We start from the raw sequence: 454,183 nt of genomic DNA on the forward strand, positions 1-454,183 counted from the left end.
CTGTCCGGTCCTCAACCTGGACAGAACACCTCAACCCGGAACAACGCCGGGGCCGTGGTCTTTTACCCGATGCATTCAAACAGTTCCTCGCTAACCGACGGGTCAGACGCGCTAAACGCATATGCGATTGGTAGCTCCATAAGAGCCACCATCCGGGTTCCCGTAAAGAATCAGCCGGTCATCCATGGGTCGAAAGATACTCCGACCGACACCTATGCAGTTGAATGGGACGGAATTTCAGCCCTAATTGGATGGGAGCAAGATGACTATGATTGGGTGCCAATCTCGGCGGGACACGTCGTTCTTGAAGTGCTCAATGACGCTGCCGCGAATGCCGGGTTTGGAACCTACATACAATCATGCAGTCCGGGGTGCGACTACCAACTGTTGCACACGACGCTCGTAGTTGAGGAAGATGCCGAGGCAAGTGATGATGACGTACTTGAGCAGGTCGACTACGGGGTCGTGCGGTTGCGTGTTCCGAGTATCCTTGACCTACGGGACGGCGTGCAAGAGGCGGGTTTTGCCGTTCGAATCGCCTTACGTTCTTTTGCCGAGTTCAAGAACTCGACACGACGTCTAATGAATATTGATGCCCATGTGCGCGAACTGTCGGCTCATATGCTTCACCATAACTACACGCATTCTCGTATAGCTACCCTTAAGCCAAGGAAGCGCCCAAAAGCTCTATGGCACAATAGAGGATGGCGGCGGGAGACCCGAGCACTTGTCGCGGAAGCCTGGCTTAACCTTGCGAATATGGACGTTCTCTCGAAAGCCAGCCATGACAGCCTGGTCGGGCTTGAAGGTAATTACGCCGGCTTACAGCCGCTACTAAAGCGTGACTATGCTGCTGACGTTGCAGCCCTTCATCGACTAAACACCACACCTATTACGGACGCGATAAAGCAGATGACTACTTCTATCGATAATAGGCTGCTTATTCTAGCGACGATACTTGGCGCAATCGGCGGTGGTCTTGCTGGAGCTGTTGCCGCAGTGATCAGCTCAAGTTGAAGCAGAAAGCTGGCCCCATCCCGGCTGCCGTCGACCCACCTACCGGGGAGCGGACCAGGGCGAGGGCGACAAGGTGGAGCGCCCTACCGGACGAACGACCTTGGCGCCCTCGCCCTGGTCTGCTCGGCTCTGCCTGGGTCGTCGGTGGGCGGGATGGATCTTCCAACATCCTGGAGTCGGAGATCCCCCGCCGGAGGCATCTTCTTTGTGGTGAGTCCGGCCGCAGGCCGGTCCTCTTTGTTCTTCTGCCCCGTGTGCTTGCCTGTTCTCAAGGCGGCCCGGGGGCTCCTTGTCATGTGGGTCATCGCGCCGCCGGCGGGGCTATCACCGCCGGGGTGCCGCCCCCGGCCAGCGATAGCTAGGGGGCGGCGGGGTCCCCGAGCGGCGACCCTTGTGGTCGGCCCCTGGTCGGCGGCGCGAGCGGCCCGCGGAGCGGGCCGACTTGAAGACGTACAGAAGGTTCTCACCGCCGGTGGTCGGCACGGGCGGCGTAGGCGCGACGGCTACGGGTGGGCGGGCTCACGTTGGTTGGGTAGATCTGTTGGTGCCGAGGATCCAATGCGGGGTGGCGAGCTTCCACCTTGCCCGTACGCTGGCGGCGTGGACCTTGTTACGGAGGCGAGAGGTTTGGCGGGTGCGTTACTCGCTGAGGAGCTGCCTCGGCGCTGGAGTCACGTTCAGGCCGTTGGCGCGAAGGCCGCGCAGGTGTCCGTCGTTCTAGAGGAGTCCGATCGGGACGTCTTGGTGGCGGCTGCCTGGCTGCACGACGTCGGCTATGCGGCGCCGCTGGCTGGCACCGGGTTCCATCCGCTCGATGGTGCCCGGTGGCTGCGGTCGCGAGGTCTGGACGACCGGGTCGCTTGCCTGGTAGCTCATCACACGTGTGCACTGCTGGAGGCGGACGAACGCGGGCTAGCGGAAGAGTTGGCTGCGGAGTTCGAATGCGAGGAGTCGGCCACTGCGGATGCCTTGTGGTACTGCGATGCCACAACTGGGCCGGACGGCCAGGACCTGAACGTGCTGGATCGCTTGGACGAGATCAGGGCACGCTATGGGCCGGACGCGTTGGTGACGCGGTTCATCGACCGAGCACAGCCCCAAATCGTCGGGGCGGTGCAACGGACAGCGAAGCGGCTGGCTGAGGCAGATCGCGACTAGCCGATGTAAGGCTGATCGAGGTCGGCGTATCCGTGATCGACGCGTAGCCGCATGGACGGATGGATATCAAGCGCCTCAAGCTCCGCTCGGGCTATCCAGGCGACCTCGGGCGTTTCGCTGCTCCGCGTAGGCTCACCGGAGTGATAGCGGGCACGGAAGCAGATCGAAAACTGTTGGCGTACCTCGCCGTCGCTGTAGGCGATGACGTGGTTTGGGTCGCTGTAGATTCCGACAATGCCCGCCACCTCAACCGTGATGCCGGTCTCCTCGTAAGTCTCGCGGACGACGGTTTGAGCGATCGACTCACCGATGTCCTGAGCGCCGCCAGGCAATGCCCAAAGGCCGTTATCGCTGCGCCGGATCAACAGCACTCGCCCATCCTCATCGAGCACGAACGCAGTTGCGGCCACGACGATCCGGTTTGGGGTTGGCGCGTCTGGGTCGTGGAAATACTCGGTCCTAGCCACGGTCGGCGGGGTCCTCCGTTATCTGCCACAGCGGCTTGGCCTTGGACCAAACTCGGTCGAAACTCTCGACGTAGAGGTCGAACAGGTCACCGCCACTTAACCGGCGCAGGTGGAGGGTTGGCGCGTGGGCGGCGGGGTTTCCATAGACGTGCGTGTTGACGAGCATCTCGTCATCGAATCGGTAGATAGAGTTATAGAGCGTTGTGCTGTGAAGGGCAACCGTCGCTCGCTCAACGCCACGGAGCTTCTCGTACCAGGCGAGGACGTTGTTTATCTTGGCGGGTATGGCGTCTCCGATGCCTTCATCCGCGCCTCTGGTGGCGACCCCGACCGACGCGGGATCGCCGACGAGGATCTTTAGAGTCGCCCCGGCGCGAGTCCGTTCGGTGAGGATCTCGACGAGGCGGGGGTGCTGCTCGGGCAGAAACAGGCCGGCGTACACCAGGATCGAAATCTGCTTGCTGGCGCCGGTCAGTAACCGCTTCCATAGATCGATGGGAACCATCGATCGGCGCGGGTAGAGCTGCACCAACTCTGATTGTGATGCTTCGGCGGCCCGTCCGGTCGACACAACCTGCGGCCATAGGTATGACTGGCTCTCGCCGAGGCGGTCCGCAAGGGCGTGCCGATATCGTGGGTACGGAATACGATCCTGCGTGATCCACCGTTCGGCGGTCTTGGGATCGACCCCGGCGACCTCGGCAAGGTCCGTTGGTGTGAGCCGGTTCCTCAGCATCGCGTCGCGCAACCGCTCGTTCGGCACGACATCCTCCGGGGACATCTAGGGACGTCTTAATGTACGACAGGACGTCCGTAGATGTCCAATCTGCGTGGTGAAGTCGTAACGCTGGGTCGTCTTAAGTGGTGCGCATGACCCAAGCGGGAGCCGTTCTTACAGACTGCCTGGCCTGCCGTGGCAAGGGATGGAAGTTCGTAACCCACCGCGTCGAGCTGCGGGCGTTGGCGCTGTCGTGCGGTGGGCGGGTGGTGTCGCGGCGGTCCTGTATGGACTGCTCGGGTTCTGGTCGGGCGTCGGTTGGGTCGTGAGCTGGCGCCGGGGCGGGTGTCAAACGGTGGGCCGGACACTGGAGGGCTTCGGCTGCCGCGATGTTGCCTCGCCCGCCCTGGCGTCTCAAACCGGTGAGAGTGCCTGGGCGCGTGCCGTTCCGGGCTTGAGGAGGAGGTGCAAGGTGCCGACGAAACGGGAGCATTTCCAGTTCTCGTTGCGCTCCCAGATGTTGGGTGCGCGGATGCGTAAGCTGCGCGAGGATCGCGGGTTGACGTTGAAGTACATCGCCTCGTATCTGGGTGTGGAGTTTTCCACCCTCGCTAGATACGAGCGGGCAGAGTGGCCGTTTCGCCGCGATCACGTGATCGCACTTCTGGACGTCTACGGCGTCTATGACGAGCGGGCGCGGGCAGAGCTGGTCGAGTTGGCGACAAACGCGTGGCGGATCAACCTGTGGGAGCCCGCCTACGGCAACCGCCAGAGTGTGCCCGGCGACGACTGGGTGGGCATCGATCACGCCTGGGTTCGGTCGCGGGCTGAGGAACTGTGCGTCTACGCCACGGGGCTGGTTCCGGAGTTGCTGCGAACCCGGGACTACGCCGAGGCGATCCTCCGCCACAGCGACTTGAGCGCGAGCCAGGTCGACCAGCAGGTACGCCGGCTGATGGACCATCAGCTTGTGTTGGATGAGAGGCCGCCCACCCGGTTGACGGCGATCGTGGAGGAGTCGGTGTTGTCCCGCCCGGTCGGCGGCCGGGCGGTGCTGGAGGCGCAGTTGGAGCATCTGCTTCGGGCGGTCGAACGTCCCCACGTCAAGGTCCGCATCCTCCGTACCGGGGTGGGGCTGCACGGTGGCTTGGACAGTGCGTTCACGGTCTGCAAGATGCCCCGCCCCTATCCGGCGGCGGCGCTGGTGGAGCAGTTGGGCGGACATCTGATCCTGGAGGACGTCGATGCCGAACGGTACGTCAAGACGTTCGACAAGCTCGGCGAGCGGGCGCTGAGCGAGCCGGACTCAGCGGAGCTGATCCGCCACGCCGCCACCCGGACCAGCGACGACAACCCGCCCGGCCACGCTGCCCAGCCGTCCGGGCGGCGGGAGCGGGAGACGGTGGCCGTCTGATGCCGACGCTCCCGTTCGACTCCGATGCCACTCGGGCCGCGGTGACCGCGGGCGCGCAAGCGATCGCCGCCTACTGCGACAAGCACGCCATCCAGATCGACCCGGCCCAGTGTGAGGACTTGGCCGAGGTGCTGATCAACCAGTACCAGGCGTTCTATGCCGGCGTCCGCTACGCCACCACCCACACACCACCACCGGCCGAACCCGGCCAGTAGCCGGCCACGGTCCGTCAAGACCGGTCTGCCGCCGCCCCGATGCACTCCTGTCAGGAGCAGCACACCGTGGGGCGGCGGCAGACTCATGTCCGGGGTGACCCGGTCTTGTTGGCTCATGCTCACAGGCACTACGCTCCTGTGTTGACATGTGATCACTGATGTTGCTGGGTGGTGGCCTGTGGCCGGGTATGAGGTGCCGACGCCGAAGTATCTGCGGGTGTTGAACACGCTGCGGGAGCGGATCGAGTCCGGCGCCTACCAGCCGGGGGCGGCGCTGCCGTCAGAGTCGCAACTGTGTACCGAGTTCGGTGTCTCCCGCCCCACCGTCCTCAAAGCCCTCGGCATCTTGAAGCAGGACGGGTGGATCGAGTCCCAGCAGGGCAAGGGCTCCTTCGTCCGCGGCCGCCCACCGGCGGGCCGGGGTGCGCCGCAGTACGCGCAGGATGCGATGGAGTTGGACGAGACGGTGCAGGTGGAAATCCTGCACGTCGGCCCCGTCCTCGCGTCGGCGCGGATCGCGGCGGCGCTGGCGATCCCAGAAGGTACGCCGGTGTATGAGCGGCGGCGCCGGACGGTGTCACAGTTCGGGCCGGTCGACCTGGTCTCCACGTTCGTCCCAGTCGAGATCGCGGTAGGTACGGCGGTCACGAAGCCGGAGCCGATCGCGGGGACATTGACCGAGCACATCGGACGGCTCAAGCAGTTGCGGGCGGACTACGCCACCGAGCACTTGACCGCCCGCACCGTCACCACCGAGGAGGCCGACGTCCTGGCGGTGGAGGCGGGTGAGGCCGTCCTGTTGGTGACGGTGACCCTGCATCAGGCGTCCGGGGAGCCGATCTTGGCCTCGCAGATTGTCATGCCGGGTTCGCGGCACGAGATCGAGGACACCTACCCGTTGCCCTGACCCTGCGGTCGGGCATTGATGGTTTGCGCTATCTGAAGTTTGTCTATCTTCTCCTCGCCTGTGTTTACAAGCCGACGTAGCTTATAAGCACAACAGGTTGTGTCTTGGTTGCATGTGAGGAGAAGCTAGTGGTTCCTCTGTCGTTGAAGGTTCCGGTCCCGTTCGACTACGTCTTCCCGCACGGCGCGCTCGGCCTCGGCGTCGACGCGCAGTTGGACTTCGACCGGCGTGGTCAGGCGGATGATCAGGCGCGGGACAAGGACTCCGGTGAGCGGGTCTGGGTCGTGCGGGTGATGGATCTGGACCCGGAGGCGGGCCGGTTCGGCCGGTCGACCGAGGTCAAGGTCAAGGTGATCGCGCCGCATCGTCCGGTGCTGCCCACGTCCACGGTGCCGGGGTATCCGCCGTCGGTCGCGTTCGACGGGCTGACGTTGACGCCCTATGTGGACTCGCAGCGGTGCAAGTCCACGGGTTCGTGCAAGGCGCGGATGGCGTACTCACTGCGCGCCACCGCCGTTCTGCCGGCTGCCGTGTCGGCGCCGGTTGCGTGATCGCAAATCCAAGTCGCGGGGCGGGTCTTCCTCCGCCAAGAAGCCGGCCCGCCCCGCCCCAACCCTGTTCCCCTCGCTTGGAAGGGAGGGCTGTTGTGCCCACCGTAATCCACCTGCTCCGGCCGTCGACGGGTCGTGGGGAGGTGTGGCGGCACTGCGAGGTCTGCGACGACCTGGTCGCGATGCCACCGCACGCCACCATCTGCGACGCGTGCACCACCATCGCCACCCCCGCCTACGGCGTCCGGCTCGCCACCGACGAGGGGTGGTCGTGATGGCCTCGTTCGCCGCTGAGTTGTCCGCACTGCTGCGGACGATGCCCGGCCTCAACTCCTCGGACGGCGAGCGGGCCGCCTGGTTCGACCGCAAAGCCGACCTGTTCCAGCGCATCGCGAACACGGATGGCCATCTGTCGGCGGAAGCCGTCGAGCTGGCCGGGATCGCCCGGCAGCGCGCTGCTGCACTGCGGGAGGGCCGGTCATGAGGTGCCTTCCCCGTCTGTTCCGCCGGTCGCGGCCGGTGCTGGTGGATGAGATTCGTTGCCCGCACTGCCGGCGTTGGGTCAAGCCCCGCCGGTTCGACCTGCAACACATGGCGTGCAAGACCTGCCGGCGCACGCTCGCCCGGCCGGGGTGGTGGGTGCTGTGACCCGACCTCGCATCACGACCGTGCATCGGCTCGCGGCGCCGGGCATCCTGGCCGCCCGGGAGCTGTACACGGGCTGCCCGGGCGACGTGCTCCGAGTCGCCGCCCTGGTCGAGATCGCCGCCGCCGCAGCGACCCTGGCCCGCACCGTCGTGCGGCTGCGCCACCTGGACCCGGCGGTCATCACGCCGCACGTCACCGACCCGACCGACCTACGGGCCGTGCTCGGCCGGGGCCAGTGGCTGCCCACCATGACCGGCCACGTCCCCGCACCACGACACGACCGGCGGCCCGCCCACCGGGCGTCTGCGTCGGTCCGTCGTCGGCAGGCACGGCGGGCCAGTGCGACAGAACAGCTCCCGCTGCTGCCAGCCAGCAGTGACGGCTCGGGTGGTGGCCGCTGATGCCGCTGATCAACGTCATTCCCGGGGACAAGATCCCGACCGCACCACTCAACGTCCGGGTACCGATGTGGCGGGTTCCTGGCTGGCTCCTGCTGCTGTTCTGGATCGTCCGGGGCGTGGCCCGCCTCGTCGTGGTGGCGGTGCGCTACTGGTGGCTGACCGTGCCGATCGGTGTGGCGTTGTGGGTTTGGGCCGAGTATGGCGGCTTGGTCCTGGGCGGTCTGGTCCTCGGCATCACGGGCGGCTGTCTGGCCTGGTGGCGGCTGCACCCCGCGTCGTGGCTGCGGTTCGGCTGGCACCCACTCGTGGGCCGGTGGCGCAGGCTGTGGGTCTACCGGCGGCGCTGGGCGGCCGCTATGGCCACCTGCGGCCTGGCAACCGTCTTCGACAGCGACCGATACATCCCCCGCCTCGGCCGCGTCCGCTCCAGCCGCTACGGCGACGAGGTCACCGTGCGACTGCTCCCCGGCCAGATCCCCGACGACTGGGCAACAGCCGCACCTCGGCTCGCCTACACGTTCCGGCTCCGGGACGGACGGGCCTACGCGACCAGCAAACCAGACCGGGTCACACTGCGGTTCCTGCGACGCGACCCGCTCGCCGCCCTTGTTGCGCCGCTACCGATCGCGGCCATGCCGGACTTCGCCGCCCTGCCCCTCGGCGTTCGGGAGGACGGGGAGATCTACCGGCTGCGGCTGACCGGTTCACAGCTGCTCATCGCGGGGGCGACGAACTCGGGCAAGGGCTCAGTCATCTGGTCCCTCATCCGAGCCCTCGCCGACGGCATCCGGACCGGGCTGGTGGAGCTGTGGGTCTTCGACCCCAAAGGCGGCATGGAACTCGCCGCCGGACAACCACTGTTCGCCCGGTTCGCCTACGAAGACCCCGACACCATGGCCGGCGTCCTGGAAGAAGCCGTCAAACGCATGCGCCAACGCGCCGCACGCCTACGCGGCATCACCCGCCAACACGTTCCGACGCCCGGTGATCCGACGATCGTCCTCGTCGTGGACGAGCTGGCCGCGCTCACCGCCTACATCACGGACCGGAAGGTCAAAGAACGCATCCGCGAAGCCCTCGGCCTCCTGCTGTCCCAAGGGCGAGCGGTCGGCGTCCACGTCATCGCCGCCCTCCAGGACCCCCGCAAAGAGGTACTGCCGTTCCGGGACCTGTTCCCCACCCGCATCGGCCTACGCCTCACAGAGAAGGAACAGGTCGACATGGTCCTCGGCGACGGCGCCCGCAACCGCGGCGCCCTCTGCGACCACATCCCCGAAACCACTCCCGGCGTCGGCTACATCGCGCTCGATGGAGTGCGGGAACCGGTCCGGGTGCGGTTCTCCTACCTCACCGACACCGACATCGCCCAACTCGTCCGCGACTACGCACGGGCGGGAGGTGCGGCATGAGGGCCGAGCGGATCGAGGGCGTGGTCCTGGTCCTCATCCTCCTGGTAGTCGGCGGGCTGGCCGGGGCGGCGTCCTTCACCCACGTGCACGACTGGACCATGCACAACTCACCCACCGGCACCGGGGACTGGTTCGGCTGGGCCAACGCCGCCATCTCCGAACTCATCCCCCTCGCCGCACTCCTGACCATCCGAAGGCGACGTCGGACCGGCGGCCCCATCGGCTACCCGATGTTCCTACTCATCGCCGCCGTGTGCCTGTCCCTGGCGGCGCAACTCGCGGTCGCCAAACCCGGCCTATCCGGCTGGCTGCTATCGGCCGTGCCGGCGCTGGCGTTCCTCGGCCTGTCCAAACTCGTCCTCACCGTCCCAGCCCCACCATCCACACCAGAGCCCGACAGGACGGACCAGGACGGCGACCGTCCCGAGCCCGTACCGGTGCAGGTCAACACCGAGGACGACCAGGACGGCGTCACCGTCGACCTCATCCAAACCGCCCGCCAAATCGCCAACGAACACCAGACCACGACCGGACGGCCAATCACCCGCGACGAACTCCGGGCCGCGCTGCGCATCGGCAACAGCACCGCATCAGACCTGCTGCGGCAGATCCGCCACGTCGGGCGGTCGGCGCTCGTGCCGGTGACCGGCTTCCCCTCTCGCAACGGAACCTCGGCCGGAGGTGACCAGTGACCAACCCGCACCCCGTCGACCCACGACCCGGCTCCCGCGCCGCCCGCATGCGCCAACCCCTCGCCAAAGACGCACTGCGACTGCTCGCCGAACAACACGGCGTCTGTACCCGTCCCCTCGCGCTAAGGCGCACGGACACGCACACCGGGCTGACCGAGGTCGTGGAAGTGCCGTGCGGGGCGCGGCTGGCCGCCAAATGCAAGCCCTGCGCCGAACGCAACCGCCGCCTACGCATCCAACAAATCCGCGAAGGCTGGCACCTGGCCGACGAACCCACCATCCAACCCGACCGGCCCACGGGCGAGGTGTTGGAACTGATCCGCTACCGGGCACACCTGGAGTTCGCCCGCGAACAGCTCGCCTACGAACCGATGGCACCCGACGAGCGGGCCGCACAGCTCGCCGACCTCGACGGCGCCATCACGGAGATTGACGAACACCTGGCCCAATCCAACCTGCGCGGCAACCTCACCCCACGCGACCGGGACGCCCACCGGCCACGCCGCAAACGCTCCACCAAGCGGCGGCAAGACTCCCCGGACCTGCCCCGCCTCCCGGTCGACAACCGGACCGTGGGCCGGGTCTACACGAGCAGGACCGGCAAGACGCACCGGCCCTCGATGCTGGTCACGCTCACCCTCGACTCCCGCGGACCGGTACACCAACACATCCGGCGCGGCGCCTACATCCTGCCCTGCGAATGCGGACAACGACACAACCAACGAGACGACGTGCTCGGCACTCCCATCGACCCCAACACCTACGACTACCGGCGGGCCGCGCTCGACGCCATCCACTTCGCCCGCGTCCTCGACCGCTGGTGGCAAAACCTACGCCGCGCCGCCGGATGGAACGTCCAATACGCCGGCGCGGTCGAGCTGCAACGCCGCCTCGCACCGCACGCACACTTCGCCATCCGCGGCACCCTGCCCCGCCGCCTGCTCAAGCAGGTAGCGGCCGCGACCTACCACCAAGTGTGGTGGCCAGCCTTCGACCGACCGAAGTACACAGTGGACCGGCCGCCGGTCTGGGACACCGACCAGAGCGCCTACGTCGACCCACGCACCAAACAGCCTCTACGCACATGGGGCGAGGCGCTGGACGACCTGGAAGAGGCCGACGCGGAACCGGCCTACGTCGCCCGCCTCGGCCGGATCGACGCGCGAGGCATCGAGGCTGGCGGCAAGGACACCGAACGCGCCATCCGCTACGTGACGAAGTACGTCACCAAAGACCTGACCGAGCATGCGACGCCGCAGTCCGACGCGCAGCGCGCGCACTTCGACCGGCTCCACGCCGAGCTAGCCACTCTCCCGTGCTCACCAACGTGCGCCAACTGGCTCCTCTACGGAATCCAGCCAGACGGCGTCAAGGCCGGCCTGACACCCGGGCGCTGTTCCGGCAAAGTCCACCAGCGGGCCACCCTCGGCTTCACCGGACGCCGAGTGCTCGTCTCGCGGCAATGGTCCGGCAAGACCCTCGCCGACCATCGCGCGGACAACCGGGCGTGGATCCGCGCCATCCTCGGCGGCGGCCTGGCCGACACCGAGGAACAGCCACAAGATGACCGGTACTCCTTCGAGCTGGCACGGCCCGACGACCCGGACATCCCACCGCTCGAACATCGGATCCTGCGCGCGGTCTCCGCACGCATCCGATGGCGAACAGAGCTGCACCAAGCCAGACAACGGCTTTCGGCAACTGCCCACGAAGCAGCGACGCAAGCCGCATGACCGGAAGGGGTTCCACCTTGGACAAAGCGGAGTTGACCTACTCGCGCGCCGGGCTGCCCATGCTCCTGGCGGTCCCTCGCGCGGCGCAACTCCTCGGCATCTCACGATCCGCGGCCTACCGGCTGGCCGCGAGCGGAGACCTGCCCGTCCGGCGCCTGGGCGGCCGGGTCTACGTCGTCACCGACAAGCTCTTCGACATGGTGGAGGCAGCATGAAAGGCCACGTGTACCGGCGGGGCAAGACCTTCACGTACGTCTTCGACGGTCCGCCCGACCCGCTTTCCGGCAAGCGTGCCCAGGTGACGAAGGGCGGCTTCGCCACCGAGCGCGAGGCGTGGTCGGCGTGCCGCGAGGCGATGAAGCGGGCCGAGGAGGGCCGGCACGTCGCCCCGTCCCGCCGGACGGTCGGCGGCTACCTCGTGGACGAGTGGCTGCCAGCGATCAAGAGCGCGACGAAGCCCACCACGTGGGCCAACTGGAAGGTCTACGTGGACTCCTACGTCGTGCCGGTGCTCGGCCCGGTGAAGCTCCAGCAGCTCACCGCGCCGCAGCTCCAGGCGTTCTATGACCACCTCCTGACCAAGGGGCGGGTGAAGGTCGACACCGTGTCAGCGATGTACGAGCTGTGGCGCCAGGGCCGCGAGGCAGGCAAGGAGCCCACACCCCGCCGGCTCGCGTCGACCACCGGGGCCACCATCCACGCGGCTCGGGCAGCGCTGCGGCGCTTCCGGACCGGGCAGGTACCGAAGGGGCGCACTCCGGGCCTGGCTCCCAAGACGGTCCGCAACGTCCACGTCATGCTGCACAAGGCGCTCGCGGACGCCGCCAAATGGCGATACGTGGTCGAGAACGTCGCTGCCTCCGCCAACGCTCCGAAGCCCGGTCGGCGGCGGCCCACTGTGTGGACTCCGGAGCAACTGGGGACGTTCCTGCGATTCGTCCAGGCGGACCGGTTCTACGCGCTCTTCCTCCTCGCCGCGACCACGGGCCTACGCCGCGCGGAGCTGTGCGGGCTGCACTGGTCGGCGGTCGACCTGACCGCGGCGACCCTGGCCGTGGAAGAAACGCGCGTGGTGGTCAACGGGCGGGCCGAGGACGGCGACGGCAAGTCCGACAACGCGCCCCGGCTCCTCTCCCTCGACCCGGCCACCGTGGCGGCGCTGCGCGACTTCCTCAGCCGGCAGCGAGGCGAGCGGGCCTTCTTCAAGACCGACTACCGCGACACCGACCGGGTCTTCACCTGGGAGGACGGACGGCCGGTGCATCCGGACGTGATTCGGCAGCGCTTCAACCGGCTCTCGGCGCGCTGTGGGCTTCCCCACATCCGCCTGCACGACATCCGCCACAGCTACGCGACCGCCTCGCTCAAGGCCAGCGTCAACCCGAAGATCGTCAGCCAGCGGCTCGGCCACGCGTCGGTCGGCTTCACCCTCAGCGTGTACTCCCACGCCCTGCCCGGCATCGACCGCGAGGCAGCCGGCACCATCGCTGACCTGATCTTGGGCGAGAGCGGCGAAGAGGATGACCGTTAGCAGCGCCGTTAGCAAATGGGTACGAAAACGCCCTCCCAGATGATCTCTGGAAGGGCGTTTTCCCTGAGTAGCGGGGACAGGATTTGAACCTGCGACCTCTGGGTTATGAGCCCAGCGAGCTACCGAGCTGCTCCACCCCGCGTCGGCCTGTTAACCCTAGCGCACCCCTTGCCGTACCTGCAAAACGGGGCGAGCATGGCGTGCCGCGCGCGGGATATCCGCAGGTCAGCCGCCCCCTGGTGTCGCTGACGGGGATGCCGGTGGTGAGGCTGCCGTGCCGGTCGGTGCCGGTGTGGCGTTGTTGGCCGGGCGGTTGGCGGCGTCCAGCGCGGACTGGAACTCGGCCATCGCCGCGTCGAAGGCTCGCAGGGCGCGGCCCTCGCGCTCGAAGTCGTTGGCGGCCCGGGCCGCCTTGACCTCGGTCCACGCCTGCTCGACCTTCGCCGCGGCGGCTGCCAGCTCAGGCGTGAGCGTCATGTTGCCCGGTGGCTGCTGCGGCGGGTTTTCGCCCTCGGGCGGATTTTCGCCCTGCGGCGGCTGCTGCGGCGGCTGGCCGGACTTGCCGAGTTCGACGAGTTGGTCGATGCCTTCCTTCAGCGAGTTGGCCAGCACGACGTACGAGCCACCGTCGCCGTACGACATCAGGACCTTCTGGAGCACCGGGTAGGCGTTCTCCTGGTTGCTCTTCACGTAGACCGGCTCGACGTAGAGCATGCCGCCGCCGAACGGGAGGGAGAGCAGGTTGCCGTAGAGCACCTGCGCCTGGTTCGACGAGAGCAGGTTGAGGTCCTGTCTGATCTGGGCGTTGGTGTTGGTCATCCGTTGGTGGACCTGCACCGGGCCCTGCACCGCCGTCTGGTCGGGCAGCTCCCACACCTGCAACTGTGGCTTGCCGTCGACGTAGGAGCCGGAGATGATCGCGGCCAGGTTCTGCCGGCCGAGTGGGGTGACCGCCGAGGTGATCTGGAAGCGCGGCTCTCCCTGGTTGGGGAACTCGGTGTACAGGTAGTACGGCGGCTGCTTCACGCCCGTGTCGGGGGCGTCCGGCGTATTGGGCACCTCCCAGAAGTCCGACCCGTTGAAGAACTCGCCCGGGTCGGTCACGTGGAAGCGGGCCATCAGGTTGCGCTGCACCTTGAAGAGGTCAGCCGGGTAGCGGAAGTGCGCGGACAGCTCGGCCGGCGTTTCCGACTTAGGCGTCACCAGGTCGCCGCCGAACGCCTTGTTCCACGCCTTGAGCACCGGGTCGGCCTCGTCGAACTCGTACAGCCGGACCGTGCCGTCGTACGCGTCCACCGTGGCCTTGACCGAGTTGCGGATGTAGTTGACGTTTTCCCGGGCGAGCTGGAACGTGCCCACGTTGGTCAGCTCGTCGGCCGTCTCGGTCTGGAGGTTGACCCGCTGGGAGTACGGGTAGGTGCCGGCCGTGGTGTAGCCGTCGAGGATCCACACGATGCGGCCGTTGACCATCGCGGGGTACGGGTCGCCGTCCATGGTGAGGAACGGCGCCACCTTCTCCACGCGGTCGCGGGGGTTACGCACGTACAGCAGCTTGGAGTTGTCGTTGACCGCGTCGGAGAGCAGGAAGTTGGACTCCCGCTCCTTGATGCCGTAGAGCAGCCGCCGCATGAACGAGCCGATCTCGACACCGCCCTCGCCGGTGTACGTGTAGTTGATGCCCTGGTCGTCACCGCCGCCGGTGGGGCGGTCGTACTCGACGTTGCGCTCGGGGTCGGTCTGCCCCACGATCGCGTAGTCGGCGCCCTGCTGGCCGCCGCCGACCCGCTCGCCGTAGTAGATGCGCGGCTGCTCGACGTCGATCTGCTCGGTCCGCGAGGCGCACTGCTCGGCGGTCTGGTCGTCACCGAGGAAGCCGGAGACGAAGTAGGGCTGGCCGCCACAGACCACCTGGTTGGCCGGCGCGCCGACCAGCCCGAAGCCGTGCGTGTAGACGGTGTGGCGGTTGAGCCAGTTGCCCTGCTGGGCGGTGAGGCGGCTGTAGTTGATCTCGCGGACACCGACCACGTAGTCCTGGGTCTTGCCGTTGATCGTGTACCGGTCGATGTCGAGCTTCTGCCCGAAGTCGTAGAAGCCACGGACCTGCTGGAGCTGCGTGTACGACTGGGAGACGAGCTCGGGGTCGAGCAGCCGGATGTTGGGCACGACCGACGTGTCGGTGGCAAGCTCGGGCGGCGGCCGAAGATTGGTGGCGTTGTATCCCTCTACGGCGGCATCTCTGAGCCCGAACGCGTCGCGCGTCGCGTTGATGCTCCGCTCGATGTAGTCGCGCTCCTTGTCGCGGAGGCTGGGGTTGACCTCGAAGGTCTGCACCGCCCACGGGTAGATGCCGCCGATCGCGACCGCCGAGATGCCGAGCAGCGCGAGCGAGACGCCGGGCCACACGAGGTTACGCATGACCGCGTTGGAGAACACGATGATCGCGATGGCCACGACCACCGAGATGTACGCCAGGATCTCCTTGGCCGGCAGCAGCGCGTTGATGTCGGCGTAGCCCGCGCCGTAGAGGTTGGGCGGGTCCTGCTCGAGCAGGAGGGCGCGCCGGTCCAGCACGTACGCGATGGCCTTGAGCAGCACGAACGCCGCCACCAGCGAGGTCAGGTGGGCGCGCGCGGCGGTCGTCATGCGGTCGCCGATGCCCTGTAGCCGCACGCCGCCGAAGATGTAGTGGACGGCGAGGGCGCCGAGCACCGAGAGCACGACGGCGGTGAAGCCGACGCCGAGCACGTATCGCCAGAAGGGGTACTCGAAGACGTAGAAGCTGACGTCGATGTTGAACTCGGGGTCCTGGACCCCGAACGGCGTCGAGTTGCGGAAAAGCAGCCAGTCGCGCCACCGGCTCTGGCCGGAGAGGCCGGCGAAGAGGCCGATGATCACGGAGAGTACCGCGATCCACGTGCCGATGCGGGGGCTCAACACCATCCGGTACCGCTCGAGCGTCGCCTGCTCCGCCGAGTGCGGCCGCAGCAGGGGGCGCAGCCGGTAGGCGAGATAGAGGTTGCCGCCCACGACCACGGCCATGGCGAGGCCGATGGCGAGGAAGAGCAGGATCCGGGTGGTCAACACGCCGGTGTAGACCTGCGTGTAGTCGACCTCGTCGAACCATAGCCAGTCGGTCCACACCTCGACCGCCCAGCCCATCAAGGTGAAAAGTAGGAACACCCCAATGAGGACGCCGACGGTGACGCGGCCCCGCCGGCTCATTCTCGGCAGAGGACTGCTACGCATGACCACGGTAAGCTCCGCACGCTTGTTGACTGATCCGCTCCGATCAGGCACCTACAGTACGGGGTGTACCTGAAAGTCACGCGCCCCAGCCCTACCCTGCGGGTCTTACGCGTGCCGCGGCCCCGCGGAGGGTCGTCTCAGCACAGCGTCGGCTGGCCGCCGTCACGGAGCGTCTTCAGGGCGGCGAGCGCCTCTTTGAGCGTGGCCACCTTGACCAGCGGAAGGCCGGGGCGGGCGTTGGCCCTGGCCTCGGCGCAGTTGTCGGCCGGGGTCAGGAAGACCACCGCGCCCGCCTCCTTGGCGCCCACGAGCTTCTGCGGGATGCCGCCGATCGGGCCCACGTTGCCTTCGTCGTCGATCGTGCCGGTACCCGCGATGATCTTGCCGCCGGTGAGGTCGTCAGACTCGATCTTGTCGATGATGCCCAGCGCGAACATCAGGCCCGCGCTCGGCCCGCCGATCTCCTCCAGGTCGATCTTGAGCTCGAACGGATGCGGCTGCTTCGACTCGATCTCCACCCCGATCCGCGGCGGCTCGCCGTCGGCCGCGCGGGAAGTGATCTTCGCGGTGGCCGTCGCGTCGCCCCGCGTGTACTCGATGGACAGCTCCGTGCCGGCCGGCTTGGCCCGAATCAGCTCGGTGAGCTTGGGCGCGCTCGTCACCGCCTGGTCGCCGACCTTGGTGATCACGTCGCCGGCGCTCAGGATGCCTTCGGAGGGGCCGCCGGCGGTGACGTTCTTGACCGACACCTGTACCGGAAATCCCAGCTCGCGCAGCGCGGCGGTCTCGGCGCTGCTCTGCGATGCCCGGAAGTCCTCCGCGTTGCGCTCCTCCACCTGCTGCTCGGTCTGGTCCGGCGGGTAGATCAGCTCGCGCGGTACGACCGCCTCCTCGTCGCTGAACCAGCCGGCGATCGCGGAGAGCAACTTGACGTCGGGCTGCACGCCCACGGTGGTCAGCCGCAACTGCCCCGCCGAGGTGGTGGTTTGGGCGCCGGTGACCTGAATGACCTCTTTGCCGTCGTCCTTGCCCAGCGTGTCGACCGTGGGGCCGGGACCGAGCACCACGTACGGAATCGGGGCGGCCAGCACCCCAGCACTCAACAGCGCGGTTATCAACGCGCCGAGGAGAACCGTGACACCGCGACGTCTCATGCGCGAAGCGTACATACCCGGGTTTCACCCTGAGCTGAGAGCGCGGGCCGCGCGTTGGGACGGGGCCGGGCGTACCGTTGGTGACGTGCCTGATATCCCGTTCGGCTTCGCTCTCCCGGGCGCCCAGCCGCCCGACCCCAACGATCCGCAGCAGATGCAGCAGTTCATGGCTCAGCTGCAGCAGTTGCTCGCGACGCCGGGCAGCGGCCCGGTCAACTGGGACCTTGCCCGCCAGGTCGCTGTGAGTCAGCTCGGCTCGGCCGACCCGGCGGTCAACATATACGAGCGCAACGAGGTCGACGAGGCGCTCCGCCTGGCCGATCTGTGGCTTGAGCCGGCCGCCGCGCTCCCCTCGGGCATCCGCACCTCGGTCGCCTGGACCCGCAACGAGTGGATCTACAACACGCTCGACGTGTGGCGCAAGCTGTGCGACCCGGTCGCCGGCCGCATGGTGGCCGCGATGGGCGACCTGGTGCCGCCGGAGGCGCGCGCCCAGCTCGGCCCGATGCAGTCGATGGTCACCACGCTCGGTGGCGCGCTCTTCGGCGGCCAGCTGGGCCAGGCGCTCGGCTCACTCGCCGCCGAGGTGCTCTCCGCCGGCGACATCGGCCTCCCCCTCGCACCGGCCGGCACGGCCGCGCTCGTCCCGGCCAACATCAGTGAGTACGGCAAGGGGCTCGAGCTTCCCCTCGACGAGGTGCGCCTCTACGTGGCGCTGCGCGAGGCGGCCCACCAGCGCCTGTTCCAGCACGTGCCGTGGCTGCGCGGGCATGTCCTGACGGCCGTCGAGACGTACGCGGTGGGCATCACGGTCAACCGCGAGGCCATCGAGGAGGCGATGAGCCGCATCGACCCCACCAACCCGGAGTCGATGCAGGCGATCGCGCTCGAGGGCATCTTCACACCGGAAGACACGCCCGCGCAGAAGGCGGCGCTGGCCCGGCTGGAGACCGCGCTCGCACTGGTCGAGGGCTGGGTCTGCCACGTGGTCGACCAGGCCGCCGCCGACCGCCTCCCCAATGTCGTACGCCTCGGTGAGGCCTTCCGCCGCCGCCGCGCGGCGGGCGGTCCGGCGGAGCAGACCTTCGCCGCGCTGGTCGGCCTTGAGCTGCGTCCCCGCCGGCTGCGCGAGGCCGCAGCGCTGTGGGCGGCCCTCACCGAGCACCGGGGCACCGCCGGCCGCGACGCCCTGTGGGGCCACCCCGACCTGCTCCCGTCGGAAGACGACTTCGCCGACCCGCAGACCTTCGCGCGGTCCCAGCTCGACCTGGGCGACCTCGGCGACCTCGGGCTGTAACTCACAGGCTCACCGCTCGGGCCCTGCGCACCGCCACCAGGCGGGGGCAGGGCCCGCGTGCTTCGACGGCCGTCGGCCCGCCGCGCCGCAGTCAGGCGGAGAGCAGTGCGCGGGTCGTCTCCCAGCCCTCGACGGCGGGGTCGAGCGTGGCCAGGTCGGCCGGGCCGCGCAGGCGCCGCCACCCCGGGCTCGACCCGACGTCCGGCAGGTGGGGCGCGGCCGACCGCACCCCGGCGATCGAGCCACCGTCCAGGTCGACGGCGGGCAGCCAGTCCGGGGCGGGCAGCCGCGCCGCCATCCCCAGCAGCCCGGGCCCCGGGTCGGCGGGAGCGACCGCGATCGGGCGCGTGGTGAGTGGGCGCAGCAGCTTGCCCAGCAGCAGCCCGGGCACGTCCGGCGCGTCGGCCGCCACGGCAGCCGCCTGGTCGAAGCCGTCCTTGGCCGCCGCCGCGAAGATCGCACCGGCGGTGAGATCCGGCACCTCGTACACCGGCATCGAAGGCCATGCCACCGACTCGGCCAGCGCACGGTCGGCGGCGAGCGCGGCGATGGCCGGCTCCACCTCGTTGAGCGTGGCCAGCAGGTCGACGACGTCTTCGGCGAACGCGGCGCGCCAGGTCGCCGGGTCTACGCCAGGCGGACTCCAGGTCACCGGCCCCAGCACTGCGATCACCACTCGCCGCGTCACGATGCCCAGGCTATCCGGCCGCTGGCCTACCCTTCCGGAGTGGCTGACTGCTTGTTCTGTGGCATCCTCGCCGGCTCCGTCCCCAATTTCGTGGTGGCGGACGAGCCCGCGGGCTTCGCGTTCCTCGACACCAGGCCGGTCTTCAAGGGCCACACGCTCGTGGTACCCCGCGACCACGCCGTCGTCCTCGCCGACCTCCCCGCCGACCAGCTCGCCCCCTTCTTCGGCCTGGTGCAGCGCGTCGCGGTGGCGGTCGAGGAGGGTCTGGGAGCCGGCGGCACGTTTGTGGCGATGAACAACAAGGTGTCGCAGTCGGTCGCCCACCTCCACGTACATGTGGTGCCCCGCACCAAGGGCGACGGCCTCCGCGGCTTCTTCTGGCCGCGCACCAGGTACGCCTCAGGCGACGAGGCCCGCGAGTACGCCGGGAAGATCTGCGCCGCTCTGGGGTAACCAGACCCTTGGTAAGGGTTGGCCGGCACGCGGTGTTACAGACAGCGGAGAAAGGAGCTCGCAGTGTTCTTGCGGCGGATGAAGCATGAAGTGCCCTCCCCCGACCAGGCCCTGCCCGGCCGCTCGATCGAGATGCCGGTAGCCGACCGCCACACCGTGCTCGGCACCCCGTTGCGCGGCCCCTGGCCGGAGAGCGCGGAGGTGGCGGTCTTCGGGATGGGCTGTTTCTGGGGCGCCGAGCGCCTGTTCTGGAGTCTCCCCGGCGTGATCTCCACCTCGGTCGGTTACGCGGGCGGCTACACGCCCAACCCCACTTACGAGGAGGTCTGCTCCGGCCAGACCGCACACGCCGAGGTCGTCCAGGTCGTCTACGACCCCAGCCAAATCGGATACGAGCAGCTGCTGAAGGTCTTCTGGGAGAACCACGACCCGACCCAGGGCATGCGGCAGGGCAACGACGTCGGCACGCAGTACCGCTCGACGATCTACACCACGACCGACGAGCAGCGCGTGGTGGCGGAGGCGTCGAAGGCGGCCTTCGCCCCGGTGGTCGCCCGCAGCGGCCGCGGCGAGATCACGACCGAGATCGCCCCGCTCGACGAGTACTACTACGCCGAGGACTACCACCAGCAGTACCTTTCAAATGACAAAAACCCCAACGGGTACTGCAACCACGGCCCCACTGGCATGACCTGCCCGATCGGCGTGGCCAAGACTGAAGGTTGAGCCATAGTCGGGGGAGGCCCACGACGTCTCGTCGGGGCCTCTTTCCCACTCGCCCGCTGAGTGATCGCATGCGAATCTCCAGCCAGGCTTGGCCACTCTGTACAGATTCCTATACAGTTTGCGCGTGACGATCCTCCACGATCCTCGCCAGGTGAGCGTGACCGAAGCAGCTCAACGAGGCGTTGCCGGCCTGGTGTCCGACGCGGAGCACGGGTCGGACGTCGTGGTAACACGCAGACAGAAGCCTGTGGTGGCCGTCGTCAGCATGCGTCGACTCGCCGAGATCGAAGAAGCCGTGGCGGACCTGCACGACCTTGCGCTAGTACTCGCTCGCTCAGCCACAGACGACGGCCGGCGCACGTCTTTCGACGACGTTCTCACGGCCTTCGGCCACACCCGGGAGTCAATCCAAGAGCTCCCAGACGACCAGTGACCGATGGCTGAGATCACCTTCACTGACGCAGCCATCGACGATCTGCGACGCATCGGTCCCGAGGCTGTTCCCAAGGTTCTCAAGAAGATCCTCCTCCTCGCCGAGAACGCGGAGGCCGGCTATCCGCTCGGTGGCGCACTAAGCGGCTTTCGGAAGCTGATCGTCGGACGCAACACCTGGCGGGTCATCTACCGCATCACGGACGACAAGGGGATCGAGATCTGCGAGGTCTGGGCCGTCGGTGAGCGCGCCGACGCCGAGATCTACCGCGAAGCGACCGCTCGTCTCCATGACGCGTCCGAGGCCAAGCCTGGATTAGCGACCCTAGCCAAGGTCGTAGAACGGCTGGGCCGACTGGCCGGCGACATCACTGTTCCCCAGGCACAACCGAGAGAGCCCGTCCCAGCCTGGCTCGCCGAGCGTTTGATCTACACGGCTGGTCTTCCACGTGAGCAGGTCGCCGCACTGGATCTTCACCAAGCAGTTGATCTTTGGACCGCCTACGTGTCGGGGCAGAGATAGCCACAAGCCCGATACGGAGCATCCTTCGGACTCCAAGACGGAGTCCTGAGGGCTCGGCGCCGGGCTGGCCGTGTGGCGAAATAGCCGTTGCCGATCAACTGTCGCGGTGGATAGCGTGGCGGTACACGGGAAGGGAGGTGGTCCAGCTTTGTGTAGCAATAGGACTCGTGAGGTGGCTGTCCGCTAGCCGCTGTCCTTGACACAGCACGTCGTCGAGACCGTGTGGCAGCGGTGCGGCGAATCCAAGTCAGCCACCCGACCCCCGGGGTGCCGGCCCAGTCCAGCCGGCCCGCGCGAGCGCGCGGAAGCCCCGGGGGTCGCTGCATTTCCGAGCCGGTCGAGGGGAGGCAGCGTGCGTGAGTTCGTGGTGCTCGGCACGGCCAGCCAGGTGCCTACCCGCCACCGCAACCACAACGGCTACCTGCTCCGGTGGGACCGGGAGGGCATCCTCTTCGACCCGGGCGAAGGCACGCAGCGCCAGATGCTCCGGGCGGGCGTCGCCGCCTCCGATGTGACGCGGATCTGCGTGACCCACTTTCACGGCGACCACAGCCTCGGGCTGCCCGGTGTGATCCAGCGCATCTCGCTCGACCGGGTGCCGCATCCGGTGGTCGCCCACTTCCCGGCCGGCGGCGCGCACTTCTTCGCCCGCCTGCGGTACGCGACGAGCTTCTACGACCAGGCCGACATCCGCGAAGCCCCGATCACCGGCGACGGCCCGATCACCAGTGAGCCGATGCCGAGCGGGCCGCAGAGCGAGATCATGATCGAGGCGCGCCACCTCCACCACTCCGTCGAGACCTACGGCTACCGGCTCACCGAGCCGGACGGGCGGCGCATGCTGCCGGAGCGGCTGGCCGCGTACCAGATAGCCGGTCCAGCCGTCGGGGAGCTCATCCGCCGCGGCCACCTCGACCTCGACGGGCGCCGTGTGCACATCGACGAGGTGAGCGCGCCGCGCCCCGGGCAGAAGTTCGCGTTCGTGATGGACACCGGGCTGTGCGACAACGTGTTCGCGCTGGCCGAGCGGGTCGACATGCTGGTCATCGAGGCCACCTTCCTGACCGAGGACGCCGCGATGGCCGCCCAGGTCGGCCACCTCACCGCGGCCCAGGCCGCGCGCGTCGCCACCGAGTCGGGGGTACGGCGACTCGTGCTCACCCACTTCTCCCAGCGCTACGACGATCCGGCGCGCTTCGTGGCGGAGGCGCGGGAGCACTTCGACGGCGATCTGGTGGTCGCGGAGGATCTCATGACGGTGCCGGTACCGCCGCGGGTCCAGATAGCCTCGGAACAATGGGGTTCACGATCCGATCCGCGGGCGAGCGGGACCTGACCGCTGTCGGGACGTTGCACTACCAGTCGCGTGCCGCGGCATACTCGGGCTTCATCCCGCGCGAGGCGCTCACCGCGATGCCGGTGTCCAGCTCGATCGACTACTGGACCGAGCGGTGGCGCTACGAGCGCGAGACCCACCAGTTGACCGTGGCGGCCGAGGGCGACGGTGTGGTGGGCTTCACCTACCTGGGGCCGGACGAGGAGCCCGGCACCGGCATCCTGCAGGCGATCCACGTCTCGCCGCAGGTGCAGGGGCAGGGCGTGGGCGGCGCGCTGATGGCCGACGCGCTGGAGAAGCTCGCCGCGGCCGGCTGGCACCACGCGGTGCTCTGGGTCCTGGAGCAGAACGCGCACGCGCGCGGCTTCTACGAGCGCGGCGGATGGCGGCCCGACGGGGCGCGGCGGGAGGACTACATCGGACCGGCGCTGGTGCACCAGATCCGGTACGCCCACCCGCTCTAGGAAGGTGTCCGGAGGATCGGCTGGGCGAGAGTACGTGACCGATGTATGCGGGGGAACCGGTGACCACGTACCCTCGCCCGCCGTACCCAACCCAAACCGGGGGAAACGCCTGGCCGGAGGCGCCGGACCGACGGAGGCTTGCCGGTCTCCAAGCTTGGGTGGGCCTTGCGGGGCGCCTCGGTGCTGGCGGGGCACCTCGGCGTCGACCGCGGGTGTAGAAGTCTCGAAGTGTCAGTCGAAGGGGCCGCGGTTGGTGGGACCCCACCGGCCCGCCCCGCCCAGGTCTTCGCGCCACCCGGGTAGTGCGCGGAGCCCGTTCAGGTCGTGCCGTGCCGTCCACGCCTCGCGCCAGGGCCGGCGGGATGCCGCCTCGGCGCGTTGGGCGAGCCGTCTGGGTTGGCAGGGCCACTCCGAGCCGCACCAGACACACTTGCCGTCGTGGTCGGGTTGTGCGTGCCGGCCGAGCATGGTTTGTGCGTCTCGCCAGAGCAAGCGGTCCACCACGTCGGTCGGCTCCGTGTGGTCAATGCTGACCATTCCGTCCGTCCCCCTTTCGGGAGCCACGCCTAGTCAACGTGGTTCGCGAGCTGCCTGATCGGACAGCTTGTGCGACGCAGGTAGATTGCCACTTTCGGGGTATTAATGAGTCTTTTTCACCATGGCCCGGAACCCGCCTCCACAAGATCGTATGAGCAGCCCGAAAGGGGCGTTCGCTCAGAGCGGATGACAGCCGGGCATGGCGCTCGCAGCCGGTGCGTTGCCAGCATCATGAGCACCGAACGCGAAATCGAGCGGGCGGCGCTCGACGCGTACTCGCAGGTCGTCACCGGTGTGGCCGAGCGAGTGCTGCCGAGCGTGGCCGCCCTCGCCGTCCGCACCGCCCGTGGTGGCGGTGCCGGCTCGGCGGTCACCTTCACCGACGACGGATTCCTCCTCACCAGCGCGCACGTGGTGGCCGGCGCGACCGGTGGCACCGCGACCTTCGGCGACGGGCTGGAGACGCGGTTCGACGTGGTGGGCGCCGATCCCCTCTCCGACCTCGCCGTCCTCCGGGCGCACGCGGTCGGCGCTCCCCCGGCCGAGCTGGGCGACGCCGACGGGCTGCGGATCGGGCAGCTCGTGGTCGCGGTGGGCAACCCGATGGGGCTGGCCGGCTCGGTCACCGCCGGCGTGGTGTCCGCCCTCGGGCGGTCGATCCCGGCCCGCGACGGCCGCAACGTACGGCTGATCGACGACGTGATCCAGACCGACGCCGCACTCAACCCCGGCAACTCGGGCGGCGCGCTCGCTGACTCGGCCGGGCGCGTGGTGGGCGTCAACACGGCGGTCGCCGGATACGGCCTGGGGCTCGCCGTGCCGATCAACTCGACCACTCGTCAGATCATCGGCGAGCTGGTCGCCAACCGCCGGGTCCGCCGGGCCTGGCTGGGCGTGGCCGGCGTACCCGTGCCGCTGCAACCCCCGCTCGCCGAGCGCCTCGGCCAGAAGGCGGGCCTGCGCGTGGTCGAGGTCGTGCCGGGCAGCCCCGCCGGTGTGGCGGGGATCTACCTCGGCGACGTGATCCTCTCCGCGGGCGGGCGCCCGGTGAGCAACGTGCAGGCCCTCCAACGGCTCATGCTCGGCCCGGCGATCGGCACTCGCCTTCCGCTCACCGTGCTGCGTAAGGGCGCGCTCGTCGACGTCGTGACGGTCCCGGCCGAGCTGGACCGTTGAGCCGGCTCCTGGCGGGAAGCTAGCGCGCCCCGAGGTGGGCGAGCAGGTCCTGGCGGGTCAGCACGCCCTGGGGCTTGCCGTCGACCAGCACCAGCGCGGCGTCCGACTTTTCCAGCAGGCGTACCGCCTCGCTCACCGGCTGCCCGCCGCCGACCATCGGCAGCGCGGGGCCCATGTGCCGCTCGATCGTGTCGTGCAGGTGGGCCTGGCCGGTGAAGAGGGCGTCGAGCAGGTCCTTCTCCGCGATCGAGCCGGCCACCTCACCGGTGACGACCGGCGGCTCGGCCTTGAGCACGGGCAGCTGGGAGACCGCGTACTCGCGCATGTAGTCGATCGCGTCCCGGACCGTCTCGGTCGGATGTACGTGCACCAGCGACGGCAGCCCGCCCGGCTTGCTGGATAGCGCGTCGAGCACGGTCGGCTCCGCGCTGCCGCTGTCCAGGAAGCCGTAGCGGGCCATCCACCCGTCGTTGAAAATCTTCGAGAGGTAGCCGCGGCCGCCGTCCGGCAGCAGCACCACCACCACGTCGTCGGGGCCGGCACGGCGGGCCACCTCGAGCGCCGCCTGGGCCGCCATCCCGCACGAGCCGCCGACCAGCAGCCCCTCCTCGCGGGCGAGCCGCCGCGTGAGGTCGAACGAAGCCCGGTCCGACACCTCGACGATCTCGTCACAGATCGACCGGTCGTACGTCTCCGGCCAGAAGTCTTCGCCGACCCCCTCGACCAGGTACGGCCGGCCGGTGCCGCCCGAGTACACCGAGCCCTCCGGGTCGGCGCCGATCACCTTCACCGCGCCGCCGGAGACCTCCTTGAGGTATCGCCCGGCGCCGGAGATCGTGCCGCCGGTGCCCACGCCCGCGACGAAGTGCGTGATCCGCCCCTCGGTCTGCTCCCACAGCTCGGGGCCGGTGGTCTCGTAGTGCGAGCGGGGGTTGGCCGCGTTGGCGTACTGGTTGGGCTTCCACGCGCCGGGGATCTCCCGGGCCAGCCGGTCGGAGACGTTGTAGTACGACCGGGGGTCCTCGGGGGCGACCGCGGTGGGGCAGACCACGACCTCGGCCCCGTACGCCCGGAGCACGTCCTGCTTGTCCTGGCTCACCTTGTCAGGACAGACGAACACGCACTTGTATCCGCGCAGTTGGGCGACGAGTGCGAGGCCGATGCCGGTGTTGCCGCTCGTCGGCTCGACGATCGTGCCGCCCGGCTTGAGCAGCCCGGCGGCCTCGGCCTCCTCGACCATCTTGAGTGCGATGCGGTCCTTCACGGAGCCGCCGGGGTTTACGTATTCGACCTTGGCAAGGACCATCGCCTGGATGCCGGCGGTGACGTTTCGCAGCCTGACCAGCGGGGTGTTGCCGATCAACTCGACGACGTTGTCGTAGTAGCGCACCTGGTCAGACTACGTGCCCTGGGACGTAGCTCCGCTGCCTGGCGTCCCACTCCAGGAAACGCTCGGTCTCCGCCAAGATCGCACCGGCCAGCCAGGCGATCACCACCGCATCGTCGATCAAGCCGACCACGAGCAGAAACGCCTCCGGCACGAGGTCGATCGGCGACGCCACGTACGCGGTCGCGGCGACCATCATCGCCAGCCGCACGCCGCCGTCGTAGCGCCCGGCCATCGTGGCCCACATCATGCGCGGGAGGGCGGCCAGGCGTGCGCCAAGCGACGGCCCACCCCGCGCCCCCGCGGTCAGCGCCCGGCCGAGCGCGGTGAACGCCGCCGTGCGGTTCAAGGTCCTACCCATCAGTCCATAGTGCCCCGCGGCTACAAACCCCAAGCGTGTCGTGCCGCCGCGATAACCTCGTAAGCCTCAGGAGATAAACGGCGGCGGGGGGCGCTGATGAGTCCGAGGCGGGGGGATCCGTGGCTGCTCGCGCGGCGGGCGGCGATATTGGTCGGGGCCGGGGTCGGCGTGACCGGTGCCGCCGCGGCGATGGGCGTGGGCGTGATCGTGGGGCAGGCCAAGGCCGCCCGGCGGGTGATCCCGCAGGCCGAGGCGCCGCCGCCCCGCGGTGACGGGGTCTACGGGCCGCGGCTCCCCGGCAAGCCGATCACGATGGTGGTGCTCGGCGACTCCTCCGCGGCGGGGTACGGCGTGCGCCGCCCGCGCGAGACCCCCGGTGCACTGCTCGCCACCGGCGTCTCCCGCCGGTTGCGGCGCCCGGTGCGGCTGCACCGTTTCGCCGTGGTCGGCGCGATGTCCGTCGGGCTCGGCCGCCAGGTCGAGGCGGCGCTCGAAATCCGGCCCGACCTGGCGATCATCCTGGTCGGCGGCAACGACGTCACGCACCGCGTGCCCACCAGCACCGCCGTGCGCCATCTCGTCAACGCCGTACGCGACCTGCGCGCCGCCGGTGCCGAGGTGGTCGTCGGCACCTGCCCCGATCTGGGCACGATCCGCCCGATCAAGCCGCCGCTGCGGTGGCTGACCCGGCACTGGAGCCGCCATCTCGCCGCCGCCCAGACGGTGGCGGTGGTCGAGGCGGGCGGCTGGACGGTGTCGCTCGGCGACCTACTCGGCCCCCGCTTCACGGCCGAGCCGCTCCGGCTCTTCTCGTGGGACCACTTCCACCCCTCCGCGGACGGATACGCGATGGCGGCCGCCGCGCTGCTGCCCACCGTGCTGGCGGCCCTGGGCGCGGCGGAGGAGCGGCGCCTGGTGCTCGCGCCCGGCGAGGGCGTACGGTCGCTGCCACAGGCCGCGCAGGAGGCCGCCCGCCAGCCCGGCACCGAGGTCAGTGGCGCCCAGGTGGCCGGGCGCGACCGCGGCCCGGAGGGGCGGTGGGCGCGGCTGCGGCGGCGCTCGGCACGGTTTGGCCATTCCCGGGCGGAGGAGGCCGAGACCTCTGTCGATGCCACCGTACCCTTGGAGGGGTCCGTCACCTGCGGCCACGAGCGAGACTGACCGGGCAGGGGTGGTTCTCCCGCCGACGAGCGGGTACCACCTCAAACGAGACGAGAGGACAACGGCATGCCCACGGCGCGACAGCTGGGCCGCGCGACGGTGATCACGCTGGTCGCCGGTACTGTCGGCGGTGCCGCGCTGCTGGCCGGCGAGGCGGTCATCGCCCGTAACCGGCGATACGCCCAGCCTGAGCTGGGGCTGGCGCTGCGCACCACGATGGGCCCGGAGGGCGCCCCGCCGCTGCGGCTGGTGCTGATGGGCGACTCGTCCTCGCTTGGCGTGGGCGTGGAGCAGCTCGCCGACACGCTCGGGGGCCAGCTCGCCACGATGCTCTCCGAGGGCACACCGACTCTGCCCGCCCGGCACGTGCAGCTCTCCAGCGTCGGCGTCTCCGGCTCCCGCTGCACTGATCTGGCCACGCAGGTGGCGCGGGCACTGCTCGGCGGGCGCCCCGACGTGGTGGTGATCCTGATCGGCGCCAACGACGCGACCTCGCTCCGCCGCCCCGCGGAGGCCGCCGCCTACCTGGGCGCCGCGGTCCGCCGGTTGCGGGACGCGAGCGTCGAGGTGGTCGTCGGCACGTGTCCCGACCTCGGCGCCGCGCGCGCCATCGCCCCTCCGCTGCGCCAGATCACCGGCTGGCTGGGGCGGCGGATCGCCCGGGCGCAGGCCAGGGCCGTTCGCGCGGCAGGTGGCACGGTGGTCGACCTGGCCAGCGAGACCGGCGCGGTGTTCCGGGCCGACGCGGGCACGCTCTGCTACGACGGCTTCCACCCCTCGGCCGACGGCTACCGCGTGTGGGCGCACGCACTGCTGCCGGCGGTGATCCGAGCGGTGGTTCCCACTTCCCGCTGAAGTTACCGGCGAGTACGGTAGCGGTATGCCGAACGCCGTCATCGTCGCCACCGCTCGCTCGCCCATCGGCCGGGCACACAAGGGTTCACTGCGCGAGGTCCGCCCCGACGACTTGGCCGCCACGATCGTCCGGGCCGCCCTCGACAAGGTGCCCCAGCTCGACCCCGCCGAGATCGACGACCTCTACCTCGGTTGCGGCCTGCCCGGCGGCGAGCAGGGGTTCAACATGGCCCGCGTGGTGGCCACGATGCTCGGCTACGACCGGCTCCCCGGCGCGACGCTGACCCGCTACTGCGCCTCGTCGTTGCAGACCACGCGGATGGCGTTCCACGCGATCGCCGCCGGCGAGGGCGACGTCTTCATCTCGGCGGGCGTGGAGTGCGTCTCCCGATACGCCCGGGGCAACTCCGACGGGCTGCCGCCCGAGGCTCAGGCGCTGGTCGGAGGCGGTTGGGAAAACCCGCTCTTCGCCCAGGCGCGGGCCCGATCGGCGGATCGTACGCAGGCCGGCGCGCCCGTGTGGCAGGACCCGCGGGACACCGGCGACATACCCGACATCTACCTGGCCATGGGGCAGACCGCGGAAAACCTCGCCCAGATCTACGGCGTGACCCGCGAGGAGATGGACGAGTTCGGCGTACGCAGCCAGAACCTCGCCGAGAAGGCCATCGCCGACGGCTTCTGGGCGCGCGAGATCACACCGGTCACCGTCCCCTCCGGCGAGGTGGTGAGCGCCGACGACGGTCCCCGCGCCGGCGTGACCCTGGATGGCGCCGCGGGGCTCAAGCCGGTATTCCGCCCGGATGGCCGGATCACCGCCGGCAACTGCTGCCCGCTCAACGACGGCGCGGCCGCGGTGGTCGTGATGAGCGAGACGCGCGCCCGCGATCTCGGCATCACGCCGCTCGCCCGCATCGTCTCCACCGGCGTCACCGCGCTCTCCCCCGAGATCATGGGGCTCGGCCCGGTGGAGGCATCCCGCCAGGCGCTCGCGAGGGCCGGCATGACCATCGACGACGTCGACCTGGTCGAGATCAACGAGGCGTTCGCGGCGCAGGTGATCCCGTCGTACCGCGACCTGTCGATCCCGCTGGAAAAGCTCAACGTCATGGGCGGCGCCATCGCGGTCGGGCATCCGTTCGGCATGACCGGCGCCCGGATCACCGGGACGCTGCTCAACGCGCTCGACTGGCACGACAAGACGATCGGCCTGGAGACCATGTGCGTCGGCGGCGGCCAGGGCATGGCGATGGTGCTGGAGCGGCTCAGCTGACGAGCTGAAGGACCTGCGCCAAGAGACAGACCTGGGCTACCGCGATGTCCGCCGTCGTCCAGGCCGCTGCTCCCGCAGCCTCACCCTCCGCCGTCGCGTCGCGCTTTCTCCTAGCTGAGCGTGGCCTGCACCGCCCGCACGTCGGCGACGGCCGTGGCGATGACCGGCTCGGGGGGCGCGGCGGCGAGCAGGTCGGCGGCGACCACGCGCAGTTGGTCGGTCAGCGCCGGGTCGGCGACCAGCCGGGGCACCGGCCGGCGCGGCTCGCCCTCCGCGTCGGCGGCCAGGTCGGCAATCCGCTGCACCAGGGCGTGTACGAGGTCGCCCCGCGTGCCCTCCGGCCCGGCCGGCACCGCCCAGCGGGACGCCATCCAGTGACCGGTCTGGCCGACGAAGAGGTCGACCGCCCGCCGCAGCTCCACGCGTACTCCTGACAAACGCCGAGGGCGCCCCCGCTCGGGGGCGCCCTCGCATACTTTCAGACGGTCAGTCGTCGCCCTGGAAGTAGCTGATGAGGCGCAGCATCTCCAGGTAGAGCCAGATCAGGCTCACCAGGATGCCGAACGACGCCACCCAGGAGTAACGCTGCGGCAGACCCATCCGCACGCCCTCTTCGACCTCGTGGAAGCTGAGGATGAAGCTCAGCGACGCCACCACGATGCAGACGAGACTGAAGCCGATCGCCAGCGGGCTGCCGTCGCGCAGTCCGGTGTTGATGTCGAACAGCGCGAGCACGAGGTTGATCAGCATCACGGCGAAGAGGCCGGCCATCGCCGCCACCACGCCGCGGACGAACCGGGGGGTCGCCCGGATCGCGCGGATCTTGTAGAGGATCGCCATCAGGAAGAAGACGCCGAACGTGGCGGTGACCGCTTGGAGCACGATGCCGTCGTACAACGACTCGAACGCCTTGCTCACCATGCCGACGAAGACGCCCTCGACGACCGCGTAGGCCACGACCAGCGCGGGGTTGGCCATCCGGGAGAAGGAGATGACCAGGCCGAGCGCGAGGCCGATCAGCGCCGCGCCGATCCAGGCTGCCCCGGCCAGCGAGTCGGGAATCAGCGTCCACGCGGCGGCCGCGGAAACGCCGACGATGCCGAGCAGGGTGACGGTCTTGACGACGACGTCGTCAACGGTCATCGGCCGCACAGTGGGGGGAGCGGCCGGGTAGTCGGTCGTCGGGTACGGTGCGTCGTATCCGGGCTGGCCGTGCGGACCGACCGGGGCGTACCCGGCAGCCCGCTCGCGCTCGGCCGCTTGGCCGAGCCGGGCCAGCACCGGGTTGGAAGTCTTCACGTCAAGCCTCCCTGACAGGGTTTAGTGCACAACTCCGTGCCCCACCAAGGGTAAACGCCAATCGCGACAAACAGGGAGACCACCTACCTGGGGCGCCTCGCCAGCCCAGGCGCCGCACGCGCCGCAAAGGTGCCGGTGCTGGTACTGCCGGGACTCGAACCCGCATGCCTCGCGCCATGGCGCGAACGCCGTACCCGGTGGTGCCGGTGCTGGTACCGCCGGGACTCGAACCCGCATGCCTCGCGCCATGGCGCGCACGCCGTACCCGGTGGTGCCGGTGCTGGTACCGCCAGGACTCGAACCCGCATGCCTCGCGCCATGGCGCGAACGCCGTGCCCGACGGTGCCCGGGGCGGGACTCGAACCCGCATGCCTCGCGGCAGCCGCTTTTAAGGCGGCCGTGTCTGCCGTTCCACCACCCGGGCCGGCGTGGGCAGAAACAATGTTCGCGCAGAATGCCACGGTAGCGGGTCGAGGGCCACCAGGACGCACCCGGACGGCTCGGCGGGCACTAGGGTCGAGGCCGTGACCAGCACAGCCCGCGCCGCGCAATCCCAGGCCGGCCAGGCCGCACACTCCACCACTCCGGCCCCTCGCACCACCAACGTCACCGGCTCGGTGCGGACCAGGATCGCCTCGCTGGCCAGGTCACACGCGCGCGACCTCGCGGTCTGCGTGGCATTCGTGGCGCTCGCCGCCTGGGTCACGCACGGGCTCTGGCCCAACCCCAACGAGCGCGTGCTCGCCCTCAATCCGGAGGACCAGACGCTCTACGAGTGGTTTCTGGCCGCCGACACCAAGTTCGCCTTCGGCGACTGGGGGCTGCTGACCGACCGGCTCAACACGCCCGACGGGGTCAACCTCCTCAACAACACCACCGTGATCGCGCTCGGCACGATCTTCACGCCGGTCACGCTCGCGTTCGGGGTACCGGTGACCTTCGCGCTCATCGCCGGTGGCAACCTCGCGGCCACCGCGATCGCCTGGTACTTCCTCTTCACCCGCGTGCTCCGCGGCAGCCGGCTGGCCTCGGCGCTCGGGGCCGGGCTGTGCGGCTTCGGGCCGGGCATCATCTCGCAGAACAACAGCCACCTCCACATGACCGCCCAGTGGCTGGTGCCGGTCATGGTGTGGCTCGTGGTGCGGCTGGCCCGGGCCGCCGACCCGGCCGCCCGGCCGGAGGGCGTCGACCGCCGCCGCGTGCTGACCTCCGCGCTGTGGCTGGCCGCCGTCGTGACCATCCAGGTCTTCATCGGCGAGGAGGTACTGTTCCTCACCGCCGTGACCATGGTCCTCCTCGCCATCGGGTACGGGCTGTCGCGCCTCGCGTACGCCCGCCGCGTGCTGCCCACCTTCGTGGCCGGCATGCTGATCGCGGTCTCGGCGGCCGGCGCCGCGCTGGTCTATCCGCTGTGGTTCCAGTTCAGCGGGCCGGGCAGCGTGCCCAACGGCGTGTTCAGCGCCTACTACTTCTCCGCCGACCTGCTCAGTTGGGCCGCCATCTCACCACTCTCGGTGCTCGGCACGCCGGAGGCGGCCCGGCTCTCGACGGGATCGGCGGAGTACAACACCTTCCTCGGCTGGCCGCTCCTGCTGGTCACCGTGGGCAGCGTGATCTGGCTGTTCCGCGAGCCGCTCGTACGGGCCACCGCCGCCGCGGGCATCGTGATGGCGTGGCTCTCGCTCGGGCCCAAGATGGTGATCGACGGCGAGCGCACGTCCATCCCCGGGCCGTACCTCGCGCTGGTGGGGCTGCCGGTGGTCGAGGGCGCGCTGCCAATGCGCTTCGCACTGGTGCTGCTGCCGCTGGTGGCGACGCTGGTGGTACTCGTGTTCGACCGGGCGCGGGCGCACGTCTCCCGGCCGGTGCGCCTTCTCGTACCGGCCGCGGTCGTCGTGTCACTGCTCGCGATCTTCCCCAAGCCGCTGCCGACCGAGGAGCGCCCGCCGCTGCCCCAGTTCATCGCCGGCGGGCACTGGCGGCAGTGTGTCGAGCCGGGGGGCGTGCTGGTGCCCGTACCCCTGCCGACGCCACCGGAGCCGTGGGCGATGCGGTGGGCGGCGGCGGCCGACACGGAGTTCGGCGTCCCCGAGGGGTTCTTCATCGGGCCCTACGGCCGGCAAGGGCGGGCGTCGATGGGCACTTACAAGCGCCCCACCTCGCAGCTACTGGCGCAGGTGGCGAAGCAGGGCGGGCGCCCGGCGGTGGGCGAGCCGCAGCGCCAGGCGGCCCGCGCCGACGTCGCCTTCTGGGGCGCCTCCTGCGTGGCCGTCGCCGCGGACCAACCACACCGCGAAGACCTGGTGGCCACGCTGGAGGCGCTCTTCGGCCCCAGCACCGTGATCGCCGACGCCTGGACCTGGAAGGTGGGCTAACCCACCTTCGGCGTCACCTCGGTGAACTCGTCGCGCGGGTCGTGCAGCTGGCCCAGCGCCACCACCTCGCGGCGCAGGAAGAAGGCCAGCGTCCAGTCGATCACCACGCGGACCTTGCGGTTGAGCGACGGGATCCGGCTCACGTGGTACGTCCGGTGCATGAACCAGGCGAGCGGGCCGGTGAGCTTGATGCCGTACACCTGGGCGACGCCCTTGTGCAGGCCCAGGCTGGCGACGCTGCCGGCGTGCTTGTGCTTGTACGGCAGCGGCTCCTTGCCCCGGATCACCGCGCGGATGTTGTCGGCCATCCGCGCCGCCTGGCGTACGGCGTGCTGGGCGCTGGGCGAGCAGTACGTGCCGGGCGGCCCCGTGAGGTCGGGCACCGCCGCGCAGTCGCCGGCGCTCCACGCCCCCTCGACCACGCGATCACCGTCGGCCACCTGGAGCGTCGGGAGGCAGGTGACCCGCTTCTTGTCGTCGCGGGGCAGGTCGGTGTCGTCGAGCATCGGCGAGGGCTTGACGCCGGCCGTCCACACGATGGTGTCGGAGGCGAAACTGTCGCCATCGGACAGCTTCACCACACCGTCCACACAGGAGTCGAGCCGCGTGTCGAGGCGAATGTCCAGGCCGCGCTTGAGGAGCTGCTGCACCGTGTACGCGCCCATGTCACGATCGACCTCGGGCAGCACGCGCTGGGTCGCCTCGACCAGCACCCAGTGCATGTCGGCGACGGTCAGCTCGGGGTAGTACTTGAGCGCGTCGCGCGCCATGTCTTCCATCTCGGCCAGCGCCTCGATGCCGGCGTAGCCACCGCCGACGAAGACGAACGTCAGCGCGCGGCGCCGGGTCTCCGGGTCGGTCGTGACGGCCGCGACGTCGAGCCGGTCGAGCACGTGGTTGCGCAGGTAGATGGCCTCACCGATGGTCTTGAAGCCGATGCCGTGCTCGCGCAGCCCGGGGATGGGCAGCGTGCGGGACACCGAGCCGGGCGCCACGATCACCTGGTCGTACTCGATCTCCAGCGGCGGCCCGATGATCGGCTGCACGGTGGCCATCTTTCGACTGTGCTCGATCCGGGTGACCGCGCCGGAGACGATCTTGCAGCGCTTCAGCTCGCGACGCAGTGGCACCACCGAGTGCCGGGGAGAGATGTTTCCCGCCGCAGCTTCCGGCAGGAACGGCTGATACGTCATGTGCGGCTGCGGGTCGACGACCGTGACCTCGGCCTCGCGCGCCCGGAGCTTCCGGCACAGCCGCAGGGCCGCGTACAGGCCGACGTGGCCGGCCCCCACCACAAGGATCCGTTGCGGATTCACGACCTCAATCATTCCCCTGTGGGCGCCGTTACACCTGGTCCATGGCGCCATCTGTGACCGCCGATACGACCGGTGTGACGGCTGCTACCACGTGGCGACCGCTCCCGCTCGGCTTTCGGCGACTTCGGGCGCCGAAAGGCCGCCTTTTCGACGCCAGCGGGCTGCCTTTTCGGCGACTTCGGGGCGCTTTCCGGGCGGGCGGGCCGTCAAGATCGACGGCGGAGCAGCCAGGCGAGCAACCCGGTGGCGCCGATCGCGACCCCGAGCCCGGCGAGCGCGGCCACCAGCAGGTCACGCTCGCCACCACGGTTGGCGGCGCTCAGCACGAGCACGGTGAGCACCGCCGAGCCGAGCACGACCGCCAGCGCCCGGGAGAGCCACCGCACGGTGACCTCAGACGGGACCCGGGCGTCGTACGGCAAGAGCACGGCGAGCGCGGCCAGGCTGTGCGTCAGGTAGAGGAACGACGCGAGCGCGATCAGGCGCCACAGCTCGACCGGGTCGTCGTACCAGATCGTCGAGGTGGCCCAGCCCCCCACCGCGACCAGCAGGGCCACGGTGACCCACGGGCTGCTCGGGAGCACCGCGGCGGCACCGGCCAGGAGGACGAGCAGGCCGACGAAGTAGCCGGTGCGCATCTCCGCCGGGAAGCCCACCACGAGCGCGGCCAGCGCGACCGCGAACACGCCCGCGCGTACGAACAGGGGGCCGGCGGTGGCCCGGGAGAGTACGGTGGCGGCCCGGTTGATCATCGGAGTGCCCCCTTCGGCGCCGAGGCCATCCGGGCCACGTCGCGCAGCACCAGGTCGAGGCTGCCGGCGCCGGCCCAGCGCACCACCGGCACACCGTGCTCGCGCAGTTGGCCGATCGTGTTGTCGCGCTCCAGCCGCCAGAAGCGATGAGCCACGTCGGTCCAGTCGCTGCGCCGCGGCGGGCCGACCCCCTCCGGGAGCGTGTCGACCGCCAGTACGAACCGGCCGGAGCGGGCCAGCCGGGCCAGCATCTCCGCCGACCGCCCGTCGACCAGCGGCGTGAAGACCACCACGAGCGCGTCCGAGGAGAGCAGGTGCGGGCCGAAGACCTGGTCGTACGGCTCGTACGGGGACGGCTGGGCCTGGACGTCGAGCAGCCACTCCAGCACGGTCAGGTACTGCCGGCGGCCTGTGGCAGGGCGCAGGCGGCGGGCCGACGTGCCGTACTCCAGCATGGACACGCGGTCGCCCCGGTGCAGGTAGTGCTCGGCGATCGCGGCCGCGGCCCGCACGGTGGTGTCGAGCACGGACGCGGTGCCCCCGACGCCGCCGGAGCGCCCCGCCTCGGCGAGCACGTCGAGCAGCAGCACCACCTCGGCGTCGCGGTCGGAAAGCGTGGCGGCGACGTGCAACTGCCGGGCGCGCAGCGACACTCGCCAGTCGACGCGGCGCAGGCGGTCGCCGGGCTGGAAGACGCGTACGCCGGCCAGCTCGCCGCCCTCCCCCGGGCGCCGCGACCGGTGCCCACCGACCAGGCCGGCGGCGCGCGGCATCGCCTCGTCGGCGTCGAAGGGCTCGGTGACGGGGTACACCTTGACGCCCCGCGGGTACGCCACGCCGGCCCGGCTGATCATCAGACCGTCGCAGGCGGCGGCGCGGGCGGCGGCCGGGCCGAGCGGATGGCGGCCCCACCGCAGCGCCTCGCCGCGCAGCTCTACCTGGTCGACCGCGCCCGGCGCGAGGGTCATCAGGACCGGGCGGTCGCCGTCTTTGATCCGCAGCCACGGCGGGATGCGCGTGCGGACCACCACCAGGTCGTACGCGGGCGCCTCGGGGTTGCCCACGGTCACCGCGGCCACCGCCTCGGCACCCTCCACGAGGTAGCCCTCGTCGACCTCCAGCGCGATCCTCGGCCGCTCCCGAGGGCGGCGGTGCAGTGCCACGGTGGTGCCGAGCGCGAACGGGATCGCCAGCACCACCAGGTCGACGCGGCCCGCCAGTACGCCCGCGATCAGCAGCAGACCGGTCATCAACACGGCCCGGCCGAGCGCCCGCGTGGGCGTCCACTCCGGCTGCGTGTCGAGGTATTCGACCCCGTCGCCGCCGCCTGGCACGGCCGGCCGGAGGAGGGTCACCGCGACCCCCCCTCGGTGGGACGGCCCGGTGCGGACGCCGCCGCGCCGGCCCGCTCGTTCACTGTCCTGGCTCGCGGCGGCCGACCTCGAGCGACTCCGTGACCCGGCCACCGAAGCCGGCGGCGTACGTGGGCAGGGCGCCGCTGGCCGGGGCCGGCACCTTCTCCAGCACCTCACCCACCACAAAGGACGGGTCGACCCGGCGCAGCCACATCTCCGGGCGGAGCGTGATGCGGTGGGCGAGCGCCGGGGCGGCCACCTCCTTGACGTCTTCCGGGATCACGAAGTCGCGGCCGGCCAGCGCGGCCCGGGCGCGGGAGAGCAGCAGCAGCGCCAGCGAGCCGCGCGGCGAGGCGCCGACGAGGACCGAGGGGTGCTCGCGGGTCGCGGCGGTGAGGTCCACGATGTACCGGCCGATCGAGTCTTCGACCGCGATGTCTTCCAGGGCCGCCTGCATGCCGCGGAGCGTGCTCGGGTCGACCACCGCCTGGAGCTCGGCCTCCTCGCGGCGGCGGGACATCCGGCGGCGCAGCACGTCCCACTCCTCCTCGCGCGCCGGGTAGCCGAACGAGACCCGCAGCAGGAACCGGTCGAGCTGCGCCTCGGGCAGCGGGTACGTGCCCTCGTACTCGATCGGGTTGGCGGTGGCGAGCACGTGGAACGGCTCGTCGAGGCGGTAGGTGACGCCCTCGACCGACACCTGCTTCTCCTGCATCGCCTCCAGCAGCGCGGCCTGCGTCTTCGGCGGCGTGCGGTTGATCTCGTCGGCGAGCAGGAGGTTGGTGAAGACCGGGCCGGCGCGGAAGGTGAAGTCGGAGCGGCGCTGGTCGTACAGGAACGAGCCGGTCACGTCGGCGGGCAGGAGGTCGGGCGTGAACTGCAACCGCCGGAAGTCGAGCCCCAGCGCCTGCGCGAACGACCGCGCGGTCAGCGTCTTGCCCAGCCCGGGGAGGTCTTCGAGCAGCACGTGCCCGCCGGCGAGGATGCCGGAGAGCACGAGCTCCAACGGCCCCCGCTTGCCGACGACCACCGTCCCGACCGTGTCCAGCACGGCATGGGCCAAGCGCCCGACCTCGTACACCGGCACCGCTTGGATCTCGTCACTCATGGCCGTCCTCGCTTCGCCGCGGACGGCCATGAGGCTCCAAGCGCACTGAGCCTTATGATTCTCTCGCTTCGCTCGCTCATAGCTTCTCCAGACGGGAGACGGCCGCCACCAGGTCACGCGTCGGCGGCGGGCGCTTGACCGGGGTGGTCAGAAAGGTCCACAGCTCTTCGCCGAGGAGCGCGCGGGCGCTCTTCGGGTCGCTCGCGATGGTAAGGCCATGACGTTGTCGCAGTCGCTCGTCGGCCAGCTCGCGAATCATCTTCGGCACCGTGCGCACGTACCGGTCGATGTCTTCCCGGCGCGACCAGCCCAGCGGGACCTCCCACCGGTGCACCGCCACGCGCAGCGCGTCCTGGCTGGCCTGCCAGTTGTACGCGCCGCTCTCCTCGCCCGTGGCCCGGCGCAGCCCGGCCTTGGCCGCGGGCGGTGCCGCCACCAGCGCGACGACCCGGCGGAGCATGAGCAGGGCGAGGAAGCCGGCGTACGCCAGCGGGATCGACAGCGTCAGCCCGGCCATACGCAGGCCGAACACGGCGACCGCCGCGAGGGCGCCGGCCGTCAGCAGCGTGCGGATCCACCAGCCGCCGCCGGTGCGCAGCCGCTTGGGCTCCCGTGGTGGCGGCTCCTCCTCGTGGCCGAGCAGGTCGTCGATGCTGGCGTTGGCGTCGCTCACGGCCGCGCCCCCGCGGTGAGCTCGGCGCGCAGGCGCTGGAGGGCGGAGCGGGCGTGCTCGCGCATCTGCTCGTCGACCGCGCGTGTGGCGTATCGCGCCTCGCGGTAGACGTCGGCGAAGCTGGCCAGCACGTCGGCGCTCACGTTGTGCTCGCCCAGCAGCCGCGTGACCAGGTCGGTGGGCGTGTCGGCGACCTGGCGGGGAGTGCCGGCCGCCGCCGCTGCCTGCTCCAGCCGCAGCCAGCAGGCGATCACCGCGCGGCGCGGGTCGAGGTCGGTGTCGGAGAGGTCGATCAGGCCGGCGTCGAGCGCCGCGACGACCTCCTCCGCGCTCGCGGTGCGGCGCAGCTCGCGCGGGGGCATCTTCCCCCGACCGCGACGGCGGGCGATGTCTCTGGCGAACGACCACACCATCAGCCCGAGGAGCACGGCCAGCACGACGACGCCGATGACCACGGCGGCCGTGCCGAGCCAACTTGGCACCTCGGCCGGGTCGGTGTCGACGAAGTCGCCCGGCTGCTCGGTGACCTGGACCTCGTGGCGCTCGAGCTCGGGACCCGGGCCGCTCTCCTCCGACTGCTCGTTGACCCGGCCGATCTGCGGCGACGAGTGCGCCGCGGCGACCGCCGCGAGGGCGAGCAGCAGGACGACCGCGGCGAGGGGCCACCATCTGCGCAGTGAACCAAGAGTCATTTTGGCGTTATGTCCGGAATGTTAATCGTCAGGCGTGCGAGTAACCGTACCGCCCGGCGTCAGGCCAGCCCCGCGAGGTGTTTCGCGGTAGCGAACACATCGTCAAGCATCGCCGGTGTGAGGCGTCCGGTAAAGGTGTTCTGCTGGCTCACGTGGTAGCAGCCGAGGAGCGTCGGGACCCCCTCGCCGCTCCACCGCGCCGCGTGCCCGAAGGCGGGACGAGGCACCGGCGGGCGCCGCCCGTACACGGCGGACATGGCCGGCCACCACGCGGCCCAGGCGAACGCGCCGAGGGCGACCACGACGCGCAGAGTGGGTTTGATCAGCGCGACCTCGCGGTGCAGCCACGGCGCGCAGGCGTCCCGCTCGCCCGGCGTGGGCTTGTTGTCCGGCGGCGCGCACCGCACGGCCGCGAAGATGCGCGTGTCGCGCAGCGCCAGGCCGTCGTCGCGCCAGACGCTGGTCGGCTGGTTGGCGAGGCCGGCGCGGTGGAGGGCCGCGAAGAGCACATCGCCGGAACGGTCACCGGTGAAGATGCGGCCGGTGCGGTTGCCACCGTGTGCGGCGGGCGCCAGGCCGAGGATGGCCAGCCGGGCGTCCGCCACGCCGAAGCCGGGCACCGGCCGCCCCCAGTACTCCTGATCGCGGAAGGCGGCCCGCCGCGTCCTGGCCACCTCCTCCCGCCAGGCCACCAGCCGAGGGCAGGCGAAACAGGACGAGACAGCCGCGTCGAGGTCGGCCAGAGTGGCCGCCCGCGGTGCGCGGTCGGCCACCTCGTCCGGGGTACGGGGCTCAGCCAAGCTTCGTACGGAAGAAGTCGAGCGTGCGGGCCCACGCACTTGTGGACGCCTCCCGGTCGAAGACCTCGGGCCGGTCGTCGTTGAAGAAGGCGTGCTTGGTGCCGGGGTAGTCGTGCAGCACGCACTCGCCGCCGGCCGCCTCGACCGAGCGCTTGGCCAACTGCACCCCCTCGGCCGCCGAGGTGCCGTCGGCCTCGGAGCAGTGGATCGCCGCCGCCTTGCCGGCATAGCCCGACCAGTCCGGCCGCATCCGCTCCCACGGCAACACGGGGTAGAAGCCGGCCGTGGCGACGATCTGGTCGGAGAGTGTCGCTGACCACAGTGCGAGGCTGCCGCCCGCACAGAAGCCGACCGCGCCCACCTTGCCACCGGTCTCCGGCCGCTCGGCGAGGAACGCCGCCGCGCCCGCGATGTCCTTGGCCGCCTGGTCCATGGCAAGGCCCATGATGAGTTTGCCGGCCTCGTCGGGCTCGGTCGTCTGCTTGCCGTGGTAGAGATCCGGCGCCAGCGCGACGAACCCCGCCTCGGCAAAGCGATCGGCGAGCGAGACGATGTGTGGCACCAGCCCCCAGTACTCCTGGATCACCACGACGGCCGGGGCGCCCGGGGTTGAAGGCAGAGCGAGATATCCCTCACTCGTTCCCCCGTTGCTGCGATAGCTCACCATCTCGCCCATGGGCCGTCCTCCTGCCGGTCAGTCATCGTTGGCTGGTCGCACAGTGGCGTTCTTGCGTGCGCGTAGCCTGCCATGCCGTACCGGGGTGGGGAAAGGCAACGGCGGCGTGGCGTACACCTCCCTGTAGCTCTGTGTACGCCACGCCGCCGTAGAGAACCGCCGACCTCAGGCGGGCTTGAGGCAGAGCACGTATCCGCTCCCGCCGGCCGGAATCGCGTAGAAGCGCATCTCCGCACCGGCCGCGATGTACGGCTCGCAGACCTCGTCCGTGGACGCCTGTTCGGCGGTGACGTCGTCGACGCGGCCGACCACGGAGTACTTCGCCTCCGCCGAGTCGCACGCGACGATCTCGGCATTGTCGACCTCGGTCTCCTGCCCCACCGCGGCCTGCGGCAGGTTGGCGAGGCAGTCGCCCTCCTTGGCTTCCGATGTGGGGTCGCTGGGGAAAAGCACATTGCGCACCACGAGAACGGCCACCACCGCGAGAAGCACAGCGGCGAGCACGCCCACCACGGCCACTACGACCTTGCGCGCGCCGCCCTTCTTCTCCGGCTGCGGCAGGCTTTCCGCCGCCGCCGTCTCCTCTGGGGCCGGCGGCGCGGGTGGCTGGTTGGTCACGACAGGTTCCTCTCCCATGTGTTGTCAGTTCCCATGTGTTGTCAGTCCCATGTGTTGTCAGTAGGCGGTCGCAACCTAGCGAGCGGACCCGGACGCCGCCACCCCGCTCGCCCACCGTGCTCAACCCGTCGCGGACGGCGCTGGCGTGGGCGTGCCAGCCGGCGGGAGCGTGGGCGGAGGCGTCACGGCGGGCTCCGGGCGCCCGTGCTCGATCGGCCCCACGCGCTCGGGCGACCATTCGAGCGGCTCCGGGCTGGCACATCTCGGGTCGAGCTGCGCGACGATGATCGTGCGGTCGCCGCCGCACCACCAGTGGCCGGGCTGGACCTGCTCGCCATTCTCGTCGAAGACGCGCGCGGTCGTGATGGCGCGTCCCTGCTCGTCGAAGACGTACACCGATTCGACGTCGCGATACTCCGTGATCTGGAGGTAGGGCGGTCGCCGGGAGTCGCCGTCGGCCTCGGACAGGCCGGCGAGCGCCGGCAGGATCAGCAGGGCGCTGCCGACCCCGAGCCCGACCCGGGTCAGGCGCGGCAGGCGGCTCGACCGGCGCCCTATCCACACCGACCCCACGACAAACAGGACGAGCACCAGCACGCCCGCCACCGTCCGGTTGCCGAAGTCGACCCGGGGCAGCAGCCCGATCTCCCGCTCACGGATCAGGTGGGCGATCGCCATCGCGACGAGGTAGCCACGCGCGACCCACCACGCGGGCAACATGAGGCGGAGGAAGTCGCTCGCCTTTTCGTACCCGATGATGGGTCCGGTCCGGTCGTCGACGGCCCGGAGCCGGGCGCGGGCCCGGACCACGGCGTCGCGCAGCCGTGTATCCACTGTGGAGCGATCGGTGCCGCCGATGGCGGCCCGCAGCTCGGCGGCGTACGCCACGGGCGGGCCCAGCCGCTCGACCAGCGATCCCTCGCCCTCGGCCGCGACCTCCGCGAGGTGCTCGGGCAGATCTTCCAGCAGCTCGTCGCGCACGCGCGGCGGCAGGCCGGAGAGGGCGGCGCGGACCTGCGCCACGTAGTCGGCCACCTCGTTCACGCCACCGTCCCCCGATCGTCGAGCAAAGTGTCCATAGTGGATGCGAACGTGTGCCACACCTTGGCGGAGCGCTGCAACTGGTCGCGCCCGGTGGCGTTGAGCCCGTAGTACTTACGGTGTGGCCCCTCCTCGCTCGGGACCACATAGGTCGTCAGGCAGCCGGCCTGGAAGAGCCTGCGCAGCGTGCCGTAGACCGAGGCGTCGCCGACATCGTCGAGCCCGGCCGAGCGGAGGCGGCGCAGGATGTCGTAGCCGTAGCCGTCTTCGTCCTTGAGCACCGCGAGCACCGCCAGATCCAGCACACCCTTGAGCAACTGGGTGGTGTCCACGCCGAGAAGCTACTCCGCATTGCGAAGTACCGTCAAGACCACAGTAGTGCGCTCGCGGGCTAGTGTGTCGCCGTGCAGGCCGAGGATGTGTTGGGGCGACTGGCAAACGCCAGCGGCGTCTACCGTGGGCGCGGCGACGGCCCGGAGAGCGGGCCCTTCCTGGCCCGGATGGCGGTGGCGTCGATCGTCCGGGGGCGGGCGGTCACGCTCGACTACGAGGCGACCAACGACCAAAACGGCTTGCAGCACATCGAGCACACGGTGCTGGTGGCCGGCGAGGCGGGCCGGCTCGAGCTGCACGTCGCCTGCCTCGAGCTGCCCGGTGTGGTGCGCTTCACGCAGACCAAGCCGGGCGAGTTCACGGCGTACGAGGGGCCGCTGGTGGCCCGCATCATCCTGCGGCTGCCCCAGCCGGGGGCGATCAGCTACGCGTGGTGGTGGTCGCGCGACGAGTCCGAGCCCCGCGAGCAGTCGAGGGCGGAGCTGCGCCGCTCCGGCTGACGCGCGCCGTGGAGGACCCGGCAGACCGCCCGCCGCGTGCCCGCTACGGCTGGAGGCTCCAGGCGATGCCGTCGAGGATGTCGTGTTCGCTCGCCACGACCGCGTCCATGCCGGCGCGCTCCATGATGACGCGGAGCACGAGCGCGCCCGCCCCGATCACGTCGGCCCGCCCGGGGTGCATCACCGGGATCGTCAGGCGCTGGGCCGCCGACATCGCGAGCAGGTCGGCTGTGACCTTGGCCACCTCGTCGTAGGAGATCACGGCGTGGTGGATGCGGGCGGGGTCGTACTCGGGCAGGCCGAGCGCGATCGCCGCCACCGTGGTCACCGAGCCGGCGAGCCCCACCAGGGTCTTCGCTTCCCGGCCCGGCACGGCGGCGAGCGCCCGGTCGACCGCCGAGGTGATGTCGCCGGTCGCGGCGGCCACCTCGGTGGGGGTGGGCGGGTCGCCGTGCAGGTGCCGCTCGGTCATGCGCACGCAGCCGATGTCGACCGAGATCGCGCCGTCGACCGCCCCCGCGCCCACCACGAACTCGGTGGAGCCGCCGCCGATGTCGACCACGAGGTAGGGAGGCTCGGCGGTCAGCCCGCGCACCGCGCCGGTAAACGAGAGGCGCGCCTCCTCGTCGCCCGTCACCACCTCGGGCGCGACGCCCAGCGTGTCCACCACCATCGCCCGGAAGTCGTCGGCGTTTGTCGCGTCGCGGGTCGCGGAGGTGGCGCACATCCGCACCTGGGTCGCGCCGTGCTCCCGGATGTCGGCCGCGTACGAGGCGAGCGCGACCCGCGTGCGCTCGATCGCCTCCGGCGCCAGCCGCCCGGTGCGGTCGACGCCCTGGCCGAGGCGGACGATCTCCATGCGGCGCACGACATCGGTCAGTGCCCCGTCGAGGTCGGCTATCAGCAGCCGGATCGAATTGGTCCCACAGTCGATCGCCGCCACCCTCGTCATGGGTCATGACCCTATCCGGAGGTGTCGCCCGGCGGGCCGGGCATTCGGCACTGTAGCCGCGCGTCAGAGGTGCAGCAGCATGCGCGTGTTGCCGAGCGTGTTGGGCTTCACCCGTTCGAGTCCGAGAAACTCGGCGACGCCCTCGTCGTACGAGCGCAGCAACTGCTCGTAGACCGGTGGCGGCACCGGCGCCCCGTCGATCTCCACGAAGCCGAACGAGCCGAAGAACCCGGTCTCGAAGGTCAGCACGAAGACCCGAGCGACCCCCAGCTCGCGCGCCACTCCCAGCAGCTCGGCGACGATGCCGTGGCCGATCTTCAGGCCCCGGCAGGAGGGGTGCACCGCGACGGTGCGGATCTCGGCCAGGTCTTCCCACATCACGTGCAGCGCGCCGCACCCCACCACGGTGTCTTCGCGCGTGGCGACCCAGAACTCCTGTACGTCCTCGTAGAGCGTGACGGTGGCCTTGCTGAGCAGCCGGCGCTCCCCGCTGAACGTGTCGATCAGGTCGCGGATGGCCCGCACGTCGGCGGTGCGGGCCCGGCGGATCACGACGTCACGCATGGTCCGTCTGCCCACCACTCCCCGAGCCGCTCGACCACCTCGTCGCCGAACGGGTTGACGCCCGGCCCCACCGCCAGCGCGTGCCCCAGGTGTACGTGCAGGCACTTCACCCGCCCGGGCATGCCGCCGGCCGAGGTGCCCTCGATCTCCGGCACGTGCTCGATCGCCTCGCGCCGGGTCAGGTAGTCATCGTGCGCCGCCCGGTACTGCTTGGCCAGGTCGGGATCGGCGGCGAGCCGCGCCTCCATCTCCTTCATCAGCCCGGCGGACTCCAGCCGGCTGCACGCCGCGGTCGCCTTCTGGCAGGTCAGGTAGTAGAGGGTCGGGAAGGGCGTGCCGTCGGCGAGCCGCGGCCGGGTCTCGACCACCGCCGGCAGGCCGCAGGGGCAGCGGTAGGCCACCGCCCGCGTGCCGCGCGGCGGGCGCCCGAGCTGGGCGGCCACCGCGTCGAGGTCGGCCTGCGTGGCGGGCTCCGGCGGTACGGCACTCACTTACGCGTCTCCGTGCTGTCGGCGGCCTGGATGCTGGACCACATCGTGTCGTACCAGGGATCGGCAGGCTGGCTCTTGCCGGCGTCGGGCGGCACGCCGGCGTCGCGGGCCGCGCCCTCCGGGTCGGTGAGCACCACCAGCGGCACCTCGCCCGGCCGCACCATGTAGAACCGCTTGCGGGCCTGGATCTCGATGTACTTCTCGTCCTGCCAGAGCGCCGCCTGCTCGCTCAGCTCGCTGATCCGCTGGCGCTGCTCCTCCTGCGCCTGCTCCATCCGGGCGATGTCGGACTGCTGGGTCAGGTAGACCCGCACCGGATAGGTGTAGCCGAGCGCGAGGGCGATCAGCACCACCAGCAGCACGGTCGCCCGGCCGGTGAAGCGGCGGGGCTGCGGTGCGTTGGTGCGGCGTACCGGCGCGCGCCGGGCGGCGGCCGGGCGGTTGGCGGAGCGTCCGGTGTCGGCGCTCTCCTTGGCTTCCGCGCCCCGAGACACCGGGCGGCCACCGCGTGGTGGCGCGGCCCGACTCCGCTGCCCCGGGCGCCGGGCGGGACCCTGCCCGCCCGGCGTGAGCCTCTGCGTCATCACGTCCTCCCCGCGATCCGCGGGCACGGCCAGCCGCGGCTCCGGGCCCACCACGGGGCCCGGAGGGGCGGCCGTCGCCCATCGCCTGCTTCAGAAAGGGTCCCGGGGCTGGGCATCGTCCGCACCGCCCGGCACGCCCTCATGAAACAGGACCTAGATCAACTAGGACAGATGGTACCGCGGGAAGGCCGCGGCCCCCGCGTACCGCGCCGCGTCGTCCAGCTCCTCTTCGATGCGGAGCAGCTGGTTGTACTTGGCCACCCGGTCGGAGCGGGCCGGCGCGCCGGTCTTGATCTGGCCGGAGCCGGTGGCCACGGCGAGGTCGGCGATCGTGGTGTCCTCGGTCTCGCCAGAGCGGTGGCTCATCATGCACTTGAAGCCGGCGCGGTGGGCCAGGTCGACCGCGTCGAGCGTCTCGGTCAGCGAGCCGATCTGGTTGACCTTCACCAGCACGGCGTTGGCCGCCTTCTCGGCGATGCCCCGCGCGATCCGCTCCGGGTTGGTGACGAACAGGTCGTCGCCGACGATCTGGATCTTGTCGCCCAGCGCGGCGGTGAACGCCGACCAGCCGGCCCAGTCATCCTCGGCCAGCGGGTCCTCGATGGACACGATGGGGTACGAGTCGGCGAGCTTGGCGTAGTAGTTGATCATCTCGTCGGTGGGCTTGGCCGAGCCCTCGAATACGTACGCCCCGTCCTTGTAGAACTCGGTCGCCGCCACGTCGAGCGCCAGCACGATGTCGGTGCCGAGCCGCAGCCCGGCCGCCTGCACGGCCTCGCCGATCAGGTCGAGCGCCGCCGCGTTGGTGGGCAGGTCGGGGGCGAAGCCGCCCTCGTCGCCAAGCCCGGTCGAGAGGCCCTTCTTCTTCAGCACCGACTTGAGCGCGTGGTAGACCTCCGCGCCCGCGCGCAGCGCCTCGCGGAACGTCGGCGCACCGATCGGCGCGATCATGAACTCCTGCACGTCGACGTTGGAGTCGGCGTGCGCCCCACCGTTGAGGATGTTCATCATCGGCACCGGCAGCACGTGCGCGTTGGGTCCGCCCACGTAGCGGAAGAGGCTCAGCTCGGCGCTCGCGGCCGCCGCCTTCGCCACCGCCAGCGACACGCCGAGGATGGCGTTTGCCCCGAGGTCGGACTTGTTGGGCGTGCCGTCCAGGTCGAGCATCTTCTGGTCGATGGCACGCTGCTCGCTCGCCTCGTAGCCGATCAGCTCGGGGACGATGCGGTCTTCGATGTTGGCGACGGCCTTCTCGACACCCTTGCCCTTGTAGCGGTCGCTGTCGCCGTCGCGCAGCTCGACCGCCTCGAAGGCGCCGGTGGAGGCGCCGGACGGTACGGCCGCGCGCGCGATGGTGCCGTCGTCGAGCCCGATCTCGACCTCGACGGTCGGGTTGCCCCGCGAGTCGAGGATCTCCCGCGCGACGATTCCCTCGATGGTGGCCACTGTGACGCTCCTCGCCTAGATCTCTCACAGGCCGCCACACTGCGGCCGAGGCTTCGCCGATGAGCCTAGTCAGCGCGAAAGTCGACTCGCCGTCGCGGTATCAGAGTTGCGCCCGTCCGGCTGAATCAAGCAGGGTTGCCCCCATGCCTCGCACCCGCCTCATCCTTCTCGCGCTGGTTGTGGTGACCTTGGGGGCGACACTGCCGGGCTGCGGCGAAGCGGGCCGGGTGATGGACCGGTCCGACCTGGTCAACGAGCTGGCCAGTCAGCTCGACGGGTCGGGCGAGCTGACCTACACGGCGGATTACCAGCTCCCCGGCGGGCGCACCGCCACGATCGCCCAGGCCCGGTCGCCGCTGCGCGCGGCGTACGTCTATCCGGACGGCAAGCTGACCATCACCGACGAGGCGACCACCGACTGCCGCCGCTCGGGCAGCACCATGACCTGCACGCTCACCGCCGCGCCCACGCCCAACAACGTGCCGGCCGTGGCCGCTTTCCAGGACGCCGGCCAGCACGGGCTGATCTCCCCGACCGTGGCGATCAGCCTGCTCACGGCGGCGGCGCTGGATACCGACGCCACGATCGAGCAGAGCGGCACCACGATCGCCGGTCGGCCGGCCACCTGCGTGGCGGTACGGGGCGTGCGTGACGCGCGAGCCTCCGCCTTCGACGCCTGCATCACCACCGAGGGCGTGCTCGGCAGCTTCTCCGGCGTCGTGGATGGCAGCCAGATCGAAATCGCCATGACCCGCTATCGCGAGGAGGCCGACCCCGCCCTCTTCGCCTTCCCGCCCGGCGCCAAGATCGTGGACAAGCGCCCGGCCTAGAGGCTCTGTTCGAGCCTGGCCACCGCCCGCTCCCGATCTGCGCCGTGCGTGGCGAGAAGTCGACCCTGGGGCGAGAAATCGCCACGGAAGCACGACGCCCACGCGGCGGGGTCGTGGACCGCGGAGGGTGAGGCTGCGGGAGCAGCGGCCTTGACCACGACGCACATCGCGGTAGCCCAAATCTGTCTCTCGACACATGGAGGGCTGGCTGTCGTGAGCGGTCAGACGCCGAGCAGCGCCCGGAGGTGGCGGGGCGGCGGGGAGCCGTGGGCGAGCATCGCGTCGTGCCAGTCGCGGACCGAGGTGCCGGCCGGGCGGGCCGCCGCGATGTCCGCGACCTCGGTGTATCCGACGAAGTAGGTGGAGAGCTGGGTCGAGGTGAGCAGCGCCCGCCGCCACTTGCCGGCCGCCTCGCCCTCCTCCTGGAAGCCCGGCCCGGTCATCAGCGCCATCGCCTCCGCCTCGGGCATGTCCTCGCAGTGCACGAGCTGGTCGAGGATGGCGTTGATGGTCATCCGCAGTTGCATCTTGAGCTGCTGGAGGCGGACCGGCAGCCCGCCGAAGCCGTGGCTGGCCATCAGCTCCTCGGCGTACACGGCCCAGCCCTCCACGAAGGGGCCGGACAGGCCGATCCCGCGCACGCGCGTCGAGCCCCGGTAGCGCCGGGAGTGGGCGAGCTGGAGGAAGTGGCCCGGCATCGCCTCGTGCACGGTGAGGTTGCGGAGCATGTGGTCGTTGTACTCGCGGTAGAACGACTCGACCCGCTCCGCCGGCCAGTCCGCGGGGGCGGGCGCGATGCAGTAGAACGTCGGCATGTCCTCCGACTCCAGCGGGCCGGGCGCGTCGCAGTATGCCACCGCCACGCCGCGCGCGAACTCGGGCATCGGCAGAATCTCGCACGGGTCTTCGAGGAGCGCCACGAGATCGCGGGCGCGGACGAACTCGGTGGTCTCGACGAGCGTCACCTTGGCGAGGTCCACGATGGACTCGGCGGTCGGGCGCTGCCTGGCGAGCTGGTCGAGCGCGCGGCGTACCGTCGCGTCGTCGGCCGGACCGCCGACCAGCTCGGCGGCCGCCGCGCGGATCTCCTCGGTGACCCGCTCGAGGTTGGCCCGCGCGCGGGAGAGCACCTCGGCGGCGGACAGCTCGGTGTCGAGCGTGTGCCACAGCCGCGCCTCCCACAGCCGCCGCCCCAGGCGGGGGTCACGGTCGGCGGCTTCCACTTTGGTGCGCAGCCAGGCGGCGAACCCCTCCAGCTCGGCCACGGCGGTCTCGGCCAGCGGCTCCACCTTGTCGCGCATCCCCGGCGCCGCCGCGACCATCGCCGGCACCTCCTCGCGCACGAGCGCCGCCGCGCCGGCGAACTGCCCGGCCGCGGTCTCCACGTGCACCCGGGGGCAGTCGCGCAGCGTCGCGCGGGCGGTGGCGAGCGCGTCCGGCACCGCCGCGAGCCGGCCGGCGAGGCTGGCCAGCCGCTCCTCGGTCGGCGCGAACGGGCGCGCGATCAGGTTGTAGAGCAGCGGTGCGGGATTGTGGTCGAGCGGGTCCCACTCGTGCCCGCGTACCTCGGTGGCCTCGAAGAGCCCGCGCTCGACGAGCGCGGAGAGGACCGCGTGGTCGACCTGCTCCGCCGGGTCGAGGGAGTCGGCGTCGACCTCGGCGAGCGCGTTGCCCGCGTCGCGCAGCATGGCCACCTGGGCGGCGATCCCGGCGGAAGACAGGTCGGGCAACCGGTCGTCGAACCGATGATCGCCCACATAGGAGGCGAGGGCCGGGTCGGTCTCCAGGACTGCCTCGACGATGCGCTCAGCGAGCGGTACGAACTGCGCCATACGCAGACGCTAGCGCCTCGCCGCAGGCGGCGCGCCGACCAGCGACCCCAGTAACGCCACCGCCGTCTCCAGCTCGCCCGGCGGGTTGGCCGCGTAACCGAGCACCAGGCCGGGCGGGCCACCACCGGCCAGGCGCATGCGGGACAGCGGCAGCGGGCCCAGCCCGGCGGCGCGCGCCCGCTCGGCCAGGGCCTCGTCGTCGACGCCGGCCGGCAGCTCGACCACCAGGTGCAGGCCGGCCGCCACGCCCGAGATCCGCAGGCCGGGCAGGTGCCGCCGCAGCGCCGCCACCAGCGCGTCCCGCCGGCGCCGGTGCTCCAGGCGGGCGCGGCGCAGGTGCCGGTCGTATCCGCCGCTCGCCAGCAGCTCCGCGAACGCCAACTGCTCCAGCACCGGTCCGCCGAGGTCGGCCCATGCCTTCCGCTCGGCCACCGCGTCCCGCCATCTGTCGGGTACGGCGAGCCAACCGAGCCGCAGCGCCGGAGCGAGGGCCTTGCTGACCGAGCCGATGTACGCCACCGCGTCGGGCGCGATGCCCTGGAGGCACCCCACCGGGTCGCGGTCGTAGCGGAACTCGGCGTCGTAGTCGTCCTCGACGATCAGTCCGCCGGTCCGCCGCGCCCACTCGACCAGCGTGACCCGCCGCGCCGGCGCGAGCACCACACCGGTCGGAAACTGGTGCGCCGGTGTTACGAAGACCGCCGAAGCGCCGGAGCGTTCGAGCGCGGTCACGTCGAGCCCGTCGCCGTCGACCGGTACGGGCACCAGCCGCAGGCCGTGGCTCTCCAGGTGCCCGCGCACGCCGTAACTGCCCGGCTCCTCGAAGCCGATCGCGGTCGCCCCGCTCGCCCGCAGCGCCGACGCCAGCACCGCGAAGCCCTGCGCCGCGCCGGTGGTCACGACGACCCCGCCCGGACTGACCAGCGCGCCGCGGACCCGCCCGAGGTAGCTCGCCAGCTCGACCCGCAGCCGGCGCGCCCCGCTGGGGTCGCCGTAGTCGAGCGCGCCGTCGGCCATGTCGGCGAGCACCTTCTCGTACACGCGCCGCCAGGTCGCCCGCGGAAACATCCCGAGGTCGGGCACGCCCGGCCGGAGCGCCTCCACCAGCCGGTCGGGCGCCTCCCGCGGAGCCTCCTCGGCGGGTCGCGGCACCGGCTCGGCGACCAGCTCGGCCACCACCGTGCCGGCGCCCTGCCGAGCGAGGAGGCGCCCCTCGGCCACCAGTTGCTCGTACGCCTCGACGACCACGCCTCGGGAGAGCTTCAGGTCGGCGGCGAGGGCGCGGCTGGAGGGCAGTCGCGTGCCCGGCGCCAGGCGGCCGGCGGCGATCGCGTCCCGCAGCGCGTCGATGAGCTGGTCGGCGAGCCCGGGCCGGCCGCGGTCGAGCTGGACCAGCGCCTCCCACAAAGTGGTCCTCCATAGTCGCGCTCAAGTGGCCCTTTCTCATGGACCATTCCCACCATAGCGTCGGTGGCCATGAAGACGGGAGCGCTGCTCTGCATCGCGGGCATGGTGATCGTCGGCAGCTCGGTGTCGCTGAGCCAGCTGATCCTCGACTACCCCACGCTCACCGGCCAGGCCCTGCGCTACGGGCTGGCCGCGCTGATCCTCGCCCTCCTGGTCCGCGGAGGGGGCCGCCGAGGGGTCCCGCGAGGGGTCTGGCGGAAGGTCCCGCGAGAAGTCCGGCGCGGCGGTCCGCGAGGGGGGCGCGTGCGGGTCCGCCCCAACCGCCGCGAGCTGGCCAACCTCACGCTGCTGGCGGCGACCGGGCTGGCCGCGTTCAACGCCTGCATCCTCGTCGCGCTGCCGCACGCGGACGCGGCCGTCGTCGGTACGGTGATCGGCGCCGCCCCGCTCGGCCTGGCGCTGCTCGCCCCGCTCCTGCACGGCGCCCGCCCGGCCGCCCGCATCGTGGTGGCGGCCGCGGTGGTCGTCGGCGGCACCGCGCTGGTGCAGGGTTCCGGCAAGGCGGACACGATCGGCGTACTCGCCTCGCTCGGCGCGCTGGTCGGCGAGGTGCTCTTCTCGCTGCTCGCCGCCGCCGTCCTGCCCCGCCTCGGCGCGATCCGCGTGGCCGCGTACAGCTGCGGGCTCGCCGTGCCACTCCTCCTCGTCGGCGGCATCGCGGCGGGCGAGGTGGCCCGGTGGCGGCTCCCCACGCCGGTCGAGGCGGCCACGTTCGGCTACCTGGCGCTGCTGATGACGGTGGCGGCGTTCCTCGCCTGGTTCACCGGGCTACAGCGGCTGGGTCTCGAACGGGCCGGCATGATCGTCGGTCTCATGCCGGTGGCGACGCTCGTGACCGCCGCGATCCAGGCCGGCCGGCTCCCCGACCCGGGACAGACCGCGGGCGTGCTCGTGGTGGCGCTCGGGCTGGCGGTCGGCCTGACCGCTCAGACAGCTTCGGCCGCGCGCACCGCCTCGGCGTACGACAGCGCGGCCCGGCGGAGTGCGGCCTCGGGATCCAGCCCTCGCGAGCGCGCATCGGCGACGATGGCCAGCAGCGCCGCCCCGAGGTCATCCTCGGCCTGAGGCAGCGGCACCTCGATCCCGGCCCGCTCCGCCCGCTGCATGATCTTCGCGGCGAGGGAGAGCGCCGGCTGGGCGAGCGCGATGCCGTCGACGGCGGAGCCGCGCGCCTTTTCCGCCCGCTTGATCTGCTCCCAGTTCTCCATGATCTCGTCGACGTCGGCGACCGAGGCGCCGGCGAAGACGTGCGGATTGCGCCGGATCAGCTTCGCCACCAGGTCGCCGGCCACGTCGTCGACCGACCACCGCTCGCCTTCGGGCAGCTCCTCGGCCATCCGCGCGTGCAGCACCACCTGGAGCAGCACGTCGCCCAGCTCCTCACGGAGCGCGCCGAGGTCACCGGCCTCGATCGCGTCGTACGCCTCGTAGCACTCCTCCAGCAGGAACTGCGCCAGCGTGGCGTGCGTCTGCTGCCGCTTCCACGGGTCGCCCCCGGGCGAGAGCAGCCGGTCCATCACGGTGACCGCGTCGAGCAGGCGGGCGCCGGGCGGATCCCACGAGCCGTACATCAGCTCGAGCTCGGCGCGCCCCGGCTCGCGGGTCAGCCGCAGCCCAAGCTCACGGGCGAACGACTCGTCGCCGGCCGGCCCGGCCAGCCACACCGCCGTGCCGTCCGCGCCCGCCGCGTCCAGCAACGCGTCGATGCCGCCGCCGACCGTGACCGAGCCGCCGGCCACGCGTACGGCCGTCGCCAGGTCGCTCTCCGCCGCCGCGAGCACCGGATGCGCGCGGACCAGATCCCACGCCTGCGCCGTCAGCAGTCCGGCCGGGAGGCGGGGCGAGGTGACGAGCAGTACGAGCCGGGCGGTCATAGAGATACGTCGGTCACCACGCCGGAGGAGAGGTACGGCAGGTTGTAGAAGATCGGACCCTGCTGCGTGCCGACCGCCATCGGCGCGGCCACCGGGTCGTACTTCGGGTTGACCTTGGTCTTGGTCGCCTCCGCCTCGGCGCCGAGCGAGGTCGACACGAGGATCGCGGCCTCGGCGAAGACGGCGGCGCCGAACTGCTCCCGCACCTGCTCGACGGACAGGCCCGGCTGGATCACCTGCGGTGCCCCCGGCTCGCCGGAGCCGGCTTTGACCAGCGCGTCGTAGACCTTCATGACGCCTTCGTCGGTGAGCTGCACGCGCGGCGTGTTTTCGGTGATGACCGTCTGGAGGTCGAGCCACTCGGCCCACAGCTTGACGAATTCACTGTCGCCGCCCACGCGGAGCGCCTCGGCGATCTCGGCCGGCACGGTCGGCTGGGCCACCGCCGGCATGTTCTTCTCCTTGACGACCCGCCGCGCCAGCTCGAGGCTCACCAGCAGGTCGACGACCTCCTGGCGGGAAACCGGCGGCTCCGCGGCGGGAGCGGGCGCCCCGGACGCCTCCGGACCGGGCTCCTGCTGGGGCGTCTTGGCGACCGCGTCGTCGTACACCTGGGAGACCCGGTCCTCGGTGATGGTGGTGTCGCCCACGAACGCCGCCTTGCCGCTCTCCGTCTGGCAGCCGACGAGGCTGCCCAGGCCCAACGAGGCGATGATGACGATGGATGCCAGCCGACGACCACGCTTCATGGGCGACACTCTCTCACGCGCCGCTGGCCCCGACGGCGGCGGGCTCGCCCAGCACGTCCTTGAGCAACTGGGCACACCACTCCAGCAACGCCTGGTCGCGCAGTGGCTCGCCGCCGATCCGCCGCGTGCTCGGCCGCGGCACGCTCACCTGCTCGATCGCCTGCTTGTACACCGCGTCCGGGTGGTAGCGCTTGAGCCGCAACTGCTTGGAGTCGGGCAGCGCCAGCGGGGCGAAGCGCACGTGCTTGCCCTGCACGGAGACGTCGGTGAGGCCGTACGAGCGGGCGACCAGCCGGAACCGGGCGACCGCCACGAGGTTGGCGACCGCCGCGGGCGGCTCGCCGTACCGGTCGCGCATCTCCACGACCGCCTCGTCCAGCTCGGCGGAGGTGCGGGCGGAGGCGAGCTTGCGGTACATCTCCAGGCGCAGCCGCTCGACCCCGACGTAGTCGTGCGGCAGGTGGGCGTCGACCGGCAGATCGATCTTGACGTCGACCTCCTCCTCGGCCGGCCGCTCCCCCTTGAACTGCTGCACCGCCTCGCCGACCATCCGCACGTACAGGTCGAAGCCCACGCCCTCGATGTGCCCGGACTGCTCGCCGCCGAGCAGGTTGCCGGCGCCACGGATCTCCAGGTCCTTCATCGCCACGTACATGCCCGCGCCCAGCTCGGTGTGCTGCGCGATCGTGGCCAGCCGCTCGTGCGCGTGCTCGGTGAGCGGCTTGTCGCGGGGGTAGAGGAAGTAGGCGTACGCCCGCTCGCGGCCGCGCCCGACCCGGCCCCGGATCTGATGCAGCTGGGCGAGGCCGAGCAGGTCGGCGCGCTCCACGATCAGCGTGTTGGCGTTGGGGATGTCGATGCCCGACTCCACGATCGTGGTGCAGACCAGGACGTCGTACTCCTTCTCCCAGAAGCCGACCATCACCTTCTCCAGCGCGTCTTCGCCCATCTGCCCGTGCGCCACCGCGACCCGCGCCTCGGGCACCAGCTCGCGGATCCGGCGGGCCGCCCGGTCGATCGACTCGACCCGGTTGTGCAGGTAGAAGACCTGGCCGTCGCGGAGCAGCTCGCGGTGGATGGCGGCGGCGACCTGCTTGTCGTCGTACGCGCCCACGAACGTCAGCACCGGATGCCGCTCCTCCGGCGGCGTCGCGATCGTGGACATCTCCCGGATGCCGGTGATCGCCATCTCCAGCGTGCGCGGGATCGGCGTCGCCGACATCGTGAGCACGTCGACGGCCGTGCGGAGCTGCTTCAGGTACTCCTTGTGCTCCACGCCGAAGCGCTGCTCCTCGTCGACGATCACCATGCCGAGATTCTTGAACCGGGTCGACGACTGGAGCAGCCGGTGCGTACCGATCACGATGTCGGCGCTGCCCTCGGCCGCCTTGGTCAGCGTCTGCTCGGCCTCCTTCGGCGTCTGGAAGCGGGACAGCTGCCGGATCTCCAGCGGAAACTGGCCCATGCGGTCGGTGAACGTGTTGTAGTGCTGCTGGGCGAGCAGCGTCGTGGGGACGAGCACGGCCACCTGCTTGCCGTCCTGCACCGCCTTGAACGCCGCGCGCACCGCGATCTCGGTCTTGCCGTAGCCCACGTCGCCGCAGATCAGCCGGTCCATCGGGACCGGCTGCTCCATGTCCTGCTTGACCTCCTCGATGGCGGCAAGCTGGTCGGGCGTCTCGGTGTACGGGAAGGCGTCCTCCAGCTCCCGCTGCCACGGCGTGTCCGGGCCGAACGCGTGCCCCTTCGACGCCTTGCGCGCGGCGTAGAGCTGGATGAGCTGGGCGGCGATCTCGCGTACGGCCTTGCGGGCCCGCGCCTTCGCCTTCTGCCACTCGGCGCCGCCCATCTTGTGCAGTGCCGGGTTCTCCCCGCCCACGTACCGGGAGAGCTGGTCGAGCTGGTCGGTCGGGACGAAGAGGCGGTCGCCGGGCTGGCCGCGCTTGCTCGGCGCGTACTCGATGACCAGGTACTCCCGCGAGGCGCCGTTGACCGTGCGCTGGACCAGCTCGACGTACCGGCCGATGCCGTGCTGCTCGTGCACCACGAAGTCGCCGGCCCGCAGCTCCAGCGGGTCGATCGTGTTGCGCCGGCGGCTGGGCATCTTGCGCATGTCGCGCGTGGAGGCGCCGCGCCCGCCGGTGATGTCGTTGCCGGTGATCACGGCGAGCCGGGCGGCCTCGTCGAGGAAGCCGTGGTTGAGCGCACCGCAGCTCACCAGCAACTGCCCGGGCTGGGGCGGCGCGTCGATCGACTCGACGATCGTGGCGCCCACGCCCGCGTCGTGCAGCACCTCGACCGCCCGCTGGGCCGGCCCGTGCCCCTCGAAGACCAGCGCCATCGCCCAACCGTCGCCGGACCAGCGCTTGAGGTCGTCGACCACGCGCGCGGTCTCGCCGTGGTACAGCGGCACCGCCTGAGCCGCCAGCGTGATCGCGTCGGCGAGGTCGGGGGTCACGGTGACCTCGGGCAGCGGCTCCTCCCACGGCCGCGCCTCCGGTGCCGGCGCCTCCGCCTCGGCCAGCCCGAACGGGGAGACCGTCCACCACGGGAGGCCGAGGTCGCCGGCGACCGCGCGTACCTCGGCGAGGGTCTTGAAGGCGGCGGCGCCGAGGTCGACCGGGGCCTGGCCACCGACGGCGGCCGCGGCCCAACTGGCCTCCAGAAACTCCGCCGAGGTACGGACGAGGTCGTGCGCCCTAGTGCGGATCCGCTCCGGGTCGCAGAGCAGCACGTGCGTGCCCTCGGGCATCGCGTCGACCAGCAGCTCCATGCTCTCGGTGCCGTCGAGCAGCGCCGGCGCGAGCGACTCCATGCCCTCGACCGGGATGCCCTCGGCGAGCTTTTCGAGGATCTCCTCCAGCTCCGGATGCTTCTGGGCCAGCTCGGCGGCTCTCTCGCGGACATCGGGGGTCAGCAGCAGCTCCCGGCAGGGCGGCGCCTGTAATACCCGCGGCGTCGCTTCGCTCCGACGCGACAGGTCGTCGTCCGCCGCGATCGTGCGCTGGTCGGCGACCGCGAACGTGCGGATCTCCTCGACCTCGTCGCCCCAGAACTCCACGCGCGACGGATGCTCGTCGGTCGGCGGGAAGATGTCGAGGATGCCGCCGCGGACCGCGAACTCGCCCCGCTTCGTCACCAGGTCGACCCGCGCGTACGCCATGTCGGTCAGCCGCCGCGCCACGTCTTCCAGCGCCGCCTCGGCCCCCGGCCGCAACTCGACCGGCTCAAGGTCGCCGAGCCCTTTGAGCATCGGCTGGAGCACCGACCGCACCGGCGCGACGACCACGCGCAGCGGGTTTCCGGCCGGATGGGCCAGCCGCCGCAGCACCGCGAGCCGCCGCCCGACGGTGTCCGACCTGGGCGACAGGCGCTCGTGTGGCAGCGTCTCCCACGAGTGGAAGACGGTGACCTGGTCGTCCGGGAGCAGGCTGCCCAGAGCGAGCGCCAGGTCGTCGGCCTCGCGGCTGGTCGCGGTGACCGCCAGCACCGGCTTCCCCGCACCGCCCGGCCCCGCGTCCGCCGCCACCGCCGCCACGACGAACGGGCGCAGCGACGCCGGCGCGGTCAGATCCAGCCCATCGCTGTCGGGCCCGGCAGCCCGGGCCCGGTCACGGACGCGGGCCAGCGCCGGATCGCCGAGGGCGGCGGGCAGCAGACCGGCGAGCTTCATGGGAGGACCTCATTTCGAGCACGCACGAAGACCCCGCGCCCGAACCGGGCGGGGGGTATGACCCCAGCCTAGCCCGGCTTTCAGGTGGTCCCGGGACACAACCGAGTCCGGACGCTCGAGCAAGGGTGGCTTGACGGCCAGACCGGGTCAGCTCAGGACGTATCAGGCGCCGAGAAAGGCAGTTCCGGCTGCATCGCTTTGTCAGTAAGGGAATACCGGGTATTCCGGCTCGTACGTTTCCCTTCCGAAGCCTGAATCTCGCCATCCTTTTTCATACGCGACAGCCAATGTTCGGTCGCCTTGTCGGATGCCCCAATAACTTCGGCAATCTGCGACTTGGAAAGAGTTCCATGTAGATGTAACGCCTCGATTATCTGGCGTCGTCGATTCGGTCGTGGACGACGACGAGCTTCCGAGGTACCCGCTAGCCTCGCAAAATTAGAAAGTGTGTAGCGCGCCCCACCACGGCTACCTGTTTGGTCCACCAACTCCCTGGCAACCAGATCCTGCAGCTCAAAATAAGCGACACGACTGTCGGTCACCCCGGTCGCCGCACGATACTTCGCGTTGTCGAGTACCTCGCCACGCCTCATCAGAGCCAGCGCTATAAATTGCGAGTCCCGGATACCCTCTCTTCCGAGTGAGTTGATCCAGGCAACGGTACCGTCGTCCAACAGCGCATGGTTAGGCATTACCACCTCGAACGAGGTTACCTTGTCCTTGAAACGCGGAGGTCCCATACCAGCACGACGCAGCGAAGCAATCATCGCCCTGATTCCTGAACCTCGGTTTTCGCAAACAGTGCGATCCTCGCCCGGCACCGTCACATCCTCGAGAAGTCTCAAGAGCACCGCATTCCGCGCTGACGACCGTCCTTCTTCGCCCAACCTCGTGATGTCCACCGAACCGAACAAACCACCAGGATTATGTATCCTGAGCCGGTCCGGATACATCTCAATTTGCACCTGCGTCCCCCGCGATCCAGCAGACAGGTCACGGTGGACAAGCGAGTTTACGATCGCTTCTCGCAGCGCCTCTGGCGGATATTCCCACACATCTCTGCGCCCCTCGCCAGAAATTAGCGAACGGCGACTCATGTTTCGCTGAATCGTCGCAAGGGCCTCCGCAGCCATGTGCGGTATAGAGCCGTTGATGCTGACGTTGTCCAGAAAGCGTACACCGGAAGGTGTGGCTTCACCCGTTACCGTGGGATAGTGCACGAATGTGACGTTCAACTGCGGGAAGAACTCCTGAGGATATCGCCCCAGAGCAAGGAGCCCAGCCAACGACGGCCGATATTCACCCGACGCATCGCGCACGAGCACGCGGTTCATCCGAAGTATGACGCTGGCTTCCTCATTGCCCCAGAGTCGCGGATTCGCCTGCCGTAGGCGGGCCACATAGTGGGCCACCTCGACCTCATCAAGATGGCCAAGAGACGCTTCCACCACGGGCTCGGCATCGAAGGCCGGCTGCCCTCGCTCCGCGATCAGCTGATGGACTTCCTCTGCCGTCAGCCTCCGGTCCGTGTCGGCGACACGTATATAGGTACCCCGGACCATCCCCTGCTTCTCGACATAGCAAGGCTTTTGCTCTCGGGGGAGCTCGGGGACATAAGCCGCTATAACGGCACATCCGTCAACCTCGCCCAAAACGATCTGGGGCCGCAGCGGAGGGACCAGTTCGCTGCGACACATCGACGCAAGGTCGGTCTGAAGCTTCCTCGCATCCCGAAGGCCGACCGCCCGATACCCAGGGCTGTCATCCAGCCCCAGCACGAGCGTCCCGCCGCCCGGACTGTTGGAGAAAGCGGACAAACTCTCCTTGGCCGACGAAGGCAAGCCACCCGCCGACGCCTTGACCTCGACTCCGACCGCCTCTGCACCAAACTTTCGCAACTCGGCGACCAGAATGTCCAACCAGGTGGTCATGGCGGATCTCCGTGGCATCGTCGTAAGACTAGGAAGACTCAGGAAACCTTAGGAAGATAACGCTAGGTGCGGGGAAGACCTTCGCGACCCCTATCTGCCGAGGTGAACGCCCCCCGCCGACCCCCATCGGGCACTTCGATCGTCCACCACCACCTCCTAACTTAGGAAGATACCGACGTCCGTTAGGAAGATGTGAGATCTGACCTTCGTTGTCACCCAGATCTGGTATGAGTCATGCGTGGGCAAATGGAGCAAAGCGGGCGCACTGCTGCTCGGCACGCTGGCGCTGGCCACGGCCTTCGTGTGGGCGTACGCGGGGGCGCTGCACGAGCCCACCCCGCGTGAGGCGCCGGTCGGCGTCGTGCGCGGTGACAGCGCCGCCGCCGAGCTGATCACCGCACTGGGACCGCAGCTCAAAGCCATCGAGTACGCCGACCGCCACGCCCTGATCCGCCGCGAGGTGTACGCCGTGCTGGCCGCCAGCGTGCTGGGCCTCACGGCCAGCACCACGCCCAGCCTCTTCCGGGGGATGCACCGGTGGAACCTACCCGGACTCGGCTCCGACCTGATCAAGTCCGTGGTCTACTTCGACCGGAAGGCGGCGGGCTGGCCGATCACATCGCTGGCCATCTGGGCCGTGGCCGGCATGGGGGTGCTGCTCGCTGCGGCCGCCATGCGTGGCCGCACTCTGAGACATGACTCACCACGTTGACCAGGCGGCAACGTGGCGTCGGTAACATCCAGGTGTCGGACAGCGCCGTCCTTCGTACTCAACGTAAGGAGCGCACGGTGACCGAGCAGGCCGACGTCTCCCCTGGCGGTCGTCTGGACACTGACGACCCAAACCAGGCCCTACGCGCGGATATCCGCCGGCTGGGCACGCTCCTCGGCCAGACCCTCGCCCGTCAGGAGGGGCCGCCCCTCCTCGACCTGGTCGAGGAGATCCGTGCGCTGGTGCGCACCGACGCCGAGCGGGCTGCCACGCGGCTGGGCACGATGGACATCACGACCGGCACGCAGCTGGCCCGGGCCTTCTCCACCTACTTCCACCTGGCCAACATCACCGAGCAGGTGCACCGCGCCCGTGACCTGCGCCGCCAGCGGGCCACTCAGGGCGGCTGGCTCGACCAGGCGGCCAAGCTGATCGCCGAGCGGGGCGTGCCCACCGACGAGATCGCGTCCGCGGCCCGGCGGCTGGCGGTGCGGCCGGTCTTCACCGCTCACCCCACCGAGGCGGCCCGCCGCTCGATCCTTTCCAAGCTCCGCGCCGTGGCCGACGAGCTCGATGCCGAGGCGGCCGCCGCGATCCTCTACGGCGCGACCGAGTCCCCGCAGACCGACCGCCGGCTCGCCGAGCTGATCGACATGCTGTGGCAGACCGACGAGCTGCGCCTCGACCGGCCCGACCCCACCGACGAGGCGCGCAACGCGGTCTACTACCTGCGCGACCTCTACTCCGAGGCGGCGCCGCAGGTGCTCGACGACCTCACCGACACGCTCCGCTCGCTGGGCGTGGAGACCGCGCCGACGTCCCGGCCGCTCACGTTCGGCACGTGGATCGGCGGCGACCGCGACGGCAACCCGTTCGTCACACCGAGGGTCACGCGCGACGTGCTCATGATCCAGCACGAGCACGGCATCCAGGCCACCGAGGCGGCCATGGACGCGCTGATCAACGAGATCTCGGTCTCCCGCCGGCTGCGCGGCGTCTCGCTCGACCTCTCCGCCAGCCTGGCCAAGGATCTCGACGCGCTGCCGGAGGTGCCGCAGCGCTTCCGGCGCACCAACGCCGAGGAGCCCTACCGCCTCAAGGCCCGCTGCATCAAGGCGAAGCTTGCCAACACGCGGCGCCGGCTGGGCCAGGGCACCGCGCACGTGCCGGGGCGTGACTACCGCGGCTCCGACGAGCTGCTCGCCGACCTCGAGCTGCTGCGCGCCTCGCTCGCGCGCAACTCCGGGCAGCTCACCGCGGTGGGCCGGCTCGCCTCGGTGATCCGCACGGTGGCCTCGTTCGGGCTGCATCTGGCCACGATGGACGTGCGCGAGCACGCCGAGGCGCACCACGCGGTGCTCGCCCAGATGTACGCGCGGATCGGCGAGGTGGCCGACTACAACACGCTCTCCCGCGCCGAGCGCACCAAGCTCCTCTCCGACGAGCTGACCGGCCGGCGCCCACTGTCCAGCCTGGACACTCCGCTGAGCGAGTCGGCGCAGCGCACGTTCGACGTCTTCACCACCATCCGCGAGGCGCAGCAGCGCTTCGGCCCGGAGGTCATCGAGTCGTACATCATCTCGATGACCCTCGGCGTCGACGACGTGCTGGCCGCGGCGGTGCTGGCCCGCGAGGCCGGCCTGATCGACGTGCACAGCCACCGGGCCCGCATCGGCTTCGTGCCGCTGCTGGAGACGCCAGCCGAGCTGGACGCCGGCGGCGAGGTGCTCGACGAAATGCTGGCCCTGCCCGCCTACCGGGCCCTGGTCGCCGCCCGCGGCGACGTGCAGGAGGTCATGCTCGGCTACTCCGACTCCAACAAGGAAGCCGGCATCACCACGTCGCAGTGGTCGATCCACCGGGCCCAGCGCGCGCTCCGCGACGTGGCCGCCCGCCACGGCGTGCGGCTGCGCCTCTTCCACGGCCGCGGCGGCACCGTGGGCCGCGGCGGCGGGCCTACGCACGAGGCGATCCTGGCCCAGCCGTACAACACGCTCGACGGCTCGATCAAGGTCACCGAGCAGGGCGAGGTGATCTCCGACAAGTACACGATCCCCGCGCTGGCCCGGGAAAACCTCGAACTCACGGTCGCCGCCGTGCTCCAGGCGACGCTCCTGCACACCACCTCACGCGTCTCCATCGAAGCGCTGACCCGGTGGGACGCGGCGATGGACACCACGTCGGCCGCGGCCTTCAGGGCATACCGCGAGCTGGTCGAAGATCCAGACCTGCCGGCGTACTTCTGGGCCTCGACCCCCACCGAGCTGCTCGGCGCGCTCAACATCGGCTCCCGCCCCGCCAAGCGTCCCAACACCGGCGCCGGGCTGAGCGGCCTGCGCGCGATCCCGTGGGTCTTCGGCTGGACCCAGTCCCGGCAGATCGTCCCAGGGTGGTACGGCGTGGGCACCGGCCTGGCCGCCGCCCGCGAGGCGGGGCTCGCCGAGGTGCTGGCCGAGATGCACGGCAACTGGCAGTTCTTCCGGACCTTCCTGTCCAACGTGGAGATGATGCTCTACAAGACCGACCTCAAGATCGCCCGCCGCTACGTCGACCTGGTCCCGGAGGAGCTGCGGCCGATCTTCGGCAAGATCGAGGATGAGTACTCCCGCGCGGTGCGCGAGGTGCTGGCCATCACCGGCGAGTCGAAGCTGCTCGACAAGCAGCCGGTGCTGGAGCGCACGCTCGCCGTCCGCGACACCTACCTGGAGCCGCTCCACCACCTTCAGGTCGCGCTGCTGCGGCAGTACCGCGACTCCGGCGCGGCGGCCCGTGCGGTCGCCACCGCGCCGGGAGCCCGGCGGGCGCCCGGCGACGGGACGGCGCTGGAGCGGGCCCTGCTGACGACGGTCAACGGCATCGCCGCCGGGATGCGCAACACCGGCTGAGCGGCGGCGCAGACAGCCGAGTGGCCGGCCCGGCGAGCGGACCGGCCACGGTGGATCGTTCAGCCGCCGGATCCGCTCCCCTCCCGGGGATGCCGGAGCTCGACGACGTCTTCGCCGAGGCCCTGCGCAACGTCTACCGGTTTGGCAGCTGACGCGCGCCGGCGGGCCGGATCGGCGGACGCCTGTCCCACTCCGACCCGGCCCGCCGGCGCGGCGGACGCCAAAGGCTACGAGGTCTCGCCCGCCACCGAGAACGAGCGCAGCCGGTCGATCGCCAGCATCGTGAAGCCGACCACGAAGATCACGGCCATGATGAGGGCCACCGGCAGGGAGACCTTCGACTCCAGCAGCCCGGTCGGGGCGATCCTGTCGGCGATCGTCAGCACGTACTGCTGGATCGACAGCACGCGCGTCCCCGAGACGAAGTTGCCGAGCAGGCCCTCCCACACCAGTACGTAGACCAGGCCGAGCAGCACCGGCCGCCGCGTGACCAGGCTCAGCGCCAGGAAGAACGCCGAGTACGCCAGCGCGCCCACCGCGCCCGCGAGTGCCAGGCCCAGCCCCAGGCGTACGGAGTGGGCGAGCACGCCGGACACGTACAGCGGGATGGCCACGGTCACCGCCGTCACCACGGTGGCCACGGCGAGCTTGGGGAGCACGATCTGCCAGCGCGGCAACGGCTTGGTGAGGATGTGGACGATGGTGCCGTCGTCGATCTCCGAGCCGAGCACGCCCGTGCCCACGATGAGGGCGATCACCGGCAGCACGACGGCCAGCCCGAGGCCGACCAGCACCGGCGGGGCCCAGTGTTCCGCCGCCACGCCGAAGGCGCGGCTCAGGAGCGCCAGCCCGATGACGAGCAGCGGCAGCGGGATGAGCAGCAGGAACCGCCGGCGGCCGAAGAGCCCGCGCGCGGTGATCCACGTGATCGTCTGGGGTACCACTTATGCCTCCACCAGGTAGGAGAAGACGCTCTCCAGGGACTCGTCCGAGGGGAGCAGCCGGCGGACCCGGATGCCCTCGGCGAGCGCGATCTTGGGTAGCGCGCGGGTGAAGCTGCCGTAGTCGCCGGCGCGCACGGTCAGGCCGGTGCGGTCGATCTCCACGCCGGTCACCGACGCCTGCCCCATGAGAGCGACCGCGAGCCGGCGGTCGTCGGTGGAGTGGACGGCGAAGACGTGCGGCCGGTTGGACATGAGGCGGCGGATCGCGCGGTAGTCACCGGAGGCGGCCAGGCGGCCCGCGACGATGACCTGCACGGTGCCGGAGACCTGCTCGACCTCTTCGAGGATGTGCGAGCTGAAGAGGATCGTACGGCCGGCGGTGCCGAGGCGGTGCAGCAACTCCATCATGTGCAGCCGCTGGCGCGGGTCCATGCCGTTGAACGGCTCGTCGAGCAGCAGCACCTGCGGGTCGTGCACGAGCGCGGCGGCGACCCGGGTGCGCTGGCGCATGCCCTTGGAGTACGTGCCGATGCGGCGGTCCTGCGCGCCGGTCATCTCGACCAACTCCAGGGCCCGCTGCGCGGCCGCCTCGGGGTCGGGCAGGCGGTGCAGGCGGGCGCTGACCAGGAGGAACTCCCGCGCGGTCAGGAACTCGTGCACCGCCTCGCGCTCGCTGACCAGCCCGAGTCGCTTGTAGACGGACGGGTTGCGCCAGGTGGGTTCGCCGTCGATGGTGACCGTGCCCCGCGAGGGCGCGAGAAACCCGGCCATCATGTGCAGCACGGTGGTCTTGCCGGCGCCGTTGGGGCCGAGCAGGCCGGTCACTCCCGGGTGGAGCGTCATGGAGACGTCGTTGACGGCCACCACGTTGCCGTACCAGCGGGAGACGCCGGCGAGCGTCAACTGGGTCATGACGAAGCGACCTTCCGGTAGCGGGCCAGCAGGAGGGCGACACAGCCGGCCACGACGCCGATGGCGACCGCCAGGTACACAGGCCCGAACGGGCCGATGTCGTCGGTGCCGCCGCCCGAATCGAAGAGCCACACGCCGACGCCGAAGACGAGGCTGGAAGGGCTGAAGAGCAGCGCCAGCTCGTTCATCGCCTGGGAGGGCATGACCGAGAGCACGCCGACGATCGGCGTGGTCATCAGGAAGACCGCGACGATCCCGCCGGCGGCGAAGGCCCGCTTGCCGGTCAGCGACGCGACCAGCAGGCCGATCCCGGCGAAGACGGCCGCCCACAGCAGGGCGTAGAGCAGGCCGGGCACGATGTCGCCGACCTCGGTCCACACCTCGCTCATGCCGTCGGCGGAGAACGCGGCCACCAGGAACATCAGGATCTGCGGCGCGCCGAGCAGCAGCCACACCGCCGTGGCCAGGGCGGCGAGCTTCGCGTAGGCGTAGTCGCCGCGCCGCAGGGGTCGGGAGAAGTAGAGCGGCAGCACGCCGGCCCGCAGGTCGCGGGAGACCAGCTCGGGTGCGACGATCGCCACGAAGAAGATGACGAGCCACGCCATCATGTCGGCGAACGCGGTGTACCCGACCGCCGCGTCCGGCACCTGGGCCCGCACCGCGGCGAGGATGGCGCCGGTCAGGAAGACCACGCCGAGCACAAACCACGGGAAGATCTTGGCTTTGGCGCTGCGGCCCAGCCCGAAGGCCGTGCGCAGGCCGTGCACGTACAACGACGTGAACACGTACCTCCGGCCGAGGCGCGGCCCGGCGTAGCGCTGGTAGCCGATGTCGTGGATGACACCTGTCGCTTCAGACATGGGTCACCTCCCGGGTCGCGAAGAGCTCGGCGACGCGGTGGCGCCGCTGGTCGAGACGGTGCAGAGGCAGGTCCAGCTCGGCCACCGCGGTCAGGATGCGGTCGTAGGTGGCGTCGTCTTCCAGGGGTACGAGCAGCAGCCGGCCGTCGCGCCGGACACTGAGGCCGAGCAGGTCGAGCCGCGCGGCCAGCTCCTCGATGCCCTCGCTCACCTCGACGGCCAGCACGTCGGTGACGGTGGTCATCGCCGAGATGTTGTCGGAGCGCAGGAGCCGCCCGCCGTCGATCGCGATCAGCGAGTCGCAGATCCGCTCGACCTCGCCGAGCAGGTGCGAGCAGACGACCACCGAGATGCCGAACTCGGTGCCGATCCGGTGGATCAGCGCCAGCATCGCGTCGCGCCCGGCCGGGTCGAGGCCGTTGGTCGGCTCGTCGAGCAGCAGCAGGTCGGGGTCGTGCACCAGCGCCTGGGCGAGCTTGACCCGCTGCTTCATGCCGGTCGAGTAGCCACCGATCTGGCGGTAGCGCTCTTCGTACAGCCCGACATGGCGCAGGGCCTCGGAGGCGCGCTCGCGAGCCGCCGTACGCGGCAGGCCGCTCATCCGCCCCAGGTGGGTGACGAACTCGGCGGCGGACAGGTCCGGCGAGAGCGACTCGTGCTCCGGCATATAGCCGACCCGGGCCCGTACGGCCGCGGCGTCGACGGTGGGATCGAGGTCGAGAACGCGCACCCGACCACTGGTCGGGGCGAGCAGGCCCAGCAGGATCTTGATTAGCGTGGACTTGCCCGCGCCGTTGGCTCCGACCAGCCCCACGATGCCGGGCTCGACGCTGACCGTCAGATCGGACAGCGCGGTCACCCGGCCCGCATAAGTCTTGGTGAGCGATTCGGTCGCTATGAGGGTCACGCGGTCAGCGTAGGGATTTCGCGGCGTCCGTAGGTATCAGGCGTAACCCTGGGCCTGCCCTTAGGGTCTCCGCCGCCGGAACTATGTCTTTCGTTGTAGCGTCCGGGTCTCGATCCGCACCTCTGGGCTGGTGGCGCGGAGCGCATCGACCAGCGTCGCACCGGCGGTGGCCAGGCCCGCTTCGGTCATCGGCTCCAGCGCGTCGAGGATGAACACCGCCCGGGTCGTGGTGGGGCCGAGACGCGTGCGGACGCACTGCCGCCAGTTCCACCGCCGGCAGGTGACGCCCTCGTCGTCGCGCCAGACCACCTCGCCCGGGCTCGGCCGCTCGGTCGTCACCTGACCGTCGGCCATGGTGTCGAACGGTTCCTCGCCGGTCGCCCGCACCAACCGCAGCGGCCCCCGGTACCGGTCGACGTCCTCCCCGCCGATCGGCACGGCGTGCAGCACCGAGACCGCGTTGTACGCGTCGGTGAGCCGGTCGACCCTGGGCAGCCCCTGAGGCGCCCGGCGCAGCAGCGCGTCCACGCTGGGACGAGTGCGCTGCGGCTTGGCGCCGAACGCGCGGAACGCCTCCCGCCACGCCACCACGTGGGGGTGATCCGCGGGCGCCGCCTCCTCCGCCGCCCGCAGCATCTTCTCCGTCACGTCGTCGCTCGGTCCGGGCGCCAGCCCATCGGCGAGGATCAGGAGTGCCCGGTAGTCGGGGCGAAGCGTGAACACCTCGGGGTCGACGTACGCACTCGCGAGCCACTGGTCACCTTGCTGCACCATTCGGTCATGATACTGACCGTCGCTGGTAACAGTTTCATAAGGGTCCTCTGGCACATCCCGTACGGCGTACGGAAGACAGCCGGTGGAGTGGCAGGCGCAGGCGGCGGGCATACACCCGTACCGGTATCTTCACTGCGACCGGTAGCAGACACCGGTGAGCCGTGGCACTCTCGACCGATGAGCGGGCGGCTGAGAAACTGTGAGCCGGTTCGCCGTTGGGGGTGGGATGAGCAACGGGTGGGTGATGCCCGACGAGGTGCTGCGCGACGCGCCGGCCTACACGCCGCGCTCCTTTGAGCTGGCCGATCTCGAGCTGCTGCTCTCCGGGGCGTATACGCCGCTGGCCGGCTTCCTCGGCCGCGCGGATCTGGCCGGCCTGGCCCGCCGCGGGCGCCTCGCCGACGGCACGCCCTGGCCGGTGCCGGTCACGCTCGAGGTCCCCGGCGGACTCGTCGCCGACCTCGACCTCGACAACCCGCTCCAGCGCGCGCTCGTGCTCACCGACTACGAAGGTGCCCCGGTCGCCGCGGTCGACGTGACCGACGCGTGGCCGACCCGCGACGGGCGCTACGGCGTCGGCGGTGCGGTGCGGCGGCTGGGCGACGGCGGGCACGGCCCATTCCAGCGGCTGCGGCGCACGCCCGAAGAGGTCAAGACGCTGCTCCCGCCGGGCCGCGTGCTCGGCGTGATCGCCGACCGGCCGCTACACCGTCCACAGTTGGCACAGATCGCGCACGCCGCCCGCACGCTCGCCGCCCACCTGCTGATCCTCATCCCGGTGGCCGACCAGGGCCCCGATGGGCTGCCGCCCGAGGTGCTGGTCCGGGCCGTGTTCGCCGCCCGCGACCGGATGCCCCCGGCCACGCTGGTCGCGGTGCCGCTCGCCCGCCGCGGTGACGAGATCCGCGACGCCCTGCTGCGGGCCCGGGTCGCCGCGGCCTACGGCGTGACCCACCTGCTCTCCACCGGCGAGATGCTCTCCGGCGGCGGGCCGCGCGTGCTGGTGCCGCGCGAGCTGGCCTACGACAACCGCGACGGCCAGTGGCGCTGGCGTGACGACATCCCCCCGCGCAACCGCCGGCTGGCGCTGCGCCCCGACGAGATCGAAGACCTGCTCGACCGGGGCTTCCCGCTGCCCGAGTGGCACACGCCGCCGGCGGTCGCCAAGGAGCTGTCCCGGGCCCGGCCGCCCCGCCGCCATCGCGGCGTGGTCGTCTTCTTCACCGGGCTCTCCGGCTCGGGCAAGTCGACGATCGCGCGGGGCGTGGCCGACGCGTTGCGGGAGAGCGGTGACCGCACGGTCACGCTCCTCGACGGCGACGTGGTGCGGCGCGAGCTGACCAAGGGCCTCGGCTTCAGCAAGGAAGACCGCGACATCAACGTGCGCCGCATCGGCTGGGTCGCCGCCGAGGTGGCCCGCCACCGCGGGATGGCGCTGTGCTGCCCGATCGCGCCCTACGCGCGGGCCCGGGCGCTCGCCCGCGCGATGGCGCAGGAGGCGGGCGCCGGCTTCCTGCTGGTCTACGTCTCGACCCCGCTCGCCGTCTGCGAGCAGCGCGACCGCAAGGGGCTGTACGCGAAGGCCCGCGCCGGTCAGCTCACCGGGATGACCGGGATCGACGATCCGTACGAGGTGCCCACCGACGCCGACCTGGTCCTCGACACGAGCGAGCTGCCGATCGAGGAGGCGGTGCAGGCGGTGCTGCACCACCTCACGGAGACGGGTTGGGTCGAGCCGCGTCTCCAGCCGGCCTGACCCGCACTTGGAAGGTGCGCTCCAGACCCAGGTCGCGATAGGCGGCCAGCCCGTCCCGCGTGCGGTCCACGCGCGAGTCGCGGCCCCGCTGGTCGCTCGGTGTGTCGAAGTACACCATCGCCTTGACCCGCGGGAAGAGCGGCATCTGCCGGCTGACCGAGTTGTAGAAGTCGGCCCGGTGGCCGGGGTTGCTGTCGTGGTGCCAGACGCCCCACTCGCCGAGCATCAGCGGCTTGTCCGGATGGCGCTCGGCGGCCCAGTTGTAGAACCCCGGCCACGACGGCTTGCTGCTCGACCGGCGGTTCATCATCTCGGCGAAGTCGCCGAAGCCGTACTCGCCGCGCTCGCTGTACGCGTACGCGTCCCAGGCGATCCAGTCGATCACGTCGTCACCGGGGTAGAGGCTCTCGAACCAGGGCTGCGTGTTCCACGGCACGTACGCCATGTAGTTCATCACCGAGACCAGATTGGACACTCCCCGCTCGCGGAGCCCGAGGAGCACCTGCCGCACCATGGCCGCGTAGTCGGTGGCGGTACGGCCGGAGCCGGCGCGCGGGTCGACGTCGTTCTCCGGCTCGTGGTGCACGGTGAATAAGAACGGCTCGGTGAGTGACCGCTTCAGCCGGTCGGCGAGCTTGTCCAGGTACTCCTCCGTGGCCGGATGACCGTCGGCGATCTGTGCCCAGGTGGCGCCCTGCGGCTTCCAGTTGAGGAAGAGCACGCGCTTCCGGGCGATCTCGATCTCCTCGGCGGTCGGGAAGTTCTCCGTCCCCCGGTGGTACGCGTGGTAGATCGCCTGCTCGCGCCCGGTCTTCCGCTCGAAGTCGAGCAGCGCCTCGCCGCGTGGCGTGCTGGTGTGCGCGCCAGGCGCCACCCCCCACAGGACCCCGCAGCTCGGCACCAGCTTGCTGTCGGTGACGCAGTCGGGGTCCGGGTCGGGCGGCGTGGTCGGCGAGGGCGATGGCGATGGCGATACCGGCGGGCTGGTCGGCGCGCTCGTGGGCGGCGTGGTGGGCGGCGACGTGGGCGGGCTGGTCGGCGACGTCGGGACGTTCGGCATCCCGGGCCACGACGGCATCCCCGGCAGGGACGGCAGGGTCGGGAGCGACGGCATGTCGGGCAGGGAGGGCATGCCGGGCAGCGACGGCATCCCGGGAAGCGACGGCATGCCCGGCATCGAGGGCATCCCGGGAAGCGACGGCATTCCGGCCGACGGTGCGGAGCCGCCGGTGGGCTCTGCCGCGACCGGCACGCCGGTGCTCGGCGACGGCGCCGGGGTCACCGTCCGCCACGGCATGACCTTGCCGATCCAGGACAGCCACAGCGTGGGCTTGACCAGGGAGTCGATCGGCCGGACGCCGTCCTTGGCCCAGAAGGTGGCGTAGCCGTCGCCGGCCGGTGCGGTGACCGCGAAGGCGTACGTCCCCTCGCGCTGGATCACGCCGCTGACGTCGAAGACCACGCTCTCGTCGTACGGCCGGGGCGCGGCACTCGCCACGACCGTGCCGAGCTGGGGCGCGGAGCGGGCGTTGAGCGTGCGCTCCCGCCAGTCGGTCGCGGGCACGCGGGTCAGCTCGATGCGGCTCGGCAGCACGCCGGCGCGGCGGCTCAGCCGTACCTCCGCCCGGGCCGGCGACTTGCCTCCGCGCAGCCCGTCGACCGTGAACTTCAGGTACGTCACCGCCGCGCCGCCGCCCATCCCGCCGGCCACCAGCTCGGCGCCGGCACCGTCCTCACGGTGGGGGTCGGCGGTGCTCGCGTACGTGTCCTCGGCCGCGGCGATCCGCTGGTCCGGTGCCCTCCCGAGCTGACCGCCGACATATCCGAACAGGACGGCGAAGGCGGTGGCGCCCACCGCGATACCGGTGGCGCTCAATGCGTGCGCTCTGGCCATGGGACGACCTCCCGTGCCATGTGGCGGGTGTGCGGGGTGGTGCCGTCGGGACGGCTGGTACCCACCGATACGCTATACGGCTTTAGCCCTTTTCACACCTTTTATTTGGATACGGGGAACGACACGCCGGCAGTTACGAATATGGCCAGCCGGCCGTTGAGCCCTGAGACCCGAACCCTCCGAAAGGTCCCGCCCCACCGATGGACGCCTCCAGCGACGTTTCCGACTACCTCGGCATGCTCCGGCGGCACTGGTGGGTGGTGCTCCTGCTCGCGCTCACCGGCCTCGGTGGCGCGGTCGCGGTAACCCACCTCCAGCCCAAGGTGTACGAGTCAGCCACATCCGTACTGGTACAGCCGGCCGGCCAGGACACCAATGTCGTCGGCGGCCGGACCAGGGGCGACATCAACCTGGACACCGAGGCGCAGCTGGTCCGCTCGACGGCCGTGGCCGCGGGCGCCGCCGAGCTGCTGCGTGTCACCACGCCGCCGGACGAGCTGGCCCACCAGGTGACCGTCGAGGTCCCGGCGAACACCGCCGTGCTGGTGGTCAAATTCGCCGCCGGCGATCCGGAGGCGGCGCGGGCCGGCTCGCACGCGTTCGCCGAGGCGTACCTGCGCAACCGCGAGGAGAGCGCGAAGGCCGACCTGAACGCGCAGATCAGCGCGCTCAACGCCAAGGTCAAGCAGCTCAGCACCACGCTCTCCCAGGTGAACGCCCGGCTCGCCCCCCTCTCCCAGAGCAGCCCGCTCCGCCCCAACCTGGAGAGCCAGCGGAGCACGGCACAGAACCAGCTCAACAGCCTCAGCGGCAAGCTGAACGACCTCACCACCGCCACGGTCACCGGCGGCAAGATCATCAGCGACGCGCGCCTGCCCGAGTCGCCGTCCAAGCCGGACCCGATGCTCAACCTCGCCACCGGCGCCATGGTCGGCCTCCTGCTCGGCCTCAGCGTGGCGCTGCTCCGCGAGCGCCTGGACCGGCGCGTGCGCACCGCCACCGACGTGGCCCGGCGGACCCGCGTACCCGTGCTGGCCGAACTCTCCGCCGCCCGCCCCGAGGACACTCGCCTCGACGCGGTGCTGCCGCCGCACGGCGAGGGCGGGGCCATGTTCAACCGCCTGCGCAACGAGGTGGTCGCCAGCCTCGGGCCGGACGACAAGGTGGTCGTGGTGGCCGGGGCCAGCCGGGGCGTGGCGTCCACTCTGGTCGCCGCCAACCTGGCCGCCGCGCTCGCCCGTACCGGCAGCGACGTGACCCTGATCGGCGCCCACCTGCCGGACAGCGTCGCGGACACCGCACCACTCGCCACGATCTTCGGCGTCGCCGCCACGCCAGGCCTCTCGGACGTGCTCGCCGGCAAGGTCGGGCTCGCCGCCGCCGTACAGCACGCGCCGCGGATCCCGTCGCTGCGCGTGATCACCACGGGCGGGACCGCCAGCGCCGCCGGGCTCATGCAGTCGCAGGGGTTGCGCGACGCGCTGGACCTGCTCACCGCCCGCCCCGGGTACGTGGTGATCGAGGCGCCCGCCACCTCCAGCGGCGCCGACGCGCAGAGTCTGGCCAGCCTCGCCGACGCGGCGATCATCACGGTCGAGCTGCGCCGGACCCGGCGGCCGGACGTGAGCGACGCGGCCGAGCAACTGCGCCGGGTCGGTACGCCGCTGCTCGGTGCCGTAGTCGTGCCCCGGCTCAACGGCGCGCCGGCCACGCCCGGCCCGCGCCCGTCGAGGGCCGTACGCGCCCTGCCCGCCGCGCCCTCGCCCGCGCCGCTTCTCGACCCGCCCGCCGAGGGCCGGCGCGCGCGGGCGGCGGCCGGTGAGGAGCGCGCCGACCTCAGCTCCGCCGGACTCGCCGAGGTGGACCTCACCACCTCCACCGCCGTGATCCGCCTCCCACCGGGTACGGGCTCGCACAGATGACCGCCACGCTGGCGGCCCCGGCCACACCGGCGGCAGCGCGCATCCCGGCGGCCGGGCGACCCCTGCCCGCCTGGCCGGTCGCCGGCGTACTGCTGCTCTATCCACTGTGGTGGGCACTCGGCCTGGGCGTGCTGATCTTCCCGCTGGTCGCGGTGCCGATGACCGCCTTGCTGCTCCGGGCCCACCTCGCCGGCCGGCCGGTACGCCTCCCGCCCGGCTTCGCGCTCTGGGCGATCTTCCTGGCCACGGTCGTGATCGGCGTGGCCGTGCTCGGCGCCGAACCGGCCGGCACGATCGACGAGCACGCGAGCAGCCGGATCCTCGGCGCCGGCTACCGGGTCATCCAGTACACGGCGCTCACCGTGCTCCTGGTCTACGCCGGCAACCTGACCGAGACCGAACTCTCCCGCCGCCGCCTCGTCCGCCTGCTCGCCTGGCTCTTCGGCGTGACGGTGGCGGGCGGGCTGCTGGGCGTCTTCGCCGGGCACTTCGAGTTCACGTCGCCGGTCGAGATGCTGCTCCCGTCGCACGTCCGCAACAAGGGCTTCGTGCAGTCGCTGGTGCACCCCTCCGCCGCGCAGATCATGGACGTGGTCCGGGACGCGCACCCCCGCCCGGCCGCGCCCTGGGGGTACACGAACACCTGGGGCAACAACTTCTGCCTGCTCATGGTCTGGTTCGCGGCCTGGGCGTTCGGCCACGCGACCCGCCGCCGTACCCGGGTCTTCGCCATCGCCGTCCTCGCGGTGTCGGTACTGCCGGTGGTGTACTCGCTCAACCGCGGGCTGTGGATCGGCCTCGGCGTCGCCGCGGTGTACGTGGCCGTGCGCCTCGCCCTCGCCGGTCGCGCCTGGGCCATCGGCGGGCTGGGGGTCGCCGCCGTCGCGCTGGTCGCCGCCGTCGCCCTCACCCCGCTCGGCGGCGTGGTCGGCGCGCGGCTGGACGACGGCCACTCCAACGGCGTGCGCTCGTACCTGATGGAGCGCGCGGTCACCGGCATGGTCGAGTCGCCGGTCGTCGGCTTCGGCTCGACCCGCACGACGATGGGCGGGCGCAACTCGATCACCGTCGGCGAGAGCGCGGCCTGCGAGCGCTGCGGCAACTTCACCGTCGGCGGCAACGGCCAGTTCTGGCAGCTCCTCTTCGCCCACGGGCTGGTCGGGACCGCCGGCTACCTGGGCTTCTTCGCCTACGGACTGTGGCGCTTCCGCCGTGACCGCAGCCCGATCGGCATCGCCGGCGGATGCGCCATCCTCGGCAGCTTCGCCGCGATGCTCTGGTACAACGCGCTGGTCACACCTCTCGCATTCATGTTTCTGGGATACGCCCTGCTCTGGCGGAACGAACGTGAGCGCGAGGAGTGAGCTCCGACGGCCCAAACCGCACCGCGGCGGCCCACACGCGAGCCCCGCAGTCGCGAACGAAAGGTAGGCAATGAGTCCGGTTAGAACGGCACCTGCGCGGCTGACGGCGGGTGACGCCGCCCTGCGCGTCCAGTACCTGGAGGAGGTGCTGCGCCTGCTCTACCCCGAGCCGTGCACCACTCGGGGCAGGTCGCCGGTCGTCACCGAGTACATGCTCGTGCCGGACGCGCGCCGGCCTCGGCTGCTCGTGCCCACGCGCTCCCGCCGCATCGCCGCCGCGGCCGTGCGCCGCTACGCCGAGCCGCAGTCGCGGGTCGCCCGCCTCAAGCGGGACGCGGTGGTCGCGGCGCTGCGCACGCCGGGCGCCGCCGCGGTCCTGCTCCGCCATCGGGTACGCATCTACGGGCCGCCCGGCGAGACCATCGACGGCTACCTGCGCGAGGCACTCGGCACCGACCTCGCGCTCAGCGTCCACATCGGACCGGCGAGGGCCAACCGCAAGCCGGTGCTCCAGCTGATCGCGCCGGACGGGGAGACACTGGGCTTCGCCAAGCTCGGCACCGGTCCGCTGACCCGGCGGCTGGTGCGGGCCGAGACGACCGCGCTCAACGCCCTCTCCCACGTGGGCCTGCGCGACGTGACCGTGCCACGCGTGCTGCACGCCGGCGAGTGGCGGGGGCACCAGGTGCTGGTCCAGTCCCCGCTGCCGGTGTGGCGCCCGCGCGGGCCGCTCGCGCCGGACCGGCTCGCCGCCGCGATGCGCGAGGTCGCCGGTAGCTGCGGTACCTCCCGAAGCTGGCTCGCCACCAGCCCGTACTGGGCAGAGCTGCGAGACCGGCTGGACGCGGTCGCCGACCGGCCGGAGGGCGCCGCGCTGGGTGCCGCCGCCCGTTCCATCGTCGAGCGGGGCGGGGACGTCGACCTGCGGTACGGCGCGTGGCACGGCGACTGGGCGCCCTGGAACATGGCCACGCTCGCCGACACGCTGCTGGTCTGGGACTGGGAGCGGTTCACGACCGGCGTGCCGCTCGGCTTCGACGCGGTGCACTACGACCTCCAGCGGCGGATCCAGTCCACATCGGACGCCGAGGCGGCGGTGGAGTCGACGCTGGGCGTGGCGCCCGCGCTGCTGCGGCCGTTCGAGGTGACCGGTGCGGCGGTCGGGCTGACCGCGCTGCTCTACCTGGTCGATCTCGCCACGCGGTACCTCGCCGACCGGCAGGCCGAGGCGGGCGCCCGGCTCGGCGTACTCGGCACCTGGCTGCTGCCGGTACTCGTCCGCCGGATGGAGGCGCTCTCGTGAGCACGCGCGAGCGAGTGCCCGCGCCGGTCAAGCGGGTCGTCCACTTCGGATCCCGCTCGTACGGCCGGGTCACCGCACCGGCCCGGATGCTCCCGTCGTTTCTGATCTGCGGCGGCCAGCGCTGCGGCACGACCTCGCTCTACCGGGCGCTCGCGGCCCATCCCGCGGTGCTCAAGGCGGTGCTGCACAAGGGCGTGCACTACTTCGACACCTCGTATCACCGGGGCCTGGCCTGGTATCGCGGGCACTTCCCACTGCGCCGCACGGCGGTCAAGGTGGAGCAGCGCTTCGGCGTGCCGGCACAGACGTTCGAGTCCAGCCCTTACTACATGTACCACCCCCAGGCGGTGCCCCGGATCGCCCACGACCTGCCCGGCGTACGACTCATCGCGCTGGTCCGCGACCCGGTCGAGCGGGCGTACTCCCAGCACGCCCACGAGCTGGCCCGGGGCTTCGAGTCGGAGACCTCGTTCGCGCGGGCGCTGGAGCTGGAGCCGGACCGGCTCGGCGGCGAGGAGGAGCGGCTGGCCGCCGACCCGAGGGCGTACAGCTTCGCGCACCAGCACCACGCCTACCGGGCGCGCGGCGAGTACGCGGTGTACCTGGAGCGGATGGCCCGATACGTGGGGCGGGACCGGATCCACGTGGTGGAGAGCGAGCGCTTCTTCGCCGAGCCGTCCACAGTGTACGGCGAGGTGCTCGACTTCCTCGGGCTGCCCCGGCTGGGCGATCCCCCGTTCGCCCGGCACAACGCTCGGCCCCGGCCCTCCGGCATGGACCCGGCCGTCCGCCACGAGCTGACCGCGCACTACGAGGCGCACGACGCGGCGCTCGCCGCCTGGATGGGCCGCTCGCCGGGCTGGCGGCGATGACGCTCACCGCGCCCGCCCGGCCCACGCCGGCCAGCACCGACCACCGCGCCGGGCTGGCCCGGGGAGGGCTCGCCGGGATGGCCGCCGCCGGGTTCAGCGGGGCGGCCGGGGTCGGCGTGACCTGGCTGGTCGCGCGGGCGCTCGGGGTCGACCAGGCCGGTGCGTTCTTCGCCGCGACCGCCGGGTTCGCACTGGCCGCCGGTGTGGTGCGGCTCGGCACGCAGACCGGGCTCGTCTACTGGTTGGCGCAGCTGCGCGTACGGGAACAGACCCACCTGCTCGGCGCCTGCCTGCGGATCGGCCTGACCCCGGTCGCCGTCGCGGCCACCGTACTGGCCGCCGTGCTGTGGTTCGTCGCGCCTGCGCCGCTCGACTCGCTCGCGCTCTTCCTGCCCCTGGCCGCACTCTCCGACGCCTCGCTCGCCGCGACCCGCGGGTACCGGCAGCTCGCCCCCACCTTCGTGCTGGAACGGCTCGCCCGGCCGGCCATGCAACTGCTCGCGATCGGCGCGCTGGCGGTCGCCGCCGTCTCCGCGCCGGGGGCGTACGCGGCCGCCTGGGTCGGGCCGTACCTGCCGGTCGCCATCCTCGCCGGCTACGCGCTGCGCCGCGCGTACCTCGCCGGGCCGACCCCGCCCCGGCGGCCCGGGCACAGGGCGTACCTGGCGCTGCGGGCGCGGTTCTGGCGGTACACCGGGCCACGCTCGGTCGCCAGCGTCGCCCAGCTCGCCCTCCAGCGGGTCGACGTGCTGCTGGTCGCCACGCTCGGCGGGCTGCGGGCCGCGGCCGTGTACGCCGTCGCCGGCCGCTTCGTGGTACTCGGCCAGCTCGCCAACCAGGGCATCTCGCAGAGCGTGCAGCCACGGCTGGCCGAGGCGCTGTCCGCGGGGGACCGGCAGGCGGCCAACCAGATGTACCAGGCGGCGACCGGCTGGCTCGTGCTGGTCACCTGGCCGCTGCACCTGATGGTCATCACGTACGCGCCGGTCTACCTCGGGCTCTTCGGCGACGAATACCTCGCCGGCGGTCCGGTCGTCGTCGTGCTCGCCAGCGCGATGCTGGTCGCCACCGGCTGCGGCATGGTCGACATGGTGCTGTCGATGGCCGGCCGTACCCGCTGGAACCTCGGCAACGTCACCGCCGCGCTCGCGATCATGGTCGCCCTCGACCTGGCGCTGATCCCGCCGTTCGGGGCGGTCGGCGCGGCGATCGGGCTGGCGGCCGCGGTACTCGTCAACAACATCGTGCCGCTGGTGCAGGTGGGCCGGGCGCTGGGCGTACACCCCTTCGGGGCGGGCACGGTCGCCGCCGCCGGCCTCGCGGTCGCCTGTTTCGGCGTACTCCCGCAGGTGCTCGCGGCGACGGCCGGGACCGGACCCGCGGCCCTGCTCACAGCGGTGATCCTGGCCCTCGCGGCGTACGTCGCCGGAGTGTGGCGGATGCGCGACACGCTCGCCCTGGACACGTTCCGGTGAGGCGGGCCATCCTCGCGGCGGTGCTCGTGCTGGCCGCGTGCACCGAGCCCCAGCCGGTGCGGACTCCCTCGCCCCCGACGGTGGCCGCGACCGACGCCGGCCCGTTCGACGCCGGCCCGGTGGCGCCGCCCTCCCGAGGTGCGCTGCTCGGCGCCTGGGTCAAGCCGGAGAGCTACAGCCAGCCCGGGCGGCTGGCCGCGATCAACGGGCTCCAGCGCGACCTGGGGCGTCCGCTGGACATCGTCAACACCTACCGGCGCTTCGACCAGGAATTCGGCACCGAGTCCGACGAGGAGTTCCTCCGGCAAGGGCTGACCATCATGCTGAGCTGGGCCTCCGGCGACACGCGCTCGATCACGGCGGGCCGGCATGACGACCTCATCCGGGCCCAGGCGCGGAGCGTACGGAAGGCCGGCGTGCCGGTGCTGCTGCGCTTCCGGTGGGAGATGGACCGCCCCAACCTGCGCGCCACGATGTGGTCGGCGGCGGACTTCATCGCGGCGTGGCGGTACGTCTGGCGCATCTTCGAGCAGGAGCGGGTCGGCAACGCGTCGTGGGTCTGGTGCCCGACGGCGGAGGGCTTCGAGCGCGGCGAGGCGCCAGACTTCTATCCCGGCGACGACGTGGTCGACTGGACCTGCGTGGACGTGTACGCGAGCAGCGAACTGCGGCCGATCGGCGAGCTGATGGCACCGTTCCTGCGCTGGGCGTCCACACGGGACAAGCCGATCATCGTCGGTGAGTTCGGTGTGGCGGCCGTGTGGGGATCGACCGCCCGGGCCGAGTGGCTGCGCGACGCGGTCCGCACGTTCAAGGCCAACCCCCAGATCAAGGCCGTCTCGTACTTCGAGTCCGACGACGACAAGGGTCCGACCGGCCACTTCCGCCTGGCGAACGACCCGCCAGCCTTCGACGCGTTCGTGGAACTGGGCCACGACCGGTGGTTCAACCCGCATTGACGGCGCCCCGAGACTCGCGCCGCCGGCGGTCAGCGGCGTACGGCGTTGGAGGCGAGCAGGCGGAGGGCGTACGGGGCGTCGTGGCGCAGGTACCGGCTCGCCAGCCGCCTCGGCTCGTTGCCCAGCCGGTGCGCCCACTCCAGCCCGGACTTCTGCATCCACTCGGGCGCGCGCTCGCGGTCGCCGGCCACGAAGTTGATCGCCGCGCCGCAACCGAGAAACCAGGTGAACGGCAGTTCGGGGCGGAGCAGCGAGACCAGCCACTCCTGCTTCGGGAAGCCGACCCCCACGTACACCAGGTCGGGCTTGGCCTCGATCACCTCGCGGCAGACCGAGGCGACCAGGTACGGGTCCTCCTCGAAGCCGTACTCCGGGCTGCGCCAGCCGGCGATGCGCAGGCCGGGACAGGCGGCGGCGAGGCGCGCGGCGGCCCGTCCGGCCCCGTCGACCCAGCCCGGGTCCTCGGGCTCGCCACCGAGGAGGTACACCGAGCGGCCGTCCGCGCCGAGGCCGGTGGAGAGCGACCAGATCAGGTCCGACCCGGTGACCCGCTCCGGCAGCGGCGTACCGGCGAGGCGGCTGGCCCAGACCAGCGGCGTGCCGTCCGCGACCACCAGCGTGGCGTCGTCCAGGTACGCGCGCACCTCGGCGTCCATCCGGGCGCGGCGCAGGATGTCGACGTTCGGCGTGACGATGCGACCGCCCTCGCCCTGGTCGAGGGCCGCGCGGACCCGTGCCACCACCTCGGCCTCGGTGATGGGGTCTACCGGTACCCCATCCAGCACTATTCGGTCCGGCATAGCGCTCCTACGGCTTGATCGTTCGTTACTAGGACAGAACGAGCGAAGGTGGAGAAAGTGGCAAAGGTGCTGTTTCTCGGTGGGCTGGGCCGCAGCGGGACGACGTTGGTCGAACGCCTCCTCGGCGAGCTGCCCGGGGTCTGCGCGCTGGGCGAGATCGTGCACCTGTGGCAGCGCGACGTACGCGACGACGAGCGGTGCGGCTGCGGCGTCCGCTTCTCCGCCTGCGATTTCTGGGACGCGGTCGGCGAGCGGGCGTTCGGCGGCTGGCACCAGGTGGACGTCTACCGCGTGCTCGCGCTGCAGAATGCGGTCGAGCGGACCCGCTACATCCCCCGCCTCGCCGCGTCCCGCCTGCCCGAGGAGCACGTGGCGCTGATCGAGGAGTACGCCGGCTACTACGCCGCGATCTACGAGGCCGCCGCCGCCATCTCGGGAGCGGAGGTGGTGGTCGACTCCTCCAAGCACAGCGCGCTCGCCCACTGCCTGCGCTGGTGGCCCGGGCTCGACCTGCGCGTGGTGCACGTGGTGCGGGACGCGCGCGGCGTCGCGTACTCGTGGACCAAGACCGTGGTGCGCCCGGAGGCCGAGGTGCCGGCGGAGATGACGCGCTACTCCCCGGCTCGCTCCGCCCTGCTCTGGAACGCGCACAACGCCGCCTTCGCTTTGCTCGCCCGCCGGGGCATCCCGGTGCGGCGGATCCGGTACGAGGAGTTCGTCGCCGACCCCCGGACCGGGCTGCTCGACCTGGCCGCCTTCGCGGGGCTGGACATCACGGTGGCCGACCTGAAGTTCATCGACGGTGAGGAGGCCGAGCTGCGCCCCAGCCACAGCGCGGCGGGCAACCCGATGCGCTTCTCGGTGGGGCGCGTGCCGCTGCGCCGCGACGAGGCCTGGCGGGAGGCGCTCCCGCCGGTCCAGCGCCGCCTGGTCGGCACGGTCTGCGCGCCGCTGCTGACCGCGTACGGGTACCCGCTGCGCAACCGGAGCTCGCGGTGATGCCCTCGGTCGGCGTGGTGATCCCGACCCGCGACCGCCCCGAGCTGCTGCGCCGCGCCATCCAGAGCGTGCGCGAGCAGGACTACCCCGGCCCGGTACGGATCGTGGTGGTCTTCGACCGTTCCGAGCCGGACCTGCTGCTCGCCAGCACCGAGGGCGTACCGGTCATGGTGGTCGCCAACTGGCGCACGCCCGGCCTCGCCGGCGCCCGCAACACCGGCATCCTGGCGCTCGACAGCGACCTGGTGGCGTTCTGCGACGACGACGACCGGTGGGCACCGGAGAAGCTGAGCCGCCAGGTGGCGGCCCTGGGCGACGGCGACTTCGCCACCTGCGCGATCGAGGTGGAGTTTCGCGACCGGTGCACGCCCCGGCTGGCCGGCTGCGACCGGGTCACGGTGGAGCAGCTGGCCCGCTCCCGGATGGCGATGCTGCACTCGTCGAGCTTCCTGATCCGGCGCACCACGCTCGTCGACTCGGGGCAGCTCGGGCTCGTCGCGGAGGACGCGCCGGGCAGCCAGAACGAGGACTGGGACCTCCTCTTCCGCGCCGCCCGCCGGTCGCCGATCGTGCACGTGGACGAGCCGCTGGTACGCGTGCTGTGGGGCCGCACCTCGCACTACGCGTACGAGTACGACACGAAGATCTCCTCGCTGCGCTGGATGATGTCCCGCCATCCGGAGATCCACGGCTGCCCGCCCGGCGCGGCCCGCGTGTACGGGCAGCTCGCCTGCTGGTCGGCGGCGACCGGCAACCGGAGCGACGCGTGGCGGTGGACCCGCGAGGCGGTACGCGCCAACTGGAAGGAACCGAGGGCGGCGATCGCGATCGCGGCAATGAGCGGCGCGGTCAAGGTGGAGAACGTGCTGGCCGCGCTGCACCGCCGGGGCCGGGGCATCTGATCCCCCGCCTCCTCCGGCGTGCCCAGGTGCGGTGTCGCGCCAAGCGCGTTTACGGGAGGATGAGATTGACGTCGCCGAACTCGTGCCACAGATAGCGGGCGCCGATCGCCTCGGCGTACATCCGGTCCAGCAGCGGGCGTCCGGCGACCGTCTCAAGTAGATCAAGATGCGACGCGGCCGGCTCGTGGAAGCCGGTGAGCAGCCCGTCGACCGCACGCACGCCGCGCTCCGGCGTCACCACCAAATCGGTCCAGCCGCTCGCCGCGGAGACCACGCCGTCGACGGCCGTCGCCGACTCCAGTGCCCGCACCGCGGTCGTGCCGACCGCGATCACCCGACCGCCGTCCGCCCTGGCCTGGTTGACCAGCCGCGCGGTGGTCCGCGGCACGACAAACCGCTCCGGGTACGGGCGTTCGTGCGCCTCCGGAGACGCCACTCCCGTGTGCAGGAGTACCGGTACGAGCAGCACGCCGGCGGCGACGAGCCGGGTCACCACACGCTCGCTGAAGGGGCGGGCCGCGCTTGGCATCTCCGCGCTCCCCGGCTCGTTGGCGAAGACCGTCTGGTAGTACGTCAGCGGCCAGGGGCGGGGCACGTACGCGTACCTGATCGGCTGGCCGTACGCCGCCAGGTAGCGCTGGACCGGCGCGCCGAGGTCCACGGTGGCCGTCCACAGTCGACCTCGCGAATACTCCTCGCGCAGGAGCACCGACCCGCCGCCGGGCAACGCATACCGCTGCCCGGCGACGCCCCCGTCGTACGGTCGGGTCGCCTTGCCCGCCGCCGCGCGCAGCTCGACGAGCCATTCGCCGCGCGCGAGTTCGGTGCTGAAGTGGACGGTCAAGCCCGCCGAGCCGGCGACCGGCACGGCCGCGGGGAGCGTGCCCGAGGTGTTCACCACGAGCACGTCTCCGGCGCGGAGCAGGCGCGGCAGGTCGGTGAAGCGGTGGTGGGCCGTGGCCCCGGTGGACACCTCACCGACGAGCAGCCGTACACCGTCCCGGGCCAGGCCGCGAGCCTCCGGCGGCTCGTGCGCCTCCAGCTCGGCGGGGAGTGTGAAGGTCGTCGCCGTCATGCCGGCGCTCCCGTCTTCATGCCGGCGCTCCAGCGCCGGTTCGGATCGTGCTCATGCCGGCGCTCCAGCGCCGGTTCGGATCGTGCTCATGCCGGCGCTCCAGCGCCGGTTCGGATCGTCTTCATGCCGGCGCTCCGGTCAGCAGGTCGGTGAGACGGATCCGCCCGGACGCCGGCCGGCTCTCGACCAGCCGCCGGAACGCGGGTACCACCGTCGCCGGCTCGGGGCGGTCGCCGATGTCCTCGCCCGGAAACGCCTCCTGGTGCATCCGCGTACGCAGGTCGCCCGGGTCGACCCACCAGACGCGCACCGCCGGCTCCTCGGCGGCCAGGATGCGGCTGGCCTGCTCGACCGCTGCCTTCGCCGACCCGTAGCCGCCCCAGCCCTCGTACGGTTCGACCGCCGCGTCCGAGGTCACGTTGACGACCGCGCCGCCGCGGGCCCGCAGACCGGGCAGGGCGAGCTGGGTGAGCGCGAGCGGAGCGAGGACGTTGACCTCGTACACCTCGCGAAGCACCTCCAGCGGATAGTCCGCCAGCCGTGGCTGCGGGCTCGGCCCGAGGATGCCGGCGTTGTTGACCAGCAGGTCGGCGCCGCCGAGCCGGTCCGCGGCGGCCACCAGCGCCAGCCGGTGCGCGGGGTCGGTGACGTCGCCGGGCAGCGCGGTCACGTCGCGCGGGATGCCGGCGGCGCTCTCGGCGAGCGCGGCGGCGTCCCGACCGTCGATCACGAGGTGCCAGCCCGCTTCGGCCAGTCCGTGTGCGAGTGCCAGCCCGAGCCCTCGGGAGGCGCCGGTAATGATTGCGACAGACATGCCATCGACGCTAGGGAGCCGGCCGGCCGCTGACATCGGGCTGCGGCCGCCTCGGACCTCGGTCTTTGGACCTAGGACCACAGCCCGATCCGGAGCGGCGTCACCGTGGGTAGCCTGATGGTGTGTGCGATCGCGAGGAGCTGCGCGAGGTGAGCGCGGCCGTGCTGGCCGTCACCGCCCACCTCTCCGTGCGCGAGGTGCTCCAGACGATCCTCACCTCGGCCCGCCGCCTGCTCGGCGCCCGGTACGCCGCGCTCGGCGTGCCGGACAGCGACGGCGGCTTCGCCGAGTTCCTGGCCGACGGGGTGAGCGACGAGCAGTGGCGGGCGATCGGCCCCGTCCCCCGCCAGCACGGCGTACTCGGCGACATGCTCAGGTCGCCGCACGCGGTGCGGATGGCCGACATCCGGCGGCATCCGCGCTTCGGCTGGTGGCCGAAGGCGCATCCGGTGCTGAAGGACTTCCTCGGGATGCCGATCGTCGACGGCGACGAGATCCTCGGCGAGCTCTTCCTGGCCAACAAGATCGAGCCGGGCGGGTTCACCGCCGAAGACGAGGAGCTGCTCCGGCTGCTCGCCGCGCACGCCGCCATCGCGCTGGTCAACGCCCGGCTGTACGAGCGGAGCCGCGAGCTGTCCATCGTGGAGGAACGCAACCGGATCGCGCGCGAGCTGCACGACGCGGTCGCCCAGAAGCTCTTCAGCCTCCGGCTCACCGCCGACGCCGCCGCCACGCTGGTCGACCGCGACCCGGCCGCGGCCGCCGCGCAACTGGAGACCGTGCGCCGCCTCGCCGCCGACGCCGCGGGCGAGCTGCGTTCCATTGTGGACGGCCTGCGCCCGGTCGACCTCTCCGGCGACGGGCTCGACGTGGCGCTCCGCAAGCAGGCCGCGCTGCTCGACCGGGTGCACGCCGCCGCCGTGCGCTTCACCGGCTCGCCCGTACCCCGCCTCACCGCCGCCCGCGAGGAGGCCGTCTACCGCACGGCCCAGGAGGCGCTGCACAACGCGCTGCGGCACGGCGAGCCCTCGGCGGTGACGGTCGATCTGCGCGCCAAGGATGGAAAGGTGACCCTCCGCGTACGCGACGACGGCCGCGGCTTCGACACCGCCGCGCCGGCCCAGGCAGCCCGCCGCCTCGGCCTTGCCTCGATGCGCGAGCGCGCGGCGGCGGTCGGCGGCACGCTCGAGATCGAGTCGGCACCGGGCGCCGGCACGAGCGTACGGCTGGAGGTGCCCACCGGTGGCTGAGCCGATCCGCGTCCTGGTCGTCGACGACCATCCGGTCGTACGGCAGGGCCTGCGCACCTTCCTCGACGTGCAGGATGGCATCACGGTGGTGGGCGAGGCGGACGACGGCGCCACCTGCGTGACCGAGGCCCAGCACCTCCGCCCCGATGTCGTACTCCTCGACCTGCGCATGCCCGGCACCGACGGCGTGGCGGCGCTGCACGGTCTGCGCGAGCTGGACGATCCGCCCCGCGTGCTCGTCATCACCAGCTTCACCGAGCCGACCGCCGTCCTCCCCGCCGTGCGCGCGGGCGCCGCCGGCTACGTCTACAAGGACGTCGACCCGCCCGCCCTGGCCGCCGCGATCCGCGCCGTACACGCCGGCCACGTGCTCCTCCACCCCGACGTGGCGCGCCTCCTGGCCGCCGGCGACGCACCGCCCTCGGCCCCGCCGCTGACCGCCCGCGAACGCGAGGTACTCATCGAACTCGCCCGCGGTCGCTCCAACCGCGAGATCGCCAAGGCCCTCGCCGTGTCTGAGAAGACCGTGAAGACCCACGTCAGCGCGATCCTCGCCAAGCTCGCCGTCCAGGACCGCACACAGGCCGCGCTGTACGCCGTCCGCACCGGCCTCGTCTGAGGACGTACGCCGGTCAGAGGCTCCACTCCACGCCGGACGAGGTGTCGCGCACCTCGACGCCGGCCGTGCCGAGGCGGTCGCGGATCTCGTCGGAGGTGGCGAAGTCACGGGCGGCGCGGGCGCGGGCGCGGAGGTCGAGCAGCAGCGAGACGTACGGTTTGAGCACCTCGCGCGGGTCGCGGGCGCCGGCCTGGGCCAGCTCGCCCAGGCGCACGACCATCGAGCGGAGCAGCCCGCGGGCGCGCTCGCCCTCGTCGGAGATGTTGGTGTCGGCGGACCAGTCGACCATGACCTGCTCCAGGTCGAGGATCGCCGCCACGCAGCCGTCGACGTCTCGCCCGGCCAGCGCGGCGTCGAAGCGCGCGCCGAGCGCCTCGGCGGCGGCCAGCAGCGAGGAGTCGGGCACCGTGCTCGCCGGCACCGCGACCTGGGCGACGCTCACCGCCGGCGCACCGGCGACCGAGCCGCCCACCGGCAGCGTCGCGATGCCCACCACCGAGCCGGTGGGGTGCACCACGCTCTCGCCGCCGCGGCGGATGGTGAGGCGCCCGTTGCCCAGTACGGACGCGGTGCCGGCCGCCAGGTCGAACACCACCGCGGTGTGCTCGTCGACGCCGAGGATCAGTGTCTCGTCGGGGAGCTTGGTCTCCATGGCGCTCAGCCGGCCCTCACCGAGGTAGCAGTAGCGCGTGTCGTGGTGGCCGCCCTCCGCGTTGTCGTAGTGCGGGATGATCACGGCGGAGAAGCCCAGCAGCGACGAGACGAGGTCGAGGCCGGGGACCCAGTGCGGCTCGGTGCCGGCCTTGTAGATCTCGTACACGGGGATGGCGTGACTTCCCAGCGTCAGCGCCGCCGCGCTCGCGAAGCAGACCACGCCACCGTCGCGCAGCTTTCCCGCGATCAGGTCGGGGACGGGCGTGTCACGCCACTGGCGCAACGCGTACGTCGGGCTGCCCGGCCCCGCGAAAACCCAGCCCGCCTCGCGGAGCGTGGTCAGCGCCCGCTCCCGCTCCAGTGTGTCGGTGGGCGGGCGGCGCCAGGAGAGCACGTCGATCTGCCGCCCCACGCTCGCCGCGAAGTAGGTGACCGCGCGGGCGGAGATGTCGTCGGCGTTGGACTGGAAACCGTACGGCGTGTCGAGCAGCACCGCCCGCCGCTCGCCGACGCGCTCCAGGATGGCCCGGTGTGGCTTGACCATGGTCGGTGCGGTCTCGCCGGACCCCATGACGACCAGCAGCCCGCTCACGGCCACCCTCGCTTCGCCGCGGGCGGTCGCGAGACGCCGAGCGACCTGAGCCTGATGGCTCGCTCGCCTCGCTCACTCACGCGAGCTCCAGGAGGTCGGCGGCCAGCCGCTGCGGCTGCTGGGCGTGCAGGTCGTGGTCGCCGTCCCGGTACTCCCTGATCATGGCACGGACCAGCAGCCGGGCCGCGGCCTCGACCCGCGCCCTGGTCCGGGCCGCCCGGCCGGGCTGGCGGGGCATCGCCGGGACGAGCAGCACCGGCATCGCGAGCGCCGGATAGAAGCGCAGCGGCGGGTCGTCCCACATGTCGCGGACGATCTTCATGTGCTCCGGTATCGGCAGCCGCCGCACGAGGGTCCCGTCAGGCGCGGCCCGCAGGTTGGCGATCGTGGCCTCGATCGCCACGGGCGACCAGTCGGGGTGCGCCCCGCGCAGGTAGAGCCGCATCTCCTCGGCCCGCAGCCCGTCGACCTCGGGCGGCCGCAGCGCCGCCTCGCACTCCTCCCAGCTCGCGAACTCCTCGGACAGGTCGCTCCAGCCGCCGTCGACCAGCGCGAGCGCCCGCACCAGCGCCGGATGCTCGGCGGCGAGCCGCACCACCACGTTGCCGCCCCACGACTGCCCGACCACCACGAGGTCGTCCAGGTCGAGCGCCATCGCGACGGCCGCGAGATCGGCGGCCACGGTGCCCGAGTCGAAGCCGCCCTCCGGCAGGTCGGACTCGCCGTGCCCGCGCAGGTCGACCGCGTAGGAGGCGTAGCCGGCCCGGGAGAGCTCCGCGGCCACCTCGTCCCAGAGCAGCGCGTTGGACGCGAGCCCGTGCACGAGGAGGAACGACGGCTCCCGCGCGCCCTCGTGCCGCCGCACTCGCAGATGCACCCCGTCGCCAACCGCCACGCGCAGGTCCACGCACATGAACATAGGCCCCGGCTGGCCCAACTTTCCAGCGGTTACACCTCTTGACAGCCGCCAATCACATCGACGGCAAGAGATACCACCGCCCACAGCCGAACAGCGGCGGTCGCCTCACGCGACGTTGAGCTGAATGTTGCCGATGTGGGCGACGACCTCGAGGTGACCGCCCAACCCCGCGACGTACAACCGCAGGGTCTCCAGGCTCGTGGCGCTACCGCTTTCGATCTGGCTGATCCGGGCCTGCGACAAGCCGGTGGCCTCGGCGAGCTGCGCCTGCGTCAGGCCGAGCTGCTTACGGATCTCGGCAAGCTGTGCCCCGCTGACCGAAGCGAGCATCTCCTGGCGCATCTGGGCACGCCGCCCCACGCGCTCGACGCTGTTCCACTCGGGATCGTTTGCCTGTGCCTTCGCCTTGACGTCTCGCCAGTTGGTGCTCACTGCCCCTCCTTCAGCGAGGCCAGGTGCTCCTCGAAGCGGGCGTCCGCCAGCGGGATCGCCGTCTCGTACCAACTCTGCCATCGCCCGGCCTTGTCACCCGCCACGAGGAAGATCGCCTCTCGCACCGGATCGAACGCGAAGATCATGCGGATCTCGCTCGCCCCGGCGGAGCCGGGGCGCAACTCTTTCATGTGGTGGTAGCTGCTGCCCTGAGCCGATCGACCAGCGGACGCCCGAGCGCGGGTCCGTGCTCCGCCAGGAGATCGATCGCCTCGGCCACGAGATCCGCGCTCTGTGCATCGCTGCCGCACAGGTCGAGAAACCACGACTCGACCTCCTCGTGAAGCCGGACCTCCCACACACCGCGATTATAAGTAGAACTTATATCGCAGAGGAAGTCAGGCGGCTTCGCGGAGGAGGTGGGCGGCTTCCTCGGGCACGATGTCGTTGATGAAGACGCCCATGGCCGACTCGGAGCCGGCCAGATACTTCAGTTTGTTGGCCGCCCGCCGGACGCTGAACACCTGAAGGTGGAGGTGGCTCTCCGCGCGGCCGCTGCGCACCGGGGCCTGGTGCCAGGCGGAGATGTACGGCATCGGCACGCCGAACAGGCCGTCGAAGCGGCGGAGCACGTCCAGATACAGCGGGCCGAACGACTCGCGCTCCGCCTCGTCGAGTGCGGGCAGGTCGGGTACGCGCCGGTGGGGGGCGATGTGCACCTCGAACGGCCAGCGGGCGGCGACCGGCACGAAGGCGGTCCAGTGCTCGTTGGCCGCCACGACGCGCGTGCCCGCCTCGCGCTCGCTCGCCAGCAGCTCCGAGTACACCGGGCGGCCACGGGCGGCGGCCAGCATCGCGCGGGTGCGGGGCGTGACGAAGGGGTACGCGTAGATCTGGCCGTGTGGATGGTGGAGGGTGACGCCGATCTCGACGCCCCGGTTTTCGAAGCAGAACACCTGCTCGACCCCGTCCAGCGCGGAGAGCGCGAGGGTGCGGTCGATCTGGGCCTCCAGCACCGTGCGCACCCTGGGCGGGGGCAGCGTGGCGAACGAGGCGTTGTGGTCGGAGGTGAAGCACACGACCTCGCACCGCCCCTGCGCCGGCCGGGCGACGATCTCCTCCGGCAGGGTCACCGGGCGGTCGCTGAAGGAGGGGAAGCGGTTTTCGAAGACCACCACGTCGTAGTCGGCGGCCGGGATCTCGCCCTGCCGCCCGTCCCGTGAGGGACAGAGCGGGCACTCGTCGGTGGGCGGCAGGAACGTGCGGCTCTGCCGGTGCGCGGCGACCGCGACCCACTCGTCGACCAGCGCGTCGTACCGCAGCTGCGAGGCGGGCGGCGGGGGCGGCAGGTCGCGCTTGTCGACGGTCTCGCGCACGGCGTCGTCGCGCTCGTCGAAGTAGATCAGCTCGCGGCCGTCGGCCAGCGTGGTGGACACCTTCCTCACGGGATGATCACCAACTCCTCGACATGCTCGGTCAGGATGGCCCGGGCGGGCTCGGGCAGCGCCGCGTCGCTCACCACCACGTGTGCCTCGGACAGCTCGGCCATGGAGGAGATGCCGACCGTGCCCCACTTGGTGTGGTCGGCCAGCACCACCAGCCGCTCGGCGGCGGCCACCAGCGCCCGGTTGGTGTCCGCCTCCATGAGGTTGGGCGTGGTGAAGCCGGCACGCTCGCTCATCCCGTGTACGCCCAGGAAGAGCAGATCGAGGTGGAGCGAGCGAATCGCGGCCAGCGCCACCGGGCCGACGAGCGCGTCCGAGGGGGTACGCACCCCGCCGGTCAGCACCACCGTCTGATCCGAGCGCCCGGCCCGGTAGAAGACGTCGGCGACCGGGATCGAGTTGGTCACCACGGTCAGCTCGGGCACGTCGACCAGGCGCTGGGCGAGCTCGGCCGTGGTCGTACCAGCGGAGAGAGCGACCGCGGTGCCGGGGGTGACCAGCTGCGCGGCCCGGGCCGCGATGGCGGCCTTCTCCGTCCGCTGGCGGATCGACTTTGCCGCGAAACCCGGCTCGTCGGTGGAGCCCGGACGCATGACGGTGGCGCCGCCATGCACCTTGGCGAGCAGCCCTCGGTCGGCGAGCGCTTCGAGGTCGCGGCGGATCGTCATGTCGGATACCCCGAACTCGGCCGCCAGGTCGGTGACCCGCACGCCGCCCGTGGCCCGTACCCGATCGAGGATCGCGGCCTGGCGCTGTGGCGCGAGCATCAGCCCTCCCGCACGACGGCGACGCCACCGGCGTCGAGGCGTCCGGTCCAGGCCGCGCCGGTCAGCAGGTCGAGGCCCGCGGCTTCGACCTGCGCGGGGGCATCGCCGTGGTTTATCAGGAAGAGGTACGAGCGCCCGTCGGCGTGGCGGCGGCGTACCGCCTCGACGCCGGCCGGCACCGGATGGGCGGGCGCCACACCGGCCGTCTCCGCCACCGCGCCGAGCCAGCGGGCCAGGTCGGGGTCGGCGAGGCGGGTGCTGGAGTACCAGGCGGTGCGGTGGCGGGTGAGCGCGGCACCACCGGCGAGCGGGCCGTCGGCGTATCGGGCGATCACCTCGGCGCCGTCGGCGTGCACCGCCTCCGTCCACACCGCGCCGGTGGAGCCGTCGTCCAGCGGCACCGGCTCGACGGTCGGATAGAACTCCTCGACCCGGATGCCGAGCAGCCCGGCGAGCGCACCGGGCAGCGGCGCCGGATGGACCCGGTCGTGCTCGTCGACCAGCCCGCTGTACGCCCCCACGGCCAGCGTGCCGCCACCCTCCACATAGGAGCGTAGCCGCTCGGCGTCGGCGGCGGTGAGCAGGTAGAGGGCGGGGGCGAGCACCAGCCGGTACGCGGAAAGGTCGGCCCCGGGGTGGGCGAGGTCGGCCGTGACGCCGGCCCGCCACAGCGCCGCGTGCCACCGCGTGATCTCGGCGAATGCGACCATCTCGTCGCTCGGCTGGTTAGGCGCCTCCTGCGCCCACGCGCTCGGGTAGTCGAGCAGCAGCGCCACGTCGGCGACCGTGCGCGAACCCTCCACTTCGGAGATCGCCTGGAGGTAGCCGCCGAGCCGCACCACCTCGCGCCAGATCTTCGAGTCGGCGCCGGCGTGCGGCAGCATCGCCGAGTGCCACTTCTCCGAGCCAGCACGGCTGGCCCGCCACTGGAAGAACATCGCCCCCTCGGAGCCGCGCGCCACGTTGCCGAGGCTCTCCCGCAGCAGTTGACCGGGGCGCTTGGCGTAGTTGCGCGGCTGCCAGTTGACCGCGCTGGTGGAGTGCTCCATCAGCAGCCACGGTGCGCCACCGCCGAGCGAGCGGGTCAGGTCGGCGGCGTACGCCGACTGGGCCTGCGGCTCCCGAGGGTCGGCGCCGACCACGTAGTGGTCGTTGGAGACGAGCCGGTCCGGCCCGGTCATCTCCCGCCCCCACGCCCAGTAGTCGAGGTCGAAGCAGGCGGCGGTCATGAGGTTGGTGGTCACCGGCACGCCTGGCGAGAGCTTGTGCAGCAGGTCGCGCTCGGCGGTGAAGTTGGCCAGGTGCTCGTCCGAGCTGAACCGCCTGAAGTCGAGCAGCTGCCCCGGATTGGACGAGGTGACCGTCGCGCGGGGCGGCTGCACCTGGGCCCAGTCGGTGTACGTCTGCGACCAGAAGGCCGTGCCCCACGCCTCGTTGAGCGCGTCCAGGTCGCCGTAGCGCACGCGCAGCCAGTCGCGGAACGCCTCGGCCGAGACGTCGCAGTAGCAGCGCGCGTTGTGGCAGCCGTACTCGTTGTGGACATGCCACATCGCCAGCGCGGGATGGTCGTGGTAGCGGCGGGCGAGCTGCTCGGCCAGCCGCGTCGCCGCCTGACGGTAGCGCGGCGAACTGGGGCAGAATGCCTGGCGGCTGCCGTACGTCAGCCGGCGCCCGTCGGCGTCGACCGGGAGGATCTCCGGATGTGCGTGGGAGAACCAGGTCGGCGGCGAGGCGGTCGCGGTGGCGAGGTCGACCGCGATGCCCCCGGTATGCAGCCGGTCGAGGATGCGGTCGAGGCGGTCGAAGGTGTACTCCCCCTCGGCCGGCTCCAGCCAGGCCCAGGCGAAGACGCCAACCGTGGCGAGGTTGACGCCCGCTTCGCGCATGAGCCGCACGTCTTCGGGCCACACGCTCTCCGGCCACTGCTCGGGGTTGTAGTCACCGCCGTACCAGAACGCCACGCCTCACCCCTCCCGACTTACGCACTAAAGTAAACAGAATTGAACAGTACCGCACGCCAAACCAGTGCGGAATCCTGAGTCCGCGCCGTTTGAGATCATCGATGAGGCTCTGGGGCGGCGGATGTCGAGCCGCCCTCGACACGTGGGGGTTCGGAGACGACACGCCGTCACCTGCACCGACACCGTTCCCAAAGATCCGCTCCTCCGTTCAAGGAGGTAAGCGGAACAGAGACCATCGCGTCCGGGCATCCCGCTCCGTCTGCGTGGCCGTCACCCGGGATGGAGGGGGTCGTTAGTTCAAGTGGACGTGGTGCCAGTCACGTCCAGTGAGATCACCGGCTACGGCAGCCCACCGCGCCGACCGGTTGTCTTACGGCTGTGGCGAACAGCCTGCCGTCCCTTCCCTGCGGGGGGCCCTGTCCCGGGCCCCCCGCGCCCCACTTTCTCACCGGATGCGCGAATGCCCCTCCCCGGCCGCGTCAAACGGCCGAAGAGGGGCAGGCGTCGAGAAAAATCAGGCCAGCTTCTTGGACAGGTTCTGGTCGAGCGCGTTCATGAACTCGTCCGTGGTCAGCCACGGGGCGTCGCGGGCGATGAGGAGCGCCAGGTCCTTGGTCATCTGGCCGCCCTCGACGGTCTCGACGCAGACCTGCTCGAGCTTGTCGGCGAACTCGGTGACCGCCGGCGTGTTGTCCAGCTTGCCGCGGTGGGCCAGGCCCCGGGTCCAGGCGAAGATCGAGGCGATCGGGTTGGTCGAGGTCTTCTCGCCCTTCTGCCACTGCCGGTAGTGCCGGGTGACCGTGCCGTGCGCCGCCTCGGCCTCGACCGTGCGGCCGTCGGGCGTCATGAGCACCGACGTCATGAGGCCGAGCGAGCCGAAGCCCTGCGCCACGGTGTCGGACTGCACGTCACCGTCGTAGTTCTTGGCGGCCCACACGAAGCCGCCCTCCCACTTCAGCGCGGCCGCCACCATGTCGTCGATCAGCCGGTGCTCGTATGTGATGCCGGCCGCCGCGAACTGATCCTTGAACTCGGCCTCGAACACCTCGGCGAAGAGGTCCTTGAAGCGACCGTCGTACGCCTTGAGGATCGTGTTCTTGGTGGAGAGGTAGACCGGGTAGCCGCGGTCGAGGCCGTACCGGAACGAGGCGCGGGCGAAGTCGCGGATCGAGTCGTCGAAGTTGTACATCGCCATCGCGACGCCGCCGCCGGGGTACTTGGCGACCTCGAACTCCATCGGCGCCGAGCCGTCCTCGGGCTGGAACGTGACGGTCAGCGTGCCCGGACCGGGCACCACGAAGTCGGTGGCCTTGTACTGGTCGCCGTGGGCGTGACGGCCGATGACGATCGGCTTGGTCCAGCCGGGCACGAGGCGCGGCACGTTGGACATGATGATCGGCTCGCGGAAGACCACGCCGCCGAGGATGTTGCGGATGGTGCCGTTGGGCGAACGCCACATCTTCTTGAGGCCGAACTCCTCGACCCGTGCCTCGTCGGGCGTGATGGTGGCGCACTTGACGCCCACGCCGTGGCGCTTGATGGCGTTGGCCGCGTCGACGGTGACCTGGTCGTCGGTCTCGTCGCGGTACTGGATCGAGAGGTCGTAGTACTCGAGCTCGACGTCGAGGTAGGGCAGGATCAACTGCTCCCGGATCTGCTTCCAGATGATCCGGGTCATCTCGTCGCCATCGAGCTCGACAACGGGGTTCGCTACTTTGATCTTCGCCATCGAGCCGGCGCTCCTCTCCGGGACGTAATAAAGCAGTACGAGCGTACTGCACAGCCTAGACTGCCCAACATGCCACTCGCCCGCGCCCTGGGCCCAACCACCGTCGTCGCGCTACAAGACGGCGAGGGGACCTTCTTTCAGCCGCGCGAGGAGGCATTTCCGCAGGTCCGCCCCGAGCTGTGGGCCCAGGCCGACGCGCGTGACCCGGCCGCGGTGACCCCGGACGGGCAGTGGCTGCTGCGTTTCCGGTGCTTCGCCATCCACCACCACGACCACGTCACATTGGTCGACACCGGCATCGGGCCCGCCGACTCGCTCGCCGCGAGCTGGGCGCCGGTGCCCGGCCGCCTCCCGGAGGAACTGGCCGCCGCCGGCATCGACCCCGCCGACGTCGACACGGTCGTACTCACCCACCTGCACACCGACCATATCGGCTGGGCCGTCGTCGGCACGCCCTACTTCCCCAACGCCAGCTACCTGCTCCAGCGCGCGGACGCGGAGGCGCTCGGCCGGCCCGAGCTGGACAGCCGCCTCCTCGGACCGCTGCGGGACACCGGCCAGTTGCGGCTCGTCGAGGGCGACGTCCCGATCTCCGCCGGGGTCACCGCCGTCGCGACGCCCGGCCACACGCCGGGCCACCAGTCAGTGCTCATCGAGTACGGCGAGCGGCAGCTCCTGGTCACCGGCGATCTTTTGGTTCACATGGTGCAGCTCGTGGCGCCGGAGACGGCCTACCTCCACGAGGTCGACCCGGAGACGGCGCGTGCCTCCCGGACGCGCCTGTTGAAGGACGGCGTCATCCTCGCCACACCACATCTGAGCGAGCCGTTCGTGCGCGTGTAGGCGTTCGTGCGCGTGTAGAGACGCGAACGGCCGCCCGGTTCCTGGTCGGAAGCGGGCGGCCGGGCGTGTTCGAGTGGCGAGCTAGAGAGCGGCCACGTCGGCCTGCTTGGCGCGGACCGCCTCGGCGGCCTCCTTCAGGCCGGCCAGCTCCGACTCGGTGAGGTCGGTCTCCACGACCTGCTTGACGCCGGTGGCACCGATCGCGGCCTCGACACCGAGGTAGACGCCGGAGATGCCGTACTCACCGTCGACCCACGCGCAGACCGGGAGCACCGCGCCGGAGTCCTCGGCGACCGCGCGGGCCATGCGGGCGGCAGCCGCGGAGGGGGCGTAGTACGCCGAGCCGGTCTTGAGCAGCGCCACGACCTCGGCGCCGCCGTTGCGCGTACGGACCACCAGCTCCTCGATCTTCTCGGCGGGCAGCAGCTCGGCGAGCGGCTTGCCGTTAACCGTGCACCGCGAGGGGACCGGCACCATCGTGTCGCCGTGCGAGCCCAGCGTGAGCGTCTTCACCGAGCCGACCGGTACGGCCAGCGTCTCGGCGACGAAGTGCGTGAAGCGGGCGGTGTCGAGCATTCCGGCCTGGCCGAGCACGCGGTTCTTGGGGAAGCCGGTGGCGATCTGGGCGAGCGCGGTCATCTCGTCGAGCGGGTTGGAGACGACGATGACGACGGCGTTCGGCGCGTACTTGGCGACGTTCTCCGAGACCTGCCGCACGATCTTGGCGTTGACGCCGAGCAGGTCCATCCGGCTCATGCCCGGCTTGCGGGGCAGGCCGGCGGTGATGATGACGACGTCCGAGCCCTCGATCGCCTCGTAGCCCTCGCCGTTGGGCCCGGTGGTCTGCCCGACGACCTTGCTCTCGTAGCCCTCGATCGGCCGTGACTGGTTGAGGTCCAGCGCCAGGCCCTCGGGCTTGCCCTCCACGATGTCGGTGAGGACGACCGTGTCGAAGATGTCGTACTCGGCGAGCCGCTGCGCGGTCGTGGAGCCGTAGAAGCCGGCGCCGACGACGGTGACCTTCTTGCCCATGGTCGTCTCACTCCTTGATACGGACGGCACTCTTTTCCGGACCGTATCAGCCGTGCTAGGTGCAGTTTCCGTTGACCGGCGCGCCTGTGCCGGTCCACACGTACGCGTCGCTGACCCAGCTCCCGTCGGCGAGCCGGTTCCACAGGTCGGTGACGTACCCGTTGCGCCCCGTGTGCTTCGTCCCTCGCGCCGAGCAGGCGATCGTCACCGTGGCCCCGTCGGCGAGCTTGCCCACCACCGCGTTGCCCACGCCGGGGCCGGAGCGGCGGTTGAGTGTGGTGCCGCCGTCGGTGTCCACAACGCCCTGAGTGAGGCCGAGCGCGCCGTAGTTGTAGAGGCTGGCGCCGACCGAGACCCGCTTCGAGCCGTGCATGGCCGCGCCGTCGTACGAGCCGCCGGTGGCCAGGATCACCCACTTGCCGAAGAGGTACCGGTCGATCGCCACGTACGCCCCGTCCCGCCGGAGCGAGAAGTGCACGTGCTTGCCGGTCGAGCGGCCGCCGCAGGAGACGTCGTTGCCGATGTTGCCGAGGAAGGCGCCCTCGGCGACCTGCTTGCCGTCCACCTTGATGTTGCCTTCGAGGTGGTAGTAGTCGGTCGCGTAGCCGCGGTCGTGCACCACGCGGACCCAGCCCTTGCCCGACTTGCACATCGTGTACGCCAGGCCGGACCGCGCCGCGAGCACCTTGCCGTCCCCGCCGGCCAGGTCGATCGAGCTGCGCACGCTGCCGCTCATGGGGTGCGGCCCGCCGGTGTACCGCCAGCTCTGCCCGAGCGTGAAGGGCAGGCGCATCCCCGTGCGGCGGTCGGACGTGGCCTCCGGCGCGCTCCGGCTCGTGGTGGACGCGACGGCGCCCAGCGTCCGGCGCTCGTCGGCGCTGAGGATCGCGGAGTCGGCGCTCAGCGTGGCGAACTCCGTCTCACCCTCCAGCGCCACCCGCCAGATGCCGGTCGCCCGCCGCGCGACGAAGAGCCAGCCCTCCGGATACGCGTGCTCCGCCGCGGGCGCCGGGCGTACGGCGGTGCCGAAGCCCCACTCGCTGGTGCTCCGCGCCGCCACGTTCACCTGTGTGGTGGGACCGAGGCGGGCGACCACAGCCGCGACGAGACCGTCCGCGGGCGCGATCGCGAGGCTGTCGGGGGGCGCGGCGGCCAGCACGTGCGCCGGCCCGGCCGCGGCGGCGGCCGGTGCCCCCACTCCTACCAGGGACAAAGCCATGATCGCGATCGGGAGTCGCATGCCCACGATCATGGACAAGCTCCGCGAATCGGTCACGCCGCCGCGCCGGGAAAGTCCGACTTATCCGGTCAGCGGGCTCACTCGACCGCTCGCGATCGATGCGCCAGCACCGCGCGCGGCGGAGCTGGCTCAGGCGATCCGCTCGGCGCGTTCGACCACATTGGTCAGCAGCATCGCGCGGGTCATCGGCCCGATGCCGCCCGGCACCGGGGCCAGCGCGCCGGCCACCTCGGCCACGTCGGGCGCGACGTCACCGGTGTAGACGCCCTTGCCGTCGGGGCCGACCACGCGGGTGATCCCGACGTCGATGACCACCGCGCCGGGCCGCACCATCTCTGCCGTGACCAGCCCCGGCACGCCGGCGGCGGCGACCACGATGTCGGCGGTACGCGTGTGCGCGGCGAGATCGCGAGTGCCGGTGTGGCACAGCGTCACGGTGGCGTTCTCACTCCGTCGGGTCAGCAGCAGCCCGAGCGGTCGCCCCACGGTGGTGCCCCGCCCGACCACGGTCACCTCGGCGCCGCGCAGCTCCACGCCGTATCGCCGGAGGATCTCCACGATCCCCCGCGGCGTGCACGGCAGCGGCGCCTCGTAGCCGAGCACCAGGCGGCCCAGGTTGACCGGGTGCAGCCCGTCGGCGTCCTTGTCCGGGTCGATCAGCTCCAGGATCCGCTGCGTGTCGATCTGCGGCGGGAGCGGGAGCTGCACGATGTAGCCGTGGCAGGCCGGATCGTCGTTGAGCTCGGCGACGACCGCCTCCACCTGCTCCTGCGTGGCGTCGGCGGGCAGCTCGCGCTGGATCGAGGCGATGCCGACCTCGGCGCTGTCGCGGTGCTTGCCCCGCACGTACGCATGGGACCCTGGATCGTCGCCCACCAGCACAGTGCCCAGACCCGGGACAATGCCTCTTTCGGCAAGAGCTTTGACCCGAGCCCGCAGTTCGTCCTTTATCGCGGATGCGGTTGCCTTACCGTCCAGGAGAGTCGCGGTCACGCCGCAAATGGTCTCATAGAGAGCCGAAGAGGAAAGTGATGAGGGACGTCATTCTGGTACGCACGATCGCCATGGGCACCGCCCTCCAGGTGGCCGGAGCGCTGACCCTGACCGCGTGCGACCCGTTCGGCGGTGACTCGGCGCGCGGCACCGGCGCCAGTTCGGTGAGCGTGCAGATCGCCGCGCCCCGCCACCTGTTGCCGACCGACACGAGCGACCCCGACGGCGCGCAGGTGCTCGCCGCGCTCTTCGCCCCGCTCGTCGAGTACGACGCCGAGCGCCGGCCACGCGAGCTGGCCGCCGAGTCGATCAAGTCCACCGACCACCGGGTCTGGACCATCACGCTCAAGGACGGCTACACCTTCCACAATGGCGAGAAGGTGACCGCCGACAGCTACATCAACGCGTGGAACTTCGGCGCCTACGAGCCCAATGAGCAGAGCAACGGCTACTTCTTCGCCAAGATCGCTGGGTACGCGGACACACAGCCCACCGACCCCGACGGTCCCGGCCCGCAGCCGCCGGTCGCGCCCAAGTCCAAGACCCTCTCGGGGCTGAAGAAGGTGGACGACCGCACGTTCCAGGTCACGCTCGCCACGCCGTTCACCGAATTCAGGTCGATCCTCGGCGACACCGCCTTCTACCCGCTCCCCAACGCCGCGTGGAAGGAGCCGGGCGTGCTGGCCGACGGCTTCGAGGACGCGATCGTCGGGCAGGGGCCGTTCAAGCTCAAGGACGGCTGGCGCGACAAGTCGACGATCGAGGTCGAGCGCTTCGACGCGTACCCGGGCGCCAAGCCCACCGTCAGCGGCGCCGCCTTCCGGATCTACGACAACCTCACCAAGGCGTACGAGGACGTGCGCGACGGCGATCTCGACGTGATCCGCACCATCCCCGCCGAGAAGATGACCGCCGCGGCCAAGGACCTCGACGGCCGGCACGGCAGCAGCCCCGACTCGACCATCCAGTTCCTCGCGTTCCCGGCGTTCCAGCGCGAGTTCTTCAAAAGCGGCGTACGGCGGGCGATCTCGATGGCGATCGACCGCGACGCGATCGTCAGCTCGGCCTTCCATGGCGCGCAGCAGCCGGCGCGCTCGTTCGTCGCACCGGTCGTGAGCGGCTACCGGGAAAACAGCTGCGGCGCCGCCTGCGAGTACGACCCGGCCGAGGCGAAGCGGCTCTACGCCGAGGCGGAGGGGCCGGCGACGCTCCAGATCAGCTACAACGAGGACGGCGGCCACAAGGCGTGGGTCGAGGCGACCTGCGCGCAACTCCAGGCCAGCCTCGGCGTCCAGTGCACGGCGGTGGCCGAGCCCCGCTTCGGCGACGTACTCACGAAGGTGGAGCAGCGCCAGCCGGTGGGCCTGTTCCGGATGGGCTGGCCGATGGACTATCCGTCGATGGAGAGCTACCTCGCCCCGCTGTACTCGACGGCCGGCTCCTCCAACTACGCCGGCTACCGCAACGCCCGCTTCGACAACCTCGTCAACGAGGCGATGCAGGCGGCCAACGAGAGCGAGACGATCAAGAAGTACCAGGAGGCGGAAGACATCCTCGCCCGGGACATGCCGGTGATCCCGCTCCGCTTCGGGCAGAGCAACTACGGCTACTCGGCCCGGGTCAAAGCCCTGGAGCTCGACCTCTTCAACCGGATCGACCTGACCAAGGTGTCGGTCGGCGCCGCGGCGTGAGGCACGCTGGGGGCGGCCCTGCCGCCCCCAGCCCCGTCCTCAGTGGAAGAAGTGCCGCGTCCCGGTGAAGTACATGCTCACACCGGCCGCGTTCGCCGCGGCGATCACCTCTTCGTCGCGCACCGAGCCGCCCGGCTGGACGACCGCGCGCACGCCCGCCTCGGCGAGCACCTGGAGCCCGTCCGGAAACGGGAAGAACGCATCCGACGCCGCCACCGCGCCGGCCGCCCGGCCGCTCGACCGGGTCACCGCCAGGCGGGCCGAGTCCACCCGGTTGACCTGGCCCATGCCCACACCGACGGTCGCGCCGTCGGCGGCGATGAGGATCGCGTTGGACTTCACCGAGCGCACCGCCCGCCAGGCGAAGGCGAGGTCGCGCAGGTCGTCGACCGGCTCGCCGGCCACGAGCCGCCAGGTCGCCGGGTCGTCGCCCGGCGCGTCCACACGGTCGGTGATCTGCACGAGTACGCCACCGCCGACCGGCCGCCACTCCGCCGGCAGCGGCTGCCACGGCGGGGCGACGAGGATGCGGAGGTTCTTCTTCGCGGCGAGCACCTCCACCGCGCCCTCCGCGTAGGACGGTGCCACGATCACCTCGGTGAAGATGTCGGCCACCTGCTTCGCCATCTCCACCGAGACCGGCCGGTTGACCGCGATCACCCCGCCGTACGCCGACACCGGGTCGCACGCGTGCGCCTTGCGGTGCGCCTCGGCGACGTCGGCCGCGATGGCGATGCCGCACGGGTTGGCGTGCTTGATGATCGCCACCGCCGGGTCGCCGAAGTCGTTCGCCGCCCGCCAGGCCGCCTCGGCGTCGACGTAGTTGTTGTACGACATCTCCTTGCCGTGCAACTGCTCCGCCTGGGCCAGCCCGGCCGGTGAGTCGGGGTTGAGGTAGAGGGCCGCCTGCTGGTGCGGGTTTTCGCCGTACCGCAGCACGTCGGCCCGGCGCAGCGCCAGACCGGCGAAGGCGGGCCAGCCGCGCGGGTCGGGGTCGAGCGTGGCGGCCGTCCACTGTGCCACCGCGATGTCGTACTCGGCGATGTCGGCGAAGGCGCGGGCCGCGAGCGACTTGCGCTCCGCGAGCGTGAAGCCGCCGCCGTCGAGGGCCGCCAGGATCATCGGGTACGCCGCGACGGAGGTCACCACGGCCACCGAGGCGTGGTTTTTCGCGGCCGCGCGCACCATCGCCGGCCCGCCGATGTCGATCTGCTCGACGCACTCCTCCTCGCTGGCGCCCGAGTCGACCGTCTCCCGAAACGGGTACAGGCTGGAGACCAGCAGGTCGAACGGGCGCACGCCGAGCTCGGCGAGCTGCGCCTCGTGGGCGGCGAGGCGCAGGTCGGCCAGCAGGCCCGCGTGGATCGCCGGATGGAGCGTCTTCACCCGGCCGTCGAGGGTCTCCGGGAAGCCGGTCACGTCTTCGACCCGGGTCACCGGGGCGCCCGCCGCCTCGATGGCCTTCGCGGTGGAGCCCGTGGAGACCAGCTCGACGCCGGCCGCGTGCAGCGCCTTGGCCAGCTCGGGCAGGCCGGTCTTGTCGTACACGCTGATGAGGGCGCGCCGGATCGGCCGCCGCCCCTCCCCCGCGGAACGCTGTGCTTGCCGCGCTCCGTCGCTCGGCGCTCGTTCGCCGTCGTGCCCAAGGCCCGTAGCCTCGCGACTCCCGCTCTGTGCTTGCCGCGCTCCGTCGCTCGGCGCTCGTTCGCCGTCGTGCCCAAGGCCCGTAGCCTCGCGACTCCCGCTCATGGAATGGAGACCTTTCTCCCGGTGATGGTCCAACCCTCGCGGACCAGGCGGCCGACCGCGTCGACGAGCTGGCGCCGCTCGGCCTCCTTGATCCGCTCGGTGAGCGTCTCCTCCGTGTCGTCGGTCAGCACGGGCACCGCCACCTGGGCGATGATCGGCCCGGTGTCGACGCCGGCGTCCACGAAGAACAGCGTCGCGCCGGCCAGCCGTACCCCGTAGGCGAGCGCGTCGCGCGGGCCGTGCATGCCGGGAAACGCTGGCAGCAGCGAGTTGTGCGTGTTGATGTACCGGTCGCCGAAGGCCCCGAGGAAGGTGGCGCCGACCAGCTTGAGGAAGCCCGCGGAGATCACCAGGTCGGGTTTGTGCTCGGCGACGTGCGCGGTGAGCGCGGCGTCCCACTCCTCCCGAGTGGGGTACGCGCGCACCGAGTCGACGAAGGTGGGCACTCCCGCCGCGGCGGCCCGGTCGAGGCCGGCGATGCCCTCGCGATCGGCGCCCACGGCGACCACCTGCGCTCCGTACTCCGCGTCGGCGGTGGCGTCGAGCAGGGCCTGGAGGTTGCTCCCCGAGCCGGAAACGAGGACCACGAGGCGAGCGGGTTGCGGGGTCGCCGGGGAAACGTGGAGCGCGGCGGAGTGATTTTGTGAGGTGCCTTCTCGCACGCCGAAACAGTACCGGGACCTCGCGAAGTAGCGATGACCAGGTACGCTGCCGGTCGCCGTGGGTCACCCGGTTGGAGGACCCAGCACCCTCGTCAACAAGGAGCTCTCGATGCAGCCCGGCTATCCAGGCCAGGACCCGTACGGCCAGCAGCCTCAGGACCCCACCGGCCAGCCCCCCTACGGCCAGCCACAGTACGGTCAGCCCTCCACTTCCGGCCAGCCGTACGGTCAGCCGACCTCGGGTCAGCCGTACGGCCAGCCGAGCTCGGGGCAGCCCTACCAGGACCCGTACGCGGCACCGCAGCAGCCCTACCAGGACCCGTACGGCCAGCAGCCCACCTCGGGCCAGCCGTACCCGCAGGCGCCCATCTACCCGGGCACCGGCTACGGTGCGCCCGCGCCGACGGGACAGAGCAACACGCAGGGCCTGCTCGGCATGATCTTCGGTATCGCGTCGATCCCGCTCGCCATCTGCTGCGCGTTCCTCGGCATCGGCCTCGGCATCGCCGGCGCGATCCTCGGATTCATGGGTCGCAACAAGGCCGACCAGGGCCTCGCGAGCAACCGTGGCCAGGCGCAGGCCGGCTTCATCACCGGCATCATCGGCGTCGTGCTCGGTATCGCCAACGCCATCCTCGGCATATTCCTGAACGTCAGCTACTACTAAAGATTTGCCTCGCTGGGAGGTCTTGACGGGTAGGTGATCAAACGCGAGCATCGTCCAGCGAAGTAAATCTTGAAGAAGCACCAAAATTGGGGAGGAACAGGAAGTGACCACGCCTTACCCGCCACCGGCCGCCCAGCCGGCAAACGACAAGACGACTCTGTGGGGCGTCCTGGGCATCGTGCTCGGCCTCATCTGCTGCTGGCCCCTTGGCGTCGTCTTCGGCATCCTGGCCCTGCAGGAGGCGAAGAAGGCCGGCAAGCCGCCGACGCTGGCCTACATCGCGTTCGCCGCGAGCGCCCTCAACCTGATCGGCGGCATCGTCTACATCACCAGCCTTTGATCAGGACAGGCATCTTCGGGGCGTTCCGGGCAACCGGGGCGCCCCAAATGCTTTCCGGCGCCCTCAGGGGCCGGTGAACGCCCGCGTGCCCGCCGCGCCGATCACCGCGCCCACCGCGACCACGACCGCCGCCATCGCCACCACCTGCCAGGCGACCGGGCCGATCTCCGCCATCCGCCCGCCGCCCAGCGGCCCGCCCGAGACCAGCGCGCCGGCGCCCAGCACCAGGCCGGCGACCGGTCCGGACAGCAGCGCCGCCCCGAGCACCGAGCGCCACCGCGCCGACGGGTCCGCGCGCAGCATGCGGCGGGCCAGCAGCCAGCCGGCGGCCATCCCGGCCAGGACCGGCACCGCGAGCAGCGCCGCGCCCGCACCGCCCAGCGGCCCTTCGGGCAGGCCGGCGAGCAGGGGTACGGCGGGCAGCGCGCCCACCGACACCTCGGTCGTCCGCACCACCGTGTCGGTGCCGACAGCGAACCCGGGGCCGAGCAGGTAGGCGGCGGCCCACACGGCGGCATTCGGCGCGTACGCCACGCAGACCAGCGTGATGCCCGCCTGGCCGGTCACGCCGGCGCGGTACGCCCCGAGCATCTCGCTCGCGTTGCCCGCGCCCACGGCCACCGCCAGCCCCGCGGCGCCCGCCCCGGCGCCGAGCACCAGGAAGGCGGCCACCACGCCGGTACGCAGCCCGTCGCGGAACACGCCGGGCATGCGGCGGGCCACGACGCGCAGCGCGCCGGTGGTACGCAGCGCGCCGACGAGCGCCGCCGCGGCGCCGAACACGGCCAGCGTGAGCCCGGCCCGGGGCGGTGAGGCGGAGACGTCGCCGGTGTTGAGGACGGCGGCGGCGATCAGCCCGATCACCCCGTACGCGAGGCCGACCGCGCCCGCGACGGAGAGGGCCTGCCCCGGTGTGCCGCGGTGGCGCGCGCCCATCGCCCGCGTCACGTGTACGCCCGCGCGGGAGACCCGCCACGCCGCGAACGCGGCTAGCGCCAGCGGGGCGAGCCCGAGCGGGCCGTTCGGAGTGTCGAGCGGCACGCCGTGCCCCAGCAGCCAGCCGGCGAGGCCGACCCGGGCGGCACCGGGCAGCGAGCCGGCGTCTTCGGCGAACTGGGCAAGGCCGAGGACCGCGGCCACCGGGAGGTACGAGACGAGGGCCGCCCAGAAGGCGGCCACGGCGACGGCCAACGGGATCGGGGCACGGTGCGGCCTCCGGCCCGGGCGACTGGGGCGACCTGCGCCACCGGCCCCGGAACGCTGGCTGGGCAGCCGGACGGTCTGCTGCTCCCGGACCGTGATGCGCACAGTCTCCCTGTTGGCCAGGTCATCCGGCTCAGGCTGGTCAGGGGTGGTGGCTGACATCAGACCCTACTCTGACACGCTGCGGCCCCACGTCGATGGCGACACCACCGCCGATCATGGCGTTCTCGGTCCAATATGCGGCCATATGTGGACGTATTCGCGCTAGCCTCAGCCCTAGGCCGCGATCATCGGGGGTCGCGGGCGTGACCCGCGGAGATCAGCATGAGCGAGCGAAGAGAGCGATACAACAAGCACAGCGTGTGTGAAGCCTCATGCCCGCCCACGGCGAAGCGAGGACGGCCATGAGCGCTCCGTACCCGCCGCCCCCAGCGGCACCTTCCAACGACCGGACCACGCTCTTCGGCGTGCTCGGCATCGTGATCGGCTTGATCTGCTGCTGGCCGGTCGGTCTTCTCTTCGCGTTCCTGTCGTACCGGGAGGCGAAGAAGTCGGGCAAGCAGCCCACGCTGGCCTACATCGCGTTCGCCGCCTGCGCGATCGGCATCATCTGGAACATCTTCTACGCGACGCGCCGCTGACACGGCGAAGGGGCTCCTCGCGCGAGGAGCCCCTTCCGCGTAAACCCTGGTCAGCTCATCAGGTCACGCATGAGACGGGCGGTCTCGCTCGGCGTCTTGCCGACCTTGACGCCCGCCGCCTCCAGCGCGACCTTCTTGGCGTCGGCCGTGCCGGACGAGCCGGAGATGATCGCGCCCGCGTGGCCCATGGTCTTGCCGGGCGGCGCGGTGAAGCCGGCGATGTAGCCGACCACCGGCTTGGTCACGTTGGCCTTGATGAAATCGGCCGCCCGCTCCTCCGCGTCGCCGCCGATCTCGCCGATCATGACGATCGCGTCGGTGTCGGGGTCGTCCTGGAACGCGGCCAGCGCGTCGATGTGCGTCGTGCCGATCACCGGGTCGCCACCGATGCCCACGGCGGTGGAGAAGCCGATGTCACGCAGCTCGTACATGAGCTGGTAGGTGAGCGTGCCACTCTTGCTCACCAGGCCGATCCGCCCGGCGCCGGAGATGTCGGCCGGGATGATGCCCGCGTTGGAGGCGCCCGGCGAGGCGATGCCGGGGCAGTTGGGGCCGATGATGCGGGTCTTCTGCCCCTTCGCAACGTTGTACGCCCAGAAGGCGGCCGTGTCGTGCACCGGGATGCCCTCGGTGATCACCACGGCGAGCGGGATCTCGGCGTCGATCGCCTCGATGACCGCGGGCTTGGAGAACGCCGGCGGCACGAAGATGACCGTGACGTCAGCCCCGGTCTCCTTCATCGCGTCGCCCACGGTCGCGAAGACCGGCAGCGCGGTGCCGTCGAAGTCGACCGTCTGGCCCGCCTTGCGCGGGTTGGTGCCGCCGACGATCTGCGTACCGGCGGCGAGCATGCGCCGGGTGTGCTTGGAGCCCTCCGACCCGGTGATGCCCTGGACGATGACCTTCGAGTCCTTGGTCAGCCAGATTGCCATGATCAGACTCCTGCCGCGGCGAGCTCGGCGGCGCGCTTGGCCGCCCCATCCATAGTGTCTACCCGCTCGACCAGCGGGTTTGCCGCGCCGTCGAGGATGGCCCGGCCGGCTTCGGCGTTGTTGCCGTCGAGGCGCACCACGAGCGGCTTGGTGACCCGCTCGCCACGCTGCTCCAGCAGCCCGAGGGCGTGCACGATGCCGTTGGCCACCTCGTCGCAGGAGGTGATGCCACCAAAGACGTTGACGAAAACGCTCTTCACGGACGGGTCGGAGAGCACGATCTCAAGACCGTTGGCCATCACGGCCGCGCTCGCCCCACCGCCGATGTCGAGGAAGTTGGCCGGCTTGACCCCGCCAAACGCCTCGCCCGCGTACGCCACCACGTCGAGCGTCGACATGACCAGGCCCGCGCCGTTGCCGATGATCCCGACCTCGCCGTCGAGCTTGACGTAGTTGAGGTCCTTCTCCTTGGCGCGCTGCTCCAGCGGGTCGACCGCCGCCTGGTCGACCAGCTCCTCGTGCTGAGGGTGGCGGAAGGCGGCGTTGCCGTCGAGCGTCACCTTGGCGTCGAGGCAGAGCACCTGGCCGCTGTTGGTCTTCGCCAGCGGGTTGACCTCGACCAGCGTGGCGTCCTCGGCGACGAACGTCTCCCAGAGCTTTACCGCGATCTCGGCGACCTGGTCGGCCACCTCGGCCGGGAAGCCCGCCTGCGCCACGATCTCCCGCGCCGTCGCCTCGTCGACGCCCTTGCTGGCGTCGATCGCGACCTTGGCTACCTTCTCCGGCGACTCCTCGGCGACCTGCTCGATCTCCATGCCGCCGGCCACGCTGGCGATGCAGAGGAACGTGCGGTTGGCGCGGTCGAGAAGGTAGGAGAAGTAGTACTCCTCCGCGATGTCCGCGGTCACCGTCAGCATGACCTTGTGGACCGTGTGACCCTTGATGTCCATGCCGAGGATGTTTGTGGCGTGGGCCACCGCCTCCTCGGCGTCCTCGGCGAGCTTCACGCCGCCCGCCTTGCCACGGCCTCCGACCTTCACCTGGGCTTTGACGACGACGCGTCCGCCAAGGCGCTCAGCGATCGCGCGGGCCTCTTCCGGGGTCGTGGCGACGCCACCGGCCAGCACGGGCAGCCCGTGCTGGTCGAACAGCTCGCGCCCCTGGTACTCGTACAGGTCCACGTAGCACCCTCAGCGTGAGAAAATGGTTGACGCCTGTCATCGGTGAGAAACAGGCCATTGGCCGCAGCCTAGCGACACGCGCACGGCTGGCAACCGAACGGGCGCCTGGTGTGCGGTACTGCACACCGACGGTCAGCTGACGTGCACCCGGCCACCGGAGAAATGGGCGACCGCGCCGACGATCTCCGCCTCCGGCCGATCGGCGAAGTTGAGCGGCGCGGTGAAGCCAGTGCCGAAGACGAGCTGCTGCACGCTCGAGTCGAACGCGGTGAAGGCGCCGAGGTTGCCACCGGTACGCGGATCGCGCGGCTTGACGCAGAGCATCTTGTCGAACGACCACCGCCTCGGGTACACGCGCTCGATCGCCTCCCACGGCAGCCAGATCGCCTGTCCCCGGGTGGGGCGGGTCTTGATCCAGAGTCCGGCGGGACCCATCGCGAGCACCGGGCCGCCGGAGGCGAGCAGCCAGAGCTGGAGCCCGAAGACGAGGCCGAAGATCACGACGAAGAAGCCGAACGTGCCGAGCGCGACGAGCAGCTCCTGCGAGGCGACGCCGACGAGGCAGCCGAAGAGGATCGCGATGCCGCCACCGACGCCGCCGAAGAGCAGCACGCGCTTGCGCACGCTGTGCCGCACGATGAACGGCTGGTCCTCCGGGATCCGCTTGGTCACCGGCATCGGCTGCGGCGGCGGGTACTGCGGCGGCTGATGCGGATAGTGCGGCTGATGCGGATAGTGCGGCTGCTGGTACCCCGGCGGCTGCCCGTACGGCGAGGGCGGCGGCTGCCCGTACGGCTGCTGGGGCGGCTGTGCGCCGGGGTAACCGGGCTGCTGTCCGTATGGCTGCGGCGGCTGCCAGCCGCCGGGCGGTTGCTGCGGGGGGACGGTCACGAGCGCACAGGCTACGCCCGGCGGCGACGGACGTGGTGCGGGGAGCGAGCCGCGTGAGTCACCCGGGCGGGACGCGCTGTCGAAGGCGTCGCACGCGGCGCCAATCTTTTTGCCGGGGCCGCGTAACCCCCTGTGAAGGGCGTCGTTGATTCAGATGTCTGAGCGATACAGCAAGGACGAAGACGGCCGATGCCCTGTCGGTCGAGGGGTGGCGGCGGGGCATCGTGCATAGAGAGGCCGGACGTGTGAGGGGTGCGTCCGGCCTCTCCCTTTTACTGATTCTGTCCAGTGTGGAGCATCAAACCGACAACGGTGCGTGATGCTATCCCACTGGCTGCGTGACGTTCGCCCGTACCCATTCGACGATGGACTGCGTTGTCGCACCCGGCGTGAATATCTTCGCCACACCGAGTCGCTCCAGCTCCGGAATGTCGGCGTCCGGAATGATGCCGCCACCGAAGACGACGATGTCGGCGGCGCCCCGCTCGGCGAGCAACTCCAGCAGACGCCGGAAGAGCGTCATGTGCGCACCGGAGAGGACCGACAGGCCGACAGCGTCGGCGTCCTCCTGGATGGCGGTCTCCACGATCTGCTCCGGCGTCTGGTGCAGCCCCGTGTAGACGACCTCCATGCCCGCGTCGCGCAGCGCCCGCGCGACGACCTTCGCACCACGGTCGTGCCCATCCAGACCTGGCTTGGCCACGACGACCCGTATCCGAGAACTCATCTGCACCGCACCTTCCACACGACCGCGCCGCTCACATGAACGAACGGTAACCCTGTAGGCGCGGAGCGGAAACCCTCCGCCCCTCCCCACGCCCCCAAACGGCTTCCCGACCGTCATCAAAGGAGGGCAAGCATTTCCGGCTGTTGAACGGATCACATGACTATCAGTATTATTCGATGTGACTGAACGCTACTAACGAGTGGGCTCACAAATAGTAACGAATTCCGGCATTCCACAACGGACAGTACGAGGTTCTGTAGCGAATTTGCCTGTTCGGCTTGTGACACGCCTGGGGCTTCGTTACCGTGGCCCACGGTTGTCATCCCGGCCCCCACGGGCTGACAACGCGGCAACGGAGCGTTTCACCCCCTCGATTCGAGACGCTCATCGCCGCCAACCTGACGGATCACGGAGGATGTGCGTGCGCCAGCGCTTGTCGTCTGAGCCCGACCGTTATCGCGGTCGACGACGCGTCCCCACACCCCCTCGCAGCCGCTACGCGGCAGTGGTGACGACCGCCTTCGTCGGCGCCGGCATCGTGGCGCTGGGCGCGGGCGCGTTGCCAGACGCGAAGACCGTCGACCCTTCGGCCATCGCCGACCTCGACCAGACCTCGATGCAGCAGGACCTCGCCGACCGCGCGGAGGATGCCGATCGCGCATCCCGCGACGGCCGCAGCGACACGGCGGCACAGGCCGCCACCGACGACGTCTGGCTGCTCCCCCTTCACGGCTACGACTTCACCTCGGCCTACGGCATGCGCTGGGGCCAGCTCCACGCCGGCATCGACCTGGCGGCGGCCGAGGGCACGCCCTACCGCGCGGTCCACGGCGGCACCGTGAAGCTGGCCGGCTACTACGGCGGCTACGGCAACGCGGTGATCATCGACCACGGCAACGGCATCGAGACCATCTACGGCCACTCGTCGCAGGTCGCGGTCAAGGCCGGCCAGCAGGTCAAGGCGGGCGACACCCTCGGGTTCGTGGGCAGCACGGGCCACGCCTACGGCAGCCACCTGCATCTCGAGGTGCATGTCAACGGCGAGCCACGCGACCCCATCCCGTGGTTCCGTGACCGCGGAGCGGACATCAAGCTACAAGTCGAAGCAATTTACGGTGACGTAGCGGCCTCCTGACCCTGCGTATTGTCCTTCCGACCGCCCGTGCCTGCCGGCATGGGCGGTTTTTTCATGCCGCTGAGCAGGCAAAGTTTCCCTCGTCACAGCAGCGACTGTGAGCCAGGTCACGGCACCGCCCGCCGGAGCTACCGGTTAGTGGACCACAAATTCGGGCAAAGCCGCTCGCTCTCCGGAGAACCTCTGTCGATGGCCTCTCTACCCGTTCCCGTGGTGAACGGCCGGCAAACAAGCATTTGCCGGTCCGACAAACCACGGAGGTCACCCCGTGCAGAGCACGTCCCCCCAAGAACCGACCCCCCGCCGCCCCCGCGGCCCGGAGGTCATCCGGCACCGGGTCCGCACCCTGCTCACCGGTCGCGCTCGCTTCGTCGTACCGGCCGCGGTCGTGCTGCTCGGCCTGCCCGTCGCCGCCGTATCCGCGGCGGTTACCGGCGGCGACGACCCGGAGCCCGCCACCACGCTCGCGGTCGCCGCGGACCAGGAGGCGCGGGCCGACGCCGCCGACCGCGCGAACCGCGCCGAGCGGGCAGAGCCCGCGCCACCGACCACGTCACCGGAGGCCAAGCAGGCGCCCGCCGGCGAGGCCGTCCCGGAACAGCCGAAGAAGGAGGAGACGACGCCTCCCGCCCCCAAGGCGACGACCGCCAAGCCCAAGGCCGCTCCCGCGTGGGTCAATCCGATGCCGGGCGGCCAGGTCACGTCCTGCTACGGGCAGCGCTGGGGCACACTGCACGCCGGGATCGACCTCGCCGCCGACGCGGGCACGCCGATCCACGCCGCCGGCGCGGGTACGGTCGTCGCCGCCGGTTGGATGTACGCCGGGTACGGCATCTCCGTGATGATCGACCACGGCAACGGCTTCCAGACCCACTACGCCCACCAGTCGCGGACAATCGTGCAGCCCGGCCAGAAGGTGAAGGCCGGCCAGGCCATCGGCTACGAGGGATCCACGGGCGACTCCACCGGCCCGCACCTGCACTTCGAGGTGCACAACGGGCTGTGGAACCAGCTCAACCCCGCACCGTGGATGCGCGCCCGCGGCGTCAACCTCGGCTGCTAGCGCAAGGTCAGAGAGCCGAGTCGCCGGCCGCGTCCCCGCCGGCGACTCGGCCCTCTCGCGGCCCGGGCCGGCGACCCATGTGGGCTGCCGCGATGTCCGTCGCGGTCGAGACCGCCGCTCCCGCGGCCTCGCCCTCCGCGTCCACACGCCCTGCCCGGCCGGCGCCGCTGTCGACCCGTCCGGGTTGGGGCAGGTGCCACGGCGCGACGGTGGCGTGCGGTGCGGTGCGCCAGGATCAGAGCTTCTGGATCGGTGCGTGGCGCAGGACGATCCACATCACCTGGTCGCCGAAGTCGACCTTGGCCTGCGCCCGCGCGCCGTAGCCCTCAACCTCCAGGACGCGTCCCATGCCGTAGCGCTGGTGAGTGATGCGGTCGCCGGCGGCGACGCTCGGCACCTGAGGCAGGTCGCTGGCGGTCGCGAGCTTGGCGCCGTCGACGCCCAGCCGCTCGGCCAGGCGCGACGCCTTGGCGGTGCCGCCGGTGAAGGTGCCCCGGCTCGGGGCGCCCGTCGACCGGCCGCCGATGCCGCCGCCCGTGCCCGACCAGGACGTGTACGCCGCGTCGGTGCGCTCCCACCGCACCAGCTCGCCCGGAAGCTCGGCCAGGAAGCGGGACGCCGGGTTGTACTGCGGCTGGCCCCACGCGCCCCTCGTCATCGCCCGGGAGAGATAGAGGCGCTGGCGGGCTCGGGTGATGCCCACGTAGGCGAGGCGCCGCTCCTCTTCCAGCTCGCGCGTGTCGCCCAGCGACCGCAGGTGGGGGAAGACGCCGTCTTCGAGCCCGGTCAGGAACACCACCGGAAACTCCAGGCCCTTGGCGGTGTGCAGCGTCATCAGCGTGACCACGCCCTGGTGCTCGGGATCGTCGGAGGGCACCTGGTCGGCGTCGGCGACGAGCGCGACCTGCTCCAGGAAGCCGGCTAAGGTTGCGCCTTCCGGCCGGGAGGCCGGCGAGTCAGCGCCCTCCGGCCGGGAGGCCGGCGAGTCAGCGCCAGCGCCGCCCTCCTCCGCCTGGACCTCGGCGCGCTCGGTGTACTCCCGGGCGACGCTCACCAGCTCCTGGAGGTTTTCCACGCGGCCGGCATCTTGCGGGTCGAGGCTCTCCTCCAGCTCGGCGAGGTATCCCGAGCGCTGGAGCACCGCCTCCAGCACCTCTTCGGGCGGGGCGGTCTCGGCCAGCTCGCGCACGCTGTCGAGGAGCGCGACGAAGTCGGCGATGCCGTTGGCCGCGCGGGTCGAGATGCCCGGCGCCTCTGACGCTCGACGCAGTGCGGCGCCGAACGAGATGCGGTCGCGGCTGGAGAGTGCCTCGACACACGCCTCGGCACGGTCGCCGATCCCCCGCCGCGGCGTGTTGAGGATGCGGCGGATGCTGACCGTGTCGTCGTCGTTGACGATCGCGCGCAGGTAGGCCAGCGCGTCGCGGACCTCCTTGCGCTCGTAGAAGCGCACGCCGCCGACCACCTTGTAGGGCAGGCCGACGCGGATGAACACCTCTTCGAACACGCGGGACTGAGCGTTGGTGCGGTAGAAGACCGCCACGTCGCCGGGGCGGGCCTCGCTGGCGTCGCACAGCCGGTCGATCTCGCGGGCGACCCAGTCGGCCTCGGCGTGCTCGGTGTCGGCGACGTATCCGACGATCTGCTCGCCCTGCCCCTCCTCGCTCCAGAGCCGCTTCGGCTTGCGGGAGGTGTTGCGGTCGATGACCGCGTTGGCCGCGTTGAGGATGGTCTGCGTGGAACGGTAATTCTGCTCCAGCAGGATGGTGCGCGCGTCGGTGAAGTCGCGCTCGAACTCCAGGATGTTGCGGATCGTGGCGCCCCGGAACGCGTAGATCGACTGGTCGGCGTCACCGACCACGCACAGCTCCGCGGGCTCCAAGCCGGGCGTGCCCGAGACCAGCTCCTTGATCAACACATACTGCGCGTGGTTGGTGTCCTGGTATTCGTCGACGAGCACATGCCGGAACCGCCGCCGGTAGGTCTCCGCCACGTGCGGATGCGACTGGAGCAAGTGGACGGTGGTCATGATGAGGTCGTCGAAGTCGAGCGCGTGGGCCTCCTTGAGGCGGCGCTGGTAGAGCGTGTAAGCCTCGGAGATGGCCCGCTCGTTGGGCCCCTTGGCGCGACTGGCGAAGCTCTCCGGGTCGACCAGCTCGTTTTTCAGGTTGGAGACCTGGTGGGCGAGGCCGCGCGCCGGATAGCGCTTGGGGTCGAGGTCGAGCTCGCGGGCGACCATCTGCATCAGCCGCCGCGAGTCGTCGGCGTCGTAGATGGAGAACGTCGACTTGAGCCCGGCGTGCTCGTGCTCGGCCCGCAGGATGCGCACGCAGGCGGAGTGGAACGTCGAGACCCACATCAGCCGGGCCCGGCCCCCGACCAGCGCGGCGACCCGCTCCTTCATCTCGCCGGCGGCCTTGTTGGTGAAGGTGATGGCGATGATCTGGCCGGGGTGGACGTCGCGGGCGGCCAGCAGGTAGGCGATCCGGTTGGTCAGCACACGGGTCTTGCCGGAGCCCGCGCCCGCCACGATCAGCAGTGGTGAGCCGCTGTGGACCACCGCGTCACGCTGCGGTCCGTTGAGCCCTTCCAACAGCTTTTCCGGGTCGAGTCGGGGCCGCCGGGGGCGTTTGACCTGCGCATCCGGCTCATGGGCGGCATCGCCGCCGGCCGGGACGCCCGGCTGAGCCTCCGGACGGGACGGGGTCTCCGGACGGGACGGGGTGTCGAAGAGAGCATGCATCGCACAGCGAGTCTATGCCGGGGCGCCGACGTTTTCGGGCGCCGGTGGTCGCGTCGCGCGCCCGTGACATGACCATCGCGGAAAGACACGAACCGGCCCGCGCGCCGGATGGCTACAAAACCGTCACCCAGCGGGTCTGGTGCGACCATGCCCCGACGAGAACGATGGCTCTGTCGTACTCGCACATGCGCATATGCACATTAGGGAGAGACACCATGACTCCACCGCGCTCGCGCGGCTGGGCGGTGCTGCGTAACCTCGCCGTACCCGCTCTCGCGCTGGCCGTTGTCGCGACCGTGCCGTTCAGTTCTCCCGACTCCGCCGAGTCTGACCAGGCCGCCGACGCCTGGACCCCCATGTCACCGGTTTCCGTGTCGTACGAGCTGGCCGGCCACGGCAAGGGCGCCAAAGCCGCCAAGGGCAACCTGCTGGGCTTCAACGACTTCCACGGTGCGATCGACCCGCCCACCGGCAGCGGTGGCCTGGTCAACGGCACGCCGGCCGGCGGTGTCGAATACCTGACGACCTGGGTCAAGAAGCTGCGCGCCGAGGCCAAGGCCGAGCGGCGCGAGTCGGTCACCGTCGGGGCCGGCGACCTGGTGGGCGCCACGCCGCTGGTCAGCGCGGCGTTCCACGACGAGCCCTCGATCGAGCTGCTCAACAACGCCGGCCTCCAGATCAGCTCGGTGGGTAACCACGAGTTCGACGAGGGGACAGACGAGCTTCGCCGCCTCCAGCGCGGCGGCTGCCATCCGGTCGACGGCTGCCAGGACGGCGACGGCTTCAAGGGCGCGAAGTTCAACTACCTCGCCGCCAACGTAGTGCAGAAGAGGACCGGACTGCCGCTGATGCTCCCGGTCGACATCCGCATCGTCGACGGTGTGCCGGTGGGCTTCGTGGGCATGACGCTCAAGGGCACACCCTCGATCGTCAACCCGTCGGGCATCACCAGCGTCGAGTTCCGCGACGAGATCGAGTCCGCCAACAAGTGGGGCGCCCTGCTTCGCCTCGCCGGAATCAAGTCGATGGTGCTGCTCATCCACGAGGGCGGCGCGCAGGCGGCACCGCCCAACCCCCAGCCGGTCGACGGCTGCGCCAACTTCGCCGGTCCGATCACCAACATCGTGGCCGGGCTGCGCCCCGAGTTCGGCATCGTGGTCTCCGGGCACACGCACCGCTTCTACTCGTGCCAGCTGCCCAACTCCGCGGGTACGCCGACGGTGGTGACCAGCGCCGGCAGCAACGGCGTACTGGTGACCGACATCGACTTCACCCTCGACAAGCGGAGCGGCAAGTTCACCGAGATCGCCGCGCGCAACGTGATCGTGGAGAACGGCGTGCGCAACCCGGACGGCAGCTGGCAGACCGACGCCAACGGCGCGTTCGTGCGCAACCCCGCCCTGGTCGACGCGAGCGCCAAGAAGATCGCCGACAAGTACCGCACCGCGGTCGCCCCGATCGCCAACCGGGTTGTCGGCAAGATCACGGCCGACATCACCAGCATCGCGAACGCCGCCGGCGAGAGCGCGCTCGGTGATGTGATCGCCGACGCCCAACTCGCGTACACGGCGGCCGCGAACGCCCAGATCGCCCTGATGAACCCGGGCGGCATCCGGGCGTCGATGACGTTCGCCAACTCGCCCGGTGGCGAGGCGCCCGGCGACGTCACGTACGGCGAGTGCTTCACCGTGCAGCCGTTCAACAACCTGGTGGTCACCCAGACGTTCACGGGGGCCCAGCTCAAGGACGTGTTGGAGCAGCAGTTCGTCGGCTTCGGCGGGCAGACGACCCAGCGCATCCTGCAGGTGTCGGCCGGCTTCACGTACTCGTACGACTCGACCCAGCCGGCCGGCTCGAAGGTGAGCGACCTCGCGCTCGACGGCACGCCGATCGACCCGGCGGCCACGTACCGCGTCACGACGAACGACTTCCTGGCCAACGGTGGCGACGGCTTCACCCACCTCACCGCCGGCACGGACCGGGCCACGGCGCCCGGGTTCGACATCGACGCGCTCGTGGCGTACCTGGGGGCGGGCACCCCGGTGGCGCCCGGCCCGCAGAACCGGATCACCAAACGGGGCTGAAACCAGACAGGAGGGGCCTCGCGTCGCGGGGTCCCTCCTTGCACGTCGCCCGAGGTGGCTGGCATACTTCACCGCGTGATCCAGCAGGTGCGGCGCTACTTTAGCTACGGCTCCGGGAGTCCGGCAGCCGTGGGTCGCGCCTGATCACAAGACCTACCAAAGCCCCGGGCTCCTGGAGCCCGGGGCTTTTTGGCGCTCTGGGCTCAGGTGCCCGAAACAACTCAGGGAGTACCCCATGGCCACCGACGTGGCGGAACAGCCTGGCACACCGGCCAGCGGCAGCGGCGACACCGGCACGGAAGCCCCGGACGCGGCGGAGAGCATCCTCGGCATGCGCGAGCGCATCGACGAGATCGACAACGCGCTGATCGCCCTCTGGCAGGAGCGCGCCAGCCTCTCCCAGCGGGTCGGGGCGACCCGCCTCGCCTCCGGCGGCACGCGCCTGGTCCTGTCTCGCGAGCGCGAGATCGTCGACCGCTTCCGCTCCGCCCTCGGCGCCGACGGCACGCAGCTCGCCCTGCTGATCCTCCGCGCCGGCCGCGGCCCCCTCTAGACGAGCTGTCGCGAGACAGAGATCTGGGCTACCGCGACGTGCGTCGTGGTCCAGGCCGCCGCTCCCGCGGCCTCACCCGCCGCGGTTCACGACCCGCCCCGACCCGAGCCTTCACGGGCGACCGCGCCGGCTGGCGGGGTCGTGTGGACGCGGAGAGCGAGGCCGCGGGAGCGGCGGTCCGGATCGCGACGGGCATCGCGGTAGCCCAAATCAGGTTTCCGGGGCCAGGTGAACCGCGTCAGGCGGGTCACGCTGACCCCAGAAGACCTCAGAGCGTGCGCGTGGGCAGGTCCGTCAACGCGCCCGCCTCGTGCGACACCACGATCTCGCGCTCTTCAGCGAAGTGGCAGGCGCTCGGGTGGTCGGATCCGCCGCGGATCTCGAGCAGAGGTACGTCGCGGGCGCAGACCTCCTCCGCCTTCCAGCAGCGGGTGCGGAAGCGGCAGCCGGACGGTGGGTTGGTCGGGCTCGGCACGTCGCCGGTCAGCCGGATGATGGCCTTGTTCTGCCGGCTGTTGGGGTCGGGCACCGGCACCGCGGAGAGCAACGCCTGCGTGTACGGATGAGTCGGCCGCTCGTAGATCTCGTCTTCGGTGCCGATCTCGACGATCTTGCCGAGGTACATCACCGCGACGCGGTCGGAGAGGTGCCGCACCACCGAGAGGTCGTGCGCGATGAAGATGTACGACAGGCCGAACTCGTCCTGGAGCTTCTCCAGCAGGTTCATCACCTGGGCCTGGATCGACACGTCCAGCGCGCTCACCGGCTCGTCACACACGATGATCTCGGGGCGCAGCGCCAACGCGCGGGCGATGCCGATGCGCTGCCGCTGGCCGCCGGAGAACTGGTGCGGGTAGCGGTTGATGTGCTCGGGGTTGAGCCCGACCACCTCCAGCAACTCCTGCACCTTCTGCCGCCGGCTGGCCTTGGGCGCTACCTCCGGATGGATCTCGTACGGCTCACCGATGAGGTCGCCGACGGTCATCCGGGGGTTGAGCGACGTGTACGGGTCCTGCATCACCAGCTGGATGTTGCGGCGCAACCGGCGCAGGCCGGTCGCGCCCAGCTTGTAGATGTCCTGCCCGTTGAAGGTCACGCTGCCGCTTGTCGGCTTTTCCAGGTGCATCAGCACCTTGGCCAGCGTCGACTTGCCACAGCCCGACTCGCCAACGATGCCCAGCGTCTCGCCCTTGTGCAGGTCGAACGTGACACCGTCGACCGCCTGGACGTGGCCGATCGTCTTCTTGAACACCACGCCGCGGGTGACTGGGTAGTACTTGACGAGGTCGCGGACCTCGAGGATCGACTCAGTCACGTTTCACAAGCTCCTCGGCGAAGTGGCAGGCGCTGGCCCGAGTGGAGCCGAGCCGCAGCAGCGGCGGCAGCTTCTCCGGGCAGACCGCCTGCGCCATGGGGCAGCGCGGATGGAACGGGCAGCCGGACGGGATGTTGATCAGGCTCGGCGGGAGCCCGCGGATGGTCCGGAGCTGCTGTCCCTTCTCATCGATTCGCGGGATCGACTCCAGCAGCCCGATCGTGTACGGATGGGCCGGCTTCGCGTAAAGCTCGTGGACGTTGGCCTCTTCGACGATGCGACCGGCGTACATGACCGCGATCCGGTCTGCCACGTCGGCCACGACACCGAGGTCGTGCGTGATCAGGATCAGGCCCATCTGCCGCTCGCGCTGGAGGTCGGCGAGCAGGTCCATGATCTGCGCCTGCACGGTCACGTCGAGAGCCGTGGTGGGCTCGTCGGCGATCAGCACCTCTGGGTCGAGCGCCAGCGACATCGCGATCATGACGCGCTGCCGCATTCCGCCGGAGAACTGGTGCGGGTACTCGTTCACCCGCTGCTTCGCGTTGGGGATCTTGACCAGGTCGAGCATCTCGGCGGCGCGCTTCTTGGCGTCGCCGCGGCTCATCCCGCGCCGGATCCGGAACTGCTCGGCGATCTGGAAGCCCACCGTGAAGAGCGGGTTGAGCGCCGAGAGCGCGTCCTGGAAGACCATCGCGATGCCCTCGGCCCGGATGCGGCGCCGCTCCTCGGTGGACATCTTGAGCATGTCTTTGCCGTGGAAGCGGATCTCGCCCCCGGTCACGAAACCGGGCGGGCTGTCCAGGATGCCCATGATGGTCTGGGCGGTCACGCTCTTGCCGGAGCCGGACTCACCGAGTACGGCGAGCGTCTCACCGGCGTCGACGTGGTAGGTCACGCCGTTGATGACCTTGGCGACGCCATCCCGTGTGCGGAACTCCACGCGGAGGTCTTCGACCTCGAGGAGTCGGCCGCTCGGCCGTCCCGCGTGCGCGGCCTCGGGCTGGTCGGCTACGTAGACGTTGGACACGGTGTCTCCTACCGCAGCTTCGGGTCGAGGGCCTCGCGGACCGCCTCGCCGAGCATCACGAAGCTCAGCACCGCGGTGACGAGGAACGCCGATGGGAACAGCAGCCAGTACGGCGCGACCCGGATGTACTGCTGAGAGTCACTGATCATGACGCCCCACGACACGACCGGCGACTGGAGACCCACGCCGAGGAAGGAGAGCGTGGCCTCCGCACCGATGAACGCGCCGACCAGGATCGTGGCGTACACCAGCACCGGGGCGAGGCAGTTGGGGATCAGGTGCTTGAAGATGATCCGGGTGTTGCTGGCGCCGAGCGCGCGGGCGGCGACGACGTAGTCCGCCTGTTTGGCCGCGAGCACGCTGGACCTCATGATCCGCATGGAGACCGGCCAGGTGAGCACGCAGAGCGCCAGGATCACCAGACCCATGATCTTCCACTCGTTGGAGCCGGCGCCCCGCGGGTTGAACGTGAAGAGGATGACGATCGCGCCGAGCACGAACGGGATGCCGAAGAACACGTCGGCCACGCGGGAGAGCAGCGCGTCGATCCAGCCGCCCCAGAAGCCGGCGAGCACGCCGACCGTGCCACCGATCAGGATGGTGCCGATCGTGGCGCTCACCGCGACGAGGATCGAGGCCCGGGCGCCGTAGATCGTCCGGGCGAAGATGTCACGCCCCTGGATGTCGGTCCCGAACCAGGCATCGCCGCTCGGGCTCTCGAGGTTACGACTCAGGCCGGTACCGAGGGGGTCGGTGGGGCTGGCGGTGGTGAAGAGGAACGGGAGCGCGGCCATCAGCACGAAGAGCGTGATGAAGCCGGCGGAGACCCAGAACAGCGGCTTGCGGCGCAGGTCGTACCACGCGTCGCCGAGCAGGCCGCGTGGCTTTTCCCCCTTGGTCTTGGGGGCGCCGGCACCGGCGGGTGCGGTGTCGGCGACGACGCCGGGCTGCTCTGGTGGCGGGGTGGTGACCAGGGAGCCCGATGTGGGGTCACTCATAGCGGATCCTCGGGTCGAGTGCGGCGTAGAGCAGGTCGACCAGGAGGTTCATCAACAGGTACACCATCACCAGGACGACCACGATGCCGACCACGGTCGCGCTTTCCTTGGTAACGATAGCCCGGTAAACCTCGCGGCCAATCCCATTGATCCCAAAGATCCCTTCTGTCACGATCGCACCGCCCATCAGGGCGCCGAGGTCGGTGCCGAGGAAGGTGATCACGGGGATCAGCGAGTTGCGAAGCAGGTGCACGCCGACGACCCGGCGCTGCGGCAGCCCCTTGGCGACGGCTGTGCGCACGTAGTCGGCCCGCGAGTTTTCCGCGATGCTCGTGCGGGTCAACCGGGCCACGTACGCCATGGAGATGCTGGCGAGCACGAAGCCGGGGACGATGAGCTCGTGGAACGGCGCGTCGGATGAGACCGTCGGACTGATGATCCTGAACTGGGTCCCGAGGACGAACTGAAGCAGGAAGCCGCTGACGAAGGTGGGGATGGCCAGCAGGAAGAGCGTCGAGACCAGCACCAGGTTGTCGAGGAAGCCGTTGCGGCGCAGGCCGGTCAGGACGCCCGCGATGAGGCCGATGACCGCCTCGATGATCAGGCCCACCAGCGCGAGCTTGAGCGTGTTGGGGTAGGCCTGGGCGATGATCTCGCTGATGTTCCGGCCACCGAACGTCTGCCCGAAGTCGCCGGTCAGCAGGTGACCCATGTAGTAGATGTACTGAACCGGGAGCGGGTCGTCCAGATGGTACTTCTCAGTCATGAACTGGACATATGTATCTGGGCAGGCACGTTCACCGCACTTGCCGGCGAACGGATCGCCCGGCACCGACCAGACCAGCCAGTAGATCAGCAGCGTCGTCCCGAAGAAGACGGGGATGAGCTGGAGCAGCCGTCTTAGGACATAACGGCCCATGGGTCCTCCATAGGGGGCGCCGTGTTTGACGCCAGAACATGGTTGGGGGCGACGCACCGAGGGGTTGACGGCGGGTCACGATGATTGAACCCCGGGGTCCGGCCTACCGTCTGATGGTAGGCCGGACCCAGGGGCTTTGATACTCCTAGATCAGAGCAGCTCGACCGTGGAGAGGTCGATCTCGCCGACCCAGGTGGTCTTCACGCTGGGGGCGATCCGGTTGGAGATACCGGACTGCTGGGCGACCGAGACGATCGGGATCGACGGCACCTCAGCGTCGACGATCTTGATGGCCTCGGCGAACTTCGCCTCCGCCGTCGCCTGGTCCGGAGCGGTCTGGCCCTCCTTGTAGAGCGCGTCGACCTGCGGGTTGCTGTACTCACCGTCGTTGGAGCTGGCGCCCGTGACGTACAGCGGGGCGAGCCAGTTTTCAGCGTGCGGGTAGTCAGCCTGCCAGCCGGCACGGTACGGGTGCTGCATCTTGCGACCGTCGATGTTCTGACGGAAGACCGCGAAGGTCGGGACGCCCTCGGCGCGCACCTGGATGCCCAGGGTGGTCGCGACACTGTTGGCGACGGCCTCCATCCACTCCTTGTGGCTGGCGTCGGCGTTGTAGTACAGCACCATCTCGCCCTGGAAGCCACCCGCCTTCTGGAGCGCGGCCTTGGCCTCGTCGGGAGCGAACTTGCAGGTGGTGCAGACGAACGCCTCGGAGCCCGGGGTACCCGGCGAAGCCCAGTTGGTGGAGGGCTTACGGGTGTTGAAGAAGATCTTCTCGGCGATCTCCTCCCGGTTGATCGCCAGCGAGACGGCCCGGCGGAGGTCGGCGTTCTTGTACTTCGCGTCGTAGATCGGGAACGCGATGATCTGCTGCACCGGGATCGGCACGTCCAGCGCACGCCCGCTGCCCAGGTCGGACTTCCACTTCTCGCCCGCGAGCGCCGAGACCGGCACCTGCTGCTGGAAGTCGAGGTTGTTGGCCATCAGGTCGGCGTAGGCCGCCGTGTCCTCCTGGTACAGCTTGACCGTGACGTCCTTGATCTTGACCCTGTCGTCAAGCGTGTAGTCGTCGAAACGGGTCAGCTTGACCTCGACGTTGTCGGTCCAGGAGACGAACTTGACCGGGCCGTTACCGATCGGGTTGCGACCGAAGGTGTCCGGGCCCTGCGTGAAGAACACGTCGGGCATCGGGTAGAACGCGCTGTAACCGAGCTTCACCGGGAAGATCGAGTTGGGCGCACCCAGCTTGACGGTGAACGTGTAGTCGTCCACGATCGCCAGACCGGACATCTTGTCGGTCTTGGGCTTCGGCGCCTTCTGCGGACCCTCGGTGCCATCCGGGTCCTCGGTGTGGACGTCGGCGTAGCCCTCGATGTCGCTGAAGAAGCTGCCCTGCTGCTGGCCGTTCTCCGAGTAGGCCGCGAAGTTCCAGGCGTCGACGAAGTTCTTCGCCTTGACCTCGGTGCCGTCGTGGAACTTGGTGCCCTTCTTGATCTTGATGGTGTAGGTCTGCGAGTCGGTCGTGTCGATCGCCTCCGCCACCGCGTTGACCGCGTCGCCGCCGCCAGCCGGGTAGTTGATCAGACCAGTCCACATGTAGTCGAGGATGGCGCCGCCACCGGTCTCACTGGTGTTGCTCGGCACCAGCGGGTTTGCCGGCTGCGTCCCATAAATGGTGATCGCACCGTTGGCGGTCTTGTCAGCGTTGCCGCTCGCACCCTCGTCGTCGTCTCCGCCGCCGCAGCCTGCCGCGACGAGTGCGACGGCCGCGACTGCGGCTACCGCGCTCGCACGCTTCGAGACTCTCATTTCTCAGGGCCTCCCTTGAGTGGTTTGCTGTCGTTCCTCAGATTTTTCGCACAGCTACGGGTCGGTGCCGGACCGACGGTCCGCGGCGCGTCACGCTGCCGCCGGCTATCGCTTTCTACGCGCGATGGCCTGGCAGTTTGATGATCCGCTGAACTCGGCCGTCACCACCGCCGACGCGCGGAACGCCAGGGAGGCTAGTGGATCGCGGACAGCCTTGGGTGCGGCGTCTGCGTGCATGACCATGCCTCCTGGGCGCTGGTGCGGGGCGGGTGAGGTGCTGACACTGTGACACCGCCCGCCCACGAACGTGAAGGAGCGTTATCAACCCGATATTCTGCCGGGACGCGGCCGATACTGTGTAAAGATCATGTTTCGCCAAGATCATGAGGCTCTGACCAGGCGCTTCTCGGACAAACGGCCGACCTCCGCTCCGTCGTACCATCGGTTGCTGTGACCTTCCCTGCCTCCGCTCCCGCACTCTCCGACATTCGGCGCGCACTAGCTGTGTTCGCGCATCCCGACGATGTCGACTTCGGTTCGGCCGGCACCGTGGCCGGTTGGGTGGACGCCGGCATCGATGTGGCGTACCTCATCGTGACCCGTGGTGACGCGGGAGGATTCGACGACACGCCACGAGATCAAATGCCCGTCATGCGCGAGAACGAGCAGCGCGCGGCAGCCGCGGCCATCGGCGTCAAGCAGGTGGACTTCCTGGACGGCTACCGGGACGGGCAGCTCACGCCCAGCCTCGAACTGCGCCGGGACATCACCGCGGCCATCCGCCGCTTCCGCCCCGACCGCATCCTCACCAGCAGCCCGCTGCGCCGGTGGGAGCGCCTGGTCGGCCCGAGCCACCCCGACCACCTCGCGGTCGGTGAGGCCACCACGTGCGCGATCTACCCCGACTCACGCAACAAGTTCGCCTATCCCGAGCTGTTCGAGGCGGGACTGGAGCCGTGGGTCGTGCGGGAGGTGTGGTACTCCGGCGGTCCCAACCCGGACCACACGGTGGACATCACGGAGGCGTACCCCCGGAAGATCGCGGCACTGCGCGCGCACGTCTCCCAGACCGCGCACCTGGACCTCGACGGCGGCTGGCTCCGCGACCGGATGGTCGCCACGGCCGAGGTGGCGGGCCTGCCAGCCGGCCGGCTGGCGGAGGCGTTCACCGTGCTAAGGACGGAGTGACGGCCCGGTCACACGAGGCGGCGGTCGGCGGCCCAGCGGGACAGCTCGTAGCGGTTGGACATCTGGAGCTTGCGGAGCACATTGGAGACGTGCGTCTCCACCGTCTTGATGGAGATGAAGAGTTCCTTGGCGATCTCCTTGTAGGCGTAGCCCCGGGCGAGCAGCCGCAGCACCTCGCGCTCGCGGTTGGTGAGCTGGTCGAGCTCGGGGTCGGCGACCGGGGCGTCCGGCCGCGCGGCGAACGCGTCGAGCACGAACCCGGCCAGCCGCGGGCTGAACACCGCGTCGCCCTCGGCGACACGCCGGATCGCCGCGGCCAGCTCGTCGGGTGAGATGGTCTTGGTGACGTAGCCACGTGCGCCGGCCCGGATCAGGCCAATCACGTCTTCGGCCGCGTCGGAGACGGAGAGCGCGAGGAAGCGCACCTGCGGGTGGGAGCGGCGCATCGCGTCGAGCACGGCTCGCCCGCCGCCCTCCGGCATGTGCACGTCGAGCAACACCACGTCGGGCTCGAGCGCGGCGATCCGGGAGACCGCCTCGCTCACGGTGCTCGCCTCGCCCACCACGTCGACGTGCACGCCCAGCTCGGCGCGGACGCCCGCGCGAAACATCGCGTGGTCGTCGACGAGGAACACGCGCAGCCGCCGCTGCTCAGTCTCGGTCATGATCCGTCCTTCCCGGTGGTGACGCTCTCCCGGCTGGTCGGCAGGAAGAGCCGCACCTCGGTGCCGTCGCCGGGCTCGCTGATGATCGTCGCGCGCCCGCCGTGCCGCTGCATCCGCCCGATTATCGATCCTCGGACGCCATGCCGATGATCCTCTACGGTTGACGGGTCGAATCCCGCGCCCCGGTCGCGCACGAAGACGCTCAGCTGGTCGGGCTCGACCTCCGCGTAGAGGGAGACGGTCTGCACCTTCGCGTGGCGGGCCGCGTTGACCAGTGCCTCGCGGGCGGCGGCCACCAGCGCGCCGACCCGCTCGTCGGTCTCCCGGTCGCCCACCACGACGGTCTCCACCGTGATCGCGTACGTATCTTCGACCTCGGCCGCCACCTGCTCCAGCGCGGCGGCGAACCGCTCGGTGGGCGAGGCGACCGGACGGTACAGCCAGTTGCGCAGGCTCCGCTCCTGCCCTCTGGCGAGCCGCTGGACGGCCTTCACGTCGCCGGCGTTGCGCTGGATGAGCGCGAGCGTGTGCAGCACCTGGTCGTGCACCATCGCGGCCAGCTCGGCCCGCTCCATCTCCCGGATGCGCCCCTCGCGCTCGGCCCGCAGCTGGTTGTAGGTCCGCCAGAGCACCGGGCCGGCCACGACCGCCACGCCGGCGAGGCCGACGAGCGCGAAGATGATGCCGTTGACGACCGCGCCGAAGTTTTCCGCCGGGGAGTAGACGGCGACGACGCCGATGATGCCGACCGAGACCAGCACGCCGCCGCCGATGAAGCGGAGCAGGAACGCCCGGCGGTCGCTCTCGTCTACCACCGCGCCCAGCCACGGCACGCGCGGCAGCGTCTCGCTCCACTGGCGGCGCCGCTCCGGGTCGGACTCGTGCCAGATGATGCCGGCACCGACCGCGATGATCGCGACCAGCCAGCCGGCGAGGCCGGTGACGCCGAGCGCGCCGAACCCGAACGCCAGCGTCTGGACCAGGATGAGGCCCAGCCCGATCGCCACGAACGGCAGCAGGTGCATGAAGTTACGCCGGGGCGGGGCCTCGGCCGTCGCCTCCTGGAGGGGCAGCACCGCCCAGAACGCCGCGTAGAGGAGCAGGCCCAGGCCGCTGAGCGAGAGAAGTACCACGAACGCGATACGCACCCGCATGGCCGGGATGCCCAGGTGGCGCGCGATGCCCGACGCCACGCCGGCCACGACCCGCTGGTCGCGTGTACGGCTGAGGCGGGGCTGCTGCGTCCCGACGGTGACGATCGCTCTGCTCCTCGCTGCTGGTGGCCTGCTCACCGATCGTCACACGCGGGGCATGTCGCTGGCCACGGGGACGCCCCGGACATTGGCGCCGAAGATCTCAGGGTGGCGTCAGGGTTGGCTCCTGAGGCTGTTCGGGTGCGGCAGCGGCGAGGATCGAACGCATGACGGACGAAGGTGCCCAGGCCCGCCGGCTGGAGGGCGACGACACGACCCAGCCCTCTCCCGCGCCGCCCGCGCCTTCGGGTGCGGCGCCAGGCGACTCCGCGACCGGCGGCTCGACGGCAGCCGAGGCTCCGACAGCCGACCTGGCCGAGGGCGGCTCGGCGCCAGACTCGACGGCGGACAGCTCGGCGACTGACGGCTCGACAGCGGCCGGTTCCACAGCCGCTGGCCCGGCGGCGCCCGGTTCGCCGGCGGCCGGTGCGGAGCCGACCGCGGAGGTGCCGGTGAGCGACCGGTGGCGGGCCGACCCGACGCTGCGCGACACGCCTGTGGGGTCCGCGGCCGACGAGCCGACCCTGCGCGACGTGGGCGACCCGGCACCGCACGACGTGGGCGCCGCGACGCCGCCCCCGGGCGGGAGCGCGAGCGGGCCGCCGTGGGGAGGTGCCGCGGGCGGGCCGCCGCCTCCTCCTCCGCCGGGCGGCAGCACACCTCCGCCGCCCCCGCCGGGCATGGGCGACCTGGGCATGGGCGCCTTCACCTCGCGCTACGGTCTCGTCCGGCCGCGCCAGGGCCGCTACCTCGCGGGCGTCTGCGCGGCGATCGGGCGGGCCACCAACACCGACCCGGTGCTGTGGCGAGTGCTCCTCGCCGTGCTGGGCTTCTTCGGCGGCATCGGCATCCTGGTCTACCTCGCCGCCTGGCTCATCATCCCGGCCGAGGGCGACACGGCCTCGCCGGTCGAGTCGATGCTGGGCCGCGGCCGTTCGAGCATGTCACCGGTCCTGGTGATCGTTCTCGGCATCCTGGTCGCGGTGATGTTCGGCCTGATCGTTACGGACGGTTTCCGGGCAGTGGTGCTGGGCGCCGCTGTGCTCATCGGGGGGGCGCTGCTGCTCAACCGGAAGCCGGGCCGCTCCGCCCCGGCGGCACCTGGCGGGGGTGAGGTGCCGTTCGGGGCGGGGCGGCCATGGCAGCCGCCCGCTCCGTCCTACCCGCATCCGGGCCCGCCCGCGGCACAGCCGGCCGCCTCCGGGCCGTACGCGGCCACCGCCACCTTTCCCTCCCCGTCCTCGGCACCTCCGCCGGTGCCCCCGACCCCTCCGGTGGTGCCGCCCATGCGTCCGTCCCCGCCGCCGCCCCCGCCGCCGCACGGTGGGCGCCCGCCGTACCCGCCGGCTCCGCCACCGCCGCCGCCCGGTGGCTACCGCCAGCCGTTCGCGCCGCACGGCCCGTACGCCGGTCCGTACCCGCCGAGCTTCAGCCCGCCGCCGCCCCCACCGCCAAAGCCGCCGAAGCCGCCCAAGGAGCGCTCGCCGCTCGGCGCCGCGACGTTCTCGCTGATCTTCGTGGCGCTCGGCCTGGTGGCGGCGCTCGACCTGGCCAACGTCGTGAGCATCACGCCCTCCACGTACTTCTTCGGGGTGCTCGTCACCGTCTCGCTGGGGCTGCTGGTCGGCGCCTGGTTCGGGCGGGCGAGGTGGCTGATCGCGCTCGGCTTCGTCGCCGCGGCCGCGCTCGGCATCTCCACCATCGCGGAGAGCCAGGTCGGGCGGTACGAGAGCTCGGGCAGTGACGTCTACTGGGAGCCTACGAGCGCGCAGGTCATGCCCAACCGGTACGAGCACAACTTCGGCAGCGCGATCCTCGACCTGTCCAAGGTGGACTTCACCGGCCAGACCAAGGACGTCAACGTGCACGTGAGCTTCGGCGACCTCGAGGTGATCCTGCCGCCCAACGTCGACGCCACCGTCAACGCCGAGGTCAACGCCGGCGACGCGCTGATCTTCGGCAACAAGTCCAGTGGCTTCCAGACCACGCCCCGCGCGGTGACCGATCTCGGCGCCGACGGCGAGGGCGGCGGCAAGATCACGATCACGCTCAAGGTCAACGCTGGCACGGCGGAGGTGCACCGGCCATGAAACCGCACCGTACTGACGGCGTCTCCCTGACGTTCGCGCTGCTCTTCCTCTCCATCGCCGCGTGGTGGTTCATCGCCCAGCTCTTCGACCTGCCGCTGCCGGCCGTGGGCTGGTTCGTGGCCGGCGCGCTGATCTTCCTGGGCGCGCTGGGGCTGATGGGCGCGCTCCGCTCCGGCAAGGGCGACCCGCCTCCGCCCGCCGAGCCGCCCGCCCCCGAGCCGGCGCTCGCCCCGGTGAGCGGCCTCCCCGCCGAGCTGCACGCCGACATCGTGCGGGAGCTGCTGGCCGGTCCGCAGCCGCCGTACCTGCCGCCGGTCAGCGGCGCGCCGGAGACCAGCAGGCGCGACAGCACGCCGGGCTGAGCACCGCTTCCCTCCCTCCCCAAGGGCGTCCCGCGGGTTGCGCACAGCGACCTGCGGGACGCCCTGATCCGTCCAGGGATGCGGCCTATGCTGGGCGCGTGACCCTGACCCGCACCGGCGCCCGCGCCGCCCGCACTCTCGCCGCCGAGCTGGCCCGGCACAACGGTCCCAAGCGGGGCCTCCTCGTCGGCGCGCACGGACGCTCGCCAGTGCTCACAGCCGCCATCGAGGGCCTGCTCCCCGGAGACACACTCACCGTCGTGCCGGCGGAGGCCACCGCGGTGGGCGCGCTCCGCGACCATCTCGCGGCCCAGAGCCGCTGGATCGCTGAGCGGGTACGGGTCGCCGACTCCCTCGCCGAGGCCGATCCCGCCGATGTGGTGATCGCCGCCGAGCCGCTGGAGGGCACCGCGGAGGAGACCCGGGCGGCGGTCGAAGGGCTGACCAAGTACCTGGTCGAGGGCGGCGTGCTCGCGGTCTCCAGCGGGCTCACCGGCGGTGCCGCGAGCGAGCTCGACCGCCAGGCCGCGCTCTTCGGCGTCGGCAGCGACCTCGTCGTGCGCAACAACCCGCCGCTGCGCGTGCACCGGCTGCGCTTCGCCTCAGCCGACACGGCGCTGGCCAGCCAGATCGCGCCGGCATACCGGCCGTCGAGCGTACCGATCACCCGCACCATGCACATCGATTCCAACGGCGTGGCCGCCGCCGGCATCGCGCTCGGGCTGGCCGCGCTGGCCCGGGTCGCCCGCCCCAAGTCGCGGCTGTGGCTGGTGCCCGCGCTGGCCGCCGCCCCGGTGGCCGCCTTCTTCCGCGACCCGGAGCGCGACGTGCCGGAAGACGAGTCGGCGGTCGTCGCGGCCAGTGACGGCAAGGTGCTCTCCGTCGAGCGGGTTCGCGACGACCGCTTCGGCCCGGACGAGTTCCTGCGGATCGCGGTCTTCCTCTCCGTACTCGACGTGCACGTCAACCGCGCCCCGGTCCCCGGCCGCGTGGTCGACTACTTCGTGACCGACGGCGGCTTCGCGGCGGCGATGCGTCCCGAGGCCGAGCACAACGTCGCGGCGTACACGGTGCTGGACAGCGCCCGGGGCACGGTGGTGGTCGCCCAGCGCACGGGCCTGATCGCCCGTCGGATCGTGCAGCGCGCGCCGGTGGGCGCGCTGCTGGCGAAGGGCGAGCGCTTCGGCCTCATCCGATTCGGCTCCCGCACCGACGTCTACCTGCCGGCGGGAGCGGCCGAGCCCCTGGTCGCACCGGGCGACCGCGTGCTCGGCGGCGCGTCGGTCATCGCCCGCTGGCGCTGACCCGGCCGCGCCCCTGCCTGGTCATCGTGTCGGCTTCGCCGCCGAGACCGAGCTTCCTGGTGGCGGGCGCCCAGGCGTTTCCTCCAGGGAGGCAGAGCGAGACAGCCGTGAGCCCGCGACAAGCGGGCTCAACGCACCGCGGAGGGTGAGGCCGCGGGAGCGGCGGCATGGACCGCGACGGACATCGCGGTAGCCCGGATCTGTCTCTTTGGAACGATCCGCTAGGCGTGGCGCTGGCGGAGCCAGAGGAGCGGGCCGCTGGCCAGGTAGCCGACCACGACCGCGGCGAAGGTCAGGCGGGGATCGACCAGCACGCCCACGATCGGCAGGAGCCACAGCCACGGCGGCAGCTTGATCAGGCGGGCGATCTTGGCGTAGGGGAAGCTGGAGACCATCGCGAAGGCGAGCAGCGCCACGCCGGCGACCTTGGCCGCGCCGGAGAGTGGAAGCTCGATCAGCACGCCGACCGAGAGCGCCGCCGCCACCATCGTGGTGGGCACGCCGCAGAAGTAGCGGCCGTCCTTCGGCGAGACGTTGAAGCGGGCCAGCCGGATGGCGGCGCAGCCGGCGACCAGCACGCAGACGGCCGCGGCGGCCGGGGTCGGCACGGTGCCGGAGAGAGACGCGTAGACGACGACGGGCGCGGCGAGCCCGAACGAGCACATGTCGGCGAGCGAGTCCATCTGCGCGCCGAAAGGGCTGACCACGCCGAACCGCCGGGCGAGCGCGCCATCGAGGCCGTCGAACGCCACGCAGGCGACGAGGCAGATGGCGGCGGCCCGCACCTCGCCCTGCATGGCCAGGAAGATGGCGAGCAGGCCGAGCGTGAGGCTGGTGAGGGTGCAGGCATTGACGAGGGCAAACTTGGCCCGCCGCGCGGCGGTGTGCTCACCGGGGAGCAGCGGGATGGGACCACCGTTGACGGCCGCGCCCGCGGGAGCCGGGCTCACCGGCAGTAGCGACCCGATCTCGTCGTCGGGCACCGTGTCGTAATGCGAAGGCATGACGACCGTGGTGCCGGCACTGGGCTCCGGACGCCGGCGGCCGACCCGCACCAGCAGCACCTGCCGGGCGAAAGAGCCGCTGCGGCGCAAACGCCCTGCCCAGCGACGCCCTCCAGGGCGCGGACTGTCCGTCGCACGACGCCTGCGCCAAGGGGCTCTCGGCACGTATCCCTCCATGACCGGGTCGGTGTCTCCGCCGCCTCGGCGGCCGCCCGGTCGCATGCGGCCTACACCATCGCACAGTCCCGCGGGGCTTGGCGATAGCCGAGCCGATCTCACGAAGCGAGCCCTGGTGGGACGCTCCGCGAAGAAACGCAGCCTCACATTCTAGCCCCTGTTGCCCAAACCGGCCGACACGTGCGACACGGCGGACGCCGCCACATCCGTCAGTGGCAGCTCGGCCACCTCGGCGGGTGCGAACCACGCCACCCCCGCCGTCGACCCGCCGGCCGCCTCGGTCACGCGCGGCTCGGTGGGGGCGTCGACGTGTACCCGGTAGATGGCTCGCACGGTATGCCAGTCGATCGGGTAGCCCTCGGGTCCGAGCGCCCGCGGCCGGTGCAGGTGGGTCACGTCGAGCAGATCGGTGACCCGCCCGACCTGGTTGGTCTCCTCGGCCAACTCGCGCAGCAGCGCGGCGACCGGCTGCTCGCCGTGGTCGGTGCCGCCGCCGGGCAGGTGCCACAACCCCGCGCCCGGGTAGCCCTCCGCGATCACCGTGAGCAGCAGCCGTCCGGCCGGGTCGGTGGCGACGCCGTACGCCGCGAAGCGCTGCCCCCGCGTGGGTCGCGCCTCCACCGGCGGTACGGCGAAGTGTGCCGGCGGCGGCGTGGTGACCGGCGTCGGGGGCAGCCCCAGCAGCTCGGCCGTGAACGGCATCAGCGACAGCCCGGTCAGCTCCGCCGGCGCGATCCACTCGGCCAGGTCGGTGGTGCCATCGGGCTCGGCGCGCAGGGTCCCGCCGCGCACGGCCACGTCGTAGATCACGCGGTCGGTGTGCCGGCCCCAGAGCACGTCGGAGACGACCGCCCGCAGCCCGGTGACCGCCACGGTCAGCCCGGTCTCCTCGCCGAACTCGCGTATCACCCCGTCGGCGGGATGCTCACCATGGTCGATGCCGCCACCGGGTAGCTGCCAGACCGCCGGAAGGTCGGCTGTCGACGAGCCGCGAGCCAGCAGGACCGCCCCGCGGCTGTCGCGACACACCCCGTACGCCGCGATCCGCCGTGACTCCCCCATGGAAGGAGCCTAGAGCTGGGCGGCCCGCATGGCTTCGGCGGTCACCTCGGTCAGCTCGTGGGCGGCGAGCGCGTACAGCTCGTCGCGGCCGAACCACCGCGCCTCGGAGGTGGAGCCGCCCACGTCGCCCACGCTCGGCGGGGCCGGCGCCTCCACCACCACTCGGTAGAACGCGCGCACGCCGTGCCAGTCGATCGGGTAGCCCTCCGGGCCGAGCGAGGCCGCGTCGCGGTGGCTCGCCACGCCCAGCAGCTCGACCAGGCGCCCGCGCTGCCCGGTCTCCTCCAGCAGCTCGCGGATCAGCGCGGCGCCGGGCTGCTCGCCGTAGTCGGTGCCGCCGCCGGGCAGGTGCCAGCAGCCCGCGCCGGGGTAGCCATCGGCGACCCGGGTGAGCAGCACGCGCCCCGCCGGGTCAGTGGCCACCGCGTACGCCGCGAAGCGCTGCGCCCGGTGCAGCCCGTCGGGACCGGGCACCGCGTAGAACGACGGGAAGTCGGGCGCCTCGTCGGGGCGCAGGTCGACCCCGTCGGCGGGCAGCCCGAGCGCGCTCGCGGTGAACGGGCGCAGCGGCAGCCCTTTGGCCCCGTCGAGCGTGTGCCAGCGGGCCAGGTCGGTGGGCTGGCCGACGCGGTCGCAGAGCGTGCCACCACGCACCGACACGTCGTAGATCAGCCGGTCGGTGTGGATCGTGATGCCCCGGTGCGGGAGCGCTCGCATGTCGGCCAGCACGTCGCGCAGCCCGGTCACCGTCACCGAGAGCCCGGTCTCGGCAGCGGTCTCCCGCACGACGGTGTGGTTGGGGTCTTCACCGTGGTCGACAGCGCCGCCGGGCAGCGACCACACTCCGGGTGTGCCGGACCGTGGCGAGGCGCGCACAAGCAACACCTGCCCGTCGGAATCGGACACAACGGCATAGGCCGCGATCCTGCGGAGCGGCTCAAGCGCGGGGGTCACAGGGGGGCATTCTTCCCGAATGAGGTGACAAGTCTGTGACGACAGTCAGATTTTAGACAGAGGAGCGACCATCGGGGAGGTATCAGGGTACGCATCCGGGCGCTCACCGAGGTCGTCACGGCGCCCCGCGAGGACTCTTGAGCCATGACCGAAAACCCTCCCTACAAGCAGCTCAGGCGGCCCACCACCGACCGCATCATCGCGGGCGTGGCGAGCGGTCTCGGCCGTTACTTCAACGTCGATCCCGTGCTGGTGCGGGTCGTCTTCGCGGCGGCCACGGTGCTCACCGCGGGCGTGGCCGCACTGGCGTACCCGGTGATGTGGTTCTTGATGCCGGAAGAGCCCGCCGACGCGCCGGCCTGGCCGGTGCAGCCACCGACCGGGTCCTGACCACTCCCAATCAATCTTGGACTATTCCCACTCGATCGTGCCCGGGGGCTTGCTGGTGACATCCAGCGTGACCCGGTTGACCTCGGGCACCTCGTTGGTGATGCGGGTGGAGATCCGGGCGATGACGTCGTACGGCAGGCGCGACCAGTCGGCTGTCATGGCGTCTTCGCTGGAGACCGGGCGCAGGACGATCGGATGGCCGTACGTGCGGCCGTCGCCCTGTACGCCCACCGACCGCACGTCGGCGAGCAACACGACCGGAAACTGCCACACGTCGCGGTCGAGCCCCGCGGCGGTCAGCTCCTCGCGGGCGATCAGGTCGGCCGCCCGCAGCACCGCCAGCCGGTCGGCCGAGACCGCGCCGATGATCCGGATCGCCAGCCCCGGCCCCGGGAACGGATGCCGCCACACCATCGCCTCGGGCAGCCCGAGCGAGAGCCCCAACTGCCGCACCTCGTCCTTGAAGAGCGTCCGGAGCGGCTCGACCAGCGAAAACTTAAGGTCGTCGGGGAGCCCGCCGACGTTGTGGTGAGACTTGATGTTGGCGGTGCCGGTGCCGCCTCCGGACTCCACCACGTCGGGGTAGAGCGTCCCCTGCACCAGGAACTCGACGTCGCCCGCCGCCGCGACCTCCCGCGCGGCGGCCTCGAAGACCCGGATGAACTCGCGCCCAATGATCTTGCGCTTGTCTTCCGGGTCGGTGACGCCGTCGAGCGCGGTGAGAAACCGGTCGGCGGCGTCGACGACCTTGAGCTTGATGCCGGTCGCCGCGACGTAGTCCTGCTCGACCTGCTCGGCCTCGCCCGCGCGCAGCAGCCCGTGGTCGACGAAGACGCAGGTGAGCTGGTCGCCGACGGCCTTGTGGACGAGCGCGGCGGCCACCGCGCTGTCGACCCCGCCGGAGAGGGCGCAGATGACCTCCTTGTCGCCCACCTTCTCGCGGATGGCCGCCACCTGGTCGTCGATGATGTTGCCCATCGTCCAGGTGGGCTCGATGCCGGCGATGTCGTACAGGAAGCGGGCCAGCATGTCCTGCCCGTGCGCGGTGTGCGCCACCTCGGGGTGGAACTGCACGCCGGCCCGCCGCCCGGCCAGGTCTTCGAACGCGGCCACCGGCGCGCCCGGGGAGCCCGCGGTCACCGCGAAGCCGGCCGGCGCCTCGGTCACGCAGTCGCCGTGGCTCATCCACACCGGGATCTCGGTGGGCAGCTCGCGCAGCAGCACGCCGGCCTCGGGACGGGCGGCCAGCACCGTGCCACCGAACTCGCGCTGGCCGGTGTGCGACACCGTGCCGCCCAGGGCCTGCGCCATCGCCTGGAAGCCGTAGCAGATGCCGAAGACCGGCACGCCCGCGTCGAAGAGCTTGGCGTCGACCTGGGGCGCGCCCGGCTCGTACACGCTGGAGGGGCCGCCGGAGAGGATGATCGCGGCGGGGTCCTTGGCCAGCATCTCGGCGACCGGCATCGAGTGCGGCACGATCTCCGAGTAGACCTTCGCCTCGCGCACCCGGCGGGCGATCAACTGGGCATACTGGGCCCCGAAATCAACGACCAGGACCGGGCGCGGTGTGCTCATGTATCAAGAGCGTACGTGGCTCTCCAGCCGACTCATCCAGGAGTCCAGGTGGGGACATTTGGCGCGTAGGGCGCTCGCCGAGCGAGTACTCGTCCAACCAGTCGGTCAGGCGATCCGGACTGGGGCGCCGAAACACCGAGCTCCCGCGCTCCCGTTCGACCACGATCAGGTCGTCGAGCGACAGCTGGTCGATCAGTGTCACCGACTGGGTGGCCACCACGACCTGACTTTCCGCCGACGCCGCACGCAGCATCTCGGCCAACTGCATGATCGCGAACGGATGGAGCCCCAGCTCCGGTTCGTCGAGCGCGACGAGATGCGGCAGGTCGGACGAGCGCAGGAGCGTGGCAAGGCAAACGAAGCGCAGCGTGCCGTCTGACATCTGGTGCCCGGAGAAGACCGTGTCCGAATCGACCTGCCGCCACCTCAGCCGGATCTCGTCAGAGCGCTCGGGCTCCAGCACGAAATCGCGGAAGAACGGCGCGACCCGCCGGACCGGCTCGGTGATCGTGCGATACACGGCGGGACGGTTGTCTCGGAGCCGCCAGAGAACCGCCGCGAGATTTCGTGCGTCGGCCTGGAGGCGGAGGGTGTCAGCCGTCGGCCCAGGCTGCTTGACGGGCGCTGTCGAGCTGGTGTCGTGGAAGTGGAAGACCCGCACTCCGCCGAGGAGTTCCGCTATTTCTGCCCAAGGACCAGCGTTGGGACCCCTGCCGCGCGCGCCCAAGCTCGTCTCGAAGTGCCCAGCCGACCTGAACCTGAGCCGCTCGCTGCCCAGCTCCTCTTCCTCGAAGATCAGACGGTCATCTTGCCCACCGAGGCTACCGGCGTAGCGCGGCCGGAGCGTGTGGCGGCACGGCCGGTGTCTTCGGCGCCACACCGGCCACCGGTGCGTACGCCGAGCCGAGCGCGGGACGGGGGTCCGGCTCGCCGCGGTTGGGCCAGAACGACATCGCCCGCTCGGCCTGCGCGGCGATCGTGAGCGAGGGGTTGACGCCGAGGTTGGCCGCCACCGCCGCCCCGTCGACCACGTGCAGCCCGGGGTGGCCGAAGACCCGGTGGTACGCGTCGACGACCCCCTCGTCGGGCGTGGCACCGATCGCCGCGCCGCCGAGGATGTGCGCGGTCAGCGGCACGTTGAACGCCTCGGTGACCGCCCCGCCCGGCACGCCGCCGATCTCCTCGGCGAGCAGCCGCACCGCCTCGTTGCCGGCCGGGATCCAGGTCGGGCTCGGCGCGCCGTGGCCGGGGGTGGTACGCAGCCGGCCGCGCCGGTAGTGCGTGGTCAGCGAGTTGTCGGCGGCCTGCATGACGAGTGCGATCACGGTGCGGCTGGACCAGTCGCGTACGGAGAGCAGCCGCAGGTACAGCAGCGGACGGCCGGCGATCATGCGAAGCCACCGCAGCGGCCGGCGCGGACCGCCGTCGACCAGCGCCGACTGGAGCAGCCCCATGACGTTGGAGCCGCGGCCGTAGCGCACCGGCTCGATGTGGGTCTGCTCGTCGGGATGGAACGAGCTGGTGATCGCCACGCCCTCGGTGAAGTCGAGCCCTCGCCGCCGCGCGTCCGGCCGCAGCACGCCCGCGCCGAGGATCGCCTCCGAGTTGGTACGGGTCAGCGCGCCCACACGGTCGGAGAGGTGGGGCAGCGTGCCGGACGCCTTCATCGCGTGCAGCAGCCGCTGCGTGCCCAGCGCCCCGGCCGCGAACAGCACCTGCTCGGCCTCGAAGACCCGACGCCGCCGGCCCAGCCACGCGCCGGTGCGTACCGTCTCGATCCGGTAGCCCGACCCCGACGGCCGCACGGAGACCGCGGTGGTCAGCGGATGCACCTCGACGCCGAGCCGCTCGGCCAGCCAGAGGTAGTTTTTGACCAGCGTGTTCTTCGCGCCGTGGCGGCAGCCGGTCATGCACGAACCGCAGTGCAGGCAGCCGGTGCGCTCCGGCCCAACGCCGCCGAAGTACGGGTCGACGACCCGCTCCCCCGGCCGTCCGATGTGGACGCCCACCGGCGTGGGACGGTAGGTGTGCCCGACCCCCATCCGCTCGGCCACCGCCCGCATCGCGCGGTCCGCGGCCGTCTCCATCGGGTACGTGGTGACGCCGAGCATCCGCTTCGCCTGGTCGTAGTGCGGGGCCAGCTCGGCCCGCCAGTCGGTGATGCCGCGCCACTGCGGGTCGTCGTAGAACGCGGGCAGCGGCTCGTAGAGCGTGTTGGCGTAGTTGAGCGAGCCCCCGCCGACCCCGGCGCCGGAGAGGACGAGCACGCCCGCCCCCGCCTGCCCCCGCGCCGAGCGGAGCAGCGTGATCCGCTGGATGCCGTAGCAGCCAAGCCCGGGCGCCCACAGGAAGCGCCGCGCACGCCACGAGGTCTGGGGAAACTCGTCGTCGGCGAAGCGGCGCCCCGCCTCGAGCACGGCGACCGAGTAGCCCTTCTCGGCGAGCCGCAACGCGGCCACGCTGCCGCCGAAGCCCGAGCCGATGACGACCACGTCGTATCGCTTCACGGCGCCCACCGGGCCATCATTACCCATCGGTAGCTAGCACACCAGAGCACTCAGCGGGCACGATGCCACTCTATGACCCGGCGACGTTGGATTGGGCTCGGCGCGGCCGCGCTCGCCGCGATCGTGCTGCTGGCCGGCGGCGCGGTGGCGGTCGGTTACGCGCTGCGCGACCGGTACGAGATCCGCACCGCCGACCTCTTCGGCTCCCCCTCGCCGTCGCCCTCGGCCACGCCCAGCCCCACGCCACCGCCCGGCGCCGACATCACCGGCCCGCTCAACCTGCTCATCGTCGGCGTCGACACGCGCGAGGACGACCCCACCTGGGAGCCGCACGCCGACGCGGTGACGATCCTGCACGTGCCGCGAGGGCTCAAGTCCGGGTACATGTTCTCGCTCCCCCGCGACCTGGTCGTCGACATCCCGGCGTTTCCCAAGGCCGGTTACCGGGGCGGGCGCACCAAGCTCACCCACGCGATGAGCAACGGCGCCCGCCGGGGCGACGCCCGGCCCAGCGCCGAGCAGGGGTTCCAGCTCCTCGCGCAGACGGTCAGCCGGTACACCGGGATCCGCCGCTTCGACGCCGGCGCGGTGCTCACCTTCACCGGCTTCCGCGAGCTGGTCGACGCGCTCGGCGGCGTCGACATCTACGTCGACCAGCGCACCCCCTCGCAGCACCTGCGCCCCGACGGGAGCGGGCGCTCGGCGGGCAGCGGCCCGGCCGGATACGGCGGACCCCAGATGGTGTACGAGGTGGGCATGCGCCACCTCAACGGCTGGCAGGCGCTCGACTTCTCCCGGCAGCGATACCTCCCCGGTGGCGACTACACGCGCCAGCGGCACCACCAGCAACTGATCCGGGCCGTACTGGCGAAGGCGCTCAGCCTCGACATCGCCCGCAACCCCATCGAGGTCGACCGCGTACTGCGCGCGCTCGGCGAGACCCTGATCTTCGACGGGCGGGGGCGGCCGGCGGTCGACTTCGCGTACGCGCTGAGTGGCCTGCGCCCCGAGACGCTGACGCTGGTCACGCTCCCCGGCTCGGGGGTGGGGCGCGGCTCCGGCTACCGGGGCGAGCAGCTCAACGCCGAGGGGCGCGGGTTCATCTCCGAGCTGGTCGCCGGGCGGGCGGACGCGTACCTCCAGGCCCACCCGGCGCTTGTCGTACGGAAGTGAGTCGTACGGAAGTGAGTCGTACGGAAGTGAGTCGTACGGAAGTGAGTCGTACGGAAGTGATCAGCCCGGGATCTCCGGTGCCTTGTCGCCGACCAACCAGGCGTCGAAGAGACCGCCCAAGGACTCGCCGGAGACCCGCTCGGCGACCGTGATGAACTCGGCCGTCGTGGCGATGCCGTTCTTCTTCTCCGCCGTCCAGGTCTTGAGGATCCGGAAGAAGTCGTCGTCGCCGACCGCCAGCCGGAGCGCGTGCACGGCGAGGGCGCCACGCTGGTAGACCGCGTCGCTGAAAAGCTCGGCCCGGCCCGGGTCGGCGGTGGGGTCTTCCCAGTCCGTCGAGTCGTACTCGCGCTGGAAGCTCTCCTGCACCGAGAGCCCGCCGCTCTCCTCGATCCACAGCCACTCGGCGTAGCTGGCGAAGCCCTCGTTGAGCCAGATGTCCCGCCACTGCGCGATCGAGACGCTGTCGCCGAACCACTGGTGGGCCAGCTCGTGCGCGACCACCTCGGTGTCTGGTCCCTCTTCGAAGAAGACGTCGCCGTAGACCGGGCGGGACTGGGTCTCCAGCGCGTACCGGATGCGGTCGTCGTCGACCACCACGCCGCCGTACGCCTCGACCGGGTACGGGCCGAACTGCGTCTCCAGGAAGTCGGCGATCCTCGTGGTCTGCGCCATCGACTGGTCGGCGGGGCCGCCCGGGCGCAGCGTCGAGTGGATCGCGGTGAAGAGCGGCCGGCCCTTGTGCTCGCCAGTCTCCACGCGAAACTTGCCGACCACCAGGAACGCGAGGTAGCTGGCCATCGGCACCTTCTCCGACCACTTCCACGTGGTCCAGCCGTCGGCTTCGCTGCTGCCGCCCGGTATGCCGTTGCTCAGCGCGGTCAGGTCTTTCGGGACGGTCGCCTCGATGTCGTACGTGGCCTTGTCGCTCGGATGGTCGTTGACCGGAAACCAGGTGCTCGCCGACTCGGGCTGGCCGAGCGCGATCGCCCCGTCGTCGGTGTGCAGGAAGCCGCCCTCGCCGAAGTCGGGGCTCTGGATCGCCTGCGGCTTGCCCGAGTATCCAATCTCGACGGTGAACTCGGAGTCTTTGACGATCCCGGCGGAGGGCGTGATGACGAGTTCGGCGTCTTCCCGCTTGTCTCTGGCGTTGGTGCCGTTGACCTTCACCGCGTCGACCGAGAGGCCCACGAAGTCGAGGTTGAAGCGGGAGAGGTTTGTCGTGGCGGCCGCCGTGATCGTGGCGGTGCCGGTCAGCTCGTCGGTCGCCGGGTCGTACTTCACCACGAGGCGGTAGTGGCGCACGTCGTAGCCACCGTTGCCGTACTTGGGGAAGTAGGCGTCGCCGATGCCCTCGTCGCCGGGCTGGAAGTCGGCCGAGGGTGTCCGCGGCCGATCCGGGCTGGGCGATGGGTCGGTGCATCCGGTGGCGACCAGCGCCACGACGGCCGCGGCCGCCACGATCCTGCGGTTCACGTAGGGAGCGTCCTCTCCCGCGCCGAAAGCGACAAGAAAGCCGTTCTGGAACTGTTCGCCGCGTCGCGGCGAACAGCCACCAACCAGTATCGCTACCTGTCAAGCACGAGGCCGACCCGCTGGAACTCCTTCACGTCGCGGTAGCCGCACTTGGCCATCGCCCGCTTGAGGCCGCCGAAGAGGTTGAGCTGCCCGTCCGGCGCGTCGGCCGGCCCGTACAGCACCTTCTCCAGCGTGCCCAGCGACTCGTCGGCCACACCGAACGCACCGCGCGGCAGGTTGGGGTGACTGGCGGCGGAGTGCCACCACGCGCCCCCGCCCGGCGCCTCGTCGGCGAGCGAGAGCGGCTCGCCAAGCATCACCGCGTCGGCGCCGCAGCCCAGCGCCTTGGCGATGTCGCCAGAGGTCTGGATGTTGCCGTCGGCGATCAGGTGCACGTAGCGCCCGCCGGTCTCGTCGAGGTAGTCACGCCGGGCGGCGGCCGCGTCGGCGATCGCGGTGGCCATCGGCACGCGGATGCCCAGCACGGTGTCTGTCGTGGACCACTCGTCGGCGCCCACGCCCACGATCACGCCGGCCGCGCCGGTGCGCATGAGGTGCAGCGCGGTCTTGTAGTCGGTGCAGCCGCCCGCGATCACCGGCAGGTCGAGGTCGGCGATGAACTCCTTGAGGTTGAGCGGCTCGTCGGTCGTGGAGACGTGCTCCGCGGAGACCAGCGTGCCCTGGATGACCAGGATGTCGACGCCCGCGTCGAGGATCACCGGGGCGAGCGCGAGGGTGTGCTGCGGCGACACGCGCACCGCCACCGTCACCCCGCCCTCACGGATCGCGCGGACCCGCTCGGCGATCAGCTCGGGGCGGATCGGCTCCGCGTACACCTCCTGGAGCCGCCGCGTCGCGGGCGCCTCCTCGTCGAGGCGGGCGAGCTCCTCAAGGATCTTGGTCGGGTCTTCGTAGCGGGTCCACAGACCCTCGACGTTGAGCACGCCGAGGCCACCGAGGCGGCCCAGAGCCACGGCCGTCGCCGGGCTCATGGTCGCGTCGGAGGGATGCGCCACGCACGGGATGTCAAAGGGGTACGCGTCGAGCTGCCAGCCCGTGGACACGTCGTCGACGTCCCGCGTGCGGCGGCTCGGCACGATCGCAATGTCTTCGAGGTGGTATCCGCGCTGCGCGGTCTTTCCCAACCCGATCTCGACCACGTCACGCACGGGTCGCTCCTATCGCGTGTGGTAGTTGGGCGCCTCGACGGTCATCTGGATGTCGTGCGGGTGGCTCTCCTTGAGACCTGCCGCGGTGATCCGGATGAGCTGACCGCGGCGGTGCAGCTCGGTGATGCTCTCGGCGCCGACGTATCCCATGGCCAGCCGGAGGCCGCCGATGAGCTGGTGGGCGACCTGCGACAGCGGGCCGCGGTAGGGCACCTGGCCCTCGACGCCCTCGGGAACGAGCTTTTCCTCGCTGAGCACGTCGTCCTGGAAGTAGCGGTCCTTGGAGTAGGAGCGGGCCTGCCCGCGCGACTGCATCGCGCCGAGCGACCCCATCCCCCGGTATGCCTTGAACTGCTTGCCGTTGATGAAGAGCAGCTCGCCGGGGCTCTCCTCGCAGCCGGCGAGCAGGCTGCCGAGCATCACGGTGTGCGCGCCGGCCACCAACGCCTTGGCGATGTCGCCGGAGTACTGGATGCCGCCGTCGGCGATCACCGGAACGCCGGCCGGGCGGCAGGCCCGCGTGGCCTCCATCACCGCGGTGACCTGCGGCACGCCGACGCCCGCGACGACCCGCGTGGTGCAGATCGCGCCCGGCCCGACGCCCACCTTGACCGCGTCGGCTCCCGCGTCGACCAGCGCCTTCGCCCCGGCGTACGTCGCGACGTTGCCGCCGACCACGTCGACCGTGGTGTCCTTCTTCAGCCGGGCGACCATCTCCAGCACCGCGCGCTGGTGACCGTGTGCGGTGTCGACGATCAACACATCGACGCCGGCGTCGACCAGCGCGCGGGCCCGCTTGTACGCGTCTTCGCCCACGCCGACCGCAGCGGCGACGCGCAGCCGGCCGGCCGGGTCTTTGGTGGCGTCCGGGTACTGCTCGCTCTTGGTGAAGTCTTTGACCGTGATCAGGCCACGCAGCCGACCGCTGTCGTCGACGATCGGCAGCTTCTCCACCTTGTGCTGCCGCAGCAGCGCGAGCGCCTCGTCCTTGGAGACGCCCACGCGCGCGGTGATCAGCGGCGAGTGGGTCATGATCTCGCGGACCGGCGTGTTGCCGTCGGTCACGAAGCGCATGTCGCGGTTGGTGACGATGCCGACCAGCGTGCCGTTGGCGTCGGTGACCGGCACGCCGGAGATCCGGTAGCGCCCGCAGAGGGCGTCGACGTCGCGCAGCGTGTCGTCGGGGCTGCAGGTGATCGGGTTGGTCACCATGCCCGCCTCGGAGCGCTTGACCTGGTCGACCTGGAGCGCCTGGTCTTCGATCGAGAGGTTGCGGTGGAGCACGCCCAGACCGCCCTGGCGCGCCATCGCGATGGCCATCCGCGCCTCGGTCACCGTGTCCATCGGGCTCGACATCAGCGGGATCTGCACGCTGACGTTGCGGCTCACCTGGGTCGCGGTGTGCACGCGGCTCGGAATGATCTCCGACTCAGCCGGCTGGAGCAGGACGTCGTCGAAGGTCAGCCCGATCGGCACAGCCTCGGCGGAGGGCAGGTTATCCACAATTGGGTCCTCTCGGTGGCGCGATGATTCATCGTACCCATCGGCCCGTTCGCCGTTCCGCGCCGACCTGCGGCTTGTCCGGTCACAAGTGGAATGCGCGGCACACGCGGGCACATGGGTTGCGACTACGGTGGAGGGGTGCAGCACGAGGAGCCGATCGACCCGTTCAACGGGGATCCCGCTGACCCGTCCGCGGGCCTGGAGGACCTGGGTGAGGACCCCCAGCTTGACCCGCTGTCCGACACGGAGCGGCAGGACGTGCTGGAAGACCTGGCCGACCTCGAGATCTACCAGGCGCTGCTGAGCCCCATCGGCATCCGCGGGCTGGTGATCGAGTGCGAAGACTGCCACGAGCCGCACTACTTCGACTGGGATCTGCTCCGGGGCAACCTGCGCCACCTGCTCAACTCCGGTCGTCCGAGGGTGCACGAGCCGGCCTACGACCCCGATCCCGACCACTACGTGACCTGGGAGTACGCGCGAGGTTACGCCGACGGCGTACACGACACCCTCTCCGACGGGTCAGACGAGGACGCCTGACCCCGTCGATCGCGGGGCCAGCGCGGTGTCCAGCAGCCTTCTGCCAGCTTCGCCGGGCCAGTGACCAGCGGCCAAAGACCGCCGGTCACCCGCTCGACGTTGGTGGAGCCCGCGCTAGGCGACCAGGCCGGCCCGAAAGCCAGCCGCTACGGCGTGGGCGCGGTCGCGTGCGCCCAGCTTGCGAAACAGGCGCCGGGCGTGGGTCTTGACGGTGTCCTCGGAGACGAAAAGCTCCCGCCCGATCTCCGCGTTGCTCTTGCCGTCGGCCATGCCGCGCAGCACCTGGAGTTCGCGTTCGGTCAGCGTCATCCGCCGCGCCACCACCTCGGGCCGGTCGCCGGCGCGAGGGCCGACCCGCCAGCTCGGTCCGGTGTTGGGGCTGCCGCCGGGCGGGCGAGCGGCGCCGCCGGGGCCGACGTCGATCTGGTCGCCACGCTGCACGGGCACCATCGACGGCGGCTGCGTCCGGGAGAGCGGCCCGTTGGCGGGACGGGCGGCGGCACCACCGCCGGAGCGGTCGGCGGCGAGTGCCGGGTCGGCGGGGAGATCGCCAGCCACGGCGACCGCCTCGCCCGCCCGGGAGACGGCGGGCCGGGCGGCGGCCGGGCGGGCCTGCTCGGGCAGGCAGAGCAGCAGGGCCTTCGCGACGATGCTCACCAGGTCGTGGTCACCCCCGCCGCGGAGCACGCCACGCGCACCGGCGGCGATGGCGGCGGCGGCCACGCGGGGGTCTTCGGCGCCAAAGAGGATGATCACCGCCCCGGGCGCCCGCATCAAGGCACGTCGGGTGAAGCCGACGCTGTCCCGCCTGGTCAACGCGGTATCCGCGAGGATTATGTCGGCGGGGCGCTCAGCCAGCCGGAGTAAGGCTTCGGTCTCCGACACGGCCGTGCGCACAGCACCGCTCATCCCAAGACGAGCGGCGGCTGAAGCGACGGTTTGCGCCGCGAGCGGTGTCCGGACACACACGAGGACGGTACGCACTGTGATCCTCCTCTTCCTCTGAGGAGGAGACCACGGAACCAACTGATCATTACGGGCTTTCGGACGAAAGAAGTTGAAAGTTCCCGACAGTCGACACGCCGGTTTCCTTCCGAGCGCTATCGGGTAATCCGTGGTTCGCGTGGCCGGAGTGCCCCGTGGGAGGAGTGTCGATGTCGAACGTAAGCAGACTGCCCGGTCCCATCGCCGACATCTGGGACTGGCAGCGGCTGGGCGCCTGCCGCGGCAGGGACAGCGCCCAGTTCTTCCACCCCGACGGCGAGCGCGGTTCGTCCCGCAACCGCCGCGAGGCGCAGGCGAAGTCGTTCTGCCACTCCTGCCCGGTCCGGTCCGAGTGCGCGGCGCACGCCCTGTCGGTACGCGAGCCCTACGGCGTGTGGGGCGGCTTCAGCGAGTCCGAGCGCCTGCGCCTGCTCGCCATGGGCTGGGAGGACCTCGCCGACCGCCACCTGACCCGCGTGGACGTGACGCGGCTGGAGGCGCGGCTCGGCAAGCCGCACAAGGCTGTGCCGGCTATCCCACCTCAACGCCAACCGAGTGCCACCCGGTAGCACCGTCGGGCGTGGGCGGCCGCCTCTGCTCCGGCTGCACCGCGCCGGTGGCGTCGGTGGCGCGTACCTGTAGGCGGTGCTCGCCGGGCGTCGCGTCCCACCGCCACATCCACTGGACCCACGTGTCGATCGAGACCGAGCGGGCCAGAGTGGCTTCCCGCCAAGGCCCGCCGTCCACGCGTACCTCGACCTTCGCCACGCCGCGGTGCTGCGCCCACGCCACGCCCGCCACGGTCACCGGGCCGGCGGTGAGCTTGCCGCCCGAGCGGGGCGTGTCGATGCGCGACTGCGTCTTGATCGGTGCCTGCGCGGCCCAGCCGCGCGGGACCCAGTACGCGTCGAAGTCGGCGAAGCTGGTCAGCTCCAGCTCCACGATCCACTTGCACGCCGACACGTAGCCGTACAGCCCCGGCACCACCATGCGCACCGGGAAGCCGTGCTTGACGGGAAGCGGCTCGCCGTTCATGCCGACGGCGATCAGCGCGTCGCGGCCGTCGCGGAGCAGCGCGGTGGGCGTGCCGCAGGTCCAGCCGTCGGCCGAGCGCCCCACCACCTGGTCGGCGCCCTCGAACGGCTGGGCCTCGTCGAGCAGCTCCTTCACCGGTACGCCGAGCCAGCGCGCGTTGCCGACCAGGTCGCCGCCCACCTCGTTGGAGACGCAGGCGAGCGTCACGTACCGCTCGACCATCGGCCGGGCGAGCAGCTCGTCGAAGGTGATCGTGATGGGGTTGCGCACGCGGCCGTGGATCTTCAGCGTCCACGAGGCCGGATCGACCTGCGGGAGTACGAGCGCGGTGTCGATGCGGTAGAAGGTGCGGTTCGGGGTGACGTACGAGGCGAGCCGCCTGATGTCGAGATCCGACCCGGCGGGCACGGCCGGCGCCGGGCTGGCCGGCACGGGCAGCCGCACCGCCTTGCGGGCCTCGTTGACGCTGCGCCTGGTGGCGAGAAAACGCCCGCCGAGCCCGGCGGCGGCAGCGGCACCGACCACGACCGCCACCGTGGTGAGGAAGCGCCGGCGATCGTCCCGACCCGTCGCGGAGCCCGGCTCCGGCGCCGGTGCCGGACGGCGGGCGACCAGGCGCCACAGCACCACGCCGGCCACCGCCGCGCCCAGCAGCGACGGGACCGCGGCTGACGGGCCCGCGCCCGGCCGGGTCAACGCGGCGGCGACGCCGATGATCCCGAAGAGCGCGATGCCGACCACGCCGGCCCAGATGTTGCGGACGGCCAGCCAGCCGATCAGCGCGGCGAACGCGGCGAGCAGCACCAGCGTGCCGACCAGGAGGGCGACCTTGTCGTAGATGCCGAAGACGTCGATCGCGAACTGCTTGAGCGGCTCCGGTGCGTGGTCGACGACGACCCCGCCGACGGCCACCAGCGGAGCCGAGCGGGCGCCGGTGAAGACCGCGACGAACTCCGCCAGCCCCAGGGCCACCGCGGCGGCGGCGATCCCCGCCAGGGCGCCGCGTAGGCCGTTTCGCATGGCCCCAAGTCTGCCCCGCCGCGAGCCGTGGCGCGTGCGGTCGTACGAGCCCCACGACAACCGAAGGGGGCCCGAGGGCCCCCTTCGCGTCGCTTTCACGGAACCGGCTAGAAGCCCGGCCCGTGCTGGTGGCCGTGCCCATGGCCGTGGCCGTGGCCACCGGCCTGCGCCGGCTCGGCCTTCTCCGGCTTCTCCACGATCAAGCTCTCCGTGGTGAGCAGGAGCCCGGCGATCGACGCGGCGTTGGTCACCGCGTTGCGGGTCACCTTGACCGGGTCGATGATGCCGGCCTTCGCCAGGTCGACGTAGTCGCCCCGGGCCGCGTCGAGGCCGTGGCCCCAGTCGTTGCCGCGCACCTTCTGCACCACGACGTAGCCGTCGAGGCCGGCGTTCTGCGCGATCCAGCGCAGCGGCTCGTCGAGCGCCTTGCGGACGATCGACACACCGGTCGCCTCGTCGCCGGACTGGCCCAGCCCGCCGTCGAGCTGCTCGGCCACCTGCGCCAGCGCGGCGCCGCCGCCCGGCACGGTGCCCTCCTCGACCGCCGCCTTGGTCGCCGAGATGGCGTCCTCGATGCGGTGCTTGCGCTCCTTGAGCTCGACCTCGGTGGCGCCACCGGCCTTGATGACCGCGATGCCGCCGGAGAGCTTGGCCAGCCGCTCGGCCAGCTTCTCCCGGTCCCAGTCGGAGTCGGAAGCCTCGATCTCCTTGCGGATCTGCGAGATGCGGTCGGTGACCTCGGCGTCGTTGCCGGCGCCCTCGATGACCGTGGTGTTGTCCTTGTCGACGACGATGCGCCGGGCCTGGCCCAGCACCTCGAGGCCGACCGAGTCGAGCTTGTAGCCGAGCTCGGGCGCGACCACCTCACCACCGGTGAGGATGGCCATGTCCTGGAGCATCGCCTTGCGCCGGTCACCGAAGCCGGGCGCCTTGACCGCGCAGACCTTGAACGTCTTGCGGATCGCGTTGACCACGAGCGTGGCCAGCGCCTGGCCCTCGACGTCTTCCGCGATGATCAGGAGCGGCTTGCTGGCCTGGAGCACCTTCTCCAGCAGCGGCAGCAGCTCTTCGACCGACGAGATCTTCTGCGTGGTGATCAGGACGTAGGCGTCTTCGAGCACCGCCTCCTGCGCGTCCGGGTCGGTCACGAAGTGCGGCGAGATGAAGCCCTTGTCGAACTGGAGACCCTCGGTGACCTCAAGCTCGGTGGCGAGGGTGGAGCCCTCCTCGACGGTGATGACACCGTCGCGGCCGACCTTCTCCATCGCCTCGGCGATCAGGTCACCGATCGTCGCGTCCTGCGCCGAGATCGTGGCGACGTGGGCGATGGACTGCTTGTCGGCGACCTCGATCGCCTTCTCCAGCAGCGCCTTCGACACGGCCTCGGCCGCGAGGTCGATGCCCCGCTTCAGGCCCGCCGGGTTGGCGCCGGCGGTGACGTTGCGCAGGCCCTCGCGGACCATCGCCTGGGCGAGCACGGTCGCGGTGGTGGTCCCGTCGCCGGCGACGTCGTTGGTCTTCGTCGCCACCTCCTTGACCAGCTGCGCGCCGAGGTTTTCGTAGGGGTTGGCGAGCTCGATCTCCTTGGCGATCGTCACGCCGTCGTTGGTGATCGTCGGAGCGCCGAACTTCTTGTCCAGCACGACGTTGCGCCCGCGCGGGCCGAGAGTGACCTTGACCGCGTCCGCCAGCGCGTTGACGCCGTGCTCAAGCTGGTGCCGGGCGTCGTCCGAGAAACTCAGGATCTTCGCCATGTATGTCCCTCCAGAGCGGCACGCCCCGGACCGCATGGAGCCGGCCCGGGGCGATTATCAGCCTTCTAGTTTCCCTATGTGCTGTTCGTCGCTTCGCGGGCCCGCGAAGCGACGAACAGCGCCGGAAGAGCTGTCAGTCACTTCTCGATGACGGCGAGGACGTCGCGGGCGGAGAGCACCAGGTACTCCTCACCGGCGTACTTGACCTCGGTGCCACCGTACTTCGAGTAGATGACCGTGTCGCCGACCTTGACGTCAACCGGGATCCGGTTGCCCTTGTCGTCGACGCGGCCCGGGCCGACAGCGAGGACAGTGCCCTCCTGCGGCTTCTCCTTGGCGGTGTCGGGGATCACGATGCCCGACGCCGTGGTGGTCTCAGCCTCATTCGCCTGGACCAGAATCCGGTCCTCGAGCGGCTTGATCGCAACCTTGGTCGCGGTAGTCACGGGCATACCCTCCTGGGGTACTGGTCTGGTAGCCACCCGGATCTCTCCGGGCGGCGGTCATACTGTTGCCTCATGCCACCGGGCGATGCCGTCGTCGCGGGTGCCGGCGTGCCCGAGAGCTAGCACCCTCAGATTGAGAGTGCTAACCCGCAGGTTATGCCGGTGGCTAGCACTCCGTCAAGGAGAGTGCCAGCGTGCCCCGAACTGATGACGCGACCGCCCTGTTTGGGGCATGGTCTTTGGGAAGAACCCCGCAGCCCCATTCCGCGCGGAGGCGATGCCATGCAGGCCACAGTCGGTGACCACTTGCACGTACACAGCAACACGGTCGGCGCCAGCGACCGGATCGCCGAGATCGTCGAAGTCCGCGGTGCCGACGGGCAGCCGCCCTACCTCGTCCGCTTCCCGGACGGCCACGAGAGCCTGGTCTTCCCCGGCCCAGACAGCGTGGTCGAGCCCAGCCAGCGCTGAGCCCGGCCCGCCCGCGGGCGCCCGCCGGGCTGCGCCGACAATCAGTCGGTGGATCCCGAGCAGCTCGCCGCGCTGCGTACCCCTGATGGGGTGAACGCCCTCGCCACGGCGGCCGAGCTGGCCGGCGGCGACCCGCTGTCCGCGGCGGCCACGCTCCGCTCCTCGGGCGTGCCCGCCGACCTCGCCGCGGCCGCGCTCACCCAGGCCGAGCTGCGGCGGCGGGCGGCCGGGAAGTTCGGTGCGGACGCCGCGCGGATGTTCTTCACCCGCGCGGGGTTGGAGCAGGCGACGCGCTCCGTCGTGGCCGGGCGCCGCGCCGCGCGGTTGCGCGCCGCGGGCGTGCGCACCCTCGCCGACCTCGGTTGCGGCATCGGCGCGGACGCGATCGCCGCCGCGCGTTCCGGCATCAAGGTGTACGCACTGGAAGCCGACCCGGGCACCGCCGCCGTTGCCGCCGCCAACGCTCAGGTGCTGGGGCTGGACGACATCACGGTGACCCACGGCGACGCCACAGCGGCCGATCTGTCCGGTGTGGATGCGGTCTTCTGCGACCCCGCGCGCCGACGGGCCGGGCGGCGGGTCTTCGATCCGGCCGCGTACTCGCCACCGTGGGACTTCGTCGCCGCCCTGCCCGAGCGAGTCCCGCGCACCGTGCTCAAGCTGGCGCCCGGCGTCGACCACGGGCTCATCCCACCTGGCGCGGAGGCGGAGTGGGTGAGCGTACGGGGCGAGGTGGTGGAGGCGGCCTTCTGGTGCGGGCCGCTCGCCGACGTGCCCCGGCGGGCCACGTTGCTCGGGGCGGGCGAGTACACCCTCACCGGCACCGGGCAGGCGAAGGCGCCGGTGGGCGAGGTGGGGCCTTACCTCTACGACCCGGACGGCGCGGTGGTCCGGGCGCACCTGGTCGCCGAGTTCGCCGCCACGGTCGCGGGGCACCTCGCCGACCCCGAGATCGCCTACGTCTACACCGACGCCCCCACTCCCACGCCGTACGCTCGCTGCCTGAAGGTCGACGAGGTGCTGCCCTTCTCCTTGAAGCGGTTGCGTGCCCTCCTCCGCGATCGGGGCGTGGGGCGGCTCGAGATCCTCAAGCGCGGCTCCGCACTGGAGCCCGAACGCCTCCGCCGCGACCTGCGCCTGGCCGGCCCCTCGGCGGCGACGCTGGTGCTGACCCGGGTAGCCGGTGCACCGACCGCCCTGCTCTGCCAGCCGCTCGGCGGTGACGTAGATACGTCGTGAGGCCGCCGTCAGGTGCTTTGTGGCACCGCGACCTCAAGGCGCTCGCGGCGGCCGCCAGCGGCAAGCGGGCCATGCTCGCCGACCGGACAGTGGCCGAGCGGACCACGGGGTACGTGCGCGGCGGGATCAGCCCGCTCGGGCAGCGCAAGCGCCTCCCCACGGTGGTCGACGCGACCGCCGCCGAGCACGAAACGATCTACGTTTCCGCAGGTCGCAGGGGCATTCAGGTGGAGCTGTCACCGCATGATCTGGTGCGGCTGACCGGGGCGACCCTCGCCGCCGTCCGCGCCTGATCCTTTCCGTCCACTTTGCGCCCGCGCGGGGCTAAAGCGCCCGATGATCGATTCGGGCATGGAGGCCCGAGCGGGTAGATGACGATCACGTTGCTGAATTGTTATCGCCGCCAACAAACTCATGGCGTCGGCGGTCTTGTGCTACCGCTCGATGCCGAAATACGTTGCCGGGCACAACAAAAGTACGTACCCAAGGACGCCCACCGCGCCACGCCGCGCGACACACCCACCACAACCACACTTGGACGAAAGGGCCCATGCAATGCGCAAAGGGATCCTCTCCATCGCTGCCGCCAGCCTGCTGGCGGTAGGGTCGCTCGCCGCGTGTGGCGACGACTCCGGCAGCGACACCGGCTCTGGCACCGACGGCGGCGGCAAGACAGCCAAGATCGGCGTGATCCTCCCCGACAGCGCGTCCTCCGACCGCTGGGAGACCGCCGACCGCAAGTACCTCGAGGAGGCGTTCACGGCCGCCGGGGTGCAGTACGACATCCAGAACGCCCAGGGCGACAAGAACACGTTCCAGACCCTGGCCGACCAGATGATCACCAACGGCGCGACGGTCCTCATGATCGTCAACCTCGACTCCGGCACCGGCAAGGCGGTCCTCGACAAGGCGAAGTCGCAGGGTGTCGCCACGATCGACTACGACCGGCTGACGCTGGGCGGCTCCGCCGAGTACTACGTCAGCTTCGACAACGAGGCCGTCGGCAAGCTCCAGGGCGAGGGCCTGGTCAAGTGCCTGACCGCCGCCAACGCGCAGAAGCCGGTCGTCGCCGAGCTCAACGGCTCGCAGACCGACAACAACGCGACCCTGTTCAAGAACGGGTACGACTCGATCCTCCAGCCGAAGTACGACGCCGGCGAGTACGTCAAGGGCCCGGACCAGTGGGTTCCGGACTGGGACAACAACCAGGCGGGCACGCTCTTCGAGCAGATGCTGACCCAGCAGAAGGGCAAGATCGACGGCGTGCTGGCCGCGAACGACGGCCTCGGCAACGCGGTGATCTCGGTGCTCAAGAAGAACAACCTGAACGGCAAGGTCCCGGTGACCGGCCAGGACGCCACCGTCCAGGGCCTGCAGAACATCCTCGCCGGCGACCAGTGCATGACCGTCTACAAGGCGATCAAGCAGGAGGCCGACGCCGCCGCCGACCTGGCGATCGGTCTGGCCAAGGGCGAGCGCAAGAGCACGTCGCAGACGGTCAAGGACCCCGAGTCCGGCCGGGACGTGCCCTCGGTGCTGCTGACTCCGGTGGCGATCACGAAGGAGAACGTGAAGGACGTCGTCGCGGACGGCTTCGTCACGAAGGAAGAGCTGTGCACGGGCAGCTTCGCCGCTGCCTGCACGCAGGCCGGGATCAGCTGACCTGCCATACGGTCGATCTAGGGCATATCGGCGCCCCTCGGTGCCGGTATGCCCTAGATCAACGCTAAGGAGATGTACCGTGACACCGCTGCTTGAAGCGCGCGGGATCGTGAAGCGGTTCGGCCCCGTACAGGTCCTGCAAGACGTGGATTTTTCCGTACCGCCCGGTGAGGTCACCGCGGTCGTCGGTGACAACGGCGCCGGCAAGTCGACGCTGGTCAAGTGCATCAGCGGGATCTATACGAGCGACGAGGGCGAATTTCTCTTCGAGGGCAAACCGGTCACCATCCACGGCCCGCGTGATGCCGCCGCGCTCGGTATCGAGGTCGTCTACCAGGATCTGGCGCTCTGCGACAACCTCGACATCGTGCAGAACATGTTCCTCGGCCGGGAGAAGCGCTCGGGCCTCGTCCTGGACGAGCCGACCATGGAGCAGATGGCGGCCGAGACCCTGGCCGGCCTCTCCGTACGCACCGTGAAGTCGCTCCGCCAACTCGTCGCCAGCCTCTCCGGCGGCCAGCGGCAGACGGTGGCGATCGCCAAGGCCGTGCTGTGGAACAGCAAGCTCGTCATCCTCGACGAGCCGACCGCCGCGCTCGGCGTGGCACAGACCGCGCAGGTGCTGGAGCTGGTCCGCCGGCTGGCCGACAACGGTCTCGCGGTCGTGCTCATCTCGCACAACATGAACGACGTCTTCGCCGTCTCGGACAACATCGCGGCGCTCTTCCTGGGGCGCATGGTCGCCCAGGTCCGCACCACCGACGTGACCCACTCGCAGGTGGTCGAGCTGATCACCGCCGGCCGCAGTGGCAACCTCGGCCTGCCCCCGGCGGAAAACGGCGCCGAGCTCATGGATCCGACCATCCCGGGAGCGCAGCAATGACCATCACGGCGCAACACATCGAGCCGGCGGCCGTGACGCCAAAGCCCACGGTCGCCAGCCATGCGCGCGACTACGTCGCCCGGATCCGCGGCGGGGAGCTGGGCGCGCTGCCCGCCGTGCTCGGCCTGGTCGTGCTCTGCGTCTTCTTCGGCGTGATGCGGCCGGTGTTCTTCTCGGCGGGCAACTTCGCCAACCTCTTCACCCAGGGCGCGGCGGTGGCGGTCATCGCCATGGGCATGGTCTTCGTGCTGCTGCTCGGCGAGATCGACCTCTCGGCCGGCTTCGCCAGCGGGGTCTGTGCGGCGGTGCTCGCCCAGGTCGTGGCCGTGCACGGCTACCCGTGGTACGTCGCGGTCCTCGCCGCTCTCGCCACCGGTGTCGTCATCGGGCTGGTGCTCGGCTTCCTGGTCGCCAAGGTCGGCATACCGTCGTTCGTGGTGACGCTCGCCGCGTTCCTCGCCTTCCAGGGCACCGTGCTGCTGCTGATCAAGGGCGGTACGAACGTCTCGATCGGCGACGAGGTCATCATCGCGATCGAAAACCGCAACATCCCGCCCGCTCTGGGCTGGCTCCTGGTGGTGCTGATCGCGGGCGGCTACGCGGCGATCCAGCTGCTCAGCGTGCACCGCCGCACGTCTCGCGGCCTGGTAACCGAGCCGCTGCCCGTGGTGCTCGCGCGGATCGGCGGGCTCGTGGCGATCCTCGCCGGTGCGGTCTACTTCCTCAACCTCGAACGGAGCATCAACCCCGCGCTGAACTCGCTCAAAGGCGTGCCGATCGTCGTGCCGATCATCGCGGTCCTGCTGATCGTCTGGACGTTCGTGCTGCGGCGAACCGCGTACGGCCGGCACATCTACGCGGTCGGCGGCAACCGGGAGGCGGCCCGCCGAGCCGGCATCAACGTAGACAAGATTCGCATCTCGGTCTTCGTGATCTGCTCGTTCATGGCGGCGATCGGCGGCATCATCCTGGCCAGCAAGTCCCGCTCGGTCGACCCGAACACGGGCGGCAGCAACGTGCTGCTGTACGCCGTCGGCGCGGCGGTCATCGGCGGTACCAGCCTCTTCGGCGGCAAGGGTCGCGTGCTGGACGCGGTCCTCGGCGGCGCGGTGATCGCCGTGATCGACAATGGCATGGGTCTCATGAACCTCAGCTCCGGCCAGAAGTTCGTCTTCACCGGCTCGGTGCTGTTGCTGGCCGCCGGCGTGGACGCCCTGTCACGCAAGCGGGCGGCTGCCACAGGCCATAGGTAGCGCCCTTTAGTCGATCATCGGGGAGGCTGGGCAACGGATGCGCACGGGACCAAGCCAGGAGGAGGTGCGCCGGCAAAACCTCGGTGCGCTCCTGCGGTACGTGCACATCCACGGCCCGACCTCGCGCGCCGAGCTCACCTCTGAGCTGGGCCTAAACCGCAGCACGATCGGGGCGCTGACCGCCGACCTGGCCGCCGCGGGCCTGGTCACGGAGGCGGCGCCCCGGGAGACCGGCCGGGCCGGGCGACCCTCGCTGGTCGTCCGGCCGGAGTCGGAGCGCGTGTACGCCTACGCGTTCAGCATCGAGGTGGACCAGCTGCGGGCGGCCCGGGTCGGGCTGGGCGGTCAGGTGCTCGACCACCGGGCCGACGACCGGCCCTCCGGGCTGCCGGCGGCGGAGGCGGTGCCGCTGCTCGCGGAGTTCGTCAAGGACCTCCAGCAGTCGGTGCCGGACAGCGCCGTGTACGTCGGCGGCGGCGTCTCGGTCTCGCGCATGATGCGGCGGGCCGACGGCAAGGCGGGGCTGAGCGGCGGCACCGACAGCGCGGCGGTGGCCGAGCCGCTGAGCGCGGTCCTCAACGCCGAGCTGGGCGCCGAGCGGCCGCTGGTCCTGGGCAACGCGGCCGACGTGGCCGCCCTGGCCGAGCATGCCCGGGGCGCGGCGGTGGGCTGCGACAACGTCATCTACCTGCACCGGGATGCCGGCGTCGACGCCGGCATCATCGTCGGCGGGCGGCGGCTGACCGGCCACGCCGGACAGGGCGGCCAGGTCGGCCACATGGTGGTACTCCCCGGCGGCCGCCCGTGCAGTTGCGGCTCGCGCGGCTGCTGGGAGACCGAGATCGGTGACCGCGCGCTGCTCAACGCCGCCGGACGCGACGGCGACGGTGGCTGGGGCGCCGCACTGGCCGTGGTCGACGCCGCCTCCCGTGGCGACGCCAGCGCCCAGGCCGCCGTGCGCCAGGTCGGCGACTGGCTCGGCTTCGGCCTCGCCAACCTCGTCAACATCTTCGACCCCGAGATGGTCATCTTCGGCGGTACCCTCCGCGACGTCTACCTCGCCGCCGCCGCGCAGGTACGCAGCCGGCTCAACAGCATGGCCCTGACCGCCGCCCGTGAGCACGTCCGCCTGCGGACCCCGAAGCTGGGCGAGGATGCCGCCCTGATCGGCGCGGCCGAACTCGCCTTCGAACGCCTCCTCGCCGACCCGCTCTCCAGCTGACAGCCCCGTTTCGCGCCGGCTCCGCGACCGGCGCCATCGACGGCGAGCGAGCCGCGCGGGCGAGGCACAGCCCTGGACCGCGCGGCGCAGGCCCCGCCCGCGGGCCGGACGGAGGGCGCGGTGCGGGGCTACCCTGAGCCGGTGAGCGGTGAGATTCGGGCGTCCGATGATGACCGGCACCGCGTGGTCGACGCGCTCCAGCGGCACACCGAGGCGGGGCGGCTGACGCTGGACGAGTTCACCGAGCGGGTCGACGGTGCCTACGCCGCCCGCACGCTCGCCGAGCTGGAGGCGGTGACCCGCGACCTACCGGCCGAGCCGGTCGCCGCCGTCGCCGCTCCGGACACCGGCCGACGGGACCTGCTCGTCATCTTCGCGGTCGCCGGGGTCGCCCTGATCCTGCTCCTGATCTTCATGGCGCTCAGCCGCTGAAGCGGCCGACGCCTCGGCCTCAGCCCCGACCCGGCGCACCGGCACCGCGCGGCGCGCAGCCGCCGACGGAGCCAACCCGTCAGCCGCGTCAGCGGCCGACCCGCCAGCCGCCGAGGCGGCCAAACCGGCAGCCGCCGATGCGGCCGGGCGCCGGTTCATCTCGCGCCACACCGGGAGGAGGAGCGGCGCGAGCGTCGCCGCCAGGAAGACCGCGCCGAACAGGAGCCACGACGTGGTCAGCCCCAGCCACTCGACCGTCCAACCGCCGACCAGCGCGCCCAGCGGGATGCCGCCCCACGCGATGGCCAGCGTGATGCCCAGCACGCGGGCGCGCATGGCCTCGGGCACTCGCTCGTACTGCACGGCGCTGAGCACCGGGTTGATGCCGGCGATCGAGAAGCCCGCCACCAGCGCGACCGCGTAGACGACCCAGGTCTCGTCGGCCACCGCCGGCGCGACGAAGCGGGGCGCGCCACCGACGAGCATGCCGATCACGAACGTGCCGTAGCGGGGCAGCCGCGGCGCGATTACCGCGAAGACCGCGTTGCCGGCCACCGCGCCCGCACCGAAGAAGCCGAAAAGGAGCCCCAGCGCGGTGGCGGAGCCGGCCACCTCGCGTGCCCAGACCGGCGCGAGCACCCCCGAGTACGCCTGGTCGAGCAGGTTGGTCACGAAGAGCAGGAGGGTCATGCCGAGGATCAGCCGGTCCTGGCCGATGAACCGCCAGCCGGCCCGTAGCGCCCGCAGGTACGGCTCGCGGGTCCGCTCCCCAGCGTCGCCCGGCACGAACGCGGCGACCAGCAGCGCCCCGACGGCGAACGTGGCGGCGTCGAGCAGCAGCACGGCCGGCGCCTCGAACGCGGTGACCAGCACGCCGGCGATCGGCGGGCCGAGGAGCGAGGAGAGGCGGTAGACGCCGTCGTGCAGGCCGGTCGCGCGGGTCACGTCGATGCCGGCGACGGCGATGGTCTGCGGCAGCAGCACGCGCTTGGCCGAGTCGCCGAAGCCGCGCAGCGTGCCGAGCACCGCGACGAGTGCCACCAGCCCGCCGACGCCCAGCCCTGGCCCATGGTGCAGCAGTGGGACCGCCGCCACCACGACCGCGCTGCCGAGGTCGGCGAACACGCTCACCCGGCGGGGGCCGAGCCGGTCGAGCAGCGGGCCGCCGAACGCGCAGACCAACACGTACGGCAGCATCTCGGCGAACACCACCAGGCCGGTGCGGCCCGCGCTGCCCGAGGTGACCAGCACGAACCAGGGCAGCGCCACGAACGACATCCGCGTGCCCACCATGGACACCGCCTGTGCGGCGAGCAGCCCGGCGAAGCCCCGTTTCATCCGCCCTCGGCCCGCCGCACGAAGGGCAACAGCTGGATCTGCAACCAGACCAGCTCGGCCCCCTCGGGCGCGTCCGGGGCGGAGTGCGACCGGTAGCGCTCGATCAGCGCGCCCAGCTCCCGGCGCAGCTCCGCGGCCTCGGCGGCGGTGAGCCGCAGCGGCCAGTCGCTGAGCGTGCTGCCCGCCCACCACTCCCGCGGGAGCACCTGGCTCTCGTCGAGCCAGCGCTCCATGTTGTCGGAGTATGTCGTCGCGACCGCCCGCCGGTAGACCTCCGACTCGGCCGGTGCCTCCTGGATCGTCTCCTGGGCGAGCACCGTGCCCTTGTGAACGGCCCGCCACCAGCGCTCCCGCCCCACGCCCCGGCCGGTCTCCTCGACCACGAAGCCGTATGCCGCGAGCTGCCGCAGGTGATAGCTGGTCGCGCCGGTGGAGAGGCCGAGCCGCTCGGCCAGCGTGGTGGAGGTGGCGGGCCCGTCGAGCCGCAGCACCCCCAGGATGCGCACGCGCAACGGATGCGCCACGCCGCGCAGCGAGGTCGGATCGAGGCGGACCTGGTTATTCCCGGACATGTTTGCAAAGCTATCGTTGCAAAGACTCCTTTGCAAGGCACAAAGGTCGCTACGAGCCGTGCCAGCTCCGCCACAGCGCCGCGTACGAGCCGCCCGCCGCCACCAGCTCGGCGTGCGAGCCCAACTCGGTGATCCGGCCGTCCTCCACCACCGCCACGCGGTCGGCGTCGTGGGCGGAGAAGAGGCGGTGCGCGATCGCGATGACCGTGCGCCCTTCGAGCACCGCGGCGAGCGAGCGCTCCAGATGCCGAGCCGCCCGCGGGTCGATCAGCGAGGTCGCCTCGTCGAGCACCAGCGTGTGCGGGTCGGCGAGCACCAGCCGGGCGAGCGCCAACTGCTGTGCCTGCGCCGGTGAGAGCGCGTGCCCGCCCGCGCCCACCACCGTCTCCAGCCCTCCCGGCAGGCCGTCGACCCACTCCAGCGCGTCGACCGCGGCGAGCGCGTCGCGTACCTCCCGATCGGCGGCCGACGGGCGGGCCAGGACGAGGTTGTCGCGGACCGTACCGATGAAGACGTGGTGTTCCTGGGTCACCAGCGCGACGTGCGAACGCAGCTCGTCCAGGGCAAGCTCGACCAGCGGCACGCCGCCGACGGTGACCGAGCCGGCGCGCGGCCCGTGTATGCCGGCGAGCAGCCGCCCCAGCGTCGACTTGCCCGCGCCGGACGGACCCACCATCGCCAGCCGCTCGCCCGGCGCGACCGTGAGCGAGACGCCGTGCAGCACGTCTCGTCCTTCCACATAGGAGTACCGGACGTCGTGCGCCGCCATCTCCTCGCCCTCGGGGCGCGCGCCCGAGGTGGCACGATCTTCCGGCACCGCCGAGACGCCCAGCACGCGGGCCAGCGAGGCGGCCCCCACCTGGAGCTCGTCGAGCCACGACAGGAAGCGGTCGAGCGGGTCGACCAGTTGCTGCACGTACAGCGTCGCGGCGGTCACCTCGCCGAGCGTGACCCAGCCCTCCAGGTAGAACCAGCCGCCCAGGACGAGCGTGGCGACCACCGGCAGCACGTACGCCACCTCGGTCAGCGGCCACCACACGGTACGCAGCCGCAGCGTGTACCGCTCGGCCGCGTACTGCCGGCGGATGTCGTCGTCGGTGCGCCGCCGGCGGCGATCCTGCCGGCGCAGCGCCTCGGTGGTGCGGGAGCCCTCGACCGTCTCGGTGATGCCGTCGGTGATGTCCGAGTACGCCGCGTTCTCCCGCAGGTATCCCGCGGGCGCGCGGCGCAGGTACCACCGCGTGCCGACCCACAGGATCGGCACCGCGACCAGGCAGGGCAGCCCGAGCAGCGGGTCGACGAGCAGCAGCGCGCCCACCGCGAAGGCGCCGGTCGCGATCGCGATCAGCGTCTCCGGCACCGCGAAGCGCACCGACTGGGAGAGCGCCGCGACGTCACGGGAGGTACGGGTCAGCAGGTCGCCCGTGCCCGCACGCTCCACCGTGGACAGTGGGATGGCGAGGATCCGGTCGACGAAGTCCTCCCGCAGCTCGGCCAGTACGCGCTCGCCGAGCCGCGCGGAGGCCATGTGCGCGAAGCGTGTGATCACCGCCTGCACCACCACGAAGCCGGCGATCGCCAGCGCGATCCGGTCGATGGTCACGGTGGTGGTGCCCCGCTCGATCGACTCGACCAGGTCACCGATCAGCCGGGGCGCGGCCAGGCCGGCGACCGCGGCGAGCACGTGCAGGCCGATCGCGCCGGCGAGCGCACCGGGATGGCGGCGCATCAGCGCGCGGGCGTACCGCCGGACCTGCCGCGCGTCCGCCACCGGCAGCGCCGTGCCCGTCGCCCGCCCCGCGTCACCGGCGGGCGTCGCGCCGCGCTCGCTCATGTCTCCTCCCCTCGGGTCACCACCGCGGCGTACCGCGGCTCGGTCGCCAGCAGCTCGCGGTGGCTGCCCTCGGCGGCCACCTTCCCGCCCTCGACGAAGACCACGTGGTCGGCCCGGTCGAGCACGAGCGGGCTGGTCGAGCAGACCACCGTGGCCCGCCCGGCCCGCGCGACGCCCAGCCGCTCGGCGATCCGCGCCTCGGTGTGCGCGTCGACGGCGCTGGTCGGCTCGACCAGCACCAGCACCTGCGGGTCGGTCACCAGCGCCCGGACCAGCCGCAGCCGCTGCTGCTGCCCGCCGGAGAACTCGCGGCCCCGCTCGGCCACCACCGTGTCCAGCCCGTGCGGCAGGGCCGCCACGATGTCGGCCGCGCTCGCGGCGGCCAGCGCCGCCGCGATCCGCTCGTCGTCGCGCCCCGACGGGTCGCCGCCGAGCTCCTCCCGCAGCGGCCCGGAGAAGAGGCGCCCGTCGTTGTCGGCCACCAGGATCCGCTCGCGCACCGTCGCGAGTGGCAGGTCCCGCAGTGGTACGCCGCAGAGCGTCACCTCGCCGTCGACGTACCGCCCGAGGCGGTCGGCGATGGCGGCCGCCTCCTCCGGCGCGTTCGCGGCGACCGCGGTGAGCCGGCCGGGGCGGACCACCAGGCCCGACTCCTCGTCGACCAGGTCGCCCTCGCCCTCCGGAAGCCGGGCCGGACGATCCGGCTCGGGCAGCTCACGCCGGAGGTCGAGCAGTGCCACCACACGCCGCGCGGCGACGTGACCCCGGGTCATCTTGTCGATCGCCTCGGTGATCGTCCTCAGTGGAGAGACCAGGAACGACGCGTATCCATAGAACGCCACCAACTGCCCGGGCGTGATCTCGCCGCGCAGCGCGAACCGGGCACCCAGCCACACGACCAGCACCACGAAGGCACCGGGCAGGAGCACCTGGGCCGCCTCCAGCACCGACTCGACGCGCGCCACGCGTACCCCGGCGGATCGCAGCGTCTGGGAATCGGCGCGGTAGCGCGCCGCGAAGGTCGCCTCGCCACCGACGCCGCGCACGACCCGCAGGCCGGTGACGATGTCGCCGGCGCGCGTGGTGAGGTGGCCCTGCTCGTCGCGGTATGCCTGCTGGCGGCGGTGCAGCGGCCGGATCAGCCCGCCCACGAGGGCCATCAGCACCGGTACGCCGATGACGACCACGAGGCCGAGCGGCACCGAGGCGCTGAAGAGGATCACGGCGATCGCGACGATCGCGACGACGGCGCCGGTGCCGCGTGCGGTGATGTCGAGCGCGTTGCCGATGTGGTTGATGTCGGCGGTGCCGATGCTGACCACCTCGCCGGTCGCGAGCCGTTTGGGCAGCGTGGCGCCGAGACGGTTGGCCTGCGCGATCGTGACCTGGACGGTGCGGTACGCCGCGCCGAGCCAGTTGAAGACGGCCACGCGGTGCCGGAGGATACCGGTCGTGGCCTGGACCAGGCCGAGTCCAAGAAGGACAGTGCCCCAGGTCAGCAGGGCCTCCCGGTCGCGGTCGACCAGGCCGGCGTCCACCGCCTTGCCGATCACCGCCGGCGTCAGCGCCTGGCTGAGCATCCACACGATGCCCCAGGCGATGCCCGCCGCCAACGACGGCCACGTACGCACGGCCAACCACCACAGATAGCGAGTGGCTGACCGGTGATCGGGCACGCCGGGATCGGCGACCGGCAGGGAGCGCATAGTAACGGCGAGGTTACGATGCCAACTCGCGATCTTCCACCGATTTACGCGATCCCGGCGCCCGCACGTACGGCTCGCTCAGGCGATGCAGCCAGCGGTCGGCACGCTCACGACGCGCCACCGGTCACTGGCCCAGTCCAGGCTCACCATGCAGTTCGCGACGGTCAGTCCGGCCAGGCTCTCCCGCTCCACACCGGTACGGTCGAGCGTGGCGCGCGGGCTGCGGTCGAGGGTCGCCTCGTAGATCGGGCGGTCGAGCGTGAAGAGGCCGTTGGTGGCGACGTTGCGGACCACGTACACGCCGCCGCGCATCGAGCCACCACTGTCGTACGCCGCGTCGATCGCCGTCACCACCTGCTCGCACTCCGGGCAGTCCGTAGCCGCGACCGCCGTCACGGCCGAGGTGTCGCCGGTGGCCTGCGCGTGGTTGAGCAGGCTGAACCAGTACCGGACGAACTCCGCCCCGCCCTCCCGCGTGTGCGCGCCAGCGGCCGCCGGCAGCGGAGGCGCCGTGGAGGCGCCGGTCGCGGAGGCGGCACCGCCCGGTGAGCCCGCCGGCGGGCGGGAGCCGTCGCCCCCCTGGTCGCTCGCCGGCTCCCACGGGCGGGTCACCGCGACAGCGCCGAGCACCAGGGCGAGTGCCAGGGCGAACAGCAGCGCCATGCGGCCCGGGCTGCCGAAGAGCCAGGTGGGTCCGCGCCCGCCCCGGCCACGCCCCCGCGTCCGGCTACGCGACCGGGTCGGCGCGGCACCGATCGGCGCGGCGGCCACCGGCGTCACCGGCGCCGGTGACGACTCCAGCCGCGCGGCCAGCATCCCCAACTCCTGGCCGATCTCGGCGGCCGACGGCCGGGCACCGGGATCGGGGCGCAGGCACTCGTCGGCGATCATCCGCAGCCGCGCCGGCGGATTGCCCGGCAGCATCTCGCCGAGCATCGCCCCGAGCGCGTACACGTCGCTGGGCGGCAGCGGCATCGCTCCGTCGGTCACCTCGGGCGCGCGGTACCTCAGCCGGTCGAAGGGCTCCGGGTACCGGCGTCCGGCCCGTACCAGAAGCATCACCGCGAAGTCCGTCACCCGCGCCGGGCCCTGGCCGCCCGCCGGAATGACCACATTGGATGGTTTCAGATCGCCGTGCACCACGCCCCGCTGATGCGCGGTGCTCAGCGCGTCGGCCACGGCGGCCGCCACCGCCGAAGCCCTGGCCGCGTCGAGCGCCCCCTCACGCGCGAGCCGCCGGCCCAGGTCGACGCCGGGTACCAGATCGGTAACCAGCGCCAGCGTCCCGTCTTCCGCCACTATGTCCAGCAGCCGAGCGATACTCGGATGCCACAGCATGGTGAGTTCACCTTTGGCTCGCGTCAACCGGTCCGCGAGCCGTCGGTCCGCGGCGAGATCGGGATACAACAATTTGACGGCCACGGTGCGGTCAGTGCCGAGATCGAGCGCCTGCCACACCTCCCCCGTATCCCCACCTGCCAGGAACTCATACAGCCGGTAACGGCCTCCCACCGTTCGAGTCACGTACACCGTCCCCCAAAATGACCATTGGCCTGCCGGATTGTGACCGTCATGGCCACCAACCCAACCCCCCGGGACCGTATGTTCGTATCACTGTGCAACCAACCTGGCGATAAGTCATCACCGTGTACTTAATGCGGTTGTGATATCGCTGAGCGTCATCGCGATATGGGGTGAACAGGCATGGCGGATTCGGTCCTTCGGCATCGGCGCTCCAGCCGTTCCGGTCGGATGGCCGTGACCGCGGGCGCCGTGGCACTTGCCGTCGGTGGCGGGACTGTGGGCTACTTCCAGCTGGGCGGTGGCGAGGAGGGCTGCACCGGCGCGCCCGTCCAGATCAGCGTCGTGGCCTCGCCCGACCACTACCCCATCGTCAACGAGCTCACCGACCGGTGGAACGACGCCCTGCCCGCGGTCGACGGCCGCTGCGTCTCCGCCACCGTACGGGCGATGCCCTCCGGCGCGGTGGCCGCCTCGATCGGCCCCGGCTGGGACGAGGCGCGCGACGGGCCCCGCCCCGACGTGTGGACCCCCGACTTCAGCGCGTGGCTCTCGCTCGCCGCGGGGCGCCCGGACGCCGCCGGCGTACTGCCCCAGGAGAAGCCGGCGAGCCTCGCCACCTCGCCGACCGTGATCGGGATGCAGCGGCCGATGGCCGAGGCGCTCGGCTGGCCCCAGCGGGCGCTCGGCTGGACCGACCTGATCGGGGCCTTCCAGGGCGGCAAGACCTGGGCCGCGTACGGGCAGCCGCAGTGGGGCGCGATGCGGCTCGGCATGGCCGACCCGACCCGCTCGGGCGCCGGGCTGGCCGCCGCGATGACCATCATGGATCCGGACAACAACCAGGAGCAGACCAACGACGAGCTGTACATCGCGCTCTCCGCCTCGCAGCTCACCTCCGTCACCGCCGAAGACCCGGCCGCGCTGCTGCGCCAGTACTCCGACGCGGGCGAGCGTGACCTCGCCACGCTGCCCGCCGCGATCCCGGTGCTGGAGCGGGAGCTGGCCCTGTACTCGGCGGCCTCACCACGGGTACCACTCGTGCCGATCTACCCCAAGGAGGGCGCGGCGTACGCGGACTACCCCTTCGCGGTGCTGCGCGCCCCGTGGGTCGACGAGGTACGCCGCAAGGCCGCCGCCGACCTCCTCGCCCACCTCCAGAAGCCGGAGAGCCGCCAGGCGTACGAGGCGGCCGGCTTCCGGGACACCGCCCACGCCACGCGCGACACCGAGATGCTCAACGGCGAGCGCGGCTTCCAGAACGCGATCGCCGAGCCGGAGCGCGACGCCACCGCCGAGGCGCTCACCCAGATGCTCGGCGTCTGGGGCGTGCTCCAGCGTTCCAACAACGCGCTGCTGCTGCTCGACGTCTCCGGCTCGATGAACGACACCGTGCCCGGCACCGACCAGTCCCGCCTACAGCTCATCCAGAAGGCCGCGATCGCCGGCGCGGGGCTGCTCAACAACGGCACGGTCATCGGGCTCTGGGCCTTCGCGACCGACCTCACGCCGACCACCGACTACCGCGAACTGGTCGCGCCCGGCCCGGCCGGCGGTCTCATCGACGGCGTACCTCGGCGCCAGGCGGTGGCCGGTGCGGTGCAGGGGCTGCGCGCCTCCGGCGACACCGGCCTGTACGACACGATCGCCGCGGCGTACGAACGCATGCAGAAGGCGTGGAAGCCGAACGCCCAAAACATGGTCGTCGTGATGACCGACGGCAAAAACGAGGACGATTCCGGGCTCTCCCTCGAACAACTGCTCGACAAGCTCCGCGCGACCGCGCGCCCCGACCGCCCCCTGCCCGTCCTCGCCATCGCGGTCGGCCCCAAGGCGGACGCGAGCGCGCTGGAGCAGATCACCAAGGTGACCGGCGGGCGGACGTTCGTGGAACGCGACGACGTGAGCGCGATCCAGCAGATCATCCTCGCCTTCGCGGGGCGCGTCAGTTAGCGGCCACGGTGGGAGCGAACTGGCAGACCCCACGTCCGCCGGCCGGGTCAGCCGACCGGCGCGCGGCTCAGCGGTCGACCTGGGTGAAGTCCCACACGTGAGCCGGCCGGGCGACCAGCTCCTTCGGCGGGTCGGGCAGCGGCACCGGTGCGCTGCGCCACTTCGACACGACCACGACACGGTGGTCGGTGGAGGAGAAGACCTCGCTGGAGATGTGGAGCGGCTCGACCTCGACGCGCGGCAGCGCCGTCTCGCACACCCACGCGATGAGGTCGGTGAACCTGGTGGGCTCGCCGCGTACCTCCCACATCCGCACGATCACGTCGCCGGACACTACACGCTCACAATCGTCAACGGCATGGCCGAGTCGGCAGGAAGGTCGAGCCGGCTCGGGGCGACACCGCGCGCGACGAGATGCGCACCGAGCGCGGCCACCATCGCGCCGTTGTCGGTGCAGAGCTTGGGACGCGGTGCGCGCACCGTGATGCCGTGCCTGGCGCAGCGCTCCTCGGCCATCGCGCGCAGCCGCGAGTTGGCCGCGACACCACCGCCGATCACCAGCGTCTCGATGCCGCGGTCGCGGCAGGCGTCGACGGCCTTGGCGACCAGCACGTCGCAGACCGCCTCCTGGAACGACGCCGCCACGTCCGCCACCGGCACCGGCTCGCCGAGCCGCTCGCGCGCCTCGACCCACCGGGCCACCGCGGTCTTCAATCCGGAGAACGAGAAGTCGAAGCGGTGCGCGGCGCTCGGTTTTCCATCGGGCCCAGCCTTGGGCGCGGTGAGCCCGCGCGGAAACGGGATCGCCGCCGGGTCGCCCTCACGTGCCGCCCGGTCGATCGGCGGCCCGCCCGGAAACGGCATGCCGAGCAGTCGCGCCACCTTGTCGAACGCCTCCCCCGCCGCGTCGTCGATCGTGGCGCCGAGCGGGGTCACACCGGTGGCGAGGTCGTCGACCTCCAGCAGCGACGAGTGTCCCCCCGAGACCAGCAGCGCGATGGCCGGCTCGGGCAGCGGCCCATGCTCCAATGTGTCCACCGCCACGTGCGCGGCCAGGTGGTTGACCCCGTAGATCGGCTTCTCCGCCGCGAGCGCGTACCCCTTGGCGGCCGCGACCCCCACGAGCAGCGCGCCCGCGAGACCGGGCCCGGCGGTCACGGCGATCGCGTCGATGTCGGCGAGCGTGACGCCGGCATCCTTGAGCGCCCGCTCCATCGTCGGCACGATCGCCTCCAGATGGGCGCGGCTGGCCACCTCGGGCACCACGCCACCGAAGCGCGCGTGCTCGTCCACGCTGGACGCCAGCGCGTCGGCGAGGAGCGTGTGGCCGCGGACGATCCCCACGCCGGTCTCGTCACACGAGGTCTCGATTCCAAGTACCAGCGGCTCAGTCATCGTGTCTCATCATCACCAGGGCGTCGGTGTTGCTCGGTTGGTAGTACCCGCGGCGGATGCCGACCGCCTCGAATCCGTAGGCGCCGTAAAGCTTCTGCGCCGGTCCATTGTCGACGGCGACCTCCAGCAGCACCTTGCGTACGCCGCGCCGTGCCGCCTCGGCCAGCAGCGCCTCCAGCAAGGTACGGCCGATGCCCCGGCGCTGCGCGTCCCGACGTACCGCGATGTTTTGCACCCACGCCTCGTCGGGCGGCTGCACGGCCAGGCCGCCGTAGCCGAGGATCTCCCCGCCGTCGCCGGTCGCCACGAGATAGTGGTGGCCGTTGGCCAGCTCGTTCCAGAACATGGCCGCCGACCACTGCTCGGCACCGAAGAGGTCGGCCTCGATGGCGAGTACCTCCTCGATGTGCCACCAGCGCAGGCGCCCCAGGTTCATCGCAGGACCGGCTTGCGCCCGGCGGCCGCGACGGCGTCCGGGCGGCGGAGGTACAGCGGGGTGAGGCGTTCGCCGGGCAGCTTCGCCCGGATCCGCTCGGCGGCGAGCCCCACGAGTGCGGCGGCCGGCGGATACCTCGGCTCGTCGCGCACGGGCAGCCCGAGGACGTCCGCGTACCGGTGCGCGCCCTCCCCCACGGCCGCGCCCACACCGAGCGCCGCGACCCGCTCGGCGACCGCGCCGGGCAGGTCGACGTCGGGCTCGGTGACCCGCGCGCCCGCCTCGTACACGGCCCAGTAGATCTCCTTGCGCCGCGCGTCGGTGGCGGCCAGGACGCGTCCGGTGGCGTCCGCCTGGCCGAGGGCGTCGAGCGAGCAGACGCCGTACGTGGGGATGCCGAGCGTCTGCCCCATGCTGGCCGCCGTGACCAGCCCGACCCGCAGCCCGGTGAACGGCCCCGGCCCCAAGCCGGCCACGATCGCGCCCAGCTCACGGGGATGGGCACCGCCCTCGCCGAGCACCGCGTCGACCGCGGGCGCGAGCAGCTCACCGTGCGCCTTGGCATCGACGGCCCGCCGCTCCGCACGCATGACGACCCCGCGGTCGGTCACCTCCGCGAGCGCGGCCGTGACGGCCGGAGTAGACGAGTCCACCACCAGTACGAGCACGATATGCACCCTATCCGGGCGCTCCGCACCCCTCGCCGCCCACCGCTCTCACGCGCCAGCCGGCTCGAAGGGGTTGACCACAGTTACCCCCGTGCGGGCGACGTCGGCCACGTTGCGAGTGACGAGCGTCAGCCGGTGGACCAGCGCGGTCGCGGCCATCAGACCATCGATCGCGGGCGGTGGCTGAGACACGGCCAGCCGGCCCCACTCGTCGGCGATATCGGCCGTCACCGGCAGTATCCGGTCGCGGTAGGCCCGAACCAGCCCGGTGAGCCATCCATCCAGCGCCTCCGCCTGCTGCGGGTCGCGGGGGCAGATACGCTCGATGCCCCGCCGGATCTCCCCGATCACCAGGGCGCTGATGAACACGTCAGCCGTCGCGTTTCTCTCGTGCCAGGCCACCACGTGCGGATCGGGCCTGGCCTTGCGGAGCTCCGAAACGACGTTGGTATCCAGCAGGTAGGTCACGGCTCAACCGGCCAGGTCGATCTCGCGCGGCTCGTCGCGCGAACGCTCGATCGGCAGGTCTTCCTCAAGCAGCGGACCGGTCCGGAGATAGTCCATGAAGCCGACCGACTCGCCGCGCAACCGGCGGTACTCAGCGATGTCGATGACCACGGCGATCTCCTCGCCATGCTTGGTGACGATCTGCGGCTCGCCCGCCTCCGCCGCGCGGAGCACCTCGCTGAACCGCTGCTTCGCTTCCTGGACCTGCCAGCGCATGGCCCACCCCCTGAAACTATCTGTCTAGACAGACTAGATTATAGCCGCGACCAGTCGACGGGCTCCAGGCCGGCGTCGGCGAGGGCCTTGTTGGTCGCGCTGAAGGGGCGGCTCCCCAGGAAGCCGCGCGGGTTCATCGGGCTGGGGTGGCCCGCTTCGAGCACCACGTGCGCCGGGTTGGTGATCAGCTCGGCCTTCTTGCGGGCGTATCCACCCCACAGCAGAAACACCACCCGCTCCGGGCGAGCGTCGAGCGCGCGGATCGTGGCGTCGGTGAAGTCTTCCCAGCCCTTGTTGGCGTGCGAGCCCGGCTTGCCCTCGCGGACCGTCAGCACCGCGTTGAGCAGCAGCACGCCCTGGGCCGCCCAGCCGGTGAGGTCTCCGGAACGGGACGGGGGCACGTCGAGGTCGGCGGCGAGCTCCTTGTAGACGTTGCGCAGCGACGGGGGCACCGAGACGCCCGGCCGCACGCTGAAGCTCAGCCCGTGCGCCTGGCCCGTCTTGTGGTACGGGTCCTGCCCCAGGATCAGCACGCGGCAGGCGTCCGGCACGCAGAGGCGGTATGCCGAGAAGAGGTCGTCCAGCGGCGGGAAGCAGGGCCCGGCCTGGTACTCGGCGTGGACGAACGCGCCCAGCTCGGCCACGCGGGCGGGGTCGAGGTGCGGTGCCACCACGTCGCGCCAGGGCGAGGGCAGGAGCGCCATCAGGTCGAGAGTCACAAATCCTCCACGCGTGCCGTCCAGTCCCCACCGTGGGGCTCAAGTCGGACCTCGCGGGAGTCGTCGTCGCGGCGCTCGATGCGGACCTGGAGGTGCGCGTCGGACAACTGCTCCACCATGCCCTCGCCCCACTCCACCACGGTGACCGAGTCGTCCACCGAGGCGTCCAGGTCGAGGTCGTCGATCTCCGCCCGCGGGTCGATCGCAGAGCCTAGCCGGTACGCGTCCGCGTGTACGAGAGCGACGCGGCCGCCCTTTTCCGGATCGGGCCGGTGCACACGGGCGATGACGAAGGTGGGCGAGGTGATGTCGCCGAGTACGCCCATGCCGGCGCCGATACCCCGGACCAGCGCGGTCTTCCCGGCGCCGAGCGGGCCGGTGAGCAGCACGAGGTCACCCGCGCGCAGCACGCCAGCGAGGCGCCGCCCGAAGTCTTCCGTATCGGTGACAGTGGACAGTGTGGTCACGCGGTCAGCTTCTCCAGAAACGCGATGAGCACGGCGTTGACCTCGTCGGCGTGTTCGAGCATCACCACGTGGCCGCTGTCGGGCACCTTGACGAACTCGGCGTCCGGCACGTGGCGGAGGATCTCCTCCGAGTGGGTCACCGGCGTGATCATGTCCTTGTCGCCGACGATGACCAGCGTGGGCGCGGAGCGCAGCGCCTTGAGTGCCGGGTAGCGGGCGTGCGTGTAGAGCGTGCGCAGGTAGCGGGCGACGGTCTCGGCCGAGGTGCGCGAGTTCATAAGCTCCACATAGGACACCAGCGCGGGGCTCGGCCTGGTGTCGCCGAAGCCGTACCGCCGGGTGAGCAGCCAGGCCAGGTCGGACGAGGCGTGGCGGGCCCGGTCGATCACGCCGCCGCTGAGTCGGGTCGCGGTGTTGACGAACGGCATCAGCGGCGCACCGGCCCGGGAGATCAGCGCCGGCAGCCCGAACTTGGTCTCCTCCAGCCGCCCGCCGGACGTGGAGATCAACGCGGTGGCCACCACGCGGTCGCCGAAGTACTCCGGATGCTGCTCGGCGAAGGCCATGATGGTCATGCCGCCCATCGAGTGGCCGATCAGCACGATCGGCCCGTCCGGCACGGTCTCGTCGAGCACCGCGCGGAGCGCCTCACCGAGCGCGGGCAGCTCGTACTCGCCGGACTCCAGCCGGCCCGAGCGGCCGTGCCCCGGCTGGTCGTAGAAGACCATCCGGTAGTCGCCGCGGCGGGTCAGCTCCTTGCGCTGGAAGTGGAACGTGCCCATGTCGAGGCAGAATCCGTGCACGAAGACGAGGGTCGGCTCCAGCGAGGTCATCGCGCCGGTCACGTCGGCGACGAACCCGGCGTCCAACTCCACGCCGTCGGTCGGCTCGACGATCTCGACGTACAGGTCGGTGCCGTCGGCGGTGGTGACGGTCAGCGCCTCGTCGTACGCGAGGTGGCCGAACTCCTCGTCCACGTACGGGTCGTCGAGTGTGCGCTTCGAGCGGCGGACGAGCGCCCGCTCGGCCACGACACCGGCCGCCACACCGGCGGCGGCGACGCCCACGACCGCGCCCAGCAGGCCGGCGCGCTTGCGCATCGACCGGCTGGCCAGCCCTTCACGCCGGCTCACGCCGCCTCCCCTGGTTTGCTCGCCTGCTCGCTCACGCGGCACCTCCACCGTCGTACACGCGTGGGACCCGCACGCCACCGAAGCGGGTCACGATCTCGTAGTTGATCGTGCCGACCGCCTCGGCCCAGTCGTCGGCGGTGGGCTCGCCGTGCTCCCCCGGGCCGAAGAGCGTCGCCACGTCGCCGGCCGACACCGGGTCGTCGCCGCAGTCGAGCACCACCTGGTCCATGCAGACCCGACCGGCGATCCGCCGCACCTTGCCGCCGAGCTCGATGGGGCCGGAGCTGGAGGCGTGGCGGGGCACGCCGTCCGCGTAGCCGAGCGGCACCACGGCGAGCGTCGTCTCCCGCTCGGTGTGGTAGGTGTGCCCGTACGACACGCCCTGCCCGGCCGGTACGCGCTTGGTGAGCACGACCCGCGCGCGGGCGGTCATCGCGGGGCGGAGCCCGAAGCGCTCGCCGGCCACCGGGGAGAGGCCGTAGATCGCGATGCCCGGACGCACCAGGTCGAAGTGGGCGTCGGGGCGGGTGAGCGTGGCCGCCGAGTTGGCGATGTGCTTGTAGGGCGGGCTGACCCCGAGGCGCGCGGCGGTGGCCACGCCCGCACGGAAGACGTCGAGCTGGCGCTCGATGGTCTCGTGGCCGGGCGCGTCCGCGTACACGAAATGGCTCCACACCCCGATGACCTCGACAAGTCCGTCGGCCTCGGCCTTCGCGGCGGCCTCGACCAGTGCCGGCCAGTCGGCCGGTGTCGCGCCGCCGCGGGCGAGGCCCGTGTCGATCTTCAGGTGTACCCGCGTGGGGCGCTGGGCCACGCGGGCCGCCTCGATCATCTCGCCGAGCTGCGGGAGGCTCCCCACGCCCAGGTCGACGCCGGCTGCGACCCCCTCGTGCAGCGGCAGCCCCGGCGCGAGCAGCCACGCGAGCACCGGCGCGGTGATGCCGGCCCGCCGCAGCGTGAGCGCCTCGTCGAGCGTGCAGACACCGAGCCAGCTCGCGCCTGACTCGAGAGCGGCTCGAGCCGCGGGCAGCATTCCATGGCCGTACGCATCCGCCTTGACCACCGCCATGACCTCGGCGCTGGTGCCGGCGCGCAACAGAGCCACGTTGTCGCGAATCGCGTCCAGGTCGACCCGGACCTCGGCCTGCCACATGCAGATCAGCCTACTTGCCCGGCAACACGTAACATCCTGTACATGCGCCTGTCCGTTGTGGTGCCGTGCTTCAACGAGGAGGCGTCCGTTGAGCGGCTCCACGCCGCGGTCACGGCCGCCACCTCGGCGTTGTCCGCTGAGATCGAAATTGTGTACGTCGATGACGGCAGCGACGACGGCACGCTGGTGGCGCTCCGCGGGCTGGCCGCGCGGGACGGGTCGGTCAAGTACACGTCGCTGAGCCGCAACTTCGGCAAGGAGGCGGCCATGCTCGCCGGCCTCGAGCGGGCGAGCGGCGACGCAGTCGTGATCATGGATGCCGACCTCCAGCATCCGCCACACCTGCTGCCCCGCATGATCGAGCTTTTCGAGCAGGGATACGACCAGGTCATCGCCTGCCGCGACCGCCGCGGCGACCACTTCTTTCGCACGGTCGCCTCGCGCGCCTTCTACCGCATGATCAACCGCCTGGTCGACGTGCGGCTCACCGACGGCGCGGGCGACTTCCGGCTGCTCTCCCGGCGGGCGGTCGACGCGGTGCTCTCGCTGCCGGAGTACAACCGGTTCTCCAAGGGCCTCTTCTCCTGGATCGGCTTCAACACCGTCGCGTTCGCCTACACCAACGAGGCGCGGCAGGGCGGCCAGAGCAAGTGGACCTTCGGCAAGCTCTTCAACTACGCGCTCGACGGGCTGCTGTCGTTCAACAACCGGCCGCTGCGCCTGGCGATCTACGCCGGGCTGACGCTGACCGTGCTCGCCGTGGCCTACATGACCTGGGTCGTGATCAGCGCGATCGTGCGCGGCATCGACATGCCCGGTTACACCACGATCATCGTCAGCGTCATCGGGCTGGGCGGCATCCAGATGATGATCCTCGGCATCATCGGCGAATACATCGGCCGCCTCTACTACGAGGCCAAGCGCCGGCCGCACTACCTCTCCAAGGAGACCGAGGCGACGGTGGTCCGCCCGCCGAGCGCCCGCCGCCCACCGTCGGAGTCCGCCCTCCCGTAGCCGGTCGGTTGCCGACCGCAGAGCTGAGTCGAACCTCGCGAGCGGGGTAACCGCAGCACAGAAGGCTGCGAGACGCGTTTCTAGGGGGTTGGTTCCACTGATGAACGGCATCGAGATCAAGAGCTTTGACAAGGCGGACGAGACCCGCACGTTCGAGGCAAACGGCTGGGCCGACGTCGTGATGGTCGGCGGCCAGCCGGTGGCCAGGGGCCACTTCCAGCCGGGGTGGCGGTGGTCCCGTGACGTCAAGCCCATCGCCGAGACCGAGCTGTGCCAGGTGTCGCACCTCGGCTACTGCCTGGAGGGCCGGATGCGAGTGACGATGAGCGACGGCAGCGAGCGGGAGATGGCGCCGGGCGAGGTGGTCGCGATCCCGCCCGGCCACGACGCCGAGGTGGTCGGCGATGAGACCTGCGTGTTCATCGACTTCGGCGAGGTCGCCGAGTACGCGCTGCGCAAGTAGCGCGGTCGCGCTCAGACCGAAGCCGGCACCACGTCGCGCAACGCCGTGGCGACGTCGGGAGCGGTCACCGGGCCGCGCCGGGCCGCCTCCCGTCCGGCCAGCCCGTGCAGGTACGCGGCCGCGACCGCCGCCCGCTCCGGCGACAGGCGGGCCGCGAGCAGCGAGCCGAGCAGCCCGGCCAGCACGTCGCCGGTGCCGCCGGTGGCCAGCACGGGCGTGCCGGTCGGGTTGGCCCAGGCCCGGCCCGACGGCGTGGCGATGATCGTGCGGTCGCCCTTGAGCAGCACGACCGCGTTCATCCAGGAGGCGAGGCGGAGCGCCGCGCCCACGCGGTCGTCGCCCGGCTCGCCGCCGGCCAGCCTGGCGAACTCGCGGTCGTGCGGGGTCACCACGATCGGCGCGTCGCGCCTGCGCAACTGGTCGGCCATCGAGCCGTTGACCAGCAGCGTCAGCGCGTCCGCGTCGAGCACGACCGGCAGTGAGGTGGCCAGGACCGTACGCAGCTCGGTGGCGGCGGCCTCGTCCGTGCCCAGGCCGGAGCCGCAGACCCAGGCCTGCACGCGGCCCGCGTCGGCGACCCGCTTGGTGGCGATCACCGAGGGGTGCTCGCGCAGCACGTGTCCGGCGGCACCGCCCGCGTACCGCACCATGCCCGCCGGGCCGGCCAGCGCGCCGCTCACCGAGAGGACCGCGGCACCCGGGTAGGTCGCCGAGCCGGTCGCGATGCCCACCACGCCACGCGAGTACTTCTCCGAGGCCGCTTCGAGGCGCGGCCACCACTCCACGATGTCCGACCACTCCGGTACGGCCAGCGCCGCGTCCGCCCGCAGCCACGGCCCGAGCCCGATGTCGACCAGTTCCACCTCGCCGGCGCACGGGGCAGCGGGCCCCACCACCAGCGCCGGCTTGAGGCAGCCGAACGTCACGGTCACGTCGGCCCGCACCGCCGGCCCGGTCAGCCCGCCGGTGTCGACGTCGACACCGCTCGGGATGTCGACCGCCACGATCGTGGTACCCCGGGCGTTCAACAGCCGTACGGCGGCCTCGGCGGCGGGGCGCAGGCCGCCCGAGCCGCCCAGCCCCACGATGCCGTCGACGGCGAGGTCGAGGTCGCGCGGCACGGCGTCGACGACCCGCCCGCCCGCGGCCCGCAGCGCGGCGAGCCCGCCCTCGTGGACCCGCTCGGGCACGAGCAGCAGCGCGCGTACGGCCGCACCCCGGCGGGCCAGGGAAGCGCCCGCGTAGAGCGCGTCGCCACCGTTGTTGCCCGCGCCGACCAGCAGGAGCACGCGGGCGCCGTACACACCGCCGCGCTCGGCGAGCAGCAGCGCGCAGCGGCGGGCCAGCCCGGCGGCCGCCCGGCGCATGAGCACGCCCTCGGGCACGGTGCGCATCAACGCTTCCTCGGCGGCCCGCACATCGCTGACCCGCCAGGCCCGCCTCACGGCGCCACCGCCACGGTCAGGGGGCACCGCCCGCCAGGCTCGCTCATGCCCGTCCTCGCTTCGCTGCGGGCGGACATGAGGCTCCACACGCGCTGAGCCTGATGATTCGCTCGCTGCGCTCGCTCATTGGGACGCCACCCCTTCCGCCAGCCGCTCCGCTACCACCATGGCGGATGCGATGCCCCCGTCGTGCGACAACGAGAGATGCCAGCGGGTGACCCCCCGCTCGGTGGCCGCCGCGGCGACCGTGCCGGAGACGGTCAGCCACGGGCGCCCGTCGGGGTCGGTGACGATCTCGCAGTCGTGCCACCGCAGCCCGACCGGGGCGCCGAGCGCCTTGGCCACCGCCTCCTTGGCGGCGAAGCGGGCGGCGAGCGACTCGGGCGAACGCGGATTGCCCGACGCCGTGTATCGCTCCGCCTCCGTGAAGAGCCGGTCGGCGAGCAGTGGGGTGCGGGCGAGAGCGCCGGTGAACCGCTCGACCAGCACGACGTCGATGCCGACAGCCACAATCACGCCGCCAACCCTAAAGGTGTGGCGCCTACTCGACGGTCACCGACTTGGCGAGGTTGCGGGGCTGGTCGACGTCGTGCCCGCGGGCGGCGGCGATCTCGCAGGCCAGCACCTGGAGTGGCACGGTGGTGACGAGTGGGGCGAGGAGCGTCGGCGTGCGCGGCACCCGCACGAGGTGATCGGCGTACGGCACGACCGCCTCGTCGCCCTCCTCGGCGATCACGATCGTGCGGGCGCCCCTGGCCCGTACCTCCTGGATGTTGGAAACGATCTTGTCGTGCAGCACGCCGCGCCCAGCCGGAGAGGGCACCACGCACACCACCGGGCAGCCTTCGTCGATCAGCGCGATCGGGCCGTGCTTGAGCTCGCCGGCCGCGAAGCCCTCGGCGTGCATGTAGGCCAGCTCCTTGAGCTTGAGCGCGCCCTCCAGCGCCACGGGGTAGCCCACGTGGCGGCCGATGAACAGCACGCTCTTCGCCTCCGCGAGCGCCCGGGCCAACTCCCGCACCGGCTCCATCGTGGCCAGCACCTCCTGGAGCTTGCCCGGCATCTCCTGGAGCTGGGCGACGACCGCGGCGACCTCGTCGGCGTACTTGATCCCGCGCACCTGGGCCAGGTGCAGCCCCACGAGGTAGCAGGCGACGAGCTGGGTCAGGAACGCCTTGGTCGAGGCGACCGCGATCTCCGGGCCGGCGTGCGTGTAGAGCACGGCGTCGGACTCGCGCGGGATCGTGGAGCCGTTGGTGTTGCAGATCGCCAGCACGCGCGCCTTTTGCTCCTTGGCGTGGCGGAGCGCCATCAGCGTGTCCATCGTCTCGCCGGACTGGCTGATCGCCACCACCAGCGTGGACCGGTCGAGCACCGGGTCGCGGTAGCGGAACTCGCTGGCCAGCTCCACCTCGCAGGGGATACGCGTCCAGTGCTCGATCGCGTACTTCGCGACGAGCCCGGAATGGTAGGCCGTGCCGCAGGCGACGATGAAGATCTTGTCGACGTCGCGCAGATCCTGGTCGGTGAGGCGCACCTCGTCGAGCACGATCTCGCCGTTTTCCTTGAGCCGGCCGAGCAGCGTGTCGGCGACCGCCTGAGGCTGCTCGGCGATCTCCTTCAGCATGAAGTAGTCGTAGCCGCCCTTTTCCGCGGCCGAGGCATCCCAGTCGATGTGGAAGTCTTTGCCGCTCGCGGGCTGGCCGGCGAAGTCGGTGATCTCGATGCCCTCGGGCGTGATGAGCACCACCTGGTCCTGCCCCAGCTCGACCGCGTCACGCGTGTGCTCGATGAACGCGGACACGTCGCTGGCCAGGTAGTTTTCGCCGATGCCGCGCCCCACCACCAGCGGCGAGTTACGCCGGGCGCCGACCACCGCGCCGGGCACCGCGGAGTCGACGGCGAGCAGCGTGAACGCCCCCTCGAGCCGCTGGCAGACCCGGCGCATCGCGGCGGCCAGCGCCTCCGGACTCGGCGTGGGCTCGCCGGCCAGCTCGGCGGCGAGCAGGTGGGCCGCGCACTCGGTGTCGGTGTCGCTGCCGAACTCGACGCCCTCCGCCTCCAGCTCGGCGCGGAGCTTGGCGAAGTTTTCGATGATGCCGTTGTGGATCACGGCGACCCGCCCGTCGCGGGAGAGATGGGGGTGCGCGTTGCGGTCGGTGGGACCACCGTGGGTCGCCCAGCGCGTGTGACCGATGGCGGTGGCGCCGTCGCCCATGCCGTCGGTGGGCGCCTCGGCCAGGATCTTCTCCAGGTTGGCCAGCTTGCCGGCACGCTTTTCGGTCAGCAGGCGGTCACCGGCCACCACCGCGACGCCCGCCGAGTCGTAGCCGCGGTATTCCAGCCGGCGCAGCCCATCCAGCACGATGCCCAGCGCCGGCCGGGCGCCGACGTAGCCCACGATTCCACACATGGCCTGCAGCGTAACCCACTTTCGCTCACCATGCCTGCTCGAAAGTCCCGGAATCGCTCATCCGACATGAGCGTTTGCGGGAATCGCAGGAAGAATCGGACACCGGACTTGCCGGCCGGGGCCATCGTGGAACACCGTGACTGGCGCAGTCTCTATCCGGGGGGATAACGCTCGATGACCTACCCGCCGCCGTACGAGCAGCAGCCCGGTGCGAAAGCGCCGTCCTCGTCGCCGCCGACCACGCCCTACCCCACCTACCTCGGTCCACCGGCGCCGCCACCGAAACGGTCGAACGGGCCGATCCTCGCCGTCGTGATCGTGCTGGCCGTGCTGTTGCTGGGGGGCACAGCCACCGCCGGCGTACTGCTGGTCAACCGCTCCGAAGACCCCGGCACGGTCGCCACAGACCGCACCACCGACCCGGCGACGCCACGGCCGGAGCAGACCACGCCCGAGGCCGGCGACGACGACGACAACGGGTCAGACTCCGACAACGACGGAAACAGCGGCGGCAAGGTCGTTTACGAGGTCACCGGCGACGGACCGGTGAGCATCGTCTTCCTGAAGGAGGACGGCCTCACACCAGAGCGGGCCAGCGACACCGACCTGCCGTGGCGCAAGGAGCAGACGCTGGACAGCGGCGCGGCCCTGGTCACGGTGACCGCGATCCGGAGCGGCGGCGGCACCGGCAGCATCGAGTGCCGGATCACGATCGACGGCGAGGAGGTCGCCAAGAAGACGGCGACCGGCACGTACGCGACCGTCACCTGCAACAAACTGATCCTCTAGCGACGCGGTTTCGACAGACAGATCCGGGCTACCGCGACGTCCGCCGTGGTCCCGACCGCCGCTCCCGCGGCCTCACCTTCCGCGGTCACGCGCGGCACAGGCCCGCCCCCGACGCTCACCTCGCCGGTAGGACCCCGACGACACCTGGTCGAGGCTCGCGGTCAGGCCAGCCTCCACCCCACCGTTGCTCCAATGTGGAACGCTCACCGGCCGGCGAGCTACGACCGGCCCGCTACCGCACCGCCGGTCCCGGCGCCCACCGCGGGCGCACCGGTGCGCCGGGACGCCCTACTACGCTGATCGAATGAGCAGCCCCACCGCGACCGACACCGATCCCGGCGTGCGCCGGATGCGGCCCTTCGGCACGACGATCTTCGCCGAGATGTCCGCGCTGGCCGTGCGGACCGGCGCGGTAAACCTGGGCCAGGGCTTCCCGGACACCGACGGGCCGCCGGAGATGCTGGAGGCGGCCGCCGAGGCGCTGCGCACGGGCCACAACCAGTACCCTCCGGGCCCCGGCATCCCCGCGCTGCGGGCGGCGGTCGCCGAGCACCAGCGCCGCTTCTGGGGCCTCGCCTACGACCCGGACGGCGAGGTGCTGGTCACCGCCGGCGCGACCGAAGCGGTGGCGGCCACCATCCTCGGGCTCTGCGAGCCGGGCGACGAGGTGGTGTGCTTCGAGCCCTACTACGACTCGTACGCGGCCTCGATCGCGCTCGCCGGTGCCGTGCGCCGGCCGGTCACGCTCCGCCCCTCGGCCGGTGGGCGATACGGCTTCGACCCCGACGAGCTGCGCGCCGCGTTCGGGCCGCGCACCAGGCTGGTGCTGCTCAACTCCCCGCACAACCCCACCGGCAAGGTCTTCACGCGGGCCGAGCTGGCCCAGGTCGCCGAGCTGTGCCAGGAGTACGGGGCGTACGCGGTGACCGACGAGGTGTACGAGCACCTGGTCTTCTCCGACGCCGCCGACGTGCACGTCCCGCTCGCCACGCTGCCCGGCATGCGGGAGCGCACCGTACGCATCTCCTCGGCCGGCAAGACCTTCTCCTGCACCGGCTGGAAGGTCGGCTGGGCGAGCGGGCCGGCCGAGCTGGTCACCGCCGTGACCCGGGTCAAGCAGTTCCTGACGTACGTCAACGGCGCCCCCTTCCAGCCCGCCGTCGCGGTGGCGCTCGGCCTGCCGGACAGCTACTACGAGGGCTTTCGGGCCGGGCTCGAGGCGCGGCGCGACCAGCTCGTCGCCGGGCTCGGCGACGCCGGCTTCCGCGTGCTGCCCTCCGAGGGCACCTACTTCGTGACCACCGACATCACCCCGCTGGGCGGGACCGACGGCATGGAGTTCTGCCGCACGCTGCCAGAGCGTTGCGGCGTGGCCGCCGTGCCGACCGAGGTGTTCTACGACGACCCGGAGGCGGGCAAGCGGCTGGTCCGGTTTGCCTTCTGCAAGCGCCCGGAGGTCATCGACGAGGCGGTGCGCCGCCTGCGCGGATAGCCTCGGTCAGGCCGGGCTGGCGGCGCGCACGGCCGCGGCGATCCGCTCGGCCACCGAGCGGGCGGTCTCCACCGTCGCCGCCTCGACCATGACGCGGACCAGCGGCTCGGTGCCGGAGGGGCGGAGCAGCACGCGCCCGGTCTCGCCCAGCTCCGCCTCCGCCTCGGCGGTCGCGGCGAGTACGGGAGCCGCGGTGGCCCCCGCCGCGCGGTCGCCGACCGGCACGTTGACCAGCACCTGGGGCAGCTTGGTGACCACCGACGCGAGATCGGCGAGGCTACGGCCGGTGGCAGCCATGCGGGACATGAGGTGCAGGCCGGTGAGGACGCCGTCGCCGGTGGTCGCGTACGCCGGCATCACGATGTGCCCGCTCTGCTCGCCGCCGAGCGCGAGGGCGGAGGCGCGCAGCTCCTCCAGCACGTAGCGGTCGCCGACCTTGGTCTCGACCATGCGGATGCCCTCCTGGGACATCGCCAGGCGGAGGCCGAGGTTGCTCATCACGGTGGCGACCAGCGTGTCCGAGGTCAGCGCGCCGCTCTCCCGCATGGACAGCGCGAGGATCGCCATGATCTGGTCGCCGTCGACCTCGTCGCCGTCGGCGGTCACCGCCAGGCAGCGGTCGGCGTCGCCGTCGTGCGCGATGCCGAGGTGGGCCCCGTGCGCGCGGACGGCCGCCTTGATCGGCTCCAGGTGGGTCGAGCCGCAGCCGTCGTTGATGTTGAGCCCGTCGGGCTCGGCGTGGATCGCGATGACCTCGGCGCCGGCCTCGCGGTAGGCCAGCGGCGCGACGTCGGAGGCCGCGCCGTTGGCGCAGTCGACCACGACGCGAATCCCCTCGAGCCGGTGCGGGACTGTGCTGACCAGGTGCTGCACGTAGTGCTCGGCGCCGTCGAGCAGGTCGTGCACCCGCCCGATGCCCGGCCCGGTGGGGCGGGTCCAGGAGATGCCCGCCTCGATCGCCGTCTCGATCTTGTGCTCGACCTCGTCAGGGAGCTTGTGACCACCGGCGGCGAAGAGCTTGATGCCGTTGTCGGGCATCGGGTTGTGCGAGGCGGAAAGCATCACGCCCAGATCGGCCTTGGCCTCGCCGACCAGGAACGCCACGCCGGGCGTGGGGAGCACTCCCACACGCACCACGTTGGCCCCCGCGCTGGCCAGGCCCGCCACGACCGCCGCCTCCAGCATCTCGCCGCTGGCCCGCGGGTCACGGCCGACGACCGCGAGCGGCGGATGGCTGCGGTCGGACTCGGCGAGAGTGCGTGCGGCGGCCACCGCCACCGCCATCGCCAGCTCGGGCGTGAGGTCGGCATTGGCCCGGCCGCGTACGCCATCGGTGCCGAAGAGACGAGCCATGAGCCCCACTTCCCGGAAGCATGAGAACGGCCGGTGCCGCCCCACTTTTACACAGGGCAGCCCGGCCGTCTTTCAGCAGTGCAAAACGCGTCAGCGCTTGGAGTACTGAGGAGCCTTGCGGGCCTTCTTGAGACCGTACTTCTTGCTCTCCTTGACGCGCGCGTCACGGGTGAGGAAGCCGGCCTTCTTCAGCGCCGGGCGGTCATCGAGGTCGTTGGCGCAGAGCGCGCGGGCGATGCCCAGCCGCAGCGCGCCGGCCTGACCGGTGATGCCGCCACCGCGCAGGTTGGCGATCACGTCGAAGGTCTCCACCTTCTCCGCGGTCACCAGCGGCTCGCGGATCAGCTGCTGGTGCACCTTGCTCGGGAAGTAGTCCTCAAGCTCGCGACCGTTGCAGGTGATCTTGCCGGTGCCGGGCACGATGCGCACCCGGACGATGGCCTCCTTGCGGCGGCCCACGGTCTGGATGGGACGGTCACCGCGGGGCACGCGGGCGGCGGGCACCGGGGCGGTCTCGACGGCCGGCGGCGCCGGGGTCGGGACGATGGTGTCGGTCATGCTTGTTCCTTCGCCCGCGCTCACTGCGCGATCTGCTTGATCTCGAACGGCACCGGCTGCTGTGCGCCGTGCGGGTGCTCGGCGCCGGCGTAGACCTTGAGCTTCTTGATCAGCTTTCGGCCCAGGCGGTTGTGCGGGAGCATGCCGCGGACAGCCAGCTCCACGGCCCGCTCGGGGCGCTTGGTGAGCAGCTCGTCGTAGCCCACCTGCTTGAGGCCGCCCGGGTAGCCGGAGTGGCGGTAGGCGACCTTGGTCTGCCGCTTGTTGCCGGTCAGCGCGACCTTGCCGGCATTGACGATCACCACGAAGTCACCGGTGTCGACGTGCGGCGCGAAGGTCGGCTTGTGCTTGCCGCGCAGCAGCGTGGCGGCGTGGGTCGCCAGACGGCCCAGCACGACATCAGAGGCGTCGATAACGTGCCACTGACGCTCGATCTCACCCGGCTTCGGGCTGTACGTACGCACAGGTTTACCTTGTCTCGTCGTCGGTCTGGGGGCGCACGCCGAGGCCGCCGCTCAGCGGCAGCGCGTCCGGCATTAGCACAACAGCAGGCAACGATACCCGGTCGGCGGCGTCAGGGTCAAAGCGGCCCCTTCCCCATGGCCATCCTCACAACGCCGGCCGCCGTCGTGGTGCGACGCGCTTTACCGCCGGGGTACGCCGAGCGGAACCGCACGGCAAAGTCTCCTCCTTAGCTTGCCCGACATGAGTACGACACTGACCCCCACCGTGGCCGCCGCCGCGGCTGCCCCGGCCGGTAAGGGCCGGTGGCTCACCCACTGGGAGCCGGAGAACGAGGAGTTCTGGGCCACGACCGGCCGCCCCGTCGCCCGGCGCAACCTCGTGTTCTCGATCTTCGCGGAACACCTCGGTTTCTCCGTCTGGACCATCTGGAGCGTCGTGGTCGTGGCGCTCCCGCAGGCCCTCTTCCCGTACTCCGTGGACCAGCGCTTCTGGCTCGTCGCGCTCCCCAACCTCATCGGCGCGCTGATGCGGATCCCGTACACCTTCGCGGTCACCCGCTTCGGGGGGCGCACCTGGACCGTGATCAGCGCGCTGCTGCTGCTCATCCCGCTCGCCGGCCTGATGTACGCGGTGACCGCCCGGCCGCCCTACTGGGTCGTGCTCGTCTGCGCCGCCACGGCCGGCTTCGGGGGCGGCAACTTCGCCTCCTCGATGACCAACATCTCCTTCTTCTACCCGGAGCGGAAGAAGGGCGCGGCACTCGGCCTCAACGCCGCCGGCGGCAACATCGGCATCAGCACGATGCAACTGTTCGTACCCCTCGTCATCGCCGGCGGCCTGGTGTACGGCGGCCTGATGTGGGTCCCGCTGGTGCTGGCGGCGGCCGTGGGGGCGTACCTGTTCATGAACAACCTCGCCGTGGCGAGGACGCCGTTCCGGGCCCAGTTCGCCACCGTCAAACGGCCGCACACCTGGGTCATGTCGTTCCTGTACATCGGTACGTTCGGCTCGTTCCTCGGCTACTCCGCGGCGTTCCCGCTGGTGCTCAAGCTCCAGTTTCCGGACGCGCCCACGGCGCACCTGGGGGCGGCCTCGATCACGCTCGCGTTCACCGGGCCACTGATCGGCTCGCTGGCCCGGCCCTTCGGCGGCTGGCTCTCCGACCGGATCGGCGGAGCCCGGGTCACCGCCGTCTGCTTCATGCTCATGGCCCTGGGCTCGTACGGCGTGGTCACCGCGGCCGGCAGCCGGAGCATGGGCCTGTTCCTGGCCTCGTTCTGGCTGCTCTTCACGGCCGCCGGCGCGGGCAACGGCTCGACGTACCGGATGATCCCGGCGATCTTCGCGGCGAAGTCGCCGGACCTGACGATCGCCAAGCGCGAGTCTGCGGCGACGCTCGGCATCGCCGGCGCGATCGGCGCCATGGGCGGCTTCTACCTGCCGCGGGCGATCAGCGACTCGTACACGGCGACCGGCGGGATCTCGACGGCGTTCACCTGGTTTGGCGTCATGTACGCCGCCTGCCTCGCCGTCACCTGGTGGTGCTACCTGCGCCGCCGCGTCCTCGTCGGCCAGGTGCCGAGCCTGGCCCACGCGTCCATCTGACCCGCTCCCGGAGACCGGGGCGGCCCCCGCGTGGGGTCGCCCCGGTCGGGGTCATCAGATGTCCTGGATGATGCGGAGCGCGCGGGAGACCCGCTGCATCGTGTCGGTGTCGGCGTAGTCCACACACTCGGTGAACCACTTCTTCATCGGCGACGAGAGCCGGTCGGGCATCACCACGTACTGCCCCATGGAGACGGCGAGCGGGGAGTCGCGCAGCAACTCCTCCTCGACCACCTCGGCGACGAGGACGATGGGCACGTCGGTGCTGTTGTAGACGTCTGAGCTGATCACCAGGCCCAGCCGCTCGCGGGCCCCCTCGACGCGCCAGATCTCGCCCCTACGCAGCACGGAAGATCGCTGCGTCCACCATCGCCACCTCGCGCTCGTCGGCCAGCGCGGCGGCCTCGAGGTCGAAACCGGCGCGCCGCACCGCGGCGGCGTGCTCGGCGAACACCTCGCGCAGTGCCTTCTCCCGGGCGGCCTGGTCCATCCAGGCGGAGAGTGTCATGCCCTCACGTTTGGCGAACCGCCGCGCCTCTTCGATCGTGTCGTCGGGGAACGACAGGGTCACCTTCTTGGTCATGCGGCCGAGCATACCCGCGGTATGACCAGGCGCCATCCAGCTTGTACGCCCTCCGGCGCCCATCGCCGATGGGTACGCTCCCATCGATAACGGCCATGCGGGACTAAGCATGACTCCCGTCACATAGGCCACTACAGCACCTTGAGCCGTCACGCAACCCATCGTGATGGGCGAATTTTCAGTGCTCGGCTAAGCCTTGGCTGACTGCTCAGTCAGTATTCGGCGAGGTTGGTGCGGCGGGCCGATCACCGTGCGAGCCTCCGGATGGAACTGGCGTCAGGCCGACCGCCGCCCCGTTGCAAATCCCGAACCACCCCCGCCGGGGCCGCGGTGACGCCCACATTCTCAAATCATCGGAGGCAATGAACCATGGCTGCATTGGACACGGCCCTGAAGGACGCTATGAGCATCGAGGGCGCGATCGGCGTCGCGCTCGTCGACTACTCCAGCGGCATGACGCTCGGCGTCGCCGGCGGCTCCCCGGAGCTCGACCTCGCGATGGCCGCGGCGGGCAACACCGACGTGGTCCGGGCGAAGATGCGCACGCTCGAAATGCTCAAGATCGAAGACTCGATCGAGGACATCCTGATCACGCTGGACACGCAGTACCACCTGATCCGCCCGCTCAGCTCGCGGGCCGGCAAGGGCCTGTTCATCTACCTGGCGCTGAACAAGTCCCGGGCCAACCTCGGCCTGGCACGGCACCAGTTGCGCCTGATCGAGTCCACGATCGAGATCTGAGCCGATGACCGAGGTCAGCATCAGCCAGGTGGTCACCAACGTCGTACGGAACTTCCGGCAGACCGTGCCCGACTGCGTCGCCGCCGGTGTTGTGGACATGTCGACCGGCATGCTCCTCGCCGTCGACACGGTCGATTCGCACCCCTCCGAGGTGCTCGACCTGCTCGCCGCCGCGACATTCGACATGTTCCAGGGTCGCAACGTCGTGATGATCGAGGACATGTTCAAGAAGCGGCGCGGCGTCGAGAAGGACGGGCACTACTTCCGGGAGATCCTGGTCAACAGCGAAAACCTGGTCCACCTGTTCATGCGCAGCACGGTGACGGACGACATGGTAGCCGTGGTCGTCTGCCGGAGGTCGGTCAACATAGGCATGTTGTTCGCCCAGGCCCGACTCGTCATGCGGGGCCTGGACACCGGCCTCAGTGGCTGATGCCTCGGCGAGGCGGCCGTAGGTCATGTCGATCGACGACGTCGTCTGGGGGGACGCGCTACGCATAACCGGTGCGCGTGCCGTGACCGTGACCGCCATCGACACGCGGAAGCCGGTCCGGTCGGAGACCTTGCAGCCGTTCCCTGAACGGGAGAGCGTCGCCGAGATGGCGGCCGCGATGGTCGAGACCGCGGCGGAGCTGGTCCGGCTGACCGACGCGGACATGGCGATGGACGACCTGCTGGTGACCAGCCACAGCTGGTTCCACGTGCTGCGGGTCGTCGCAGGAGGGTACGCCGGTGGGTACGTCGCCCACCTGCTGCTGGACCGGCGGGTGGCCAACCTGGCCATGGCCCGCCGGGAGTTCCGAGACCTGCTCGGCGGGGCACCCGCGCCGGGCGGTCCGGAGCCGACCGGCATCCCGGAGTTCTTGGAGGAGGCTCCGGAGACGCCGGCACCGAGGGAGGACGGGGTACTGCCCCGGCGCACGCCCTCGACCACCGGCCCGTGGGACCGGCACGAGCCCCAGGATGGCGGCGACACGCCCTCCTGGTTCGCCAGGTTCGCGGGGCAGCCGTTCGAGTCGGACGGCCGGACGGTGGAGCGGGTGCGGGACGGCCTGCACCGGCTCATGTGACGCTGAGGGGAAGGTAGAAAAAGCCATGGCGGAGACCTCCGCGGAGGAGGCGTACGGGGCGGCGTACGCCGAGATGGCGTCGCTCAAGCAGGCGGTGAGCGGGGTGGTGGGATCGGTCATCGCCGGCGTCGACGGGCTGCTGATCCTGCACGATCTGAGCAGCGGCCCGGAGCCGCACGACCTGGCGGCGCTCGCCGCGGCGACGTTCGGGCTCGGGCGGCAGACGGGGCTGGCGCTGCGCCAAGGGCCCTTCCGCGAGTCCACCGTCCGCAGCCACCGGGGCTACTTCTCGGTGTACGCCGTGGGCGACGCCGCACTGCTCGCGGTGCTGGGCGGTGAGGGGCTCAACATCGCCCGCCTGCACCTGGAGGCACGCCAGGTGACCGCCCGTCTGATCACCATGCTGGATGTGCACGTGGCCGCGCAGGCCCGGCTCTAGGGCCAGGCCCCACCACCTGTCCCTCTTCCAGGCGGTGGAGTGAACGCCTCTTAGCAGGCCCGAAACAATCGGGACCCGGCTGCGAAACGGCCCCTCGGCACGCTTTCCGGCATGGCAGGCGCGACGGAGAGTCTGATAGCGATCCGCGAGGTCGCCACTCACTGTCCGTACTGCGCGCTTCAATGCGGCATGACCCTCCGGGCGGCGCCGGAGGGTCACGTCGAGGTCGCCGCGCGCGAGTTTCCCACCAACCGCGGCGGCCTGTGCCAAAAGGGCTGGACCGCGGCCGAGCTGCTCGACCACCCCGAGCGGCTGACCTCCCCGCTGGTCCGGGCGGGCGGCGAGCTGCGCCCGGCCACGTGGGAGGAGGCGCTCGACCGGGTCACCGCCGGCATCCTCGCCACGCAGGCGGCGCACGGGCGGGACGCGGTGGCGGTCTTCGGCGGGGGCGGCCTGACCAATGAGAAGGCGTACGCGCTGGGCAAGTTCGCCCGCGTGGCACTCCGCTCGAAGAACATCGACTACAACGGCCGCTTCTGCATGTCGTCCGCCGCCGCGGCGGGCATGCGCGCCTTCGGCGTCGACCGGGGCCTCCCCTTTCCGCTCGCCGACATCGGCGAGGCGGACACGCTCGTGCTCGTCGGGGCCAATGTCGCGGAGACGATGCCGCCCTTCGCGCGCTACCTCACCGAGCAGAAGGCGCGCGGCGGCACGCTGATCGTGATCGACCCGCGGGCCACCGCCACCGCCCGGCAGGCGACGCTCCACCTCCAGCCGATGCCCGGCACCGACCTGGCCCTGGCCAACGCGCTGCTGCACATCGCGCTCGGCGAGGGCTGGATCGACGAGGCGTACGTGGCGGCCCGCACCACCGGCTTCGACGAGGTACGGCGCACGGTCGCCAGCTACTGGCCGGCCCGAGTCGAGCGGATGACCGGCGTGCCCGTCTCCGATCTGGAGGCGGCCGCCCGCGCGCTCGGCACCGCGGAGAAGGCGATCATCCTGACCGCGCGCGGCGCCGAGCAGCATGCCAAAGGCGTCGACACGGTCACCGCGTTCATCAACCTGGCGCTCGCGCTCGGCCTGCCCGGACGGCCGGGGTCCGGCTACGGCTGCCTCACCGGCCAGGGCAACGGGCAGGGCGGGCGCGAGCATGGCCAGAAGGCGGACCAGCTCCCCGGATACCGCAAAATCGACGACCCGGCGGCCCGCGCGCACGTGGCCGGTGTCTGGGGCATCGACCCCGACGACCTGCCCGGCCCCGGCCCGTCGGCGTACGAGCTGCTGACCGGCGACGAGATGCGGGCGCTGCTGGTCTTCGGCTCCAACCCGGTCGTCTCCGCGCCCCGCGCGGCCCGCGTGGAGAGCCGGCTGCGCGATCTCGACCTGCTGGTCGTCTCCGACTTCGTGCTCTCCGAGACCGCGGCGCTCGCCGACGTGGTGCTGCCCACCGCCCAGTGGGCCGAGGAGGAGGGGACGATGACCAACCTGGAGGGCCGCGTGCTGCGGCGCCACGCCCTCCGCGAGCCACCGCCAGATGTGAGGACGGATCTGGCGGTGATTGCCGAGCTGGCCTCCCGGCTCGGCGCCGGCGCGCGGTTCACCACCGAGCCGCGAGCTGTGTTCGAGGAGCTGCGGCGTGCTTCTGCCGGGGGTACGGCGGACTACGCAGGCGTGACATGGGAGCGGGTCGATGCCGAGGACGGCGTTTTCTGGCCGTGCCCATCGGTGGACCGGCCGGGCACGCCGCGGCTTTTCCTCGACACCTTCCCCACGCCCGACGGGCGGGCCCGCTTCCTGCCGGTCGAGCACCGGCCGGCGGCCGAGGAGGTCGACGCGGAGTTCCCGCTCTACCTCACCACTGGGCGGCTCCTCGCGCAGTACCAGTCCGGCGCGCAGACCCGGCGGATAGAGCCGCTGCGGCGCAGCGCGCCGAGCGCGTTCGTGGAGCTTCACCCCGATCTGGCCGCGCGCCTCGGGATCGAGGCCGGCGACGAGGTCGTCGTCACCAGCCGGCGCGGTGAGATGCGGGCGCCCGCCCGCCTGACCGAGACGATCCGGCCGGACACCGTCTTCGCGCCGTTCCACTGGGGCGGCATGGCCCGGGCCAACTCACTGACGAGCGACGCCCTCGACCCGACGTCTCGAATGCCGGAGTTCAAGGTGTGCGCGGTGAAGGTACGAGCAGCATGAACGTCGTCATCATCGGATACGGCATGGCCGGCTCCCGGCTCGCCGCGGAGCTGCGTGACCGCGCCCCGCACCTCAAGGTCACGGTGCTCGGCGCCGAGCCGCACCGGGCGTACAACCGGATCATGCTGTCGAGCGTGCTCGCCGGCAAGGTGCGCGAGCGCGACGTGGAGATCACCGAGGCCGCCGGGCATGGCATCGACCTGCGCCCAGGCGTCACGGTCAGCGCGATCGACCGGGCTGCCCGCGTGGTCACCACCACCGCCGGCGACCGCATCGAGTACGACCATCTGGTGCTCGCCACCGGCAGCCGCGCGCTCATCCCGCCGCTGTCCGGGCTCGACCGTGAGCGCCTGCCCGAGCGGGTCGCGGTGTTCCGCACGCTCGACGACTGCCGCCGCATCCTCGCGACCGCCTCGGGGGCGCGCACCGCGCTCGTACTCGGTGGGGGTCTGCTCGGTCTCGAAGCGGCGCGCGGCCTGGCCGCGCGCGGCATCGCCACGGAGGTCGTGCACGCGGTCGGCCACCTCATGGAGCGCCAGCTCGACCCGGGCGCGAGCGCGGTCCTCGTGCGCACGCTGGCCGGCCTCGGCATCGCCGCCCACCTCGACGCGATGGCCTCGTCCGTCGCCGCCGACGCCGACGGGGTGACGCTCGGCCTCGCCGACGGCCGCGAGCTCCGCGCCGACCTGCTCGTGCTGGCCTGCGGCGTACGCCCGGAGACCGCGCTCGCCAGCGACGCCGGGCTCGCCGTCGAGCGCGGCGTCGTGGTCGACGACCACCTGCGCACCAGCGACCGCAACATCTCCGCGATCGGCGACTGCGCACAGCACGAGGGCGTGGTCAGCGGCCTCGTCGCGCCGGCGTGGGAGCAGGCCCGGACCGTCGCGCGCGTGCTCGGCGGGGAGGACCCTCTCGCCCGCTACCGGCCGCTTCCGGTGGTGACGCGACTCAAGGCCGCGGGCATCGACCTCGCCGCCATGGGTACCTTCGCGCCGGCTGAGGACGCCGAGGAGCTGAGCTTCGCCGACCCGGCCCGCGGCACGTACGCCAAGCTGACCATCATCGGCGAGCGGCTCACCGGCGCCATCATGCTCGGTGACAACCCGGCGGTTGGCACGGTGATCCAGCTCTTCGACCGCGGCACGCCTGTCCCCGCCGACCGGCGGGCGCTGCTGCTCGGCCGGGCGATCGGAGTGCCGGCCGCGACCCAGGCGGAGTCGCCGGCGCTGATGCCCGACGCGGCCACGGTCTGCCAGTGCAACACCGTCAGCAAGGGAGCACTCGTGCGCTGCTGGCGCGCCGGTGCGCGGTCCGTCGACGACGTGGTCGCCGCGACCCGGGCGACGACCGGCTGCGGCACCTGCCGCGACGCGGTCGAGGGCATCGTCGATTGGCTCTCCACAGTGGACGCCCCGGCGGCGGCAGCGGAGGTTGCGGCGTGAGCGAGCGAGTTGGCGCGGCGGCGTCTGGACTGAGCGGTCCCGCCGACGCGGTCGGGGTCCGTGGTCCCCGCGTAAACGTGGAGCGCAGCGGAGCGTTTTCGTGGGGTGGTCTTTCGGGGACGCGAGGGAAGGCGTCGCCTTCAGCGCCGCACGAGCGAGCGAACCGGGAGGCAGAGTGAGGCAGCTCGTCGTCGTCGGTAACGGCATGGTCGGCCAGCGGTTCGTGGAGGCGTTGCGGTCGCGCGACGCGAGTGGCGAGTGGCGGGTCACCGTGCTGGCCGAGGAGGGGCGCGCGGCGTACGACCGGGTGCGGCTATCCGCCTTCTTCGACGGGGTTTCGGCCGAGGAACTGAGCCTGCACACGCCCGACGACGGCGTCGACCTGCGGCTCGGCGACCCGGTCGTACGGGTCGACCGGGAGCGGCGGGTCGCGGTCACGGGCGGCGGCGAGTACCCGTACGACGCCCTGGTCTTCGCCACCGGCTCCTACCCCTTCGTCCCGCCGGTCGACGGTGCCGACCTGCGCGGGGTCTTCGTCTACCGCACGCTCGACGACCTGGAGGCGATCCGCGACCACGCCAAGGGGCGGCGCACCGGCGCGGTGATCGGTGGTGGCCTCCTCGGGCTGGAGGCCGCCAACGCGCTGCGGCTGCTGGGGCTCTCCACGCACGTGGTGGAGTTCGCGCCGCGGCTGATGCCGGCGCAGGTCGACGAGGCGGGCGGCGCGATGCTGCGGCGCTACGTGGAAGACCTCGATGTCAAGGTGCACACCGGCATCGCGACGACCGCGATCCGGCCGCGGGTCGATGGTTCCTCCGGCCGCTCAGCCAGCGCCGAAGGTGGGACCGTGCACGGGCTGGTGCTGTCTGACGGCTCCTGGGTCCAGGCCGACCTCGTGGTGGTCGCGGCCGGCATCCGCCCCCGCGACGACGTGGCCCGCGCGGCCGGCCTCGACGTGGGCGAGCGCGGCGGCATCCTGGTCGACACCGCGTGCCGTACCTCCGACGAGCGCATCTGGGCGATCGGCGAGTGCGCGGCGGTCGAGGGGCTCTGCTACGGGCTGGTCGCGCCCGGCTACGCGATGGCCGAGGTGGTGGCCGACCGGCTGCTCGGCGGGGCGGCCACGTTCCCCGGCGCCGACATGTCCACCAAGCTCAAGCTGCTCGGCGTCGACGTCGCCTCGTTCGGCGACGCGCACGGCGCGACCGAGGGCTGCCTCGACGTCACGTACACCGACCCGGCCACGCGCGTCTACGCCAAGCTGGTGCTCTCCGACGACGCCAAGACGCTGCTCGGCGGCGTACTTGTCGGCGACGCCTCGGCCTATCCGACGCTCAGGGCCAGCGTGGGCGGGGCGCTGCCCGGTCCGCCGCTCGCGCTGCTGGCACCGGAGTCCGACGGGAGCGGCACGGGCGCCGGGATCGCCGCGCTGCCCGGTGGCGCGCAGGTCTGCTCGTGCAACGCCGTGACCAAGGACCAGATCGTCGGGGCGATCCACGAGGGCTGCACCGACGTACCGGCGATCAAGGCGTGCACGCGCGCGGGCACGAGTTGCGGCTCCTGCGTACCGATGCTCAAGCAGTTGCTGGCCGTCTCCGGCGTGCAGCTCTCGAAGGCTCTGTGCGAGCACTTCGAGCACAGCCGGCAGGAGCTCTTCGAGATCGTCCGGGTCCGCGGCATCCGCACGTTCTCGCAGCTCGTGGCGGAGCACGGGCGTGGGCGCGGCTGCGACATCTGCAAGCCGGCCGTGGCCTCGATCCTCGCCTCACTGGGCAACGGCTACGTGCTCGACGGCGAGCAGGCCACGCTCCAGGACACCAACGACCACTTCCTGGCCAACATCCAGCGCGACGGCACGTACTCCGTGGTGCCGCGCATCCCCGGCGGCGAGATCACGCCCGAAAAGCTCATCGTGATCGGTGAGGTGGCACGCGACTTCAACCTGTACACGAAAATCACCGGCGGACAGCGGATCGACCTGTTCGGCGCGCGGGTCGAGCAGCTCCCACAGATCTGGCGCCGGCTGGTCGACGCGGGCTTCGAGTCCGGACACGCGTACGGGAAGGCGTTGCGCACGGTCAAGTCCTGCGTCGGCTCCACCTGGTGCCGATACGGGGTGCAGGACTCGGTCGGGCTCGCGGTGGCGTTGGAGCTGCGCTACCGCGGGCTGCGGGCGCCGCACAAAATCAAGTCGGCGGTCTCGGGGTGCGCGCGGGAGTGCGCCGAGGCGCGGAGCAAGGATTTCGGCATCATCGCCACCGACCAGGGGTGGAACCTATATGTCGGAGGCAACGGCGGCTTCCGCCCCCGGCACGCCGACCTCTTCGCCAGGGATCTGTCCACTGAGGACCTGGTGCGCTACGTCGACCGGTTCCTCATGTTCTACATCCGCACGGCAGACCGGCTGCAACGCACCGCCGCGTGGATCGAGGCGATGGACGGCGGCCTCGACCACCTGCGCGCGGTCGTCGTCGACGACTCGCTGGGGCTCTGCGCCGAGCTCGACGCCGCCATGGGCCGCCACGTCGAGTCGTACGAGGACGAGTGGCGCGCCACCGTCGACGACCCGGAGCGCGTGCGCCGGTTCACCTCCTTCGTCAACGCACCGGACACCCCCGACCCCTCGATCACCTTCGAGGTGGAGCGGGGGCAGCCGGTCCCGGCACTGGGCGAGCGCCGACCCGTGGCGCTCGGTCTACCGACCATGGGAGTACGCCAATGACGGACACTCTGACGGCGCGTTGGGAAAAGATCTGTCCACAGCGGCACGTGGAGCCGGAGCGTGGGGTCGCCGCGCTGGTCGGTGACGCGCAGGTCGCCATCTTCCGCACGTACGACGGTCAGCTTTTCGCCATCGACAACCGCGACCCGATCGCCGGCGCCAACGTGATGTCCCGCGGCATCGTCGGCAGCAGAGGCGACGTGCCGACCGTCGCCTCACCGCTGCACAAGGAGGTGTACGACCTGCGCACCGGCGAGTGCCTCGACGTGGCCGGCGTGGCGGTGCGCACGTTCCCGGTACGGGTACGCGGCGACATGGTCGAAGTGTGCGCGCGCTAATGAGCCCGCTTCGCGCCGCGTGGGCGCCAGCGGCGAGGCGATGACGCAGATGAGCGAGGAGCTGTCCGGCTTCACGGTCGGAGTGACCGCCGACCGGCGGCGCGACGAGCTGGCCGCCCTGCTGGAGCGGCGGGGCGCGCGGGTCGTCCTCGCGCCGGCCCTGCGGATCGTGCCGCTCGCCGACGACACCGAGCTGCGCGCGGCCACGCGAGCCTGCCTGGAGCGCCCGCCCGACGTGGTGATGGCCAACACCGGCATCGGTATGCGCGGCTGGCTCGAGGCGGCCGAGGGGTGGGGGCTGGCCGAGCCGCTGCGCGGTGTGCTCGCCCAGGCATACATCGTCGCCCGCGGCCCCAAGGCCCGTGGCGCCATCCGTGCGGCCGGACTGCACGACGAGTGGTCACCGGCCGGCGAGAGCTGCGACGAGGTCATCGAGCACCTTCAGCGCCGCGGGGTCGAGGGCCAGATCGTCGCCATGCAGCTGCACGGGGAACGGCAGCCCGAGTGCACCGCCGCCCTCGAAGCCGCCGGGGCGACGGTCATCGAGGTGCCCGTGTACCGCTGGGCGCCGCCCACCGACCCCGCTCCCCTGCACCGCCTCGTAGACCTGGTCACCGGGCGGCTCGTCGACGCGGTCACCTTCACCTCGGCACCGGCCGTGGGCGCGCTGCTACGGGCGGCCGGGGCGGGCGGCGACGCGGTGCTGGAGGCGCTCCGGTCGGACGTACTCGCGGCCTGTGTCGGCCCGGTCACCGCCGCCCCGCTCCGCCGCCACGGCGTACCGGTGGTCGCGCCCTCCCGCGCACGGCTGGGCGCACTGGTCCGCACCCTCGTCGACGAGTTGCCCCAACGCGCGGTCAACCTCAAGGTCGCCGGCCACGTACTCACCCTCCGCGGCCACGCCGCCGTCGTGGATGGCGAGCTACGTCCACTGGCGCCGGCCCCGATGTCGGTACTTCGCGCGTTGGCCGCCACCCCCGGCCGCGTACTCTCCCGGGCCGCCCTGCTGCGCACCCTCCCGCGGGGCGCCGACGAGCACGCGGTGGAGATGGCGGTGGCCCGTCTACGCGCGGCGCTGGGCGCGCCCGGCGTGGTCCAGACCGTCGTGAAGCGGGGCTACCGCCTGCCGGTCGACTGAGCCGCGCCCCGATCCGCCGCTGGCTGGTGCCGCACGCCCACCGGCGGTGTTCGCCTGCTCCGGCGCGTCGCTGGCCCGCTCGGCCATGGCAGCCCAACCCACACGGCAAACGCCGCGCGCCGGAGGTGGCACGCGGCGTGGGTGGCACGCGGCGTGGGTGACCGGCATCGGTCAGGCGGTCAGCCGACGGGCGTGGGGCGACGACCACCACCGCGCTCGGCGCGGAGGGTCATCATGGCGTGCTCGACGACGTTGACCAGGACGTGCTTCACCGAGTCGCGGTGGCGCGCGTCGCACAGCACCAGTGGCACGTGGGGCGCGATGGCGAGCGCCTCGCGCACCTCCTCCACGTCGTACTGCTGGGAGCCGTCGAAGACGTTGAGCGCCACCACGTACGGCAGGTGACGGTTTTCGAAGTAGTCGAGCGGGGCGAACGCGTCGGCGATCCGGCGGGTGTCGACCAGCACGGCGGCACCGACCGCGCCCCGGATGATCTCGTCCCACATGAACCAGAACCGGGTCTGGCCGGGCGTACCGAAGAGGTACAGGATGAGGTCTTCGGCCATGGTGATACGGCCGAAGTCCATCGCGACCGTCGTGGTCTCCTTGCCCGGCACCTTCGACGGATCGTCGATGCCCACACCGGCCGCGGTCATGACCGCCTCGGTTGTCAGCGGGGTGATCTCGGAGACGGCGCCCACGAGCGTCGTCTTACCGACGCCGAAGCCTCCCGCGATCACAATCTTGGCGGATGTGATCCCGCGGTTACGGCGCGCTGCTGCGGCGTTATAGCCTGCGAAGTCCACTCAGCACCCTCTCAAGCAGTTCCATCCGCTCCTCATAGGCTTCGACCGGAGCGGCACTGTGCAGCGTCAGCAAGCCTTCCGCCACCATGTCGGCGACGAGCACCCGGGCGACGCCTAACGGGAGCCGGGTGTAGGCCGCGATCTCCGCCAACGACTGCGCACGGTTTTCGCAGACGGTGGCGATGCGGTGCTTGTCGTGGCCGGCGAACCGAGACTCCTGCACGGCGGCCGAGTCCGCCACGAGCACCGCCTCGAGCGCGATGTCGCGGCGTGGTTCGGTGCGCCCGCGGGTGACCGCGTACGGCCGGACCAGCGCACCTCTCGGGTCTTCTCGCGGTTGGTCAACCATGACGCGGTCACCTCCTTCCGTAGTCGTCGCGGCGTCACCGTCATTATCTACTTAGGACTAGCGGGTGACGGCCTCTCGGGTCGCCGGCGACAGGGCCGCACCGACCCGCTCGACGAGCAGTGCCATCTCGTACCCCACCTGACCCACGTCACAGCTGCGGGCGGCCAGGACGGCCATCGAGGAGCCGTCGCTGATCGACATGAGGAAGAGGTAGCCGCTGTCCATCTCGATGACCGTCTGGAGCACTCCACCGGCGCTGAACATCCGCGACGCGCCATCCGTGAGGCTCACGACCCCGGATGTGATCGCGGCCAGTTGGTCGGCCCGGTCGCCCGGCAGATCACGCGACGACGCGAGGAGCAGGCCGTCGGCTGACACCGCGACGACGTGGGCGATGCCGGCCACGCTGTCGGCGAAGTTGCTGAGCAGCCAACTCATGTCCTGCATCGCGGCTGGCCTCGTCATCAACTGGTCTCCTTGGTAGAGGTACTCCCGTTTTCCTGGATGCCGGCCGACCGGCCCCGCTGCACACCCCGGTGGTACGCGGACAGCAGGCCGCGGACCTCGTCGGGCGTACGCCTTGTGCGCTCGCGGCTGGTCGAGTTTTCGACGCCACCGGGCACGAGCTGAGCCTGGGGTACGCGCTTGGGCAGACCCGAGCGCGTCGTACCTCCGCTGGCGGGCTGGGCGGCCCGCTCGGCGCGCTGCCAGCCCTCGTCGGCGGCGGTGCGCCAGCTCTCCTCGGCCGCGCTCCGGGGGCGTGGCACCGCGCCCGCACCGGCGTCGGCGGCACTCCGCGCGGCCGGTGGCACGACCGGCGGGGCGTACGCGGCCGGCGGCGGCGCCTCGGCCGGGGTCGGCGGCGGGGTGGGGGTGCGGCTCGGCAGCGACCCGCCGAGGCCGGAACCACCGCCCAGCCCACCGTTGCCCAGCCCACCGTTGCCCAGGCCCGAAGACCCGCCAGAAAGTCCCGAGGACCCCCCGGAGAGGCCCGTGGAGCCACCGGAGAGGCCCGAAGACCCGGACGACATGCCGGAGGACCCGGAGAAGCTGGAGGAACCGCTGGAGAGGCCGGACGCGGCGGGCGACGCGCTCGACGACGTGTAGCTGCCGGTCGAGGTGACCGGGGCGCCGCTGGGGCTCACCGCCGAGAAGATCTGTGTCGACGCCTGGCCGTGCGAGCGGAACCAGACCGCCTCCATCTCCCGGTAGATCGGCACCTCGCCACCGTCGTCGGGGCGGGGCACCACACCGGGCGAACCGGCCACCGGACCAGCCGGCAGGCCGGAGGGGGGCAGTACGGCGGGCGTCATGGGGTGGGCGGTCGCCGGGATCGCGGCGCCCGCCCGCTGTGGCAGCGCGGACGGCGTCTGCACGGTCGGGTACGCCACGGTGGGCGTCCCCAGCCCGGCCTGCGCCGCCGACTGGCCCAGCGTGGCGCCGGCCGACTGCCCGATGGTCGGGAACGCGCTGGTGGCCGCCGTCGCGTTGACCGGGACGGCCGAGGTGTCCCAGGACGTCGTCGGCACTTCGCTCTGCCACGGGTCGGAGATCGTGGCGGCCGAACTGCGCGTGACCGGCGCCGCCGGCTGCGACGACCATCCACCGGACACCGGCGCCGCGGCGGCCGAGCTGGTCTCCACCGCGAGTGGCGAACGCGGGCGGGTGAGCACCTGCTCGCGGGTACGCGGCTTGGGCAGCACCACGATGCCGCTCGGCAACGTCACCTGCGCCACGGTGCCGCCCTCGACGTTGGGGCGAAGCTCGACGCGGATGCCGTACCGGGAGGCGAGGCGGCCGACGACCGCCAGACCCATCAGCCGGAACGCGGCCACGTCGACCGTCGGCGGCTGGCTGAGCCGGTGGTTGAGCGCCTCGAGCTGGTCTTCGGTCAGCCCCAGACCGCGGTCTTCGATCTGGACCAGCACGTAGTCGCGGATGCGCCGGGCGTCAGCCACCACCACTGTGTTGGGCGGCGAGAAGCGGGTCGCGTTGTCGAGCAGCTCGGCGATGAGCCGTACGACGTCGTTGACCGCGTGGGCCGCGATGGAGATGTCGGTGTCGACGGTGCCGAACTCGATGCGGTTGTAGAGCTCCACCTCGGACTGCGCGGCGCGGAGCGCGTCGACCAGCAGCGCGTCGTCGCGGCGCGGGGCGGTGGAGTCGGCGCCGGCGAGCACCAGCAGGTTTTCGTCGTTGCGGCGCATTCGGGTGGCGAGGTGGTCGAGCTGGAAGAGCTGCGCCAGCCGCTTGGGGTCTTCCTCACCGCGCTCGATCATGTCGAGCTCGCCGATCATCCGGTCGACCAGCGCCTGGCTTCGGCGGGCCAGGTTGAGGAACATCGCGGAGACGCTCGTCCGCAGCGCGGCCTGCTCGGCCGCGATCCGGACCGCCTCGCGGTGTACGACGTTGAAGGCCTGGGCCACCTGCCCGACCTCGTCGCGGTTGGGTAGCCGGATCGCGTCGCGCACCTGCCGCACGATCTCGTCGGGGCCGCCCTCACCGATGCTGCGTACGTCACGCAGCTGGGCGACCGCATCGGGCAGGTCGCGGTTGGCCACCGCGAGCGCGCCCTCCCGGAGGCGGCGCAGCGAGCGGTTGAGCGAGCGGGCGAGCACCACGGCGAGCGCGATGGCGATGAAGAGCGTGATGAGCACGAGGATCGCCTCGAACACCGCCTGGCGGAACACGGCCCCGCGGATGTCGTCGGCGTTGGCGAGTACCCGCGCCTCGAGCTCGACCTCGGCGTAGCGCATGAGGTCGACGACCGCGCCGATCGCGAACTGCGCGTCCCCCGCCTGACCCTCACTGGGGATCGCACCGACCGTGCGGGACACGAGGGCCTCGGTGGCCTGCGCCAGGTTGACCGCGTCACCGGTGACGATGGCGTCCGCGACCGCCTGCTGCTCACTGCTCGCGACCTGCTCGAACGCCTGCTGAGCGGACTCCTGGCTGGTGAGCGTGCTGAGGAAGGAGTTGAGCTGCTCCTGGCCCAGCCGGTCACGGCCGACCAGTGCGGCGTAGACGACCGCCTCCTCCTCGGCCTTCGCGGCCTTGGCCCGGGCGAAGGCGGCGACCGCGCGCAGCTCGTCGGCGAGGTCGCCCTCGCCGGCCAGCTGTCCGATCACGTCGCCGTAGGCCACGAGGTCGGTCAGGATGTTGCCGTATCGGACCACCGCCTCGGCCGCGGGGCGCTGCTGGCGGGCGAGCATGTCCTGGCGGGTGCCGTTGAGCGCGTCGAGGTGGCTGTCGATCCGCACCAGCCGCGCCTCGACCGAGGCGGGCACGTCGCCGATCTCCCGCCGCTCGTTGCGGTAGGCCCCGATCCGCTCGTCGGTGCGGCTCACCGCCGCGTTGAACGCGTTCTTGGCTTCGCCGCCGTTCGCCAGGTACGCCGTGGCGGCCATCCGCTCCTTGTGCAGATCCTGCGTCAGCGCCGAGACGTCGGTGGAGAGGGCGGTCAGGTCTCGGATGAGGCTGGCGTCGAGCGCGCCGCGCCCGACGTCGACGAGCCGGACCGTGGCCAGCGCGACCACCGCAGCGACCGGCACCACCAGGATCAGCGCGAGTTTGGACCTGATGCGCGCGTCACGCAGCCGGGGAAACCAACGGCGCGCAGCACGGCGGGCCTGCGCACCTTTTTCGGGCAGGGTCGTAGGTCCCGTGCTCACGACATCGCCTCCGTCGTCGTCTCCACGTGTGACTCGCTGGATCGACGCCTGGGTGCATCGGTCAGCGCCGCACGCGGCACGGCCGCGATTTCACCAGAAACGGCACCCACTTGGGAAGCCTCAGCCAGGCAGGAAACGGTCGCACCATCCCCAATAACAACTCCGCCCACTCCACTCCTTCCTCAGAATGTGGCCGTGACCTGCGCAAACATCAGCCTGTACGACATTGATGTCAATAAAGTTAACGAGTACAAACTTCTTGGCAACCCACTATGTGGGATGGGCATCCCGTGGAAACAGGTACCCTCCGGCTTGACCCCGAGCCGCGCCGTTGGCATGGTTTCCGAGGTTCGATTGACTGCGCGCTCACACCGTACGGCAGGCCCGTCCGCGTCGCTCCACAGGGGACGGACAGCGGTCGCCAGCCCTTAAAACACCAGCTCTGCTGGGCCGTCCACATGGAGGACCAATTTGAGGCCCATACGCTCCGTGACGCTGTCTGCGCTCACCGCAGCCGCGCTGGTTCTGTCGGGGTCCGCGTGCCAGTCGGGCGAGGAAACGGGCAGCGTCGAAGAGATCATCATCGGCGCGGACCTGGAGCTCTCCGGACCCACGGCGGCGATCGGGCAGGCATACCGCCGCGCGCTCGAGCTGAAGATAAGCCAGGTCAACGACTCCGGCGTGCTCGGCGACCGGACGCTCAAGCTGGACATCAAGGACAACGGCACCGACACGAGCCGCTCCCTCACCAACGTGGGCGAGTTCGCCAACAACCCGGACGTGGCGGCCATCATCATGGGCACCTGCGCGGAGTGTGTGGTCAAGGCGGTCGACACCGTCGAGGGCCGGCGCATCCCCACCATCGCGCTCGCCCCGGCCGGCAATGTGGCGTCCCCGGTCAACGAGCGGCAGTGGGTCTTCAAGGTCGGGCCCAACGCGGTCGACAACGCCGCCGCGCTCACCGCCGAACTCACCGCCGACAAGCGGACCCGCGTCGGCGTGCTCTTCGCGGACGACGCGTACGGCCGGGAGGGGCGCGATGCCCTTGAGGACGCGATCGAAGGCGCGGCCGGCGCAGCCCAGGACATCGAGATCTCTGGCAAGGTCCCGGTGCGACCCACCGACACCGACGTGAGCCAGGCGATGGAGACGCTGCTGGAGACCGAGCCCGACGCGATCGTGGTGTGGACGTTCGCCGAGCAGGCGGCGCTCGCGGCGGCCAACGCCAAGCAGGCCAAGTTCCGGGGCGGACTCTACTTCGACGCCGCGGCCGCGGGCGACCTCTTCCTTTCCGGACAGCCGGCCATCAACGGCGCCACGATGGTGTTCACGCAGACCATGGTGATCGACGGCGTCATCGCCACCACACCGGCGACGGCGGCCCGCAAGCAGTGGTTCCGCGACTACACCGCGCAATACGGCAGCTACTACGGCTTCTCGTCGTTCGCCGCCGACGCGGTCCAGATGGTTACCAACGCGCTCCAGCAGAGCCCCACGGTCAGCCGCGACAGCATCCGGTCAATCGTGGAGACGTCGCAGTTCGACGGGCTGTCCGGCCCGATCCGGATCACGCCGGACAACCATTCCGGCCTGATGCCGCAGGCACTCACCGTGCTCGTGGCCCGCAGCGGCCGTTGGCACCTGGCCAGCTAAAAGCAGAAGGGGTACGGCGCCAGGAGGCTGGCGCCGTACCCCCGATCCGTCAGGTCAGCGGTCGGTCGTGGCGCGCACCCACGGCAGCAGCAGCCGCTCCAGGCCGATCAGCAGGTAGTAGAAGACGATGGTCGTCGACGCGATCAGCACGAACGCCGCGAACGCCGTCGCCGACTGCCCCTGGCCCAGCGTCTGCTGGATGATCGAGCCGAGCCCGGGCCGCTCGGAGTCGCCCGCTGAGAACTCACCGATGATGGCGCCCACGGAGGCCAGCGGCAGCGCCAGCTTGAGGCCGACGAAGACCTGTGGCAGCGCGGCGGGCAGCCGCACCTTGAGAAACATCTTTGTCCGCGAGGCGTCGAGCGAGCGGGCCATCTCGGCCAGCTCGGCTGGCGTGCGGGTCAGGCCGGTCACGGTCGAGAGCACGACCGGGAAGAAGCACATCACGAAAATCATGAACTGGATCGGCGGCTGGCCAAAGCCGAGCCAGGCGACGAGCATCGGCCCGAACGCGATCTTCGGCACGGCGTTCACCGCCACCAGCAGCGGCGAGAACATCCGCTCCAGAAGCGACGAGCTGGCCAGCATGAGCCCGATGAGGAACCCGATGGCCGCGGAGACGACAAACCCGAAGAGCGTCTCCAGGGACGTCACCAGCGTGCCGTCGAGCACGTAGTCGCGGTTGTCGTTGAAGCCGCGCACCACGTCCTGCGGCGGTGGCAGCACGACCGGGTGGGCCAGGCCCAACACGCTGGTCGCCAGCCACCACACGAAGATCGTGACGACGAGGCCCCCGACGGGATAGAGGAAGGCGGGCACCCGCGCCTGGGACCGGGGGCGGACCGCCGCGGGCGGCGCGACGACGGACGTCTGGCTCAATTCACGCTCCTTACGCGACTGTGCGGGTGTGGCGACCGGCCCGGCCGCCACACCCGTCGCCGTCGTCAGCGAATCAGACCTTCGGCAGCAGGTCGACGGAGATGATCTGCTCCGGCGTGATGCCGGCCGGGATCTGCCCGGCGCCCTGGAGGATCGCGATGCTCCGGGCCACGCGCTGCGTGTCGATGGTGCCGACCTTCTCGCCGCTGCCCGCGGAGCGGACGAACGAGGCCATCAGCTCGATCTCGGCCTTCGCGGCCGCCTCGACGGTCGCCGGCTCGTACTTCTTGAGGATGGTCGCGGCCTCCTGGGGGTTGGCCAGCGAGTACTCCAGGCCCTTGAGCAGCGCCCCGGTGAACCGCTTGACCTCCTCCGGCTTCTCCTTCGCGTTCTTCGTCGAAGTCGCCAGCACGTTGCCGTACAGGTCGGTGAGGTAGTCGCTGTACGGCAGGAAGGTCGGCTCCTTCTTGGTCACCGCGGCGATCGTCGGCCGGCCGACCACGAACTGCCCGATGCCGTCGACCTTGCCAGAGGCCAGCGTGCCGATCAGCTCCGCCGCCTGGCCGTCCTGCCAATCCACCTTGTTGTAGTCGATGTTCGCGAGCTTCGCGTACGTCGGGAAGAGGTTGCGGACGACGGAGCCGGGGGTGTCGGCGAGCTTCTTACCCTCCAGGTCCTTCGGCGTCTTGATGCCCTTGTCCGCCGTCGAGGCGATGGCGGCCATCGTGCGCTGCTGGATCGCGGCGACCACGGTGAAGTCCTTGCTGGCGTCCGGCTGGCCGAAGCTGAGCAGGCCACCGGTCAGGTCGATCGGCGTGTAGTCAGCTTGGCCGGTGACGACCAGTTTGATATTTCCGCCCGTACCCTGACCTTTCTGGATAGTCACGTCAAAACCGGCTTCGCGGAAGAAGCCCTTTTCGAGTGCGACGTGGGCGTACGCGTCACGACCGAAGGCGCCGAATGACGTGAGGTACGTCACCTTTACCAGTTCACCAGAGCCCGCGTTGTTGCCGGTCTCTTCCGGTTCGTCAGAGCTGCAACCGGTCACGACGGCCAGAGCCGTGGCCAGGGCGGCTACCGCGAACGTGCGGGTAACCCTTCTCATGAACAGGTTCCTTCCAACTGGAGGGGATGTTGGAGTGCCACGGCGCCACGGCCGAGGGGTGGCCGCGATGCCGTTCATGAATGTCGCGCCACAGCGTAGGCGAAAGGCTGGTTTGCGACGCAAGGCGTATCGGGTTACGAACCGATCCCGGCCGGGGTATCGCGGCGTAACCGGATCCCGCTAACCTGACCGCGTCCAATCACCCTCGTCCGATCGGCTGGCCCGATCCATAGCATGAGCAGGCGGTTACCGTGCGGGTCTGCGTGTTTACAGAACCACATCGCGGGGCCACGTACGACGATCAGCTCCGGCTCGCCCGCCTCGCCGAAGACGCGGGGTTCGAGGGCTATTTGCGCGCCGATCACTACCAGGCGATGGGCCCCGAGGCGGTGCCGCCCGGCCCCACCGACGCCTGGATCACGCTGGCCGGCCTGGCCCGCGAGACCTCCCGCATCCGGCTCGGCACGCTGGTGTCGTCGGTGACGTTCCGGCAGCCCGCGCCGCTGGCCATCGCGGTGGCGCAGGTCGACCAGATGAGCGGCGGCCGCGTCGAGCTGGGCCTGGGCACGGGGTGGTACCAGCGCGAGCACGTGTCATACGGCATCCCGTTCCCGCCCACCGGCGAGCGCTTCGACATCCTCGCCGAGCAGTTGGCGGTCATCTCCGGGCTGTGGGGCACGCCGGTCGAGGAGACGTTCAGCTTCAAGGGCGAGCACTACCAGCTCGTCGACGCGCCGCCGCTGCCCCGGCCGGTGCAGGTGCCGGGCCCGCCGATCATCATCGGTGGCCGCGGTCCCAAGCGCACCCCGGAGATCGCCGCGCGCTACGCCGACGAGTTCAACATGCCCTTCAAGACGGTGGCCGAGTCCAAGGGCGCGTTCGAGCGGGTGCAGGCCGTCGCCGAAAAGCTCGGTCGGGCCGAGTCCGGCAAGTCCCCGCTCGTACTCTCGGCGGGCATCGTCGTCGCGGTCGGCCGCACCGACGCCGAGGCGCAGCGGCGCGCGGCGCCCCTGCACGTGCCGAGCGCCCTCCCGCCGGAAGACCCGGTGGTCGGCTCGCCGGCCCAGCTCGTCGAGCGGATCGGCGAGTTCGCGGAGATCGGGGTGACCCGGGTCCACCTGCGGTTCATCGAGATTTCCGACGTCGACCACGTGGAGCTGGTGGCGTCCGAGGTGCTCCCGCAGGTCGTCGGCTTGTGAACACCTCGACGGCCGTCGCTGCCCGTGCGCTGGGGCGCGACGACCGTTTCGCGTGCAGTCGCCGGCCGATCACCCAGTGCGAAATGACCATGGCGCCGTGGGCCACGCGCGTCCTTCCCGTTAGCCTTGCACCGGCGGACCGCCCCGGGTAGGGAGCACACGATGATTCGACTGGCCGGAGTTTCCCAGATTTTCCAGGCGCGCTCGGGCGCCGTGGAGGCGTTGCGAAACATCAATCTGACCGTCGCCGAGGGTGAGTTCGTGGCCGTCATCGGCCGTTCCGGCTGCGGTAAGTCCACTTTGCTCCGGCTGATCGCGGGCCTCATCGCGCCCAGCGCCGGCGAGGTCTCGGTCGGCGACACACGGGTCACCAAGCCCCGCAAGGACATCGCGATGATGTTCCAGCGGCCGGCCCTGCTGCCGTGGCGCTCGGTGCTCGACAACGTGCTGCTGCCGGTCGAGATGTTCGGCTGGAAGCGGGCCGACCACCGCAAGCGGGCCGAGGAGCTGCTCGACATGGTGGGGCTCGCCGACTTCCACAAGAAGCAGCCGCACGAGCTCTCCGGCGGCATGCAGCAGCGCGTCGCGCTCTGCCGGGCGCTCATCCAGCGGCCCAAGGTCATGCTGATGGACGAGCCGTTCTCCGCATTGGACGCGCTCACCCGCGAGGAGCTGTCGACCGAACTCCAGCGCGTGCACATGGATCTGGGCGCCACCACCGTCTTCGTCACGCACTCGATCGAGGAGGCCGTGCTCCTCGCCGACCGGGTCATCGTGCTCAGCCCGCGCCCCGGGCGTCTGCGGCAGATCGTCGACGTCAACATCCCGCGGCCACGCTCGCTGGGGCACAACGCCTACCTGGACGAGGTCGCGCGGTGCAGCGCCGAGCTGCACGAGCTGCTGCTCGCGCCGGACGGCCCACCTGGGGCGCCGGAGGCCCATCAGGCGCCGCCCCAGCAGCGCCGCGCCCACGAGAAGGTCTGATTCTTAAGGGAGTTTCAGCGGGTCCTGGGAAGTGCGTCAAGCCACCACCGCTCGGGTAGCGGGCCGGGTCGGCGACCCGTAACGTGCCTGACATGGCCATCCGTACGTGGAGCCGCGTGCTCCTCGCCGCGCTCGGCGTCGCCATGCTGGCGGCTGCCAGCCAGCTCGGTGTGGCCTTCGGCCTCGGCATCGTCCGGCTGAGCCGCACCTTCGCGGTCGACCAGGAAAACCAGTGGACCGCGCAGATGGCCTGGGTCACCTGGTTCGCCATGGTGGCCGCTGTGGCCGGTGCGATCGCGGCCGACCGGATGGCCCGGCGCCACGGTTACGAGGGCGGCACCGGCTCCCGCATCGCATACTCGCTCTTCGCCGGTCTCGGCGCGGCCGTGCTGGTGCCACTCTGCATGCAGCCCGCACGCTTCGCCCTGGTGCGCGCCACCGATCCCGTTCTCGTGATCGGACTCTCGGCCGCGCTGGGCGCGGTGGCCGGCGTGTTCGTGGCGCTGGCGGCACTCAGCTACCAGCCTCTGTTGTGGAACGTCGTGGCCGTCACCGCCGCCGCCTGGCTGCTCGCCCTGATCTCGGTCATCCCGTCACTCAGCCCTGGCGACCCGCTGCCCGAGATCCGCCTCGGCGTGCTCGACCTGGCCTCACTGAGCGCCGGCGCCGCGCAGAGCTCCGGGGTGGTGACGATGCCGCTGCTCGCGCTCGCGCTGGGCGCCGCCACGGCGGGCATCGGCCGCTGGCTGGGCCGCCCCCACGTGACGATCGCGGCGTCCGGCCTCATCGGCCCGGCGATGCTCTGCCTGGCCTACCTGGTGGCCGGCCCGGGGAGCAGCACCGACAAGTTCCAGGCCGCGCCGTACTGGGGCGCGCTGGTCGCGGTCGGCGCCGGCACGCTCGGCTCGGTCCTCGCCACGGTCGTGCGCCGCCCGGCCCCGAGCCCCGCGAGCGGCGACGAGCCCGCCTCGTCCCCCGCCGCAGCATCCGCCTCCTCCTCCGCCGCCACCACGGCGGAGCCGGCGGGCGCGCGTCCGGACGAGCCCGGCATCGAGCCGGTCTTTCGCGAGCCACCGACCGGTGAGTGGAGCGTGCCTCTCCCCCGCCACAGCGCAGACCCGGACAAATCCCCAGCGTCGGGTCCGGCAGCCGCTGACGAGACGACCGATTCGCTGCCCACCATCGAGCCACAGGGCAGGGGTGGCGAGGGCGCGTCGAGTGGTGGCATCTTCGACGGCCCGACGGCAGACCTCGCGGCGCCGTCCCCACCGTCCCCGCCGCCTCCGGCCCGCCCAGCGGCGCCGCCCCCGGTCCGCGCGTCGCGACGCCCGTCCACGGCTCGCGACCCCGGCGCCGCCGAGGCCGCGACCGCCTTCTCCGCCGGCCGCCGAGCCGCTGGCTACTCGACCGGCGAGCTTCCCATCTACGGCCCCGGCGACGACCGCGGAGGCCGTGCGGGCACGCCAAGCGCCCGAGGCCGGCGTGGCAGCGGCCTCGCGGAGGAGCCCAGTGGGCGCAAGGCACGCAAGCGGGGCAAGACCGCCGGCGAGACCGACGCGCCCAGCCCCGAGCAGCCCACCGACGAAGCCTCCCGCCAGCGCCGTGGCCTCTTCGGTCGACGGCGCTCCAGCCCACCGCCCGTCGAGCCCGCCGAGAAGCTGGACGTCCCCGCCCAGCGCGGCGGCCAGCCCCGCCCCGAGGTCCCGTTGAAGCCGCGCGACGAGGAGTACGTCGACTGGGTCAGCGGCCTCTCCGGCCGCGAGCCCGACCCTCGCGACCCGGCCCGCTGACCCTACGCTCGCGCTCGCCGCCGGTTCGGCTGTTGCAGGCTTTGTTCGCCAGATTGCGGACCAGATGTCGCCGAGTTTTGGCGCAGCGGGGCTCATTCGTATCGCGGCGCGTCCCGTCGGCGTTCGTACTCGGTGACCGTCGGGACGACGGGGAGCACGAGCAGCAGGATTAGGTACGCGACGCCAAGTAGCCCTCCGGAGAACAGAGTCAGCAGCAGTACGACGGTTCGGACCCAGTCGACGTCAAACTCGCCGTACGCCGCGATGCCGAGGCAGATGCCGCCAAACCATTTACCATCGTTGATCCTACAGAAGAACCGGCCACGCGCCCTCCCCTCTGGGGATGGTGGCGAAGGGCTGGCTGAGCTCACCGGCCCGAGCTCAGTTCAGGATCCGGCTGGTCGCGATGGCGGCGTACCCGCTCGCGCTCGGTTTCGGGGTACGGGAGAACGTCTCTCTGTCCACTGAGTGGAGTCCGAAGTGGAAGGTGTCGAAGCCGGCGGTCCACTCGAAGTTGTCCAGCAGGGTCCAGTGGCAGTAGCCGAGCACCGGTACGCCGTCGTCAATCACGTCGAGCAGGCCGGCCAGCGACGGTTCGATGAAGGCCGCCCGCAGGTCGTCGTCTTCGATGCCGATGCCGTGCTCGGTCACGAAAACCGGCACGCCGCTGATCTCGTGTGCGTACCGCACGGCGCCCTCAAGCGACGCGGTGTCGATCGCCGAGCCCAACTGGTTGAGGGTAGCCCCCTGCGGCGGCGGCAACAGCCCGTCGGCGTCGTAGACAGCGCTCTCGTAGTTCTGGACGCCGATGAAGTCGTCTTCGCGGGCCAGCCGCAGCCAGTGGTCGTACACCTCGGCACGCTTGCGGTCGCGCAGCGTCGCGTCGTCGCCCGCAACACGGTCGTCCACTATCGCGATGGACAAGCCCACGGCCAGGTCGGGCCGCCTAGCCTTGAGCGCTGCCCGGGCGGCGAGGTGGCCCGCCGTCATGCCATCCCGCATGGCGTCGAATTCTTCCGGCAGCATGATATTGCTGACCCGGTAGCGGGGCACGCCCGCGGCGGCGCTGGCCGCCTCCAGCATGGCCCGCTCCAACTTCCGGACGGATGCCGACAGGCCCACCCAGGACAGTAGCTGCGGCAGGTTCGGTTCGTTGAGCGTGACGGCCGCGGTGATCCGGTCACCGAAGTGATCCATCACCTTGTCGCAGTACCGGGCGAACAGCTCCGGTGCGGCGGGATCCAGCCAGCCGCCGCGCTTGGCGAACCAATGTGGACAGGTCATGTGGTTGACAGTTACCACCGGAGCGAGGCCCCGCTGGGAGCAGCTATCGACAATCGCCGCATAGTGGTCTAAAACCTCGCTGGAGAAGGTGCCCTCCCGCGGCTCGACCCTGGCCCACTCCACCGAGAACCGGAAGGCGCCCAGCCCCATGGCCTGAACCAGATCGAGGTCTTCCCGCCACAGTTCCCAACTGTTGCAGGCGCGGCCGGAGCGTTCGGCGAATACCGTCGGCTGGACGTTTTCCAAGAACCAGGTGTCGCTGCTGGTGTTATCCCCCTCGGTTTGGTGACCGGAGGTTGCGACACCGAAGAGGAAGCTGTCAGGGAAGCGCCTCATACGGCTCATCATCCCTCGACCGCCCCAAGATCGGACGCATTGATTCCGGCAGATATACGCGAGGCGCCGTCATTCGCCATGACAGCCGATGTCCACGGCCACCGCGCTAGCGAGCTTTCGGGCGGAGGGCGGTGTCTGTCTACAAGTCCCGCGCAGCCAGAGCAAGCACAAACCTGTGGGGCCGCCTCCCCAACGGAAGCGGCCCCACACCAAATCACGGCTTGCGGGCCACCACCACGCCGTTCGCGCCGGGGGCGTCGAAAAGCACCACATGCGCGTCGACGAAGCCGGCGTCCGTCAGCCACTCCTTGTACTCGGTCTCCGAGTAATTACGGCCGCCCTCGGTTTCGACCAGCATGTTCATGCCCATCAGAGCGGCCTCCGCCGGCCCGGTGCGGTCGGCGTTGAGCAGCAGCTCGGACACCACCACCGCACCGCCCGAGGGGAGGGCGGCGTAGCACTTCGCGAGCAGCTCGCGGTTTGTCGGCTCGTCCCAGTCGTGCAGGATCATGCTGAGCAGCACCACGTCGTAGCCGACGGGCAGCGTCTCGTCGTGCAGGAAGTTGCCCGCCACCGTGTCGACACGGTCGGCGAGTCCGGCCGCGGCGGCCTTCTCGGCGGCGATCGGCACCACGTGCGGCAGGTCGAAGACCGTGGCCCGCAGCCCGGGGTAGCGCCGGCACAGCTCGATCGGGTAGGCGCCGGAGCCACCGCCCACGTCCAGCAGCCGCGTGTGCGCACCGAAGTCGTACGCCTCGCCCAGCGCGCGGGCGGTGAAGATGGACGTCGAGTACATCGCCTCCCAGAAGAGCGCGAGGATCTGCGGGTCCTCAGTCTCGAACATCGACGCGTGCGTGTCCGGGTCCCAGGTCAGGGGCCGGTCGGTGCGCAGGGCGTCGCCGATCCGGTGCCAGGCGAGGTAGGTGCGCTTGTCGCAGTAGCGCACCTGGCCACCGAAGTAGTACGGCTTGCCGGCGACCAGGAACTCCTCGGCCAGCGCCGAGTTGCGGTAACCGTCGCCGTCGCGCTCCAGCAGGCCGAGCGAGGCGCACGCGGCGAACAGGAGGTCGGCGGGACGGTCGGCAAGGCCCAACTCAGCCGCTGCCTTCTCGACAGTGATGCTCTTGCCGCCGGCCAATCTGGTGAACAGGTCAAGCTCGACGGCAGCAGCGAACGTCTTGAAGCTCCAAAAACCGGACACGAGGCGCATGAGGGGAGTTGGCGTCAGCATTCGGACATGCTACAAAGCTCAACTAACGCAGTCATCCCCCACAATGTGAACTTTTTCGATCACTGCGCCAGTGGCAGGTAGACCTTCCCGCCGGCCTCCACGAACTCCTCGGACTTCTCCTTCATCCCCTTCTCCGCGTACGCCTTCAGCTCCTGCGTGATTTTCATCGAGCAGAACTTGGGGCCACACATCGAGCAGAAGTGGGCCGTCTTGGCGGGCGCGGCGGGGAGCGTCGCGTCGTGGTACGCGCGGGCGGTCTCCGGGTCAAGCGCCAGGTTGAACTGGTCCTCCCAGCGAAACTCGAAGCGCGCCTTGGAGAGCGCGTCGTCCCACGCCTGGGCGCGGGGATGCCCCTTGGCCAGATCGGCGGCGTGCGCGGCGATCTTGTACGCGATCACGCCGGCCTTCACGTCGTCGCGGTCGGGCAGGCCCAGGTGCTCCTTGGGCGTGACGTAGCAGAGCATCGCGGTGCCGTACATGCCGATCATCGCGGCCCCGATCGCCGAGGTGATGTGGTCGTACGCGGGCGCGATGTCGGTGGTCAGCGGCCCGAGCGTGTAGAACGGCGCCTCGTGGCACACCTCCTGCTGGAGGTCGACGTTCTCCTTGATCTTGTGCATCGGCACGTGGCCGGGGCCCTCGATCATCACCTGCACGTCGTGCTCCCACGCGACCTTCGTCAGCTCGCCGAGCGTGCGCAGTTCGGCGAACTGCGCCTCGTCGTTGGCGTCCGCGATCGAGCCGGGACGCAGTCCGTCACCGAGCGAGAACGTGACGTCGTACCGGGAAAGGATCTCGCACAGCTCGGCGAAGTTGGTGTAGAGGAAGTTCTCCTCGTGGTGCGCGAGGCACCAGGCCGCCATGATCGAGCCACCGCGGGAGACGATGCCGGTGACCCGGTCGACGGCGAGCGGCACGTACCGCATGAGCACGCCCGCGTGCACCGTCATGTAGTCGACGCCCTGCTCACACTGCTCGATGACGGTCTCCCGGAAGACCTCCCAGGAGAGCTTGACCGGGTCGCCACCGACCTTCTCCAGCGCCTGGTAGATGGGAACGGTGCCGATCGGCACGGCCGAGTTGCGGATGATCGCCTCGCGCGTCTCGTGGATCCGCTTGCCCGTGGACAGGTCCATCACGGTGTCCGCGCCCCACCGCGTGGCCCAGGTCAGCTTCTCCACCTCCTCGGCGATGGAGGAGGTGACCGCGGAGGTGCCGATGTTCGCGTTGACCTTCACGAGGAAGCGGCGCCCGATGATCATCGGCTCGGACTCGGGGTGGTTGACGTTGGCCGGCAGCACCGCCCGCCCGGCCGCGATCTCGTCGCGCACCAGCTCGGCCGAGACGTCTTCGCGGATCGCCACGAACTCCATCTCGGGCGTGACCACGCCGGCCCGCGCGTACGCCAACTGAGTCGGGCGGGAGCCGGCCAGCGGTGTGCCAGCGCCCCGCACCGGCGCGACGTCACCGCGCTCGGCGATCCACGGACCGCGCATTGGCGGCAGCCCGACCTCCGGGTCCGAACCGGGGCCGGACGTGTCGTACAGCCGGACCGGCGGCTCACCACCGGTCAGGTCCACCTCGGCGAACGGCACCCGCATGTCCGGGCGAGATCCCTCCACGTACACCTTGCGACGCACTGACATCGAACCTCCTACATCGACTTCCAATCGAGGTGATCGAGCGGCCCCGTGCCGCCGCCCAGCTTCCAGTCGCGGGCGCCGGCGAGTGCCCGTGCGACGTACTGCTTCGCGAACGTGAGCGCGTCCAGCACCTGGTCGCCCAGCGCCAGCCGCGCGGCGATCGCCGCCGAGAACGTGCAGCCCGTGCCGTGGGTGTTGGACGTGACGATGCGCGGGTATCGCAGGAAGCGGGTCCCCGCCTCCGTCCACACCGCGTCGACGGCCTCGTCGCCGGCCACCATGTCGCCGCCGGTCACCACCACGAACTTCGGCCCGCCCGCCGCCAGTTGCCCGGCCGCGCCCGCCATGTCGGTAGGCGTGGCGACCGGCCAGCCGACCAGGGCCGACGCCTCCTCCCGGTTGGGCGTGGCGACCAGCGCGTACGGCAGCAGCCGCTCGATCGCGCCCACCACGCCGAGGCGGCGCCCGCTGGAGGAGGCGAGCACGGGGTCGACGACCAGGTTGGGCAGCAGCCCCGCGCGGGCCTTGGCGAGCACGGCCGCGGCCACCTCGGCGGTGGCGAGCATGCCGGTCTTGGTCGCGGCCGGTGGCAGGTCGTCGAGGAGCGAGTTGAGCTGGGCGCTGGCGACATTGCCCGGCATCGGGTAGACGTCCTGCACGCCGCGCGTGTTCTGCGCGGTGGCGGCGGTGACGACCGACGTGCCGTACACGCGCAGCGCCGCGAAGACCTTGAGGTCGGCCTGGATGCCGGCGCCCCCGCCCGAGTCGGAGCCGGCGATGGTGAGCGCGATCGGAGGTGTCATGACCACACCCCACCCCGGCCGGCGGGGGTTTTGACGGACAGCGTCGCACTGCTCAGGTCACGAACCACCGCCGCCGGGTCGTCCGCCCGCATCACCGCGCCCATCACGGCGACTCCGGCGGCACCGGCGGAGAGGCAGCCGGCCGCGTTCTGCGGTGTGATCCCGCCGAGCGCGAGCACCGGCGCGGGCGAGCGGGCCACCAGCCGCGCGAGGCCGTCGAGCCCCAGCGGAGGGCCGTATCCGGGCTTCGACGGCGTCGGGAAGACCGGCGACACCATCGCGTAGTGCTCGCGCGACAGCCGCGACAGCTCGCCCTCGTCGTGGCACGATCGCCCGACGAGCGCCAGCTCCGGCGGCGGATACGGCCCCGCCGCCGCCAGGTGCACCGCGCTCCCGCCGAGCGGGTCCGGCCCCGCCACGATCAGCCGACCACCAACATCCGCGAGCACCGCGCGCAGGGCCTCCGCCAGCGCCGCACGCTCATCGGGCGGCATGTCCTTCTCCCTGAGTACGACCCAGCGGGCCCCGCCCTCGACAGAGGCCGCGACGGTCTCCACGAGCGGCCGGCGCGCCATCCGCCGGTCGGTGAGCACGACTATCCCGTGTGGACTCACAGGTCCGGCCTGCCTTCGTCCGGCGTGGACGCGAGCGCGTGGAAGCGCCGCGGGATCCGCCCCGCCCGCGCCGCGAGCCGCCCCGCCTCGATCGCGTGCCGAATCGCCGCCGCCATCCGCACCGGATCGGCGGCACGGGTGATCGCGCTGGCCGCCATCACCGCGTCGCAGCCCAGCTCCATGGCGAGCGCGGCGTCCGAGGCGGTGCCGATGCCCGCGTCGAGGATCACCGGCAGGTCGACCGACTGGCGGATCAGCTGGATGTGGTGCGGGTTGGAGAGGCCCAGCCCAGAGCCGATCGGCGAGCCGGCCGGCATCACCCCCGCGCACCCCGCGTCGGCCAGGCGGCGGGCCAGCACCGGGTCGTCGGTGGTGTACGGCAGCACCTGGAACCCGTCCGCCACCAGCTCCTCGGCCGCCCGCAGCAGCTCCACGCCGTCCGGCAGCAGTGTGCGCTCGTCGCCGATCACCTCGAGCTTCACCCACGGCGTCTCGAACGCCTCGCGCGCCAGGTGGGCGACCTTGACCGCCTCCCGCGCGGTGTAGCAGCCGGCGGTGTTGGGCAGGACGCGTACGCCGCAGCGCTCCAGCATGTCGAGCAGGCCGCCGTTCATCGTGGCGGCGGTGTCGACCCGGCGGAGGGCCACGGTGACCAGCTCGGTGCCGCTCTCCTTGATCGCCCGCTCAAGGATGTCCAAATTGGACGCTCCACCGGTGCCCATGATCAGCCTTGAGCGCAGCTCCACGCCCGCGATCTTCGGAACTCCGCCGTTCAATGCCATGTCAGCCCCCTTGGGCCGCGGTCAGCACCTCGACCTGGTCGCCCTCGCGCAGCGCCGCGCCCGGCCAGCCGGCCCGCGGCACCACCTCGCCGTTGACCGCGACCGCGACGCCCCGCGCCACCGTGGTCACCGCCCGGACCACGTCCGCGACGGTCGCCCCGTCGGGCAGGGCGTGCGCGCTGCCGTTCACCACTACCTTCATGCGAACCTCCCAGGCGCGAACGGCCCCAACATCGGATCCGGCACTCCCGTCTCCACCAGGTCGGCGACGAGATCGGCGGTGACCGGGGTGAGCACGATGCCGTGCCGGTAGTGGCCGGTCGCCACGATCACGCCCTCGCCCACCGCCCCGATCAGCGGCGCGTTGTCGGGCGTACCGGGGCGGTGGCCGGCGATCGCCTCGACCAGCTCGTACTCGTTGATCTCCGGCACCAGGTCGGCGGCGGCGCGCAGCAGCTCGCTCACACCGCCGGCGGTGACGTGCGCGTCAGTGCGCTCCTCCACGGTCGCGCCCACGACCACCTCCCCGTCGAGCCGCGGTACGAGGTAGGCGTGACGGCCGTCCGCGTACCCGCGAATGACGTGGGAGAAGCCCGGCGGCTGGTGGCCGGGCGCGCGGAGGCGGAGGATCTGGCCCTTGACCGGACGGACCGGAACCCCGGCGACGGCGGCCGAGCCGGTGCCGGCCGCGACGACGGTGATCCGCGCGGGGCGCGGCTCGCGGACGATGGCCGCGCCGGCCGAGGTCGCCGCGCCGCGGAGTGCGGGCACGAGCCGGCGCGGGTCGACCTGGTGGTCGTCGGGCGCGTACGCGCCACCGCGCACGCGCGGCGAGAGCAGGGGCTCGCGGTCGCGCAGCTCGCCCGGTCGCTGTGGCGTGATCGGGAGTCCGAGACTTTCCTGGTACACGCGCAGCCGCTCGACCTCGGCCAGATCGTCGCCGGTCAGCGCGACGACGAGCGTGCCGCTCGCGCGGTAGCCGATCTCCTCCGCGCCCAGCTCGGCGGCGAAGCCCGGCCACCGCCGCGCCGACTCGACGAGGAGGGCGGTGAGCGCGCCCTCGCCGAAGTAGGACTCGGAGACCGGCCCGAGCATGCCGGCGGCCGCGTGCCACGCGCCGGGCAGCCCGTCGTCGGCCACCTCCACCGTCATGCCCCGCGCGGCGCACCGCCAGGCGATCGCCAGCCCGATGGGGCCGGCGCCGACGACGGTGACGTCGTTCATCGGAGGGCGTCCCAGAGTTTCCTGGTGGCCTCGACCGGATCCGGTGCGCCGGAGAGCGCGCCGATCACGGCCACGCCGTGCGCGCCCGCGGCCCGCAGATCCGGTATCCGCTCGGCCGTCACCCCCGCGATCGCGATCACGGGAACGCCCGCCGCGCCGGCCACCGCCGCGACCCCCTCGATCCCGATCGGTGGCGGGAGGCCGTCCTTGGTCGTGGTCGCGTACGCCGGCCCGACGCCCAGGTAGGTGGCGCCGGCGTCGACGGCCGCCTTCGCGCTCGCCGGCTCGCGCGCGGTCGCGCCGAGGATCGCCCGCGGCCCGAGCACGCGCCGCGCTGCCTCGACCGGCAGGTCGAGCGCGCCCACGTGCCCACCGTCCGCTCCCACGGCCAGCGCGATGTGCAGGCGGTCGTTGACCAGGCAGGTCGCCCCGGCTTCGGCGCAGAACGCCCTTACCCGCGTGGCCAGGTCGTATGCGTCGCGGTCGGTCGCCTCGTCCTCCACGCGCACCTGCACCGCGAGCCCCGCGCCGGCGACGGCGAGCGCGGCGGCGACGACTGCCAGCGGGTCACGGCCCGGACGGGTGTCGGTGATGAGATGTAGCCGAGGAAACGGCCGCATGCAGCACTCCTCCCTGCGCCGGCATTACCCGGATCAGGTTCGACGGTCGAGGGCTGCATGCCCTCCTCTCAGCCCGGTGCACCGGGCTCCCGTGGGTCACTCCTTCGGCGAGAGTACGACGCCGTCAACGCCCTCGTAAAGAGGAGCACGCATGAGACGCCGGTTACGCCGCCGTGTGTGGAGGATGTCCCACCGCGGGTCAGGCTACGTCGACTGTGGTGCGTACCGTGGCCTGGTTGAGGTCGTCCAGCCGGATTGTGAGGCTGAGTTCCCACTCGCCGGGGTAGGGGAAGGTGATCGCGCCAATGCCCTGGTTGTCGCGGATGGAGACGACATCGTTCGGGATCGGCGGGATGCCCTTCTCCGGGAGCGCGGCGGTCACCTTCCACTCGGCGACGCTGACCGGCTTGCCCTGCGGCGTGTAGACGAACGCGTGCAGCGTGTTGTTCTCGCCGAGCTGCACCGGAAAGATCTCGAACTGCACCGAGAAGATGTCGCTGTTGAGCGTCGTGGAGTAGCCCACCGCCTCGGCGGCGGCCCGCGCCTCGATGTCGGCCGAGCGCCCCGGCGTGGTCTGCACGAGCACCGAGCTGGCCGCGAGCACCACGGCCGCCAGCCCCAGCTCCGCCGCGACCAGCCGGCCCAGCCGGTCGGGCGAGCGGCGCAGCACGAGCCGCCGGGAGAAGAAGGCGACCGCCAGCACCGCGCCGAGCAGGGCCACCTTGACGAGGATGAGCTGGCCGTACCGCGTGTCGAGCAGCGCGCCCGGCCCACCGATCTCGACGACCGCCTGCACCACGCCGCCGAGTACCAGCCAGCAGATCGCGACCGCCGCCCAGCGGGACCAGACCGGCAGTACGACACCGAGCACGCGGCGGTCCGCCCAGCCCTGGCGCAGTACGAAGCCGACCAGCACCACCAGGCCGCCGAGCCACACCGCCATGCTCGCCAGGTGCACCGCGTCCGCGACCGCCGAGACGGGCGGCACCGGCGAGGCGGCCGCGTGCCCGGCGAGCGGCCAGGTGAGCAGGCCCAACGCGCCGAGCAGCACCAGCGGCAGCGGTGACCGCCGCGCCGAGGTGCCGCCGCCTTCTCGTGCCGAGGTGCCGCCGGCCGGTGGTCGAGGGGTCGCGGGCGGCTGGTCGTCCGGGGGCAGCCCAGCGCCGCCCGACACGCCAGCGCCCACCGCGACCGCGGCACGCACCGGAGGCCGGGCCACCACCGTCAGCGGGGCGCGCAGTGGCGGGCTCGTCCGGAGCAGCAGCACGACCGCGGCCAGCACCGCGAGCCGTACGCCCAGCCAGAGGCCGAACCCGCTCGTCGCCACGTCACGCAGCTCGCCGACCGACACGTCGAACGGCCCGGCGCCGGAGGTGTACGGCGCCTGCAACCAGAACGTGCCGAGCGTGCTCACCAGCACCAGACCGAGCCCGATCCGCACCAGCCGCAGGGGGCCGCGGGTCGGCGTGCGGCGGGGCCACAGGACCGCGAGGAAGAGCAGCGGCCCGACGACGAGCGTGAGCCCGACGTAGCCGGCGTACTTGGCGGTCGCCAGCAGCACGGCCACCGAGGGGTCGTCCTCCAGCGCCTTCGGAGCGGTCTGCGAGGGCGCGCCGACCGAGAACATGAAGCCGCCGGAGAGCGGATGCCCGTCGGCCGAGATGATGCGGTAGCTGACCAGGTACGTGCCGAGCGGCCGGTCGGCGACCCGTACATCCAGTGTGAGCGTGCCGCCGGAGGCTACCGGATCACCGGTGTTGATCCGCTTGCCGTCCGGGGCGATCACCTGCGTGCGGCCCGGGATCACCCGCACCGGCTCGTTGAACGTGAGCGACACCTTGGTCGGCGACGAGCCGATCACCGAACCCTGCTCGGGCGTGGTCGAGACGAGTGCCGCGTGCGCGCTGGCCGGGGCGGCGGGCACGAGGATGGCCAGGCACAGCCCAGCGAACAGCGCGGCCAGCCACCGTCTCATGCACAGTGGTTCGGATCTGGGCGCCGGATGGTTCAATCCCAGACCGGCTCGGGCGACTCCTTCACCTCGCCGTCGCCGCCGAAGACCACGAACCGGTCGAACGAGCGCGTGAACCACCGGTCGTGCGTCACCGCCACCACCGTGCCGGCGAACGCAGCCAGCCCCTCCTCCAGCGCCTCCGCCGACGCCATGTCGAGGTTGTCGGTGGGCTCGTCGAGCAGCAGCAGCGTGGCGCCCGACAGCTCCAGCAGGAGTACGAGGAAGCGCGCCTGCTGCCCGCCGGAGAGCGTGCCGAACCGCTGGTCGCCCTGCCCGGCCAGGTCGTACCGGTTGAGCGCCTTCATCGCGGCGTGCCGGTCCATCCCGTCGCGGTGGTCGTCGCCGCGCCACAGGATCTCGACCGGCGTCTGCTCCTGAAGGTCGGGGCGGTCGTGGGTCTGCGAGAAGTGCCCGGCGCGCACCCGGGCACCGAGCCGTACCTGACCCTCGTGGGCGACCGGCGCATGCACCACCCCGTCCACCGGCGAGATGCCGGCGAGCAGCCGCAGGAAGTGCGACTTGCCGGTGCCGTTGGCGCCCAGCACCGCGACCCGGTCGCCGTACCAGATCTCCAGGTCGAAGGGGTAGGTGAGCCCGTCGAGCTCGAGCTGCTCGCACATCACCGCCCGCTTGCCGGTGCGCCCGCCGGTGAGGCGGATCCGGATGTCCTGGTCGCGCGGGGGCAGTGGCGGCGGTCCCGCCTCCTCGAACTTGCGCAGCCGGGTCTGCGCGGCCTGGTAGCGCGAGGCCATGCCGTCGTTGTACGCGGCCTTCTGCTTGTACATCAGCATCAGCTCGCGCAGCTTCTGGTGCTCCTCGTCCCAGCGCCGGCGCTGCTCCTCCAGCCGGTCGTGCCGGGCAGCACGGGCCTCGTGCCACGACGCGAAGCTGCCGGGATGGACCCACGCGCTGCCGCCCTCGACCGCGACGACCCGGTCGGCTGTCTGGGCGAGCAGCTCGCGGTCGTGCGAGACGTACAGCACGGACTTGGCCGACTCGCGCAGCCGCTCCTCCAGCCACCGCTTGCCCGGCACGTCGAGGAAGTTGTCCGGCTCGTCGAGCAGCAGCACCTCGTCGGTGCCGCGGAGCAGCAACTCCAGGGCGAAGCGCTTCTGCTGGCCGCCGGAGAGGGTGCGGACCGGGCGGTCGCGCACCTCGTCCCACGGCTTGCCGAGCACCAGCGTCGCCACGGTGTCGAAGAGGACCTCGGCGTCGTAGCCGCCGGTCTCACCCCAGGCGGCCAGCGCGTTCGCGTACGCGATCTGCTTGCGCTCGGCCGGGTCGGCGTGGACCGCGGCCTCGGCGGCGGCAAGCCGCTCGCCCGCCGCGCGCAGGGTCGGCGGCGCGAGCGAGAGGGCCATGTCGCGGAGCGTGGTCTCGTCACCGATCATGCCGATGAACTGCCGCATCACGCCCAGCCCGCCGGCTCGCGCGATCCCGCCGGTCACCACCGGGAGGTCACCGGCGACCATGCGCAGCAACGTGGTCTTGCCGGCGCCGTTGGGACCGACGAGCGCCACCTTCGCACCCTCGCCGACCCGGAACGAGACGTCGTGGAACAGCTCCCGGCCGTCGGGGAGCGTGTGTCCGACACCGGCGACGTCCACATAGCCCACGCCGGCATCCTCCCCGATGGGCGACCGCTCGGTCACCCGACTTTCAGCACGCGGTACCCCTTCTGGCTCGCGTGCCGGGCCACCTCGTGGCCGCGCTCCTCCAGCCACCGCTGGAGCGAGTCGCCGCCGAGGTGCCGCGCGACGACCAGCCACGCCACACCGCCCAGCGCCAGCCGTGGCAGCCACCGGTCGAGCATCGTGTGCAGCTCCGCCTTGCCAATGCGGATCGGGGGGTTGGTCCAGATCTCCGCGAACCGCACCTCCTCCGGCACCTCGTCGGGCGCGGCCACACGCACGTTGGTGGCGCCGGCGCGGGCCGCGTTCTCGGCGGCGAGCGCGCGGGCCCGCTCGTTGACGTCGACCGCGTACACGGTCGCGCCCGGCGCCGACCTGGCCAGCACGCAGGCGATCGGGCCGTAGCCGCAGCCCAGGTCCAGGAGGGGACCGGCGGCTCCGGCCGCCGGCAGGGGGGCTTTCCGCAGGAGTACGGCCGTGCCCGGGTCGAGCCGGTCGGCGGAGAAGACGCCGCCGGCGGTGACGAGCGCGTACTCCCGCCCGCCGGCGGTGAACTCGACGTCTCGGCGGCGCTCGCCCACGCTCGGCTGAGCGCTGAAGTAGTGCTCTCCGGTCACGGCGAGCATTCTCACACGCGCTCGCGCACAGTCTGGAAGTTCCCTCTTCCGGGGATCTGTCCGGCTATTGCCATATCTGGTGAAACGTGGTCTATTAGCGTGTCCGGCATGGTTCAAGGGCGTTCGTATGGATCCGCCGGCCGTCACGCGCACACGGGTCCCCGCCACGCCCGCCCCAGCTCCGTCTCGGAGCTGCTCGCCCGCCCGCAAAAGCGCACCTGGCAGGCTTTCACCACCGGCCTGGGGGTCTTCGCGATGCTGGCGGTCTGCGGGCTGAGCTCGTTCTTCATCGTGGCGGACGAGCGGCAGGGGCGAGACGCCCAGGCGTCCGGGGCGGCGCCGCCGGTCACCGTGCTTCGCGACATCAGCTCCCGCGAAGACGACCCGGCGCCGCTCACGGTCGCCGAGGTGTTTCCGGGGCAGGAGGTCACCGCCGACCCGGCGCGGCCGCCGTACCGCGTGCTCAAGACCCAGCTCCACCGACGCTGCTCCACCGGCGCCAGCGGCGAGATCGGCAAGCTCCTCACCGACCTCGGCTGCGACCAGGTGGTACGCGCGACGCTGCGCTCGCCGACCGGCGCCTACCTGGTCACCGCCGGCATCTTCAACCTGGACGACGCCGAGGGCGCGAACTGGGCCCACGAGAAGATCAAGCCGATGCTCGACGGCGAGCGCGGTCGCTTCGAGGGCATGGTCGCCGGCAAGGGCACCGAGGCGATCGCCCTCTCGTCGGCCCACGTGGGTTGGCACGTGCGCGGCCACTACCTCGTGTACTGCGTGACCGCCCGCGCCGACGCCCGGCCGGTGGCCCAGAACGACACCGAGGCCGGGCAGATCCTCGCCGACATGATCGAGCTGTACCTGAGCGGGACCGTGCTGGAGAAGCGGGCGGTCGTGTCAGCCCCGTAGCCGGCGGGTCAGTTCGGCGCGGCTCGCGTACTCCTCCGGGTCTTCCGGATAGCCGACGGCCACCAGCGTCAGCCCGTGCGCCGGCGCCACCGTCACCTCGCTGGAGCGCTCGCGGCGGCTGAGCAGGCTCGCCGGCCAGTCCACCGGGCGGCGGCCGTCACCGGCGGTGAGCATGGCCCCCACCAGGCTGCGCACCATCGCCTGGCAGAACGCGTCGGCCTGCACCGTCGCCACCAGCGTGCCGTCCGGGTCACGCCGCCAGTCGAGGCGCGTGATCGCCCGGATCGTGGTGGCGTTCTCCTTGCGCTTGCAGTACGCCGCGAAGTCGTGCTCCCCGAGCAACCCCTTCGCGGCGGCGTTGAGCGTGTCCACATCGAGCGGTCGGGGCCAGGCGAGCGTGTCGACGCGGCGCAGCGGCTCGGCGCCGTACGGCGCGTCGGTCACCCGGTACTCGTACCGCCGGAACGTCGCGGAGAAGCGGGCGTCGAAGTCTCCCGGCACCTCGCGGACGGCACGGATCCGCGCGTCGGGCGGCATCAGCCCGGCGAGCCGGCGTACGAGCGTGGGCGCCAGCCGGATCCACTCCTCGTCCGGCACGTCGACGTGGCACACCTGGCCCGTGGCGTGTACGCCCGCGTCGGTACGCCCGGCGACCGTGAGCCCGGTGGCCTCGCCCGCGCCGAAGAGCCGTTGCAGCGCCTCGGCGAGTACCCCGGCCACCGTGCGCCGCTCCGGCTGCGCCGCCCAGCCGGAGAAGGCGGTGCCGTCGTACGACACGTCCAGCCGTAGCCGGGTCAACGCCCACCTTTCGTTCGCGACTGCGGGGCTCGCGTGCGGGCCAACGCGGGCGCCCCGAGCCGTCGAAGCTCACTCCTCGCGCTCACAGCGCCCACCTTTCGTTCGCGACTGCGGGGCTCGCGTGCGGGCCAACGCGGGCGCCCCGAGCCGTCGAAGCTCACTCCTCGCGCTCACAGCGCCCACCTTCCGTTCGCGACTGCGGGGCTCGCGTGCGGGCCAACGCGGGCGCCCCGAGGCCGTCGAAGCTCACTCCCATCTGCCCTCCCGAACGAACCAGGGCGCCCCTCACCATGTGAGGGACGCCCTGGTCATCGTGCTTGCCGCTGGTCAGTCCTTGACCTCGTCCTTGGCGCCCGGCGCGTCGGCGTCGGTGGCCTCGGACGTGGTGTCGGTGTCGGCGTCCGCCTTCGCCGACGCGGTCGGCTCCTCGTCCTCCGGGGCCAGCGCCTCGACCTTGTCCCGCTGGGCCGTGGCCTTGCGGGCGGTCTTCTTCGCGGCCTTGGCCGGCGCCTCGGCGACCACCAGCTCCTCGACCAGCTCGATGATCGCCATCGGCGCGGCGTCACCCTTGCGCGGACCGGTCTTCACGATCCGGGTGTAGCCGCCGTTGCGGTTGGCGTAGCGCGGCGCGATCTGGTCGAACAGCTCGAAGACCACGTCCTTGTCCCGGACCACGGTCAGCACGCGCCGCCGGGAGTGCAGGTCACCGCGCTTGGCCTTGGTGATCAGCTGCTCGGCGAGCGGCCGCAGCCGCCGCGCCTTGGTCTCGGTGGTCGTGATCTTTCCGTGCCGGAACAGCGACGTGGCCAGGTTGGCCAGCATCATCCGCTCGTGCGCGGGGCTGCCGCCGAGGCGGGCGCCCTTCGTGGGCGTGGGCATGGTCAGGTGCTCCTCGTAAGTGGCGGCAGCCGGTTAGAGCTGCTCGGTCTCGCGGTAGTCGTCGGAGTCGTAGTCCACCTCACCGAAGGAGTCCACGACGTGCGCCGGGTCGAAGTTGGGAGCCGAGTCCTTCAGCCCCAGACCCATCCCGGCGAGCTTCATCTTGACCTCGTCGATGGACTTCTGACCGAAGTTCCTTATATCGAGGAGGTCCGCCTCCGTGCGGCCGATCAGCTCGCCGACGGTGTTGATGCCCTCGCGCTTGAGGCAGTTGTACGACCGGACGGTCAGGTCGAGCTCCTCGATCGGCAGCGCCAGGTCGGCAGCGAGCTGCGCGTCCTGCGGCGACGGGCCGATGTCGATGCCCTCGGCGGTCTCGTCGAGCTCACGGGCCAGGCCGAAGAGCTCGACCAGCGTGGAGCCGGCCGACGCGAGTGCGGTGCGCGGGCCGATCGACGCCTTGGTCTCGACGTCGATGATCAGCCGGTCGAAGTCGGTGCGCTGCTCGACACGGGTCGCCTCGACGCGGTAGGTCACCTTGAGCACCGGCGAGTAGATCGAGTCGACCGGGATGCGGCCGATCTCCGCGCCAGCCTGCTTGTTTTGCGCCGCGGTGACGTAGCCGCGACCCCGCTCGACGGTCAGCTCCATGTCGAGCCGGCCCTTGCCGTTGAGGGTGGCGAGCTTGAGGTCCGGGTTGTGCACGGAGACGCCGGCCGGGGGCTGGATGTCACCGGCGGTGACGTCGCCCGGGCCCTGCTTGCGCAGGTACATGCTGACCGGCTCGTCGTGCTCCGAGCTGACGCACAGCTCCTTGACGTTCATGACCAGCTCGACCACGTCCTCCTTGACACCGGGGATCGTGGTGAACTCGTGCAGCACGCCGTCGACCTTGATGGACGTCACCGCCGCGCCCGGGATGGACGACAGCAGCGTACGGCGCAGGGAGTTGCCGAGCGTGTAGCCGAAGCCGGGCTCGAGCGGCTCGATGGTGAACCGCGAACGGGTCTCGCTGATCGACTCCTCGGAGAGGGTCGGCCGCTGGGTGATGAGCACTGTGTTTCTTCCTTCTGTCGGGGCTGCCCGCTATATGACAGCCGCCCACTGAACGGCCGGCGCGCCAGGGCGGCGCGCCGGCCACAAGCCTTACTTCGAGTAAAGCTCGACGATCAGCTGCTCCTGGACCTGCGTGTCGATGACCTGCCGGGCCGGGAGGGTGTGCACGAGGATCTTCATCTGGCTGGGGATGGGCTCCAGCCAGGCCGGGACCATCTTCGAGCCGGCCTCCGCCTGGGCCACGATGAAGGGAGTCATCTCCTTCGACTTCGCGCGCACCTCGACGATGTCGTGCTCCTTGACCCGGTAGGAAGGAATGTCGACCTTCTTCCCGTTGACCAGGAAGTGCCCGTGCTTGACGAGCTGGCGGGCCATGTCGCGAGACTTGGCGTAGCCGGCCCGGTAAACGACGTTGTCGAGCCGCGACTCCAGGATCTGGAGCAGCACCTCACCGGTCTTGCCCGGCTTGTGCACGGCCTCGTCGTAATAGCCACGGAACTGCTTCTCCAGCACGCCGTACACACGGCGGGCCTTCTGCTTCTCGCGGAGCTGGAGCAGGTACTCCCCCTCCTTGGTGCGGCCGCGGCCGTGCTGCCCGGGCGGGAACGGCCGGGACTCGAACGGGCACTTCGGACCGTCGCACTTGCTGCCCTTGAGGAACAGCTTCATCTTCTCCCGCCGGCAACGGCGGCAGTCAGCACCGGTGTAACGAGCCATCTCTCTTCGTTCTCCCTCAGACCCGGCGACGCTTCGGCGGACGGCACCCGTTGTGCGGCTGCGGCGTGACGTCGGCGATCTGGCCGACCTCAAGCCCGACGGCCTGCAGCGAACGGATAGCGGTCTCCCGGCCGGAGCCCGGGCCCTTCACGAACACATCGACCTTGCGCATGCCGTGCTCCATGGCCCGGCGGGCGGCCGCCTCGGCGGCCAACTGTGCGGCGAACGGGGTCGACTTGCGGGAGCCCTTGAAGCCCACCTGACCGGCGGACGCCCAGGAGATCACCGCACCGGTCGGGTCCGTGATCGAGACGATGGTGTTGTTGAAGGTGCTCTTGATGTGCGCCTGCCCGTGGGCGACGTTCTTGCGTTCCTTGCGCCGGACCTTCTTGACTGCGGCCCCGGCGCGAGCCTTCGGTGGCATATGTGTGTGCGCTCCTAATTACTTCTTGCCGGGCTTCTTCTTGCCGGCGACGGTCCGCTTCGGACCCTTGCGAGTGCGTGCGTTGGTGCGGGTCCGCTGCCCACGGACCGGAAGCCCGCGGCGGTGGCGGATGCCGGCGTAGCAGCCGATCTCGACCTTGCGGCGGATGTCTGCGGCAACCTCGCGGCGCAGGTCACCTTCGACCTTGAAGTTGGCCTCGATGTAGTCACGGAGCTGAACGAGCTCTTCGTCCGTGAGGTCCTTGGCGCGCTTGTCGGGGCTGATGCCGGTCGCGGTCAGCGCCTCGATGGCGCGGGTCCGACCGACCCCGAAGATGTAGGTGAGCGCGATCTCCATCCGCTTTTCGCGGGGAAGGTCGACGCCGACTAGACGTGCCATGTGCGGGCGTGCTCCTCAATGGTGTTCGCGGAGGTCTGTGCCCGTCCCACCCCACCTGCCCGGGTGGGCCCCGGCCTCCGACCGAGGGTCAGCCACGAGTCGCGCCGTATACCGGCGGGTTGCGCGGCTGGGACGAGCGTCTTCTGTTGGGGGTGCGTCAGCCCTGGCGCTGCTTGTGGCGCGGGTCACTGCAGATGACCATGACCCGGCCGTGCCGGCGGATGACCCGGCACTTGTTGCAGATCCTCTTGACGCTCGGCTTGACCTTCACGGTTGGCCTTTACTTCCGGTGGTCGGCTCGACGATCACTTGTAGCGGTAGACAATGCGCCCGCGGGTGAGGTCGTACGGCGAAAGCTCGACGACGACCCGGTCCTCCGGCAGGATGCGGATGTAGTGCTGCCGCATCTTGCCGCTGATGTGGGCCAGCACCTTGTGGCCGTTGGCGAGCTCCACCCGGAACATCGCATTCGGGAGTGGCTCGATGACCCGGCCCTCGATCTCGATGGCCCCGTCCTTCTTGGGCATGTCCTCCGCTGTCCTGACGTCGGGTTCTTCGGACAGGCTCGCACCGTCTTACACGAGTGAGGAATCACCCGCGCCAGCCGCGGCTCCGGCGCTCCCACAGAAGCGCGTGGTGGGCATGCCGGAGTGGACGCTGCGCGCCAGCTAGTCAGTGTACGCCGGCTCATGTATCGACAGCAAACCGAGCCATCCAGGCCCGCGACGGGCTCCCGCCGGCCGCGTCAGTGGTGCCCGCCGCGCTTTCGAGCCTGCTTTTCGGCCCACTGCTGCGGCTCGCCCCGGCTCAGCCCGGCGATCGTCACGGCGACGAGGATGGCGCCCCACGGGCCGCCCACCCACATGGGCCAGAAGTACACAAGGTCGACGGTGGAAATGCACACCAGAAGCCAGACCACCACATTGACGCCAACAACGGCAGCCCAGGTGCCCCAGAGCGCGGCGAGCCAGCGAGGCACGACGCCGGGCGTCACGGCGGGCGGGGGCACCGGCGCCTGGGGCGGCGATGTGTGGGCCAGCCGGGAGCGGCTCATCGGCACGACGCCGGGCAGGTCGGCGAGGAGGCGGTCGAGGTCAGCGTAGGTCTTGGCCCGGTATGCCTCGGCGACCCGCTCGTCGAACTCGTGCAGCTCCAGCCGCCCCTCGTTGAGCGCGGTGCGCAGCCGCTCCACGACGGCTTCGCGGTCGGTGTCGGCGGCGCGCAGCCGGTCCCGCTGATCCATGAGTACGAGCATCCCACTCACCGGACACGTCCGGCTACATCAGCCGCCCCCTGGCTGGACCCTGACAAGTCCGCTCCGTGGGGGCACTCCCCGCCACCGAGGTGCCTCCCACGGCGCTGAGAGGCTCCTACAGCGGCGCTGAGACGCGCTCCTATGCCGGCGCGGGCTGGCGCGCGGTGACGAGGGAGCCGAGGCGTTTCCGGCCGCCGTCCGGCGCGGTGAGTACCCACACGCCGTCGTCCAGGAGCGCCATCGAGTGCTCGACGTGCGCGGCCACCGAGCCGTCGCGGGTCACCACCGTCCAGCCGTCGTCGAGCTCCTTCGTCTTGGGTGATCCAATGGTGATCATCGGCTCGATCGCGAGGGCGAGCCCGGGCACCAGCCGTGGCCCCCGCCCCGGGCGCCCGTGGTTGAGCACGTGCGGGTCCTGGTGCATCTCGGTGCCGATACCGTGGCCGCCGTAGCCGTCGACGATGCCGTACCGCCCACCGGAGCGCCGCACCGCCGCCTCGACCGCGAACGAGATGTCGGTCAGTCGCCCGCGCCCCGAGGCGGATCCCCGCGCGGCGGCGGCGATGCCGGCCCACATCGCGTCTTCGGCGACCTCGGCCATGCGGAGCAGTTCGGGACGTACCTCACCGACCGGCACCGTGATCGCCGCGTCGCCGTGCCAGCCGTCCAGCACCGCGCCGCAGTCGATCGAGATGAGGTCGCCCTCCCGCAGCACCTGCCGCGGCGAGGGGATGGCGTGCACGACCTGCTCGTTGACCGAGGAGCAGATCGACGCCGGGTATCCGTGGTAGCCCTTGAACGACGGCACCGCGCCCGCCTCCCGGATCACGGACTCGGCCAGCGCGTCGAGGTCGGCGGTGGAGACCCCGGGTGCGACCGCCTCGCGCATCCGGGCCAGCGCGGCGGCCACGACCAGGCCGGCAGCCCGCATCTTGTCGATCTGCGCGGGGGTCTTCAGTTGGATGAGCTGGTGGCGCGGCATGGTTTCGAGGCTAACGGCAAGGCCGGCCCCCGCTCAGCGAGGGCCGGGCAACGGAAGCGTCAGCCGCCGTACGACCGCAGCGCGTCGATCGCGCGGACCGTGACATCCTCGACCGGACCGGTGGCGTCGATGCCGACCAGCTTGTTTTGCGCGCCGTAGTAGTCGACCAACGGCGCGGTCTTCTCCGCGTACTCCTCCAGGCGCCTGGCGATCGTCTCCGCCTTGTCGTCGTCGCGCTGGAAGAGCTGCGCGCCGCAGCGGTCGCAGACGCCGTCGCGGGAGGTGGGGTCGAACTCGACGTGCCAGATCTTGCCGCAGCCCCGGCAGGTGCGCCGGCCGGAGAGCCGCCGGATCACCTCGTCGTCGTCGACCACCAGCTCCATGACCAGGTCGAGCGCGGTGCCGAGGTCGGCCAGCAGCTTGTCGAGCGCGTTGGCCTGCGGGACCGTCCGCGGGAAGCCGTCGAGCAGGAACCCGTCGGACGCGTCCGGCTCGGCCAGCCGCTCGCGGACCATGTTGATGGTCACCTCGTCGGGGACGAGCTGACCCGCGTCCATGTAGCGCCTGGCCTCCACGCCGAGTGGAGTGCCCTGGGAGACGTTGGCACGGAAGATGTCTCCCGTGGAGATCTTGGGCACGGCCAGGTGGGCGGCGATGAACTCGGCCTGGGTCCCCTTACCCGCCCCGGGAGGACCGACCAGTACGAGGCGCATCTACCGCAGGAACCCTTCGTAGTTCCGCTGCATCAGTTGGCTCTCGATCTGCTTCACGGTCTCCAGACCCACACCAACCATGATGAGGACGGCGGTGCCACCGAACGGGAAGTTCATGTACTGGCTGCTGTCCAGCCAGATGAAGAAGAAGTTCGGCAGGATCGAGATCAGGCCAAGGTACATGGCGCCGGGAAGGGTGATCCGGCTAAGGATGAAGTCCAGGTACTCGGCAGTGGGCTTGCCCGGACGGATACCCGGGACGAAGCCGCCGTACTTCTTCATGTTCTCCGCGACCTCGGTCGGGTTGAACGTGATCGACACGTAGAAGTACGTGAAGAAGATGATCAGGAAGAAGTAGACGACGATGTACACCCAGTCGGCCGGGTTGGCCAGGTGGTTCTGCACCCACGCCTCAAACGAGTTGAGGTCGTTGGGGTCGCCGAACTGGAGTGCCAGCTGCGGCAGGTAGAGCAGCGACGACGCGAAGATGACCGGGATGACACCCGCCTGGTTGACCTTGAGCGGGATGTACGTCGACGTGCCGCCGTACATCCGGCGACCGATCATGCGCTTCGCGTACTGCACCGGGATGCGGCGCTGTGCCTGCTCGATGAAGACGACCGCGGTGATGACCACGAGAACGAGCGCGATGACGAGGAAGAACTTGCCCCAGCCCTGGCTCTCCTTGATCGTCCAACCCTCGGCGGGGAGCCGCGCGGCGATCGAGGTGAAGATCAGGACGGACATGCCGTTGCCGACGCCGCGGTCGGTGATCAGCTCGCCGAGCCACATCACCACGCCGGTGCCGGCGGTCATCGTGATCACGAGCGTGACCAGCGTGACCCACGTGGGCATCCCCGTGCCCTCGGGGATCAGCGGCCACTGGTCGCACTGGTTGTTGAAGAGCTGTCCCGACCTGGCCAGCGCCACGAACGCCGACGCCTGCAGGACCGCGAGGCCGAGGGTCAGGTAACGCGTGTACTGCGTGATCTTCGCCTGGCCCGACTGACCCTCCTTGCGCAGCTGCTCGAGCCGCGGGATCACCACGGTAAGCAACTGGAGGATGATCGAGGCCGTGATGTACGGCATGATGCCGAGCGCGAAGACCGAGAGCGAGAGCAGTGCGCCGCCGGAGAAGAGGTTGAGCAGCGTGAAGACGCCGGGCGTGCCCTCCTCCATCGCCTCGATACACCGCTGGGCGTTGCCGTACGACACGCCGGGGCTGGGCAGTGTCGCACCCAGCCGATAGATCGCCACGATGCCTATCGTGAACAGCAGCTTCTTGCGCAGATCAGGCGTGCGGAACGCACTGAGAAACGCGGAGAGCAACGTCTTCCTCCTGCGCGAGGCGGCCGCCGGATCGTGGCGGACGGGTTGGGCGTCGGGCGGTCACCCGACATCCATACTGGCAACGGACTCTAACAGTACGGTGTGAGTTCGGGCAGATGCGCCCGGGGACATACACGCGTCACTATGTTACTGGGACGAAACGCCAGATAGTAGACGTGGCGCCCGTCAGTCGCGAAAGGCAACTGGCGGGCGCCACGATTCGTCCCTACAGCTCGGTGACCGTGCCACCGGCAGCGGTGATCTTCTCCTTGGCCGACGCGCTGAACGCGTGCGCCGACACCTGGAGCTTGACGCCGCCCAGTTCGCCAGTGCCGAGCACCTTGACCGGCTGGCCCTTGCGGACCGCGCCAGCCTCGACCAGCTCGGCGGGACCGACCTCGCCCCCGTTGGGGAAGAGTTCGGCCAGTCGTTCCAGATTGACCACCTGGAAGACGACCTTGAACTTGTTCTTGAAGCCCTTCAGCTTCGGCAGGCGCATGTGGATGGGCATCTGACCACCCTCGAACGCCGCCGAGATGTTCTTGCGAGCCTTCGAACCCTTGGTACCGCGACCGGCGGTCTTGCCCTTGGAGCCCTCACCGCGACCCACACGGGTCTTCTCGGTCTTGGCGCCGGGAGCCGGCCGGAGGTGGTGGACCTTGATAGTCATTACTCGACCTCCTCGACCTTCACGAGGTGGTTCACGGTGAAGATCATGCCCCGGATCTCGGGACGGTCCTCCTTGACCACCACGTCGTTGATCCGCTTCAGCCCGAGCGAACGCAGCGAGTCGCGCTGGTTGCTCTTCGCGCCGATCTCGGACCGGACCTGGGTGACCTTCAGGCGTGCCACTACGCGGTCACCCCCGCCCGGGCCGCCAGCATGGCGGCGGGAGCGACGTCCTCGACCGGCAGGCCGCGGCGCGCCGCGACGGCCTCGGGAGCCTCCAGGCTCTTCAGGGCCGCCACGGTGGCGTGCACGATGTTGATCGGGTTGGACGAGCCGAGGCTCTTGGAGAGCACGTCGTGGATGCCCGCGCACTCCAGCACCGCACGCACCGGGCCGCCGGCGATGACGCCGGTACCGGCGGAGGCCGGCTTGAGCAGCACGACGCCCGCGGCGTCCTCACCCTGTACGGGGTGCGGAATGGTGGCGGCGATACGCGGCACCTTGAAGAAGTGCTTCTTGGCCTCCTCGACGCCCTTGGCGATCGCCGCGGGCACCTCCTTGGCCTTGCCGTAGCCGACGCCGACGGTGCCATCGCCGTCGCCCACCACGACCAGCGCGGTGAAGCTGAAGCGACGGCCGCCCTTGACGACCTTGGCGACACGGTTGATCGTGACTACCCGCTCGAGGTGGGGGGTCTTCTCGACCGGCGCGTTGCCCTCGCCCCGGCCGCGACCGCGACCTTCGCGACGGCCGCCACCTTCGCTGCCACCGGACCCGCCGCCCCGGCGCTGCTGACCTGGCATTGGTCTTTCCTTCCTAGAACTCGAGTCCGGCTTCGCGGGCGGCCGTCGCCAGGGCGGCGATGCGCCCGGCGTACCTGTTGCCACCACGGTCGAAGACGACCTTGGAGATACCCGCGGCCTTGGCGCGGTCGGCGAGCAGGGCGCCCACCTTGCCGGCGAGGGCGCTCTTGTCGCCCTCGCCGCCCCGGATCGACGCGTCCAGGGTCGACGCCGACGCGAGGGTGTGGCCCTTGGCGTCGTCGACGATCTGGGCGGTGATGTGCCGCAGCGAGCGGGTGACCACCAGGCGCGGACGCTCGGCGGTGCCGAAAACGTTCTTCCGGACCCGGAAGTGCCGGCGCGCCCGCCCGACGGCGCGCTTCGCGGCCACGCCGCGGCGGCGCTTGAGCAGAGTCGCGCTCACTTTGCTCCTCCTTCGTTCGTGACTGCGGGGCTCCGCTTCGCTACGCTCCTCGCACTCACTGTCACATCCTTGTTCGTGACTGCGGGGCTCCGCTTCGCTACGCTCCTCGCACTCACTTCTTACCGGCCTTTCCAGCCTTGCGGCGGATGACCTCGCCCTGGTACTTGATGCCCTTGCCCTTGTACGGCTCCGGCGGGCGGATCTTCCGGATGTTGGCGGCGATCTCACCGACCTGCTGCTTGTCGATGCCGGCGATGTGGAAGAGCGTCGGGCGCTCCACCGTGAAGGTGATGCCCTCCGGCGCCTGCACCAGCACCGGGTGCGAGAACCCGAGCGCGAACTCGAGGTCCTTGCCCTTGGCGGTGACGCGGTAACCGGTGCCACTGATCTCCAGGCTCTTCCGGTATCCCTCGGTGACGCCGACGATCATGTTGGCGACCAGGGTGCGGGAGAGGCCGTGCAGCTCCTTGGCGCGGCGCTCGTCGTTGGGCCGGTTGACGTGCAGCTGGCCGTCGTCACCCCGCTCGGCCGTGATCGGCTCGGCGAGGGTGTGCTGCAGCTCGCCCTTCGGGCCCTTGACCCGGACGGTGCGGCCGCTGATATTGACGTCGACGCCCGTGGGAACGGGGATCGACTTACGTCCGATTCGCGACATGTCTATCTATCTCCCGTCACCAGACGTAGGCGAGGACTTCCCCGCCCACCCCTCGCTTGCGGGCCTGCCGGTCGGTGAGCAGTCCCTGAGACGTCGAGATGATCGCCACGCCCAGGCCGCCGAGCACGCGCGGCAGCTCCGGGGACTTGGCGTACACCCGCAGGCCGGGCTTGGACACGCGCCGGATGCCAGCGAGGCTGCGTTCGCGGCTCGTGCCGTACTTCAGCTCGACGATCAGTCGCTTGCCGACGGCGCCCTCCTCGGGCTCCTCGACCGACCAGGAAGAGATGTAGCCCTCGGACTTGAGGACCTCGGCGATGTTCGCCTTGATCTTCGAGTACGGCATCGTCACCCGGTCGTGGTACGCCTGGTTGGCGTTACGCAGACGCGTCAGCATGTCTGCGATCGGGTCGGTCATCGTCATCGGTTCAGATCTGCCTTTCTCGCCGGGGTTCCCGGGGCACCGCCCACAGGCCTACGGCGAAGAGAGTTGGTTACCAAGAAGCCTTGGACACGCCGGGGAGCTCACCGCGGTGGGCCATCTCCCGGATGCAGACGCGGCAGAGACCGAACTTGCGGTACACCGCCTTCGGCCGCCCGCACCGCTGGCAGCGGGTGTACGCGCGCACCGAGAACTTTGGCTTCTTGGCGGCCTTGAGGATCAGGGCCTTCTTCGCCATTTGTCAGTTCTCCTTGAACGGGAAGCCCAGGAGCTTCAGCAGCACCCGGCCCTCGTCATCGGTCTTCGCGGTGGTGACCACCGTGATGTCCATGCCCCGGACCCGATCGATCCGGTCCTGGTCGATCTCGTGGAACACCGACTGCTCGGTGAGACCGAACGTGTAGTTGCCGTTGCCGTCGAGCTTGCGCGCGTCGAGGCCGCGGAAGTCACGGATACGCGGCAGCGCGATCGACAGCAGCCGGTCGAGGAACTCCCACATCCGGTCGCCGCGCAGCGTGACCTTGGCGCCGATCGGCATGCCCTCGCGGAGCTTGAACTGCGCGATCGACTTGGTCGCCCGCCGCACCTGCGGCTTCTGCCCGGTGATGGTGGCCAGGTCGCGGACCGCGCCGTCGATCAGCTTCGCGTCGCGGGCGGCGTCGCCGACGCCCATGTTGACCACGATCTTCACGAGGCCCGGCACCTGCATCGGGTTGGCGTAGTTGAACTGTTCCTTCAGCTTCGCCACGATCTCGCTGCGGTAGCGCTCCTTGAGGCGCGGCGCGATCTTGGTTTCGGTCGGAGCAGTCATCACAGGTCCTTACCGGTGCGGCGCGAGATGCGGACCTTCTGGCCGTTTTCGTCGAAGCGGTAGCCGACGCGGGTCGGCTTGCCCTCGGAGTCGACGACCATCACGTTCGAGACGTGGATCGCCGCTTCCTGCGTGACGATGCCGCCGGTCTTGGCACCACGCTGGGTCGTGCGGATGCGGGTGTGCTTCTTGACGCGGTTGACGCCCTCGACGATGACCTTGTTGTCCCGCGGCAGGGCCTGAATGACCTTGCCCCGGGCGCCCTTGTCCTTACCGGCGATGACCTCGACCGTGTCGCCCTTCTTAACCTTCACGGTTAGAGCACCTCCGGTGCGAGCGAAATGATCTTCATGAACCGCTTGTCCCGCAACTCGCGGCCGACCGGGCCGAAGATGCGGGTGCCACGCGGGTCACCGCCGTCCTTGATGATCACAGCGGCGTTCTCGTCGAAGCGGATGTACGACCCGTCCGGGCGCCGCTTCTCCTTGGCGGTGCGGACGACGACCGCCTTGACGACGTCGCCCTTCTTGACACCCGCGCCGGGGATCGCGTCCTTGACCGTGGCCACGATGACGTCGCCGATGCCGGCGTAGCGCCGACCCGAGCCGCCGAGCACGCGGATGCACAGAATCTCCCGGGCACCCGTGTTGTCGGCGACGCGCAGTCGCGACTCCTGCTGAATCACGTCTATCTCCTATGTCTGCCAGTTCTCCGGTGGCCCGGAGCTTGGCGGAACTCCCTGCCCGGCTGACGCTGGGCGCAACGGAGGCCTTCGCTACTTAGCCTTTTCAAGAATCTCCACAACCCGCCACCGCTTGGTGGCGGAGAGCGGACGGGTCTCCATCAGCAGCACCCGGTCGCCGACGCCGCACGAGTTCTGCTCGTCGTGCGCCTTCAGCTTGCTCGTGCGGCGCAGCACCTTGCCGTACAGGGGGTGCTTGACCCGGTCTTCGACCTCGACGACCACGGTCTTGTCCATCTTGTCGCTGACGACCAGGCCCTCGCGGACCTTGCGCCGGGCGCGAGGCGCGGCAGCCACACTTTCGGTTTCACTCATGACGCAATCACCTCAGTCGGCGCGGCCGAGAGCCCCAGCTCGCGCTCGCGCATGATCGTGTAAATCCGGGCGATCTCCTTGCGGATGACCTGCAGGCGCTTGTTGTTGTCCAGCTGCCCGGTGGCGCTCTGCACGCGGAGGTTGAACAGCTCCGCCTTGGCCTCCCGCAGCTTCGCGATCAGCTCCTCGTCGGACTGCTCGCGCAGCTCGGCAGCCTTGGTGCCCGCTGCCATCAGACCTCACCCACTTCGCGCGTCACGATGCGGCACTTCATCGGGAGCTTGTGGATCGCGCGGCGCATCGCCTCCCGCGCGATCGCCTCGTTCGGGAACGACATCTCGAACAGGACCCGGCCCGGCTTGATGTTGGCCACCCACCACTCGGGCGAGCCCTTACCGGAACCCATCCGGGTCTCCGCCGGCTTCTTCGTCAGGGCCTGGTCCGGGAAGACCGTGATCCAGACCTTGCCGCCACGCTTGATGTGGCGGGTCATCGCGATACGCGCCGACTCGATCTGCCGGTTGGTCACGTAGGCGGGCTCCAGTGCCTGGATACCGAACTCGCCGAAGACGACCCGGTTGCCGCCCTTGCTCGCCCCGGAACGGGACGGGTGGTGCGGCTTGCGGAAGCCCTTCGGGGGCTTACGCGGCATCAGCATTTGTCAGCCCTCCTTCTGCTCAGTCGGGGCGGCGGCCTCGGCCTGCGCGGCCGGAGCCGGCTGCTCGGCAGCCGCCGCAGCCGCGGCGCGACCCGCCTCGGTGCCCCCGGCGGTCGTACCGGACGAGCCGGAACGGCCACGGCGCGGGCGCTCGGGACGGTCGCCCCGCTCACGGCGCGGACGCGCGGGACCGGTGTCGGCCGGGGTCTCGCGACCCGGAACGGCGTCACCCTTGTAGATCCACACCTTCACGCCGATGCGGCCGAAGGTGGTACGCGCCTCGAAAAAGCCGTACTCGATGTTGGCCCGCAGCGTGTGCAGCGGCACCCGACCCTCGCGGTAGAACTCCGTACGGCTCATCTCGGCGCCGCCCAGGCGGCCCGAGACCTGCACCCGGATGCCCCGCACGATCGGGTTCTTCATCGCGGACTGCATCGCCTTGCGCATCGCCCGCCGGAAGCTGACCCGGCTGGAGAGCTGCTCGGCGACGCCCTGCGCGACGAGCTGCGCGTCCGACTCAGGGCTCTTCACCTCGAGGATGTTGAGCTGCACCTGCTTGCCGGTGAGCTTCTCCAGCTCGCCGCGGATGCGGTCGGCCTCGGCGCCCTTGCGGCCGATGACGATGCCCGGCCGGGCGGTGTGGATGTCGACCCGCACCCGGTCACGGGTGCGCTCGATGTCCACCTTGGAGATACCCGCGCGCTCCAGGCCCTTGGACATCATCCGCCGGATCTTCACGTCCTCGGCGATGTAGTCCTTGTAGAGCTTGTCCGCGTACCAGCGGGACTTCCAGTCGGTGGAGATGCCGAGCCGGAACCCGTGCGGGTGAACCTTCTGACCCATTAGTCGGTCCCTTCCTCGGCGGTGGTCTCCGCCTTCGTCTCGGCCGCCTTGGCCGGGGCCGCCTTCTTCGCCGGCGCCGCCTTCTTGGCCGCGGCCTTGCGTGGCGCCGCCGGCGCGACAGCCTCCACCGCGACCGTGATGTGGCAGGTGCGCTTGCGAATCCGGTAAGCCCGGCCCTGCGCCCGCGGCTGGAACCGCTTGAGCGTCGGACCCTCGTCGACGTACGCCTCGCTGACGAGCAGCGCGTCGGGGTCCAGCCGCTCGTTGTTCTCGGCGTTGGCGATCGCGCTGGCCAGCACCTTGTAGACCTGCTCGCTGGCGGCCTGCGGCGCGAACTTCAGCACCGTGAGCGCCTCCTGCGCGGGGAGACCGCGGACGAGGTTGACCACCCGGCGCGCCTTCGTCGGCGAGATGCGCACGTGCCGCGCAACCGCCCGCGCGCCCGGAAGCGCCGGAGCGTCGCCCTTAACTGGCATCGCTGTAACCCCTTGATCCTTTATCCGTAGTCCTTGCCGCTTACCGGCGCCGGCTCTTGCGGTCGTCCTTCTCGTGACCCTTGAACGTGCGGGTCAGCGCGAACTCGCCGAGCTTGTGCCCGACCATCGCCTCGGTGATGAAAACCGGGACGTGCTTGCGCCCGTCGTGCACCGCGATCGTGTGCCCGAGCATCTCCGGGATGATCGTGGAACGCCGCGACCAGGTCTTGATGACGTTCTTCGAGCCCTTGTCGTTTTGCGTCTCCACCTTCTTCACCAGGTGGTCGTCGACGAAGGGGCCCTTCTTGAGACTGCGTGGCATGCTGTGCCTACCTTTCGCTCGCGACTGCGGGGCTCGCGCCCTCGCCCCACGTCCGGGCGGCACGGCCCGCGCCGCTCACTCCTCGCGCTCGCACGCTTAACCCCGCTTCCGGTTGGCGTAACGACGGCGAACGATCAGCCGGTCGCTCGGCAGACCCTTGCGGCGGGTGCGACCCTCCGGCTTGCCCTGGGGGTTGACCGGGTGACGACCGCCGGAGGTCTTACCCTCACCACCACCGTGCGGGTGGTCCACCGGGTTCATCGCGACACCACGGACGGTCGGGCGCTTGCCCTTCCACCGCATCCGGCCGGCCTTGCCCCAGTTGATGTTGGACTGGTCGGCGTTGCCGATCTCGCCAACGGTCGCGCGGCAGCGCACGTCGACCCGGCGGATCTCGCCCGAGGGCATCCGCAGCGTCGCGTACGCGCCCTCGCGGCCGAGCAGCTGGATCCCGACGCCGGCCGAGCGGGCCAGCTTGGCGCCACCGCCCGGGCGCAGCTCCACGCAGTGGATCTGGGTACCCACCGGGATGTTGCGCAGCGGCAGGTTGTTGCCCGGCTTGATGTCGGCGCCCGGCCCGGACTCGACCCGGTCGCCCTGCTTGAGGTCCTTCGGCGCGACGATGTAGCGCTTCTCGCCGTCGGCGTAGTGCAGCAGCGCGATGCGGGCGGTGCGGTTGGGGTCGTACTCGATGTGGGCGACCTTCGCCGGCACGCCGTCCTTGTCGACCCGCTTGAAGTCGATCAGCCGGTACTGGCGCTTGTGCCCGCCGCCCTGGTGACGCGCGGTCACCTTGCCGTGCGCGTTGCGACCGCCCTTCTTAGGCAGCGGCACCAGCAGCGACTTCTCCGGCGTCGACCGGGTGATCTCGGCGAAGTCGGCGACGCTGGAGCCGCGGCGGCCCGGCGACGTCGGCTTGTACTTACGAATCGGCATGATTTACAACCCCTCAGCTGACCGGGCCGCCGAAGGCCTCGATGCGGTCACCGTCAGCCAGCTTCACCAGCGCCCGCTTGGTGGCCTTGCGCTGGCCCCAGCCGGTGCGGGTGCGCTTGCGCTTGCCCTCGCGGTTGGCGGTGTTGACCGTCAGCACGCGGACGTTGAAGATCTGCTGGATAGCGATCTTGATCTGGGTCTTGTTGGCGTCCGGGCGGACCAGGAACGTGTACCAGTTCTGGTCGAGAACGCTGTAGCTCTTCTCGGACACGACCGGCGCGATGATGATGTCGCGCGGATCCGGGATGGTGGTCACTTGTCGGCCTCCGTCTCGTCCGCCGGCTTCTCGCCCAGGAACTCGGCGAGCGCGTCCTTGGTGAACACGACGTCGTCGGCGACCAGCACGTCGTACGTGTTGAGCTGGCCGGCCTCGATGATGTGCACGCCTTCGCCGCTCAGGTTGCGCAGGGAGAGCCAGTTGAGCTCGTCAGCGTCGGTGAGCACGACCAGCACGCGCTTGCGGTCGGTCGCGGCACGCAGCGTCTTGAGCGCGGCCTTCGTCGAAGGCGTCTCGCCCGTGACGAACGCCTCGACGACGTGCAGGCGGCCCTCGCGAGCCCGGTCGGAGAGGGCGCCACGCAGCGCGGCGACCTTCATCTTCTTCGGGGTCCGCTGGCTGTAGTCGCGCGGGACCGGGCCGTGCACCACGCCACCGCCGGTGAACTGCGGAGCGCGGATCGAGCCCTGGCGGGCGCGGCCGGTGCCCTTCTGCTTGTACGGCTTCTTTCCGCCGCCGGCGACCTCACCGCGGGTCTTCGTCTTGTGCGTGCCCTGGCGGGCGGCCGCGAGCTGGGCCACCACGACCTGGTGCATCAGCGGGATGTTCGCCTGTACGTCGAACACCTCGGCGGGCAGGTCGACCGTGCCGGCCGTGGTGCCCTCGGGGGTCAGTACGCCAACCGTGGTCACTTCGCGGCACCACCCTTCGACTTCGCCTTGGCCGCGGTGCGGACCAGCACGAGCGCGCCGGCGGGGCCGGGGATCGCGCCCTTGACCAGCAGCAGGTTGTTTTCGGGGTCGATCGCCTGCACCGTGAGGTTTTGCACGGTGTAGCGCACACCGCCCATGCGACCGGCCATCCGCACGCCCTTGAAGACGCGACCCGGGGTCGCGCAGGCGCCGATCGAGCCGGGCGAGCGGTGCTTGCGCTCGACACCGTGGCTGGCGCGCAGGCCGTGGAAGCCGTGTCGCTTCATGACACCGGCGAAGCCCTTGCCCTTGGTGCGGCCGGTGACGTCGATGACGGTGCCCGCCTCGAACGCCTCGACCGTGACCTCCTGGCCGAGCTCGTACTCACTCGCGTCGGTCGTGCGCAGCTCCACGATGTGGCGCCGCGGTGCCGTGCCGGCCTTCTCGAAGTGGCCGGTGCGCGGCTTGTTGACCTTACGCGGGTCGACGGCGCCGAACGCGAGCTGCACCGCGCCGTACCCGTCCTTGTCGGCGGTCCGCACCTGGGTCACGACGCACGGGCCGGCCTGCACCACGGTCACCGGAACAACCCTGTTGTTGTCCCAGACCTGGGTCATGCCGAGCTTGGCGCCCAGGATGCCCTTCACTTGCCTGTCCATGAGTTCGCAGTCCCTACAGCTTGATCTCGATGTCGACGCCAGCCGGCAGGTCGAGGCGCATGAGCGAGTCGACCGTCTTGGGGGTCGGGTCGATGATGTCGATCAGACGCTTGTGCGTGCGCATCTCGAAGTGCTCGCGCGAGTCCTTGTACTTGTGCGGCGACCGGATCACGCAGTAACGGTTGATCTCGGTCGGCAGCGGCACCGGGCCCGCGACCTGAGCACCGGTACGGGTCACCGTCTCCACGATCTTCCGAGCCGAGGAGTCGACGACCTCGTGGTCATAGGCCTTGAGCCGGATGCGGATCTTCTGTCCCGCCATGGTGGCTTCGTTTCCTTCTCTCGCGATGCCGCTGTGTTGCGGATGGTTGTCCATCCCCTTGGCCGACCCCCGCGGTCGGGCGTGTCGCGTCCCTTGGCCAGGCTCCGCCCCAAAAGGCTGGGGCCGATTCTGGCTTGCTGCGGGGGTCAAGGCACCGGGCGTGTCAACACACCCCCGGCCACCCGCGAGGATGGCCGGCTGCTGTTCTTTCTTTCGAAACGGCAGCAGCCGGCCACCCGTCGCGTACGCAACCTGACTAGTATGCCGTACTCACGCACGGCAGGTCTAATCGGGGTTACTCAGTTCACTTGATGATCTTGGTGACCTGACCCGCACCAACGGTGCGGCCGCCCTCGCGGATCGCGAAGCGCAGGCCCTGCTCCATAGCGATGGGCTGGATCAGCTTCACCGACATGGCGGTGTTGTCGCCGGGCATGACCATCTCGGTGCCCTCGGGCAGCGTGACGACGCCGGTGACGTCCGTGGTGCGGAAGTAGAACTGCGGCCGGTAGTTCTGGAAGAACGGGGTGTGCCGGCCACCCTCCTCCTTGGAGAGGATGTAGACCTGACCCTCGAACTCCGTGTGCGGCGTGGTGGTGCCGGGCTTGACGACAACCATGCCGCGCTCGACGTCCTCACGCTTGATGCCGCGGAGCAGCAGACCGACGTTCTCGCCCGCGCGGGCCTCGTCGAGCAGCTTGCGGAACATCTCGATGCCCGTGCAGACCGTCTTGGTCGACTTTTCGCGGATGCCGACGATCTCGACTTCCTCGTTGGGCTTGAGCACGCCACGCTCGGCGCGGCCGGTCACCACGGTGCCGCGACCGGTGATCGTGAAGACGTCCTCGATCGGCATGAGGAACGGCTTCTCGATCTCACGCTCGGGCTGCGGGATCGCGGTGTCGACCGCGTTCATCAGCTCCATGAGCTTCTCGGTCCACTCCGCGTCGCCCTCGAGCGCCTTGAGCGCCGAGACGCGCACGACCGGCAGGTCGTCGCCCGGGTACTCCTGGTTGGAGAGCAGCTCGCGAACCTCGAGCTCGACGAGCTCGAGCAGCTCCTCGTCATCGACCATGTCGCTCTTGTTGAGCGCCACGACGATGTACGGCACGCCGACCTGGCGGGCCAGGAGCACGTGCTCGCGGGTCTGCGGCATCGGACCATCGGTCGCCGCCACCACCAGGATCGCGCCGTCCATCTGCGCGGCACCGGTGATCATGTTCTTGATGTAGTCGGCGTGACCAGGACAGTCGACGTGGGCGTAGTGCCGCGCCTCGGTCTGGTACTCGACGTGGGCGATCGAGATGGTGATACCGCGAGCCTTCTCCTCCGGCGCCTTGTCGATCTCGTCGAACGGCGTGTACGGGTTGAGGTCGGGCATCTTGTCGTGCAGGACCTTGGTGATGGCCGCGGTCAGCGTCGTCTTACCGTGGTCGATGTGACCAATGGTGCCGATGTTGACGTGCGGCTTAGTCCGCTCGAACTTCGCCTTCGCCACTGGTGTCCTCCTGTGGACTTCTTGGTTCGTACGCTTGGTCTTGCAACTGTGCGGCCATCAGGCCCGGTCTAGCGCAGTCCGCCCGCCGGCGGACCGGGGATCACTCCCCGGTCGCCTTCGCTGAGTCCCCCTCAGCTCGGCGTCGAGCTCGCTCCGCTCCTCGGTCGCTAGCGCTCCCTGCGATGCTCACTCGCCCGTCGCCTTCGCGATGATCTCCTTCGCCACGCTGGCCGGGACCTCGGCGTAGGAGTCGAACTGCATGCTGTAGCTCGCCCGGCCCTGGGTCTTCGACCGCAGGTCGCCGACGTAGCCGAACATCTCCGACAGGGGAACCAGAGCACGGACGACGCGGGCACCCCCGCGCTCCTCCATGGCCTGGATGATGCCCCGGCGGGAGTTGAGGTCGCCGATGACGTCACCCATGTTCTCCTCGGGAGTGGTGACCTCAACGGCCATCATCGGCTCGAGCAGCGCCGGGTCGGCCTTGCGGGCGGCCTCCTTCAGCACCATCGAGCCAGCGATCTTGAACGCCATCTCGGACGAGTCGACCTCGTGGTACTTCCCGTCGACCAGCGTCAGCTTGAGACCCACGAGCGGGTAGCCGGCCAGCACGCCGTAATGCATGGCGTCCTGCGCACCGGCGTCGACCGAGGGGATGAACTCCTTCGGGATGCGACCACCGGTGACCGAGTTCTGGAACTCGTACGTCGGGGACTCGTTGTCGAGCGGCAGCGGCTCGAGGCTGACGATGACGCTCGCGTACTGGCCGGAACCACCGGTCTGCTTCTTGTGGGTGTACTCGACCTTCTCCACCTTGCGGCGGATGGTCTCGCGGTATGCCACCTGCGGCTTGCCGATGTTGGCCTCGACGTTGAACTCCCGCCGCATGCGGTCGACCAGGATGTCGAGGTGCAACTCGCCCATGCCGGAGATGACCGTCTGCCCGGTCTCCTCGTCGTTGGCGACGCGGAAGGTCGGGTCCTCCTCGGCCAGGCGCTGGATCGCGGTGCCCAGCTTCTCCTGGTCGGCCTTGGTCTTCGGCTCGATGGCGACCTGGATGACCGGCTCCGGGAACGTCATCGACTCCAGGATCACCGGGTTGGCCGGGTCGCACAGCGTGTCGCCGGTGGTGGTCTGCTTCAGACCCTGCACCGCGATGATGTCGCCGGCCTGCGCGGTGGCACGCTCTTCCCGCTTGTTGGCGTGCATCTGGTAGATCTTGCCGATGCGCTCCTTGCGGTCCTTGGTGGAGTTGATCACCTGGGACCCGGACTCCAGCTTGCCGGAGTAGACCCGCACGTAGGTCAGCTTGCCGAGGTGCTTGTCCGTCTGGATCTTGAAGGCCAGCGCGGAGAAGGGCTCGGACACCGACGGCTTACGCAGCAGCGGGGTCTCGCCGTCGGTCGCCGTACCCTCGATCGCCGGGATGTCCAGCGGCGACGGCAGGTAGTCGACGACGGCGTCCAGCATGGGCTGGATGCCCTTGTTCTTGAACGCCGAGCCGCACAGCACCGGGTTGGCCTTCGAGTCGATGGTGGCGCGGCGGATGCCGGCCTTGATCTCGTCGGCCGAGAGCTCCTCGCCCTCGAGGTACTTCTCCATCACGGAGTCGTCGACGTCGGCGAGCGTCTCGATGAGCTTCTCGCGCCACTCGGCGGCCTGGTCGGCGAGGTCGGCCGGGATCTCCTCGATCGCGTAGTCCTCGCCCTTCTGGGTCTCCCCGCGCCAGGTCAGCGCACGCATCCCGATCAGATCGACGACGCCGATGTGGTCGCCCTCGAGGCCGATCGGGATCTGCAGGACGAGCGGCGTCGCGTTGAGCCGGTCGATCATCATCTGCACGCAGCGGAAGAAATCGGCACCGGTGCGGTCGAGCTTGTTGACGAAGCACATCCGCGGCACGCGGTACTTGTCCGCCTGGCGCCACACGTTTTCGGTCTGCGGCTCCACACCGGCGACACCGTCGTACACGGCGACGGCACCGTCCAGGACGCGCAACGACCGCTCGACCTCGACCGTGAAGTCGACGTGGCCAGGCGTGTCGATGATCTGGATGGTGTGGTCCTTCCACTCGCACTTGGTGGCGGCGGAAGTGATGGTGATACCGCGTTCCTGCTCCTGCTCCATCCAGTCCATGACGGCGGCGCCCTCGTGGACCTCACCGATCTTGTACGTGATGCCGGTGTAGAACAGGATCCGTTCGGTCGTGGTCGTCTTACCGGCATCGATGTGCGCCATGATGCCGATGTTGCGGAGCTTGGCAAGCGCGTTGTCGGCGGCAGCCACGGTAATCCCTACTTCGTCGTCTCGTCGGGCGCTGGGGTTACCAGCGGTAGTGGGCGAAGGCCTTGTTGGACTCCGCCATCTTGTGCGTGTCCTCGCGCCGCTTCACCGAGGCACCGAGGCCGTTGCTCGCGTCGAGAAGCTCGTTCTGCAGCCGCTCGATCATGGTCTTCTCACGCCGGGCCTTCGAGTACTGCACCAGCCAGCGCAGGCCCAGGGTGGTCGCCCGGGAGGGGCGCACCTCGACCGGCACCTGGTAGGTCGCGCCACCGACACGGCGGCTGCGGACCTCGAGGGTCGGCTTCACGTTGTCCATCGCGCGCTTGAGGGTCACGACCGGGTCGGTGCCGGTCTTCTCCCGGCAGCCCTCCAGGGCGCCGTACACGACGCGCTCGGCGAGCTGACGCTTGCCGCGCATCAGGATCTTGTTGACCAGCTGCGTGACCAGCGGGGAGTTGTACACCGGGTCGGCGACCAGCGGCCGGCGCGGCGCGGGGCCCTTACGCGGCATGTCAGCTCTTCTCCTTCTTCGCGCCGTAGCGGCTGCGCGCCTGCTTACGGTTGCGGACGCCCTGCGTGTCCAGCGAACCGCGGACGATCTTGTACCGGACGCCGGGGAGGTCCTTCACACGGCCGCCACGCACGAGCACGATCGAGTGCTCCTGCAGGTTGTGGCCGACGCCGGGGATGTACGCGGTCACCTCGATCTGGCTGCTCAGCTTCACACGAGCGACCTTGCGCAGCGCCGAGTTCGGCTTCTTGGGGGTGGTGGTGTACACACGCGTGCACACTCCGCGCCGCTGGGGGCTCCCCTTCAGCGCCGGGGTCTTGGTCTTGCTCGTCTTGGCCTGCCGGCCCTTGCGGACCAACTGCTGGATCGTGGGCACCGGGTTTCTCCGCTCCCTTGCTTCCTCTGTGCGTGCCTGTGTCTGTGTGCCGTACCTATTCGCCGGTCGACCTGAGGGCCGGCCTGGCGTTGCCGCCGGTAGGCCCTCGGCCGTCCCGGCACCCGCGGTCGGGCGTGTCGTCCGGCACACGGTTGCGGTGCGCGTTGGCACGTGCGCCGCGTTGTCTCGTTGGCCCGTGTCGCGGCCCACCATGAGGGCGCACGCACGGATTGCCCGGGCACGCCCGGGCACGAGGGGAAAGAGTACCCACCGTGAGCGCACAGGTCAAAACGGGGGACCCGTCTTTGCCGTCTCACCCGCGGCGGAGAACTCCAGTCATCCAGTGTACCCGCTTCCCCGCAGAAGCTACTTCCCGCTACACCGTCACCTGAATCAGCAGGGACGCCCCGAATCCCAGCAGCGTAAGGCCCAGCCCTGCCGCGCCGCAGACCAGCCCGGCGATCGCGACGCCCCGCCCGGTGAGCCGGATGCCGGAAACCGCGCGCCGGATCTGGCGCATGCCGAGCACTCCGAGCACGACCCCGGCCGCCCCGGTCAGTCCAGCGATCATGGCGAACGCGCCCGCGACCCACGCGCCCCAGCCATTCGACGCCCCGGCCAAACCGAAGCACGCCACGAGCAGCGACACTGTGACCGAGCCGATGCCCGCCACCAGCGAGCCGACGGCCAGGCCGGAGGTCGTCGGCGGCACGTCGAGGTGTACGACCGCGAAGTTGGTGCCCGGGACCGCCTCCACACGCCGCGGTGCCAGCCATGCCTCACGCGGTGGCGGTGGTACGGCGCCCGGCGGCCTCCAATCGGGCACGGGCGCTCCCCAGGCCGGCTGGCCCGGCTGGGACGGCGACACCCCGACCGGCTGCGGTAGCGCCGCGGTGGGATGCGGCTGCCCCGGCGGCGGGATCACGAACGCCGGCCCAGGATGCTCGGGCTGAGCCGGCGACCCTGTTGACCCCGCGGCGTGAGGTACGCCCTCAGGCGCGCCTGCCATGGGCGGCGAGCCCGCCGGCGGGCCTGCGGGGTGCGACGGTCCGTAAGGCGATGGGGGCTGGTAGGCCGACCAGGGATACGCCGGCGACGCGGCCGGAGGCGGCCCGGGGTGCGGCGCCCCTGCCGGGCCAGGCTGAGGATGGTAAGGCCCGGGATGTGGCCACGCGGGCTGCGCCGGTGCCCCCGCCTGCGGCGGACTGTAGGGCGGCGACGAGGGCTGCTGGGAAGGCTCCCCCGCTCGCCAGGCTGGCGAATCCTGCGACCCCGCCGGCCCGGTCTGCCAGTAGAGCGGGCCAGTGGGCTGCGCGAGCGGTGTGGCCGCCTCCCGCCGCACCGCGTCCGGACCCGCGGCCTCAGCGGGCCACGACGATCCAGCAGCGCCTGCGGCCTCAGCCGAACCCGCCGGATCAGCGGGGCGCGCGGGCTGCTCCAAGGACCCGGCCGCCGGTGACGAGGGCTCGCTCGATCGCGAAGGCTGCCCGGAGGGCGAGTCCGCGGGCTCTTCCGGCCGCGGCGTCTCGTCCGTCACTGCGCCCCCTCACGCTGGTCTCGAACCCTGCTACGCCGCCCAGGCCGGGCCGCACGGCCCACGCTGGGCGGGCCGCTGCCGGGGAACGCCGCCACGCTAGTCGACCCCCGGCCCGAAGTCCTGCCCCGCCGGGCTGCTGGCGAAGTCGAGGATGCCGATCACGACCGCGATGACCAGGGACGTCGTGGCCACCGCGACGCCGAGCCAGGCCAGCCTCTCACCGCGGCGCAGCCAGGCCGCGCCGGTCAGGTAACCGCCCGACTGGTATGCCTCGCGGCGCGCCTGCCCGGCCAGGACGATCGCGATGCTGGCGGGCACGAGCCCGCCCACGAACGGGCCGGTGAGCAGCGCGACCAGGCCGAGAGCGAAGACGGTGCCGGCCTTCGTCGAGCGCACCGGCTCGGGGTCGAGCGGGTGGCGCAGGGCCGCCGGCGTCATGGTCACTCGCCAAGCCTACTAAGGCGATCTGAGGGTACGCCCGGCATCGCGTGCCATCACTCCGCCTGAAGGTCTCCCGCATGCGGAAGCGCCCCGCACAGGACGTGCGGGGCGCTTCGCGACAGACCGGGGACTACTACCGGTACGACCCGAAGTCGAAGTCGTCCAGCGGCACAGCCTGGCCACTGGCCGGCCCAAAGCCGTAGTCGGTCTCGGGGTAGCCGGTCATCGAGTACACCTTGGCCTTCGCCTCCTCGGTGGGCTCGACCCGGATGTTGCGGTACTTGCTGATGCCGGTACCGGCCGGGATGAGCTTTCCGATGATGACGTTCTCCTTGAGGCCGATAAGCGAGTCGCTGCGCGCGTTGATCGCCGCGTCGGTCAGCACTCGGGTGGTCTCCTGGAAGGAGGCCGCCGAGAGCCAGGAGTCGGTCGCCAGCGAGGCCTTGGTGATACCCATGAGCACCGGACGACCGGCGGCGGGCTCGCCGCCCTCGGCCACGAGCCGGCGGTTTTCCGACTCGAAGACCGCACGGTCGACCAGGACACCCGGCAGGAACTCGGTGGAACCCGAGTCGATCACCGTGACCCGCTTCAGCATCTGCCGAATGATGATCTCGATGTGCTTGTCGTGGATGAGCACACCCTGCGAGCGGTAGACCTCCTGGACCTCCTGGGTCAGGTGGACCTGGACCGCGCGCGGGCCGAGGATCCGCAGCAGCTCGTGCGGGTCGATCGTGCCCTCGGTGAGCTTCTCGCCGACCTCGACGTGGTCTCCGTCGTGTGCCCGGAGGCGCACCCGCTTGGAGATCTTGTCGTGGACGATCTCGTCGCTCCCGTCGTCGGGAACGATGATGATCTTCCGCGAACGCTCGCCATCCTCGATCCGGACCCGGCCGGGGGTGTCGGCGATCGGCGCCTTGCCCTTGGGCACACGCGCCTCGAAGATCTCCTGCACACGCGGCAGACCCTGCGTGATGTCCTCACCGGCGACACCACCGGTGTGGAACGTACGCATCGTCAGCTGGGTACCGGGCTCACCGATCGACTGGGCGGCGATGATGCCGACCGCCTCGCCGACGTCGACGGTCTTGCCGGTCGGCAGCGAACGGCCGTAGCAGGCCGCGCAGACGCCCAGCTTGGACTCGCAGGTGAGCACACTGCGGACGCGCACCGTCTCGACGGCCGCCGCGACCAGCTTGTCGACCACGATCGAGTTGAGGTCGGTGCCCCGCTCCGCGACCACCGTGCCGTCGGCGCCCTTGACGTCGTCGGCCAGCGTGCGGGCGTGTACCCCGGTCTCGGCGTGCTCGTGCACGACCAGCTGACCGTTGATGGTCTCGCCCACCGCCATCGGGATCGCGCGGTCGGTGCCACAGTCTTCCTCGCGGATGATCACGTCCTGCGACACGTCGACCAGACGCCGGGTCAGGTAACCCGAGTCGGCCGTACGCAGCGCGGTGTCAGCCAGACCCTTGCGGGCACCGTGGGTGGAGATGAAGTACTCCACCACGGACAGGCCCTCGCGGTAGCTGGACTTGATCGGCCGCGGGATGATCTCGCCCTTGGGGTTTGCCACCAGGCCACGGATCGCCGCGATCTGGCGGAGCTGGAGCAGGTTACCGCGGGCGCCCGAGTTGATCATCTTCCACAGCGGGTTTTCCTGCGGCAGCGAGGTCTCCATCTCCTTGGCCACCTCGTTGGTGGCCTTGGTCCAGATCTCGATGAGCTCGCCGCGGCGCTCCTCGGCCGTCATCAGACCGCGCTGGTACTGCTTGTCGATCCGGTCGGCTTCCTTCTCGTACCGCTCCATGATCTCGGGCTTGCGCGGCGGCGCGATGACGTCTTCCATGCCGATCGTCACGCCCGACCAGGTGGCCCAGTGGAAACCGGCCTCCTTGAGCGCGTCCAGCGTGGCGGCCAGGGCGACCTTCGGGAACCGCTCGGCGAGGTCGTTGACGATCGCCGAGAGCTGACCCTTGCGGATCTCGTAGTTCACGTACCGGTAGCCCTTGGGCAGGGTCTCGTTGAAGAGCGCCCGACCCAGCGTGGTCTCCACGATCAGCGGCTCGCCCGGCGTCCACCCCTCAGGGGCTTCCCAGCGGGGCTGGCCGGCACCGTTGTCGACCTCGACGACGTCGCGCAGCCGCACCTTGATCGGCGCCTGCAGGTGCAGCTCGCCGTTGTCGAAGGCCATCCGCGCCTCGGCGTCCGAGCTGAACTCCCGCCCCTCCCCCTTGGACCCGGCCGTGAGGTGGGTCAGGTGGTACAGGCCGATGACCATGTCCTGCGTGGGCATGGTGACCGGCTTGCCGTCGGCCGGCTTGAGGATGTTGTTGGAGGAGAGCATCAGGATCCGCGCCTCGGCCTGCGCCTCGGCGGACAGCGGCACGTGCACCGCCATCTGGTCACCGTCGAAGTCCGCGTTGAACGCGGTGCAGACGAGCGGGTGGATCTGGATCGCCTTGCCCTCGACCAGCTGCGGCTCAAACGCCTGGATGCCCAGGCGGTGCAGCGTCGGCGCCCGGTTGAGCAGCACCGGGTGCTCCCCGATGACCTCTTCCAGGACGTCCCACACGACCGGCCGCTGCCGCTCGACCATCCGCTTGGCGGACTTGATGTTCTGCGCGTGGTTGAGGTCGACCAGCCGCTTCATCACGAACGGCTTGAAGAGCTCCAGCGCCATCTGCTTGGGCAGACCGCACTGGTGCAGCTTCAGCTGCGGGCCGACGACGATCACGGAACGACCCGAGTAGTCGACGCGCTTGCCCAGCAGGTTCTGCCGGAAGCGGCCCTGCTTGCCCTTGAGCATGTCGGAGAGCGACTTCAGCGGCCGGTTGCCCGGGCCGGTGACCGGACGACCGCGGCGGCCGTTGTCGAACAGCGCGTCGACGGCCTCCTGGAGCATCCGCTTCTCGTTGTTGACGATGATCTCGGGCGCGCCCAGGTCGATCAGGCGCTTGAGCCGGTTGTTCCGGTTGATCACGCGGCGGTACAGGTCGTTGAGGTCGGAGGTCGCGAAGCGGCCACCGTCGAGCTGCACCATCGGACGCAGGTCCGGCGGGATCACCGGTACGCAGTCGAGCACCATGCCGAGCGGCGAGTTGCGGGTGTTGAGGAACGCCGCCACGACCTTGAGCCGCTTGAGCGCCCGGATCTTCCGCTGCCCCTTGCCGGACCGGATGATCTCGCGCAGGTTGTCGGCCTCGGCGTCGAGGTCCATGTTTTCCAGCAGGGCCTTGATCGCCTCGGCGCCCATGCCGCCGTTGAAGTACTCGCCGAACCGGTCGCGCAGCTCCCGGTAGAGCAGCTCGTCGGTGACCAGCTGCTTGGGCTCCAGCTTGCGGAACGTGTCGAGCACCTCGTCGAGCCGGTCGATCTCGCGCTGCGCCCGGTCGCGGATCTGGCGCATCTCGCGCTCGCCAGACTCCTTGACCTTGCGCCGCACGTCGGCCTTGGCACCCTCGGCCTCGAGCTCGGCCAGGTCGGCCTCGAGCTTGGCGGCACGCTTCTCGATCTCCGAGTCGCGGCTGTTTTCCGACTGCCGCTTCTCCGCCAGGAGCTCGTTTTCGATCGTCGACATGTCGCGGTGACGGGCCTCGGTGTCCACTCCGGTCACCACGTACGACGCGAAGTAGATGATCTTCTCGAGGTCCTTGGGCGCCAGGTCGAGCAGGTAACCGAGGCGGCTCGGCACGCCCTTGAAGTACCAGATGTGGGTGACCGAGGCGGCCAGCTCGATGTGGCCCATCCGCTCACGACGGACCTTCGAGCGGGTCACCTCGACGCCACAGCGCTCACAGATGATGCCCTTGAAACGCACCCGCTTGTACTTGCCGCAGTAGCACTCCCAGTCCCGCTGCGGACCGAAGATCTTCTCGCAGAAGAGCCCGTCCTTTTCCGGCTTGAGCGTGCGGTAGTTGATCGTCTCGGGCTTCTTCACCTCGCCGTGCGACCACTGGCGGATGTCGTCAGCTGTCGCCAGGCCGATGCGCAACTCGTCGAAGAAGTTGACGTCGAGCAATTTATGTCCCTCGAGTCGTGTCTCGTATCTCTTGCCAGCTCATGGGATGGGTCGGGGCGCTTGCCAGCTCAGGGACTGGTCAGTCGCCCCCGACCCGCCACCTCAGACTTCCTCGACGCTGCTTGGCTCACGCCGAGACAGGTCGATACCCAGCTCCTCCGCGGCCCGGAAGACCTCGTCGTCGGTCTCGCGCATCTCGAGCGCGACACCGTCGCTGCTCAGCACCTCGACATTGAGGCACAGCGACTGGAGCTCCTTGAGAAGCACCTTGAACGACTCGGGGATGCCGGGCTCGGGGATGTTTTCGCCCTTGACGATGGCCTCGTACACCTTCACGCGGCCGAGCACGTCGTCGGACTTGATCGTGAGCAGCTCCTGGAGGGCGTACGCGGCGCCGTACGCCTGCATCGCCCAGCACTCCATCTCACCGAAGCGCTGACCACCGAACTGCGCCTTACCACCCAGCGGCTGCTGCGTGATCATCGAGTACGGGCCGGTCGACCGTGCGTGGATCTTGTCGTCGACCAGGTGGTTGAGCTTCAGGATGTAGATGTAGCCGACCGCGATCGGGTCCGGCAGCGGCTCACCCGAGCGACCGTCGAACAGCTGCGCCTTGCCCGAGCCGCCGACGAGCTGCACGCCGTCGCGGTTGGGCAGCGAGCTGGCCAGCAGGCCGCTGATCTCCGCCTCCTTGGCGCCGTCGAAGACCGGCGTCGCCACGTTGGTGTCCGGCTCAGAGGTGTCGGCACCGATCGACTTGAGCGCCCGCTTCCACTCGGCGTCTTCGCCGTCGATCTTCCAGCCGGTCTTGGCCACCCATCCGAGGTGGGTCTCCAGGACCTGGCCGATGTTCATCCGGCTCGGCACACCAAGAGGGTTGAGCACGATGTCGACCGGCGTGCCGTCCTCCAGGAACGGCATGTCCTCGACCGGCAGGATCTTGGAGATGACGCCCTTGTTGCCGTGGCGGCCCGCGAGCTTGTCACCGTCCTGGATCTTGCGCTTCTGGGCCACGTAGACGCGGACCAGCTCGTTGACGCCCGGGGGCAGCTCGTCGCCGTCCTCGCGGGAGAAGGTGCGGACGCCGATGACCGTGCCGGTCTCGCCGTGCGGCACCTTCAGCGAGGTGTCCCGGACCTCGCGCGCCTTCTCGCCGAAGATCGCGCGGAGCAGCCGCTCCTCGGGGGTCAGCTCGGTCTCGCCCTTGGGCGTGACCTTGCCGACCAGGATGTCGCCGGGCACGACCTCCGCACCGATCCGGATGATGCCGCGCTCGTCGAGGTCGGCGAGCATCTCCTCGCTGACGTTCGGGATGTCGCGGGTGATCTCCTCCGGACCCAGCTTGGTGTCGCGGGCGTCGACCTCGTGCTCCTCGATGTGGATCGAGGTGAGCACGTCCTGCTGCACGAGGCGCTGCGACAGGATGATCGCGTCCTCGTAGTTGTGGCCCTCCCACGGCATGAACGCGACGAGCAGGTTGCGCCCGAGCGCCATCTCGCCCTCGTCGGTGCACGGACCGTCGGCGATGACCTGGCCGGCCTCGACGCGGTCGCCCTCGAAGACGACCGGCTTCTGGTTGACGCAGGAGCCGGCGTTGGAGCGGCGGAACTTGTGCAGCAGGTAGGTGCGGCGGTGACCGTCGTCCTGGTGCACCGTCACGTAGTCGGCGCACAGGTCTTCGACCACGCCGCCGACCTCGGCCACGACCACGTCACCGGCGTCGACGGCGGCACGGTACTCCATGCCGGTGCCGACCAGCGGCGACTCGGCCTTGACCAGCGGCACGGCCTGGCGCTGCATGTTGGCGCCCATCAGTGCCCGGTTGGCGTCGTCGTGCTCGAGGAACGGGATCATGGCGGTCGCGACCGACACCATCTGGCGCGGCGAGACGTCCATGTAGTCGACCGAGGACGGCGGGACGAAGTCGACCTCACCGCCCTTCCGGCGGACCAGCACCCGGTCTTCGGCGAAGCTGCCGTCGGACTTGAGCGGGGCGTTGGCCTGGGCCTTGACGAACCGGTCCTCCTCGTCCGCCGTCAGGTAGTCGATCTGGTCGGTGACCCGACCGTCGGTGACCTTCCGGTAGGGCGTCTCGATGAACCCGAACGGGTTGACCCGCCCGAACGTGGAGAGCGCGCCGATCAGACCGATGTTGGGGCCTTCCGGCGTCTCGATCGGGCACATCCGGCCGTAGTGGGACGGGTGCACGTCACGGACCTCGAAGCCGGCCCGCTCACGGGACAGACCACCCGGGCCCAGCGCGGAGAGGCGCCGGCGGTGGGTCAGACCCGCCAGGGGGTTGGTCTGGTCCATGAACTGGGACAGCTGCGACGTACCGAAGAACTCCTTGATCGCCGCCACCACCGGACGGATGTTGATCAGGGTCTGCGGCGTGATCGCCTCGACGTCCTGCGTGGTCATCCGCTCGCGGACGACCCGCTCCATCCGGGAGAGACCGACACGAACCTGGTTTTGGATCAGCTCGCCGACCGTGCGCAGGCGCCGGTTGCCGAAGTGGTCGATGTCGTCGGCCTCGTAACCCTCCTCGGCCGAGTGCAGGCGGCAGAGGTATTCGACCGTGGCGACGATGTCCTCGACCGTCAGCGTGCCCGTGGTGATCGGGATGTCGATCTCGAGCTTCTTGTTGAACTTGTAGCGACCGACCTTGGCGACGTCATACCGCTTCGAGTTGAAGAAGAGGTTGTCGAGCAGGGTCTGCGCGTTTTCCCGCGTCGGCGGCTCACCAGGCCGCAGCTTGCGGTAGATGTCCAACAGCGCCTCGTCCTGGCCGGCGATGTGGTCCTTTTCCAAGGTGGTCATCATCAGCTCGGACCAGCCGAACCGCTCGCGGATCTGCTCGTTGGTCCAGCCGATGGCCTTGAGCAGGACCGTCACGGCCTGGCGGCGCTTGCGGTCGATACGGACGCCGACGGTGTCGCGCTTGTCGATGTCGAACTCCAGCCAGGCACCCCGGCTCGGGATCACCTTGACGCTGGAGAGGTCGCGGTCGGACGTCTTGTCCGGCTGCTTGTCGAAGTAGACGCCCGGAGAACGGACGAGTTGGCTGACGACCACGCGCTCGGTGCCATTGATGATGAAGGTGCCCTTGGGAGTCATCATCGGGAAGTCACCCATGAACACCGTCTGGCTCTTGATCTCGCCAGTGGTGTTGTTGGTGAACTCCGCGGTCACGAAGAGCGGAGCGCAGTACGTCAGATCCTTCTCCTTGCACTCCTCGATCGAGGCCTTGACCTCGTCGAAGCGGGGAGCGGAGAAGGAAAGGGACATGGTGCCCGAGAAGTCCTCAATCGGACTAATCTCGTCGAGAATTTCCGCGAGACCGGAGCGGGCGTGCGGGTCATCAGCCGACCGGCCCTGCCACGCCTCATTGCCGACCAGCCAGTCGAAGGACTCGGTCTGGATGGCGAGGAGGTTGGGGACCTCAAGATGTTCGGTGATCCTGCCGAATGAAATCCGGCGGGGAGCAAATGCGCTCGACGTACGACTGGTCTTCGCAGGGCGGGAAGCTGCCAAGATGCGTCCTTCCGAGGACCGGTGCTGCAAAACGGCCGTTGCGCGCGCACCCCGACTGAGCCCGATCCCAGAGGCCAGTTTCGGACATTCCGGGCAGGGCTAAAGTCGGAAGGCAGCGCAAACTAGCAGTGTAGCCGAACGGCTAACCGCTGTCCAGCCCACCATGGCAGCGCGACGCGGAACGCACCTCGTGGCGCCTCACGGCGCCTCCAGGCCGCTCAGAACGCGGCACGCGAGCCTCGGTGCCGACCCGGTCGGCTGCGTTGCGATCTCACCAGTGGTGGACCAACGCCGCCTTACCCAGCCGGTGGCCGTTGCAAGCGCGGAAGGACTTGCTGATGTCAGCGTGCCTGTCAGCAAACGCTGCGTCAAGGGTTCTGGCGCGGGTCGGACCGCCGTGATCGGCGCCACGCCCGAATTTCCACTCTGGATCCATGAAGTGGGCTCCCCGTCGCCACCTTTCGGGTAACGGGGAGCCCACTGGAGAGCTTGCGCGAGATTACTCAAGGGCGATCCATGGATGGCGCGGCACGCCCCCAGCTTCTCGCCGGCCGCCCAAACTTACTTGAGGGAGACCTTGGCGCCCTCGGCCTCGAGCTTGGCCTTGGCCTTCTCGGCGTTCTCCTTGTTGGCCTTCTCCAGGACCGGCTTCGGCGCGGCCTCGACCAGGTCCTTGGCCTCCTTCAGGCCCAGGCCGGTCAGCTCGCGCACGACCTTGATGACCTGGATCTTCTTGCCGCCGTCGGCCTCGAGGATGACGTCGAACTCGTCCTTCTCCTCCTCCGCCGGAGCGGCGGCGGCGCCACCGGCCGGGCCGGCCGCGGCGACGGCCACCGGCGCGGCGGCCTGGACGTCGAAGGTGTCCTCGAACTGCTTCACGAAGTCCGACAGCTCGATCAGCGTCATCTCCTTGAACGCGTCGAGCAGCTCGTCGGTGCTGAGCTTCGCCATGGTGTCTGGCGTCCTTCCTTGGTTGTTTCGGTTCCTCGGCGCCGGTCGTCGCGTCGCGTTGCCCGTGACACGACGATCAGCGCCGGAGAGAGCTGACTTGTGGCCGCTGTGTTAAGCGGCCTCTTCCTTCTCGCGCTTGTCCTGCAGAGCAGCCGCCAGACGGGCGGTCTTGGTCAGCGGAGCCTGGAGCACGGCCGCGGCCTTGCTCAGGTTCGCCTTCATGGCACCGGCCAGCTTGGCCAGCAGCACCTCACGGGACTCGAGGTCAGCGAGCTTGTTGACCTCGTCGGCCGAGATCGCCTTGCCCTCGAACACGCCGCCCTTGATGATCAGAGCCGGGTTGGCCTTCGCGAACTCGCGCAGGCCCTTCGCCGCCTCCACCACATCGCCGGAGACAAAAGTGAGCGCGGTAGGACCGGAGAACAGCTCGTCGAGGCCGCTGATGCCCGCGTCCGTCGCAGCACGCTTGGCCAGGGTGTTCTTCGCGACCGAGTACGTCGCGGTCTGGCCCAGCGAGCGCCGCAGCTGGGTGAGCTGCGCGACCGTCAGGCCGCGGTACTCGGTCAGCACGGTCGCCTCCGCCTTGCGGAAGTGCTCGGTGAGCTCGGCGACGGCCGTGGCCTTGTCGGCCCGAACCGGCTTGTCCGCCATGTCCCTCCTCTCGTTGCGCCTGGCTGGTGCGCCCAGGCCCGGACAACGAAAACGCCCCGGCGCAGGGCGCACGGGGCGGGACATGAACGTCACGCTGACTCGCACACCGCCCTGCGCGGGTCGCCCGTCGAACGGGACCTTCGACCGCGCCGGAGCGCGGTGACCAGCGGTCTTTGGGTGGTCCTTGGGCCTGAGGCTTCGCAATAAAGCTTCAGGTCCGTCGGCAAGAGTACGCGCTCCAGAACGCGTACTCCAAATCGAAAGCGGCGCGCTCCCCGAAGGGAACGCGCCGCTTTCCGAGCGAAGAGGTCAGGCCTCGGCCGTGGCCTCGGTGAGACCCCGGGTCACGTTGGGGTCGACCGGCACGCCGGGACCCATCGTCGTGGTGACGGTGACCTTCTTGAGGTACTTACCCTTGGCCGCCGACGGCTTGGCGCGGAGCACCTCGTCGAGCACGGCAGCGTAGTTTTCGACCAGCTTGTCCTCGGTGAAGGACGCCTTCCCGATGATCAGGTGCAGGTTGGAGTGCTTGTCGACCCGGAAGGTGATCTTCCCGCCCTTGATGTCGGTGACCGCCTTGCTGACGTCCATCGTCACCGTGCCGGTCTTGGGGTTGGGCATCAGACCGCGCGGGCCCAGGATCCGCGCGATCCGGCCGATCTTGGCCATCTGGTCCGGCGTGGCGATCGCCGCGTCGAAGTCCAGCCAGCCTTCCTGGATGCGAGCAACCAGCTCGTCGGTGCCCACCTCGTCGGCGCCGGCGGCCACGGCCTCCTCGGCCTTGGCGCCCGCGGCGAAGACGATCACCCGGACGGTCTTACCGGTGCCGTGCGGCAGGTTGACCGTGCCGCGGACCATCTGGTCGGCCTTCCGGGGGTCGACGCCGAGGCGCATGGCGACCTCGACCGTGGCGTCGAACTTGACCGTGCTGGTCTCCTTGGCGAGCTTGATCGCCTCGGACGGGGTGTAGAGCTTCGACCGGTCGATGAGGTCGAGAGCCTTGCGGTAGTTCTTGCTCTGCGGCATGTCTGCTGTTGTCTCCTGTGGTCTCGGCGGGCCCGGCCGGACCCTCCCACGTATCGCCTCGGCTGAAAGCAACCAGGCGGTCGGTTACTCCTTGACGGTGATGCCCATCGACCGGGCGGTGCCGGCGATGATCCGCTCGGCGTGGTCGAGGTCGTTGGCGTTGAGGTCGGACATCTTCTTCTCGGCGATCTCGCGCAACTGGGCGCGGGTCACCGAGCCGACCTTCTCCGTGTGCGGGGTGCCGGAGCCCTTCTGCACACCGGCCGCCTTGATCAGCAGGCGCGCGGCGGGCGGGGTCTTCAGCACGAAGGTGAAGGTCCGGTCCTCGTACACGCTGATCTCGGCGGGGACGATGTCACCCCGCTGCGACTCGGTCTGCGCGTTGTACGACTTGCAGAACTCCATGATGTTGACGCCGTGCTGACCGAGCGCCGGACCGACCGGCGGCGCCGGCGTGGCCTGACCCGCCGGCAACTGCAGCGTGAACGTCTTGACGAGCTTTTTCTTCGGAGGCATGGCTCTTTCCTGGGCGTGGTGTTGACGTGGAATGACGGCCGTCGGCGCGCACGGTCAAGCGCAGCCGACAGGCCGACGTTCAAGAGTACCGCGAGGGGTTTAGATCTTCGCGACCTGGTTGAAGTTGAGCTCGACCGGGGTCTCTCGCCCGAAGATCGACACCAGCACCTTGAGCTTTTGCTGGTCGGCGTTGATCTCGCTGATCGTGGCCGGCAGCGAGGCGAAAGCGCCATCGGTGACGGTGACCGAGTCGCCGACCTCGAAGTCGAGGACCTTGACCTCGGGCTTGGCCTTCTTCTGCTCGGTCTCGACCGCGGGCGCCAGCCACTTGAGCACCTCGTCGAGCGAGAGCGGCGCCGGGCGGTCGGCCCGGTCGGTCGCGCCGACGAAGCCGGTCACGCCCGGGGTGTTACGCACGCAGGAGTAGGACTCCGGGGTCAGCTCCATCCGGACCAGGATGTAGCCCGGGAAGACCTTGTTTTGCACCTGGAGGCGCTTGCCGTTCTTGACCTCGACCTCTTCACGGGTCGGCACCTCGACCTGGAAGATGTAGTCCTCCATGTCGAGGCTCGTGATCCGGGTCTCGAGGTTGGTCTTGACCTTGTTTTCGTAGCCGGCGTAGGAGTGCACCACGTACCAGTCGCCGGGCGCGTAGCGCAGCTTCTGCCGCAGCTCGGCCACCGGGTCGTAGTCGCCGTCCGGCTCGGCGACCGGCGTGTACTCCGGCTCGCTGTCGGCCTCGACCGCCTCCGGGTCGGCGGCGGTCGCCACCGCGGACTGCTCGTCGGCCGCCGCAGCGGTCTCGTCGTACTCAGGCACGCTCGCTCACTTCCGTCTTTGTCTATTCCTGGTTGCCGAAGACGAACAACACGCCCTTGGCGAACCCGTAGTCGAGGCCGGCCACGATCGCCAGCATGAAGGCGACGAACACGACCACGACCGCGGTGTAGGTCAGCAACTCCTTGCGGGTCGGCCAGATGACCTTGCGCAGCTCCGCCACGACCTCGCGGAAGAACCGCACCAACCGACCAAAGATCCCCACCCGGGCGACGTCCTTCTTCGCCTTCGGCTTGTCGGCGGGCTCGGTCTTGCGGCGCTCACGGGTGGCCGTGCCGCCGCGCGAGACCGGCTGGTCCTCGTCGTCGGCGTCATCGTCGACAGCGTCATCGAACGCCTCGTCCAGGTTGTCGAGGTCGTCGTCGTCCGCGGGCTCTTCGCCGCGCCGCTTGCTCTCGGCCACTTCGCCCTCCGTGGGGGGTGGGGTTTGACACGTTGGCCCCACCGGTCCCGGAGACGAGCCGCGGCCAGCGGAGCCGGCGGGACCCGTCCCGGGGCCGGTCAGGCCTTAGGCGCAGGGGCGACAGGACTCGAACCTGCAACCTGCGGTTTTGGAGACCGCTGCGCTGCCAATTGCGCCACACCCCTGTGCAGGGAGCGGCCCCACCCGAGGCGCGCCCGGGTAGGGGTAGCTACCCCACGGCGCACCAGTGTACGGGTACGCCCTTGAGATTCCCAACCTGGCACCCGCTATGCGGGCTGACCACGGACGATCGCCCGAGCCTGCGACAACACCTTCTCCCCGTGGCAGGTGGCGGTGATGTCAATCTGGGTAAGTCCGTCCTCGGTCTGCCCCTTGACCACACCACGGATTTCGATCTCTGTGCCCTCGTCGTCGTCCGGCACGGGCACCGGCCGAGCGAACCGGACATTGAAGTCGACCACCGCGTCGGCCGCGCCGGCCCAGGCGGTCACCGCGCGGCCGGCCAGCGCCATGGTGAACATGCCGTGGGCGATCACGCCGGGCAGCCCCACCTTGGTGGCGATGCGGTCGCTCCAGTGGATGACGTTGAAGTCGCCGGAGGCGCCCGCGTACCGGACCAGATCGGCACGGGTCACCCGGTAGGTCTGCGTGGGCAGCTCGGTCATGTCAGCACTCTCCGCGTACGACGATCTTGGACCAGGCGCTCAGCACCGGCTGGCCGGCCGCCGTGCTCACCTCGGTGCGCGTGGTCAGGAACTCGTGCCCGCCCCGCGAGATGATGTCTTCGACGGTGTTGACGCAGACCAGCTCGTCGCCGGCCACCACTGGGCGCTGGTAGGCGAAGCGCTGGTCACCGTGGACCACGCGGCTGTAGTCGACGCCCAGCTCCGGGTCATCGATGATCTGGCGGCTGGCCACCATCGTGATCACTACCGGAAACGTGGGCGGCGCGACCACATCCGTGTATCCGGCGGCACGAGCGGCCTCCGGATCCAGGTACAGCGGGTCGGTCGCGCCGATCGCCTTCGCGAACTCGCGGATCTTCTCTCGACCAACCTGGTAGGGAGCGGTCGGCGGGTATGTCCGGCCGACGAAGGACTTGTCCAGAGGCATAGCAGGGAACCTACCGCCCGCCGGCGCTCCGGAGCTTGCGCGGTCCTATATGAGAAGCGCAGCAATGGGAACGCGCGGGCGGGGTGGCCCCCGACCCGCGCGGCCTCAGGGTCTCTCCGCGATCAGCGGGTCTCGCGGTGCGCGGTGTGCTTGCCGCAACGCGGGCAGAACTTCTTCAGCTCGATGCGGTCCGGGTCGTTGCGGCGGTTCTTACGCGTGATGTAGTTGCGCTCCTTGCACTCCACACACGCCATAGTGATCTTGGGACGGACGTCGGTCGCCTTGGCCACGGCGGAGTGCCTTCCTCGTCAACAGGGGTCTTCGCGGATTACCGGCGCACAAGAGTACCCGGACACGCGAAGCGGACGCCAGTGGCGTCCGTTACGTGCGTAGCGGTGGCCGGACTTGAACCGGCGACACAGCGATTATGAGCCGCTTGCTCTGCCATCTGAGCTACACCGCCGAGGTGGGTCCAGGATGACCCGCTGAGCCCCCTTACGGAATCGAACCGTAGACCTTCTCCTTACCATGGAGACGCTCTGCCGACTGAGCTAAGGGGGCGCGTGCGCCTGGGTAAGAGTACACGTAGCGGTTCCCCAGACGAAATCGGGATACCCGTGTCGTGGAGGGCCTCGCTGTGGGACTCGCCTAGGTCACCGCGCGCAGGCGGCGGACCTCGCCCATCGGGGTCGGCTCGGCCTCGGTGCGGGCGCCAAACCAGGCCTCCAGCCGCTCGTACGGCAGCGGACGGCTGAAGAGGAAGCCCTGGCCGATCTCGCAGCCCATGTCTTTGAGCAGGTCGAGCGTCAGCTCGCTCTCCACGCCCTCGGCGACCACCGTGAGCCCGAACTGAAGCGACAGCGCCACCACCGCGCGCACGATCGCCAGGTCGCCCGCGTCGGTCGCCATGCCCTGCACGAACGAGCGGTCGATCTTCACCTCGTGCACCGGCAGGCGCCGCAGGTAGGACAGCGACGAGTAGCCGGTGCCGAAGTCGTCAACGGACAGGCGCACGCCCAACTCGCGCAGCCGCCGCAGGGTCGGCAACGGCCGGTCGGTGGGGCCGATGACGCCGTCTTCCTTGATCTCGAACGTGACCTGCTCGGGCGCCACGGCGTACTCCCGGAGAAGCGCCTCCACGCGACCGGGGAAACCGGGGTCGACCAGCGTGCGCGGGGAGAGGTTGACCGCGACGGAGAGCGGGCGGTCGGCGTCGGCCCACTCCCGACAGCGCCGCAGCCCTTCCTTGAGCACCGCCTCGGTGAGCCGGCTGAGCTGCCCGGTGTGCTCGGCGACCGCCACGAAGTCTTCCGGCGAGACCGCGCCGTGCGCCGGATGCTCCCACCGCGCCAGGCACTCCACGCCCACCAGCCGCCGGTCGGTCAGCGTCACCTTGGGCTGGAAGTAGACCTCCAGCTCGTCGTGGTCAAGCGCCCGCCGCAGGTCGCCGGCGAGCTCCAGGCGCCGCACCGACCGCGACTCCAGGCCCGCGCTGAAGAGCTGCACCCCGCCGGGCACCGACTTCGCGACGGTCGCCGCCACGTCGGCCCGTTGCAGCAGCGTCGCGGGGTCGGTGCCGTGATCCGGATGTACGACCACGCCGACGGCCGTGTCGACGTCGAGCGTGAGCGTGCCGAACATGATCGGGTCGCGGACCTGCTCGCGCAGCTCGGTGGCGAGCTGGGCGGCCGCCTCGACGCTCTCCGAGCGCAGCGTCACGATGAACTCGTCGCCGCCGACCCGGCCCACGAGCGCCGCCGGCGGGGCGTATGTCCGCAGCCGCCGGGCCACCTCGGCGAGCAGCTTGTCACCGGCCGCGTGGCCGAGCGACTCGTTGACGTCGCGCAGCCGGTCGACGTCGAAGAGGAGCACCGCGACCACCTCGCCGGGCGCCCGGACGATGACCGACTCCTCCAGCGCCTCGGTGATCCGCCGCCGGTTGGCCAGCGTGGTGAGGCCGTCGTGGTAGGCGTCGTAGCGGAGCCGGTCGACCAGCCGCGAGTTTTCCACCGCGACGCCGGCGTGGGCCGCGATCGTCTCCAGCATCCGCACGTCGGCGGCGGTGAAGTTGCCGAGGTCGCCCAGGCGGTTGACCACCTCGAGGGTGCCGATCACCGCCGAGCCGGAGCGCAGCGGCGTCACGATCACGTCTTTGACCCCGCTGTTGCGCAGGGCGGGGCGCAGCTCCTCGGCGGTGGTGAAGCGGGAACCGACCGCGACCGTGCGGCCGCCCTCCTGCTGCGAGTAGGCGCGCACCGCGGCGGGCGTGGGCGCCACGTCGAGCAGCCCCAGGTCGTCGACGCGGGCGGAGAGCATGACCTCGGGGTGCCGGCCCTGCGCGGGGAGCCACAGCGTCGCGTACTCCGCCTGCATCATCGCCCGGACCCGACCCAGCAGCGTGTCGGCCAGCGAGCCGCCCTGGCGGTCGCCGCTGATCGCCTGGGTCAGCTCGTACAGATCGGTGAGCATGCGGTGCTGCTCGAGGAAGCGGGCGTATGAGCGGTAGACCAGCGCGAGGACGGTGACGAGCACGACCAGCAGCAGCGCGGCCCACAGAGTCGCCGAGAGCACGATGAGGATGACCAGGCCGATCACGACGTTTACCGCCGTGGCCAAAAGGATCGGATTGGCCGTGCGGATGACCTCGCGGCCGGCCTGGGGCCCCTGCACCAGAGAGATCACGCCGACGACCGCGACGAGGGTGACCAGCACGTGCGTGGCGACCGCCGCGAAGAGCACGCCCCACATGCCCGGCCCCACATCGCCCAGGATCGGCGGCAGGGCGAGCAGCACCAGCCCGGCGAGCGAGGTGCCGGCGGCGTTCTTCGCGACGTTGAACCACAGCTTGACCGGCGCGCTCTTGCGCCGGAGCTGGGCGATGAGGGTGCTCGCCGAGTAGGCCAGGACGACCATCAGCGGCGGCAGGTAGAAGAGTGCGAGGACGAGTGGGATCTCGTTGATCGTGATCGTGAAGCCCTGGCGGCGGATCACGAAGTGGAAGACGGCGACTTCGGCAGCCACGAACACCGCCAGCAGCACACCTGCGACGCCCCACGACTGGTAGGCGGCCGCGTACACCACCCCGGGGGCCTCGGTCCAGCCCTCTTGAACCAGACTGAGCGTGGCGGCCCAAATCGCCGCCAATAGGCTCAGGGGGCCAGTGATCAACCAGGCCCGGTCGGCCGCGCGTCCCGCTGTCGTCTGACGCTTGGCCATCCCGGTCACGGTGCGATAGTGCTGCCGGCTCCGGATCCTGACGTGTCGGTGCTGACGACCACGGCGCTCGCTGGAGCGCTCCAGTCAAAATCCATGGTCGTGAAGCCGCCGGAAGCCGCGCGAGCCGGAATGGCCAACGCCGCCAGCGCCAGGACCAAGCCGGCAAGGCGGCTCAGTCTACGTGCACGCATTGAACGCTCCCGTCGGGGTAATCCACATGAGACTCAGAACTTGAGGTGCCCTGATCGTGCCACACCTCGGGCCGTGGACACATCCTGATCGCCCGCTAAAAGCCACACTGCGCGAAAAACATGGCTGAACGGCTGACCGAAATCTTAGCGGGACTTTAGGAAGTCGCATCTTCGTGCAAGATTTCACAACCAACCCGACCCCCACCGGTCCCCCTACCTCCGGTTGGGAAAGGGTCGTTTTTCCCGCCTTGTGTTTTGCCTCCGCTCACTTTGTGTGAGATTTGTGGGCTGTCGCCCTCCGCCAGCTTTGTCCGGACTTGCCGGAGGCTCCCCCTTCGGCCCACCTCGCCCTAGGTTGCGCAGGCCATGCCGCACGTCGGACGGCCCGGGACAGTGGATCTTGAGGCTCGACGGGACCCCCGCCGTCCGGGCTTCCCGGACCGCCGGTTGCATTTGCGCATTCGCTTTCTTTTATCAAACTCTATTCGGCGACCGGCGAGTAAGCAACGACAATCATCAACCCATTGCGTCGCCGCACAGTTCCGGCGCGACGAGTTACGGGGTTGGAACGCGAATCCACTTCCTGATCCGCCAGTCAGGAGTGCGGCCCGCGACGCATTCCTTAGCAGCACGGACCGCCGCCGGCACACTCCTTTGTCCTATTCGATCCGAATGGATGATGCACCTATCAGCCTAACGTACAAGATTGCTCCGGTGTGTCGTGCCCCGGACCGCGCTCGCCCGGGGTGACCAGCCAGAAGAGGGCTTCGCCCGGCGGGCCAGCGAGACCGGAGACTGCCATGTCGGCGAAGGCGCCCGTAAGCAGACGAGCGGAGGCCGTAGCAAGGGCGGGGCTGGCCCGCTGGGCGAGCCGTCAGTGTCGAGCGCTGGCGTCGCCGGGCCGCGGGGGCGATGCGTCCGGGCGGCAGGTCGCGGGAGACGGATAAAGATCGACCCCCGGGGCCAGCGTGCAGGCTGGTCGGGGGCCGAATATCCCTAGGTGTGGCGGGTAGAGGATTCGAACCTCTGTAGCTTTCGCGACGGATTTACAGTCCGCTCCCATTGGCCGCTCGGGCAACCCGCCTAGGGCATGCCGCCACGAGTGATCGCGGCAGCGGAAGCAAGGATAGCGGTTGCGGTAGGTGGTCACGCAACCGGGTACGGTCGGGGGGTCACCGGCCCCGGAACATCTTCATATCGCCACAAAGCAGGAGCATGACCTATGGCAGCCAACCCGTCGTTCGACATCGTCAGCAAGGTCGACCGGCAGGAGGTCGACAACGCCCTCCGACAGGCGGAGAAGGAGCTCTCCACGCGCTTCGACTTCCGCGGCACCGGCGCGCAGATCTCCTGGTCGGGTGAGGAGGCGGTGAGTGTCCAGGCGGAGACGGAGGACCGGGTCAGGGCGGCACTCGAGGTCTTCAAGGACAAGCTGGTCAAGCGCAACATCTCGCTGAAGGCGCTGGACGCGGGCGAGCCGCGTACCTCTGGGAAGACGTCGAAGATCGACTGCAAGATCATCCAGGGCATCGACCAGGAGAAGGCCAAGGCGATCAGCAAGGCGATCCGCGACGAGGGACCCAAGGGCGTCCAGGCGCAGATCCAGGGTGACCAGCTGCGCGTGACCGGCAAGAAGAAGGACGACCTTCAGGCCGTGATCAGCCTGCTCAAGTCTTCCGACTTCGGGATCGCCCTCCAGTTCACGAACTACCGGTAGTCGCCAGCGCCTGATCGATCCGGGCCGTCGCGAGCGCGTCGGCCCGGGCGATCGAGCCCGACGGCAGGCCCGCCACGACCGCCGCGACGCCCACCGCGGCGCCGCCGAAGAGGAACGCCCACGGCACGCCGCCGGGCTGGTCGACGATCAGCCCGGAGACCGAGCCGCCCACGGCGGTGAAGGCCACCGCGACCGTGATCACCCATGTGTACGCCTCGTTGAGCATGGTCACCGGCGCGATGCGGCCCACCATGTTGTTCTCCAGCGTGAGGGCGGGCGCGATCGTGGCTCCCCCGGCGACCAGCGCGACACCGAGGGCCGCGGGGTGGGGCATGAGGGCGTACAGCGCGAAGGTGCCGGCGAGCGCCCCGAGCAGCAGCGCGAACTGGCGGGCCTGGTTGCGTACCGGCGGGCGCGTGCCAAACCAGAAGCCGCCCGCCGCGCTGCCCACGGCCCAGAGGGCGAGCAGTACGCCACCGAGGCTGTCGCCGTCGCTGTGGTGGCTCGCGTACGCGGGCACGATCACGCCGGCGGCGCCGAACGCCGTACCAAGGCCGGCGACGCACACCAGCAGGGCCGGGAAGCCACCGATCCGCAGCGGGCCGAGGCCGCGCGTGCGGTGCTCGGCGGAATGCGGACGCCAGCGGCGCATCGCCCTGCCACGGGCCACGACGAGTGTGCCGCCGAGCGTGAGCACCGCCGCGCCCACGATCGCGGCCGCCGGGTTGGCGAAGAGCACGAAGCCGGCGACCAGCAGCGGGCCGAATACGAACACGAGCTCGAAGAGCGTGGTCTCCGCGGCCAGCGCAGCGCCACGCAGGTGGTGTCGGCCGCCGCCGGGCTCGGTCAGGTCGTTCCAGGCGCCGCGGATGGCGGCGGTCAGCGGCGGGTACGTGGCGCCGGCCACCGCCGACGCCGCGAAGATCACCGGAAGCGCTCCGACCTGGCTGGCGACGAGCAGCGCGCCGAGTGCGAACGGATGCGCGATGCCGGTGAGCAGCAGTACGGGCGCGGGGCCGATCCGGTCGGCGACGCGGCCCGCCACCGGGCTGATCGCCGCGCCGGCCACCGCGTAGATGCCACCGGCGATGGCGGCCGGTGTGTACCGGTCGGTGGCCTGCTGCACCAGAAACAGCAGCGCCAGCGGGGTCATGCCGATGCCCAGCCGGGCGATGACGCCGACCACCAGGAGGACGGGAGCGCCGGGGATCTGCCACACCGCCGAGTACTGGCGCAGCCCGGCCACAGAGCACCTCCAGTGTAATGACCGATGAACCCTCCGACCCTAACCAAGTCCAGCGGTACCGGCTACACGAATACGGGCCCGGGGCGTGTGACCCCGGGCCCGTATTAGCGCTGTGGACTTATCGCTGGAACTGGACTGGACCGGAGTTGGCGGCCATCTGCTCCAGCCGGCGCACCCGCTCCGCCATCGGCGGGTGGGTCGAGAACAGCGACGCGATGCCGCCGCCCCGCAGCGGGTTGGCGATCATCAGGTGCGCGTTCGTGGCGAGTTGGCCCTCCGCCGGTAGCGGCATCCGCTGCGTGCCGGCATGGATCTTCCGGAGCGCCGACGCCAGCGCCAGCGGGTCGTTGGTCAGGCTCGCCCCGGAGGCGTCGGCCTGGTACTCACGGCTCCGGCTGATCGCCAACTGGATCACCGAGGCCGCGATCGGGCCGAGGATCACCATCAGCAGCAGCACCGCCGGGTTGACGCCATCGTCGTCGCTACCCCCGAGCGGGATGAACAGCGCCATGTTGGCGACAAACGTGATGATGCTGGCGAGCGCGCCGGCCACGCTGGAGATCAGGATGTCGCGGTTGTACACGTGCGACAGCTCGTGGCCGATGACCCCGCGCAGCTCGCGGTAGTCGAGAACCTGGGTGATGCCCTGCGTCACCGCGACCGCCGCGTTACGCGGGTTACGACCGGTGGCGAAGGCGTTGGGCTGCATCGTCGGGCTCATGTAAAGCCGCGGCATCGGCTGACCCGCCTGGGTCGAAAGCTCCCGGACCATCTGGTACAAAGCGGGGAACTCCGCCTCGCTGACCGGCTTGGCCCGCATCGACCGTAGTGCGATCTTGTCGGACCAGAAGTAGCTGACAGCGTTGATCCCCAGGGCGATCACCACTGCGATCACCAGGCCGGCGCTGCCGCCGAACCAGTATCCGAGGGCCAGGACGATACCGGAGAGCAGGCCGAGCAGAGCGGCCGTCTTGAGACCGTTCCATTGCCTGTGCACGATCACTCACTCCTTCAGGACCCGGGACCGTATGGGCCCGGCACCAGGCGTAACAACCTGATGCCCCTCCCATCATCCGCGCAATCCTGTGACCTTGCTGAGAGTCTGCGCAGGTCAGGCCAGGTCGAGCACCATCTGCGGGGCGAAGCCGACCACCACGATGACGAATGTCACGACGCCCAGCGCCGCCGCCACCGCCCACGGGATCCGGGCCCGGGCGGACTCGGCCGGCGCGGGCGCGTACAGCACGGCGGCGACGCGTACGTAGTAGGCGAGGCCGATCACCGCGTTGAGGGCCACGACCACCGCGAGCCAGCCGGCGCCGCCGTCGAGCAGCGAGCGCACGACCACCACCTTGGCGAAGAGCCCGGCCAGGCCCGGTGGCAGCCCGGCGAGGCCGACCAGCGCGAGCACCAGCGCCGCCCCGACCCACGGATGGGCGCGCGTGGCGCCCCGGTAGTCGGCGATCAGGCCACCGTCGGAGCCGGGCCGCAGCGCCACCACCGCGCCGAAGGCGGCCAGTTCGAGGAGCACGTAGAAGACGGTGTACGCCACGGTCGCCGCCACCGCCACCGAGAGCGCCTCGTCGGTGCGCCCCTCGGCCAGCATGAACGCACCGAGCGGCGCCAGGATGTATCCCGCCTGGGCCACCGACGACCAGGCCAGCAGCCGCACCATCCGGGTCTGCCGGAGCGCGACCAGGTTGCCCACCGTCATCGTGAGTACGGCCAGCGCGGCGAGTGCCGGCCCGGCCAGGTCGAGCGAGGGCCGGAGGCCGTCGACGACCGCGTAGAGGATCGCGATCACGCCGCCCAGCTTCGAGGCGGTGGAGAGGTAAGCGGCGATCGGCACGGGGGCGCCGTCGTACGTCGCGGGAGCCCAGGCGTGGAACGGCACGGCGGCCACCTTGAACGCCAGCCCTGCCAGCACCAGCACCACCGCCGCGCCGGTCAGCGGGAGGTCGGGCAGGCCGGTGGCGAGCGTGGCGAAGTGGAGCCGGCCACTCACCGCGTACAGGAGGGCGGCGCCGAGCAGCGTCACCGCGGTCGCCACCACGCTCACCACGAAGAACGTGACCGCTCCCTCGGCGCTCTCCACGGTGCGGCGGCGGAGGCCGACCAGCACGTACAGGGGCAGGGTGAGCGTCTCCAGCGCCACGATCAGCGTGATCAGGTCACCGGCCGAGGCGAGCGCCACGCCGCCGGTCATCGAGCAGGCGAGGAGGAAGGCGTACTCCCCCGGCGGCACGTCCCGGGTCGCGGCGGAGAGGGCCACCACGCCGAGCGTCAGCAGCGCGAAGAGGGCCGCCACCAGCGCGGAACGGTCGTTGGCGACAAACGAGCAGGCATCGGGCACGCAGAACGTCTGCCGGTCGTCGCCGAGCCCCACCACGATCGCGCCGGCCGCCGTGGCGAGCGCGCCGACCGCAGCCACCGCGAGCACCGCGGCGCGGCGGGCCACGAAGAGGTCGGTCAGGAGCACGAGTACGGCGGTGCCGGCCGCCAGGTAGGCGGGAAGCAGGGCGACGTGGTCGATCGACTGGATCACGCCAGCCTCCCGTGCGGCCGGCGGGCGAGGGTGCGCGGGCGGCTCATGACCCCACCGCCTCGACCAGGGCGCCCACCGGGCCGCCAGCCATGCCCAGCACCAGCGCGGGGAGCAGCCCGACGGCGAGCGCGAGCAGCACCAGCGGCGCCCAGGCGACCACCTCGACGCGGGCCAGTCCGGGCGGATCGAGCGCGCCGACCGCCGGCCCGTGTGTGACCTTGCGGAGCAGGCGCAGGAAGTATGCCGCTGTGAGCGCGCCGCCCAGCGCCGCCACCGCGGCCAGCGTGGTCCAGAGTGGACCGCCCACCTCGAGGGCCGCCACGACGGCGAACGCCTCGCCCCAGAAGCCGGCCAGCCCGGGCAGGCCGAGCGAGGCGATCGCGGCGAAGGCGAGGAGGCCGGCGAGCCACGGGGACCGCTCGCGCAGCCCGCCGAGCTGGGCCAGCTCGCCGGTGTGTGCCCGCTCCTTGATCGCCCCAGCGAGGAAGAAGAGCAGGCCGGTGATGATCCCGTGCGCCACGTTGCCGATCAGGGCGGCCTGGATGCCGGTCGTGGTGAGCGTGGCGATGCCGAGCAGCACGAAGCCCATGTGCCCGACGCTGGAGTAGGCGATCAGCCGCTTGAGCTCGGTCTGTGCCAGGCACACCAGCGAGCCCACCACGATCGCCGCCACCGCCAGGATGCCGAGCGCCGGTGCCGCCCACCGCGCGCCCTCGGGGGCCACGCCGACCGCGACCCGGATCAGCCCGTACGTGCCCATCTTGAGCAGCACGCCGGCCAGGATCACACTCCCCACAGTCGGCGCCTGCGTGTGCGCGTCCGGCAGCCAGGAGTGCAGCGGCCACAGTGGACTCTTCACCGCGAACGCGATCGCCAGCAACGTGAACGCCGCGACCTGCGTGCCCCGCGACAGCTCGGCGCCCCCGGTGAGCGCCACGATGTCGGCGGTGCCGGCGGCGACCACCACCGTGAAGACGCCCACCAGCAGCAGCACCGAGCCGAAGAGCGTGTAGAGCACGAACTTGCGCGCGGCGTGCGCCCGGCCCTCGCCGCCCCAGACGGCGATCACCGCGTACATGGGGAGCAACACGACCTCGAAGAAGACGAAGAAGAGCACCAGGTCAAGCGCGAGGAACGTGCCGAGGATGCCCACCTCGATCACCAGCAACAGCGCCACCAGCGTGTGCCCCCGCCCGGGCGCCGGTGCCCGCCAGAGCGTGAAGCCGCAGCAGAGGAGCGTGAGCAGGGCGGTGAGGACCACCAGCGGGTACGACACGCCGTCGACGCCGAGGTGGAAGCGCAGGTCGAGGCCGGGCACCCAGGCGAGGTCGACCTCGTGCCAGGGGCGGACGGCGGCGGGTCCGTACGAGAACCAGGAGTCGCTGTAGAGCGGCAGGCTGAGCGCGAGCGCGCCGGCCGCCGCCACCGTGCCGGCCACCTGCCCCGCGCGGGTCGGCAGGAGGGCGGCGAGGAGCGCGCCCGCGGCCGGCACCGCGAGTACGGCGATCAGGAGCCACCTCACAGGATCACCCCCAGGGCGGCGAGCAGTACGGCGGCGGCGAGCACCGCGGTCGCCGCGCGTGGCAGGCCGGCTCGGTGTGCCGTGGCGAGCCCCCGGGCGAGTCGCAGCGTCGAGCGTCCGGTGCCCTCGACCGCCCCGTCGACCCCCGCCTCGTCGCCGAGTCGCACGGCGCGAGCGAGGAAGCGAGTCGGTCGTACCACCAAAAGGTGCTGGACCTCGTCGAGGTAGAAGGCGCGGGCGAAGGCCGGGACGGTCGGCAGGCCGCGCCAACCAACGACGGCGCCGGCGGCGAGCAGCGCGAGGGGGAGCACGACCCAGGCGTCGATGTGGGCGGCTTCGAGGCCGAGGGCCGCGCGGAAGGACGGCCAGAAGATCGCGAGGCCGAGCAGCGCGCTCGGGATCGCGAGGATGGCGACCGGCCACCGCATGAGGGGCGGGGCCTCGTGGCCGTGCGTCCGGGTCTCGCCGAAGAAGGTGCCCTTGAGCAGGCGGACGGCGTATGCCGCGGTGATCGCGACGCCGGCCAGCGCGGCCAGCCAGACCAGCCAGCCGACCCACTCGGGCGCCGGGCCGCCGGGGTGGTGGGCGACGTAGATGACGCCCTCCTTGCTCCAGAAGCCGGCCAGCGGCGGCAGCCCGGCGAGCGCGCCCAGCCCGATGGCGAACGACCAGAACGTCACCGGCATCTCCCGGCGCAGCCCGCCCATCCGGGACATGAGCGTGCTTCCCACGGCGTGGATCACGCAGCCGGCAGCGAGGAAGAGCAGCGCCTTGAACGCGGCGTGCGTGAGCAGGTGGAAGAGGGCGGCCGAGGTGGAGCCGACCGCGAGCGCGCCGGCCATGTAGCCGATCTGCGAGACGGTGGACCAGGCGAGTACGCGCTTGATGTCGTCTTGCGCGGTAGCGGCGAGCGCGCCGAGCAGCAGCGTGACCGCGGCCATCACCCCGAGCACGGCCAGGGCGGCGCCGGTGAAGAGCGGGAAGAGCCGGGTCACCACGTAGATGCCGGCCGCGACCATCGTCGCCGCGTGGATCAGCGCGGAGATCGGCGTGGGGCCGGCCATCGCGTCGGGGAGCCACGTGTGCAGCGGGAACTGCGCGCTCTTGCCCGCCACGCCGGCGAGCAGCAGCAGGCCGGCGACGGTGAGCGTGGTGGCGCCGTAGTCGTGGGCGAGCACGTCGGCGATGCGGAACGACCCCGCGCCGATGCCCAGCACCGCGATGCCCAGCAGGAAGCCGACGTCGCCGACCCGGGTCACGATGAACGCCTTCACCGCGGCGGCGGGCGCCTCGCGGAGGTGGCGGTCGTGGCCGATGAGGAGGTATGAGCAGATGCCCATCACCTCCCAGCCGACCAGCAGCATGATCAGATCGCCGGCCACCACGACCAGGAGCATGGCGGCGGTGAAGAGGCTGACCTGGGCGACGTACGGCGGGTAGCGCTCGTCGTCGGCGAGGTAGGTGATCGAGTAGACCTGCACGGCCAGGGCGACGGCGCCGACCGCGATGGCGACCAGGGCGGCGGGCTGGTCGACGCGTACGCCGAAGGTGACGGTGAGGTCGCCTATTTCAAGCCATTGACGGCTGCGGTCGGATTTTTCCGATGCGGCGGTGATGACTGCTATGAGCAGCGCGGCGGCCGCACCGCCCACGCCCAGCACGGCCGCTGGCCTGCGTGCCTTCAGCGGCAGCAGAAAGCCCACGAGCGCAGCGGCGAACGGGACGGCCGGGAGAAGCACCCCGGGGATCATGCGTCGACCCGCTCTAGCGGCACCTCGTCGACCGCCACGCTCGCCCGCAGGCGGTAGAGCTGGAGCACGATGGCCAGCCCCACGCCCACCTCGGCGGCGGCGATCACGATGACGAAGAGCGCGAAGACCTGCCCGGTGTGCGGCAGCGCCGCCTGCACCGTGGTGTCGGCGGTGATCAGGATCAGGTTGACCGCGTTGAGCATGAGCTCGACCGACATCAGCAGGAGGATCGCGTTGCGGCGGCGCAGGACGCCGTAGACGCCGATGCCGAAGAGGAGGGCGGCGGTGACGTACGGGATGACGGGCCTCATCGGTCAGCCTCCGGCACGGTCAACCGGTCTGCGCGGTCAACGCCAGCCGGAGGAGCCCCGATGTCTGGCCGCGACACGACGATCGCCCCCACCAGGGCCGCCAGGAGCAGCACGGAGAGCACCTCGAACGGGAGGACCCAGGACCTGAAGATCTCGGTGCCGAGCCGCTCCGCGGTGCCCGCCGCCGGCAGGTCCACTGTGGTCCACCGGAAGGCGTCGATCAGCAGCGCGGCCAGGCCCAGCCCAGCGCCGCCGCCCACCAGCACCGCGGGCAAGCCGGGACGGTCGAGGTCGGTCGAGGCGCCGATCGGGGCGCGGGTCAGCATCACCGCGAAGAGCAGCAGCACCACGACCGCGCCCACGTAGATCAGCACCTGCACCCAGGCGACCAGCTCGGCGGTGAGCACCAGGTAGAGGCCGGCCATCGCGCCGAGGCAGACGACCAGGTAGAGACCCGCGCGCACGAGATGCTTGGTGGTCACCACCAGCAGCGCCGAACCCACCGCCACGGCACCGAGCCCCAGCAGCAGCACGTCGGCGGCGGTCACGTCTGTGCTTTCTTGGCGGCCGTCGCCTCTTCCTTGGAGCGCTCGCCATTGGGGTCGTGCGCGGGCGGCGGCGGCACCGTCGCCATCCACTCGCCGAGCCGCTCCTTGTCGTGCAGGAGGTCACGGATGTCGTACTCCGCGTACTCGAACTCGGGCGTCCAGTAGAGCGCGTCGAAGGGACACGCCTCGATGCAGATCCCGCAGTACATGCAGAGCGAGAAGTCGATGTCGAAGCGGTCGAGCACATTGCGCTGGCGGGCCCGGGCCGCGCCGGGCACGACCACTTCTTCCTTGTGCGAGTCGATGTAGATGCACCAGTCGGGGCACTCACGGGCGCACAGCATGCAGACCGTGCAGTTTTCCTCCAGCAGCGCGATCACGCCGCGCGAGCGCGGCGGGAGGTCGGGCGCCACATCCGGGTACTGCTGCGTGTGCGACCGGCGGGTCATCGTCTTGAGGGTGACGGCCAGCCCCTTCGCCAGCCCTTCGCCAGGCACGCCCATGCCGCATATCCTGCCCCGTCAGCCGCTGAGGCGCGAGCACCACGCAAGATCGACCTACGGTGAACGCGCCGTCACGGGGCCTTGCGGCGCTGGTCAGGACTCCGCTGACTCGGGCACGCCGAGCGGTGGGACGAACTCGACGCCGAGCTGCTGGAGCACCTGGAAAAGCTCGTTGACGCTCCACACGTCGCTGATCTTGCCGTCGCCGTCGAAGCGGAGGAACGTGGCGCCGGAGTAGCTCACCACCTGCCCAGTGGCCGGCACCGGGCCGAACTGCCCGGTCTGCGTGCCTGCCGCCCGCCAGTGGATGGCCGCCCGCTCGCCGTCGACCAGCAGATCAACGATCTTGTAGCGCAGATCCGGGAACGCCGCCCGGCGCTCGCCGTGCCAGGCCAGTACGCCTCGCGGCCCGCTCTCGCCCAGCCCCGGGCAGTCGGGGGCGACCAGGTCGTACGCCGTTTCCTCTTGGTTGCCGTTCCAGACGTCGGCAACGAACTGTCGTACCGCGGTGTCCACATCGACCACGGTGGCGCAGCTTACATCACAACCTTTACGGCTTACATCACAACCTTTACGGCCGCGGTCAACACCAGCTGGCCCAGCGCCAACGGCACGAGGACCAGCCAGCACAGCCGCTGAAGCTGATCTTCGCGCAGTCGGGGGTAGGAGACGCGGAGCCAAATGATCACAAAGGACACCGCGAATACTTTGATCAACGTCCACAGCCAGCCGAGGTATTCGTCGCCGAACGGCCCCTGCCAACCGCCCAGGAAGAGCACGGTGGTGAGCGCGGCGATGACCACGATCCCGACGTACTCGGCGAGGAGGAAGAACGCGAAGCGCAGCCCGGTGTACTCGGTCATGTAGCCGAAGACCAGCTCGGAGTCGGCGACCGGCATGTCGAACGGCGGCCGCCGGATCTCGGCCACCCCGGCCACGAAGAAGACCACCATCGCCGGCGCCTGCCACAGCAGCCACCACGGCTCCCACGCGGAGACGATGCCGGGGAGCGAGAGCGTGCCGGCGGCCATCGCCACGCTCGCCGCGGCGAGCACCAGCGGCAGCTCGTAGCCGAGCAACTGCGCCGCCGCGCGGAGTCCGCCGAGCAGGCTGTACTTGTTGGCCGAGGCCCAACCGGACATCAGCACCGCCACCACGCCGACGCCGACCACCGCGAGCACAAAGAACAGTCCAATGTCGAGCGGCTGGCCCACCAGGTCGCCCGGCCCGAGCGGGATCACGAGGAGCGCGAGCAGGTAGGGCACCAGCGCGACCACCGGCGCGAGCCGGAACACCGGCCGGTCGGCGGCCCTCGGCGTCACGTCCTCCTTCTGCACGAACTTGACGCCGTCGGCGATCAGCTGGGCCCAGCCGTGGAAGCCGCCCGCGTACATCGGGCCGAGCCGCCCCTGCATGTGCGCCATCACCTTGTGCTCGGCCTGGCCGACGAGCAGCGGCAGCGTGAGGAAGGCGAGCACGACGCCGACGACCCGGATGGTCAGCTCAAGCCAGAGCGGCATTAGGCAGGCCCCCATTCGCCCGGGGCCGGCACGCCGGGCGGGCGCATCGGGGCGCGCTTGCCCCCGCCGTGCCCGGACTCGCCCGGCTCCTTCGCGCCCGGCCAGGGCTTGGCGACCCGCGAGGCGAGCACGAACTCCTTGCGCAGCGGATGCCCCTCGAACTCCGGCGGCAGCAGCAGCGGCCGCAGCTCGGCGTGGCCCGGGAAGTCGATGCCGAACATCTCGTGTGTCTCCCGCTCGTGCCAGGCCGCGCCGGGATAGATCGGCACCACCGACTCGACGGCGGGCGTGTCGCGGGCAACTCTGGTGCGGACGAGCACGCCGTGCCGGCGGCTGGTGGACCAAAGGTGGGCCACGACCGAGAAGCCCGCGTCGAGCTCGTCGACCGCCGAGAGCCAGTCGAAGAAGTCGCAGGCCAGCTCCGGGTCGTCACGGGCGGCGAGCAACGCGGCGGCCCAGGACTCCGGGGGCACGTCGACCGTGGCGCGCGCGTGCGCCTGGCCGCCGGAGACGGACGCCGAGACCTCGGTGACGGCGCCCAGCGCCTCGACCAGCCGTGCACCGACCTCGTCCGGCGTCATGCAGGGCATTTTAGGGCCTGTCTGGTGGATCCTGCGGATGCGAGACGAGGTCCAGTCGGCATCCCGGCCACCTACGACGGTCAGGCGGTGGTCGTGGCGGTCACCGCGGCCGGGAGCAGCGCCTCGACCTCGGCGCGCGGCGGCGGGAGTGCGCCGGGGCGGGAGCAGACGGCGGCCGCGGTCGCGCTCGCCCACCGCATCGCCCTGGTGACTGACTCGCTGCTCAGGTCGCCGCCGAGGTGGGCGAGGAGGCCGGTGGTGAAGGCGTCCCCCGCCCCGACCGTGTCGGCCACCGTCACGGGCGGCGCGGCACAGACCGTCACGAGCCCGTCGTGTACGGCCACCGCGCCGTCGCCGCCCCGGGTCACCACGACAAGCCGCGGGCCCAGCTCGGCCCACTGCCGGGCCACGGCCACGTCGGCGGTGCCGGGGCAGAGCCAGCGCAGGTCTTCGTCGCTCACCTTCACCACGTCGGCCGACCGCACGATCTCCTCGACGCGGGCGAAGGCGTCGGCGCGGTCACCGGAGAGGTCTGGCCGGATGTTCGGGTCGTACGACACCAGCGCCCCGGCCCGCCGCGCCGCGTCCACCACCGCCAGCGTGGCCGCGTCGCCTGGTGCCACTGCGGTGGCGAGCGAGCCGGTGTGTACCCAGTCGATGCCGGTGAGGTCGGGCTTGCCGGCGTACTCCCAGGTGAAGCGGAAGTCGTAGGTGGCTCCGCCGGCCTGGTCGACCCGCGCGAACGCCACGCTGGTCGTCGGCGTGTCGACCAGCTCGTCCAGCGCGACGCCGTGCACCTCCAGGTGCGACCGGAGCAGCCCGCCGAAGAGGTCGGCGCCCAACTCGCTGGCGAACCGCACCTCGTGCCCCTCGGCGGCCAGTCCCACCGCCACGTTGAGCGGGCTCCCGCCCGGGGTCGCGACAAAGCTCCACGTGCCACCGCGGCTGATCAGATCGACCAGACTCTCCCCCACCACCAGGAACGCCACGAGCGTAAGGATAGGCACATGACCCCCACCTCCTGGCTGCCGGTCGTCGACATATCCGTGCCCGGCGATGGCCCGGCCAGGCAGATCGAGGCGGCCTGCCGGGAAACCGGATTCTTCTATGTGACCGGTCACGGCGTGTCGCCGGCGCTGCTCGCCGAGCTTGATGCGGCGAGCCGGGCCTTCTTCGCGCTGCCCGAGGCGGAGAAGTCACGGATCTCGATGGATCACGGTGGCCGGGCGTGGCGCGGGTACTTCCCGGTCGGCGGCGAGTTGACCTCGGGACGGCCGGACCTCAAGGAGGGCGTCTACTTCGGCACCGAGCAGCGCGGCCATCACAGATCCCGGGACCAGATCTCCTCGACGAGATCCTGGCCGTACGCCCGGACCTTCTTCTCCTCGTCGAGAGTGAAGCCGACGCGCTGGTAGATGCGGTGCGCGTCGACCGTGGCGTCGTAGGTCCAGAGCATGATCCGCTCGTAGCCGGCCCGCGTGGCGAAGCGCAGGCACTCCTCGACCAGCCGGCTGCCCACGCCCAACCCCCGCGCGTCGGACTCGACCAGCAGCAGCCGGAGCTGGGCGGTGGTGTCGTCACGCCGCACGCACATCACGCAGCCGACCGGCGCCCCGTCGACCTCGGCGATCCAGGTGGCCTCGCGCCTCGGGTCGTGGCCCGCCGCGAAGCCGGCGACCACGCCGGCCACCAGCCCTTCGAAGGTCTCGTCCCAACCGAACTCGCGGGCGTAGATCGCGCCGTGCCGCTGCACGATCCACCCCAGGTCGCCGGGGGCGGGCGGGCGCAGCACCACCGCTCCACCGGGTCGGTGCCCGCCGAGCAGCTCGCGGATCGCGCCCATCGCGCCGAGCAGCCGCCGCTGGTCGGCCTCGCCGAGGTCGCCGATCAGCTCGGCGATCTGCGTGTTGGTGCGCTGCTCCAGATCACCCTGGAGCTCGCGGCCGGCGGCGGTCAGCTCGATCACCTGCCGCCGCGCGTCGGCGGTCGAACGGGAGCGCCGCACCAGCCCGTCGCCCTCCAGGCGGGCCAGGATCCGGCTCAGGTATCCGGCGTCGAGGCTCAGCGTGCGGCGCAGGTCGACCACCTCGGCGGCGACGACGCTGTGCGCCAACTCGAAGAGCACACGGGCCTCGGTGAGCGTGTAGGGAGTGCTGAGCATCCCCTCCTGGAGCACGCCGATCACACCGGTGTAGAAGCGGTTGAACGCCCGCATCTCGGCAACCCGGTCGTTCACTCTTGCCTCCCTCAACGAATCTTTTGACTCCGTCAACTATCGCGTGTACCTGCGGCGGACGCAAGAGCCGATTGACAATGGGCGGCATGCGGGCTGTCACGATCACTCCGGGGAAGAAGGATTCGCTTCAGCTCATCGACGATGCGCCGGAGCCACCGCCGGAGGAGGGCCCCGTGCTGGTGGAGGCCCTGGCGGTAGGGGTCTGCGGCACCGACCGCGAGATCATCGCGGCCGACTACGGCGAGGCGCCGCCCGGTGACGACTACCTGATCCTCGGCCACGAGTCGCTGGGGCGCGTCCTGGAGGACCCGACCGGCACGTTTCGCCCGGGCGATCTGGTCGCCGCCATCGTGCGCCACCCCGACCCGGTGCCCTGCCCCAACTGCGCGGTCGGCGAGTGGGACATGTGCCGCAACGGGCTCTACACGGAGTGCGGGATCAAGGCGCGCCACGGCTTCGCCCGCGAGCGGTGGCGGGCCGAGCCGGGCTTCGCGGTGCCGCTCGACCCCGCCCTCTCCGAGGTCGGCGTGCTACTCGAGCCGACCAGCATCGTGGCCAAGGCGTGGGAGCACATCGCCGTGGTGGGCGCCCGCGCGCGCTGGGAGCCGGAGACGGTGCTGATCACCGGCGCCGGACCGATCGGCCTGCTCGCCGCCCTGCTCGGCGCGCAGCGCGGGCTGACGATCCACGTGCTCGACCGGGCCGAAAGCGGTCCCAAGCCGGAGCTGGCGGGGCGGCTCGGCGCGACGTACCACACCGGGAGCGTCGCCGACCTCGACTTCGAGCCGGACATCGTGGTCGAGTGCACCGGCGCGCCACCGGTGGTGGTCCAGGTGATCGACAAGGTCGGTCGAGACGGCGTGGTGTGCCTGACCGGGGTATCGGCGGTGGGCGAGCAGGTGGGCATCGCCGCCGGCGCGCTCAACCGCGCGGTCGTGCTGGAAAACAACGTGGTCTTCGGCTCGGTCAACGCCAACCGCCGCCACTGGGGCGCCGCGGCCGACGCGCTGAGCGAGGCGGATCAGGCGTGGCTCGCCGACCTGATCACGCGCCGCGTCCCGGCGGACGGGTACGCCGAGGCGTACGCCCCCCGGGACGGGGACATCAAGGTGGTCCTAGGGTTCTAGAACGATCTTGCCAACCACCGCGCGGTCGTCGAGCATCCGCAGCGCCTCCGCCGCCTCGGTGAGCGGCAGCCGCGTCGCCACCTGAGGCTTCAGCTCGCCCTTGCGCAGCAGCTCGATGACCGTGGCGAGGTCTTCGTCGAAGTGGTTGCGGTGGTTGATCCCGTAGAACCGGGCCCGCCGCCCGTTGGGCAACAGCGACCACCACGCCAGCCTGCGCATCACGCTCAGGTAAGGCGCGAGCCGCCACCCCTTGTCGTCGAGGGTCGCGGCGCTGCCGTAGACGACCAGCGTGCCGCCGCGCCCCAGCATCCGCCACGACCGATCGAGCCCCGGGCCCGCCGCGTGGTCGAAGACCGCGGCCACTCCGCCCGGCGCGTGCTGGCGCACCTTTTCCACCAGCAGCGGGTCGCGGTAGTCGAGCGGGATCACGCCCATCTCGCGGAGCCGCTCGTGCTTGCCTGGCGAGGCGGTGCCGATCACCCGCGCGCCCGCCCGGATCGCCAGCCGCACCAGCAGCGTGCCGACGCCCCCGGCCGCGCCGTGCACCAGCACCGCCTGGCCCGCGGTCACCCTGGCCACGCGGTGGAGCATCTGGTAGGCCGTGACGCCGTTGGTGATCAGCGCGACCACCTCGCCGGCGTCCAGGGCGTCGGGGACCGGCACCAGGTGCCTGGCGGGCAGCACGACCCGCTCCGACCAGGCGCCGGTGCGGGTCATGGTCGCCACGCGGCCGCCCACCGCGACGCCCGGCCCGGCCGCCTCGACCCGCCCCACCAGGTCGTAGCCGGGCACGAACGGAAACCTCGGCTGCGCGTAGTAGCGCCCGCGCAGCATCTGCACCTCGGCGAAGGCGACACCGGTCGCCTCCACCTTGAGCCGCACCTGGCCCGGGCCGGGCTCCGGCAGCTCGCGCCGCTGGACCTCCAGCACGTCGGGACCGCCGGCGTGAGGCATGACAACCTGGGTCGTCTCCATCGTTAGATCCTCTCCATGTCGTTAGATGCGATCATGTTAGTTAGAAGCTCTAACTCAGATTAGACTCTCACGCATGGAGACCGCAAGCCGCCGGGAGAGGCTCCGGGCACAGACCCGTGAGGAGGCGAAGGCGGCGGCCCTGCGGCAGATCGCGGAGGCCGGTCCGCAGTCGCTCTCGCTGAACGCGATCGGCCGGGAGCTGGGGATGAGCGGGCCGGCCCTCTACCGGTACTTCGCCGGGCGCGACGAGCTGCTCACCGAGCTGATCAGCGACGGATACAACGACCTGGCCGACGCGATCGAGGCGACGGGCAAGGCGGCCGAGGACGCGGATCCGGCCGACCGCATCCGGGCGCTCGCGCGGGCGTTCCGGGAGTGGGCGGTGGCCCAGCCACACCGCTACCTGCTGCTCTTCGGCACTCCCGTGCCCGGGTACGCGGCGCCGGCGCACACGATCCAGGCGGCGACCCGCACGCTCCAGGCGTTTCTGGAGCCGATCGCGGCGCTCGGGCCGGACTCGCGGGCGGCCGCGCTGGAGGAGCAGCTCGCGGCGGGCCTCGCCGACCGGAGCCCCGACCACGCCTGGTCAGGGCCGGTGCTGCGGGTCGGCGTCACCGGTTGGACCCGCATGCAGGGCGTGGTGAGCCTGGAGGTGGAGGGGCACTTCGCCCCGATGGGGTTCGACCCCGGCCTCCTCTACGAGGCCGAGATCGAGTCGTTGATCGCGGACGCCCAGGGCTCAGAGGCCGGGTAGCTTCCCGTTCCGGAAGAGGTCGACGAAGATCTGGTGGTCCTGGCGGGCCCGGATGCCGTACTCGTGGGCGAAGTCGACAAGGTGCGCGGCGAAGCCCTCGGGGTCGCGGTCGACCGCCGCCACGATCGCCTCCTCGGTGGAGAAGTCGACCAGGTCGTGGCTGGACTCGTCGTCGGCGACCGAGTGCATCCGGGCCACCGCCCGCCCCAGGTCGCCGACCACGCCGGCCAGTTCCTCGGGCTCGTTGACGTCGGCCCAGTCGAGGTCGGCGGCGTACGGCGACACCTCGGCGACGAGCTGGCCCACCCCGTGCAGCTCGGTGAAGCCCAGCCACGGGTCGGCGTGCGCCTGGAGTGCCCGCTGCGACTCGGCGGTGCGATGCCCCTGGTGCCTGAAGTAGCCCCGCACCTTCTCGTCGGCGATGTGGCGGGCCACGGCCGGCACCTGGGCCTGCTTCATGTAGATGACCACGTCGTTTTCCAGCGCCTGCGTGTGCCCCTCCAGCAGCAGGTTGTACGACGGCAGCCCGGCCGAGCCAATGCCCACGCCCTTGCGCAGCACCACGTCCTTGATGTGCGTGGCGACCGGGCGCTGGGCGGCGGTGGCCACGGGAAGCGTGGTGAGGTACCGCTCGAACGCGGCCACCACCGTCGCCCGCGTGTCGGCGTCGATCTCGTACACGCCGTCGCCGAGCGAGAAGCGCCGCTCGAAGTTGTCGATCGTCGTCTGCGCCTTGAGCAGGTCGACCCGCGTGTTGAGCCGGGCCTGGTGGAGCACCGTACGCAGCACACCATCCGCGTTGTCCAGCGTGATCGAGCCGATCGCGTCGTCTCCCCCGGTGGCGATGGCCCGCAGCTCGGTCAGGTACGCCGTCGCGAAGCGCGTCACCAGGTCGCTGATCACCCCGTCGGAGAGCGCCTTGGCGTACCCGATCAGCGCCACGCTCGCCGAGAAGCGCTTGAGATCCCAGGAGAACGGGCCGACGTACGCCTCGTCGAAGTCGTTGACGTTGAAGACGAGCTGGCCGGAGGAGTTCATGTAGGTGCCGAAGTTTTCCGCGTGCAGATCGCCGTGGATCCACACGCGGCTCGTCCACTCGTCCAGAAAGCGCTCGTCGGCGAAGTCGCCGGTCATGTCCGCGTAGAACAGCGCGGCACTGCCTCGGTAGAACGCGAACGGCGAGGCGGCCATCTTCCGGAACTTGCGCCGGAACGCCGCCGGGTCCAACGCCATCAGCTCGCCGAACTCCGCGTGCAGCACGTCGACGATCCTGGCCGGACGCTGATCATTGCTCATAGGTCCGCAGGCTAGACCGGCCACGCCAGCGCGCTCTGACGAGCGGCTACCCGCGCAGGTGGCCGTCGCCCGTCACGACGTACTTCGTGGACGTCAGCTCGGGGAGGCCCATCGGGCCGCGGGCGTGGAGCTTCTGGGTCGAGATGCCGATCTCGGCGCCGAAGCCGAACTCACCGCCGTCGGTGAAGCGGGTCGAGGCGTTGACCATCACGGCCGCCGCGTCCACCTGCGAGACGAACTCGCGGGCCGCGGCGACCGACTCGGTGACGATCGCCTCGGTGTGCTGCGTGCCGTACCGGCGGATGTGGCGCACCGCCGCGGAGAGCGAGTCGACCACGGCGACCGAGATGTCGGCGGAGAGGTACTCCGTCGCGAAGTCCTCGTCGGTCGCGGGCACGACCGCGTCCGACAGGGCCGCCACGCGCGGGTCGCCGTGGACGGTCACGTCGGCCTCGGCGAACGCGGTCAGGATGCGGGGCAGGAAGGCGTCGGCCACGTCGGCGTGCACCAGCAGCGACTCGGCGGTGTTGCATGTGGACAGTCGCTGGGTCTTGCTGTTCATGACCAGGGCGAGTGCCTTGTCGAGGTCGGCCGCCGCGTCGACGTAGACGTGGCAGTTGCCCACGCCGGTCTCGATGACCGGGACGGTCGACTCCTCGACCACCGCCTTGATCAGGGACGCGCCGCCGCGCGGGATGAGGACGTCGACCAGGCCGCGGGCGCGCATCAGCTCCTTGACCGAGTCGCGGGTCGTGGCATCGAGCAACTGCACGGCGTCGGCGGGGAGGGCGGTGGCCTCGATGGCGTCGCGGAGGATGGCGGTCAGCGCGGCGTTGGAGCGGGCGGCCGAGGAGGAGCCGCGCAGCAGCGCCGCGTTGCCCGACTTGAGGCAGATGCCGGCCGCGTCGACGGTGACGTTGGGGCGGCCCTCGTAGACGATGCCGACCACGCCGAAGGGTACGCGGATCTGCCGCAGCTCGAGGCCGTTGGGGAGGGTCGAGCCGCGGACGACCTCGCCCATCGGGTCGGGCAGCGCGGCCATCTGGCGCAGCGCCTCGGCCATGGCCTCGACGCGGCCCTCGGTGAGGGAGAGACGATCGATCATCGCCGCGGTCAGCCCAGCCTCGCGCGCCGCTTCCACGTCCGCCGCGTTGGCGGTCAGGACCTCGGGGGTACGGGCGACCAAAGCTTCCGCCATCGCCAACAGCGCGGCATCCTTGGTGGCGCGGGTGGCGGTGGCCAGGGCGGTGGCCGCTTCGCGGGCCCGCTGCGCCTGCTCGTTGACGTTCATCACAGATCCCAATTCTCTAGAGCAGCACCAGGTCGTCACGGTGTACCACTTCACGTTCGTATCCCGGGCCGAGCGCCGCGGCAAGCTCCACAGTGGAGCGGCCGAGCAGCGAGGGGAGTTCGACCGCGTCGTAGTTGACCAGGCCGCGCGCGACCGGCGCCCCCGACGAGTCGACCAGGTCGACCGGGTCGCCGGCCGTGAACGTACCGTCGACCGCCGTGATGCCGGCCGGCAGCAGTGACTTGCGCCGGGCCACCACCGCCTGCACCGCGCCCGGGTCGAGGTGCAGCCGCCCGCGCGGTGAGGTGGCGTGGGCGAGCCAGAAGAGGCGGGCGGTGGGCCGCTGGCGTACCGGATGGAAGAGCGTGCCCACCTCGTCGCCGGCGAGCGCCGCGGCGGCCAGCGGGGCGGCGGTCAGCACGACCGGGATGCCGAATCCGGTGGCGATGCGCGCGGCCTCGACCTTGGTGACCATGCCCCCGGTGCCCACGCCGGCCTTGCCCGCCCGCCCCAGCGTGATGCCGACCAGGTCGGTCTCGGCGCGCACGTCGGTGACCTTGCGCGTGTCGGGGCGGGCCGGGTCGCCGGTGTAGAGGGCGTCGACGTCGGAGAGGAGCACGAGCAGGTCGGCGTGTACGAGCGCGGCGACCAGCGCGGCCAGCCGGTCGTTGTCGCCGAAGCGGATCTCCTCGGTGGCGACCGTGTCGTTTTCGTTGACGATCGGCACGGCCCGCATGTCGAGCAGCTTGCGGAGCGTGCGGTAGGCGTTGCGGTAGTGCGCGCGCCGGGTCACGTCGTCGACGGTGAGCAGCACCTGGCCGACGGTGAGGCCGTGGCGGGCCAAGCTCGCCGCGTACCTCCCGATGAGCAGCCCCTGCCCCACGCTCGCCGCCGCCTGCTGCGTGGCCAGGTCGCGCGGTCGCCGCGGGATGGCCAGTGGCGCCAGGCCGGCGGCGATCGCGCCCGAGGAGACGAGCACGACCTCGCGGCCGGCGGCGCAGAGCCCGGCGAGCACGTCGGCGAGGGCGTCGACGCGCGCGGTGTCGAGGCCACCACTGGCCGTGGTCAGCGAGGACGAGCCGATCTTGACGACCACTCGACGCGCTGAGGTGACTGCTTCGCGCACCCAACCATTCTGCATAGGCTGTGTTTTCGTGAGAGAGCGTGGTCTGCGAGGCTCCCCCACGGCGGTGAGCGAGCGCACAAAGATGTCGCCGTGACCCCGGAGGAGTACGTCGAGGAGGTGCTCGCCCTCGTCGAGCGGATACCGGCGGGGCGAGTGATGTCGTACGGGGCGATCGCCGACCACCTCGCCGACCGCTCGGGGCGCTCCTCGGCCCGGCTGGTCGGCTCGATCATGGCGCGCTATGGCGGCCCGGTCCCCTGGCACCGTGTGGTCAACAACGCCGGCCGCGTGGTGCCCGGCCACGAGCTCGAGGCGATGGCGCGGCTCATCGGCGAGGCGACTCCCATGCGCAACGGCCGCGTCGACATGAGGAAAGCCGCCTGGCATCCCGGCAGAGCGTAGAACCATCTTCCGCTGCGTGCGGGTAGATGATTAACATCCCCGGCCATGAGCGCGCGGATCATCCCGCCAGGGGTACTGCGGGCGCGGCCGCGCGCGGTGCGGCGGACCCGGCCGTGAGCGGGCGGCTGCCCCGCGGGGTGCACATCGGCTACGCGTCGGGCTCGCTGGCCACGGGCACCTTCGGCACGGTGCCGGGGCTGCTGCTGCTCCCGTACCTCACCGACACGATGGGGGTCGCCGCCGGGCTCGCCGGCTTGCTGGTGCTCCTCCCCAAGGCGTGGGACGTGCTCGTCAACCCCGTCGCCGGACGGATATCCGACAGGTGGGGAGGCCGCCGCCCGTACCTCCTCGGTGGTGGTTTTGCCCTTGCCGTGCTTTTCGCGGCGATCTTCGCCGCGCCAGCCGGGACCGACGCGGGCGCCGCGGCCTACGTCGCGGTGGCCTTCTTCGCGACGGCGACGGCGTTCGCGTTCTTCCAGGTGCCGTACGTGGCGATGCCCGCGGAGATCACCGACGGGTACGCCGAGCGGACCCGGCTGATGACGTGGCGGGTCGCGTTCCTGGCGCTGGCGATCCTGGTCTCCGGCGCGGTGGCGCCGCTCGTGGTGAGCGCGGGCGGCGAAGGCATCCCCGGCCACCGGTGGATGGGGCTCTTCTGCGGCGCACTGATCATGGTGGGGGCGGTCGGCGCGTACGTCGGCACGCGCAGCGTCGCGGCCAGCCCGGTGCGGGAGAGCGAGCCGAGCCTGCGCGCCCAGCTCGCGGTGGCGACCGGCAACCGCCCCTTCCGGCTGCTGCTCACCTGCTTCGTGATCCAGTCGGCCGGGATCGGCACGATGCTCGCCGGCGTGAAGTACTTCGCCGACCACGTGATCGAGCGCCCGGGCGACGGCCCGACCGTGCTCTTCGCGTGCTTCGTCGGGCCCGCGCTGCTGGTGATGCCGGTGTGGCGGCGGGTCGGCACGCGGGTCGGCAAGCTGCGCGCGTTCGTTTGGGCATCGCTGATCTTCGCGGCCGGCGCGCTCACGCTGCTCGCCGCGCCCGCGCTGCCGCCGGCCGCGGTCTACCTGGTCGTGGCCGCGATCGGCTGCGGATACGCCGGCCAGCAGGTCTTCGCGCTGTCCATGCTGCCTGACTGCATCGCGCACGACACCGCCCGCACCGGACGCCGCCAGGCCGGCGTCTTCACCGGACTCTGGACGGCCGGCGAGACACTCGGCCTCGCGCTCGGACCCGGGATCTACGCGCTGGTCCTTCAGCTCTTCGGGTACGTCTCGTCGGCGAGCGGCGAGGCGGCGGCGCAGGACGGCACCGCCCGGCTCGGCGTGCTGCTCGGCTTCACGGTGATCCCCTCGGTGCTGGTCGGCCTGGCGGTCCTCTTCATGCGCGGCTACGACCTGACCGAAGATCGCTTGTACGGTACTTCGCATGTCGTTGCCGAAGGACGGCCTGCCGGCTGAGCAGGTGCTGGACGAGATCCGGGCGCTGCGCACCGCCGACCATCCGACCCACGGCGGGCGCCTGTTCGCGTACGTGTACGACCCCGGACTCGACGGGCTCGACGACCTGGCGATGGCCGCCTACGCCCTCTCCGCGCACGTCAACGGGCTCGACCCGACCGCGTTCCCGTCGCTGCTGGCGATGGAGAACGCGCTGGTCGGCGCCGCGGCCGGGCTCCTCGGCGGTGGGCCGGCGACCGTCGGCAACGTGACCAGCGGCGGCACCGAGTCGCTGATGCTCGCCGTGAAGGCGGCCCGCGACGCGCACCCGGAGATCGAGCGCCCCCGCCTGGTGGCCCCGGTGACCGCGCACGCGGCCTTCGCGAAGGCGGCGCACTACCTGGGCGTGGCGCTCGACCTCGTACCCGTGTCGGCGTCGGCCCTCCGCCCCGCGCCGGAGGACGTCGCCGCGGCGATCGGGTCGGACACGGTGCTGGTCGCCTGCTCCGCGCCGTCGTACGCGCACGGCGTCGTCGACCCGGTGGCCGGCATCGCGGCCGTGGCGGCAGCCGCCGGCGTGCGCTGCCACGTGGACGCCTGCTTCGGCGGTTGGACGCTCCCCTACCTGCGCCGGCTCGGCGTGCAGGTGCCGCCCTTCGACCTCTCGGTGCCGGGGGTCACGTCGATCTCGGTCGACCTGCACAAGTACGCGTACACGCCCAAGGGCGTCTCCGTGCTGCTGCACCGGGACGCCGAGCTGCGCCGGCCGCAGTACTTCGCGTACGCGGGCTGGCCCGGCTACACGATGGTCAACCCGGTGATCTCGTCGACCCGCTCGGGCGGCCCGATCGCCGCCGCGTACGCGGTGCTGCGACACCTCGGCGACAGCGGCTACCTCGCGCTCACCGCGAAGACGCTGGAGGCGGTACGCGAGCTCGCCGCCGCGGTGTCGCGTGTGGACGGGCTGCGCCTCGTGGCCGCGCCGGAGTCCACTGTGGTCTGCTTCACCGCCGACCTCTTCGACGTGTTCGTCCTGGCGGACGAGCTGGCCGCGCGGGGATGGCACACGCAGCCCCAGTTCGCGTACGCCGACGTGCCGGCCAGCATCCACCTCAGCGTGACCGCCTCGGTGGCGCCCCGGGTCGCCGAGTTCGGGCCCGACCTGGCGGCGGCTGCCGAGGCGGCCCGCGCGGCGGGTCCGGTGGCGCTGCCCGAGGTGTCGCTCGACGTCCCGCTGCCCGAACTGCTCGGCGCGCTCGGCTTCGGCGACGGAATCCCGGAGCGCATGGCGCCGGTCAACGCGCTGCTCAACGCGGTGCCGCCGGACGTACGCGAGGCACTGCTCGTGGACTTCCTCGGCTACCTCCAGCGCCCCGCGCTCTGAACTTTCAGCGCTGGCCACGCGCCGATCGGAGCGGGTCGTAGCCGAGCGGGCTGTGGTTGACTGGTGTCGTGCAGTTGCCAGGAGTGCTCGGCGAGCCGATCCGGTTCGTGCTCAACTGGGGCCGGCGCTATTCGCTGTGGGTCTTCAACTTCGGCCTGGCCTGCTGCGCCATCGAGTTCATCGCCACCAGCATGGGCCGCCACGACTTCATCCGGCTCGGCGTGATCCCCTTCGCGCACGGCCCCCGCCAAGCCGACCTCATGGTCGTCTCGGGCACGGTGACCGACAAGATGGCGCCCGCGATCAAACGCCTCTACGACCAGATGCCCGAGCCGAAGTACGTCATCTCGTTCGGCGCCTGCTCCAACTGCGGCGGCCCGTACTGGGACTCGTACTCGGTGACCAAGGGCGTCGACCAGCTCATCCCCGTCGACGTCTACGTGCCCGGCTGCCCGCCCCGCCCGGAGGCGCTGCTGCACGGCATCCTGCGGCTCCAGGAGAAGATCGCCGGCGAGCAGGCCGGCATCGGCGGCGTCGCGCGGCCCGACCCGCTGGCCAGCAGCGCCGAGGCACTTACCGCCCCGCTTGTCACCGCGCCGGAGACGCCCCACCGCCGGGTCGTGCTCTCCGATGAAGACCGAGACCGACCCACCTCGTAGACCTGCTTCCCCTTACGGCGCGCACGAGTCAGGAGTCGATTCTTGCTCGAGATGGTGCGGATGCTCCTCGACACGATGCTCAACCTCGGCCCCCGGGCCATGGCCGCCCGCAAGTCCAAGAAGAAGGCCCGGCTGGGCGCCGCGATCTTCCGCATCGTCGTGCTCGGGCAGGACATCGTCGAACGCGGAGACCGGATCATCCACCTCCTGTCGCTGGCCAAGGAGGTCTCCGCGCTCCGCCCCTCGGCCCCACCGCCCTATCACGGCTTTCCGTACCTGGGCGACGGCATCTTCACGCAGGCCCACTGGTACCGGGAGGTCGCCCGGGAGGTCAACGGCCAGATCTACGACCTGAGCGAGTTCGTCAACATGCTCGGCATGTACGCGGAGTGCGTCTCCCTCCTCGACCAGGAGAGTGTCAGCACGATCCGCGCCGGCATGTGGCGCAAGCAGCTCGCCATGGGCTCCTACGGGGGCATCTTCGGCCCGTACGAGCGCCTTGGCATGAAGACCGACAACCTCGGGATGCCCGTCGAGGGGCAGGCCCTGCGCATACCTGAGGTGTCGGCGGCCACGGTTTCCGAGATGGAACCGCTCAGCCCACGCAGCTACACGACCGTGGACTGGTCATTCTGGACGGTCGAATTCCCTCTGCGCCCGGCCGATCTGGAGCGGATCCACGAGCGGGTCGACAGCGGCGTCCTCCAGGCCCAGCTCGCCGACATCCGCTCCGGCCTCACGCAGCTCCGGGCCGCCCTGGACGAGCATTTCACCATCTCCGAGATCCTGCTGGAGCTGGCCCCTTCGATGAGCGGCTACAAGGACATCGTCGCCAGGTTCCGCCGCTGAGGGGCTGACGTGAGGTTCGCGTCGGAGACACACGCGGACCTCAACCCCGTGTTGGTGGGATCGTGGGACGGCGGAGGGTGCGGCTGCGGGAGCAGCGGCCTGGACCACGACGCACATCGCGGTAGCCCAAATCTTCGCTGAGGTGTGTGCGAACGGGCAGCTAGCGGGTCGCGCGGATGGCGGCCAGCGTCGTGTGCACGTCGAACGCCTCGCCGTCGTCGCTCGTCCAGCCGCCGTCGCTGCGTTGCGTCTCGGCCAGCCGCCGCCGGGCCGCGGTCAGCAGCCAGTCGTCCACCGCGACGCCGACGCGGCGCAGGGCGGAGGCCATCCAGGCGACATCGGCCGGCGTCATCTTCGGCAGCCGCTCGCCCAGCATGATCTGGATGCGGGCGGACTCGTAGAACATGTCCTGCCGGTGCAGCACCGCGGCGCTCAGCCACGCGCTGACCAGGAACGACCGCCACGAGCCGTCGGAGCCGATGTGCGCGGCGATGGCCTGGCCAGCGGGGCGGAGCACCGCACCGTACTGGCCGCCGCCCCAGCCGGCGTCGAGGTCGGACACGCTCAGCCAGAACGCGGCGTTGGCGGTCAGGTAGAGGCGCGCCTCGGGGTCGCCGGGCTTGGCCCACGGCGGTGCCTCGGCGGCGAGGGAGTCGTCCTCTTCCCACATGCTGTTGTGCTGCCGGCTGGCGAGCCAGTCGAGCCCGCGGCGGGCCGCCGGCCGGCCGAGCGCGCCGAGATCGTCGAGCTCGGCCAGCCGGAAGCACGTCGCGTCGATGGAGGCCACATCGGCCCCCCACGTGGCCGGCCAGCCGCCGTCGGCCGCCTGCCCGATCTCCGCCGTGGTGAGGATCTCTTCGCTCGGCACGGCGCCGGTGCGTAGGTAGGACAGGCGGGCCCGATCCACCGAGTCACCGCGGGCCACAACGAACCCGATCGCCCCGTCCATGTCGACCACGGCCGAAACCCTACCGGCGGACTCGAGGTTACGCCTCGGTAGGTCAGACAAGAGCGCAGGTCAGTAGGCCGGCAGGGAGGGGTCCACCTGCTTGATCCAGGCGAGCACTCCACCGTGTACGTGCACCGCGTCCTTGAAGCCCGCCGCCTTGAGCGCGGCCAGCGCCTCGGCCGAGCGGACGCCCGACTTGCAGTGCAGCACGATCTGCCGGTCTTGCGGGAAGCGGGAGAGCGCCTCGCCGGAGAGGATCTCGCCCTTGGGGATCAGTGTGGCCCCCGGGATGCGGACGATCTCGTACTCCGCGGCCTCGCGCACGTCGACCAGGAACACGTCCTTGCCCGACTCCTGCCAGTCCTTCAGCTCGCGGGCCGTGATCGTGGCGTCGACCACCGCCTCCTGGGCCTCAACCGACACCGCGCCGCAGAAGTCTTCGTAGTCTTCGAGCAGGTCGGTGACGGTCGGGTTTTCCCCGCAGAGCGCGCAGTTGGGGTCTTTACGGACCTTGATCTTCCGGTAGGACATCTCCAGCGCGTCGTAGACCATCAGCCCACCGACGAGCGGCTCGCCGACGCCGGTCAGCACCTTGATCGCCTCGGTGACCTGGATCGAGCCGATCGACGCGCAGAGCACGCCGAGCACACCGCCCTCGGCGCACGAGGGCACCATGCCGGGCGGCGGGGGCTCCGGGTAGAGGCAGCGGTAGCAGGGGCCGTGCTCGGCCCAGAAGACACTGGCCTGACCATCGAAGCGGTAGATCGAGCCCCACACGTACGGCTTGCCGAGCAGCACCGCCGCGTCGTTGACCATGTAGCGGGTCGCGAAGTTGTCGGTGCCGTCGACGATCAGGTCGTACTGCGAGAAGATCTCCCGCACGTTGTCGCGGTCGAGCGAGGTGTTGTGGATGACCACGTTGACGTACGGGTTGATCTCGCGCACCGAGTCGGCCGCCGACTCCGCCTTGGGGCGGCCGACATCCGACTGGCCGTGGATGACCTGCCGCTGGAGGTTGGACTCGTCGACGGTGTCGAAGTCGATGATGCCGAGCGTGCCGACGCCGGCCGCCGCGAGGTACATCAGTGCGGGCGAGCCCAGGCCACCGGCGCCCACACAGAGCACCTTCGCGTTCTTCAGCCGCTTTTGCCCGTCCATCGCGACGTCCGGGATGATCAGGTGGCGTGAGTAGCGGCGGATCTCGTCGACGGTGAGCTCAGGGGCGGGCTCGACGAGCGGGGGCAGCGACACGATGGACTCCCCGGAAGGTTAATGAGTGCGCTAACCGCACCATTGTTGCTCGCCGGTGACGCAAGCGGGCAATGACGTGGCCCACGGCCCAGAACGCGGGATCAGGGAATAGCCGGGCCGGAATGCCTGCGTCCGGCCAGGTACGGCCACGCGTTGGCGAGGCACCCCTTGAGCCCGTACGTCTGCTGCTGCATCACCGGGGCGGGCGAGCCGGGCGCCGGGCACGCCTCGTGTCCCTGCCCGAGCTGGTGCCCCACCTCGTGGTTTATCGCGTACGCCCGGTACGTCGACACCGGCGCGCCGTAGTCCGGTACGGCCGTGAGCCAGCGGGCGAGGTTGATGATGACCTGCCCGGGCAGGCGGCAGGAGGTGTACCCCTCGGTGTTGAGCCCGCCGACCGCGCACATCCGCTCCGAGGTGGCCGGCGTCGCCAGGTAGATGGTGAACTCGGCGGCCTCGCCCTTCGGAACCCGCTGGAGCCGCAGCGACCTTCCCGCGACCCAACTGCGCGAGTCGCCGAGCACCGCGTCCACCTCGGCGGCGAACGCGCCCACGTTCTGCCCGGTCCCGCCCTCCACGGCGACCCGGAAGCGGCGCAGCGTACCGGCCGTGCCGAGCACCTTCCCGCCGGTCGTGACCTCGGTGAACGAGCCGCTTCCCCGCTCCGGGTACGCGACCGCGGCCACCGGGCGGGTCGCCGGCGCGGACGGGGAACGCGTGGACGAGGGCGCGACCCGCGACGGCGTGGGCAGCGGGGTGGGCGAGAGCGACGGGGACGGGGACACGGACAGGGCTGGGGACGGGGTCGGCGAGAGCGAGGGGGACGGTGCCGCGGTCGGCGACGGCGCGGAGGTTGGCGTCGAAGGCGCGGGCTCCGGTGCCGCGACGGGGGCGGGCTGGGGCTGGTCCTGCGCCGCGTCGACCACCACGAGGCCGGTGCCGGCGAGCATGAGTACGAGCATGACCGTCCGCCGCCGCCGGTGACGCATCCGCTCCTCGGCGGTGCGCCGGGAGGCCGCCCGCGCGTCGGCTGGCGCCGTCCGGCGTGCGCCACGCCGCGCGGATTCACGCGGGGTGCGGGCCGCTGCCGGCGCGGGGGCACGGGTTGCGCGCGTCGTCATGGTCCACTCAGCGTGCCAGTGATCATGCGTTAAGTAGGCGAGGCACGCCGGCTTGTCCTAATTTATGCGGTTATTTGCGTGGCCCGGCGTAACGCTTCTCGTTGAGGAACGGCCACGCGTTCGCCGTACAGCCCTTGAGGTCGAGCGTCTGCTGCATCATCACCGGTGCCGGCCGCCCGCGCCGCGGGCACAGCTCGTGCCGGTGTCCCAGCCGGTGCCCCACCTCGTGGTTGACGACATAGTCCCGGTACGTCGAGAGCGGCACCTTCGCCGCCACGAAGTGGTCGACCGAGAGGCGCCACCGGTCGAGGTTGAGGATCACGGAGTTGCCGATCCGGCAGGAGGTGTACGGCCGCCCGCGCACCGTGATGTTCACCCCACCCGCCGCGCACATCCGCCCGGCCGTCTCCCGGGTCGCGAGGTGCACCGTGAAGTCGTGTGGCGAGCCGCGCGCCACGCGCTGCATGCGCAGGCCGCCGGCGGTCCAACTCAGCGGATGGCCGAGCGCCCCGTCCACCGCCGCCGCGAACTCCGCCAGGTCTTCGCCCGAGCCCTTCTCCACCGCCACGCGGTACCGCAGCAGTTTGCCGGAGCGCCCGTGGACCGGGCCGGCCGTGGTGGCGTACTCGAAACCGCCTGATCCCTTGGTCGGCACCGGTCCGGTGAGCCGGAGTACGGGCGGCGCCGGCCGAGGTGAGGCCGAGGCCGAGGGCGTGGGAGAAGCGGGTGGCGACGGCGGCGGCGTACTCTCCGGCGTCGTCGGGACCGGCGACGGCACCGGAGGCGCGGCGGGCGACAGGCCGACCGGGAAGACGGCCAGCCCCACCAGCGCGATCGCGGCGAGCGCGGCGACCCCGGCGGCAACGCCGAGGGCGCGACTCACGCCGGCGCCACCTGGGCGGACCCGGGTTTGGCGGCCGCCACTCCCACGCGGACGGCCCGGCTCGGCCGAGGTGGACGCTCGGCATCGGGCCGGCTCACCTCGTCGAGCATCGCCACCGCCGCGCGGGCCACCACCCTCGGCACCTCCATCTGGGCCACGTGCCCCACGCCGTCGAGGATGAGCAGGCGGCTGTCCGGGATCACGCGGGCCGCCTGCGGCGCGACCCGGATGTCGACGAGCTGATCCTGGCGGCCACCGATCACCAGCGTCGGCGCGGTGATCCGGGAGGCGATGCGCCAGAGCGAGCCGGCGCCCGGCAGGTACGCCCGGAGGAAGCAGGAGACCAGGCCGCGCAGCGAGCTGAGGTACGCCGGGATGTAGTGCGCCAGCTCGTACCGGATGCGGATCTCCTCGACCGCCTCCAGGCGGCGCATCTCGCTCACCCGCCTGGGATCGGCGAAGCAACTGTCGATGATCTGGTCTGCCATCTGCTCCGGCGTGACCCGCGTGAGCAGCCGCGTGGCAAGCCGGTCGCCACGCGGGATGGCGAGCAGCGGCAGTGCCCGGCTCTGCGACGAGCGGCGCGGGTCGAGGAAGGGCAGGGCGGGCGAAACCAGCGTCAGCGTGCGTACGAGGTCGGGACGCAGGCCCGCCACGCGTACGGAGATCGCCCCGCCCAACGAGTTGCCGAACAGGTGCACCGGCCCTCGCCCGGAGTGCTCGATCCACCGGATGACGCGGTCGGCGAAGGCGGCGATGGTGTAGCGGCGGGCCGGCTCACTGCGGCCGAAGCCGGGCAGGTCGATCGCCTGCCCCTCCAGCCGCCCGGCGAGCAGCCCGGCGAGGTCGGTCCAGTTGGTCGAGGAGCCGCCGAGGCCGTGCACGTACAGCGCGGGCTCGGCCCCGGGCGCGGTCGCCGGCGTGTCCCGGACGAGCAGGCGCGAACCGTCGAGCTCCACCAGCCGGCCCGGCCAGGGCGGTGCCTCGCCACCAGTGGGAAAGAGGTCGTCCGCTCCGAGTAACGCGCGCTTCATCGATCAATGATGCCCGGGGCTAGGCGAGTAATGCCTCTAGGCGGCGGTTTACCGCGTTGAGCGTCGCACGCACGACAGCTTGGCGCGGGTCGCCGGCCACGAGCGCGGAGCCGGCGAGCTGCTCGACCCAGCCGCCGCAGACCAGCAGCACCACGACCACCGCCACCTCGCAGCTGCCGAACGGCACCACGGCGGCGTGCTCGACGAAGCACTTGCCCCGGTCGCCGACCTGCTCGGCGGTGCTCAGCAGATCGTCCACAGCGGAGGCACCGGCCTCGGCGCAGAGCCGCAGCACATAGGCGTCGACTGCCGGCCCGTTGGCCCGCCCGGTGGCCCGCCGGTCGTCGGCCGCGAGCTTCACCTCGACCGTGGCGTCGAGCCCGAACGTGCTGACCTGCACCTCGTCGATCACGATGCGCGGCCCCGGCTTGCCCGCCGGCAGGGGGCGCGGCGGTGCGGCCTCGACGGGAGCGCTCTGACCCAAGGGGCCCTCCTCGCGCGCCCGGCGGGCCCGGCGGCGCGGTGTCTCGGGGGCCGGCCGTCGCTGGTCAGCGACCGAGCCGCCCGGCTGGGCGGGGAGGTAGGAACCGGTGGGCGCCGGATACGAACCGGAGGCGGTGGGCTCGGTGCGGGCGCGGGCCGGTGCGGCGGCCTGCCCCGCGGGCTCGCTCGGCGTGGACGCGTCCTTGGGCGCGGCGGCCAGGCCCATCCGGTCTTGCAGCAGCCGGGCGACGATCCGGCTGACCTCGGCCGGGTCGGCGCCGTCGGCGAGATCCAGGCGGAGGCTGTGTGCCCCCGCCTGGGTCGTACGCAGCGAGGCGTCCCGCACGCCTTCGACACCGCGCACGGCAGCCAGGATCGCCTGCACGTCGAAGCCCTCGGGGCGCTCCCGTGGCTGCACGTCGTCGCGACGCAAGTGGCTCCAGATCCGGGTGAGGTCAGGTCCGTCGGCGGGGGGCTCTGCGGGCGGCTCCGGCGCGGTCGGTACGTCCGGCTCGGCCGGAACCCGCTGCGGCAGCACGTCCGGCTCGGGTGTTCGCGCGGACGGGGCCGGTGTGACCGGGGCCGGGGCCGGCGGGCTCGGGACGACCGGCGGTGTCGCTGTGACGGCCTCGGCGGCCTGCGGCGCACCGGTCGTCAGCGGGTCACCGGCCAGGTCGGTGGGGCGGCGGGGGCCACGCGGATCGGCCGGCGCCGGCTCGGGGTGCGGCCACTCCTGCGCCCACGAGGCCATGCGGGGCGGTGCCGGTGTACGGGCGGGAAGCGGCGTGGCGGGACCCGGGCGGGCCGGCGGGGCGGACGGCGACACCGGCCGCTCGTAAAGCGAGGTGTCGTAGCCGGGCCGCTCGTACGGCGGCTGGGGCCGGAAGCCGGGCGGCACGTCGGCGGCCATGCCCGCGTCGCGCGTCTCCTGCCACTGCGGGGGAGCCGGCGGGGTGGCCGCCTGCGCCCGCGCGGCCGACGGGCCGAACGACGGGCGCGGCGGCGCGACCTGCGACACGCTCGGACCCTGCGGGGTCGGGCCGGACGGTGCGGCTTGGCGGCGCGCGGGCTCCTCGGCCGGCGGGCGGCGGGCGGGCAGCGCCTCCTCCGCGCCGTGCCGCGCCTCGTCGGCGCCGTGCCGGACCGCCTCGGGGCCGCGGCGGGCGCCCTCGGAGCCGTGGCGGGGCACGTCGGCCTGGGGCGCGGGGACGGCCTGAGCCGGCGACGCAGAACGGTCGACCACGATCGGCGGGATGGGCGTGACCTCGGAGAGGCCAGAGACCCGGGCGGCGTCTTCGAGATCCCCCTCGTACGGATAGGGCGGGGCGCTCGCCGGCACACGCAGGGCGATCGGGGCGGAGTCGGCACCGTTGACCCCGGGCCGGGCCTGCGGCTGGGGCGGCTGGGGGGCGGGGCTGAGCGGCGCGAGCAGGTCGGCGTAGCGGGGGGCCTCGGCCCAGCCGTGCCCGACCCCGCCGTCGGCCGCGCTGGTGCGCCAGCTCGGCGGCTGCACCGGCTCGGGGGCGGGCTCCAGCGCGGCACCGGCGTTTGACCACACCGCGTCGGCCGCCGCCCAGCCATTAAGCCGGGCCTGACCAGCGCTGTCAGCCTTACCGCCGCGGTCGGCACGCTCTCCGTGCGAACCCGCGCCGTTGCTACCTCCCGGCGTGACGCCACCGGGTTGCCCTGTTTCGTCCACCGTGCGCTCCTCGGTTGCCCCCGCTGAGGCTACCGTGTGCTGACAGCAGCGATAAGCCGCAACGTCCGGCCAGTTCCTGGGTAAGTAGATGTTTACCGATCCGAAGGATTGACCGAAAGTTCTAGGTTCATACGTGAAAGACGAGGTGACGGCATGGCCGTAGGGTCGGGAAGCGCGCCGCCGACGGGCCGGCCCACGCGCCTGCCGCGTTCCGCGCGCCGAAAGCAGCTCCTGGAGGCGGCCCAGGAGGTCTTCGTGGCGCAGGGATACCACGCCGCCGCCATGGACGACATCGCCGAGCGCGCGGGCGTCTCCAAGCCGGTCCTCTACCAGCACTTCCCCGGAAAGCTCGAGCTCTACCTGGCGCTGCTCGACACGCACTGCGAGGCGATCGTGGCGAAGGTGCAGAGCGCGATGACCGCCACCAACGACAACAAGGAGCGCGTACGCGGCGCGGTGCAGGCCTACTTCGACTTCGTCGACCACGAGAGCGAGGCGTTCCGGCTGGTCTTCGAGTCCGACCTGCGCAACGAGCCGGCGGTGCGGGAGCGGGTCGAGCGAGTGGAGAGCGGCTGCATCGCCGCGATCACCGACACGATCATCTCGGACACCGGCGTGAGCCGGGCGCGCGCCGAGCTGCTGGCGTCGGGCCTGGTGGGCGCGGCGGAGACGGCGGCGCAGTTTTGGCTGGCTGCGGGCCGCCAGGTGCCGAAGGCGGAGGCGGAGGCGCTGCTGGCCGCGCTGACCTGGCGCGGCATCGCGAGCTTCCCGCTCCAGGGCGAGCCGAGCTGACACACCGCGCGAGGCGTGGGCGGGGCGCGCGGTGTGAGCGCGCTGACGCACCGCTCCGCGCAGGGCGAAACGCGGGTTGTGAGCCGAGCGGAGGTTCCCGCACGGCGGTCAGTTACGGTTGCACCGGCGGAGCTTCCGTCGCGATAGAGGAGGGTCACGTGGAGGTCAAGATCGGCGTGCAGTACGCCCCGCGCGAGCTCGTGATCGAGAGCGCGCAGACGCCGACCGAGGTGGAGAAGATCGTGACCGACGCGATCGCGTCCGACGGCGGCGTGCTGTCGCTTCAGGACGAAAAGGGCCGGCGGATCATCGTGCCGGTCGGGAAGGTGGCCTACGTGGAGATCGCTGAGGCGTCGCCGCGCCCGGTCGGTTTCACTGCCCGCTAGGGCAAGCCACAGCGGTGGCCCGACGCGCCGCGCGGGCGGGGGCGACCCTCGCCTCGACGGCGTGAGTCAGTTGTTGAGGCCGGCCGCGGCCATCCGCGCGGTATGCGCCGCGGTCAGCCGCTTCAGGAGCGCCTGCACACCAGCCTGGTCTCCCGAACCCTCCACGATCAGGATGGTGAGCGCGACCCGCTCGCCGGCCATCCGCTGCGCCTGCGAGAGCCCTTCCCCGACCAGGCGGCGGGCCCACATCGAGAGCCGGTTGGACACCTTGGGGTCGACGGCGATCGCGGCGCGGATCTCGCCGGCGGCGAAGTCGGTGTACTGCGAGTCGTGCAGCACGTCGAGCACCAGGTCACGATCCTCCGGTGCGAGAAACGCGGCGACCTCGCGGAAGAAGTCGTCGGCGATGCCGTCCCACACGTACGCCTTCGTGAGCGCCTCCAGCCAGTCTTTCGGCTCGGTCAGCTGGTGGTACTCCTGGAGGGCCACCACATAGGGTCCCATCGCCGCGTCGGGGTCGGCGCCCAGCTCGGTGAGGCGGCCGGCGATGCGGCGGTAGTTGACGATCTCCACGGCGGCCATCTCGCTGAGCACCGCCCGCCGCCGCAGGTCTGGGGCGAGCCGGGCGTCGGCCGCCATCCGGTCGAAAGCCAGCAGCTCGGCGTAGGCGACCATGCCGAGCAGCTCGACGACGGCGGAGCCCGGTTGAGCCACCTCGGACACGCTTCGGGAGACTTCTGTCACGCCCGCAGGTTACTCCCGGTTGCTCGTCCGCGCGGTGTGAGCGGTGCCCGGTGCTCGGGCTGGCGGACACAATCTGAGCACGGTTCGCCCACGTCAGGTAGCATTGCGCAAGTTGCCGCTGGCCAGAGATCGTTCGAACCCCAGCCGGCGGAGCGCGTGCGGCCCGCGATCGCATCGACCACCGCTTTCGCGCGTGGCCCGCGCCAGACCGAATGAGCGCCCTAGGACGAAACGGGGCGCACCACGAGAGGGCACCCCTAAAACTCCATGAGCGAGCAAACCAACGAAATCAGTGCAAACGGGAGCTTCCCGGTCACCAGCAGCGATGCGAAGACGGCCGTGAGCGACACCGAAGAGACCATCACGCGGGCCCCGGTCCGCCCCGACAGCCCCACCTTCGCCGATCTGGGCGTCCGCCCGGAGACCGTCGAGGCGCTGGGAAATGTGGGCATCACCAGGGCTTTCGCGATCCAGGAGTACACGCTGCCGATCGCGCTGCGCGGCTCCGACCTGATCGGCCAGGCGCCCACCGGCACCGGCAAGACGCTCGGTTTCGGCGTGCCGCTGCTCGAGCGGGTCTTCGCGCCCGCCGAGGGCAGCGACGGCGTGCCGCAGGCGCTGGTCGTCGTACCGACCCGTGAGCTAGGCCTCCAGGTGGCCAAAGACCTGGCCGCCGCGGGGCGCACCAGGGGCGTGCGCGTGCTGCCGATCTACGGCGGCGTGGCGTACGAGCCGCAGATCGAGGCGCTCCGCGCGGGCGTCGAGATCCTGGTCGGCACGCCCGGCCGCCTGCTCGACCTGACCAAGCAAAAGCGGCTCCGCCTCGACCGCGTGCACGCGCTCGTGCTCGACGAGGCCGACCGGATGCTCGACCTGGGCTTCCTCGACGACGTTGAGAAGATCCTGGCGATGTTGCCGGAAGACCGCCAGACCATGCTCTTCTCGGCCACGATGCCCGATCCGATCGTGGCCCTGGCCCGGCGCTTCCTGCGCCATCCGGTGACCATCCACGCCGGCCACAGCGCCGAGACGGGCGCGTCGCCGCTGACCAAGCAGGTCGCCTACCGCACGCACCCGATGAACAAGATCGAGGTGCTCTCCCGCATCCTCCAGGCGGAGGGGCGGAGCCTCACGATGATCTTCACGCGCACCAAGCGGGCCGCCGACCGGGTCGCCGAAGACCTCGACTTCCGCGGCTTCGCGGCCGCGGCAGTCCACGGTGACCTGGGGCAGGGCGCGCGCGAGCGGGCGCTGCGGGCGTTCCGGGCCGGCAAGATCGACGTACTCGTCGCCACCGACGTCGCCGCCCGCGGCCTCGACGTCTCCGGCGTCACCCACGTGATCAACTACGACTGCCCGGAAGACCCCGACACGTACACGCACCGCATCGGGCGCACCGGCCGGGCTGGCGCGAGCGGCGTCGCGGTCACCTTCGTCGACTGGGAAGACATGCCCCGCTGGCGACTGATCGACAAGTCGCTGGGGCTGGAGATGCCCGAGCCGCCGGAAACCTACCACACCTCGGCGTGGCTCTACACCGACCTCGACATCGCCACCGACGTGTCCGGCACGCTGCCCACCGCCGAGCGCACACGCGCCGGCCTCTCGGCCGAGGCCGAGGAAGACCTGGGCGGCCGCGGACGCGCCGGTGGTCGCCGCCGCGGCCAGGCCACGGCCCGTGGGCGGTCCCGCTCCCGCTCTGGTACGAGCGACGGGCGCGAGCCCGCCGCCGATCCGTCGGAGTCCGGCGAGCCGACCGCCCCTCGCCGCCAGCGCCAGCGCCGCCGCGCCGGTGAGGTGGTCTCCGCTCCCGCCGAGAACACACCGGCCGAGCCCGCTACGGCGACCGCCGATCCCTCCGCCGCCACCAAGCCGCGCCGCCGCCGCCGTCGCCGCCGCGGCGGTGCCGGCAGCACCGGACCCGCGTCCGACACCACGGCGTGATCCCGGCCCCGGCCGGGGTTGGCCTGTGTAGACGCGGAGGGTGAGGCCGCGGGAGCAGCGGGCCTGGGCCGCGGCGGACATCGCGGTAGCCCAGATCTGTCTTGGCCCTGTAAACAGAGGCCCCTCCGCCGAGAGTGACAAACCTCGGCGGAGGGACCGCCCCGGTGAGCTGCGGGTCACACCGGGGAGCCGTGGGTCAGCTGACCGTGCAGGGGGCCAGCGCGTCGAGACCCACGGGACGCGCGTCGATCCGGCCGATGGCCGTCGCGATCCGGTTGATCGTGGCGAAGCGCTTGTCCTCCAGCGGCCCGAGGATCGCGTTCCGCACGAAGTTGGGGCCGCCCTGGCCCACACTGCTGACCAGCCGTGCGTTCGCCTCGGCGATCTGGGTCTCCAACTGCGCCAGGTTGCGGTCGACCTCGGCCCGCGCGCCGGCCGGCACGGCCGGGAGCTGGCTCTCCACGTCGGGGCAGCTGATCGTGCCGGCCTCGGCGGCCGGCGGCTGCTCGGCCGGCTGCTCCTCCGCGGGCGGCTGCTCGGCCGGCGGCTCACCGCCCGGCGCCTCCGGGTCCTCGACCGCCCCGCCACCGCCGCCGGCCGTACCCAGCGTGCACGTGGCCAGCGACTCCAGGCCCTGCGGACGCGTCCCCTGGCGGCCGATCGAGATGGCTATCCGGTCGATCGTGGCGACCCGCTTGGACTTCAGCGGACCGAGGATGGAGTTCTGTGCGAAGTTGGGGCCGCCCTGCCCCTGGCTGGTCGCGATTCGGCGGTTCGCCTCGTCGATCTGCGTGTTGAGCAGCGCGAGGTTTCGCGATACCTCGGCCTGCGCGGACGCCGGCACGGCGGGCAGCTTGTCGCCCACGGTCGGGCAGTCGACGGTCGGCGCGGCGGACTCGCCACCCGCGGCGGCCACTCCGATGCCCGTACCAAAGATGGCGAGCGCCACACCGACGGTGACGGTGACCTTCCAGCGGCGGCTGATCTCTCTGCTCCTGGACATGCGCGTGAAATCTCCTGCTGTGGTGGAGAAGCGCCGTCCGATGACTGAGTGCCATCCGCTTCGCACGTCATTACGTTGGGAAGGCTCCCACGGTTCAACACGCACTGTGGTGGCTAGGCTTCACCGCATGGTGCGCCCGCTCGACGACGCGCTCGCCGAGGTGCGGGCGCTGCTGCTGGACCCCGGGCTCACCCGGGCCGTCGCCGCTGGCCGGCGCCGAGGCCAGGCGCCCTCGGTGGTGCGCGCGGAGGTCCGCCCGGTCACGCTCAAGGGCGGCGTCCGGCTCCAGATCGTGACCAACGACGGCGCCCGTCCGCACACGCGCAACGTGGCGCCCGGTCCGGAGGCGGGGGCGGCGGTCGACGCGCTGCTCGCCGAGCCGTTTGGCAACTGGCACGTGGAGACGGCCGACGCGACCGTGCAGCTACGGGTCACCAAGAAGGGTGAGGCCCAGGTGCACCGGGCCAGCGCCGAGCGCTCGGCCGAGCCGGCGGCGCACGACCGGGCCAAGGAGTACCTGCTCGACCCCGGCGACCCGCTCTTCGACGCGATCGGCGGCACCGCGGCGAAACGGCGGCAAGTGGACGCGTTCCTGCGCGCGCTGGCCGCCACCGTCTCACCCCTCCCGAAGCGGCTGCGGGTGGTCGACCTGGGGTGCGGCAACGCCTACCTCACCTTCGCCGCCTACCGCTACCTGGCCGGGCAGGGCGTCGATGTAGAGGTTGTCGGCGTCGACGTGCGCGAAGACCAACGCCAGCGCAACACCGAGCTGGCCGAGCGGCTGGGCTGCGCCGGCGAGGTGCGCTTCGTGGCCGGCACGATCGCCGGCGCGCGGGTCGATCTCCAGCCCGACCTGGTGCTCGCGCTGCACGCCTGCGACACCGCGACCGACGAGGCGCTCGCCCGCGCGGTGCGGTGGGACGCGGAGTGGGTCCTCGCCGCCCCCTGCTGCCACCACGACGTCGCCGCGCAGTTGAAGGCGGGGGCGGCTCCCGAGCCGTACCCGCTGCTGACCCGGCAGGGCATCCTCCGCGAGCGCTTCGCCGACGTCCTCACCGACGCGCTGCGGGCGGGGCTGCTGCGCCTGCACGGCTATCGCGTGGAGGTGGTGGAGTTCGTCGACTCCCGCCACACGCCGCGCAACCTGTTGCTGCGGGCTCGGCGCACCGGCACCGCGCCGACCGAGGCGCAGCGGGCGGAGTACACGCGGCTGGCGGACGAGTGGGGCGTGACGCCCGCGCTGCAACGCCTGCTCACATCTCGAGCGTGAACTCCGCTGTGTGCACGGTGCCGGCGACCTGGAAGTCGAAGTACATCCGGTAACGGCCGGTGCTCGGCGCCGTCAACCAGAACTTCACCGCCCCGTCGATCAGCTCGGGCTCGGGGTGCACGTGCACGTACCCCAGGTCGCCCTCGCGGAGCACCACCAGGTGGCCGTACGCCCCGAGGTACCGCTCCAGCGCGGCGGTCTCAGCCGTGCCGCCGGGCGCGACGGTGATACCGGGCGCCGCCAGGTCGCCGGGCGCGGCTGTGCCGCCGGGCGTCGCTGTGCTGCCGGGCGCGGCTGTGCTGCCGGGCGGCGCCGAGGCGCTGGGCGCGACCGTGAAGAGGAGCGGCTGGACGACGCCGGTGCGCGGTGTGCCCCGGTAGCTGACCGCGAAGCCGCCGGCGCTCGCCTCGGTCGCGGCGGCCGGTAGCGCGCGCGGCGCGTAGTCGCCGCGGACCACCAGGTCGGTGCCGAGGGTGAGGGCGGTCTGCGTGCCGGGCGTGTCGACGGTGAAGTCGGCGTACGCCCGCCAGGTGCCCGGCTCGCCCAGCGTCAGCGGCACGCTCCACCGGCCGTCCGCCGCCATCGTGGGGTGCAGGTGCTGGTAGCCGGTCAGGTCGCGGCGCACGACGATCATGTGCAGCGGCTTCTCGTGCACGATCGCGAAGTCGGTGACCGGCCGCTGCTCGGCCCCCACGATCCGGAAGGCGAACTCGGCCGGCTTGCCGGCGGCGAAGGTGGTGCTCTCCGGCACCAGCGTGTAGCCGCTCGCGCTGATCTCCAACCCACCGGCGGCGGCGCCCGTGCTGCCGCCTCCGTGCGAGTGCGGCCCGGTGCCCGGGGTGTGGGAGTGGTCGGCGGGCGTGGTGACACTGGGCGCCGCCACGGCTGCCGTGGGCCGGGACGTGTCTCCGCTGGTCAGCCGCCCCAGCCCGAAACCTCCGATGAGCGCGACCACCACACCGGCGACGATGAAGGCGGCGCGACCGCTGCCGCTGGGCCGCGGGGTTGGCTCGCTCGGCTCGTTCACGGATTCCAGTATGGGGGTTCGATGTGATCCAATGTTTCTGACCTATTCCGTCGCTTTTGTCAGATATAGCTCGTTGGTACCTTCGTGTTCGGATCACTCGCTCCCCTGGTGGCGGCACTCACCGCGGCGGCCACCCTCCTGCCGGCGCCCGCTGCGGCCGACCCGCGGGGCGACCAGTTGGACGGCAAGCTGTACGCCGCCACCGAGCGCCTCGAGCAGGTGATCGAGGAGTACAACGAGGTCCGCGACGACCTGCGGACCACTCACCGCAAGCTGGCCGAGCTGGCCGAGCAGACCCGCCCGCTGGAGCGCGCCGTCGCCGTGCGGCAGGCCCGGGTCGCGTTGATCGCGCGGGCCGAGTACCGGAACAGCGGCGCCGGCCCCGTGCTCGCCGTGCTCACCGCCGACTCGCCCGAGGACTTCGCGGACCGGCTGCTCGTACTCGACCGCCTCGCCGCCGAGCAGCGCGCCGCGGTCGAGCAGCTCACCGCGGCGCGGTCCCGGTACGAGCAGAGCCGCCGCGCGCTGGAGACGGCCGCCAAGCAGCAGCAGGCGCAGCAGGAGCGGCTCACCAACCGCCGCGAGCAGGTGGAACGGGACATCGCCCAACTGGAACGGCTGCGCGTGCGGAGCGGCTACCGCCCGGCGACCGGGGTACGCGGCTTCAAGCCGGTCTTCTCCCCCGGCCAGGCCGGCACGGCGGTCCGGTTCGCGTACGCCCAGCTCGGCAAGGCCTACCGCTTTGGCGCCGGGGGCCCGGACGCGTACGACTGCTCGGGACTCACCTCGGCGGCTTGGAGCCGGGCCGGGGTCACGCTCCCGCACAACGCGCGGCGGCAGCAGCGGGCGGTGCAGCGGGTCGACCGCTCCGACCTACGCCCCGGCGACCTGGTCTTCTACTACCGGAACGTGCGGCACGTGGGCATGTACGTGGGGAGCGGCAAGATAATCCACGCCCCGCAGCACGGCGAGCCAGTACGCATCGACAACGTCGACTATCAGCCGGTGCACAGCTTCGGCCGCCCCGGCTAGTGCGGTGGCCACTGACGTTCACCGGCTGACCGGCGGCCTTCGGCCGCTGGCCAGCCGGGCCGGCGAAGCCGGCAAGGGTTAGTGGTCACCGCACCAAAGCAGGTTTGCCGCCTCGCCATCCGCGACGAGGAAGCAAGCCGCTGCGCGTCCGACCCCTTGGTCTGGGGATCGCGGAGGGTGAGGCTGCGGGAGCACCGCTCTGGACCACGACGCACGTCGCGGTAGCCCGTGTCGAGGCGCTTGGGCTGACGTTGCGGCGGGCGCCGGCGCTGGGCATCGCGGCGGTAAGTGCGGCGGCCAGATCTGTCAGCCGGAGACCGCCAGCGCGAGCGGGAGCACCAGCGGGGCGCCGGCCAGGCGGAGCTGGCGGGCCGCCACTGTCATCGTCCAGCCGGAGTCGACCAGGTCGTCGACGAGCAGCACCGGACCGTCCAGTGTGGCCAGTCGCGCGGCGAGCTCGTCGGGGATCGCGAACGCCTCGTGCAGCGCGCGGACCCGCTGGGCGCTGTTGCCCCGGGGGCCGCCGCCCTCGCCTGACGGGAGCAGCGCGCCGAGCACCGGCAGGCGCCCGACCGTCGCGATGTGCTCGGCCAGGCCGCGGATGAGCTCGGGATGGCGGCGCGAGCCGACCGCGACGATGCCCACCGGACGGGCGGGCCACGGGTCGTCGCCGCGCGCCCAGGTCTTGAGCACCTCGACCACCGCGCCCGCCACGTCGGCCGGCAGCGCGGCATCCTGGGCGTCGGGGCCGGCGACCAGCCGCAGCCGGGAGCCCCAGCCCAGGTCGGAGAGGCGCCCCACCGCGCGGCCGCTCGCCGCCTGCTCGGCTGGCGGGATCTTGCCGCGCAGCGGGACGCCGACCTGCTCCAGGCCGGTGGGCCAGAGCTTCTTCGGCGGGATCTCGACGCCCGCCCGGCCCAGGAACGCCTGCGCCGCCGCCACCGCGGGCGCCGACACCTCGGCGTCGAAGCGCGGGCCGGCGCAACGGTCGCACCGCCCACAGGGGACGGCGCCGGGATCGTCGAGGCACCGGCGCAGAAACTCCATCCGGCAGCCGTCGGTCGCCGCGTACTCCCGCATCGCCTGCTGCTCGGCCGTGCGCGCCTCGGCCACACGGCGCAGGCGGGCCGCATCATAGGCCCACGGCTCACCGGTCGCCAGCCAGCCGCCGCGGACCCGGCGCACGGCACCGTCGACGTCGAGCACCTTGAGCATCAGCTCCAGCCGCGTGCGCCGCAGGTCGACGATCGGCTCCAGCGCGGGCGTCGAGAGTGGACGGTCGGTGGTGAGCGCCGCCAGCACGGTGCGCACCTGCTCTTCCGGCGGGAACGCGAGCGAGGCGAAGTAGCGCCAGATCGCGGCGTCTTCGGCGCCCGGCAACAGCAGCACCTCGGCCTGCTCGACCGCGCGGCCGGCGCGCCCGACCTGCTGGTAGTACGCGATCGGCGACGGCGGCGCGCCCAGGTGCACCACGAAGCCGAGGTCGGGCTTGTCGAAGCCCATGCCGAGCGCGGACGTGGCGACGAGCGCCTTGACCTTGTTGTCGAGCAGATCCTGCTCGGCCGAGCGGCGGTCGGTGTCGTCGGACTGCCCGGTGTAGGAGGCGACCGCGTAGCCCCGGGAGCGCAGGAACTCGGCCGTCTCCCCCGCCGCGGCGACCGTGAGCGTGTAGATGATGCCGGAGCCGGGGAGCTGGTCGAGGTGGTCGGCGAGCCAGGCCAGGCGGTGGGCCGCGGTGGTGAGGTCGAGCACGGCCAGGCGGAGCGAGTCGCGGTCGAGCGGCCCGCGCAGCACGAGCGCGTCACCGAGCTGGTCGGCGACGTCGGCGGTGACCCGGGCATTGGCGGTGGCGGTGGTGGCCAGCACCGGAGTGCGCTGCGGCAGCCCGGCCAGAAACGTGCGCAGTCGCCGGTAGTCGGGGCGGAAGTCGTGCCCCCAGTCGGAGACGCAGTGTGCCTCGTCGACCACGAGCAGGCCGGTGGTGGCCGCCAGCCGGGGCAGCACGGTGTCGCGGAAGTCGGGATTGTTGAGCCGCTCGGGGCTGATCAGCAGCACGTCGACCGCGCCGGCCCGGATCTCGTCGGTGATCTGGCTCCACTCGTCGAGATTGGCCGAGTTGATCGTGCGGGCCCGGATGCCGGCGCGGGCCGCCGCCTCGACCTGGTTGCGCATGAGCGCGAGCAGCGGCGACACGATGACCGTCGGCCCGGCCGTGGCATCTTCGCGCAGGAGGGCGGTGGCCACGAAGTAGACGGCGGACTTGCCCCAGCCGGTGCGCTGCACGCAGAGGACCCGCCGCCGCCCCGCGACCAGCGCCTCGATCGCTCGCCACTGGTCTTCGCGCAGCTTGGCATGGTCGCCCGCCAGGCGGCGGAGAATGGCTTCGGCTCGTTCCCGCATCGCCCCTTCCTATCAGCCTCCGGGCCGTCCGGCAGCCCGACGCACGCCGATCAAGGCACGCCCGTGCCGCCGGGCCGTCCGGCAGCCCGACGCACGCCGATCAAGGCACGCCCGTGCCGCCGGCCCCACGCGACCGGCGGCACCTTCGAGCGGTGGCGGGACCTACCGCGAGAAGCCCAACCGGGCGGCCACGGCCGTGTCCGGGTGGTCGCTGAAGACACCGTCGATGCCCAGCCGGAAGAAGAGGGCGTACTCGGCGTAGACGTCGCCCCGCGCGTTCGGGTCGGTACCGATGCGGAAGTCCGCCGGCAGGAACTGGTTTTCCGCCCGGAAGGTCCACGCGTGCACGATCAGGCCGTGGCGGTGCGCGTCACGGATCAGCGTGGTCGGCGCGAGCAGCTTTCCGCTGGCGTCCCGTGGCACGACGAGGTTCTTCTCCACGCCCACGCCGTCGGCGTACCGGCTGATCCACTTGAGGCCGTCCGCCTTCGCCAGGTCGGCGTACGTGCGAGGGTCGCCGGCCACCACCAGGTCGTACGGCGCGCCGGAGGAGCTGAGCAGCTGGGCCAGCTTGACGTCGATCAGCTTGTCCAGCTTGCGGAGGTTGGCCGTCTCGAAGGACTGGACGATCACCGGGTCCTTCTTGCCGGTCAGCTTGTTGCGCTTGAGCACGCGCACCAGCGGCTCCTCCAGCGGGAGCCCGATGTTCTGGAAGTACGTCGGATGCTTGGTCTCGGGGTAGACCCCGATCGTGCGGCCGAGCTTGCGGCCCTCGGTGCGGGCGAGGTCGATGACCTCCTGGAACGTCGGCACCTCGAACCTGCCGTCGAAGACGGTGTTGGTCGGGCGCACCTGCGGCAGCCGCTCCTTGGCGCGGAGCGTCTTCAGCTCGGCCAGCGTGAAGTCCTCGGTGAACCAGCCGGTGACCGACACGCCGTCGATCGTCTTCGTCGCCTTGCGGCTGGCGAACTCGGGCTTGGTCGAGACGTCGGTGGTGCCCGAGATCTCGTTTTCGTGGCGGGCCACCAGCACGCCGTCCTTGGTGGAGACCAGGTCGGGCTCGATGTAGTCGGCCCCCGACGCGATCGCCAACCGGTAGGCCTCGATCGTGTGCTCGGGCCGGTATCCGCTGGCTCCGCGGTGGGCGATCACGGTCGGCTCCTCGTCGCGGTGGGCGACGGCGCCGGACGGTACGGCAGCGATGGCCGCCAGCGTAGCGCCGGCCAGGACCCATACAGGAAGTTTGATTCGCACGGCCAGAGTCAAGCCACCTCGGGCGACGGGAGACTTTCCAATGATCGGCCGTGGTATGAACATGCCTGATGCGCCGGACTCTCCAGCACCCTGCCCGGATCGTGCCACTCGCGTTCCTCGGCGCGATCGCACTCGGCACCGTGCTGCTGATGCTGCCCGTCTCCCGGGAGGGCGCCGGCGCGCCGTCGTTCATGACAGCGCTCTTCACCTCCGCCTCGGCGATCTGCACCACCGGCATGTCCCCGGTGGACGCGGCGACGTACTGGTCCGACTTCGGACACGTGATGATCGCCCTGCTCACACAGGTCGGCGGGTACGGCATCGCCACCATGGCGACACTCCTCGGCCTGCTCGTCTCGCAGCGGCTGGGGCTGCGCAGCCGGCTGATGACCCGGGTCGAGACGAGTTCGAGCCTGGCGCTCGGCGACATCCGGGGCGTGCTGGTGCTCGCCGCCGTCGTGATGTTCGCCAGCGAGGCGGTGATCGCGACGATCCTCGCCCTGCGGCTCTGGCTGACCTACGACGTGCCGCTCGGCTCGGCCATCTGGGAGGGCTCGTTCAATGCGATCCAGGCGTTCAACAACTCCGGCTTCTCACTGCGCAGCGACGGCCTCTTCGGCTTCGTGGGCGACTGGTGGATCTGCGTCCCGCTCACCCTGGGCGTGATCGTCGGGGGCATCGGCGTGCCTGTGCTCTACGAGATCCTTCGTCAGACTCGCCGCCCCTCGGCCTGGTCCACGCACACCAGGCTCACCGTTTGGGGCTCGCTGGCGCTGCTCGTGGTCGGTTTCGGCGCGGTGCTCGCGTTCGAGTGGGGCAACCCGGGCACGCTCGGGCCGCTGGGCGTGGTGGAGAAGGTGCTGGCGGCGTTCGTCCAGGGGACGATCCCGCGCTCGGGAGGCTTCAACACGGTCAGCTACGGCGCGATGGACGCGGACACCAGCGCGATCATCACCGGCCTGATGTTCATCGGCGGCGGCAGCGCGAGCACCGCCGGCGGCATCAAGGTGACCACGTTCTTCCTGCTCGCGTACGTGATCTGGAACGAGGTGCGGGGCGAGCGGGACGTCGTGGTGGGGCGCCGCCGGATCGCCGAGTCGACCCAGCGGCAGGCCACCACGGTCGCCCTCCTCGGCGTCGCGACCGTCGCCAGCGGTACGTTGGTGCTGCTCGCGCTCTCCCCGAGCGCGACCCTCGACAAGGCGCTGTTCGAGGTGGCGTCGGCGTTCAGCACGGCGGGCCTGACCACCGGCCTCACCGCGACGCTCGACACGCCGGGCCAGCTCGCGTTGATCGTGTTGATGTTCATCGGCCGAGTGGGTCCGATCGCCGTCGCCGCGGCGCTGGCGCTCAACACCCGCCACCGGCTGTACCGCTATCCGGAGGAGCGACCCATCGTTGGCTGAGAAGAGCAAGGCGCCGACCGCGGACGAAAACGTCGTGGTGATCGGGCTGGGCCGCTTCGGCGGTCAGGTTGCCGAGTCGCTGATCCGGCTGGGGCACGAGGTGCTCGGCATCGACGAGAACCCCAAGCTCGTACAGCAGTGGTCCGACCGGCTCACCCACGTCGTACAGGCGGACGCGACCGACGAAGACACGCTGCGGCAGGTCGGGATCGAGGAGTTCTCCCGGGCGGTCGTCGGCATCGGCACCGACATCGAGGCGAGCGTGCTCACCGTGCTGGCCCTCAGCGAGCTGCGCACGCAGGAGATCTGGGCGAAGGCGATCTCGGCGAAGCACGGCAAGATCCTGCGTTCGGTCGGCGCGCACCACGTCATCTATCCCGAGGCCACGATGGGCGAGCGGGTCGCCCACCTGATCACCAGCCGCATGCTCGACTTCATCGAGTTCGACGACGACTTCGCGATCGCCAAGACCCGCGTACCCCGCGGCGCGGCCGGGCACACGCTGGCCGAGGTGGCGCTCCGCACGAAGTACGGCGTGACGGTGGTCGGGGTCAAGACGCACGGCGCCGACTTCGTCTACGCCAAGCCGGAGACCGTCGTCCCGCACGGCGCCTTGCTCATCGTGGCCGGCACGACCGAGCAGGTGCAGCGCTTCGCGGCGGCCACCTAGAGACAGATTTGGGCTACCGCGACGTCCGTCGTGGTCCAGGCCGCCGCTCCCGCGGCCGCACCCTCCGCGATCCCACTTACAACGGCTTCATCGCCGAATGCCGCCCTAGTCGTCGTCCTCGTCGTCACCGCCTCCGTGGCCGGAGTGGCCCTTGCCGGAGTTGCCTTTGCCCTTGTCCTTGCCCTTGCCGGAGTTGTCGCTGGAGGAGCCGGAGTTGTCCTTGGTGGCACGGGACTTGTCGCCGGACGTGCCAGTGCTCTTGTCCGAGGCGCCCGAGCCGGACTGGTCGCCGGCAGCCGGCGGCGCGCCCGACACCAGGGCCGCGCACTCGATCCCGTCGATCGCGAACGTCGTGGGCAGGGGGTTCCCCTTCTCGTACCGGCCGGTGACCCCGACCGCCACCGAGTCGCCAGCCGCGATCGCCTGCTCGCCGTCTGGCTCGATCACCACCTCACGGCCGGTCTGCGCGAAGTCGACCGGTCGCGAGTCGACGAGCCGCTGGTCGCCGGGGAACGCGAAGGTCAGCCGCCAGTCCTCGACCGGCTGACCACCGTCGTTCCGCACGGTCAGGTCGGCCCGGAACTCGCGCCCCGAGTCGCGCTTCAACGCGTACGTCACCGAGCAGGCCGACGCGGGCTCCGCCGTGGACTCGGGCAGCACCACCGCCGCGGCCGCCGCGCCACTGCCGGCGGTACCGGCCGGGCTCCGGTTGCCGTTGACCCACAGCGTCCCGGTGACCGCGACCAGGGCGGTGGCGGCCAGCACGGCACCGGCCAGCTGGCGGGTGCGCGAGGGGGCGTCCGGCGTCGCCACCGGTACCCACGACGGAGCCGAGAACGACGCCAGCACGCCCGCCGCCGCCGCGCTGCTGGGCCGGTTCTCCGGGCGCTTGGCGAGGCACCGGCGGCAGAGCAGCGCGACCGCGTCCGGCAGCCCCTCGACGGGCGGGAGCGGGCCGGGGTCGGTGTACCGGTGGGCGCGCAGCATCTGCGTGGTGGTCGCCGCCTCCCAGGGCAGGTGGCCGGTGAGCGCCCGGTACAGCAGCAGGCCCAGCGCGTACACGTCGGTGGCCGGCGAGACCTGCCTGCCCTCCAGCCGCTCCGGCGCGAGGTACGCCGGCGTGCCGAGCAGGCGCCCCTCGGGCGTCACGTCGTTCGCGCCGATCAGCGCCGAGATGCCGAAGTCGACGACTTTCGCGCCGCTGGCGGTGAGCATGACGTTGGATGGCTTCACGTCGCGGTGTACGACGCCGTTCGCGTGCGCGACGGCGAGCGCGGACGCCACCTCGCCGCATGCCTTCGCCGCCTCGGGCCACGGCATCGGCCCCTCGTTGTCGAGCACCGTGGCCATCGACTGCCCGTCGATGAGTTCCATGACGACGTACGGCACTTTGCCGGCCGGCTCCCCCTCCGCCGTGGCTCCCGAGCCGCCAGACCGGTCCGTCCTCGCCACCTCAGGGTCGAAGTCCTGCTCCCCGTAGTCGTACACGCTCGTGATGTGGGGGTGGCAGAGCTTGCCGGCCGCCTGCGCCTCGGCCCGCAACTGCCAGCGGAAGTTGGGATCGGAGGCCAGCCGGGGTGCCAGCACCTTCACGGCGACCGGCCGGTCGAGCACCTCGTCGTAGGCCCGCCACACCACCGCCATCCCGCCCGCGCCGAGCCGCTCAACGAGGCGGTACCGACCACCCAGCACCGTCATGACAGATCAATTGCCCCGCCGGGCTGTGGCTACACCTGCGGAAAGGTCACGGTCCCGCGAGGAGTTGGTCGACCGGCGCGAACTCGTCGGTCAGTACCCGGGCATCCCGCACAAACGCCTCAAGGTCGGCGCCGGCGAGCACCCTGACCGGCTCCTGGACATTGCTGGTCAGGTGGGCGCGGATGTCGTCGAGCGGCAACGGCGAGTCGGACGCGACGATCACGAAGTTGGCGCCCTCTTCGCCGGCGAGTGCCTCCGGCGGCCCGATCAGCGCGACATGCGGAAAGACGTCGGCGACCGTCGCCATCTCGGCCCGGACGAAGCGGAGCGGAGGGTAGTCGATGACATTCTGCGCGTACACGCCGGTGGGGCGGAGCGTCCGGTGGATCTGCTCGGCCATCTCCCGGGTCGCGAGGTGCCACGGCACGACCAGGTGCCCGAACGCGTCGCCCACCACGAGGTCGACGCTCGCCGACGGGCGTGCGGTGACCAGCACGCGGGCGTCGCCCACCACCGGCGTGAGGTCGGGGCCGGTGCGCAGCTCCAGCTCACTGCGGGCCAGGTCGACCAGCCCGCCGTCGATCTCGTACACCTCGTTGGTGCCGCCCGGACGGGTCGCGTTGAGGTATCGCGGCATCGTGAACCCGCCGCCGCCCACGTGGAGCGTGTCCAGCGGCTGCCCTTCCGGCGCCATCGCGTCGGCGACCGCGCCGATCCACTGCGTGTACGCGAACTCGAGGTGCCGGGGATTTGCCAGGTCGACGTACGAGTGGCGGGCGGAGTTGAGCATCAGTACACGGCCGAAGGGGTTGCCCGGGTCCTCGACCACCGAGGCGCAGTGGTAGGCCGTCTCGATGTCGCAGGGGTTGGGCGCCACAGTGGAGAGTCCCGCGCCGGCGAGCCCCACGACCGCGAGCACCGCCCTGGTGCGGTTTGGTCCGGGCAGCGGGTCGCGCCGCCGCAGGTACACGCCGAGCGCGATGCCGACCGCGGCGAGCAGCACCGCCACGCTGACGATGATCGTGCTGGTGGGCAGCGCGGCCACCAGCACGAAGCCGGTCACCAGCGTGGCCGTGATGCCGCCGAGCGTGCCGATGCTGGAGAGCTTGCCGACCACCTGGCCGGTGCGCTTGAGGTCGCCGAGCTGGAGCTTGACCACGAGCGGCGTGACGCCGGAGAGCAGCGCGGCCGGTACGAAGATCGCCAGAGCGGTGAGCAGGATGATGCCGGTGTCCGCGCTGCCCCGCAGCCCCTCACCGGCCCACCGCACGACCGGCAGCGTCACGGCGGTGGCGATCGCCGCGAGCACCAGCGCGGGCGCGAGCAGGCGCCGCGGGTCCTGCCGGTCGGCGAGGAAGCCGCCCAGCCACGCGCCGTACGCGATCGCGCCCAGCGCCACGCCGATCACCGCGCTGGTGACCTGGAGAGTGACCCCGACGTACGGCCCGACGAGGCGCAGCGCGGCGGTCTCCAGCACGAGCACCGCGCCGCTGGCCAGGAAGACGAGGGCGGCCGCGAGCTTGGGAGGCAGCGAGTCGCTCTTGGCGAGCGGCGCCTCTGTTTGCGAAGACAAGGACTCCATCAAGGAGCAAGGGTAGTCAGACCATCGAGAGGTGCACGTGGTTGGTGTGCGTCGCCGCTGGGCTGCCGCTGCCGCTGTACGGCCTCCAGCCCGTGTTGGGCAGCCAGATCTGCCGGTACCAGATCACGTAGAGCACACCGAGGCGGCTGGCGTTTTTCACCAGGAACGCGGCCAGATTGTTGCCGTACGTGCGGTCGCCACCGGTCGCGTCGCGGTTTTCGAAGCCGCCCGACGCGGCCGAGAAGTCGCACGCCCGGCCCAGCGGATGCTCGCCGCCGCCACCGCTGCGCTTGCAGGAGGTGTGGCGCTTGAAGCCAGCCGCCCGCGACTGGTTGTAGGCGTGCAGCGTGCGCGCGGTGATGCAGCCGCTGGTGGTCGGGTCGTCGACGATGCACCGCTCCTTGGGCCACGACCCGTCGGGGTTGCGTGGGGCGGGCCTGGCGAGCGGCGAGTCGGCCGAGACGAAGCCGCCCGCCGTGCCGATGCCCAGCGCCCGCTCGGCATCCTGCTTGCGCTTGGCCAGGATGGCGACCTGCTTCTCCTGCTCGCGGATCTCGTTGTCGATCGCGGCCTTGGTGCGCCGGTGCTCCTCGCGGGCGTCGGTGAGCCGGCGCATCGCGCGGCCGTCGCGCTGGGCGAGGAGGTCGAGCGTCGCGGCGCGCTCGAGGAAGTCGTCACGGGAGGAGCTGTTGAGCAGCATGGTGACCGGCGTGAGCCGGCCCACGCGGTAGGACTGGGCGGCCAGCACCGCGACCTCGCCGGTGACGGCGGTCAGGTCCTCCTCGACCTTGCGGAGCTGGAGGCCGAGCTCGAGCTGGCGCTTCTTGGAGCTGTCGAGCTTGTTCTTCGCCTCGATGTGCCCCTTGGCGGCCGCCTCAAGCTGGGCCCGGAGGGTCTTGGAGGCCCCCTCGTCGTCGGTGTTTGGCGCGGCGGCGGCGGGCCCCACGACGACGCACGCCATCACGAGGCCAAGCAGCACCGCTAGGGGACGACGAAGCACGGTGCGTCAGCCTACCGGAACCACCAGCACCTTTAGTCACACGAGCCTCAGATTTAAGGCCCGCTTGCAATACCAGACCGGTCGAATCTTGTCACGGAAGACCTGCGGTCACGCCACCGAGAAGCCGCCGTCGACGAAGAGTGTCTGCCCCGTCACGTACGCGCTCGACGCGCTGGCCAGCCACACCGCCGCGCCCGCGAAGTCGCCCAGCTCGCCGTTGCGCCCCACCATCGTGCGGGCGGCGGCACTGGCGACCCGGGCCGGGTCGGCGAAGAGTTCGGCGGTCAGCGGCGTGCGCACGATGCCCGGCGCTATCGCGTTCGAGGTGACGCCGTGCTTCGACCACGCCTCGGCCTGCGAGCGGGTCAGCCCGGTCAGGCCAGCCTTCGCCGCGCCGTACGCGCCGCTGTTGCCGTAAGCGCGTACCGCCTGCTGGGAGGCGATGTTGATGATCCGCCCCCAGCCGCGCGCCGCCATCGGTGGGCCGAAGCGCTGCCCGAGCAGGAAGGGGGCGTCGAGGTTGGCGGAGATCGTCGCGTCCCAGTCGTCCTCGGTCAGCTCAGACAGGTACGGGCGGCGGTTGATGGCGGCCGAGTTGACCAGGATGTCCGGCTCGCCGTACCACCTGGTGGCAGCCTCCGCCGCCTCCCGCAGCGCGTCGCGGTCGGCGAGGTCGGCGGGCACCGCCGCTACCTCCACCCCGTGGGCGGACAGCTCGGCGACCGTCTCGGCCAGCGGCGCCTCGCGCCGCGCGACCACCACCACCTTGGCGCCCGCACGGCCGAGCGCCTCCGCGATGGCCCGACCGATCCCCGAGCTGCCGCCCGTCACGAGCGCCACGCGCCCATCGAGAGAGAAGAGACTTTCGAGGTACGACACGCGCTGATCTTAGAAGCCGACCCTCACCAGGGCAGGGGTCCTTCGTCGTCGAAGAAGCCGGCGGTCGGCCCGTCGGCGGGCAGTGTCGCGAGGCGTACCGCCGCGATCGCCCCCTGCGCCGCGGTCCGTGGTCCCTCGTGGCCGTTCATGTCCGTCGCGCAGTAGCCGGGGTCGGCCGCGTTCACTTTGATCGGCGTCTGGCGCAGCTCGTTCGCGTACGTGATGGTGATCGAGTTGAGCGCTCCCTTCGACGAGTTGTACGCGAGCATCAACGCCTCCGGATACGGCCCGTCCGGGTCGCTGGTCAGCGCCATCGAGCCGAGCCTGCTCGACACGTTGACGATGCGGGCCGCCGGCGCCTCGCGCAGCAGCGGCAGCAGGGCGTTGGTCACCGCGACGACGCCGTAGACGTTGGTGGCGTACGTGCGCTCCAGCAGCTCCACCGGCGTGCGGCTCGCCGCCTGGCCCCGTTCGAGCAGGACACCGGCGTTGTTGACCAGGATGTCCAGCCGGCCGTACGCCCGCTCGACCCACGCCGCCGCCGCAATGACCGAGAGCGGGTCGGTGACGTCGAGCTGGAGCGGCACCGCCACCAGCCCGTCGGCGACCAGCTTCTCCGCGGCCGCCGCGCCCCGCTCCACGTCCCGCGCCCCGACCAGCACGGTGGCGCCGGTCTGGCCCAGGCCGCGCGCGATCTCGTATCCGATGCCCTTGTTCGCCCCGGTCACGAGGGCGATCCGCACGTCGCTCACCGCTGCCGCACTGGTCAGCTCGTCTCGTTCGCTCATGGCCGCCGCGGTGGTCAGCTCGCTTCGTTTGCTCATGGCTCGACCCTGCGGCGGATCGGGCGGCATGGGGAGAGCACGCTTCAACCACGGACTCGCGATCCCTGGTTGCGTCTCTCGGCAGCGGACATGATGGCGGCATGGACCGCCGACAGCTCGCCGACTTCCTGCGCAGCCGCCGCGCGGGGGTCCGGCCCGCCGACGTGGGGCTCCCCGCCGGCCCGCGACGGCGCACGCCCGGGCTCCGCCGCGAGGAGGTGGCCCGCCTCGCCGGCATCTCGGTCGACTACTACGCCCGGCTGGAGCAGGCCCGTGGCCCGCGCCCGTCCCGCCAGGTGCTCTCCGCACTGGCCCGGGCGCTCCGGCTGTACGAGGGCGAACGCGCCCACCTCTACCACCTGGTCGGCGAGCTGCCCACGCCGCCGTCCGCCCCGAGCGCCGACGTACCGGCCGGCGTGCTGCATCTGCTCGCCCGGCTCGACGACACACCGGCGTACGTGATCGACGCCAAGTACGAGATCCTGGCCTGGAACGCGATGGCCGCCGCCCTGCTCGGCGACCCCGGCACCTGGCCGCCCAGCCGGCGCAACCTGGTCTGGAATCTCTTCGCCGGCGAGGAGGCCGAGGCCGCGCTCGCCGACCCGGAGACCTCCGCCTACGCCGACGAGTGCGTGGCCGGTCTACGGATGGCCGCTGGGCAGTACCCCGAAGACCCCGGCATCCACGCACTCCTCGCGCGGCTGCGGGCGGCGAGTCCCGAGTTCGTCCGGCGGTGGGACGATCTGCGCGTGTGCGTACAGCGCGGCACCAGGATCACGCGCGCCCACCATCCGGTCGTCGGCGACCTGGAGCTGGAGTGCGAGACGCTCGACATCGCCGGCCACGGGCAACGCCTGATCATCTCCAGCGCCCCGCCCGGCAGCCGCACGGCCGAGGCACTCAAGCTGCTCGCGGTGGTCGGCGACCAGTGGCCCGCCGAGTCGGTGAGCTGAGCCGCGCCCGGCGGCCATGGGCTTCGCGATTCAGCCGAGCAGCGTGGCGTGGACGCGCTGCCAGGTCGGCTCGTTGACGGCGGCCAGCAGGCCGTAGCCGTCGCCGGTCAGGTCGTACGAGCTGCCGTCGAGCCGCCGCACCACGCCGCCCGCCTCGTGCACCAGCAGCGCGCCGGGTACGTGGTCCCACGGCAGGGTGCGCCAGAAGAGCACGAAGCCCTGCGCGCCGGTGAGGATGTCGAGGTATTCGCGGCCGGCGCAGTGCAGCCCTGGCAGCGCCTCGTCGATCGCCGGCAGGCCACGCGCCACGCGGGCCTTGACGTCGGCGGGGAGGAAGCGGTTCATCGCGACGCCGCGCAGCGGGCCCTTGGCATCGCCGGGCAGGGTGACGCGGATGCCGTCGAGGTATGCCCCCGAGCCGGACTCCGCGACCGCGAGCGTGCCGGCCAGCGGGTCGAGGATCCAGGCGGCCACCGGAGCGCCGCCGCGGACGAGGGCCGTCATGAGGGCGAACGGGCCGTGGCCGGCGGCGAAGTTGCCGGTGCCGTCGATCGGGTCGACGACCCACACCGGGCCGGGCTCACGGAGCAGGTCGAGCACGGTGGGGTCGGCGGACACGCCCTCCTCGCCCACCACGACCGAGCCGGGCAGCAGCGCGCGGAGCCCGTCGGCGATCGCCACCTCGGACCGCCGGTCGGCGACGGTCACCAGCTCGCCGGGCGCCTTCTCCTCGATCTCGCCCTCGGCCAGGTGCTGGTACGACGGCAGCACCACCGCGGCGGCCACCTCGCGGAGCAGCAGCCCGACCGAGTCGACCAGGTCAGCCACGAGGCGGCAGCTTCACCACGCTGACGAAGAACTCGTCGATCTGACGGACGACGGCGATGAACCGGTCGAAGTCGACGGGCTTGGTGACGTACGCGTTGGCGTGCAGCTCGTAGCTGCGCAGGATGTCTTCGTCGGCCTGCGAGGTCGTGAGCACGACGACCGGGATGCGGCCCAGCCGATCGTCCTTCTTGATCTCGGCGAGCACCTCGCGACCGTCACGGCGGGGCAGGTTGAGGTCGAGGAGGATGAGGTCGGGCGCCACAGCGTCCTTGTACTCCCCCTCGCGGCGCAGGTAGGCGAGCGCAGCGTCACCGTCCGTGACCACGGTGAGCGTGTTGCGAAGCTTGTGCTCCTCGAACGCCTCCTGCGTCATGAGCACGTCGCCCGGATCGTCCTCGATGAGGAGGACCTCGATCGGGCTCCTTCCGTCGGCAGGCACGGTCACAGTCTCTCCTGATTTGCTCGCTCGCGCCGTGTCGAAGGGCGAGGCCGTCCGCCCGCGGCACGCGGCGACCTCGCCAGGGCGGCGTGGCGTGAACCCGCCACCGCACCAGCTCGCTCGCTCACGCCGCGCTCACCTCGCTGCCTCGCACCGGCGCATCCTCGCCGACCGGCTCCTCCTCGCTCCTGGCGAGCACCGGCAGCGTGAACTTGATCACGGTACCCTCGCCCGGCTCGGGCGCGACCCAGATCCGGCCGCCATGGTATTCGACGATCTTCTTTGCGATCGCGAGCCCGATGCCGGTGCCGGGGTACGAGTCCTTGGCGTGCAGCCGCTGGAAGATCACGAAAATCTTGTCAGCGAACTCCTGCTCGACGCCGATCCCGTTGTCCTGGCAGCTGATCTCCCACTCCTCGCCGACCCGCCTCGCCGAGACGTGCACCTTCGGCGGGCGGTCGGGGTGGCGGAACTTGATCGAGTTGCTCACCAGGTTGGCCAGCAGTGTGGTCAGCAGCGCCTGCTCGCCGAGCACGGTGGGCAGCTCGGACCAGGTCAGCTCGCCGTTGGCGTAGTTGCGGGCGGACTCGGTCTGGCTGGCCACGTCGGCCATCAGCGCGTTGAGGTCGACCTCGGTGAAGCCGGAGGTCATCCGCCCGATCCGGGAGAACGCGAGCAGGTCGTTGATCAGGCGCTGCATCCGCTGGGCACCGTCGACCGCGAACGCGATGTACTGGTCGGCACGCTCGTCGAGCTGCCCCGCGTAGCGCCGCTGGAGCAACTGGCAGAAGCTGGCCACCTTGCGCAGCGGCTCCTGGAGGTCGTGCGAGGCGACGTACGCGAACTGCTCCAGGTCACGGTTGGAGCGCATCAGCTCCTCCGCCTGCGTCTGGAGCTGGCTGTTGACCCACTCGATGCGCTCCCGCGCATCGCGCACCTCGGCCAGGTCGGAGGCGATCTTCCGGCGCATGCCGTCGACGTCGGTGGCGAGTGCGGCCAGCTCCGGTGGCCCCCTGCTCTCGATCGGAGAGTCGTACTCCCCGCCGGCGACCGCGCGCACCTGCTCGGCGAGCGTGGTCAGCGGCTCGATCACCAGGCGGCGCAGCGAGATCAGCAGGGCGATGCCGGCCGCCAGCACGATCACGGTGGCCGCGATCAGCAGGGCGACGAGGAGGCTGCTGCTCCCCTTCGCCCGGTCGGCGGTCTCGTCGCGGAAGGTGCCGATCTCCTCCTGCAACGCCTGCGCCGTGGCCCGCACCTTGTCGAAGCGCTGGCGGGCGACGTCGTTGATGAGTGCCTGGCCGGCTGCCGGCCCCTGGCCGCGGACCGCGGCGATCACCGGCTCGGCGACATCGCGCCGCCAGACGGCCGCGTCGTTGCTGACCTGCTCGAGGGCCTGGCGGATGCTCTGCTCGTCTTCGACCAGCGCGAGCATCGCGTCGATCAGCCGGCGCTCCTCGGCGATGCCGCTCGTGTACGCCAGGAGGTCGGCCTCGTCGCCGTTGACCGCGAACCCGCGGATCGATGTCTCCTGGTCGACCAGCGCGGTGAGCACCGCCTCCGAGCCGGTGCGCAGCGGGGTGGCGCGGTTGGCGAGGGTGTCGACCTGCGAGCGGGTGGCCGTGGCCGTGCCGGCCGCGACGATCGCCACGAGCGCGAGCAGCCCGCCGACCACCGCGCAGAGGGCCGTCACCCGCTGGCGCAGGCTCCAGGATCGCTTCACCGGCCAGCGCCCCTCGAGACCAGCAGCATGGCCACGTCGTCGACGAGCGGGCCGTCGTTGGCGTCTTCGGCCCGGCCGATCAGCCACTGCGGCAGGGCGGGCAGTGGTATGTCGCGGGCCTCGCGCTCGGCGAGCAGCGCGCACAGGCCGCCCACGTCGAGCCGCTCGTTGCCGCGACCGGTCCGCCCCTCGATGAGGCCGTCCGTGTACATCAGCAGGGACCAGTCCTCACCGTCGAACTCCAGGTCGTAGGGGTGCGGTGGTCGGGGCTGCACGCCGAGCAGCAGCCCGTGCGGTGCCGGCACCGGCCGCACCTTGCCGCCGGAGAGCAGTAGCGGTGGGGGGTGACCGGCGAGGCGCACGGTCCCGCGGTTGGTCGGCAGGTCGAGCGTCACGGCGGCGACGGTCGCGAAGATCTCCCGCGCCTTCCGCTCGCTCATCAGCACCTGCTCCAGCGCCGGCAACACCGCGTCTTCCGGCACGCCGGCGAGGATCAGCGCCCGCCAGGCGACCCGAAGCTCGACGCCGAGCGCCGCCTCGTCGGCACCGTGGCCGCAGACGTCGCCGACGATCAGGTGCAGCCGGTCGCCGGCCTGCACCACGTCGTAGAAGTCGCCGCCGATCACGGCGGCGTGGCGGCCTGGCTGGTAGAAGGGGTGCGTCTCGACCAGCTCGGTGGTCATCAGCGGCTGCGGCAGCAGACCCCGCTCGAGGCGAGCCGACTCCGCCTGGCGCAACTCGACCTCGCGCAGCCGCCGTGCGTTTTCGTCGGCCCGCTTGCGCTCCACCGCGTAGCGCAGCGCGCGGGTCAGCAGCACGCCGTCTACCTGACCCTTGAGCAGATAGTCCTGGGCGCCCTCGGCGACCGCCCCGACGCCGAGGTGCTCGTCCTGCCGGCCGGTGAGCACCACCACCGCGGCGTGCTCGGCCATCGCGAGCACCTGACGCAGCCCGTCGAGCCCTTGCGCGTCGGGCAGGCCGAGGTCGAGCAGCACGCAGTCGACGCCGGCGACCCGCTCGCGCGCCTCGGTGAGGCTGGCGGTCACCGCGAGGTCGACCTTGGCGTCCGCCTCGGCCAGCAGCTCGCCGACGAGGAACGCGTCGGCGTCGTCGTCTTCCACCAGAAGGACGCGCAGCCGCTCGCCTCCGGGCAGGACTGCGCCCGGATTAGCCCCTCCGTACGGGTATGCCCGCGGAGGCATGACAGTCATCGCCGCGCCCTCTTGGAACGCGGCGCGTGCACGCGGGCAAGAGCCATGCCAACACGCTAGGCCACGCGTGGCGGTAGCGGCGACCCGCCTGCCCGGTGGATGCCAGCGGGCCGTCCGGGACGGATGATGTCAACCATGGTCGTGGATCTGGAGGCCCCCGCGGACCGCGCACTCATCCGCCCCCGCCGCCGCGCGCTGACCGCCCTCGCCGCGATGACCGTGCTGGTCGCGCTCGGTGCGATCACTCTGTTCGACGTCCAGCCACCGGAGCCGCGCGACGCGAGCGCGCCGGCCGGCGACTTCAGCGCGGCGCGCGCGTACAGGCATGTCGAGGCACTCAGCACACAGACCCATGCCGCCGGCAGCGCGGCCAACGAACGCAATCGCGAGCGGATCGAGGTCACGCTGCGCGACCTCGGCCTCTCGCCGACGGTCCAGGACACCGTTGGTACGGAGGCGGGGCAGGTCTCCGGCGGCGAGGGCGGCGTGACCTATGCGCGGGTACGCAACGTCGTCGCGACGCTCCCCGGCACCGCGTCGACCGGCCGAGTCTTCCTGGTCGCACACTACGACTCGGTACAGGTGGGGCCGGGCGGCAACGACGACGGCGCCGGTGTGGCCGCGATCCTGGAGGTGGCGCGGGCGCTGACCAGCGGGCCGCGGCTGCGCAACGACGTGGTGTTCGTGCTGACCGACGCCGAGGAGGCCTGCCTCTGCGGCGCGTCCGCGTTCGCCTCGTCGCATCCGCTCGCCGCCGACGGTGGCGTGGTGCTCAACCTCGAGGCGCGCGGAAGCGGCGGGCCGGTCATCACGTTCGAGACGTCGCGCCGCAACGCCGCGCTGGTGAGCGCCTTCGGGCGGGCCGCGCCCCATCCGGTCGGCACGTCGTTCGCGGTCGAGGTCTACCGGCTGCTGCCGAACGACACCGACTTCACCGTGTTTCTCGACAAGGGCTTCGCCGGCCTCAACTCCGCGTACATCGACGGTGCGGCGGTCTACCACACCCCACTCGACACGCCCGCCTCGATGAGCCGCGCCAGCCTCCAGCAGCACGGTGACAACACACTCGCGCTGGCCCGCGAGTTCGGCGGGCTCGATCTGTCCACAGTGGAGGCCAGCGGGGACGCCACGTACTTCCCCGCGCCCGGTGGACTTGTCCACTACCCCGGCTGGCTGACCTGGCCCCTCGCGCTGCTCGCGCTCGTGGCGACCGGCGCGCTGGCGTGGCTGGCCCGGCGCCGGGGGCGCACCACGTGGGGGCGGGTCGCCGGTGGCTTCGGTCTCGCGCTGATCCCGATCGTCGCCGCGGCCGCGCTGGCGCAGGCGCTGTGGGCGATCCTCACCGTCGTACGCCCCGGCTACACCGAGCTTGTCGACCCATACCGCCCGCTGTGGTTCAGGCTCGCGGTCATCGCACTCTCCGCGGCGGTCCTTTTCACCTGGTACGCACTGCTGCGCCGCCGGCTCGGTCCCGCGTCCCTGGCGATCGGCGGGCTCGGCTGGCTGGTCGTCTTCGGTCTCGCTCTGGCGGCCGTCGCGCCCGGCGGGTCGTACCTCACCTCCATCCCGGCCTTGAGTGGCGCGGTTGGTGGCCTTCTCGCGCTGGCCGTGCCCCGGCTGGGGATGGTGGCGACGACGGCCGCGGCGGCCGTCGCCACGGTGATCCTGGCCCCCACGATCGCGCTGCTCTTCCCAGCACTGGGCCTGGCGATGGGCGCGGTGGGCGCGCTCTTCGCGGTGCTGCTGGGGCTCGCCGCGCTGCCCGTGACCGACCTGCTCTTCGCCGAGGCCGGCGGGCAGCGGGCTATGGAGGCGGTGCGGGCCCGGCGGTGGGCGATCTATCCAGGGCTGGCCACCGGGCTCGCGGCGGTGGTGCTCACCGGCGTGGGCCTGTCGGCAAACGGATTCGACGCCGCGCGCCCGTCACCGACCCACCTCATGTACGCGCTGGACACCTCCACCGGCAAGGCGCTGTGGCTCAGCGAGGAGGAGTCGGAGCAGGAGTGGACCGGGCGGTACGTCTCCGGCGACCCCGCTCCCGTCGAGGACGACTTCCCCGGGCTCGGCGACGACGAGTTTCGCACCGGGCCGGCCGAGGTGGCCGCACTCCCAGCGCCCACAGTGGACGTCGAGCAACTGCCCAGCGCCACCGGCGAGCGGCACGTACGCCTCCGCGTGCGCCCGCAGCGCCCGGTGCGGATGCTCACGCTGCACGTGGACGCCGCCACCGCCACGGTCGTCTCGGCTCGCGTGGCCGGGCAGCCCGCGCCGGTGGAGCGGGAGGAGGGCGGGCGGTGGTCGTTCGGCATGGTATTCCACGCACCGCCGACGGAGGGCGTGGAGGTGGAGCTGGTGCTGCGCCCGTCCGGTGGCCCCGCCGGCCAGGTCGGCCTGCGGGTGATGGACGGCAGCGACGGGCTGACCGGCCTGCCGGGCTACCGCCCCCGCCCGCCCGACGTGGGGATCGCGGGGACCCACACGAGCGAGCTGGTGGCGGTAGCCACGACAGTGCCGGTCTAGGGCCTAGCCCTTGCCCTGGTCCGCGATGAACGCGGAGATCCAGGAGAGCGGGGCGTTCCAGTTGATGGTCAGCTCGTTGGTGGCCCACGACTCGATGTCGTCGATGTAGCAGAACTGCGGGGCGCACCCCTGGAGCTTCTGCTGCGCGACCGGGTCCTGGATCAGCGAGTTGGGGCCGCCGGAGAGCGTGCCGACCGGCGGGTTGGGCAGCTCGGGGTTGAGCTGGCGGGCGTACCACCGGCTGTGCTGGTTCTTCGACGCCACCTCGCCGTAGCCGGTTACGTACGACTGGTTGAGCGCGTTGCGGCCGAAGATGTAGTCCATCCCCTGGAGCACGCCGTCGAGGTAGCGCTGCTTGCCGGTCAGGTCGTACGCGGCGGCGACCACGATCAGGTTGTTGACGATGAGGTTGTTGGAGCCCCAGTCGTACACGTTGTCGCTCGGCGCGTACGGGATGCCGTAGGGGTGCGCCTTCTGCGTCGCCAGGTACTTCTCCGCGCCCTGCACCACCGACGCCTTCACGCGGTGGCGGTCGGGCAGGTTGTTGGGGCGGGTCGCCAACTGGAGGCGGCCGAGCTGGGCGGTGTTGCCCCAGTCGAAGCCGCGCTCACGCCAGATGTCGGCCTTGTGGTGCGGCGAGGCGAGCACGAAGTTCTTGAACTCGCGGTCACCGGTGGTGATGTACAGCTCGGCGGCCGCCCAGTAGAACTCGTCGCTCACGTCCGGGTCGCTGTACGTGCCACCGCCGTTGCCGTCGGCCGGGTCGGCGATGATGTCCGGGTGCGCCTTCGCGGCGGCCCACGCGGTCTTCGCGGCCGCGAGGTTGCGCTGGGCGAAGGCCCGGTCGTACGGCCGGAAGACCCGCGCCGCCTGGGCCGCGGTGGCCGCGAGGTTGAGCGTTGCGGCAGTCGACGGCGCGTGCAGCTCGCGCTTGCGGTCGTCGAGGTGCGGCAGCAGCGGCAGCCCGGTCCAGCTCTCGTCGTGGATCTTATGGTGGGCCATGCCGGCGAGCGGCTTGCCGGCCGGCACCTGCATGCTCAGCAGGAACTCCTGCTCCCACCGCGCCTCGTCGAGGATGTCCGGCACGCGGTTGCGGCTCTCCGGGATGTCGAGCGTGCCGTCACGCAGCGTCCACGGCTCGCGGGAACGCTCGAACTCGCTCATCAGCTGGTGCACCGAGATGCCGCCGTTGACGACGTACTTGCCGTGGTCGCCCGCGTCGTACCAGCCGCCCGACACGTCGAGCGTGTAGTCACAGACGCCGGGCTGGCAGGGCACGCTCACGTCGCCCTGGTTGGGCGCGACGCCGATGTGGCCGGCCGGGCGCCCGTAGCCGGGGCGCAGGCTCTCCAGGATCTCGATGCCACTGCGCTGCGTGTAGTAGAACTTCAGCGCGTCAATGCGCAGCTTCTCCCAGAACGCCTCACCGATGTCGAACGGATGGCTGGTCTCGCCGTCCGCCGTGATCGTGTAGCCGCTGCCCGCCTTGGTGTACCGGCTGAAGTCGAGGCTGTGCACGTTCTGCCCGGAGGAGGCGTCGAGCCCGCGCGGCGTCGTACGCCCGGAGGCGACCACCTTGCCCGCCGAGTTCTTGAGCTGCCACGGCAGGGCCTTGGTCGCCTCGGTCACCACGGTGGCGTTCTTCGGGCCCTTGGGCAGGTAGCCGACCTGGTTGACGCGGACCCGCGGCCCGGTGTCCGGCTCGTACGGCTCCTGCACCGCCCCGCCGGTCAGCGAGATGTTGTCGACGCAGAACCGCCACGGGTCGGTGCTGCCGCCGATCTGGAACGCCACCTGCGCGTTGGGCAGATCGACCGGCGCGGTGAACGTGTACGTGTACTGGTTGCCGGAGACGCTCAGCTCGGGGTTGGCGCTCAGGTACTGCGTCCACGGGTCGACCGGGAGCTGGATGAGCGCCCGGGCGACCTTGGTCGGCGTGGCGGTGGCGAAGAAGGTGTAGGCGTACGTCTCGCCGGCGACCAGGGGCACGTTGTCCTGCCCGATGATCACGTCCCACGGGTTGACGGTCCCACCGGGTACGTCGGCGCAGAGCTGGCCGCTGCCGGAGTCGAGCGTGATGTTGGCCGTACCCCACCAGGGGGCGTGGCCGCTGTCGAAGGTGCCGTTGACGATCTGTTCGGGCCCCTCGGCGTACGCCGAGGAGGCGGTGAGGCCGGTGGCGAGCAAGGCGCCCGCCACGGCTATGGCGAGCCGTCCGATGGGTCTGGTCACGTTGATCCTTCCCGATGGGTGGGGCATCGGCTGATGGGAGCGCTCCCAACCGTCGCTCCATGTTGTCAACGTGTTTCAGACGTGTCAATGGACCGATCTCTCGACCGGTCGTCCATGCAGCTACTTATGCCGGAAATGCACGAAGAGGCGACCGAAGTTCTTCGAGTCCTTCTCGACCCGGTGGTACAGCTCCTTGATCTCCTTCTGATCGAGGAACCGCAACACGCGCTTCTTGAGCTGGCCGGAACCCTTCCCCGGGATGATCTCCACTACGGCGGCCTTCTTCGCCACGGCCTCGTCGATGATGGCGCGGAGCGCGCGGTCGATGTCGTGGCCACGGTTGAAGATGTCGTGCAGGTCCAGCTTCAGCTTCATCGCCCGCCAGCCTAGCCCGAGTTCGACACGCCCCCGAGCCACCGGACGCGTGCCAGGTGCGGCCGCGTTCGGTCAGGGCGAGACCCGCCTCCGTGTCCAGCAGCCCGCGCTCGACCATCGCGTCGGTCACGCGTACGCCAAGCCGGCCCGCCAGGTGGTCGTAGCAGGTGCGGGCGCGGGCCATCGCCTCGCTCGCGGCGGCCCCGCGCAGGGACTTCGGGGGCGCCGGTGGACCCGCGTCCGCGTACCCCACCATGTCTTCGATCAGCTCAGCCACGCGCGGCGTGGCCAGGCGGACGTAGCGGTGGCGGCCCTGGTGTTCCTCCGCGAGGAGGCCGCCGGCGACGAGGAGGCTGAGGTGTTCGCTGGCGGTGGAGGGGGCGACGCCGGCGTGGCGGGCGAGTTCGCCCGCGGTCCAGGCCCGCCCGTCGAGCAGCGCCACGCAGAACGTGGCGCGCGTGCCGTCGGCGAGCAGCGCCGCGAGCCGGGCCAGGCGTGGCGACATGCCAACCATCATGCGCGCGGGAGGCTTCGGCGCCCGCCGACACGAGCGCCGGCCGAATCCAGTGAACGACCGCATGGAACGGCCGCCGAGCGGTAATGATTGCTGGACAATGATCGGAGCGAGCGAGCCTGGTGGCATCGCCGGCTGGGCGGTCGACCTCATGGAGGCGCTGGGCGCTCCCGGCGCTGGCCTCGCCGTGGCGCTGGAAAACCTCTTCCCGCCCCTGCCCAGCGAGGTGATCCTGCCGCTCGCCGGCTTCACCGCGAGCCAGGGCGACATCAGCCTGGCGGCCGCGATCGCGTGGACCACGTTGGGCTCGCTCGCCGGCGCGCTCGTGCTCTACGGGCTGGGCGCGCTGCTTGGCCGCGAGCGGACGCGGGCACTCGCGGCGCGGATACCGCTGGTCGAGGTGTCGGACATCGACCGCACCGAGGCATGGTTTGCCCGGCATGGCACGAAGGCGGTGTTCTTCGGGCGGATGGTCCCGATATTTCGCAGCTTCGTCTCCATCCCGGCAGGCATCGAACGCCTGCGGCTACCGTCGTTCGTGCTGCTCACCACGGCGGGCAGCCTCATCTGGAACTCGGCCTTCATCGTCGCCGGCTACCTCCTCGGCCAGAACTGGCACGTGGTCGAGACCTACGCCGGCTGGTTCCAGTGGCTGGTAGTGGCCGTCGTCGTGGTCGCGGTGGCCTGGTGGGTCACCGCCCGCGTGCGCAAAATCAGGAGCCGAGATACCTGAGTACGGCCAGAACCCGCCGGCTGTAGCCGGTGACGTGCGACAGGTCGAGCTTGTCGAAAATCGCGTTGACGTGCTTCTCGACCGCGCTCTGCGACACGTGCAGTTGCTGGGCGATGGTGGCGTTGGTGCGCCCCTGCGCCATGTGGTCGAGCACCATCCGCTCCCGCTCGGTGAGGCGGCTGAGCGGGTCGGTGTGCGTGGTCCGCGCCAGCAGCTGGCGTACCACCTCCGGGTCGAAGGCCGCCCCGCCCTCGCCGACCCGCACCAGCGCGTCGAGAAACTCCCCTACCTGGGCGACCCGGTCCTTGAGCAGGTAGCCGACCCCCTCCGGCTGACCGGTGAGCAGGTCGACGGCGTAGCGCCTCTCCACGTACTGGGAGAGGACCAGCACTCCCACTCCGGGCCACCGCTCGCGGATCTGGAGCGCGGCACGCAGCCCCTCGTCGGTGTGGGTCGGTGGCATGCGTACGTCGGCCACCACCACGTCCGGCTGCTCCGCCGCCACCGCCGCGAGGAGCGCGCCGGCATCCCCCACCGCGGCCACCACCTCGTGCCCCTCCTCGGCCAGGAGGCGAACCAGGCCCTCGCGCAGCAGCGTCGAGTCTTCGGCCAGCGTCACGCGCACGGCAACTCCGCCACGATCACGGTCGGCCCGCCCGCCGGGCTGTCCACAGTGAACTCCCCATCCAGCGCCGCCACTCGCCGCGCCAGCCCGGAGAGGCCGCTCCCGCTCGGGTCGGCCCCACCGATACCGTCGTCCCGTATCCGGACGGTCAGCTTGTCGGTGCGCGTGATGTCCACGGTCACCTCCTCGGCGTAGGCGTGCTTGGCGGCGTTGGTGACGGCCTCGGAGACCACGAAGTACGCGGCGGTCTCCACGGCGGTGGGCGGTCGCTCCCCCAGCTCGTACCGGAGGCGCACCGGCACCCCGGCCCGCTCCGCCACGCGCAGCAGCGCCTCGTGGAGGCCGAGGTTGTCGAGCGCCGCCGGGTACGCCCGCCACGCCACGTCGCGCAGCTCGTCGAGCAGGTGCTGGGTCTCCGCGTGGGCCTGCGCGAGGAGCGCGGCGTTGTCGGCCGAACGGCGGGCGCGGCCCAGCAGCATGCCGAGCGCCACCAGCCGCTGCTGCACGCCGTCGTGGAGGTCACGCTCGATCCGCCGCCGTTCCGCGTCGATGGCCGCCACCACGCCCGCGCGGCTGGTGGACAGCTCGGTGATCCGGCGTTCCAGCATCTCCCGCGTGCTGGGGCCGAGGAAGTGGCGGGCGAGGCGGCGTTCGATGGCGGCGACCCCGATGAACCCCTGGATGCTCAGGAACAGCCCCAACAAGCCGAGCACGATCTGGGACACCACCAGCAGCACGGTGCTCCGGCCGGTGAACAGGTCGTGGGTCCAGATGGCGCCGACCGCCACGCCGTAGAGGAACAGCAGCAGGAGCAGGCCGCCGAGCAGCCCGGCCGACCACCGCAGCGCGAGGTACTCGACCGCGCGGCGGCCGGTGTAGTCGCTCGCGTTCTCCGTACGCAGGAAGGCCGCCAGCCGCCACCGCTCGACCTCGCAGAGGTTGCGGGCGCCGGCGTGGATCCGGTGTACGGCCGCCCGGCGAGCCCTCGGCTGCGCCCAGGCGGGGATCAGGATGAGGGCGGCCCAGGCGAGGAAGACCAGCTCGACGAGGGCGGTGACGGTGCCGAGCAGCACGCCGACGCCCACTCGCGCCCAAGTCCAGACCACACTGGCGAGGCTAGCGCTGCGGCTTTCCACAGGTAGTTCCGTGGGGTTTGCCGCTGGCTTCCAAGCGCGCCCGCAGCTTTGCGGGGGCCTCGTGGGGCTTGCTGGGACCCGTCACGGGGTTTGTGGCCGGGTCTGTGCGGGGCCGGGTCTGCGCGGGGCCTCCAGTGTTCGCGGTGCTCAGCGGCGTGGTGCTGGCCTGGCTCCGCCGCTTCTCAGCGGGGCCTCTGGTGGGCGCGGTGCCGGCCTGGCGCCTGGCGTTTCTCAATCCGGCGTTGGCAGCGACACCGCGATCAGCTCGACGGGGCTCTCTTCACCGGCGTTCGCCAGCACCTCGGCAACGTCGATCCACTTCAGCCCGCCCAGCCCGGCCCCGATCCGCGGCACGCCAAGGCGCGGCAGCCCACGACTCGCCGCGTCGGAGAGCGCCGCCCGCACGCTGGTGTCGATCGCCTCCAGGGTCGCCGGGGGACGCGGGATCGGCTGCGTGGCCAGGTTGTAGACCACCACGTCCGGCGCCTCCCAGACGAAAATGTCGCCGAGCTGGAAGTCGCCGCGCTGGCAGAGCTCGCGATACTCCTCGTACATGTCCGGAAACCGCCGCCGCATCTCAACCGCGATGCCAGCCCCCATCGCCCCGGCGCAGTTGCATCCATGCCCGATCGCGGGGAGACCGAGCCCGAAGAGATCGCCAGTCATCATGGTGAACGTCATGCCGCCGAGTCTCCCCCACAGAGCTTCATGACGTTCGCCAGTGCGACCGAGCATGCCTGTCGCAGTCTCGACACGTGCATCGACAGTCAGGAGGCGACTGTGAACCGGCGGATCGGAGCGGGAGCGGTCTACACAATCCCGAGCGGCTGCATCCCTCCACCCGTGTACTGGCGACCAACGCGGGCCTCCAGGACCGCTCACCCATCCACCATCTTGAGTATTGCCAGCCCACAGCGCCATTGCGACCGAACCTAAGGGTGCCCCCGGCAAGATTCGAACTTGCGACACACGGTTTAGGAAAGCGATCCTCGCAGGCGTGCTTGTACCTCGCTGACCTGGGCCGCTACGGCTCGGCGTTGGTCATCGCGGCTTGATCATTGCGCGCACTCTGCACGGCGCCCTACTGGAAGGGAAGGGCGCGTATCCGCATCTTGTCGTCGGTGATGACGATGAATGCACCCTTCTCAAGGTCGTCGGCCATGGCGTCGAGGTTGGCCAGGAGCACTGCGACGTGAGAGGTCGCGAGCCGGTCGTGACGACGGAAGAGAATCACGCTCGGCGCCCGTTCTCGCGAGCGGGCCAGGATCCCGCCGAAGTCAGTGTCGGCGGATATCAGTACTCGCCCGCCCTCGACGGCCCTACGTAGAACGTCCTCGTCGGGGGCGCCAGCGAGTCCGCAGTCCAAGGCGTGGATGGCGTCGTGTCCAGCGTTGGTGAGCAGGACTGCGACCCGGGTAGGGACGCACTCGTCGACGAGGAACCTCACGCGCTCAGCCGCAGGGGCAGCTCGCGCTCGTCGACCGCGTTCGCCGCGAACTGGAGCGCGGCCAGTACATCCTCGGCCGTCAGAGTGGAGTAGTCCGCCAAGACGTCATCGATGCTGCACCCCTGCCCGAGCAAGCCGACGACCGTAGCCACCGGGATCCGCGTCCCCGCGATGCACGGCACGCCGCCCATGATTCGGTGGTCGATGGAGATCCTGGCTGTCATGACACCCATCATCCCCTGCGCCAGTCGACTCGCGCACGTCGTATGTCGGGTCAACCAGGACCTCGGAGGTGGCTCTCCTCGTCGGGCAGTCACCGACCGACCAGGTGTCGCGGACGTGGACAAGGTGGAGCGCCCCACGGACGAACGACCTTGGCCACGTCCGCGGCACCTGGTAGCCCTTGCGGTGCCTGATGAGGAGGGCCGCCGGTCACCCACTCTCCGAGGAGGGCCGGGGTTTGGGGCGGAGCCCCATGGTCTTCCAGGAATCGTCCGGGCTCACGGCGTGGGTGCGGCTGTCCGGCGTCGCGGTGGCTTTCCGCCCCGGCCGCGAAGCGGTCCGGGGCGGCTTTCCGCCGGGCGGCTCACCGCACCCGCGTCGTGAGCCGCGCCGCGTAGCGGCGCGCTTGATGGAGAAGAGATCAATTCGGCAGCACTCGTCCTAGCTGTCAAACCGAGAGAACCGCCATCGCCTGCGACGGCCATGACAGTCATCTTTGCGACAAAGGACTTTATAGGCAGTTGCCCTTGCGGTAGGGATCGATAGCCAACCCAACTAAGTCGCACAAACAGGCTGGCGCAAACGACGAAGATCCAACGACAACCTGTACGGCGAGGGCTACCGAATGAAGCCTCAATACGTCACAATCCTCAAAGAGGGCCTCGGATCGAGGGAGGGGTTGCGTGACGGCACGCGAACTGCTGCTCAGCACCCCGGCTCCCGAAGATGCTGGCGCAAGTACGGCGGACCTTTTCGAATGGCAGGCAGCCGTCGCCGCAGCAGATGGGCTGGCCCTCGCAGCCGTCGCGCTGCAGGATCGCACGTCCGTCGAAACTGCGAACGCCCAATCCATTATTTGCGAACACCATGAGGACTACGCAGTCCTCTTGGGCGACGACGTCGAGCTGGTCTCAGTTAAACATCGGGAGTTGTCGAGTGGATCGTGGACTTGGGCAACCCTCGTCGAAGATGGCGGATTGGCGCATCTGTTTGGGCGATGGCGTGCCCTAGGAAGGACCATGCGGTGTCGCATGGTGACAAATGCAGGGCTAGCTAGTGGACCACCGGCCCAACTTCACGGCCTATGCAGGCAGCTACGCCAAGAGGATAGTGACAGCGGCAATTACGCCAAGAAGGACGAGCTGATCCGCAACTTCGGCGTTGAATTAGTTCACCACGCTAAGATCGCAAAGCTTCCCATGGAGTGGCGGGTGGAAGTTGGCACCCCGAAGGGGTCCATCGTGCCGTCGTCGGAGCTTCTTTCTGAGATCAAGGCCTTCCTTGCAGTACTTCGGCTGGATACTGGACGACCACACCGAAACGATATGAACGCGGCCGCTCCTGAGAAGTACGTCGAGCCGCTATTGGCGGAGCTTGAGCTACCTGTATCTATCGCGAAGGCAGCATGGGGGGGCGACGCTTGGCCTATTTAGACAGCGCATGCGCGGAAAGGGAAGAATTCCATTCGGCGACCTAGCTGCATTGATAGGCATCGCACGAGGTGAATCTCAAAGCGAGGAACTTGCCAGGGAGTTGCGTCGCCGCCGGGTCGCCGTTACGGACATTATTCTTGCAATTCGAACCGCCGCCGACGCACCGGGTGCCTATGCTCCGCTCGACGTCGTACTTCCGGCTACGAGGCTCGCGGCGAAGCTAACGCACGGCGGATGCACTCCGACAACTGTCATGACAGCCGAAGCAACGGCAGAACATTGGCGACGGATACGCCGCGAGAGTTTGTCTGGGGTTCCCGGAACTGCGGGCGACTTTGCCATGGCAGAGCTACGCTTACGACACTATGCGAGTACCGCAGCAGAGACGGCGGCTGCTGCCGCTGGAAGCGGCAGATACGGTGCCGCAATGTGGCAGGCACTTAGTCGCGCTGACATGACCGATGCCCTTCGCGGCCTGCCCGTGGAACCAGATCGATTGCTGGCCTTGGGCGGTATCTGCGACCTGGCAGGTCGATGCCAAGTCTGGTTTGGTCCTCAATTCGATGTAGAAGAGGCCCAGGCAAAACTTCGGGCAACACACTTCAGCCGATCTCAAGCGGAGGCGGAGGCGGTATGACAGAACTCGCCACGGAGCCTCTAGCCGCCGCGCGGCAGGACCTGGCCTACCATCAGGTACGAGTCTTGCTACTGGTTGATGCTGTCGCGGGGGTTCCTGGAACTGGCAGGAAGCTCGATGGTTTGACGAAGCTAGCGAAGCTTGACTTCCTGGTGCGCTATCCGGTCCTTGCGCAACGAGTCGTGGAGGAGTTGCGTGGGGACCACCGCATACGACCGACAGCAGATGACCATCGTGAGGCAGAGGCACCCATGATTCGATACAAGTTCGGCCCGTGGGATGACCGGTACTATCCCGTTATCGGAGGATTGGTCGGTCGGGGTCTGGTGGCGTACACGCGTGGGCGAAAGGGTAGCGTCGCATTACGCGTGACGCCCGCTGGACGAGACCTAGTGAAGCAACTCCTGTCGAGCACATCATGGGCTGGCATAGCGGCTCGTTGCCAAGCTATTGCTGACTATTTGGGTGCGCGTAGCGGCAGCCAACTCAAAGATTTGATCTATGAGCGACTGCCGGAGGTTGTAGACCTTCCCCACCGAGAGGTCATCCGTCCATGAGCACCCGCCTTCGAATCGATAGCATCGAGTTGGGAACCAGCGGCGGGCCGGTTCGATACGACTTCAGCGGTCCACTCACAGTTCTCTCAGGACCGGTGGGCGCCGGAAAGAGCAGCCTGCTTGAGCTGATTAAGCACGGACTTGGTGGACGTGCCCGGTTCAGTCCCGTTGTAAGTGAACACGTTAGTGCTGTAACTCTTGGCGTCGCTGCGGGAAGAGAACGGTATGAGATTACACGTGCCGTTCACGACGAGGTGGGGCATGTACAGGTCAGGGACCTAATCACACAGGAAGATCTTGGGTTTTTCGTAACGGAGGGACAGAAAAGGGCAGATAAGGAGACTGTGGGAAAGCTGCTTTTGAGGGCTCTCGGGCTGCCTACCGACGCGCGAGCATCTAGTGCGAACAAGAAGGCTACTGGTCGACCAAGCCTGATCACTTTCAACGATGTATGGTCGAGTCTCTACGTTGAGCAGCCTGAGATTGACCGGAGTATCGCCCACCACACGGATACCTATCGCGAGCCCAAACGAAGGACTGTATTTAAGCTATTTTTTGGACTTACGGATGCCGAGCTACTGAGCCTAAGTGCGCGCCTCCAAACGGCCGAACAAGAACTGGCGGCAGCAGAAGCCGAAGAGGGTTCAATTTCCCGCTTTCTGCGGAGCGCCGACGCTGGGGGGCGTGACGAAGCTCTAATTGCCCAGGAACAAGCGCGACTTGATCTTGAACGCAGTCAAGAGAGGTTGAGGCGCTTAAGCAACGAAGCCGATCCTGCGGACGCGCAAACGGATGTTCTCAGGGACTTGATGGTCGCAACTCTTGAGCGCGTCGACAGCCTACGTCGAGAACTTACAGACGTCGAAGTTGCACACGAAGGAAGACTTGGGCTGGCTGCCGGAATACGTCAAGACTTGGCGCGGCTAAGTCGGGCACAGGAGGCCGGCAGGCGACTTGCCGATTTCGAGTTTGTAGTTTGTCCACGCTGTAGTCAATCGATCCGAGATAGAGACGTAGCACATGGCTCTTGTCGCTTATGCCTCCAACCTGAACCGATTCTCGATTCTGGGGATGAGGTGAGTTCCTACGAGGTTCGGCAACTGGAAGCGCAGCAGTCCGAGGTGGTGGAACTGCTAGCGGCGGGCGAAGGACGGATGGTTGAGCTGCGAACTCGCCTCATAGAGACGGAGGAACACGCCAAGAGACTGGCAAGCGCGGTGGATGAACGTACACGCGAGCTTATCAGTCCTCGACTACAGGCGTTCTCTGATGCAAGCACAGCCGTGGGAAAGGCCGAGGAGCGCCTACGATCCTTGGAGGAAAGGCTTCGTTTGTGGGACCACTTCAACGACATCTCGCTTCACACTAATCGTCTCAGGACGATACGCAATGAGCTAAAAGATCGTGTAGCCGATCAGGAACAGCGGCTAGCCGAAAACCGGACATTGCTTAGGACGATGAGTGCGGACTACGCGCGAACGCTTGCAAACTTGGGAGTCCCAGGCGTCCGATCGGGAAGAATCGACGATAACACATATCTTCCATATGTGGACGGCGTGCGTTTCGACCGGGTCAGTACCGGAGGGATCCGTACCGCGCTCGTTGTTGCGTACTGGGTTACGTTACTTGCGACAGCGCTTCGAGAGTCGACAACGTTGATGCCAGCGTTACTCGTGTTGGACAGTCCTCGGAAGTCAATCGGAGCGGGAGAAGCGCTGGCAGCGAACCTGTATCGTCAACTCGACATTCTTGCTGAGACCTATAGAGGTCGTGTCCAAATCATCGTGGCCGATAACGGTCTACCCGACCAGTATTCGAGACGATGGCAGGAGCTGACGTTCGGCTACGATAGGCCGGTAATCTCGTCTATTCCACACCCAGGCCCGGCTGAGGTCGTGACGCTAGACCAGATGATTCAAGAGGCATATGATACGGTGTAGTTCGCTTTAATCGCCGAAGTAGCCGTATCATCTGCGACAACGAGAACTCTACTTGAGCTCAGCAACCAGGGCTGTTACGTTACAACGCGCCGCAAGCCGTTTTTGAGGCAAGTGCGTGCAAAGATCGTGATGGTAAGCAGTGACCTGAGAGCGTGTTTGAGAAGAGCATGCCTACGTGTCCGGGCAGTCGTTGATGCCTTGGGAGACCGGTTGCCAGGCGCCGTGGTCCTCGCGCGCGCTCAGCCGGTCCGCCTCACGGGCGGCGCGCACCAGCTGCTCGGTTGTGCGGGGGACGGCGGCCAGGAACACCGCCCCGAGGTGGTGACAGAACATCGGACCGTATTCGAGGGGCCGCAGCGGCTCGTCCGCGAGGGTGGCCAGATCCTCCGTTCTCCAGCCCAGCGGCCCGGCCACCGCCTGCAGTTGCGAAAGCCGGTGCCATGCCCCGCCCAGCATGCCCCTGATGGTGCTCCTGGACAGCCCGACGAACGGGAACTCCTGCACCCCGAAGCCGCGGTTACGCATAAGACCGTGCAGGACGGCCGGGAACGGGTCCGGGTCCGCCGGATCGCGGGCTGGTCGAGGCGCGGGTGTCGCGCCCTCATCCGGCAGAGCGAGGAGGAACTCGCGCAGAGCCGCCAGCTGCGGGTGATTGCAGTACGTCACGCGGTAGGCAAACGCGCGCAGGACGTCCTTATCGCGGTCCGGCGGCAGCAGGTGCCCCGGCACCGGATGGCCCGCGATCACGAGTACGTCTGCCACGGGTAGGCCGAGCTCGGCGGCGAGCCTCTCCAGCCGCGGCGTGTCGCAGTTGCGGCCGTGGTCCACCAGATGACGCAGAACCTCGGTCCGCGTCATGCCGGTCACCGTTTGGCCACGGCGAGGTCGTCGAGGGTCCAGGCGGGCTGACGGCGCGCGGGACCGCCTCGGGTGAGGCGGCGCACCATGCCGTTGATCGCGGCCCAGCGGATCATCGCTTCGGACGTGGCTGGGTGGCGCTCATAGTCGCGGGCCAGCCGCCGGTGGGCGGTCAGCCAGGCCAGACTGCGCTCGACGACCCACCTGCGAGCGATCACGGCGAACCCTTTCTGACCTGAGGCCTTGCGCACGACCTCAAGCGTGGTACGCAGGATCCGCCGACACCAGTCGACCAGCACCCCGGCAAAGCCAGCGTCAGCGTAGACGAACCGCACCGGGGTGAACAGGTACGCCGACAGAAGGGTGGTCTTGGCCCCGTCGCGGTCCTGGACGCTCGCGGCCATCACGCACACGACCAGCAGCAGGCCGAGGGTGTCGGTGACGATGAACCGCTTGCGACCGTTCACCTTCTTGCCGGCGTCGTAGCCGCGGCTGGTACGCGGCACGGTGTCGGCGCCCCTGACACTCTGGGAGTCGATGATCCCGGCTGACGGCTCCTCAGCGCGGCCGTGGGCGGCCCGAACCCGGCGACGCAGCACGACCAGCATCCGCTCTGTGACCTTGTCCTTCTCCCATCGGTCGAAGTACCAATAAACCGTCTGCCATGGCGGGAAATCGACCGGCAGCTGCCGCCACGAGCATCCGGTACGCACCACATACAAGATCGCGTCCACCAGTTCGCGGCGAGGATGCTTCTCCGGGCGTCCGCCCGAGTTCGGCGCGGGCAGCAGCGGCTCGACCAGGGCCCACTGGGCGTCGGTCAGGTCCGAGGGATAGCGACGCTGGCGCGACATCCGACCACTATGGACGCTGGCCGCTCCCATAGGCGTGCGAACCGCCGCCCGTCATCAGCACTTCTCAAACACGCTCTGAGTGGCTCGCTATACCAAGCCGATCACTATGACCAGTGAGTCTGCCGCTGCGGTAAAGCCGACAGCGGCAGACCCTACTTACTGATCGACCTGCGACGGACGCTCAGTGGCGTATCGGACACCGGCGAGGAACGACTGGTAGTGGCTCATCAGGGTTTCGGCGAGGTCATGGCACTGGTCGGGCGTGAGTTGGATGCCGTTCCGCTCGGCGTAGGCAGTGATCCGCTGAGCGGCAGCAGTCACAGCTGCCTCGTGCGCGTCGGAGTTGAAGGGGATCGTCATGCGGCCATCGCCTCCGGCCCAGCCGTCGACCGGTCGGTGCGGTTGGACAGTCCACCCTCGCTGGCGCGGGCGGCGGCTTGGAGGATCAGCTCGGCCGAGTCCGGCTCGCTGAGTGCTCTCTCGGTGAGCTTGTCGAATGTCGTGACGTACCGGTCGGCGTCGGTGTCTTCCAGGACCGCGCGTCCGCCCAAGTGCTCGACAAGGGCCGCTGGCGGGTACGGGCGCTGCATCAGGCAGACGGTGAAGGAGCCGTCCAGGCCATCATGCAGTCCCACCTGTGTGGGCAGGATCCGTACCTTCACGTGGGGACGTTCGATCGCGCGGAGGAGATGCTCCAGCTGTGCCTCCAGGACTGCCTGGCCCCCGACTGGGCGGGACAGCACCGATTCCTCGACGACCGCGGTCAGCCGCTTGGGCGGCTTCTCGTCCAGGACAAGCTGCCGGCCCAGGAGCTGCCGCACCTGCTGGTCCACGATGTTCGCCTTTGGATCGCCGTAGCGGATGACCGCTTCGGCGTAGTGGCGGGTCTGCAACAGCTCCGGCACCAGACTGCTCGCGTAGACGCACAGCTCCTCTGCCCTGGCCTGTACCCACGCGTGGTCGATGATCACCCAATCGTTACTCCTGGTCGGTCGGTTGTTGCCGTAGCGGGGTTCCCACTGGTTGATCTTCCACGCGTTGGCCGCCAGCTCGACCAGCTCCGCTCGTGCGGGCTCGTCGTACACGCCGTACACGTCGAGTAGGGCGGTGACGTGGTCGCGGCGGAATGGCCACTCAGCGCGTTCGTACCTGGCGAGCGTCGAGAACTCCACGCCCAGGTACGAGGCGATGTACTTGAGCGTCAGGCCGCGACCTTCCCGCAGGGAGCGCATGCGCTGACCGAGCATCTGCGCCCGTAGGGAGAACTGGAAGTGTTCTCGTTTGGTAGGCACTGTTGTACCTCCTCCGGTCCGTGGTGTCGGAGTGGGCGGAGGGCAACGTAGCGGCGGCCGTGGGGCCACTCCCCTGGCTCGCCGGAACACGCCCACCCCGACACCGGTTGGGACCCCAACCAAGGCGGTTGGGGTGTCGTACTCACCTGCCTGCGGCGGCCCTTGCGGCGATGCACCACGCCAGGGTTTGCGCACGACAACGGGTAGTCAATCCACCACCGCCGGACTTCTCACCCACCGTGATGGACCGTCGAAGGACGTCTACGGACTCCGCGAAACGTCCTGGCACGCCCTTGAAACGTCCCGGCCGGGAAACGTCCAATTAAGACGTGAACGAACGTCTGCGAACCGTCATGGTGCGCCGTGGCGTCGGTGTGGAGGACTTGGCCGAGGACTGCGGCGTTGACCCAAAGACGGTCGAACGGTGGATCAGCCTCGGTCGGCTTCCGCACCGCCGTAACCGGTGGCTGACCGCGCGGAAGCTCGGCGCGGAGGAGGCGTACCTGTGGCCGGACGTGATGCCGTCCGCGAACGGCAAGCGTGGTGACGCGAGCCGCGCCGAGTTGGTCGAGATCTATCCCGACCGGGCGAGCGTGCCGCGGGAGCTGTGGCTGCGCCTGCTGACCGAGGCACAGGAACGGATAGACGTCCTGGTGTTCTCAGGGACGTTCTTCGCGCAGACACAGCCCCGCGTCGCGCGCATGCTCGCTGACCGGCTCGCGATCGGCGTTGAGGTCCGAATGTGCTTCGGCGACCCGAACAGCGAAGCGGTAGCGGTCCGTGACCGCGAGGAGGGCCTATCCGGCACGCTCGCGGCGAAGATCCGGGCATCGCTGACGTACTACCGGGAGATCGCGTCCGCGGAAGGATGCGAGGTGCGGCTACACCCAACGACGCTGTACGCGAGCATCTTCCGTTACGACGACGAGATCCTGGTTAACCCGCACGCGTACGGCGAGCCAGCCAGCGTCAATCCGACCTTCCACTTCCGTAGAGTCGACGGCGGCAGCATGTTCGATCACTACCTAAGCAGCTTCGAACGCGTATGGGCGAACGCAATGCCGTGGCTGGGTGCGGAGGTCTGACCGTGAGACGCATCGAATACTGGAACGATCCGGCCGCGCCCAAGGCCAACTCGCTCGTCCCGGCCTGCGGCGTCCTGGCGGTCGACGCGCAGGGCGCGATTCTGCTCCAGCGCCGGCGCGACACAGGCCAGTGGGCGCTACCGATGGGCAAGATGGAGATCGGCGAGACCCCGACCGAGTGCGCGATCCGCGAGACGCGCGAGGAAACCGGCGTCGACGTCGAGGTAACCGGGATCGTCGGCATCTACTCCGACCCGGGCCACATCGTCGCGTACACCGATGGCGAGGTGCGGCAAGAGTACGAGGTGACCCTGCTCGCGCGGCCAGTCGGCGGCGCTCCGGCGGCCAACGACGAAGCAAGCGACGTCGGCTGGTTCGCGCCGGGCGAGCTGGAAGGGCTGGACATCCACCCGACCATGCGCCGACAGATCGCGGACTACCTGGCGGGCCGGATGCCCCACGTCGACTAGACGACGCGGCCTGGCCGGCTTCGTTGCCCAAAGCCATCGTCACAACTACGGCGTCTATTCAGACTTAGTCGATAACGCTTTTAACTTCGGATCTTGGCGAGGTCCAGAGCCAGGGGCATGGGTTTCGATCTTGCTCTTAAAAGGCTTAACGACGACCCCTGCCTGCAATTTTCTGAGACATCTTTGCAGGTAGGACTATCGCAGGAATTACGTTAGATCGACACTCTTGGATCAGATTGCATATTTCTGAGCAATTTAGACTCGAAAAAATTGTCAGAGCGGCGCACCCTAGAGATTTTTTTTAAAGGGAGGCCATTGTGAGATACCCAAGGCGCCCGCTACAAGTAGGTCGTTTGGCCCACTCGAGGTCCCGGCCAGGTACAGGATGTATCCACCAAGGCCCGCCAGACCGCTACCCGCCAGCGCGAGGATGATGATCCACACTGGGTTGCCGTGCAGGTTGATCAATCCGGGCAAGAACACGCCTCCACCCGCGAGCACTGCTCCAGCGGGCGCGAAGCGACGATACACATTGGAATCGTAGCGGAAGCGCGCTCGAAGGGTTCGTTGCTCCCGAGGCACCAACGTGGCGGGTGGATTTCTCGGTCTAGCCGTGGCGAACCACCCTACACGCGGGCGTCAGAGTTCGTCGGCGGCGAGGAGCGACGCCAGCTCGGCCATGCTGTCGATGATGGCGTCGGCCTTGGCGAGGCGGGTGCGTTTGCCGGGCTTGTTGGCGTACCCGATGACCGGCACGCGGGCGGCTTGGGCGGCGTCGACGTCGCTCGTCGAGTCGCCGATCAGCAGGCATGCCTCGGGCTGGGCGCCCAGCTCGCGAACGGCGGCGATGACGGGCCATGGGTTCGGCTTCATTCGGGCGGGGTCGGCGAACGCTCGCCCGATGATGGGGTGCACGTAGCCGGCCAGTCGGCGTTCGGTCAGGTAGGTGCGGACTGCCTCGGCGGAGTTGTTGGACACGATCGCGACGCGGCGGCCGGAGTGGTGGGCGGCGACGATGACTTCCCGCCCGTAGGGCGTGGGCTCCGCGCTGCGGACGGCGAGCAGTTCGGCGGCGCGTAGGGCTTCCTCGACGCGGCGTGCGAGGCCGGGCCGGCGGAATGTTGCGGAGTACCGCATGATCTCCAGCGGGTCGGACTCGGTGAGGAGCGCTTCGGGCAGGCTGACGCCCTGGTCGACGAGCACGCGGCGCAGCTCGGCTGCGATGGTGGCCGCGGAGTGGTTGGCGAAGACGCGGCAGATCGGGCCGTCGAAGTCGAGTAGCAGGTAGCGGGCGCGGTCGACGAGGGTCGCTAGGTCGGGGGCGGTCACGACACGTACTCGCGGGCGATGGTGTTCCACAGGCTGTCGAACCAGATGCGGGCCTGTTCGACGTAGAGCGCGTCGTTTGACGTGTCGTCGTCGCTGGGCGTGAACGGGAACAGGATCGCGTCCTTGCCCATGGCGTCGTAGATCGCGAGTGGCTTGCCGTCGATGCTGACGGTGTGCTCGACGACTGGGTAGAAGCCGAAGAACGCTTCCTCGTCGTTGATGATGAACAGCTTGAAGAGCGGGGCCGCTCCGTGTACCCGGATCTCGGTGCTGGCGCTCTTGACCAGGTCGAGGTCGGCCAGCTCCTGCACGGCGTCCCTGATGGCGTGGATCGAGCGTTCGGTGATCCGCTGTGAGCGGGCACGGATCGTGGGATCGTCGGCGCGGTCCTCGGCGCGGCATGGGATCGCCATCGGTTGTGTCATGTCTGAGATCAGGATGCGTAGCCGCAACGATTCTGGGGTGAGGCGGCCGATCCGTACCTTGTCCAGGGTCTCCTGGATGGCGTTGTAGAGCGTCTCGCCGGAGAAGCCGGCGAAGTCGATCGACACGTGTGGGGCCTCGAACGCGCGCTCGATGTGCGGCCGTAGGCCAACGGGGCGCTCGGTGTTGGCGCGGACGAAGGTGCCGCTGCCCTGCCGGGTCACGATCAGGCGCTCGTCTTGGAGCCTGCGTAGTGCGGCCTTGATGGTCTCGCGGGCGACGCTGAACCGCTCGACGAGTTCGTTCTGCGAAGGCAGCTTTTCCCCTGGCGCGAACTTGCCGGTCTTGATCTCGGCGCGCAGTGCTGCGGCGATCTGCTGGGACGGGGTTCTCGGGTCGTCCGGGTCGAGTGTCATGCCCGCAGGCTACCTCCTGGCTAGCCAAGCTAGGAAACCCTCGATCTCTCTATTGACTTGGCTAGCCAAGCCGGTCTATCTTTGCTTCATCGCACTTGGCTAGTCAGGACAGCCAAGTTGGATCTGGAGGTAGAGCGGATGGCTCTCAGGGGCGGGACAAGGTTCTCGGTCCGGTGTGAGGACGTGTTCCCGGCGGGGTGCGCGTTGGTGCCCGAGTCGCTGGGTGAGGTGGAGGACTTCGACGAGAAGACGGGCCGGCGTAGTCCGGCGAAGGACAAGATCACGGGCCAGCGTGTGTGGCAGGTCCGGGTCATGGATCTCGACCCGGAGTTGGGCAAGCGGTCCCGCGAGACCACGGTGAAGATCTCGGCGGACTTCCAGCCGGTGCCGCCGACCGGGGCGCCGTTCGAGGCGGTGGAGTTCGACGGGATGACCGTCACGCCGTACGTCGCCAACAACGGCCGGATGGCGTACTCGCTGCGCGCCACCGGGATGCGTCCCCCGGCGGGCGTGAACAGCAAGGCGGCGCGGCAGGCCGCGGCCTGATCTGACGAGTGCGGGCGGGGCTGTCTGGTCTTGGCGGACGGCAGCCCCACCCTCCTGTCTTCCCCCTTCTCGCTCGGAGAGAGGTTCCGACGTGTCCAAGCGTAGGCGTCGGGCCGCTGCTGCGCGGCCCAGGTGTCCTCAGTGCAACAAGCCGTTCGATCCGCGCAAGGCGCACGACGGGGTGTGCGGGCTGTGCGCCGGCCAGCTCGTCCTGCCACTGCCTGCGGTGCGCGGTCCGGGCGGCCGCTTCGTATCGCTGCGAGGTGCCCGATGATGCGCCGGCCTCGCGGTGAGGTGGTGCTGACCTCGGCCGGTGACCTGGTGGTGATGCGGCCAAAGCGGTTCGAGCTGCCCTGGTGGGCGGTTGTACTCGGTCTGATCGGCCGGTGGAGCTGGCGGCTGACGTGGTGGTGCTTGCGGCATCCGATCACGACCACGCTCGCGGTTGTCGCGGTATGGCTGTACGCCGAGTTCGGTTGGGCCGGCGTCGTCGTGCCGCTCGCGCTGGCGGCCATGTTGGCGGGCGTCTGGCGGTGGCGGCACGCGGCGTCCTGGTGGGCGTGGTGCGGCGGGCCGCTGCTCGGCGCGTTCCGGCAGGTCTTCGTCTACCGACGAACATGGCGCGAGGCGATGACCCTCTGCGGCCTGTCCCGGAAGTACGAGCACCAGATCGTGCTGCCCAAGCTGCTCTCGGTCCGCTGCGACGAGGCGCTGGACGTGCTCGCGATCCGCATGGTGCGCGGGCAGAACCCGCTCGACTTCCAGAAGGCGACGGCCAATCTGGCGTACGCGTTCGGTCGCCGGCACGCCCGGGTCTACTCCGAACGGCCAGACGACCCGCCAGCTCGCGACGGCCGGCTGGCGTGGGCGCTGCGGCTCGTCGACCGGGTGCGGTACCGCGACCGGCCCACCGTCGTCTACGTGGTGCTGGTCCGCACGGACGCGCTCCGCAAGCTGGTCAAGCCGTTCCCCGTGGCGGAGCTGCCGGACTTCACCAAGCTGCCGCTGGCGATGCGGGAAGACCTGCGCACGTGGCACCTCCACTTGCTCGCAACGCACGTCCTGATCGGCGGCGCTACCCGGCGTGGCAAGGGTTCCGTGCTCTGGTCCCTCGTCCGCGCGCTGGCCGGCGGCATCTCCTCCGGGCTGGTGCGGCTGTGGGTGATCGACCCGAAGGGCGGCATGGAGTTCGCCATGGGCAGGCCGCTGTTCGCCCGGTTCGCTTGCAAGTCGTTCGAGGCGATGGCAGACCTGCTCGACGAGGCAGTGACCGTGATGCGCGAACGGCAGGGCCGGCTGGCCGGACACGTACGGGTTCACACCCCCACGACCAGCGACCCGCTGATCGTCGTGGTCATCGACGAGATGGCGGCGCTGACCGCATACCTCCAGGACGGGGAGCTACGTAAGCGCATCGCCGGCTCGCTCGGCCTGCTGCTCTCACAAGGTGCCGGCGTCGGCGTGCTCGTCGTGGCCGCGTTGCAGGACCCACGCAAGGAAGTCCTGCCGTTCCGCGACCTGTTCCCCACCCGGATCGCGCTCGGCCTGACCGAAGAGTCCCAAGTGGACATGGTCCTCGGCGACGGCGCCCGGGATCGCGGTGCACTGGCCGACCAGATGCCGCGTTGGGCCAAGGGCGTGGGCTACGTAATCCTCGACGGCACGCCAGAACCAATGCGGGTCCGGTTCTCCTACATCAGCGACGACGACATCCGCCAACTCGCGACGACCCATCCCGCGCCGGCCGACGCGGCGGACATCCTCGCCCAGGTACGCCGCGAGACCGCACCGGAGCCGGTCCGGCCGCCCGTCCAACGGCGAACGTCCGGACCGCTGCTGCCTGACTCACTGCTCAACATCCTCGACCAAGACAACCGCGACAACGGCGGTGCGTCATGACCGGTCGACGCTTCTACCGCCTGCGCGCGCCCAACGCGACCGGCTCAGACACCGCCGTTTCTGTGCGGGTCGACGACGAGCGGCCCGACCCGTTCCCGCTCTACCTCGCGGTCGGCGGCGGCCGGCGCCGGATGTACCTCACGCCCGACGAGGCGTGGGCGCTCTGGCGCTGCCTCTCCGAAGCGGTCGCCTCCCTCGGCGACCCACCAGACCACATCCGCACCACCGTCCGTCCCTCACGGAGGTGACCGCAGTGAAGCTGCCCCGATTCAAGCGGCGTCCGTTGCACATCAAGCTCACCGCATCACAGGCAAAGGCCGCGACGACGCTGCACGCCCTGGCCGGACTGATCGCTCGCTACTCCAACTTGGACGGTCGCCGCATCCGCATCGACCTCACGATCCGCAACGAGGGAGACAACCGATGAGCCGCACGCCTCGACAGTCCAACCACGACGGTACGTGGCGTCGGCGCCGGATCTGGTCGACCTGGCGGCCATCGGGTCTCGACGACGAGGCAGTGCAGCTCCTCGGCCGCGCGAACCGCCTCCATGCGGCGGCACGCGCCGAGGACACCGACACCGACCCAGACGTCTGGGGGTGGGGCGCATGAACGTCTGCACGCTTCTCACCCGCGACATGCCGGCCTGCGATCGGCCCGCCCTGGTCCAGGTCGAGGACGTCACAGGCGACCGAGGCTGGGGATGCCCGATGCACGCCAGGGAGGCGCTTCACGGCATCCAAGGCGCCCGGGTCGTCCAGGACCTGCAAACGGAGGGCTCCCGATGACCCGCGTCCGGCTTGAGGCGGGCGCCAGGCTCGTGATCCTGCTTGCCATCGGTGGGATGGCCGGCGCGGCGGCGTTCACCCACGTGCACGACCTCACCGTGGCGCATGGACAGCCGGACTGGATCGGCTGGGCCAACGCCGTGGCCATCGAGCTGATGGCCATCTACCTCGGTCTGGAGATCCGCGCCCGGCGTCGCGCCGGCCGACCGGTCGGCCTGGTCGGCGTGCTCCTGGTCGGCTTCGCGATCCTCTCGCTGGCCGCCCAGGTCGCCGAAGCGGAACGGTCGGTGTGGGGCTGGATCGTGGCGGCCGTGCCGTCACTGGCGTTCCTCGCGCTGGTCAAGGTCGTCCTGTCCAGCGCTCCAGCGGTAGCCGAGCCGGCACCGGTCGACCTGGTGCCCGTCAGCGAGCCGACGCCTGCCCGGCCCGCATCCTCTGCCGTGCTGCCCGCGCTCGGCGTCGTCCACCCTGCTCGCTCCAACGGTGTCGAGGTGGCACGGTGACCGCGCCGACCCTCGACCAGCCGCGACCGGGCTCCCGGGCCGCCCGGATGGCGCTGCCACGCTCCGTCGAAGTGCTCCGGGACATCGCGGGCGAGTACGGCGTCTGCATCCATCCGATCTCGATGCGCCGCACCGACCTCGACACAGGCCGCACCGAAGTCATCGACCTGCCCTGCGGCGCGACCCGCGAGGACAAGTGCCCACCATGCGCCAAGCGCAACCGGCGCCTCCGACAGGCCCAGATCCGCGAGGGCTGGCACCGGTCCGACGAGCCGCTGCCCGGCCCGGAGCCAGCCACCGAGGAACAGAAGGCGCTCGTCGTCCTGCGAGCGCACTACGAGTTCGAACGCGACGACGCGGCGCGCCGCTCGATGTGGGACCAGGTCGCCGACCTCGATGAGGCGATCCGCGAGATAGAAGAGGCCATCGCCGCGGAGGGTCTGCGTGGCCGGGTCGCTCCTCCGCACGCCAAACCGGACGACGAGGACGACGACCACGACGACGGCAAGCGACGCATCCGGTCCACACGGCGGCGGCAGGACGCGCCGGAGCTGCCCCGGCGTAAGGTCGACCGGCGCACGGTCGGGAAGACCTACACGGCGCCGGATGGCTCCACCTACCAACCGTCGATGTGGCTCACGCTCACCCTCGACTCGTACGGGCCAGTGCTCGGCGACGGAACCCCGGTCGACCCGGACCGGTACGACTACCGCCGGGCAGCTTGGGACGCCGTGCACTTCCCCCGGCTGCTCGACCGGTTCTGGCAGAACCTGCGCCGCTGTGAGGGATGGAACGTCCAGTACGCGGGCTGTGTCGAGCCACAGCGCCGGCTCGCCCCGCACGCGCACTTCGCGATCCGCGGCACTATCCCCCGCGCGGTGCTGCGTCAGGTCGCGGCGGCCACCTATCACCAGGTGTGGTGGCCGGCTGTGGACGTCCAGCGGTACACCCGCGACCGGCCTCCGGTCTGGGACGAGCACGCGGCGGCCTGGGTCGACCCGGACACCCGCGCTCCGCTGGCCACCTGGGCGGAAGCGCTCGACGCTATCGACCAGGACCCGGACGCCGAACCCGTGCACGTGGTCCGCTTCGGCGCCCAGGTCGACGCGCGCGGTGTCATGCCCGGCACCGACGACGCGGAACGCACGATCCGCTACATCACGAAGTACATCACCAAGCAGACCGGCGACTGCCACAAGACAGAAACCGAGCGCCAGCGACGGCACCTCGACCGGCTCTGGCACCAACTCCAGGTCACACCCTGCACCGACCGATGCGCCAACTGGCTGCTCTACGGCATCCAACCCAAGAAGGCACACGCCAAGCTCAAGCCGGGCCGCTGCAAGGGCAAAGTCCACCAGCAAGCCACCCTCGGCATCGGCGGCCGGCGCATCCTCGTCTCACGCGACTGGTCCGGCAAGACCCTCGCCGACCACAAGTACGACACGCGGGCCTGGGTCCGTGCCCTCCTCGGCGTCACCACCGACCTCGCCTGCGCCGACGCGGCCGACCAGACCCAGGACCGGCGGCACGCCTGGGAACTGGCACGCCCGGACGACCCGGACGTACCGCCGCTGGCCCATCGACTCCTGCGCTCCATATCCGAACGCGCCCGATGGCGCGCACAACTCCTCGCAGCCAAGGACCGGGCCGCCCAGGGACCGCCCGATCTTTCGGCAACCGGCAACCACTCGGCGACTCATGGGGAGGAGTGACCACTGTGGACGACAGCTTGATGACCGTGCCAGAGGTTCTGGCCGCGCTCAACAACGTCTCTCGCCGGACGTTCTACCGCTGGCGCGAGATCGGCGTGGCTCCGGAGTGCGTGCGGCTCCCGAACGGCGAGCTGCGGGTGTGGCGTAGCGACCTGCGCGCTTGGCTTGAGCGGCAGCGCGAGGCGGCAGCGTGAAGTCTCGCGATGTCCGTATCCGGAAGATCCAGGTCAACGCGCTGGCCAACAGGAAGAAGTCGTACACGGTGCGATGGGTCGTCGCCGCCGACCCGAAGTCACGGACGTTCACGACTCGCGCCTTGGCAGATCACTTCCGCTCGGACCTGATGCAGGCGGCGAACCGGGGCGAGTCGTTCGACACCGAGACGGGGCTGCCCGATTCGATGGTTCAGCCTGAGGAGGCGGTTACCTGGTTCGCCTTCGTTCTGCGCTACATCGACATGAAGTGGCCCGGTGCGGCGGCGAAGTCTCGGGACAGCATGACGGACGCGTTGGCGACCGTGACGCCGACTCTGGTCCGTGCGGCACCTGGCGCCCCAGACGTCGCGATCCTGCGTCGAGCACTACGCGAGTACGCCCTTCCTCCGGCTGCTCGGCAACTCGACCGCCCGCCGGACATCGCGGCGGCCCTGCGCTGGCTAGAGAGGGCTTCCCTTCCTCTGCCTGACCTGACGGACGCCGCGGTGATCCGGCCTGCGCTGGACGCACTCGGGCTCACCCTTGAGGGTCGCAAGGCGGCGGCCACCACGACCAGGCGCAAGCGGTCGGTCTTCTACAACGTGCTTCAGTACGCCGTGGAGCTGGAGCTGCTGGACTACAACCCGGTGGACAAGCTCCGCGTGCGATCGAACCGGCGGAAGGTCACCCATGAGGTAGACCGGCGGGTCGTCGCGAGTACGAGGCAGGTGCGCGAGTTGCTCGCGGCGGTGACCTACGTCGGTCGGCGAGGTAGGAACGGGCGGCGCGGTGAACGCCTATACGCGTTCTTCGCCTGTCTCTACCTCGCGGCTCTCCGTCCCGCCGAAGCGCTGGGTCTTCGGCAACGCGACTGCTACCTACCGGACGAGGGTTGGGGCCTCCTCACGGTCGAGAAGTCTCGGCCGGCGGCCGGCAAGCGCTACACCGACAGCGGCGAGGTCCACGACGACCGAGGACTGAAGCACCGGGGCGAGACGGAGACCCGTTCAGTGCCCATCCCTCCAGAGCTGGTGGCGATCCTCCGCGAGCACATCGAGCGCTTCGGCGTCGCGGATGACGGTCGGCTGTTCCGCAGCGATAAGGGGAACGTCGTGGCGGCATCCACGTACTCGCGCGTGTGGGACGAGGCGCGAGCGTTGGGCCTGCCACCGGACCGGGCTCAGTCGCCGCTCGCCGGCCGACCGTACGACCTCCGCCACGCGGGTGTTTCGCTGTGGCTGAACGCTGGCGTCCCGGCGCCCGATGTGGCCGAGCGGGCAGGGCACTCTGTCGATGTGCTGCTCAGGGTGTACGCGAAGTGCATCGACGGCAACCAGGAGATCATGAACGCCCGGATCGAAGCGGCCCTCGCGGCGATGGATGGCGGACATGCTTCCTGACCTGGGAAAACTCAGCCAAGATCATTGCACGTATTTTGCAGGACGGGCGACAAACGGCCGCCGAGGGCGGCATATGGCTGCCTATGGCGACCGATCGACCGACTCAAGTAAGGCCAGCTCAGAGGCCGTTTGGTGAGATCAAAGTAGGTGCCCCCGGCAAGATTCGAACTTGCGACACACGGTTTAGGAAACCGTTGCTCTATCCCCTGAGCTACGAGGGCGCGGCACCCCAGGGTACCTGCCAGCGGTTGCTGGTGGTCGCCGGGGAGCGCCGATGGCCGCCGACCGTCCCAACGCCGACCGGCGGAGCACAAACCGATCGCACAGCCCGGCGTGATCTTGCCTGGCGCCGGTCGTCGCCGATCGTCACCGACGGCCGCCGGACGGCGTTGATCTCCATTGCTGCCACATCGGAGCACACATGCAAAACCGCAGCTTCCCGACGGCCGGTAGCCAACCCCAGCGACTTCAAGATCTACTCCAGCGACAGCGCCGGCAACCCCGACGCAACGCAAGGACGCGGCCGAGTCGATCACCGTCCGGCGACACTCACTTCGCCGCCTTACGCCACCGCCATGCTGACCACCGCAACAGGCCCGCCCGGCCCCGGGCGAAACGCCAGCTCTCGTTCCTACCTCGAGACCACCACGAGAGACGAAGGCCGGCTGGGGCGACATGACAGCACTGGGGCTGTTGCCATCAATGTCCTGACTGGACGCTGGGGCGAGCCGTCGCACCGTTGAGATCCGGCGGTACGGTGGGGCGCATTGGCTCGACTGGTTGATGCGAGGGCGGACGTGGCTTCGAAGTCTGAGATCGCAAAAGAGCAGGAGTTTTTTGATCGCGCTGACAAGGCGCGTGAAAAGTCCCGCGCCGTTATCGCTGGCGCGGCGGCCGCGGCGGCGCATGCTGCCGCGGCCGCGCACATGCGACAGTTCGCCAAGGGGCAAAGCAAGGCGCTCGGCTCAGCCGAGACCGCTGTCGCAGTGGGACGCATGGACGACGACGAGGATCAGCTTTACGTGGGCCGAGAGTTGATCCGCGATGACGACGGCGAAGTGATCGTGGTCAGCTGGCACGCACCCGCCGCCGAACGGTTCTATAAGGCCAGCCACCGCGAGCCACACGGATTGACCCGCAAGCGGACGTTTCAGTGCACGGGCAACCTCATCGATGACTTCACCGAGATTGTCTTCGCGCAGATCGCCGGTGCTCTGGCCGGCCCTGACGCCGGTCTGCTGCGGGAACTCGCCCGCGGTCGTACGGGCACGATGCGCGACATCGTCGCGACGATCCAGGCGGCACAGTTCGAGCTGATCCGTGCACCGCTGGAACACCTGTTGGTGATCGAGGGTGGGCCGGGGACTGGCAAGACCGCTGTGGCCCTGCATCGCGTGGCGTGGTTGCTTTTCAACCATCGAGATCGATTCAGAAACACCGATGTGTTGATCGTCGGCCCGCACCCGACGTTCACCCGGTACATCAGTACGGTGCTGCCGAGCCTGGGCGAAGACGACGTCGCCCAACTGGACATCACCAAACTGGCGCCGCCGCTCAAGCTCGGCCGACCGGAACCCCCGGAAGTCGGCCGGCTCAAGGGCCAGGCACGGATGGCCGGCCTGCTCGCCCGCGCCCTGAACGCTCGCATCGGCGTGCCCGAGCCGGCCGAGCGGCTACAGGTCGACGGCCGCTTCGTCACGGTCCCCGGCACCGAAATCCGAGATGTCATCGAAACGTTGAAGACCGATGACAGCCCCTACACGCGCCGCCGCGCCCGGCTGCGCGAGGCGGTGACACAGATGGTGGAAAGGCGCGGCGTCAATCCGTCTGGCACCCGCCAACCCGCCCTGGAAAACCTGGTCGACCGCCTGTGGCCGCAGTTGACCGCAGCGACGTTGCTGCGCGATCTTTTCAGCTCGCGGGAACGACTGCTGGTAGCGGCTGGCGACGAGTTCACCGCGTCGGAGATCCTGTACCTGCGCCGGCGCGGCGCGGACCGGCTGACCGAGGAGATCTGGAGCCGCGACGACCTGCCGCTGCTCGACGAGGCCGACTTCCTGATCAACGGGCAGCCGCAGACCCGATACGCGCACATCGTGGTCGACGAGGCACAGGATCTGTCGCCGATGCAGTTGCGTTCGATCGCGCGCCGGTCCGCGTCCGGCTCGCTCACCATCCTCGGCGACCTGGCCCAGTCAACCGGCAAATGGGCCTGCGACACCTGGGACGACGTGACCTCACACCTGCCGGCGACGCTACCCCGAGAGATCAAGACACTTCGGTACGGCTACCGGGTGCCCAGCCAGGTGTACCGGTTCGCAGCCAACCTCCTGCCGTTGGCATCCCCGGCCACCATCCCGCCCGAGGTGGTCCGCGACGGACCGGCAGAGCCTGGGATCTTCCGCGTCGATCCGGCCGAGCGCGCCGGGCGTGCCGTGGCCCAGGCCGTCGCCCATGCCAACGATGGGCGATTCGTCGGCATCATCTGTCCCAGCACGTTGCGTACCGACGTGGAAGCGGCGCTGGCGGCCAACGGAGTCGGCTGGAGCAGCGCCGACCGTGGCGAACTGGGCAACGCGATCAACCTGATCAGCCCGCAGGAATCCAAAGGGCTGGAGTTCGACGCGGTCGTGGTGATCGAGCCAGAGGACATAGTGGCCGGTGACGAGCGCGGCCACCGCCTGCTGTACGTGGCGCTGACCCGCACGGTCGGCTACCTCGACATTGTCTGTGCCGGCGAGCCCTTGCCGCTGCGTTCCGTCCATATCCCGCCCCGCACCGCCGACGAGGTCACCGCACCGGTGCCCGCTCTCGATCCGACCCGGCTCGCCTGGCTCGCCAAGGACATCGGCGCCCGACTGCGCCGGCACAGCCCACCCGAACAGTGGGAAGAGGTGCTCCGCGAAGCGGCCCGCTTGTTGGCTCCCCGAGGCTGACCGGTCGGGTCGCCCTCTCCTCAGCGGCGGCCCAGAATCGCGTCGGTGGTGAGCCGGGAACCGACCTTCTGCGCCACAATGAGGTCGCGTATCTGCGTCATGTTCTGCTTGGTCGTGATCTTGACGTTGAGCTCCTTGGCCAGGAGCACCAACTGCGACTTATTGAGCTTGAGGTCATCGAGGTACCGGGTCGCCGACTGGCGGTCGTCGAGGTTCCGCAGGTCGGCGGCGACCTGGTCGGCTGGCAACGGCAAAACGGCCGACGCCGCCGCCTTCTTGACGCCGCCCCCGCTCACGCGCGCGCCCTTCAGCACGACCTCCAGCCGGGCCTCGCCGGCGACCAATGCGTCGTACTGCTCCTGCGACAGCTTCTTCAGAAACTCTCCGACCCGCTGGAGCATGTCGTACGTACGATCGACTGGCTCGGTCAAGGCGCGCTCCTCAGATCCTCGTCCTGGCGATGAACTCGCTGGTCAGCTGCTTCAGGTCGTACTCGACGTTCTTCGTCGCGTGGGCCGCCAACACGGCCGGGATGCCCAACTCCCCAGTATCGGCGAAGACGCTCTTGCTCTCGCGCACGGTCTGGCGAAACACCGGTACCCCGGCCTCGATGGCGCGATCGATGTAGTTTCCGATCTTGGTCATCAGATTCGACCCAGCGTACTGGATCATGGTAAACACGACGCCGAGGACCTCTGGGTTAATGCACGCCTCAGGCGCGGGCCCGGCGACGCCGTTGTACTGCTCGACCAGTTGGGTCAGGCGACGCCGCAGGTAGTCGATCCCCAGGGTCGAAAGATAGTCGGCCTTCGCCGGAACCAGGATGTGTTGGCTCGCCACGACCGCGGTCCTGGTAACCATGTTGAAGTTGGGCGGGCAGTCGATCAGGATCATGTCGTAGCCCGCGAACTCCTCTTCGCCCAGAGCGTCGGCGAGCAGCCTGTGGACCGTGACGTAGTCGGGGTTGAAGGTCTGGTACCGGGAGCCGCCAAGCCCGGCGGCAAGATCGAGCTCCACGTCGACAAGACCGAGGTCCGAAGCGATCAGGTCAAGCTGGCCGCCCCGTGAGCGCACCAGCGCATTCACCCTCGGCGGCGTCGTCACGAGATCCCCAAGCGATTTGGTCGACGACGACCAATTGAACGAGTCATACCAGTGCAAGACCGTCTTCGACGGCCTCAGCTGGGTATCCCATTCATCAGCCGTGTAGAACGAGAACGTCAGACTCGCCTGCGGGTCCAAATCGATCAAGAGCACCCGACGGCCCCGGTACGCCAGATCGGCACCAAGATTCGCCGTCACAGTGGTCTTACCAACTCCGCCCTTGTAGTTCAGAACCGATACGACCGTCACCCCATACGCTCCCAGCACTACGCGATTGGCGTCCGGCTGGCAGCCTGTCATAAAGGCCCGCCCGACAACACCACCGATCGCGCCAGACATCGTGATCGGCTCGGAGTTCGAGAGGAGCTCGGGAAGGACGAACTCCACCGGCCTCGGTATCCGCTTGAGTTACGACATCCGGTAGGCGCGGACCTGGGGCGCCGCGGCACGGGCAGGTGGTTGCTGGCGGATGGGCCGTTGGGACGATGACATCAAATCCACCGGCGTGATCTGATCCCGGAGACTTTCCGACGGGCTTCACATACGGGGACGGCGATGCGTGCACCTTTTCGGGCTGGTATCACTGGGGTCGCGCTGGTCTGTGGCGCTGTGCTAGGTGTCGCGGGCCCCGCCCGAGCCGCCGACGAAACGATCCTGTACGTCCAGAGGACGTCAGCCGCTTGCACCGATAGCGGGCCAGGCACGACGGCGCAGCCGTCCTGCACGATCGGTGCGGCCGCCGCGGCCGTCAGCGCCGGGCAGACGGTCGTGATCGGCGCGGGCAACTATCCGGAACGGATCACCGTCGCCAAGTCCGGCACGCCGGACCAGCCGATCACCTTCCGGTCCGTATCGACAACCACCGGCAGGAGCCGTGGAAGGCGCCGCTTCCCCAGTTCATCGAGGATCTGTACGCCAAGCGGTTCGGCCGCGAGCGGCCCGACGTCATCAACACCATCGAGGAAATCGCCCGCGCCGCGAAACGTCACCGCGCCGACCGAGCAGCGCATCGCGCGTCACAAGCGCCACCGGCATAACCCGGGCGCGTTTCTGGGCCTCGTCACGGCGGGCGGAAAAACGCCGCTGCGGAAGCTCCAACTCGCGCTGGCAGACTGCCTGTCATGGAGAACGAGCCGACCTGGATTGTCTTGCTCCGTGACGTGTCACACGCGGTGCGTGTCGAAGGTGAGTCACACCTGGTGGCCAGCCTGGTACTGGACGCCGACACCGGCGTGGCCAGGGGAATGTGCGTCGACCGGACCGACGTAAAGGCGTGCGCCCAGGCGATGCGGACCGCGCTGACCCAACCGGCCGGTGGTCTGCCGCCGCAGCGACCGGCCCGGGTGCTGTGCGGAATCGGTCACCACGAACCTGTGGCCGCCCAACTGGCCGTCGTGCTCGGCGACGGCCCGCTGCCCGAGGTGACCGAGGTGGTCAGCGTCGAAGCCGAAGACATCCTCGACTCATTCGTCGGGCACATGGCCGGCCGGGCACAACCTCGCCAGTTCGCGACCGCAGCTGATTGGGCGATCCTCGTCGAGCACGCCGACACCTACCGGCGGGCGGCGCCGTGGCGGCGCTGGACCGACCAAGACCACCTCGACCTGGCAGTCCGCGTCGACGGCATCTCCGCCCGGTACGTCACGATCGTGATCGGCGCCGAGGGTGTCCAACACGGCCTGGTCCTATATCCGGGCGAGGCGCTGCCGGACGAGTTTGCTGGCTGGCGACCGGGCGCGCCGATCCTGGCACCGGCTGGAAGCATCCTGTTCTACCTCGACCCGCCGGCCGAAGCGCCGCCGGAGTTTGTGGCGAAAGCAGCCCGGTACGGCTGGCCCGCCGACGCCGATCTCACTCCGGTATGGCTGACCACCGGACCGCACGGCACGGCCGACCTCGACCGCACCGCCGTGCAGCGGCTCACCGTGGCCATCGCCGCCGTCCTGACGCACGACCGCCCGCCCGGCGGCAGCGGCCCGACCATCGGCACCTGCACCCTCGCCGCCGGCGAACAGGCCGAATACACCCTCCACCCGCCGCGCTGAAGCCCGACAACGAACAGCAGGCGGTTCTCCGACGTGGGTCGGCGGAAAGCCGCTGGGTCAGGGCACGCTGCCCGCTCGGCGGGGGGTGACTACAGTCTTGCCATGCGTTCGCCCGCGATCTTCCCGCGTGACCGGTTCGCGAATCTTCTGGGTGAGGCCGCGGCTACGGGCTCGTTCAGTGCCCGACGTACCGCCCGCCCCGACGACCTGCGGCTGGAGGTTAGCGGCGTCGGCCCGATCGCGCTGCCTGTTTCGGTCCGGCAGGCGAAACAGCTGTGCCTGATGGGTCGGCCGGCCCGGTTCGGTCAGGGCGAGCAGACGCTGCTGGACGCGCGGGTCCGCGACACGTGGGAGATCCCGAAGAGCCGCATAAAGATCGACAAGCGGCAGTGGAACGCCACGTTGCGGCCCGTCCTCGACCGTCTGCGCGCCGATCTCGGGCTGCCGAAGGGATGCGAGCTGACAGCGGAGTTCCACTCGATGCTGGTCTACGCACCGGGCCAGTTCTTCGCCCCGCACCAGGACTCCGAAAAGGCTGACACCATGATCGGAACCATGGTCGTCACGCTTCCGTCCGCGTCCACGGGCGGCGTACTCGTGGTCGAACACGCCGGCCAGACCGCGGCCTACCGGTCCTCGAAGGAATCGCTGTCGTTCGTGGCCTTCTACGCCGACTGCCGCCACCATGTCCGGCCGGTCACGTCGGGCTACCGGGTCGTGCTGACCTACAACCTGCTGCTCAAAGGCGACACGGTCGCCGCGGCCTCGGACCGGGCAGACCCGGACCGGGCCGCCGAACTGGCCGGCTGCCTCAACGACCACTTCGGTGATTCTGACGAACCCGCGCGCCTGGTCTACCTACTCGACCACGAGTACACCCAACGTGCGCTGAGCTGGGGCCGCCTCAAGGGAGATGACGCCAGCCGCGCCGCACTTGTACGGGCCGCGGCCCGCGAGGCGGACTGCGAGGTCGCCCTGGCCCTGGCGGAGGTACACGAGACCTGGAGCACCGAGGACGCCGAGCCGTGGGGGTACGGCGGCCGGCACGGCGGGTACTGGGACGACGACCAGGAAGACGACGAGGAGGACGGGTCCGGCGAGGACGGCTATGAGCTGCAGGAGCTCATCGAATCGACGACCAGCCTCGACTGCTGGCTGGACGAGTCGGGTGAGGCTACGCCCACCACTCTGACCGTCTTCGACGACGAGGTGTGCGCGACCACCCCCACGGCGGACCTGTCGCCACACGATTCGTCGTACGAGGGCTACATGGGCAACTACGGCAACACCTTGGACCGCTGGTACCGCAGGGCAGCGATCGTGGTGTGGCCCCGCCGGTGGTCCTACGCGATCCGTGCTCAGGCCTCACCCGGCTGGGCCCTGGACCGGCTCGCCGATCTGATCCAGGCCGGTGACGTGGCCGGCGCCCGGGACGCGGCCACCACGCTCGGCTCCTTCTGGAGCGCAGCCGTGGGAGTGAACGGCCAGCACCTGTTCGGCAAGGCGCTCACGGTCGCCCAGGGCTTGGACGAGCCGGGCATCGCCACCGTGCTGCTCGCCCCGTTCCAGATCGAGATGCTGGACCACACCCATACGGCGGCGCTGGTCCAACTCGCGGCGCACTACGGCCAGTCCTGGACCCGCGAGTCGATCGAGGGCTGGTTCGGCCGGGATCGGCCGACGCACATGTCATGGCAGACACAGCGGGCGAGCTGGCTGGAGTCGTTCCCGGCCGTCTGCGAAGCCTTGCGCGAGGGACACGAGGCCGGCGTGATGGTGGGCTGGCTGCTGTCCGCCGCGGCTTGGACCCCGCTGCGGGACTCGGTGGCCGAGCTGTCGCGGCTCCCTACACCGAGCCACCGGCACACGGCGCTGGCCGAACTCGGGCCGGCCGTCGCCGGTCTGCTGGCCAGTACGGCGATCCTCGCGGCGGCGGACCTGCGCGACGAGATAGTCGCCTTCCTGTGCGCGGACAATGACGATCGGGTCGGGTGCGCGATGTCCGCGCTGCGCGCCGCCCACAAGAACAGGCGCGATATGCATCGCGAGGCGGGACTCGACATCGTTTCCCGCCACTGCGCCGCGCGGCTTGCGACTCGGCTGTCCCAGCCGGCCCGGTCCGCCGACGACTGGTCGATCGAGTTGCCGCAGGGATGCCACTGCGAACTGTGCCAGACCCTGGACGCGTTCCTTGCCGACAAGGCACGGCGCTCGTTCGAGTGGCCGCTGGCAGAACAACGGCGCAGGCACGTCCACAGCAGGATCGACCAGGCGGAACTGGCGGTGCACCACCAAACCCGACGCAGCGGGCGACCCTACACCCTGGTCCTGACCAAGACGGAGGCGCTGTTCGTACGCGAGCGGGAGGCACGCCGACGCGACCAGACGGACCTTGCCTGGCTCGGCCAGACCTTCAACATGCGGTGACTATTAAGGGGCGGCTGCCTGGGTAGGATGCCGCGGTGCCCGTCTCTCGTAAGCGGAAGAAGAAGTCCCAGTCCGGCCGCAAGTCCCAGCGCCAGCCGGTGGCCCCTCCGCAGAGCAGGGCCTCCCTGGCCAACGCCTTCAGCGAGCTGTTCGAGTACCGTCGCCAGCTCGGCGAGCATCGCGCCGCGCTGGCCGGGACCGAAGCCCGGTCGATGATCGATGCCTTGGTCGCAAATGCTCCACAATGGTCGGACGAGGACCTCGAGGACCACTTGTGCGTCCGCTACGGCGCGGCCATGGCCCAGTACGACGCCGGCGCCGTGGAGGACGTGGTCAACCCGGACGACCTCGTCCGCGCGCTGCTGGCGGCGATCGACGAGCGGCTCCACCAGGCGGGCACCGACGTCGCTATTCTCCACCGGCTGCTGACGGTCGTCGCTGGTGTGCTGCCTCCGCCGCTGAGCGAGTCCGCCCGCACTCTGGTCGCCAAGCACCTCGGCACCCAGGCTGCCAGGCAGGTCTCGCGTGGGCGGGCTGTGACCGGGCCGGTGCTGTGGGCGCACGATGTCTACGGCACGCGCTGGGCGGTGGTCGCACCGTTCAGCTCGGTGGACGGCCCGGACCGGTGGTACCTGTGGGACGTGGACACCTGCGGCTACGAGATCGTCACCGTGCACAGCGGCTTCCACCCGACCGCCGAGTCCGCGCTGACGGCTTGGCGCGAGTCGGTCGGTAACGCCGCGACCGGCGCGGCCATGACCGTGGTGGACGACGCGGAAACGCTCGGCGCCCTTCTACCCAGCCAGTTCGAAGAGCTCCGGATCGGAGGGGAGGACCAGGACCAGTACGCCGAGTTCATGCGCAGCCGCCGGCTCGGCCGCACCGCCCGGGACGCGGTCGGCAAGACCCGCGGGCGACCTTCCGTACGGCTGACCGCTGACGAGGCCAGGCAACGGTTCGCCCAGCGGCTACGCCAACTCGGCCACCACGACGGATCGACCGACGAAGGCCCGGCCGGTGCTGACGACCTCGCCGCGGAGCTGGCCGACTCCTGGCCCCCGCGCGATCACCCCACGCTGTATCCGCTCTGCTCGCCGCACAAGGTCGCGGTGGCGGTGCTCCACCTGCGCGACTTCTACAAAGACGACTTCGCCGCCGAACTCGTCGCCGTGCTGCCCGAATGGATCCGCCTCCTCGCCGAACAGACCGGGATGGCGGCGGAATTGACCGAACGCTGCCTCGCATACGCCTCAGGCCAGCTTCAGTTCCCCGGGATCCTCGACGACCACGGCCGACCGAACCCCATGGCACGAGTAACCGAATAAGTGCCAGAACCGACGATGTCGACAGGTGACGTATTCGGCCGCAGCTCGACCCACCCGGCCGCTCATATGATATCGTGATATCACGTGCGGCCTTCGGAGGTACCCAATGCCCAACATCCTCATTCGCGACCTGAGCCAAGAAGCCGTCGACCGCATCGACGCCGCGGCCGCCAACCTCGGCCTGTCCCGCAACGAGTACCTGCGCCGCAAGTTCGAGGAAGGCACTGTCCCCACCGGCGGGCGGACGGTCACCGCCGAAGACTGGCAACGATCCGCCGAAGCCTTCGCCGACCTGGCCGACCCCACGGTGATGGACGCCGCATGGCGGTGACAAGCTGGCTGATCGACAAGTCCGCGTACATACGGCTCCAACTCGGCCAAGTGGCCAACCGCGACGAGTGGAACACGCGTATCAGCCGCAGACTCGTCCGCCTCTCCACGATCACCCGGCTCGAACTCGGCTACTCAGCACGCTCCGGAGAAACCGGGCGCCGACAGTTCGCTTCCCCACCGCTGTCCCTGATGCCGATAGAGCACCTGACACCTGCCATCGAGGACAGAGCCTTCCAGGTACAGATGCTCCTGGCCGACCGCGGCCAGCACCGCGCCCCGTCAATCCCCGACCTACTGATCGCAGCGACCGCTGAGAAGGCGGCACTGACCGTCCTCGCCGCCGACAAGGACTTCGACCTCATCGCCGCGATCACCGGCCAGCCCGTCGAAAGCCTGAATGGCTGAGCCGGGTGGGGCATGGCCAGACACGGCCTCGTCCCGGATGGCTGGACCGCACCGCCCTGCTACGGCGGCCACGGCATGCGAATCCGCCAAAAGATCGCCGCTCAAGGCACGGCAGGGCCGCCGGAGGCGTTCGCCCGACACAGGTCGCACCCATGAGTCTGCCCGCTCAGCTCCACCGCATCCGGCCACTCCCGCGTGACCCAGTTGCGGCTCGATGACGGGCAATGCGGCTCGACGTGTCGACCGTCAGGCGAGTGTGCCCCGCGGCGCGATCCAGGCGTGCGGTTGGCCGGTCGTGGCCGCGATGTGCTCGAAGTCGGCGTCGTAGTGGAGGACCACCGCGCCGTGGTGCTCTGCCACCGCGGCGGTCAACAGATCGATCACGCCGGCGGCTCGGTGGTGACCACGCGCGGCCATCCGGAGCTGGACATCGCGGGCCCGATCGGCGATCACCTCGCTGACCGGCAGCACGACGTAGAGAGCTCTGCGGCGCTCGGCGATCGCACGCACATCGGTGAGGTCGCGACCGGAGTAGCCAGCCTCCAGGTCAACCGTCACACAGGTCGCGGCGGCGCGGTCGACGATGAGGCCAGCGATGACATTGCGGATCGCCGGATGCCCGATCCTGGCATGCGCGGAGGTGTCGATGAGATAGAGCTGCCCCGGACCGACCGGAATCGTCACCGACGGGCCTGCCGCATGACCTCCGGATCGGCGATATCCGGACCCACACCCAGCGCGTACGGATCGTCGAGCAGCTGCTCGATGCGGCGGCGCCGGTTGGCCACGAACTCCAACGCGGCGTTGACGGTGTCCTTCTTCGTCGTGGTGCCCAGCTCCTTGGCGGCAAGCTCCAGCGCCTCGTCGTTCAAGTCGATCATCGTCTTCATGTATCTGATCCTACAGCCGCGCATATACGTGGAGCAACACATCGAACGTCGGCGACGTGACGCGACCGGCGCGCCAACCACCGAGCACACAACGACCACACATGGGCCCATCAGCGGGAACGAACGGAAAAAACCGCACGTCACGTGCCCGGGAAGGCCGCCGGAGCCGGGGTTTAGGAAACCGTTGCTCTATCCCCTGAGCTACGAGGGCGCGCGGCTCCAGGCTACCTGCCAGCGGTAGCCAACCAGCACCAGGCATCCCCAACAGCCCTCAACCAGCACGCCGCCAACAGCGGACCACACGTGGACCGCACGGAGATCTCCGCCGGGCCGGCTATCGACCCGTTCCCATCCATCCCCAACGGTTACCAAGGATGCCCAACGCATCTGCTCGCACATGGAGGGCTCACAAGATCTACAATATGTACATTAACCTATAGGTTAAAACGAGAATTTACCCCGCTCGTTCCCCACCTCAGCACGACCTGCCTGGCGCGGCCGGCGTTGGTGCGTCTGTCAATGCCAGCGTTGCATCAGGCGACGTGGTAGGTGCGGAATAGGTCCTCGAAAGCCCCGCAGCATCTCGCGGGCGGTCCGTTCCTCGTCCAGGTCTGCTGCGCCGAAGCGGAACACGTCGTAACGTGCGAGTTTGAGGTCCCGGTCCCCGCGCATGGTCGCGGCGTACAGGGCGGGTCCGCTCGTGTTGAGCGCCCTGGATCACCGTGCCGCACGAGTCGGACCAATCGCTCTGGGCATCCCCACCATCAGCGGCGGCACCCGACAGGCGTAGAGCGGATCCTGACGCCACGCGCCGTTGTGATCGATTCGATCATGCTGCTAACCTTTGCTGGCGCCCTCGATTTCATAAAGGAGGTGGGAACCGTGGCCACGATGACTGTCACGTGCTCCCACCCGGCTGCGAGGGCGTCGAGGATCTGAACGGGAGCACATTGCTACCCGGAAGGAACCCACATGACCGGCCTGGTCATCCGCCCCCTCACCGCGGGCGAGGAAGATCTCTTCGAATCCCTGCCCGATCCCGGGCTCGTCGGGTTTGCCGCGTTCGGTGATACCTACGCCGACATGGCCGCAGCCGGCCAGTACCGTCCTGAGTGGACTTGGGTTGCCCTGCGCGACGGCGTCGTGGTGGCTCGTGCCGCCTGGTGGGCCGGTCCCAAAGACGACAAACCGCTGGCCCTGGACTGGTTCGACTTCACGGACCATGACGCCGCAGTGCATTTGCTGCGCACGGCGCCGCTACACGCCGAGTACTCCTTGATGCTGCCCACCGGGTGGCGGGAGGATCCCGCGGTCCGGCAGCAGGCCCTGTCCCGCATCGACGCGGCCATGACCGTTGGTCTGTCACCGCTGGTCGAGCGTTATCGATACCGATGGACGCCGGACTGCGGAGTGCCCCAACGTCCGGCTCGCCTCGAATTTCGGCCCGAGCCCGATGACGCCGTGATCTTCGACGTCTTCCGCCGGATCCACCAGGGCAGTCTCGACGCCCACGCACGCCGCACCATCGCCAGGGCCGGGCTGGACGCGGCCGCCCAAGAAGCACTGGACTACCTACACTGGAAGCCGAGCCCACGCGAGTGGTGGCGCCTTGCCTACACCCCTGCCGGGGAACTGGTTGGCCTCAGCGTCCCCAGCCGCAACTACGGCGACCCGGTCATCGGCTACATCGGAGTCGCGCCCGAGCATCGCGGCCATGGATACGCCTACGACCTACTCGTCGAAGCCACACGCATGCTCGCCGACGAGGGCGCAGACCGCATCGTGGCCGCCACCGACCGGACCAACTTCCCGATGGCCGCCACCTTCGCCAAGGCCGGCTATCCGATCGCCCAGGAACGCATCGACCTGATCTGACAGGAAGACCGACCAGGCCACCACTGACGGGATATCGGAAGCGGCGTGGAGGGCAGGCCCAACTCGCCTCCACGCCCAACTCGATGTCAAGAAGCAAGCGCATCGCGACGCGGCCCACTACACGTCGGCCTATTCCCAGGTTCGGAATATCCCGGTACTACCGCTTAGCTACTCCTGACTACGACCGCTTACCTACCGCTACCACCCATCAGAGTGGACGAACTAGACATAGACGAACTTCGTGATTCGGAAAGGTACGTCGGCCGGACCCACAACCTTGTGGTGGTGCGGCGGCGGGAGCTGGCGCCGCTGCTCACCCGCTCCCCACAGCGACGCCGCGGCAGGATCGACCACCGTGGCCGCAGCCGCTGCCAGCGTCGTGGTCAGGCCAGTTCGACCGACCCGAGCCGCTGCCGTACGTCCAGTTCGAACCCACCGTCGTGATGGAGATCGGCGTCAACGGGGGCGTACGAGCACGGCCGCTCGCGGCATCGGGTACACGCCGCCCGGCCCCGGCTCGACATGTCCGTCTACGACGTGCCGCTCGCGATACGCGATGAACCGTGACGGCGCCCTACGGTGCCGAGGACTCGACCAGCGGTTGGACGGGGCGGTACGGCTGCCCGTCAGCCCGGTTCTCTGGCCGTGCTGGTGGAGTGCACCTATTCCGGGTGCGTACACGGCGTGGTCCTACCTGTCGACGGTGGCCGGCGCGGTAACGGGTTCCGGTCGGTCCAGCGCCGGAGTTTGTCCGGGTTGAGGACCGTCCAGATGTGCTTGACCCGGTCCCCCGCGATGTCGAACGCGAGGACTGTCACGGTCACGCCCTCCTGCCGCACCGCCAGGCCGGGCTGGCCGTTCACCACGCACTCGAGAACGGTCACGTTGCCGGGCATGTTGTCGGCGATCGCAGCGTAGTGGCGTGCGACGCGGTCGGCACCCTCGATCGGGCCGGGCGCAGCGAGGCTGAGACCGCCGCTGTCCGCGATCGCCGTGGCGTCAGGATCGAGGAGCCCGACAAGCGCGTCGATGTCCTTGGCTTCCCACGCCTGCTTGAACGCGCGAACCGTGCGCGCAGGCCGAGTTGTCGATGCCCGCGATGGCTCGAACGTGCGCACGCGGCGACGGGCAGCGGAGGCCAGCTGGCGGCAGGCCGCTGGCGTCCGGCCGACGATCCGCGCCACCTCGGGAAACGCGTAGCCGAAGACGTCGTGGAGGATCAGCGCGACGCGTTCGGCCGGAGACATGGACTCGAGTGTGACGAGGAACGCCATGGTGACCGACTCGTCGAGGGCGATCCGGTCGGCGGGATCGCCCCGCGTGCCGTCCGCCCCGGCGACCCACTCGGTCCCGTCGGGTAGCGGCTCGGGGATCCACGCTCCGACGTGCCGTTCCCGGCGCACCCGCGCGGAGCCGAGCAGGTCGAGGCAGATGCGGCCGGCGACAGTGGTCAGCCACGCGGCCGGAGACCGGACGGCGTCCCGCTGCCGGTCGGACATGGCGTACCAGCGGGCGTAGGTCTCCTGCACGGCGTCCTCAGCCTCGGCGAGGGAGCCCAGGAGCCGGTAGGCAAGGTTCATGAGGTGGCGCCGCTCACCCATGACCGCGCTCAGGCCTGGGTCGTCATGCCGGCCCGATCGCGGCTCGTCGTCTGTGGTCATCGTCCCGCCAGCCTCCCCGCGATTACGCGTCTCTACCGCTACGACGAATCACGGCGGCGATCTGTGATGCGACCGGCCTCGCCTGACACTTCGGGCCGCCGCGTCGTCGTAACTGATGACTCAGGGAGAATCCCGACAAGAAGGCGACCATCGTGAACATCGTCCTCTGGATCGCGGCGTCCGTGCTCGCGCTCGCGTTCCTCGCCTCCGGCGCGACCAAGCTCCTTCGGCCGCGCGAGAAGGTCATCACCAGCGGGTACCGGTGGGCCGAGGACTTCTCGCGCGGCCAGGTCAAACTCATCGGGGTAGCGGAGGTTCTGGGCGCCACCGGGCTGATCGTCCCGCCCGCGCTCGGTGTCCTGGATGTGCTGAGCCCGGTGGCCGCGGCGGGGCTTGCGCTCCTGATGGCCGGCGCCGTGGTCGTGCACCTTCGTCGCGGGGAGCCCACGTACGCCACGGGCCCCGTCGTGCTCGCCGTGCTCACCGCCGCGCTCGCTGTACTCCGCTTCGGCCCGTACGCCTTCTGATCCCCACCACATGAGGAGACGCACCATGCCCACTGACCACCAAGCCACCATCAAAGCGACGTTCGAGCGGTTCCACCACGCCACCAACAGCGGCGACCTGGCGCTCATCGAGACAACAATCGACGAGATCTTCGAGCCGGACGCCGTGTTCCACGCGCCGGTACCGAGTGACCGGACCGGGCCGGAGGCGGTGAAACGGGTATGGGCGACGCTACTTCGCGCGTTTCCCGACATCCGAGTCACGATCGAAGACGTGATCACCGCAGGCGACAAGGTCGTCCTTCGGAACACCGTCACCGGAACCCACCGTGGTGACTACAACGGCCTGCCGGCGACCGGCAAGTCGGTCAGGTACGACGAGATCTTCATCCTCCGCTTCGCCAGCGGCCGGATCGTCGAGAGCTGGGGCGTCGTCGACATGCTCGCCCAACTGCGGCAGCTCGGCGCCATCCCGGCTCCCACCCAAACCAGTAGCTGAGGGACGTCTCGTGCCGCCCAACGGCTTGGGCGGCACAACGTTCGCCAGGCGCACTCAGCACCTCCACCGGTTCCAAGAGCCACCACCATCGAAGCCTCAATGCCTCGTCGTTACCGTTCAGCCGCGGCCGGGCATCAAGCGAGACCTGGTACACCGCGAGGAGCTCGCAACGCACCGGCCGTACAGGGTCGAACTCAGCCACACCGGCGAAGGTGAGGTCCGCCACCTCCATCCGGTCTCCTCGCGCAAGCTCCCGCACCGCACACGGTCGCGCGATTGAGTGCCGTTCTTCATTGCAATGGACCAGGCAGGTCCGCGATCTATGAAACGAAAAGAGGCCCATCCAGGCATACTGGATGGGCCTCACGTTGCGATGAATCGGCGGACGGTAGATGGCGCCGACCGGCCACTGGAAGCCGTACACGGCGGTCGGCTCGCGGGCTGCGGTCTCGAAAGGATGGAGGGACGCCGCGATGACCGGCCAGATCGGCTCCGACTGGATCTGATTCAGTGGCAGTCCCCACAGGGATCCGGTCGGGTTGGGCGTTTCTGCAACGCCCAAGGATCGGACCCCTTGGGCTTCAGATTGCGATGTCCGATGTGGCCGAGCCACGCACCTCGGCCGGCCCTTCGCTGCACATCGTGAAAATGTAGTCTCTTGATTATCGATCGAATGGGCGGGCTCTTCCCAACCTTGGCGTGGCGCGCGGTCACGTCAGTCGCCGCGGCCGTGCGGGTCAGCAGTGTCGTCCAATGAGGAGGCTTTGATGAGTAGGTTCGTCATCACGATCGCGGCGGACAACGCCGCGGCGGGCGGCGCTGACAACGCGTTCACCACGGTGCGCGTGGATACGTCGACCGGTCAGGCCCAGATCACTGACGCGCGCCATCGGTGTGTGGCGGCCGTACCGTCAGATGGGCGGCTGGAGTAGCGTCTCCAGTCCGGCCCGCAGCTTACGCCGCGCCGCTGGTTTCTCCGGGAGCCGGAACCGCAGCCAACCGTCGACGTCAGGAATCTCCAGGTCGCTGGCGGCAGCCGCGGTGAACCGCAAGGCCAACTCGTCGTCGGACAGCGCCCACGCGCGCAGGCCCGCCTCCGCCACGCTGTGGGCGGGCTCGAAGGACACGTTGCCGGGCTCACCTTGGTCGGGGTCGTGCATGGACGATCGGCGGAGCCAAAGCTGGTCGCCTGCCCGTGGTGCACACGGTACGGGCACAAGACCCGGCAGTATCGCGCGCGGGACGGCCAGTCCGGGTATGACGAAAGGGCCGGCCCTTTGTGGGGGCCGGCCCTTTGTCGTTGGTGCGGATCGATCGTCAGGAGGTGGAGTAGCCGCGGGTGGCGATCCAGTCGGCGAGGTTGTCCACGCTGATGCGGTAGGAGGCCTGGTCCGGGTTCGCGGAGTCGGCGATGGTGACGGTCTTGCCGCCGTCGTGGTAGCCGACGACGCTGATGTAGTGGCCGCCTTCGTAGGAGTGGATGACGCCGTCGGTGTCGGTGGTGGTGCCAGCGATGTTGGCGACGACGGCGCGGCTTTCGTCGATGGTGCGGACGATGTCGGTGCGTAGCTTGTCGGTCTGCTTGTCGTTGGCGTTGTTCTCGCGGATCTCTACCGACTTGTAGGCGTCGTTCTTGCCGGTTTCCTTGTTCAGGACCGGGGTGATGTCGTTGATGCTGTTGGTGCCGGCCTCGGTGGTGCCCATTTCCTTGGCCATGGCGTTGACGTCGATGTTCTTGCCCTGCACGGACAGGGCGTTGCGGGTGGCAGCGGGGCCGCAGTAGTAGAAGTTCGGCTGGGCCTCGTAGCGCACGTTCAGTTCCCGCTCACCGGCCGGCTTACGGTCGGTCTGCGCCTGCGCGACCGGGGCGGCCGGGGCGGCGTGGGCGGCGACGGCGGGGCCAGCGATGCCACCGGCGGTGGCGGCGACACCGGTAACGGTCAGGGCGATCTTGCGCAGGATATCGGTACGCATGATGAACTCACGCCTTCCGTTGGGGGGATACACGGCACGCACACGCCGGGGGACGCGGATGCCATGCGGAAAAAGGGGGGGAAGTGTCTTAGGAGGATCGCCGGCGGCCTGGGGCCTGCTCAGGCATCCAGGGAGGGTGTAACCATTCGCGGCGGCGGTTGATTCCCGCCGGGCGGGAGCCTGCGTGGTGGCAGGCCGGGCGACCGGCCAGGTGCGGAGAGCACGCTGCGGTCTGCCATATGTAACGACCCCGGCCTTGGCATGATTCCGGCGGCGGCGTGGCCCCGCCCACGAGACACCCGCCACGAACCGGACATCACACCCGATACCGGCTGCCGGAAACAAACCTCGCTCAAAGGCGAACACGGACCGATCAGCTTGCACACAACTGTGGCCCGCGTCCGCGCCGAGGTGTGCTCGGCGGCGCGTTGGGCGAGCCAGTTCAGCGTCCGGCTGGACAGCGTGATCGCGGACGGATAGGACAGCATCGAGAGGCTCCCTGGCTGGGGCAACGTTCTTGGTCGATTGCTGTCTTACCGCGGAGCCTCTCCCAGCCGTCATCCGCCTCCAACGATGCCCTGACCAGCATCAACAGGTTGGAAAGGCTCATTCTTGGTGCGGTGATCTGGTCGAGGTGGACACGGCGCTTGGCGGAGGTTTGCCAACGTTTTTCAGCGCCGTTTCAGCGCGCTCTGTAACGCTCCATTCGTCAATCCTCTCAACGATTGGAGCCTCCGTGAGGCGCATGATGTACCTGGCGGTTGTCGGAGCAGCCAGCGCGACGGTGATGGCCGTCACTACGGGAACCGCCGCGATCGCCAACGTTGACACGTCGAGTCTTCTGCTTACGGACTGCGTCGTGCGGCATCTTGATGAGCGTGGTGGTGTTGCCGACAGCTCCACCGAGCGCCACGGCTCGGTGCTGGGTCAGTTCCGTTGTACGAACGGAAAGTGGGAGCTGTTGTCGGAACTCGTCGACCGGCGCTCCGCGTTCAAGGCCGACGAGGTTGTGAAGCACGTCGACGGCACGGTTTCGGTCCGGAAGATGGTCAGCCTTGGGTCCAGTCATGACCTCACGATCGCTGAGCGGACCGGTCTACTGCGCGCGGTCACCGGCGACGCGACAGCGACGATCGAAGGTGCGATTGTGGCCGTCGATGATGGCCGCGAGCGTACCGAGGCAGAACTTCAGGCACTTCTCGCGGGTAATGACACCACCGGTGTGCGTGTCGTAGGGCAGGTCAACCTGCCCGCTGCAGGTCAAACTCAGGCCGACATCATCGGCCAGGTCGGCGGTGATCCGGGAGGCGACTATGTGCTCTACTTCTGGAGTAAGATCATCAAGCTTGCTGCTGCGGCCGTGGTCTGGGCAGCCGAGAAGATCTACGATTCTTGCACCCTCAATGTTACCCCCCGGGGATTTGAGATCCGGTGCCAGTTCTGATGAATCCGCGTAGGTTAGTCGCTCACGTCGCGGTCGCTGTTACAGCGATGTTCGCGGTGTTATCACTGTCAAGTGTTCCGGCCGACGCGGTTGAAGTCTCCGGCAACGTCAGGGTTACCGATCGGCCGGGTGCGCCCGGGGAGATCGTTCAACAGATCGAGAGCCAGACAGGCAAGCCGCTTGGCGTCCTTCACAAGGTCATCGCTATTGATGACGGCGGCATGGGCCTTACCGCCGATCAGGCAGCGGCTCTGATCGAAGGCCGGGATGTAGACGGCCTCAGGGTGCTCGGGGTGATGCACGGAGGTGCGGAGCTCCACAACACGACCATGGCGGACCTTTTGGACGGCGTCGTCGATGGTTGGTCCGACCCGAGAACCAGAGCGTCGCACCTGTTGTTGGTCACCGAAGACGGTGAGATCCGTGAGTGGTGCTTGACCATGTGCATTGGAACATGGGCGCCGGCATGGTGGTGCACGCTGGTTCGCAGCCCGCAGTTGTGACAGTGCGGTGAAGGGCTTTCCCATGGAGAGCTCTTCACCGCACCTTCGACCGCGCGGAGTCTGAGCGTGGCAACGGGCGGAGCTTGGCGCGTGCACGCGTTCGAGGGCAATCGGCTGACCGATGTCACGGTCGTGGCCGACGCCGGGATGGTGTCCGAGGCCAACAAACGCGCGATCGAAGCCGCAGGGCTGTCGTTCATCCTCGGCGCCGCATCCCAGACGTCCCCTACGCCGTCACCGCGTGACGCCAAGCTCACCCCGATACCGAGATCCCCGACGGGCACGTGTTTGTCCAGCCGTGGCCGGCCACCGTAAACACGACCACGTCGCCCTCAACCGCGGCTGATCAGGCGTGTTTCATAAGTTGGTTAGAGCCACTCGGTGATGATGGTGATGGTTAGGACGGCTTGGAAGCGGACCGCGAGCTTGTCGTAGCGGGTGGCGACGCCGCGGTGGCGTTTGAGGCGGTTGATGCCATTCTCGACGGCGTGGCGTAGCCGGTCGAGGTCTTTTCTCTGCATGGGATGGGCCAGGAGGTTGTCGCGGATCTCCTCGAGCCGGTGGCGGCTGGCGGGGTCAGGCCGCAGGAGTGGGCAACGCAGACATGAGTGTTCGCGAATGCAAGGGGTGGCGTAGGAGCGTCCGCAAGTGCCGAGGGCGACCTTGCGGCGTTCGAAGTTTCTCTGCACTTGTCAAGCGAGCGGCTGTGAGTCCGTTGGATCTGCTGGCTGAGCACGACCGCCTTCGCGGCGGGCCCCGGAGCCTCGGTAAAGGGATTCGCCGCAGCTACCATCGAGCTCCCCGGAACTCCTCGGGTCAGGTGTGGTCGCGTAGCCAGAGGCGTAGCCCGTCGAGGCGAGTTCGGGCCGGCGGGCGCGGCAGTGCCCGCATCAGTTCCGCGTCGGTGGCGGGGCGGACGGCCGGGATCGTCTGGCGCAGCAGGGCGCGGTCGACCGATACGCCGCCGGTGACCAGGACGTTGACGTCGGCGCGGCGCCGCGCCGCAAGTATCCGTGCTCGTCTGCGCGGCGGACGTAGGTGAGGTCGCCCTCGGTGACGCACTCGGCGTCGAGGCAGAGGGTCTCGACCGAGATCCGGTCGGCCCGCACATCGATGGCGACGCCGCGGGACGTGCCGGTATGGTCGGCCGGCTGGTACAGCATGCCGGCGGGGCTGCCGGTCGGCTGGCCGGTGTAGCCGTGCAGGTCGGCCAAGAAAACCTGGTCGCCGACGGCGGCGGGCGGGCGTTCGGACGGCTTCGCGAGCCGTACCGTCGCGGCGGCGTCGCGAAGCAGCCGCCGGTCGACGGCGAGCGTGCCGGGCGACCCCTACCGTCACCTGTCCCCGCCGCACCTGGTATCCGTGGTGCGCGGCGCCGCGCCGGTAGACGAGGCCGTTTGGCTCGGCGGAGCATTCGGGGGCTGGGGTACAGCAGCGAGTCCAGCGCGGTCTGCCCGCACACGCCCGCCAGCGGCACCAGGGTCGTGTAGGCGACGATGCAGACGAACCGCTCCGCCGGGATCGGCGCCGGATCGTCGGGCAGAAACGTGCCGGTGCCGATGCCCGCCCGCCGTACGCGGCGACCAGGGCCGTGGCACGGTCGAGTTCGACGTGCCGCAAGCGAAGGCTCACCTCGTCTGATCCGGAGTCGCGCAACGCCACGGCGCCGAAGGCGGCGAACCCGGCCAGGGCCAGCACCGCCGGCAGGCCGAGGTACCACCCGCGCAACAGCATCCCGGCCACCAGCAGGAACGGGATACCACTGAGCACGACGGTGAGCCGCGGGCTGGTGCTGGACCCCGAGTTCGGCTTCGTCGGCGACCGCCCAGCCGAGCCACCACAGCGCTGACCCCGAACCCGTACACCAGCACGGCCCACACCACGCGGCCGATGCCGGCGGTGCCCAGCCAGGTGGCGCCGGCGGTCACCGAGACGATGCTCCGCAGGCAGGCGACGAAACCGCGCTGATCAGCAGCACCCCGGCCGCCGCGCCGACCCAGCCGTAGGCGAACAGCGCGATCGCCAACTGCCCCATCGACAGCGGCAGCGTGAGCGCACCAAGCACCCAGACCGCGCCCCAGCTGGCCCAGCACGGCACCGGCTTTCCTTGGCATGCCATCATCGTGGACCCGGACGGCACCGGCTTGCCTGAGCACGCGTGCTCAGACCGGCATGGTGGGTCAGAGCTGGTGAACAACCGGTCCTGAGGCCGTCGACCGGGACGCCTGATCAGGCGTACTGATCGGGCAGGCGCAGCCCCGGGCCGCCGACCTGCCGGCCGAGCGGGGCCGAGCGGCCCTTGGGCTCCTCCCACTCCTCCTGGCGGCCCAGGGCGGTGAGGTCCAGGTAGGGGATGCCGTAGTGGAACTGTTCGATGCCGCGACCGAACGTGGAGTAGGTGTGGAAGACCTCGTCGCCGACCCGCAGGAACGCGCTGATGCCCGGCCACTCGCCGCGCAGGTCCGCCGCGGTCCCCGAGCCCGCGGCAGCGGCCGCGGCGAGCTCCGCCTCGGTGCTGAGGGGGAACAGCACCGGGGCGACCCGGTCGTCGATGGTGGCGTGGAAGTCGTGGTTGAAGTCGCTGCCGTACGAGGAGTACCAGGGGAACGTCCAGCCCATCCGCTCGCGGTACGCGGCGAGCTTGGCGTACGGCGCCCGCGACACGGCCACCAGCGTGGTGTTACGGGCGTGCAGCTGCCGCGGGTTGCCGATCATGTCGGCAGCCGACGAGCAGCTCGAGCAGGCGGCCTCCCGCTCCGGGTCGAACATGAAATGGTGCATGACCAGCTGTGGCCGGCCGTCGAACAGCTCGAGCAGGCTCACCGTGCCGCCCGGGCCCTCGAAGGCATACGGCTTGTCGACGCGGACCATCGGCAGCCGCCGCCGCTCGGCGTTGACCCGGTCCCGGGCGTGGGTAAGCTCCTTCTCCTTGGCCAGCAGCTCCTTTCGGGCGGCCAGCCACTGCTCGCGGGACACCACCCGGGGCAGATTTCTGATCGTCGTCATTTTGATCGCTCCCTATTTGTCTGTTCCTGTCGCACCGTCCATCACCAACGGCTACGAGCCTCGTAGCGGGCAGCTACGACACTGGCGCGGAGTTGTAGACGCGGCGCGGTTCGATGCGGTCGGCGAGCCGGCGCAGGACCCCCGCCGTCAGCCGGCGAGTCGTGCTGCGACGGCGCCGGGGCGCATGCGCGGAGATCGTGGGCGCTTTCGGGCGGGCGGACAGCACGTGCTGCCTCGTCGCCGTCTCGGCCATGATCATCGAGGTAGGTAGCAACATCGGGCGCTCCCTGCGTGAATGCCGGCCGAGGCCCGGCTACGGGCTCTGACTCGTTATAGCAATCAACTGGTTGCCATCCAAGGTATAGCAATCAGTCGGTTGCGTCAACACCTCGTCTCTGGTGCGCATCGCACGGCGACGCGCGTCTGAGTAGCCTCGAGCAGGCGACCGCGGGCCGCGCAAGGCAGAGGTGATAGAGATAGCAATCTATCGGTTGCTAACGGTTGGAGGCTCTGTGGGCTTTCCTGATCGCATCGAGCGGACCGTCCAACTCGCTCACCCACCGGCCACAGTGTGGTCGGCGCTCACCACGGCCGAAGGGCTGGCCGCCTGGTTCGACCAAGAGGCGACCATCGACCTGCGCCCCGGCGGGACGGCCCGGATGACCTGGTCCGACGGGTCCACCAAGGACATGCGGGTGGAACGCGTCGAGGAGCGGACCATATTCGGGTTCACCTGGCAGATAGACGGGCTGCCCGAAGACGACGCCCGCCGAACCTATGTGGAGTTCACCCTCGAACCGGTCGGCTCGGGCACGCGGCTACGGGTGGTCGAGACCGGCTTCGCCCAACTGCCGCCGGATACCTATCGCAAGGCATACGACGCCCACACCCAGGGCTGGGCCAGCGAACTCGGGGAACTCGTCGAGCGCCTTGATGCCGCCTGACAACGAAGCGGTCGCCGAACAGGTCATCGTCGCCCTAGCCGACCCGACCCGGCGCAGTATCCTGGCCGCGCTCGCCTCAGCAAGACCGGCCACCGCCACGGACCTGGCCGCCCATCTACCGATCACCCGGCAGGCGATCGCCAAACACCTCACCCTCCTGGCCGACGCCGGCCTGGTCACAGCCGAACCGGGAGAGCGTCGGCGGGTGCGTACCGGCTGCAGTCCGCGCCGATGCAGCAGGCCCAGCAGTTCCTGGCCGCGCTGGCCCGCGACTGGGACAACTCCCCCGACGCGTTGACCGGCCACCTCAACCGGCAACTGGCGCCGGCCGCCGACCCCGGAGGCATCCGACACCGCGAAATGAATGAGGCCCCTCGAACGGTATCTACCAGGCGCTCAGTCGAAGGCCGCGTCGCGCAACGGGCGCGGCAGTGCCCGGTCGAGGTAGGTGCTGGTGCCGCTGTGCCGGTACCCACGGGTGGCCACCACGCCGGCCTGATCGAGTCGTTCGACGACGCCACCGGCGTGGCCACGCTCGCCGCCGCGTACGCCGAATCCGCGGCACTCGCGCGGCTTGCGCAGCGGATGGGCAAAACCGCCGTGGCCAAGTTCCTCAGCAACCTGCCGCCTATCACAGCCGCCGCTCGTTCCGGGGACATGGGCGAGATTCTGGCGACGGCATACCTGCACGAAGAAGGCCGGTGGGTGGTCGGCCCGAGTCGGCTCATCCACCGTGACCATCAGGAGTGGGCGATGCGGGGAGACGATGTGCTCGGGGCAAAGATCGACGCCGACGGCAAAGCATTGATCATCAAAGCCGAGGCGAAAAGCCGCATCAAACTGGACAAGCGTACGGTCACCGATGCCCGTGACGGTCTGGCCCCGCAATGAGGAGATGCCGTCGCCGCAAAGGTTGTCCGGCGAGCGGCCCAGACTGCCGAGCGCGGCGGTCAGTTCCGCAGCGATCATTTTGGTGATATGCGGATTGTCGGTTACGGGGGCGAGCAGCCAGGTGTTGCGGAGTCGGCGAAGCGTCCGACGGAGGTCGCGCGCGGCCGAGGCGCGTTTCGGTGCGTTGAGCAGTCTTCGAAGTGTGGCGCTGCCGGGATGGTCGGCGCCAGCGCGTAGGGCAGCCGCGGCGAGGATAAGGCGGTCGGGTTCGGCTAATGCCGCTGCCCAGCCGAGCATGTCATGCGGCGCGGACGGGAGCCTCGTGACGATCTCGAAGTGATCGCCGTCGGCGCGGGCCGCGACCGCGACGATGTGCTGCAGGTAGCCCAGCCCCGCACTGGCGGCGGCGACCAGCGGACCGAAGTCCTCCGGCGTGGCCGCCAACCCGGCCGGGACACCAACCACCAGCACCAGGCAGCCGCCCGGGCGCAGCAGCTTGTCGGGCGGCATGCGCCGCTGCCCCTGTCATGGCTTGCGGGGCGTCCCTGGCCATCGGAGCTTTCGTGAGATCGCGAGGGCTGGCCGTGGTGGGGTTCCTCGCCATCGAAGCCATCGGCTTCACCTTCCAGAGCCTCGCCGTCATGCTCGCGTGGATGGCCGGCGAGGGCGACTTCGGCGTCGCCACCGACAACGGCGCCTTCGGACCGAGCCCGAGCGGCTTTCCAGTCGCCTTCTCCGAGTCGGACCTGTACGCATACGGCCTGGTGAACCTGGTAATCATCCTGGTCGGCATCGGTCTGACGGTCGCCGTCCACGCGTGGCGGGCCCGGCGCCGCGCCCGAAAGAACGTCGTGACGGTGGCGTGAATCGAACCGCCGCTATCCCCCGCGAACTTGGCGAACCGGTCGCGGCCAAGGTTAGGGCCGATCGTGGGCGTGCGGCGCCGGGCAGTGGACCGGGCCAACCGCTGCCCCGCCGTGCGCGACCCGATTGCGCGCCAGGCGTCCTGCTCCGCGTGCGCAGCGGTTGGGCCGCGGTGGGATCAAACAGGTCGGCGTGGACCGAGACTCAGAGTCTGGGTCGTTGACGGTTACTTTGCGGATTCGCCCGAACGGGTCGTCTGCCATGAGCGCCACGGCGCCCCGATTTTCCGTCGGCGGCCCCTGCGTCCCCGCTTCCCGAGCACCGATTCACTGAGCGTGTAACCCGGATCGCGCCATCCGGTGTCTTGGTGTGTGACGGAACCGGGGAGGACGGATGGGCGAAGCGCCCGGCACGGAATTCGACGACTTCGTACGCTCCAGGTGGGTGTCGCTGCTGAGGGTGGCATACCTGCTGACAGGTGACCGGCACGCGGCGGAGGACCTGCTCCAAGAGGTGCTGGAGCAGGTCTACGTGCGGTGGCGCCGAGTGCGCGCGACGCCGGACGCGTACGTGCGCAAGGCGCTGGTCAACCGCGCGGCCAACCGTTGGCGGCTGCGCAGCCGGCGCCGCGAGCGGGAGCTGGGCGACCTCGACCTGTCCGCGCCCGACCACGCCGGCGACGTGGCGCTGCGGGAGGCGGTGGCTGCGGCGCTGCGCGCCGTGCCGCTGCGCCAGCGGGCCGCGGTGGCGCTGCGTTTCCTCGAAGACCTCTCGGTCGCCGAGACCGCGGCGGCCCTGGACTGCTCCGAGGGCGCGGTGCGCAGCCACACCGCCCGAGGGCTCGCCAAGCTACGCCAGGCACTGTCCGGATCCGATCTCGTCCTGCCCGACCCCAACGGACACCGGAGCACGCGATGACCCTGAGCGACAACGACATTCGGACCCTCCTGCACCGTGCCACCGACCACCTGACCGGCCCGCCCGGCCTCCTCGACGACATCCGGCAGGGCGGGCGGCGCCGGGTCGTGCGCCGCCGCGCACTGCTCACCGCCGGCCTGGCCGTCACCGCCGCGGCATCTACAGGGGGCCTGCTCAGATTTGTCGGCACCGAAGGCGAACAGCCACTCGACCCGAGCTCCCCCCTGTTCGCCGAGCCGACCCGCGGTGACCTGGCCGGCGACAAGGACTACCTGCGCCAGGTGCGACAACAGTGGTTCGGCTTGCAGGACCCGCTGCCCGACATGCGGGGCACGCCACACGTACTGTGGGCGGGCAGCACCCCGGCCGGCCCCGCGGCGTTCATCGCGCAACGCGGCGGCACCGGGGCGGCGGTCGGATGGATCGAGCCGACGCCGGACGGTCCGCGAGTGTCGAGTGTTTCGCCGGTCAACGAGCCGACACGGATGCAGGACATCGCGCAGGCGATCCTGCTCGGTCCAGAACGCGACGTGCTGCTCGTACTCGACTTCGGATGGCCGGTGCAGCTTTCGACCGAGCTGCGATACGCCCCGGACGGCAAGATCGTGCGGCAGTACCAGCCCTTCGCGTTCGGCGACGGTGCCGGCTGGCGGCACGTAGACCGACAGGTCAGAAAAATCACCGTGGCGCTCCGGCGCTCGGACGGCCAGCCAGGCCAGGTGTTCATCAGCAACGCCTCGACCGTGCTCAACCCGGAGCAGAAGCAGGTGCCCGTGCCGGAACGGTTCGAGTACACCCTGCCCGGCGCGCCCCTCCCCCTAGGCAGGGACGAGACATCATCGGCACTCAAGCCCTACCAGGACTTCGACGGCACACACACGCAAAACCCGCGACTGCCGCGGCTGACCATCCGCGGCCTCACCCCGGACGGCCGCCGGCTGCTGGTCGACACGATCCAGTTCGACGACGACCCCACCCGCGTCGTGGCCATGCTGGCCCGCGGCGAGGCCGAATACCAGGCGGTGGCCAGCGGCTTCGTGGACTGGAAGGCAATCCTGCCAGTGCGGCTACGACTCCCCGACGGGCAGGGCACGCTGGTCGCCGCGCCCCGCACCACGCTGCAACACCGCGCCGGCGGCGGACGCTGGCACGACGCCGGGCCAAACGCCACCCTCCTGCCTACCACCGCCACCGAGGTCCGCGTCACGCCCAACACCGGCCCCGCCCACACCGTCCCGCTGTAACCGCACGAGCGGGCCACCAGGACGGCGTCGCGAAGGCAGACGACTGTTCTGTGGGTGACGCTGACCCTGCTGCGAATGCACGGCCTGCAGGGGCGGATGCGAAACGGATTCTTTGTGTGTCACCGCTTCGGGTAGGAGTTGTTTGGCGTGGGCGGCCGAGGCCCCGCGTCGCGGGCCTGGACGACGGCCTGGCTGCCCTGGCTGACGTGCAGCTTGGTCAGTATCGCGGAGATGTTGTTGGCGATGGTCTTGCTGGACAGGTCCGATCAGTACTTTCCTTACCGCAGAAGTTGCCGGTGCGTCAGTCGGCGTGCGCCAAATCGTCCGCGGCCGCGAGCGGCACCACCGGGTACATCGGCGGTTCGTCCTCTGGAAAGAGTGCGGTCGGGCCGTAGATCCAGTCCGTGTAGGCGTAGTCGTGCACGTCCCGGGCTCGAAGCAAGGCGTTGCGTCGGGCCCGCGCCGCCCCGTCGAGGTGCCACAGCTCGCCCCAAGCGCGAGCGGTCATCACCACTCGGCGACAGTGCTCGGGACGCACCGCTTCGTAGGCCGCGAGCGCTGCCGACCAGTCGATTCGAGTCGGGTCCCCAGCACCACCGGCCTCCTGCTGGCGGGCGACGTGCTCGGCCAGCACCCAGCCGTCCTCGATGGCCATGATCGCGCCCTGCGCCATGTACTGCAGCGGTGGATGCGCTGCGTCGCCGAGCAACGCGATCCGGCCGTGCACCCAGGTCAGGATCGGGTCGCGGTCGTACATCCGCCACCACTTGTCCCGCCACATGTGCGGGATCCCTTCCTGCACGGCGGGGCAGGTGCCGTCGAACGCCGCGTCCAACTCGTCCGGCGTACCCCAGTCCTCTTCACCTGCACGTGCCTTCGGCGACTCGAAGACTGCGACTTGGTTGAGCAGCTCACCCCCGCGCAGGCCATAGTGGACGAAGTGACAGCCCGGTCCGACGTACACCACGACCTCGGAGAGGTCGACGGGCCGGCCGGCGGTCGCTTCGACCGGCACCGTGCCGCGATAGGCGACATACGCCGAGGACACCGGCTCGTCGTTGACGAGCAGCGTGCGAGCGACCGAGTGCAGGCCGTCGGCGGCGATGACGACCGCCGCCTCGTGAGCGTCGCCGTTCGCGAGGACGGCGCGTGCGCCCCTTCCATTCGTCTCGTACGACTCGACGCGGGCGTCGGTCATCAGGTCCACGCCGACGCGCTGGCAGGCCCGCAGGAGCAGGCCGTGGAGATCGCTGCGGTGGATGACCAGGTAAGGAAAGCCGTAGCGCCGCTCGAGGTCGATCAGGTCCAGCCGGGTGAGTTCGGTCGCGTCGACCGCGTCGCGCATCACCATGGATGTCGGTACGACGCCGAGTTGTTTGGCCTCGTCGAGCAAGCCGTAGTCGTCGAGGATCCGCGTGCAGTTGGGCGCGAGCTGGATTCCGGCACCGACCTCACCAAACGCGGACGCCTGCTCGAGGACCCGGACGGCGAGGCCGCGGCGCGTCAGGGCATATGCGCTGCTGAGGCCGCCGATACCGCCACCGACGACGATGACGTCCGGTGTGCCAGTTGTGCTCATGGGTCCTCGCAGGTCAGAGCCACGGACCGAGGTCCGGGGCGTCGGTCAGGGAGTGCGGGCGGCCGGCCAGCCAGGCGGCCACCTCGGGGAGCCGCGCGTCGACGGCGGGTACGTCGCCGCGTTTGGCCTTGATGTCGCTGACCAGCGCGCTGAGAAAGTCGGCCGGGAGGTCGGCGAAGCCGATTCCGAGGGCCAGGTCGACGGTGTGCACCATCACCTCGCGGGCGCGCAGCCACGGGATCTCGGTGGCCGGCAGCAGCCGGCCCTGAGCGGTACGGATCTCGTGTGCCCACTGCGCCATGGTCAGCCGGTCGAGTCCTTCGGCAAGGGCGGTCGCGGAGCCCGCCTCCCATGCGGTGAGGTCGGCGGCGGGGAGGGCGGCGCCGCGCTCGATGCTGGCTGCGCGCTCCTCGGGCGAGGCGTACATCGGCGTTTCCACGCCGGTCGCCGCCCAGATGACCAGGTTGCCCAATGCTTCGGCATTCCCCGCGACGTGTGCGACCAGGTGCCCGCGGGTCCAGCCGGGAAGCAGGCTGTCGGCCCTGAAGTCGCTCGCGTCGAGGCCCGCGATCACAGATGAGAGGAGCCGTTGGCCGTCCGCCATCCAGCGGAGGGCGTCGCTCGGGGTGCGGGCCATCACGCCTCCTCGACGATCCGGTTCGTACAGGCGCCGAGGCCGTCGATCGCGGTCGTCACGGTCTGGCCAGGGGCCAGGTAGACCTTCGGGTCGCGTGCGTGCCCGACACCGGCCGGCGTGCCGGTCGCGATCAGGTCGCCGGGCCGCAGCCGGGTGAGTGTCGAGACGTACTGCACGAGCGTGACGGGGTCGAAGAGCAGCGTGCTGCTGTCGTCGCGCTGCATGAGCTGTCCGTCGACCGTTGTGCTCACCTTGAGCGCCGGCCGGAGGCCACCGGGCAGCTCGTCGGGGGTCACGAGGTAAGGGCCGACGGGCGTTGTGGCGTCCCAGGCCTTGCCCTGGGTCCACTCGACGGTTCGGAACTGCCAGTCGCGCACCGAGATGTCGTTCATGATCGTGAACCCAGCGATGGCGCTGGCCGCCTGGGCCTGGCTCGCGCGTCGTACTTCCCTGCCGATGACGACCACTAGCTCCACCTCCCAGTCGAGCGCGTCGGTCTCGGCGGGCTTGGCGATGTCGTCGTGGGCGCCGATGAGCGAATCGGCGAACTTCGTGAAGAGTGTCGGGTACGACGGCAGCTCGCGACCCATCTCCTTGATGTGGTTCGTGTAGTTGTGGCCGACGCAGACCACCTTCGCCGGCGAGGGGACGACGGGCGCGAAGTCCGCCACCTCGACCGGGTAGGTCGCGGCGCCGCCTGCGCTCGTCGCCGCCGCGGCCGCCTGTTGCCAGTCTGGCCGGCCGAGCAGGGCACCGACATCGTCGGCGCCGACATCGACCAACTGGTCCCCGTCGAGCCGGACGGCGCGGGTGCCATCGGGGGTGCGGACGGTGGCGAGCCTCATCGGGCGACCTCCTGGCGGTCGAGTCGGAGTGCTTCGAAGACGGGCGCGTCGGTGAAGCGGAAGAGGTCCAGGGCTCCGGAGTCGGAATCCGTCGTGCCGGCCTCGGAGTGGACCGAGAATGGCTGCCACGATGGGACGACGAACAGGTCGCCGCGGGTGACCGACCAGGTCGTTTCGCCGACGGTGACCGTGCCGGAGCCGTCGAAGACTTGGTAGACCGAGGAGCCGGTCTCCCGCACCGGCGCCGTCTCGACGCCACGGACGACGCGGTGGAACTCTGCCCGGATGGTTGGCAGCACGTCGCGGCCATCGTGCGGGTTGGTGTAGCGGACCGCGGCATGGCCGGGCTCGACGGGGCCGGGATATCCTTCGGCCTCCAGGGCGAGCTGGTCGGCGAGCGCCCGGTCCGTGAACTCCCACTTGTAGGCCAGCAGCGGCGAACCTGGTGCGACCTCGCCGACCGACAGCGGCCGCAGGCCGGGGTGACCCCAGAGCCGCTCGGACCGCGAGCGCTCCGGCGTGGACCGCTCTGCATCGCTGATCTGGTCGCGGCCGAACTCGAAGAACGGCGCCTCGGTGACGTACTGGAACGGGATGTCCAGGCCGTCGATCCAGGCCATCGGCTCACTGGCGGCGTTGTGGTGGGCATGCCAGTTCCAGCCGGCCTGCGGCAGGAAGTCACCGCGCCGCATTGGCACCGGGTCACCACCGACCACGGTCCACACGCCCTCGCCCTCGACGACGAAGCGAAACGCATGCTGTGTGTGTCGGTGCTCGGGGGCATCCTCGCCCGGCATCAGGAACTGGATGGCCGCCCAGAGCGTCGGGGTCGCGAACGGGCGGCCGCCGAGCCCTGGGTTGGCCAGCGCGATCGCCCGACGCTCGCCGCCGCGGCCCACCGGCACCAGGTCGCCGGCCTGCGCCGCAAGCCGGTACAAGCTGTCCCAGCGCCATACATGGGGTACGCCGCGCGACCGTGGGTGGGCAGGCATCAGGTCGCCGATCTCGGTCCACAACGGAACGAGCAACTCCTGCTCGAGGCCTCGGTATAGGTCCTCAAGAGCGGGGGTGACGTCGGGCTGGTCCGGGGCCTCTACCGCCTGCAGGCGGACAGGAGAGGTGATTGGCATGGTCAAAGGGTGCGGGTACCCTGCGAGGAAGAATCACCAATTCTGTTATCCAGAACGCTAGCTTGGGTGGTCGCGCCATGGAGAAGCCGCTGAAGACACCGCCGACCTACGCGATCGCCAGCGTCGACCACGCACTGCGGATCGCGACCATACTGCAGCTGGAGGGGGCGCTCACGGTGAGCCAGGTCGCCGAGCGGCTCGGCGTCGCGCGCTCGACCGCGCATCGACTGCTCGCGATGCTGGTATACCGCGACTTCGCGGCGCAGGACGAAGACAGGGTCTACCATCCAGGGCCCGTGCTCGAGCTCGCGGCCCACTCCCGGTCGGGCACGTCCCGTTTGCGCGCGGTCGCCCTGCCGCACATGGAGCGGCTGGTCAATGTGCTCGGGGAGTCGGTAAACCTCGCGATCCGGATGCGCGACACCACCCGGTTCATCGTGAGCGTCGAGTGCGACCAGTCACTGCGAGTCGGCACCCGCGAGGGCATGGTGTTCCCGGCGCACCGGACCACTGCCGGCCTGCTGCTGCTCGCGGACCTGCCGGCCGACGAACTTGCGGGTGTCTACGCCGAGGAACGGTACGCCGAGCACCCCGAGGAGCGACCAGACCTTGATCGACTGCGCGCCGAGCTGACCCGGGTCCGGCGCGCCGGCTTCGCCCTCAACCAGGGCCAGTCCGAGCGTGGGGTAGTTGCGGTCGGCGTTCCCGTACGCGACTCCGACGGCATGGCGGTCGCGGGCCTCTCGGTCACGCTGCCGGAAGTCCGCTACGACCGACACCAGCTGCCGAACCTGGTCGCGGCCCTGCAGCGCGCGGCCGGGGTGATCGGTGCCGACCTGGCCGGCTGACTCGGGCCGGTACGTGCCCGCCAGCCTGGCGTCGGCCATGAGGCATGACGGACGGCGGGTGACCGCGACCAAGTCATCCCGTCATCGGGGCGGCCCCTCAATTCATTAACACAGGCCCTTCGAGATGCCGCCGCGCTCGGTCACAGATCTCCAGCAGAGTCGCGGCCATCGCCTGCTGATCTACTGCCTGGAACCGCGCGGTCGGCATTGCGATCGACATCGCAGCCAGCGGCTCGCGTGCCGAGGAACCCACCGAGGCGCTGATGACACTCATGCCGACCTCGGTGCCGTCGATGTTCAACCACGCCTTCCTCGACGGACTCTGGGCCAGAACGTGCTGGAGCTCGGCGAGCGTAGTCGGTCCTCGACCGGGCACGTGCGGGATCCCGCCAGCGTACCGAGCAGCCACCGCATCAGGCCCGAGCTCGGCCAGCATCGCCCGGCCACCGGCGGTGACGTGGGCGGGAAACTCCGCACCCAGCCGCAAGGTGACCCGCAGGTCGTGTGCGCACTCGATGCCGTCGACCAGGCGGATGTGGTTCCCGACCAGGACCATGAGATGGACAGTCTCGCCCACCTTGTCGTGCAGCTCGCCGAGGAAGGGACGCGCATCGCGCACCAGCTGCGGGATGGCCACCGCCGCGCGGCGGCCCAACAACTGCGGACCCGGGCGGTAGCGACGGTCCTCGCCCTGGATCAGGTACTCCCGCTGGCACAGCGTGGCGAACAGCCGGTGCACCGTCGACGGAGCGGAACCGATCTCCCGGGCCGCCTCGTGCACCCCGATCGGACCGCGCTCGGAGACCAGGGTAAGCAGCGCCAGCGCCCGGTCGACGGCACCGACAGTGCGCGACTCCTTGTTCTGGGACACGGAACAACTCTAGCGGGATCGTTCCGCATCGGTGAGTTGGCAGATAGCGTTCCGCATGCCAGAACACTGTGGCCAGCCTCATTGGTCAGGATGGAACATGAGGAGCATGTCATCTGCGTCACACGACATCCGGGATCGAACGGTGCCGCGCGGCGACCCGGACATCCCCGCCTACGATCTGGTCGTTGTCGGGTCGGGCATCGCCGGCCTGACTGCAGCCACCTCCGCCGCCGAGTTCGGTCTGGCTGTGCTGCTGCTGGAGAAGACCGAGCGGATCGGCGGGTCCTCCGCGATGAGCGGCGGCTGGTTCGCATTCACCGGCACCGACGAACAGGCGGAGGCGGCCATCGCCGACTCGGCCGAGTTGTTCCTCGCTGACCTGCTTGAGGCCGGTCAGCATCGCAACGACCGGGCTCTCCTGGAGACCTACCTGCGCCACCAGCACAAGACCTACCGCTGGCTCAAGGCTCACGGAGTCGTCTTCGACGAGGTGGAGATCAGCTCTGGACAGTCGGCACCGCGGAGTCACCACACCGCGATCAAGGACGTTCTGGCCGGGCTGCATGCCGCCTTTACCGCAGCCGGTGGGCACATTCAGCTCGAGCACCGTGCCACCCATCTGCGGCGCGACTGCTCTGGCCGGATCACCGGCGTGACCGTCGAGAGCGCTGACGGGCAGCACCAGATCACCGCCCGCGCCGGAGTCGCGCTGGCCACCGGCGGCTTCTCGCGCAGCACCGAGCTGCTCAGCACCTTCGCCCCCGAGCAGCTCACCGCGATCCCCTACGGCGGCAAGGGCAACACCGGCGACGGTCTGCGGATGGCCTGGCGGCTCGGCGCCGGACTGGCCGACATGTCCTGTGTCTCCGGCACCTTCGGCTCCCACCCCGACACCGGTGAGGACTTCCACGAACTCCTGACCGCCTACTACATGGGCGCGATCATCGTGAACAAGCTCGGGCGGCGGTTCGTCGACGAGTCCCGCGACTACAAGAGCCTGGGCCGTGCCGTCCTCACCCAGCCCGGCGCGCTCGGGTTCGAGATCTTCGACGCCAAGGTCCGCGCCCAGTCACGCCGCGGTGTGGCCCTGAAGGACATCGACACGCTGGAGGATCTCGGCCACGTGCACCGGGCCGACACCCTCGACGAGCTCGCCACCCAAGCCGGGATCGACCCGGCCACCTTGACCGACACCGTCAGCAGATACAACTGCGCCGTCACCGGCGCCGCACCCGACGACCTCGGCCGCACCAGTCTGTGCCACGGCGTGGGCCAGCTGCAGCCGATCGACACCCCGCCCTACTTCGCCTACCCGGCCAAGTCGCTGCTCACCTCGACCTACTGCGGACTCACCATCAACGCCCACGGGCAGGTCCTCGACATCGACGGCGAGGTCATCGACGGCCTGTACGCCCTCGGCGAGGTGACTGGCGGGTTCCACGGCGCCAGCTACATCACCGGCACCTCCCTTGGCAAAGGTGCTGTCTTCGGGCGAGTGGTCGCCCAGCACATCGCCGCCCACTCCCGCCCGCCCAACTCCCCCTGAAGATCGGAGAACCATGAAGTTCCACCACGTCGCCCTCTTCGTCAGCGACCTCGACAAATCTCTCAAGCTGTGGCGAGACGTCCTCGGCTTCGAAGTCCTCGTCGACCGGGTCATCCCTGACACCGCCACCGACGGCGGCCAAGCGCGGATGCCCCAGTACGTCCTCGACGACATTTTCGGCGTCGAGGGCGCCACCTCACGCATGGCCCTGCTTCAGTCCGCTCACGGCGCCATGATCGAGCTGCAGCAACCCACCGTGCCGGCGGTGCAGAAGACACCACGCGAAAACCTTCGGTACCGGCACACCGGCATCCACGAGGTTGCCTTCTTAGTCGAGGACATCGAGCCCTGGTTCGACAAGGTCCGCAGCGCCGGCTACGAGACCAACACCGACTACATCTGGACATGGGCGGTGAACGGCAAGTCGTTCCTGTTCTACGACGACGATGGCAACATGATCCAGTTCAACCAGCAGCGCAGCCACGAACGGCCGTCCTGGTACGCCTAGCTACGCAGCCAGCGGGATTGACCCGACCACACCATCGAAGGCGAAGTGCACGGCTGCCCACGTCGTCGTGCGCATCGGCGTGGTCGCCGACGCCGCGCGGTACGCCCGCTACCGCAGCAAGGCCAAGGTGCTGCGGACCTCCTACGGCGCCAGGTACCTGGTCCGGTCCAGCGACGAGGACATCGCCGAGGGGGAGCAGGCGGAGCGGCTCACCATCATCCGACACCGCCCGGCCCCCCAACCGGTCCACGACCTCCCACGAGCGGCACTGGGCGATCCGCACCCTCCACCGTCACCTCGTCACCCACAGCACAAACCCCCACAAGGCCCCGGAGACCCACATGCCTTCCGCCCTCAGCACCCGAACTTCCAGCCGGCGAGCCGGCGTGGCCAGCTTGGTCGGCACCACGCTGGAGTGGTACGACTTCACGCTCTTCACGCTCTACTCGGCGCTGATCTTCCCCCGCCTCTTCTTCGTAAACTCGGACCCCGAGGTCGCGGTCGTCTCGTCGCTGGGCATCTTCGCCGCAGGATTCCTCGCCCGCCCCGTCGGCGCCTTGTACTTCGGACGGCTCGGTGACAAGTACGGACGCAAGCGCGTGCTGATGTCAACGCTGTTCGTGATGGGCGCCGCCACCACCATGATCGGCCTGCTGCCCACCTACGCCCAGATCGGCGTGTGGGCTCCGTTGCTGCTGCTCGGACTGCGGCTCGCCCAGGGCTTTGCCGCTGGCGCGGAGGTGGGCAGCGCCATCACAGTGGCAGCTGAGTTCTCCCCTGCCAAGCGCCGCGGCCTGTGGGCGTCCTTCCCCGCCATGGGCAACTTCGCCGGCCTGGTGCTGTCCGCGGTTGCCGTCCGGGTCGTCACCCAGATGCCCGAGCAGCAGCTGTACAGCTGGGGCTGGCGGGTGCCGTTCCTGCTCGGCTTTGTCGTAGTAATCGTCGGGATCGCCGTGCGCCTGGGCCTGAGCGAGACCCCGGCCTACCTCGTCAAGCAGGCCGAAGGCGTGGTCCAGCAGGTCACCCTGCCCGCCATCGTGCGTGCCTCCTGGAAGCCCATGATCGTGCTCGGGATCATCTACTTCGCCTGCAACGGCATCTCGTACTTTCTTCCAGGCACTCGCTGCCGCCTACGCCAGTGGCGTCCTGGAGCTGACGGCCGCCCAGGTCGCCGACGGTGTCCTGTACGGCGCCATCGGAGGCTTCTTCACGGTGCCGTTGTTCGGTGCGCTCTCCGACAAGATCGGTCGCCGACCGGTCATCCTCATCGGCCTCGGCTTCGCGATCCTCGCCGGAATCCTGTTGTTCTTCGTCGTACCCGCCGGCAGCGGCGCTGGCTACCTCGCAGTCATGGTCACCGCGCTCGCACTCGCCAACGCCAGCTACAACTCCGGGGTCAACAGCTTCGGCGCCGAACTGTTCCGCACCCAGGAACGCCTCACCGGGATGACGCTCAGCCGCGAGGTCGCCGGCAGCATCGGCGGTGGGGTGGTGCCGGTCATCGGCGCCGGCCTGGTGGGCATCGCCACCGGGGCCCCGTACGCCCTGTGCGGACTGGTCATCGCGCTCGCGCTTATCGGCGGCGTCACCGTGCTGCTGGTCCGCGAGACTCGAGGCACGTCCCTGGACCATGCGGACAGCGACGGCCTGACCACCGCCGCGGCGAGCGCCCGGGCCCCGCTCCCGGCCGCCCTCGATGTCTGAGCCCGGCCAACCCCCGCCCAACACCCACCGGAGGAGACTTCCGATGTCAGACCGCGACCCTTCCACGCTCACCCACACCGTAGCGACTCCAAGCGTGACCGCCATGTATCACCCCACCCTCGGGGTCCACGACCTTGAGGTCGCCCGCGAGTGGTTCACCCGAGTCTTCGCCCGACCCGCCTTCCGCTGGGAGGACACCCTCGACCCGAAGTTGCTCGACCCCGACTATCCGCGCAACTACTCGTTCTTCTTTTTCATCCACGATCTCCACTATGTGGTGCTGTGCCCGCAGTTGCACGCGACTGGCGCCCTCCGCGGGCAGACCCGCTACCAGGATGTCCCCGAAGGCATGATCGGAGTCGGCTGGTACACCGATGACGCGGTTGGGATGTTCGATCGCCTCACCGAGCATGGGATCACATCGCACGACCAGAAGGGTCGGCGAATCACCTCCGAGAACCCCCCGGTCTCCCCGATGGCGCCCGACATCCACGTTGGATTCACCGATCCCGAGACCGCCGGCTACCGCCACGAGTTCGTCCGGATCGGCGACCGGCACCTGGAGTACTACTCCCGCCAGGCCGATCCCAGGCTGCGACCGGACTGGGTCCGCCCACCCGTCGACCCCAATGACCCGCTACGGATCGAACGCACTTCCCACCACACCTTCCTCACAGCCGACCCCGAACGGGCGGAGCGCGTCTACGTCGACGCGGCGGGAGGTCGTGTCATCGGTCAGCGACGCAACGAGGAACTCCAGGCACTCAGCACCTTCATCACCCTCGGCGACAGCGTCGTGGAGTTCGCGGTCCCCGACCCGAAAAGTCCTGCCGCAGCTCGCGTCTCCTCCGGTCTCGACTACTACCACGGCATCAGCCTCCAGGTCGCCGACATCGAACAGGTCGAGACCCACCTGGCACACGCCGGCGTCCCCACCCGCCGCCTCAGCACCGAGGTCACCTCGATCGACCCCGAGGCCGCCTTCGGCATGCAATGGCGCTTCATCACCCGGCGACCGATCTGACATTCGGCGGCTCGGACGACACGCCTACTAACGGAGCGAGCCGTAGGGCGCCGCCGGTTGACTTTGGTAACCTCCCATCAGTCGAACGCACGTACGGAAAGGTGTAACGGTGAAGGAGCCGTTGGAGCTGCGCTGGATACTCCGTCCGGACCCTGCGACGCGTTCCAGCCTGCTTGCCGAACACGACGGCATGCAGGTGCACTCGATGAGAGCCACCCCAGGCGGCGACGGCCTGGTCGACGTCGTGCTCATCGACGGCGAACGGGTCCGTGCCCATCGCTATGAGGTCGTGCCCGAGTAGCTCCCCCATGCCAGGGCAACCCCGAACGGCGAGTGGCCATAGCGCTGCCTTTGGCGTGATAACCGGCGGCCGCGGTTGCAACCAGGGCGCTGTCGGGCACCTCCATCCAACACATCGAGCCGTCAACCGCGAGGAGTATTCGTGCCCGCACCGCAGGATCTCGCCGCGTTGCCGTATGCGCACTACCTGGAGCCGTTCGATGGCGAGCCGGAGCAGGGCGGCGACTACACCGAGGTTCACCTGGCCGACGCGGAATACCGGAAGGTGCGGGCAACGTCCGATTCAACGAGAGCGCCATCACCGGTGTGACGTTCGACGGTGGCGGGGTACCCCGAGGTCGGTTCAGCGACGTGTGGGTCAGTCGGACGCGGTGGATCGGGGTCAGCTGGGCCGAAGTCGACATGCTCGACGTGTCGTTTCTGGACGGGGCTCTGGCCGGAGTGCAGGCGTACGGCGGAAGGTTCCGGCGGGTGGTCTTCGAACGCTGCAAGATCGACACCTTGAACCTGAGGGACGCCGACCTGCGGGACGTCGAGTTTCGCGACTGTGAGCTTTCCGAGGCCGACTTCGGCGCGGCGACGCTGACCGGTGTGACCTTTCCCGGTTCGACGGTCCGGCGGGCCCGGTTCGGCAATGCCACCTTGCAGAAGGTCGACTTTCGTGGTGCCCGCGAGCTCGACATCGCCGCCGGCTGTGACTCGCTGCGGGGCGCGATCGTGGACACCGCACAGCTGGCCGAGCTGGCGCCGGCGTTGGCGGACACGCTCGGCATCGTGGTGAAGGACCGCTGAAGCGGCCACCCGCCCCGCCGCGCGGCGGCTGCTACGTCGCCCGGATCGACATCCGCAGGCAGACCGCCAGGTCGACCGCCTGATCCGCGGTGATGATCGCGTCGCGCAGTGTCACGTCGCGTGGGTCGAAGGCGGTGAGCGTGGTACCGCGCAGGTCGGCGCCGGTGAAATCGGCCTCGCGCAGCGAGGCGTTCGTGAAGTCGACGTCTCGGAAAACCGCTCCCTGGCAGCGACTACCGCTGAGGTTGACCTCGCGCATCCGGACCCGGTGAACTCGGCCGTGCCGAGATCCGCGCCCAGAAGCTCGGCCTCGAACCAGTCGCCGCCGGTGACCCGCAGCCCATCGAAGCCGCAGCGATCGAACCGGCTCCCCGTGAGAGCACAGTCGGTGAAGCTGGCATCGAAGAAGTTGCAGCCACGCAACTGGCAGTCGACGAACCGCGTGTCCGTGACCACCGCGCAGTTGAACCGGATGTTCTGGAACACACATCGAACGAAGGTGGATGCGGTCACCGCCACCTCACACAGATCCACATCGATGAAGGTCGCGTCAGCGTAGTCAAGCCCGTCAGCCCGTTCCGGCCACTCGTGGGCACGCACATAGCGGACCGGTCGCGCCCTGCCCGACCCCGGACGCTGTGCCATGCCAACCAACCCCTCACAGACCTCCGAGATGTAGCTTCTGCTGAAGTTGCCCCCTGCTTCGAGCGAGTCCAGCGACCATCAAGGTCAAGTATGTACCTGTCGTATTTCGCGTCCGCCACCCCGGGCTTGAAATTGCTGTTGTCACGAGGACCAGTGTCGGGCAGCCTGAGCTGCGTCATCCTGCGCTACTTCAACGTCGCCGCGGCCTGGGCCGGTGCTGCCGACAGGCCCCACCGGCGTACCGGCACCGGTGCGATCGCCGCCGACTGGCGGACGGCCGCCGTGGTGTGTTGGTCAATCGTCGCCAGTCAGGACCTCAATCTCCTGGCACTGTTACGTTTGGGCAATCCGCGCTACGAGACCACCGTGGTCGGCAGGAGGCCGGCGATCATGGGTTCTTCCGGGGCTCCTGTCGGCAACGCCGTAGACCTGCGGCTGAACGTGCTCTGGGCGGGGCCTGTGTTCATGATTGAGGGGTGCTGGGCGGGTCGGGGTCGAGGCCGTGGGCTGTGAGGATTTCGTGGATCGTGCGGCTTTTGGCGCGTTGTTTGGCCGTGGCCAGCTCTTCTGGCGAAAGTTTGGGGCGGACGAGGAGGTCCCTGACGGCGCGGTGTTGGGTGAAGTTGGCGGTGTCGCGGAACAGGCTGTCGCTGCTTGCTTCGAGCAGTTCCGCGGCGAGGGGCCAGTTGTCCTGGCAGGCGGCCGCGTAGGCCAGGGCGAAGACGATGTCAGCGTCGGCGCGGCGACCTTCGGCCTCGGCGCGGCGGCGGGCACGGTCGAGGGTGGGTAGGTGGTCTTCGCCGTGCGCGATCATCGTGAGTGCGGTGTCGAACATCGTCAGCCAGTTCTCCCGCAGGCCGCTGCGGTGAACATTGTCGATCTGGATGTCCATCAGCCGCCGTAGGCGGGGGCCGTCGCGCTCCAGGAGCGCTTTCATGAACGCCGCCCAGATGCAGATGTAGCGGTCGTAGCCGTGCCCCGGCGAGTCCGTCAATGCCTGAACTTCGGCGGAGACCTCGTCGGGCCGGTCGGCCCAGAGCAGCGCCACGGCTCGGAACGCGCGTACCAGGCGGTCGAGCGCACGACCGCCGGCGTCGTACGCGTGAGGATAGATCGCGTCGAAGCCCGCGACGGCGCGGTCGGGTCTGGTGATGGCGGCGAGTGAGCGGTACATGCCCGCGATGACGGCGGCGGCCGGATCATCCACGTCGGAAGCGAGCGCGACGGCGGCGTGGGCCGCGTCGGCCATCTTCCTGGGATCGCCCGAGCCGAGGCCGAGGTCGGCTTCGAGGATGTGCAGCCATAGCCGGTCACGCGGTGCGAGAGCTAATGGGCGCAGCATGTCGGCCCAACGTAGCCCTTCGGCGTAGGAGGCCGCGTTGCGCCACAGGGTGCTCAGGCCGATCATGATGTCGACGGCGTCCACGTACGCGCTGCCGGCCACGCTGGCCTCGAACGCGAGCCGGACGTTCGCGATGTCGTCGCGGTTGCGTGCGGCGCCCTCGGCCGACAGCCAGGCGTGCACCCGGGACTGCGCGGTGACCCGCGTGACGACGTGCTGACGCACCGCCTCGACCAGCCCGGGGCGACTGCCGGCGGTGTCCATGCGTTGTGCGGCGTAGAGGCGGATCGTCTCCAGCAGGCGGTAGCGGCCCTCGTCGTGCACGACGAGGTTCTTCGCGACGAGGTCGCCGAGCGTGTTCGTAGCGGCGACCGGATCCGTCGTGGTCCCGCCGAGCCGGGCGGTGGCGACCGCGGTCGCGGCTGGAAGGTCGAAGCTGGCCGGGAAGATCCCGAGCCGGTCGAAGAGGTCCCGGGCGGGCTCGGCCAGTAGCTGGTGGCTCCACTGGAGTGTGCCGACGAGGGTCGCGTGCCGGGCACCGGCGCGGGGCCGGCCGCCGACGAGCAGACCAAGCCGGTCGTCGAGGCGTGCCAACAGGTCAGCCAGCGTCAGATGGCGCAGTTGGGCGGCTGCCAACTCGATCGCCAGTGGGAGGCCGTCGAGCCGGTCACAGAGCTCGACCACACTGGGATCGGCCGGATCGAGCCGAGGACGCCGGGAGGCTGCTTCCGCACGGGTCACGAAGAGGGTCGCGGCGTCGGGGCCCAGAGAGCCCAACGGGTGGACGGCCTCGCCGTCGATGCCGAGCGGCTCGCGGCTGGTCGCCAGCAGCTGGGCCGCAGGGTTCGCGTCAAGCAACCGGTCAGCGAGAACCGCGACGCCGTCGAGCAGATGCTCGCAGTTGTCCAGGACGAGGGTGAGTGGCCGGGCGGCGAGGCTCGCGACGAGCAGGCCGGGGTCATCGGCCGCGGCGCCCTCGACGCTGGTGGCTTCGGCAACCGCACGGATGATCTCGCCGGGCCCCCGCACCGCGGCCAACTCCACGAACGCCACGTCGGGCATGCTCCGGGCGACCTCGATTCCGAGGGTGGACTTGCCCGCGCCGCCAGGTCCGGTGATCGTGACCAGGCGATGCCCACTCAGCAGCTCGCGGAGCGCGTCGATGTCGGCGCGCCGGCCGATAAGGGGGGTACGGGCGGATGGAAGGCGCCCAGCGGCCGTCCACAGTGGTGTGACTTCCTCCCGGACGGTGCCGACGAACCGGTAGCCGCGGCCTCTCTCCGTGCGGATCAACGCCTGGGTGGCCCCGTCGTCACCGACCGCGGCCCGCACCGACCTCAGGCGGGAGGCCAACGCCGACTCGGTGACGAATCGGCTGCCCCACACCGTGTCGAGCAGTTCCTCCTTGGGCACCAGCCGATCCCGGTTGGCGATCAGGTGGGCCAGCACGTCGAAAACCTGCGGCTCGAGATGGACTACCGTGCCATGTGCCCGCAGTTCCCGTGCCCGGGTGTCGAGCCCGAAACTGCCGAATCGGTAAACCACCACGCGCGGGAGCCTAGCCACCGGGCCGGCGAGCACGAGCCTCCGGTAACAAACCGGACAGTTCCGGCCAGCCCGCTCCGGGTCCATATAACCAGACATTCGGGGCAGGCCGCGCTCCCCGTCTCGGAGACCCGCGGCCCGGCGCTGTTTGTCGAAGCGGCTCTGCAAGATCTCTCCACGTTCTCTCCAAGGAACAGGGCCGTCATGTCCGGCACCGTGACATGGCACAGAGCGTCGACGAAAGGCACACCTCCTGATGAGCAGGATCCTGTTCAGGCTGCTGGAGACCTACCCGCCTGCCCAGCATGCGGGGCGGCTCGTGCTCGCACTGCCGCACTGCTCCACGCACCCGACCCACACCACAGCCCTACGGCCTCGTGCCGATGGCATGCGCCGTGTGCGGCCAACCAGGCCAGCAGAGGCGTCGACGGTGAACCAGCGTCGCAGCGAGGGCACAACACAACCTTGGTGTAGTCGCTGACTGCGGCAAGGGCGGGTACGGCGGCCTGCCGGTGTGGCCGCCTGGGGATCAGTTTCTTTGGGGGTTTGCGTGCAGGTCAGGCTTCTTGGTCCGGTTGATGTGACTGTGGCTGGTGTCGCGCGGCCGGTACCCGGCCTGCGCCGCAAGGGAGTGCTCGCTGTCCTGGCGTTGCACGCCGGCACGATCGTGAGTGTCGACCGGCTGGTACACGCCATTTGGGACGAGCGTCCGCCGGCGACGGCGCTGAACACGCTCCAGCGGCACGTGTCATACCTACGCCACGTCTTCGGTAGGCGGGACGCCATCGTGGCCCGTTCACCCGGCTACGTCCTGGAACTCGGCTCCGAGGCGACGGACGCCGCAGTGGCCGAACGCCTGGTCCGGCAGGCGCGGCAGTCGAAGGACTGGAGCGCGAACACCGCTCGGCTCCGGGCCGCGCTGGCGCTGTGGCGCGGTCCGGCGCTGGTGGACGTCGCCGGTCTGCGATGGATGGAGGAACAGTCGCGACGCCTTACGTTGCTTGAGGTGGAGGCCTGGCACGCGCTGGTCGAGGCCCGCCTGGCGCTGGGCGAGCATGTCGAACTGGTGCCGGAGCTTCAGCGCCTCACCGCCGAGCAGCCCTACCACGAGAATGTGCACGCACAGTTGATGCTGGCCCTCTACCGCGCCGGGCGACAGGCCGACGCGCTCGACGTGTACCAGGTGCTGCGGCGGGCGCTGCGCGAGGACCTGGGGATCGAGCCGAGCGCCGCATTGCAGGATCTCCAAACCAACATCCTGCGGCAGGACCCGACTCTCGATCCGCCGGGACAGGCGGTGACCGTGGGCCGAACGGCGTCGAAAGCCACCGTGCCGTCGCAACTCCCGCTCGCGGTGCGGACGTTCGTCGGCCGGGACGCGGAACTGGCCCGCCTGGACGCCATCCTGACCGATACCGAACGGAAGCAGCCGGCCCACCCAGCGGCGGTGGTCATCTCGGCGCTGTCCGTGACCGCTGGAATCGGCAAGACCGCGCTCGCCCTGCACTGGGCCCACCGCGTCACCGCCCAGTTCCCCGACGGCCAGCTCTACGTCAACCTGCGCGGGTTCGACGCGGGAGGTTCGGTCCTCGACCCGGCGGCGGCGTTGCGTTCGTTCCTGGACGCGCTCGGCGTGCCGGCTCAGCGGATCCCGGCGACCCTGGACGACCAGGCGAGCCTCTACCGCAGTCTGCTGGCCGGCAAACGGGTCCTGGTGGTTTTGGACAATGCCCGGGACGTCGCGCAGATCCGCCCGCTTCTGCCTGGCTCCGGCGGATCTGTGGTGGTCGTGACCAGCCGGAGGCAGCTCACGGCGCTGGTCGCGACCGAGGGGGCGCACCCGCTGACCCTGGATCTGCTGGCCCCCGCCCAGGCGCGCGACCTGCTGGCGGCCCGGATCGGCAAGGATCGGGTGGAGGCCGAGCCAGCGGCGGTCGACGAAATCATCGAGCGCTGTGCCCGGCTGCCCCTCGCGCTGGCCCTCGCCGCCGCCCGCGCCGCGACGCGCCCCCACCTCCCGCTGTCCGGGCTGGCCGCCGAGCTGCGCGACGCCGGCGCACTCGCACCTCTCGACCACGGCGACGCCACCACCGACCTGCGCGCCGTGTTCTCGTGGTCCTACAGCGCGCTCAGCCCGGAAGCGGCGTACCTGTTCCGCCTGCTTGGCCTGGTCCGCGGGCCGGACGCCACCGCGGAGGCCGCCGCCAGCCTCGCCGGTATGCCGCTGGCGCGGGTCCGCCCGCTACTGACCGAGCTGACCAACGTAAACCTGCTGGCCGAACACGCGCCGGGCCGGTACACATTCCACGACCTTCTGCGGGCGTACGCGGCGGAGCGGGCCGACCAGCTCGACGACAACCAGACCCGGCGGGCGGCGGTCCATCGGATGCTCGACCACTACCTACACACGGCACACACCGCCGCTCAGCTTCTGGACCCGCACCTGGTCCCCATCTATCCGGCACCGGTCCAGCCACGCGTCACCGTCCAGCAGCACGAAAACCACGACGCCGCGCTCTCCTGGTTCGCCGCCGAGCACACGCCGCTCCTCGCCGCCATCGAGCACGCCGCCGAGATCGGCTTCGAGCAGCATCCATGGCAGCTCGCCTCGACCGTGAGCACTTTCCTGCTGCGCCAGGGCTTGTGGCAGCAGCACGAGCAGGCGCACAACACCGCCCTGGCCGCCGCGCGGCGGCTCGGCCACCGCACCGGTCAGGCTCACGCCCTCTTCGGCCTCGGTATCGGCAACGCCCGGTCCGGACGCTTCGAGGAGGCCCACCCGCAACTGAGGCAGGCCCTTGACCTGTTCGAGCAGTTGGACGACCGGCTCGGAGCGGCTGTCGTGCTGGAGACCCTGGCCTGGATAGCGGAGCGGCGAAACCGGCACGCCGACGCGCTCCGCGACGTTAGCCGGGCGTTGAGCCTCGTGGAGAACACGAGCCATCGCGGCCACCAGGCCAGGTTCCTCAACGACCTCGGCTGGTTTCACAGCCTGCTCGGCGACCACAACCAGGCGGTCGCCCACTGCGAGAAGGCGCTCATGATCTGCCAGGAGCTGGGCGATGTGAACTGTCAGGCCGCGACCTGGGACAGCCTCGGCTACGCCCACCGCCAGCTGCGCGACTACCCGCTGGCCATCAGCTGCTACCAGCAGGCCGTCGACCTGTACCGGGAGCTCGCGGACGCGTACAACCAGGCGATTACGCTCGCCGACTTCGGCGACACCCACCAGGACGCGGGCGACGCCGACGCGGCCCAGCTCGCCTGGCGCGAGGCCCTGCGCATCCTCACCCAGATCGATCACCCCGACGCCGACGACGTACGCGCCCGGCTCGACCGGAAGCCCGCACCGGAACCGGCATGAGACAGCCGCGCTTTCAGCGCCATGTCAGCCGCGCGTCAGGCCGGGAGGCGATGGTGGCGCCACCGATACATCGAAATCGATGTAGCAGCTTCCACCTCCCCGGAGTCGCTATGAAGCCACACATCCGCCGTACGAAGACGCTCGCGCTCACCGCCTTCTGCGGCCTGATCGCCGGCGCGACACTGACGTCGACGCCGGCACGGGCCGCCGCTCTCTTCTCCGACGATTTCGAACAGCCCACCGTCAACGTCTGGCTCACCGGTGGCGGCGGCAGTTGGTCGGTCACCGCCGACGGCTCGAAGGTATTCACTCAGGCGAGCACGACCGCAGACACGCTCGCCAGCGCCGGATCCGGCTCCGGGTCGGGCACGCTGGTCTCCGCGCGCGCGAAGGCCACCAGCGCGCTCTCCCCCGACAACCTGGTCAGCCTCGCGGGCAAGGTCTCCGACCCCAGCAACCTCTACTACGTGGGGTTCCGCGGCCCGAACCTGGAGATCGGCCAGCGGAAGTGGGGCCAGAACGTGGTGCTCGCGTCGACACCCTTCGCCGCGAGCGCCGGAAGCTGGTACACGCTCAGCCTGAGCTTCCTGGAGTCAGGCAAGGTCACCGGAAGGGCGACCGGCCCAGGCGATGCCAGCGCCACCGTCAGCGCGGCCGATCCGGGCGGCACCCGCTCCGGCGACCGGGTCGGCTTCTACACCGAAAGCGCGAGCGCGTCGTTCGACGACATCCGCCTCCGTGACGAACTACCGCCCCCGACACCACCCACCGGACCGTGCCCGGTCAAGGTCGCCATCAAACCCGTCGTCGTCACCGCGGCGACCACCTTCGCGACGTTCAGCCTGACGAACCTCTCCCCGGCGAGCATCGCTCCACCATGGACGATGACGTGGCGGTTCCCCAACGGTCAGCTGGTCGGCCCCTTCTTCAACGCCAACTTCCACCAGATCGGCCCGGTGGTCACCGTGACCAGCGTGCCCTGGTTCCCCGCCATACCGCCGGGCACGACGACCGCACTCACGGTCGGATTCCACATCGCGAACCCACTGGAGGCGCCGAGCGAGGTCACCTTCAACGGGCACACCAACTGCGCCGTCACGCTCTCCTAGACGCACCCGGTTTCAGCGGGGTTTCAGGGCCGGTCCAGGGCCCTGCTGGACATTGACAGACGGCGACAGCCACACGAAACCCGAAGGGTGAACCAATGCGACCACATCTACGCGTACCGCGCCGGTCGAGCCTCTGGCTCGCGCTCGTCGTACCAATCCTGGCGGTGCTCGCCCTGGCGCCGGCACCGGCGGGAGCGACCACCGCCACGCCCGGTCCGGCCCCGACCGCCCCACAGAACCTGCGGGCGGTGCAGGAAGACGGCGTCTTCGCCGGCATCGCCTGGGACCGGTCGACCTTCCAGGCCGGCCCGTTCTGGTACCACGTCCACGCCAGGGGCCCGGGCTTCAGCGGTTCGGGGCCGATCTGGAACAACATGTTCCAGACCACCATCACAGTGGGCGAGCTGGTCGAGCTGGCGTACCTGGAACCCGGGTTCACGTACACCTTCACGATCGTGGCCGTCGGCCACAGCGGTGGAGTCAACCGACCCTCGGAGCCGAGTAACGCCCTGACCGTGACGATCCCCGCCGACTACTGGCAATAGCCCTCACACACCAGATCGGCCCGCCGCCACATCGCGGCGGGCCGATCGTCCTTCTCCGATCGCCGTGAACTCAAACCCCGGCACGTGGAAATACAGATGTGACAGCCGCGCGAGGAGGGAGGTTGGTCGTTGCTGGCCGCGTCGCGCACCGAGGTGGAGCTGTTCGCGGCTCTCGACGACCGCCATGCGGCGCAGGTGGCCTTGACCGGCGCTCGCCAGGCCCCTAGATTCCGGCAGGGAACCAAGCATTTGCTTGGCAGAGGTTCTTGACCTACCGGAGGTCGCCATGGCGCGCGAGTACCTGGGCCACATTCTGCGGGACCGGCTCGATGAGAAGATCGTGCCATCACGTACCGCCCTGCTGGTCGTCGACATGCAAAACGACTTCGTCCACGACGACGGCCACTGCGCGAAGTCATTCGGCCTGCCGATGGTCAGCGGCTTCCAGAGCGTGATCGGACCCATCGCTCAACTCGTAGATACCGCGCGGGCCGCCGATGTGCAGGTGATCTACACCAAAGTGGTCCAGTTGCCTGACGGCTCACTCGCCTCGCCGCTCTGGCTCGCCGACAACCTGCGCTACGGCTTCGAGCCGTTGCAGTGCATGCAGGGCACCTGGGGCTGGGAGATCCTCGACGACCTTGCGCCGCAGCCCGGCGACCTCGTGGTGGAGAAGACCCGGCGCAGCGCGTTTCAGGGCACCAACTTGGAGAACCTGCTGCGCGCCCGAGGCATCGAGTCACTCGTCGCGACCGGCGTCGCCGGCTCGGGCTGCGTCCTGTCGACAGTGCGGGACGCCATCGAACGGGACTACTTCACCATCGTGCCGAAGGACTGCATCGCCGACAACAACGCCGAACTGACGCGGGCGTGCTACCCGGCGTTCCAGGCGCTGCTCGCGCCGGAGGATTTCACCACCCTGGCTGACGTGGCCGCGGTTTGGCAGAAGCAGCCGGCAGCCGACGCGGCGTAGCGGTTCACCGACCACGCCCGATGCATCATCGTCGGCGCGTTCACAATCGATGAGAGGCGCTGCGGCTTCAGCGCATCGAGGCATGTTCTGAGACCGGGGAGGCTGGACGTGAGCCATCGACCCTTGTTGAGACCAGCGCGATCGGCGGTTCATGCCCTCATCTTCCTGACTCTGCTGCTTGACCCGATAATCGTCGGCTGGCTCTTGTTCACGCCACGGCCGCTCGGCGAGACGATGGTCGCCGCAGCAGTCTCGCTCGCGATCCTGCCCTTGCTGGCGGCGATCAAGGTGGCGTTGGACATCGCCATATCAGGTCGGGCGCCCTACGACGAGTTCGACAATCTTCACTACTCTCGTCTCCTGCGCAACCATCGGGCGGCGCAGAACGCCCCGCGGCATGGACGCCGGTGGTGGTGGTAACGGCGCCTGAGGCTGGAACGAGCCGCCCAGACAGCCGGTCGGCGTCGGGGCGTCGACAGTGACGTGCGCGCAGTCGCGGTTGGAACGTGCTGACCGTGCGCCCCGGGCCCGCTGGATCGGGACGCACGGCCGACGACTCGCTGAAGCTCAGACGCAGCCCCAACGCTCCTGAACCTGGATCGTGACCTGGACGCTCTGCGTCTCCGTCCCGTCTGACGCCGTCAGCTCCGGCCGGTACACCCCAAACGGCAGCGGCGGCAGGGTCATCGCGATCAGATTGAGCGCGACATGGCCGTCGCTTGAGCCCGGTGGAATCGGTGCGTGCGGCAGGCTCGTCGTCGTGCCGGCGGGCAGGTTCCGTGCTCCGACCTCGATGGGCGCCGACCACTCCCCGTCGATAGTGATCCAGAAGTACGTCCACCATGACTCGCCGGCCGGGATGCAGATGCGCTGTCCGATGTTCGTCAACTGCCAGGTGGACGCCGACGTCGTGGCACCTGCCGCGGCGGCCGGCTGGCTGCCGATCAGCACAAGCGCCAGTGCGGTGACCAGCCCGAGCGCCAGCCGGGCGATGCTGAGAGTCGATCGCAACGAAGCCTCCAAAACTCGTTCGGCGGGCGGCCCCGCCAGCGGGGCGGGGCAACGAGGTGGGCGTCCGTGGCCAGCCGCGCGGCCGCGCCTTGGCGCGGGCCGGCGAGGACTTCCGGGACATGTCGGTGCGAGTGGGGAAGGCTGATCGATACCCCGACCAAGTGCATCGCATCGGCCTCAGTGAATCGGAGTATTACAGCAGGAATTCGGGCTCGTCAACTCTGTTCCGAAAGTCTTCCGGAGGAGTGTTTGCGAGCTGGAGTCCTCCTAGCGCGCCCTACGTGCTAGTTCGTCGCTCCACCCCCAGTTGAGCAGGCGAAACACTGAACCCGTCTTGGTGGCATCCATCTAATTCTCCGGAAGTTTTCTGAAAGTCGATGGTCTATCTAGCCACTCGATCGCGCACAGCTTCTCGATCATCAGCCCGCACATCCGCCGTGGCCTGGGCATATATCCGAACGAGCGCGCCACGACTTCCGGCATGTTTCCGGGAAGTATTGACAATATGAAGCGCCTGGGCCAATACTGACGCCGTCGACGGACCTCGACCACCGTCGATCCAGGCGCCCACTGGCCTTGCGCCGGAGTCGTCGCCCCACACGACGACCAGCCACCCCGGCCGCGCCGCAGCACGCGGCAACCCGCCGGGTCGCGTCCCGCCGCCTGGGACCCCACGCTCCTCAGAAGGAGGAAGCACGCTGATGAACGACCTGAACCACAGCCCCGCTAGACCGGGGAGGCGCGGCCGCATGCGGCTGCTCCTCGGCGCCGCGTGCGCCGCGGTGCTGGCCGCCGGCGGCACGGTGATGGCCACCAACGCGTACGCCGAGGCCGACCGGACCGTCAGCTCGAACGCCACGGGCACGCACAACGGGTTCTACTTCTCGTTCTGGAAGGACAGTGGCAACGCCAGCATGACGCTGCGCGCCGACGGCCGGTACTCCAGCCAGTGGGGTAGCGGCACCAACAACTGGGTCGGCGGCAAGGGCTGGGCCACCGGTACCCGAAGGACGATCAGCTACTCGGGCTCCTACAACCCGAACGGCAACAGCTACCTCGCTCTGTACGGCTGGACCCGGAACCCGCTGATCGAGTACTACGTCGTGGAGAACTTCGGCACCTACAACCCGAGCAGCGGCGCCACCCGGATGGGCTCGGTCACCACCGACGGCGGCACCTACGACATCTACCGCAGCCAGCGGGTCAACCAGCCGTCGATCGACGGGACCGCCACGTTCTACCAGTTCTGGAGCGTCCGGCAGAGCAAGCGCACCGGTGGCACCATCACCACCGCCAACCACTTCGACGCCTGGGCCCGCGCCGGCCTGAACCTCGGCACCAACCACAGCTACCAGGTCATGGCCACCGAGGGCTACCAGAGCAGCGGCAGTTCCGACATCACCGTCCGGGAAGGCGGCGGCAGCAACCCGGGCCCCGGACCCACCACCGGCAACCCCGGAAACCCCGGCGGCGGCAACTGCACCGCGACGCTCTCCGCCGGCCAGCAGTTCGGCGACCGGTTCAACCTCAACGTCGCGGTCAGCGGGACCAACAACTGGGTCGTCAGCCTCAACCTGAACGGCGGACAGAGCCTGCAGAACAGCTGGAGTGCTTCCGTCAGCGGCACGACCGGAACCATCACCGCCCGACCGAACGGCAGTGGCAACAACTTCGGGGTAACGATCATGGCCAACGGCAACTGGACCTGGCCGACGGTCACCTGCCGAACAGGCTGACCCGACCAACTCTGATCAACGCGTTTGTGGCGCGGCGGCCTCGGCCGCCGCGCCACACTCATGCTGCGAGACAACCTGGTCCGAAAATGACCAGTCCAGGCATGCGGCAACCTCCGGGACTCTTCCCTGGGAAAGCTGGCCGGACGAGGAAGCCAAGCGCACCGAACTCACCACCTGGCTGATCCGGTACGCCCCCAGCCGCCTACGGGCCTACGGCGTCGACGAGGAACTGCTTCACCGGATACGGTTACTCGACCTCGACGGCGCCGCACGCTGGCTGGACCCACATTGGCCCGACCGCGGCCGCTGAGGCCCTCCGACCGGTCACGCTCGTGACCAAAGCGGCGCGAGTGGGAAGTGCTCCCTCAGATCCCTGCGGGCGCGGGCGAAAACCCGTGCAGCTCGCGGGTAGGAGTGTGCGACCATGCCGGGATGGCTGCACCGGAGGGTTTCAAGTACACGGTCCGCGCGGATGGGTCGGTGCTCATCTGGCACCGAGGCCGTGCGGTGACGACGGTGCGCGGCGGGCGTGCGGCAGCCTTCCTGGCCCAGGTGGAGGAGGATGACCCGCAGATGGTCATGGCTCGCTGGACCGGTCAGTATCGGCACGGCAACGAGCGCACGGCCAAGAATCATCCGCGCAACGCCCGCGGCTGACTGCCGACCTGAGGACAAGTACGACGACCCATCAGACAAAGGACCGCCCGACCATGGCAACGATCCAAGTCGTACGCGGAGACATCCGCCGGGAGACCGTCGACGCCATCGTGACCGCGGCGAACAGCTCGTTGCAAGGCGGTGGCGGGGTGGACGGGGCCATCCACCGCGCCGCCGGGCCCACGGCTGGCGTTCGCCGGCCGTGACATCGCCCCGTGCAAGCCCGGAGATGCCAAGGCGACGCCCGCGTTCGACCTCGACCCTCCGGTGCGGTACGTGATCCACACGGTCGGGCCGGTCTGGCGGGGCGGCGAGCAGGGCGAGCCGGAGACGCTTGCATCCTGTTACCGCCGCTGCCTCACCGTGGCCGACGGGCTCGGCGTAGGCAGCATCGCCTTTCCCGCCATCTCGACCGGCATCTACGGATTCCCCCAGGACAGGGCGGCGCGGATCGCGGTGAGCACCTTGCGCGACACACCAACCGATGTGACGCTGATCCGGCTTGTAGCGTTCGATCAAGGCACGTACGGCGTACTCGCCGCCGAGCTTGGTGACTAGCGAAGGCGGCCAGCGGCTCCCCGTACCGTCCGAGAGCCCGAGCGACCGCGTTGAATTCCGCGCCGGGATCGAGTTTCAACAACTCGGCACTGCGCCACAGCAGCGCAAGAACGACGACCACGTCGCGGGGATCCCCATTGGCAGCCATCAGGGCCGTCGCGCGGAGCCCGGCCCGCAGATACCGTGGCGTCGCCTGTCGCACGGCAAGCGCGGCAGCTCGTTGCGCATACGGACTCAGCACCGTCTCCCCCACGGCCGCCACCGATCGTGCAGCCGCCTCAATTGCCGGCCCGTCACTGAGTGCCTCGACAAGACCGGTGATCCGCTCGTCCCGCTCTGACGGCATCGGTCTCCGCAGATACTCTCACGCGGTCTGGAGCGCAGCACCTCGCCGACGTCAAAGGCCTTCGTCATAAGGGCTTTCCTCCCAGGACAGGCGCGGGGAGATGCTGCCGCGACGCACGACATCAGTGGCCCGGTTGACCGGGCTGTTCAGACGTCGAAGGCAGCGGCAGCGGACGTCAGCCGAGGGTGAACTTCTCCCACGTGTTGATGGCGGTACGCCCGGCGAGCAGCGGCTTTGTTCCGGCGCCTTCAGCGGCGACGTACCGGTTGTTGACCGCTGCCCTGAAGCTCACCGAGCCGTCGCTGTTACGGATCATCGTAAACCGTTCCCAGGTGCTGACCGCCAGCCGCTTGGCCTGGAGTGGCTGGGCGCCAGCGCCCTCGGCCGCCACGAAATGGTTGTTGGCGCGGGCGAAGAGCGCGACCTGCCCGTTGCCCAGGTCGACGATGTCGAATGTCTCCCATGTGCTGGCGGCGGGGCGGCTGGCGATCAGTGGCTTGGTGCCCCAGCTTTCGGCCGAGACGAACTTGCCGTTCGCGTGTGCCTTGAACGTGCGGCCCGCGTCCGTGAGCTTGACCTGGTGAAACTTCTCCTTGATGCCGATCGTGGAGGCGTGCGCGGCCAGGAACGGTGATGCCTCGGAGAGGATGCTGACGTATCGGCCGCCGATCACCGACCGGAGGCTGATGCTGCCGTCGGCGTTGCGCACGATGGTGAAGCGCTCCCCGTCGCCGACGGTGATGCGCGTCATCCGGAGCCGATCGCTGGGGCCGTCCGTGACATACCTGCGGGTAGCCCGAGAGAAGAGCGCCACCCTTCCGGCGCCGGCGTCCACGACGTCGAACTGTGCCGCCTCGGTCACCCCGGGGTTCTCCGGGACGATGTCCACGTTTCCGGGGCGGACGGTGGCGTACCGGAGATTGAAGAGGAAGAGCAGTCCCCACGTGCCGGTCGGCCGGAGGACACTGACCTGCCCGGTGGCCCCACTGGTGCGGCCGTCGGTGCCGGTGACAGTGGTTTGGACAGTGAAGTCACCCCAGGTCGAGTACCGGTGCGAGGCGATCGGCGAGGACTGGGTGACGACCGTCCCGTCGCCGAAGTTGAACGTGTACGAGGCGATGGGGACGGTGCCTGGCGTGGAGGCGGTGGCGTCGACGGTGACCGTGCTGTTGCCGGCGTCCAGCGCGAGGGTCGCACTGGCCAGCGGGTTCCGGATGGTCTCTGACCAGCCCCGGTCGGCGTACGTCACCGGGCCGGCGCCCGTGTTGGCCACTCCCGGGTCGTCGATCCGGTCCTTGCCGGCCTGGTCGGTGGGCGGGTAGCCGGGGGCGGCGGAGTTCGCTGAGTCGATGAGGTCGTTGGTGGCCATGGTCTGCCGGTCGTGCCGCCCCTGCCCCGAGGTGGTACGGAATGTGGCCAGCCCCATCCGGGTCCCGGCCCACACATATGCCTCATCCGGCACTTGGTGGCTCGTGTTGTTGTAGTCGACCACCGTGCCCTGCACGGCAGCGTCGTACACACCGATCTCCGGGCCGCCCATCTGGCCGGATACGCAGGAGTTCTGGTTGGGGAAGCCTGGCCTGAAACCGTTGCCGAACAGCGCGTTGTTCTGCACGGAGACACCGGTGGAGGCGCCGTCGACCCGGATGCCGTCCCGGCAGCGGTCCCGGACGGTGTTGTTGGTGATCGCGGTACGCGTGGCGCCGCGGTTGTGGATGCCGTAACCGCCGGCGGCCGAGATGTGGTTGTTGACCACGAGCGTGTCGGTCGCGCCGGGCTCGATCGCCACGCCCGCGCCTCCGAAGCCCTTGACGATACTGCCGCTGAGCTTGTTGCCCGCCCCATCGATCCGGATCGCGACGGACCCGTCGACAGGCTGCGGGCTGTCGAAGGTGAGACCGGTGACGGTGACCCCACTCGTGGCGGCGTCCATGGTCATGCTGGCGGAAGCCGATGTGCTGGTGACGACGAAGCCCTTCAGCGACGACGCGGTGACCCCGGCGAGGCGGATGGCCGGCGCGGTCGCGTTCTGGGCCATGGCGAGGCCGCCACCCTCGACGGTGATGGCGGAGGAGTTTCGGATGTCGAGGGCCGGCACATCGACGGCATTGATCAGCCGGATGCCCTGGAGCACGATGTCGTGCTGGCCGTCGATCACGAAGCCGACGTTCGGCCCGCTGATCGAGACGCTGGAGGTCGCCGTGCCACGGAACGTGATCGGCTGGTCCGGTGTCCCGGATCTGGTGACGGTGACCCGCTCCCGGTAGATGCCGTGGCTCATTTCCACGGTCTGTCCGGCCGTGACCACCGCCGCCGCGGCGCCGATGGTGCAGAACGGCTGCTCCGGCGTGCCCGCGCCACTGTCCGAACAGGTCGCGGACATCTGACGGACGTAAAGCACGGTCGCGGCTGCCTGCACCGGAGCCGCCACACCTACCAACGTGCCGCTGGTCAACGCCATCACGACAACGCTCGCCCGGAACGATCTGCGCATGCTGCCCTCGTCGGATCAAGAAAGGGGGAACCGGATCAAACCACGGGGATCTCCTCGCACACAACCGGCCTAACGGCGACTGACACCGACCTACGAGGACGCCTGGGCCCACGACGACGCGCAAGGGCTTTGGGGGTTTGCAGTACGCTCGCCTCGTTGATCGTCCTGCTCCTTGGCGAGGGGATGTCCGTGACCGATCCCATCACCACCAGCATCGCCACTGCCTTGGCGACGGCCGCGACGACGGCTTTGACCGATGGCAGCCGCACGCTGATCGCCAAGCTGACCGGATTTCTGGTCGAACGGTTTCGGCGCGACCCATCGGACCGTGAAGCGTTGGAAGCGGCCAGAGACAATCCGGAGGACCGGGCCGCCATCCAACGCCTCGCCGAGCTGCTTGACCGGCGTATGCGTGAAGACCCGGTGTTCGCGCAGCGGCTCCGGGCGCTCTGGTTTGACGTCACCGCCGCGGAGGGTGGCAGCCGCGACGATGTCTCCAACACGGTCAGTGGACAGGTCCACGGCTCCGTCGTCCAGGCTCGTGACGTGAGCGGTGGGATCACGTTTCACGATCCCGGCCGTTCAGATTCCACTGACTGAGGACACACGCCGTCGGAGGCCCAAGCGACGACCGGCGACACCGGACGCCGCCTGAGCCTCGGCTCGACCGACCCGCCTGAAATTGGTCCTAACCGAGCCTGGGCTTTGTGTCGCCGTTGGTGCCGCTACCACCGGCGCCGCTGGTGCTGCCCTGGGTGCTGCCGGTGCCACGTCGCCCAACGCTCTTCGGGACGACTTCCGGAATAGTGCGCATTGTCCACCTCACCTGCTGTTTGTGGAACAACCCCCATCGGACGCGGGAGCTTGATTCTACGGCTCGCCCGCACGATTCACATTGGACCGAAACCGTCAGATCATGGCAGTACTGGGCCCGGGCCGAGGCCCGCGAACACGTGACGAAGGCGGCGCCGGTGGGTGAGTCGGGAGACGGGACGCGCTCGGAGGTCTCGGGCAGCGCACACGATGTCGTCCAGGCACGGGACATCAGTGGTGGTGTCCACTTCCACGGCCCGGCCGCCAAGCCTGTACCGGTGCCTCGGCAACTGCCGGCGGACGTACGTGGCTTCGTCAACCGGGTGAGCGAGTTGGCGCGACTCGACGCGATGCTGGTGCCGGCGAGCGGAGCGCCCGAGACGTCGGTGTGCGTGATCGCGGGTACGGCCGGCGTGGGCAAGACCGCGCTCGCCCTGCGCTGGGCCCACCGCCACCGCGCCGACTTCCCGGACGGGCAGTTGTACGTCAACCTGCGCGGCTACGACCCGGGTGAACCGGTGACCGCCATGTCGGCGCTGGAACGGTCTCTCACGACGCTGGGCCAGACGCCGAGTACGGTGCCGGGCGACCTGGAGACGCGCAGCGCGCTGTACCGCTCGCTGCTCGCCGACCGGCGGATGCTGATCCTGCTGGACAACGCCGCCACCGTGGGGCAGGTGCGTCCGCTGCTGCCCGGGGCCGCCGGCTGCGTGGTGGTGGTGACGTCCCGCAGCCGCCTCTCCGGGCTGCTGATCCGCGACGGCGCACACCGGGTCACCGTGGGCGTGTTCGACGAGGCCGAGGCTGTCGAGCTGCTGCGCGTGGCCACCGCCGGATACCGGATCGACGACCAGGAGGCCGACGTCGCCGAACTCGCCCGGTTGTGCGTCCGGCTCCCGTTGGCCCTGCGGATCGCGGCCGAGCGCGCGGCGGCCCGGCCCCACATGCCACTGGCCGCGCTGATCCGCGACCTGCGCGACGAGTCGTCCCTGTGGACCGCCCTCTCCTCTGAGGACGAGGAGGAGGCGGACGCGGTGCGCACCGTGTTCGCGTGGTCGTACCGGGCGTTGTCGGCCTCCGCCGCGCGCCTCTTCCGGCTGCTCGGCATCCATCCGGGGCCCAGTTTCGGGCTACCGGCCGCCGCCGCGCTGGCCACCGTGTCGCCGGTGGAGGCCCGCCGCCTGCTCGACGTCCTGGTCGGAGCGCATCTGCTCGAACAGAGCGCCCACGAGCGGTACCAGTTTCACGACCTGCTGCGCGCCTACGCCTCAGGCGAGGCGTCGGGAAGTGACAGTCCCACCGACACGCGGGCCGCCCTGGAGCGGCTGTGCGACTGGTACCTCCGCACGCTCTCGGCCGCCGTCGACGCCCTCGACGCGCAGCGTGACCCCGGGCTCGTCGTCCTCGAAAACAGCGCCGTCACGCCGCTGCGCTTCGCCGATCCCGATGCCGCGCTCGAATGGATCGACACGGAGACCGACAACCTGTTGGCGATCGCCGAAACCGCGGCCGGCGCGGGCCTGGACGAGATGGCGTGGAAGCTCGCCGCTCTGTTGCGCAACCCGTACGGCGACCGGCATCCGCCCATGTCCTGGCTACCGCTCGGCGAGCGGGCACTGGCCGCGGCCCGGCGCAGCGATGACCACATTGGACAGATCATCCTCTCGGTGGGCCTGGGCATCACGCACCGCCTGGCCCGCGACACCGACCGCGCGATCGAGTACCACGAGGCGGCGCTGGCCGTCGACACCGACCACAGCGGCCTGGAGCTGCTGCGCGAGAACACGTACGGCCACGCGCTCGTGGACGCCCGCCGGTTCGGCGAGGCCCTTGAGGTCTACCAGCGGCTTCTCGCCCGGGTACAGGACGCCGGTGACCAGCACTGGGAGGTTGGCGTCCTGGGCAACATGGCGCTGATCCTGTTCCACGCCGGTCGGTTACCCGAGGCTCAGGCCCGGATCGACGACGCATTCGCCGCGATGCCTGGCGACTACTCCCAGCTCGTAAGGGCGGAGTGGCTGTACACCAGCGCGATGATCGCTCGGGAGTCCGGACGCGCCGCCGAGGCACAGCCCGCCATCGACGAGGCCCTGTCGATCAGCCGCGAGCAAAAGAACCTGATCATGGAGGCGATGCTCGAGATCGAGCTGGCGAACGTCCAGCTCGCGCTCGACCGCCCGTACGAGGCGCTGGCCACGCTCCAGCACGCGGCGTCGATCCACCGTCGGCTCGGCGACCGCAGCCGCGAGGCGCTCGCCCTGAACGCCACGGGCGAGGCATACCAGGCGGTCGGCCGTACCCGGGAAGCCGCCGACTTCCACCGCGGCGCCGCCATGGTCCACCGGGAACTCGGCGACGGCTGGCGCCTCGCGCTCGCGCTGGCCGACCTCGCCACCGTGCTGCACGCCCTCGGCGACAGCACCGAGGCCGCGAGCTTCGCCACCGAGGCGCTCGACCTCACCCGGCGGTACGGCGACCCCCGCGCCGAGGCGCTGCGTCGACGGCTGACCCCCTTGCTGACAAGTAGCCGTAACTGACGAGGTACCCGTAATTTCGGACGGCACACGCACAGGCGATCAGGCGGCGCGGGACCGTTTGTGGCGGCCACCGACGGGTACGCGGAACGGTATGGCGGTAACCAAGGCGCAGACCAGGCCCAGCCTGGATCAGATGGTGGAGCTGGGCCAGCAGTTGCGGGTGGACGCCGTGCGGTGTTCCGCGGCCGCGGGCTCGGGGCACCCGACGTCGTCGATGTCGGCGGCGGACCTGATGGCGGTGCTGCTGGCCCGTTACCTGCGATACGACGTGACCGATCCGGACGACCCGTACAACGACCATCTCGTGTTCTCCAAGGGGCACGCGTCGCCGTTGCTGTACGCGATGCTGCGGGCGGCCGGCGCGATCAGCACCGAGGAGCTGATGACCTACCGGCGGCTGGGCAGCCGGCTGGAGGGACACCCCACACCGCGGCTGCCGTGGGTCGACGTGGCCACCGGCTCGCTGGGTCAGGGGCTCCCGCTCAGCGTTGGTATGGCGTTGACCGGAGCCCAGCTGGACCGGCTGCCGTACCGGACCTGGGTACTGTGCGGCGACAGTGAGCTGGCCGAGGGCTCGATGTGGGAGGCGTTCGAACACGCCGGCGTGGCCGGACTGGACCACCTGACCGCGATCGTGGACGTGAACCGGCTGGGCCAGCGCGGCCCGACCCGGCACCAGTGGGACCTGGACGCGTACGCGCGGCGCATGGCGGCGTTCGGCTGGCGGGTCATCGAGGTGGACGGGCATGACATCGCGGACATCGACCGCGCCTTCGCCCAGGCCGTGTCCACCAGCGGCCGCCCGCAGGTGATCCTCGCGCGGACCCGCAAGGGTCAAGGCGTCGCGGGGGTCGAGGACCAGGAGGGCTTGCACGGCAAGCCGCTGTCCGACCCGGACGAGGCGGTGCGGCAGCTCGGCGGCGTGCGCGACATGACGGTACCGGTACAGACGCCGGACCGCGCGGGCACGCCGCACCGGTTCCCGTCCGGCCCGCTGACGCTGCCCACGTACCAGGTCGGCGAGAAGGAGGCCACGCGGACCGCGTTCGGCAGGGCCCTCGCCGCGCTCGGCGACGCGCGCGGCGACGTTGTCGTGCTGGACGGCGAGGTGGCCGACTCGACCCGCACCGAATTCTTCGCCGGCACTCATCCCGACCGCTTCTTCGAGTGCTACATCGCCGAGCAGCAGATGGTCGCCGCCGCGGTCGGCATGCAGGCGCGCGGCTGGGCACCGTTCGCGGCCACGTTCGCCGCGTTCTGGACCAGAGCCTTCGACTTCGTACGGATGGCCGCGATCAGCCGGGCGAACCTGCGGCTTTGCGGCTCGCACGCCGGCGTCTCCATCGGGCAGGACGGGCCGTCGCAGATGGGCCTGGAGGACCTGGCGGTGTTCCGGGCAGTGCACGGGAGCACCGTGCTCTACCCGTGTGACGCCAACCAGACCGCCGCGCTTGTCGCGGCCATGGCCGACCAGGCCGGGATCAGCTACCTGCGCACCACGCGCGGCGGCACGCCGGTCATCTACCCGCCCGGCGAACGGTTTCCGATCGGCGGCAGCCGCACCCTGCGCCACTCGACCGGCGACCGCGTGACGATCCTCGCCGCCGGCGTCACCGTGCACCAGGCCATCGCCGCGGCCGACCGGCTCGCGGCCGACGGCATCCCGGCCCGGGTTATCGACGCCTACTCGGTCAAGCCCATCGACGCGGACGCCGTCCGTACGGCGGCACGGGAGACCGGCCATCTCGTGACGGTCGAGGACCACTGGCCCGAAGGCGGGCTCGGCGACGCCGTCCTGGACGTGTTCGCCGACGGTGGCGAGCCGTCACCACGGGTACGCAAGCTCGCCGTACGGGAGATGCCCGCGTCGGCCACGCCGGACGAGCAGCTTCGCGCCGCCGGCATCGACGCCGACGCCATCGCCGACGCCGCCCGGGCGCTGATCGGCGGCACCGGCCCGGCCTGACGCGAACGGCCGTGTGCGACCGGCAGCAGGCCGGTCGCACACGGTTCACGCTGGGAATGTCCTAATAAGGCAGACTTTTTGCCTCGGCGTACGCCCTCCCGTTACCTACCCATGAACAGGTCGGTCCGGCGCTGGAGCGAGGCGGTCGAGCCGGTACACGTAGTGCGACGGGTCGTCGGCGGGGTTGTCCGGCTCTATCGGGCCCGCACCGATCCTGGTGAAGCCCGCCTTCTCCAGCGCCCGCCACGAGGCGACGTTGCCGGCGACCACGGAAACGACGATCGCCGGCGATCCGCAGCCCGTTGGTACGCGGAAAGGTGCCCCACCCCGGAGTCGGGGTGGGGCACCTCGGATCTGTGTGTCGCTATCGGGCTAGGAGTACGGGTTGCTGACCCGCTGCGGGATGTCGATGCCGTCCTGGTGGCCCAGGATGTCGAAGGTGTCGTAGACGACCCGTCCGCTCAGTTTGAGCTTCACGACCATCCGGACCTTCTGGCAGTTCGGCGGCGTGTACGGATACGTCTCACCGGGGATCAACTCGTCGAGCAACTGAAGCTCGTTGCCCCACATGTCGACGTGGTAGACGCGCATCGGCTCCATGCTGACGTTGGTGAGGTTGAGCCGCTTGACCAGCCGGATCGGCGTGTCGCGCTCCACCTTCACCTGCCGCGTGGTGGTCTGACCGGCGGTGTTGGTCGCGGTCAGCACGTAGGTGACGTTGCCGTCGTTGCTTCCGCCGCTGATCTGCTGGTCCCACTGCCCCGGCGTGGACCGGGGAGCGTTGTAGATCTGCGCACCGTCACGGGTGACCGTGATGCGGGTTGCGCCGGAGACGCTCCAGGTCAGCTGGATGTTGACCGGCTGGCACGCCTGCGGGCGGGTGGGATTGGCGCTGAACGTGTCGATGCGCGGCGCCCCGGTCGTCCACGCCTCCACCTTGCCGGCCTGGTCGTCGGGGAGGTCGGCGGCGGTGTTCTGGAACGGCTTGACCAGGATGGTGTACCCCGTGACCGCGCTGAGCCCGGTGATCGTCTCCTGGCGTTTGCCGGTGCCGGCCATCGCGGGCAGTGTGACCGTCCGGCTGGTGCCGCCACCGGTGACCTTGATCGAGTAGCCGTCCTCGGTGCCGGAGTTGTCGTTCCAGGTGATGGTCAGCGACGTGTCGCCGATCTCCGCGACCTGGACTCCCGTCGGTGCCTGCGGTGCTGGCAGCAGCGAGTTGCCGCAGACCTGCGCCGATGCCTCGCTCGGACGCGTGTTGGTGGTGATCACGCGGTAGCAGTAACGCGTCCCGGCCTGCACGTCGGTGTCGTTGTAGACGTCCACCTTCCCGTTGACCCGATACACCTCCTGCCACGGACCGTCCGCCACGCTGCGCTCGACCCGCACGCCCTCGACGCTCTCGTGGTTGGTCCAGCGCACCTGGTTGCGGAGCCAGAAAAGCGTGTCGTTCTTCACCAGCGGCCGGATGACCGGCGGCGCGACGTTGCCGGGCATGTTGTAGCCGCGACAGTCGATCTCGGTCCATGGGTCGACACCGAAGCCGACGTTGCGAGCCCAGACGCACACGCCGTGGCTGCCCTCCTCGGTGGCAGCCGGAATGCCGCCCAGGTCGAATCCCCAACCGTCGCCGGTCCGGCTGACGTCCGCCAGACCCTCGTGCACGACCGCGCCGTCGACGTTGACCCGTACGGCCAGCTTGGCCGCCTTGTCATCGGGATCGGCGACCCAGCCGCCGACCCGCAGTGTCGCGCCGTCGCGGGTGAGCGTGTCGAAGCTGCCGTACGGCTGGTGCCGCACCCAGTAGCCACGGCACAGGAGGTCGATGTTCACACCTTGGCCGACGTTCAGCATGCGGAGGCAGACGGTGTGCAGGTCGTCCCGTCCCCCATCCGGCAGCAGGGCGTCGAAGCCGTGCAGGTCGCCGTATCCGGGATTGGCCTGCCCGATGTCGGGCCGCGACTGGTTGGCGGTGATCGTACCCAGCAGGTTGCCGCTGCCGTCCCGTGCCTCGAGGACGACCGGACCGGCGGTGTCCGGGTCGACCGCCCAGCCTCGGACCCGGACCTTGTCTCCCTCGGCGCCGATCGATTCCAGCATCCCCATCGGCGAGAAGTAGATCGTCACGTCCTTGCAGCCGATGCCGGCGTTGCTGCCATGACCGATGTTGTGGGCGGTCGCGCAGACCCGCGAGCCGGCGCGCGCCGGAACCACTCCCGAGTAGCGACCCCCGTGTGCCACGAGGGAGCCGACCGACACATTGTCGATCTTGATTTCCACGGTGACCGGGCTTGTCGAGTCCGGATCCTGCGCCTCGCCGCTGACCTGGACACCGGTCGGTACACGATGGACCGACGCGAGCGTGCCGGTCGGGTTGTGCGAACGAGGCGGATCGGGGTCGGGGTCGCTGCACGCCGGTGGCGTCGGGATCCGGTCGCAGAAGGGCTGGGCGGCCGCCGGGGACAGCCCCGTCGTGGCCGTCATCGCCATCGCCAGCGCCGACAGTACGAACACCGTCAGCGCCCGCCTACGGGCCCTCACGGCGTCGTCCGAACGCTCAGCCCGGCAACCGGCGCGGCCTCGTGTGCCGGGTTCACCGGCGTCACGGTGACCCAGTACCAGGTGTTCGGCTCGAGGGAGCCGATCCGGTGGACCATCTCACCCGTGCCGGCCCGGGCCGGCAGCTCCACGCGCTTGGCCTCGGACGGGCTGGCGCCGCTGCGGTTCCAGGTGAGCACGTAGCCGGTCTCGGTGGTCGCGTTGTCGTTCCACTTCACGGTCGCGCTGCTCGCGTCGCCGGCGCTCTGCGTCAGCCCGCTGGCGGCGGGCAGCGGCAGCAGGAGCGTCTTGTGGCAGGTCTCGGCCGAGGCGCTGCTCGGGCGGTCGTTGCTCGCGGTGACCCGGTAGCAGTAGTCGTGACCCGGCCGGAGGCCGCTGTCCACGAACCAGCTGTAGTCCCACTCGCCGAGCATCCGCCACGGGCCGCCGTCCGCCGAACGCTCGATCCGGAAGCCCTGCGCGACCGGGTCGTCCGCCCAGTCGATCCGGATCGACGTGGAAGCGACGGTGGCCGGGTCGAAGCGCGGCGTGGCGACGGCCGCCTTGACGCTGTAGGTGTGGCAGCCGATCTGCGTGGCCGGGTCGACGCCGGCGAGGATGTTGCGCGCCTTGACGCAGACCGTGTGGTTACCGGCGGACATGTTCGCCGGCAGCGTCGTCTCGAAGCCGTGGTACGGGCCGTATCCGGGCCAGTCGTTGGCGACGTCCTCGCGGACCTTGCCGGCCCGCTCGGTGCCCCGCAAGACGCCGTCGATGTAGTAGTCGACGTCGATCTGCGCCGTCGGCCCGTCCGGGTCGGCCGCCCAGCCGCGCAGGGCGAGCTGCTCGCCGTCGCGGACCAGCGACTCGAAGACGCCGAAGGGCTGGTGCTTGACCGTGTACGACTTGCAGCCGAGGCCGGTGTTCGTACCGGCGCCCAGGTTGACCATCGTGAGGCAGATCTGGTGGCTGCCGTCCGCGGGCTTCTCCGGCAACTGCGCGTCGAAGCCGTGGTAGTCGCCGTAGCCCGCGTTGGCCTGGCCGATGTCGGGCCGGTTGACGTTGGCCGGGATGGTCGCCAGAAGGGCGCCCGCGTTGTCCCGTGCCTCGACCGAGAGCGCGGCGGTCGAGTCGGGGTCGATCGCCCAGCCCTTGACCCGCACCCGGCCGCTGTCGTGCCAGAGGGCTTCCCACGCCCCGAACGGGTCCACTCGGATCGTGGTGTTGACGCAGCCGAGCGTGGTGTCCCCGCCGCCGCCGATGTCGCGGGCGATCGCGCAGACCCGGCTGCCGGCCCGCGCCGGCACGACCCCGGAGTAGCGCTTGCCGGTCTGGTTGGCCACCAGCGTGCCGACGCGAGCGCCGTCGATGGTGATGTCGACGCTCACCGGGCTCGACGGCGCGTCGTCGTCGGACGCCGTGCCGGCGACGGACACGCCGGCGGGCACTCGCTGCACCTGGGTGAGTGTGCCGGTCGGCGGATACACCTCCGGCTGCTCGCCGCAGATAGGCGGTGGCACCGGTACATCGCAGTTGGGCTTGGCGTGCGCTGGCGCCGCACTGACGGCACCCCCGACCATAGCCCCCAAACCGGCGCAAAGCAGCACGGATCTCAGACGGTGTCGCACGTGGACAGTCCCTTTCCTCGACTCTGGTGTGACCAAGAGGCTAGGAACGCCCGTTCTGGTACGTCGTCAGCACCGAGGCCCCCGTACGTCCACCCGCGCGATGATCATGTGTCCGCCATGCGACGGACCCAAGCCCCACCTGTCGGCGCGCCGGCCGTTCCCCACCGGCCTCAGCAAATCGCCACCGAGTCCCGGCACGCCCTGGCACCGGTCCCACCGCACCGGGAAGTTTGTCCCGCGCGTACCTGGGTCCACGGATGGCGGCGCAACAGTCAGGATGCCTGCGATACAGGGCAAAGCGGCGCCGGAACTCGTCCGGCGCCGCTCGGGTTCGCTTCAGGTCAGCGGTCGAGGTACCGCGCCAGATCGGCCTCGTTGCTCGGGTCCGGGCGGTCGATCGTCGCCGTCACCTTGCCGTCGAGCGTGACCAGGTGAAGCTTGTCCGCCGTCTGCACGACCAGGCTGTTGTCGGACCGGAAGAAGATCTCGGTGATCCCCTTCAGCTTGGCGGGGAGCGCGATCCGGTGGCCGCTGGTCGTGTCCAGGACGATCGCGGCGCTGAGTACCCGCGTGGGATCGGTGTTGCCCTGCGCGGTGGCGACGTACCGGCCGTCGTTTGAGATGGCCTGCACCGCGAACGGGCACGCGACCTTGCCGCACTCCGCCTGGCGGCTGATGTCGATCCGCCGTACGACGGTGCCGCTCGCTCGGGCGACCACAATCGTGCGGCTCCCCTCGGCGTACGCCTTGAAGGTGCCGATCGCGGACCAGGCCAGGTACTCCGGGAACCGGTCGATGTCGAGCTCGCTGAACGTGCCACTGGTGGCGTCGACGTAGCCGAACGACTGGCCGCCGGTCGCGGTGTCGCCCTCCATGGCGGTGATGCCGACCAGCAGGCGGTTGGAGTCGGGCATCCAGGCCGGCTCGTTTCCGCCGCCCCAGGAGACGTTCTCCGCCACGACCTTCCGGGCGCCTCCCGGGCGGACGATCACCAGGTCACCAGGGAACTCGGTGATGTCACGCTTCGGATGTAGCAACGCGACCTTGGTCCCGTCGGGCGAGACGGAGGCGACACGGTCGCCCGGCATGCGGGCGCCGAAGCTGGTGGTCCTGGTGACGCCGTCGGTCACCGTGACGACCTCGATCTCGGCGCCGACCCGCAGATACACGAGGCGGCCGGGAACGTGGTCGGGCGCGGTGCCGGCCCGCGGCGTGCCCTCGGTGGCTGGCGCCGACGATGCCGGCGGAGTGGGCACAGTGGACGTCGACAGGGTGGGCGGCACGGCCACCGTCGCCGACTCGCCGGGCTGCGGCACGCTGTTCGACTGCGGCAGCATCTGGATCCCGCCGACCGCGGCCGCACCTGCCAGGGCCAGGGCCGCCACCGAGGTGACCGCGGCGCGGCGGTAGCCGAGGCGGCGGGCGCTGGTGTCCACCCGCTGGCGCAGCGCGGTGTAGTCGGTGTCGGTCATCTCGTCCGCCAGGGTGGCGAGTCGCTGGTTCAGGTCGTTCATCGGGTCACCCCTTCGGACAGGTCGATCTCGGGCATCAGTTCGCGGAGCCTGCTGAGGGCACGGGCGGTGTGGCTCTTGACCGTGCCCACACGGCAGTTGAGGATCTCGGCGGTCTCCGCCTCGCTGTGGTCCTCGAAGTACCGCAGAACGACCACCGCCCGCTGGCGGGCCGGCAGGGCCTGGAGCGCCCGGCGCAGCGCCAGCCGCTCGACCGCGTTGTGGGCGTGATCGGAGTGGTCGCGGTGCTCCGGCAGCTCGCCCGGCATGGTCTCGACCACCTTGCGCCGGCGCCACATGCTCACCTGGAGGTGGTACATGACGCGGCGGGCGTACGCCTCGGGGTTGCCGTCGGAGAGCCGCTGCCAGGCCCGGAACGTACGGGCCAGTGCGTCCTGGACCAGATCCTCGGCCAGGTGCTTGTCACCGGTCAGCAGGTACGCCGTGCGCAGCAGCGCCGGCGCACGCCCGCGGAAGAAGGCGTCGAAGTCGTTGGTCATCTGCTCCACCACAGGCGATCGGGCGGTGATGCCTGCCGGGGCGGCCCCGGTCATGGCTTGGGTCATGGAACAACTCCGTCGGAAGGAAACTTACGGCGATGGCCTGCGCGCGGCGATGGACACACGTATAAACGTCACCGTGTTCCATGCCGGGTTACCGCCGTAGCCCCCATTTCCGGTCGCGAAGTCGACCCGAGCACATGACAACCTCGACGGGCCTGGACGCGTTCAAGCGCTTAGGCCCGCCGGGTCGATCGAAGCCGCTACGGGCGAGCGCCGGCCGCGCCGAAGGCACGACCGATCTCCTCCGCGGCGTCCAGCAGTGGGGCGGCGAACTCGGCCGCCCGGTCGAGGCTGAGGTCGTACTCCAGTCCGGAGATGCTGATACCCGCCACCGGGACGCCGCCGTCGTCCAGGACCGCGGCGGCGATGCAGCGCGTGTGCTGCTCGTTTTCGCCGTCGTCCCAGGCCCAGCCGCGCGCCCGGATCTGCGCGAGGTGAGCCATCAGCCCCGCCGGGTCGGTGATTGTGGCCGGGGTCATGGCGGGCAGCCCGGTGCGGGCGGCGATCGCGGTGACCTCGGGCTCCGGCAGGCACGCCAGGATGGCCTTGCCCATCCCGGTGGAGTGCAGGTGTACGGCCTGGCCGATGTACGAGCGCATCTGGTACGCCCGCTGGCCGTCCAGCTTCTCGGTGTAGAGCACCTGGTCGCCTTGCCGTACTCCGAGGTGGATGGTGTAGCCGGTGATTTCGTTGAGCCGCTGTATCGCGTGCCGCACCAGCTCGGCGTGGCCGCCCTTGTTGATCAGCCGTCCGGCGAGGCCGAGCAGCCTGGTGTGTGGCGCGTAGCCGCGGTCGTGGTCCTGCCGGACCCAGCCGGCGGCGACCAGCTCGTTGAGGATCCGGTGTGCGGTGCTCAGCGGCAGGCCGGTGGCCCGGCAGATGTCCGAGAGCCGCCGCTCGGTGGTCACGGCGTCGAGGACGAGCAACACCTTCTCGACGGCGGAGGGCGGTTCGGCGGTCACGGGTATCAGCGTCCCATCCAACCACCGTCGACGACGAGCACGTGTCCGTGTACGTAGCGGGAGTCGGGACCGGCCAGGAACACCACCGGCCCGGCGATGTCGTCGGGCGTACCCCACCGGCCGGCTGGGATGCGTTCGCGGATGGCCCGTTCGCGGTCGGGATCGCGGCGCAGCGGCTCGGTGTTGTCGGTGACGACGTAGCCCGGCGCGACCGCGTTGACGTTCACGCCGCGGCCGGCCCACTCGTTGGCCAGTGCCTTGGTCAGGCCGACGACCGCGTGCTTGCTGGCCGCGTACGCCGGCACGGTGACGCCGCCCTGAAACGACAGGAGCGAGGCGATCGTGATGATTCGCCCGTCGCCGTTGGCCAGCATGTGGCGGCCCACCGCGGCGCTCATCGCGAAGACGGCGTCGAGGTTGAGGGTGAGTACGCGTCGCCAGTCCGGCATCGAGGTCTCCTCGGCCGGCCCGCGGTGGATCATCCCGGCGTTGTTGACCAGGATGTCGATCCGGCGCCGCGCGAGCAGCGCATCCAGTTCGCCGGCGGCCCGGTCGGCGTCGAGCAGATCGCAGACGACCGACTCGGCGGAGCGGCCGAGGGCGCGCACCTCGTCGGGCACGTCGCCGGCCTCGGCCCGGTCCCAGCAGACCAGGTCGGCGCCGGCGGCGGCCAGCGCCAGCGCGCTCGCCCGGCCGATGCCGGTGCGGGCGCCGGTGACCAGCGCGGTACGCCCGGCCAGCGGCAGGCCGCCGCTCACCGCAGGTCCCGGGTCGGGACGACCTCGACGTCCGAGTAGTCGACGTTCTCGCCGGCCATGGCCCAGACGAACGAGTACGCCCTGGTGCCGGCACCGCTGTGCACCGACCACGGCGGCGACACGACGGCCTGGCGGTCCGCCATGATCAGGCTGCGCGTGTTGTCCGGCTCGCCGCAGAGGTGCACGACGCGGTCGTCCTCGCCGAGCCCGAAGTACAGGTAGATCTCGGTACGCCGGTCGTGCACGTGGCACGGCATGGTGTTCCACACGCTGCCCTCGGCCAGTGTGGTGATGCCGACGACGAGCTGGTTGGAGGCGACCCCGCCGGCGTGCACGTACTTGCGGATCGTGCGCACATTGGACTCCGCCTGCGTACCCAGGTGCAGGGCCTCCACCTCGTCGCGGCGGGCCAGCCGCGTGGGGTCGGGCCGGTGCGCGGGCGCGGAGACCAGGTAGTACGCCGCCGTGCCGGCCAGCCGTACGTCCCTGCTGCCCATCCCGACGTAGAGCACGTCGCCCGCGACCAGCTCGTACCCGGTGTCGTCGACGGTGACGGTGCCGGAACCGTCCAGGCAGATCACCGCCAGTTCGCGGCGCTCGCAGAAGTAGCCGGCGCGCAGCGGGTCCGGCGTGGGCAGGGTCAGCGAACCGCCCGCCGGGACCGCACCACCGATCACCAACCGGTCGTGGTGGGTCATGGACAGCCGGATCTCGCCCGGCGTGAACAGGTCGGGCACCACGAACCGCTCGCGCAGTGCGGCGGTGGTGAGGCCGGCCATCTCCGCCGGATGGGTCGCGTGTTGAACGTACATGAGATTCCTTCCGTACGACAGAAACTCTTTCCTTCTGACGGAAGATGCCTGATACTGGGGTCAAAGCGCAAGGCCAGTACGCAGAGTTATCGGAGAGTTGATCCAATGCACCTGGCGGGTAGGGAGGTCGGCGGGATCGGCCTGGGCTTGCTTCCGCTGGCCGCCGAGGGCCGACCTGACTACGACGACGCGGTGGCCACGGTCCGTCACGCCGTCGAGGTTGGCGTGCCGTTCCTGGACACTGCGGACTGCTACGGCCTGACCAGCCACGACCACGGCTACGGCGAGCGGCTCGCGGCAGCCGCGCTGGCCACGTTCGGCCCTGGCTGGCCGGACCGGGTCCTGATCGCGACGAAGGGCGGGCTGCTGCGCGGCGAGACCGGCGGCTGGATCAACGACGCGCGCCCCGAGCACCTCTTCCGAGCCTGCGACGCCAGCCTCCAGCGGCTCGGCCTGGAGTCGATTCCGCTCTACCAGCTCCACCGTCCGGATCCGGCGGTGCCGATCGAGGAGTCGGTCGGCGCCCTGGGCGAGCTGCGGCGGCAGGGCAAGATCCAGCACATCGGGGTCAGCAACTTCAGCGTCGACATGATCGAGCGGGTCCGCCCGATCGCACCGATCAGCAGCGTGCAAAACCGGCTCTCCCTCTTCGACCGGGAGGAGCTGGCCACGGTGGCGCACTGCCAGCGGCTCGGCATCGCGTTCCTCGCCTGGGGCCCGCTGGGCGGCCGGCGGCGGGCGCCCCGGCTCGCCGCCGCCCTGCCGGCGCTGGCCCCGGTCGCCGCCCGGCATGGCGCCACCCCGCACGAGATCGCGCTCGCCTGGCTGCTCGCCCAGGGGCCAAACGTCGTGGCGATCCCGGGCTGCACCACACCGTCCATGGTGGACAGCGCGCGCAGCGCCGCCACCGTGCGCCTCTCCGGCGCCGACCTCGCCGAGGTCACCGCCGCCGTCGCGGCCGAGGAGCCGGCATGACCCGCCCTCGCGACGACAACACCGAAACGACCAGCCGTCGCGGGCGGCGGGCCGACCTGGCCCGCCCTCTCCACTGGACCGCCGAAACGACCAGCATGAGCCCCGCCGCCCCGGTGGGGTCGAGAAAGGAAGATCCGTCATGACGCACCGCAGCCCGCTGCCGATCGCCGTGGTCGGCGCCGGCATCTTCGGCCAGCGGCACGCCCGCGTGCTGTCCGAGAACCCCCAGGCGGACCTACGGCTCATCGTCGACCCCAATGTGGAGCAGGGCCGCGCGGTCGCCGACCGGTTCGGCTGCGGCCACGTGGCCACGACCGAGGAGGCGCTCGCCCAGGGCGGCGTCGAGGCGTTCACCGTCGCGGTGCCGGATCGGCTGCACCTGGAGGCCGCCGAGCCGCTGCTGGCCGCGGGCAAGGCGGTCCTGGTGGAGAAGCCGATGGCGCACAGCCTGGAGGCGGCCCAGCGGATGCGCGAGGTAGCCGAGAAGTCCGGCGCGCGCCTGATGGTGGGGCAGCTCTTCCGCTTCGACGGCCGATACCTGTCGATGCGCAAGGCGGTCGAGGCGGGCGCGCTCGGCACGTTCCTGCACGGCGCGGCCAGCCGGCTCAGCTTCGCCCGGGTCGGCCAGCGCAACCAGGGCAACAGCTCCGTGCTGTGGTACCTCGGCATCCACGAGGTGGACGCGATCCAGTGGATCAGCGGCGAGCGGATCACCGAGGTGTCCGCGGCCCGGGTCGCCAAGCACATGCCGACGCTGGGCGTCGACTCCGAGGACGCGATCGTCGCGATCGTCAGGTTCGCGTCCGGCGCGGTAGGGCAGCTCTGCTTCGGCTGGTCGATGGCCGAGCACATGCCGGCCGGCCTGCGGATCGGGATGGAGCTGGTCGGCACCGCCGGCACCGTCGAGCTCAACACGCAGGGCAGCGGCGTCACCGTGTACACGGCGGGGCAGACCCAGATGCCGGAGTTCATCTACTCCGCGGAGGTCGACGACCGGTTGGTCGGCAGCCTGGCGGCCGAGTTCGGGCACTTCGTCCGGGCGGTCGTCGAGGACACGGAGTTCGCGGTGCCGATCGCCGACGCGATGGCCAACGTGGCGGTCAACGACGCCATCCTCCGCTCTGTCCGGTCTGGACAGTGGGAGAAGGTCGAGCCGGTGGCCGGCTGAGCCGTGGCGGAGACGCGCCTGCTCGCCACCGGATTCGGCTTCACCGAGGGGCCGCTGTTCGACGCGGCCACCGGCGAGGTGATCTTCAGCGACCTGTTGATGGACGTACGCCGGGCCTGGCACCCCCGGCACGGGGTACGCGTGGTGAAGACGCCTACACACCGGGCGAACGGGCTGGCGTTCGACCGGGAGCACCGGCTGATCGCCTGCGAGCACACCACGAGCCGAGTGGTACGCGAGGAGCCGGACGGCGAGTGCCGCGTGCTGGCCGACCGCTGGGACGGGCGGGAGCTGAACTCCCCCAACGACGTGATCGTCTCCCGGTCCGGGCACGTCTACTTTACCGACCCGACGTACGGGCGGCGGGCCCGGCTGGGCCTGGCCCGCCCCACCGAGCTGGACTTCCAGGGCGTGTACCGGATCGACCCGACCACCGGCGGGCTCGACCTGCTCGCCACCGACTTCGCCCAGCCCAACGGCCTGTGCCTGGCGCCGGACGAGCGGACGCTGTACGTGGCCGACACGGAGCGGGCTGAGGTGCGCCGGGTCGCGCTGGTCGGCGGCGTACCGGCCGGACCGTGGTCGGTGCTCGCCGGCGGGCTGGCCGCGTCCGGACGCCCCGGGCGACCGGACGGCATGGCCTGCACCGAGCGGGGCGACGTGCTGGTCACCGGCCCCGAGGGCATCCACGCCTTCACACCGCAGGGCGTGCCGGCCGGCGTGATCCCGGTGCCCGAGCGGGCGCACAACATGGCGTGGGGCGGGCCCGACCGGCGCGACCTGTACATCGCCGCCGCCGGCTCGCTCTACGTGCGCCGGATGCCCGTGCCCGGCACCGCGGCGTGAACCGCCACCGGCGCGCTCCGCGTGCGCCGGATGCCCGCGCCCGGCGCACCGGCATGAACCGCCGGCCACCACCGGCCACGATCCGCCGGGCATCAGCGTCACCGCGAGGGGCGGCGCACGTCAGTACCCCCGCGCCGGGTCCACCACGTTGCGCAGCGGCCGGCCGGCGAGGAAGCGGTCGAGGTTGTCGGCGAAAAGCTCCCGCCGGCGCCGGGACCGGTGCGGACTCACCCCGACGGAGTGCGACGTGAGGATCACGTTGTCCAGCGTCCAGAGTGGACTCGACGGCGGCGGTGGCTCCTCGGCCGACACGTCCAGCCCGGCCCCGGCGATGGTGCCGGCGGCGAGCCGCTCGATCAGCGCCGGCTCGTCCAGCACCGCGCCGCGCCCCACGTTGACGAGCAGCGCCCTCGGGCGCAGCGCGGCGACCGCGGCCCGGTCGAAGAGGCCGGCGGTGCGCGGCGTGTGCGGCAGCGCCAGCACCACGACGTCGGCGCCGGCCACCGCCGAAACGAGCTGATCCGGCGGTACCACCGCGGAGACGTGGGGCGGGAGCGGCTGGTCCAGCCGCCGCCGGATCCCCACGACGGTGCAGCCGAGGCCGTGGAAGCGCTCGGCCACCGCCGTACCGATGTCGCCGAGGCCCACCACCAGCACCGTGGAACCGGTCAGCTCCAGGCACGCGTCGTTGCGCCGCCAGACCCGATCGCGCGCCTGCCGTACGTGCACGTCGATCCGCCGGCACAGCGCGAGGGTCAGCGCCACCGCGTGTTCGGCGGCCGGGATCGCGAACACGCCGCGCGCGTTGGTGACCAGCAGCCCGTCCGGAAAGCGGCGGCCGTCCAGCCCGACGCTGGGCAGTTGCAGCCAGCGCAGCCGCCCGCCGCCGAGCAGCCCGGCCGGCGGCGTACCCATGATCACGTCAACGGTGTCCACGTCGGTGGGTCCGATCGCCGAGACCTCGGCCTCGGCGAACCGGACGCCTGGAAACCGGTGGCGCAGCTCGGCCACGTCGGCCGGGTCCAACCGGAAGTGCCCGGCGTACGCCAGCAGCACCTCGGTCGCGACGGTCACCTCGGTCGGTCCTGCAGGTGAGGCGAGCCCGCGATGGCCGGGAACTCCGCGAACAGCGACTCGTCGACCTCGACGCCGAGTCCCGGTGCGTCCGGCGCGCGCACCAGCCCGTCCGCGTCGATGGCGAGCGGGGCGGTGCAGAGCGCCTCGGCGAACCGGTTGTCGGTCGCGTCCGCCTCGAAGATGTACGAGCAGGAGACGGCCGACATCACGTGCAGCACGGCGGCGTGGTTGAGCCGGGAGTTGCTGATGTGCGGGGCGAACCGAACGTGGAACGCCTTCGCCAGGTCGCCGATCTTCTTCAGCTCGGTGATGCCGCCGCCGCTGCTCGGGTCGGGCTGGAGGAAGTCGACCGCCTCCGCCTGGAGCAACGGCAGGAACTCGTGCACCCCGAACAGGTGCTCGCCGGTCGCGACCGGCACCGGCGAGCGGCGGCGCAACTGCCGCAACGAGCCCACGTCGGTGCGCTCGAACGGCTCCTCGACCCAGGTCACCGCGTACTCGCCGAGGACCGGCAGGAGGCGGTACATCTCGTCGTAGGAGTAGCCGAGGTTGATGTCCACCATGATGTCGAAGTCGTCGCCGACCTCTTCGCGCACGCGGCGCAGCCGGGCCACGTCCTTGGCGTACGAGTCGCCGAGCCGGATCTTCACCGCCGTGTAGCCGAGCTTGCGCAGCCGGGTCACCTCCTCGGCGAGCTGCTCCGGCGGCTGGAAGCCGAGCCGGATCCCGCCCGCGTACGCCCGGAACGCCCGCCGCTCCCCGCCCAGCAGCCGGTAGACCGGCACGCCGAGGCGCTTGCCGCGCAGGTCCCACAGGGCCATGTCGATGCCGCCCAGACCGGCCATCGCGGCCGCGCCGGTACCCGCACCGCGCACCTGGCGGCGGAAGACCTTGGTCCAGATCCCCTCGGTGTTGTCCGCGTCCTCGCCCACGACAAGGTCGGCGAGCGTGGTGTTGATCAGCTCGGCCATGGCGGTCGGCGCCTTGCCGTGGTACGCCTCGCCGTACCCGACCGCACCGTCGGTGTCGCGCACCCGCACGATCACGGTGTCCCGCTTGTACGACTGCCCGGTCGCCAGTGGCATTGGCAATTCCTTGTACCGGTACGACAGCGGCACGGCGGTCACGTTGGCGATCTTCACGAAGTGCTTCCTCTCTCCTGGTGGTGACGCGTCTCTTGGTATGTGCTCAGCCCTTGGCTGCGCCCGCGGTCAAACCGCTGATGATCCAGCGCTGCACGGCGAGCGTGAAGATGATCACTGGCGTCATGATCAGGACGGTGACCGCGCCGAGTTGCCCCCAGGCCACGCCCTCCTCCTCACGCACCTGGGACGCGAACGGCGGCAGCGTCACCGCGTCGGACAGGGTCAGCGGCAGCGCGATGACCATGTCGTTCCAGGAGAGGATGAACGAGAAAATGCTGGCGGCCGCGATCCCCGGACCGGCGAGCGGCAGGATGACCCGCCAGAACGCCGTCCACCGGTTGCAGCCGTCGACGAGTGCCGCCTCCTCCAGCTCCCTGGGCAGGTCCATGAAGAAGCCCTGGAGCATCCAGGTGGCGAGCGGGATGTTCAGCGCGATGTACGGCACGATCAACGCGGTCCTGGTGTCGAAGAGGTCCGCGCGGTTCGCGATGACGTAGAGCGGGACCACCAGCGCGACCGGCGGCAGCATCCGCGTGGCCAGGATGACGAGGCTGAGCTGGGCGTGGCCGCGGGGGCGGAGCCGGGCCAGCCCGTACGCGGCCAGCACCGACAGGGCCACTGCGGCGACCGTGGAGACCACCGTCACCACGATCGAGTTGACCAGGTTGTCCGTCACCGACGACCGCGTGGACTGGAAGATCGCCCGGTAGTGGTCCAGCGTCGGTTCGAACACGAACGTGGGGTCCGCGCGGAGGATGAGGTTCTCCGGCATGAAGGAGACCAGAAACAGCCACGCGATCGGAAACAGCGCTACGAAGACCAGCCCCGCGGCGACGGCGTACGCCAGCAGGCGCCCTGGTTTGGGAATCCGCCGCGCGCCGGGACGGGCCGGCGCGGGCGCCTCAGCTGAGCGGCTCACGCTTCAACCACCTCATGTAGATGATCGCGACGATCAGGTTGATGAAGACCAGGAACCAGGAGAGCGTGGAGGCCAGACCCACGTCGTAGCTCTGCAACGCGACCCGGAAGATGTCGATGGAGAGCAGCGTCGTCGCGGTGCCCGGGCCGCCCTCGGTGAGGATCCAGATCGTGCCGAAGGCGCGGATGGCGAACATGGTCTGGAAGATCAGCACCAGCAGCAGCGCCGGCTGCACGATCGGGAGGATGACCCGCCTGATCCGCACCCAGCCACTCGCCCCGTCGAGGTCGGCCGCCTCCAGCAGCTCGTTCGGCATTGTCTGGAGGGCCGCGAAGATGACCAGGGTGACGAACGGCGCGTTCTGCCACACGTCGGTGAGCACGACGCTGGCGAACGCCATGTCCGGGCCGAGCCAGAAGACCCGGTCGATGCCGACCAGCCCGAGCGCCCAGTTGAGCAGCCCGCCGTCGTAGTTGTAGAGCAGCCGCCACATGTTTCCGACGGCCACCTCGGAGACCATCATCGGCAGCAGCAGCGCCACGCGCAGCGCCCGCGCGCGGGGGAAGTGCTTGTAGAGGAACATCGCGATGCCGAAGCCGATCACGACTTGCAGGCCGACGGTGAGCACAACGAAGACGGCGGTACGCACGATGGTGTCCCGCCACCGCGGCGTCCGCAGCACCTCGATGTAGTTGTCGAGGCCGACGAACTGCGGTCCGCCCACGTCGGTGAGCCGCCAACTGTGCAGGCTCACCCACATGTTGTAGACGATCGGCACGATCAGTACGGCGAACAGGAACAGCATCGGCGCCAGCACGAAGAGCAGGCCGAGCCCGTCCCGGCCACGCCACCATGGGGGCCGGGTCCGCGCCGCCGCGTGCGCCGGCCCCTTCCCCCGACCGTCCGAGGTGGACGGTCGGGGTGCGTCTCCGGGCCGTACGGACGCCGGCTCCACGCTGGCGCCCGTACGCCCGGACTCGTGATCCACTGTCATCTCCAGTCCCGCTTTGGGTCAGCCGGCCAGAATCTTGTTGACCTTGCCTTCGGCGTCCGCCAGGGCCTGTTCGGCGGTCATCTTGCCCAGGAACACCTGCTGGAGGGACTCGCCGAGCACCGACTCGATCTCGCCCCACTGCACGACGCCCGGCCTGGTCTCCGGCGACTCGAGCGCCTTGCGGACGATGTCGATCTGCCCGTCCGGGAAGATCTCCTGCGTCTTCGGGTTGGCGAAGGCGGTGTTGGAGGCGGGCCGGATCAACTGCTCCGGGTCGGCGTCGGCCGCCGGGCGCTGGAACTTGTCGTTGAGGAACTTCAGCAGCGTCCAGGCGTTGTCCGCGTTCTTGGTGTGCTTCGACAGCCCGTACCCCCAGCCGGTGACGACGTATCGGGCGGTGCTCACGCCGGCGGTGGTGGGCATCGGCGCGATTCGGAACTGGCCGGCGTGCGGCGACGCGCCCTTGTCGTTCATCGCGCGCAGGAAGGTGATCGGCAGGACCGTCATCGCGGCCTGCCCCTTCTGCATCGCGACAAGCGTGCCGTCGTGCGCGAACTCGATCGAGTCCTTGGGCATCAGACCGCCGGTGTAGAGGTCGCCCATGAGCTTGAACGCCGCCACGCCCGCCGGATCGTTGAACGCGGCCTTCTTGCCGTCCGGGCTCAGCGCGCTCTCAAGCCCGTGGTTGAACGCCAGCTCCAGCCAGATCGACACGTTGCTGGACGCCCGCCCCCACGGCCCCACGAAGCCGGAGACCCCGCCGGTGTTGAGCTTCCGGGCGTAGTCCAGGAACTCGTCGTAGGTCGTCGGCGGCTGGGTCAGCCCGGCGGCCTCGAACAGGTCGGCCCGGTAGATCAACGTCCGCGGGCTCACGCCCAGCGGAAACGCGTACTGCTTGTCGTCGATGTTGAACACGTCCACCAACTGCGGCAGGAAGTCGCTGATGTCGACGTTGTCCGCGGCCATCCGCTCGTCCAGCGGCTCCAACTGCGCGGCCACCTCGCTGAGCCAGGCCACGTCGTCCAGAAGGATCAGGTCGATGTTGCCGGCCCGGTTGTTCAGGTCGAGCACCTGACGCGAGCGGGCGTCCTCCTGCGGCATCGAGATCGCCTCGACCTTGATGCCGGTCTCCTGGGTGAACGCCGCCAGGACCGGCTGCATGGACCGCTCGAACGCCCCGGTGGGGAGCAGGAGCCGGACCGGGCCTGACTCGGACGCGCCGTCGTCACCACCGCAGGCGGCGGTCGTCGCGAGCATCGCCGTCGCCGCCAGCAGGGCTACTATTCGTTTCTTCATGGGCCTATCTCCCATACCTTCACGTATACGAGCAAACCGGGTTTCACCGCACGTAGGCCAGCAGGGACCCGTGGCATGAGGTCGCGGCGGACGCGTCCGCCTGATGGGCGCCGAACCGGACCGCTCGTCGCGGAACCGGCCGTCACTTGGCCATCGCTCCGTTGCCCTGGCGGCAACGCTATTGCCTTGTTGACATCCGAACTATAACCTCGTCACAGTCGCTGTCAACATCCCGGAAACAACGAGGCGGCCAGGGGAAACGAACGGAGGACCAGACACAGTGGACCCGAGCGAACGCGAACCCCCGCGCGCCAACCAGGGCGTCGAGCGCGCCCTGACCGCGTTGACCCTCCTCGCCGAGGAGCCCGCGACTCTGGCACAGCTCGCCGCCGGCCTCGGCGTACACAAGTCGTCCGTCCTGCGCATGTTGCAGACGATGGAGGCTCGCTCGTTCGTGCGCCGAGACGACCAGCAGCGCTACCACCTCGGCAGCCAGCTCTTCGCGCTGGCCAACCGCGCGCTGGAGGACATGGACCTGCGCGAGGTGGCCGCCGACGCGCTCACCAAGCTGGCCAGCTCCTGCGGCCACACCGTCAAGCTCGCCGAGCGCCAGGGCACCGACGTGGTCTACATCGACAAGCGGGAGAGCCGCATGCCGGTCCGGTCGTACTCCCGGGTCGGCGCCCGGCTGCCGATGCACTGCACCGCGCTGGGCAAGGCGATGCTCGCCTTCCGGCCACCGCCCGACGCCGACGACATCATCGCCCGGTGCACCATGCTCCCCCGCACCGAGCGCACACACACCACTCCGGAGGCGCTGCGCGAAGACCTGGCCGAGGTACGCCGCCGCGGCTTCGCCGTAGACGAGCGGGAAAACGAGGACTCGGTGCGCTGCATCGCCGCGCCCATCCGCAACGTCCACAGTGTTGCCGAGGCCGCCGTCTCCATCTCCGTACCGACCGCACTGGCCACACTGGACGAGCTTCTCGAGCTCCATCCGCTTCTCGTCGAGGCCGCCGACACCGTGTCATCCCGCTTCGGATGGAACCCGACACCGAAAGCCATACATCTATGACGACCGCAGACAACCGGATCTCGCCCCGCTCGCGGATCTTCCACCCCCGACTCGAACACCGGTCGCCGATCCCGGCGGGCGTACGGATCGGCGACATGATCTTCTCTTCCGCGATCACGGGCAAGGACCCGGCCACCGGCCGCCTCCACCTCGACCCGCACACGCAGATCAGTCAGGCGTTCACCAACCTCGACAGCTTCCTCGACGCCGCCGGCATCACGGTCGACCACATCGGACACATGACGGTCTTCCTGCAAGACCTCGCCGACCGGGCGATCGTCAACCAGGAGTGGGAACGGAGATTTCCCGACCCCGACAACCGGCCGGCCCGGCACGCGATCGTGACGCCGCTCGCCGACTTCCACGAGGAGCTGCGCGTACAGCTGGAGATCATCGCTGTCGCCACGCCGCGAGGCGACCGCACGCTGGAGTGAACGGCCGGCCTCAGCCGTGGTGGTGAGGCCGGCTATCCAGCCCGGGCTCCAATCGCTTCGATGATGCGCGGGCGCAGGTCGGCGGCGCGGATGACGGTGTCGACCGAGCCGACCTCCACAGCACGACGGATGTTGTGCACGCGGTCGAACTCCGTGGCCACCTCGCCGAGCTTCTCGGTGCGGACCGCGGTGCGCAGCTCGTCGAGCTCGGCGGTCAAGGCGGCGCGGTCGACGCCCGAGGCGACCGCGGCGCGGGCCTCCAGGTCGCGCACGCGGGGGTCGGCCGCGGTGCGCGCGTCGACATCGCCGGAGAAGACCACCGCGGCGGCGGGGGCACCGCCGAGCACCGAGGCGAACGAGCCTTCCAGCGCGAGCACGGTCATGTTGGGGTTGAGCGCCTTGGAGAACACCACGAACGCGCCACCGTGGTACCGCGAGATCACGCAGAACACGATGGGGCCGCGGAAGTTGACGATCGCGCGGCCGATCTCGGCGCCGTACTCCAACTGGAGCTTGCGCATCGACTCCGGCGATCCGTCGAAGCCCGACAGGTTTGCCAGCACCACCAGCGGCCGGTTGCCGCTGGCCGCGTTGATCGCCCGCGCGGCCTTCTTCGACGAACGCGGGAACAGCGTGCCCGCGGTGTAGGTGTCCGGGCCGTCGGTGGGCGGGAAGCCGCGGCGTGGCACCGACCGTGACTCGATGCCGAGCAGGCACACCGGGACGCCGCCGAGGTGCACGTCCTGCACCACCGTGGTCTCGGCGTCGGCCATGCCCGCCCAGCGCTCGAGCACCGGATGGTCCTGGTCGGCCAGTGCCCGCATCACCGTGCGGATGTCGAACGGCTTCTTGCGGTCGGGATTGGCCTCGGCGGAGAAGATCTGGCCGACGGTGGTGAAGTCGCTGCCAGTCGTGGGATGCGGGAAGGCGCAGATGTCGCGGTCGACGGGGTCGGTCGTGCGCGTGGGCCGCGGCGCCGTCTCACCGGGCGCGACGTACGTGTGCTCGTAGTGCGCCATCAGCACGTCTCGCGCGGCGGCCAGGTTTGGCGCCCAGTACTGGGCCTGCCCGTTCGGGCCCATCACCCGGTCGTAGCCGCCGATGCCGAAGTTGTCCTCGGCCGACACGCCGCCGGAGAAGTCGAGCGACTGCTTGCCGGTGAGCACCATCGCCGAGTCCGGTGTCATGACCAGGATGCCCTTGGTGTGCATGAGCATCGTCGCCTCGGCGTTCCAGTACGGCTGCGCGCCGACGTTGATGCCCGCGACCACGATGTTGATCTCGCCGCCATCCTGGGTGAACTCGACGATCCGCTTGAGCGCCGCGGCGACCCAGTCCATGTTCTCCGTGCCCGACTCCATCGAGATCCGGGCGCCAGCGGAGAGCGCGTACCACTCCAGCGGCACGCGCATCCGCTCGGCCAGGTCGAGCGCGGCGATCACACGGCGGCACTCCGGCTCGGACAACGCGCCGAGCGACTTCGTCGGGTCGCCCAGGAGCACGACCCTGGTGACGCCCTGCGGATGCCGGCGGGTCGGTGTGGTGACCACGCCCGCGACGATCGCCGCCGTGTTGCGCCCCTTCGGCCGGTCGACCGGCACCAGCGCGTGGTCGCCGTCCAGGTCGTGCTCGACGAACTCGCCGAGCAGGCCGGTCAGCTCGTACGGGTACACCGTGTTGCGGCTGCTCGCGCGGAGCACCTTCAGCCGGTAGTCGTCGAGCGGCTCGACCGGGGCGTCGGACAGCTCGCCGAGGGTCAGCTCGGTGCCGCCGGTCGCGTCGAAGGAGATGCGCATGGCGACCTTGGCCAGTACGCCGGTCTCCGGGTCGCGCTGGCGCCCGATGAACAGGATCTCCTCCAGCCCGGCGCCGGCGGTGGTCGGCAGCACGCGCTTGGCGATCATCTCCAGCTCCTCGCGGGTGATATCGCTGGGCGGCCAGACGTAGAGCACGATCCGGTTGGTGTTGAAGCGTTTCTTCGACGGGCGCCGTGACTGCGCGCTGCGGATCGAGTCGGCACACATGGCGATGAGGTTTTCGGCCGTCGGCAGGGCGGCCAGCCGGCCGTCGTTGTCACGCAGCTCGGTCAGGTCGCGGACCTGCGCGAACGCGACGAGGCGGTCGTCCGACGGGTTTTCCGGCGCCACGCACCGGAACAGGTATATCTCCTCGTCCGACGACGGCAGCCGGGTCAGGTCGAACCTGCTCAGCCGCTCCAACTGCATCCGCTGCGCGATGTACGGATGCAGCCCGCGGATGAGCCGCTGCTCGGCCATCCCGCTGTCGGACGGGCTGAACGTGAAGTGGTGGTGCATCACCGCGCCGCCACGGCCCGCGACGGTGGTGGTGAGCCTGCGGACCTGGTGCGGCAACGGATGCGCGCTGACGACCTGGTGCAGCGCGGCGGCCATCGCTTCGGAGTCTTCCGGCTGCCGCTCCCAGCCGAGGTAGATGTCGGCGTCGATGAGGGCGTCGCCGCTCGCCAGCTCGGCGAGGCCGCGCAGCGCGCTGCCCAGCGCGTCGAAGCTCACGGCGGCGGTGACGAGATGCGAGCCGGCGCGCTCGGCGACCACGAACCGGCAGCCCGCGACGTCGCTGGTGCGGACGCCGGTAAGCCCCTTGTTGCCGTAGTACCGCCGGGTCAGCACCTCCAGCATCACTGAGTTGTCCAGGTTGGCGCGGATCAGGCGCTGGCCGAGCAGCCGCACCAGCGGCTCGGTGGTGCGTACCATCTCGGCGATGCGCTCGGCCCGGTCGGGCGCGTCCGGATGCGTGTCGAGGTGGCGCAGGTGCTTGCGGACCTGGGCGTAGACGCGGGCCCGGTTACGGCGCAGCAGCGGCTGGGCGAACCAGGCGAACACCACGCCCCGCGCGAGATCGGCGACCGCCGGGAAGCGGACCTGCGTCGCGGCCACCAGCCGCTCCAGCGCGAGACCGGCGGGCTCGTGCAGCGCCTGGTCCGGCGGAGGCTCACGCAGCCACTCCCGCAGCAACGACGCGACGACCGCCGCGTCGACGGACGCGCGCTGCTGGGCCAGGAAGATCCGGAACACGGCGGCTTCGAGATCCGGGGAACGCTTCAGGTCGTCGACACCGTAGTGCCTGAGCGCCTTGGCGAGCTTGGCCTGGAACGTCTCCGGCAGCCCGGCCCGCTCGACGTCCAGGCTCTGAAGGTAGGTGTGGAAGTACTCACGCGGGCTGTGCACGTGGCTTTCGCCGCTGCCGTCTCCGTCCGTCGGCCGGTTGCGGCTCAGCTCGGCCAGGTCGGCGAAGACGTCGAGGAGCACGATCTCCTCGGCCAGCGGCCGGTGACCGACGTCGACGGCCACCGCCCGCGCGGCGAGGTAGTCGTCAAGCGCCCGGTGCTCGTCGTGCGGGTCGACGTCGAAGCCCAGCAACAGGCTGCGGAGGTCTTGCTGGCCGCGCGTGGTGCGCTCCCACGCCGGGACCGTGGCCGGCACGGCGGGCAGGTCAACCTCGACGGACCCGCCGGTCGAGGTGTCTTCGGCCGCGCCGTCGCCCAGCGGCTCCAGCCGCAGCAGCGGTGCGCCGGTCGCGACCATGCCGCCCACGGCCACGACGCATTCCTTCAGCCGCGCCCGGAACGGAGCCCGCAGCACGGTCTCCATCTTCATGCTTTCCAGCACGAGCACCGGCGCGCCCGCCTCGACCTCGGCGCCGACCTCCAGCGGCGTGGCGACGACCAGCGCGGGCATCGGCGAACGGATCACGCCGCCCTCGTCGCGGCTGACCCGGTGGGTCACGCCGTCGACCTCGACCAGATGGATCGGACCGTGCGTGTGGGTGAGCAGTCGGTACCGGGCGCCGTTGACGGCGATCTGCCCGGTGTGCCGGTCGAACCGGTCGAGTGCGACATCGGCGGCGTGGACGGTGCCGCCCGCCTCGACGCTGACCCGGAACCGGTGCGCGCCGACCCGCGCGACGCGCACACGGTAGGTGTCGCCCCGCAGCTTCAGGTCGAGCACCTGGCCGCTCTCGTGCCGCACCTGCGGGCGCCCGCCGAACGCCGTGGACAGCAGCCGCTGGCACTCGGCGCGCTCCTGCTCCTCGTAGGCGTCGATGGCCGCGGCCGCCACCGCGACGCCGGAGTGCCGGTGCGAGACGAGCCTGCCCTCGGCGCGAACCCGGTCGATCCAGCCGGTGTCGGCGCTGGCGTCGATCACCTCGGGCTGGTCGAGCAGGTCGAGCACGAAGCTCTTGTTTGTCGCGCCGCCCTCGATCACCACCGTGGTCTGCGCCATCGCCCGGCGCAGCCGACCGAGCGCCTCGTCGCGGTCGCGGCCGTAGCCGATGACCTTCGCGATCATCGAGTCGAAGTCGGCGGGGATGGTGTCGCCCTCACTGACGCCGGTGTCCACGCGGATGCCCGGCCCGGCGGGCAGGTCAAGCCGCACGATCCGGCCCGGGCAGGGCGCGAAGTCACGATCGGGGTCTTCGGCGTTGAGCCGGGCCTCGATGGCGTGCCCGCGCTCCACCGGCTGCTCGCCTTCGAGCCGGCCCCCGGACGCGACCCACAGTTGCGCCTTGACCAGGTCGAACCCGGTGGTGGCCTCGGTGATCGGATGCTCGACCTGCAAGCGGGTATTGACCTCGAGGAACGCGAACATCCGGTCGCCCGGATGGTAAAGGAACTCGACCGTCGCGGCGCCGCGGTAGCCGACCGCGATGGCCAGCCGCGCGGCGGATGCCTTGAGCTCGGCAGCCTGGTCGGGGCCGAGCACCGGCGACGCCGACTCCTCGATCACCTTCTGGTTGCGCCGCTGCACCGAGCAGTCCCGGACCCCCAGCGCCCACGCGGTGCCCGCACCGTCGGCGATCACCTGGACCTCGACGTGCCGGGCACCGGTGACCAGTCGCTCCAGGAAGACGACGCCGCTGCCGAACGCCCGTGCCGCCTCCTGGCTGGTGCGCTCGTACGCGTCGGCCAGCTCAGCCTCGTTGGCGATCACGCGGATGCCGCGCCCGCCACCGCCCGCGGTCGCCTTCAGCATGAGCGGATAGCCGATCTCGGCCGCCGCCGCCAGCGCCGCCTCCAGGGTCTCGACCGGCCCTCGGCTCCACGGGGCCACGGGCACGCCGACCTCCTCGGCGAGCAGCTTCGCGCCGATCTTGTCGCCCAGCTGGCGCATGGCCTCCGCGCTCGGGCCGACGAAGGTGACCCCGACCCGCTCGCACAGCTCCGCGAACGCCGGATCCTCCGCGACGAAACCCCAACCGACCCACGCGGCGTCCGCGCCGGTCTCGACCAGCGCGTTTTCCAGGACCTTCAGGTCGAGGTACGGGCGCGCGGACGCGAGACCGAGGTCGTACGCGATGTCGGCCTCGCGCACGAACGTGGCGGTCCGGTCGACGTCGGTGTGCAGGGCGACGGTCTCGATCCGGCTCCCGGTCTCCGCGGCCAGCTCCCGGACAGCGTGGATGAGCCGCATCGCGGCCTCACCACGGTTGACGATCGCGACGCGACTAAACACCTGGCTGATCCCTTCGTCCCCAAGACACCAGATCATCGTCGGGCGTGGAATGGATCGCTACCGCCTTCGGGCGGCACCGGTCCCCACGCAGACCCTTGCCGACCAAGGCGTCCAACGGTGCCATGGCCACGATCGTCGCCTATCGCGGCAGAGGAGCCCAGAGGCCCCACAAGGAAGAAGCCGGCCGCTCTTTTGTAAGGTTCATACAACACGGCTTGTCGGGTTCACGTAGCGGCCCTTCTCGTGGTAACGGCGATGGTGTGCGTTCGCCCGGAGGAGATGAGGCCAGACCGGTCGGATTGCTGCCCTCCCCGCCTGGCCTCCGGTGCCGTCACGTCAGGCGAGCCATGAACCCCTCAACTCAGGGCGAACTTTTCCCACGTGCTGATGGCGGTGCGGCCGGCGAGAAGCGGTTTGGTGCCCGCGCCCTCGGCGGCGACGAAACGGTTGTTGACGGCCGCTTTCAGGCTGATTGTCCCGTCGGGGTTGCGGATGAGGGTGAACCGTTCCCAGGTGCTGACGGCAAGTCGCTTGGCTTGTAGAGGTTGGGTGCCTGCGCCCTCGGCGGCGACGAAACGGTTGTTGGCGCGGGCGAAGAGGGCGATGTGACCGTTGCCGACTTCGATAACGTCGAATTGTTCCCAGGTGTTGGCGGCGGGCCGGCTGGCGATGAGAGGTTTGGTGCCGGCGCCCTCGGCGGAGACGTACTTGCCGTTCACCAGCGCCTTCAGCGTCCGCGCCGCGTTGCGGATGTCGACCTGGTGAAACTTCTCCCACACGCCGATGGTGGTGGCCTTCGCGGCGAGGAATGGCGCGGACTCCGTCAGCAGGCTGACGTATCGGCCGGTCGCGACCGACCGGAGGCTGATGCTGCCGTCGGCGTTCCGCACAAGCGTGAAACGTTCCGTGTCGGCGACCGTGAGACGGGTCATGTACAGCCGGTCGGCGTCGGCGATGGCCGAGACGTACTTTCCGGTCGCGTGCGAGAAGAGGGCCACCTGCCCGGATCCCGCCTCCACGATGTCGAAATGCCCGGCCGGGGAAAGCCCCATCTCGTCCGCGACGATGTCGACGTTTCCGGGACGGACGGTGGCGTAGACCAGCCTAAAAAGAGAGAGCAGGCCCGAGGTGCTGGTCGGCCGCAAGACGCTGACCGTTGTCGCCACGCTGCCTGTCCGGCCGTCGGTGCCGGTGACGATGGTCGTGACGTTGAAGTCGCCCCAGCTGGTGTACCGGTACGAGAGCACCGGCGATGTCTGGGTGACGCGCGCCCCGTTGCCGAGGATGAACTGGTAGGAGCCGATGGGGGCGGTGCCCGGCGCGGATGCGGAGGCGTCGATCGTGACCGTGCTGATCGCGGCGTCCAGCGTGACCGCCATGCGGGCCACCGGGCTCCGGAAGGTTTCGACCGTGCCTCGGTCGGCGTACGTGACGGGACCGGCACCGGTGTTCGGCACTCCGGGATCGTCGATTCGCGCCCTGCCGGCGCGGTCGGCGGCCGGGTAGCCGGGCGCCGACGAATTCGCGGAGTCGATGACGTCGTTGGCAACACCGGTGTCCCGGTCGTGCTGACCCTGGCCGGACGCGCTGCGGAACGCGGCCAGACCCATCACCGTGCCGCCCCAGCGGTAGGCCTGCGCCGGCAGGTAAGCGTGGTGGGTGTTGTTGTAGTCGACCACGGTGCCGTGGACTGCGGTGCCGTACACCCCGATCTCCGGGCCGCCCACCTCGCCGACGCAGACGCCTGGGTTGGCGTGCGAGAGGCCGTTCGCGAACAGCACGTTGTTCTGCACCGACACGCCGGTCGAGGCGCCGTCGACCCGGATCCCGTCGCGGCAACGCTCCCGCACCGAGTTGTTGGTGATCGCGGTACGGGCGGCGCCGCGGTTGTGGATGCCGTAGCCGGCTCCGTTGTTGACGTTGTTGTTGACCACCAGCGTGTCGGTCGCGGTCGGCTCAACCACGATGCCGGCGCCGGTGAACCCGGCGAGTGTGTTGCCGACGACCCGGTTGCCCACGCCATCCACGCGGATGCCGACAGCGTCCTGGACCGGCTCGTTCAGGACGGCTGACCTGGTCAGCCCGCTGACGGTGACGCCGCTGGTCGCGGCGTCCATCGTGACACCGGCGACAAGCCAGCGACCGCCGAAGGCGAGGCCACGGAGAGTCGATCCGGTGACACCGCTGAGCCGGACGGCCGACGCGGTCGCGTTCGTCGCCATCGAGATCGAGCCACCGTCGATCGTGATGGCGGAGGCGTTGCGGAGGTCGACGGCGGGCACATCGACGTTGTCGACTATCCGTATGTCCTGGATAGCGACGTCGTGCTGCCCGTCGATCACGAACCCGGCCTCGGGTCCAGAGAGCGTGGCTCCGTTGGTCGCCCGGAAGGTGATCGGCTGCCCCGGTGCCCCAGACCTGGCGACGGTGATTCGTTCCCGGTAGCTGCCGTGGCCCACATCAACCGTCTGCCCGCTGGTGACCACCGCGGCTGCCGCACCGATGGTGCAGAAGGGCTGTTCCAACGTCCCCGCACCACTGTCCGAACAGGCCGTGGCCAGCTGCCGCACGTACAGGACCGTGGGATCGGCCGCCTGGGCCGGACCCGCGAAACCCACCACCACGCCGCCGGCCAACACCAGCGCGGCGCATCCGGCACGGAACGATCTACGCATTCTGCCCTCGCGAGGTGTGAGCGGGACGACCGGCTGACGCCGACCGATCGCCATGACTACACCACGGTGCGGATGCTCGCACAAACTGCCTTGCAGGCCCGCCACGCGAGGGGGTGCGCGGCGGGCCCTGGGGCGATTGGGCTGTCGGGTCAGGCTCCCGCCCGAATCGCTTGCAGAGTTGGGAGCGCCTGCTGGGCGATCCAGCGGCTCGTGTTTCGAGTGGCGTCCATGCTGATCTGAGCGCGGTTGAGCGGCGGCCCCCGCAACCTGCCGCGGTAGTACAGCTACGTCTCAGGTACACGCTTCCTCTCGGGAGTGGGGTCACGGGCGTTATGGGAGAGGGACGCCATTGCGCAGCAACACATCCAGGGCCTGCTGCGCGAGCACTCTGGCGGTGTCGGCCATCAGGAAGTCCTGGACGATCGTCGTGTTGATCTGCCCTGGGATCGGAGGACCGCCGTCGATGGAGTACGTGTTGGTGCCCGCCCAGTAAACGGCGCGCACGCTCCGTCCGTCGTAGGAGCAGTTGTACGAGATCATCCCGGCGTTGGGGACACCGCCGTAGACGCAGTTCGGGGTCATCTCCCGGATGAGGTACTCCAGACCCCGCGGCCTCACCCTCCGCGGCCCACAACCATGCGGGGCGCAAGTGTCCACAGTGTCCTGTGCTGTCACGCCGAGGGTAAGCGCCAAGCCCGGCCGACAGGCACAGCCGGCCGCAAGGGGCTCTGTCCCGACAGAGCCCCTTGCGCGGTCGCCTCGACCGTGTGGTGGATCCCTAGACGCAGGTGCCGCAGAAATGGTCCTTCAACGGCTTGTCGAACCCGCCGGGCGGCGTGTCGATGACGGCCTCCGGGGGCTGCGGGACGCTCGCGCTGCCGGTGGCCTCGACAGTCGTCCTGGCGCTGACGCCGGCTGTGGCTGGTGGCGCGGCGAGCGCCAGTGCCGCCACGGCCGCTACCGGCAGATATATCCACAATGGTCGGTTCATCGGACCCCCTCCATCTCCGCGGGCACGGTGCCCGGCGGCTCGATCAGGCTCAGCGCGCCGACGGCGAGGCCGAGCTGGAAGCGGTTTTCGACGCCCAGCCGGTCCATCAGCGCGCGGAGCGTGTTCGAGACCGTCCGCCGGCTGATCCGCATCGCCCACGCGGCGCTCGCGTCGGTGTGCCCCTGCGCGAGCAGCCTCAGCAGGTCCCGTTCCCGTTCGCCGAGCGATATCCGCGGCGGGCGCTGTTCCTGCCGCGCCCCGGCGTCCCACTGCCGTTGGAAGAGGGCGACCAGCGCGGCCACGACCGACTCCTGCGTGATCTCCAGGTAACCGTTGTCGAGGTCGTCCGGGCTGACCGGCAGGAACGCGGTGCGGCGGTCCATGACGATCAGCTTCACCGGCGTCTCGGCCGCCTGCCGGTAGTCCGGCCGCAGGTCGTCGGCCTGCCGGCCGTGCGCGACCAGCGGGTCTTCGGCGTCCGCCGGCAATGCGCCCAGCACGCGCATGCGTACGCCACGGCTGAGCAGCGTGCGATCCATCGGCACCGCCGAGCGGGCGGACTCGGCCTCGTACGAGCGCTCCGGCTGCATCGCCAGGTGCTCGTGCCGTACGGCCCCGACGAGCTCGGCCAGCCGGGCCCGGGTCAGCTCCCGGCTCGGCAGGTGTCGCATGCCCTCGTCGAGCGGCACCGTACCGGGAAGGATCTCGTGGATCGCGGTGGACCGGCGCGCGGTTCGGGCGCTGGCGTGCCGCCGCTCGCGCAGCGCCGGCACCACGCTGCTGGGCTTCATCGGCGTCCACTGGACGGCCCGGCGGCCATTGCCCGGCCGATGGTCGACCGCGCCCACCGAGAGCAGCTCGTCCAGGCCACGGGCGACCCGCTGCCGGGACAGGCCGAGGCCACGCTCAAGCTGCCCAGCCGTCTGCGAGCCGTACATCAGCATGCAGCGGAACATGAGGTCCGCGTCCGCGGACAGGCCCCAGGCCGACAGCGAGGGCGCCCGCGGACCGAGCACGACCCGGTCAGTGGGAGGCATCCGCGCTGCCCTCGGGACGCTCGGCGCGGCACCATGCCGGCCCGGGTCTCGATCTCGTTGCCCTGCGATGACCAGCCACTGCGTGATCGCGCATCCCGCGTCTCCTGCCCCCTGCCACCGCGACTGGGCTCGCGCCATCCTGCCAGGCACCGCCCCATCTGCCTGCGCCAGGATCGCGTCTCGCACCGGGCGCGGGTATCCGTGAAACTACGGAATCTGTCGAGGCCCGCCTATCCTTGGCCCAGCAGCGAGTCTGGGGAGGCGTCGTGGCTGCGGATGCGCCGCTTGTCGGTCGTGACGCCCAGCTCGCGGCGCTTGACGGAGCCGTGGCGGCCGTGGCCGGCGGCGGGTTCGCGGCGGTCAAGCTGAGTGGCGAGCCGGGCATCGGCAAGACCCGCATGCTGCGCGCGCTGGAGCAGCGGGCGGCGGCGGCCGGCCTGCTCGTGTGCGCGGGCCAGGCCACCGAGTTCGAGCAGGATGTGCCCTTCGCCACGTACGCGGAGGCGCTCCAGCCGCTCCTCGCCGACCGGGCCGCGGGCGAAGAGGGCGACGCCGTGTCGCGCGCGGTCAACGGCCACGCGGCCGCCGGCCCGGCCTCGTTGGTGGACCGGGCGCGCATCTACCCAGGTGTACGGCGGCTGCTCGACGGTGCCCATGCGCCCGGTGTCGCCTTGCTCCTCGACGACCTGCACTGGGCCGACGCACCGTCGCTGGAGCTGACCGAGTACCTGCTCCGCAAGCGCCCGCGGCGGCCGGCGCTGGTGGCGGTCGCGTTCCGCACCGAGCAGCCACCGTCCGGTGTGGTCGACGCGATCGCCCACGCCGGTCCGGCCGCAACGCACATCAGCCTGCCGCATCTCGGGCCGGCCGACGTCGACGCGCTCCTTCCGGAGGTGCCGCGCCGCCGCCGGGCACTGATCATGCGCGCCAGCGGTGGCAATCCGCTCTACGTCCAGGCCCTGTCCCGGCTCCGTGACGACACGCTCGCCGCGCTCGTGGACGACCACGACCTCGACGCCTCGGAGAGCCACATCCTCACCGGGCTCGTCACCGACATCGCCGATCTCGACGAACGGCTACGCCGCGTCGCGTACGCGGCGGCGGTCGCCGGTGCCCACGCGCCGATCGACCTCGTCGCGTACGTGGCCGAGCTGCCGACGAGGGCGGTCATCGCCGGCGCCGACCAGTTGCACCGGCGCGGGCTGATCGACGTCGAAGGTGGCCAGCTCCGCTTTCGCCATCCGCTGGTACGCGCCGCCGCCCACGAGCTGGCCGGTCCGGCGTGGCGGGTCGCGGCGCACGCCCGGGCCGCGGAACACCTGCGGGCGCACCGCGGATCCCTTCAGGTGGTGGCGCACCACACCGCGCGCTCGGCCCAGCCCGGCGACGAGGCCGCCGCCGAGGTGCTGATCGAGGCGGGGCTGGCCTTCACGTACAGCGCGCCCGCCCAAGCCGCCCGCTGGCTCGGCATGGCGCTGCGCCTGCTGCCGGATCTCGACCGCCTCGGTGACCGGCGACCGACCGTGCTGCTTCAGTACGCCCGCGCGCTGGGCCTCGGTGGCGACCTGGAGGGCAGCCGGGAGGTGCTGCGCGAGCTGACGCACGCCGGCGAGCCCGTACGCACCGAGGCAGCGGCCTTCCGCGCGGTCGTCGCCCGCCTGCGTGGTGACATAGACGAGGCGGCGGCGCTGCTCACCGCGGAGCTGGACGGCGAGCGACTGCCCGCGACGGCCGAGGGGAAGCTGCACGTCGAACTCGCCGCGATCGGGGCGCTCCGCGAAGACGGCGAAGCGACCCTGCGCCACGCGGAGCGCGCACTCGCCCTGTTCGGCGACGAACGGCCGGCGCTCGCCGCCGCGGCGCGGGCGCTGCAAGCCTTCGGCAGCCTCCAGGACGGCGACGTCGCCGGCGCCCGGCACCACGCCGCCGCGGCGGCCAAACTCGCGGACACCGCGACCAGCCCGACCCTGCTCCCGCATGTCGAGCTGTTCGGCCCGCTGGCGTGGGTCCACATGCAACTTGGCGACGTCGACGCGGCCGCCCGGGAACTCGACCGGGCGGCGGAGGTCGTGGAGAGCACGCGCGACAGCAGCGCGCTGCCGTACCTGCTGGTCGTGCGGGCCGCGTTGCAGACCCGGCTCGGGCACCTGGAGCCGGCCATCCAGTTGACCGAGGAGGCTGCGGCCGCCGCCGGCCGGATCGGCAGCGCCGAGATGCGGGCCATGGCGGAGGCGGTGTCGCTGCGCCCGCTGCTGTGGACCGCCGGACCGGCCGCCGCCATCGCCGCCGCCGACCGGCTCGCCGCGCTCGACCGGCCGCGTTCCCGGATGTGGTGGCGCGTCGCGCAGGTCAACCTCGCCATCGCGCACCTGGCCGCCGGTAGGACAGGGCGGTGTCTGGAGATCGTCTCCGGCCCGCCGGAGTCGTGGCCGGCCGGGCCGCCGACCGCCGTACCGCGCGACGCCCTGCGCGCCATCGCGCTGGCCCGGTCGGGCGACATGGGCGGCGCCGGACGGTTCGCCAGCCGGGTCGGATCGCTCGCCGACGGCGCGGGACTCGCCCACGAGATCGGCTGGGCGACCGGTGCCCGCGCCTACGTGGCCGCCCATGCCCGCCGCTTCGACGAGGCCGCCGCACTCGCCGACCAGGCGGGCGACCGGTTCGCCACCGCCGAGGCGCCCGTCGAGGAGGCACTCGCGCGGCACCTGGCCGGCATCGCGCACACGCGCGGCGGCCGGCCCGGACGAGCCCGGGACGCCTTCCAGCGCGCGCGGGACGGCTACGAGGCGTACGGCGCGACCTGGCTCCTGTCGGTGCTCGACCGGCATCGGGCCGAAGCACCGCCCCGCGTGGCGCTCTCCGCGCGCGAGCGTGAGATCGCCGAGCTGGTACGGGCCGGCCTGACCAACCAGGAGATCGCGTCCCGCCTCTTCCTCAGCCGCCGCACGGTCGAGTCGCACCTGTCCCGCGTCTTCGCCAAGCTGGGCGTACGCTCCCGCACTGCGATGGCCGGCCGATACGCGGCCGAGTTCGAAGACGAGCCGCCACGCTGAGGCGGTCGGCCCCCGGTTCCGGCGACATGACAGCCCCTACCGCTGCTCATAGATTCTGATCATGGTCGCGAGCAGTGTGGAGGACATCTACGAACTCTCACCACTGCCACAAGGCACGCTCCCGCACACCGTGCGGGACGACAATGCGTTCGCGGTAGAGGCCGGAGAGACGAAGCGATGACCGACACCGACCGGGTCGAGAAGGCCGCGGCGGCCGCCGGCCAACCGGATGCCGCGCTGGACGCGGAGATCGCCGAGCTCGAACGGCAGGTGGCCGAGCGCCTCGAACTCGAACGCCGGCTCGCCGAGCGCGCCGACGCGGAGCGGCGGCTGGCCGAGAAGCGGGCGGCGAAGGAGCGGCTTACCCCGGCGCGGCCCGTGGCGCCACCCCGCCGCGACGGGTCATTCGTGTGCACGTACCAGCAGGAGCGCGCGTGGCTGGCGGCGGGCGTCCACCACCTCCCGCTCGCGCTGCGGCTCCACGGTGAGCTGGTCGTGCCCGCTCTGGCGCGCGCGTCGCACGCCCTGGTGGTGCGGCACGAGGCGCTACGGACCTGCTTCGTCGAACGGGACGGCCGGCTCCGGCAGGTCATCGACCCGCCACCGGCGATCTGGCCACTTCCCGTGCCCGACCTGCCCGCCGGCCAGGTCGGCGCGTGGGCCGCCGAGGAGATCCGCCGGCCGATGGACCTGGCCACCGGCCCGCCGCTGCGTACCGCCCTCGCCCGCGTCGCACCGGACGAACACGTACTCCTCCTGGTCGTGCACGAGATCGTGGCCGACGAGTGGTCGGTGCACATCCTGGCCAACGAGCTGTCCCACCTGTACGCCGCGGCGACCAGCGGCATCCCGCCAAAGCTCCCCGACCTGCCGAGCCAGCCCGCCGAGCACGCCGCCTGGCAGCGCGACTGGTTGGCCGGCCCGGAGCCCGAGCGCCAACTCGACTACTGGCGCCGGCAGCTCGCCGAACTGCCCACTGTGGACCTCCCCGCCGACCGGCCACGCCCCGCCCGTCCCACCGGCGCCGGCGCGACCCTCCGGCGGCGCCTCCCCGACGACCTCGCCGCCGCTGCGCGGGCCTGCGCCGCCGCCAACCGGGTATCGCTCCTCGCGCTGGCGCAGGCCGCACTGCTGACCGTGCTGCACCGGTACACCGGCCAGCGCGACCTGCCGGTCGGGTCGGTCTTCTCCGGGCGCGGGCGGGCCGAGGTGGACCCGCTCGTCGGCTCCTTCGTCAACCCGGTGGTGCTGCGCACCAGCCTCGACGGCGAGCCCGGCTTCGCCGAACTCGCCCGCCGCTGCCACGACACCGTCCGCCAGGCCACCGCACACCAGGAAATCCCGTTCGGCCGCGTCTTGGAGGCGGTACGACCCGGCGGCCCGCCCTTCCGGATCAGCCTGTCGCTGCTGCCCGTAAACGGTGGCGGCGGCCGCACGGCACTGGGCGACCTGGCCGCCGAGCCGGTCGACGCCGGCACCGGCCACAGCGGCTGCGACATCGCCATCGACCTCGACGACCTCACCGAGGGGGAGCTGCACCTGTCGGTCAGATACGCCGCCGAACTCTTCGACGCGAACCGCATCGAGCGCCTGGTCGACCACCTCACCGCCGCACTCACCGGCGGGCTCACCGGTTGGAGATAGGCATGCCCAGTGCCCGCACTGACGAGCACATACCGTTGATGGCCAGCCAGGAGTTCCTCTGGTTGATCTCCTGGTCGACGCCACCGCAGGCAAACAACGTGGTGGTCTGGGACCTGCCGGCCAAGGTGACCAACGCCGAGGTCACAAAGGCGTTCTCCACACTCCTGCTGCGTTACGAGGCGCTGCGCACCACCTTCGGACTCACCGATGCGGGCCTGCCCTACCAGAAGGTCGCCACCACGACCCCACACAGCATCCCGGAGTACGACCTGTCGGCCGATCCGCAGATCGCGTTCGAGGTGACGTCGGAGGTGAGCGCGAGCGTGATCCAGCCGCACGGCTGCCCGCTCTACCACGTGGCGATCCTCGCCGACAGGGAGATGCGCTGGCTGGTGCTGGCGGTGAGTCACCTCGTCGCCGACGGGGAGAGCATGGACGTCCTCCGGCGCGCCTTCTACCAGATACTTCTCGGCGAAGCCCCGCTCGATGCGGGGCGGCAACCGGCCGAACAGGCTTTGCTGGAGACCTCACCGGCCTATCGGCGGAGGTTGGACCGCGCCCTGGCGGGATTCGAGGAGGCGGTACGACAGGCCCCCGCGCGGCTGTTTCCGCTGATGCGCCACGAGGTGCCGCCCGGCACCTGCCTGCTCGCCCGGCTGCGTTCAGCGGCGGTCGACTCGGCGGCGCGAGGGCTGGCCGCGCGGTTGGGGGTCACGACGCCGGCCATCTACTCGACGGTCTTCGTCGCCTGCCTGACCACGCTCTCCCGCAACCCCCACTACGCGATCTACGTCAACTTCCGTGGCCGGTTCGACGCCGCGATGGAGGGCTCCGTCGGCTGCTACTTCACCCGTGGGCTCGTCGCCGGCTCGACCGGCGACGGCGTGAGCTTCCTGGCGCTGACCAGGAGCATCCAGGAGCAGACGCTGAGGGCGATGGAGTCGTCCATATATTCACACTGCGAGGCCGAGGAGGCGCGCGTACGCGTCGAGCGGGCGCGCGGTCGGCTGCTCCCCCTCGCCTCCACATTCGACTACGCGGAGGCGTCCCCCGAGGGTCCACCGCGTGATGAGACCGCCTGCGACGAGGTCTCGGTGGAAGAGACCGAGCATCCGATCCCCAACAACGAGCTGTCGATAATGGTCCGCGCCGGAGCCGGTACGGCGGAGCTGGAACTCCTCGGGTCCGCCGCGGCGCTCACCGGAGATGAGCTGGCGTCCGCGGTGCGCGCGATGGGGCAGGTCATCGTCGCGCTGTCGGAGGATCCGGGAGCCCTCGACGCCGACATCGGCAAGCTGCTCCGGCGGCACGGGATGCCCCAGCAGGCCTACGGGCCCGATGTCGTGTACTCCGACGCGACCTGGATAAACCTGGCCGCCACGCGGGAGTTGGTCGCTTCGCACGAGTACGTGCGGGACGCCTGCGTGGTGGCGAGCGGCGACTCGACGCTCGTGGCGTACGTCGTGGCCAAGTCTCCGGAGCTGCGTCCCTGGCAGTTACGGCGACACATGCTCGACCAACTCCACGCGCATCCGGGCGCGGCGGTGCCGCACCGGTTCAGCGTCGTGGATGCCTCTCCCCCTTCCGGCGAGAGAGACGCGACAGCGTGGGAACGCCAGACGGTCGTCGAAGAGGGCGACGGCAGGTGGTCGCCGCGACGGGAACCCGCGTCGCTCAAGGAGCACGCCATCTCCTCGGCCATCCGGCGGTTTCATCCGGGGATCGAGGTCGACGTCAACACGGACTACGTCAGCTTGGGAGGGCACGCCCTGCTCGCCCCCGCGGTCGCCCGCACTGTCGAAGGCTCCGGATACGCCGGCCTCACCGCGCTCGACCTGCTTCAGCCATGCTCGATCGCCGCTCTGGCCCGCCGGCTCAGTCCCCGACGGCTACCTCCGAAGTGGTGAGATGACGGGCTCGAAGAGGAGGAGTGCGCTCGCGCCGTACGTCTCCGCCATCGTCGCGACGACCGTTTTCGGAATGGTCGCCTTCTACGCGGTCGTCTGGCCCGCCTCGACCCCGGGGCTCTGGCTGGCCCTGGTCGCGCTTCCCCTGCTCGTCGTAGCCGGCCAGGTGGCGTCCACTGTGGTCAACTGGTGCGTCACGCTGATCGTGCCGCCGCGCCGCGTGCCGAGGCTCGACCTTTCGACCGGTGTGCCCGCGGAGTTTCGCACGCTCGTGGTCGTACCCACGATGCTGCCGGATGTGGCGGCGGCGCGTGCCCTGACCGCGAAGCTCGAACGGCACTTCCTGGCCAACCCCGACCGAAACCTGTACTTCGCGCTGCTGACCGACTTCTGCGACGCCGTGGCCCCGCACACCGAGCACGACAGCGCGATCCTGTCCACAGTGTATGAAGGCGTCCAGGCGCTGAACCGGCGGCACGCTCACGCGGGCGACCGGTTTCTCCTCCTGCACCGGCAGCGCCACTGGAACGCGGCGGAGCACAAGTGGATGGGGAGGGAGCGAAAGCGCGGCAAGCTGGCCGATCTCAACGATGTGATCGCCGGCCGGGCGACCACCGCCGACCGGTTTGCCACCGTCGCCGGCCCGGTGTCGATCCTCCCGCACGTGCGGTACGTCATCACGCTCGACGACGACACCGCCCTCCCGCCCGGCGCGGCCAGGAGCCTGGTGTCGGCCATCGCCCATCCGCTCAACCAGGCCAGCTTCGACCCGAGCCGCCGCCGCGTGGTGCGTGGCTACGGCATCCTCCAGCCACGGGTCGCCTCGATCGGCTACGGTGCCGGAGCATCCCAGTTGAGCCGGGCCCTGTCCGGCGGCGCCGCCGTCGACCAGTACACCGGGGACGTGTCGGACGTCTACCAGGACCTGTTCGGCGAAGGCTCGTTCGTGGGCAAGGGGATCTACGACGTCGCCGCCGTCGTGCGCGCGCTCGACGGGGTCATCCCCCCTGACCGCGTGCTCAGCCACGACCTGCTCGAAGGTTGCTACGCGAGATCCGGCCTCATCGGCGACGTGATCCTGACCGAGGGCGCGCCACGGCACTACCACGGCGAGATCTCCCGCCGGAGCCGCTGGGTCCGCGGCGACTGGCAGGCCGCGGCATGGCTGCTGCCGACGGTGCCGGTCTGCGGCGGCGGCCGGATCCCCAATCCGCTGTCGGCGCTGTCGCGCTGGAAGCTGCTGGACAACCTGCGCCGGAGCCTGGTGAAGCCCAGCCTGCTCGCCCTCGCCGTACTCGCGGTCTTCGCGCCGCCCGCGCTGCTCGCGGGGCTGATCGTCGCGATCGTCGCCGTACCCCTCACGCCCGTGGCGATCCGCCTGGCCGACCTGCTGGGCAACAGCCGAAACCTCCGCCAGGCCCGTGACGAGCTGCCGGAAATGTGGCGCCCGGCGTGGCTGGCGCTCACCGAGGTGGTCTTCCTGCCGTACGAGGGCGTGGTCTACGCCAGCGCGATCGTCCGCACCTGGTATCGGCTCGCCATCGGACGGAGACTGCTCGACTGGGTCTCGGCGGGCGAGGTGGCCGGCCGGGCGGTCGGCCTCGGCGGATACCTGGCCCGGATGTGGGCGGCTCCGCTGCTCGGCCTCGTGCTCGTCGGCAGGTTCGCCACGCAGCCCGGCACGCCGACCCTCGGGCTCCTGCTGCTGGGTCTGGCGTGGCTGGCGGCGCCCGTGCTCGCCGACGTGATCAGCCGGTCGCCCGGCCAGCCCGCGCCCGCCGTATCCCGCCGATCCGACTCCGCGTGGGCATGAACGAAACCGAGCTGCGGCGGTGCGCGCGCGACACGTGGTACTCGCTCACCACGCTCGTGGACGAAGGCACCGGCCTGCCGAGCGACCAGATGGACGGCGCGGGCTCCCGGGTCGCGTACACCTCACCGACCAACATCGCCGGCTACCTGTGGAGCGCTCTCGCCGTCCACCAGCTCGGCTTCGTCACCGACCGGGAGGTGACCACGCGGATCGCCCAGGTGCTCGACACGCTCGCCCGGATCGACCGGCACGAGCCGAGCGGCATGTACTACAACTGGTACACGCCCGACACCTGCGCCGTCATGAAGACGTGGCCGAAGGACGGCGTCCCGGTCGACCTCTTCCTGTCCAGTGTGGACAACGCTTGGCTGGCCGCGTCGCTGTGGTTGGTGTGCCAGGCCGCGCCGAGCCTGGCACGGCCGGCGGCCGCGCTGCTCGACTCGATGGACTTCCGGTGGCACTACGATCCGGCGGTCGGACTGCTGCGGGGCGGCTTCTGGACGTCCCGACCCGACGGGCCGAGCGTCCTCGACGACCAGACGCTCGTCTTCCACACGCCGCACCACTACGGCGTGCTCAACAGCGAGACCCGGATCGCCAGCTATGTCGGCATCGCTCTCGGCCAGCTCGAACCCGATCACTACTTCCGGCTGTGGCGCGTCCCGCCGGACTCCGCTCCCCCCGAGTGGCGCGGCCGCGCGAGCCGGGCCGCCGTCCGGGCGCACCTGGGCGTACCGGTCACCGAGGGCTGCTACCGCTACGGGGACATCTCGCTCGTACCGAGTTGGGGCGGCGGCATGTTCGAGGCGCTGATGGTGCCGATCCTCATCCCGGAGGCGCGGTGGGGAAAGGGCAGTTGGGCGGTCAACCACCGCCGGTACGTCGACGCCCAGATCGCCTACTGCCTGCGGGATGCCGCGTACGGGTACTGGGGCCTCTCGCCGTGCAAGGACCCGGCGGGCGACTACGGCGAGTACGGAGTGCCGCACATCGGCATCCGGCCGGAGGGGGAGGCCGCCGGCACCGGGCCGGATCGCGCGGTGGTGACCCCGCACGCGTCGTTCCTGGCTCTGGACCACCGGCCCCGCGAGGCTCTGCACAACCTCGCGCGGCTGCGCCGGGACTTCGCGCTCTACGGACCCGGCGGCTACTACGACTCGGTCAACGTGGTCACCGGCGAGGTCTCGGAGCACTACCTCACGCTCGACCAGGCGATGATCCTCGGCGCGATCGCCAACCTGCTGCGCCCGGACTGCCTGCGCCGCTACTGCGGTGTGGGCGCCTGGCGCGAGGCGATCCGCCCGCTGCTGAAGATGGAGCGGTTTCGGCTCGGCTGACCGCTGGCTATCCCAGCTCGTCCGCGACGGTGTTGGCTATCGCCACCCGCATGGGGTCCGGGTTGGCCCAGCTCCAGTTGGGGTGCGCGCGGTTGGTCAGCAGCGCCAGCACCAGCTTGCGCTTCGGCTCTACCAGCAGCGACGTACCCGTGAAGCCGGTGTGCCCGTAGGTGGCGGACGTGGAGAGGCGCCCCATGAACCAGGGCTGCCGCAGCACCACGCCAAGCCCGTGGTCGGAGGGGCGGCCGGGGCGGTCGGGGTCGACGGCGGGCAGGCCGCGGTTGGCGTTGGTGAGCATCTCCTTCACGAGGTCGCGGGAGAGGATGCGGCCACCGCCCTGGAGGAGGAGTTGACCAATCGCGGCGACGTCGCGGGCCGTGGCGAAGATGCCGGCGCTGCCCGCCACGCCGCCCATGTGGTTGGCGACGTCGTCGTGCACCACTCCGCGCAGCAGCCCTCGGGACGAGCGTGCGTCGGTGGCGACCAGGCGCTCCTTGGAGCTGACCCAGCCCAGTGGCTTGAATCCGGTGTCGCGCAGGCCCAGCGGCCCGGTCAGCTCGGCCTTCAACGCCTGGTCGAGGGTCATCCCGGTGACCTTCTCGACAAGTTGGGCGGCGACCATCAGCCCGGTGCTGGAGTAGCGGTAGACGGTGCCGGGCGTCGCGCCGTCGACCAGCGGGGTGGCGAGCACCGCCCGGCGTTTCGCGGCCATGTCGGGCAGCCCGGACACCTTGGCGCCGACGGGCAGGCCGCTGGTGTGCGTGAGCAGCATCCGGACGGTGACGGTGTCCTTCTGCGCGCCGGTGAAGTCGGGCAGGTAGCTCGCCACCGGCGCGGACAGGTCGACCTTGCCCTTGTCGACCTGACGCAGCAGGAGGATCGCGGTGTAGACCTTGGTCAGCGAGGCCAGGTCGAAGACCGAGTCGGGACGCATGGCCACGCGCTTGGCCGGCGGCAGTTCGACCGGTCCGGCAGAGTACCGGAGTGCGTGGCCGACCGCGACGTGCGCCACCACCTCGCCGTCGACCATGACCAGGGCGACCGCACCGGCGTAGGTGGGGTGTTTCGGGTTTTCCTTGGTCGGCCTGAGGAAGCGTTCGAGCGCGAGCTGGAGCGCGGTGGACTTCCCCGCCGACGCTGACGCGGAGGGCGAGGCGGAGGCGGAGGCGGACGGCGACGAGGCGGCCGGGGATCCGGATGGCGACCCCGAACCAGCCAGCGGCGCGTCGGCCACTCCCGGCGCGGCCCACTGCGGCTCGGACTGGGGACCGCAACCGGCGAGGCCCGCGGTGGCGGCAGCCAGACCAGCTCCGAGTACGGCACGTCGTGTCACAGGCACGCCGAGGATCGTGACACGCGCGCTGACCTCGGCAAAACCAGCCGAACGCCCACTCCACCGGACCGGCTCCCACCGGGCCAGCACTGGAGCCCGGAGAAGTCGCAGTGCAGACTGGGGCGATGGCCCAAAGCTCCCGGGTCCAGCTGGCAGTGGTGCTGGCGGTCGCCGTCCTCGTCACCATCGGTATCGCACGTTGGCAGACCCGCCCCTCCGCGGCGCCCGAGCCAGCGGCGGTGACCAGCACTTGTGCCGGCCAGCCACTCACCGCCGCCCGCCAGCTCCGGGGCATGTGGCTCACCACGGTCAGTAACGTCGACTGGCCCAGCCGCCCCGGCCTGAGCGAGGAGAAGGTCAAGGCGGAGTACCGGGAGTGGCTCGACCTGGCCCAGCGGCGCGGGCACAACGCGGTCTTCGTGCACGTACGGCCGGCGGGCGACGCGTTCTGGCAGTCCGACTACGCGCCCTGGTCGTACTACATGACCGGACGGCGGGACGGGCAGGGGCCGGGGTGGGACCCGATGGCCTTCATGATCGACGAGGCACACGCCCGCAACCTGGAGTTTCACGCCTGGTTCAACCCGTACAAGGCGAGCCAGTCCGGCGTCTTCGCCGAGCTGCCGCCCAACCATCCGCTGCGCGCCCATCCCGACTGGGCGGTCACCTACCCGGCGAAGGGCAAGGGCAGCCGCCTCTACTACAACCCGGGCATCCCGGAGGCGCGCAAGTTCGTGGAAGACTCGATCCTCGACGCGGTCAACCGGTACGACATCGACGGCGTGCACTTCGACGACTTCTTCTACCCGTACCCCCAGGGGAGCGAAGACTTCGCCGACGAGGCCACGTTCAGGGCGCAGGGCCGGGGCATCGCCAACAAGGCCGACTGGCGGCGAGACAACGTCAACCTGCTGGTCCGCGAGACCAACGAGCGGATCAAGGCGGCCAAGCCGTGGGTGAAGTTCGGCATCAGCCCGTTCGGCATCTGGCGCAACGCGTCGACCGACCCGCTCGGCTCCCCCACGCGCGGGTTGCAGAGCTACGACGCGATCTACGCGGACACTCGCCGGTGGGTACAGGAGCGGTGGGTCGACTACATCGTGCCGCAGTTGTACTGGCACATCGGCTTCGCGATCGCCGACTACGCCAAGCTGCTGCCGTGGTGGTCGGAGCTGGTCGCCAACAGTCCGGTGCAGCTTTACGTAGGCCAGGCCGACTATCGCATCGGGCAGAAGGGCGCGTGGGCCAATCCCGCGGAACTCGACCGGCAGTTGGCGCTCAACCGCAAGTACCGGGTCACCGGCAGCGTGCACTTCAGCGCCCGCCAGGTGAAGGCCGACCGGCTCGGCGCGGTATCACGGTACGCGGAGGCCCACTACCGCGAGCCCGCCCTGGTGCCGGCAATGTCACACCTGCCCGGCGAGCGCCCGCCCGCGCCGGAGGTCGAGGCGGACCGCGTCGACGAGGGCGTGCGGCTGCGCTGGGAGGGCGACGCGACGAGCTACGCGGTGTACCGGCTGGACGGCGACACGGCCCGCCTGGTCGCCACGACACGCGGCGCGACCTGGGTCGACACCACGAAGGGCGAGGGCGCGCAAACCTACTGCGTGACGGCCCTTGATCGACTGTGGAACGAGGGAAGCCCGAGCGAACCACGCGTCGTGAGTTAGACACGCATCGCTATCAATTACTGAACGTCGTTGTCCGATAACGCTTTCGATGGTTTTTCCCTGGTCAGAGCGTTGCCGGAGTCCACTGTCGATCCGGTAAGCTGTCCGGCGGTTTGTCGCGCGGCGACGCCCCCACGGCGTCGGGCGACAGCCACCGCCTAATCGCCCGCCCGGGCGAGTCGGGGAACCAGGTTTTCTGGGGTGAATCCGCAACCGCGGTAGGGGTCCTTCCGTCCCGAACCCGTCAGCTAACCCGGCCGGCGGTCCGATGGGAGGATTGCGTATGACGGCACCTGTACGTCGCCGGCGCTGGTCGCTGGCCGTAGCCTTGGCCGCCGCGGCGGCCGTGTTGTTGTCCGGGGTGGCCTTCGTGCCCAGTGGAGCGGCGGCAGCGCCAAAGCCCACGCCCGGCGATGAGGGGGGTACGCCGCTGCTGCGGGACGTACTGGAATCAAGCAGCCGGGGCTACGTCGAGGCGCAGAACGCGGTCACGAAGTCGCGCAACCGGCAGCTTCAGCTCACTCTCGAGCTGCGCAAGGCCGAAGAGAAGATCAAGTTGATGGAGCCCGAGATCGAGCTCGTGGCCATCACCTCCTACCGCAACGGTCGCATCGGGCCGATGAGCATGCTGCTCAACAGCGCCTCCCCGGACGACTTCCTGCGGCGGGCCGTCAACCTCGATCTGCTCGCCGCCCGCGACAACGCGAAGCTGGGCGAGCTCAACGCCGCCCTTGAGCAGGCGCGGCGGGCCAAGGCGGCGATCGACGCCGAGCTGAAGGAAGAGCAGAAGCAGCTCGCCATCATGGCCAAGCAGAAGTCCGAGGCGGAGAAGGCGCTGAAGCTTGTCGGTGGGAAGGCGACCGGCGGCTTCGTGAGCGCCACGTCGCCGGTGGCCAGGCCCGCGCCGCGCAACAGCAACGGCTCCTTCTCCTCGCAGAGCTGCTCGGCCGACGATCCCACCACCGGACGCTGTATCACGCCGCGCACGCTGCACATGCTCAAGGAGACGCAGCGGCTGGGCTTCAAGCGGTTCGTCAACTGCTTCCGGCCGGGCGGGCCGTACGAGCATCCGAAGGGTCGCGCCTGCGACTTCTCCTCCGAGCAAAACGGCTTTGGTGGCGACGCGACCGGCAACGACAAGCTCTACGGCAACAACCTCGCCGCGTTCCTCGTCCGCAACGCCGACGCCCTCGGCGTGATGTACGTGATCTGGTACCGGCAGTTCTGGTCGCCCGCCACCGGCTGGAAGTCGTACAGCGGCGCCAATGGTGACCCGTCCAGCGACCACACCAACCACGTACACATATCCATGCTCTGAGCGCCCGTACCTGTTGAAAAGGAAAGCCCCGCGCGGGTCGCGCGGGGCTTCGCCTTTCTAGCTACTCACTGGTCGGGCATCCGGCGGGCGGGAGCCCGGCCGAAGGGCTGGCGCGGCGGCGGGCCCACCGGTGCCAGCGCGGGGATCGCCAGGGTCAGCGGCGTGTCGCTCGTGACCGTGACATGCTCGCCGTGGTGCACGAGGTCGAGCTTGGCGCCCTCCCCGCCGTTGCGCAGGGAGTACGTCACCTCGCTTGGCTGCACGTCGACCCGGAGCCGGAGCCCACGCCACAGCATGGAGAACTCCATCCGGTTGATCCGGCTGGGCAGCCGCGGCGCGAACGACAGGCTGCCGCCGTGGTCGCGCATGCCGCCGAGCCCCGCCACCACGGCGAGCCAGGCGCCGGCGAGCGCGGCGATGTGCAAGCCCTCGCGGGTGTTGTTGTGGATGTCGTGCAGGTCCATCAGGGCGGCTTCGCCGAGGTAGTCGTGGGCCAGCTCGAGGTGGCCCACCTCCGCGGCGATGACCGCCTGCGTGCACGTCGAGAGCGACGAGTCACGCACCGTGCGCTGCTCGTAGTAGGCGAAGTTGCGCGCCTTCTGCTCCGGCGTGAACGCGTCGCCGCGCCAGTGCATCGCGAGCACCAGGTCGGCCTGCTTCAGGACCTGCTTGCGGTAGAGGTCGAAGTACGGGTAGTTGAGCAGCAGCGGGTAGCCGCTGGGCGGAGTGGCCGCGAAGTCCCACTCCTGGAGCCGGGTGAACTCCTCGCACTGCTGGTGGACCCCGAGCTCCTTGTCGTACGGGATGTGCATGGCGTCGGCCGCGTCGCGCCACGACGCCGACTCCTCCTCGTCGACCCCGAGCCGGCGGGCCTGCTCCGGATGGCGCAGGGCCGCGTCGGCGGCACCGACGAGGTTCTTCTGAGCCATCAGGTTGGTGTAGAGGTTGTCGTTGACCACCGCGGTGTACTCGTCGGGGCCGGTGACGCCGTCGATGTGGAAGATGCCGTGCCGGTCGTGGTGACCGAGCGAACGCCACAGCCGCGCGGTGTCGACCAGCAGCTCCAGCCCGACCTCGCGCTCGAAGTCGAGGTCACCGGTGGCCACCACGTAGCGCTGGACCGCGTCGGCGATGTCGGCGCCGATGTGGAACGCTGCCGTGCCGGCCGGCCAGTAGCCCGAGCACTCGTGCCCGCGCACGGTACGCCACGGGAACGCGGCGCCCTTGAGCCCGAGCGTCTGCGCCCGCTCCCGGGCAAGGTCGAGCGTCGCGTGCCGCCATCGCAGGCCGTGCGTGACCGCCTCCGGCTGTGTGTACGTGAGCACCGGCAGCACGAACGTCTCGGTGTCCCAGAAGACATGCCCGTCGTAGCCCGGACCGGTGAGGCCCTTGGCCGCGATCGGCCGCATCTCCGCACGGGCGCCGGCCTGGAGCACGTGGAAGAGCGCGAAGCGCACCGCCTGCTGCACCTCGGGGTCGCCCTCCAGCCGCACGTCGGCGGCGTCCCAGAAGGCGTCGAGGTACTTGCGCTGCTCCCGGAGCAGCCCATCCCAGCCGGAGAACTTCGCCGAGGCGACGGCCGCACCGACCTGGTCGCGCAGCGCCGGGAACGAGCGGCGGCTGGACCAGCCGTACGCGAGGATCTTGACGACCCGCAGCTTCTCGCCCGGCTTGAGCACGGTCGCGACCGTGGTGCGGGCGAAGTCGGGGTATGCCTCGGTGTTGACCGAGGTGCGCTCCGGCCCCTCGATCTCGTGCTCCATCGCGGCGGCCATGCGCAGGCCGCTCTTCTTGGTGCGGTGGATCAGCAGCCCGCCCGCCGCGGTCGCCAGGTGCTCCTCGGCCTTCAGCGGGGCCTTGAGCACGGCGGCGACCCGGGGGTCCTTGCGGGTCGGCGGCAGCTCCTCGTTGGCGACCAGCTCGGACTGCACGATCAGGCGCAGGGGGCGGTCGTCGGCCACCTCCACCTCGTAGCAGATCGCGGCGACCGCGCGCTGCGTGAAGGAGACCAGGCGGGTGCTGTGCACGCGCACCGCCCGCCCAGCCGGCGAGACCCACTCGACCGTGCGGTCGAGCGTGCCCGCTTGGAGGTCGAGGACGCGCTGGTGGGTGCGCACCTCGCCGTATCGGACATCGAAGGGCTCATCGTCGACCAGCAGCCGGATGAGCTTGCCGTTGGTGACGTTGACAACCGTCTGCCCGGACTCGGGGAAGCCGTAGC

Annotated in this window: 426 protein-coding genes, 7 tRNA genes, 13 pseudogenes and 2 riboswitches (1 of these 448 cut by a window edge); of the genes and pseudogenes, 171 read left to right on the forward strand and 275 right to left on the reverse strand. The window is 70.5% G+C overall.

Going from position 1 to position 454,183, the window contains the following annotated elements; genetic code table 11:
- Both ACFFIA_RS01065 and ACFFIA_RS01070 read left to right on the forward strand, forming a co-directional pair.
- On the forward strand, positions 1–1,017 hold a 1,017-nt coding region (locus tag ACFFIA_RS01065), incomplete at its 5' end, for a hypothetical protein (RefSeq protein WP_377243858.1).
- Between the two features lie 600 nt (positions 1,018–1,617).
- Entirely contained in the window at positions 1,618–2,175 is a 558-nt protein-coding gene (locus ACFFIA_RS01070; protein ID WP_377243861.1) for an HD domain-containing protein, read from the forward strand.
- On the opposite strand, the gene ACFFIA_RS01075 is transcribed toward ACFFIA_RS01070, so the two are convergent.
- Both ACFFIA_RS01075 and ACFFIA_RS01080 read right to left on the reverse strand, forming a co-directional pair.
- Complete coding sequence (locus tag ACFFIA_RS01075; RefSeq protein ID WP_377243863.1) at positions 2,172–2,642, reverse strand: NUDIX hydrolase; 471 nt, start codon at positions 2,640–2,642, stop codon at positions 2,172–2,174. The two genes, ACFFIA_RS01070 and ACFFIA_RS01075, sit on opposite strands and share 4 nt — an antisense overlap.
- The gene (locus tag ACFFIA_RS01080; RefSeq protein WP_377243866.1) at positions 2,635–3,423 is read right to left on the reverse strand and encodes a helix-turn-helix domain-containing protein; all 789 of its coding nucleotides are present in this window, start codon (positions 3,421–3,423) and stop codon (positions 2,635–2,637) included. The genes ACFFIA_RS01075 and ACFFIA_RS01080 overlap by 8 nt, the downstream gene beginning before the upstream one ends.
- Before the next feature lie 292 nt (positions 3,424–3,715).
- Between ACFFIA_RS01080 and ACFFIA_RS01085 the strand changes: the two genes are divergently transcribed.
- The 12 genes from ACFFIA_RS01085 to ACFFIA_RS01140 all read left to right on the forward strand — a co-directional run bounded on the left by ACFFIA_RS01085 (position 3,716) and on the right by ACFFIA_RS01140 (position 12,861).
- Positions 3,716–4,774, forward strand: a complete 1,059-nt coding sequence (locus ACFFIA_RS01085) for a helix-turn-helix domain-containing protein (protein ID WP_377243869.1) — start codon at positions 3,716–3,718, stop codon at positions 4,772–4,774.
- Positions 4,774–4,989: a hypothetical protein gene (locus tag ACFFIA_RS01090; RefSeq protein ID WP_377243872.1), complete on the forward strand. Its 216-nt coding sequence runs from the start codon at positions 4,774–4,776 to the stop codon at positions 4,987–4,989. The genes ACFFIA_RS01085 and ACFFIA_RS01090 overlap by 1 nt, the downstream gene beginning before the upstream one ends.
- Before the next feature lie 178 nt (positions 4,990–5,167).
- The gene (locus ACFFIA_RS01095; protein WP_377243875.1) at positions 5,168–5,896 is read left to right on the forward strand and encodes a GntR family transcriptional regulator; all 729 of its coding nucleotides are present in this window, start codon (positions 5,168–5,170) and stop codon (positions 5,894–5,896) included.
- 128 nt (positions 5,897–6,024) lie between these two features.
- On the forward strand, positions 6,025–6,447 hold the full coding sequence (locus ACFFIA_RS01100; protein WP_377243878.1) for a hypothetical protein: 423 nt from the start codon (positions 6,025–6,027) through the stop codon (positions 6,445–6,447).
- Between the two features lie 95 nt (positions 6,448–6,542).
- Positions 6,543–6,722, forward strand: coding sequence for a hypothetical protein (locus ACFFIA_RS01105; RefSeq protein ID WP_377243881.1), 180 nt, complete (start codon positions 6,543–6,545; stop codon positions 6,720–6,722).
- Entirely contained in the window at positions 6,722–6,931 is a 210-nt protein-coding gene (locus tag ACFFIA_RS01110; RefSeq protein ID WP_377243884.1) for an AMED_5909 family protein, read from the forward strand. Before ACFFIA_RS01105 ends, ACFFIA_RS01110 begins: the two co-directional genes overlap by 1 nt.
- A gap of 160 nt (positions 6,932–7,091) precedes the next feature.
- The gene (locus tag ACFFIA_RS01115) at positions 7,092–7,496 is read left to right on the forward strand and encodes a hypothetical protein (protein WP_377243887.1); all 405 of its coding nucleotides are present in this window, start codon (positions 7,092–7,094) and stop codon (positions 7,494–7,496) included.
- Positions 7,496–8,905 carry an FtsK/SpoIIIE domain-containing protein gene (locus tag ACFFIA_RS01120; protein WP_377243890.1) on the forward strand — a complete coding sequence of 470 codons (1,410 nt, stop codon included), beginning with the start codon at positions 7,496–7,498 and terminating at the stop codon, positions 8,903–8,905. Before ACFFIA_RS01115 ends, ACFFIA_RS01120 begins: the two co-directional genes overlap by 1 nt.
- Positions 8,902–9,597, forward strand: coding sequence for a DUF2637 domain-containing protein (locus ACFFIA_RS01125; RefSeq protein ID WP_377243893.1), 696 nt, complete (start codon positions 8,902–8,904; stop codon positions 9,595–9,597). The genes ACFFIA_RS01120 and ACFFIA_RS01125 overlap by 4 nt, the downstream gene beginning before the upstream one ends.
- Positions 9,598–9,644: 47 nt before the next feature.
- Positions 9,645–11,330, forward strand: coding sequence for a replication initiator (locus tag ACFFIA_RS01130; RefSeq protein ID WP_377245615.1), 1,686 nt, complete (start codon positions 9,645–9,647; stop codon positions 11,328–11,330).
- A gap of 17 nt (positions 11,331–11,347) precedes the next feature.
- Entirely contained in the window at positions 11,348–11,545 is a 198-nt protein-coding gene (locus ACFFIA_RS01135; RefSeq protein WP_377243896.1) for a helix-turn-helix domain-containing protein, read from the forward strand.
- Positions 11,542–12,861, forward strand: coding sequence for a tyrosine-type recombinase/integrase (locus ACFFIA_RS01140; RefSeq protein WP_377243899.1), 1,320 nt, complete (start codon positions 11,542–11,544; stop codon positions 12,859–12,861). The genes ACFFIA_RS01135 and ACFFIA_RS01140 overlap by 4 nt, the downstream gene beginning before the upstream one ends.
- A 68-nt stretch (positions 12,862–12,929) precedes the next feature.
- Here ACFFIA_RS01140 and ACFFIA_RS01145 read toward each other — a convergent pair.
- From ACFFIA_RS01145 to ACFFIA_RS01155, 3 genes are all read right to left on the reverse strand, one after another.
- A tRNA-Met gene (locus ACFFIA_RS01145) sits at positions 12,930–13,003 on the reverse strand.
- 83 nt (positions 13,004–13,086) lie between these two features.
- Positions 13,087–16,107, reverse strand: a complete 3,021-nt coding sequence (locus ACFFIA_RS01150; RefSeq protein WP_377243902.1) for a UPF0182 family membrane protein — start codon at positions 16,105–16,107, stop codon at positions 13,087–13,089.
- Positions 16,108–16,244: 137 nt separating this feature from the next.
- Entirely contained in the window at positions 16,245–17,261 is a 1,017-nt protein-coding gene (locus ACFFIA_RS01155) for a YlbL family protein (protein ID WP_377243905.1), read from the reverse strand.
- Positions 17,262–17,415: 154 nt separating this feature from the next.
- Between ACFFIA_RS01155 and ACFFIA_RS01160 the strand changes: the two genes are divergently transcribed.
- Positions 17,416–18,558 (forward strand): zinc-dependent metalloprotease, encoded by a 1,143-nt coding sequence (locus ACFFIA_RS01160; protein WP_512700713.1) that lies wholly within the window; start codon positions 17,416–17,418, stop codon positions 18,556–18,558.
- A gap of 91 nt (positions 18,559–18,649) precedes the next feature.
- On the opposite strand, the gene ACFFIA_RS01165 is transcribed toward ACFFIA_RS01160, so the two are convergent.
- On the reverse strand, positions 18,650–19,246 hold the full coding sequence (locus tag ACFFIA_RS01165) for a hypothetical protein (RefSeq protein WP_377243911.1): 597 nt from the start codon (positions 19,244–19,246) through the stop codon (positions 18,650–18,652).
- Between the two features lie 51 nt (positions 19,247–19,297).
- Between ACFFIA_RS01165 and ACFFIA_RS01170 the strand changes: the two genes are divergently transcribed.
- The 7 genes from ACFFIA_RS01170 (at position 19,298) to ACFFIA_RS01200 (ending at position 24,893) form a co-directional block, all read left to right on the forward strand.
- Positions 19,298–19,699 carry an HIT family protein gene (locus ACFFIA_RS01170; protein ID WP_377245618.1) on the forward strand — a complete coding sequence of 134 codons (402 nt, stop codon included), beginning with the start codon at positions 19,298–19,300 and terminating at the stop codon, positions 19,697–19,699.
- Positions 19,700–19,762: 63 nt separating this feature from the next.
- Positions 19,763–20,425 (forward strand): peptide-methionine (S)-S-oxide reductase MsrA, encoded by a 663-nt coding sequence (gene msrA, locus ACFFIA_RS01175; RefSeq protein WP_377243914.1) that lies wholly within the window; start codon positions 19,763–19,765, stop codon positions 20,423–20,425.
- A gap of 124 nt (positions 20,426–20,549) precedes the next feature.
- Entirely contained in the window at positions 20,550–20,858 is a 309-nt protein-coding gene (locus ACFFIA_RS01180) for a type II toxin-antitoxin system prevent-host-death family antitoxin (RefSeq protein WP_377243917.1), read from the forward strand.
- Positions 20,859–20,861: 3 nt separating this feature from the next.
- On the forward strand, positions 20,862–21,380 hold the full coding sequence (locus ACFFIA_RS01185; RefSeq protein ID WP_377243920.1) for a type II toxin-antitoxin system RelE family toxin: 519 nt from the start codon (positions 20,862–20,864) through the stop codon (positions 21,378–21,380).
- 352 nt (positions 21,381–21,732) lie between these two features.
- Positions 21,733–22,716, forward strand: coding sequence for a ribonuclease Z (locus tag ACFFIA_RS01190; protein ID WP_377243923.1), 984 nt, complete (start codon positions 21,733–21,735; stop codon positions 22,714–22,716).
- Positions 22,677–23,180, forward strand: a complete 504-nt coding sequence (locus tag ACFFIA_RS01195; RefSeq protein WP_377243926.1) for a GNAT family N-acetyltransferase — start codon at positions 22,677–22,679, stop codon at positions 23,178–23,180. Before ACFFIA_RS01190 ends, ACFFIA_RS01195 begins: the two co-directional genes overlap by 40 nt.
- 768 nt (positions 23,181–23,948) lie before the next feature.
- Positions 23,949–24,893, forward strand: a complete 945-nt coding sequence (locus ACFFIA_RS01200; RefSeq protein ID WP_377243929.1) for a S1C family serine protease — start codon at positions 23,949–23,951, stop codon at positions 24,891–24,893.
- Between the two features lie 19 nt (positions 24,894–24,912).
- Here the strand turns inward: ACFFIA_RS01200 and ACFFIA_RS01205 are convergent, their stop codons facing one another.
- Both ACFFIA_RS01205 and ACFFIA_RS01210 read right to left on the reverse strand, forming a co-directional pair.
- On the reverse strand, positions 24,913–26,283 hold the full coding sequence (locus ACFFIA_RS01205) for a cystathionine beta-synthase (protein WP_377243932.1): 1,371 nt from the start codon (positions 26,281–26,283) through the stop codon (positions 24,913–24,915).
- A 4-nt stretch (positions 26,284–26,287) separates the two neighbouring features.
- Positions 26,288–26,641 carry a YkvA family protein gene (locus tag ACFFIA_RS01210; RefSeq protein ID WP_377243935.1) on the reverse strand — a complete coding sequence of 118 codons (354 nt, stop codon included), beginning with the start codon at positions 26,639–26,641 and terminating at the stop codon, positions 26,288–26,290.
- 96 nt (positions 26,642–26,737) lie between these two features.
- Between ACFFIA_RS01210 and ACFFIA_RS01215 the strand changes: the two genes are divergently transcribed.
- From ACFFIA_RS01215 to ACFFIA_RS01225, 3 genes are all read left to right on the forward strand, one after another.
- A complete protein-coding gene (locus tag ACFFIA_RS01215; protein WP_377243938.1) occupies positions 26,738–27,802 on the forward strand; it encodes an SGNH/GDSL hydrolase family protein in 1,065 nt (354 codons plus the stop codon).
- A gap of 66 nt (positions 27,803–27,868) precedes the next feature.
- A complete protein-coding gene (locus ACFFIA_RS01220) occupies positions 27,869–28,657 on the forward strand; it encodes an SGNH/GDSL hydrolase family protein (protein ID WP_377243941.1) in 789 nt (262 codons plus the stop codon).
- A 25-nt stretch (positions 28,658–28,682) separates the two neighbouring features.
- On the forward strand, positions 28,683–29,930 hold the full coding sequence (locus ACFFIA_RS01225) for an acetyl-CoA C-acetyltransferase (RefSeq protein ID WP_377243944.1): 1,248 nt from the start codon (positions 28,683–28,685) through the stop codon (positions 29,928–29,930).
- Between the two features lie 110 nt (positions 29,931–30,040).
- On the opposite strand, the gene ACFFIA_RS01230 is transcribed toward ACFFIA_RS01225, so the two are convergent.
- From ACFFIA_RS01230 to ACFFIA_RS01240, 3 genes are all read right to left on the reverse strand, one after another.
- Complete coding sequence (locus ACFFIA_RS01230) at positions 30,041–30,301, reverse strand: hypothetical protein (RefSeq protein WP_377245621.1); 261 nt, start codon at positions 30,299–30,301, stop codon at positions 30,041–30,043.
- Positions 30,302–30,416: 115 nt separating this feature from the next.
- The gene (locus ACFFIA_RS01235; protein ID WP_377243947.1) at positions 30,417–31,229 is read right to left on the reverse strand and encodes a Bax inhibitor-1/YccA family protein; all 813 of its coding nucleotides are present in this window, start codon (positions 31,227–31,229) and stop codon (positions 30,417–30,419) included.
- A gap of 343 nt (positions 31,230–31,572) precedes the next feature.
- Positions 31,573–31,653: transfer RNA gene (locus ACFFIA_RS01240), tRNA-Leu, on the reverse strand.
- A gap of 100 nt (positions 31,654–31,753) precedes the next feature.
- On the opposite strand from ACFFIA_RS01240, the gene ACFFIA_RS01245 reads away from it, so the two are divergent.
- Entirely contained in the window at positions 31,754–33,604 is a 1,851-nt protein-coding gene (locus ACFFIA_RS01245) for a hypothetical protein (RefSeq protein ID WP_377243950.1), read from the forward strand.
- Here the strand turns inward: ACFFIA_RS01245 and ACFFIA_RS01250 are convergent.
- The 11 genes from ACFFIA_RS01250 to ACFFIA_RS01300 all read right to left on the reverse strand — a co-directional run bounded on the left by ACFFIA_RS01250 (position 33,601) and on the right by ACFFIA_RS01300 (position 42,967).
- Positions 33,601–34,920, reverse strand: coding sequence for an NAD(P)/FAD-dependent oxidoreductase (locus tag ACFFIA_RS01250; protein ID WP_377243953.1), 1,320 nt, complete (start codon positions 34,918–34,920; stop codon positions 33,601–33,603). The genes ACFFIA_RS01245 and ACFFIA_RS01250 overlap by 4 nt on opposite strands.
- A gap of 206 nt (positions 34,921–35,126) precedes the next feature.
- A complete protein-coding gene (locus ACFFIA_RS01255) occupies positions 35,127–35,672 on the reverse strand; it encodes a hypothetical protein (protein ID WP_377243956.1) in 546 nt (181 codons plus the stop codon).
- Positions 35,669–37,006, reverse strand: coding sequence for a DUF58 domain-containing protein (locus tag ACFFIA_RS01260; protein WP_377245624.1), 1,338 nt, complete (start codon positions 37,004–37,006; stop codon positions 35,669–35,671). The genes ACFFIA_RS01255 and ACFFIA_RS01260 overlap by 4 nt, the downstream gene beginning before the upstream one ends.
- A 79-nt stretch (positions 37,007–37,085) precedes the next feature.
- Positions 37,086–38,135: an AAA family ATPase gene (locus ACFFIA_RS01265; protein WP_377243959.1), complete on the reverse strand. Its 1,050-nt coding sequence runs from the start codon at positions 38,133–38,135 to the stop codon at positions 37,086–37,088.
- Between the two features lie 76 nt (positions 38,136–38,211).
- The gene (locus ACFFIA_RS01270; RefSeq protein ID WP_377243962.1) at positions 38,212–38,808 is read right to left on the reverse strand and encodes a hypothetical protein; all 597 of its coding nucleotides are present in this window, start codon (positions 38,806–38,808) and stop codon (positions 38,212–38,214) included.
- The gene (locus ACFFIA_RS01275; protein WP_377243965.1) at positions 38,805–39,500 is read right to left on the reverse strand and encodes a DUF4129 domain-containing protein; all 696 of its coding nucleotides are present in this window, start codon (positions 39,498–39,500) and stop codon (positions 38,805–38,807) included. The genes ACFFIA_RS01270 and ACFFIA_RS01275 overlap by 4 nt, the downstream gene beginning before the upstream one ends.
- 59 nt (positions 39,501–39,559) lie before the next feature.
- Positions 39,560–40,273 carry a uracil-DNA glycosylase gene (locus ACFFIA_RS01280; RefSeq protein WP_377245627.1) on the reverse strand — a complete coding sequence of 238 codons (714 nt, stop codon included), beginning with the start codon at positions 40,271–40,273 and terminating at the stop codon, positions 39,560–39,562.
- 19 nt (positions 40,274–40,292) lie between these two features.
- Positions 40,293–40,976 (reverse strand): dienelactone hydrolase family protein, encoded by a 684-nt coding sequence (locus ACFFIA_RS01285; RefSeq protein WP_377243968.1) that lies wholly within the window; start codon positions 40,974–40,976, stop codon positions 40,293–40,295.
- 165 nt (positions 40,977–41,141) lie between these two features.
- Positions 41,142–41,594: an LppU/SCO3897 family protein gene (locus tag ACFFIA_RS01290; protein ID WP_377243971.1), complete on the reverse strand. Its 453-nt coding sequence runs from the start codon at positions 41,592–41,594 to the stop codon at positions 41,142–41,144.
- Positions 41,595–41,714: 120 nt separating this feature from the next.
- Complete coding sequence (locus ACFFIA_RS01295) at positions 41,715–42,638, reverse strand: HAAS signaling domain-containing protein (RefSeq protein WP_377243974.1); 924 nt, start codon at positions 42,636–42,638, stop codon at positions 41,715–41,717.
- Positions 42,635–42,967, reverse strand: coding sequence for a PadR family transcriptional regulator (locus ACFFIA_RS01300; protein ID WP_377243977.1), 333 nt, complete (start codon positions 42,965–42,967; stop codon positions 42,635–42,637). The genes ACFFIA_RS01295 and ACFFIA_RS01300 overlap by 4 nt, the downstream gene beginning before the upstream one ends.
- 72 nt (positions 42,968–43,039) lie before the next feature.
- Here ACFFIA_RS01300 and ACFFIA_RS01305 point away from each other — a divergent pair, with 72 nt between their 5' ends.
- A complete protein-coding gene (locus tag ACFFIA_RS01305; RefSeq protein WP_377243980.1) occupies positions 43,040–43,468 on the forward strand; it encodes a hypothetical protein in 429 nt (142 codons plus the stop codon).
- Between the two features lie 43 nt (positions 43,469–43,511).
- Here ACFFIA_RS01305 and ACFFIA_RS01310 read toward each other — a convergent pair whose 3' ends face one another.
- The 5 genes from ACFFIA_RS01310 to eno all read right to left on the reverse strand — a co-directional run bounded on the left by ACFFIA_RS01310 (position 43,512) and on the right by eno (position 47,505).
- Complete coding sequence (locus ACFFIA_RS01310; protein ID WP_377245630.1) at positions 43,512–44,411, reverse strand: Ppx/GppA phosphatase family protein; 900 nt, start codon at positions 44,409–44,411, stop codon at positions 43,512–43,514.
- Positions 44,412–44,483: 72 nt separating this feature from the next.
- Positions 44,484–44,984 (reverse strand): amino-acid N-acetyltransferase, encoded by a 501-nt coding sequence (locus ACFFIA_RS01315; RefSeq protein ID WP_377243983.1) that lies wholly within the window; start codon positions 44,982–44,984, stop codon positions 44,484–44,486.
- Entirely contained in the window at positions 44,969–45,475 is a 507-nt protein-coding gene (locus tag ACFFIA_RS01320) for a DUF501 domain-containing protein (protein ID WP_377243986.1), read from the reverse strand. Before ACFFIA_RS01320 ends, ACFFIA_RS01315 begins: the two co-directional genes overlap by 16 nt.
- Positions 45,472–46,059, reverse strand: a complete 588-nt coding sequence (locus ACFFIA_RS01325) for an FtsB family cell division protein (protein ID WP_377243989.1) — start codon at positions 46,057–46,059, stop codon at positions 45,472–45,474. Before ACFFIA_RS01325 ends, ACFFIA_RS01320 begins: the two co-directional genes overlap by 4 nt.
- A gap of 162 nt (positions 46,060–46,221) precedes the next feature.
- Positions 46,222–47,505 (reverse strand): phosphopyruvate hydratase, encoded by a 1,284-nt coding sequence (eno, locus tag ACFFIA_RS01330; protein WP_377243991.1) that lies wholly within the window; start codon positions 47,503–47,505, stop codon positions 46,222–46,224.
- Between the two features lie 143 nt (positions 47,506–47,648).
- Between eno and ACFFIA_RS01335 the strand changes: the two genes are divergently transcribed.
- Positions 47,649–48,335, forward strand: a complete 687-nt coding sequence (locus ACFFIA_RS01335; RefSeq protein WP_377243994.1) for a hypothetical protein — start codon at positions 47,649–47,651, stop codon at positions 48,333–48,335.
- A 221-nt stretch (positions 48,336–48,556) separates the two neighbouring features.
- On the opposite strand, the gene ACFFIA_RS01340 is transcribed toward ACFFIA_RS01335, so the two are convergent.
- On the reverse strand, positions 48,557–50,167 hold the full coding sequence (locus ACFFIA_RS01340; protein WP_377243997.1) for a DUF885 domain-containing protein: 1,611 nt from the start codon (positions 50,165–50,167) through the stop codon (positions 48,557–48,559).
- A 9-nt stretch (positions 50,168–50,176) separates the two neighbouring features.
- Entirely contained in the window at positions 50,177–51,574 is a 1,398-nt protein-coding gene (pdxR, locus tag ACFFIA_RS01345) for a MocR-like pyridoxine biosynthesis transcription factor PdxR (protein ID WP_377244000.1), read from the reverse strand.
- Between the two features lie 69 nt (positions 51,575–51,643).
- Here pdxR and ACFFIA_RS01350 point away from each other — a divergent pair.
- Positions 51,644–52,537 (forward strand): annotated as a pseudogene (locus ACFFIA_RS01350) (EamA family transporter); the annotation flags it as partial.
- A 23-nt stretch (positions 52,538–52,560) separates the two neighbouring features.
- On the opposite strand, the gene ACFFIA_RS01355 reads toward ACFFIA_RS01350, so the two are convergent.
- From ACFFIA_RS01355 to ACFFIA_RS01370, 4 genes are all read right to left on the reverse strand, one after another.
- Positions 52,561–53,508: a nucleoside triphosphate pyrophosphohydrolase gene (locus tag ACFFIA_RS01355; protein ID WP_377244003.1), complete on the reverse strand. Its 948-nt coding sequence runs from the start codon at positions 53,506–53,508 to the stop codon at positions 52,561–52,563.
- The gene (locus ACFFIA_RS01360) at positions 53,505–54,257 is read right to left on the reverse strand and encodes a hypothetical protein (RefSeq protein ID WP_377244006.1); all 753 of its coding nucleotides are present in this window, start codon (positions 54,255–54,257) and stop codon (positions 53,505–53,507) included. The genes ACFFIA_RS01355 and ACFFIA_RS01360 overlap by 4 nt, the downstream gene beginning before the upstream one ends.
- Before the next feature lie 13 nt (positions 54,258–54,270).
- The gene (gene mfd / locus ACFFIA_RS01365) at positions 54,271–57,930 is read right to left on the reverse strand and encodes a transcription-repair coupling factor (protein ID WP_377244009.1); all 3,660 of its coding nucleotides are present in this window, start codon (positions 57,928–57,930) and stop codon (positions 54,271–54,273) included.
- A gap of 152 nt (positions 57,931–58,082) precedes the next feature.
- Positions 58,083–59,861, reverse strand: a complete 1,779-nt coding sequence (locus ACFFIA_RS01370; RefSeq protein ID WP_377244012.1) for an ATP-binding protein — start codon at positions 59,859–59,861, stop codon at positions 58,083–58,085.
- Between the two features lie 238 nt (positions 59,862–60,099).
- Between ACFFIA_RS01370 and ACFFIA_RS01375 the strand changes: the two genes are divergently transcribed.
- Together ACFFIA_RS01375 and ppc are read left to right on the forward strand one after the other, a co-directional pair.
- The gene (locus ACFFIA_RS01375) at positions 60,100–60,573 is read left to right on the forward strand and encodes a type 2 periplasmic-binding domain-containing protein (RefSeq protein WP_377244015.1); all 474 of its coding nucleotides are present in this window, start codon (positions 60,100–60,102) and stop codon (positions 60,571–60,573) included.
- A gap of 113 nt (positions 60,574–60,686) precedes the next feature.
- Complete coding sequence (ppc, locus tag ACFFIA_RS01380; RefSeq protein WP_377245633.1) at positions 60,687–63,458, forward strand: phosphoenolpyruvate carboxylase; 2,772 nt, start codon at positions 60,687–60,689, stop codon at positions 63,456–63,458.
- Between the two features lie 227 nt (positions 63,459–63,685).
- Here the strand turns inward: ppc and ACFFIA_RS01385 are convergent, their stop codons facing one another.
- From ACFFIA_RS01385 to ACFFIA_RS01405, 5 genes are all read right to left on the reverse strand, one after another.
- Positions 63,686–64,402: an ABC transporter permease subunit gene (locus ACFFIA_RS01385; protein ID WP_377244018.1), complete on the reverse strand. Its 717-nt coding sequence runs from the start codon at positions 64,400–64,402 to the stop codon at positions 63,686–63,688.
- Positions 64,403–65,314 carry an ABC transporter ATP-binding protein gene (locus ACFFIA_RS01390; RefSeq protein ID WP_377244021.1) on the reverse strand — a complete coding sequence of 304 codons (912 nt, stop codon included), beginning with the start codon at positions 65,312–65,314 and terminating at the stop codon, positions 64,403–64,405.
- The gene (locus ACFFIA_RS01395) at positions 65,311–66,174 is read right to left on the reverse strand and encodes an ABC transporter permease (protein WP_377244024.1); all 864 of its coding nucleotides are present in this window, start codon (positions 66,172–66,174) and stop codon (positions 65,311–65,313) included. The genes ACFFIA_RS01390 and ACFFIA_RS01395 overlap by 4 nt, the downstream gene beginning before the upstream one ends.
- Positions 66,167–67,081 (reverse strand): ABC transporter ATP-binding protein, encoded by a 915-nt coding sequence (locus ACFFIA_RS01400; protein ID WP_377244027.1) that lies wholly within the window; start codon positions 67,079–67,081, stop codon positions 66,167–66,169. Before ACFFIA_RS01400 ends, ACFFIA_RS01395 begins: the two co-directional genes overlap by 8 nt.
- An 81-nt stretch (positions 67,082–67,162) precedes the next feature.
- Entirely contained in the window at positions 67,163–67,855 is a 693-nt protein-coding gene (locus ACFFIA_RS01405) for a B3/B4 domain-containing protein (RefSeq protein ID WP_377244030.1), read from the reverse strand.
- A gap of 226 nt (positions 67,856–68,081) precedes the next feature.
- Here ACFFIA_RS01405 and cysC point away from each other — a divergent pair, with 226 nt between their 5' ends.
- Complete coding sequence (gene cysC / locus ACFFIA_RS01410; protein ID WP_377244033.1) at positions 68,082–69,611, forward strand: adenylyl-sulfate kinase; 1,530 nt, start codon at positions 68,082–68,084, stop codon at positions 69,609–69,611.
- Here the strand turns inward: cysC and ACFFIA_RS01415 are convergent.
- A complete protein-coding gene (locus ACFFIA_RS01415) occupies positions 69,568–71,505 on the reverse strand; it encodes a CBM96 family carbohydrate-binding protein (RefSeq protein WP_377244036.1) in 1,938 nt (645 codons plus the stop codon). The genes cysC and ACFFIA_RS01415 overlap by 44 nt on opposite strands.
- 200 nt (positions 71,506–71,705) lie before the next feature.
- Between ACFFIA_RS01415 and ACFFIA_RS01420 the strand changes: the two genes are divergently transcribed.
- The 6 genes from ACFFIA_RS01420 to ACFFIA_RS01445 all read left to right on the forward strand — a co-directional run bounded on the left by ACFFIA_RS01420 (position 71,706) and on the right by ACFFIA_RS01445 (position 79,400).
- Complete coding sequence (locus ACFFIA_RS01420) at positions 71,706–73,427, forward strand: Wzz/FepE/Etk N-terminal domain-containing protein (protein WP_377244039.1); 1,722 nt, start codon at positions 71,706–71,708, stop codon at positions 73,425–73,427.
- Complete coding sequence (locus tag ACFFIA_RS01425) at positions 73,424–74,791, forward strand: O-antigen ligase family protein (protein WP_377244042.1); 1,368 nt, start codon at positions 73,424–73,426, stop codon at positions 74,789–74,791. The genes ACFFIA_RS01420 and ACFFIA_RS01425 overlap by 4 nt, the downstream gene beginning before the upstream one ends.
- Before the next feature lie 70 nt (positions 74,792–74,861).
- Positions 74,862–76,094: an aminoglycoside phosphotransferase family protein gene (locus ACFFIA_RS01430; protein ID WP_377244045.1), complete on the forward strand. Its 1,233-nt coding sequence runs from the start codon at positions 74,862–74,864 to the stop codon at positions 76,092–76,094.
- Entirely contained in the window at positions 76,091–76,966 is an 876-nt protein-coding gene (locus ACFFIA_RS01435) for a sulfotransferase domain-containing protein (RefSeq protein WP_377244048.1), read from the forward strand. The genes ACFFIA_RS01430 and ACFFIA_RS01435 overlap by 4 nt, the downstream gene beginning before the upstream one ends.
- Positions 76,963–78,441, forward strand: a complete 1,479-nt coding sequence (locus ACFFIA_RS01440; protein ID WP_377244051.1) for a lipopolysaccharide biosynthesis protein — start codon at positions 76,963–76,965, stop codon at positions 78,439–78,441. Before ACFFIA_RS01435 ends, ACFFIA_RS01440 begins: the two co-directional genes overlap by 4 nt.
- Positions 78,438–79,400, forward strand: coding sequence for a glycoside hydrolase family 26 protein (locus tag ACFFIA_RS01445; RefSeq protein ID WP_377244054.1), 963 nt, complete (start codon positions 78,438–78,440; stop codon positions 79,398–79,400). Before ACFFIA_RS01440 ends, ACFFIA_RS01445 begins: the two co-directional genes overlap by 4 nt.
- Before the next feature lie 29 nt (positions 79,401–79,429).
- On the opposite strand, the gene ACFFIA_RS01450 is transcribed toward ACFFIA_RS01445, so the two are convergent.
- On the reverse strand, positions 79,430–80,200 hold the full coding sequence (locus ACFFIA_RS01450) for a WecB/TagA/CpsF family glycosyltransferase (RefSeq protein WP_377244057.1): 771 nt from the start codon (positions 80,198–80,200) through the stop codon (positions 79,430–79,432).
- Positions 80,201–80,257: 57 nt separating this feature from the next.
- Here ACFFIA_RS01450 and ACFFIA_RS01455 point away from each other — a divergent pair, with 57 nt between their 5' ends.
- Both ACFFIA_RS01455 and ACFFIA_RS01460 read left to right on the forward strand, forming a co-directional pair.
- On the forward strand, positions 80,258–81,199 hold the full coding sequence (locus ACFFIA_RS01455; protein ID WP_377244060.1) for a sulfotransferase: 942 nt from the start codon (positions 80,258–80,260) through the stop codon (positions 81,197–81,199).
- Entirely contained in the window at positions 81,199–82,101 is a 903-nt protein-coding gene (locus tag ACFFIA_RS01460) for a glycosyltransferase family 2 protein (protein ID WP_377245636.1), read from the forward strand. Before ACFFIA_RS01455 ends, ACFFIA_RS01460 begins: the two co-directional genes overlap by 1 nt.
- 49 nt (positions 82,102–82,150) lie before the next feature.
- Here the strand turns inward: ACFFIA_RS01460 and ACFFIA_RS01465 are convergent, their stop codons facing one another.
- Complete coding sequence (locus ACFFIA_RS01465) at positions 82,151–83,176, reverse strand: S-adenosylmethionine:tRNA ribosyltransferase-isomerase (protein WP_377244063.1); 1,026 nt, start codon at positions 83,174–83,176, stop codon at positions 82,151–82,153.
- A 121-nt stretch (positions 83,177–83,297) separates the two neighbouring features.
- Positions 83,298–83,990 (reverse strand): SDR family NAD(P)-dependent oxidoreductase, encoded by a 693-nt coding sequence (locus ACFFIA_RS01470; RefSeq protein ID WP_377244066.1) that lies wholly within the window; start codon positions 83,988–83,990, stop codon positions 83,298–83,300.
- A gap of 122 nt (positions 83,991–84,112) precedes the next feature.
- On the opposite strand from ACFFIA_RS01470, the gene ACFFIA_RS01475 reads away from it, so the two are divergent.
- Together ACFFIA_RS01475 and ACFFIA_RS01480 are read left to right on the forward strand one after the other, a co-directional pair.
- Entirely contained in the window at positions 84,113–85,240 is a 1,128-nt protein-coding gene (locus tag ACFFIA_RS01475; RefSeq protein ID WP_377244069.1) for a GAF domain-containing sensor histidine kinase, read from the forward strand.
- Positions 85,233–85,859, forward strand: coding sequence for a response regulator (locus ACFFIA_RS01480; RefSeq protein ID WP_377244072.1), 627 nt, complete (start codon positions 85,233–85,235; stop codon positions 85,857–85,859). Before ACFFIA_RS01475 ends, ACFFIA_RS01480 begins: the two co-directional genes overlap by 8 nt.
- 13 nt (positions 85,860–85,872) lie before the next feature.
- Here ACFFIA_RS01480 and ACFFIA_RS01485 read toward each other — a convergent pair whose 3' ends face one another.
- The 9 genes from ACFFIA_RS01485 to ACFFIA_RS01520 all read right to left on the reverse strand — a co-directional run bounded on the left by ACFFIA_RS01485 (position 85,873) and on the right by ACFFIA_RS01520 (position 94,358).
- Positions 85,873–87,105 (reverse strand): CysS/YqeB C-terminal domain-containing protein, encoded by a 1,233-nt coding sequence (locus ACFFIA_RS01485; RefSeq protein ID WP_377244075.1) that lies wholly within the window; start codon positions 87,103–87,105, stop codon positions 85,873–85,875.
- Between the two features lie 76 nt (positions 87,106–87,181).
- Positions 87,182–88,012 carry an alpha/beta fold hydrolase gene (locus ACFFIA_RS01490; RefSeq protein WP_377244078.1) on the reverse strand — a complete coding sequence of 277 codons (831 nt, stop codon included), beginning with the start codon at positions 88,010–88,012 and terminating at the stop codon, positions 87,182–87,184.
- A gap of 117 nt (positions 88,013–88,129) precedes the next feature.
- Positions 88,130–88,456 (reverse strand): helix-turn-helix domain-containing protein, encoded by a 327-nt coding sequence (locus ACFFIA_RS01495; protein WP_377244081.1) that lies wholly within the window; start codon positions 88,454–88,456, stop codon positions 88,130–88,132.
- Positions 88,453–88,647 carry a type II toxin-antitoxin system RelE/ParE family toxin gene (locus tag ACFFIA_RS42490; RefSeq protein WP_446686952.1) on the reverse strand — a complete coding sequence of 65 codons (195 nt, stop codon included), beginning with the start codon at positions 88,645–88,647 and terminating at the stop codon, positions 88,453–88,455. Before ACFFIA_RS42490 ends, ACFFIA_RS01495 begins: the two co-directional genes overlap by 4 nt.
- Entirely contained in the window at positions 88,644–88,817 is a 174-nt protein-coding gene (locus ACFFIA_RS42495; RefSeq protein WP_446686953.1) for a hypothetical protein, read from the reverse strand. The genes ACFFIA_RS42490 and ACFFIA_RS42495 overlap by 4 nt, the downstream gene beginning before the upstream one ends.
- Before the next feature lie 37 nt (positions 88,818–88,854).
- On the reverse strand, positions 88,855–89,901 hold the full coding sequence (galT, locus tag ACFFIA_RS01505; protein WP_377244084.1) for a galactose-1-phosphate uridylyltransferase: 1,047 nt from the start codon (positions 89,899–89,901) through the stop codon (positions 88,855–88,857).
- The gene (locus ACFFIA_RS01510) at positions 89,898–90,668 is read right to left on the reverse strand and encodes a DeoR/GlpR family DNA-binding transcription regulator (RefSeq protein WP_377244087.1); all 771 of its coding nucleotides are present in this window, start codon (positions 90,666–90,668) and stop codon (positions 89,898–89,900) included. Before ACFFIA_RS01510 ends, galT begins: the two co-directional genes overlap by 4 nt.
- Entirely contained in the window at positions 90,668–92,629 is a 1,962-nt protein-coding gene (locus tag ACFFIA_RS01515) for a beta-galactosidase (protein WP_377244090.1), read from the reverse strand. Before ACFFIA_RS01515 ends, ACFFIA_RS01510 begins: the two co-directional genes overlap by 1 nt.
- Before the next feature lie 514 nt (positions 92,630–93,143).
- Positions 93,144–94,358 (reverse strand): NADP-dependent isocitrate dehydrogenase, encoded by a 1,215-nt coding sequence (locus ACFFIA_RS01520; RefSeq protein WP_377244093.1) that lies wholly within the window; start codon positions 94,356–94,358, stop codon positions 93,144–93,146.
- A 69-nt stretch (positions 94,359–94,427) separates the two neighbouring features.
- Between ACFFIA_RS01520 and ACFFIA_RS01525 the strand changes: the two genes are divergently transcribed.
- On the forward strand, positions 94,428–95,201 hold the full coding sequence (locus ACFFIA_RS01525) for an MBL fold metallo-hydrolase (protein ID WP_377244096.1): 774 nt from the start codon (positions 94,428–94,430) through the stop codon (positions 95,199–95,201).
- A gap of 81 nt (positions 95,202–95,282) precedes the next feature.
- Here ACFFIA_RS01525 and mdh read toward each other — a convergent pair whose 3' ends face one another.
- From mdh to ACFFIA_RS01540, 3 genes are all read right to left on the reverse strand, one after another.
- A complete protein-coding gene (gene mdh, locus ACFFIA_RS01530; protein WP_377244099.1) occupies positions 95,283–96,233 on the reverse strand; it encodes a malate dehydrogenase in 951 nt (316 codons plus the stop codon).
- Between the two features lie 55 nt (positions 96,234–96,288).
- The gene (locus ACFFIA_RS01535) at positions 96,289–97,473 is read right to left on the reverse strand and encodes a peptidoglycan DD-metalloendopeptidase family protein (RefSeq protein ID WP_377244102.1); all 1,185 of its coding nucleotides are present in this window, start codon (positions 97,471–97,473) and stop codon (positions 96,289–96,291) included.
- 129 nt (positions 97,474–97,602) lie between these two features.
- Entirely contained in the window at positions 97,603–98,466 is an 864-nt protein-coding gene (locus ACFFIA_RS01540; protein ID WP_377244105.1) for a bifunctional methylenetetrahydrofolate dehydrogenase/methenyltetrahydrofolate cyclohydrolase, read from the reverse strand.
- Positions 98,467–98,504: 38 nt separating this feature from the next.
- On the opposite strand from ACFFIA_RS01540, the gene ACFFIA_RS01545 reads away from it, so the two are divergent.
- On the forward strand, positions 98,505–100,157 hold the full coding sequence (locus ACFFIA_RS01545) for a peptide ABC transporter substrate-binding protein (protein WP_377244108.1): 1,653 nt from the start codon (positions 98,505–98,507) through the stop codon (positions 100,155–100,157).
- A gap of 39 nt (positions 100,158–100,196) precedes the next feature.
- Here ACFFIA_RS01545 and purH read toward each other — a convergent pair whose 3' ends face one another.
- Positions 100,197–101,726: a bifunctional phosphoribosylaminoimidazolecarboxamide formyltransferase/IMP cyclohydrolase gene (gene purH, locus ACFFIA_RS01550; RefSeq protein ID WP_377245639.1), complete on the reverse strand. Its 1,530-nt coding sequence runs from the start codon at positions 101,724–101,726 to the stop codon at positions 100,197–100,199.
- A 176-nt stretch (positions 101,727–101,902) separates the two neighbouring features.
- Positions 101,903–102,493, reverse strand: a complete 591-nt coding sequence (gene purN, locus ACFFIA_RS01555; RefSeq protein ID WP_377244111.1) for a phosphoribosylglycinamide formyltransferase — start codon at positions 102,491–102,493, stop codon at positions 101,903–101,905.
- A gap of 184 nt (positions 102,494–102,677) precedes the next feature.
- Here purN and ACFFIA_RS01560 point away from each other — a divergent pair, with 184 nt between their 5' ends.
- On the forward strand, positions 102,678–103,235 hold the full coding sequence (locus ACFFIA_RS01560; RefSeq protein WP_377244114.1) for a DUF4190 domain-containing protein: 558 nt from the start codon (positions 102,678–102,680) through the stop codon (positions 103,233–103,235).
- 103 nt (positions 103,236–103,338) lie between these two features.
- On the forward strand, positions 103,339–103,575 hold the full coding sequence (locus ACFFIA_RS01565; protein WP_377244117.1) for a hypothetical protein: 237 nt from the start codon (positions 103,339–103,341) through the stop codon (positions 103,573–103,575).
- A gap of 63 nt (positions 103,576–103,638) precedes the next feature.
- Here the strand turns inward: ACFFIA_RS01565 and ACFFIA_RS01570 are convergent, their stop codons facing one another.
- Positions 103,639–104,940: a cell division protein PerM gene (locus ACFFIA_RS01570; RefSeq protein WP_377244120.1), complete on the reverse strand. Its 1,302-nt coding sequence runs from the start codon at positions 104,938–104,940 to the stop codon at positions 103,639–103,641.
- A gap of 242 nt (positions 104,941–105,182) precedes the next feature.
- Between ACFFIA_RS01570 and ACFFIA_RS01575 the strand changes: the two genes are divergently transcribed.
- The gene (locus tag ACFFIA_RS01575) at positions 105,183–105,419 is read left to right on the forward strand and encodes a hypothetical protein (protein WP_377244123.1); all 237 of its coding nucleotides are present in this window, start codon (positions 105,183–105,185) and stop codon (positions 105,417–105,419) included.
- Between the two features lie 50 nt (positions 105,420–105,469).
- On the opposite strand, the gene sucD is transcribed toward ACFFIA_RS01575, so the two are convergent.
- The 4 genes from sucD to icmB all read right to left on the reverse strand — a co-directional run bounded on the left by sucD (position 105,470) and on the right by icmB (position 109,150).
- Complete coding sequence (gene sucD, locus ACFFIA_RS01580) at positions 105,470–106,351, reverse strand: succinate--CoA ligase subunit alpha (protein ID WP_377244126.1); 882 nt, start codon at positions 106,349–106,351, stop codon at positions 105,470–105,472.
- Positions 106,352–106,353: 2 nt separating this feature from the next.
- Positions 106,354–107,532 carry an ADP-forming succinate--CoA ligase subunit beta gene (sucC, locus tag ACFFIA_RS01585; RefSeq protein ID WP_377244129.1) on the reverse strand — a complete coding sequence of 393 codons (1,179 nt, stop codon included), beginning with the start codon at positions 107,530–107,532 and terminating at the stop codon, positions 106,354–106,356.
- A 132-nt stretch (positions 107,533–107,664) separates the two neighbouring features.
- On the reverse strand, positions 107,665–108,423 hold the full coding sequence (locus tag ACFFIA_RS01590) for a hypothetical protein (RefSeq protein ID WP_377244132.1): 759 nt from the start codon (positions 108,421–108,423) through the stop codon (positions 107,665–107,667).
- A 322-nt stretch (positions 108,424–108,745) separates the two neighbouring features.
- Positions 108,746–109,150, reverse strand: coding sequence for a coenzyme B12-dependent isobutyryl CoA mutase small subunit (gene icmB / locus ACFFIA_RS01595; protein WP_377244135.1), 405 nt, complete (start codon positions 109,148–109,150; stop codon positions 108,746–108,748).
- A 421-nt stretch (positions 109,151–109,571) separates the two neighbouring features.
- Between icmB and ACFFIA_RS01600 the strand changes: the two genes are divergently transcribed.
- A complete protein-coding gene (locus ACFFIA_RS01600) occupies positions 109,572–110,285 on the forward strand; it encodes a M23 family metallopeptidase (RefSeq protein ID WP_377244138.1) in 714 nt (237 codons plus the stop codon).
- Positions 110,286–110,553: 268 nt separating this feature from the next.
- The gene (locus ACFFIA_RS01605) at positions 110,554–111,348 is read left to right on the forward strand and encodes a M23 family metallopeptidase (RefSeq protein ID WP_377244141.1); all 795 of its coding nucleotides are present in this window, start codon (positions 110,554–110,556) and stop codon (positions 111,346–111,348) included.
- Between the two features lie 235 nt (positions 111,349–111,583).
- Here the strand turns inward: ACFFIA_RS01605 and ACFFIA_RS01610 are convergent, their stop codons facing one another.
- The gene (locus tag ACFFIA_RS01610) at positions 111,584–114,091 is read right to left on the reverse strand and encodes a UvrD-helicase domain-containing protein (protein WP_377244144.1); all 2,508 of its coding nucleotides are present in this window, start codon (positions 114,089–114,091) and stop codon (positions 111,584–111,586) included.
- Positions 114,092–114,306: 215 nt separating this feature from the next.
- Between ACFFIA_RS01610 and ACFFIA_RS01615 the strand changes: the two genes are divergently transcribed.
- On the forward strand, positions 114,307–116,175 hold the full coding sequence (locus ACFFIA_RS01615) for a bifunctional metallophosphatase/5'-nucleotidase (protein WP_377244147.1): 1,869 nt from the start codon (positions 114,307–114,309) through the stop codon (positions 116,173–116,175).
- A gap of 235 nt (positions 116,176–116,410) precedes the next feature.
- A complete protein-coding gene (locus ACFFIA_RS01620; protein ID WP_377244150.1) occupies positions 116,411–116,728 on the forward strand; it encodes a chorismate mutase in 318 nt (105 codons plus the stop codon).
- Between the two features lie 268 nt (positions 116,729–116,996).
- Here ACFFIA_RS01620 and ACFFIA_RS01625 read toward each other — a convergent pair whose 3' ends face one another.
- The 5 genes from ACFFIA_RS01625 to ACFFIA_RS01645 all read right to left on the reverse strand — a co-directional run bounded on the left by ACFFIA_RS01625 (position 116,997) and on the right by ACFFIA_RS01645 (position 122,799).
- The gene (locus tag ACFFIA_RS01625) at positions 116,997–118,043 is read right to left on the reverse strand and encodes an ABC transporter ATP-binding protein (protein WP_377244153.1); all 1,047 of its coding nucleotides are present in this window, start codon (positions 118,041–118,043) and stop codon (positions 116,997–116,999) included.
- Positions 118,036–119,073, reverse strand: a complete 1,038-nt coding sequence (locus ACFFIA_RS01630; protein WP_377244156.1) for an ABC transporter ATP-binding protein — start codon at positions 119,071–119,073, stop codon at positions 118,036–118,038. The genes ACFFIA_RS01625 and ACFFIA_RS01630 overlap by 8 nt, the downstream gene beginning before the upstream one ends.
- A gap of 8 nt (positions 119,074–119,081) precedes the next feature.
- A complete protein-coding gene (locus ACFFIA_RS01635) occupies positions 119,082–120,071 on the reverse strand; it encodes an ABC transporter permease (RefSeq protein ID WP_377244159.1) in 990 nt (329 codons plus the stop codon).
- Positions 120,064–120,990 carry an ABC transporter permease gene (locus ACFFIA_RS01640; RefSeq protein WP_377244162.1) on the reverse strand — a complete coding sequence of 309 codons (927 nt, stop codon included), beginning with the start codon at positions 120,988–120,990 and terminating at the stop codon, positions 120,064–120,066. Before ACFFIA_RS01640 ends, ACFFIA_RS01635 begins: the two co-directional genes overlap by 8 nt.
- A 150-nt stretch (positions 120,991–121,140) precedes the next feature.
- The gene (locus ACFFIA_RS01645) at positions 121,141–122,799 is read right to left on the reverse strand and encodes a peptide ABC transporter substrate-binding protein (RefSeq protein WP_377244165.1); all 1,659 of its coding nucleotides are present in this window, start codon (positions 122,797–122,799) and stop codon (positions 121,141–121,143) included.
- Between the two features lie 450 nt (positions 122,800–123,249).
- On the opposite strand from ACFFIA_RS01645, the gene ACFFIA_RS01650 reads away from it, so the two are divergent.
- The gene (locus tag ACFFIA_RS01650) at positions 123,250–123,987 is read left to right on the forward strand and encodes a PIG-L deacetylase family protein (protein ID WP_377244168.1); all 738 of its coding nucleotides are present in this window, start codon (positions 123,250–123,252) and stop codon (positions 123,985–123,987) included.
- Between the two features lie 8 nt (positions 123,988–123,995).
- Here ACFFIA_RS01650 and ACFFIA_RS01655 read toward each other — a convergent pair whose 3' ends face one another.
- A complete protein-coding gene (locus ACFFIA_RS01655) occupies positions 123,996–124,652 on the reverse strand; it encodes a response regulator (RefSeq protein WP_377244171.1) in 657 nt (218 codons plus the stop codon).
- Positions 124,649–125,911, reverse strand: a complete 1,263-nt coding sequence (locus ACFFIA_RS01660; protein WP_377245642.1) for an ATP-binding protein — start codon at positions 125,909–125,911, stop codon at positions 124,649–124,651. Before ACFFIA_RS01660 ends, ACFFIA_RS01655 begins: the two co-directional genes overlap by 4 nt.
- A gap of 527 nt (positions 125,912–126,438) precedes the next feature.
- Between ACFFIA_RS01660 and ACFFIA_RS01665 the strand changes: the two genes are divergently transcribed.
- The 3 genes from ACFFIA_RS01665 to ACFFIA_RS01675 all read left to right on the forward strand — a co-directional run bounded on the left by ACFFIA_RS01665 (position 126,439) and on the right by ACFFIA_RS01675 (position 129,661).
- Entirely contained in the window at positions 126,439–127,995 is a 1,557-nt protein-coding gene (locus ACFFIA_RS01665; protein ID WP_377245645.1) for a PspC domain-containing protein, read from the forward strand.
- Positions 127,992–128,357, forward strand: coding sequence for a hypothetical protein (locus ACFFIA_RS01670; protein WP_377244174.1), 366 nt, complete (start codon positions 127,992–127,994; stop codon positions 128,355–128,357). Before ACFFIA_RS01665 ends, ACFFIA_RS01670 begins: the two co-directional genes overlap by 4 nt.
- A 98-nt stretch (positions 128,358–128,455) precedes the next feature.
- Positions 128,456–129,661 (forward strand): phosphatidylserine decarboxylase, encoded by a 1,206-nt coding sequence (locus tag ACFFIA_RS01675; protein ID WP_377244177.1) that lies wholly within the window; start codon positions 128,456–128,458, stop codon positions 129,659–129,661.
- A 221-nt stretch (positions 129,662–129,882) separates the two neighbouring features.
- Here the strand turns inward: ACFFIA_RS01675 and ACFFIA_RS01680 are convergent, their stop codons facing one another.
- The 3 genes from ACFFIA_RS01680 to ACFFIA_RS01690 form a co-directional block, all read right to left on the reverse strand.
- Positions 129,883–130,755: a CDP-alcohol phosphatidyltransferase family protein gene (locus tag ACFFIA_RS01680; protein WP_377244180.1), complete on the reverse strand. Its 873-nt coding sequence runs from the start codon at positions 130,753–130,755 to the stop codon at positions 129,883–129,885.
- 237 nt (positions 130,756–130,992) lie between these two features.
- Positions 130,993–131,904: an NUDIX hydrolase gene (locus ACFFIA_RS01685; RefSeq protein ID WP_377244183.1), complete on the reverse strand. Its 912-nt coding sequence runs from the start codon at positions 131,902–131,904 to the stop codon at positions 130,993–130,995.
- Between the two features lie 9 nt (positions 131,905–131,913).
- On the reverse strand, positions 131,914–132,858 hold the full coding sequence (locus tag ACFFIA_RS01690) for an NUDIX domain-containing protein (RefSeq protein ID WP_377244186.1): 945 nt from the start codon (positions 132,856–132,858) through the stop codon (positions 131,914–131,916).
- A 144-nt stretch (positions 132,859–133,002) separates the two neighbouring features.
- On the opposite strand from ACFFIA_RS01690, the gene ACFFIA_RS01695 reads away from it, so the two are divergent.
- The gene (locus tag ACFFIA_RS01695) at positions 133,003–133,248 is read left to right on the forward strand and encodes a PspC domain-containing protein (RefSeq protein WP_377244189.1); all 246 of its coding nucleotides are present in this window, start codon (positions 133,003–133,005) and stop codon (positions 133,246–133,248) included.
- Positions 133,249–133,269: 21 nt separating this feature from the next.
- Here the strand turns inward: ACFFIA_RS01695 and guaA are convergent, their stop codons facing one another.
- From guaA to ACFFIA_RS01710, 3 genes are all read right to left on the reverse strand, one after another.
- Positions 133,270–134,823: a glutamine-hydrolyzing GMP synthase gene (gene guaA / locus ACFFIA_RS01700; RefSeq protein WP_377244192.1), complete on the reverse strand. Its 1,554-nt coding sequence runs from the start codon at positions 134,821–134,823 to the stop codon at positions 133,270–133,272.
- Positions 134,792–135,550, reverse strand: coding sequence for an AAA family ATPase (locus tag ACFFIA_RS01705; RefSeq protein ID WP_377244195.1), 759 nt, complete (start codon positions 135,548–135,550; stop codon positions 134,792–134,794). The genes guaA and ACFFIA_RS01705 overlap by 32 nt, the downstream gene beginning before the upstream one ends.
- Positions 135,551–135,644: 94 nt before the next feature.
- The gene (locus ACFFIA_RS01710; RefSeq protein ID WP_377245648.1) at positions 135,645–137,330 is read right to left on the reverse strand and encodes an FAD-dependent oxidoreductase; all 1,686 of its coding nucleotides are present in this window, start codon (positions 137,328–137,330) and stop codon (positions 135,645–135,647) included.
- 72 nt (positions 137,331–137,402) lie between these two features.
- Here ACFFIA_RS01710 and ACFFIA_RS01715 point away from each other — a divergent pair, with 72 nt between their 5' ends.
- Positions 137,403–138,503 carry an LCP family protein gene (locus ACFFIA_RS01715; protein ID WP_377244198.1) on the forward strand — a complete coding sequence of 367 codons (1,101 nt, stop codon included), beginning with the start codon at positions 137,403–137,405 and terminating at the stop codon, positions 138,501–138,503.
- A 60-nt stretch (positions 138,504–138,563) separates the two neighbouring features.
- Here ACFFIA_RS01715 and ACFFIA_RS01720 read toward each other — a convergent pair whose 3' ends face one another.
- The 3 genes from ACFFIA_RS01720 to guaB form a co-directional block, all read right to left on the reverse strand.
- Positions 138,564–139,979 (reverse strand): M1 family metallopeptidase, encoded by a 1,416-nt coding sequence (locus tag ACFFIA_RS01720; RefSeq protein ID WP_377244201.1) that lies wholly within the window; start codon positions 139,977–139,979, stop codon positions 138,564–138,566.
- Positions 139,980–140,071: 92 nt separating this feature from the next.
- A complete protein-coding gene (locus ACFFIA_RS01725; protein WP_377244205.1) occupies positions 140,072–141,190 on the reverse strand; it encodes a GuaB3 family IMP dehydrogenase-related protein in 1,119 nt (372 codons plus the stop codon).
- A 9-nt stretch (positions 141,191–141,199) separates the two neighbouring features.
- The gene (gene guaB / locus ACFFIA_RS01730) at positions 141,200–142,693 is read right to left on the reverse strand and encodes an IMP dehydrogenase (RefSeq protein WP_377244208.1); all 1,494 of its coding nucleotides are present in this window, start codon (positions 142,691–142,693) and stop codon (positions 141,200–141,202) included.
- A gap of 114 nt (positions 142,694–142,807) precedes the next feature.
- Here guaB and ACFFIA_RS01735 point away from each other — a divergent pair, with 114 nt between their 5' ends.
- The gene (locus tag ACFFIA_RS01735; RefSeq protein ID WP_377244211.1) at positions 142,808–143,233 is read left to right on the forward strand and encodes a DUF5319 domain-containing protein; all 426 of its coding nucleotides are present in this window, start codon (positions 142,808–142,810) and stop codon (positions 143,231–143,233) included.
- Positions 143,234–143,347: 114 nt separating this feature from the next.
- Here ACFFIA_RS01735 and ACFFIA_RS01740 read toward each other — a convergent pair whose 3' ends face one another.
- Entirely contained in the window at positions 143,348–144,217 is an 870-nt protein-coding gene (locus ACFFIA_RS01740) for a response regulator transcription factor (protein WP_377244214.1), read from the reverse strand.
- Between the two features lie 170 nt (positions 144,218–144,387).
- Here ACFFIA_RS01740 and ACFFIA_RS01745 point away from each other — a divergent pair, with 170 nt between their 5' ends.
- Positions 144,388–144,786 carry a WhiB family transcriptional regulator gene (locus ACFFIA_RS01745; RefSeq protein WP_377244217.1) on the forward strand — a complete coding sequence of 133 codons (399 nt, stop codon included), beginning with the start codon at positions 144,388–144,390 and terminating at the stop codon, positions 144,784–144,786.
- Here ACFFIA_RS01745 and ACFFIA_RS01750 read toward each other — a convergent pair.
- From ACFFIA_RS01750 to groES, 3 genes are all read right to left on the reverse strand, one after another.
- Complete coding sequence (locus ACFFIA_RS01750; protein WP_377244220.1) at positions 144,749–146,272, reverse strand: molybdopterin-dependent oxidoreductase; 1,524 nt, start codon at positions 146,270–146,272, stop codon at positions 144,749–144,751. The genes ACFFIA_RS01745 and ACFFIA_RS01750 overlap by 38 nt on opposite strands.
- Positions 146,273–146,379: 107 nt before the next feature.
- Positions 146,380–148,026, reverse strand: coding sequence for a chaperonin GroEL (gene groL / locus ACFFIA_RS01755; protein ID WP_377244223.1), 1,647 nt, complete (start codon positions 148,024–148,026; stop codon positions 146,380–146,382).
- A 137-nt stretch (positions 148,027–148,163) separates the two neighbouring features.
- On the reverse strand, positions 148,164–148,472 hold the full coding sequence (gene groES / locus ACFFIA_RS01760) for a co-chaperone GroES (protein ID WP_498070960.1): 309 nt from the start codon (positions 148,470–148,472) through the stop codon (positions 148,164–148,166).
- Positions 148,473–148,754: 282 nt separating this feature from the next.
- Here groES and ACFFIA_RS01765 point away from each other — a divergent pair, with 282 nt between their 5' ends.
- The 8 genes and pseudogenes from ACFFIA_RS01765 to ACFFIA_RS01800 all read left to right on the forward strand — a co-directional run bounded on the left by ACFFIA_RS01765 (position 148,755) and on the right by ACFFIA_RS01800 (position 155,634).
- Positions 148,755–148,943, forward strand: a complete 189-nt coding sequence (locus tag ACFFIA_RS01765; RefSeq protein ID WP_377244226.1) for a DUF1918 domain-containing protein — start codon at positions 148,755–148,757, stop codon at positions 148,941–148,943.
- A 48-nt stretch (positions 148,944–148,991) separates the two neighbouring features.
- Positions 148,992–150,182 (forward strand): THUMP-like domain-containing protein, encoded by a 1,191-nt coding sequence (locus tag ACFFIA_RS01770; RefSeq protein WP_377244229.1) that lies wholly within the window; start codon positions 148,992–148,994, stop codon positions 150,180–150,182.
- Positions 150,176–150,475, forward strand: a pseudogene (locus tag ACFFIA_RS01775) (YbaK/EbsC family protein); the annotation flags it as partial. The gene ACFFIA_RS01770 and the pseudogene ACFFIA_RS01775, both read left to right, overlap by 7 nt.
- Positions 150,476–150,737: 262 nt before the next feature.
- On the forward strand, positions 150,738–151,844 hold the full coding sequence (locus ACFFIA_RS01780; protein WP_377244232.1) for a sugar ABC transporter substrate-binding protein: 1,107 nt from the start codon (positions 150,738–150,740) through the stop codon (positions 151,842–151,844).
- A gap of 40 nt (positions 151,845–151,884) precedes the next feature.
- Positions 151,885–152,727, forward strand: coding sequence for an ATP-binding cassette domain-containing protein (locus ACFFIA_RS01785; RefSeq protein ID WP_377244235.1), 843 nt, complete (start codon positions 151,885–151,887; stop codon positions 152,725–152,727).
- Positions 152,724–153,980, forward strand: a complete 1,257-nt coding sequence (locus ACFFIA_RS01790; RefSeq protein WP_377244238.1) for a sugar ABC transporter permease — start codon at positions 152,724–152,726, stop codon at positions 153,978–153,980. Before ACFFIA_RS01785 ends, ACFFIA_RS01790 begins: the two co-directional genes overlap by 4 nt.
- Before the next feature lie 37 nt (positions 153,981–154,017).
- Positions 154,018–155,202, forward strand: coding sequence for an ROK family transcriptional regulator (locus ACFFIA_RS01795; protein WP_377244240.1), 1,185 nt, complete (start codon positions 154,018–154,020; stop codon positions 155,200–155,202).
- Positions 155,203–155,343: 141 nt separating this feature from the next.
- A complete protein-coding gene (locus tag ACFFIA_RS01800; RefSeq protein WP_377244242.1) occupies positions 155,344–155,634 on the forward strand; it encodes a DUF1707 SHOCT-like domain-containing protein in 291 nt (96 codons plus the stop codon).
- A 153-nt stretch (positions 155,635–155,787) separates the two neighbouring features.
- On the opposite strand, the pseudogene ACFFIA_RS01805 reads toward ACFFIA_RS01800, so the two are convergent.
- The 5 genes and pseudogenes from ACFFIA_RS01805 to ACFFIA_RS01825 all read right to left on the reverse strand — a co-directional run.
- Positions 155,788–156,972 (reverse strand): annotated as a pseudogene (locus tag ACFFIA_RS01805) (MFS transporter); the annotation flags it as partial.
- Positions 156,969–157,544 (reverse strand): helix-turn-helix domain-containing protein, encoded by a 576-nt coding sequence (locus tag ACFFIA_RS01810; protein ID WP_377244245.1) that lies wholly within the window; start codon positions 157,542–157,544, stop codon positions 156,969–156,971. The gene ACFFIA_RS01810 and the pseudogene ACFFIA_RS01805, both read right to left, overlap by 4 nt.
- Before the next feature lie 49 nt (positions 157,545–157,593).
- On the reverse strand, positions 157,594–159,378 hold the full coding sequence (locus tag ACFFIA_RS01815; RefSeq protein ID WP_377244248.1) for an ABC transporter ATP-binding protein: 1,785 nt from the start codon (positions 159,376–159,378) through the stop codon (positions 157,594–157,596).
- Positions 159,375–161,084 (reverse strand): ABC transporter ATP-binding protein, encoded by a 1,710-nt coding sequence (locus ACFFIA_RS01820; RefSeq protein ID WP_377244251.1) that lies wholly within the window; start codon positions 161,082–161,084, stop codon positions 159,375–159,377. Before ACFFIA_RS01820 ends, ACFFIA_RS01815 begins: the two co-directional genes overlap by 4 nt.
- 78 nt (positions 161,085–161,162) lie before the next feature.
- Positions 161,163–162,614 carry a DUF6318 family protein gene (locus tag ACFFIA_RS01825; RefSeq protein ID WP_377244254.1) on the reverse strand — a complete coding sequence of 484 codons (1,452 nt, stop codon included), beginning with the start codon at positions 162,612–162,614 and terminating at the stop codon, positions 161,163–161,165.
- A 228-nt stretch (positions 162,615–162,842) separates the two neighbouring features.
- On the opposite strand from ACFFIA_RS01825, the gene ACFFIA_RS01830 reads away from it, so the two are divergent.
- The gene (locus tag ACFFIA_RS01830) at positions 162,843–164,558 is read left to right on the forward strand and encodes a substrate-binding and VWA domain-containing protein (protein WP_377244257.1); all 1,716 of its coding nucleotides are present in this window, start codon (positions 162,843–162,845) and stop codon (positions 164,556–164,558) included.
- 67 nt (positions 164,559–164,625) lie between these two features.
- On the opposite strand, the gene ACFFIA_RS01835 is transcribed toward ACFFIA_RS01830, so the two are convergent.
- The 10 genes from ACFFIA_RS01835 to alr all read right to left on the reverse strand — a co-directional run bounded on the left by ACFFIA_RS01835 (position 164,626) and on the right by alr (position 171,252).
- On the reverse strand, positions 164,626–164,880 hold the full coding sequence (locus ACFFIA_RS01835) for a hypothetical protein (protein WP_377245651.1): 255 nt from the start codon (positions 164,878–164,880) through the stop codon (positions 164,626–164,628).
- Between the two features lie 11 nt (positions 164,881–164,891).
- The gene (gene tsaD, locus ACFFIA_RS01840) at positions 164,892–165,953 is read right to left on the reverse strand and encodes a tRNA (adenosine(37)-N6)-threonylcarbamoyltransferase complex transferase subunit TsaD (protein WP_377244260.1); all 1,062 of its coding nucleotides are present in this window, start codon (positions 165,951–165,953) and stop codon (positions 164,892–164,894) included.
- A complete protein-coding gene (rimI, locus tag ACFFIA_RS01845; protein WP_377244263.1) occupies positions 165,946–166,389 on the reverse strand; it encodes a ribosomal protein S18-alanine N-acetyltransferase in 444 nt (147 codons plus the stop codon). The genes tsaD and rimI overlap by 8 nt, the downstream gene beginning before the upstream one ends.
- Positions 166,386–167,057 (reverse strand): tRNA (adenosine(37)-N6)-threonylcarbamoyltransferase complex dimerization subunit type 1 TsaB, encoded by a 672-nt coding sequence (gene tsaB, locus ACFFIA_RS01850; protein WP_377244266.1) that lies wholly within the window; start codon positions 167,055–167,057, stop codon positions 166,386–166,388. The genes rimI and tsaB overlap by 4 nt, the downstream gene beginning before the upstream one ends.
- Before the next feature lie 48 nt (positions 167,058–167,105).
- Positions 167,106–167,525, reverse strand: coding sequence for a type II toxin-antitoxin system VapC family toxin (locus ACFFIA_RS01855; protein ID WP_377244269.1), 420 nt, complete (start codon positions 167,523–167,525; stop codon positions 167,106–167,108).
- Positions 167,526–167,528: 3 nt separating this feature from the next.
- Positions 167,529–167,780 carry a type II toxin-antitoxin system Phd/YefM family antitoxin gene (locus ACFFIA_RS01860; protein WP_377244272.1) on the reverse strand — a complete coding sequence of 84 codons (252 nt, stop codon included), beginning with the start codon at positions 167,778–167,780 and terminating at the stop codon, positions 167,529–167,531.
- 38 nt (positions 167,781–167,818) lie between these two features.
- The gene (ung, locus tag ACFFIA_RS01865; RefSeq protein WP_377245654.1) at positions 167,819–168,484 is read right to left on the reverse strand and encodes a uracil-DNA glycosylase; all 666 of its coding nucleotides are present in this window, start codon (positions 168,482–168,484) and stop codon (positions 167,819–167,821) included.
- 11 nt (positions 168,485–168,495) lie between these two features.
- On the reverse strand, positions 168,496–168,966 hold the full coding sequence (gene tsaE / locus ACFFIA_RS01870; protein ID WP_377244275.1) for a tRNA (adenosine(37)-N6)-threonylcarbamoyltransferase complex ATPase subunit type 1 TsaE: 471 nt from the start codon (positions 168,964–168,966) through the stop codon (positions 168,496–168,498).
- On the reverse strand, positions 168,963–170,066 hold the full coding sequence (locus ACFFIA_RS01875; protein WP_377245657.1) for an alpha/beta fold hydrolase: 1,104 nt from the start codon (positions 170,064–170,066) through the stop codon (positions 168,963–168,965). The genes tsaE and ACFFIA_RS01875 overlap by 4 nt, the downstream gene beginning before the upstream one ends.
- A gap of 64 nt (positions 170,067–170,130) precedes the next feature.
- Complete coding sequence (alr, locus tag ACFFIA_RS01880; protein WP_377244278.1) at positions 170,131–171,252, reverse strand: alanine racemase; 1,122 nt, start codon at positions 171,250–171,252, stop codon at positions 170,131–170,133.
- Positions 171,253–171,294: 42 nt separating this feature from the next.
- On the opposite strand from alr, the gene ACFFIA_RS01885 reads away from it, so the two are divergent.
- Positions 171,295–172,266, forward strand: coding sequence for a glycosyltransferase family 2 protein (locus ACFFIA_RS01885; protein ID WP_377244281.1), 972 nt, complete (start codon positions 171,295–171,297; stop codon positions 172,264–172,266).
- Between the two features lie 100 nt (positions 172,267–172,366).
- Complete coding sequence (locus ACFFIA_RS01890) at positions 172,367–172,729, forward strand: cupin domain-containing protein (RefSeq protein WP_377244284.1); 363 nt, start codon at positions 172,367–172,369, stop codon at positions 172,727–172,729.
- 11 nt (positions 172,730–172,740) lie between these two features.
- On the opposite strand, the gene ACFFIA_RS01895 is transcribed toward ACFFIA_RS01890, so the two are convergent.
- The 3 genes from ACFFIA_RS01895 to glmS all read right to left on the reverse strand — a co-directional run bounded on the left by ACFFIA_RS01895 (position 172,741) and on the right by glmS (position 176,587).
- Positions 172,741–174,174, reverse strand: coding sequence for an NAD(P)H-hydrate dehydratase (locus tag ACFFIA_RS01895; protein WP_377244287.1), 1,434 nt, complete (start codon positions 174,172–174,174; stop codon positions 172,741–172,743).
- A gap of 123 nt (positions 174,175–174,297) precedes the next feature.
- Positions 174,298–174,690 (reverse strand): holo-ACP synthase, encoded by a 393-nt coding sequence (locus tag ACFFIA_RS01900; RefSeq protein ID WP_377244290.1) that lies wholly within the window; start codon positions 174,688–174,690, stop codon positions 174,298–174,300.
- 25 nt (positions 174,691–174,715) lie between these two features.
- Complete coding sequence (gene glmS, locus ACFFIA_RS01905) at positions 174,716–176,587, reverse strand: glutamine--fructose-6-phosphate transaminase (isomerizing) (protein WP_377244293.1); 1,872 nt, start codon at positions 176,585–176,587, stop codon at positions 174,716–174,718.
- A 174-nt stretch (positions 176,588–176,761) separates the two neighbouring features.
- Here glmS and ACFFIA_RS01910 point away from each other — a divergent pair, with 174 nt between their 5' ends.
- Together ACFFIA_RS01910 and ACFFIA_RS01915 are read left to right on the forward strand one after the other, a co-directional pair.
- Entirely contained in the window at positions 176,762–177,376 is a 615-nt protein-coding gene (locus ACFFIA_RS01910; RefSeq protein ID WP_377244296.1) for an MmpS family transport accessory protein, read from the forward strand.
- 304 nt (positions 177,377–177,680) lie between these two features.
- Positions 177,681–178,868: a pyridoxal phosphate-dependent aminotransferase gene (locus ACFFIA_RS01915; protein ID WP_377244299.1), complete on the forward strand. Its 1,188-nt coding sequence runs from the start codon at positions 177,681–177,683 to the stop codon at positions 178,866–178,868.
- A gap of 6 nt (positions 178,869–178,874) precedes the next feature.
- Here the strand turns inward: ACFFIA_RS01915 and glmM are convergent, their stop codons facing one another.
- From glmM to rplM, 3 genes are all read right to left on the reverse strand, one after another.
- Positions 178,875–180,221 carry a phosphoglucosamine mutase gene (gene glmM / locus ACFFIA_RS01920; protein WP_377244302.1) on the reverse strand — a complete coding sequence of 449 codons (1,347 nt, stop codon included), beginning with the start codon at positions 180,219–180,221 and terminating at the stop codon, positions 178,875–178,877.
- A gap of 90 nt (positions 180,222–180,311) precedes the next feature.
- Positions 180,312–180,779 carry a 30S ribosomal protein S9 gene (gene rpsI / locus ACFFIA_RS01925; protein WP_377244305.1) on the reverse strand — a complete coding sequence of 156 codons (468 nt, stop codon included), beginning with the start codon at positions 180,777–180,779 and terminating at the stop codon, positions 180,312–180,314.
- 20 nt (positions 180,780–180,799) lie between these two features.
- The gene (gene rplM, locus ACFFIA_RS01930; RefSeq protein WP_377244308.1) at positions 180,800–181,243 is read right to left on the reverse strand and encodes a 50S ribosomal protein L13; all 444 of its coding nucleotides are present in this window, start codon (positions 181,241–181,243) and stop codon (positions 180,800–180,802) included.
- A gap of 241 nt (positions 181,244–181,484) precedes the next feature.
- On the opposite strand from rplM, the gene ACFFIA_RS01935 reads away from it, so the two are divergent.
- Positions 181,485–182,849, forward strand: coding sequence for an MFS transporter (locus tag ACFFIA_RS01935; protein WP_377244310.1), 1,365 nt, complete (start codon positions 181,485–181,487; stop codon positions 182,847–182,849).
- A 54-nt stretch (positions 182,850–182,903) separates the two neighbouring features.
- Here ACFFIA_RS01935 and ACFFIA_RS01940 read toward each other — a convergent pair whose 3' ends face one another.
- Both ACFFIA_RS01940 and ACFFIA_RS01945 read right to left on the reverse strand, forming a co-directional pair.
- On the reverse strand, positions 182,904–183,197 hold the full coding sequence (locus ACFFIA_RS01940) for a type II toxin-antitoxin system PemK/MazF family toxin (RefSeq protein ID WP_377244313.1): 294 nt from the start codon (positions 183,195–183,197) through the stop codon (positions 182,904–182,906).
- On the reverse strand, positions 183,187–183,432 hold the full coding sequence (locus ACFFIA_RS01945; protein WP_377244316.1) for a DUF6364 family protein: 246 nt from the start codon (positions 183,430–183,432) through the stop codon (positions 183,187–183,189). The genes ACFFIA_RS01940 and ACFFIA_RS01945 overlap by 11 nt, the downstream gene beginning before the upstream one ends.
- 369 nt (positions 183,433–183,801) lie before the next feature.
- On the opposite strand from ACFFIA_RS01945, the gene ACFFIA_RS01950 reads away from it, so the two are divergent.
- The 9 genes from ACFFIA_RS01950 (at position 183,802) to ACFFIA_RS01990 (ending at position 193,515) form a co-directional block, all read left to right on the forward strand.
- The gene (locus tag ACFFIA_RS01950; protein ID WP_377244319.1) at positions 183,802–184,173 is read left to right on the forward strand and encodes a hypothetical protein; all 372 of its coding nucleotides are present in this window, start codon (positions 183,802–183,804) and stop codon (positions 184,171–184,173) included.
- A 4-nt stretch (positions 184,174–184,177) separates the two neighbouring features.
- Entirely contained in the window at positions 184,178–184,606 is a 429-nt protein-coding gene (locus ACFFIA_RS01955) for a hypothetical protein (RefSeq protein ID WP_377244322.1), read from the forward strand.
- Between the two features lie 25 nt (positions 184,607–184,631).
- A complete protein-coding gene (locus ACFFIA_RS01960) occupies positions 184,632–185,243 on the forward strand; it encodes a hypothetical protein (RefSeq protein WP_377244325.1) in 612 nt (203 codons plus the stop codon).
- 25 nt (positions 185,244–185,268) lie between these two features.
- Positions 185,269–185,682 (forward strand): roadblock/LC7 domain-containing protein, encoded by a 414-nt coding sequence (locus tag ACFFIA_RS01965; RefSeq protein ID WP_377244328.1) that lies wholly within the window; start codon positions 185,269–185,271, stop codon positions 185,680–185,682.
- 111 nt (positions 185,683–185,793) lie between these two features.
- On the forward strand, positions 185,794–187,875 hold the full coding sequence (locus ACFFIA_RS01970; RefSeq protein ID WP_377244331.1) for a molybdopterin oxidoreductase family protein: 2,082 nt from the start codon (positions 185,794–185,796) through the stop codon (positions 187,873–187,875).
- Positions 187,872–189,317 (forward strand): FAD-dependent oxidoreductase, encoded by a 1,446-nt coding sequence (locus tag ACFFIA_RS01975; protein WP_377244334.1) that lies wholly within the window; start codon positions 187,872–187,874, stop codon positions 189,315–189,317. Before ACFFIA_RS01970 ends, ACFFIA_RS01975 begins: the two co-directional genes overlap by 4 nt.
- Positions 189,318–189,492: 175 nt before the next feature.
- Positions 189,493–192,039, forward strand: coding sequence for a nitrite reductase large subunit NirB (gene nirB / locus ACFFIA_RS01980; protein ID WP_377244337.1), 2,547 nt, complete (start codon positions 189,493–189,495; stop codon positions 192,037–192,039).
- The gene (nirD, locus tag ACFFIA_RS01985) at positions 192,036–192,377 is read left to right on the forward strand and encodes a nitrite reductase small subunit NirD (RefSeq protein ID WP_377244340.1); all 342 of its coding nucleotides are present in this window, start codon (positions 192,036–192,038) and stop codon (positions 192,375–192,377) included. The genes nirB and nirD overlap by 4 nt, the downstream gene beginning before the upstream one ends.
- Before the next feature lie 49 nt (positions 192,378–192,426).
- The gene (locus tag ACFFIA_RS01990; protein ID WP_377245660.1) at positions 192,427–193,515 is read left to right on the forward strand and encodes a uroporphyrinogen-III synthase; all 1,089 of its coding nucleotides are present in this window, start codon (positions 192,427–192,429) and stop codon (positions 193,513–193,515) included.
- Positions 193,516–193,694: 179 nt separating this feature from the next.
- On the opposite strand, the gene ACFFIA_RS01995 is transcribed toward ACFFIA_RS01990, so the two are convergent.
- The 4 genes and pseudogenes from ACFFIA_RS01995 to ACFFIA_RS02010 form a co-directional block, all read right to left on the reverse strand.
- Positions 193,695–194,321: a GTP-binding protein gene (locus tag ACFFIA_RS01995; RefSeq protein WP_377244343.1), complete on the reverse strand. Its 627-nt coding sequence runs from the start codon at positions 194,319–194,321 to the stop codon at positions 193,695–193,697.
- Positions 194,302–194,670, reverse strand: coding sequence for a DUF742 domain-containing protein (locus ACFFIA_RS02000; RefSeq protein WP_377244346.1), 369 nt, complete (start codon positions 194,668–194,670; stop codon positions 194,302–194,304). The genes ACFFIA_RS01995 and ACFFIA_RS02000 overlap by 20 nt, the downstream gene beginning before the upstream one ends.
- Positions 194,671–194,727: 57 nt before the next feature.
- Positions 194,728–195,135: a roadblock/LC7 domain-containing protein gene (locus ACFFIA_RS02005; RefSeq protein WP_377244349.1), complete on the reverse strand. Its 408-nt coding sequence runs from the start codon at positions 195,133–195,135 to the stop codon at positions 194,728–194,730.
- Positions 195,135–198,341 (reverse strand): annotated as a pseudogene (locus ACFFIA_RS02010) (sensor histidine kinase). Before ACFFIA_RS02010 ends, ACFFIA_RS02005 begins: the two are co-directional and overlap by 1 nt.
- A gap of 471 nt (positions 198,342–198,812) precedes the next feature.
- Here ACFFIA_RS02010 and ACFFIA_RS02015 point away from each other — a divergent pair.
- Positions 198,813–199,994 (forward strand): ABC transporter substrate-binding protein, encoded by a 1,182-nt coding sequence (locus ACFFIA_RS02015; protein WP_377244352.1) that lies wholly within the window; start codon positions 198,813–198,815, stop codon positions 199,992–199,994.
- Between the two features lie 54 nt (positions 199,995–200,048).
- On the opposite strand, the gene ACFFIA_RS02020 is transcribed toward ACFFIA_RS02015, so the two are convergent.
- Both ACFFIA_RS02020 and ACFFIA_RS02025 read right to left on the reverse strand, forming a co-directional pair.
- A complete protein-coding gene (locus ACFFIA_RS02020; RefSeq protein WP_377244355.1) occupies positions 200,049–200,873 on the reverse strand; it encodes an ABC transporter permease in 825 nt (274 codons plus the stop codon).
- Between the two features lie 73 nt (positions 200,874–200,946).
- Positions 200,947–201,978 carry an ABC transporter substrate-binding protein gene (locus ACFFIA_RS02025; protein ID WP_377244358.1) on the reverse strand — a complete coding sequence of 344 codons (1,032 nt, stop codon included), beginning with the start codon at positions 201,976–201,978 and terminating at the stop codon, positions 200,947–200,949.
- Between the two features lie 251 nt (positions 201,979–202,229).
- Between ACFFIA_RS02025 and ACFFIA_RS02030 the strand changes: the two genes are divergently transcribed.
- The 3 genes from ACFFIA_RS02030 to ACFFIA_RS02040 all read left to right on the forward strand — a co-directional run bounded on the left by ACFFIA_RS02030 (position 202,230) and on the right by ACFFIA_RS02040 (position 205,951).
- Positions 202,230–203,177 carry an LLM class F420-dependent oxidoreductase gene (locus ACFFIA_RS02030; RefSeq protein ID WP_377244361.1) on the forward strand — a complete coding sequence of 316 codons (948 nt, stop codon included), beginning with the start codon at positions 202,230–202,232 and terminating at the stop codon, positions 203,175–203,177.
- 162 nt (positions 203,178–203,339) lie between these two features.
- A complete protein-coding gene (locus ACFFIA_RS02035; protein WP_377244364.1) occupies positions 203,340–204,161 on the forward strand; it encodes an ABC transporter ATP-binding protein in 822 nt (273 codons plus the stop codon).
- 92 nt (positions 204,162–204,253) lie between these two features.
- Complete coding sequence (locus ACFFIA_RS02040; protein ID WP_377244366.1) at positions 204,254–205,951, forward strand: hypothetical protein; 1,698 nt, start codon at positions 204,254–204,256, stop codon at positions 205,949–205,951.
- Between the two features lie 92 nt (positions 205,952–206,043).
- On the opposite strand, the gene ACFFIA_RS02045 is transcribed toward ACFFIA_RS02040, so the two are convergent.
- From ACFFIA_RS02045 to ACFFIA_RS02105, 13 genes are all read right to left on the reverse strand, one after another.
- The gene (locus ACFFIA_RS02045; RefSeq protein ID WP_377244369.1) at positions 206,044–206,322 is read right to left on the reverse strand and encodes a PspC domain-containing protein; all 279 of its coding nucleotides are present in this window, start codon (positions 206,320–206,322) and stop codon (positions 206,044–206,046) included.
- A gap of 10 nt (positions 206,323–206,332) precedes the next feature.
- Positions 206,333–207,571 carry a family 1 glycosylhydrolase gene (locus ACFFIA_RS02050; protein ID WP_377244372.1) on the reverse strand — a complete coding sequence of 413 codons (1,239 nt, stop codon included), beginning with the start codon at positions 207,569–207,571 and terminating at the stop codon, positions 206,333–206,335.
- Positions 207,572–207,785: 214 nt separating this feature from the next.
- Complete coding sequence (locus ACFFIA_RS02055) at positions 207,786–208,802, reverse strand: methyltransferase (RefSeq protein WP_377244375.1); 1,017 nt, start codon at positions 208,800–208,802, stop codon at positions 207,786–207,788.
- Between the two features lie 59 nt (positions 208,803–208,861).
- The gene (gene thiC / locus ACFFIA_RS02060; RefSeq protein WP_377244378.1) at positions 208,862–210,448 is read right to left on the reverse strand and encodes a phosphomethylpyrimidine synthase ThiC; all 1,587 of its coding nucleotides are present in this window, start codon (positions 210,446–210,448) and stop codon (positions 208,862–208,864) included.
- An 8-nt stretch (positions 210,449–210,456) separates the two neighbouring features.
- The gene (gene thiD / locus ACFFIA_RS02065; protein WP_377244381.1) at positions 210,457–211,248 is read right to left on the reverse strand and encodes a bifunctional hydroxymethylpyrimidine kinase/phosphomethylpyrimidine kinase; all 792 of its coding nucleotides are present in this window, start codon (positions 211,246–211,248) and stop codon (positions 210,457–210,459) included.
- Entirely contained in the window at positions 211,245–211,862 is a 618-nt protein-coding gene (locus ACFFIA_RS02070; RefSeq protein WP_377244384.1) for a thiamine phosphate synthase, read from the reverse strand. Before ACFFIA_RS02070 ends, thiD begins: the two co-directional genes overlap by 4 nt.
- Positions 211,859–212,644 (reverse strand): thiazole synthase, encoded by a 786-nt coding sequence (locus ACFFIA_RS02075; protein ID WP_377244387.1) that lies wholly within the window; start codon positions 212,642–212,644, stop codon positions 211,859–211,861. The genes ACFFIA_RS02070 and ACFFIA_RS02075 overlap by 4 nt, the downstream gene beginning before the upstream one ends.
- Before the next feature lies 1 nt (position 212,645).
- On the reverse strand, positions 212,646–212,846 hold the full coding sequence (thiS, locus tag ACFFIA_RS02080; protein WP_377244390.1) for a sulfur carrier protein ThiS: 201 nt from the start codon (positions 212,844–212,846) through the stop codon (positions 212,646–212,648).
- Positions 212,843–213,868, reverse strand: a complete 1,026-nt coding sequence (gene thiO, locus ACFFIA_RS02085; RefSeq protein ID WP_377244393.1) for a glycine oxidase ThiO — start codon at positions 213,866–213,868, stop codon at positions 212,843–212,845. Before thiO ends, thiS begins: the two co-directional genes overlap by 4 nt.
- Positions 213,865–214,488: a thiamine phosphate synthase gene (gene thiE, locus ACFFIA_RS02090; protein ID WP_377244395.1), complete on the reverse strand. Its 624-nt coding sequence runs from the start codon at positions 214,486–214,488 to the stop codon at positions 213,865–213,867. The genes thiO and thiE overlap by 4 nt, the downstream gene beginning before the upstream one ends.
- Positions 214,482–214,590: riboswitch (TPP riboswitch) on the reverse strand. Its footprint overlaps the gene before it by 7 nt.
- 97 nt (positions 214,591–214,687) lie before the next feature.
- Positions 214,688–216,463, reverse strand: a complete 1,776-nt coding sequence (locus ACFFIA_RS02095) for a copper resistance CopC/CopD family protein (RefSeq protein ID WP_377244398.1) — start codon at positions 216,461–216,463, stop codon at positions 214,688–214,690.
- 32 nt (positions 216,464–216,495) lie between these two features.
- The gene (locus ACFFIA_RS02100; protein ID WP_377244401.1) at positions 216,496–218,118 is read right to left on the reverse strand and encodes an ABC-F family ATP-binding cassette domain-containing protein; all 1,623 of its coding nucleotides are present in this window, start codon (positions 218,116–218,118) and stop codon (positions 216,496–216,498) included.
- Positions 218,119–218,150: 32 nt separating this feature from the next.
- Positions 218,151–218,750, reverse strand: a complete 600-nt coding sequence (locus tag ACFFIA_RS02105) for a class I SAM-dependent methyltransferase (RefSeq protein WP_377244404.1) — start codon at positions 218,748–218,750, stop codon at positions 218,151–218,153.
- A 108-nt stretch (positions 218,751–218,858) separates the two neighbouring features.
- Between ACFFIA_RS02105 and ACFFIA_RS02110 the strand changes: the two genes are divergently transcribed.
- On the forward strand, positions 218,859–219,659 hold the full coding sequence (locus ACFFIA_RS02110) for a hypothetical protein (protein ID WP_377244407.1): 801 nt from the start codon (positions 218,859–218,861) through the stop codon (positions 219,657–219,659).
- Here the strand turns inward: ACFFIA_RS02110 and truA are convergent.
- The 55 genes from truA to ACFFIA_RS02385 form a co-directional block, all read right to left on the reverse strand.
- On the reverse strand, positions 219,648–220,457 hold the full coding sequence (truA, locus tag ACFFIA_RS02115; RefSeq protein WP_377244410.1) for a tRNA pseudouridine(38-40) synthase TruA: 810 nt from the start codon (positions 220,455–220,457) through the stop codon (positions 219,648–219,650). The genes ACFFIA_RS02110 and truA overlap by 12 nt on opposite strands.
- A 327-nt stretch (positions 220,458–220,784) precedes the next feature.
- Positions 220,785–221,336 carry a 50S ribosomal protein L17 gene (gene rplQ, locus ACFFIA_RS02120; RefSeq protein ID WP_377244413.1) on the reverse strand — a complete coding sequence of 184 codons (552 nt, stop codon included), beginning with the start codon at positions 221,334–221,336 and terminating at the stop codon, positions 220,785–220,787.
- 33 nt (positions 221,337–221,369) lie between these two features.
- Complete coding sequence (locus ACFFIA_RS02125; protein WP_173158462.1) at positions 221,370–222,392, reverse strand: DNA-directed RNA polymerase subunit alpha; 1,023 nt, start codon at positions 222,390–222,392, stop codon at positions 221,370–221,372.
- A 90-nt stretch (positions 222,393–222,482) separates the two neighbouring features.
- Positions 222,483–223,109: a 30S ribosomal protein S4 gene (gene rpsD, locus ACFFIA_RS02130; RefSeq protein WP_377244416.1), complete on the reverse strand. Its 627-nt coding sequence runs from the start codon at positions 223,107–223,109 to the stop codon at positions 222,483–222,485.
- A gap of 16 nt (positions 223,110–223,125) precedes the next feature.
- Positions 223,126–223,533 carry a 30S ribosomal protein S11 gene (gene rpsK / locus ACFFIA_RS02135; protein WP_030329919.1) on the reverse strand — a complete coding sequence of 136 codons (408 nt, stop codon included), beginning with the start codon at positions 223,531–223,533 and terminating at the stop codon, positions 223,126–223,128.
- 18 nt (positions 223,534–223,551) lie between these two features.
- Complete coding sequence (gene rpsM / locus ACFFIA_RS02140; RefSeq protein ID WP_173077319.1) at positions 223,552–223,932, reverse strand: 30S ribosomal protein S13; 381 nt, start codon at positions 223,930–223,932, stop codon at positions 223,552–223,554.
- A 157-nt stretch (positions 223,933–224,089) separates the two neighbouring features.
- Positions 224,090–224,203: a 50S ribosomal protein L36 gene (gene rpmJ / locus ACFFIA_RS02145; RefSeq protein ID WP_043965539.1), complete on the reverse strand. Its 114-nt coding sequence runs from the start codon at positions 224,201–224,203 to the stop codon at positions 224,090–224,092.
- A gap of 34 nt (positions 224,204–224,237) precedes the next feature.
- Positions 224,238–224,459 (reverse strand): translation initiation factor IF-1, encoded by a 222-nt coding sequence (gene infA / locus ACFFIA_RS02150; protein WP_007073013.1) that lies wholly within the window; start codon positions 224,457–224,459, stop codon positions 224,238–224,240.
- 218 nt (positions 224,460–224,677) lie between these two features.
- A complete protein-coding gene (locus tag ACFFIA_RS02155; RefSeq protein WP_377244420.1) occupies positions 224,678–225,175 on the reverse strand; it encodes a DUF1707 SHOCT-like domain-containing protein in 498 nt (165 codons plus the stop codon).
- A 151-nt stretch (positions 225,176–225,326) separates the two neighbouring features.
- Positions 225,327–226,169 (reverse strand): type I methionyl aminopeptidase, encoded by an 843-nt coding sequence (gene map / locus ACFFIA_RS02160; protein ID WP_377244424.1) that lies wholly within the window; start codon positions 226,167–226,169, stop codon positions 225,327–225,329.
- Positions 226,170–226,228: 59 nt separating this feature from the next.
- The gene (locus ACFFIA_RS02165) at positions 226,229–226,882 is read right to left on the reverse strand and encodes an adenylate kinase (RefSeq protein ID WP_377244427.1); all 654 of its coding nucleotides are present in this window, start codon (positions 226,880–226,882) and stop codon (positions 226,229–226,231) included.
- Positions 226,883–228,211: a preprotein translocase subunit SecY gene (gene secY / locus ACFFIA_RS02170; protein WP_377244430.1), complete on the reverse strand. Its 1,329-nt coding sequence runs from the start codon at positions 228,209–228,211 to the stop codon at positions 226,883–226,885.
- Between the two features lie 226 nt (positions 228,212–228,437).
- Complete coding sequence (gene rplO / locus ACFFIA_RS02175) at positions 228,438–228,881, reverse strand: 50S ribosomal protein L15 (RefSeq protein ID WP_377244433.1); 444 nt, start codon at positions 228,879–228,881, stop codon at positions 228,438–228,440.
- On the reverse strand, positions 228,881–229,063 hold the full coding sequence (gene rpmD / locus ACFFIA_RS02180) for a 50S ribosomal protein L30 (RefSeq protein WP_308710659.1): 183 nt from the start codon (positions 229,061–229,063) through the stop codon (positions 228,881–228,883). Before rpmD ends, rplO begins: the two co-directional genes overlap by 1 nt.
- On the reverse strand, positions 229,063–229,683 hold the full coding sequence (rpsE, locus tag ACFFIA_RS02185; RefSeq protein WP_377244437.1) for a 30S ribosomal protein S5: 621 nt from the start codon (positions 229,681–229,683) through the stop codon (positions 229,063–229,065). The genes rpmD and rpsE overlap by 1 nt, the downstream gene beginning before the upstream one ends.
- A gap of 13 nt (positions 229,684–229,696) precedes the next feature.
- On the reverse strand, positions 229,697–230,086 hold the full coding sequence (gene rplR / locus ACFFIA_RS02190; RefSeq protein ID WP_446686954.1) for a 50S ribosomal protein L18: 390 nt from the start codon (positions 230,084–230,086) through the stop codon (positions 229,697–229,699).
- Between the two features lie 112 nt (positions 230,087–230,198).
- Positions 230,199–230,741 carry a 50S ribosomal protein L6 gene (gene rplF / locus ACFFIA_RS02195; protein ID WP_377244441.1) on the reverse strand — a complete coding sequence of 181 codons (543 nt, stop codon included), beginning with the start codon at positions 230,739–230,741 and terminating at the stop codon, positions 230,199–230,201.
- Positions 230,742–230,757: 16 nt separating this feature from the next.
- Positions 230,758–231,165 (reverse strand): 30S ribosomal protein S8, encoded by a 408-nt coding sequence (rpsH, locus tag ACFFIA_RS02200; RefSeq protein WP_377244444.1) that lies wholly within the window; start codon positions 231,163–231,165, stop codon positions 230,758–230,760.
- Positions 231,166–231,235: 70 nt separating this feature from the next.
- On the reverse strand, positions 231,236–231,421 hold the full coding sequence (locus ACFFIA_RS02205) for a type Z 30S ribosomal protein S14 (protein ID WP_173041252.1): 186 nt from the start codon (positions 231,419–231,421) through the stop codon (positions 231,236–231,238).
- A 3-nt stretch (positions 231,422–231,424) separates the two neighbouring features.
- Positions 231,425–231,994 carry a 50S ribosomal protein L5 gene (gene rplE, locus ACFFIA_RS02210; RefSeq protein WP_377244447.1) on the reverse strand — a complete coding sequence of 190 codons (570 nt, stop codon included), beginning with the start codon at positions 231,992–231,994 and terminating at the stop codon, positions 231,425–231,427.
- A complete protein-coding gene (gene rplX, locus ACFFIA_RS02215; protein ID WP_377244449.1) occupies positions 231,994–232,308 on the reverse strand; it encodes a 50S ribosomal protein L24 in 315 nt (104 codons plus the stop codon). Before rplX ends, rplE begins: the two co-directional genes overlap by 1 nt.
- 2 nt (positions 232,309–232,310) lie before the next feature.
- Positions 232,311–232,679, reverse strand: coding sequence for a 50S ribosomal protein L14 (gene rplN / locus ACFFIA_RS02220; RefSeq protein WP_089244879.1), 369 nt, complete (start codon positions 232,677–232,679; stop codon positions 232,311–232,313).
- Between the two features lie 90 nt (positions 232,680–232,769).
- Positions 232,770–233,051 (reverse strand): 30S ribosomal protein S17, encoded by a 282-nt coding sequence (gene rpsQ, locus ACFFIA_RS02225; RefSeq protein ID WP_377244452.1) that lies wholly within the window; start codon positions 233,049–233,051, stop codon positions 232,770–232,772.
- Positions 233,048–233,284 (reverse strand): 50S ribosomal protein L29, encoded by a 237-nt coding sequence (rpmC, locus tag ACFFIA_RS02230; RefSeq protein ID WP_173158447.1) that lies wholly within the window; start codon positions 233,282–233,284, stop codon positions 233,048–233,050. The genes rpsQ and rpmC overlap by 4 nt, the downstream gene beginning before the upstream one ends.
- Positions 233,284–233,709 carry a 50S ribosomal protein L16 gene (gene rplP / locus ACFFIA_RS02235; protein WP_173077332.1) on the reverse strand — a complete coding sequence of 142 codons (426 nt, stop codon included), beginning with the start codon at positions 233,707–233,709 and terminating at the stop codon, positions 233,284–233,286. Before rplP ends, rpmC begins: the two co-directional genes overlap by 1 nt.
- Positions 233,710–233,712: 3 nt before the next feature.
- Positions 233,713–234,552 (reverse strand): 30S ribosomal protein S3, encoded by an 840-nt coding sequence (gene rpsC, locus ACFFIA_RS02240; protein ID WP_377244455.1) that lies wholly within the window; start codon positions 234,550–234,552, stop codon positions 233,713–233,715.
- Positions 234,552–235,028, reverse strand: coding sequence for a 50S ribosomal protein L22 (gene rplV / locus ACFFIA_RS02245; RefSeq protein WP_377244458.1), 477 nt, complete (start codon positions 235,026–235,028; stop codon positions 234,552–234,554). The genes rpsC and rplV overlap by 1 nt, the downstream gene beginning before the upstream one ends.
- 40 nt (positions 235,029–235,068) lie before the next feature.
- A complete protein-coding gene (gene rpsS, locus ACFFIA_RS02250) occupies positions 235,069–235,350 on the reverse strand; it encodes a 30S ribosomal protein S19 (protein ID WP_173041244.1) in 282 nt (93 codons plus the stop codon).
- A gap of 96 nt (positions 235,351–235,446) precedes the next feature.
- The gene (gene rplB / locus ACFFIA_RS02255) at positions 235,447–236,286 is read right to left on the reverse strand and encodes a 50S ribosomal protein L2 (protein WP_377244461.1); all 840 of its coding nucleotides are present in this window, start codon (positions 236,284–236,286) and stop codon (positions 235,447–235,449) included.
- A gap of 13 nt (positions 236,287–236,299) precedes the next feature.
- Entirely contained in the window at positions 236,300–236,602 is a 303-nt protein-coding gene (gene rplW / locus ACFFIA_RS02260) for a 50S ribosomal protein L23 (protein WP_173056658.1), read from the reverse strand.
- Positions 236,599–237,255, reverse strand: a complete 657-nt coding sequence (gene rplD, locus ACFFIA_RS02265) for a 50S ribosomal protein L4 (protein WP_377244464.1) — start codon at positions 237,253–237,255, stop codon at positions 236,599–236,601. Before rplD ends, rplW begins: the two co-directional genes overlap by 4 nt.
- Entirely contained in the window at positions 237,252–237,914 is a 663-nt protein-coding gene (rplC, locus tag ACFFIA_RS02270) for a 50S ribosomal protein L3 (RefSeq protein ID WP_377244467.1), read from the reverse strand. The genes rplD and rplC overlap by 4 nt, the downstream gene beginning before the upstream one ends.
- A 13-nt stretch (positions 237,915–237,927) precedes the next feature.
- Positions 237,928–238,236, reverse strand: coding sequence for a 30S ribosomal protein S10 (gene rpsJ / locus ACFFIA_RS02275; protein WP_018347762.1), 309 nt, complete (start codon positions 238,234–238,236; stop codon positions 237,928–237,930).
- 304 nt (positions 238,237–238,540) lie between these two features.
- Positions 238,541–239,734, reverse strand: coding sequence for an elongation factor Tu (gene tuf, locus ACFFIA_RS02280; RefSeq protein WP_377244471.1), 1,194 nt, complete (start codon positions 239,732–239,734; stop codon positions 238,541–238,543).
- A 186-nt stretch (positions 239,735–239,920) separates the two neighbouring features.
- Positions 239,921–242,026 (reverse strand): elongation factor G, encoded by a 2,106-nt coding sequence (gene fusA / locus ACFFIA_RS02285; RefSeq protein ID WP_446686957.1) that lies wholly within the window; start codon positions 242,024–242,026, stop codon positions 239,921–239,923.
- Positions 242,027–242,057: 31 nt separating this feature from the next.
- Positions 242,058–242,528, reverse strand: coding sequence for a 30S ribosomal protein S7 (rpsG, locus tag ACFFIA_RS02290; RefSeq protein WP_377244477.1), 471 nt, complete (start codon positions 242,526–242,528; stop codon positions 242,058–242,060).
- A 1-nt stretch (position 242,529) separates the two neighbouring features.
- Complete coding sequence (gene rpsL, locus ACFFIA_RS02295) at positions 242,530–242,904, reverse strand: 30S ribosomal protein S12 (RefSeq protein WP_014440718.1); 375 nt, start codon at positions 242,902–242,904, stop codon at positions 242,530–242,532.
- 376 nt (positions 242,905–243,280) lie between these two features.
- The gene (locus ACFFIA_RS02300) at positions 243,281–243,730 is read right to left on the reverse strand and encodes a hypothetical protein (RefSeq protein WP_377244480.1); all 450 of its coding nucleotides are present in this window, start codon (positions 243,728–243,730) and stop codon (positions 243,281–243,283) included.
- 807 nt (positions 243,731–244,537) lie between these two features.
- Positions 244,538–244,879, reverse strand: a complete 342-nt coding sequence (locus ACFFIA_RS02305) for a hypothetical protein (protein ID WP_377245666.1) — start codon at positions 244,877–244,879, stop codon at positions 244,538–244,540.
- A 136-nt stretch (positions 244,880–245,015) separates the two neighbouring features.
- Positions 245,016–248,903, reverse strand: coding sequence for a DNA-directed RNA polymerase subunit beta' (locus tag ACFFIA_RS02310; RefSeq protein WP_377244483.1), 3,888 nt, complete (start codon positions 248,901–248,903; stop codon positions 245,016–245,018).
- 102 nt (positions 248,904–249,005) lie between these two features.
- Positions 249,006–252,437: a DNA-directed RNA polymerase subunit beta gene (gene rpoB, locus ACFFIA_RS02315; RefSeq protein ID WP_377244486.1), complete on the reverse strand. Its 3,432-nt coding sequence runs from the start codon at positions 252,435–252,437 to the stop codon at positions 249,006–249,008.
- Positions 252,438–252,998: 561 nt separating this feature from the next.
- Complete coding sequence (rplL, locus tag ACFFIA_RS02320) at positions 252,999–253,388, reverse strand: 50S ribosomal protein L7/L12 (RefSeq protein WP_377244489.1); 390 nt, start codon at positions 253,386–253,388, stop codon at positions 252,999–253,001.
- 111 nt (positions 253,389–253,499) lie between these two features.
- On the reverse strand, positions 253,500–254,039 hold the full coding sequence (gene rplJ / locus ACFFIA_RS02325; protein ID WP_377244492.1) for a 50S ribosomal protein L10: 540 nt from the start codon (positions 254,037–254,039) through the stop codon (positions 253,500–253,502).
- A 309-nt stretch (positions 254,040–254,348) separates the two neighbouring features.
- A complete protein-coding gene (gene rplA / locus ACFFIA_RS02330) occupies positions 254,349–255,065 on the reverse strand; it encodes a 50S ribosomal protein L1 (RefSeq protein WP_377244495.1) in 717 nt (238 codons plus the stop codon).
- A gap of 84 nt (positions 255,066–255,149) precedes the next feature.
- A complete protein-coding gene (rplK, locus tag ACFFIA_RS02335) occupies positions 255,150–255,581 on the reverse strand; it encodes a 50S ribosomal protein L11 (protein ID WP_377244498.1) in 432 nt (143 codons plus the stop codon).
- Between the two features lie 99 nt (positions 255,582–255,680).
- Positions 255,681–256,400, reverse strand: coding sequence for a transcription termination/antitermination protein NusG (gene nusG / locus ACFFIA_RS02340; protein WP_377244501.1), 720 nt, complete (start codon positions 256,398–256,400; stop codon positions 255,681–255,683).
- 22 nt (positions 256,401–256,422) lie between these two features.
- On the reverse strand, positions 256,423–256,821 hold the full coding sequence (gene secE, locus ACFFIA_RS02345) for a preprotein translocase subunit SecE (protein WP_377244504.1): 399 nt from the start codon (positions 256,819–256,821) through the stop codon (positions 256,423–256,425).
- A gap of 112 nt (positions 256,822–256,933) precedes the next feature.
- A tRNA-Trp gene (locus ACFFIA_RS02350) sits at positions 256,934–257,006 on the reverse strand.
- Positions 257,007–257,108: 102 nt separating this feature from the next.
- Positions 257,109–257,507: a MaoC family dehydratase gene (locus tag ACFFIA_RS02355; protein WP_377244507.1), complete on the reverse strand. Its 399-nt coding sequence runs from the start codon at positions 257,505–257,507 to the stop codon at positions 257,109–257,111.
- A 1-nt stretch (position 257,508) separates the two neighbouring features.
- Positions 257,509–257,955 (reverse strand): MaoC family dehydratase N-terminal domain-containing protein, encoded by a 447-nt coding sequence (locus ACFFIA_RS02360; RefSeq protein ID WP_377244510.1) that lies wholly within the window; start codon positions 257,953–257,955, stop codon positions 257,509–257,511.
- Between the two features lie 122 nt (positions 257,956–258,077).
- Positions 258,078–258,245 carry a 50S ribosomal protein L33 gene (gene rpmG, locus ACFFIA_RS02365; protein ID WP_167925014.1) on the reverse strand — a complete coding sequence of 56 codons (168 nt, stop codon included), beginning with the start codon at positions 258,243–258,245 and terminating at the stop codon, positions 258,078–258,080.
- Between the two features lie 100 nt (positions 258,246–258,345).
- Positions 258,346–258,418: transfer RNA gene (locus ACFFIA_RS02370), tRNA-Met, on the reverse strand.
- A 25-nt stretch (positions 258,419–258,443) separates the two neighbouring features.
- Positions 258,444–258,516 (reverse strand) — tRNA-Thr (locus tag ACFFIA_RS02375).
- Between the two features lie 87 nt (positions 258,517–258,603).
- Positions 258,604–261,171: a putative bifunctional diguanylate cyclase/phosphodiesterase gene (locus ACFFIA_RS02380; protein ID WP_377244513.1), complete on the reverse strand. Its 2,568-nt coding sequence runs from the start codon at positions 261,169–261,171 to the stop codon at positions 258,604–258,606.
- Between the two features lie 1,194 nt (positions 261,172–262,365).
- Positions 262,366–262,446 (reverse strand) — tRNA-Tyr (locus tag ACFFIA_RS02385).
- 138 nt (positions 262,447–262,584) lie between these two features.
- On the opposite strand from ACFFIA_RS02385, the gene ACFFIA_RS02390 reads away from it, so the two are divergent.
- Positions 262,585–263,079: a YajQ family cyclic di-GMP-binding protein gene (locus ACFFIA_RS02390; RefSeq protein WP_377244516.1), complete on the forward strand. Its 495-nt coding sequence runs from the start codon at positions 262,585–262,587 to the stop codon at positions 263,077–263,079.
- Here the strand turns inward: ACFFIA_RS02390 and ACFFIA_RS02395 are convergent.
- The 12 genes and pseudogenes from ACFFIA_RS02395 to ACFFIA_RS02450 all read right to left on the reverse strand — a co-directional run bounded on the left by ACFFIA_RS02395 (position 263,063) and on the right by ACFFIA_RS02450 (position 274,613).
- Complete coding sequence (locus tag ACFFIA_RS02395; protein ID WP_377244519.1) at positions 263,063–264,325, reverse strand: MFS transporter; 1,263 nt, start codon at positions 264,323–264,325, stop codon at positions 263,063–263,065. The two genes, ACFFIA_RS02390 and ACFFIA_RS02395, sit on opposite strands and share 17 nt — an antisense overlap.
- Positions 264,326–264,443: 118 nt before the next feature.
- Positions 264,444–265,322 carry a zinc metalloprotease HtpX gene (htpX, locus tag ACFFIA_RS02400; RefSeq protein ID WP_377244522.1) on the reverse strand — a complete coding sequence of 293 codons (879 nt, stop codon included), beginning with the start codon at positions 265,320–265,322 and terminating at the stop codon, positions 264,444–264,446.
- A gap of 114 nt (positions 265,323–265,436) precedes the next feature.
- Entirely contained in the window at positions 265,437–266,870 is a 1,434-nt protein-coding gene (locus tag ACFFIA_RS02405) for an NADH-quinone oxidoreductase subunit N (protein WP_377244525.1), read from the reverse strand.
- A 43-nt stretch (positions 266,871–266,913) separates the two neighbouring features.
- Complete coding sequence (locus ACFFIA_RS02410; RefSeq protein ID WP_377244528.1) at positions 266,914–268,392, reverse strand: complex I subunit 4 family protein; 1,479 nt, start codon at positions 268,390–268,392, stop codon at positions 266,914–266,916.
- Positions 268,389–270,143, reverse strand: a complete 1,755-nt coding sequence (locus tag ACFFIA_RS02415; RefSeq protein ID WP_377244532.1) for an NADH-quinone oxidoreductase subunit 5 family protein — start codon at positions 270,141–270,143, stop codon at positions 268,389–268,391. Before ACFFIA_RS02415 ends, ACFFIA_RS02410 begins: the two co-directional genes overlap by 4 nt.
- Entirely contained in the window at positions 270,140–270,454 is a 315-nt protein-coding gene (nuoK, locus tag ACFFIA_RS02420) for an NADH-quinone oxidoreductase subunit NuoK (RefSeq protein ID WP_377244535.1), read from the reverse strand. Before nuoK ends, ACFFIA_RS02415 begins: the two co-directional genes overlap by 4 nt.
- Positions 270,451–271,002 (reverse strand): NADH-quinone oxidoreductase subunit J family protein, encoded by a 552-nt coding sequence (locus ACFFIA_RS02425; RefSeq protein ID WP_377244538.1) that lies wholly within the window; start codon positions 271,000–271,002, stop codon positions 270,451–270,453. Before ACFFIA_RS02425 ends, nuoK begins: the two co-directional genes overlap by 4 nt.
- 5 nt (positions 271,003–271,007) lie before the next feature.
- Positions 271,008–271,505, reverse strand: a pseudogene (locus ACFFIA_RS02430) (NuoI/complex I 23 kDa subunit family protein); the annotation flags it as partial.
- 93 nt (positions 271,506–271,598) lie between these two features.
- On the reverse strand, positions 271,599–272,030 hold the full coding sequence (locus tag ACFFIA_RS02435; RefSeq protein WP_377244541.1) for an ester cyclase: 432 nt from the start codon (positions 272,028–272,030) through the stop codon (positions 271,599–271,601).
- Between the two features lie 32 nt (positions 272,031–272,062).
- The gene (gene nuoH / locus ACFFIA_RS02440; protein WP_377244544.1) at positions 272,063–273,025 is read right to left on the reverse strand and encodes an NADH-quinone oxidoreductase subunit NuoH; all 963 of its coding nucleotides are present in this window, start codon (positions 273,023–273,025) and stop codon (positions 272,063–272,065) included.
- Positions 273,025–273,606 (reverse strand): NADH-quinone oxidoreductase subunit C, encoded by a 582-nt coding sequence (locus ACFFIA_RS02445; RefSeq protein ID WP_377244547.1) that lies wholly within the window; start codon positions 273,604–273,606, stop codon positions 273,025–273,027. Before ACFFIA_RS02445 ends, nuoH begins: the two co-directional genes overlap by 1 nt.
- An 80-nt stretch (positions 273,607–273,686) precedes the next feature.
- Positions 273,687–274,613, reverse strand: coding sequence for a carbohydrate kinase family protein (locus ACFFIA_RS02450; RefSeq protein ID WP_377244550.1), 927 nt, complete (start codon positions 274,611–274,613; stop codon positions 273,687–273,689).
- Between ACFFIA_RS02450 and ACFFIA_RS02455 the strand changes: the two genes are divergently transcribed.
- On the forward strand, positions 274,614–275,021 hold the full coding sequence (locus ACFFIA_RS02455) for a 2-oxoglutarate and iron-dependent oxygenase domain-containing protein (protein ID WP_377244553.1): 408 nt from the start codon (positions 274,614–274,616) through the stop codon (positions 275,019–275,021).
- Here ACFFIA_RS02455 and ACFFIA_RS02460 read toward each other — a convergent pair.
- Positions 274,928–275,842 (reverse strand): bifunctional helix-turn-helix transcriptional regulator/GNAT family N-acetyltransferase, encoded by a 915-nt coding sequence (locus tag ACFFIA_RS02460; protein ID WP_377244556.1) that lies wholly within the window; start codon positions 275,840–275,842, stop codon positions 274,928–274,930. The genes ACFFIA_RS02455 and ACFFIA_RS02460 overlap by 94 nt on opposite strands.
- An 86-nt stretch (positions 275,843–275,928) precedes the next feature.
- On the opposite strand from ACFFIA_RS02460, the gene ACFFIA_RS02465 reads away from it, so the two are divergent.
- A complete protein-coding gene (locus ACFFIA_RS02465) occupies positions 275,929–276,969 on the forward strand; it encodes a glucose 1-dehydrogenase (RefSeq protein WP_377244559.1) in 1,041 nt (346 codons plus the stop codon).
- Here the strand turns inward: ACFFIA_RS02465 and ACFFIA_RS02470 are convergent.
- On the reverse strand, positions 276,958–277,944 hold the full coding sequence (locus ACFFIA_RS02470; RefSeq protein ID WP_377244562.1) for a medium chain dehydrogenase/reductase family protein: 987 nt from the start codon (positions 277,942–277,944) through the stop codon (positions 276,958–276,960). The genes ACFFIA_RS02465 and ACFFIA_RS02470 overlap by 12 nt on opposite strands.
- A 73-nt stretch (positions 277,945–278,017) precedes the next feature.
- On the opposite strand from ACFFIA_RS02470, the gene ACFFIA_RS02475 reads away from it, so the two are divergent.
- The gene (locus ACFFIA_RS02475) at positions 278,018–278,698 is read left to right on the forward strand and encodes a TetR/AcrR family transcriptional regulator (RefSeq protein ID WP_377244565.1); all 681 of its coding nucleotides are present in this window, start codon (positions 278,018–278,020) and stop codon (positions 278,696–278,698) included.
- Here ACFFIA_RS02475 and ACFFIA_RS02480 read toward each other — a convergent pair.
- The 3 genes from ACFFIA_RS02480 to proB are packed head-to-tail and all read right to left on the reverse strand — an operon-like array spanning position 278,684 to position 282,411.
- Positions 278,684–279,994, reverse strand: coding sequence for a DUF2252 domain-containing protein (locus ACFFIA_RS02480; RefSeq protein ID WP_377244568.1), 1,311 nt, complete (start codon positions 279,992–279,994; stop codon positions 278,684–278,686). The two genes, ACFFIA_RS02475 and ACFFIA_RS02480, sit on opposite strands and share 15 nt — an antisense overlap.
- A gap of 46 nt (positions 279,995–280,040) precedes the next feature.
- Positions 280,041–281,288: a glutamate-5-semialdehyde dehydrogenase gene (locus ACFFIA_RS02485; RefSeq protein ID WP_512700712.1), complete on the reverse strand. Its 1,248-nt coding sequence runs from the start codon at positions 281,286–281,288 to the stop codon at positions 280,041–280,043.
- Between the two features lie 13 nt (positions 281,289–281,301).
- Positions 281,302–282,411, reverse strand: coding sequence for a glutamate 5-kinase (gene proB / locus ACFFIA_RS02490; protein ID WP_377244574.1), 1,110 nt, complete (start codon positions 282,409–282,411; stop codon positions 281,302–281,304).
- A 90-nt stretch (positions 282,412–282,501) separates the two neighbouring features.
- On the opposite strand from proB, the gene ACFFIA_RS02495 reads away from it, so the two are divergent.
- The 5 genes from ACFFIA_RS02495 (at position 282,502) to ACFFIA_RS02515 (ending at position 287,144) form a co-directional block, all read left to right on the forward strand.
- The gene (locus ACFFIA_RS02495) at positions 282,502–282,813 is read left to right on the forward strand and encodes an MGMT family protein (RefSeq protein ID WP_377244577.1); all 312 of its coding nucleotides are present in this window, start codon (positions 282,502–282,504) and stop codon (positions 282,811–282,813) included.
- 26 nt (positions 282,814–282,839) lie between these two features.
- On the forward strand, positions 282,840–284,273 hold the full coding sequence (locus ACFFIA_RS02500; protein WP_377244580.1) for an MFS transporter: 1,434 nt from the start codon (positions 282,840–282,842) through the stop codon (positions 284,271–284,273).
- Positions 284,242–285,636 carry a pyridoxal phosphate-dependent decarboxylase family protein gene (locus ACFFIA_RS02505; protein WP_377244583.1) on the forward strand — a complete coding sequence of 465 codons (1,395 nt, stop codon included), beginning with the start codon at positions 284,242–284,244 and terminating at the stop codon, positions 285,634–285,636. Before ACFFIA_RS02500 ends, ACFFIA_RS02505 begins: the two co-directional genes overlap by 32 nt.
- A gap of 68 nt (positions 285,637–285,704) precedes the next feature.
- Positions 285,705–286,295 carry an NADH-quinone oxidoreductase subunit B gene (locus ACFFIA_RS02510; RefSeq protein WP_377244586.1) on the forward strand — a complete coding sequence of 197 codons (591 nt, stop codon included), beginning with the start codon at positions 285,705–285,707 and terminating at the stop codon, positions 286,293–286,295.
- 42 nt (positions 286,296–286,337) lie between these two features.
- Positions 286,338–287,144, forward strand: coding sequence for a hypothetical protein (locus ACFFIA_RS02515; protein ID WP_377244589.1), 807 nt, complete (start codon positions 286,338–286,340; stop codon positions 287,142–287,144).
- A 160-nt stretch (positions 287,145–287,304) separates the two neighbouring features.
- On the opposite strand, the gene ACFFIA_RS02520 is transcribed toward ACFFIA_RS02515, so the two are convergent.
- The 6 genes from ACFFIA_RS02520 to ACFFIA_RS02550 form a co-directional block, all read right to left on the reverse strand.
- Positions 287,305–288,093: a prenyltransferase/squalene oxidase repeat-containing protein gene (locus ACFFIA_RS02520; protein ID WP_377245669.1), complete on the reverse strand. Its 789-nt coding sequence runs from the start codon at positions 288,091–288,093 to the stop codon at positions 287,305–287,307.
- Positions 288,094–288,162: 69 nt separating this feature from the next.
- Positions 288,163–289,344 (reverse strand): adenylyltransferase/sulfurtransferase MoeZ, encoded by a 1,182-nt coding sequence (gene moeZ, locus ACFFIA_RS02525; RefSeq protein ID WP_377244592.1) that lies wholly within the window; start codon positions 289,342–289,344, stop codon positions 288,163–288,165.
- Between the two features lie 101 nt (positions 289,345–289,445).
- The gene (locus tag ACFFIA_RS02530; protein WP_446686955.1) at positions 289,446–290,465 is read right to left on the reverse strand and encodes a DUF3152 domain-containing protein; all 1,020 of its coding nucleotides are present in this window, start codon (positions 290,463–290,465) and stop codon (positions 289,446–289,448) included.
- A gap of 70 nt (positions 290,466–290,535) precedes the next feature.
- On the reverse strand, positions 290,536–291,348 hold the full coding sequence (locus ACFFIA_RS02540) for a DUF3152 domain-containing protein (protein ID WP_377244601.1): 813 nt from the start codon (positions 291,346–291,348) through the stop codon (positions 290,536–290,538).
- Entirely contained in the window at positions 291,345–292,382 is a 1,038-nt protein-coding gene (locus tag ACFFIA_RS02545; RefSeq protein WP_377244604.1) for an alpha/beta fold hydrolase, read from the reverse strand. The genes ACFFIA_RS02540 and ACFFIA_RS02545 overlap by 4 nt, the downstream gene beginning before the upstream one ends.
- A 19-nt stretch (positions 292,383–292,401) precedes the next feature.
- Positions 292,402–294,564 (reverse strand): hypothetical protein, encoded by a 2,163-nt coding sequence (locus ACFFIA_RS02550; RefSeq protein WP_377244607.1) that lies wholly within the window; start codon positions 294,562–294,564, stop codon positions 292,402–292,404.
- Positions 294,565–294,717: 153 nt separating this feature from the next.
- On the opposite strand from ACFFIA_RS02550, the gene ACFFIA_RS02555 reads away from it, so the two are divergent.
- Entirely contained in the window at positions 294,718–295,356 is a 639-nt protein-coding gene (locus ACFFIA_RS02555; protein WP_377244610.1) for a TetR/AcrR family transcriptional regulator, read from the forward strand.
- Positions 295,357–295,514: 158 nt separating this feature from the next.
- Entirely contained in the window at positions 295,515–295,742 is a 228-nt protein-coding gene (locus ACFFIA_RS02560) for a DUF3107 domain-containing protein (protein WP_377244613.1), read from the forward strand.
- A 66-nt stretch (positions 295,743–295,808) separates the two neighbouring features.
- Here the strand turns inward: ACFFIA_RS02560 and ACFFIA_RS02565 are convergent, their stop codons facing one another.
- Entirely contained in the window at positions 295,809–296,486 is a 678-nt protein-coding gene (locus ACFFIA_RS02565; protein ID WP_377244616.1) for a ferritin-like fold-containing protein, read from the reverse strand.
- 267 nt (positions 296,487–296,753) lie between these two features.
- On the opposite strand from ACFFIA_RS02565, the gene ACFFIA_RS02570 reads away from it, so the two are divergent.
- Positions 296,754–298,430 carry a DEAD/DEAH box helicase gene (locus tag ACFFIA_RS02570; RefSeq protein ID WP_377244619.1) on the forward strand — a complete coding sequence of 559 codons (1,677 nt, stop codon included), beginning with the start codon at positions 296,754–296,756 and terminating at the stop codon, positions 298,428–298,430.
- 196 nt (positions 298,431–298,626) lie between these two features.
- Here the strand turns inward: ACFFIA_RS02570 and ACFFIA_RS02575 are convergent, their stop codons facing one another.
- Positions 298,627–299,433 (reverse strand): hypothetical protein, encoded by an 807-nt coding sequence (locus tag ACFFIA_RS02575; RefSeq protein ID WP_377244622.1) that lies wholly within the window; start codon positions 299,431–299,433, stop codon positions 298,627–298,629.
- Between the two features lie 127 nt (positions 299,434–299,560).
- Between ACFFIA_RS02575 and ACFFIA_RS02580 the strand changes: the two genes are divergently transcribed.
- Entirely contained in the window at positions 299,561–300,703 is a 1,143-nt protein-coding gene (locus tag ACFFIA_RS02580) for a class I SAM-dependent methyltransferase (RefSeq protein WP_377244625.1), read from the forward strand.
- Here ACFFIA_RS02580 and ACFFIA_RS02585 read toward each other — a convergent pair.
- Positions 300,687–301,730, reverse strand: a complete 1,044-nt coding sequence (locus ACFFIA_RS02585; protein ID WP_377244628.1) for a DUF8832 domain-containing protein — start codon at positions 301,728–301,730, stop codon at positions 300,687–300,689. The two genes, ACFFIA_RS02580 and ACFFIA_RS02585, sit on opposite strands and share 17 nt — an antisense overlap.
- 84 nt (positions 301,731–301,814) lie before the next feature.
- On the opposite strand from ACFFIA_RS02585, the gene ACFFIA_RS02590 reads away from it, so the two are divergent.
- Complete coding sequence (locus ACFFIA_RS02590) at positions 301,815–302,762, forward strand: C40 family peptidase (RefSeq protein WP_377244631.1); 948 nt, start codon at positions 301,815–301,817, stop codon at positions 302,760–302,762.
- 306 nt (positions 302,763–303,068) lie between these two features.
- Here ACFFIA_RS02590 and ACFFIA_RS02595 read toward each other — a convergent pair whose 3' ends face one another.
- Entirely contained in the window at positions 303,069–305,162 is a 2,094-nt protein-coding gene (locus tag ACFFIA_RS02595; protein WP_377244634.1) for a RecQ family ATP-dependent DNA helicase, read from the reverse strand.
- 162 nt (positions 305,163–305,324) lie between these two features.
- On the reverse strand, positions 305,325–306,416 hold the full coding sequence (locus ACFFIA_RS02600) for a glycerophosphodiester phosphodiesterase (protein WP_377244637.1): 1,092 nt from the start codon (positions 306,414–306,416) through the stop codon (positions 305,325–305,327).
- Between the two features lie 68 nt (positions 306,417–306,484).
- Here ACFFIA_RS02600 and ACFFIA_RS02605 point away from each other — a divergent pair, with 68 nt between their 5' ends.
- Both ACFFIA_RS02605 and ACFFIA_RS02610 read left to right on the forward strand, forming a co-directional pair.
- Positions 306,485–307,822: a TrkH family potassium uptake protein gene (locus ACFFIA_RS02605; RefSeq protein WP_377244640.1), complete on the forward strand. Its 1,338-nt coding sequence runs from the start codon at positions 306,485–306,487 to the stop codon at positions 307,820–307,822.
- On the forward strand, positions 307,815–308,492 hold the full coding sequence (locus ACFFIA_RS02610; protein WP_377244643.1) for a potassium channel family protein: 678 nt from the start codon (positions 307,815–307,817) through the stop codon (positions 308,490–308,492). The genes ACFFIA_RS02605 and ACFFIA_RS02610 overlap by 8 nt, the downstream gene beginning before the upstream one ends.
- Positions 308,493–308,597: 105 nt before the next feature.
- Here ACFFIA_RS02610 and ACFFIA_RS02615 read toward each other — a convergent pair whose 3' ends face one another.
- The 5 genes from ACFFIA_RS02615 to ACFFIA_RS02635 all read right to left on the reverse strand — a co-directional run bounded on the left by ACFFIA_RS02615 (position 308,598) and on the right by ACFFIA_RS02635 (position 314,439).
- Positions 308,598–310,190, reverse strand: coding sequence for a serine/threonine-protein kinase (locus ACFFIA_RS02615; protein WP_377244646.1), 1,593 nt, complete (start codon positions 310,188–310,190; stop codon positions 308,598–308,600).
- A gap of 46 nt (positions 310,191–310,236) precedes the next feature.
- Complete coding sequence (locus ACFFIA_RS02620; RefSeq protein WP_377244649.1) at positions 310,237–311,772, reverse strand: fused MFS/spermidine synthase; 1,536 nt, start codon at positions 311,770–311,772, stop codon at positions 310,237–310,239.
- 16 nt (positions 311,773–311,788) lie between these two features.
- Positions 311,789–312,733, reverse strand: a complete 945-nt coding sequence (locus ACFFIA_RS02625) for a coiled-coil domain-containing protein (protein WP_377245672.1) — start codon at positions 312,731–312,733, stop codon at positions 311,789–311,791.
- A 147-nt stretch (positions 312,734–312,880) separates the two neighbouring features.
- A complete protein-coding gene (locus ACFFIA_RS02630) occupies positions 312,881–313,651 on the reverse strand; it encodes an SDR family NAD(P)-dependent oxidoreductase (protein WP_377244652.1) in 771 nt (256 codons plus the stop codon).
- Between the two features lie 23 nt (positions 313,652–313,674).
- A complete protein-coding gene (locus ACFFIA_RS02635) occupies positions 313,675–314,439 on the reverse strand; it encodes an SDR family oxidoreductase (RefSeq protein ID WP_377245675.1) in 765 nt (254 codons plus the stop codon).
- 137 nt (positions 314,440–314,576) lie between these two features.
- Between ACFFIA_RS02635 and ACFFIA_RS02640 the strand changes: the two genes are divergently transcribed.
- Positions 314,577–315,428: a helix-turn-helix transcriptional regulator gene (locus tag ACFFIA_RS02640; RefSeq protein ID WP_377244655.1), complete on the forward strand. Its 852-nt coding sequence runs from the start codon at positions 314,577–314,579 to the stop codon at positions 315,426–315,428.
- A 30-nt stretch (positions 315,429–315,458) separates the two neighbouring features.
- Here the strand turns inward: ACFFIA_RS02640 and ACFFIA_RS02645 are convergent, their stop codons facing one another.
- The 4 genes from ACFFIA_RS02645 to ACFFIA_RS02660 form a co-directional block, all read right to left on the reverse strand.
- Complete coding sequence (locus tag ACFFIA_RS02645) at positions 315,459–316,256, reverse strand: inositol monophosphatase family protein (RefSeq protein ID WP_377244658.1); 798 nt, start codon at positions 316,254–316,256, stop codon at positions 315,459–315,461.
- The gene (locus tag ACFFIA_RS02650) at positions 316,249–316,701 is read right to left on the reverse strand and encodes a response regulator (RefSeq protein ID WP_377244661.1); all 453 of its coding nucleotides are present in this window, start codon (positions 316,699–316,701) and stop codon (positions 316,249–316,251) included. The genes ACFFIA_RS02645 and ACFFIA_RS02650 overlap by 8 nt, the downstream gene beginning before the upstream one ends.
- A gap of 118 nt (positions 316,702–316,819) precedes the next feature.
- Entirely contained in the window at positions 316,820–318,418 is a 1,599-nt protein-coding gene (locus ACFFIA_RS02655; RefSeq protein WP_377244664.1) for a sensor histidine kinase, read from the reverse strand.
- Positions 318,415–319,620 carry a PP2C family protein-serine/threonine phosphatase gene (locus tag ACFFIA_RS02660; RefSeq protein ID WP_377245678.1) on the reverse strand — a complete coding sequence of 402 codons (1,206 nt, stop codon included), beginning with the start codon at positions 319,618–319,620 and terminating at the stop codon, positions 318,415–318,417. Before ACFFIA_RS02660 ends, ACFFIA_RS02655 begins: the two co-directional genes overlap by 4 nt.
- 144 nt (positions 319,621–319,764) lie before the next feature.
- Here ACFFIA_RS02660 and ACFFIA_RS02665 point away from each other — a divergent pair, with 144 nt between their 5' ends.
- Positions 319,765–322,149 carry a M28 family peptidase gene (locus ACFFIA_RS02665; protein ID WP_377244667.1) on the forward strand — a complete coding sequence of 795 codons (2,385 nt, stop codon included), beginning with the start codon at positions 319,765–319,767 and terminating at the stop codon, positions 322,147–322,149.
- A gap of 3 nt (positions 322,150–322,152) precedes the next feature.
- On the opposite strand, the gene ACFFIA_RS02670 is transcribed toward ACFFIA_RS02665, so the two are convergent.
- The 3 genes and pseudogenes from ACFFIA_RS02670 to ACFFIA_RS02680 form a co-directional block, all read right to left on the reverse strand.
- Entirely contained in the window at positions 322,153–324,408 is a 2,256-nt protein-coding gene (locus ACFFIA_RS02670) for a glycoside hydrolase family 9 protein (protein WP_377244670.1), read from the reverse strand.
- A gap of 93 nt (positions 324,409–324,501) precedes the next feature.
- A complete protein-coding gene (locus ACFFIA_RS02675) occupies positions 324,502–324,756 on the reverse strand; it encodes a Smr/MutS family protein (protein WP_377244673.1) in 255 nt (84 codons plus the stop codon).
- Positions 324,757–325,090: 334 nt separating this feature from the next.
- Positions 325,091–325,423, reverse strand: a pseudogene (locus ACFFIA_RS02680) (winged helix-turn-helix domain-containing protein); the annotation flags it as partial.
- Between ACFFIA_RS02680 and ACFFIA_RS02685 the strand changes: the two are divergent.
- Positions 325,371–326,003: a DedA family protein gene (locus ACFFIA_RS02685; protein ID WP_377244676.1), complete on the forward strand. Its 633-nt coding sequence runs from the start codon at positions 325,371–325,373 to the stop codon at positions 326,001–326,003. The pseudogene ACFFIA_RS02680 and the gene ACFFIA_RS02685 sit on opposite strands and share 53 nt — an antisense overlap.
- Here ACFFIA_RS02685 and ACFFIA_RS02690 read toward each other — a convergent pair.
- From ACFFIA_RS02690 to ACFFIA_RS02710, 5 genes are all read right to left on the reverse strand, one after another.
- On the reverse strand, positions 325,984–326,628 hold the full coding sequence (locus ACFFIA_RS02690; protein ID WP_377244679.1) for a response regulator: 645 nt from the start codon (positions 326,626–326,628) through the stop codon (positions 325,984–325,986). The genes ACFFIA_RS02685 and ACFFIA_RS02690 overlap by 20 nt on opposite strands.
- Entirely contained in the window at positions 326,619–327,734 is a 1,116-nt protein-coding gene (locus ACFFIA_RS02695) for a sensor histidine kinase (protein ID WP_377244682.1), read from the reverse strand. The genes ACFFIA_RS02690 and ACFFIA_RS02695 overlap by 10 nt, the downstream gene beginning before the upstream one ends.
- A gap of 261 nt (positions 327,735–327,995) precedes the next feature.
- On the reverse strand, positions 327,996–328,445 hold the full coding sequence (locus tag ACFFIA_RS02700) for a macro domain-containing protein (RefSeq protein ID WP_377244685.1): 450 nt from the start codon (positions 328,443–328,445) through the stop codon (positions 327,996–327,998).
- Between the two features lie 400 nt (positions 328,446–328,845).
- Positions 328,846–329,211, reverse strand: a complete 366-nt coding sequence (locus ACFFIA_RS02705) for a DUF5615 family PIN-like protein (protein WP_377244688.1) — start codon at positions 329,209–329,211, stop codon at positions 328,846–328,848.
- Complete coding sequence (locus ACFFIA_RS02710; RefSeq protein WP_377244691.1) at positions 329,208–329,435, reverse strand: DUF433 domain-containing protein; 228 nt, start codon at positions 329,433–329,435, stop codon at positions 329,208–329,210. The genes ACFFIA_RS02705 and ACFFIA_RS02710 overlap by 4 nt, the downstream gene beginning before the upstream one ends.
- Positions 329,436–330,116: 681 nt before the next feature.
- Between ACFFIA_RS02710 and ACFFIA_RS02715 the strand changes: the two genes are divergently transcribed.
- Both ACFFIA_RS02715 and ACFFIA_RS02720 read left to right on the forward strand, forming a co-directional pair.
- Entirely contained in the window at positions 330,117–330,866 is a 750-nt protein-coding gene (locus ACFFIA_RS02715; protein ID WP_377244694.1) for a hypothetical protein, read from the forward strand.
- 1,190 nt (positions 330,867–332,056) lie between these two features.
- Positions 332,057–334,000: an AAA family ATPase gene (locus ACFFIA_RS02720; RefSeq protein ID WP_377244697.1), complete on the forward strand. Its 1,944-nt coding sequence runs from the start codon at positions 332,057–332,059 to the stop codon at positions 333,998–334,000.
- Between the two features lie 171 nt (positions 334,001–334,171).
- On the opposite strand, the gene ACFFIA_RS02725 is transcribed toward ACFFIA_RS02720, so the two are convergent.
- The 4 genes from ACFFIA_RS02725 to ACFFIA_RS02740 form a co-directional block, all read right to left on the reverse strand.
- Positions 334,172–334,858 (reverse strand): hypothetical protein, encoded by a 687-nt coding sequence (locus ACFFIA_RS02725; protein WP_377244700.1) that lies wholly within the window; start codon positions 334,856–334,858, stop codon positions 334,172–334,174.
- 5 nt (positions 334,859–334,863) lie between these two features.
- Complete coding sequence (locus tag ACFFIA_RS02730) at positions 334,864–335,712, reverse strand: IS5 family transposase (protein WP_377244703.1); 849 nt, start codon at positions 335,710–335,712, stop codon at positions 334,864–334,866.
- 156 nt (positions 335,713–335,868) lie between these two features.
- The gene (locus tag ACFFIA_RS02735) at positions 335,869–336,072 is read right to left on the reverse strand and encodes a hypothetical protein (RefSeq protein WP_377244706.1); all 204 of its coding nucleotides are present in this window, start codon (positions 336,070–336,072) and stop codon (positions 335,869–335,871) included.
- The gene (locus ACFFIA_RS02740) at positions 336,069–337,004 is read right to left on the reverse strand and encodes a helix-turn-helix domain-containing protein (protein ID WP_377244709.1); all 936 of its coding nucleotides are present in this window, start codon (positions 337,002–337,004) and stop codon (positions 336,069–336,071) included. The genes ACFFIA_RS02735 and ACFFIA_RS02740 overlap by 4 nt, the downstream gene beginning before the upstream one ends.
- A 374-nt stretch (positions 337,005–337,378) precedes the next feature.
- Here ACFFIA_RS02740 and ACFFIA_RS02745 point away from each other — a divergent pair, with 374 nt between their 5' ends.
- Positions 337,379–338,089, forward strand: coding sequence for a DUF5919 domain-containing protein (locus ACFFIA_RS02745; protein ID WP_377245681.1), 711 nt, complete (start codon positions 337,379–337,381; stop codon positions 338,087–338,089).
- Between the two features lie 2 nt (positions 338,090–338,091).
- Complete coding sequence (locus ACFFIA_RS02750; protein WP_377244712.1) at positions 338,092–338,559, forward strand: NUDIX domain-containing protein; 468 nt, start codon at positions 338,092–338,094, stop codon at positions 338,557–338,559.
- 288 nt (positions 338,560–338,847) lie between these two features.
- On the opposite strand, the gene ACFFIA_RS02755 is transcribed toward ACFFIA_RS02750, so the two are convergent.
- From ACFFIA_RS02755 to ACFFIA_RS02765, 3 genes are all read right to left on the reverse strand, one after another.
- The gene (locus ACFFIA_RS02755) at positions 338,848–339,090 is read right to left on the reverse strand and encodes a hypothetical protein (protein ID WP_377244715.1); all 243 of its coding nucleotides are present in this window, start codon (positions 339,088–339,090) and stop codon (positions 338,848–338,850) included.
- 108 nt (positions 339,091–339,198) lie between these two features.
- A complete protein-coding gene (locus ACFFIA_RS02760; protein WP_377244718.1) occupies positions 339,199–339,888 on the reverse strand; it encodes an HAD family hydrolase in 690 nt (229 codons plus the stop codon).
- Positions 339,885–340,727 carry a GntR family transcriptional regulator gene (locus ACFFIA_RS02765; protein WP_377244721.1) on the reverse strand — a complete coding sequence of 281 codons (843 nt, stop codon included), beginning with the start codon at positions 340,725–340,727 and terminating at the stop codon, positions 339,885–339,887. The genes ACFFIA_RS02760 and ACFFIA_RS02765 overlap by 4 nt, the downstream gene beginning before the upstream one ends.
- Before the next feature lie 138 nt (positions 340,728–340,865).
- Between ACFFIA_RS02765 and ACFFIA_RS02770 the strand changes: the two genes are divergently transcribed.
- The 8 genes from ACFFIA_RS02770 (at position 340,866) to ACFFIA_RS02805 (ending at position 347,772) form a co-directional block, all read left to right on the forward strand.
- Positions 340,866–341,273: a transcriptional regulator gene (locus tag ACFFIA_RS02770; protein WP_377244724.1), complete on the forward strand. Its 408-nt coding sequence runs from the start codon at positions 340,866–340,868 to the stop codon at positions 341,271–341,273.
- Between the two features lie 273 nt (positions 341,274–341,546).
- Positions 341,547–343,172, forward strand: coding sequence for an FtsK/SpoIIIE domain-containing protein (locus tag ACFFIA_RS02775; protein ID WP_377244727.1), 1,626 nt, complete (start codon positions 341,547–341,549; stop codon positions 343,170–343,172).
- Positions 343,169–343,420, forward strand: a complete 252-nt coding sequence (locus ACFFIA_RS02780; protein WP_377244730.1) for a hypothetical protein — start codon at positions 343,169–343,171, stop codon at positions 343,418–343,420. Before ACFFIA_RS02775 ends, ACFFIA_RS02780 begins: the two co-directional genes overlap by 4 nt.
- Before the next feature lie 5 nt (positions 343,421–343,425).
- Entirely contained in the window at positions 343,426–343,599 is a 174-nt protein-coding gene (locus ACFFIA_RS02785) for a hypothetical protein (RefSeq protein ID WP_377244733.1), read from the forward strand.
- Between the two features lie 357 nt (positions 343,600–343,956).
- A complete protein-coding gene (locus tag ACFFIA_RS02790; RefSeq protein ID WP_377244736.1) occupies positions 343,957–344,463 on the forward strand; it encodes a DUF2637 domain-containing protein in 507 nt (168 codons plus the stop codon).
- A gap of 47 nt (positions 344,464–344,510) precedes the next feature.
- Positions 344,511–346,178: a replication initiator gene (locus ACFFIA_RS02795; protein ID WP_377245684.1), complete on the forward strand. Its 1,668-nt coding sequence runs from the start codon at positions 344,511–344,513 to the stop codon at positions 346,176–346,178.
- A 5-nt stretch (positions 346,179–346,183) separates the two neighbouring features.
- Positions 346,184–346,372 (forward strand): helix-turn-helix transcriptional regulator, encoded by a 189-nt coding sequence (locus tag ACFFIA_RS02800; protein WP_377244739.1) that lies wholly within the window; start codon positions 346,184–346,186, stop codon positions 346,370–346,372.
- A complete protein-coding gene (locus tag ACFFIA_RS02805; RefSeq protein WP_377244742.1) occupies positions 346,369–347,772 on the forward strand; it encodes a tyrosine-type recombinase/integrase in 1,404 nt (467 codons plus the stop codon). Before ACFFIA_RS02800 ends, ACFFIA_RS02805 begins: the two co-directional genes overlap by 4 nt.
- A gap of 148 nt (positions 347,773–347,920) precedes the next feature.
- On the opposite strand, the gene ACFFIA_RS02810 is transcribed toward ACFFIA_RS02805, so the two are convergent.
- Positions 347,921–347,993, reverse strand: a tRNA-Arg gene (locus ACFFIA_RS02810).
- A gap of 576 nt (positions 347,994–348,569) precedes the next feature.
- On the opposite strand from ACFFIA_RS02810, the gene ACFFIA_RS02815 reads away from it, so the two are divergent.
- Positions 348,570–350,708: a HelD family protein gene (locus ACFFIA_RS02815; protein WP_377244745.1), complete on the forward strand. Its 2,139-nt coding sequence runs from the start codon at positions 348,570–348,572 to the stop codon at positions 350,706–350,708.
- Positions 350,709–350,728: 20 nt separating this feature from the next.
- On the opposite strand, the gene ACFFIA_RS02820 is transcribed toward ACFFIA_RS02815, so the two are convergent.
- The 3 genes from ACFFIA_RS02820 to ACFFIA_RS02830 all read right to left on the reverse strand — a co-directional run bounded on the left by ACFFIA_RS02820 (position 350,729) and on the right by ACFFIA_RS02830 (position 352,801).
- Positions 350,729–351,139: a hypothetical protein gene (locus ACFFIA_RS02820; RefSeq protein WP_377244748.1), complete on the reverse strand. Its 411-nt coding sequence runs from the start codon at positions 351,137–351,139 to the stop codon at positions 350,729–350,731.
- A gap of 10 nt (positions 351,140–351,149) precedes the next feature.
- Positions 351,150–352,199, reverse strand: coding sequence for a ParA family protein (locus ACFFIA_RS02825; protein WP_377244751.1), 1,050 nt, complete (start codon positions 352,197–352,199; stop codon positions 351,150–351,152).
- A 398-nt stretch (positions 352,200–352,597) separates the two neighbouring features.
- Complete coding sequence (locus tag ACFFIA_RS02830) at positions 352,598–352,801, reverse strand: hypothetical protein (protein WP_377244754.1); 204 nt, start codon at positions 352,799–352,801, stop codon at positions 352,598–352,600.
- A 210-nt stretch (positions 352,802–353,011) separates the two neighbouring features.
- Here ACFFIA_RS02830 and ACFFIA_RS02835 point away from each other — a divergent pair, with 210 nt between their 5' ends.
- The 5 genes from ACFFIA_RS02835 (at position 353,012) to ACFFIA_RS02855 (ending at position 358,347) form a co-directional block, all read left to right on the forward strand.
- Entirely contained in the window at positions 353,012–353,857 is an 846-nt protein-coding gene (locus ACFFIA_RS02835; protein ID WP_377244757.1) for a hypothetical protein, read from the forward strand.
- 102 nt (positions 353,858–353,959) lie between these two features.
- The gene (locus tag ACFFIA_RS02840) at positions 353,960–356,284 is read left to right on the forward strand and encodes a 2OG-Fe(II) oxygenase (protein ID WP_377244760.1); all 2,325 of its coding nucleotides are present in this window, start codon (positions 353,960–353,962) and stop codon (positions 356,282–356,284) included.
- A gap of 35 nt (positions 356,285–356,319) precedes the next feature.
- Positions 356,320–357,609 (forward strand): hypothetical protein, encoded by a 1,290-nt coding sequence (locus ACFFIA_RS02845; RefSeq protein ID WP_377244763.1) that lies wholly within the window; start codon positions 356,320–356,322, stop codon positions 357,607–357,609.
- A 106-nt stretch (positions 357,610–357,715) separates the two neighbouring features.
- On the forward strand, positions 357,716–357,940 hold the full coding sequence (gene vapB, locus ACFFIA_RS02850) for a type II toxin-antitoxin system VapB family antitoxin (RefSeq protein ID WP_377244766.1): 225 nt from the start codon (positions 357,716–357,718) through the stop codon (positions 357,938–357,940).
- Positions 357,931–358,347: a PIN domain nuclease gene (locus ACFFIA_RS02855; RefSeq protein WP_377244769.1), complete on the forward strand. Its 417-nt coding sequence runs from the start codon at positions 357,931–357,933 to the stop codon at positions 358,345–358,347. The genes vapB and ACFFIA_RS02855 overlap by 10 nt, the downstream gene beginning before the upstream one ends.
- Before the next feature lie 246 nt (positions 358,348–358,593).
- Here ACFFIA_RS02855 and ACFFIA_RS02860 read toward each other — a convergent pair whose 3' ends face one another.
- Both ACFFIA_RS02860 and ACFFIA_RS02865 read right to left on the reverse strand, forming a co-directional pair.
- Positions 358,594–359,031, reverse strand: a complete 438-nt coding sequence (locus ACFFIA_RS02860) for a PIN domain-containing protein (protein WP_377244772.1) — start codon at positions 359,029–359,031, stop codon at positions 358,594–358,596.
- The gene (locus ACFFIA_RS02865) at positions 359,028–359,237 is read right to left on the reverse strand and encodes a type II toxin-antitoxin system VapB family antitoxin (RefSeq protein WP_173158324.1); all 210 of its coding nucleotides are present in this window, start codon (positions 359,235–359,237) and stop codon (positions 359,028–359,030) included. The genes ACFFIA_RS02860 and ACFFIA_RS02865 overlap by 4 nt, the downstream gene beginning before the upstream one ends.
- A 972-nt stretch (positions 359,238–360,209) precedes the next feature.
- On the opposite strand from ACFFIA_RS02865, the gene ACFFIA_RS02870 reads away from it, so the two are divergent.
- A complete protein-coding gene (locus ACFFIA_RS02870) occupies positions 360,210–361,112 on the forward strand; it encodes a GNAT family N-acetyltransferase (protein ID WP_377244776.1) in 903 nt (300 codons plus the stop codon).
- A gap of 662 nt (positions 361,113–361,774) precedes the next feature.
- Here ACFFIA_RS02870 and sigJ read toward each other — a convergent pair.
- Positions 361,775–362,773 (reverse strand): RNA polymerase sigma factor SigJ, encoded by a 999-nt coding sequence (sigJ, locus tag ACFFIA_RS02875; protein ID WP_377244779.1) that lies wholly within the window; start codon positions 362,771–362,773, stop codon positions 361,775–361,777.
- Positions 362,774–362,925: 152 nt separating this feature from the next.
- Between sigJ and ACFFIA_RS02880 the strand changes: the two genes are divergently transcribed.
- From ACFFIA_RS02880 to ACFFIA_RS02890, 3 genes are all read left to right on the forward strand, one after another.
- A complete protein-coding gene (locus tag ACFFIA_RS02880; protein ID WP_377244782.1) occupies positions 362,926–363,300 on the forward strand; it encodes a DoxX family protein in 375 nt (124 codons plus the stop codon).
- Positions 363,301–363,325: 25 nt separating this feature from the next.
- On the forward strand, positions 363,326–363,778 hold the full coding sequence (locus tag ACFFIA_RS02885; RefSeq protein ID WP_377244785.1) for an ester cyclase: 453 nt from the start codon (positions 363,326–363,328) through the stop codon (positions 363,776–363,778).
- A 767-nt stretch (positions 363,779–364,545) separates the two neighbouring features.
- Positions 364,546–364,710, forward strand: a complete 165-nt coding sequence (locus tag ACFFIA_RS02890; protein WP_377244788.1) for a hypothetical protein — start codon at positions 364,546–364,548, stop codon at positions 364,708–364,710.
- Here ACFFIA_RS02890 and ACFFIA_RS02895 read toward each other — a convergent pair.
- Complete coding sequence (locus tag ACFFIA_RS02895) at positions 364,690–364,905, reverse strand: hypothetical protein (RefSeq protein ID WP_377244791.1); 216 nt, start codon at positions 364,903–364,905, stop codon at positions 364,690–364,692. The genes ACFFIA_RS02890 and ACFFIA_RS02895 overlap by 21 nt on opposite strands.
- A gap of 190 nt (positions 364,906–365,095) precedes the next feature.
- Complete coding sequence (locus ACFFIA_RS02900; protein ID WP_377244794.1) at positions 365,096–365,752, reverse strand: C39 family peptidase; 657 nt, start codon at positions 365,750–365,752, stop codon at positions 365,096–365,098.
- 736 nt (positions 365,753–366,488) lie between these two features.
- On the opposite strand from ACFFIA_RS02900, the gene ACFFIA_RS02905 reads away from it, so the two are divergent.
- From ACFFIA_RS02905 to ACFFIA_RS02915, 3 genes and pseudogenes are all read left to right on the forward strand, one after another.
- Complete coding sequence (locus tag ACFFIA_RS02905; RefSeq protein ID WP_377244797.1) at positions 366,489–367,196, forward strand: hypothetical protein; 708 nt, start codon at positions 366,489–366,491, stop codon at positions 367,194–367,196.
- A 47-nt stretch (positions 367,197–367,243) separates the two neighbouring features.
- Positions 367,244–367,699, forward strand: a complete 456-nt coding sequence (locus ACFFIA_RS02910) for a hypothetical protein (RefSeq protein WP_377244799.1) — start codon at positions 367,244–367,246, stop codon at positions 367,697–367,699.
- Between the two features lie 60 nt (positions 367,700–367,759).
- Positions 367,760–368,010: pseudogene (locus tag ACFFIA_RS02915) on the forward strand (IS1634 family transposase); the annotation flags it as partial.
- 57 nt (positions 368,011–368,067) lie between these two features.
- On the opposite strand, the pseudogene ACFFIA_RS02920 reads toward ACFFIA_RS02915, so the two are convergent.
- The 5 genes and pseudogenes from ACFFIA_RS02920 to ACFFIA_RS02940 all read right to left on the reverse strand — a co-directional run.
- Positions 368,068–368,208, reverse strand: a pseudogene (locus ACFFIA_RS02920) (IS5 family transposase); the annotation flags it as partial.
- A 381-nt stretch (positions 368,209–368,589) separates the two neighbouring features.
- Complete coding sequence (locus ACFFIA_RS02925) at positions 368,590–368,913, reverse strand: hypothetical protein (protein WP_377244802.1); 324 nt, start codon at positions 368,911–368,913, stop codon at positions 368,590–368,592.
- A 710-nt stretch (positions 368,914–369,623) separates the two neighbouring features.
- Positions 369,624–369,797 carry a hypothetical protein gene (locus ACFFIA_RS02930; protein WP_377244805.1) on the reverse strand — a complete coding sequence of 58 codons (174 nt, stop codon included), beginning with the start codon at positions 369,795–369,797 and terminating at the stop codon, positions 369,624–369,626.
- 131 nt (positions 369,798–369,928) lie between these two features.
- A complete protein-coding gene (locus ACFFIA_RS02935) occupies positions 369,929–370,705 on the reverse strand; it encodes a DUF899 domain-containing protein (protein ID WP_377244808.1) in 777 nt (258 codons plus the stop codon).
- Positions 370,706–370,778: 73 nt separating this feature from the next.
- A complete protein-coding gene (locus ACFFIA_RS02940) occupies positions 370,779–370,982 on the reverse strand; it encodes a hypothetical protein (protein WP_377244811.1) in 204 nt (67 codons plus the stop codon).
- Positions 370,983–371,217: 235 nt separating this feature from the next.
- Here ACFFIA_RS02940 and ACFFIA_RS02945 point away from each other — a divergent pair, with 235 nt between their 5' ends.
- The 6 genes from ACFFIA_RS02945 (at position 371,218) to ACFFIA_RS02970 (ending at position 375,566) form a co-directional block, all read left to right on the forward strand.
- Entirely contained in the window at positions 371,218–371,649 is a 432-nt protein-coding gene (locus ACFFIA_RS02945) for an SRPBCC domain-containing protein (RefSeq protein WP_377244814.1), read from the forward strand.
- On the forward strand, positions 371,639–371,947 hold the full coding sequence (locus tag ACFFIA_RS02950) for an ArsR/SmtB family transcription factor (RefSeq protein WP_377244817.1): 309 nt from the start codon (positions 371,639–371,641) through the stop codon (positions 371,945–371,947). Before ACFFIA_RS02945 ends, ACFFIA_RS02950 begins: the two co-directional genes overlap by 11 nt.
- 287 nt (positions 371,948–372,234) lie before the next feature.
- The gene (locus ACFFIA_RS42570) at positions 372,235–372,540 is read left to right on the forward strand and encodes a Hachiman antiphage defense system protein HamA (RefSeq protein WP_512700714.1); all 306 of its coding nucleotides are present in this window, start codon (positions 372,235–372,237) and stop codon (positions 372,538–372,540) included.
- A gap of 563 nt (positions 372,541–373,103) precedes the next feature.
- On the forward strand, positions 373,104–373,406 hold the full coding sequence (locus ACFFIA_RS02960; RefSeq protein ID WP_377244820.1) for a hypothetical protein: 303 nt from the start codon (positions 373,104–373,106) through the stop codon (positions 373,404–373,406).
- A 391-nt stretch (positions 373,407–373,797) separates the two neighbouring features.
- A complete protein-coding gene (locus ACFFIA_RS02965) occupies positions 373,798–374,322 on the forward strand; it encodes a SigE family RNA polymerase sigma factor (RefSeq protein ID WP_377244823.1) in 525 nt (174 codons plus the stop codon).
- On the forward strand, positions 374,319–375,566 hold the full coding sequence (locus tag ACFFIA_RS02970) for a hypothetical protein (protein WP_377244826.1): 1,248 nt from the start codon (positions 374,319–374,321) through the stop codon (positions 375,564–375,566). The genes ACFFIA_RS02965 and ACFFIA_RS02970 overlap by 4 nt, the downstream gene beginning before the upstream one ends.
- 301 nt (positions 375,567–375,867) lie before the next feature.
- On the opposite strand, the gene ACFFIA_RS02975 is transcribed toward ACFFIA_RS02970, so the two are convergent.
- Genes ACFFIA_RS02975 through ACFFIA_RS02990 form a run of 4 tightly spaced genes read right to left on the reverse strand, consistent with a single transcriptional unit; the run spans position 375,868 to position 379,757 of the window.
- A complete protein-coding gene (locus ACFFIA_RS02975; protein WP_377244829.1) occupies positions 375,868–377,145 on the reverse strand; it encodes an FAD-dependent oxidoreductase in 1,278 nt (425 codons plus the stop codon).
- 13 nt (positions 377,146–377,158) lie between these two features.
- Complete coding sequence (locus ACFFIA_RS02980; protein ID WP_377244832.1) at positions 377,159–377,782, reverse strand: maleylpyruvate isomerase family mycothiol-dependent enzyme; 624 nt, start codon at positions 377,780–377,782, stop codon at positions 377,159–377,161.
- A complete protein-coding gene (locus ACFFIA_RS02985) occupies positions 377,782–378,627 on the reverse strand; it encodes a fumarylacetoacetate hydrolase family protein (RefSeq protein WP_377244834.1) in 846 nt (281 codons plus the stop codon). Before ACFFIA_RS02985 ends, ACFFIA_RS02980 begins: the two co-directional genes overlap by 1 nt.
- Positions 378,624–379,757, reverse strand: a complete 1,134-nt coding sequence (locus tag ACFFIA_RS02990) for a cupin domain-containing protein (protein WP_377244837.1) — start codon at positions 379,755–379,757, stop codon at positions 378,624–378,626. Before ACFFIA_RS02990 ends, ACFFIA_RS02985 begins: the two co-directional genes overlap by 4 nt.
- Positions 379,758–379,834: 77 nt before the next feature.
- Between ACFFIA_RS02990 and ACFFIA_RS02995 the strand changes: the two genes are divergently transcribed.
- Positions 379,835–380,605 carry an IclR family transcriptional regulator gene (locus tag ACFFIA_RS02995; protein WP_377244840.1) on the forward strand — a complete coding sequence of 257 codons (771 nt, stop codon included), beginning with the start codon at positions 379,835–379,837 and terminating at the stop codon, positions 380,603–380,605.
- Positions 380,606–380,702: 97 nt separating this feature from the next.
- Here the strand turns inward: ACFFIA_RS02995 and ACFFIA_RS03000 are convergent, their stop codons facing one another.
- A complete protein-coding gene (locus ACFFIA_RS03000) occupies positions 380,703–381,476 on the reverse strand; it encodes an IclR family transcriptional regulator (RefSeq protein WP_377244843.1) in 774 nt (257 codons plus the stop codon).
- A gap of 106 nt (positions 381,477–381,582) precedes the next feature.
- Between ACFFIA_RS03000 and ACFFIA_RS03005 the strand changes: the two genes are divergently transcribed.
- From ACFFIA_RS03005 to ACFFIA_RS03045, 9 genes and pseudogenes are all read left to right on the forward strand, one after another.
- Entirely contained in the window at positions 381,583–383,022 is a 1,440-nt protein-coding gene (locus tag ACFFIA_RS03005; protein WP_377244846.1) for an FAD-dependent oxidoreductase, read from the forward strand.
- 13 nt (positions 383,023–383,035) lie between these two features.
- A complete protein-coding gene (locus tag ACFFIA_RS03010) occupies positions 383,036–383,530 on the forward strand; it encodes a VOC family protein (protein WP_377244849.1) in 495 nt (164 codons plus the stop codon).
- A 67-nt stretch (positions 383,531–383,597) separates the two neighbouring features.
- Positions 383,598–383,741 (forward strand): annotated as a pseudogene (locus ACFFIA_RS03015) (DUF1330 domain-containing protein); the annotation flags it as partial.
- A 130-nt stretch (positions 383,742–383,871) separates the two neighbouring features.
- Positions 383,872–384,633: pseudogene (locus ACFFIA_RS03020) on the forward strand (MFS transporter); the annotation flags it as partial.
- Positions 384,614–385,234 (forward strand): annotated as a pseudogene (locus ACFFIA_RS03025) (MFS transporter); the annotation flags it as partial. The pseudogenes ACFFIA_RS03020 and ACFFIA_RS03025, both read left to right, overlap by 20 nt.
- Before the next feature lie 103 nt (positions 385,235–385,337).
- Complete coding sequence (locus ACFFIA_RS03030) at positions 385,338–386,258, forward strand: VOC family protein (RefSeq protein WP_377244852.1); 921 nt, start codon at positions 385,338–385,340, stop codon at positions 386,256–386,258.
- Positions 386,259–386,367: 109 nt separating this feature from the next.
- Positions 386,368–386,559 (forward strand): hypothetical protein, encoded by a 192-nt coding sequence (locus ACFFIA_RS03035; protein WP_377244855.1) that lies wholly within the window; start codon positions 386,368–386,370, stop codon positions 386,557–386,559.
- 141 nt (positions 386,560–386,700) lie between these two features.
- Positions 386,701–386,868: a hypothetical protein gene (locus tag ACFFIA_RS03040; protein WP_377244858.1), complete on the forward strand. Its 168-nt coding sequence runs from the start codon at positions 386,701–386,703 to the stop codon at positions 386,866–386,868.
- Entirely contained in the window at positions 386,865–387,350 is a 486-nt protein-coding gene (locus ACFFIA_RS03045) for a pentapeptide repeat-containing protein (RefSeq protein ID WP_377244861.1), read from the forward strand. Before ACFFIA_RS03040 ends, ACFFIA_RS03045 begins: the two co-directional genes overlap by 4 nt.
- A 31-nt stretch (positions 387,351–387,381) precedes the next feature.
- Here the strand turns inward: ACFFIA_RS03045 and ACFFIA_RS03050 are convergent, their stop codons facing one another.
- Both ACFFIA_RS03050 and ACFFIA_RS03055 read right to left on the reverse strand, forming a co-directional pair.
- Positions 387,382–387,609, reverse strand: a complete 228-nt coding sequence (locus tag ACFFIA_RS03050) for a pentapeptide repeat-containing protein (RefSeq protein ID WP_377244864.1) — start codon at positions 387,607–387,609, stop codon at positions 387,382–387,384.
- A gap of 113 nt (positions 387,610–387,722) precedes the next feature.
- A pseudogene (locus ACFFIA_RS03055) lies at positions 387,723–387,995 on the reverse strand (pentapeptide repeat-containing protein); the annotation flags it as partial.
- Between the two features lie 90 nt (positions 387,996–388,085).
- Here ACFFIA_RS03055 and ACFFIA_RS03060 point away from each other — a divergent pair.
- The gene (locus tag ACFFIA_RS03060; protein WP_377244867.1) at positions 388,086–388,508 is read left to right on the forward strand and encodes a hypothetical protein; all 423 of its coding nucleotides are present in this window, start codon (positions 388,086–388,088) and stop codon (positions 388,506–388,508) included.
- Here ACFFIA_RS03060 and ACFFIA_RS03065 read toward each other — a convergent pair.
- Positions 388,459–390,885, reverse strand: a complete 2,427-nt coding sequence (locus tag ACFFIA_RS03065) for an ATP-binding protein (RefSeq protein ID WP_377244870.1) — start codon at positions 390,883–390,885, stop codon at positions 388,459–388,461. The two genes, ACFFIA_RS03060 and ACFFIA_RS03065, sit on opposite strands and share 50 nt — an antisense overlap.
- 583 nt (positions 390,886–391,468) lie before the next feature.
- Between ACFFIA_RS03065 and ACFFIA_RS03070 the strand changes: the two genes are divergently transcribed.
- From ACFFIA_RS03070 to ACFFIA_RS03090, 5 genes are all read left to right on the forward strand, one after another.
- Entirely contained in the window at positions 391,469–394,246 is a 2,778-nt protein-coding gene (locus tag ACFFIA_RS03070) for an AfsR/SARP family transcriptional regulator (protein WP_377244873.1), read from the forward strand.
- Positions 394,247–394,356: 110 nt separating this feature from the next.
- Positions 394,357–395,355, forward strand: a complete 999-nt coding sequence (locus tag ACFFIA_RS03075; protein WP_377244876.1) for a cellulose binding domain-containing protein — start codon at positions 394,357–394,359, stop codon at positions 395,353–395,355.
- Positions 395,356–395,450: 95 nt separating this feature from the next.
- Entirely contained in the window at positions 395,451–395,900 is a 450-nt protein-coding gene (locus ACFFIA_RS03080; protein WP_377244879.1) for a hypothetical protein, read from the forward strand.
- Between the two features lie 286 nt (positions 395,901–396,186).
- Entirely contained in the window at positions 396,187–396,873 is a 687-nt protein-coding gene (locus ACFFIA_RS03085; RefSeq protein ID WP_377244882.1) for a cysteine hydrolase family protein, read from the forward strand.
- Positions 396,874–396,981: 108 nt separating this feature from the next.
- Entirely contained in the window at positions 396,982–397,293 is a 312-nt protein-coding gene (locus ACFFIA_RS03090) for a hypothetical protein (RefSeq protein ID WP_377244885.1), read from the forward strand.
- 147 nt (positions 397,294–397,440) lie between these two features.
- On the opposite strand, the gene ACFFIA_RS03095 is transcribed toward ACFFIA_RS03090, so the two are convergent.
- Positions 397,441–397,896 (reverse strand): DUF5980 family protein, encoded by a 456-nt coding sequence (locus ACFFIA_RS03095; RefSeq protein WP_377244888.1) that lies wholly within the window; start codon positions 397,894–397,896, stop codon positions 397,441–397,443.
- Between the two features lie 689 nt (positions 397,897–398,585).
- On the opposite strand from ACFFIA_RS03095, the gene ACFFIA_RS03100 reads away from it, so the two are divergent.
- The 3 genes and pseudogenes from ACFFIA_RS03100 to ACFFIA_RS03110 all read left to right on the forward strand — a co-directional run bounded on the left by ACFFIA_RS03100 (position 398,586) and on the right by ACFFIA_RS03110 (position 400,835).
- Complete coding sequence (locus ACFFIA_RS03100) at positions 398,586–399,620, forward strand: glycoside hydrolase family 11 protein (RefSeq protein ID WP_377244891.1); 1,035 nt, start codon at positions 398,586–398,588, stop codon at positions 399,618–399,620.
- Between the two features lie 432 nt (positions 399,621–400,052).
- Positions 400,053–400,277 carry a hypothetical protein gene (locus ACFFIA_RS03105; RefSeq protein ID WP_377244894.1) on the forward strand — a complete coding sequence of 75 codons (225 nt, stop codon included), beginning with the start codon at positions 400,053–400,055 and terminating at the stop codon, positions 400,275–400,277.
- Positions 400,278–400,330: 53 nt separating this feature from the next.
- A pseudogene (locus ACFFIA_RS03110) lies at positions 400,331–400,835 on the forward strand (O-acetyl-ADP-ribose deacetylase).
- A gap of 521 nt (positions 400,836–401,356) precedes the next feature.
- Here ACFFIA_RS03110 and ACFFIA_RS03115 read toward each other — a convergent pair.
- On the reverse strand, positions 401,357–403,675 hold the full coding sequence (locus ACFFIA_RS03115) for a right-handed parallel beta-helix repeat-containing protein (protein WP_377244897.1): 2,319 nt from the start codon (positions 403,673–403,675) through the stop codon (positions 401,357–401,359).
- Between the two features lie 156 nt (positions 403,676–403,831).
- On the opposite strand from ACFFIA_RS03115, the gene ACFFIA_RS03120 reads away from it, so the two are divergent.
- The 3 genes from ACFFIA_RS03120 (at position 403,832) to ACFFIA_RS03130 (ending at position 408,991) form a co-directional block, all read left to right on the forward strand.
- On the forward strand, positions 403,832–404,275 hold the full coding sequence (locus ACFFIA_RS03120; protein ID WP_377244900.1) for a hypothetical protein: 444 nt from the start codon (positions 403,832–403,834) through the stop codon (positions 404,273–404,275).
- Between the two features lie 371 nt (positions 404,276–404,646).
- Complete coding sequence (locus ACFFIA_RS03125; protein ID WP_377244903.1) at positions 404,647–407,025, forward strand: ATP-binding protein; 2,379 nt, start codon at positions 404,647–404,649, stop codon at positions 407,023–407,025.
- Positions 407,026–407,116: 91 nt separating this feature from the next.
- Positions 407,117–408,991, forward strand: coding sequence for a transketolase (locus ACFFIA_RS03130; protein WP_377244906.1), 1,875 nt, complete (start codon positions 407,117–407,119; stop codon positions 408,989–408,991).
- Between the two features lie 105 nt (positions 408,992–409,096).
- Here ACFFIA_RS03130 and ACFFIA_RS03135 read toward each other — a convergent pair whose 3' ends face one another.
- From ACFFIA_RS03135 to kduI, 8 genes are all read right to left on the reverse strand, one after another.
- Positions 409,097–409,261, reverse strand: coding sequence for a GNAT family N-acetyltransferase (locus tag ACFFIA_RS03135; protein ID WP_377244909.1), 165 nt, complete (start codon positions 409,259–409,261; stop codon positions 409,097–409,099).
- Positions 409,262–409,363: 102 nt separating this feature from the next.
- Positions 409,364–411,532 carry a fibronectin type III domain-containing protein gene (locus ACFFIA_RS03140; RefSeq protein ID WP_377244912.1) on the reverse strand — a complete coding sequence of 723 codons (2,169 nt, stop codon included), beginning with the start codon at positions 411,530–411,532 and terminating at the stop codon, positions 409,364–409,366.
- Entirely contained in the window at positions 411,529–413,049 is a 1,521-nt protein-coding gene (locus ACFFIA_RS03145; protein WP_377244915.1) for a fibronectin type III domain-containing protein, read from the reverse strand. The genes ACFFIA_RS03140 and ACFFIA_RS03145 overlap by 4 nt, the downstream gene beginning before the upstream one ends.
- 449 nt (positions 413,050–413,498) lie before the next feature.
- Positions 413,499–414,671, reverse strand: coding sequence for a hypothetical protein (locus tag ACFFIA_RS03150; protein WP_377244918.1), 1,173 nt, complete (start codon positions 414,669–414,671; stop codon positions 413,499–413,501).
- The gene (locus ACFFIA_RS03155; protein ID WP_377245687.1) at positions 414,668–415,177 is read right to left on the reverse strand and encodes a SigE family RNA polymerase sigma factor; all 510 of its coding nucleotides are present in this window, start codon (positions 415,175–415,177) and stop codon (positions 414,668–414,670) included. Before ACFFIA_RS03155 ends, ACFFIA_RS03150 begins: the two co-directional genes overlap by 4 nt.
- 254 nt (positions 415,178–415,431) lie before the next feature.
- On the reverse strand, positions 415,432–416,193 hold the full coding sequence (locus ACFFIA_RS03160; protein ID WP_377244921.1) for an IclR family transcriptional regulator: 762 nt from the start codon (positions 416,191–416,193) through the stop codon (positions 415,432–415,434).
- Positions 416,194–416,198: 5 nt separating this feature from the next.
- Positions 416,199–416,951: an SDR family oxidoreductase gene (locus ACFFIA_RS03165; RefSeq protein WP_377244924.1), complete on the reverse strand. Its 753-nt coding sequence runs from the start codon at positions 416,949–416,951 to the stop codon at positions 416,199–416,201.
- Positions 416,948–417,763 carry a 5-dehydro-4-deoxy-D-glucuronate isomerase gene (gene kduI / locus ACFFIA_RS03170; protein ID WP_377244927.1) on the reverse strand — a complete coding sequence of 272 codons (816 nt, stop codon included), beginning with the start codon at positions 417,761–417,763 and terminating at the stop codon, positions 416,948–416,950. Before kduI ends, ACFFIA_RS03165 begins: the two co-directional genes overlap by 4 nt.
- A 105-nt stretch (positions 417,764–417,868) precedes the next feature.
- Between kduI and ACFFIA_RS03175 the strand changes: the two genes are divergently transcribed.
- From ACFFIA_RS03175 to ACFFIA_RS03185, 3 genes are all read left to right on the forward strand, one after another.
- Positions 417,869–418,738, forward strand: coding sequence for an aldo/keto reductase (locus ACFFIA_RS03175; protein WP_377244931.1), 870 nt, complete (start codon positions 417,869–417,871; stop codon positions 418,736–418,738).
- A gap of 139 nt (positions 418,739–418,877) precedes the next feature.
- On the forward strand, positions 418,878–419,906 hold the full coding sequence (locus ACFFIA_RS03180) for a Gfo/Idh/MocA family protein (protein ID WP_377244934.1): 1,029 nt from the start codon (positions 418,878–418,880) through the stop codon (positions 419,904–419,906).
- 3 nt (positions 419,907–419,909) lie between these two features.
- The gene (locus ACFFIA_RS03185; protein ID WP_377244937.1) at positions 419,910–420,752 is read left to right on the forward strand and encodes an SMP-30/gluconolactonase/LRE family protein; all 843 of its coding nucleotides are present in this window, start codon (positions 419,910–419,912) and stop codon (positions 420,750–420,752) included.
- A gap of 120 nt (positions 420,753–420,872) precedes the next feature.
- Here ACFFIA_RS03185 and ACFFIA_RS03190 read toward each other — a convergent pair whose 3' ends face one another.
- Genes ACFFIA_RS03190 through ACFFIA_RS03210 form a run of 5 tightly spaced genes read right to left on the reverse strand, consistent with a single transcriptional unit; the run spans position 420,873 to position 426,183 of the window.
- Positions 420,873–421,826 (reverse strand): D-2-hydroxyacid dehydrogenase, encoded by a 954-nt coding sequence (locus tag ACFFIA_RS03190; RefSeq protein ID WP_377244939.1) that lies wholly within the window; start codon positions 421,824–421,826, stop codon positions 420,873–420,875.
- Positions 421,823–422,971, reverse strand: a complete 1,149-nt coding sequence (locus ACFFIA_RS03195; RefSeq protein WP_377244942.1) for a mandelate racemase/muconate lactonizing enzyme family protein — start codon at positions 422,969–422,971, stop codon at positions 421,823–421,825. Before ACFFIA_RS03195 ends, ACFFIA_RS03190 begins: the two co-directional genes overlap by 4 nt.
- A 46-nt stretch (positions 422,972–423,017) precedes the next feature.
- Positions 423,018–423,893 carry a carbohydrate ABC transporter permease gene (locus ACFFIA_RS03200; protein ID WP_377244945.1) on the reverse strand — a complete coding sequence of 292 codons (876 nt, stop codon included), beginning with the start codon at positions 423,891–423,893 and terminating at the stop codon, positions 423,018–423,020.
- On the reverse strand, positions 423,877–424,887 hold the full coding sequence (locus ACFFIA_RS03205; protein WP_377244948.1) for a carbohydrate ABC transporter permease: 1,011 nt from the start codon (positions 424,885–424,887) through the stop codon (positions 423,877–423,879). Before ACFFIA_RS03205 ends, ACFFIA_RS03200 begins: the two co-directional genes overlap by 17 nt.
- 18 nt (positions 424,888–424,905) lie before the next feature.
- Positions 424,906–426,183 carry an ABC transporter substrate-binding protein gene (locus ACFFIA_RS03210; protein ID WP_377244951.1) on the reverse strand — a complete coding sequence of 426 codons (1,278 nt, stop codon included), beginning with the start codon at positions 426,181–426,183 and terminating at the stop codon, positions 424,906–424,908.
- 280 nt (positions 426,184–426,463) lie between these two features.
- On the opposite strand from ACFFIA_RS03210, the gene ACFFIA_RS03215 reads away from it, so the two are divergent.
- Both ACFFIA_RS03215 and ACFFIA_RS03220 read left to right on the forward strand, forming a co-directional pair.
- The gene (locus tag ACFFIA_RS03215; protein WP_377244954.1) at positions 426,464–427,258 is read left to right on the forward strand and encodes an IclR family transcriptional regulator; all 795 of its coding nucleotides are present in this window, start codon (positions 426,464–426,466) and stop codon (positions 427,256–427,258) included.
- A complete protein-coding gene (locus ACFFIA_RS03220) occupies positions 427,255–427,692 on the forward strand; it encodes a RidA family protein (RefSeq protein ID WP_377244958.1) in 438 nt (145 codons plus the stop codon). Before ACFFIA_RS03215 ends, ACFFIA_RS03220 begins: the two co-directional genes overlap by 4 nt.
- A 32-nt stretch (positions 427,693–427,724) precedes the next feature.
- On the opposite strand, the gene ACFFIA_RS03225 is transcribed toward ACFFIA_RS03220, so the two are convergent.
- From ACFFIA_RS03225 to ACFFIA_RS03245, 5 genes are all read right to left on the reverse strand, one after another.
- Entirely contained in the window at positions 427,725–433,184 is a 5,460-nt protein-coding gene (locus tag ACFFIA_RS03225) for an ATP-binding protein (RefSeq protein ID WP_377244961.1), read from the reverse strand.
- Between the two features lie 356 nt (positions 433,185–433,540).
- On the reverse strand, positions 433,541–435,859 hold the full coding sequence (locus ACFFIA_RS03230) for a right-handed parallel beta-helix repeat-containing protein (RefSeq protein WP_377244964.1): 2,319 nt from the start codon (positions 435,857–435,859) through the stop codon (positions 433,541–433,543).
- A gap of 330 nt (positions 435,860–436,189) precedes the next feature.
- Complete coding sequence (locus tag ACFFIA_RS03235; protein WP_377244967.1) at positions 436,190–436,477, reverse strand: hypothetical protein; 288 nt, start codon at positions 436,475–436,477, stop codon at positions 436,190–436,192.
- Between the two features lie 160 nt (positions 436,478–436,637).
- Positions 436,638–436,850 carry a hypothetical protein gene (locus tag ACFFIA_RS03240; RefSeq protein WP_377244970.1) on the reverse strand — a complete coding sequence of 71 codons (213 nt, stop codon included), beginning with the start codon at positions 436,848–436,850 and terminating at the stop codon, positions 436,638–436,640.
- Positions 436,847–437,887, reverse strand: a complete 1,041-nt coding sequence (locus ACFFIA_RS03245) for a helix-turn-helix transcriptional regulator (RefSeq protein WP_377244973.1) — start codon at positions 437,885–437,887, stop codon at positions 436,847–436,849. Before ACFFIA_RS03245 ends, ACFFIA_RS03240 begins: the two co-directional genes overlap by 4 nt.
- Before the next feature lie 266 nt (positions 437,888–438,153).
- Between ACFFIA_RS03245 and ACFFIA_RS03250 the strand changes: the two genes are divergently transcribed.
- The 5 genes from ACFFIA_RS03250 to ACFFIA_RS03270 all read left to right on the forward strand — a co-directional run bounded on the left by ACFFIA_RS03250 (position 438,154) and on the right by ACFFIA_RS03270 (position 447,641).
- A complete protein-coding gene (locus tag ACFFIA_RS03250) occupies positions 438,154–440,940 on the forward strand; it encodes an ATP-binding protein (protein ID WP_377244976.1) in 2,787 nt (928 codons plus the stop codon).
- Between the two features lie 177 nt (positions 440,941–441,117).
- Positions 441,118–442,584: a condensation domain-containing protein gene (locus tag ACFFIA_RS03255; RefSeq protein ID WP_377244979.1), complete on the forward strand. Its 1,467-nt coding sequence runs from the start codon at positions 441,118–441,120 to the stop codon at positions 442,582–442,584.
- A 2-nt stretch (positions 442,585–442,586) separates the two neighbouring features.
- Positions 442,587–444,491, forward strand: a complete 1,905-nt coding sequence (locus ACFFIA_RS03260) for a condensation domain-containing protein (protein WP_377244982.1) — start codon at positions 442,587–442,589, stop codon at positions 444,489–444,491.
- Position 444,492: 1 nt separating this feature from the next.
- Complete coding sequence (locus ACFFIA_RS03265; RefSeq protein ID WP_377244985.1) at positions 444,493–446,304, forward strand: hypothetical protein; 1,812 nt, start codon at positions 444,493–444,495, stop codon at positions 446,302–446,304.
- Positions 446,301–447,641 (forward strand): glucoamylase family protein, encoded by a 1,341-nt coding sequence (locus tag ACFFIA_RS03270; RefSeq protein WP_377244988.1) that lies wholly within the window; start codon positions 446,301–446,303, stop codon positions 447,639–447,641. The genes ACFFIA_RS03265 and ACFFIA_RS03270 overlap by 4 nt, the downstream gene beginning before the upstream one ends.
- 7 nt (positions 447,642–447,648) lie before the next feature.
- On the opposite strand, the gene ACFFIA_RS03275 is transcribed toward ACFFIA_RS03270, so the two are convergent.
- Complete coding sequence (locus ACFFIA_RS03275; RefSeq protein ID WP_377244991.1) at positions 447,649–448,980, reverse strand: serine hydrolase domain-containing protein; 1,332 nt, start codon at positions 448,978–448,980, stop codon at positions 447,649–447,651.
- A 119-nt stretch (positions 448,981–449,099) separates the two neighbouring features.
- Between ACFFIA_RS03275 and ACFFIA_RS03280 the strand changes: the two genes are divergently transcribed.
- On the forward strand, positions 449,100–450,644 hold the full coding sequence (locus ACFFIA_RS03280; protein WP_377244994.1) for a glycoside hydrolase family 10-like protein: 1,545 nt from the start codon (positions 449,100–449,102) through the stop codon (positions 450,642–450,644).
- A gap of 145 nt (positions 450,645–450,789) precedes the next feature.
- A riboswitch (cyclic di-AMP (ydaO/yuaA leader) is annotated at positions 450,790–450,924 on the forward strand.
- A gap of 3 nt (positions 450,925–450,927) precedes the next feature.
- Positions 450,928–451,962, forward strand: a complete 1,035-nt coding sequence (locus ACFFIA_RS03285) for a coiled-coil domain-containing protein (protein WP_377244997.1) — start codon at positions 450,928–450,930, stop codon at positions 451,960–451,962.
- A gap of 65 nt (positions 451,963–452,027) precedes the next feature.
- Here ACFFIA_RS03285 and ACFFIA_RS03290 read toward each other — a convergent pair whose 3' ends face one another.
- Positions 452,028–454,183 carry the 3' portion of a glycoside hydrolase family 65 protein gene (locus ACFFIA_RS03290; RefSeq protein ID WP_377245000.1) on the reverse strand. It continues 214 nt past the right edge of the window, so 2,156 of the gene's 2,370 nt are visible here — the last part of the coding sequence; its start codon lies beyond the right edge, outside the window — the gene reads right to left on this strand; the stop codon is at positions 452,028–452,030.

Origin of the sequence: Phytohabitans kaempferiae, from assembly GCF_042433955.1 — a bacterium.
In the GTDB taxonomy this organism is placed as follows: Bacteria; Actinomycetota; Actinomycetes; order Mycobacteriales; family Micromonosporaceae; genus Phytohabitans; species Phytohabitans kaempferiae.

What these genes read in the sequence shown, in the direction of transcription:
- ACFFIA_RS01080 (WP_377243866.1), bottom strand. Translation starts at nt 3,423, where the DNA reads ATGTCCCCGGAGGATGTCGTGCCGAACGAGCGGTTGCGCGACGCGATG.
- ACFFIA_RS01090 (WP_377243872.1), top strand. Translation starts at nt 4,774, where the DNA reads ATGCCGACGCTCCCGTTCGACTCCGATGCCACTCGGGCCGCGGTGACC.
- ACFFIA_RS01110 (WP_377243884.1), top strand. Translation starts at nt 6,722, where the DNA reads ATGGCCTCGTTCGCCGCTGAGTTGTCCGCACTGCTGCGGACGATGCCC.
- ACFFIA_RS01120 (WP_377243890.1), top strand. Translation starts at nt 7,496, where the DNA reads ATGCCGCTGATCAACGTCATTCCCGGGGACAAGATCCCGACCGCACCA.
- ACFFIA_RS01125 (WP_377243893.1), top strand. Translation starts at nt 8,902, where the DNA reads ATGAGGGCCGAGCGGATCGAGGGCGTGGTCCTGGTCCTCATCCTCCTG.
- ACFFIA_RS01130 (WP_377245615.1), top strand. Translation starts at nt 9,645, where the DNA reads ATGCGCCAACCCCTCGCCAAAGACGCACTGCGACTGCTCGCCGAACAA.
- ACFFIA_RS01140 (WP_377243899.1), top strand. Translation starts at nt 11,542, where the DNA reads ATGAAAGGCCACGTGTACCGGCGGGGCAAGACCTTCACGTACGTCTTC.
- ACFFIA_RS01150 (WP_377243902.1), bottom strand. Translation starts at nt 16,107, where the DNA reads ATGCGTAGCAGTCCTCTGCCGAGAATGAGCCGGCGGGGCCGCGTCACC.
- ACFFIA_RS01155 (WP_377243905.1), bottom strand. Translation starts at nt 17,261, where the DNA reads ATGAGACGTCGCGGTGTCACGGTTCTCCTCGGCGCGTTGATAACCGCG.
- ACFFIA_RS01160 (WP_512700713.1), top strand. Translation starts at nt 17,416, where the DNA reads ATGCAGCAGTTCATGGCTCAGCTGCAGCAGTTGCTCGCGACGCCGGGC.
- ACFFIA_RS01185 (WP_377243920.1), top strand. Translation starts at nt 20,862, where the DNA reads ATGGCTGAGATCACCTTCACTGACGCAGCCATCGACGATCTGCGACGC.
- ACFFIA_RS01195 (WP_377243926.1), top strand. Translation starts at nt 22,677, where the DNA reads ATGGGGTTCACGATCCGATCCGCGGGCGAGCGGGACCTGACCGCTGTC.
- ACFFIA_RS01200 (WP_377243929.1), top strand. Translation starts at nt 23,949, where the DNA reads ATGAGCACCGAACGCGAAATCGAGCGGGCGGCGCTCGACGCGTACTCG.
- ACFFIA_RS01210 (WP_377243935.1), bottom strand. Translation starts at nt 26,641, where the DNA reads ATGGGTAGGACCTTGAACCGCACGGCGGCGTTCACCGCGCTCGGCCGG.
- ACFFIA_RS01215 (WP_377243938.1), top strand. Translation starts at nt 26,738, where the DNA reads ATGAGTCCGAGGCGGGGGGATCCGTGGCTGCTCGCGCGGCGGGCGGCG.
- ACFFIA_RS01220 (WP_377243941.1), top strand. Translation starts at nt 27,869, where the DNA reads ATGCCCACGGCGCGACAGCTGGGCCGCGCGACGGTGATCACGCTGGTC.
- ACFFIA_RS01225 (WP_377243944.1), top strand. Translation starts at nt 28,683, where the DNA reads ATGCCGAACGCCGTCATCGTCGCCACCGCTCGCTCGCCCATCGGCCGG.
- ACFFIA_RS01230 (WP_377245621.1), bottom strand. Translation starts at nt 30,301, where the DNA reads ATGGCGTCCCGCTGGGCGGTGCCGGCCGGGCCGGAGGGCACGCGGGGC.
- ACFFIA_RS01255 (WP_377243956.1), bottom strand. Translation starts at nt 35,672, where the DNA reads ATGATCAACCGGGCCGCCACCGTACTCTCCCGGGCCACCGCCGGCCCC.
- ACFFIA_RS01265 (WP_377243959.1), bottom strand. Translation starts at nt 38,135, where the DNA reads ATGAGTGACGAGATCCAAGCGGTGCCGGTGTACGAGGTCGGGCGCTTG.
- ACFFIA_RS01275 (WP_377243965.1), bottom strand. Translation starts at nt 39,500, where the DNA reads ATGACTCTTGGTTCACTGCGCAGATGGTGGCCCCTCGCCGCGGTCGTC.
- ACFFIA_RS01285 (WP_377243968.1), bottom strand. Translation starts at nt 40,976, where the DNA reads ATGGGCGAGATGGTGAGCTATCGCAGCAACGGGGGAACGAGTGAGGGA.
- ACFFIA_RS01315 (WP_377243983.1), bottom strand. Translation starts at nt 44,984, where the DNA reads ATGCGTGACGTCGTGATCCGCCGGGCCCGCACCGCCGACGTGCGGGCC.
- ACFFIA_RS01325 (WP_377243989.1), bottom strand. Translation starts at nt 46,059, where the DNA reads ATGACGCAGAGGCTCACGCCGGGCGGGCAGGGTCCCGCCCGGCGCCCG.
- ACFFIA_RS01335 (WP_377243994.1), top strand. Translation starts at nt 47,649, where the DNA reads ATGCCTCGCACCCGCCTCATCCTTCTCGCGCTGGTTGTGGTGACCTTG.
- ACFFIA_RS01340 (WP_377243997.1), bottom strand. Translation starts at nt 50,167, where the DNA reads ATGGCGCAGTTCGTACCGCTCGCTGAGCGCATCGTCGAGGCAGTCCTG.
- ACFFIA_RS01355 (WP_377244003.1), bottom strand. Translation starts at nt 53,508, where the DNA reads ATGACCGCCCGGCTCGTACTGCTCGTCACCTCGCCCCGCCTCCCGGCC.
- ACFFIA_RS01360 (WP_377244006.1), bottom strand. Translation starts at nt 54,257, where the DNA reads ATGAAGCGTGGTCGTCGGCTGGCATCCATCGTCATCATCGCCTCGTTG.
- mfd (WP_377244009.1), bottom strand. Translation starts at nt 57,930, where the DNA reads ATGAAGCTCGCCGGTCTGCTGCCCGCCGCCCTCGGCGATCCGGCGCTG.
- ACFFIA_RS01370 (WP_377244012.1), bottom strand. Translation starts at nt 59,861, where the DNA reads ATGACCACCTGGTTGGACATTCTGGTCGCCGAGTTGCGAAAGTTTGGT.
- ACFFIA_RS01390 (WP_377244021.1), bottom strand. Translation starts at nt 65,314, where the DNA reads ATGACCCAGTTGACGCTCGCCGGCGTCTCCCGCTGGTACGGCAACGTG.
- ACFFIA_RS01395 (WP_377244024.1), bottom strand. Translation starts at nt 66,174, where the DNA reads ATGTCTGAAGCGACAGGTGTCATCCACGACATCGGCTACCAGCGCTAC.
- ACFFIA_RS01405 (WP_377244030.1), bottom strand. Translation starts at nt 67,855, where the DNA reads ATGGTGCAGCAAGGTGACCAGTGGCTCGCGAGTGCGTACGTCGACCCC.
- cysC (WP_377244033.1), top strand. Translation starts at nt 68,082, where the DNA reads ATGAGCAACGGGTGGGTGATGCCCGACGAGGTGCTGCGCGACGCGCCG.
- ACFFIA_RS01415 (WP_377244036.1), bottom strand. Translation starts at nt 71,505, where the DNA reads ATGGCCAGAGCGCACGCATTGAGCGCCACCGGTATCGCGGTGGGCGCC.
- ACFFIA_RS01420 (WP_377244039.1), top strand. Translation starts at nt 71,706, where the DNA reads ATGGACGCCTCCAGCGACGTTTCCGACTACCTCGGCATGCTCCGGCGG.
- ACFFIA_RS01425 (WP_377244042.1), top strand. Translation starts at nt 73,424, where the DNA reads ATGACCGCCACGCTGGCGGCCCCGGCCACACCGGCGGCAGCGCGCATC.
- ACFFIA_RS01430 (WP_377244045.1), top strand. Translation starts at nt 74,862, where the DNA reads ATGAGTCCGGTTAGAACGGCACCTGCGCGGCTGACGGCGGGTGACGCC.
- ACFFIA_RS01440 (WP_377244051.1), top strand. Translation starts at nt 76,963, where the DNA reads ATGACGCTCACCGCGCCCGCCCGGCCCACGCCGGCCAGCACCGACCAC.
- ACFFIA_RS01450 (WP_377244057.1), bottom strand. Translation starts at nt 80,200, where the DNA reads ATGCCGGACCGAATAGTGCTGGATGGGGTACCGGTAGACCCCATCACC.
- ACFFIA_RS01460 (WP_377245636.1), top strand. Translation starts at nt 81,199, where the DNA reads ATGCCCTCGGTCGGCGTGGTGATCCCGACCCGCGACCGCCCCGAGCTG.
- ACFFIA_RS01465 (WP_377244063.1), bottom strand. Translation starts at nt 83,176, where the DNA reads ATGACGGCGACGACCTTCACACTCCCCGCCGAGCTGGAGGCGCACGAG.
- ACFFIA_RS01470 (WP_377244066.1), bottom strand. Translation starts at nt 83,990, where the DNA reads ATGTCTGTCGCAATCATTACCGGCGCCTCCCGAGGGCTCGGGCTGGCA.
- ACFFIA_RS42490 (WP_446686952.1), bottom strand. Translation starts at nt 88,647, where the DNA reads ATGAAAGAGTTGCGCCCCGGCTCCGCCGGGGCGAGCGAGATCCGCATG.
- ACFFIA_RS01510 (WP_377244087.1), bottom strand. Translation starts at nt 90,668, where the DNA reads ATGCTCGCGCCACAGCGCCAGGCCGCGATCCTCGATCGGGTACGGGCC.
- ACFFIA_RS01520 (WP_377244093.1), bottom strand. Translation starts at nt 94,358, where the DNA reads ATGGCGAAGATCAAAGTAGCGAACCCCGTTGTCGAGCTCGATGGCGAC.
- ACFFIA_RS01525 (WP_377244096.1), top strand. Translation starts at nt 94,428, where the DNA reads ATGCCACTCGCCCGCGCCCTGGGCCCAACCACCGTCGTCGCGCTACAA.
- mdh (WP_377244099.1), bottom strand. Translation starts at nt 96,233, where the DNA reads ATGGGCAAGAAGGTCACCGTCGTCGGCGCCGGCTTCTACGGCTCCACG.
- ACFFIA_RS01535 (WP_377244102.1), bottom strand. Translation starts at nt 97,473, where the DNA reads ATGCGACTCCCGATCGCGATCATGGCTTTGTCCCTGGTAGGAGTGGGG.
- ACFFIA_RS01545 (WP_377244108.1), top strand. Translation starts at nt 98,505, where the DNA reads ATGAGGGACGTCATTCTGGTACGCACGATCGCCATGGGCACCGCCCTC.
- ACFFIA_RS01560 (WP_377244114.1), top strand. Translation starts at nt 102,678, where the DNA reads ATGCAGCCCGGCTATCCAGGCCAGGACCCGTACGGCCAGCAGCCTCAG.
- ACFFIA_RS01570 (WP_377244120.1), bottom strand. Translation starts at nt 104,940, where the DNA reads ATGTCAGCCACCACCCCTGACCAGCCTGAGCCGGATGACCTGGCCAAC.
- ACFFIA_RS01575 (WP_377244123.1), top strand. Translation starts at nt 105,183, where the DNA reads ATGAGCGCTCCGTACCCGCCGCCCCCAGCGGCACCTTCCAACGACCGG.
- sucD (WP_377244126.1), bottom strand. Translation starts at nt 106,351, where the DNA reads ATGGCAATCTGGCTGACCAAGGACTCGAAGGTCATCGTCCAGGGCATC.
- icmB (WP_377244135.1), bottom strand. Translation starts at nt 109,150, where the DNA reads ATGAGTTCTCGGATACGGGTCGTCGTGGCCAAGCCAGGTCTGGATGGG.
- ACFFIA_RS01610 (WP_377244144.1), bottom strand. Translation starts at nt 114,091, where the DNA reads ATGCATGCTCTCTTCGACACCCCGTCCCGTCCGGAGACCCCGTCCCGT.
- ACFFIA_RS01615 (WP_377244147.1), top strand. Translation starts at nt 114,307, where the DNA reads ATGACTCCACCGCGCTCGCGCGGCTGGGCGGTGCTGCGTAACCTCGCC.
- ACFFIA_RS01620 (WP_377244150.1), top strand. Translation starts at nt 116,411, where the DNA reads ATGGCCACCGACGTGGCGGAACAGCCTGGCACACCGGCCAGCGGCAGC.
- ACFFIA_RS01635 (WP_377244159.1), bottom strand. Translation starts at nt 120,071, where the DNA reads ATGAGTGACCCCACATCGGGCTCCCTGGTCACCACCCCGCCACCAGAG.
- ACFFIA_RS01640 (WP_377244162.1), bottom strand. Translation starts at nt 120,990, where the DNA reads ATGGGCCGTTATGTCCTAAGACGGCTGCTCCAGCTCATCCCCGTCTTC.
- ACFFIA_RS01645 (WP_377244165.1), bottom strand. Translation starts at nt 122,799, where the DNA reads ATGAGAGTCTCGAAGCGTGCGAGCGCGGTAGCCGCAGTCGCGGCCGTC.
- ACFFIA_RS01655 (WP_377244171.1), bottom strand. Translation starts at nt 124,652, where the DNA reads ATGACCGAGACTGAGCAGCGGCGGCTGCGCGTGTTCCTCGTCGACGAC.
- ACFFIA_RS01670 (WP_377244174.1), top strand. Translation starts at nt 127,992, where the DNA reads ATGAAACCGCACCGTACTGACGGCGTCTCCCTGACGTTCGCGCTGCTC.
- ACFFIA_RS01685 (WP_377244183.1), bottom strand. Translation starts at nt 131,904, where the DNA reads ATGGGGGAGTCACGGCGGATCGCGGCGTACGGGGTGTGTCGCGACAGC.
- ACFFIA_RS01695 (WP_377244189.1), top strand. Translation starts at nt 133,003, where the DNA reads ATGACCGAAAACCCTCCCTACAAGCAGCTCAGGCGGCCCACCACCGAC.
- guaA (WP_377244192.1), bottom strand. Translation starts at nt 134,823, where the DNA reads ATGAGCACACCGCGCCCGGTCCTGGTCGTTGATTTCGGGGCCCAGTAT.
- ACFFIA_RS01715 (WP_377244198.1), top strand. Translation starts at nt 137,403, where the DNA reads ATGACCCGGCGACGTTGGATTGGGCTCGGCGCGGCCGCGCTCGCCGCG.
- ACFFIA_RS01735 (WP_377244211.1), top strand. Translation starts at nt 142,808, where the DNA reads ATGGGTTGCGACTACGGTGGAGGGGTGCAGCACGAGGAGCCGATCGAC.
- ACFFIA_RS01745 (WP_377244217.1), top strand. Translation starts at nt 144,388, where the DNA reads ATGTCGAACGTAAGCAGACTGCCCGGTCCCATCGCCGACATCTGGGAC.
- ACFFIA_RS01750 (WP_377244220.1), bottom strand. Translation starts at nt 146,272, where the DNA reads ATGCGAAACGGCCTACGCGGCGCCCTGGCGGGGATCGCCGCCGCCGCG.
- groL (WP_377244223.1), bottom strand. Translation starts at nt 148,026, where the DNA reads ATGGCGAAGATCCTGAGTTTCTCGGACGACGCCCGGCACCAGCTTGAG.
- ACFFIA_RS01765 (WP_377244226.1), top strand. Translation starts at nt 148,755, where the DNA reads ATGCAGGCCACAGTCGGTGACCACTTGCACGTACACAGCAACACGGTC.
- ACFFIA_RS01780 (WP_377244232.1), top strand. Translation starts at nt 150,738, where the DNA reads ATGCGCAAAGGGATCCTCTCCATCGCTGCCGCCAGCCTGCTGGCGGTA.
- ACFFIA_RS01790 (WP_377244238.1), top strand. Translation starts at nt 152,724, where the DNA reads ATGACCATCACGGCGCAACACATCGAGCCGGCGGCCGTGACGCCAAAG.
- ACFFIA_RS01795 (WP_377244240.1), top strand. Translation starts at nt 154,018, where the DNA reads ATGCGCACGGGACCAAGCCAGGAGGAGGTGCGCCGGCAAAACCTCGGT.
- ACFFIA_RS01810 (WP_377244245.1), bottom strand. Translation starts at nt 157,544, where the DNA reads ATGTCCGGGAATAACCAGGTCCGCCTCGATCCGACCTCGCTGCGCGGC.
- ACFFIA_RS01815 (WP_377244248.1), bottom strand. Translation starts at nt 159,378, where the DNA reads ATGAGCGAGCGCGGCGCGACGCCCGCCGGTGACGCGGGGCGGGCGACG.
- ACFFIA_RS01820 (WP_377244251.1), bottom strand. Translation starts at nt 161,084, where the DNA reads ATGCGCTCCCTGCCGGTCGCCGATCCCGGCGTGCCCGATCACCGGTCA.
- tsaD (WP_377244260.1), bottom strand. Translation starts at nt 165,953, where the DNA reads ATGACTGAGCCGCTGGTACTTGGAATCGAGACCTCGTGTGACGAGACC.
- rimI (WP_377244263.1), bottom strand. Translation starts at nt 166,389, where the DNA reads ATGAACCTGGGGCGCCTGCGCTGGTGGCACATCGAGGAGGTACTCGCC.
- ACFFIA_RS01860 (WP_377244272.1), bottom strand. Translation starts at nt 167,780, where the DNA reads ATGCGCTGGCAGGTCCAGGAAGCGAAGCAGCGGTTCAGCGAGGTGCTC.
- ung (WP_377245654.1), bottom strand. Translation starts at nt 168,484, where the DNA reads ATGGCGCTCCTGCCCTCGCCCTGGCGCGACGTGGTGGCACCGCACCTC.
- ACFFIA_RS01875 (WP_377245657.1), bottom strand. Translation starts at nt 170,066, where the DNA reads ATGCGCAAGCGCGCCGGCCTGCTGGGCGCGGTCGTGGGCGTCGCCGCC.
- alr (WP_377244278.1), bottom strand. Translation starts at nt 171,252, where the DNA reads ATGTGGCAGGCCGAGGTCCGGGTCGACCTGGACGCGATTCGCGACAAC.
- ACFFIA_RS01885 (WP_377244281.1), top strand. Translation starts at nt 171,295, where the DNA reads ATGCGCCTGTCCGTTGTGGTGCCGTGCTTCAACGAGGAGGCGTCCGTT.
- ACFFIA_RS01890 (WP_377244284.1), top strand. Translation starts at nt 172,367, where the DNA reads ATGAACGGCATCGAGATCAAGAGCTTTGACAAGGCGGACGAGACCCGC.
- glmS (WP_377244293.1), bottom strand. Translation starts at nt 176,587, where the DNA reads ATGTGTGGAATCGTGGGCTACGTCGGCGCCCGGCCGGCGCTGGGCATC.
- ACFFIA_RS01910 (WP_377244296.1), top strand. Translation starts at nt 176,762, where the DNA reads ATGACCTACCCGCCGCCGTACGAGCAGCAGCCCGGTGCGAAAGCGCCG.
- ACFFIA_RS01915 (WP_377244299.1), top strand. Translation starts at nt 177,681, where the DNA reads ATGAGCAGCCCCACCGCGACCGACACCGATCCCGGCGTGCGCCGGATG.
- glmM (WP_377244302.1), bottom strand. Translation starts at nt 180,221, where the DNA reads ATGGCTCGTCTCTTCGGCACCGATGGCGTACGCGGCCGGGCCAATGCC.
- rpsI (WP_377244305.1), bottom strand. Translation starts at nt 180,779, where the DNA reads ATGACCGACACCATCGTCCCGACCCCGGCGCCGCCGGCCGTCGAGACC.
- ACFFIA_RS01935 (WP_377244310.1), top strand. Translation starts at nt 181,485, where the DNA reads ATGAGTACGACACTGACCCCCACCGTGGCCGCCGCCGCGGCTGCCCCG.
- ACFFIA_RS01945 (WP_377244316.1), bottom strand. Translation starts at nt 183,432, where the DNA reads ATGACCAAGAAGGTGACCCTGTCGTTCCCCGACGACACGATCGAAGAG.
- ACFFIA_RS01950 (WP_377244319.1), top strand. Translation starts at nt 183,802, where the DNA reads ATGGCTGCATTGGACACGGCCCTGAAGGACGCTATGAGCATCGAGGGC.
- ACFFIA_RS01955 (WP_377244322.1), top strand. Translation starts at nt 184,178, where the DNA reads ATGACCGAGGTCAGCATCAGCCAGGTGGTCACCAACGTCGTACGGAAC.
- ACFFIA_RS01960 (WP_377244325.1), top strand. Translation starts at nt 184,632, where the DNA reads ATGTCGATCGACGACGTCGTCTGGGGGGACGCGCTACGCATAACCGGT.
- ACFFIA_RS01965 (WP_377244328.1), top strand. Translation starts at nt 185,269, where the DNA reads ATGGCGGAGACCTCCGCGGAGGAGGCGTACGGGGCGGCGTACGCCGAG.
- ACFFIA_RS01970 (WP_377244331.1), top strand. Translation starts at nt 185,794, where the DNA reads ATGGCAGGCGCGACGGAGAGTCTGATAGCGATCCGCGAGGTCGCCACT.
- ACFFIA_RS01975 (WP_377244334.1), top strand. Translation starts at nt 187,872, where the DNA reads ATGAACGTCGTCATCATCGGATACGGCATGGCCGGCTCCCGGCTCGCC.
- nirD (WP_377244340.1), top strand. Translation starts at nt 192,036, where the DNA reads ATGACGGACACTCTGACGGCGCGTTGGGAAAAGATCTGTCCACAGCGG.
- ACFFIA_RS01990 (WP_377245660.1), top strand. Translation starts at nt 192,427, where the DNA reads ATGAGCGAGGAGCTGTCCGGCTTCACGGTCGGAGTGACCGCCGACCGG.
- ACFFIA_RS02000 (WP_377244346.1), bottom strand. Translation starts at nt 194,670, where the DNA reads ATGGTTGACCAACCGCGAGAAGACCCGAGAGGTGCGCTGGTCCGGCCG.
- ACFFIA_RS02005 (WP_377244349.1), bottom strand. Translation starts at nt 195,135, where the DNA reads ATGACGAGGCCAGCCGCGATGCAGGACATGAGTTGGCTGCTCAGCAAC.
- ACFFIA_RS02025 (WP_377244358.1), bottom strand. Translation starts at nt 201,978, where the DNA reads ATGAGAAGGGTTACCCGCACGTTCGCGGTAGCCGCCCTGGCCACGGCT.
- ACFFIA_RS02035 (WP_377244364.1), top strand. Translation starts at nt 203,340, where the DNA reads ATGATTCGACTGGCCGGAGTTTCCCAGATTTTCCAGGCGCGCTCGGGC.
- ACFFIA_RS02040 (WP_377244366.1), top strand. Translation starts at nt 204,254, where the DNA reads ATGGCCATCCGTACGTGGAGCCGCGTGCTCCTCGCCGCGCTCGGCGTC.
- ACFFIA_RS02050 (WP_377244372.1), bottom strand. Translation starts at nt 207,571, where the DNA reads ATGAGGCGCTTCCCTGACAGCTTCCTCTTCGGTGTCGCAACCTCCGGT.
- ACFFIA_RS02055 (WP_377244375.1), bottom strand. Translation starts at nt 208,802, where the DNA reads ATGCTGACGCCAACTCCCCTCATGCGCCTCGTGTCCGGTTTTTGGAGC.
- thiC (WP_377244378.1), bottom strand. Translation starts at nt 210,448, where the DNA reads ATGTCAGTGCGTCGCAAGGTGTACGTGGAGGGATCTCGCCCGGACATG.
- thiD (WP_377244381.1), bottom strand. Translation starts at nt 211,248, where the DNA reads ATGACACCTCCGATCGCGCTCACCATCGCCGGCTCCGACTCGGGCGGG.
- ACFFIA_RS02075 (WP_377244387.1), bottom strand. Translation starts at nt 212,644, where the DNA reads ATGGCATTGAACGGCGGAGTTCCGAAGATCGCGGGCGTGGAGCTGCGC.
- thiS (WP_377244390.1), bottom strand. Translation starts at nt 212,846, where the DNA reads ATGAAGGTAGTGGTGAACGGCAGCGCGCACGCCCTGCCCGACGGGGCG.
- thiO (WP_377244393.1), bottom strand. Translation starts at nt 213,868, where the DNA reads ATGAACGACGTCACCGTCGTCGGCGCCGGCCCCATCGGGCTGGCGATC.
- thiE (WP_377244395.1), bottom strand. Translation starts at nt 214,488, where the DNA reads ATGCGGCCGTTTCCTCGGCTACATCTCATCACCGACACCCGTCCGGGC.
- ACFFIA_RS02095 (WP_377244398.1), bottom strand. Translation starts at nt 216,463, where the DNA reads ATGAGACGGTGGCTGGCCGCGCTGTTCGCTGGGCTGTGCCTGGCCATC.
- ACFFIA_RS02110 (WP_377244407.1), top strand. Translation starts at nt 218,859, where the DNA reads ATGGTTCAAGGGCGTTCGTATGGATCCGCCGGCCGTCACGCGCACACG.
- rplQ (WP_377244413.1), bottom strand. Translation starts at nt 221,336, where the DNA reads ATGCCCACGCCCACGAAGGGCGCCCGCCTCGGCGGCAGCCCCGCGCAC.
- rpsD (WP_377244416.1), bottom strand. Translation starts at nt 223,109, where the DNA reads ATGGCTCGTTACACCGGTGCTGACTGCCGCCGTTGCCGGCGGGAGAAG.
- rpsK (WP_030329919.1), bottom strand. Translation starts at nt 223,533, where the DNA reads ATGCCACCGAAGGCTCGCGCCGGGGCCGCAGTCAAGAAGGTCCGGCGC.
- rpsM (WP_173077319.1), bottom strand. Translation starts at nt 223,932, where the DNA reads ATGGCACGTCTAGTCGGCGTCGACCTTCCCCGCGAAAAGCGGATGGAG.
- infA (WP_007073013.1), bottom strand. Translation starts at nt 224,459, where the DNA reads ATGCCCAAGAAGGACGGGGCCATCGAGATCGAGGGCCGGGTCATCGAG.
- ACFFIA_RS02155 (WP_377244420.1), bottom strand. Translation starts at nt 225,175, where the DNA reads ATGGATCAGCGGGACCGGCTGCGCGCCGCCGACACCGACCGCGAAGCC.
- map (WP_377244424.1), bottom strand. Translation starts at nt 226,169, where the DNA reads ATGCCGCGCCACCAGCTCATCCAACTGAAGACCCCCGCGCAGATCGAC.
- ACFFIA_RS02165 (WP_377244427.1), bottom strand. Translation starts at nt 226,882, where the DNA reads ATGCGCCTCGTACTGGTCGGTCCTCCCGGGGCGGGTAAGGGGACCCAG.
- rplO (WP_377244433.1), bottom strand. Translation starts at nt 228,881, where the DNA reads ATGACTATCAAGGTCCACCACCTCCGGCCGGCTCCCGGCGCCAAGACC.
- rpsE (WP_377244437.1), bottom strand. Translation starts at nt 229,683, where the DNA reads ATGCCAGGTCAGCAGCGCCGGGGCGGCGGGTCCGGTGGCAGCGAAGGT.
- rplF (WP_377244441.1), bottom strand. Translation starts at nt 230,741, where the DNA reads ATGTCGCGAATCGGACGTAAGTCGATCCCCGTTCCCACGGGCGTCGAC.
- rpsH (WP_377244444.1), bottom strand. Translation starts at nt 231,165, where the DNA reads ATGACGATGACCGACCCGATCGCAGACATGCTGACGCGTCTGCGTAAC.
- ACFFIA_RS02205 (WP_173041252.1), bottom strand. Translation starts at nt 231,421, where the DNA reads ATGGCGAAGAAGGCCCTGATCCTCAAGGCCGCCAAGAAGCCAAAGTTC.
- rplE (WP_377244447.1), bottom strand. Translation starts at nt 231,994, where the DNA reads ATGACTGCTCCGACCGAAACCAAGATCGCGCCGCGCCTCAAGGAGCGC.
- rpsQ (WP_377244452.1), bottom strand. Translation starts at nt 233,051, where the DNA reads ATGAGTGAAACCGAAAGTGTGGCTGCCGCGCCTCGCGCCCGGCGCAAG.
- rpmC (WP_173158447.1), bottom strand. Translation starts at nt 233,284, where the DNA reads ATGGCAGCGGGCACCAAGGCTGCCGAGCTGCGCGAGCAGTCCGACGAG.
- rplP (WP_173077332.1), bottom strand. Translation starts at nt 233,709, where the DNA reads ATGCTGATGCCGCGTAAGCCCCCGAAGGGCTTCCGCAAGCCGCACCAC.
- rpsC (WP_377244455.1), bottom strand. Translation starts at nt 234,552, where the DNA reads ATGGGTCAGAAGGTTCACCCGCACGGGTTCCGGCTCGGCATCTCCACC.
- rplV (WP_377244458.1), bottom strand. Translation starts at nt 235,028, where the DNA reads ATGCCAGTTAAGGGCGACGCTCCGGCGCTTCCGGGCGCGCGGGCGGTT.
- rpsS (WP_173041244.1), bottom strand. Translation starts at nt 235,350, where the DNA reads ATGCCACGCAGTCTCAAGAAGGGCCCCTTCGTCGACGACCACCTGGTG.
- rplB (WP_377244461.1), bottom strand. Translation starts at nt 236,286, where the DNA reads ATGCCGATTCGTAAGTACAAGCCGACGTCGCCGGGCCGCCGCGGCTCC.
- rplC (WP_377244467.1), bottom strand. Translation starts at nt 237,914, where the DNA reads ATGGACAGGCAAGTGAAGGGCATCCTGGGCGCCAAGCTCGGCATGACC.
- rpsJ (WP_018347762.1), bottom strand. Translation starts at nt 238,236, where the DNA reads ATGGCGGGACAGAAGATCCGCATCCGGCTCAAGGCCTATGACCACGAG.
- rpsG (WP_377244477.1), bottom strand. Translation starts at nt 242,528, where the DNA reads ATGCCGCGTAAGGGCCCCGCGCCGCGCCGGCCGCTGGTCGCCGACCCG.
- ACFFIA_RS02305 (WP_377245666.1), bottom strand. Translation starts at nt 244,879, where the DNA reads ATGACGCCGGCGGCCCTGCGCCACCCGCTCGACCCCGAGCCGGTGCGC.
- rplL (WP_377244489.1), bottom strand. Translation starts at nt 253,388, where the DNA reads ATGGCGAAGCTCAGCACCGACGAGCTGCTCGACGCGTTCAAGGAGATG.
- rplJ (WP_377244492.1), bottom strand. Translation starts at nt 254,039, where the DNA reads ATGGCGGACAAGCCGGTTCGGGCCGACAAGGCCACGGCCGTCGCCGAG.
- rplA (WP_377244495.1), bottom strand. Translation starts at nt 255,065, where the DNA reads ATGCCGCAGAGCAAGAACTACCGCAAGGCTCTCGACCTCATCGACCGG.
- rplK (WP_377244498.1), bottom strand. Translation starts at nt 255,581, where the DNA reads ATGCCTCCGAAGAAAAAGCTCGTCAAGACGTTCACGCTGCAGTTGCCG.
- ACFFIA_RS02355 (WP_377244507.1), bottom strand. Translation starts at nt 257,507, where the DNA reads ATGACCGAGCTGCCCACGCAGACCTACCGGGTGACCCGTGCCGATCTG.
- ACFFIA_RS02360 (WP_377244510.1), bottom strand. Translation starts at nt 257,955, where the DNA reads ATGCCTCTGGACAAGTCCTTCGTCGGCCGGACATACCCGCCGACCGCT.
- ACFFIA_RS02380 (WP_377244513.1), bottom strand. Translation starts at nt 261,171, where the DNA reads ATGGCCAAGCGTCAGACGACAGCGGGACGCGCGGCCGACCGGGCCTGG.
- ACFFIA_RS02390 (WP_377244516.1), top strand. Translation starts at nt 262,585, where the DNA reads ATGGCAGCCAACCCGTCGTTCGACATCGTCAGCAAGGTCGACCGGCAG.
- ACFFIA_RS02415 (WP_377244532.1), bottom strand. Translation starts at nt 270,143, where the DNA reads ATGATCCCCGGGGTGCTTCTCCCGGCCGTCCCGTTCGCCGCTGCGCTC.
- nuoK (WP_377244535.1), bottom strand. Translation starts at nt 270,454, where the DNA reads ATGAGGCCCGTCATCCCGTACGTCACCGCCGCCCTCCTCTTCGGCATC.
- nuoH (WP_377244544.1), bottom strand. Translation starts at nt 273,025, where the DNA reads ATGCCGCTCTGGCTTGAGCTGACCATCCGGGTCGTCGGCGTCGTGCTC.
- ACFFIA_RS02445 (WP_377244547.1), bottom strand. Translation starts at nt 273,606, where the DNA reads ATGACGCCGGACGAGGTCGGTGCACGGCTGGTCGAGGCGCTGGGCGCC.
- ACFFIA_RS02455 (WP_377244553.1), top strand. Translation starts at nt 274,614, where the DNA reads ATGACCCCCACCTCCTGGCTGCCGGTCGTCGACATATCCGTGCCCGGC.
- ACFFIA_RS02465 (WP_377244559.1), top strand. Translation starts at nt 275,929, where the DNA reads ATGCGGGCTGTCACGATCACTCCGGGGAAGAAGGATTCGCTTCAGCTC.
- ACFFIA_RS02470 (WP_377244562.1), bottom strand. Translation starts at nt 277,944, where the DNA reads ATGGAGACGACCCAGGTTGTCATGCCTCACGCCGGCGGTCCCGACGTG.
- ACFFIA_RS02475 (WP_377244565.1), top strand. Translation starts at nt 278,018, where the DNA reads ATGGAGACCGCAAGCCGCCGGGAGAGGCTCCGGGCACAGACCCGTGAG.
- ACFFIA_RS02480 (WP_377244568.1), bottom strand. Translation starts at nt 279,994, where the DNA reads ATGAGCAATGATCAGCGTCCGGCCAGGATCGTCGACGTGCTGCACGCG.
- ACFFIA_RS02500 (WP_377244580.1), top strand. Translation starts at nt 282,840, where the DNA reads ATGATTAACATCCCCGGCCATGAGCGCGCGGATCATCCCGCCAGGGGT.
- ACFFIA_RS02505 (WP_377244583.1), top strand. Translation starts at nt 284,242, where the DNA reads ATGTCGTTGCCGAAGGACGGCCTGCCGGCTGAGCAGGTGCTGGACGAG.
- ACFFIA_RS02520 (WP_377245669.1), bottom strand. Translation starts at nt 288,093, where the DNA reads ATGGACGGGGCGATCGGGTTCGTTGTGGCCCGCGGTGACTCGGTGGAT.
- ACFFIA_RS02530 (WP_446686955.1), bottom strand. Translation starts at nt 290,465, where the DNA reads ATGACGACGCGCGCAACCCGTGCCCCCGCGCCGGCAGCGGCCCGCACC.
- ACFFIA_RS02545 (WP_377244604.1), bottom strand. Translation starts at nt 292,382, where the DNA reads ATGAAGCGCGCGTTACTCGGAGCGGACGACCTCTTTCCCACTGGTGGC.
- ACFFIA_RS02555 (WP_377244610.1), top strand. Translation starts at nt 294,718, where the DNA reads ATGGCCGTAGGGTCGGGAAGCGCGCCGCCGACGGGCCGGCCCACGCGC.
- ACFFIA_RS02570 (WP_377244619.1), top strand. Translation starts at nt 296,754, where the DNA reads ATGAGCGAGCAAACCAACGAAATCAGTGCAAACGGGAGCTTCCCGGTC.
- ACFFIA_RS02575 (WP_377244622.1), bottom strand. Translation starts at nt 299,433, where the DNA reads ATGTCCAGGAGCAGAGAGATCAGCCGCCGCTGGAAGGTCACCGTCACC.
- ACFFIA_RS02580 (WP_377244625.1), top strand. Translation starts at nt 299,561, where the DNA reads ATGGTGCGCCCGCTCGACGACGCGCTCGCCGAGGTGCGGGCGCTGCTG.
- ACFFIA_RS02595 (WP_377244634.1), bottom strand. Translation starts at nt 305,162, where the DNA reads ATGCGGGAACGAGCCGAAGCCATTCTCCGCCGCCTGGCGGGCGACCAT.
- ACFFIA_RS02605 (WP_377244640.1), top strand. Translation starts at nt 306,485, where the DNA reads ATGCGCCGGACTCTCCAGCACCCTGCCCGGATCGTGCCACTCGCGTTC.
- ACFFIA_RS02615 (WP_377244646.1), bottom strand. Translation starts at nt 310,190, where the DNA reads ATGACGGTGCTGGGTGGTCGGTACCGCCTCGTTGAGCGGCTCGGCGCG.
- ACFFIA_RS02620 (WP_377244649.1), bottom strand. Translation starts at nt 311,772, where the DNA reads ATGGAGTCCTTGTCTTCGCAAACAGAGGCGCCGCTCGCCAAGAGCGAC.
- ACFFIA_RS02625 (WP_377245672.1), bottom strand. Translation starts at nt 312,733, where the DNA reads ATGGCGTGCGTCGTCGTGGGGCCCGCCGCCGCCGCGCCAAACACCGAC.
- ACFFIA_RS02635 (WP_377245675.1), bottom strand. Translation starts at nt 314,439, where the DNA reads ATGAGCGAACGAGACGAGCTGACCAGTGCGGCAGCGGTGAGCGACGTG.
- ACFFIA_RS02640 (WP_377244655.1), top strand. Translation starts at nt 314,577, where the DNA reads ATGGACCGCCGACAGCTCGCCGACTTCCTGCGCAGCCGCCGCGCGGGG.
- ACFFIA_RS02660 (WP_377245678.1), bottom strand. Translation starts at nt 319,620, where the DNA reads ATGCCTCCGCGGGCATACCCGTACGGAGGGGCTAATCCGGGCGCAGTC.
- ACFFIA_RS02665 (WP_377244667.1), top strand. Translation starts at nt 319,765, where the DNA reads ATGGTCGTGGATCTGGAGGCCCCCGCGGACCGCGCACTCATCCGCCCC.
- ACFFIA_RS02670 (WP_377244670.1), bottom strand. Translation starts at nt 324,408, where the DNA reads ATGCCCCACCCATCGGGAAGGATCAACGTGACCAGACCCATCGGACGG.
- ACFFIA_RS02675 (WP_377244673.1), bottom strand. Translation starts at nt 324,756, where the DNA reads ATGAAGCTGAAGCTGGACCTGCACGACATCTTCAACCGTGGCCACGAC.
- ACFFIA_RS02685 (WP_377244676.1), top strand. Translation starts at nt 325,371, where the DNA reads ATGATCGGAGCGAGCGAGCCTGGTGGCATCGCCGGCTGGGCGGTCGAC.
- ACFFIA_RS02700 (WP_377244685.1), bottom strand. Translation starts at nt 328,445, where the DNA reads ATGACGTTCACCATGATGACTGGCGATCTCTTCGGGCTCGGTCTCCCC.
- ACFFIA_RS02710 (WP_377244691.1), bottom strand. Translation starts at nt 329,435, where the DNA reads ATGACAGCCAGGATCTCCATCGACCACCGAATCATGGGCGGCGTGCCG.
- ACFFIA_RS02720 (WP_377244697.1), top strand. Translation starts at nt 332,057, where the DNA reads ATGAGCACCCGCCTTCGAATCGATAGCATCGAGTTGGGAACCAGCGGC.
- ACFFIA_RS02725 (WP_377244700.1), bottom strand. Translation starts at nt 334,858, where the DNA reads ATGACGCGGACCGAGGTTCTGCGTCATCTGGTGGACCACGGCCGCAAC.
- ACFFIA_RS02730 (WP_377244703.1), bottom strand. Translation starts at nt 335,712, where the DNA reads ATGTCGCGCCAGCGTCGCTATCCCTCGGACCTGACCGACGCCCAGTGG.
- ACFFIA_RS02735 (WP_377244706.1), bottom strand. Translation starts at nt 336,072, where the DNA reads ATGACGATCCCCTTCAACTCCGACGCGCACGAGGCAGCTGTGACTGCT.
- ACFFIA_RS02765 (WP_377244721.1), bottom strand. Translation starts at nt 340,727, where the DNA reads ATGACACTCGACCCGGACGACCCGAGAACCCCGTCCCAGCAGATCGCC.
- ACFFIA_RS02770 (WP_377244724.1), top strand. Translation starts at nt 340,866, where the DNA reads ATGGCTCTCAGGGGCGGGACAAGGTTCTCGGTCCGGTGTGAGGACGTG.
- ACFFIA_RS02775 (WP_377244727.1), top strand. Translation starts at nt 341,547, where the DNA reads ATGCGCCGGCCTCGCGGTGAGGTGGTGCTGACCTCGGCCGGTGACCTG.
- ACFFIA_RS02780 (WP_377244730.1), top strand. Translation starts at nt 343,169, where the DNA reads ATGACCGGTCGACGCTTCTACCGCCTGCGCGCGCCCAACGCGACCGGC.
- ACFFIA_RS02790 (WP_377244736.1), top strand. Translation starts at nt 343,957, where the DNA reads ATGACCCGCGTCCGGCTTGAGGCGGGCGCCAGGCTCGTGATCCTGCTT.
- ACFFIA_RS02795 (WP_377245684.1), top strand. Translation starts at nt 344,511, where the DNA reads ATGGCGCTGCCACGCTCCGTCGAAGTGCTCCGGGACATCGCGGGCGAG.
- ACFFIA_RS02840 (WP_377244760.1), top strand. Translation starts at nt 353,960, where the DNA reads ATGCGTTCGCCCGCGATCTTCCCGCGTGACCGGTTCGCGAATCTTCTG.
- vapB (WP_377244766.1), top strand. Translation starts at nt 357,716, where the DNA reads ATGCCCAACATCCTCATTCGCGACCTGAGCCAAGAAGCCGTCGACCGC.
- ACFFIA_RS02855 (WP_377244769.1), top strand. Translation starts at nt 357,931, where the DNA reads ATGGCGGTGACAAGCTGGCTGATCGACAAGTCCGCGTACATACGGCTC.
- ACFFIA_RS02865 (WP_173158324.1), bottom strand. Translation starts at nt 359,237, where the DNA reads ATGAAGACGATGATCGACTTGAACGACGAGGCGCTGGAGCTTGCCGCC.
- ACFFIA_RS02870 (WP_377244776.1), top strand. Translation starts at nt 360,210, where the DNA reads ATGACCGGCCTGGTCATCCGCCCCCTCACCGCGGGCGAGGAAGATCTC.
- sigJ (WP_377244779.1), bottom strand. Translation starts at nt 362,773, where the DNA reads ATGACCACAGACGACGAGCCGCGATCGGGCCGGCATGACGACCCAGGC.
- ACFFIA_RS02885 (WP_377244785.1), top strand. Translation starts at nt 363,326, where the DNA reads ATGCCCACTGACCACCAAGCCACCATCAAAGCGACGTTCGAGCGGTTC.
- ACFFIA_RS02890 (WP_377244788.1), top strand. Translation starts at nt 364,546, where the DNA reads ATGAGTAGGTTCGTCATCACGATCGCGGCGGACAACGCCGCGGCGGGC.
- ACFFIA_RS02900 (WP_377244794.1), bottom strand. Translation starts at nt 365,752, where the DNA reads ATGCGTACCGATATCCTGCGCAAGATCGCCCTGACCGTTACCGGTGTC.
- ACFFIA_RS02910 (WP_377244799.1), top strand. Translation starts at nt 367,244, where the DNA reads ATGTTCGCGGTGTTATCACTGTCAAGTGTTCCGGCCGACGCGGTTGAA.
- ACFFIA_RS02935 (WP_377244808.1), bottom strand. Translation starts at nt 370,705, where the DNA reads ATGACGACGATCAGAAATCTGCCCCGGGTGGTGTCCCGCGAGCAGTGG.
- ACFFIA_RS02940 (WP_377244811.1), bottom strand. Translation starts at nt 370,982, where the DNA reads ATGTTGCTACCTACCTCGATGATCATGGCCGAGACGGCGACGAGGCAG.
- ACFFIA_RS02950 (WP_377244817.1), top strand. Translation starts at nt 371,639, where the DNA reads ATGCCGCCTGACAACGAAGCGGTCGCCGAACAGGTCATCGTCGCCCTA.
- ACFFIA_RS42570 (WP_512700714.1), top strand. Translation starts at nt 372,235, where the DNA reads ATGGGCAAAACCGCCGTGGCCAAGTTCCTCAGCAACCTGCCGCCTATC.
- ACFFIA_RS02965 (WP_377244823.1), top strand. Translation starts at nt 373,798, where the DNA reads ATGGGCGAAGCGCCCGGCACGGAATTCGACGACTTCGTACGCTCCAGG.
- ACFFIA_RS02970 (WP_377244826.1), top strand. Translation starts at nt 374,319, where the DNA reads ATGACCCTGAGCGACAACGACATTCGGACCCTCCTGCACCGTGCCACC.
- ACFFIA_RS02975 (WP_377244829.1), bottom strand. Translation starts at nt 377,145, where the DNA reads ATGAGCACAACTGGCACACCGGACGTCATCGTCGTCGGTGGCGGTATC.
- ACFFIA_RS02980 (WP_377244832.1), bottom strand. Translation starts at nt 377,782, where the DNA reads ATGGCCCGCACCCCGAGCGACGCCCTCCGCTGGATGGCGGACGGCCAA.
- ACFFIA_RS02985 (WP_377244834.1), bottom strand. Translation starts at nt 378,627, where the DNA reads ATGAGGCTCGCCACCGTCCGCACCCCCGATGGCACCCGCGCCGTCCGG.
- ACFFIA_RS02990 (WP_377244837.1), bottom strand. Translation starts at nt 379,757, where the DNA reads ATGCCAATCACCTCTCCTGTCCGCCTGCAGGCGGTAGAGGCCCCGGAC.
- ACFFIA_RS02995 (WP_377244840.1), top strand. Translation starts at nt 379,835, where the DNA reads ATGGAGAAGCCGCTGAAGACACCGCCGACCTACGCGATCGCCAGCGTC.
- ACFFIA_RS03005 (WP_377244846.1), top strand. Translation starts at nt 381,583, where the DNA reads ATGTCATCTGCGTCACACGACATCCGGGATCGAACGGTGCCGCGCGGC.
- ACFFIA_RS03010 (WP_377244849.1), top strand. Translation starts at nt 383,036, where the DNA reads ATGAAGTTCCACCACGTCGCCCTCTTCGTCAGCGACCTCGACAAATCT.
- ACFFIA_RS03030 (WP_377244852.1), top strand. Translation starts at nt 385,338, where the DNA reads ATGTATCACCCCACCCTCGGGGTCCACGACCTTGAGGTCGCCCGCGAG.
- ACFFIA_RS03050 (WP_377244864.1), bottom strand. Translation starts at nt 387,609, where the DNA reads ATGCGCGAGGTCAACCTCAGCGGTAGTCGCTGCCAGGGAGCGGTTTTC.
- ACFFIA_RS03060 (WP_377244867.1), top strand. Translation starts at nt 388,086, where the DNA reads ATGTACCTGTCGTATTTCGCGTCCGCCACCCCGGGCTTGAAATTGCTG.
- ACFFIA_RS03075 (WP_377244876.1), top strand. Translation starts at nt 394,357, where the DNA reads ATGAAGCCACACATCCGCCGTACGAAGACGCTCGCGCTCACCGCCTTC.
- ACFFIA_RS03080 (WP_377244879.1), top strand. Translation starts at nt 395,451, where the DNA reads ATGCGACCACATCTACGCGTACCGCGCCGGTCGAGCCTCTGGCTCGCG.
- ACFFIA_RS03085 (WP_377244882.1), top strand. Translation starts at nt 396,187, where the DNA reads ATGGCGCGCGAGTACCTGGGCCACATTCTGCGGGACCGGCTCGATGAG.
- ACFFIA_RS03100 (WP_377244891.1), top strand. Translation starts at nt 398,586, where the DNA reads ATGAACGACCTGAACCACAGCCCCGCTAGACCGGGGAGGCGCGGCCGC.
- ACFFIA_RS03105 (WP_377244894.1), top strand. Translation starts at nt 400,053, where the DNA reads ATGGCTGCACCGGAGGGTTTCAAGTACACGGTCCGCGCGGATGGGTCG.
- ACFFIA_RS03115 (WP_377244897.1), bottom strand. Translation starts at nt 403,675, where the DNA reads ATGCGCAGATCGTTCCGGGCGAGCGTTGTCGTGATGGCGTTGACCAGC.
- ACFFIA_RS03130 (WP_377244906.1), top strand. Translation starts at nt 407,117, where the DNA reads ATGGCGGTAACCAAGGCGCAGACCAGGCCCAGCCTGGATCAGATGGTG.
- ACFFIA_RS03150 (WP_377244918.1), bottom strand. Translation starts at nt 414,671, where the DNA reads ATGAACGACCTGAACCAGCGACTCGCCACCCTGGCGGACGAGATGACC.
- kduI (WP_377244927.1), bottom strand. Translation starts at nt 417,763, where the DNA reads ATGTACGTTCAACACGCGACCCATCCGGCGGAGATGGCCGGCCTCACC.
- ACFFIA_RS03175 (WP_377244931.1), top strand. Translation starts at nt 417,869, where the DNA reads ATGCACCTGGCGGGTAGGGAGGTCGGCGGGATCGGCCTGGGCTTGCTT.
- ACFFIA_RS03180 (WP_377244934.1), top strand. Translation starts at nt 418,878, where the DNA reads ATGACGCACCGCAGCCCGCTGCCGATCGCCGTGGTCGGCGCCGGCATC.
- ACFFIA_RS03205 (WP_377244948.1), bottom strand. Translation starts at nt 424,887, where the DNA reads ATGACAGTGGATCACGAGTCCGGGCGTACGGGCGCCAGCGTGGAGCCG.
- ACFFIA_RS03210 (WP_377244951.1), bottom strand. Translation starts at nt 426,183, where the DNA reads ATGAAGAAACGAATAGTAGCCCTGCTGGCGGCGACGGCGATGCTCGCG.
- ACFFIA_RS03220 (WP_377244958.1), top strand. Translation starts at nt 427,255, where the DNA reads ATGACGACCGCAGACAACCGGATCTCGCCCCGCTCGCGGATCTTCCAC.
- ACFFIA_RS03230 (WP_377244964.1), bottom strand. Translation starts at nt 435,859, where the DNA reads ATGCGTAGATCGTTCCGTGCCGGATGCGCCGCGCTGGTGTTGGCCGGC.
- ACFFIA_RS03240 (WP_377244970.1), bottom strand. Translation starts at nt 436,850, where the DNA reads ATGAACCGACCATTGTGGATATATCTGCCGGTAGCGGCCGTGGCGGCA.
- ACFFIA_RS03245 (WP_377244973.1), bottom strand. Translation starts at nt 437,887, where the DNA reads ATGCCTCCCACTGACCGGGTCGTGCTCGGTCCGCGGGCGCCCTCGCTG.
- ACFFIA_RS03255 (WP_377244979.1), top strand. Translation starts at nt 441,118, where the DNA reads ATGACCGACACCGACCGGGTCGAGAAGGCCGCGGCGGCCGCCGGCCAA.
- ACFFIA_RS03260 (WP_377244982.1), top strand. Translation starts at nt 442,587, where the DNA reads ATGCCCAGTGCCCGCACTGACGAGCACATACCGTTGATGGCCAGCCAG.
- ACFFIA_RS03265 (WP_377244985.1), top strand. Translation starts at nt 444,493, where the DNA reads ATGACGGGCTCGAAGAGGAGGAGTGCGCTCGCGCCGTACGTCTCCGCC.
- ACFFIA_RS03270 (WP_377244988.1), top strand. Translation starts at nt 446,301, where the DNA reads ATGAACGAAACCGAGCTGCGGCGGTGCGCGCGCGACACGTGGTACTCG.
- ACFFIA_RS03280 (WP_377244994.1), top strand. Translation starts at nt 449,100, where the DNA reads ATGGCCCAAAGCTCCCGGGTCCAGCTGGCAGTGGTGCTGGCGGTCGCC.
- ACFFIA_RS03285 (WP_377244997.1), top strand. Translation starts at nt 450,928, where the DNA reads ATGACGGCACCTGTACGTCGCCGGCGCTGGTCGCTGGCCGTAGCCTTG.